This window comes from Prauserella shujinwangii (assembly GCF_003001955.1).
Classification (GTDB): domain Bacteria; phylum Actinomycetota; class Actinomycetes; order Mycobacteriales; family Pseudonocardiaceae; genus Qaidamihabitans; species Qaidamihabitans shujinwangii.
This window is the reverse complement of sequence record NZ_PVNH01000001.1, coordinates 224,995-681,905: the sequence shown is the minus strand read 5'-3', so window position 1 is coordinate 681,905 and position 456,911 is coordinate 224,995. Positions and strand designations below refer to the sequence as shown.

430 protein-coding genes, 1 tRNA gene, 6 pseudogenes and 5 CRISPR repeat arrays (2 of these 442 only partly in view) are annotated in these 456,911 nt (G+C 72.7%); of the genes and pseudogenes, 196 read left to right on the top strand and 241 right to left on the bottom strand.

Translation table 11 applies throughout. The features are described 5' to 3' along the window. A protein-coding gene (locus tag B0I33_RS03115; RefSeq protein WP_106177032.1) for a fatty acid desaturase family protein crosses the window boundary here: on the top strand, positions 1–610 show its 3' portion. Its footprint begins 428 nt before the window's first position; 610 of the gene's 1,038 nt are visible here — the last part of the coding sequence; its start codon lies beyond the left edge, outside the window; its stop codon occupies positions 608–610. Positions 611–639: 29 nt separating this feature from the next. Then, positions 640–828 (top strand): hypothetical protein, encoded by a 189-nt coding sequence (locus tag B0I33_RS03110; protein ID WP_106176929.1) that lies wholly within the window; start codon positions 640–642, stop codon positions 826–828. A gap of 43 nt (positions 829–871) precedes the next feature. Here B0I33_RS03110 and B0I33_RS03105 read toward each other — a convergent pair whose 3' ends face one another. From B0I33_RS03105 to B0I33_RS03080, 6 genes are all read right to left on the bottom strand, one after another. Continuing rightward, the gene (locus tag B0I33_RS03105) at positions 872–1,849 is read right to left on the bottom strand and encodes an electron transfer flavoprotein subunit alpha/FixB family protein (RefSeq protein WP_106176928.1); all 978 of its coding nucleotides are present in this window, start codon (positions 1,847–1,849) and stop codon (positions 872–874) included. 4 nt (positions 1,850–1,853) lie between these two features. Beyond that, a complete protein-coding gene (locus B0I33_RS03100) occupies positions 1,854–2,618 on the bottom strand; it encodes an electron transfer flavoprotein subunit beta/FixA family protein (protein ID WP_106176927.1) in 765 nt (254 codons plus the stop codon). Between the two features lie 68 nt (positions 2,619–2,686). After that, positions 2,687–5,230 carry a GcvT family protein gene (locus tag B0I33_RS03095; protein WP_106176926.1) on the bottom strand — a complete coding sequence of 848 codons (2,544 nt, stop codon included), beginning with the start codon at positions 5,228–5,230 and terminating at the stop codon, positions 2,687–2,689. A 13-nt stretch (positions 5,231–5,243) separates the two neighbouring features. Next, positions 5,244–6,935 (bottom strand): formate--tetrahydrofolate ligase, encoded by a 1,692-nt coding sequence (locus B0I33_RS03090; RefSeq protein WP_106177031.1) that lies wholly within the window; start codon positions 6,933–6,935, stop codon positions 5,244–5,246. Beyond that, entirely contained in the window at positions 6,932–7,810 is an 879-nt protein-coding gene (locus B0I33_RS03085; protein WP_106176925.1) for a methylenetetrahydrofolate reductase, read from the bottom strand. Before B0I33_RS03085 ends, B0I33_RS03090 begins: the two co-directional genes overlap by 4 nt. Before the next feature lie 20 nt (positions 7,811–7,830). After that, the gene (locus B0I33_RS03080) at positions 7,831–9,063 is read right to left on the bottom strand and encodes a glycine cleavage T C-terminal barrel domain-containing protein (RefSeq protein WP_106176924.1); all 1,233 of its coding nucleotides are present in this window, start codon (positions 9,061–9,063) and stop codon (positions 7,831–7,833) included. Between the two features lie 615 nt (positions 9,064–9,678). Between B0I33_RS03080 and B0I33_RS03075 the strand changes: the two genes are divergently transcribed. The 6 genes from B0I33_RS03075 (at position 9,679) to B0I33_RS03050 (ending at position 17,284) form a co-directional block, all read left to right on the top strand. Then, the gene (locus B0I33_RS03075) at positions 9,679–11,031 is read left to right on the top strand and encodes an NsdA family TPR-like regulatory protein (protein WP_106176923.1); all 1,353 of its coding nucleotides are present in this window, start codon (positions 9,679–9,681) and stop codon (positions 11,029–11,031) included. A gap of 173 nt (positions 11,032–11,204) precedes the next feature. After that, positions 11,205–11,444: an acyl carrier protein gene (locus B0I33_RS03070; protein ID WP_181193155.1), complete on the top strand. Its 240-nt coding sequence runs from the start codon at positions 11,205–11,207 to the stop codon at positions 11,442–11,444. 3 nt (positions 11,445–11,447) lie between these two features. Beyond that, the gene (locus tag B0I33_RS03065) at positions 11,448–12,680 is read left to right on the top strand and encodes a beta-ketoacyl-[acyl-carrier-protein] synthase family protein (protein WP_106176921.1); all 1,233 of its coding nucleotides are present in this window, start codon (positions 11,448–11,450) and stop codon (positions 12,678–12,680) included. 21 nt (positions 12,681–12,701) lie between these two features. Beyond that, the gene (locus B0I33_RS03060; protein WP_106176920.1) at positions 12,702–13,466 is read left to right on the top strand and encodes an SDR family NAD(P)-dependent oxidoreductase; all 765 of its coding nucleotides are present in this window, start codon (positions 12,702–12,704) and stop codon (positions 13,464–13,466) included. Between the two features lie 27 nt (positions 13,467–13,493). Next, the gene (locus tag B0I33_RS03055; protein WP_106176919.1) at positions 13,494–15,548 is read left to right on the top strand and encodes a beta-ketoacyl synthase N-terminal-like domain-containing protein; all 2,055 of its coding nucleotides are present in this window, start codon (positions 13,494–13,496) and stop codon (positions 15,546–15,548) included. Beyond that, positions 15,545–17,284 carry an acyl-CoA dehydrogenase family protein gene (locus B0I33_RS03050; protein ID WP_106176918.1) on the top strand — a complete coding sequence of 580 codons (1,740 nt, stop codon included), beginning with the start codon at positions 15,545–15,547 and terminating at the stop codon, positions 17,282–17,284. The genes B0I33_RS03055 and B0I33_RS03050 overlap by 4 nt, the downstream gene beginning before the upstream one ends. Positions 17,285–17,489: 205 nt before the next feature. Here the strand turns inward: B0I33_RS03050 and B0I33_RS03045 are convergent, their stop codons facing one another. The 5 genes from B0I33_RS03045 to B0I33_RS03025 form a co-directional block, all read right to left on the bottom strand. Continuing rightward, positions 17,490–18,863 (bottom strand): FAD-binding protein, encoded by a 1,374-nt coding sequence (locus B0I33_RS03045; RefSeq protein WP_181193154.1) that lies wholly within the window; start codon positions 18,861–18,863, stop codon positions 17,490–17,492. A 70-nt stretch (positions 18,864–18,933) separates the two neighbouring features. Further along, complete coding sequence (locus tag B0I33_RS03040; protein WP_245900406.1) at positions 18,934–20,193, bottom strand: cytochrome P450; 1,260 nt, start codon at positions 20,191–20,193, stop codon at positions 18,934–18,936. 185 nt (positions 20,194–20,378) lie between these two features. Then, positions 20,379–21,305 (bottom strand): AMIN-like domain-containing (lipo)protein, encoded by a 927-nt coding sequence (locus tag B0I33_RS03035; protein ID WP_106176915.1) that lies wholly within the window; start codon positions 21,303–21,305, stop codon positions 20,379–20,381. Positions 21,306–21,415: 110 nt separating this feature from the next. After that, positions 21,416–21,634, bottom strand: coding sequence for a hypothetical protein (locus tag B0I33_RS03030; protein ID WP_106176914.1), 219 nt, complete (start codon positions 21,632–21,634; stop codon positions 21,416–21,418). A gap of 106 nt (positions 21,635–21,740) precedes the next feature. Then, positions 21,741–22,490 (bottom strand): SDR family oxidoreductase, encoded by a 750-nt coding sequence (locus B0I33_RS03025; protein WP_106176913.1) that lies wholly within the window; start codon positions 22,488–22,490, stop codon positions 21,741–21,743. Positions 22,491–22,591: 101 nt separating this feature from the next. On the opposite strand from B0I33_RS03025, the gene B0I33_RS03020 reads away from it, so the two are divergent. Continuing rightward, a complete protein-coding gene (locus B0I33_RS03020; protein WP_106176912.1) occupies positions 22,592–23,461 on the top strand; it encodes a helix-turn-helix domain-containing protein in 870 nt (289 codons plus the stop codon). On the opposite strand, the gene B0I33_RS03015 is transcribed toward B0I33_RS03020, so the two are convergent. The 7 genes from B0I33_RS03015 to B0I33_RS02985 all read right to left on the bottom strand — a co-directional run bounded on the left by B0I33_RS03015 (position 23,458) and on the right by B0I33_RS02985 (position 30,953). After that, a complete protein-coding gene (locus B0I33_RS03015; protein WP_106176911.1) occupies positions 23,458–24,378 on the bottom strand; it encodes an NAD-dependent epimerase/dehydratase family protein in 921 nt (306 codons plus the stop codon). The genes B0I33_RS03020 and B0I33_RS03015 overlap by 4 nt on opposite strands. A 407-nt stretch (positions 24,379–24,785) precedes the next feature. Continuing rightward, positions 24,786–25,709: an LLM class flavin-dependent oxidoreductase gene (locus B0I33_RS03010; RefSeq protein ID WP_106176910.1), complete on the bottom strand. Its 924-nt coding sequence runs from the start codon at positions 25,707–25,709 to the stop codon at positions 24,786–24,788. A 252-nt stretch (positions 25,710–25,961) separates the two neighbouring features. After that, the gene (rfbA, locus tag B0I33_RS03005) at positions 25,962–26,831 is read right to left on the bottom strand and encodes a glucose-1-phosphate thymidylyltransferase RfbA (protein WP_106176909.1); all 870 of its coding nucleotides are present in this window, start codon (positions 26,829–26,831) and stop codon (positions 25,962–25,964) included. 185 nt (positions 26,832–27,016) lie between these two features. Further along, positions 27,017–27,982, bottom strand: coding sequence for a dTDP-glucose 4,6-dehydratase (gene rfbB, locus B0I33_RS03000; protein ID WP_106176908.1), 966 nt, complete (start codon positions 27,980–27,982; stop codon positions 27,017–27,019). A 13-nt stretch (positions 27,983–27,995) separates the two neighbouring features. Beyond that, positions 27,996–28,979 carry an NAD-dependent epimerase/dehydratase family protein gene (locus B0I33_RS02995; protein WP_106176907.1) on the bottom strand — a complete coding sequence of 328 codons (984 nt, stop codon included), beginning with the start codon at positions 28,977–28,979 and terminating at the stop codon, positions 27,996–27,998. Beyond that, entirely contained in the window at positions 28,979–29,707 is a 729-nt protein-coding gene (locus B0I33_RS02990) for a class I SAM-dependent methyltransferase (RefSeq protein ID WP_106176906.1), read from the bottom strand. Before B0I33_RS02990 ends, B0I33_RS02995 begins: the two co-directional genes overlap by 1 nt. A gap of 4 nt (positions 29,708–29,711) precedes the next feature. Further along, positions 29,712–30,953, bottom strand: coding sequence for a class I SAM-dependent methyltransferase (locus tag B0I33_RS02985; RefSeq protein WP_106176905.1), 1,242 nt, complete (start codon positions 30,951–30,953; stop codon positions 29,712–29,714). 284 nt (positions 30,954–31,237) lie between these two features. Between B0I33_RS02985 and B0I33_RS02980 the strand changes: the two genes are divergently transcribed. Beyond that, entirely contained in the window at positions 31,238–32,191 is a 954-nt protein-coding gene (locus B0I33_RS02980; RefSeq protein ID WP_106176904.1) for an ATP-binding cassette domain-containing protein, read from the top strand. Between the two features lie 32 nt (positions 32,192–32,223). Then, positions 32,224–33,075 (top strand): ABC transporter permease, encoded by an 852-nt coding sequence (locus tag B0I33_RS02975; protein WP_106176903.1) that lies wholly within the window; start codon positions 32,224–32,226, stop codon positions 33,073–33,075. Between the two features lie 6 nt (positions 33,076–33,081). Here the strand turns inward: B0I33_RS02975 and B0I33_RS02970 are convergent, their stop codons facing one another. Then, positions 33,082–36,135, bottom strand: a complete 3,054-nt coding sequence (locus B0I33_RS02970) for an ATP-binding protein (RefSeq protein WP_106176902.1) — start codon at positions 36,133–36,135, stop codon at positions 33,082–33,084. 27 nt (positions 36,136–36,162) lie between these two features. Continuing rightward, positions 36,163–37,176: a zinc-binding dehydrogenase gene (locus tag B0I33_RS02965; RefSeq protein ID WP_281259336.1), complete on the bottom strand. Its 1,014-nt coding sequence runs from the start codon at positions 37,174–37,176 to the stop codon at positions 36,163–36,165. A gap of 136 nt (positions 37,177–37,312) precedes the next feature. Here B0I33_RS02965 and B0I33_RS02960 point away from each other — a divergent pair, with 136 nt between their 5' ends. Next, the gene (locus tag B0I33_RS02960; protein ID WP_181193153.1) at positions 37,313–38,275 is read left to right on the top strand and encodes a helix-turn-helix transcriptional regulator; all 963 of its coding nucleotides are present in this window, start codon (positions 37,313–37,315) and stop codon (positions 38,273–38,275) included. Here B0I33_RS02960 and B0I33_RS02955 read toward each other — a convergent pair. The 4 genes from B0I33_RS02955 to B0I33_RS02940 all read right to left on the bottom strand — a co-directional run bounded on the left by B0I33_RS02955 (position 38,272) and on the right by B0I33_RS02940 (position 42,500). Beyond that, a complete protein-coding gene (locus tag B0I33_RS02955; RefSeq protein WP_106176899.1) occupies positions 38,272–39,084 on the bottom strand; it encodes a class I SAM-dependent methyltransferase in 813 nt (270 codons plus the stop codon). The two genes, B0I33_RS02960 and B0I33_RS02955, sit on opposite strands and share 4 nt — an antisense overlap. An 18-nt stretch (positions 39,085–39,102) precedes the next feature. Then, the gene (locus tag B0I33_RS02950; protein WP_146147445.1) at positions 39,103–40,140 is read right to left on the bottom strand and encodes a ScyD/ScyE family protein; all 1,038 of its coding nucleotides are present in this window, start codon (positions 40,138–40,140) and stop codon (positions 39,103–39,105) included. Continuing rightward, positions 40,137–41,351, bottom strand: a complete 1,215-nt coding sequence (locus B0I33_RS02945; RefSeq protein ID WP_106176897.1) for a cytochrome P450 — start codon at positions 41,349–41,351, stop codon at positions 40,137–40,139. The genes B0I33_RS02950 and B0I33_RS02945 overlap by 4 nt, the downstream gene beginning before the upstream one ends. Positions 41,352–41,435: 84 nt before the next feature. Next, entirely contained in the window at positions 41,436–42,500 is a 1,065-nt protein-coding gene (locus B0I33_RS02940; protein ID WP_245900405.1) for a winged helix DNA-binding domain-containing protein, read from the bottom strand. Between the two features lie 80 nt (positions 42,501–42,580). Here B0I33_RS02940 and B0I33_RS02935 point away from each other — a divergent pair, with 80 nt between their 5' ends. The 7 genes from B0I33_RS02935 (at position 42,581) to B0I33_RS02905 (ending at position 49,999) form a co-directional block, all read left to right on the top strand. After that, the gene (locus B0I33_RS02935; RefSeq protein WP_106176895.1) at positions 42,581–43,714 is read left to right on the top strand and encodes a nucleotide disphospho-sugar-binding domain-containing protein; all 1,134 of its coding nucleotides are present in this window, start codon (positions 42,581–42,583) and stop codon (positions 43,712–43,714) included. Beyond that, positions 43,711–44,115 carry a hypothetical protein gene (locus tag B0I33_RS02930; RefSeq protein ID WP_146147444.1) on the top strand — a complete coding sequence of 135 codons (405 nt, stop codon included), beginning with the start codon at positions 43,711–43,713 and terminating at the stop codon, positions 44,113–44,115. The genes B0I33_RS02935 and B0I33_RS02930 overlap by 4 nt, the downstream gene beginning before the upstream one ends. Before the next feature lie 107 nt (positions 44,116–44,222). After that, a complete protein-coding gene (locus B0I33_RS02925; RefSeq protein WP_106176893.1) occupies positions 44,223–45,374 on the top strand; it encodes a glycosyltransferase in 1,152 nt (383 codons plus the stop codon). A 222-nt stretch (positions 45,375–45,596) separates the two neighbouring features. Continuing rightward, a complete protein-coding gene (locus B0I33_RS02920) occupies positions 45,597–47,522 on the top strand; it encodes an AfsR/SARP family transcriptional regulator (RefSeq protein WP_106177030.1) in 1,926 nt (641 codons plus the stop codon). A 280-nt stretch (positions 47,523–47,802) separates the two neighbouring features. Continuing rightward, a complete protein-coding gene (locus B0I33_RS02915) occupies positions 47,803–48,282 on the top strand; it encodes a nuclear transport factor 2 family protein (RefSeq protein WP_106176892.1) in 480 nt (159 codons plus the stop codon). Beyond that, positions 48,279–49,712 (top strand): NDP-hexose 2,3-dehydratase family protein, encoded by a 1,434-nt coding sequence (locus B0I33_RS02910; protein ID WP_106176891.1) that lies wholly within the window; start codon positions 48,279–48,281, stop codon positions 49,710–49,712. Before B0I33_RS02915 ends, B0I33_RS02910 begins: the two co-directional genes overlap by 4 nt. Before the next feature lie 32 nt (positions 49,713–49,744). Then, entirely contained in the window at positions 49,745–49,999 is a 255-nt protein-coding gene (locus B0I33_RS02905; RefSeq protein WP_219927115.1) for an acyl carrier protein, read from the top strand. 89 nt (positions 50,000–50,088) lie between these two features. Here the strand turns inward: B0I33_RS02905 and B0I33_RS02900 are convergent, their stop codons facing one another. Beyond that, positions 50,089–51,201: a DegT/DnrJ/EryC1/StrS family aminotransferase gene (locus B0I33_RS02900; RefSeq protein ID WP_106176890.1), complete on the bottom strand. Its 1,113-nt coding sequence runs from the start codon at positions 51,199–51,201 to the stop codon at positions 50,089–50,091. Positions 51,202–51,475: 274 nt separating this feature from the next. Between B0I33_RS02900 and B0I33_RS02895 the strand changes: the two genes are divergently transcribed. From B0I33_RS02895 to B0I33_RS02880, 4 genes are all read left to right on the top strand, one after another. Then, on the top strand, positions 51,476–52,741 hold the full coding sequence (locus B0I33_RS02895; protein WP_245900404.1) for a beta-ketoacyl-[acyl-carrier-protein] synthase family protein: 1,266 nt from the start codon (positions 51,476–51,478) through the stop codon (positions 52,739–52,741). Beyond that, positions 52,738–53,958, top strand: coding sequence for a ketosynthase chain-length factor (locus tag B0I33_RS02890; RefSeq protein WP_106176888.1), 1,221 nt, complete (start codon positions 52,738–52,740; stop codon positions 53,956–53,958). The genes B0I33_RS02895 and B0I33_RS02890 overlap by 4 nt, the downstream gene beginning before the upstream one ends. Next, a complete protein-coding gene (locus B0I33_RS02885; protein ID WP_106176887.1) occupies positions 53,955–54,965 on the top strand; it encodes an acyltransferase domain-containing protein in 1,011 nt (336 codons plus the stop codon). The genes B0I33_RS02890 and B0I33_RS02885 overlap by 4 nt, the downstream gene beginning before the upstream one ends. An 84-nt stretch (positions 54,966–55,049) precedes the next feature. Then, positions 55,050–55,364, top strand: coding sequence for an antibiotic biosynthesis monooxygenase family protein (locus B0I33_RS02880; RefSeq protein WP_106176886.1), 315 nt, complete (start codon positions 55,050–55,052; stop codon positions 55,362–55,364). Between the two features lie 31 nt (positions 55,365–55,395). Here the strand turns inward: B0I33_RS02880 and B0I33_RS02875 are convergent, their stop codons facing one another. Continuing rightward, the gene (locus B0I33_RS02875) at positions 55,396–56,421 is read right to left on the bottom strand and encodes a ketoacyl-ACP synthase III family protein (RefSeq protein ID WP_181193152.1); all 1,026 of its coding nucleotides are present in this window, start codon (positions 56,419–56,421) and stop codon (positions 55,396–55,398) included. Between the two features lie 178 nt (positions 56,422–56,599). Here B0I33_RS02875 and B0I33_RS02870 point away from each other — a divergent pair, with 178 nt between their 5' ends. Together B0I33_RS02870 and B0I33_RS02865 are read left to right on the top strand one after the other, a co-directional pair. Continuing rightward, positions 56,600–65,698: a type I polyketide synthase gene (locus B0I33_RS02870; protein WP_245900403.1), complete on the top strand. Its 9,099-nt coding sequence runs from the start codon at positions 56,600–56,602 to the stop codon at positions 65,696–65,698. A gap of 227 nt (positions 65,699–65,925) precedes the next feature. After that, a complete protein-coding gene (locus B0I33_RS02865) occupies positions 65,926–66,618 on the top strand; it encodes a LuxR C-terminal-related transcriptional regulator (RefSeq protein WP_106176883.1) in 693 nt (230 codons plus the stop codon). 29 nt (positions 66,619–66,647) lie between these two features. Here B0I33_RS02865 and B0I33_RS02860 read toward each other — a convergent pair whose 3' ends face one another. Both B0I33_RS02860 and B0I33_RS02855 read right to left on the bottom strand, forming a co-directional pair. Then, positions 66,648–67,589: an aromatase/cyclase gene (locus tag B0I33_RS02860; protein ID WP_106176882.1), complete on the bottom strand. Its 942-nt coding sequence runs from the start codon at positions 67,587–67,589 to the stop codon at positions 66,648–66,650. A 37-nt stretch (positions 67,590–67,626) separates the two neighbouring features. Then, positions 67,627–68,100, bottom strand: a complete 474-nt coding sequence (locus tag B0I33_RS02855) for an SRPBCC family protein (protein WP_106176881.1) — start codon at positions 68,098–68,100, stop codon at positions 67,627–67,629. A gap of 196 nt (positions 68,101–68,296) precedes the next feature. Here B0I33_RS02855 and B0I33_RS02850 point away from each other — a divergent pair, with 196 nt between their 5' ends. Then, positions 68,297–69,082 carry an SDR family NAD(P)-dependent oxidoreductase gene (locus B0I33_RS02850; protein WP_106176880.1) on the top strand — a complete coding sequence of 262 codons (786 nt, stop codon included), beginning with the start codon at positions 68,297–68,299 and terminating at the stop codon, positions 69,080–69,082. A gap of 11 nt (positions 69,083–69,093) precedes the next feature. Continuing rightward, positions 69,094–70,017, top strand: coding sequence for an MBL fold metallo-hydrolase (locus B0I33_RS02845; protein WP_245900402.1), 924 nt, complete (start codon positions 69,094–69,096; stop codon positions 70,015–70,017). Positions 70,018–70,214: 197 nt separating this feature from the next. On the opposite strand, the gene B0I33_RS30160 is transcribed toward B0I33_RS02845, so the two are convergent. From B0I33_RS30160 to B0I33_RS02835, 3 genes are all read right to left on the bottom strand, one after another. Beyond that, positions 70,215–70,463: a zinc-binding dehydrogenase gene (locus B0I33_RS30160; protein WP_245900401.1), complete on the bottom strand. Its 249-nt coding sequence runs from the start codon at positions 70,461–70,463 to the stop codon at positions 70,215–70,217. After that, a complete protein-coding gene (locus B0I33_RS02840; RefSeq protein ID WP_219927114.1) occupies positions 70,403–71,032 on the bottom strand; it encodes an NAD(P)-dependent alcohol dehydrogenase in 630 nt (209 codons plus the stop codon). Before B0I33_RS02840 ends, B0I33_RS30160 begins: the two co-directional genes overlap by 61 nt. Positions 71,033–71,223: 191 nt before the next feature. Continuing rightward, positions 71,224–71,907, bottom strand: a complete 684-nt coding sequence (locus B0I33_RS02835) for a polysaccharide deacetylase family protein (RefSeq protein ID WP_106176879.1) — start codon at positions 71,905–71,907, stop codon at positions 71,224–71,226. A gap of 113 nt (positions 71,908–72,020) precedes the next feature. On the opposite strand from B0I33_RS02835, the gene B0I33_RS02830 reads away from it, so the two are divergent. The 5 genes from B0I33_RS02830 (at position 72,021) to B0I33_RS02810 (ending at position 77,430) form a co-directional block, all read left to right on the top strand. Continuing rightward, positions 72,021–72,698, top strand: coding sequence for a response regulator transcription factor (locus tag B0I33_RS02830; RefSeq protein WP_106176878.1), 678 nt, complete (start codon positions 72,021–72,023; stop codon positions 72,696–72,698). Then, a complete protein-coding gene (locus B0I33_RS02825; protein WP_106176877.1) occupies positions 72,695–74,122 on the top strand; it encodes a sensor histidine kinase in 1,428 nt (475 codons plus the stop codon). The genes B0I33_RS02830 and B0I33_RS02825 overlap by 4 nt, the downstream gene beginning before the upstream one ends. Beyond that, the gene (locus B0I33_RS02820; protein WP_106176876.1) at positions 74,119–74,610 is read left to right on the top strand and encodes a hypothetical protein; all 492 of its coding nucleotides are present in this window, start codon (positions 74,119–74,121) and stop codon (positions 74,608–74,610) included. Before B0I33_RS02825 ends, B0I33_RS02820 begins: the two co-directional genes overlap by 4 nt. A 78-nt stretch (positions 74,611–74,688) precedes the next feature. Beyond that, on the top strand, positions 74,689–75,912 hold the full coding sequence (locus B0I33_RS02815; protein WP_146147443.1) for a DUF418 domain-containing protein: 1,224 nt from the start codon (positions 74,689–74,691) through the stop codon (positions 75,910–75,912). A gap of 375 nt (positions 75,913–76,287) precedes the next feature. Beyond that, a complete protein-coding gene (locus B0I33_RS02810; protein ID WP_106176874.1) occupies positions 76,288–77,430 on the top strand; it encodes a S1 family peptidase in 1,143 nt (380 codons plus the stop codon). 154 nt (positions 77,431–77,584) lie between these two features. Here the strand turns inward: B0I33_RS02810 and B0I33_RS02805 are convergent, their stop codons facing one another. The 6 genes from B0I33_RS02805 to B0I33_RS02780 form a co-directional block, all read right to left on the bottom strand. Next, positions 77,585–78,232 (bottom strand): dihydrofolate reductase family protein, encoded by a 648-nt coding sequence (locus B0I33_RS02805; protein ID WP_106176873.1) that lies wholly within the window; start codon positions 78,230–78,232, stop codon positions 77,585–77,587. Positions 78,233–78,628: 396 nt separating this feature from the next. Beyond that, on the bottom strand, positions 78,629–79,693 hold the full coding sequence (gene hpaD / locus B0I33_RS02800) for a 3,4-dihydroxyphenylacetate 2,3-dioxygenase (RefSeq protein ID WP_106176872.1): 1,065 nt from the start codon (positions 79,691–79,693) through the stop codon (positions 78,629–78,631). A gap of 15 nt (positions 79,694–79,708) precedes the next feature. Continuing rightward, positions 79,709–81,223 (bottom strand): 5-carboxymethyl-2-hydroxymuconate semialdehyde dehydrogenase, encoded by a 1,515-nt coding sequence (gene hpaE / locus B0I33_RS02795; RefSeq protein WP_106176871.1) that lies wholly within the window; start codon positions 81,221–81,223, stop codon positions 79,709–79,711. Positions 81,224–81,225: 2 nt separating this feature from the next. Then, on the bottom strand, positions 81,226–82,173 hold the full coding sequence (gene dapA / locus B0I33_RS02790; RefSeq protein WP_106176870.1) for a 4-hydroxy-tetrahydrodipicolinate synthase: 948 nt from the start codon (positions 82,171–82,173) through the stop codon (positions 81,226–81,228). 27 nt (positions 82,174–82,200) lie between these two features. Beyond that, positions 82,201–82,866 carry a GntR family transcriptional regulator gene (locus B0I33_RS02785; protein WP_106176869.1) on the bottom strand — a complete coding sequence of 222 codons (666 nt, stop codon included), beginning with the start codon at positions 82,864–82,866 and terminating at the stop codon, positions 82,201–82,203. Further along, entirely contained in the window at positions 82,863–84,344 is a 1,482-nt protein-coding gene (locus B0I33_RS02780) for a fumarylacetoacetate hydrolase family protein (protein WP_245900400.1), read from the bottom strand. Before B0I33_RS02780 ends, B0I33_RS02785 begins: the two co-directional genes overlap by 4 nt. A 165-nt stretch (positions 84,345–84,509) precedes the next feature. Here B0I33_RS02780 and B0I33_RS02775 point away from each other — a divergent pair, with 165 nt between their 5' ends. The 5 genes and pseudogenes from B0I33_RS02775 to B0I33_RS30855 all read left to right on the top strand — a co-directional run. Then, positions 84,510–85,700 (top strand): cytochrome P450, encoded by a 1,191-nt coding sequence (locus B0I33_RS02775; protein ID WP_106176868.1) that lies wholly within the window; start codon positions 84,510–84,512, stop codon positions 85,698–85,700. A gap of 23 nt (positions 85,701–85,723) precedes the next feature. Beyond that, a complete protein-coding gene (locus tag B0I33_RS02770) occupies positions 85,724–86,050 on the top strand; it encodes a 2Fe-2S iron-sulfur cluster-binding protein (RefSeq protein WP_106176867.1) in 327 nt (108 codons plus the stop codon). Further along, a complete protein-coding gene (locus B0I33_RS02765; RefSeq protein WP_106176866.1) occupies positions 86,028–87,311 on the top strand; it encodes an NAD(P)/FAD-dependent oxidoreductase in 1,284 nt (427 codons plus the stop codon). The genes B0I33_RS02770 and B0I33_RS02765 overlap by 23 nt, the downstream gene beginning before the upstream one ends. 25 nt (positions 87,312–87,336) lie before the next feature. Then, positions 87,337–88,539 carry a cytochrome P450 gene (locus B0I33_RS02760; protein WP_106176865.1) on the top strand — a complete coding sequence of 401 codons (1,203 nt, stop codon included), beginning with the start codon at positions 87,337–87,339 and terminating at the stop codon, positions 88,537–88,539. Between the two features lie 554 nt (positions 88,540–89,093). Beyond that, positions 89,094–89,255: pseudogene (locus B0I33_RS30855) on the top strand (nuclear transport factor 2 family protein); the annotation flags it as partial. A 271-nt stretch (positions 89,256–89,526) separates the two neighbouring features. Here B0I33_RS30855 and B0I33_RS02745 read toward each other — a convergent pair. Further along, on the bottom strand, positions 89,527–90,834 hold the full coding sequence (locus tag B0I33_RS02745) for an MFS transporter (protein ID WP_106176863.1): 1,308 nt from the start codon (positions 90,832–90,834) through the stop codon (positions 89,527–89,529). A gap of 92 nt (positions 90,835–90,926) precedes the next feature. On the opposite strand from B0I33_RS02745, the gene B0I33_RS02740 reads away from it, so the two are divergent. Further along, positions 90,927–91,856: a LysR family transcriptional regulator gene (locus B0I33_RS02740; RefSeq protein WP_106176862.1), complete on the top strand. Its 930-nt coding sequence runs from the start codon at positions 90,927–90,929 to the stop codon at positions 91,854–91,856. A 225-nt stretch (positions 91,857–92,081) separates the two neighbouring features. On the opposite strand, the gene B0I33_RS02735 is transcribed toward B0I33_RS02740, so the two are convergent. The 7 genes from B0I33_RS02735 to B0I33_RS02705 all read right to left on the bottom strand — a co-directional run bounded on the left by B0I33_RS02735 (position 92,082) and on the right by B0I33_RS02705 (position 103,515). Next, complete coding sequence (locus tag B0I33_RS02735; protein WP_106176861.1) at positions 92,082–94,913, bottom strand: glycosyl hydrolase; 2,832 nt, start codon at positions 94,911–94,913, stop codon at positions 92,082–92,084. Then, positions 94,910–97,690, bottom strand: coding sequence for a family 78 glycoside hydrolase catalytic domain (locus tag B0I33_RS02730; protein ID WP_106176860.1), 2,781 nt, complete (start codon positions 97,688–97,690; stop codon positions 94,910–94,912). The genes B0I33_RS02735 and B0I33_RS02730 overlap by 4 nt, the downstream gene beginning before the upstream one ends. A gap of 691 nt (positions 97,691–98,381) precedes the next feature. Then, positions 98,382–99,212 carry a carbohydrate ABC transporter permease gene (locus B0I33_RS02725; protein WP_106176859.1) on the bottom strand — a complete coding sequence of 277 codons (831 nt, stop codon included), beginning with the start codon at positions 99,210–99,212 and terminating at the stop codon, positions 98,382–98,384. Then, a complete protein-coding gene (locus B0I33_RS02720; protein ID WP_106176858.1) occupies positions 99,202–100,161 on the bottom strand; it encodes a carbohydrate ABC transporter permease in 960 nt (319 codons plus the stop codon). The genes B0I33_RS02725 and B0I33_RS02720 overlap by 11 nt, the downstream gene beginning before the upstream one ends. Further along, entirely contained in the window at positions 100,155–101,003 is an 849-nt protein-coding gene (locus tag B0I33_RS02715; protein WP_106177026.1) for a metallophosphoesterase, read from the bottom strand. Before B0I33_RS02715 ends, B0I33_RS02720 begins: the two co-directional genes overlap by 7 nt. 2 nt (positions 101,004–101,005) lie before the next feature. Then, complete coding sequence (locus tag B0I33_RS02710) at positions 101,006–102,382, bottom strand: ABC transporter substrate-binding protein (protein ID WP_106176857.1); 1,377 nt, start codon at positions 102,380–102,382, stop codon at positions 101,006–101,008. 32 nt (positions 102,383–102,414) lie between these two features. Next, the gene (locus B0I33_RS02705) at positions 102,415–103,515 is read right to left on the bottom strand and encodes an ABC transporter ATP-binding protein (RefSeq protein WP_106176856.1); all 1,101 of its coding nucleotides are present in this window, start codon (positions 103,513–103,515) and stop codon (positions 102,415–102,417) included. Positions 103,516–103,949: 434 nt separating this feature from the next. Between B0I33_RS02705 and B0I33_RS02700 the strand changes: the two genes are divergently transcribed. The 6 genes from B0I33_RS02700 to B0I33_RS02675 all read left to right on the top strand — a co-directional run bounded on the left by B0I33_RS02700 (position 103,950) and on the right by B0I33_RS02675 (position 111,464). Further along, positions 103,950–104,858: a LysR family transcriptional regulator gene (locus B0I33_RS02700; RefSeq protein ID WP_106176855.1), complete on the top strand. Its 909-nt coding sequence runs from the start codon at positions 103,950–103,952 to the stop codon at positions 104,856–104,858. A gap of 442 nt (positions 104,859–105,300) precedes the next feature. Further along, on the top strand, positions 105,301–105,993 hold the full coding sequence (locus tag B0I33_RS02695; RefSeq protein WP_106176854.1) for a response regulator transcription factor: 693 nt from the start codon (positions 105,301–105,303) through the stop codon (positions 105,991–105,993). Further along, positions 105,990–107,465 carry a HAMP domain-containing sensor histidine kinase gene (locus B0I33_RS02690; RefSeq protein WP_106176853.1) on the top strand — a complete coding sequence of 492 codons (1,476 nt, stop codon included), beginning with the start codon at positions 105,990–105,992 and terminating at the stop codon, positions 107,463–107,465. Before B0I33_RS02695 ends, B0I33_RS02690 begins: the two co-directional genes overlap by 4 nt. Before the next feature lie 66 nt (positions 107,466–107,531). Next, on the top strand, positions 107,532–108,197 hold the full coding sequence (locus B0I33_RS02685; protein WP_106176852.1) for a DUF998 domain-containing protein: 666 nt from the start codon (positions 107,532–107,534) through the stop codon (positions 108,195–108,197). Next, positions 108,191–110,200, top strand: a complete 2,010-nt coding sequence (locus B0I33_RS02680; RefSeq protein ID WP_106176851.1) for a glycosyltransferase — start codon at positions 108,191–108,193, stop codon at positions 110,198–110,200. Before B0I33_RS02685 ends, B0I33_RS02680 begins: the two co-directional genes overlap by 7 nt. Positions 110,201–110,855: 655 nt before the next feature. After that, a complete protein-coding gene (locus B0I33_RS02675; protein ID WP_106176850.1) occupies positions 110,856–111,464 on the top strand; it encodes a TetR/AcrR family transcriptional regulator in 609 nt (202 codons plus the stop codon). A 50-nt stretch (positions 111,465–111,514) separates the two neighbouring features. On the opposite strand, the gene B0I33_RS02670 is transcribed toward B0I33_RS02675, so the two are convergent. The 4 genes and pseudogenes from B0I33_RS02670 to B0I33_RS02655 form a co-directional block, all read right to left on the bottom strand. Then, positions 111,515–113,689 carry a xanthine dehydrogenase family protein molybdopterin-binding subunit gene (locus tag B0I33_RS02670; protein WP_106176849.1) on the bottom strand — a complete coding sequence of 725 codons (2,175 nt, stop codon included), beginning with the start codon at positions 113,687–113,689 and terminating at the stop codon, positions 111,515–111,517. Then, positions 113,686–114,669: an FAD binding domain-containing protein gene (locus tag B0I33_RS02665; protein ID WP_106176848.1), complete on the bottom strand. Its 984-nt coding sequence runs from the start codon at positions 114,667–114,669 to the stop codon at positions 113,686–113,688. Before B0I33_RS02665 ends, B0I33_RS02670 begins: the two co-directional genes overlap by 4 nt. Beyond that, on the bottom strand, positions 114,666–115,361 hold the full coding sequence (locus tag B0I33_RS02660; protein ID WP_425440433.1) for a (2Fe-2S)-binding protein: 696 nt from the start codon (positions 115,359–115,361) through the stop codon (positions 114,666–114,668). Before B0I33_RS02660 ends, B0I33_RS02665 begins: the two co-directional genes overlap by 4 nt. A 295-nt stretch (positions 115,362–115,656) precedes the next feature. Beyond that, positions 115,657–116,439 (bottom strand): annotated as a pseudogene (locus B0I33_RS02655) (SDR family NAD(P)-dependent oxidoreductase). Positions 116,440–116,525: 86 nt separating this feature from the next. On the opposite strand from B0I33_RS02655, the gene B0I33_RS02650 reads away from it, so the two are divergent. Continuing rightward, positions 116,526–117,383, top strand: a complete 858-nt coding sequence (locus B0I33_RS02650) for a helix-turn-helix transcriptional regulator (RefSeq protein ID WP_106176847.1) — start codon at positions 116,526–116,528, stop codon at positions 117,381–117,383. Between the two features lie 436 nt (positions 117,384–117,819). Here the strand turns inward: B0I33_RS02650 and B0I33_RS02645 are convergent, their stop codons facing one another. From B0I33_RS02645 to B0I33_RS02625, 5 genes are read right to left on the bottom strand one after another with little or no spacing between them, the layout of a single operon-like run. Next, entirely contained in the window at positions 117,820–119,571 is a 1,752-nt protein-coding gene (locus B0I33_RS02645; RefSeq protein ID WP_106176846.1) for a tryptophan halogenase family protein, read from the bottom strand. A 48-nt stretch (positions 119,572–119,619) separates the two neighbouring features. After that, positions 119,620–120,210, bottom strand: coding sequence for an NADPH-dependent FMN reductase (locus B0I33_RS02640; RefSeq protein ID WP_106176845.1), 591 nt, complete (start codon positions 120,208–120,210; stop codon positions 119,620–119,622). A gap of 27 nt (positions 120,211–120,237) precedes the next feature. Further along, positions 120,238–121,068 carry an ABC transporter permease gene (locus B0I33_RS02635; protein ID WP_106176844.1) on the bottom strand — a complete coding sequence of 277 codons (831 nt, stop codon included), beginning with the start codon at positions 121,066–121,068 and terminating at the stop codon, positions 120,238–120,240. After that, entirely contained in the window at positions 121,065–122,003 is a 939-nt protein-coding gene (locus tag B0I33_RS02630) for an ABC transporter ATP-binding protein (protein ID WP_106176843.1), read from the bottom strand. Before B0I33_RS02630 ends, B0I33_RS02635 begins: the two co-directional genes overlap by 4 nt. A gap of 57 nt (positions 122,004–122,060) precedes the next feature. After that, the gene (locus B0I33_RS02625; RefSeq protein WP_106176842.1) at positions 122,061–122,966 is read right to left on the bottom strand and encodes a phytanoyl-CoA dioxygenase family protein; all 906 of its coding nucleotides are present in this window, start codon (positions 122,964–122,966) and stop codon (positions 122,061–122,063) included. A gap of 464 nt (positions 122,967–123,430) precedes the next feature. On the opposite strand from B0I33_RS02625, the gene B0I33_RS02620 reads away from it, so the two are divergent. Genes B0I33_RS02620 through B0I33_RS02600 form a run of 5 tightly spaced genes read left to right on the top strand, consistent with a single transcriptional unit; the run spans position 123,431 to position 128,381 of the window. After that, a complete protein-coding gene (locus tag B0I33_RS02620) occupies positions 123,431–123,952 on the top strand; it encodes a lasso peptide biosynthesis protein (RefSeq protein ID WP_106176841.1) in 522 nt (173 codons plus the stop codon). After that, entirely contained in the window at positions 123,949–125,790 is a 1,842-nt protein-coding gene (locus B0I33_RS02615) for an asparagine synthase-related protein (protein WP_146147442.1), read from the top strand. The genes B0I33_RS02620 and B0I33_RS02615 overlap by 4 nt, the downstream gene beginning before the upstream one ends. Further along, a complete protein-coding gene (gene adfB / locus B0I33_RS02610) occupies positions 125,769–126,065 on the top strand; it encodes an actinodefensin-associated protein B (RefSeq protein ID WP_146147441.1) in 297 nt (98 codons plus the stop codon). The genes B0I33_RS02615 and adfB overlap by 22 nt, the downstream gene beginning before the upstream one ends. Beyond that, complete coding sequence (locus B0I33_RS02605) at positions 126,058–126,909, top strand: DUF6895 family protein (RefSeq protein WP_146147440.1); 852 nt, start codon at positions 126,058–126,060, stop codon at positions 126,907–126,909. The genes adfB and B0I33_RS02605 overlap by 8 nt, the downstream gene beginning before the upstream one ends. Continuing rightward, entirely contained in the window at positions 126,906–128,381 is a 1,476-nt protein-coding gene (locus B0I33_RS02600; RefSeq protein ID WP_146147439.1) for an FAD-dependent oxidoreductase, read from the top strand. Before B0I33_RS02605 ends, B0I33_RS02600 begins: the two co-directional genes overlap by 4 nt. On the opposite strand, the gene B0I33_RS02595 is transcribed toward B0I33_RS02600, so the two are convergent. After that, on the bottom strand, positions 128,361–129,044 hold the full coding sequence (locus B0I33_RS02595) for a response regulator (RefSeq protein WP_106176836.1): 684 nt from the start codon (positions 129,042–129,044) through the stop codon (positions 128,361–128,363). The genes B0I33_RS02600 and B0I33_RS02595 overlap by 21 nt on opposite strands. Next, entirely contained in the window at positions 129,041–130,225 is a 1,185-nt protein-coding gene (locus tag B0I33_RS02590; RefSeq protein WP_146147438.1) for a sensor histidine kinase, read from the bottom strand. Before B0I33_RS02590 ends, B0I33_RS02595 begins: the two co-directional genes overlap by 4 nt. Before the next feature lie 407 nt (positions 130,226–130,632). On the opposite strand from B0I33_RS02590, the gene B0I33_RS02585 reads away from it, so the two are divergent. Then, the gene (locus B0I33_RS02585) at positions 130,633–131,319 is read left to right on the top strand and encodes an FkbM family methyltransferase (protein WP_219927112.1); all 687 of its coding nucleotides are present in this window, start codon (positions 130,633–130,635) and stop codon (positions 131,317–131,319) included. 2 nt (positions 131,320–131,321) lie between these two features. Here B0I33_RS02585 and B0I33_RS30655 read toward each other — a convergent pair whose 3' ends face one another. From B0I33_RS30655 to B0I33_RS02550, 9 genes and pseudogenes are all read right to left on the bottom strand, one after another. Beyond that, on the bottom strand, positions 131,322–131,588 hold the full coding sequence (locus B0I33_RS30655) for a response regulator transcription factor (protein ID WP_106176834.1): 267 nt from the start codon (positions 131,586–131,588) through the stop codon (positions 131,322–131,324). Between the two features lie 96 nt (positions 131,589–131,684). Next, a complete protein-coding gene (locus B0I33_RS02575) occupies positions 131,685–132,506 on the bottom strand; it encodes an NB-ARC domain-containing protein (protein WP_245900397.1) in 822 nt (273 codons plus the stop codon). A gap of 3 nt (positions 132,507–132,509) precedes the next feature. After that, positions 132,510–132,701: pseudogene (locus tag B0I33_RS30850) on the bottom strand (helix-turn-helix domain-containing protein); the annotation flags it as partial. 181 nt (positions 132,702–132,882) lie between these two features. Beyond that, a complete protein-coding gene (locus B0I33_RS02570; protein ID WP_146147437.1) occupies positions 132,883–133,473 on the bottom strand; it encodes a hypothetical protein in 591 nt (196 codons plus the stop codon). Between the two features lie 66 nt (positions 133,474–133,539). After that, complete coding sequence (locus B0I33_RS02565; RefSeq protein ID WP_146147436.1) at positions 133,540–133,809, bottom strand: hypothetical protein; 270 nt, start codon at positions 133,807–133,809, stop codon at positions 133,540–133,542. Between the two features lie 976 nt (positions 133,810–134,785). Continuing rightward, a pseudogene (locus B0I33_RS29830) lies at positions 134,786–135,041 on the bottom strand (helix-turn-helix domain-containing protein); the annotation flags it as partial. 113 nt (positions 135,042–135,154) lie between these two features. After that, a complete protein-coding gene (locus tag B0I33_RS30150) occupies positions 135,155–135,544 on the bottom strand; it encodes a transposase (protein WP_245900419.1) in 390 nt (129 codons plus the stop codon). Positions 135,545–135,726: 182 nt separating this feature from the next. Next, positions 135,727–135,902 (bottom strand): annotated as a pseudogene (locus B0I33_RS30780) (IS256 family transposase); the annotation flags it as partial. 62 nt (positions 135,903–135,964) lie between these two features. Then, a complete protein-coding gene (locus B0I33_RS02550) occupies positions 135,965–137,584 on the bottom strand; it encodes an FAD-binding oxidoreductase (protein WP_106176830.1) in 1,620 nt (539 codons plus the stop codon). Positions 137,585–137,776: 192 nt separating this feature from the next. Here B0I33_RS02550 and B0I33_RS02545 point away from each other — a divergent pair, with 192 nt between their 5' ends. The 5 genes from B0I33_RS02545 to B0I33_RS30305 are packed head-to-tail and all read left to right on the top strand — an operon-like array spanning position 137,777 to position 141,831. Then, positions 137,777–139,525, top strand: coding sequence for an MMPL family transporter (locus B0I33_RS02545; RefSeq protein WP_342750045.1), 1,749 nt, complete (start codon positions 137,777–137,779; stop codon positions 139,523–139,525). Beyond that, positions 139,522–139,965, top strand: coding sequence for an MMPL family transporter (locus tag B0I33_RS30770; protein ID WP_342750044.1), 444 nt, complete (start codon positions 139,522–139,524; stop codon positions 139,963–139,965). The genes B0I33_RS02545 and B0I33_RS30770 overlap by 4 nt, the downstream gene beginning before the upstream one ends. Continuing rightward, positions 139,962–140,660: a response regulator transcription factor gene (locus B0I33_RS02540; protein ID WP_106176829.1), complete on the top strand. Its 699-nt coding sequence runs from the start codon at positions 139,962–139,964 to the stop codon at positions 140,658–140,660. Before B0I33_RS30770 ends, B0I33_RS02540 begins: the two co-directional genes overlap by 4 nt. Then, positions 140,657–141,451, top strand: a complete 795-nt coding sequence (locus B0I33_RS02535) for a sensor histidine kinase (RefSeq protein WP_106176828.1) — start codon at positions 140,657–140,659, stop codon at positions 141,449–141,451. The genes B0I33_RS02540 and B0I33_RS02535 overlap by 4 nt, the downstream gene beginning before the upstream one ends. Positions 141,452–141,501: 50 nt before the next feature. Next, positions 141,502–141,831, top strand: coding sequence for a site-specific integrase (locus tag B0I33_RS30305; RefSeq protein WP_245900396.1), 330 nt, complete (start codon positions 141,502–141,504; stop codon positions 141,829–141,831). Between the two features lie 80 nt (positions 141,832–141,911). Here the strand turns inward: B0I33_RS30305 and B0I33_RS02525 are convergent. Together B0I33_RS02525 and B0I33_RS02520 are read right to left on the bottom strand one after the other, a co-directional pair. Beyond that, a tRNA-Pro gene (locus B0I33_RS02525) sits at positions 141,912–141,985 on the bottom strand. Between the two features lie 67 nt (positions 141,986–142,052). Continuing rightward, positions 142,053–142,751 carry a DJ-1/PfpI family protein gene (locus tag B0I33_RS02520; RefSeq protein ID WP_106176827.1) on the bottom strand — a complete coding sequence of 233 codons (699 nt, stop codon included), beginning with the start codon at positions 142,749–142,751 and terminating at the stop codon, positions 142,053–142,055. Positions 142,752–142,849: 98 nt separating this feature from the next. Here B0I33_RS02520 and B0I33_RS02515 point away from each other — a divergent pair, with 98 nt between their 5' ends. Beyond that, positions 142,850–143,854 (top strand): GlxA family transcriptional regulator, encoded by a 1,005-nt coding sequence (locus B0I33_RS02515; RefSeq protein WP_106176826.1) that lies wholly within the window; start codon positions 142,850–142,852, stop codon positions 143,852–143,854. Here B0I33_RS02515 and B0I33_RS02510 read toward each other — a convergent pair. After that, a complete protein-coding gene (locus B0I33_RS02510) occupies positions 143,800–145,749 on the bottom strand; it encodes an aconitate hydratase (protein ID WP_106176825.1) in 1,950 nt (649 codons plus the stop codon). The genes B0I33_RS02515 and B0I33_RS02510 overlap by 55 nt on opposite strands. Positions 145,750–145,817: 68 nt before the next feature. On the opposite strand from B0I33_RS02510, the gene B0I33_RS02505 reads away from it, so the two are divergent. Together B0I33_RS02505 and crcB are read left to right on the top strand one after the other, a co-directional pair. After that, positions 145,818–146,228, top strand: coding sequence for a fluoride efflux transporter FluC (locus B0I33_RS02505; RefSeq protein WP_106176824.1), 411 nt, complete (start codon positions 145,818–145,820; stop codon positions 146,226–146,228). A 115-nt stretch (positions 146,229–146,343) separates the two neighbouring features. After that, a complete protein-coding gene (gene crcB, locus B0I33_RS02500) occupies positions 146,344–146,718 on the top strand; it encodes a fluoride efflux transporter CrcB (RefSeq protein WP_106176823.1) in 375 nt (124 codons plus the stop codon). 4 nt (positions 146,719–146,722) lie between these two features. Here the strand turns inward: crcB and B0I33_RS02495 are convergent, their stop codons facing one another. After that, positions 146,723–147,118, bottom strand: coding sequence for a VOC family protein (locus B0I33_RS02495; protein ID WP_106176822.1), 396 nt, complete (start codon positions 147,116–147,118; stop codon positions 146,723–146,725). 183 nt (positions 147,119–147,301) lie between these two features. Here B0I33_RS02495 and B0I33_RS02490 point away from each other — a divergent pair, with 183 nt between their 5' ends. Both B0I33_RS02490 and B0I33_RS02485 read left to right on the top strand, forming a co-directional pair. Further along, a complete protein-coding gene (locus B0I33_RS02490; RefSeq protein ID WP_425440432.1) occupies positions 147,302–147,427 on the top strand; it encodes a hypothetical protein in 126 nt (41 codons plus the stop codon). Next, complete coding sequence (locus tag B0I33_RS02485) at positions 147,424–147,906, top strand: SRPBCC family protein (RefSeq protein ID WP_106176821.1); 483 nt, start codon at positions 147,424–147,426, stop codon at positions 147,904–147,906. Before B0I33_RS02490 ends, B0I33_RS02485 begins: the two co-directional genes overlap by 4 nt. A 69-nt stretch (positions 147,907–147,975) precedes the next feature. Here the strand turns inward: B0I33_RS02485 and B0I33_RS02480 are convergent, their stop codons facing one another. Together B0I33_RS02480 and B0I33_RS02475 are read right to left on the bottom strand one after the other, a co-directional pair. Continuing rightward, positions 147,976–148,926 carry an LLM class F420-dependent oxidoreductase gene (locus B0I33_RS02480; RefSeq protein WP_106176820.1) on the bottom strand — a complete coding sequence of 317 codons (951 nt, stop codon included), beginning with the start codon at positions 148,924–148,926 and terminating at the stop codon, positions 147,976–147,978. After that, positions 148,923–151,040 (bottom strand): S9 family peptidase, encoded by a 2,118-nt coding sequence (locus B0I33_RS02475; RefSeq protein ID WP_425440431.1) that lies wholly within the window; start codon positions 151,038–151,040, stop codon positions 148,923–148,925. Before B0I33_RS02475 ends, B0I33_RS02480 begins: the two co-directional genes overlap by 4 nt. A 114-nt stretch (positions 151,041–151,154) precedes the next feature. Between B0I33_RS02475 and rocD the strand changes: the two genes are divergently transcribed. The 4 genes from rocD (at position 151,155) to B0I33_RS02455 (ending at position 155,965) form a co-directional block, all read left to right on the top strand. Next, the gene (rocD, locus tag B0I33_RS02470) at positions 151,155–152,384 is read left to right on the top strand and encodes an ornithine--oxo-acid transaminase (RefSeq protein WP_106176818.1); all 1,230 of its coding nucleotides are present in this window, start codon (positions 151,155–151,157) and stop codon (positions 152,382–152,384) included. Between the two features lie 82 nt (positions 152,385–152,466). Further along, complete coding sequence (locus B0I33_RS02465) at positions 152,467–153,840, top strand: DUF2252 domain-containing protein (protein WP_106176817.1); 1,374 nt, start codon at positions 152,467–152,469, stop codon at positions 153,838–153,840. A gap of 358 nt (positions 153,841–154,198) precedes the next feature. Then, complete coding sequence (locus B0I33_RS02460; protein WP_106176816.1) at positions 154,199–155,167, top strand: pectate lyase family protein; 969 nt, start codon at positions 154,199–154,201, stop codon at positions 155,165–155,167. A gap of 96 nt (positions 155,168–155,263) precedes the next feature. After that, positions 155,264–155,965: a phosphatase PAP2 family protein gene (locus B0I33_RS02455; protein ID WP_106176815.1), complete on the top strand. Its 702-nt coding sequence runs from the start codon at positions 155,264–155,266 to the stop codon at positions 155,963–155,965. Here B0I33_RS02455 and zapE read toward each other — a convergent pair. Then, positions 155,900–156,937, bottom strand: coding sequence for a cell division protein ZapE (gene zapE, locus B0I33_RS02450; RefSeq protein ID WP_106176814.1), 1,038 nt, complete (start codon positions 156,935–156,937; stop codon positions 155,900–155,902). The genes B0I33_RS02455 and zapE overlap by 66 nt on opposite strands. 81 nt (positions 156,938–157,018) lie before the next feature. Between zapE and B0I33_RS02445 the strand changes: the two genes are divergently transcribed. The 14 genes from B0I33_RS02445 to B0I33_RS02385 all read left to right on the top strand — a co-directional run bounded on the left by B0I33_RS02445 (position 157,019) and on the right by B0I33_RS02385 (position 167,161). Further along, positions 157,019–157,822, top strand: coding sequence for a pyrimidine reductase family protein (locus B0I33_RS02445; protein ID WP_106176813.1), 804 nt, complete (start codon positions 157,019–157,021; stop codon positions 157,820–157,822). Then, a complete protein-coding gene (locus B0I33_RS02440; protein WP_106176812.1) occupies positions 157,819–158,397 on the top strand; it encodes an RNA polymerase sigma factor in 579 nt (192 codons plus the stop codon). The genes B0I33_RS02445 and B0I33_RS02440 overlap by 4 nt, the downstream gene beginning before the upstream one ends. Beyond that, complete coding sequence (locus tag B0I33_RS02435) at positions 158,394–158,828, top strand: hypothetical protein (protein WP_106176811.1); 435 nt, start codon at positions 158,394–158,396, stop codon at positions 158,826–158,828. Before B0I33_RS02440 ends, B0I33_RS02435 begins: the two co-directional genes overlap by 4 nt. A 109-nt stretch (positions 158,829–158,937) precedes the next feature. Continuing rightward, positions 158,938–159,408, top strand: a complete 471-nt coding sequence (locus B0I33_RS02430; RefSeq protein WP_106176810.1) for an Asp23/Gls24 family envelope stress response protein — start codon at positions 158,938–158,940, stop codon at positions 159,406–159,408. 4 nt (positions 159,409–159,412) lie between these two features. Next, positions 159,413–159,733 (top strand): hypothetical protein, encoded by a 321-nt coding sequence (locus B0I33_RS02425; protein WP_106176809.1) that lies wholly within the window; start codon positions 159,413–159,415, stop codon positions 159,731–159,733. Continuing rightward, complete coding sequence (locus tag B0I33_RS02420) at positions 159,730–160,026, top strand: hypothetical protein (protein WP_106176808.1); 297 nt, start codon at positions 159,730–159,732, stop codon at positions 160,024–160,026. Before B0I33_RS02425 ends, B0I33_RS02420 begins: the two co-directional genes overlap by 4 nt. 48 nt (positions 160,027–160,074) lie before the next feature. Beyond that, a complete protein-coding gene (locus tag B0I33_RS29820; protein WP_181193150.1) occupies positions 160,075–160,251 on the top strand; it encodes a hypothetical protein in 177 nt (58 codons plus the stop codon). Then, entirely contained in the window at positions 160,248–160,586 is a 339-nt protein-coding gene (locus B0I33_RS02415; protein ID WP_106176807.1) for an Asp23/Gls24 family envelope stress response protein, read from the top strand. Before B0I33_RS29820 ends, B0I33_RS02415 begins: the two co-directional genes overlap by 4 nt. Positions 160,587–160,612: 26 nt before the next feature. Beyond that, positions 160,613–161,149, top strand: coding sequence for a DUF6286 domain-containing protein (locus B0I33_RS02410; protein WP_106176806.1), 537 nt, complete (start codon positions 160,613–160,615; stop codon positions 161,147–161,149). 137 nt (positions 161,150–161,286) lie between these two features. Continuing rightward, positions 161,287–161,829, top strand: coding sequence for an Asp23/Gls24 family envelope stress response protein (locus B0I33_RS02405; protein WP_106177023.1), 543 nt, complete (start codon positions 161,287–161,289; stop codon positions 161,827–161,829). Between the two features lie 19 nt (positions 161,830–161,848). Beyond that, on the top strand, positions 161,849–162,934 hold the full coding sequence (locus B0I33_RS02400) for an ATP-dependent DNA ligase (protein WP_106177022.1): 1,086 nt from the start codon (positions 161,849–161,851) through the stop codon (positions 162,932–162,934). Between the two features lie 80 nt (positions 162,935–163,014). Then, positions 163,015–164,598, top strand: a complete 1,584-nt coding sequence (locus tag B0I33_RS02395) for an alpha/beta hydrolase (protein ID WP_106176805.1) — start codon at positions 163,015–163,017, stop codon at positions 164,596–164,598. Positions 164,599–164,654: 56 nt separating this feature from the next. Further along, positions 164,655–165,947, top strand: coding sequence for an AMP-binding protein (locus B0I33_RS02390; protein WP_106177021.1), 1,293 nt, complete (start codon positions 164,655–164,657; stop codon positions 165,945–165,947). After that, the gene (locus B0I33_RS02385) at positions 165,944–167,161 is read left to right on the top strand and encodes an acetyl-CoA C-acetyltransferase (protein WP_106176804.1); all 1,218 of its coding nucleotides are present in this window, start codon (positions 165,944–165,946) and stop codon (positions 167,159–167,161) included. Before B0I33_RS02390 ends, B0I33_RS02385 begins: the two co-directional genes overlap by 4 nt. Before the next feature lie 98 nt (positions 167,162–167,259). On the opposite strand, the gene ligD is transcribed toward B0I33_RS02385, so the two are convergent. Next, on the bottom strand, positions 167,260–168,279 hold the full coding sequence (ligD, locus tag B0I33_RS02380) for a non-homologous end-joining DNA ligase (protein WP_106176803.1): 1,020 nt from the start codon (positions 168,277–168,279) through the stop codon (positions 167,260–167,262). A 69-nt stretch (positions 168,280–168,348) separates the two neighbouring features. Here ligD and B0I33_RS02375 point away from each other — a divergent pair, with 69 nt between their 5' ends. From B0I33_RS02375 to msrB, 4 genes are all read left to right on the top strand, one after another. After that, a complete protein-coding gene (locus tag B0I33_RS02375; RefSeq protein ID WP_245900394.1) occupies positions 168,349–169,023 on the top strand; it encodes a TVP38/TMEM64 family protein in 675 nt (224 codons plus the stop codon). 165 nt (positions 169,024–169,188) lie between these two features. Further along, a complete protein-coding gene (locus B0I33_RS02370; RefSeq protein WP_106176802.1) occupies positions 169,189–170,721 on the top strand; it encodes a serine/threonine-protein kinase in 1,533 nt (510 codons plus the stop codon). A 72-nt stretch (positions 170,722–170,793) separates the two neighbouring features. Next, entirely contained in the window at positions 170,794–171,093 is a 300-nt protein-coding gene (locus B0I33_RS02365; RefSeq protein ID WP_106176801.1) for a hypothetical protein, read from the top strand. 9 nt (positions 171,094–171,102) lie between these two features. Then, positions 171,103–171,528 carry a peptide-methionine (R)-S-oxide reductase MsrB gene (gene msrB, locus B0I33_RS02360; protein WP_106176800.1) on the top strand — a complete coding sequence of 142 codons (426 nt, stop codon included), beginning with the start codon at positions 171,103–171,105 and terminating at the stop codon, positions 171,526–171,528. A 28-nt stretch (positions 171,529–171,556) separates the two neighbouring features. Here the strand turns inward: msrB and B0I33_RS02355 are convergent, their stop codons facing one another. From B0I33_RS02355 to hemE, 4 genes are read right to left on the bottom strand one after another with little or no spacing between them, the layout of a single operon-like run. Next, positions 171,557–172,903 carry a CoA transferase gene (locus B0I33_RS02355; RefSeq protein WP_106176799.1) on the bottom strand — a complete coding sequence of 449 codons (1,347 nt, stop codon included), beginning with the start codon at positions 172,901–172,903 and terminating at the stop codon, positions 171,557–171,559. After that, positions 172,900–173,592: a hydrogen peroxide-dependent heme synthase gene (gene hemQ, locus B0I33_RS02350; protein WP_106176798.1), complete on the bottom strand. Its 693-nt coding sequence runs from the start codon at positions 173,590–173,592 to the stop codon at positions 172,900–172,902. The genes B0I33_RS02355 and hemQ overlap by 4 nt, the downstream gene beginning before the upstream one ends. A gap of 4 nt (positions 173,593–173,596) precedes the next feature. Continuing rightward, complete coding sequence (gene hemG, locus B0I33_RS02345; RefSeq protein WP_245900393.1) at positions 173,597–174,994, bottom strand: protoporphyrinogen oxidase; 1,398 nt, start codon at positions 174,992–174,994, stop codon at positions 173,597–173,599. An 11-nt stretch (positions 174,995–175,005) separates the two neighbouring features. Continuing rightward, positions 175,006–176,088 (bottom strand): uroporphyrinogen decarboxylase, encoded by a 1,083-nt coding sequence (hemE, locus tag B0I33_RS02340; RefSeq protein WP_106177019.1) that lies wholly within the window; start codon positions 176,086–176,088, stop codon positions 175,006–175,008. A 93-nt stretch (positions 176,089–176,181) separates the two neighbouring features. Here hemE and B0I33_RS02335 point away from each other — a divergent pair, with 93 nt between their 5' ends. The 5 genes from B0I33_RS02335 to B0I33_RS02315 all read left to right on the top strand — a co-directional run bounded on the left by B0I33_RS02335 (position 176,182) and on the right by B0I33_RS02315 (position 182,708). Continuing rightward, positions 176,182–176,808: a DUF3000 domain-containing protein gene (locus B0I33_RS02335; RefSeq protein WP_181193149.1), complete on the top strand. Its 627-nt coding sequence runs from the start codon at positions 176,182–176,184 to the stop codon at positions 176,806–176,808. A gap of 451 nt (positions 176,809–177,259) precedes the next feature. After that, positions 177,260–177,976 (top strand): response regulator, encoded by a 717-nt coding sequence (locus B0I33_RS02330; protein WP_106176795.1) that lies wholly within the window; start codon positions 177,260–177,262, stop codon positions 177,974–177,976. A 63-nt stretch (positions 177,977–178,039) separates the two neighbouring features. Further along, positions 178,040–179,281 (top strand): ribonuclease D, encoded by a 1,242-nt coding sequence (locus B0I33_RS02325; protein ID WP_106176794.1) that lies wholly within the window; start codon positions 178,040–178,042, stop codon positions 179,279–179,281. A gap of 92 nt (positions 179,282–179,373) precedes the next feature. Then, positions 179,374–180,603, top strand: coding sequence for a thiolase family protein (locus tag B0I33_RS02320; protein ID WP_181193148.1), 1,230 nt, complete (start codon positions 179,374–179,376; stop codon positions 180,601–180,603). Then, on the top strand, positions 180,600–182,708 hold the full coding sequence (locus B0I33_RS02315) for a 3-hydroxyacyl-CoA dehydrogenase NAD-binding domain-containing protein (RefSeq protein ID WP_106176793.1): 2,109 nt from the start codon (positions 180,600–180,602) through the stop codon (positions 182,706–182,708). Before B0I33_RS02320 ends, B0I33_RS02315 begins: the two co-directional genes overlap by 4 nt. 61 nt (positions 182,709–182,769) lie before the next feature. Here the strand turns inward: B0I33_RS02315 and B0I33_RS02310 are convergent, their stop codons facing one another. The 3 genes from B0I33_RS02310 to B0I33_RS02300 are packed head-to-tail and all read right to left on the bottom strand — an operon-like array spanning position 182,770 to position 185,233. Further along, positions 182,770–184,443, bottom strand: coding sequence for a WXG100 family type VII secretion target (locus B0I33_RS02310; protein ID WP_106176792.1), 1,674 nt, complete (start codon positions 184,441–184,443; stop codon positions 182,770–182,772). Then, complete coding sequence (locus tag B0I33_RS02305) at positions 184,440–184,748, bottom strand: type VII secretion target (protein WP_106176791.1); 309 nt, start codon at positions 184,746–184,748, stop codon at positions 184,440–184,442. The genes B0I33_RS02310 and B0I33_RS02305 overlap by 4 nt, the downstream gene beginning before the upstream one ends. Further along, on the bottom strand, positions 184,745–185,233 hold the full coding sequence (locus B0I33_RS02300; RefSeq protein WP_281259335.1) for a YbaB/EbfC family nucleoid-associated protein: 489 nt from the start codon (positions 185,231–185,233) through the stop codon (positions 184,745–184,747). The genes B0I33_RS02305 and B0I33_RS02300 overlap by 4 nt, the downstream gene beginning before the upstream one ends. A gap of 358 nt (positions 185,234–185,591) precedes the next feature. Between B0I33_RS02300 and B0I33_RS02295 the strand changes: the two genes are divergently transcribed. Genes B0I33_RS02295 through B0I33_RS02285 form a run of 3 tightly spaced genes read left to right on the top strand, consistent with a single transcriptional unit; the run spans position 185,592 to position 188,782 of the window. Further along, entirely contained in the window at positions 185,592–186,422 is an 831-nt protein-coding gene (locus tag B0I33_RS02295) for an ESX secretion-associated protein EspG (RefSeq protein WP_106176790.1), read from the top strand. 33 nt (positions 186,423–186,455) lie between these two features. Beyond that, positions 186,456–186,872, top strand: coding sequence for a hypothetical protein (locus B0I33_RS02290; protein ID WP_106176789.1), 417 nt, complete (start codon positions 186,456–186,458; stop codon positions 186,870–186,872). Between the two features lie 53 nt (positions 186,873–186,925). Further along, a complete protein-coding gene (locus B0I33_RS02285) occupies positions 186,926–188,782 on the top strand; it encodes a hypothetical protein (protein WP_106176788.1) in 1,857 nt (618 codons plus the stop codon). Between the two features lie 105 nt (positions 188,783–188,887). Here the strand turns inward: B0I33_RS02285 and B0I33_RS02280 are convergent, their stop codons facing one another. The 10 genes from B0I33_RS02280 to B0I33_RS02235 all read right to left on the bottom strand — a co-directional run bounded on the left by B0I33_RS02280 (position 188,888) and on the right by B0I33_RS02235 (position 197,056). Further along, entirely contained in the window at positions 188,888–189,271 is a 384-nt protein-coding gene (locus B0I33_RS02280) for a PIN domain-containing protein (RefSeq protein ID WP_342750043.1), read from the bottom strand. 41 nt (positions 189,272–189,312) lie between these two features. Continuing rightward, complete coding sequence (locus B0I33_RS02275) at positions 189,313–189,600, bottom strand: type II toxin-antitoxin system Phd/YefM family antitoxin (protein WP_106176787.1); 288 nt, start codon at positions 189,598–189,600, stop codon at positions 189,313–189,315. Between the two features lie 32 nt (positions 189,601–189,632). Continuing rightward, on the bottom strand, positions 189,633–190,454 hold the full coding sequence (locus B0I33_RS02270; protein WP_106176786.1) for an aldo/keto reductase: 822 nt from the start codon (positions 190,452–190,454) through the stop codon (positions 189,633–189,635). A gap of 17 nt (positions 190,455–190,471) precedes the next feature. Next, positions 190,472–191,608 (bottom strand): sensor histidine kinase, encoded by a 1,137-nt coding sequence (locus tag B0I33_RS02265; RefSeq protein WP_106176785.1) that lies wholly within the window; start codon positions 191,606–191,608, stop codon positions 190,472–190,474. After that, positions 191,605–192,282 carry a response regulator transcription factor gene (locus tag B0I33_RS02260; RefSeq protein ID WP_106176784.1) on the bottom strand — a complete coding sequence of 226 codons (678 nt, stop codon included), beginning with the start codon at positions 192,280–192,282 and terminating at the stop codon, positions 191,605–191,607. The genes B0I33_RS02265 and B0I33_RS02260 overlap by 4 nt, the downstream gene beginning before the upstream one ends. Positions 192,283–192,330: 48 nt before the next feature. Continuing rightward, positions 192,331–192,879, bottom strand: a complete 549-nt coding sequence (locus B0I33_RS02255; RefSeq protein ID WP_106176783.1) for a sigma-70 family RNA polymerase sigma factor — start codon at positions 192,877–192,879, stop codon at positions 192,331–192,333. 101 nt (positions 192,880–192,980) lie between these two features. Further along, positions 192,981–193,916 carry a hypothetical protein gene (locus tag B0I33_RS02250; protein WP_106176782.1) on the bottom strand — a complete coding sequence of 312 codons (936 nt, stop codon included), beginning with the start codon at positions 193,914–193,916 and terminating at the stop codon, positions 192,981–192,983. 109 nt (positions 193,917–194,025) lie between these two features. Beyond that, positions 194,026–195,534, bottom strand: coding sequence for a DUF1996 domain-containing protein (locus B0I33_RS02245; RefSeq protein ID WP_106176781.1), 1,509 nt, complete (start codon positions 195,532–195,534; stop codon positions 194,026–194,028). 234 nt (positions 195,535–195,768) lie between these two features. After that, on the bottom strand, positions 195,769–196,497 hold the full coding sequence (locus B0I33_RS02240; protein WP_106177015.1) for a zf-HC2 domain-containing protein: 729 nt from the start codon (positions 196,495–196,497) through the stop codon (positions 195,769–195,771). Between the two features lie 7 nt (positions 196,498–196,504). Continuing rightward, the gene (locus B0I33_RS02235) at positions 196,505–197,056 is read right to left on the bottom strand and encodes a sigma-70 family RNA polymerase sigma factor (protein ID WP_106176780.1); all 552 of its coding nucleotides are present in this window, start codon (positions 197,054–197,056) and stop codon (positions 196,505–196,507) included. A gap of 269 nt (positions 197,057–197,325) precedes the next feature. Here B0I33_RS02235 and B0I33_RS02230 point away from each other — a divergent pair, with 269 nt between their 5' ends. The 7 genes from B0I33_RS02230 to B0I33_RS02200 all read left to right on the top strand — a co-directional run bounded on the left by B0I33_RS02230 (position 197,326) and on the right by B0I33_RS02200 (position 201,521). After that, complete coding sequence (locus tag B0I33_RS02230) at positions 197,326–197,871, top strand: hypothetical protein (RefSeq protein ID WP_106176779.1); 546 nt, start codon at positions 197,326–197,328, stop codon at positions 197,869–197,871. Beyond that, complete coding sequence (locus tag B0I33_RS02225; RefSeq protein WP_106176778.1) at positions 197,855–198,598, top strand: DUF4142 domain-containing protein; 744 nt, start codon at positions 197,855–197,857, stop codon at positions 198,596–198,598. Before B0I33_RS02230 ends, B0I33_RS02225 begins: the two co-directional genes overlap by 17 nt. After that, positions 198,591–199,196, top strand: a complete 606-nt coding sequence (locus B0I33_RS02220) for a ferric reductase-like transmembrane domain-containing protein (protein ID WP_106176777.1) — start codon at positions 198,591–198,593, stop codon at positions 199,194–199,196. Before B0I33_RS02225 ends, B0I33_RS02220 begins: the two co-directional genes overlap by 8 nt. Beyond that, positions 199,196–199,429, top strand: coding sequence for a ferredoxin (locus tag B0I33_RS02215; RefSeq protein ID WP_245900392.1), 234 nt, complete (start codon positions 199,196–199,198; stop codon positions 199,427–199,429). The genes B0I33_RS02220 and B0I33_RS02215 overlap by 1 nt, the downstream gene beginning before the upstream one ends. Further along, the gene (locus B0I33_RS02210) at positions 199,426–200,664 is read left to right on the top strand and encodes an NAD(P)/FAD-dependent oxidoreductase (protein ID WP_181193146.1); all 1,239 of its coding nucleotides are present in this window, start codon (positions 199,426–199,428) and stop codon (positions 200,662–200,664) included. The genes B0I33_RS02215 and B0I33_RS02210 overlap by 4 nt, the downstream gene beginning before the upstream one ends. Beyond that, positions 200,661–200,855 (top strand): hypothetical protein, encoded by a 195-nt coding sequence (locus B0I33_RS02205; protein ID WP_106176776.1) that lies wholly within the window; start codon positions 200,661–200,663, stop codon positions 200,853–200,855. The genes B0I33_RS02210 and B0I33_RS02205 overlap by 4 nt, the downstream gene beginning before the upstream one ends. Positions 200,856–201,113: 258 nt before the next feature. Then, the gene (locus tag B0I33_RS02200; RefSeq protein WP_106176775.1) at positions 201,114–201,521 is read left to right on the top strand and encodes a hypothetical protein; all 408 of its coding nucleotides are present in this window, start codon (positions 201,114–201,116) and stop codon (positions 201,519–201,521) included. Positions 201,522–201,589: 68 nt separating this feature from the next. Here the strand turns inward: B0I33_RS02200 and dxs are convergent, their stop codons facing one another. Then, complete coding sequence (dxs, locus tag B0I33_RS02195) at positions 201,590–203,497, bottom strand: 1-deoxy-D-xylulose-5-phosphate synthase (RefSeq protein WP_106176774.1); 1,908 nt, start codon at positions 203,495–203,497, stop codon at positions 201,590–201,592. 300 nt (positions 203,498–203,797) lie between these two features. Here dxs and B0I33_RS02190 point away from each other — a divergent pair, with 300 nt between their 5' ends. Both B0I33_RS02190 and B0I33_RS02185 read left to right on the top strand, forming a co-directional pair. After that, complete coding sequence (locus tag B0I33_RS02190) at positions 203,798–205,267, top strand: aldehyde dehydrogenase family protein (protein WP_106177013.1); 1,470 nt, start codon at positions 203,798–203,800, stop codon at positions 205,265–205,267. A 77-nt stretch (positions 205,268–205,344) separates the two neighbouring features. Next, a complete protein-coding gene (locus tag B0I33_RS02185; RefSeq protein ID WP_106176773.1) occupies positions 205,345–206,898 on the top strand; it encodes a GMC family oxidoreductase in 1,554 nt (517 codons plus the stop codon). Between the two features lie 64 nt (positions 206,899–206,962). On the opposite strand, the gene B0I33_RS02180 is transcribed toward B0I33_RS02185, so the two are convergent. Beyond that, the gene (locus B0I33_RS02180; RefSeq protein WP_245900391.1) at positions 206,963–207,667 is read right to left on the bottom strand and encodes a FadR/GntR family transcriptional regulator; all 705 of its coding nucleotides are present in this window, start codon (positions 207,665–207,667) and stop codon (positions 206,963–206,965) included. Between the two features lie 172 nt (positions 207,668–207,839). On the opposite strand from B0I33_RS02180, the gene B0I33_RS02175 reads away from it, so the two are divergent. From B0I33_RS02175 to B0I33_RS02165, 3 genes are read left to right on the top strand one after another with little or no spacing between them, the layout of a single operon-like run. Next, a complete protein-coding gene (locus B0I33_RS02175) occupies positions 207,840–208,367 on the top strand; it encodes a gluconokinase (protein WP_106176771.1) in 528 nt (175 codons plus the stop codon). A gap of 43 nt (positions 208,368–208,410) precedes the next feature. After that, positions 208,411–209,796 (top strand): GntP family permease, encoded by a 1,386-nt coding sequence (locus B0I33_RS02170; RefSeq protein WP_106176770.1) that lies wholly within the window; start codon positions 208,411–208,413, stop codon positions 209,794–209,796. A gap of 1 nt (position 209,797) precedes the next feature. Beyond that, the gene (locus B0I33_RS02165; RefSeq protein ID WP_219927110.1) at positions 209,798–210,571 is read left to right on the top strand and encodes an SDR family oxidoreductase; all 774 of its coding nucleotides are present in this window, start codon (positions 209,798–209,800) and stop codon (positions 210,569–210,571) included. Between the two features lie 84 nt (positions 210,572–210,655). On the opposite strand, the gene B0I33_RS02160 is transcribed toward B0I33_RS02165, so the two are convergent. Genes B0I33_RS02160 through B0I33_RS02145 form a run of 4 tightly spaced genes read right to left on the bottom strand, consistent with a single transcriptional unit; the run spans position 210,656 to position 214,856 of the window. Continuing rightward, positions 210,656–211,849, bottom strand: a complete 1,194-nt coding sequence (locus B0I33_RS02160) for a class I SAM-dependent RNA methyltransferase (RefSeq protein WP_106176769.1) — start codon at positions 211,847–211,849, stop codon at positions 210,656–210,658. Next, on the bottom strand, positions 211,846–213,876 hold the full coding sequence (locus B0I33_RS02155; protein WP_106176768.1) for an APC family permease: 2,031 nt from the start codon (positions 213,874–213,876) through the stop codon (positions 211,846–211,848). The genes B0I33_RS02160 and B0I33_RS02155 overlap by 4 nt, the downstream gene beginning before the upstream one ends. Before the next feature lie 48 nt (positions 213,877–213,924). After that, a complete protein-coding gene (locus tag B0I33_RS30300; RefSeq protein WP_245900390.1) occupies positions 213,925–214,383 on the bottom strand; it encodes a DUF6653 family protein in 459 nt (152 codons plus the stop codon). Positions 214,384–214,391: 8 nt separating this feature from the next. Continuing rightward, positions 214,392–214,856 carry a GbsR/MarR family transcriptional regulator gene (locus tag B0I33_RS02145; RefSeq protein ID WP_106176767.1) on the bottom strand — a complete coding sequence of 155 codons (465 nt, stop codon included), beginning with the start codon at positions 214,854–214,856 and terminating at the stop codon, positions 214,392–214,394. An 85-nt stretch (positions 214,857–214,941) separates the two neighbouring features. On the opposite strand from B0I33_RS02145, the gene B0I33_RS02140 reads away from it, so the two are divergent. From B0I33_RS02140 to B0I33_RS02125, 4 genes are all read left to right on the top strand, one after another. Then, positions 214,942–215,865: an ABC transporter ATP-binding protein gene (locus B0I33_RS02140; RefSeq protein WP_106176766.1), complete on the top strand. Its 924-nt coding sequence runs from the start codon at positions 214,942–214,944 to the stop codon at positions 215,863–215,865. Next, positions 215,831–216,646, top strand: a complete 816-nt coding sequence (locus B0I33_RS02135; RefSeq protein ID WP_106176765.1) for an ABC transporter permease subunit — start codon at positions 215,831–215,833, stop codon at positions 216,644–216,646. Before B0I33_RS02140 ends, B0I33_RS02135 begins: the two co-directional genes overlap by 35 nt. A gap of 68 nt (positions 216,647–216,714) precedes the next feature. Then, positions 216,715–217,380, top strand: a complete 666-nt coding sequence (locus B0I33_RS02130; protein WP_106176764.1) for a potassium channel family protein — start codon at positions 216,715–216,717, stop codon at positions 217,378–217,380. Next, positions 217,380–218,036, top strand: coding sequence for a potassium channel family protein (locus B0I33_RS02125; RefSeq protein ID WP_106176763.1), 657 nt, complete (start codon positions 217,380–217,382; stop codon positions 218,034–218,036). Before B0I33_RS02130 ends, B0I33_RS02125 begins: the two co-directional genes overlap by 1 nt. 7 nt (positions 218,037–218,043) lie before the next feature. On the opposite strand, the gene B0I33_RS02120 is transcribed toward B0I33_RS02125, so the two are convergent. Further along, positions 218,044–218,697: a DUF3159 domain-containing protein gene (locus B0I33_RS02120; RefSeq protein WP_106177010.1), complete on the bottom strand. Its 654-nt coding sequence runs from the start codon at positions 218,695–218,697 to the stop codon at positions 218,044–218,046. A gap of 141 nt (positions 218,698–218,838) precedes the next feature. Next, positions 218,839–219,216, bottom strand: coding sequence for an OB-fold nucleic acid binding domain-containing protein (locus B0I33_RS02115; protein WP_106176762.1), 378 nt, complete (start codon positions 219,214–219,216; stop codon positions 218,839–218,841). A 207-nt stretch (positions 219,217–219,423) separates the two neighbouring features. On the opposite strand from B0I33_RS02115, the gene B0I33_RS02110 reads away from it, so the two are divergent. Together B0I33_RS02110 and B0I33_RS02105 are read left to right on the top strand one after the other, a co-directional pair. Further along, positions 219,424–219,696, top strand: coding sequence for a hypothetical protein (locus B0I33_RS02110; RefSeq protein ID WP_106176761.1), 273 nt, complete (start codon positions 219,424–219,426; stop codon positions 219,694–219,696). Beyond that, positions 219,686–220,423 carry an alpha/beta hydrolase gene (locus B0I33_RS02105; protein ID WP_245900389.1) on the top strand — a complete coding sequence of 246 codons (738 nt, stop codon included), beginning with the start codon at positions 219,686–219,688 and terminating at the stop codon, positions 220,421–220,423. Before B0I33_RS02110 ends, B0I33_RS02105 begins: the two co-directional genes overlap by 11 nt. 17 nt (positions 220,424–220,440) lie before the next feature. On the opposite strand, the gene B0I33_RS02100 is transcribed toward B0I33_RS02105, so the two are convergent. The 4 genes from B0I33_RS02100 to dut are packed head-to-tail and all read right to left on the bottom strand — an operon-like array spanning position 220,441 to position 222,949. Beyond that, on the bottom strand, positions 220,441–221,148 hold the full coding sequence (locus B0I33_RS02100; RefSeq protein ID WP_219927109.1) for a carbon-nitrogen hydrolase family protein: 708 nt from the start codon (positions 221,146–221,148) through the stop codon (positions 220,441–220,443). A 12-nt stretch (positions 221,149–221,160) separates the two neighbouring features. Then, on the bottom strand, positions 221,161–221,790 hold the full coding sequence (locus B0I33_RS02095) for a LysE family translocator (RefSeq protein ID WP_106176760.1): 630 nt from the start codon (positions 221,788–221,790) through the stop codon (positions 221,161–221,163). Between the two features lie 11 nt (positions 221,791–221,801). Beyond that, entirely contained in the window at positions 221,802–222,461 is a 660-nt protein-coding gene (locus B0I33_RS02090) for a DUF3710 domain-containing protein (RefSeq protein WP_106176759.1), read from the bottom strand. Further along, positions 222,461–222,949 carry a dUTP diphosphatase gene (dut, locus tag B0I33_RS02085; RefSeq protein ID WP_106176758.1) on the bottom strand — a complete coding sequence of 163 codons (489 nt, stop codon included), beginning with the start codon at positions 222,947–222,949 and terminating at the stop codon, positions 222,461–222,463. Before dut ends, B0I33_RS02090 begins: the two co-directional genes overlap by 1 nt. Before the next feature lie 24 nt (positions 222,950–222,973). Here dut and B0I33_RS02080 point away from each other — a divergent pair, with 24 nt between their 5' ends. Then, positions 222,974–223,528: a DUF3093 domain-containing protein gene (locus tag B0I33_RS02080; RefSeq protein WP_106176757.1), complete on the top strand. Its 555-nt coding sequence runs from the start codon at positions 222,974–222,976 to the stop codon at positions 223,526–223,528. A gap of 112 nt (positions 223,529–223,640) precedes the next feature. Here B0I33_RS02080 and B0I33_RS02075 read toward each other — a convergent pair whose 3' ends face one another. Further along, a complete protein-coding gene (locus B0I33_RS02075) occupies positions 223,641–223,949 on the bottom strand; it encodes a DUF4193 domain-containing protein (protein ID WP_106176756.1) in 309 nt (102 codons plus the stop codon). 512 nt (positions 223,950–224,461) lie between these two features. On the opposite strand from B0I33_RS02075, the gene cei reads away from it, so the two are divergent. Further along, positions 224,462–225,160 carry an envelope integrity protein Cei gene (gene cei / locus B0I33_RS02070; protein WP_106176755.1) on the top strand — a complete coding sequence of 233 codons (699 nt, stop codon included), beginning with the start codon at positions 224,462–224,464 and terminating at the stop codon, positions 225,158–225,160. 21 nt (positions 225,161–225,181) lie between these two features. Here cei and B0I33_RS02065 read toward each other — a convergent pair whose 3' ends face one another. Further along, positions 225,182–226,012 (bottom strand): inositol monophosphatase family protein, encoded by an 831-nt coding sequence (locus tag B0I33_RS02065; RefSeq protein WP_106177007.1) that lies wholly within the window; start codon positions 226,010–226,012, stop codon positions 225,182–225,184. 81 nt (positions 226,013–226,093) lie between these two features. Between B0I33_RS02065 and ppgK the strand changes: the two genes are divergently transcribed. The 3 genes from ppgK (at position 226,094) to B0I33_RS02050 (ending at position 230,031) form a co-directional block, all read left to right on the top strand. Beyond that, on the top strand, positions 226,094–226,855 hold the full coding sequence (gene ppgK, locus B0I33_RS02060; protein ID WP_106176754.1) for a polyphosphate--glucose phosphotransferase: 762 nt from the start codon (positions 226,094–226,096) through the stop codon (positions 226,853–226,855). Positions 226,856–227,067: 212 nt separating this feature from the next. Further along, complete coding sequence (locus B0I33_RS02055) at positions 227,068–228,447, top strand: RNA polymerase sigma factor (protein ID WP_181193145.1); 1,380 nt, start codon at positions 227,068–227,070, stop codon at positions 228,445–228,447. A gap of 159 nt (positions 228,448–228,606) precedes the next feature. Then, positions 228,607–230,031 carry an amino acid permease gene (locus B0I33_RS02050; RefSeq protein ID WP_106176752.1) on the top strand — a complete coding sequence of 475 codons (1,425 nt, stop codon included), beginning with the start codon at positions 228,607–228,609 and terminating at the stop codon, positions 230,029–230,031. Here B0I33_RS02050 and B0I33_RS30845 read toward each other — a convergent pair. From B0I33_RS30845 to B0I33_RS02040, 4 genes are read right to left on the bottom strand one after another with little or no spacing between them, the layout of a single operon-like run. After that, complete coding sequence (locus tag B0I33_RS30845) at positions 229,913–230,227, bottom strand: hypothetical protein (RefSeq protein WP_425440430.1); 315 nt, start codon at positions 230,225–230,227, stop codon at positions 229,913–229,915. The genes B0I33_RS02050 and B0I33_RS30845 overlap by 119 nt on opposite strands. Beyond that, positions 230,169–230,351 carry a DUF6885 family protein gene (locus B0I33_RS30765; RefSeq protein WP_342750041.1) on the bottom strand — a complete coding sequence of 61 codons (183 nt, stop codon included), beginning with the start codon at positions 230,349–230,351 and terminating at the stop codon, positions 230,169–230,171. The genes B0I33_RS30845 and B0I33_RS30765 overlap by 59 nt, the downstream gene beginning before the upstream one ends. Beyond that, positions 230,317–230,556, bottom strand: a complete 240-nt coding sequence (locus B0I33_RS02045) for a hypothetical protein (RefSeq protein WP_181193144.1) — start codon at positions 230,554–230,556, stop codon at positions 230,317–230,319. The genes B0I33_RS30765 and B0I33_RS02045 overlap by 35 nt, the downstream gene beginning before the upstream one ends. 31 nt (positions 230,557–230,587) lie before the next feature. Next, positions 230,588–231,364 carry an EamA family transporter gene (locus tag B0I33_RS02040; protein ID WP_425440436.1) on the bottom strand — a complete coding sequence of 259 codons (777 nt, stop codon included), beginning with the start codon at positions 231,362–231,364 and terminating at the stop codon, positions 230,588–230,590. A 326-nt stretch (positions 231,365–231,690) separates the two neighbouring features. On the opposite strand from B0I33_RS02040, the gene B0I33_RS02035 reads away from it, so the two are divergent. Further along, a complete protein-coding gene (locus B0I33_RS02035; protein WP_106176750.1) occupies positions 231,691–231,870 on the top strand; it encodes a DUF7455 domain-containing protein in 180 nt (59 codons plus the stop codon). A gap of 89 nt (positions 231,871–231,959) precedes the next feature. Here B0I33_RS02035 and B0I33_RS02030 read toward each other — a convergent pair whose 3' ends face one another. From B0I33_RS02030 to B0I33_RS02010, 5 genes are all read right to left on the bottom strand, one after another. Beyond that, positions 231,960–233,129, bottom strand: coding sequence for an ROK family transcriptional regulator (locus tag B0I33_RS02030; RefSeq protein WP_106176749.1), 1,170 nt, complete (start codon positions 233,127–233,129; stop codon positions 231,960–231,962). Positions 233,130–233,158: 29 nt separating this feature from the next. Beyond that, positions 233,159–234,580, bottom strand: coding sequence for a sugar ABC transporter permease (locus B0I33_RS02025; protein WP_106176748.1), 1,422 nt, complete (start codon positions 234,578–234,580; stop codon positions 233,159–233,161). Between the two features lie 14 nt (positions 234,581–234,594). Next, entirely contained in the window at positions 234,595–235,368 is a 774-nt protein-coding gene (locus B0I33_RS02020) for an ATP-binding cassette domain-containing protein (protein ID WP_106176747.1), read from the bottom strand. Positions 235,369–235,451: 83 nt separating this feature from the next. Further along, complete coding sequence (locus B0I33_RS02015; protein WP_106176746.1) at positions 235,452–236,585, bottom strand: sugar ABC transporter substrate-binding protein; 1,134 nt, start codon at positions 236,583–236,585, stop codon at positions 235,452–235,454. Positions 236,586–236,971: 386 nt separating this feature from the next. Then, positions 236,972–238,732, bottom strand: coding sequence for a DEAD/DEAH box helicase (locus B0I33_RS02010; RefSeq protein ID WP_106176745.1), 1,761 nt, complete (start codon positions 238,730–238,732; stop codon positions 236,972–236,974). 207 nt (positions 238,733–238,939) lie between these two features. Here B0I33_RS02010 and B0I33_RS02005 point away from each other — a divergent pair, with 207 nt between their 5' ends. Beyond that, positions 238,940–240,091, top strand: a complete 1,152-nt coding sequence (locus B0I33_RS02005; protein WP_181193143.1) for a YihY/virulence factor BrkB family protein — start codon at positions 238,940–238,942, stop codon at positions 240,089–240,091. A gap of 24 nt (positions 240,092–240,115) precedes the next feature. On the opposite strand, the gene B0I33_RS02000 is transcribed toward B0I33_RS02005, so the two are convergent. Then, positions 240,116–240,364, bottom strand: a complete 249-nt coding sequence (locus tag B0I33_RS02000) for a DUF3039 domain-containing protein (protein ID WP_106176743.1) — start codon at positions 240,362–240,364, stop codon at positions 240,116–240,118. Between the two features lie 98 nt (positions 240,365–240,462). Here B0I33_RS02000 and B0I33_RS01995 point away from each other — a divergent pair, with 98 nt between their 5' ends. Next, the gene (locus B0I33_RS01995) at positions 240,463–241,362 is read left to right on the top strand and encodes a pseudouridine-5'-phosphate glycosidase (RefSeq protein ID WP_106176742.1); all 900 of its coding nucleotides are present in this window, start codon (positions 240,463–240,465) and stop codon (positions 241,360–241,362) included. After that, positions 241,359–242,240: a carbohydrate kinase family protein gene (locus B0I33_RS01990; RefSeq protein WP_106176741.1), complete on the top strand. Its 882-nt coding sequence runs from the start codon at positions 241,359–241,361 to the stop codon at positions 242,238–242,240. The genes B0I33_RS01995 and B0I33_RS01990 overlap by 4 nt, the downstream gene beginning before the upstream one ends. Here the strand turns inward: B0I33_RS01990 and B0I33_RS01985 are convergent. Both B0I33_RS01985 and B0I33_RS01980 read right to left on the bottom strand, forming a co-directional pair. Continuing rightward, complete coding sequence (locus B0I33_RS01985) at positions 242,227–242,562, bottom strand: DUF3099 domain-containing protein (protein ID WP_106176740.1); 336 nt, start codon at positions 242,560–242,562, stop codon at positions 242,227–242,229. The two genes, B0I33_RS01990 and B0I33_RS01985, sit on opposite strands and share 14 nt — an antisense overlap. A gap of 17 nt (positions 242,563–242,579) precedes the next feature. Beyond that, positions 242,580–243,878, bottom strand: a complete 1,299-nt coding sequence (locus tag B0I33_RS01980; protein WP_106176739.1) for an amidohydrolase — start codon at positions 243,876–243,878, stop codon at positions 242,580–242,582. A gap of 52 nt (positions 243,879–243,930) precedes the next feature. On the opposite strand from B0I33_RS01980, the gene B0I33_RS01975 reads away from it, so the two are divergent. The 4 genes from B0I33_RS01975 to B0I33_RS01960 all read left to right on the top strand — a co-directional run bounded on the left by B0I33_RS01975 (position 243,931) and on the right by B0I33_RS01960 (position 249,290). Continuing rightward, positions 243,931–245,442, top strand: coding sequence for a DUF7782 domain-containing protein (locus B0I33_RS01975; RefSeq protein ID WP_106176738.1), 1,512 nt, complete (start codon positions 243,931–243,933; stop codon positions 245,440–245,442). Next, entirely contained in the window at positions 245,439–245,864 is a 426-nt protein-coding gene (dtd, locus tag B0I33_RS01970; protein ID WP_106176737.1) for a D-aminoacyl-tRNA deacylase, read from the top strand. The genes B0I33_RS01975 and dtd overlap by 4 nt, the downstream gene beginning before the upstream one ends. Positions 245,865–246,158: 294 nt before the next feature. Then, complete coding sequence (locus B0I33_RS01965; RefSeq protein WP_106176736.1) at positions 246,159–247,190, top strand: sigma-70 family RNA polymerase sigma factor; 1,032 nt, start codon at positions 246,159–246,161, stop codon at positions 247,188–247,190. 435 nt (positions 247,191–247,625) lie between these two features. After that, positions 247,626–249,290, top strand: coding sequence for a fumarate hydratase (locus B0I33_RS01960; RefSeq protein WP_106176735.1), 1,665 nt, complete (start codon positions 247,626–247,628; stop codon positions 249,288–249,290). 20 nt (positions 249,291–249,310) lie between these two features. Here the strand turns inward: B0I33_RS01960 and B0I33_RS01955 are convergent, their stop codons facing one another. Together B0I33_RS01955 and B0I33_RS01950 are read right to left on the bottom strand one after the other, a co-directional pair. After that, on the bottom strand, positions 249,311–249,754 hold the full coding sequence (locus tag B0I33_RS01955) for an SRPBCC family protein (RefSeq protein ID WP_106176734.1): 444 nt from the start codon (positions 249,752–249,754) through the stop codon (positions 249,311–249,313). 46 nt (positions 249,755–249,800) lie between these two features. Beyond that, positions 249,801–250,373 carry a hypothetical protein gene (locus tag B0I33_RS01950; protein ID WP_106176733.1) on the bottom strand — a complete coding sequence of 191 codons (573 nt, stop codon included), beginning with the start codon at positions 250,371–250,373 and terminating at the stop codon, positions 249,801–249,803. A gap of 132 nt (positions 250,374–250,505) precedes the next feature. Between B0I33_RS01950 and B0I33_RS01945 the strand changes: the two genes are divergently transcribed. Genes B0I33_RS01945 through B0I33_RS01935 form a run of 3 tightly spaced genes read left to right on the top strand, consistent with a single transcriptional unit; the run spans position 250,506 to position 253,137 of the window. Beyond that, a complete protein-coding gene (locus tag B0I33_RS01945; RefSeq protein WP_106177006.1) occupies positions 250,506–251,765 on the top strand; it encodes an APC family permease in 1,260 nt (419 codons plus the stop codon). 17 nt (positions 251,766–251,782) lie between these two features. Beyond that, the gene (locus B0I33_RS01940; protein ID WP_106176732.1) at positions 251,783–252,304 is read left to right on the top strand and encodes a winged helix-turn-helix domain-containing protein; all 522 of its coding nucleotides are present in this window, start codon (positions 251,783–251,785) and stop codon (positions 252,302–252,304) included. Then, positions 252,301–253,137, top strand: a complete 837-nt coding sequence (locus B0I33_RS01935) for a M23 family metallopeptidase (protein ID WP_106176731.1) — start codon at positions 252,301–252,303, stop codon at positions 253,135–253,137. The genes B0I33_RS01940 and B0I33_RS01935 overlap by 4 nt, the downstream gene beginning before the upstream one ends. Here the strand turns inward: B0I33_RS01935 and B0I33_RS01930 are convergent. Both B0I33_RS01930 and B0I33_RS01925 read right to left on the bottom strand, forming a co-directional pair. After that, positions 253,130–254,239, bottom strand: a complete 1,110-nt coding sequence (locus B0I33_RS01930; RefSeq protein ID WP_106176730.1) for an NAD(P)H-dependent flavin oxidoreductase — start codon at positions 254,237–254,239, stop codon at positions 253,130–253,132. The two genes, B0I33_RS01935 and B0I33_RS01930, sit on opposite strands and share 8 nt — an antisense overlap. Before the next feature lie 15 nt (positions 254,240–254,254). Further along, positions 254,255–255,895: an acyl-CoA synthetase gene (locus B0I33_RS01925; RefSeq protein ID WP_106176729.1), complete on the bottom strand. Its 1,641-nt coding sequence runs from the start codon at positions 255,893–255,895 to the stop codon at positions 254,255–254,257. A gap of 64 nt (positions 255,896–255,959) precedes the next feature. Between B0I33_RS01925 and B0I33_RS01920 the strand changes: the two genes are divergently transcribed. Further along, positions 255,960–256,754 carry a crotonase/enoyl-CoA hydratase family protein gene (locus B0I33_RS01920; RefSeq protein WP_106177005.1) on the top strand — a complete coding sequence of 265 codons (795 nt, stop codon included), beginning with the start codon at positions 255,960–255,962 and terminating at the stop codon, positions 256,752–256,754. Positions 256,755–256,835: 81 nt separating this feature from the next. On the opposite strand, the gene B0I33_RS01915 is transcribed toward B0I33_RS01920, so the two are convergent. Then, a complete protein-coding gene (locus tag B0I33_RS01915) occupies positions 256,836–258,407 on the bottom strand; it encodes an acyl-CoA synthetase (protein ID WP_106176728.1) in 1,572 nt (523 codons plus the stop codon). A 109-nt stretch (positions 258,408–258,516) separates the two neighbouring features. Here B0I33_RS01915 and B0I33_RS01910 point away from each other — a divergent pair, with 109 nt between their 5' ends. Genes B0I33_RS01910 through B0I33_RS01900 form a run of 3 tightly spaced genes read left to right on the top strand, consistent with a single transcriptional unit; the run spans position 258,517 to position 261,761 of the window. Next, on the top strand, positions 258,517–259,527 hold the full coding sequence (locus tag B0I33_RS01910) for a Zn-ribbon domain-containing OB-fold protein (protein WP_106176727.1): 1,011 nt from the start codon (positions 258,517–258,519) through the stop codon (positions 259,525–259,527). A gap of 14 nt (positions 259,528–259,541) precedes the next feature. Next, positions 259,542–260,594 carry a thiolase domain-containing protein gene (locus B0I33_RS01905; RefSeq protein ID WP_106176726.1) on the top strand — a complete coding sequence of 351 codons (1,053 nt, stop codon included), beginning with the start codon at positions 259,542–259,544 and terminating at the stop codon, positions 260,592–260,594. A gap of 6 nt (positions 260,595–260,600) precedes the next feature. Then, positions 260,601–261,761 carry a thiolase domain-containing protein gene (locus B0I33_RS01900; protein WP_106176725.1) on the top strand — a complete coding sequence of 387 codons (1,161 nt, stop codon included), beginning with the start codon at positions 260,601–260,603 and terminating at the stop codon, positions 261,759–261,761. A gap of 97 nt (positions 261,762–261,858) precedes the next feature. Here the strand turns inward: B0I33_RS01900 and B0I33_RS01895 are convergent, their stop codons facing one another. Beyond that, complete coding sequence (locus B0I33_RS01895; protein WP_106176724.1) at positions 261,859–263,088, bottom strand: cytochrome P450; 1,230 nt, start codon at positions 263,086–263,088, stop codon at positions 261,859–261,861. Positions 263,089–263,351: 263 nt separating this feature from the next. Between B0I33_RS01895 and B0I33_RS01890 the strand changes: the two genes are divergently transcribed. Next, positions 263,352–264,515: a steroid 3-ketoacyl-CoA thiolase gene (locus tag B0I33_RS01890; RefSeq protein ID WP_106176723.1), complete on the top strand. Its 1,164-nt coding sequence runs from the start codon at positions 263,352–263,354 to the stop codon at positions 264,513–264,515. A 93-nt stretch (positions 264,516–264,608) separates the two neighbouring features. On the opposite strand, the gene B0I33_RS01885 is transcribed toward B0I33_RS01890, so the two are convergent. Then, positions 264,609–265,514 carry an SDR family oxidoreductase gene (locus tag B0I33_RS01885; RefSeq protein ID WP_106176722.1) on the bottom strand — a complete coding sequence of 302 codons (906 nt, stop codon included), beginning with the start codon at positions 265,512–265,514 and terminating at the stop codon, positions 264,609–264,611. Further along, positions 265,511–266,293 (bottom strand): SDR family oxidoreductase, encoded by a 783-nt coding sequence (locus B0I33_RS01880; RefSeq protein ID WP_106176721.1) that lies wholly within the window; start codon positions 266,291–266,293, stop codon positions 265,511–265,513. The genes B0I33_RS01885 and B0I33_RS01880 overlap by 4 nt, the downstream gene beginning before the upstream one ends. 86 nt (positions 266,294–266,379) lie before the next feature. On the opposite strand from B0I33_RS01880, the gene B0I33_RS01875 reads away from it, so the two are divergent. The 4 genes from B0I33_RS01875 (at position 266,380) to B0I33_RS01855 (ending at position 270,194) form a co-directional block, all read left to right on the top strand. After that, entirely contained in the window at positions 266,380–267,129 is a 750-nt protein-coding gene (locus B0I33_RS01875; RefSeq protein ID WP_106176720.1) for an enoyl-CoA hydratase family protein, read from the top strand. Then, positions 267,129–267,992, top strand: a complete 864-nt coding sequence (locus B0I33_RS01870; protein ID WP_106176719.1) for a CoA transferase subunit A — start codon at positions 267,129–267,131, stop codon at positions 267,990–267,992. Before B0I33_RS01875 ends, B0I33_RS01870 begins: the two co-directional genes overlap by 1 nt. A 388-nt stretch (positions 267,993–268,380) precedes the next feature. After that, a complete protein-coding gene (locus tag B0I33_RS01860; protein ID WP_106176717.1) occupies positions 268,381–269,130 on the top strand; it encodes a CoA-transferase subunit beta in 750 nt (249 codons plus the stop codon). A gap of 5 nt (positions 269,131–269,135) precedes the next feature. Then, positions 269,136–270,194 (top strand): NAD(P)H-dependent flavin oxidoreductase, encoded by a 1,059-nt coding sequence (locus tag B0I33_RS01855; RefSeq protein ID WP_106177004.1) that lies wholly within the window; start codon positions 269,136–269,138, stop codon positions 270,192–270,194. A 43-nt stretch (positions 270,195–270,237) separates the two neighbouring features. Here B0I33_RS01855 and B0I33_RS01850 read toward each other — a convergent pair whose 3' ends face one another. Genes B0I33_RS01850 through B0I33_RS01835 form a run of 4 tightly spaced genes read right to left on the bottom strand, consistent with a single transcriptional unit; the run spans position 270,238 to position 273,935 of the window. Continuing rightward, positions 270,238–271,389: an acetyl-CoA C-acetyltransferase gene (locus B0I33_RS01850; RefSeq protein ID WP_106176716.1), complete on the bottom strand. Its 1,152-nt coding sequence runs from the start codon at positions 271,387–271,389 to the stop codon at positions 270,238–270,240. A gap of 10 nt (positions 271,390–271,399) precedes the next feature. After that, positions 271,400–272,002 carry a TetR/AcrR family transcriptional regulator gene (locus tag B0I33_RS01845; RefSeq protein ID WP_245900386.1) on the bottom strand — a complete coding sequence of 201 codons (603 nt, stop codon included), beginning with the start codon at positions 272,000–272,002 and terminating at the stop codon, positions 271,400–271,402. Positions 272,003–272,010: 8 nt separating this feature from the next. Beyond that, complete coding sequence (locus B0I33_RS01840) at positions 272,011–272,787, bottom strand: SDR family oxidoreductase (protein ID WP_106176714.1); 777 nt, start codon at positions 272,785–272,787, stop codon at positions 272,011–272,013. Further along, entirely contained in the window at positions 272,784–273,935 is a 1,152-nt protein-coding gene (locus B0I33_RS01835; protein ID WP_106176713.1) for an acyl-CoA dehydrogenase family protein, read from the bottom strand. Before B0I33_RS01835 ends, B0I33_RS01840 begins: the two co-directional genes overlap by 4 nt. Before the next feature lie 88 nt (positions 273,936–274,023). On the opposite strand from B0I33_RS01835, the gene B0I33_RS01830 reads away from it, so the two are divergent. Genes B0I33_RS01830 through B0I33_RS01805 form a run of 6 tightly spaced genes read left to right on the top strand, consistent with a single transcriptional unit; the run spans position 274,024 to position 281,161 of the window. Further along, positions 274,024–275,559 carry a FadD3 family acyl-CoA ligase gene (locus B0I33_RS01830; protein ID WP_106177003.1) on the top strand — a complete coding sequence of 512 codons (1,536 nt, stop codon included), beginning with the start codon at positions 274,024–274,026 and terminating at the stop codon, positions 275,557–275,559. Further along, positions 275,556–276,401, top strand: a complete 846-nt coding sequence (locus B0I33_RS01825) for an enoyl-CoA hydratase (RefSeq protein ID WP_106176712.1) — start codon at positions 275,556–275,558, stop codon at positions 276,399–276,401. Before B0I33_RS01830 ends, B0I33_RS01825 begins: the two co-directional genes overlap by 4 nt. Before the next feature lie 3 nt (positions 276,402–276,404). Beyond that, complete coding sequence (locus B0I33_RS01820) at positions 276,405–277,541, top strand: acyl-CoA dehydrogenase family protein (protein ID WP_106176711.1); 1,137 nt, start codon at positions 276,405–276,407, stop codon at positions 277,539–277,541. Continuing rightward, positions 277,538–278,506, top strand: coding sequence for an acyl-CoA dehydrogenase family protein (locus B0I33_RS01815; RefSeq protein WP_106176710.1), 969 nt, complete (start codon positions 277,538–277,540; stop codon positions 278,504–278,506). Before B0I33_RS01820 ends, B0I33_RS01815 begins: the two co-directional genes overlap by 4 nt. After that, positions 278,503–279,546: an acyl-CoA dehydrogenase family protein gene (locus B0I33_RS01810; RefSeq protein ID WP_106176709.1), complete on the top strand. Its 1,044-nt coding sequence runs from the start codon at positions 278,503–278,505 to the stop codon at positions 279,544–279,546. The genes B0I33_RS01815 and B0I33_RS01810 overlap by 4 nt, the downstream gene beginning before the upstream one ends. A gap of 55 nt (positions 279,547–279,601) precedes the next feature. Continuing rightward, on the top strand, positions 279,602–281,161 hold the full coding sequence (locus B0I33_RS01805) for a putative glycoside hydrolase (protein ID WP_106176708.1): 1,560 nt from the start codon (positions 279,602–279,604) through the stop codon (positions 281,159–281,161). Here B0I33_RS01805 and B0I33_RS01800 read toward each other — a convergent pair. Further along, on the bottom strand, positions 281,145–281,888 hold the full coding sequence (locus B0I33_RS01800) for an SDR family oxidoreductase (protein ID WP_106176707.1): 744 nt from the start codon (positions 281,886–281,888) through the stop codon (positions 281,145–281,147). The genes B0I33_RS01805 and B0I33_RS01800 overlap by 17 nt on opposite strands. Before the next feature lie 115 nt (positions 281,889–282,003). Between B0I33_RS01800 and B0I33_RS01795 the strand changes: the two genes are divergently transcribed. Continuing rightward, on the top strand, positions 282,004–282,513 hold the full coding sequence (locus B0I33_RS01795; protein ID WP_106176706.1) for a hypothetical protein: 510 nt from the start codon (positions 282,004–282,006) through the stop codon (positions 282,511–282,513). A 38-nt stretch (positions 282,514–282,551) separates the two neighbouring features. Here the strand turns inward: B0I33_RS01795 and hsaB are convergent, their stop codons facing one another. Genes hsaB through B0I33_RS01770 form a run of 5 tightly spaced genes read right to left on the bottom strand, consistent with a single transcriptional unit; the run spans position 282,552 to position 287,723 of the window. Further along, positions 282,552–283,097 (bottom strand): 3-hydroxy-9,10-secoandrosta-1,3,5(10)-triene-9,17-dione monooxygenase reductase subunit, encoded by a 546-nt coding sequence (gene hsaB, locus B0I33_RS01790; protein ID WP_181193142.1) that lies wholly within the window; start codon positions 283,095–283,097, stop codon positions 282,552–282,554. Next, complete coding sequence (gene hsaC / locus B0I33_RS01785; protein WP_106176705.1) at positions 283,094–283,999, bottom strand: iron-dependent extradiol dioxygenase HsaC; 906 nt, start codon at positions 283,997–283,999, stop codon at positions 283,094–283,096. Before hsaC ends, hsaB begins: the two co-directional genes overlap by 4 nt. 2 nt (positions 284,000–284,001) lie before the next feature. Next, the gene (gene hsaD, locus B0I33_RS01780; protein WP_181193141.1) at positions 284,002–284,844 is read right to left on the bottom strand and encodes a 4,5:9,10-diseco-3-hydroxy-5,9,17-trioxoandrosta-1(10),2-diene-4-oate hydrolase; all 843 of its coding nucleotides are present in this window, start codon (positions 284,842–284,844) and stop codon (positions 284,002–284,004) included. A gap of 2 nt (positions 284,845–284,846) precedes the next feature. Beyond that, positions 284,847–286,025 carry a 3-hydroxy-9,10-secoandrosta-1,3,5(10)-triene-9,17-dione monooxygenase oxygenase subunit gene (gene hsaA / locus B0I33_RS01775; protein ID WP_106176703.1) on the bottom strand — a complete coding sequence of 393 codons (1,179 nt, stop codon included), beginning with the start codon at positions 286,023–286,025 and terminating at the stop codon, positions 284,847–284,849. Between the two features lie 57 nt (positions 286,026–286,082). Continuing rightward, positions 286,083–287,723: an FAD-binding protein gene (locus B0I33_RS01770; RefSeq protein ID WP_245900385.1), complete on the bottom strand. Its 1,641-nt coding sequence runs from the start codon at positions 287,721–287,723 to the stop codon at positions 286,083–286,085. A gap of 104 nt (positions 287,724–287,827) precedes the next feature. Between B0I33_RS01770 and kstD the strand changes: the two genes are divergently transcribed. The 5 genes from kstD to B0I33_RS01745 are packed head-to-tail and all read left to right on the top strand — an operon-like array spanning position 287,828 to position 292,858. Then, on the top strand, positions 287,828–289,537 hold the full coding sequence (kstD, locus tag B0I33_RS01765; protein WP_106176702.1) for a 3-oxosteroid 1-dehydrogenase: 1,710 nt from the start codon (positions 287,828–287,830) through the stop codon (positions 289,535–289,537). Continuing rightward, entirely contained in the window at positions 289,534–290,667 is a 1,134-nt protein-coding gene (locus B0I33_RS01760) for a 3-ketosteroid-9-alpha-monooxygenase, oxygenase component (RefSeq protein ID WP_106176701.1), read from the top strand. Before kstD ends, B0I33_RS01760 begins: the two co-directional genes overlap by 4 nt. A gap of 2 nt (positions 290,668–290,669) precedes the next feature. Further along, complete coding sequence (locus B0I33_RS01755; RefSeq protein ID WP_106177000.1) at positions 290,670–290,930, top strand: hypothetical protein; 261 nt, start codon at positions 290,670–290,672, stop codon at positions 290,928–290,930. Continuing rightward, a complete protein-coding gene (locus B0I33_RS01750; RefSeq protein ID WP_106176700.1) occupies positions 290,923–291,984 on the top strand; it encodes a ferredoxin--NADP reductase in 1,062 nt (353 codons plus the stop codon). Before B0I33_RS01755 ends, B0I33_RS01750 begins: the two co-directional genes overlap by 8 nt. A gap of 13 nt (positions 291,985–291,997) precedes the next feature. Continuing rightward, positions 291,998–292,858, top strand: a complete 861-nt coding sequence (locus tag B0I33_RS01745) for a MaoC/PaaZ C-terminal domain-containing protein (protein WP_106176699.1) — start codon at positions 291,998–292,000, stop codon at positions 292,856–292,858. 5 nt (positions 292,859–292,863) lie between these two features. Here B0I33_RS01745 and B0I33_RS01740 read toward each other — a convergent pair whose 3' ends face one another. From B0I33_RS01740 to B0I33_RS01715, 6 genes are all read right to left on the bottom strand, one after another. Next, positions 292,864–293,448 (bottom strand): DUF5134 domain-containing protein, encoded by a 585-nt coding sequence (locus tag B0I33_RS01740; RefSeq protein ID WP_106176999.1) that lies wholly within the window; start codon positions 293,446–293,448, stop codon positions 292,864–292,866. Between the two features lie 113 nt (positions 293,449–293,561). Next, a complete protein-coding gene (locus tag B0I33_RS01735; protein WP_106176698.1) occupies positions 293,562–294,731 on the bottom strand; it encodes a lipid-transfer protein in 1,170 nt (389 codons plus the stop codon). Positions 294,732–295,182: 451 nt separating this feature from the next. Further along, positions 295,183–295,581, bottom strand: a complete 399-nt coding sequence (locus tag B0I33_RS01730; RefSeq protein WP_106176697.1) for a MaoC family dehydratase — start codon at positions 295,579–295,581, stop codon at positions 295,183–295,185. Further along, positions 295,578–296,504, bottom strand: a complete 927-nt coding sequence (locus tag B0I33_RS01725; protein ID WP_281259334.1) for a bifunctional MaoC family dehydratase N-terminal/OB-fold nucleic acid binding domain-containing protein — start codon at positions 296,502–296,504, stop codon at positions 295,578–295,580. The genes B0I33_RS01730 and B0I33_RS01725 overlap by 4 nt, the downstream gene beginning before the upstream one ends. Continuing rightward, the gene (locus B0I33_RS01720; RefSeq protein ID WP_106176696.1) at positions 296,501–297,664 is read right to left on the bottom strand and encodes an acyl-CoA dehydrogenase family protein; all 1,164 of its coding nucleotides are present in this window, start codon (positions 297,662–297,664) and stop codon (positions 296,501–296,503) included. The genes B0I33_RS01725 and B0I33_RS01720 overlap by 4 nt, the downstream gene beginning before the upstream one ends. Beyond that, entirely contained in the window at positions 297,664–298,737 is a 1,074-nt protein-coding gene (locus B0I33_RS01715; protein ID WP_106176695.1) for an acyl-CoA dehydrogenase family protein, read from the bottom strand. Before B0I33_RS01715 ends, B0I33_RS01720 begins: the two co-directional genes overlap by 1 nt. Positions 298,738–298,954: 217 nt before the next feature. Between B0I33_RS01715 and B0I33_RS01710 the strand changes: the two genes are divergently transcribed. Continuing rightward, a complete protein-coding gene (locus B0I33_RS01710; RefSeq protein ID WP_106176694.1) occupies positions 298,955–300,196 on the top strand; it encodes an alpha/beta hydrolase in 1,242 nt (413 codons plus the stop codon). On the opposite strand, the gene B0I33_RS01705 is transcribed toward B0I33_RS01710, so the two are convergent. The 3 genes from B0I33_RS01705 to B0I33_RS01695 form a co-directional block, all read right to left on the bottom strand. Next, entirely contained in the window at positions 300,181–301,350 is a 1,170-nt protein-coding gene (locus tag B0I33_RS01705; protein ID WP_342750040.1) for an SWIM zinc finger family protein, read from the bottom strand. The two genes, B0I33_RS01710 and B0I33_RS01705, sit on opposite strands and share 16 nt — an antisense overlap. Beyond that, positions 301,350–304,079 (bottom strand): DEAD/DEAH box helicase, encoded by a 2,730-nt coding sequence (locus B0I33_RS01700; RefSeq protein ID WP_106176693.1) that lies wholly within the window; start codon positions 304,077–304,079, stop codon positions 301,350–301,352. Before B0I33_RS01700 ends, B0I33_RS01705 begins: the two co-directional genes overlap by 1 nt. Positions 304,080–304,162: 83 nt before the next feature. Continuing rightward, positions 304,163–306,268: an acyl-CoA dehydrogenase family protein gene (locus B0I33_RS01695; protein WP_106176692.1), complete on the bottom strand. Its 2,106-nt coding sequence runs from the start codon at positions 306,266–306,268 to the stop codon at positions 304,163–304,165. A 149-nt stretch (positions 306,269–306,417) separates the two neighbouring features. On the opposite strand from B0I33_RS01695, the gene kstR reads away from it, so the two are divergent. Next, entirely contained in the window at positions 306,418–307,086 is a 669-nt protein-coding gene (gene kstR / locus B0I33_RS01690) for a cholesterol catabolism transcriptional regulator KstR (protein ID WP_106176691.1), read from the top strand. 69 nt (positions 307,087–307,155) lie between these two features. Here the strand turns inward: kstR and B0I33_RS01685 are convergent, their stop codons facing one another. The 7 genes from B0I33_RS01685 to B0I33_RS01655 form a co-directional block, all read right to left on the bottom strand. Continuing rightward, positions 307,156–308,145, bottom strand: a complete 990-nt coding sequence (locus B0I33_RS01685; RefSeq protein WP_106176690.1) for a TIGR03557 family F420-dependent LLM class oxidoreductase — start codon at positions 308,143–308,145, stop codon at positions 307,156–307,158. A gap of 64 nt (positions 308,146–308,209) precedes the next feature. Next, positions 308,210–309,040, bottom strand: a complete 831-nt coding sequence (locus tag B0I33_RS01680) for an LLM class F420-dependent oxidoreductase (protein ID WP_106176689.1) — start codon at positions 309,038–309,040, stop codon at positions 308,210–308,212. A gap of 43 nt (positions 309,041–309,083) precedes the next feature. Then, the gene (icmF, locus tag B0I33_RS01675) at positions 309,084–312,320 is read right to left on the bottom strand and encodes a fused isobutyryl-CoA mutase/GTPase IcmF (protein WP_106176688.1); all 3,237 of its coding nucleotides are present in this window, start codon (positions 312,318–312,320) and stop codon (positions 309,084–309,086) included. An 80-nt stretch (positions 312,321–312,400) separates the two neighbouring features. Next, positions 312,401–313,015: a GTP-binding protein gene (locus B0I33_RS01670; RefSeq protein WP_181193140.1), complete on the bottom strand. Its 615-nt coding sequence runs from the start codon at positions 313,013–313,015 to the stop codon at positions 312,401–312,403. Further along, on the bottom strand, positions 312,996–313,634 hold the full coding sequence (locus B0I33_RS30295; protein ID WP_245900384.1) for a DUF742 domain-containing protein: 639 nt from the start codon (positions 313,632–313,634) through the stop codon (positions 312,996–312,998). The genes B0I33_RS01670 and B0I33_RS30295 overlap by 20 nt, the downstream gene beginning before the upstream one ends. Before the next feature lie 7 nt (positions 313,635–313,641). Further along, positions 313,642–314,094: a roadblock/LC7 domain-containing protein gene (locus tag B0I33_RS01660; RefSeq protein ID WP_106176686.1), complete on the bottom strand. Its 453-nt coding sequence runs from the start codon at positions 314,092–314,094 to the stop codon at positions 313,642–313,644. Then, a complete protein-coding gene (locus tag B0I33_RS01655) occupies positions 314,091–317,423 on the bottom strand; it encodes a nitrate- and nitrite sensing domain-containing protein (protein WP_106176685.1) in 3,333 nt (1,110 codons plus the stop codon). The genes B0I33_RS01660 and B0I33_RS01655 overlap by 4 nt, the downstream gene beginning before the upstream one ends. Positions 317,424–318,857: 1,434 nt before the next feature. Between B0I33_RS01655 and B0I33_RS01650 the strand changes: the two genes are divergently transcribed. From B0I33_RS01650 to B0I33_RS01640, 3 genes are read left to right on the top strand one after another with little or no spacing between them, the layout of a single operon-like run. Further along, positions 318,858–320,030 (top strand): type III PLP-dependent enzyme, encoded by a 1,173-nt coding sequence (locus B0I33_RS01650; protein ID WP_106176684.1) that lies wholly within the window; start codon positions 318,858–318,860, stop codon positions 320,028–320,030. Continuing rightward, entirely contained in the window at positions 320,020–320,409 is a 390-nt protein-coding gene (speD, locus tag B0I33_RS01645; protein WP_106176683.1) for an adenosylmethionine decarboxylase, read from the top strand. Before B0I33_RS01650 ends, speD begins: the two co-directional genes overlap by 11 nt. Next, positions 320,410–321,273 (top strand): spermidine synthase, encoded by an 864-nt coding sequence (locus B0I33_RS01640; protein ID WP_106176682.1) that lies wholly within the window; start codon positions 320,410–320,412, stop codon positions 321,271–321,273. On the opposite strand, the gene B0I33_RS01635 is transcribed toward B0I33_RS01640, so the two are convergent. The 7 genes from B0I33_RS01635 to B0I33_RS01610 form a co-directional block, all read right to left on the bottom strand. Further along, positions 321,251–321,598: a DUF3817 domain-containing protein gene (locus B0I33_RS01635; protein ID WP_106176681.1), complete on the bottom strand. Its 348-nt coding sequence runs from the start codon at positions 321,596–321,598 to the stop codon at positions 321,251–321,253. The genes B0I33_RS01640 and B0I33_RS01635 overlap by 23 nt on opposite strands. A gap of 1 nt (position 321,599) precedes the next feature. Further along, on the bottom strand, positions 321,600–322,001 hold the full coding sequence (locus tag B0I33_RS01630) for a hypothetical protein (protein ID WP_106176680.1): 402 nt from the start codon (positions 321,999–322,001) through the stop codon (positions 321,600–321,602). 50 nt (positions 322,002–322,051) lie between these two features. After that, entirely contained in the window at positions 322,052–322,912 is an 861-nt protein-coding gene (locus B0I33_RS01625; protein WP_219927120.1) for a lytic transglycosylase domain-containing protein, read from the bottom strand. A gap of 205 nt (positions 322,913–323,117) precedes the next feature. After that, complete coding sequence (locus tag B0I33_RS01620) at positions 323,118–323,609, bottom strand: transcriptional regulator (protein WP_106176678.1); 492 nt, start codon at positions 323,607–323,609, stop codon at positions 323,118–323,120. A 309-nt stretch (positions 323,610–323,918) separates the two neighbouring features. Next, on the bottom strand, positions 323,919–324,086 hold the full coding sequence (locus B0I33_RS29815; protein ID WP_181193139.1) for a hypothetical protein: 168 nt from the start codon (positions 324,084–324,086) through the stop codon (positions 323,919–323,921). Between the two features lie 293 nt (positions 324,087–324,379). Further along, positions 324,380–325,522 carry a CaiB/BaiF CoA transferase family protein gene (locus B0I33_RS01615; protein WP_106176677.1) on the bottom strand — a complete coding sequence of 381 codons (1,143 nt, stop codon included), beginning with the start codon at positions 325,520–325,522 and terminating at the stop codon, positions 324,380–324,382. 16 nt (positions 325,523–325,538) lie between these two features. Beyond that, positions 325,539–326,690, bottom strand: a complete 1,152-nt coding sequence (locus tag B0I33_RS01610; RefSeq protein WP_106176676.1) for an acyl-CoA dehydrogenase family protein — start codon at positions 326,688–326,690, stop codon at positions 325,539–325,541. A 102-nt stretch (positions 326,691–326,792) separates the two neighbouring features. On the opposite strand from B0I33_RS01610, the gene B0I33_RS01605 reads away from it, so the two are divergent. Further along, positions 326,793–327,404 (top strand): TetR/AcrR family transcriptional regulator, encoded by a 612-nt coding sequence (locus B0I33_RS01605; protein WP_106176675.1) that lies wholly within the window; start codon positions 326,793–326,795, stop codon positions 327,402–327,404. A gap of 80 nt (positions 327,405–327,484) precedes the next feature. Then, a complete protein-coding gene (locus B0I33_RS01600; protein ID WP_106176674.1) occupies positions 327,485–329,086 on the top strand; it encodes a succinic semialdehyde dehydrogenase in 1,602 nt (533 codons plus the stop codon). A 121-nt stretch (positions 329,087–329,207) separates the two neighbouring features. Here B0I33_RS01600 and B0I33_RS01595 read toward each other — a convergent pair whose 3' ends face one another. From B0I33_RS01595 to B0I33_RS01580, 4 genes are all read right to left on the bottom strand, one after another. Beyond that, positions 329,208–332,204, bottom strand: a complete 2,997-nt coding sequence (locus B0I33_RS01595; RefSeq protein WP_106176673.1) for a helix-turn-helix transcriptional regulator — start codon at positions 332,202–332,204, stop codon at positions 329,208–329,210. A gap of 69 nt (positions 332,205–332,273) precedes the next feature. Beyond that, a complete protein-coding gene (locus B0I33_RS01590) occupies positions 332,274–332,486 on the bottom strand; it encodes a hypothetical protein (RefSeq protein WP_106176672.1) in 213 nt (70 codons plus the stop codon). A gap of 167 nt (positions 332,487–332,653) precedes the next feature. Beyond that, positions 332,654–332,863, bottom strand: a complete 210-nt coding sequence (locus tag B0I33_RS01585) for a DUF397 domain-containing protein (protein ID WP_106176671.1) — start codon at positions 332,861–332,863, stop codon at positions 332,654–332,656. A 52-nt stretch (positions 332,864–332,915) separates the two neighbouring features. Beyond that, positions 332,916–333,770: a helix-turn-helix domain-containing protein gene (locus B0I33_RS01580; RefSeq protein WP_106176670.1), complete on the bottom strand. Its 855-nt coding sequence runs from the start codon at positions 333,768–333,770 to the stop codon at positions 332,916–332,918. A gap of 190 nt (positions 333,771–333,960) precedes the next feature. Between B0I33_RS01580 and B0I33_RS01575 the strand changes: the two genes are divergently transcribed. Continuing rightward, positions 333,961–334,308, top strand: coding sequence for a hypothetical protein (locus tag B0I33_RS01575; RefSeq protein ID WP_106176669.1), 348 nt, complete (start codon positions 333,961–333,963; stop codon positions 334,306–334,308). A 38-nt stretch (positions 334,309–334,346) separates the two neighbouring features. On the opposite strand, the gene tesB is transcribed toward B0I33_RS01575, so the two are convergent. The 4 genes from tesB to B0I33_RS01555 form a co-directional block, all read right to left on the bottom strand. Next, positions 334,347–335,258 carry an acyl-CoA thioesterase II gene (tesB, locus tag B0I33_RS01570; protein ID WP_106176668.1) on the bottom strand — a complete coding sequence of 304 codons (912 nt, stop codon included), beginning with the start codon at positions 335,256–335,258 and terminating at the stop codon, positions 334,347–334,349. Positions 335,259–335,327: 69 nt separating this feature from the next. Beyond that, positions 335,328–336,752 (bottom strand): pyruvate kinase, encoded by a 1,425-nt coding sequence (pyk, locus tag B0I33_RS01565; protein WP_106176667.1) that lies wholly within the window; start codon positions 336,750–336,752, stop codon positions 335,328–335,330. Positions 336,753–336,818: 66 nt separating this feature from the next. Beyond that, positions 336,819–337,484, bottom strand: coding sequence for a DUF2461 domain-containing protein (locus B0I33_RS01560; RefSeq protein WP_106176995.1), 666 nt, complete (start codon positions 337,482–337,484; stop codon positions 336,819–336,821). A gap of 10 nt (positions 337,485–337,494) precedes the next feature. Next, a complete protein-coding gene (locus B0I33_RS01555) occupies positions 337,495–338,295 on the bottom strand; it encodes a helix-turn-helix domain-containing protein (RefSeq protein ID WP_106176666.1) in 801 nt (266 codons plus the stop codon). A gap of 39 nt (positions 338,296–338,334) precedes the next feature. Between B0I33_RS01555 and B0I33_RS01550 the strand changes: the two genes are divergently transcribed. Then, the gene (locus B0I33_RS01550) at positions 338,335–338,712 is read left to right on the top strand and encodes a DUF4345 family protein (protein WP_106176665.1); all 378 of its coding nucleotides are present in this window, start codon (positions 338,335–338,337) and stop codon (positions 338,710–338,712) included. A 7-nt stretch (positions 338,713–338,719) separates the two neighbouring features. Here B0I33_RS01550 and B0I33_RS01545 read toward each other — a convergent pair whose 3' ends face one another. Both B0I33_RS01545 and B0I33_RS01540 read right to left on the bottom strand, forming a co-directional pair. Next, entirely contained in the window at positions 338,720–340,228 is a 1,509-nt protein-coding gene (locus tag B0I33_RS01545; RefSeq protein ID WP_106176664.1) for an SLC13 family permease, read from the bottom strand. Positions 340,229–340,355: 127 nt separating this feature from the next. Further along, positions 340,356–341,381 carry a 6-phosphofructokinase gene (locus B0I33_RS01540; protein ID WP_106176663.1) on the bottom strand — a complete coding sequence of 342 codons (1,026 nt, stop codon included), beginning with the start codon at positions 341,379–341,381 and terminating at the stop codon, positions 340,356–340,358. Positions 341,382–341,671: 290 nt separating this feature from the next. On the opposite strand from B0I33_RS01540, the gene B0I33_RS01535 reads away from it, so the two are divergent. Further along, positions 341,672–342,763 (top strand): 3-deoxy-7-phosphoheptulonate synthase, encoded by a 1,092-nt coding sequence (locus B0I33_RS01535; protein ID WP_106176662.1) that lies wholly within the window; start codon positions 341,672–341,674, stop codon positions 342,761–342,763. 64 nt (positions 342,764–342,827) lie between these two features. Here the strand turns inward: B0I33_RS01535 and B0I33_RS01530 are convergent, their stop codons facing one another. Then, complete coding sequence (locus B0I33_RS01530; protein ID WP_106176661.1) at positions 342,828–343,328, bottom strand: polyadenylate-specific 3'-exoribonuclease AS; 501 nt, start codon at positions 343,326–343,328, stop codon at positions 342,828–342,830. A gap of 27 nt (positions 343,329–343,355) precedes the next feature. Further along, a complete protein-coding gene (locus tag B0I33_RS01525; RefSeq protein WP_106176660.1) occupies positions 343,356–344,117 on the bottom strand; it encodes a lysophospholipid acyltransferase family protein in 762 nt (253 codons plus the stop codon). Positions 344,118–344,310: 193 nt separating this feature from the next. On the opposite strand from B0I33_RS01525, the gene B0I33_RS01520 reads away from it, so the two are divergent. Together B0I33_RS01520 and B0I33_RS01515 are read left to right on the top strand one after the other, a co-directional pair. Beyond that, positions 344,311–345,072, top strand: a complete 762-nt coding sequence (locus B0I33_RS01520; RefSeq protein ID WP_106176659.1) for an alpha/beta hydrolase — start codon at positions 344,311–344,313, stop codon at positions 345,070–345,072. Beyond that, positions 345,069–345,554, top strand: a complete 486-nt coding sequence (locus B0I33_RS01515; protein WP_106176658.1) for a hypothetical protein — start codon at positions 345,069–345,071, stop codon at positions 345,552–345,554. Before B0I33_RS01520 ends, B0I33_RS01515 begins: the two co-directional genes overlap by 4 nt. A gap of 39 nt (positions 345,555–345,593) precedes the next feature. Here the strand turns inward: B0I33_RS01515 and B0I33_RS01510 are convergent, their stop codons facing one another. The 7 genes from B0I33_RS01510 to B0I33_RS01480 all read right to left on the bottom strand — a co-directional run bounded on the left by B0I33_RS01510 (position 345,594) and on the right by B0I33_RS01480 (position 350,850). Next, positions 345,594–346,469, bottom strand: coding sequence for an NUDIX domain-containing protein (locus tag B0I33_RS01510; RefSeq protein ID WP_106176657.1), 876 nt, complete (start codon positions 346,467–346,469; stop codon positions 345,594–345,596). 112 nt (positions 346,470–346,581) lie between these two features. Beyond that, positions 346,582–347,517 carry an ROK family protein gene (locus B0I33_RS01505; protein WP_106176994.1) on the bottom strand — a complete coding sequence of 312 codons (936 nt, stop codon included), beginning with the start codon at positions 347,515–347,517 and terminating at the stop codon, positions 346,582–346,584. Between the two features lie 8 nt (positions 347,518–347,525). Then, on the bottom strand, positions 347,526–347,975 hold the full coding sequence (locus B0I33_RS01500; protein WP_106176656.1) for a hypothetical protein: 450 nt from the start codon (positions 347,973–347,975) through the stop codon (positions 347,526–347,528). Further along, positions 347,972–349,132, bottom strand: coding sequence for an ArsA family ATPase (locus tag B0I33_RS01495; protein WP_106176655.1), 1,161 nt, complete (start codon positions 349,130–349,132; stop codon positions 347,972–347,974). The genes B0I33_RS01500 and B0I33_RS01495 overlap by 4 nt, the downstream gene beginning before the upstream one ends. 1 nt (position 349,133) lies before the next feature. Next, complete coding sequence (locus B0I33_RS01490; RefSeq protein WP_106176654.1) at positions 349,134–349,577, bottom strand: SRPBCC family protein; 444 nt, start codon at positions 349,575–349,577, stop codon at positions 349,134–349,136. A 64-nt stretch (positions 349,578–349,641) separates the two neighbouring features. Next, complete coding sequence (locus B0I33_RS01485) at positions 349,642–350,430, bottom strand: metallophosphoesterase family protein (RefSeq protein ID WP_106176653.1); 789 nt, start codon at positions 350,428–350,430, stop codon at positions 349,642–349,644. A gap of 9 nt (positions 350,431–350,439) precedes the next feature. Continuing rightward, complete coding sequence (locus tag B0I33_RS01480) at positions 350,440–350,850, bottom strand: polyketide cyclase / dehydrase and lipid transport (RefSeq protein ID WP_106176652.1); 411 nt, start codon at positions 350,848–350,850, stop codon at positions 350,440–350,442. Between the two features lie 110 nt (positions 350,851–350,960). Here B0I33_RS01480 and B0I33_RS01475 point away from each other — a divergent pair, with 110 nt between their 5' ends. Further along, on the top strand, positions 350,961–352,757 hold the full coding sequence (locus B0I33_RS01475) for an AMP-dependent synthetase/ligase (RefSeq protein ID WP_106176651.1): 1,797 nt from the start codon (positions 350,961–350,963) through the stop codon (positions 352,755–352,757). A gap of 49 nt (positions 352,758–352,806) precedes the next feature. On the opposite strand, the gene B0I33_RS01470 is transcribed toward B0I33_RS01475, so the two are convergent. Further along, positions 352,807–353,544, bottom strand: coding sequence for a TetR/AcrR family transcriptional regulator (locus B0I33_RS01470; protein WP_245900383.1), 738 nt, complete (start codon positions 353,542–353,544; stop codon positions 352,807–352,809). Between the two features lie 90 nt (positions 353,545–353,634). Here B0I33_RS01470 and B0I33_RS01465 point away from each other — a divergent pair, with 90 nt between their 5' ends. Further along, complete coding sequence (locus tag B0I33_RS01465) at positions 353,635–354,642, top strand: ATP-binding cassette domain-containing protein (RefSeq protein ID WP_106176650.1); 1,008 nt, start codon at positions 353,635–353,637, stop codon at positions 354,640–354,642. After that, positions 354,639–355,460 carry an ABC transporter permease gene (locus B0I33_RS01460; RefSeq protein WP_106176649.1) on the top strand — a complete coding sequence of 274 codons (822 nt, stop codon included), beginning with the start codon at positions 354,639–354,641 and terminating at the stop codon, positions 355,458–355,460. The genes B0I33_RS01465 and B0I33_RS01460 overlap by 4 nt, the downstream gene beginning before the upstream one ends. A gap of 88 nt (positions 355,461–355,548) precedes the next feature. On the opposite strand, the gene B0I33_RS01455 is transcribed toward B0I33_RS01460, so the two are convergent. From B0I33_RS01455 to B0I33_RS01420, 8 genes are all read right to left on the bottom strand, one after another. After that, complete coding sequence (locus B0I33_RS01455) at positions 355,549–357,543, bottom strand: peptidoglycan D,D-transpeptidase FtsI family protein (protein ID WP_106176648.1); 1,995 nt, start codon at positions 357,541–357,543, stop codon at positions 355,549–355,551. After that, a complete protein-coding gene (ftsL, locus tag B0I33_RS01450) occupies positions 357,544–358,230 on the bottom strand; it encodes a cell division protein FtsL (protein ID WP_106176647.1) in 687 nt (228 codons plus the stop codon). After that, a complete protein-coding gene (gene rsmH, locus B0I33_RS01445; RefSeq protein ID WP_106176646.1) occupies positions 358,230–359,186 on the bottom strand; it encodes a 16S rRNA (cytosine(1402)-N(4))-methyltransferase RsmH in 957 nt (318 codons plus the stop codon). Before rsmH ends, ftsL begins: the two co-directional genes overlap by 1 nt. A gap of 228 nt (positions 359,187–359,414) precedes the next feature. Further along, positions 359,415–359,846 (bottom strand): division/cell wall cluster transcriptional repressor MraZ, encoded by a 432-nt coding sequence (mraZ, locus tag B0I33_RS01440; RefSeq protein ID WP_106176645.1) that lies wholly within the window; start codon positions 359,844–359,846, stop codon positions 359,415–359,417. A 300-nt stretch (positions 359,847–360,146) separates the two neighbouring features. Further along, a complete protein-coding gene (locus B0I33_RS01435; protein WP_106176644.1) occupies positions 360,147–360,881 on the bottom strand; it encodes an ESX secretion-associated protein EspG in 735 nt (244 codons plus the stop codon). Beyond that, a complete protein-coding gene (locus B0I33_RS01430; protein ID WP_106176643.1) occupies positions 360,878–361,483 on the bottom strand; it encodes a PPE domain-containing protein in 606 nt (201 codons plus the stop codon). The genes B0I33_RS01435 and B0I33_RS01430 overlap by 4 nt, the downstream gene beginning before the upstream one ends. A gap of 26 nt (positions 361,484–361,509) precedes the next feature. Beyond that, positions 361,510–362,097 (bottom strand): DUF3558 family protein, encoded by a 588-nt coding sequence (locus tag B0I33_RS01425; protein WP_106176642.1) that lies wholly within the window; start codon positions 362,095–362,097, stop codon positions 361,510–361,512. A gap of 3 nt (positions 362,098–362,100) precedes the next feature. Continuing rightward, a complete protein-coding gene (locus tag B0I33_RS01420; RefSeq protein WP_106176641.1) occupies positions 362,101–362,466 on the bottom strand; it encodes a hypothetical protein in 366 nt (121 codons plus the stop codon). 334 nt (positions 362,467–362,800) lie between these two features. On the opposite strand from B0I33_RS01420, the gene B0I33_RS01415 reads away from it, so the two are divergent. The 3 genes from B0I33_RS01415 to B0I33_RS01405 are packed head-to-tail and all read left to right on the top strand — an operon-like array spanning position 362,801 to position 367,664. After that, the gene (locus tag B0I33_RS01415) at positions 362,801–363,904 is read left to right on the top strand and encodes an AAA family ATPase (RefSeq protein WP_181193137.1); all 1,104 of its coding nucleotides are present in this window, start codon (positions 362,801–362,803) and stop codon (positions 363,902–363,904) included. Positions 363,905–363,912: 8 nt separating this feature from the next. Next, positions 363,913–365,187 (top strand): DUF58 domain-containing protein, encoded by a 1,275-nt coding sequence (locus tag B0I33_RS01410; RefSeq protein ID WP_106176640.1) that lies wholly within the window; start codon positions 363,913–363,915, stop codon positions 365,185–365,187. Then, positions 365,184–367,664 (top strand): transglutaminase TgpA family protein, encoded by a 2,481-nt coding sequence (locus B0I33_RS01405; RefSeq protein ID WP_106176991.1) that lies wholly within the window; start codon positions 365,184–365,186, stop codon positions 367,662–367,664. Before B0I33_RS01410 ends, B0I33_RS01405 begins: the two co-directional genes overlap by 4 nt. Positions 367,665–367,846: 182 nt before the next feature. On the opposite strand, the gene B0I33_RS01400 is transcribed toward B0I33_RS01405, so the two are convergent. From B0I33_RS01400 to B0I33_RS01390, 3 genes are all read right to left on the bottom strand, one after another. Beyond that, positions 367,847–368,254, bottom strand: coding sequence for a DUF3040 domain-containing protein (locus tag B0I33_RS01400; protein ID WP_106176639.1), 408 nt, complete (start codon positions 368,252–368,254; stop codon positions 367,847–367,849). Positions 368,255–368,449: 195 nt separating this feature from the next. Further along, positions 368,450–369,703 carry a DNA polymerase IV gene (locus B0I33_RS01395; protein WP_106176638.1) on the bottom strand — a complete coding sequence of 418 codons (1,254 nt, stop codon included), beginning with the start codon at positions 369,701–369,703 and terminating at the stop codon, positions 368,450–368,452. 121 nt (positions 369,704–369,824) lie between these two features. Further along, positions 369,825–370,583: a class I SAM-dependent methyltransferase gene (locus B0I33_RS01390; protein WP_106176637.1), complete on the bottom strand. Its 759-nt coding sequence runs from the start codon at positions 370,581–370,583 to the stop codon at positions 369,825–369,827. A 70-nt stretch (positions 370,584–370,653) separates the two neighbouring features. On the opposite strand from B0I33_RS01390, the gene B0I33_RS01385 reads away from it, so the two are divergent. The 5 genes from B0I33_RS01385 to B0I33_RS01365 all read left to right on the top strand — a co-directional run bounded on the left by B0I33_RS01385 (position 370,654) and on the right by B0I33_RS01365 (position 375,523). Beyond that, positions 370,654–371,568 carry a ParA family protein gene (locus tag B0I33_RS01385; RefSeq protein WP_106176636.1) on the top strand — a complete coding sequence of 305 codons (915 nt, stop codon included), beginning with the start codon at positions 370,654–370,656 and terminating at the stop codon, positions 371,566–371,568. A gap of 3 nt (positions 371,569–371,571) precedes the next feature. Further along, the gene (locus tag B0I33_RS01380; protein ID WP_106176635.1) at positions 371,572–372,375 is read left to right on the top strand and encodes a DNA-formamidopyrimidine glycosylase family protein; all 804 of its coding nucleotides are present in this window, start codon (positions 371,572–371,574) and stop codon (positions 372,373–372,375) included. A 129-nt stretch (positions 372,376–372,504) separates the two neighbouring features. Next, positions 372,505–373,560, top strand: coding sequence for an adenosine deaminase (gene add, locus B0I33_RS01375; RefSeq protein WP_106176634.1), 1,056 nt, complete (start codon positions 372,505–372,507; stop codon positions 373,558–373,560). A gap of 315 nt (positions 373,561–373,875) precedes the next feature. Then, positions 373,876–374,442 carry a GNAT family N-acetyltransferase gene (locus B0I33_RS01370; RefSeq protein ID WP_106176633.1) on the top strand — a complete coding sequence of 189 codons (567 nt, stop codon included), beginning with the start codon at positions 373,876–373,878 and terminating at the stop codon, positions 374,440–374,442. Between the two features lie 28 nt (positions 374,443–374,470). Beyond that, positions 374,471–375,523, top strand: a complete 1,053-nt coding sequence (locus B0I33_RS01365; protein WP_106176990.1) for a quinone-dependent dihydroorotate dehydrogenase — start codon at positions 374,471–374,473, stop codon at positions 375,521–375,523. A 120-nt stretch (positions 375,524–375,643) separates the two neighbouring features. On the opposite strand, the gene pspM is transcribed toward B0I33_RS01365, so the two are convergent. From pspM to B0I33_RS01330, 7 genes are all read right to left on the bottom strand, one after another. Continuing rightward, positions 375,644–376,591, bottom strand: a complete 948-nt coding sequence (gene pspM, locus B0I33_RS01360; protein WP_106176989.1) for a phage shock envelope stress response protein PspM — start codon at positions 376,589–376,591, stop codon at positions 375,644–375,646. A 31-nt stretch (positions 376,592–376,622) separates the two neighbouring features. Then, positions 376,623–377,486, bottom strand: coding sequence for a PspA/IM30 family protein (locus B0I33_RS01355; RefSeq protein ID WP_106176632.1), 864 nt, complete (start codon positions 377,484–377,486; stop codon positions 376,623–376,625). Between the two features lie 272 nt (positions 377,487–377,758). Next, the gene (locus B0I33_RS01350; RefSeq protein WP_106176631.1) at positions 377,759–378,217 is read right to left on the bottom strand and encodes a helix-turn-helix domain-containing protein; all 459 of its coding nucleotides are present in this window, start codon (positions 378,215–378,217) and stop codon (positions 377,759–377,761) included. Positions 378,218–378,350: 133 nt separating this feature from the next. Then, positions 378,351–378,827: a CinA family protein gene (locus tag B0I33_RS01345; protein WP_106176630.1), complete on the bottom strand. Its 477-nt coding sequence runs from the start codon at positions 378,825–378,827 to the stop codon at positions 378,351–378,353. Continuing rightward, entirely contained in the window at positions 378,824–379,453 is a 630-nt protein-coding gene (gene pgsA / locus B0I33_RS01340) for a CDP-diacylglycerol--glycerol-3-phosphate 3-phosphatidyltransferase (RefSeq protein ID WP_106176629.1), read from the bottom strand. The genes B0I33_RS01345 and pgsA overlap by 4 nt, the downstream gene beginning before the upstream one ends. Next, complete coding sequence (rimO, locus tag B0I33_RS01335; protein ID WP_106176628.1) at positions 379,450–380,916, bottom strand: 30S ribosomal protein S12 methylthiotransferase RimO; 1,467 nt, start codon at positions 380,914–380,916, stop codon at positions 379,450–379,452. Before rimO ends, pgsA begins: the two co-directional genes overlap by 4 nt. 24 nt (positions 380,917–380,940) lie before the next feature. After that, positions 380,941–382,995, bottom strand: a complete 2,055-nt coding sequence (locus tag B0I33_RS01330; protein WP_425440435.1) for an acyltransferase family protein — start codon at positions 382,993–382,995, stop codon at positions 380,941–380,943. A 185-nt stretch (positions 382,996–383,180) separates the two neighbouring features. Between B0I33_RS01330 and B0I33_RS01325 the strand changes: the two genes are divergently transcribed. From B0I33_RS01325 to B0I33_RS01300, 7 genes are all read left to right on the top strand, one after another. Continuing rightward, complete coding sequence (locus B0I33_RS01325; RefSeq protein ID WP_106176627.1) at positions 383,181–383,693, top strand: amino-acid N-acetyltransferase; 513 nt, start codon at positions 383,181–383,183, stop codon at positions 383,691–383,693. A 62-nt stretch (positions 383,694–383,755) separates the two neighbouring features. After that, on the top strand, positions 383,756–384,523 hold the full coding sequence (locus B0I33_RS01320) for a MerR family transcriptional regulator (RefSeq protein WP_106176626.1): 768 nt from the start codon (positions 383,756–383,758) through the stop codon (positions 384,521–384,523). Next, positions 384,520–385,299, top strand: coding sequence for a hypothetical protein (locus B0I33_RS01315; RefSeq protein WP_106176625.1), 780 nt, complete (start codon positions 384,520–384,522; stop codon positions 385,297–385,299). The genes B0I33_RS01320 and B0I33_RS01315 overlap by 4 nt, the downstream gene beginning before the upstream one ends. Beyond that, complete coding sequence (locus tag B0I33_RS29810) at positions 385,296–385,826, top strand: hypothetical protein (protein ID WP_181193136.1); 531 nt, start codon at positions 385,296–385,298, stop codon at positions 385,824–385,826. Before B0I33_RS01315 ends, B0I33_RS29810 begins: the two co-directional genes overlap by 4 nt. Next, positions 385,823–387,040 carry a YcaO-like family protein gene (locus B0I33_RS01310; RefSeq protein ID WP_219927107.1) on the top strand — a complete coding sequence of 406 codons (1,218 nt, stop codon included), beginning with the start codon at positions 385,823–385,825 and terminating at the stop codon, positions 387,038–387,040. Before B0I33_RS29810 ends, B0I33_RS01310 begins: the two co-directional genes overlap by 4 nt. 5 nt (positions 387,041–387,045) lie before the next feature. Continuing rightward, positions 387,046–387,777, top strand: a complete 732-nt coding sequence (locus B0I33_RS01305) for a nitroreductase family protein (RefSeq protein ID WP_181193134.1) — start codon at positions 387,046–387,048, stop codon at positions 387,775–387,777. A 118-nt stretch (positions 387,778–387,895) separates the two neighbouring features. Further along, positions 387,896–388,321, top strand: coding sequence for a phospholipase (locus B0I33_RS01300; protein WP_106176987.1), 426 nt, complete (start codon positions 387,896–387,898; stop codon positions 388,319–388,321). Positions 388,322–388,390: 69 nt separating this feature from the next. Here B0I33_RS01300 and B0I33_RS01295 read toward each other — a convergent pair whose 3' ends face one another. Beyond that, a complete protein-coding gene (locus tag B0I33_RS01295) occupies positions 388,391–390,919 on the bottom strand; it encodes a DNA translocase FtsK (protein ID WP_106176622.1) in 2,529 nt (842 codons plus the stop codon). Between the two features lie 127 nt (positions 390,920–391,046). Here B0I33_RS01295 and B0I33_RS01290 point away from each other — a divergent pair, with 127 nt between their 5' ends. The 3 genes from B0I33_RS01290 (at position 391,047) to istB (ending at position 394,950) form a co-directional block, all read left to right on the top strand. After that, positions 391,047–391,865 carry a lysophospholipid acyltransferase family protein gene (locus tag B0I33_RS01290; RefSeq protein WP_106176621.1) on the top strand — a complete coding sequence of 273 codons (819 nt, stop codon included), beginning with the start codon at positions 391,047–391,049 and terminating at the stop codon, positions 391,863–391,865. A gap of 1,019 nt (positions 391,866–392,884) precedes the next feature. Further along, positions 392,885–394,141, top strand: coding sequence for an IS21 family transposase (istA, locus tag B0I33_RS01285; RefSeq protein ID WP_425440429.1), 1,257 nt, complete (start codon positions 392,885–392,887; stop codon positions 394,139–394,141). 53 nt (positions 394,142–394,194) lie between these two features. Beyond that, the gene (gene istB / locus B0I33_RS01280; protein WP_085977988.1) at positions 394,195–394,950 is read left to right on the top strand and encodes an IS21-like element helper ATPase IstB; all 756 of its coding nucleotides are present in this window, start codon (positions 394,195–394,197) and stop codon (positions 394,948–394,950) included. A 133-nt stretch (positions 394,951–395,083) separates the two neighbouring features. On the opposite strand, the gene B0I33_RS01275 is transcribed toward istB, so the two are convergent. From B0I33_RS01275 to B0I33_RS01265, 3 genes are all read right to left on the bottom strand, one after another. Continuing rightward, positions 395,084–395,323, bottom strand: a complete 240-nt coding sequence (locus B0I33_RS01275; protein WP_146147435.1) for a hypothetical protein — start codon at positions 395,321–395,323, stop codon at positions 395,084–395,086. After that, positions 395,320–395,949: a TetR/AcrR family transcriptional regulator gene (locus B0I33_RS01270; RefSeq protein WP_245900381.1), complete on the bottom strand. Its 630-nt coding sequence runs from the start codon at positions 395,947–395,949 to the stop codon at positions 395,320–395,322. The genes B0I33_RS01275 and B0I33_RS01270 overlap by 4 nt, the downstream gene beginning before the upstream one ends. A gap of 884 nt (positions 395,950–396,833) precedes the next feature. Beyond that, positions 396,834–397,288: a CRISPR direct-repeat array (repeat unit 28 nt; unit sequence GGATCATCCCCGCGTGCGCGGGGAGCAC). 101 nt (positions 397,289–397,389) lie between these two features. Continuing rightward, a complete protein-coding gene (locus tag B0I33_RS01265; RefSeq protein ID WP_106176617.1) occupies positions 397,390–398,034 on the bottom strand; it encodes a GTP cyclohydrolase II in 645 nt (214 codons plus the stop codon). A gap of 70 nt (positions 398,035–398,104) precedes the next feature. Here B0I33_RS01265 and B0I33_RS01260 point away from each other — a divergent pair, with 70 nt between their 5' ends. Genes B0I33_RS01260 through B0I33_RS01245 form a run of 4 tightly spaced genes read left to right on the top strand, consistent with a single transcriptional unit; the run spans position 398,105 to position 401,338 of the window. Beyond that, entirely contained in the window at positions 398,105–398,503 is a 399-nt protein-coding gene (locus B0I33_RS01260) for a 6-pyruvoyl trahydropterin synthase family protein (RefSeq protein WP_106176985.1), read from the top strand. Continuing rightward, complete coding sequence (locus B0I33_RS01255; protein WP_106176616.1) at positions 398,500–399,570, top strand: glycosyltransferase family 4 protein; 1,071 nt, start codon at positions 398,500–398,502, stop codon at positions 399,568–399,570. Before B0I33_RS01260 ends, B0I33_RS01255 begins: the two co-directional genes overlap by 4 nt. Then, on the top strand, positions 399,567–400,367 hold the full coding sequence (locus B0I33_RS01250) for a methyltransferase domain-containing protein (RefSeq protein WP_219927106.1): 801 nt from the start codon (positions 399,567–399,569) through the stop codon (positions 400,365–400,367). Before B0I33_RS01255 ends, B0I33_RS01250 begins: the two co-directional genes overlap by 4 nt. Beyond that, positions 400,364–401,338, top strand: coding sequence for a lysylphosphatidylglycerol synthase domain-containing protein (locus B0I33_RS01245; protein WP_245900380.1), 975 nt, complete (start codon positions 400,364–400,366; stop codon positions 401,336–401,338). Before B0I33_RS01250 ends, B0I33_RS01245 begins: the two co-directional genes overlap by 4 nt. Here the strand turns inward: B0I33_RS01245 and B0I33_RS01240 are convergent. Together B0I33_RS01240 and B0I33_RS01235 are read right to left on the bottom strand one after the other, a co-directional pair. Beyond that, on the bottom strand, positions 401,249–401,968 hold the full coding sequence (locus B0I33_RS01240) for a creatininase family protein (RefSeq protein ID WP_106176614.1): 720 nt from the start codon (positions 401,966–401,968) through the stop codon (positions 401,249–401,251). The two genes, B0I33_RS01245 and B0I33_RS01240, sit on opposite strands and share 90 nt — an antisense overlap. After that, a complete protein-coding gene (locus B0I33_RS01235; protein ID WP_106176613.1) occupies positions 401,961–402,938 on the bottom strand; it encodes a zinc-dependent alcohol dehydrogenase in 978 nt (325 codons plus the stop codon). Before B0I33_RS01235 ends, B0I33_RS01240 begins: the two co-directional genes overlap by 8 nt. Before the next feature lie 45 nt (positions 402,939–402,983). Between B0I33_RS01235 and B0I33_RS01230 the strand changes: the two genes are divergently transcribed. Continuing rightward, positions 402,984–403,745, top strand: a complete 762-nt coding sequence (locus B0I33_RS01230; RefSeq protein ID WP_245900379.1) for a CDP-alcohol phosphatidyltransferase family protein — start codon at positions 402,984–402,986, stop codon at positions 403,743–403,745. Next, on the top strand, positions 403,738–404,142 hold the full coding sequence (locus B0I33_RS01225) for a DoxX family protein (protein ID WP_106176611.1): 405 nt from the start codon (positions 403,738–403,740) through the stop codon (positions 404,140–404,142). The genes B0I33_RS01230 and B0I33_RS01225 overlap by 8 nt, the downstream gene beginning before the upstream one ends. A 9-nt stretch (positions 404,143–404,151) precedes the next feature. Here B0I33_RS01225 and B0I33_RS01220 read toward each other — a convergent pair whose 3' ends face one another. Further along, positions 404,152–404,829 carry a RibD family protein gene (locus B0I33_RS01220; protein ID WP_106176610.1) on the bottom strand — a complete coding sequence of 226 codons (678 nt, stop codon included), beginning with the start codon at positions 404,827–404,829 and terminating at the stop codon, positions 404,152–404,154. A gap of 116 nt (positions 404,830–404,945) precedes the next feature. Between B0I33_RS01220 and B0I33_RS01215 the strand changes: the two genes are divergently transcribed. Beyond that, positions 404,946–406,646, top strand: coding sequence for a sulfatase-like hydrolase/transferase (locus B0I33_RS01215; RefSeq protein ID WP_106176609.1), 1,701 nt, complete (start codon positions 404,946–404,948; stop codon positions 406,644–406,646). Positions 406,647–406,752: 106 nt separating this feature from the next. After that, positions 406,753–407,208: direct repeats of the CRISPR family, unit length 28 nt; unit sequence GGATCATCCCCGCGTGCGCGGGGAGCAC. A gap of 175 nt (positions 407,209–407,383) precedes the next feature. Next, on the top strand, positions 407,384–408,283 hold the full coding sequence (locus B0I33_RS01210; protein WP_219927105.1) for a hypothetical protein: 900 nt from the start codon (positions 407,384–407,386) through the stop codon (positions 408,281–408,283). Positions 408,284–408,427: 144 nt separating this feature from the next. On the opposite strand, the gene B0I33_RS01205 is transcribed toward B0I33_RS01210, so the two are convergent. The 16 genes and pseudogenes from B0I33_RS01205 to B0I33_RS01135 all read right to left on the bottom strand — a co-directional run bounded on the left by B0I33_RS01205 (position 408,428) and on the right by B0I33_RS01135 (position 426,414). Further along, positions 408,428–408,808, bottom strand: a complete 381-nt coding sequence (locus B0I33_RS01205) for a hypothetical protein (RefSeq protein ID WP_106176608.1) — start codon at positions 408,806–408,808, stop codon at positions 408,428–408,430. 131 nt (positions 408,809–408,939) lie between these two features. Continuing rightward, positions 408,940–410,186: a CRISPR direct-repeat array (repeat unit 28 nt; unit sequence GGATCATCCCCGCGTGCGCGGGGAGCAC). A gap of 312 nt (positions 410,187–410,498) precedes the next feature. Then, positions 410,499–412,079 (bottom strand): MFS transporter, encoded by a 1,581-nt coding sequence (locus B0I33_RS01200; RefSeq protein WP_219927104.1) that lies wholly within the window; start codon positions 412,077–412,079, stop codon positions 410,499–410,501. After that, positions 412,076–412,534 (bottom strand): SRPBCC family protein, encoded by a 459-nt coding sequence (locus B0I33_RS30290; protein ID WP_245900378.1) that lies wholly within the window; start codon positions 412,532–412,534, stop codon positions 412,076–412,078. Before B0I33_RS30290 ends, B0I33_RS01200 begins: the two co-directional genes overlap by 4 nt. A 145-nt stretch (positions 412,535–412,679) precedes the next feature. After that, positions 412,680–413,003: pseudogene (locus tag B0I33_RS30840) on the bottom strand (SRPBCC domain-containing protein); the annotation flags it as partial. A gap of 14 nt (positions 413,004–413,017) precedes the next feature. After that, a complete protein-coding gene (locus B0I33_RS01190) occupies positions 413,018–413,593 on the bottom strand; it encodes a winged helix-turn-helix domain-containing protein (RefSeq protein WP_106176607.1) in 576 nt (191 codons plus the stop codon). Between the two features lie 501 nt (positions 413,594–414,094). After that, positions 414,095–414,915: a CRISPR direct-repeat array (repeat unit 28 nt; unit sequence GGATCATCCCCGCGTGCGCGGGGAGCAC). A gap of 86 nt (positions 414,916–415,001) precedes the next feature. Further along, positions 415,002–415,409: a type I-E CRISPR-associated endoribonuclease Cas2e gene (gene cas2e / locus B0I33_RS01185; RefSeq protein WP_106176606.1), complete on the bottom strand. Its 408-nt coding sequence runs from the start codon at positions 415,407–415,409 to the stop codon at positions 415,002–415,004. Further along, the gene (gene cas1e, locus B0I33_RS01180) at positions 415,406–416,356 is read right to left on the bottom strand and encodes a type I-E CRISPR-associated endonuclease Cas1e (protein ID WP_106176605.1); all 951 of its coding nucleotides are present in this window, start codon (positions 416,354–416,356) and stop codon (positions 415,406–415,408) included. Before cas1e ends, cas2e begins: the two co-directional genes overlap by 4 nt. Next, complete coding sequence (cas6e, locus tag B0I33_RS01175; protein WP_106176604.1) at positions 416,353–417,030, bottom strand: type I-E CRISPR-associated protein Cas6/Cse3/CasE; 678 nt, start codon at positions 417,028–417,030, stop codon at positions 416,353–416,355. The genes cas1e and cas6e overlap by 4 nt, the downstream gene beginning before the upstream one ends. A 1-nt stretch (position 417,031) precedes the next feature. Then, positions 417,032–417,757 (bottom strand): type I-E CRISPR-associated protein Cas5/CasD, encoded by a 726-nt coding sequence (cas5e, locus tag B0I33_RS01170; RefSeq protein ID WP_106176603.1) that lies wholly within the window; start codon positions 417,755–417,757, stop codon positions 417,032–417,034. After that, a complete protein-coding gene (gene cas7e / locus B0I33_RS01165) occupies positions 417,754–418,872 on the bottom strand; it encodes a type I-E CRISPR-associated protein Cas7/Cse4/CasC (protein WP_106176602.1) in 1,119 nt (372 codons plus the stop codon). Before cas7e ends, cas5e begins: the two co-directional genes overlap by 4 nt. Then, a complete protein-coding gene (casB, locus tag B0I33_RS01160) occupies positions 418,869–419,498 on the bottom strand; it encodes a type I-E CRISPR-associated protein Cse2/CasB (protein WP_106176601.1) in 630 nt (209 codons plus the stop codon). The genes cas7e and casB overlap by 4 nt, the downstream gene beginning before the upstream one ends. Next, positions 419,495–421,138, bottom strand: coding sequence for a type I-E CRISPR-associated protein Cse1/CasA (casA, locus tag B0I33_RS01155; protein ID WP_219927102.1), 1,644 nt, complete (start codon positions 421,136–421,138; stop codon positions 419,495–419,497). Before casA ends, casB begins: the two co-directional genes overlap by 4 nt. Then, a complete protein-coding gene (gene cas3 / locus B0I33_RS01150; protein WP_219927101.1) occupies positions 421,128–423,905 on the bottom strand; it encodes a CRISPR-associated helicase Cas3' in 2,778 nt (925 codons plus the stop codon). Before cas3 ends, casA begins: the two co-directional genes overlap by 11 nt. Before the next feature lie 154 nt (positions 423,906–424,059). After that, a CRISPR array of direct repeats spans positions 424,060–425,367; the repeat unit is 28 nt; unit sequence GGATCATCCCCGCATGCGCGGGGAGCAC. Between the two features lie 340 nt (positions 425,368–425,707). Then, on the bottom strand, positions 425,708–425,917 hold the full coding sequence (locus tag B0I33_RS01145; protein ID WP_106176598.1) for a hypothetical protein: 210 nt from the start codon (positions 425,915–425,917) through the stop codon (positions 425,708–425,710). Positions 425,918–425,943: 26 nt separating this feature from the next. After that, complete coding sequence (locus B0I33_RS01140) at positions 425,944–426,135, bottom strand: hypothetical protein (protein ID WP_106176597.1); 192 nt, start codon at positions 426,133–426,135, stop codon at positions 425,944–425,946. Between the two features lie 66 nt (positions 426,136–426,201). Beyond that, positions 426,202–426,414 (bottom strand): hypothetical protein, encoded by a 213-nt coding sequence (locus tag B0I33_RS01135; protein ID WP_106176596.1) that lies wholly within the window; start codon positions 426,412–426,414, stop codon positions 426,202–426,204. A gap of 216 nt (positions 426,415–426,630) precedes the next feature. Between B0I33_RS01135 and B0I33_RS01130 the strand changes: the two genes are divergently transcribed. Further along, a complete protein-coding gene (locus B0I33_RS01130) occupies positions 426,631–427,779 on the top strand; it encodes a helix-turn-helix domain-containing protein (RefSeq protein ID WP_106176595.1) in 1,149 nt (382 codons plus the stop codon). Positions 427,780–428,250: 471 nt separating this feature from the next. Here B0I33_RS01130 and B0I33_RS01125 read toward each other — a convergent pair whose 3' ends face one another. Next, positions 428,251–428,781, bottom strand: coding sequence for a class IV adenylate cyclase (locus B0I33_RS01125; RefSeq protein ID WP_106176594.1), 531 nt, complete (start codon positions 428,779–428,781; stop codon positions 428,251–428,253). Positions 428,782–428,878: 97 nt separating this feature from the next. Here B0I33_RS01125 and cutA point away from each other — a divergent pair, with 97 nt between their 5' ends. Then, positions 428,879–429,208, top strand: a complete 330-nt coding sequence (gene cutA, locus B0I33_RS01120; protein ID WP_106176982.1) for a divalent-cation tolerance protein CutA — start codon at positions 428,879–428,881, stop codon at positions 429,206–429,208. Between the two features lie 191 nt (positions 429,209–429,399). On the opposite strand, the gene B0I33_RS01115 is transcribed toward cutA, so the two are convergent. Continuing rightward, positions 429,400–429,711 carry a hypothetical protein gene (locus B0I33_RS01115; protein ID WP_106176593.1) on the bottom strand — a complete coding sequence of 104 codons (312 nt, stop codon included), beginning with the start codon at positions 429,709–429,711 and terminating at the stop codon, positions 429,400–429,402. Positions 429,712–430,080: 369 nt separating this feature from the next. Between B0I33_RS01115 and B0I33_RS01110 the strand changes: the two genes are divergently transcribed. Next, the gene (locus B0I33_RS01110; protein WP_106176592.1) at positions 430,081–431,070 is read left to right on the top strand and encodes an EamA family transporter; all 990 of its coding nucleotides are present in this window, start codon (positions 430,081–430,083) and stop codon (positions 431,068–431,070) included. A 3-nt stretch (positions 431,071–431,073) separates the two neighbouring features. Here B0I33_RS01110 and B0I33_RS01105 read toward each other — a convergent pair whose 3' ends face one another. From B0I33_RS01105 to thyX, 5 genes are all read right to left on the bottom strand, one after another. After that, positions 431,074–432,771, bottom strand: a complete 1,698-nt coding sequence (locus tag B0I33_RS01105; protein WP_106176591.1) for a ribonuclease J — start codon at positions 432,769–432,771, stop codon at positions 431,074–431,076. Further along, positions 432,768–433,793, bottom strand: coding sequence for a 4-hydroxy-tetrahydrodipicolinate synthase (dapA, locus tag B0I33_RS01100; protein ID WP_106176590.1), 1,026 nt, complete (start codon positions 433,791–433,793; stop codon positions 432,768–432,770). Before dapA (B0I33_RS01100) ends, B0I33_RS01105 begins: the two co-directional genes overlap by 4 nt. A gap of 129 nt (positions 433,794–433,922) precedes the next feature. Continuing rightward, entirely contained in the window at positions 433,923–435,449 is a 1,527-nt protein-coding gene (locus tag B0I33_RS01095; protein WP_106176589.1) for a serine/threonine-protein kinase, read from the bottom strand. A 73-nt stretch (positions 435,450–435,522) separates the two neighbouring features. Further along, entirely contained in the window at positions 435,523–435,918 is a 396-nt protein-coding gene (locus tag B0I33_RS01090; RefSeq protein ID WP_106176588.1) for an ACT domain-containing protein, read from the bottom strand. Further along, positions 435,918–436,670, bottom strand: a complete 753-nt coding sequence (gene thyX / locus B0I33_RS01085) for an FAD-dependent thymidylate synthase (RefSeq protein ID WP_106176587.1) — start codon at positions 436,668–436,670, stop codon at positions 435,918–435,920. Before thyX ends, B0I33_RS01090 begins: the two co-directional genes overlap by 1 nt. 113 nt (positions 436,671–436,783) lie before the next feature. Here thyX and B0I33_RS01080 point away from each other — a divergent pair, with 113 nt between their 5' ends. Then, positions 436,784–437,308: a toxin-antitoxin system HicB family antitoxin gene (locus tag B0I33_RS01080; protein WP_106176586.1), complete on the top strand. Its 525-nt coding sequence runs from the start codon at positions 436,784–436,786 to the stop codon at positions 437,306–437,308. Next, the gene (locus B0I33_RS01075; RefSeq protein WP_425440428.1) at positions 437,305–438,225 is read left to right on the top strand and encodes a DUF4097 family beta strand repeat-containing protein; all 921 of its coding nucleotides are present in this window, start codon (positions 437,305–437,307) and stop codon (positions 438,223–438,225) included. Before B0I33_RS01080 ends, B0I33_RS01075 begins: the two co-directional genes overlap by 4 nt. A 35-nt stretch (positions 438,226–438,260) precedes the next feature. On the opposite strand, the gene B0I33_RS01070 is transcribed toward B0I33_RS01075, so the two are convergent. Then, on the bottom strand, positions 438,261–438,491 hold the full coding sequence (locus B0I33_RS01070) for a hypothetical protein (RefSeq protein ID WP_342750038.1): 231 nt from the start codon (positions 438,489–438,491) through the stop codon (positions 438,261–438,263). Between the two features lie 303 nt (positions 438,492–438,794). On the opposite strand from B0I33_RS01070, the gene B0I33_RS01065 reads away from it, so the two are divergent. Further along, positions 438,795–438,995, top strand: a complete 201-nt coding sequence (locus B0I33_RS01065; protein WP_106176584.1) for a cold-shock protein — start codon at positions 438,795–438,797, stop codon at positions 438,993–438,995. Positions 438,996–439,069: 74 nt separating this feature from the next. Here B0I33_RS01065 and B0I33_RS01060 read toward each other — a convergent pair whose 3' ends face one another. Further along, positions 439,070–440,281 (bottom strand): winged helix-turn-helix domain-containing protein, encoded by a 1,212-nt coding sequence (locus tag B0I33_RS01060; RefSeq protein WP_106176583.1) that lies wholly within the window; start codon positions 440,279–440,281, stop codon positions 439,070–439,072. An 81-nt stretch (positions 440,282–440,362) separates the two neighbouring features. Between B0I33_RS01060 and B0I33_RS01055 the strand changes: the two genes are divergently transcribed. Continuing rightward, positions 440,363–440,923, top strand: coding sequence for a GNAT family N-acetyltransferase (locus B0I33_RS01055; protein ID WP_106176582.1), 561 nt, complete (start codon positions 440,363–440,365; stop codon positions 440,921–440,923). Between the two features lie 175 nt (positions 440,924–441,098). Continuing rightward, positions 441,099–441,620: a YqaA family protein gene (locus B0I33_RS01050; RefSeq protein ID WP_106176581.1), complete on the top strand. Its 522-nt coding sequence runs from the start codon at positions 441,099–441,101 to the stop codon at positions 441,618–441,620. Positions 441,621–441,659: 39 nt separating this feature from the next. On the opposite strand, the gene B0I33_RS01045 is transcribed toward B0I33_RS01050, so the two are convergent. The 14 genes from B0I33_RS01045 to B0I33_RS00980 all read right to left on the bottom strand — a co-directional run bounded on the left by B0I33_RS01045 (position 441,660) and on the right by B0I33_RS00980 (position 456,388). Continuing rightward, complete coding sequence (locus B0I33_RS01045) at positions 441,660–442,229, bottom strand: TetR/AcrR family transcriptional regulator (protein ID WP_106176580.1); 570 nt, start codon at positions 442,227–442,229, stop codon at positions 441,660–441,662. Positions 442,230–442,233: 4 nt separating this feature from the next. After that, complete coding sequence (locus tag B0I33_RS01040) at positions 442,234–443,787, bottom strand: MFS transporter (protein WP_106176579.1); 1,554 nt, start codon at positions 443,785–443,787, stop codon at positions 442,234–442,236. 156 nt (positions 443,788–443,943) lie between these two features. After that, positions 443,944–444,588 (bottom strand): VOC family protein, encoded by a 645-nt coding sequence (locus tag B0I33_RS01035; RefSeq protein ID WP_106176980.1) that lies wholly within the window; start codon positions 444,586–444,588, stop codon positions 443,944–443,946. Between the two features lie 145 nt (positions 444,589–444,733). After that, positions 444,734–445,186 carry a hypothetical protein gene (locus tag B0I33_RS01030; protein ID WP_106176578.1) on the bottom strand — a complete coding sequence of 151 codons (453 nt, stop codon included), beginning with the start codon at positions 445,184–445,186 and terminating at the stop codon, positions 444,734–444,736. Further along, positions 445,183–445,944: a 4-hydroxy-tetrahydrodipicolinate reductase gene (gene dapB, locus B0I33_RS01025; RefSeq protein ID WP_106176577.1), complete on the bottom strand. Its 762-nt coding sequence runs from the start codon at positions 445,942–445,944 to the stop codon at positions 445,183–445,185. The genes B0I33_RS01030 and dapB overlap by 4 nt, the downstream gene beginning before the upstream one ends. Continuing rightward, positions 445,941–447,296, bottom strand: coding sequence for a M16 family metallopeptidase (locus B0I33_RS01020; RefSeq protein ID WP_106176576.1), 1,356 nt, complete (start codon positions 447,294–447,296; stop codon positions 445,941–445,943). The genes dapB and B0I33_RS01020 overlap by 4 nt, the downstream gene beginning before the upstream one ends. 86 nt (positions 447,297–447,382) lie before the next feature. Next, complete coding sequence (locus B0I33_RS01015; protein WP_106176575.1) at positions 447,383–449,632, bottom strand: polyribonucleotide nucleotidyltransferase; 2,250 nt, start codon at positions 449,630–449,632, stop codon at positions 447,383–447,385. 227 nt (positions 449,633–449,859) lie between these two features. Further along, positions 449,860–450,129, bottom strand: a complete 270-nt coding sequence (rpsO, locus tag B0I33_RS01010) for a 30S ribosomal protein S15 (protein WP_106176574.1) — start codon at positions 450,127–450,129, stop codon at positions 449,860–449,862. A gap of 155 nt (positions 450,130–450,284) precedes the next feature. Continuing rightward, on the bottom strand, positions 450,285–450,833 hold the full coding sequence (locus B0I33_RS01005) for a 2'-5' RNA ligase family protein (protein ID WP_106176573.1): 549 nt from the start codon (positions 450,831–450,833) through the stop codon (positions 450,285–450,287). Beyond that, the gene (locus B0I33_RS01000; protein WP_106176572.1) at positions 450,830–451,312 is read right to left on the bottom strand and encodes a helix-turn-helix domain-containing protein; all 483 of its coding nucleotides are present in this window, start codon (positions 451,310–451,312) and stop codon (positions 450,830–450,832) included. Before B0I33_RS01000 ends, B0I33_RS01005 begins: the two co-directional genes overlap by 4 nt. Before the next feature lie 301 nt (positions 451,313–451,613). Next, the gene (locus B0I33_RS00995; protein WP_106176571.1) at positions 451,614–452,582 is read right to left on the bottom strand and encodes a bifunctional riboflavin kinase/FAD synthetase; all 969 of its coding nucleotides are present in this window, start codon (positions 452,580–452,582) and stop codon (positions 451,614–451,616) included. A 96-nt stretch (positions 452,583–452,678) separates the two neighbouring features. Continuing rightward, the gene (gene truB / locus B0I33_RS00990) at positions 452,679–453,590 is read right to left on the bottom strand and encodes a tRNA pseudouridine(55) synthase TruB (protein ID WP_106176570.1); all 912 of its coding nucleotides are present in this window, start codon (positions 453,588–453,590) and stop codon (positions 452,679–452,681) included. A 24-nt stretch (positions 453,591–453,614) separates the two neighbouring features. Next, positions 453,615–454,946 (bottom strand): MFS transporter, encoded by a 1,332-nt coding sequence (locus B0I33_RS00985; RefSeq protein WP_106176569.1) that lies wholly within the window; start codon positions 454,944–454,946, stop codon positions 453,615–453,617. A 131-nt stretch (positions 454,947–455,077) separates the two neighbouring features. Continuing rightward, entirely contained in the window at positions 455,078–456,388 is a 1,311-nt protein-coding gene (locus B0I33_RS00980; protein WP_106176568.1) for an MATE family efflux transporter, read from the bottom strand. Between the two features lie 45 nt (positions 456,389–456,433). Here B0I33_RS00980 and B0I33_RS00975 point away from each other — a divergent pair, with 45 nt between their 5' ends. Then, positions 456,434–456,911, top strand: partial view of a TRM11 family SAM-dependent methyltransferase gene (locus B0I33_RS00975; RefSeq protein WP_106176567.1) — the start only. The gene runs 569 nt beyond the window's last position; the window shows 478 of its 1,047 coding nt (coding positions 1–478); its start codon is at positions 456,434–456,436; its stop codon lies off the right edge, out of view.

The window sequence follows — 456,911 nt, the reverse complement described above, 5'->3', positions numbered from 1 at the left end:
CCGAGGGCAGGCCGCCACCAAGCGGGGCGTACTCCGCTGGATGGCGAAGTACCAGGCGTTCCTGTTCTTCCCGCTCCTGCTGCTGGAAGGGCTCAGCCTGCACGTGTCCAGCGTCCAGGCGGTGCTGCGGCGCGAGGTGAAGGCGACCACGCTGGAAGCCACACTGCTGGCCGCGCACATCGCCGGTTACCTCGCGGCCGTGTTCCTCGTCCTGTCGCCGTGGCAGGCGATCGTGTTCCTCGTCGTCCACCAGGGACTCTTCGGCATCTACCTGGGCTGCTCGTTCGCGCCCAACCACAAGGGCATGCCGACCCTCACCGCGGGGGAGAAGCTGGACCACCTGCACAAGCAGGTGCTCACCGCACGGAACGTGCGTGGCGGGCTCATCACCGACTTCGCACTCGGTGGCCTGAACTACCAGATCGAGCACCACCTGTTCCCCGGCATGCCCCGGGCGAACCTCCGCCACGCGGCACCCGTCGTCCGCGAGTTCTGCCGCCAACGGGGACTGCCCTACAGCCAGACCAGCGCCCTCGGCTCCTACGCCGAGGTCCTGCGCCATCTGCACGCCATCGGCGCGCCACTTCGCACCGCCCGCGGCTCCCAGTAGCCGGCGGCGGCGCAGCAAGGACCAACTTCATGAGCTCCACCCGAACCTCCCGGCCCGGAACGCGGCGGACCGCCACCGGCGTCCATCCCGTCGTCTTCAGCCACCCGGCGGACGACGAGCCCGCCGGCCACGAACCCGCCACGACCCGCTGGGCACGCGCGGCCCTGGCACGGGCACTCGACACACCGTTCTCCGAACAGGCCGCCACCCCCGTGTGACGGAGCGGTACGCGGGCACCGGTCGTGAGTGTTCGCCGTGGTTCTAACCACGTTCCTCACTCACGACCGGTCCGCTGTGAACGGAGCGCCGCGCCCGGATCTCCGCCACCATGGCCGGCAGCACCTCGTGCAGGTCGCCGATCACCGCGTAGTCGGCGCGGGCCACCATCGCCGCGTCCGGATCGGTGTTGACCGCGATGATCGTTCTCGCGTCCATGCAGCCCACCCAGTGCTGGGTGGCACCGCTGATCCCGCACGCCAGGTAGACCTCGGGGGCGATCCTCGTGCCGGTGAGTCCCACCTGGTCGCGGTGCGGCCGCCACCCGTTGCCGGTCGCCACCCGCGAGCAGCCGACCGCGCCGCCGAGCAGCCCCGCCAGTTCCTCCAGCACCGCGTAGCCCTCGGCACTGCCGACCCCCCGGCCGCCGGAGACGACGACGGAGGCGGTCGCGAGCCCGGTTCCCTCGGTGCGGGCGGCGCGCTCCACCACCCTGGCCCGCACGTGGCGCGGCTCCAGCTCCGGGACGAACTCCGCCACCGCGCACTCGCCCACCGCGTGCGGGGGCCCGGCCGCGGGGACGGCCGCGGCCGGGGCGACCGTGACCAGTTTGACCGGTGCCGCCAGCTCCGCCTCCTCCAGCAGCATCCCACCGCCCCGGGACCGCACCAGCCGCCAGGGGTCGCCCCCGGTCACGGAGACGCAGTCGGTGGCCAGTGGCAGTCCCGCCCTGGCGGCGGCATGCGCCAGGATCTCCGTGCCGTGCTCGGTGGCGGCCGCCAGCACCCCCGAGGGCCGCAACCGGGCGACCAGCTGCGCGAGCGCCTCGCCATAGCCCTCCGGCGCATAGGCGTCGAGCAGCTCGTGCCGGATCCGGTGCACCGCGGTCACGCCCCACCGGGCGAGCTCGCGCGGGCCGGGGTCCGCGCCGTACGCGACCGCTTCCACCACCGGGTCCAGGGAGCGCGCGAGAGCGCACACCTCCGGCGTGGGTTCCCGGTCCTCGACCACCGTGAGCAGCATCCGGCTACACCACCCCGAGCTCGTCCAGCACGTCGACGACGGCGGGCGCCGCGGCCGCGCCGTGCCCGAGCACGACCACGGCCGCGCGGTCGTCGGCGGGCTGGCGCAGCCGCACCGTGCGCAGCCCGCCGGGCTCCGGTTCCACGGCGACGGTCCGCAGCTCCGCCTTCCTCGCCCGCAACCGGCCCGGCAGGCTCGGGTAACGGGGCAGGTTGAGCCCTTCCCGCACGGCCGCGGCCGCGGGCAGCGGCACGCGGTACACCTCGACACCGTCGCCCGCCTCGCGGCGCATCCGCAGGCCGTCACCGGCGACCTCGAGTGCCTTGACCCCGCTCACGATCGGCAGCCCGAGGCCGGTGGCCACCCGGATGCCGACCTGGTGGTGACCCGCGTCGGCGGAACAGTCGCCGAACAGCAGCAGGTCGAACGGCTCCTCGCCGCCGGTGAGGGTGCGCACGGCCTGCGTGATCGCTCCCGCGGTCGCCTCGGGATCCGGGTCGGACCGCCCGGCATCCACCAGCACCCCCCGGTCCGCGCCCATCGCCAGGGCGTAGCGCACCTGCTCGGCGCACTCCGCGGGCCCGACCGCCAGCACGGTGACCCGGCCGCCGTGGGCGGCGACGAGCCGCACCGCCTCCTCGACCGCGCACTCCTCGTGCGGTCCGATCGTGAACCCGAGGTGGCGGGTGTCGATGTCCCGCCCGTCGCCGGTCAGCGGCACCCGCGCCCCGGCGGCCGGCACCCGCTTGACGCAGACCAGCACCTCCATGACTCACCTTCCTCCCCCGCGCCTCGTGAGTGAGAAACGTGGTGAGAACAACGTTTCTCACTCACGAGTCAGCTCCTCATCCGGGTGTCGTCGGGGTCGAACAGCGGGGTGCGCCCGACCCGCGCCACCGTCACCGGGTAGCGCCGCGCCATGTACTCCACCTGCAGCCGGGTGCCTTCGACGGCGTGCTCCGGGGGCAGGTACGCCATGAGCAGGTAGCTGCCGAGCGACGGGGCCGAGCCTGCGCTCGTCACGAACGAGCCCCGGCCCTTCCGGTCGGCGATCCGCTCCCCGTCACCGGTCAGGATCGGCTCGCCGCCCTGCGGGTAGCGCGGGATCCCGGACTCGTCGGCGTGCTCGGCGGGCGCACCCAGGGTGAGCGTGCACAGGGTCGCCGCCGGGCCGGTCTCCCGCGCGGCCAGGTACGGCCGCTTGCCGACGAACTCGGCGGACTTCACCCGGGGCAGTGCGAGTCCCGCCTCCACGGGGTCGTACTCAGCGTCCAGCTCGGCGCCCATCAGCCGGTAGCCCTTCTCGAGGCGGCCCGTGGTGCCGTAGACGCCGATCCCGGCGGGGACGATGCCGAACGGGGCGCCCGCCTCCGCGACCGTGTCCCACAGTCGCAGGCCCTGCTCGAACGGCGCGTGCAGCTCCCAGCCGAGATCGCCCACATAGGACACCCGCAGCGCGAGCACCGGCACCGTGCCCACGGTGATCCGGCGCGCCGTGCCGAACGGGAACGCCTCGTTGGTCAGGTCGCCGGCTTCGTCGGCACAGCACGCCGACAGCACGTCCCGCGCCCGCGGTCCCCACAGGCCGAGCGTGCAGACCGCGGAGGTGACGTCGGCGAAGGACACGGAGCCGTCCGCGGGCAGGTGCCGGGTGAACCAGAACCGGTCCCGCGCGCCATCCGCGCCGCCCGTGATGACGCGGAAGGAGTCCTCGCCCAGCCGGACGAGGGTGAGGTCGCTGCGGAAGCCGCCGCCGGGGGTGAGCAGCGGCGTGTAGCAGAGCCTGCCGACCGGCCGGTCCACCTGCGCCATCGCCAGGTGCTGCAGGTAGTCGAGCGCACCGGGGCCGGAGACGTCGAACTGGGCGAAGGCCGAAAGGTCGATCATCGCGACCCGTTCGCGCAGCGCGAGGTGCTCGGCGTCGATGACGGGCGACCACCACCGCGCGTCCCACTCGTGCTCCCGGCCCGGAATCCGGTCGCCGAACTCGTCGAGCAGCGCACGGTTCGACTCGTACCACTGTGGCCGTTCCCAGCCGCCGGTCTCGAAGAACTCGGCGCCCAGCGCGCGCTCGCGCGCGTGGAACGGGGACACGCGCTGCGGCCTCGCCGACGTCCACTGCTCGCGCGGGTGCACGATCCCGTAGATCTTGTTGAACCCTTCGGTGGCGCGGGCTCGCACGTGCGCGGGAGTGCGCTGGTGCGGGTAGAACCGGGCGATGTCGGCGCCGTGCGGGTCGATCTCCGGGTCGCCGCCGGTCATCCACTCGGCGAGCATGCGGCCCACGCCGGGCCCTTCCTTGATCCACACCGCCGCGGCCGACCACAGCCCCGCGACCTCCGGGGTCTCCCCGAGCACCGGGGCACCATCCGGGGTCAGGGAGAGCAGCCCGTTGATGGCGTGCCGGATACCGGCTCCCGGCGTGTCCAGGATGCTGCCGAACAACGCGAGCGCGTCCTCCAGTTGCGGGTCGAAGTCCTCCTGGGTGAACGGCAGCTGGGTCGGGGAGAGCGCGGCCGCCTCGATCGAGGGGATCTCGTCCGGTTCGTGCAGGATCGGCCGGTGCGCGTACGACCCGATCTCCAGGTCCGGGCCGCTCTGCCGCTCGTACATGAGCGCGTCCATGTCGCGGATGATCGGGTAGGCGATCTCGGTGCCGGTCTCGGCCAGTGCGGGGATGGGGCCGACGTCGATCATCTGGTGCACCACGGGCGTGAGCGGGATGCGGGCGCCCGCCAGGCGCGCGATCCGCGGGCTCCACACCCCGCAGGCGATCACGACGGTGTCGGTCTCGATCTCGCCCGCGTCGGTGCACACCGCGCTCATCCGACCTCGCCGGGTGCGGAGGTCGGTGACCTGCACGCCCGCCGCGACGGTGAGCGCGCCCTGCGCGGTGGCCTGTTCCCGCATCAGGGCGCCGGCCTGCAGCGGGTCGACCACCGCCACCGACGGTGTCCAGAACCCGCCGAGGATGATGCCGGGGTCGACGAACGGCACGAGTTCCGCCACCCGCCCTGGCCCGACGAGCTCGGCGGGCACACCCCACGCCGTGGCCGAGGCGAGCCGCCGCCGGAGCTCCTCGGCCCGTTCGGGTCCGCGCGCGATCTCGATCCCGCCGCAGGTGGTGAGTGTTCCGAGCTTCTCGTACTGGCGCATCGAGTCGACCGTGAGCGCGGTGATCTCCCGCGAGTGGTCGACCGGGAAGATGAAGTTCGACGCGTGCCCGGTGGAACCACCGGGGTCGGGCAACGGGCCCTGGTCCAGCTGGACGATCCGCCGCCAGCCCAGCTCGGCGAGGTGGTGGACGACGGAGTTGCCGACGATCCCGGCGCCGATGACGACGACGTCGGCGCGGCTCGGCACGCGGCGTTCGCTGGTCATCACGATCCCTCCTTCACGCGAGCCCCACCACCTGGCCGGACTCGTCGATGTCGATGACCTCGGCCGCTGGGTGCGACGAGAGGCCGGGCATGGTGCGCATGTCGCCGCAGATCGGGTAGACGAACCCCGCGCCGACCGAGGCACGCACCTCCCGGACGGGCAGCAGCCAGCCCGTCGGCGCGCCCTTGCGCGACGGGTCGGCCGACAGGGACAGGTGGGTCTTGGCGATGCAGACCGGGAGCGAGCCGAACCCGCAGCGCTCGTAGGAGTCCAGCTGCCGGCGCGCGGCCGGGCTGGGGTCGATGCCGTCGGCCCCGTACATCCGGCGCGCGACCGTCTCGATCTTGCGGTCCAGCGGCAGGTCGTCGGGATAGAGGAAGCCGAACCGCGCCGGTTCGGCGCAGGCCTCCGCCACCGCTTCGGCCAGTTCGGCCGCGCCCTTGCCGCCCGCGGCGACGTGGTTGCTGATCGCGGCGCGCACGCCCTCCCCGGCGGCGATGTCGGCGATCGCCCGCTTCTCGCTGTCGAAGTCGGTGGGGAACGCGTTGACCGCGACCACCGGGGTGACGCCGTGGGCCCGGATGTTGGCGATCTGCCTGCGCAGGTTCGCCGCGCCCGCGTGGACGTCGTCGGGACTTTCGTCCAGCATCCCCTCCGGCAGCGGCCTGCCCGCCACCACGCGGTACCGCCCGGAGTGCGCCTTGAGGGCACGCACGGTGGCCACGACGACCGCCGCGTCGGGCACGAGACCGGAGGCCCGGCACTTGATGTTGAAGAACCGCTCGGCACCCATGTCCGCGCCGAACCCGGCCTCGGTGACGAGGTAGTCGCCGCCGCGGATGCCGATCAGGTCCGCGACCACGGACGAGTTGCCGTGGGCGATGTTGCCGAACGGTCCGCAGTGGACCAGCGCGGGCGTCTGCTCGACCGTCTGCATGAGGTTCGGCTTGATCGCCTCGCGCAGCTGCACGCACATCGCGCCCGCGGCGCGCAGCTGTTCCGCGGTCACCGGTTCGCCGTCCCCGGTGTAGCCGACGACGATCCGGCCCAGCCTGGCCCGCAGGTCCGGCAGGGAGTCCGCGAGCGCGAGCACGGCCATGACCTCGCTGGCCGCGGTGATGTCGAAGCCCGTCTGCCTCGGCAGGCCGTCCGCCTTGCCGCCGAGCCCGGTGACGATCTGCCGCAGGTCCCGGTCGTTGACGTCGAGCACCCGCCGCCAGGTGATCGCGAACGGGTCGATGCCGAGCCGGTTGCCCTTGTGCAGGTGGTTGTCGACCATGGCGGCGAGCAGGTTGTGCGCCGAGGTGACGGCGTGCAGGTCGCCGGTCAGGTGCAGGTTCACCGATTCCATCGGCACCACCTGCGCGTAGCCGCCGCCCGCCGCGCCGCCCTTGATGCCGAACGTCGGGCCCATCGACGCCTGCCGGATCGCGATCACCCCACGCTTGCCCAGGTGCGCGAAGGCCTGGCCGAGCCCCACCGTGGTGGTCGTCTTCCCCTCCCCGAACGGGGTGGGGGTGACCGAGGAGACGACGACGTACCTGGCCTTCGGCCGGTCGGCGAGCTCCCCGATCGCGTCGAGGGAGATCTTCGCCGTCGTGCGCCCGTAGGGCTCGCAGAGGTGTTCGCCGATGCCCATCGCCGCGGCCACGTCGGCCAGCGGTTTCAGCGTGGCGTTGCGGGAGATCTCCAGGTTCGAGGTCATGCGGCGCTCCCCCTTTCCCGGGTCGCCCTGCGGTGGGCCCGCCGCACCCACCGCGCGGTCGCACCGACTCGGTTGAACGTGTAGAAGTGCAGGCCGGCCAGCGCGCAGCGGTTCCGTTCGAGCTCGGCGTCGAGCGTCCGCAGCAGCCGACGGGGCCGGTACCCGCCCGGCCGCAGGATGCGGCCGGCCGCCGAGGTGTGGCCGCGCAGGAACCGCAGCGAGTCGCCGACGCCGATCCGCAGCCCGATCGTCAGCAGGCTGCGCGCCTCGACGGTGCCCGGGACCCCGGCCACGACCGGCAGGTCGACGCCCTCCTCGCGCAGCGTCGCGGTGAATCGGCACACCGCCGCGCCGTCCAGGCACAGCTGCGTGACCGTGTAGTGCGCGAAGGGCTGTTTGGCGCGCAACGCGGACCACAGCGCCGGTCCGGGGATCGACGGATGCCCTTCCGGGTACGAGGGCACCCCGATCCTGGCGGGCAGCAGGCCCAGGTCGGCCATGGCCCGCAGCAGCGCCAGCCCGTCCGGGTACGGGCCCGCGGGCTGGGCGGCGTCGCCGCCGACCACGAAGACCTCCTCGATGCCCGCCCCGTCGAGCCGGGCGAGCATCTCGCGCAGCTCGCCACGGCCGGTGCACTGGCGGGCGGCCAGGTGCGGCACCGCGTGCAGGCGCTGTGCGGCGAGCTTCTCGCAGAGCTCGACGGTCGCGCCCGTGCCCCTGCGGGGCGAGGCGGTCACGGTCACCACCGTGTCCTCCGGCAGCGCACCGGTCTGGTCCAGCACGGAGGGCAACGGCAGCACCTCGTACCGCGGGCGGGCGAGGAGCGGCGCCAGTGCGGAGGGGCTGTGCGGCCCTTCGGGGACGAGCGGTTCCATGGTCGACCCTTCGGCCCAGCTCAGCGCTTGGGCGTCTCCTTGCGCGGATCGATGAACGGTTTCTCGACCACCATCCCGGTGCGGACGCCACCGGGGGTGTGCACCGCGACCTCCGTGCCGGGCGCGGTGAGCTCGATCGGCAGCATCGCGAGGCCGATGTTCCGGTCGAGCCGGGGGGAATGGCAGGCACTCGTCACGGAACCGGCGGGCGAGGCCTGCCCGGACCCGGCGTGCACGGCGAACGGCTCGATCATCGAGCCGTCGTTGTAGGAACCGAGCGGCGGCCCGTCGATCTCCAGCCCGACCATGAGCCTGCGGACGCCTTCGGCCTTGATCCGCCGCAGCGCCGCCTTGCCGATGAAGTCGGCCTCCTGGTCGAGATCCACCATCCAGCCGTAGTCGTAGCCGACCTCGAGCGGGTTGGTGTCGAGCGTGATGTCGCAGCCGTAGGCGAGCATCCCCGCCTCGATCCGCCTGATGTGGCAGGGGCCGATCGGCCGCATCCCGTGCGGCTCCCCCGCCTGCCACACGGCGTCCCACAGCCTGCCGGCGTGCCGCGAGGCGTCGTGCAGGTAGATCTCGTAGCCGAGCTCGCCGGAGTAGCCGGTGCGGCTGACGGTGACGTCCATCCCGTCGACCGTGAAGTCACGCAGCCGGTAGTAGGGCACGTCGAGGACACCGGGACCGAGCAGGTCCGTCATGACCTCCCTCGCGCGCGGGCCCTGGACCTGCAGCGGAGCCGCGTCGGCCTCGCGGATGGTGACGTCCCAGCCGCCCGCGTGGGCCAGTCCCATGGCCCACAGGCCGACGTCGCTGTCGGCGAGGGAGAGCCAGAACCGGTTCTCTTCCAGACGCAGCAGCACCGGGTCATTGACGATGCCACCGTCCGGCGCGGTGACGAACACGTACTTGCACTGCCCCACGGCGCACCGCGACAGGTCGCGCGGGACGAGCGTGTTGGTGAAGTCGAACGCGTCCGGTCCGGAGATCTCCAGCTGGCGCTCCACGCCGACGTCCCAGAGCGTCACTCCTTCCAGGAGGGCCCAGTACTCCGCGACCGGGTCGCCGTAGTGGCGCGGGTGATAGGTGTGGTTGTAGACGCTGTAGCACGCCGCGCCGTGGGCGCGGGACTTCCAGAAGTAGGGGGATTTGCGCAGCCGGGTGTAGAGCAGCACGGCCGGCTGCCCCACGACGGCCTGGCCGGTCGGCGCCGCCGTGCCGGGCTGCGCGTGCGGGTTCATGACGTCCGTCATAGGGGCCACCTCGATTCGGGCCCGACGATCTTGCTGTGAGGGGTGGGCGATCGCCCTGCAGTATGTTGCGCTGTGCGCAACCGGTTGTTCTATACGCAACTCCTTGAGATTCGCCATTGTGAGCGCCGTCACGTGAGGCCGTCAAGAGGCCGGTGACAGTTGTTCGGGGCGAATCGGAAGAGGCCCGACGCACGCGCCCCGGCGATCGGCAGCCCCCGGCCCCGCTCGCGCCGCACCCGGCGCGGAGCCGGCTCCGCGCCGGACAGCGCCGCGCACCGGAAACCGATCATCCACATCGGACTTTCGCGCCCGTCGCCCGGCGACCCGCACCCGGGCCGCCCCCGGAGTCCCCGCACCGTCGCGGACGGCGGGACGCCTCCGCCCAGCACCGGCTCGATACTCCGGACGGCCTCGTTCCCGCTGCCGCTTGCCGGGCAGCCGGTTCGTGCCGGGCGACGGACCTTTCGCCGAGCGCTCCGCCCGCCGCCGGCTCGCGGGTACAGTCACCGAACGGGCACGAGACGTGACAGAAGGTGATGAACAGGTAGCGGGCGGCGGCACGTCCGCGTTGCCGAGACTGCCGATCCGACTCACACGCGAAAGCGGAGGAACGGGATGCGAGCACCCCGGGTCGCCAACCATCAACTCGGCGCACTGCTGGCGGAGGCCGGATGGAACGGCCCCGCGCTGGCGCGCGCGGTCAACCGGCTGGGCGCGGAGAACGGGCTGACCCTGAGGTACCAGCGTGCCTCCGTCGCCCAGTGGCTCACCGGGGTGCGGCCGAGGCCCCCGGTCCCGGACCTGGTGGCGGAGGCTCTGTCCCGCGCCCTGGGCCGGACGGTCACGGCAGCCGATGCCGGCCTCACCTCCGCCGGACCGCCGCGCGAGGGCGACCGCTGGGAGGCGTGGTGGCACCAGGACATCGTGAACCGGCTCGTCGACGCCTACGAGGCGAGCACGGGAACACCGGGAGCCCCGGCGCTCACCTACCGGACCGCCGCGCTCTCCGTGCCGCCCTGGGCGACGCTGGCGAGCATCCCGGTGACCACCGCGTTCGCCGGGCACGAGGCGGCGCGTGCCGGCCGGGTGGACCCGCACGCGGCGACGGCGATGCTGCGGGTGTTCTCCGACGCGGACCTCGCGTTCGGCGGAGGTCACGCACGCACCGCGCTCGCGGGCTACCTGGCCTCGACCATCGCACCGGCACTGCGCTCCGGCGGCAGTCCCGCGTCCCGCGGGGAGCTGCTCCGCACCGCCGCACGCCTCACCTACCTGTGCGGGTACATGTGTTTCGACGACGAACTGCACGGCCTCGCCCAGCACTACTACCTGGCCGGTCTCCGGCTCGCGGTCGAGGGAGCGGACCATGTCGTCCACGCCATGTCGCTGCGCGCGCTGAGCCTGCAGGCCCGGCTCCTCGGCCACCGCGGGGAAGCCGTCGACCTCGCCGAGGCCGCGGCCCGGCGCACCGCGCACCCGATGCCGCCCCGGACCCGGGCCTGCCTGCTCGGCCAGCTCGGCGTCGCCCAGGCGGCGGCCGGCGACCGCCGCGGCGCGCTGGCGAGCCTGCGGGCCGCGGACGGCTTCGCGGCGCGCGCCGACCACTCGGCACCACCGGTGGGAACTTGCCACCAGGCCTCACTCGCCTACCAGCACGCTGCCGTCGCCGCCTACCTCGGCAGCCGGGGCGAGGCGATCCGGCTGCTGACGCAGTCGGTGCGCACCCGGCCACGCAACGAGCTGCGCACCCGGACGATCACCCTGGCCCGGCTGGCGGAGCTGCAACTGTCGCACGGACGCCTGGAGCAGGCGTGCGAGAGCTGGCACCGGTTCCTCGACGACTACCCGCTGCTGTCCTCCGGCCGGGCGGACACCGCCTTCGCCACACTGCGCGGACTGCTGCGCTCGCACTCCGGCAACGTCGCCGCCCGCAACCTCCTCCGCCGCACCCGGTCGGCAGTCCCCTGAGACAACTGTCTATCCACTGAGGACAGAAAATCGCCGGATTGTCAATTCCTTCAGGATGTCAAGTACCCGGTACACACGTTCAGGGGTACCCGGCCCCTTCCATGCCGTGCCAACGTGAAGAGGTCGACGCCGACCAGTCCGGCGATTCCCGCACAGCACAGGAGAGTCAGCGCATGGTGTCCGATGTGTCCGGTGAACTGACCGAGATCCTCACCACGAACTTCGACGTGGACTCCGCCGACATCGATCCGGAAAGAACCCTGGACGAGCTCGGCGTCGACTCCGTGGCGACGATCGAACTCGTCGACATCCTCAAGGAGAGATTCGGCATCGCCGTCGACGAGGACGAGCTCACCAACAAGAGCACGGTCGGCCAGGTGATCAGTGCCGTCACCGCGAAGAGGAGCGCGTGATCCATGCACCGCCCCTTTCCCGCCTCGATCACCGGCATCGGCATCGTCGGCCCCGCCGGGATCGGGATCGACGAGAACTGGGAAACCGCCTGCGCGGGCCTGCCCACCGCCCGCGTCCTCGAGGAACTCGGGGACGCGCCCGTCCCCTTCGCCAGCCCGGTTCCGGACACCTTCGATGCCGACCGGCTCACCGGGCGCCGCGTCTCCCGGCACTACGACCGCAGCACCCAGTTCGCGCTGGTCGCGGCCGAAGCGGCGCTCGAAGGTGCCGGCCTCACCCGGGCGGCCCTCGACGGCAGCCGCGTCGCGGTCGTGCTGGGCACCGCGTTCGGCGGCGCGAAGACGTTCGAGGACAACCATGCCCGGCTGCTCGAACGAGGTCCCGAAGCCGTCACCGCGCGTTTCCTCCCGAAGGGCCTGGTCAACATGGTCTCCGGGATCCTGTCCATCGAGCTCGGCACGCGGGGCCCCAACCTCGTCGTCTCCACCGCCTGCGCGTCCGGTGCCACCGCGATCGGGCTCGGCCTCGGCCTGCTGCGCGCCGACACGGCCGACGTCGTCGTCTGCGGCGGGACCGACGCCGGCATCACACCACTGCACGTGGCCGGGTTCCACAAGCTCCGTGCGCTGACGCGCGCCCGGCGGCACCCGCCGTCCAGAGCGTCCCGCCCCTTCGACCGCGACCACGACGGCTTCATCATGGCCGAAGGCGCGGCGGTCCTCGTGCTCGAACGCGAAGCCGATGCCACCGCGCGCGGCGCCCGGCCCTACGCCAGGCTCGCCGGTTACGGGGCCACCGCCGACGCCTACCACATCACCGCGCCCCACCCCGAAGGGCACGGCGCCAAGGCCGCGATCCGGGCCGCCTGCCGCGACGCCGGGCTCGGCCCGCACGAGATCGGCCACGTCAACGCTCACGCCACCTCCACGCCCACCGGAGACGGCGTCGAAGCGGCGGTGATCGCCGAGCTGCTCCCGGAGGCGGTCGTGACCTCCACCAAGGGCGTCACCGGGCACACGCTCGGCGCCGCCGGAGCGATCGAGGCGGCCTACACGGCCCTCGCGCTGCACACCCAGACCGTCCCGCCCACCGCGAACCTGCACACACCGTGCGACCAGGCCGCCCCGCTCGACCTGGTCGCCGGGCAGGCCCGGCCCGGCCGGTTCGACACCGCGCTCTCGAACAGCTTCGGCTTCGGCGGGCACAACGCCGTCCTGGCCCTCACCACCGCCTGAACCAGAGAAAGGACACCGACCGTGGGGCAGATCGCCGTCATCACCGGTGCCACCGCGGGCATCGGTCTCGCCTGCGCCAAGCGGCTCCTCGCGGACGGAGCGACCGTGGTCGTCTCCGGACGCTCCGCCGAACGCGGGCGCGAGGCCGTCGCCGGGCTCGCGGCCGGGGACCGGGCCCGGTACATCCCCTGCGACGTCACCGATCCCCGGCAGGTCACCAACCTGGTCGAGGAGACCATCGACACCTACCGCCGCATCGACGTGCTGGTCAACAACGCCGGCGGCGTCACCGACGACGGAAGGCCGATCGCCGAACTCGACGACGATGCGCTCGACCGCGCGTTCACCCTCAACGTCGACTCGGCCTTCTGGGCCTGCCGTGCCGTCCTGCCGCACATGCTGCCGCGCGGCTACGGCCGGATCGTGAACATGGCCTCGATCGCGGGCAAAACCGGAGCCGCCGGCCTGGTCGGCTACACCACGGCCAAACACGCCCTGGTGGGCTACACCAAGACCCTGGCCAAGGAGGTCACCACGCGTGGCATCACCGCCAACGCCGTCTGCCCCGGCATCACGGACACCGAGATGATCCCCCGCGAGCTGCAGGGGGCGATCGAGGCCACCGGTGCCGACTTCGGACAGGCCGCCGCCCACTACACCGGCGACCTCGGCCGCATGGTCGAGCCGTCCGAGGTCGCCGCGCTCGTGGGCGTGCTCGCCTCGCCCCAGGCGGGCGCGATCTCCGGCGCGGCGATCAGCGTCGACGGCGGATTCACCCAGTACTGACCCGCACACTCTGGAGAGGAACCGGCCGTGCCGTCGACTCCGTGGCTGGCGCATGACCCCAATCCCCACGCCGACCGACACCTGCTCTGCCTGCCCTACTCCGGTGCTCCACCGTCCCTTTTCGACGAATGGCGCATCCCCGGTGTGGACGTTCTCCCGCTGCTGCTGCCCGGCAGGGGAACCCGTCGTCGGGAGCCCCTCGGGCGGTCACTGCGGCAACTCGCCGAGGACATCGCCGCGGACGTCGTCCCCCGGCTGCCCGGCAGGTTCTTCCTCCTCGGGCATTCGATGGGCGCATGGCTGGCCCACGCTGTCGCCACCGTGCTCGCCGAGCGTGGCGCGCGCGGCCCGGAGCGGCTGTTCGTCCTGTCCGCCCCGCCCCCGCACCTGCCGCACCGGCTGTTCTCGTCCCTGCACGACCTGACGGACGAGGACATGGCCGACGAGGTGGTGCGGCTCGGCGGGGCACCGGAGTCCGCCCGCGACGCGATTCTCGCCAACATCGCCGTGATCCGCGCCGACGCCACCGCGGTGGGCGAGCACCGCCCGGCTCCGCGCCCGCTCTCCTGCCCGATCAGTGTCGTGGCGGGCACCGGAGAGCCACTCTTCGCGCTGGGAGACCTCCTGGAGTGGCGCGCGTCGACCCACGCCGACGTCTCCCTGCACCTGGTCGAGGGGGGACACTTCACCGTCGCCGAGCAACGGGAGGCGATCCTGCGCCTCGCCGCGCGGGACACCGGCGCGGCCACGCGGCACACCGACCCCATCGCCGTCGTCGGCATGGCCTGCCGGTTCCCCGGCGCGGGCGGCCCCGCCGAGTTCTGGCGCCTGCTCCGCGAAGGCCGTTGCGCGGTCGGCCCCGTACCCGCCGGCCGCGCCACCGATCCACACAGGCCGCTCCTGCGCGCCGGCGGATTCATCGACGGCGTGGACCTGTTCGACGCAGGTCACTTCGGATTCGGCACCCGGGAGGCGCACCGTGCCGACCCCCGCCTGCGACTGCTGCTCATGGCCGTGCAGGAGGCCATCGACGATGCCGGGCTCCTCCCGGAGGACGTGGCGGGCCCGCGCTCCGGGATCTGGGTCGGCGAGAGCCACTCCGACTACTGGGACCTCTCCACCGGCACCGTGACACCCAACATGTACACCCTCTCCGGCGGGGGGCTGAAGAGCTTCCTTTCCGGCCGGGTATCGCATTTCTTCGACCTGAGCGGGCCGAGCATCACCCTCGACACCTCGTGCTCGGCCTCGCTCACCGCCGTCCACACCGCCTGCCGGGCGCTGCGCGACGGCGAGGTCGACACCGCCTTCGCCGCGGGAGCGCACCTGATCCTCAACCCCGACGCCGGACCCGCGCACGGCCTGGCGAAAGCCCTGTCCCCGCACGGCCGGTCCGCCTTCGCCAGCGTCGACGCCGACGGCTACGCACGTGCCGAGGGTATCGCCGTCGTCCTGCTCAAGCGCCTCACCGACGCGCTCGGCGACGGCGATCCCCTCCATGCGGTGATCGAGGGCTCCGCGATCAACGCCAACGGCCGGTCCGGCCGCAACATCGTCACCACCAGCGTGCCAGGACAGATCCGCATGATGCGCGAGGCCCTCGCCGACGCCGGAGCGCGCCCCGCCGAGGTGGCGTGCGTCGAAGCCCACGGGCCCGGCACGAAGGTCGGCGACGAGGTCGAGCTCGCCGCCCTGCACGAGGTCTACGGAGCCAACCCCCGCCCTTGCCTCGTCGGCTCGGTGAAGACCAACATCGGGCACCTCGAACCCGCGGCGGGAATCGCCGGACTCCTCAAGGTGGTGCTGGCACTGCGGCATGGGCAGGTTCCCGCGTCGTTGCACCACAAGGCCCCGGCACCGGCCATCGACTGGGAGCACTCGGCCCTGCGCGTGCCCACCGCACTCGAACCGTGGCCCCTCCCAGGTCGCCGCCGCGCCGCCGTCTCGTCGTTCGGGCTCTCCGGCGCCAACGCCCACGTCGTCGTCGCCACCCCGCCGCCGCACGGGAGCACCCGGCAACGCCGCCCGCCACGCTCGTGGAACCTGCGCCGCTACTGGTACACGGAGGTGGCCGCCCGATGACCTTCCCTTCCTCCCTCCGCGAGCGCATGTCCGTGTGGGCCGAACTCGACGCCCTGCTCGGCAGGCCCGAGTTCGACCATGCCCGTACCGGGATCAACGCCACCTACGAACGGCTGCGGGCGTTCGGCCACCTGCTGGGCCCGGCACGGCGGCTGTACCACGACCCCGCGAGACTGCTCGCCGGGATAGAGTGGGCCGGGATCGTGGACCCGCCGCTGATGCACGTCGCGATGGTCCACTTCGGAGTCGCGACCACCGCCATCGTCGAATGCGGCCGGTCCGGCCACGACCTCGACACGCTCACCGCGCAGCTCGACACCATGGCCGCGCCCGGCGCGATCGTGGCGACGGAGCTGGGCCGCGGAGGGTCCCAGGTCAGCCTCCGCACCGAGGCCCGCTACGACCGCGAACGCGGCACCTTCACGCTGCACACGCCGGACGACGCGGCACTGAAGATCATGCCGAACGTGGGATGGACCGCGCTGCCCCGCACCGCCGTCGTCGCCGCCCGCCTCGTGACCGGCGGCACCGAGCACGGCGTGCACGCGTTCGCGTTCCGGTTCCCCCACCCCCGTGCCAGGGTCGTACCCCTTCCCGGCGGGGCGCCCCTGCCGCTGGACTACGCGGTGATCCGCTTCGAGCACGCCGAGATCCCGTTCGGACACTGGCTTCGCGACGATGCGACGCTGACGGACGGCATGGTGGTGGACCCGCTCCCGCCGCAGCGGCGGCTGGCCCGCACGCTCGGCGGGGTCAACGCCGCCGTCACCTCGGCCGCCGTGGCGCTGGCCTCGGCCGCCCGCGCCACGGTGGCGATCACCGCCCGCTACACCAGGCAGCGCCTCATCGGTGACCCCGGTGTGCCCGCGCTCGGCTTCCCCGCGCACCGGGCCGAACTCGCCTCCGCGATCGCCCGCGTCTACGCCCTCGGCTGCTACGTCGACAAGGTGAGCCGGGACTTCGTCGCCGAACGCACCGGCACCGGCAGGACGACACCCGCGGCGGATGCCGGGGACGCGGGCTACGCGCCGTGGCTCGCCGCCGACCGCGACCGCACGCTCGCCAAGGCGGCCGCGACCACCACGCTGGAGTCGGTCGCCGCCCGCTGCCGGAGGCTCTGCGGCTTCCAGGGCGTCCTGCACACCAACCGCATCACCGGCTACGAGGACATGGCGCGCAGCTTCCACGCCGCGGGCGGCGACACCCGGCTTCTGCTGCTGGAGGCCGGGAAACAGCTCGTCGACGGCACGGACGCTCCGGCCGGGCACGGCGCGCCCGGCCACGATCCCGGCGATCCGCGCTCGGTGCTCCGGCTCGTCTGCCTGCACGAGCGGGTGCTCGCGAACCGGCTCCGCCGGCACGCCGACCATGCCGGCCTGGACGACCGGCTGGACCAGGTCGAGCGCCTCGCGCACGTGCACATCGTGCGCCGGACCCTGCAGGAGTCCGGCGCCGCGGAAGCGGCCGCTCCCGGGCCGTGGCGCACGACCCTCGGCGCCGCCCGCCGCCTCTACGCCATCGACGCGCTGCTGGACTCGGCCGCCTGGCATCTCGACCACGGTTCGCTCCGCCCCGGCGATGTCGACGTGCTGCGCCAGGCCCGCTCCGCCGCCGCCGAGCACGTCATCCGGCATCTCGACGCGTTCGTCGACGGCCTCGCGGTCCCACCGGGGCGGGTCGGCGGTTTCATCGGACGGGCGGACTACATCGACCGGATCGCGGCGCTCACCCGGTGATCCCTGCGCGTCCACATCGGACACCGCGATGGCGGACTGGAGCGCGACTCGTGCCGTCGCGCCCCTCGCTGCCGGTCGCGGCACGCGACGAGGGAGGGGTGCGGCCCGGGGTCAGGGCCCGTCATCACCGCGGAACCCGGCCTGGGACGGCAGCACCGCGCGTACCCGCATGAATCGTGAGCCGGACCTCCACGACCCCGGCCGGTCAGGTTCGTGTCCCGCCGGACAGCGCGGCGTTGATGCCGGGGCCCGGCGTGAGGATGAGGCGGGGATCGTGGCGTTTCTTGGCCGCCACGACGTCGGCCCAGGTGTCGCCGTAGTGGCGTCGCCACTCCGCGGCGCCGAAGACGTGGCTGCCGATCGGGTAGGCCGCGCCGCCCGCGGCGGTGGCGGCGCCGAGCCAGGCCCGGTTGCGGTCCAGCATCCGCTCGACGTAACCGGGGTCGGCGTCGGCCGGGGAGGCGTTGAGAACGTCGAACAGCCACACCAGGCGGTCCGGGTCCTGCCGCGGCAGCCGCAGCCGGGGCCTGCCGAACGCCCCGGCGCGGTGCGGGAACAGCAACACGAAACCCTCGCCGTGCGGGGCGCTCCAGTCCTCCGGCGTCATCGCCGCCAGCGTGCGATCGACGAAGGACTCGGCCGCGTCGTCGGGCAGGAACACGTCGAACCACGGCTTGCACCGGTCGTCCCAGCCCGCCTCCCGCCACTGGTCGATGACCCGGGTGTACTTGGTGGCGTGCTCGACGTAGCGCAGCGTCTCGCGCTCGGCGGGCCCGTCCCAGCACGGCAGCCCGTCGCCGGGTAGTGGCCGCTCGGTTTCGTAGTAGGCCAGCTGCACCAGGAACGTCGGGCCGGGCCCGGCGGCGCCGGGCGGCAGGATCATGCAGTAGACCTCGTCCAGCACGCCACGCTCGATCGCCGCGCGCATCACGGAGAACGCGGCATCGACGGTGCCGCAGGGCACCGCCCAGGTGTGCACCCGCCGCGGCAGCGGCGCCAGGTCCAGCACCACGCGGGTGATGATGCCGACCTGCCCGAGCCCGCCCAGCGCGGCGGCGAACAGCTCGGGGTTCTCCTCGTCCGAGGCCCACACGGTCTCACCGCGGCCGGTCACGACCTGGATCCGGCGTACCGCGTCGATCTGGGCGCCCAGGCGATGATGGGGGCTGATCCCGCCGACGCTGAGCGTGCCGCCCACGGTCATCGACACGTAGCCGGTCAGGCCCCCGGCGAAGCGGAAACCCCGCCCGGCCAGGTCCCGGACCAGGTCGGTCCACAGGATCCCCGCCTCGACGTCGACCCCGTCGCCGCCATGGGCGTGGACTTTGTTCAGCGTGGTCATGTCGACGGCCAGCCCACCTTCGGCCAGTCGCTGGCCCTGGGTGGTGTGCCCGGTGCCCTGCGCGGCGACCGGCACCCCCTGGTCGTGGCACCACGCGACCATGCGGGCGATGTCGTCGACGCAGCCCGGGCGCAGCACCGCAGCCGGGCGGCGGTGCACGAGGCGGCCCAGGTCCCGGGCGGAGTCTCCCGGCCGCTGCCCGCCCGTGAGCAACCGGCCGCGCAGCGGCGGATTCACGACGGGCAGATCGCTCGCGGCCCCACGAAGCGACGGAGTCCCTGGCTGATCGTGCATGGCTGGACCGGCGCTAGCCGGGCACCGGCCAGGTCACCGGCAGTGACCGCACGCCCCGGATGACGCCGTAGGTGCGTTCGGGCGCCGCGCCCGGCTCCAGCCGGAACTCCGGGATCGCCGCCAGCAGCTCCTCCAGCAGCACCCGCAGCTCGACCCGGGCCAGGTGCATGCCCAGGCAGCGGTGCGCCCCCGCGCCCCACCCGACGTGCGGCTTGCGCGGGCGGGACCGGCCCAGGCGGAACTCCCCGCCGTCGGGGAAGTGCTCCTCGTCCCGGTTGCCCGAGCCCCAGGTGATGAGCACCCGGTCCCCCGCGGCCAGCGGCACCCCGCCCAGCTCGGTGTCGGCCACCACCGCCCGGCCGGTGGCCGCGACCGCCGACTCGTGCCGTACACACTCCTCCACCAGATCGCCGATCAGCTCCGGCGCGGCGGCCACCCGGCGCCGCAGACCCTCCTCCTCGGCCAGCACCAGCAGCGCGGAGGCCAGCTGGTCGGTCGTGGTCAGGTTGCCCGCCGCGATCATCAGGAACACGAACTTCAGCAGCTCCGGCTCGGTGGCCGCCCGCCCGTTGATCTCGGTGTTGACCACCGAGGTCAGCAGGTCCCCTCCGGCACGGCCGCGGCGGTCCCGGATCTGCCCGAGCAGGAACTCGGCGTAGTCCCGGCCGACCCGGGCCGCCTCCTCCGCACCGGAGGCCGTGGTCAGCCCCCGCGCCAGCTCCGCCAGCCGCGGCCGCTGCGGCTCCGGCACCCCCAGCAGCTCCCCCACCACCAGCAACGGCACCACCGCCGCGTACTCGGCGACCAGGTCCGCCCGGCCCCGCGGCGCGATCCGCGCCACCGCCTCCCGGCTGACCCGGCGGATGTAGGGCTCGTGCCGCGCGGCCGCCGCCGGGGTGAAGAACCGCTGCAGGTGCCGCCGCCACCCGGTGTGCTCGGCCAGATCCAGCTCGAACAGCGGCGCCCGCACACCCGCGATCTCCGGCACCACCACCACCGCGCCCAGGTCCACCGCGGAGCTGAACGTCTCCCCGCGCTGCGCCACCTGCCGGATGTCGGCGTACCGGGTCACCACGTGCATGCCCCCGTAGGCCTCGCTGAAGGCCACCGGGCAGTGCCGCCGGAACCGGCCCAGAATGTCGTGGATCTCCCCGGCCACCGCCGGATCCTGATGATCGAACCCCCGCGCCAGCGCCACGGTCTCCACCGCCTCCGCTGACTCCTCGGTGCCGTCGCCCCGCACCGCGCCCACCACATCACCGGCTCGTGCCACCCGCGCCCCCATCGACGTTCCCAGGCCTCGTTCCTCCCGTCCAGCTAGCCCAGATCAGCGCGAGCGGCACAAGGGGAACACGCGCATCCCAACCCGTCCAGCAGACACCGATCACCGGAGTGGACCATGCCCCGCCGCGCGCACCACGCGGGGAGTGACGAGCACCCGGATGCTCGTGCGGGCGCTCAGTTGAGCAGGAACGTCACGTACGCGCCGTCCTTCTCGCAGAGGTACCGCAGCGCCGACGCCCCGGCTCGCTCGGAGCGGCAGGAGAAGCCGTGCACCTGGCCCGGTTCGGGCCCGCCCTCCCGCACGGCGGCGGTCGCGATGTCGCGGGCCACCGCGCAGTGCGTGTCGCGGGCGCGGATCGCCCCGGCCCGGTGGACTGGATCGATGGTCACGTCGCGGCACTCGCGGCCGAACTCGGCGAACGCCCGGGGATGCGCGACGTCCACGGCGAGCCGCGGCGGCCCGGACAGTTCCTGGACCCGGAACCCGAGCCGGGTGGGCGCCCCGATCCCCCACTTGGTCACCGCTTCGAAGCCGCCGACGTACCGCACGGCGGCGATCGCGGGCAGGTCCGGGCGCAGTGCCGTCCGCCCTTCGGGGGAGCGGAGCGCACGGCCGTCGCGGAACACGACCTCGAGAGCCTGGTCGCCCGCGATCTCGACGCGCCTGCCCGACCCCGGTTCGTCCAGCTCGCCGTAACCGACCTCGTAGCCGGGCCGGCCCCCGCGGAACTCGAAGACGACCCGGTCGAAGGTCGCGTGGCGGCCCACCCGGACATCCGCCAGCCGCACCGTTCCCCCGTCGGCGCCCCGGCCCGACGCCGCCGCGACGCCGATGGGCGGGACGGGCTCGGCGTCCTGGCCCCCGTCCCCGCCGGCGGGCGTCGTCGGTGTCCCGCCCGGCGTGGTGCGTTCCGTCGTCTCGGGCGGCGACGTGGTCGCCGTGGCCCTTCCGGTCTCGGTGGGCTGCTCGCCTCCGGTCGTGGCCTGCTCGCCTCCGCTCCCGCACGAGGCGAGGGCCAGCATCGCCGCCGCCGAGGCGGCCGCCAGGCTCGGACCGGCCCGGCGCCGCCCACACCATCGGCCGAGGTGCCGCGATCGCATCAGGGCTCCGATTCCCGTCGTGACGTCTCCGGCCCGGATTCCGGGTGGTTGCCTGCCGGTTCCCGCGTGCCCGCGAGCGGCGCCACCCAAACCGGCTCGGGAGCCGTGGCTCACGCGGCCAGCCAGGGACCGCCGGGGTCTCGCGGCCACCTCCCCAGCTCTGCCCGCTCCGCCTCGGCCGCCGCACGCCGGCCGGTGCCGATCAGCAGCGTGTCCCGGTCGGAGAACGACGCGGGGAACGCGGTCCCGGCGGCGCGCTCGACCAGCTCGCCGGACCCGGCCAGGTCCGCCGCGGGCCGCCCGGCCACGTCCGGCGGCTGCGCGGTCACCGAGGCGACGCAGCGTCCACTCCACGACGTAGGCGGAGAAGGAGTCGCCCACCGGGAGAACCCCGTCGCGGGCGCGCATCCGCCCCACGACCCCGCCACGGCTCCGTCAGCGTTGCGCCGCCGGGCGGACGATGATCTCGTTGACATCGACGTCCGCAGGCTGGGCGAGGGCGAAGCTCACGGCGCGGGCGACGGCGTCGGCCGGGATGGCGGCCGCGCGGTAGTCGACCATGAACTCGGCCGCGTGGGGATCGGTGATGTGATCGGCCAGTTCGGACTCGGTCACGCCGGGGCAGATCGTCGTCACGCGAACCCCCGGACCGGACTCCACCCGCAACCCCTCGGTCAGCGCCCATGCGGCGAACTTCGTCGCCGAGTAGACCGCCGACGTCGGCGGCACCTCGTGCGCGCCGACCGAGGCCATCGTGACCACGTGCCCGGTCCCCCGTTCCCGGAAATGCGGCAGCACGGCGGCGATCCCGTGGTACAACCCGCGGACGTTGACATCGAACATCCGGTCCCATTCGTCGACCTGCCGCCCGTCGAGGCGGGACAGCAACATCACCCCCGCGTTCCCGACCAGCACGTCGAGCCTTCCCCGCACGGCGATCACCTCGTCGACGAGGGTCTGGAACGCCGCCCGGTCGGTGACGTCCAGCGCACGGCTCTCCGCGCTGTGCCCGGCGTGCCGGAGGTCCTCGACGATCGCGCCAAGCCGGTCCGTGCGCCGTGCGGCCAGGACGACGTGGTACCCCTCGGCTGCCAGCCGACGTGCCGTGGCCTCGCCGATGCCGCTGGAGGCACCGGTCACCAGGACGACCCGGTTTTCGCCGCTCATGTCGTTGTTGGTGGTCATGGCCACCAACCTCACCGAGATCGCGGGACCGGGGAAGGCAGCGGTGTGCCTGGGAGTGGCACACCCAGGCACGCGGGTTCGCCGCGGCGTAGCCTGGCCGCATGACCGAGAACCTCCTGGGTGACTTTCTCCGGGCCCGGCGCGGCCGGGTGAGCCCCGAGGCAGCGGGCGTCGTCACGTCCGGGGTGCGGCGTGTCCCGGGTCTTCGCCGGGAGGAGGTCGCGACGAGGGCGGGCGTGAGCGTCGACTACTACGTGCGGCTGGAACAAGGCCGTGAGCGCAACCCGTCGGCCCAGGTCCTCGACGCGATCGCCCGGGCCCTGCGACTGGACGACGACGCCCGCCTGCACCTCTTCCGGGTGGCCGGACTGACGCCCCGTACGCACCGCGGCGCCGGGCCCGAACGCGCCGATCCCGGCCTGTCGCGCCTCCTGGAGATGTGGCCCGAGAACCCGGCGCTGGTGCTCGGCAAGGCCTACGACGTACTGGCCGCCAACCGGCTGGCGTACGCGCTCTTCGACGGGCTCAGGCACGGCCCGAACCTGCTCATGAAGGTCTTCCTCGATCCGGAGGCCCGCACGTTCTACCCGGACTGGGACCGGGTCGCGGCCAACACCGTCGCGGGTTTCCGTACGCTGCACGGCGAGGCTCCGCACGACCCCCGGATCCGGGAGGTCCTGGAGGCCGTCCGCGCCGGGAGCCCCGACTTCGCGGCGATGTGGCAACGGCACGACGCGCGGCGCAAGCGGCTCGAGCGCAAGAGGTTCCGCCATCCGCAGGTCGGCGAGCTCACGCTGCGCATGCACGCCTTCGACGTCAAGTCGGCCCCGGGGCAGGAACTGGTCGTCTACCACGCCGAGCCCGGATCCGCGAGCGCCGACGCCCTCCGGCTCCTCGGCACCCTCGACGCCACCCACCTGCGGGAACAGCACGCCACCCGAACCGCGCCCGGTCCCGACGCGGCGGGCTAACGGGCCCGGTCGAGGTGGGCGGCGGTGGCGAGCCAGCCTTCCCGCGCACTGGGGTAGGCGGGCGCCCACGCCGTGGCGTCGCGGAACCGGCTGTTGCTGACGCGCAGCGACCGGGTCAGCGAGGTGAGCCGGTCGCCGAGGAGCAGCCCCGCCCGCCCGGGTACCCGCAGCCAGGGCGTGGCGCCCGCCGCGTGGCTGAGCGCGCCGGCGTAGGCGCGTTGGGTCAGCGGCTCGTCGTCGACGACGTTGAACGTGCCCGCGGGCGCGTGCAGTGCGGCGACGACCGCCGAGGCGGCGTCGGCGACGTGGATCGAGGACAGGTAGCTCCCTGGCGGGCCCAGCATCACCCCGATGTGCCGTCGCGCGAGGGCGAGCATCTGCTCGCTGTGCCGGGCGCCCGGGCCGTAGAACAACCCGAATCGCAGCACCGTCCCCTCCCCGCCGAACGCGGTGAACCGGTGGGCGGCGGCCTCCGCGGCGTGGTTGCCCGCCGTGGCGGGGTAGCTGTCCACGGCGGCGTCCTCGTCGATCCACTGTGCTCCGTGGTCGCGGTAGAGCATCGCCACCGACTCCTGCACGACGCGCCGCACCCCCGCGGCGAGGGCGGCGTCGGCGACGTTCGCCGCGCCCTCCGCGCGAACCCGGCCGGTGGGCCGCCACGCCCGCCGGACGACGAACGCGGCCGTGGCCGGCATGGCGGTGGCCAGGTTGACCACCGCGTCGTGGCCGGCGAAGGCCGCCGCCAGGGCGTCCCGGTCGAACAGCGACACCGGCACCGGGGTCGCTCCCTGCTCGGCCAGGACCTCGGCCTTGGCGGAGCCGCGGGCGAGCGCGCTGACCGTGTGCCCGGCACGGACAAGGGCCGGGACGGTGTGTCCCCCGATCGCGCCGGTCGCACCCGTGACAAACACCTTCATGGCAGCAGGAAACCATTACGGGGCGAACGGCGCAGGTCTTTTCGCGCCACGGACGGCGGTGGGCGCCCGCCCGCGGGCGAGCGCCCCGGTTCGCGTCAGTGCCCGGCGCCGGGTGCCTGCCCTCGGCACCACCCGCGACCGGCACGGTCATGCACGCGATGCCGGAGACCGGCACCGGGTTCACTCTCATGGCCGCCGACCTGCCACCCTGCCCCACCAGCCCGGCGGCAACATCGCCCTCAGCGTGAGCGGAGACGATGCCGGGGAACGGCGTGGCTGCGCGACGACGCGGTTCGAGAAGCAGGGGGCGGCGAGTGCGGCATCGGCACCGATCGCTTCGGCATCTGCTGGATGGTCGACATCGTCCAGCCGCAGGCCTGATCGGAGCGGACCGGGACGAGGACGCCTCAGCCGGTCACCGACGGCAGCACCTCCGCGGCGAGGCGTTCCATCTGTTCGGCCTGCTCGTACACCGGAGTCAGCAGGATCAGCTCCGCGCCCGCCAGGGCGATGTCGCGGAGGCCGGCGGCGACCTCGGTCACCGTGCCCGTCACGGCCGCGGACTCGATGGTCGCCGAGCGGCCGTCGTAGATGCGCGCGAGCGCGTCGTTCATCCGCTGCCGCGCCCGCGCCGGGTCGTCGTCCACCGCGACGTAGGCGCGCTTGGCGATGCGGAAGCCGTCGTCCTCGCGGCCGGCCTCGGTCAGCGCCTCACGCACCACCCGCACCTGTTCGGCGAAGCGTGCCGTCGGCGAGGAGCCCGCGCCGAAGAAGCCGTGCCCCTCCCGCGCCGCGCGGCGCAGCGCCAGGGAACCGCTGCCGCCGTACCACAGCGGCGGATACGGCTTCTGCCATGGTTTCGGTTGCATGCTCGCGCCGTCCAGCCGCCAGAAGTCACCCGAGAACGTGACCGGGTCCGCTGTCCACAGCGTCTTCATCAGCCGGAGGCCTTCGGTGAACCGCGCGAGGTAGCTGTCCGGGTCCACGCCGAAGGCGGGAAAGGTCCGCTCGCGCCGGCCGCCGGTGCCGACACCGACCTCCAGCCTGCCGCGGCTGAGCTGGTCGAGGGTGGCGAGGCTCTTCGCCAGGTGCACCGGGCTGTGCAGGGTGGTGACGAACACCGAGCAGCCGAGCCGCAACCGGGTGGTGCGGGCCGCCGCGTAGGTCATCACCTCGATCGGCGACAGTTGCGGCATCGCACCGAGCGCCTGCTCCTGCGTCCAGCCGCTCTCGAAGCCCAGCTCCTCGGCACGGGTCGCGTACGCGGCGAACGCGTCACCGTCGAACGTGCCGTCGGTGCAGAACTGCGGGAGCGAGATCGCAAACCTCATGGCGCCGATCCTAGGCACGTCCCCCTCCGCCCCGGCTCCCCGAGCGCGGCGCGCCGGAGGACCCGGTGAAGCTCACCCGGTGGAGCGCTGCCGGACCGCTCGCCCGGATGGCGTCGGCCGGAAGGTGCACGAGAGGCGCCGCTGTCGGCTTCGTCGAGACCCTCGGGGTACTGGAGCTCCTGGCCGCGGCCGGATGGGTCCGGGGATCGCTCGGCGGCCGGGCAGGTCTGGCGCACAAGGTGCCGGGCGGTGTCACGGGTGCGCGGCGATCTCCATGACGTAGCGCCCGTAGGGTGACTTCGCGAGCCGCTGCCCCAGCCGGTAACAGGACTCCCGGTCGATGAAACCCATCCGCAGAGCGATCTCCTCGACGCACGCGATGCGGACTCCCTGCCGGTTCTCCATGATCCGCACGTACTGCCCCGCCTCACTGAGCGACTCGTGCGTTCCCGTGTCCAGCCAGACGAAACCACGTCCCAGATCGATCAGCCGCGCCTTTCCCGCGGCGAGATAGCGCAGGTTCACATCGGTGATCTCCAGCTCACCGCGTGCGGACGGGCGCAGGTTCTTCGCGATGTCCAGCACGTCGTTGTCATAGAAGTACAGCCCCGTGATCGCCCGGTTCGACCTCGGTCTGCGCGGCTTCTCCTCAAGTGAGATCAGCGCGCCATCGTCGTCCGCCTCGCCCACCGCGTAGCGTTCGGGGTCGTGCACCGGGTAGCCGAAAAGGACACAGCCGTCCACGCCACGCGCGGCGGTTCGCAACACCTCCGAGAACCGTGGTCCGTGAAAGACGTTGTCCCCGAGGATCAGCGCGACCTGATCGGCGCCCACGTGATCCGCGCCGATCAGGAAGGCGTCCGCGAGGCCGCGAGGCTCGTCCTGGACCGCGTAGCACAGCGAGAGACCGAGCTCGCCGCCGTCACCGAGGAGCCGGCGGAAGCCGTCCAGGTCGCGCCGCGTGCTGATGACCAGTATCTCGCGGATGCCGGCCAGCATGAGCACGGACAGGGGGTGGTAGATCAGCGGCTTGTCGTACACCGGCAACAGCTGCTTCGACACCCCGAGCGTCGCCGGGTACAGCCGGGTTCCGTTACCGCCGGCGAGAATGATGCCTTTCACTGCGCTCAACCTCCGCTCTCCGGGGAGAACCAGGGCCGACCGGGCGACTCCCGGCCGCCGGACCTCGTCCCGCCCCGCGACGACACCGCGGAGGTTGACCCTGGCCGACGGCGCTCGGCCACGGCTCGACGGCCGCTGAAACCGCGGCAGCGGCGTCGGCGCCGCTGCCGCGGAGTCGCCGCCCCTCAGCGACGCAACCTGGACCACCAGTCGTCGTTCGCCCGGTACCACGCGACGACGCTCGCGAGCCCCTCGTCCAACGACCACCGCGGCGCGTAGCCGAGCTCTGTTCTGATCTTCGTGTCGTCGATCGAGTACCTGAGGTCGTGGCCCTTGCGGTCGGGCACGTGCCGCACGAGGTCCCAGCCCGCGCCACACAGGTCGAGCAGAAGTGCGGTCATCTCGCGGTTGCTCACCGCTGCGCCGGAACCGATGTTGTAGATCTCCCCGGCCTCGCCCTCGCTCAACACGAGCTGGATCGCCCTGCAGTGGTCGTCGACGTGCAGCCATTCCCGGACGTTGCCCCCGTCACCGTAGAGCGGGACGGGGACTCCACCGAGGAGGCTCGTGACGAACAGGGGAATCAGTTTCTCCGTGTGCTGGTACGGCCCGTAGTTGTTGCAGCACCGCGTGATCCGCACATCCAGACCGTGGGTCCGCCGGTACGCGCGCGCGATCAGGTCGCCGCTCGCCTTGGTGGCCGCGTACAACGAGTTCGGCAGCAGCGGCTGCGCCTCGTCCCACGACCCCTGGTCGATCGAGCCGTACACCTCGTCGGTCGACACGTGCACGACCGTGGTCACCTCGGCGGCCACCGCCGCGTTCAGCAGGTTCTGCGTGCCCTGCACGTTCGTGCGGACGAACTCGCCGCCACCCAGGATCGACCGGTCGACGTGCGACTCGGCCGCGAAGTGCACGATCGCGTCGTGGCCCGGCACGACGCGGCCGAGCAGCCCGGGATCGCAGATGTCTCCCTGGACGAAGGACAGCCGCTCGTGGTGCCCGGGTAGCCGTTCGGTGCTGCCGGCGTAGGTGAGCTTGTCGACGACGGTGATCTCGGCCTCTTCGTAGCCCGGGTATTCCCCGGCGAGCAGGGTGCGGACATAGTGCGCGCCGATGAAACCCGCGCCACCGGTGACCAGGATCCTCATACCGGGATACTGGTCACCGGTGCTCGCGGTCCGGTGGAACGCGACCCACCGCCCCGGTCGAGCCCGCCTGCCGTGCCGCGTCCCCGCCGTCTCCCCCGGCCCAGACCCACCGGGCCGTGTCCCCGAGATCGTGGCGTGGCCGCCAGCCGAGGACCTCGCGCGCCCGGGTGGGGTCGACCTCGATCCAGCTCATCGTCGCCCACCAGTCTCGCCGTGCGGGCGGCTCCTCCTCGATCCGCGCGGGTATCCCGCTCGAGCCCACCACCAGCCGGACGAGATCGCGGACCGGGACCGCCTTCCCGCTGCCGATGTCCAGTACCTGCCCGGACACGTCCGCGACGGCGGCGGCGACGACCGCCTCGGCGACGTCCCGGACATCGAGGTAGTCCCGGTGGGCCTCCAGTGGCTTCAACCGGACCACCGCGGGTTCGCCCGGTGCCGCGGACCGCAGGGCACGCAGCACCCGGCCCACCAGGCTCTCCCCCGGCATGCCCGGGCCGATCGCGTTCGACAGGCGAAGCACGACCGCGTCGGCCCTGCCGCTGCCGGCCGCGGCCAGCAGGGCCGTGCTGGCCGCGAGCTTGGCCTTGCCGTAGGCCGTCTCCGGTGGTGCGCTGCCGTGGTTGACCGGGGTCCCCGGCGGAACCGGGCCGTACTCCAGCACCGATCCCAGGTGCACGACACGCGGCCGGAGGCGGACGTGCCGGAGCGCGGCCAGCAGGCGCCGCGTCGGCACCAGGCACCGCGACGTCATCTCCTCGTCACCGAGTCCCCAGCTGCTGCCGGTCGCATCCACCACCACGTCCGGCTCCATCCCGTCCAGGAACGCCGCGAACGAGGGACCCGTCGCCGCGGCGACGTCGAAGGAAGCGAACGGGTGCGGCGTGGGCACCTGGTGCCGGGCGACGACGAGGACATCGTGGCCCGCCGCCGCGAACGCGTCCGCCAGATGGCGGCCCACGAAACCGGTACCGCCGAGGACGACCACGCGGTCCATCAGCGGGTCTCCCGGCGCTGGGCCAGCCACAGCCCCCAGGTGAACGGAGCGCCGGTGAACCGTTCCGCCGTGCAACCCGCCGCGGCGAACGCGTGCCGGTACTGCTCGTCGGTGAACAAGGTCAGGTCCACCTCGTCGGTGGCGTGCCGGATGCCGTGGTCCGCGTCCGCGAGGGCATGGTGGACGACCATCCGGATGCGGTTCGCCCGCCGGTCGAGCCAGCGGGAGTGGGACAGCCGGACGACGGTGTGCCCGTCCACCTCGACCACGTCCCTGGCCACGTAGCCGGGGACGAACTGCTCCGGCCGGTACCACGGCTCGATGATCAGCAGTCCCCCCGGAGCCAGCTGCGCGGCGAGACCCGCGACGGTCGCGTCCAGTTCGGGGCCCGAGCGCAGGTGCGGGATCGCGAACATGCACACGATCACGTCGAACCGCACCGGCAGTCGCACCCGCCGCATGTCCGCCTGGTGGCACCGGAGCCCTTCGATGCGCCGCTTCGCGAGCGCGAGCATGTCCTCGGAGACGTCCAGGCCGTGGACCTCGGCGAACGGCGCGGCCAGCTCTCGCAGGTGCAACCCGGTGCCGCAGGCGACGTCCAGCAGCGATGCCGCCCCGGGGTTGCGTTCGTCGACCAGGCCGAGGATGGCACGCGCCTCGCCCGCGTAGTCGCGTCCCCGGTTCCGCATGACGAGGTCGTAGACCTCGATGTACTCGTCCTGGTACATCGACTCAGCTCACGCGCACGTCGGGGACGTAGGTGATCCATCGCCCGCCGGCGTCGCGGAATCCCCGCTCCTTGGCGATGATCTCGTCGGCGTGGTTCCACGCGAAGAGCAAGGCGTAGTCGGGGTAGGCGCTGGTGAACTCGGCAGGCGGCACGACCGGTATGTGCGCGCCCGGAGTCAGCTTTCCCTGTTTGGCGGGCGTGCTGTCGCAGACGTACGACACGAGGTCCGGGCCGATCCCGCAGAAGTTGGTCACGGTCGCGCTCTTCGCGGTCGCGCCGTACGCGGCGACGGTGTACCCCTGGTCGCGGAGCTCGCGCAGGAGTGCGGCCAGCTCGTCGCGGACACCGTGGACAGCGGCCGCGAACCGCCGTAGGGGCAGGAGTTCGTGCAGCCCACGGCGTCGCTCCTCGGTGAGCATCTCCGCCACGGCGGCCGAGGGTGTGCGGCTGCCCGCGCGGGCCAGCGTGTAGCGCACCTCACCGCCGTGCACGGCGAGCCGCCGCACGTCCACCAGCTCGAACCCGAAGCGAGCCGCCATCTCCCGCACCGAGCGCGCGGTGAACAAGTAGAAGTGCTCGTCGTAGATCTGGTCGAACGACGTCTTGTCCACGATGTCACCGAGGTACGGGTCCTCGAACACGAACACGCCGTCCTCCGCCAGGAGCAGGTCGAGCCCGCGCAGCACCGAATCCAGGTAGGGAACGTGGCAGATCGTGTTGGCGGCGAAGACGATGTCCGCGGGTCCCTCGGCGGCACGCGTCTCGGCCGCCGTGCCCTCCTCGAAGTAGGCGGTGCGCACTCGCACCCCGTGTGCGCGCGCGACGTCCGCGACACCGCCCGAGGGCTCGAACCCGAGGTGCCGCACTCCGGCGTCGTGGACCGCCCGGAGCATCACCCCGTCGTTGGAGCCGATCTCCACGACGAACGCGTCGCGGCCGGAGACCTGATCGAGCAACTCTCGCGCGGTCGCGGTGAAGTGCTCACGCATCATCGCGGACCCGGAGGAGTAGTACGGGTAGCGTTCGTGGAACATCCGTTCCCTCGGCACCTCCTCGACCAGCTGGGTCAGCCCGCACGCGTCGCACAGGCCGACCGCCAGCCGGAAGAAGAACTCACCCGGGATGTCCGCCTCGCGCAGGAAGGCGTCGGACAGCGGTTGCCGCCCCAGATCCAGGAACTCGGTCAGCGCACCGCCGCACATCCGGCACGTGGCCGCTGCGGTCCCGGCGCTTCGATACGTCATGGTCGGTTCCCTCCACATGCCCGCCGACGTGGTGTGCGCAGCCTCCCGCGACGCGATCGCGCTGCGCTCAACCGGCGGTGGTCCGTGTGGCACGTCGCCGGGGACCGGGTCGACCGGCGCGCGACCGCGCGCCAGGAGGACCCGGTGCGCCGGTCGCCACCAAGGGCCTGCCCGGTGCCCGGAGATGACACATCCCGTGTAGCACCGCGATCCCGTGTGTCGCGCCTCCCGGGTGACGGAGGAGGAGCGGAGGCACCGCCCCACAGACGAGACGGAGGACGACGATGACCGAACTGGCGGTCGAAGCCGTCGGGCTGGTGAAGACGTTCGGCCGGTTACGGGCCGTCGACCGGCTCGACCTGCGTGTGCCGGCGGGAACGGTGTGCGGGGTGCTCGGCCCCAACGGCGCAGGCAAGACGACAGCGGTGAAGGTGCTGGCCACACTGCTACGTCCCGACGGGGGCCAGGCGTCCGTGTTCGGCCACGACGTGGTGCGGGAACCGGACACGGTACGCGGTCGTATCGCGCTCACCGGCCAGTACGCCTCGCTGGACGAGGACCTGACCGCGGCGGAGAACCTCGTCCTGCTGGGCCGGCTCGCCGGGTTCACGATCGCCGACGCCCGTGCCCGTGCCGACGACCTGCTCGCGGCCTTCGACCTGGCCGACTCCGCGACCCGTCAGGTCAAGAACTACTCCGGCGGCATGCGGCGGCGGCTCGACATCGCCGCGAGCATCATCCGCACACCGGACCTATTGTTCCTCGACGAGCCGACATCGGGACTCGATCCCCGCAGCCGCAGCCAGGTGTGGGACATCGTGCGTGCCGTCGTCCGGCAGGGCACGACGGTGCTTCTCACGACCCAGCACCTGGAGGAGGCCGACCGGCTGGCGTCCCGGATCGCCGTGATCGACCACGGGCGCGTGATCGCGGAAGGCACGCCCGGTGAGCTCAAGTCCACGGTCGCGGCCGGATCGGTGACGGTCCGGCTCCGGCACGCCGAGCAGCGCGAGCGCGCCAGGGAGATCCTCGCCCGTGTCCTGAACGCGGAGGTGGAACTCGACCCGGACCCGGTCGCGCTCAGCACCCGTATAGGCGGAACGGACGACCCGACAGCGCTGGCGGCGCACACGTTGTTCGAGCTCTCCGGGGCCGGCGTCCCGGTCACCGACTTCGCGCTCGGCCAGCCGAGCCTCGACGAGGTCTTTCTCGCGCTGACCAGCCCCGACGCCGCCTGAGCCGCACCGCACCCAACTCGAGGAGAACATCCATGACCCGGCCCTCCGGAACGGGCGAGGCCACGCCGGCTTCGCCGCGCACCGGCGACCTGGAGACACTGCTGCTGCCGAAGGACCGCCAGCCCCGGCGGGCGACCGCCGTCGCCGCGCTGCGCGCCATGAGCTGGCGGTCGATGCTGAAGATCAAGCACATTCCGAGTCAGCTGTTCGACGTGACGCTCTTCCCCATCGTCATGGTGCTGATGTTCACGTACCTGTTCGGTGGGGCGATCGCGGGCTCCACCGACGAGTACCTGCAGTACCTGCTTCCGGGCATCATGACGATGAGCGTGCTGCTGACGACCTTGTCCACCGGGATGACGATCAACATCGACGCGAAGCAGGGGCTGCTCGACCGGGTCCGCACACTGTCCATCTGGCGTCCCGCCCCGATGATCGGGTATCTGGTCGCCGACGCGTTCCGCTACACATCCGCGTCCCTGGTGATGGTGGTGGTGGGACTGGTGCTCGGCTACCGGCCCGCCGCGGGCGTGCTTGGTGTGCTGGCCGGTATCGGCGTGCTGGTGGGGTTCGCGTTCGCGTTCTCGTGGGTCTGGACGGCACTGGGGCTGGTGCTGGACACGGAGAAGGCGGTGATGTCGGTCAGCATGGCCGTGATGTTCCCGTTGACCTTCCTGTCCAATGTGCTCGTCGACCCCGACACGATGCCCGGCTGGCTGGGGTCGGTGGTCGAGGTCTCGCCGGTGACTCAGCTCGTCACCTCGGTACGGGGCCTGACGAGCGGGGTCTGGGAAGGAGCGGCGCTGCTGTGGACGACGGTCTACGGCGCGGGCTTCCTCGTCCTGTTCGGCGCGCTCACCATCCGGCTGTACAACCGGCAGTGAGCTCCGCTAGACGTGCCACGGCTCCGCGTCGGCCGGTTCGTAACGGCAGGTCGTCCCCGTCTCGACGGTGGCCCGCAGGTGCGCGGCCAGCGGCGGGTGACGTTCGTCGAGCTTGCGCAGCGCGGTGCGGATGCGGGCGGCGACGGTCTTGCGGGCACGTTCGGCGGTGTCGCCGAGACGGCGGTCCCGGCCGCAGAGCCCCGTCGCCGCCCGCAGGTGGTGCACGACGTCCTGCCGCTCCCGGTCGAGACGGGCGGCGGTGTCGTCGCGACCGGCGGCGAGCGCGTCCTCGATCCGGCGGTCCAGCGAGTCCAGATGCCGCTTGAACCGGACCTTGGCGGTCGCGTCGATGATCCGGTCACCGCCGGACGACGCCGCCGGCCGCGCATCCCCGGCGACGAGCCAGGTCGCCGGGATCGCCGCGCCGGGGTTCGCCAGCAGCTGGCGCAGATCGTGCAGTCCCTTGGTGTCCGCGAGGTGTTCCTGGCGGCCCGCGAACCGCACGGCCCACACGTCGCCCCGGCGGCGGAACTCCCGTCCCGTCCCCGCCTCGTCCGCGCCGTGGTCACCGGCACCGTTCTGGCCGCACCGGAGGCGCATCCGCTCTGCCACGTGTGGCATCCCGAGGCGGTCGGCGGTGCGCGCGACGGCCTCGGCCTCGTCCGGCCCGGCCGCCGACACCTCGACCAGCCCGGCGCGGGCCAGCACGCTCCACCCGTGGGCGCGCAGGCTGTCCGCCGAGGCCGCGGCCGCATGAAAGCGCCGGATCGCGGAGTCGGTGTCTCCCGCGGCGGTGTCGAGCACCGCCAGCCAGTGGTCCACCGGACCGCTGATGTCACAACCGAACAGGGATACCAGCCACTCGCCCGCATGGGGCGTCAGCAGCGCGCGGGTGCGCTCACGCAGGTCGGCGTCCTGCGTCGCCACGGCGATCTGCGCGCGGAACCGCAGCCACAGCGAGCGCCACTCGCCCGGCACCGCACCCGCGGCCAGCACGTCCCGGTGGCAGCGCAGTGCCGTCTCGACATCGCCGCGGTCGAGGGCGGCGATCCCGACCAGCACGTCCGCGAGCAGCCACGATCCCGGCACGTTCGCCCGCTCGTCCACGATCTCGCCCAGCCTGCCCTGCAGGTCGAGCAGCGCCCACCGGCGCTGCCACGCGAACATCCGCGCCAGCTCGGGGTCCTCGTCGAGGTGCTCGGCCGGCACCCGGTCGGCCAGTTCCGCCGCCTCGGCGAACCTTCCCCGCAGCAGGGCCGCGGTGCTGCGGTCCACGGTGGCGGCGCCGACCCACCTCGGCAGCCCGCTCGCCTCCGCGGCGGCGGCGAAGGACTCCAGCTGGGCGAGGTAGCCCGGGTCGCCCTGCTCCAGCAGCGCCACCCAGCGCAGTGCGCTGGCGAACAGATCCAGGTCCTGGTCCCCGGTGCGCCGCGCGACAGCGGCCATCTCCTCGGTGAGCACCTGCCTGCGGGCCGCCGTGCCCGGCCCCCACAGCACCGCGTGCAGCGCCTGCAAAGTGAACCCCAGCGTGTCGTCGTCACGACGGTCCCGCGCCAGCACCACCGCACGCACCGTCACCTCCCGCACCAGCTCCTCCAGACCGGCATCGGGGGGCGGCTCGCCCACCAGCTCCCGGTGGGCCCGGCGCAGCAGGTCGAGCACGTAGCCGGCGCGCTCGGGGTCGGTGTGCGGCACGGTGAGCGCCACCCGGGCGAGCAGCAGCGGGTCCCGCTCGTCCTCGGCGGCCAGCACCGCCCCGTCGAACATGCGCCACGCGACGCTCTTCTCGCCGCAGGCGTGCTGTGCCTCGGCCAGCCGCAAGCGGATCAGCTGTAGCCGTCGGCCGGGCTCGCAACGGTCGGCGGCCCAGTGGAGGAGACGGACGGCTTCGTCGCCGGCCATCCGCGCGCTCGCCTGCCTCGCCGCGTCCACGAGGAGATCGACGGCACGCCGGGCAGGCACCTCGTCCTCCGCGAGCCACGCGTGCCGCGCCAGGTCCGTGGCGAACACGGTCGCCGCCAGATCCGGGTCGGCACCGGCCACCCGCACCACGGCGGCGTGCCGACGGCGCCGCTCGGCCGGATCGAGCGAGTCGTAGAGGGTGGTGTGCACGAGGCCGTGCGGGAACGACGCGGTGTCGCCGTCCCGGGTGATCAGCCGGGCCAGCATCGCCTCGGCGAGCAGCTCGTCGACGTCGGGCCGCGCCAGGCCGGTCACGGCCTCCAGGAGCGGCACGGCGAACCGGCTCCCCAGCACCGCGGCGGTGCCGAGCAGTGTCCGGGCCGGCTCCGAGAGCTGCGCGAGCCGCTGGCGGACCGACTCCCGCAGCTCCGGTGGCAGGGCGGCCGGAACCCCGGCCCCGTGGCCGAGCCGGGCGATCTGCTCGACGAAGAACGGGTTCCCCCCGGTGTGCCGGTGCAGGTCAGCTGCCGTGCCGGGGTCGAGGTCCTCGCCCGACGTGCGGGCCGCCAGCCGCGCGACCCCGGAGACGTCGAGCCCGGTGAGCGCGACCGTCGTCGCCCGGGCGACCAGCGGCAGCATCGCCGCCCGCAGCCGGTGCCCTCGCCGCTGCACCTCACTGTCACGGTAGGTGCCGACCACCAGCACCCGCTCCAGCCTGGTGTGCCGGACCACGAAGTCCAGCAGCCGGACGGAGGCCACGTCGGCGAGTTGCAGGTCGTCCAGCACGGCCATGACCGGCCGGCCACGGGCGGCGCCGGTGAGCAGGCGGACGACGGCGTCGTGCCGCCGGAAGGTGTCGTCCACGGCGGTGCCCGCCCGCTCGCCCAGGACCGTGGGCAGGTCGAAGCCGTCCGTGTCGCGCAAGGCGCGCACCAGTTGCACCCACGGCCAGAACGCGGGCACCACGTCCGCGTCACAGCACGCGCCGCCCACGACCGTCGCGCCCCGCGCCCTGGCCTGCCCGGCCGCCTCGGTGACCAGTGCGGTCTTGCCGATCCCGGACTCACCGGTGACGAGCACGAAGCCGCCGTGGCCGGCGAACACGCCGGTCACGGCGTCCCGCAGCACCCCGAGCGGGTGCTCCCTGCCGATCAGCATCGCTGCGATTCGGCCGACCGCGGCCGGTCAGTCGTCGCTCAGCTTGACCATCGTGACGCCCCTTGCCCGGCGTCCCAGCTGCTCGACCAGCGCCTTCGGCACCGCCGCGAGGCCACCCTCGACCACGGTCGGCGCGAACACGAACCGGCCGTCCCGCAGCCACCGCCCCAGCGCGGCGGTGAACTCCTCCTGGTCGCCCGGCTCGTAGACACTGATGAACCCGCGGATCGTCATGCCCTTGACGATCACGGTCTCGTGCTCGAGCACCGGGTTGTCCCGCGACAACGTGCCGCAGAGCGCGAACCGCGCACCCTCGGCCGCGTTGGCCAGCGCGGCCGAGAACTGGTCACCGCCCACGTTGTCGAAGAAGACGTCGATACCGTCCGGAGCCAGCTCGGCAAGCCGCTCGGTCAGCGACCCGTCGTGGTAGTCGAAGGCATCGTCGAAACCGAGGTCCCGCAGGTAGTCGACCTTGTCCTTGCTGCCGGTGCTGCCGATGACCTTGGCCGCTCCCCGGCACCGGGCGATCTGCCCGGCCATCGAACCCACGCCCGACGTCGCACCGGACACGAACACCGTGTCCCCCTCCCCGACGCCGGCGACGGTGACCATGCCGCGCCACGCCGTCATGCCGGGCGAGATGAGCAGGTGGTGCTGGGGGCTGGGCAGCGCGTCCCGGTCCAGCCGGGTGCCCTCCCACTCCCCGATCCCGGTGATCGCATACTGCCGGAACCCCTGGTTGTGGAACACGAGATCGCCCTCGGCGACCTCCGGGTGGCGGGACACCACCACGGTGCCGACGGTCGGCGCCCACGGCGGCTCGCCCAGCGCGTAGGCGGGCATCGGCAGATCGGGATTGGGCTCGGTCTCCATCAGGTCCTTGAGCACGACCGACAACAACATCCACTCGTTGCGGACCAGCACCTGTCCCTCGCCAGGTTCACCGACCTCGGCTTCGACCTCGGCGAAATGGTCCTCGGACACATCCGGATCAGGCCGGCCGACCAGGTGCAGTTCGCGAGCCCGAACCGGAACCGCCACGTCAACCACAGGAAATCCCTCACTTCACATCGTCGGTTCTCCCGCACGGCGCGGTGCCCGCACGGGGGTCGGACGTGGGCATCGTATGGGCTATTGAGGCCACTTCCCGGCCGCGATTGACGGGAGAATCGCTGCCATGGCCAACACGAGCACTCGAATGCTGCGGCTGCTCTCGCTGCTGCAGAGTCACCGCTTCTGGCCGGGTGCGGAGCTCGCCACCCGGCTGGGCGTGAGCCAGCGGACGCTGCGCCGCGACATCGACCGGGTGCGCGAGCTCGGCTACCAGGTGACGGCCCATCCCGGCGTCGCGGGCGGCTACCGCCTGCGGCCCGGCAGCAGGATGCCGCCGCTGTTGCTGGACGACGAGGAGTCGGTGGCCGTGGTCGCCGGTCTGCTCACCGCCGCGAACGGCGCCGCGGCCGGGGTCGAGGAGACCTCCGTGCAGGCGCTGAGCAAGCTGATGGCCGTGATGCCGCCGCGGCTGCGCGACCGGATCGACGCCCTCACCGCGGCCACCGTGCCCGCGGTGGTCCGCACGGGGCAGAGAGTGGACGCCGGCACGCTCATCACCATCGCGCAGGCGTGCCGGCACGGCGAGCGACTGCGGTTCGGCTATGTGACGGCGGGCGGCGACCGGACCACCCGTGTGGTCGAGCCGCACCGCCTCGTGCCGCTCGACCGCCGCTGGTACCTCCTCGCCTGGGACCTCGGTCGCGAGGACTGGCGCCAGTTTCGCGTCGACCGCATGGCGCAGCCGGAACCGACGGGCACGCCCTGCGTCTCCCGCGAGGTCCCCGGCGGCGATGCCGGCGCGTTCGTCCGGGCCCGGATCGCCGACAGACCGGCGAAGTACGTGGTCGAGGTGCGGGTGAACGCTGCCGCCTCGGCGGTGCGGGAGGTCGTCGAGCGATGGGGCCGGGTCACCCACCTGGACGAGCGCGAGTGCCTGCTGCGGATGGACGTGGACACGCTCGACTGGCCGACACTCGTGCTGGCCTCGGTGGGCGCCGACTTCGAGGTGGTCCGGCCCCCCGAGCTGCGCGAGCACATCGTGGCCGTGGCGCAGGCGTTGCTGCGCGGAGGTCGTGGGCCCGGCTAGTCTCCCGGCTTCTCGGCGCATACCCCGAGATTCACCGACATGATGTCGAGAAAACCCGGCGTCGTGAACATCTCCAGGACCTCCTCCAGCTCCGCTTCGGCGAGCGTGCCGTCACGCACCAGCAGCGGCCCCACCTGGAGCACGTTGACTCGCGACAACTCGTGGTTCACGGTGCCCGGCTCACCGCCGAACGGGCCCGGCGCGGTGTCCACGACGGGTACCGTGCCCAGCAGCCGCGCCATCAGCCCGGGCAGCTTGCGCGCCCACCGCATGTCCGCGCCGTGCTGTGCGAGTTTCCGTTCCACGCCGGTGAACAGCCGCCGCACCGGCCCGTACGGCGAGGTCTCGGCGGAGAAGAAGTACGGCTCCTCGACCACCAGCCACCCACCGGGCGCGAGCCAACGCGCGGCGGCGGCGAGAACCTCGTCGCGGCGCGCCAGATGGCACAGCACCATCCGGGCGTGGACCAGGTCGAACGAGGCCGCGGGGTACTCGGCGGTGGTGATGTCGGCCTCCGCCACACTCAGGTTGGGCGCGCGGTCCTCGTCGAGGAAGCGGGTGTCGACATCGACCGCGAGAACGGAGCCGGACCGGCACCTCTCGGCCAGCCGGTAGGCGACCGATCCGGCGCCGGCCCCGATCTCCAGACACCGCCACGACGACCGCACCGGCAGCCGGTCGAGCAGGCGCACCGTGTGCGGGTCGAGCACCTCCTCCTGCATCCGGAGCCGGTCCTGTTCGGTCGGCAGATCCTTGCTCAGGCACCCCGCGCTGTACGACGCGGCGTGGGTGGTCGTGCTGTCGGTCATGACTCCTCCGGAGTTCGCTCAGCCGGTCGTGACGCGGAGAACCTCGCCGGCGCCGATGGATATCCCCTTGTTGGAGACGTAGAGCACGCCCGGGCCGGGCGCGGCGACCGAGGTCGGGTTCTCCAGCAGCCCTGCGGCGATCTCGGTGCGGCTCCCGTCCGCGCCGATCCGGGTGAGCCTGCCGGTGGGGTCGCCGCTGAGCACGCCGTTCTTGGCGTACTCCAGCACCAGCAGGTCGCCTTCGGCGTCGAAGGCGAGATCCGACACGTGAGTGAACCCGGTAGCGTGCACGGTGACCGGTGCGCCGGGTTCGAGCCGCAGCACGCGGGCCTGTCCAGGATCGTTGAACGCGAACTCGCCGACGTAGAAGGCACCGTCGGGGCCGCGGACGACGGTCGTCGGCTGCCGCAGCGTTCCCTCCAGGGGCACGGTCCCGATCCGGCCCCGGCGGTCGACGGTGTGCAGGCTGCCGGTCATGGCGTCCGTGACGTGAAGCCGGCCGCCATCGGCGTGCAGGCCCCACGGCTGGCTCCCGGCCCCCGGACCGCGGTGCCCGGCGATGTCGGCGAACGCCGCCCACCGGCCGTCCGGCCAGGCCCGCACCACCTGCCCGAGCGCGGCACCGACGGGGCCGAGCTCCGGCCGCACCGCGACATCCCCACCGAAGCCCACCGACACCAGCACCGGGCCACTCGGGCCGAGCGCGACGTCGTACGGCCCGAGCGCCTCCTGCAGGTCCGCGACGTAGAGCGACGGCAGGCCGGTCACGATCCGCCGTTGGCCGCCACAGGCCGCCATCGTCACCGCGCCCGTGGTTCCCAGGCAGCCCTCGAACCCGCCGAGCACGGGTACGCACGGTCCCGCGCCGCCGCGTCCCGACTCGGCCACCAGGACGCCGCCACCCGGGAGGGGTGTCAGCCCGCGTGGTCCGTCCAGTCCGGCGGCGATCACCTCCACCCGCTCGGCGGACGCGGAGACCGCGGACGCCGTCGGCGCGCCCGCCAGCAGCAGCACGATCAGACCGACGAGGGAGGTCATCGTCGGCGCGGGGCTCACCACGTCACCGGCATTTCGTAGACGCCGTACATGATGGCTCCGTCCTTGTAGGACAGTGCATCGATCGGTTCCGCCATCCGCAGCGACGGGATGCGGCCGAACAGCGTGCCGAACACAACCTCCAGTTCGAGGCGGGAGAGGTCCGCGCCGACGCAGAAGTGCCTGCCGAATCCGAAGGTCACATGGTGCTGCGCCGTGCGACGGATGTCCAGCGTGTCCGGATCGGGGAACGCCGCGGGATCCCGGTTGGCGGCCGCGCCGACCGCGATGATGCCTTCACCGGCGCGGATCACCACGCCGTCGAGCTCGATGTCCTCGGTCGCGACGCGGGACGTGGCGAGGTCGGCGACGGTGAGGTAGCGCAACAGCTCCTCCGCGGCCGACGCCGCGAGGCCGGGGTCCTGCCGGAGCAGCGCGAGCTGGTCGGGGTGCTCCAGCAGCGTCATCGTGCCGAGCGAGATCATGTTGGCACTGGTCTCGTGCCCGGCGACGAGAAGCAGGCGGGCGAGGCTGACCAGCTCCTCCCGGTCGTAGGCCTCCTCGGCGCGGTACTCGGCAACCAGTTCGCTGAGCAGGTCAGAGCCCGGGTCGCGCTCCTTGGCCACCACCAGGTCGTGCAGAAAGCCTTCCAGCTCGATCAGGCCGGTGCGGCGCTCCTCCGCGGAGCTGGCCCCGCCCATCATCATCCGGGTGCGCTCGTGGAAGAACGGAAGATCGCTCTGGGGCACCCCGAGCAGCTCGCAGATCACGGCGGTCGGCACGGGCAGGGACAGCGCCTGCACCAGGTCGGCCGGTGGCCCCGTCTCGAGCATCCGGGTGAGGCAGTCGTCGACGACCTGCTGGATGTGCGGGCGCATCGTCTTGACGCGCTTGGTGGTGAACGCCCCGGCCACCCTGCGGCGATGCCGGGTGTGCTCGGGCGGGTCCATGCCCAGAAACGACGCGTTGGTGCGGAACTGGGGAGGGACGGGAATGAAGTACGGGAAGTTCGGGTCGGCCCGGTCGGAACTCAGCCTCGGGTCGTTGAGCACCTGGCGCACCAGGTCGTACCGGGTCACCAGCCACGCCGACGTGCCTGTCGCCAGCTCGACCCGGGCGACCGGCTCGGTTTCGCGCAGCATCGCGTAGTGCGCGGGCGGGTGGTAGGGGCACTCACGGTGCCACGGGAACGGGGGTAGGTCGGTCCTGAGCCGGTGATGCGTCTGCGTCATGAGCTTCCTCCGTGACAGAGAACGGAAGAAGCGTCGCCACCACCGCATGAGTCACGCTCGAACGCGACTGGAGACGTACGGCGGTCAGCCCAGACGCACGCGCCCTTCGTCGGCGTCGGGCGCGGCGAACGCGAGCAACCGCAGGCCTTCCCCGGTCACCCGATCCCGGTCCGCGGCGCCGATCGGCTCGAACGGCTCGACCTCGAGCGTGGCACACGCACCGTCACGCCGAATCCGCCAGGTTCCGCGCACCACGCCGTCCACCAGCAGGGTGGCGGCGACGCCGGCACCGACACACACCCTGGACCGGACCTCCCGGGTCATCACCCGCGACCGATCATCGTGGGCCAGCAGCAGGTTGTCGTACTCGGGCAGGAATCGAGGTGGCGCCGGGACATCCGGGCCGGGGCGTGGCGCGTCGGGCAGATCGAACAACTCGCGCCCCTGCTCGTCGTGGAACACCGCCAGCCGGGAGCGGAGGGAGTCGACCACCTCGCTCAACCTGCGCAAGCCCGACCAGGCCTGGACGTCGCGTACGGTCGCCGGGCCGAACGCCGCCAGGTGCCGCACCACCACCTGAGCCGGATCGGCCGTGGCCGTGGGGGCGCCCAGCCAGTCGTCGGCCAGTGCCATCGGAGTGTGCCCCCCACGCCTGCCCCACACCCCGTCCGGTGGGGGATGGACGACCGGCGCGAGATACTGGAAGGACCACGCCAGCGCGCCCGGCTCGTGCTCCGGCCAGCGCTCGGCCAGGAGCCTGCCCAGCTGCGGACGGGTGAGCGTGCGTCCCCGCAACAGCTTCGTGCCCACCTCCACCAGCTCCGCCAGGTCCACGCCGCGGGTGCGGCGGCCGAACGCGCTGCGCTGCACGCGTTCGAGGACGGGCCGGAGCGTGGGCCGCAGTACCTGGAAGTCCTCGGCGGTGACGAGGTGCTGGGTGTAGCGCATCAGGCACGCCCGCACGACCCGTCGTGCGTGCAACAGCTCGGTCAGTTGCTCGGCCCGGAAATCCTCGACGCGCGCCCACAGACCGAGGTAGGGGTGGTCCGCGGCCTGTGCGTTCAGCCCGGCCAGCGCCGCCACGGCGGTGTGCGGCGCGATCGGGTGCCGCCGCAACAACAGCTGGCGGGCCAGGGTCGCCCGGTTCACGGCGCGGAGGCTCAGCGGTTCGCGGGACGGAGCGAGTTCGGCTCGAGTCTCCCTCGTGCGCTTGTTCATACCTTCCCAGCATGAGGATGTTGGTCACTTCCGGTCCCGCGCACCCACTGTACTTTCCCGTCGTCCCGCTGGCGTGGGCCCTGCGGTCGGCTGGTCACGAGGTGCTCATGGGCGTGCCCGAAGGTTTCGCGGACACCGTCCGGTCCTCGGGCCTGCCGATGGCCCCGACCAGCGGCCCGTTCCACATGGCCGACGTGATGGCACACGACCGGTCCGGCACGCCCATCCAGCGGCCCACCGACGATGAGGAGATGACGGTCGCGGTCGGGCTGGGCTTCGGCAGGCTGGCGGCCCGGGTGGTGGACGGGGTGTGCGCACTGGTCGAGCGGTGGCGACCGGACGTCGTGCTCAGCGAGTCCTACTCGTATGCGGCGGCGGCGGCCGCGGCAGCCGTCCACGGCGTGCCGTGGGTCAAGCAGACCGCGGGGCCCGGTGAGCTGCCGATCGCCAAGTGGGTGGCCCAGGAATTCGCACCCGAACTGGAGCGCCTCGGCATCGCGGAACTGCCCGAGGCGGACCTGTTCATCGACAACAGCCCGCCGCTGTTCCGCTCCCCCACCTCGACCGGCGTGCCCATGCGTTACGTGCCCTACGGTGACCCCGACCCGGTGCCGTCCTGGGTGCTGGAGCCCCGGGTCCGGCCTCGGGTTCTCGTCACGCTCGGTTCGATCCAGCCCGCGGTGGGCGACCTCTCCACGATGGCGGACATCGTGCGCACGCTGTCCGCCGAGGACGTCGAGATCGTCGTGGCGGTCGACGACAGCCTGGTCGAGCGCCTGGGACCGCTGCCGGAATCCGTGCTCGCCGCGGGCTGGCTCTCGCTGACGTCCGTGCTGCCCGGCTGCGACCTCGTCATCCACCACGGGGGTCCGGGTACGTTGCTGGCCTCCGTCGCGCACGGGCTTCCCCAGGTGATCATTCCCGGACCGGGCAAGGCCCACGACGCCGTGCGCGACCTGGTCGGCTTCGGCGCGGCGGTGCGGCTGCCGCCCACCGAGGTCACCCCCGGCTCGGTCGCCGCGGCGTGCCGGACGGTGCTCACCGATCCCGGGTTCCGCGCACGCGCGGGCGAGACGCGGGCTCAGCTGGCCGAGCAACCGTCGCCCGCCGAGGTGGTTCCCGCACTGGAAAGGCTGGCTCGATGACACCCCCGCGACCCCCTGAACAGCCCCCGGGAGCCGCCTGCTCCGGCGGGGACGACACCCCGGTCGGCACCTGGACGGCGCGGGTGCGCCTGCCGCAGGACACCGTCGAAGCGGAGTTCCGGTTCACGGCCGCCGGCCACGTCCGGCTGACCACCCGGGCCGGCAGCACCGGCTCGGGAACCTGGACGCCGACCTCCGAGGCAGGCTTCGCCTACCGCATCAGGGAGAACCTTCCCGGAGACAACGGCAGCGCCGGCTGGATCGCGGTGGAACAGGAAGCCGTGCTGCGGCACGACCGGTTTCACAGCTACGGCACCTCCACCGTGCACGACCGCGACGGGAGCCCGGTCGTCACCGCCGACGTGACCGTGTCCGCGAAGCGGCTGGCGCCACCCGGCTGAGCCGGGACGCACGGCGCGGCGGCACCTCGATCGCGGTTCGAGTCCTGGTCGAGTGCGGGCAACGACGCTGTGGCGCAGACGACAAGCCGGAATGACACGGAGACGACATGCGCCTGTTGTTCATCACCTGCGGCGGAGCCACCGTCCAGGCACTCGCCACCCTGGCCACCGCCGCGCGGACGGCGGGCCACCAGGTCATCGTGACCTCTCAGGAGGAGAGCGTCGACGCGATCGCCGCACTCGGCCTGCCCGCGGTGTCGGTGACACCGTTGACGTTCGTCGAGGCGATCTTTCACGATCGCGAAGGGCGTCCCGTACCGCCGCCCCCGGACGCCGACAGTGAGTGGGTGTTCGCAGGCCAGGGATTCGCCCGGATGGCCGCCGCGAGCTATCCGGCGGTGGACGAGATCGCCCGCGACTGGAAGCCGGACATCGTGGTGGGCGGAACCCACTCGCACGCCGCCGCACTCGTCGCCCGCCGGCACGGCATCCCCTACGTGCGGCAGGCGTGGGACATGCACGAGCGAGACGAACGCGCGGTCCGCCCCGCCGCGGAGGAGCTGCGGCCCGAGCTGACCGCGCTGGGGCTCGACGCCATTCCCGAGCCGGACATCGACATCGAGATCGCGCCGCCGAGCATCCTCCCCGGGAACCGCCGGCCGGACAGGTTCATGCGCTGCCTGCCGACCAACCACCAGCGCCCACTGGAACCGTGGGTGTACCGGAGGCCCGAGGGCCGCAAGCGGGTGCTGATGACGACCGGGTCACGCGCGGCGATGGATCCGGAACACCTCGGTGCCCCGTTCTTCGGCCGCATGCTCGACGTGCCTGCACTCGCCTCCGACGACGTGGAGGTGGTGATCGCGACGATGGACGAGATCGCGGCCGAGCTGAGATCCGCCCGACCCGACGTCCGGGCCGGCTGGGTACCGCTGGATTCGGTCACGTGGACCGCGGACCTGTTCGTCCACCACGGCGGCGGGGTCACGGCGATGACGGCGCTGGCGGCGGGTGTGCCCCAGCTGGTGCTGCCGGAGATCTACGCGACGGCCGAGGCCTTCTACCGCGTGGACCGGCTCGGAGCGTCGATCACCTTTCCCAACAACCTCGAACCGGTGGAGAACGTCGCGGCCGCCTGCGAGAAGATGCTGTCCGACCCGTCGTACGCGGCGCGGGCCGCCGAACTCGGCGAGGAAACGTTGGCACTGCCCGCACCGGGCGAGGTGCTCGGGTCACTGGAAGAGCTGGCCGGGCGGTGACCGCGATCCCAGCCCGGGCCACACGCGAGGGTGTCCATGCCACTTTCGATACCCGACCGCGAACTTCCGGCGAGCACCGGGAAACTTTCGGCGCCGATCGTCCTGACCACCCGCGGAGCCGCCCCTAGGGTCGGACGAGTCGGCGACAGGCAATCCAAGACCCGTCAACATGGGGACATCGTGGGTAAGCCAGTATATTTCCGGGTTCTCGGCTCGTTGGAGATGTTGTCCCGTACGGGGGACAACATCGTCCCGTCCGCCCTGAAGCCGCGTCAGGTCATCGCTCTGCTCGTGCTCCGCCGCAACTCGGTCGTTCGCACGTCGGAGCTCATCGACGAGCTGTGGGAGGAGAACCCTCCGGTCAGCGCGATGACGACACTCCAGACCTACATCTACAAGCTCCGCAAGCTGTTGCTGGAGAACGACTTCGGCGGTGCGCTGCGGACCCGGGCCGGAGGGTACTGCCTGACACTGCCCGATTCCGCGGTCGACCTGCACCGCTTCGAACAGCTCGCGGACCAGGGCCGGGCCGCGCTGGACGGCGGTGACCGGGAGCGGGCCTCCGCCCTCCTCGGTGAGGCGCTGTCCCTCTGGCGCGGGCCCGCTCTCGCGGACGTCACCACCGGGAGCCTGCTGTCGGCGTACGTGACAAGGCTCGAGGAGATCCGGTTCCGTACGCTCGAGATGCGGATCCAGACGGACCTGCACCTCGAGCGGCACAACGAGCTGGTGAGCGAACTGAAGTCACTGGTGGTGACCCACCCCCTGCACGAGCAGTTCCACCTGTCGCTGATGACCGCGCTGGTTCGTTCGGGACGGCGGCACGACGCGCTGGCCGTGTACCGGCGGCTCCGGGAGAACATGATCGACGAGCTGGGGCTGGAGCCAGGACAGGAGCTGCAGCGCCTGCACCAGTCGCTGCTGTCGTCCGCGCCCTCGCCGCAGGCCCGCGCGGCACCCCCGTCCTCCCCGTCCGCGCCGCCACCGCCCGACCGGCAGAAGGCGCCCCGCCCAGCCCCGCCGGCGCAACTCCCGCCGGACATCGCCGACTTCACCGGGCGCAAGGCACTGCTGGCCGCTCTGGTGCAGGTGGTGAGCGAACCCGGAACGGTACGCACCGCCACCCCGATCGTCGTGATCAGCGGCATGCCGGGCGTCGGCAAGTCGGCACTCGCGACACACCTGGCCCACCAGGTGCGGCAGCGGTTCCCCGGCGGGCAGCTGCACGTGGACCTGCGCGGGTCCACGCGAGCACCGCGGGACCCGGCGCCGGTGCTGTCCCACCTGCTGCGCGCGCTCGGTGTACCCGGCGACGAGATCGCGGACGGTGCCGAGGAGCGGGCCAACCAGCTGCGCTCGGCCACCGCGGGACGGCGGGTGCTGGTCGTCCTGGACGACGCCGCGTCGGAAGGGCAGGTCCGGCCGCTGCTGCCCAGCAACCCCCACTGTTCCGTCATCATCACGAGCAGGCACCGGCTGTATGGCCTCGCCGGTGTCAGCAGTACCCTGCTGGACCCGTTGACGCGGGGCGAGGGCGTCGAGTTCCTGGGCCGGATCATCGGTCCGGAACGGGTGCGGGAGGATCCGTCCGCCATCGAGCGCCTGGCCGACGCCTCAGACGGTCACCCGGTCGCGTTGCGCGGCCTCGGCAGCAGGCTCGCCAGTCTGTCGACCTACTCCGCGGGGGCGCTGGCGGACGAGGTGAGCCGGTCCGACCAGGTCCTGGAGGAGTTCGCCTTCGGCGACCACGACGTGCGGGCGTGCTTCGACTCGAGCTACCATCGCCTCGACGCGGCGCAGCAGGGATTCCTCCGCCTGCTGAGCGCGCTGCCGGTGCCGGACTTCACGGCGGCGGCCGTCGCCGAGCTGCTGGGCCGGGATGAGACGGTGACCCGGCGGCTGCTGGAACACTGCCACGAGCACCACTTCCTGAGGATCGTGCCCGGCCCAGGGCGACCGCGGTACACGTTTCCCCGCCTGGCACGGGCCTACGTGCGGGAGCGTCTGCTGGAGACGTTGCGCACATACGCCGAGGCGGACCGCGTTCCCCGCCAGCGTCAGCTCCTGTCCGAGCCGGCCGGGACCGGCCGCTCCCCCGGGACGTCCCCGAACAGCGGTGGTGTCGCCGAGACAGGCAACCGCGGCTGACCGCATACCGTCCACAACAGACGGAATGACACCCCGGGCGGGTTCCGGACGCGCCTGCTGAGCGGGCCGGCGTTCGCGCGGCCCGCCAGCACACTTCCGCCTCGGCCGCCCCCCGGTGCTGGTCGTGGACCGGGGCGCCGGCGGTGCTTGAACTCCGCTCAACCGGCCGGCTCCGGCTGCCGCGACCCCACCGCGCGCCGGTCGACCGGTGCACGAGCGGCCACCTCGACGCTGATGGGCGGCTACGCCGATGACCCACCAGCAGAGGAAGCGAGGAAACATGGTCGCGAACACCACCCGGCCTTCGGCGCCGCACGCCGTCGGCGCACCGCCCGGCCGATCCCCGGCGGAGATCTACTTCGAGGTGCTGACGTTCTACGCCAGGCAGATGCGCCTGCTGGAAGCCCTGCGCATCGAGGACTACGCGGCCACCTTCACCGAGGACGCCGTGATCGAGCACAAGCACCGGGGCGAGCGGGCCGAGGGCAGGGCCGAGATGCTCCAGGCGATGCGTGCCGCGCTGCCGCGCTACGAGGGGGTGGTGGTCCGCCACTGGTTCGACCACATCCTCGTGGAACCGGGCAACGACGAGACGTACTCCGTGTCCTACTTCTCCCTGGTGACGAGGACCGATACCGAGGGCGGCGTGACGCTCGAACCGACGTTCACCGTGGAGGACGTCCTCGTGCGTGAGCGCGGCGAGCTGCTGACGAAATCCAGGAGCATCCGTCGCGACTCTCCCGTCGAGGCCGCGTCGTGACCCGCTCGTCGCCGCTCACCGACGCCGGCACCCCGGCGCGGATCGCCGCGTCCGTGCTGGCCGCCGACCACCGGACGGCGGAGGGATTCGACGAGTGGCTCGCCGAACAGCGCGCCCGGTCGGTCACCGACGTGCGTCCTGTGCCGCTGGATGCCCTGGACGGCTGGTCACGCGAGGCGGAGACCGGCAACTACCGCCACCACAGCGGCAGGTTCTTCACCATCGAGGGCCTGGACGTGCACATGGCGGACGGACCTGTCCGGCGGTGGAGCCAGCCGATCATCAACCAGCCCGAGGTGGGCATCCTCGGGTTCCTGGTCAAGGAGTTCGACGGCGTGCTCCACTGCCTGGTCCAGGCCAAGGTCGAACCGGGCAACTGCAACGGCGTGCAACTGTCCCCCACCGTCCAGGCCACCCGGAGCAACTACACCGGCGTGCATCGCGGCCGGACGGTGCCGTACCTGGAGTTCTTCCGGGACAGCGCACGACACCACGTCCTCGCCGACGTCCGGCAGTCGGAGCAGGGGGCGCGCTTCTATCAGAAGCGCAATCGCAACATGGTGGTCGAGACCACCGAGGAGGTCGAGGTGGTGGACGGCTTCCACTGGCTCACCCTCGGGCATCTGCACCGGCTGCTCGCGATCGACAACCTCGTCAACATGGACGCCCGCACCGTGCTGTCCTGCCTGCCGTTCGCCGGCCTGCGCCTGGCGGACTCGTTCGACGTGGCCGGCGAGGACTTCCGCGCGGCACTGATCCGTTCCTGCAGCCAGGAGGCCGCCAGTGCGCACAGCATGGCCGAGCTGCTGAGCTGGATCACCGAACGGCGGGTCGAGACGGACGTCTACGCACGGCGCATCCCGTTGCGCGACGTCGAGCGCTGGCGGTACGCGGACGGCCGGATCACCCACGAGACGGGCCGTTATTTCGACGTCATCGGCGTGGACGTGGCAGCGGGCACGCGCGAGGTGTCCCGGTGGATGCAGCCCATGATCGCCCCGCACGCCCGCGGCCTGGTGGCGTTCCTCGTGCGCGACATCGAGGGGGTGCTGCACGTTCTCGTGCGCGCGCACGCGGAGGCGGGATACGTCGACGTGGTGGAGCTGGCGCCCACCGTCCAATGCGCTCCAGACAACTACGCGCATCTGCCGGAGTCAGCGCGGCCGCCCTTTCTCGGCGACGTGCTGGCGGCACCCGCCGACCGCATCAGGTTCGACACCGAACTCTCGGAAGAAGGCGGTCGCTTCCATCACGCCCGCAACCGATACGTCGTCGTCGAGGCGGACGAGGACGACGACCTGGAGGGACCCGGTTTCCGTTGGCTCACCCTGCACCAGGTGGTCAACCTGTTGCGGCACAGCCACTACCTCAACATCGAGGCCCGGAGCCTGGTCGCCTGCCTGCACAGCCTGTCCGCGGGCCCCTCGTGAACCACCCGACCCACAACCAGAACGGAGCAGCCATGTCCCAGATGACCATGGACGACCTCAAACGCCTCCTGCGCCAGGCGGCGGGCGACGACGAGGCCGTCGGCGTGGACGAGGACATCACCGACACGCCGTTCAGCGACCTCGGCTACGACTCACTGGCACTGCTCGAGACGACGGCGCACGTGAAGCGCGAGTTCGGCGTAGAGCTGGACGACGAGGCGCTCGCGACGCTGACCACTCCGGCCGAGTTCCTGCACGCGGTCAACACCTCGCTGGCCACGACCTGAGCCCCGCCGGCCGGCTCGCCTCCCGAGAGTGACGGCCGCGGGGGGCCGCGGCGGACACACCCCCGGGAGGCGAGCCTGCCGCCAGGGTGTCAGAGGTCCGTGACGACCTGGCGCACGGCGTCGATCACCTTGTCCTGCACGTCCCTCGGCAGTGCCGGGTACATGGGCAGCGAGAAGATCTCGCCGGCCAGCCGCTCCGTCACGGGCAGGGAACCACGCCGCCACCCGAGGTGCTCGAACCCGGTCATCGTGTGCACCGGCCAGCGGTAGCTGACGTTCAGCGCGATGTCGTAGCCCCTGAGCCGGTCCAGGATGCGGTCGCGCTGCTCGTGCCGGACCACGTAGAGGTAGTAGACGTGATCGTTCCCCGCCGCCACGCGGGGAAGCACGAGGCCGTCGAGGTCGCCGAGCCCCTCCCGGTACCGCTCGGCGACAGCGCGGCGCGCGGCGACATAGTCGTCGAGCCTGCGCAGCTTGCGGCGCAGGATCTCCGCCTGCACCTCGTCCAGCCTGCTGTTGTGGCCCGGCGTCTCGACGACGTAGTAGTCCTTCTCCATGCCGTAGAAGCGCAACCGGCGCAACACACGATCGACGTCGTCACGGGCCGTCACGACCGCGCCGCCGTCCCCGTAGGCACCGAGCACCTTCGTCGGGTAGAACGAAAAAGCCCCCGCGTCTCCCATTGTCCCGGCCGGCTGTCCGTGGTGGCGCGCGCCGTGCGACTGCGCGCAGTCCTCCAGCACCGCCAGGCCGTGCTCCTCGGCCAGCCGCCGCAACGGCGCCATGTCCACGCACTGGCCGTACAGGTGCACGGGGGCGATCGCCTTCGTACGCGGGGTGATCGAAGCGGCGAGTTGGTCGGTGTCCATCAGGAAGTCGTCGTCGCGCACATCCACGAACACCGGTACCGCACCCGCGGCGTCGATCGCCACCACGGTCGGAGCGGCGGTGTTGGCCACCGTGATCACCTCGTCGCCCGGCCGCACGCCGATCGCCTCGAGTCCCAGCTCGATGGCGTTCGTGCCGTTGTCGACGCCGACGCAGTGCGGCAGGCCGTGGTACGCGGCGAACTCCTCCTCCAGCCCGCGCACGCTGGGGCCGAGAATCAGCTGCCCCGAGCGGAAGACCGTCTCGACGGCGTCGAGGACGTCCGCTTTCTCCCGTTCGTACTCCGGCAAGTAGTCCCAGACTTTGATGGTCATCGCGTGTGCCGCCTCCGTGGTGTGTGCGTGCTGCGGGTCACCTCGCGCGAGGGTCCACCGATCTCGTCGTGCCCTTCTCAACCGCCGCTGGTCCGTCCCGCGGGCGCGGCGGCGTGACTCCAGGAGAAGTCCAGGCTCGCCCGATCGCGGGCTGCCACCGTGGCTCGGTATGCGGGTTGTCGTTCCACCGTGCGCGGTGGGCGGCCATGAGAACTGGAGAACACATGCGCGAATCGAGCAAGTCGGACGAACGAAGTGGGCGGAGGTTCCGGTCGTGAGCCGCCGCGCGGTGATCACCGGTGTGGGTGTCCTGGCGCCAGGCGGCAACGGCACCAAGGAGTACTGGGATCTGCTGGCCGCCGGCCGGTCGGCGACGAGGGCGATCACCCACTTCGACGCCTCGCCGTACCGCTCCCGGATGGCCGGTGAGTGCGATTTCGATCCGGGGACGGCGGGCCTGGGACCACAGCAGATCCGCCGGATGGACCGGGCGACCCAGCTGGCGGTGGTGGCGGCCGGGGAGGCGATGGCCGACTCGGGGGTGGAGTTCGACCGGCTCGACCCGACCAGGGTAGGCGTGGGACTCGGCTGCGCGGTGGGCTCGACGACGAGCCTGGAACGCGAGTACATCGTCGGTAGCGACCGCGGCCGGCACTGGGAGGTCGACCAGGCCTACACACTCCCCCACCTGTACGACTACTTCACCCCGAGCACGATGGCCGCCGAGCTGGCCTGGCTCGCCGGGGCGGAAGGACCGGTCAGCATGGTCTCCACGGGCTGCACCTCGGGCATCGACTCGGTCGGCCACGCGGCCGAGTTGATCGCCGAGGGATCCGCCGACGTCGTGCTCACCGGAGGTACCGAGGCGCCCCTGTCCCCCATCACCACCGTGTGCTTCGACGTCATCAGGGCCAGTTCGACCCGCAACGACGATCCCGCGCAGGCGTGCCGCCCGTTCGACCTGACCAGGGACGGACTCGTGCTCGCCGAGGGCGCGGCGGTGCTCGTCCTGGAGGACCTGGAGCACGCCCGCCGGCGCGGGGCACGGCTCTACGCCGAGGTCGCCGGGTACGCGTCCCGTTGCAACGCCTACCACATGACGGGGTTGCACCCCGAGGGCCGGGAGATGGCCATGGCCATCGATGCGACGCTGGCGCAGGCTCGGCTGGCACCGGAGGACGTCGACTACGTCAACGCGCACGGATCCGGCACCAAGCAGAACGACCGGCACGAGACCGCGGCGTTCAAACGGGCGCTGGGCAGGCACGCCTACGACACGCCGGTCAGCGGGTTCAAGTCGATGGTCGGGCATTCGCTCGGCGCCATCGGATCACTGGAGATCGCGGGCTGCCTGCTGGCGTTCGAGAAGGACCTCATCCCGCCCACCGCGAACCTGCACGAGCCCGACCCGGAATGCGACCTGGACTACGTCCCGCTGGTGGCACGGGAACAACGGGTGGACGCCGCACTCACCGTGGGCAGTGGGTTCGGCGGTTTCCAGAGCGTGCTGGCACTGCGGCGGCCGGGAGGAAAGGCATGACGGCGGCGCGGGCGATCGTGACGGGGATCGGCGTGGTGGCACCCACGGGCATCGGCACGGAGGCGTACTGGTCGGCGGTGCTGCGCGGGGAGCGGGCCATCAGGCCCGTCACCCGGTTCGACGCCTCCGGCTACTGGGCACGGCTCGCCGGGGAGGTCCCCGGATTCGCCGCCGAGGAGCACCTCGAACGGCGGCTGCTGCCGCAGACCGATCACATGACCCGGATGGCGCTCGCCGCATCGGACTGGGCGCTGCGGGAGGCGGGGATCGACCGGGACGCGATTTCCGACGACGAGATCGCCGTCGTGACCGCGGCGACCGGTGGCGGCTACGAGTTCGGGCAGCGGGAGCTCGAGAAACTGTGGCAGCAGGGCCCGGAGTTCGTCAGCGCCTATCAGTCGTTCGCGTGGTTCTACGCGGTGAACACCGGGCAGATCTCCATCCGCCACGGCACCCGCGGTCCCGGCGCCGTCATCGCCAACGAGCAGGCGGGCGGTCTGGACGCGATCGGCACCGCCCGCCGGCACCTGGCCAGGGGGGCACGGGTGGCGGTCACCGGCGCCGTGGACAGCTCGATGTGCCCCTGGGCGTGGGTCGCGCACCAGGCGTCCGGCGGCCTGAGCGGATCCACTGATCCCGACCGGGCCTACCTGCCCTTCGATGTGGAAGCCCGCGGATACGTGCCGGGTGAGGGCGGCGCGATCCTCGTCCTGGAGTCGGCCGCGCCCGCGGCGGAGCGTACGGACGCGACCAGGCACGTCGAGGTCGCCGGGTACGCCACCACGTTCGATCCGCGGGACCCCGACCGCCCGCCGGGCCTGCGCCGGGCCACCGAGTCGGCGCTCGCGGACGCCGGTGCCGAACCGGACGACATCGACGTGGTGTTCGCGGACGCGGCAGGAGTCCCGGAACTCGACCGCGTCGAGGCCGACACGATCCGCGGTGTATTCGGACCGCGCGGGGTGCCGGTGACGGCGCCCAAGACCATGACCGGCAGGCTGTTCGCCGGCGGGGGCGCGCTCGATGTCGCCACCGCCGTGCTGACCATCCGATCCGGGGTGATCCCGCCCACCGTGAACGTGCGCGCCCAGGCACCCGGCTACGACCTCGATCTGGTGTGTGACTCGCCGCGGCGGGCACCGGTGCGCGCCGCGCTGGTCCTCGGTCGCGGACGCGGTGGGTTCAACGCGGCCGTGGTCGTGCGGGCGGCGCGATGACGGCCGGGGTGCGGGACCGTGCCCGTCCGGCCGCCCTGATGTTCCCGGGACAGGGCGCCCAGCACCAGGGCATGGCGACGGGACTGTACCGGTCGGAGCGGGTGTTCGCCGACGCGATGGACTCGGTGTTCGCGCTGCTGGGCGCGGAGGGCGAGCGGGTGCGCGCCGACTGGCTGTCGGACGAGCCGGCGATCGGGATCGACGATGTGCGCCGCGCGCAGCCGCTGCTGTTCGCCGTGGGCTACGCGCTGGGCAGGTTGCTGTACAGCCGTGGCGTGCGGCCGACGGCGATGCTGGGCCACAGCGCGGGCGAGCTGGTGGCGGCCACCCTGGCCGGCGTGTTCGAGTTGCGCGACGCTGTCGCTCTGGTCGGCGGCCGGGTCCGGCACGCCGCCACCATGCCTTCCGGCGGGATGCTCGCCGTGGCGGCCGCACCGGACGACCTCCGCCCGTATCTGGACGACGAGCTCGTCGCGATCGCCGCGGTGAACGCGCCGCGCCAGACGATGCTCGCGGGACCCACCGCGCCGTTGCGCGCGGTGGAGGCACGCCTGCGAGCCGACGGGGTGATCGTCCGGGAAGTGCCTTCGACGAGCCCGTTCCACAGCCCGGTGATGGCGCCGGTGGCGGCGGCGACCGAGCGCGCGCTCGGGCGCGCGCGGCTGCGCGCTCCACGACTGCCGGTCTACTCCGCGTACACGGGCGAGGTGCTGGGCGAGCAGCAGGCGCGGGACCCGGGGTTCTGGGCCAGGCAGGTCACCGACACGGTCTACTTCGGACCAGCGCTCGACCGGCTGCTCGCCGACCGGGATGTCCTGCTCGTGGAAGCGGGTCCGGGGCAGACGCTGGCCGCGTTCGCCCGGCGGCACCGCGCGGTGCGTGAACAGCGCAGCGCCGTGGTGCCGCTGCTGCCCGCCCAGCCGGGCGGCCCGGAGACGGACCTGCGCTCGGTACTCGACGCGCTCGACCGCGTCCATGCCCCGGCCACCCGCGCAGGCACCAGGTGAGCCGGTGTGGCGTTCGAGCCAGGCACGAGCCGGTCCGGGAAGGATCCGGATGTCCATCGTCCACCCCGCAGAGGAGGTCTTCCGATGCCCGACGACACGACCGACGACGTGGTCATCTTCGTGAACCGCTTCACCGTGCACGGTCCGGCCGAGGAGTTCGAGCGGGCGTTCGCGCGGAGCGCGGAGTTCATGCGACGGCAACCGGGTTTCCTGCACTACACCCTGTCGCGGGAGGTCGGCAGGGAGGACAGCTACCTGAACGTCGCCTACTGGCGCGACAGCGACTCACTGCGCGCGGCCGCCCGTGACCCGGAGTTCCAGGAGCACGTGGCAGCGCTGCGCGCGCTGAGCAGCCGAGAGCACGGCATCTACGCGCCACGCCAGACATCCGACGGCTGAACCGGCGCCCGGCCGCCTCGGGCGAAGGCCGTCACCGGACTCGCGGGCGCTCGAGAATCTCCAGCACCACGACCGACCACGTGAAGCCCGCGCCGACACCCGCGAGCAGCACGCGCTGCCCCGGCCGCAACGCGTCGCACGCGGCGAGGTGGTCCAGGCCGGCGAACTGGTCACCGGCGCCAAGGTGGCCGGCTCCGCTCCCCCACGACCACGTGGTGCGCTCCGGGTCGATGGCGAGCGGATCGAAGAAGTGCGCCTTGAGCCTGCCTTTCCCGAGATTCGGCAGCACGATCCAGTCCATCCCGGCCAGATCCGCGCCGGCTTCCTCGACCGCGAGCCGCACCGCGTCGCGCTGGCCCTCGTCGATGCGCTCGAGCACCGAGTCCAGCCCCGCGTCCCGCACGTACGCGGCCCTGGTGACGCTGAGATCGATGGGCTTGCGCCGGGCGAACGGCTCGTCGGCGAACGGGTCGTCGCCGCGCGCGATGCGCTCCATGCCGTGATCGGCGATCGTCACCACCGCCCGGATCCGGGCGAAGCCGCCGGTCGTCGTCAGCACCGCGGCGGTCCCGCCGTCCCCGCAGACGGTACCCGGATCACTGCGCCACCTGTCATAACCGGGCAGCGCGAACCGGTCCCCCGTGGTCACGAGCGCGCTGCCGTGACCGCGCCCGGCGGTGAGATGGCCGGCCGCCAGCTCAAGCGCGGCCAGCCCGCCGTTGGACATCTGCCGCACCTCGAACGCCGGACACCGGTTCCCGACGGTCTCCCGCTGCACGAAGGACGCCACCGGCCACAGGTCGTGGCCCTGGAAGTAGGTCGAGGCGTGCAGTACCAGGCGCACCTCCGGGACCGCATCCGCCCGCGCCAGCGCCTCCCGCGCCGCCCGTACGGCCATTTCCGGCCCCGACTCGGACTGGGACACGCACACCGACGTGACGCCGGTCGCCCACACGGCGCGGCGTTCGCACAGACCGCGCCGTTCGGCCTCCGCGAGCTCCATGCGTGGCGGCAGCCAGGTACCCGTGGATGCGAGATACAGCTCGTCAAACCTCACTCCAGCCTCCCCGAAGTCGACCGCGACCATTCGAGCACCGGGCACCGGTCCACGGCTCAACCTGCGCTGGAGGTACCCGGGCCCGCCGTCCCAGCGCTCCTCGATCGGTGCTCCAGCCGGCCCGGACACGCTCGCGCGAGCGGGTGCGATCGCATCCGCCCCGCCTGCGATTGGAGTGATGATGGTGACTCCGCACGCTGTTCCCCCCGGCTCGGTGGCGGTCATCGGGGTGGCGTGCCGCCTGCCGGCGGCCCCCGATCCCGTCCGATTCTGGGAGCTGCTGCGGTCGGGCCGGGAAGCGGTGGACGCGGCACCGGCGGACCGGTTCGGTGGCGACCGGCCACGGGGCGGGTTCCTGGACGACGTGGCGGGTTTCGACGCCGGCTTCTTCGGGGTGTCACCCCGCGAGGCCGCGCTGATGGACCCGCAGCAGCGGCTGACGCTCGAACTGTGCTGGGAGGCCCTGGAGCACGCCCGGCTGTCTCCGGACACGCTGCGGGGCAGCCGCACCGGCATCTTCCTCGGCGCCATGTCCGACGAGTACGCGGCGCTGCTGCATCGGCACGGTCGTGCGGCGATCACCCCGCACACCATGACCGGCCTCCAGCGCAGCCTCCAGGCGAATCGCATCTCACACCTGCTCGGCCTGCGCGGGCCCAGTCTGACCGTCGACTCTGGACAGTCGTCGTCACTGGTCGCCACCCACCTGGCGGTCGAGAGCCTGCGCCGCGGGGAGTCCGTGATCGCGTTGGTGGGCGGGGTGAACCTGCTGCTGGACCCGGACGCCATGTGGTCCACCCGGGAGTTCGGCGCCCTGTCCCCGGACGGCCACTGTTACGCCTTCGACTCGCGCGCCAACGGTTTCGTCCGCGGCGAGGGCGGGGCCGTGCTCGTGCTCAAGCCCGCGGCGGCCGCGATCGCGGATGGCGACCGCGTGCTGTGCCTGCTGCTCGGCAGCGCGGTGAACAACGACGGCCCGGCGGAGGGGCTGACCGTGCCCAGCCGGACGGCTCAGGAGGAGGTGCTCCGGGAGGCGTACGCGGCGGCGAACGTCGACCCGGACGACGTGCAGTACGTGGAGGCGCACGGCACGGGAACCGAGGTGGGCGACCCGGTCGAAGCCGCGGCGCTCGGGGCGGTGTTCGGGCAGGGACGCACCGGCCACCCCCTCGCCCTGGGCTCGGTCAAGACGAACGTCGGCCACCTGGAAGGTGGTGCCGGTGCGGTCGGGCTGCTCAAGACGGTACTCGCGATCGCCCACCGCGAACTGCCGCCGAGCCTGAACTTCGCGACCGCCCACCCCCGGATCCCGCTGCCCGACCTGGGTCTGCGGGTGCCTACCGAGCACGGTCCGTGGCCGGCGAGCAACGCACCGCTGGTGGCGGGCGTTTCGTCGTTCGGCATGGGCGGCACCAACTGCCATGTGGTGCTGTCCGAGGCACCGGCCGTCCCGGCACCCCGCGACCGAGGCAGGGCCGGGCGGCGCGTCGTGCCCTGGGTGCTCTCCGCGCGAGCGGAGCCGGCACTGCGCGCCGCCGCGACGCGGCTGTCCCGGCACGTCGGCACCGCCGACCCGGCGGAGCCGCATCCCGAGGACGTCGGTTTCTCGCTGGCCACCACCCGCGCCGCGTTCGAGCACCGCGCCTGCGCCGTCGGCCGGGACGCCTCCGACCTGCGGGACGGACTGGCGGCACTCGCCGACGGGGAGCGCTCCGAACAGGTGGTCTGCGGCTCCCCGAAGGGCGGTCTCGCCCTGCTGTTCCCGGGCCAGGGATTTCAGCACCCCGGCATGGCCCGCACACTGCACCGGACATTCCCCGCGTTCGCCCGAGCGTTCGACGAGGTGTGCGCGGCGCTCGACCCGCTCCTGCCCCGGCCGCTGCGGACAGTCCTGTGGGCCGCGGACGGTACGGCTGAGCTCGACCAGACCCAGTACACCCAGCCCGCCCTGTTCGCGGTCGGCGTCTCCCTGAGCGAGCTGCTGGCCTCGTTCGGGGTGCGGGCGGACGCGGTCGCCGGACACTCGGTCGGCGAGATCGCGGCGGCGCACGTCGCGGGCGCGTTGTCCCTGGCCGACGCCGCCCGGCTGGTGTGCCTGCGCGGCCGACTGATGCAGAACATGCCGTCCGGCGGAGCGATGGTGTCCGTCCAGGCCACGGAGGAGGAGGTCGCCGGACTCCTCGGCGACCGGGTGGCCCTCGCGGCGGTGAACGGGCCCGGTTCCGTGGTCGTCTCCGGCGACCACGGCCCGGTCACCGAGATCGCGGAGCACTTCACGGCACGGGGCAGGCGCACGAAGGTCCTGCGGACCAGCCACGCCTTCCACTCCCCGGTGGTGGACTCGATCCTGGACGAGCTGCGCGCGGCGGCGGACGGCATGGCAGCGGCCGGTCCCCCGAGGGCGGTGGTCGCCTCGACGCTCACCGGGCGCCCGGTGACGGCCGAGGAGCTCCGCTCGCCGGAGCACTGGGCGCGGCACGCGCGCCGACCGGTCCGCTTCGGCGACGGCATCACGACGCTGCTCGACGAGGGAGCCCGCGTGTTCCTGGAGGCCGGCCCCGGCCACGGCCTCACCCTGCTCGGCCAGTCCGGCGCCCCGGCGGACGCGGCGTTCTACCCCTGCCTGGACGGGCCGGACGAGGAACTGTCGTTCGTGCGGGCGCTCGGCGCGGCGTACGCGCACGGCGCCGAGGTCGACTGGAGGGCGTTCTTCGGCGCGGCGAGGAGCACAGTGGACCTGCCCACCTACCCGTTCCAGCGCGAGCGCCACTGGTTCGACCGGGTGCTCGGAGACGAGAGCCGAAACGGCGTCCCCGAGGACGTTCCCGGCACCGACCGGACTGAGGGCACCGAACGCACCGAGGTCGCACGCCGAGTCGCCGGCGCGGGGAGCGCCGAGCGTGAGCGGCTCACGCTGGACCTGGTGCGGGAGGTGGCCGCCGATGTCCTCGGGCACGACTCGGCGACGGCCGTCTCGGCGCGCAGGCCGTTTCGCGACCTGGGTTTCGACTCGAGACTCACCGTACGGCTGGTGAACCGGCTCGCCGACGCGACGGGCCTGCCGCTGCCCACCGCCCTCCCCTACGACCATCCGACTCCAGAGCGGCTGGCCCGGCGGCTCCAGGATGCCCTCGCCGACACCGACACCGATGCCGCGCGTCACCCCGTACCGGGGGCAGGGGGCCCGCACGACGATCCGATCGCGATCGTCGCGATGAGCTGCCGGTACCCCGGCGACGTCCACTCACCCGAGGAACTGTGGCAACTGGTCGAATCCGGCGGCGACGCCATCACCGCGTTCCCCGACGACCGCGGCTGGGAGAGCGCCGCTCGCTACGATTCGCGCCCAGGCCTGCCCGGCCACACCTACACCCGGCACGGCGGTTTCCTGTCCGCGGTGGACGAGTTCGACGCCGCGTTCTTCGGCATCGGACCGCGTGAAGCGACCGCGATGGACCCTCAGCAGCGGATCCTCTTGGAATCCGCGTGGGAGTTGTTCGAGCGGGCGGGCATCGACCCCGGGCGGCTGCGCGACGGCCCGGTCGGGGTGTTCGTGGGAGCCACCGGACAGGAGTACGGCCCGCGCATGCACGAGGCGGGCGACGAACAGGGCGGGTTCGTGCTGACCGGCACCACCCCGAGCGTCCTGTCCGGCCGGCTTTCCTACTTCTTCGACCTCACCGGCCCGGCGCTGACCGTGGACACGGCGTGTTCGTCATCGCTGGTGACCCTGCACCTCGCCGCCCGGTCACTGCGCGCGGGTGAGTGCACGCTCGCGATCGCGGGCGGTGTCACGGTGATGTCGTCGCCGGGCATGTTCGTCGAGTTCAGCAGGCAGCGCGGGCTGGCGCCGGACGGCCGCTGCAAGCCCTTCGCGGCGGCCGCGGACGGCACCGCATGGGCGGAGGGCGCGGGACTGCTCCTGCTCGAGCCCTTGTCCCGGGCCAGGCGCAACGGCCACCGGGTACTCGCGCTGCTGCGGGGCAGCGCGACCAACCAGGACGGGGCGAGCAACGGGCTGTCCGCACCGAACGGGCCCGCACAGGAAGCGGTCATCCGGGCCGCGCTGGCCGACGCCGCCCTGGCTCCCGCCGACGTCTCCGCGGTGGAGGCGCACGGTACCGGCACGGCACTGGGCGACCCGGTCGAGGCGGGTGCGCTGCTCGCGACCTACGGCCAGGGCCGGGCCGCCGACCGGCCGGTGTGGCTGGGTTCGGTGAAGTCCAACATCGGACACGCACAGGCCGCCGCCGGAGTCGCGGGCGTGATCAAGATGGTGCAGGCGTTCCGGCACGGCACCGTGCCCGCCACGCTGCACGTGGACGAGCCGACTCCCCGGGTTGACTGGTCCGGAGGCACGCTCGCCCTGGCGACCCGGCCCGTGCCCTGGCCCCGCGAGGACGGCCCGCGCCGGGTGGGGGTGTCCTCGTTCGGCATCAGCGGCACCAACGCCCACGTAATCCTGGAGGAGCCGCCTCCGCCCACCGACGACGTCCCGGCCGAGTCCGGGCACGACGGGGTGCGGATCGCGGCGCAGGTGGTGCCGTGGGTGGTGTCCGGGCGGACGCCCTCGGCGCTGCGGGACCAGGCGGCGCGCCTGCACCCCGCCGTCGCCGCGGCGGACCCGGCCGCGGTCGGGTACGCCCTCGCCACCACCAGGCCGGAGTTCAGCCATCGTGCGGTGGTACTCGGCGCGGACCGGGAACGGCTGCTTACCGGGACCGCGTCCCTGGCGCGGGGCGAACCGTCACCGTCGGTCGTCACCGGCCGAGTGGTGGAAGGCGGCACGGTCTTCGTGTTCCCCGGGCAGGGCTCCCAGTGGCTGGGCATGGCCACCGAGATGCTGGAGTCCTCGCCGGTGTTCGCCGAGAAGGTGCGTGCATGCGCGGAGGCGTTCCGGGAGTTCGTGGACTGGTCGTTGCCCGATGTCCTGCGCGGCAGTCCGGACGCGCCGTCGCTGGACCAGGTCGACGTGGTGCAGCCGGCGCTGTTCGCGATCATGGTGGCGCTCGCGGCAGTGTGGCGGGCACACGGTGTTCACCCGGATGCCGTCGTCGGCCATTCCCAGGGTGAGATCGCCGCCGCCCACGTCGCCGGTGCCCTGTCGCTCCGCGATGCGGCACGCGTGGTGGTGCTCCGCGCGCGGCTGCTCGCCGAGCTGGCCGGCACGGGCGGCATGGCGTCGGTACCACTCGGCGGGGACGAGGTGCGCGAGCTGATGGCGCGGGCGGGCGGCGAGCTCCACGTCGCCGCGGTCAACGGCCCGGTGTCCACGGTCGTCGCGGGTCCCGTCCACGCTCTGGACCAGCTCACGGCCGACTGCGCGGCGCGCGGGATCAAGGTCAACCCGATCGACGTGGACTACGCCTCGCACGGCCCCGCCGTCGAAGTCCTGCGCCGCCCGTTGACCGAGGCTCTGGAAGGGCTGCGCCCGCGACGGCCCGACATACCCTTCTACTCCACCCGCACCGGCGAGGCGATCGAGCGGGAGCTGGACACCGAGTACTGGTACGGCAACCTGCGGGAGACCGTTCGCTTCCACGACGCCGTCCGCGCCCTCCTCGCCGGGGGGCACCGGCGGTTCGTGGAGGTCAGCCCGCACCCGGTCCTCAGCGCCGGCGTGCAGGACACCGCCGACGACGCTGGTGTCGAGGTGGTCACCACCGGCACGCTGCGCCGCGACCGGGGCGGTCCGGAGCAGCTGCTGACCGCGCTCGCGGCCACGTACACGGCCGGTGCGCCGGTGGACTGGCGGACCGTCCTGCCCTCCGCCGAACCGGTGGACCTGCCGACGTACGCGTTCCAGCGCCGGCGCTTCCGCGCGCCCGACCGCCCGGCGCCGGCCCGCGCGACGGAGCATCCGTTGCTGGACACTAGCGTGCGCCTGGCCGGTTCGGACCGGCTAGTGTGCGAGGGGGCGCTGTCGACGCAGCGGCAGCCGTGGCTGGCCGACCACGCCGTGACCGGCCAGGTCCTGCTACCCGGCACCGCACTGCTCGATCTCGCGGCGCACGCGGCCAGGATGCTCGGCCTCGGCATCGTCGACGACCTGGTCCTGGAGGCGCCCCTGCCGGTGCCCGCCGAAGCCGCCACGCGCGTACAGGTGGAGGCGGGCCCACCCGACGAAAACGGCCGCCGTTCCCTGACGATCCACTCCCGCCCGTCCGGTTCAGACACCTGGACCCGGCACGCCGGCGGTACGCTGGGCGCGGCGGACACCCCCATCCCGGCGACCCCACCGGCGCAGCTGTCCGCACACGCCGAACCGTTGCCGGTGGACGGCATCTACGAGCGGCTGGCCGACCGCGGCTACGAGTACGGACCGTCCTTCCGCCTCCTGCGCACGCTGTGGCGGGACGGTCGTGACCTCGTCGCCGACGTGTCCACGGCCGACCAGGTACCCGGTTTCGGCCCGCGTCCGGCAATGCTGGACGCCGCGCTGCACGCCCTGCTCGGCACGGGCGACGTCGGCGGTGACGGACGGCTCTGGCTGCCCTTCGCCTGGCACGGCGTGACATTGCGCGCCACCGACGCCACCACACTACGAGTCCGCTTCACCGGCAAGGGCGAGGGAGAGGTGGCCGTGACCGTGACCGACGGCGGCACGACGCCGGTCGCCACCATCGGCCGCCTGTCGTTCCGGGCATCCGCCCCCGCGCCCACCGACAGCATGTTCACGGTGGAACTGGTGCCCCTGCACGGCACCCGGCCCGACCCGGCGCCGCGTACCGTGATGCTCGGCGACGACCGATGGCAGGGAGACACCTACCCGAGTGTGGAACGCTTCCTCGATGCCGTCGCCGTCGGTGAGCCCGTTCCCGACCTCGCCCTGGCGCCGTGCCCTGATGGATCCGGAATGGACTGCGCGGAAGCGGCACACCTCGTGGCGGAGCACGTACTGACGCTGATCCAGCGGTGGCTGGCGGAACCACGGCTGGAGCGGACTCCGCTGGCGATCCTGACTCGCCCGGTGCTCGCGCACGGGGCCGTGCCCGGTCTGGTCCGCACGGCGCAGGCGGAGCATCCGGACCGCTTCGTGCTGGTCGAGACCGAGCACGACCCGGCGGAGGAAGGCGTGTCGGATCTGGTCGAGGCGGCCGTGTCCGCCCAGGAGCCGGAGGTCGTGGTGCGTGCCGGTGCGCTGCACGCACGGCGGCTCGCATCGGCACCCTCGGCGCTGCGGCCACCCGGGGACGCGCCCTCCTGGCATCTGGACACGACCAGCAGGGGCAGCCTGGACGGCCTGTCCCTGGTGCCGCAGGACCACCGCCCTCTCGGGGAGCACGAGGTACGGATCGCCGTGCGGGCGGCAGGCGTGAACTTCCGGGACGTCGTGATCGCGCTGGACCTGCTGGAGCACGAGGAGCTGATGGGCAGCGAAGGCGCGGGAGTGGTGGCCGAGGTCGGGCCGGGCGTGACGGACCTGGCCGTCGGCGACCGCGTCCTGGGTGTGTTCGAGCGCGCGTTCGGACCGGACGTCGTCACCGACCGGCGGACCGTCGCCCCCGTCCCCGAGGGGTGGACCTTCGCGCAGGCCGCCGGCGTGCCGGTCGCGTTCCTCACCGCCTACCAGTGCCTGGTGAAGCTGGCCCGGCTGCGGCCCGGCGAAGCGGTGCTGATCCATGCCGCCACCGGAGGCGTCGGGATGGCGGCGGTACAGCTCGCCCGACACCTCGGGGCGGAGGTCTTCGCGACCGCCAGTCCTGCCAAGTGGCCGGTGCTGCACCGGCTCGGCCTGGACGACGCGCACATCGCCTCGTCGCGTTCGCTCGAGTTCGCCGAGCGGTTCGACGGCCGGATCGACGTGGTGCTCAACTCCCTCACGGGCCGGTTCGTGGACGCGTCCCTGGGCATGCTCCGGTCCGGCGGCCGGTTCGTGGAGATCGGCAAGACCGACATCCGGTCGCCCCAGGCGGTGGCGAGCGCCCACCCCGGCGTGCGTTACCGGACGTACAACCTGCTGGATGTGCCGCCCGATCGCCTGGGTTCGCTGCTCACCGAACTGCTGGACCTTTTCGGTTCCGGCGCGCTCACGCCGCTGCCGGTCACGGCACTTGATGTGCGTCGTGGCGCGGAGGCGCTGGCGCGGCTCCGCGACGCCACGCACGTGGGCAAGCTGGTGCTCACCATCCCCCACCCGTTCGACCCCGGCGGCACCGTGCTGATCACCGGTGGGACCGGGACCCTCGGCGCCGCATTGGCGCGGCACCTGGTCCGCTGCCACGGCGCCACCCGGCTGCTGCTCGCCGGGCGCCGTGGCCCGGAAGCGCCGGGCATGGCCGCGCTGCGCGCTGAGCTGGCGGAGCTGGGCGCCGATGTCGACGCGGTGGCGTGCGACGTCGCCGACCGCGACGCGCTCGCGCGCCTGATTTCCGGAATGCCCGCGAACCACCGGTTGACCGCGGTCCTCCACCTGGCGGGGACGCTCGAGGACGCCACGGTGACCTCGCTCTCGCGTGACGCGCTCCAGCGAGTGCTGCGCCCGAAGGTCGACGCGGCGTGGCACCTGCACGAGCTGACCCGCGGTATGGACCTCTCGGCCTTCGTGCTGTTCTCCTCCGCGGTGGGGGTGCTGGGCCTGCCGGGGCAGGCCAACTACGCGGCGGCGAACACGTTCCTCGACGCGCTGGCGCGCCGGCGCCGCGCCGACGGGCTGCCGGGACTGTCGCTCGCCTGGGGAGTCTGGGCCGAAAGGTCCGGGATGACCGGGCACCTGCGCGCGGCCGACCTGGAGCGACTGCGGCAACACGGGCTGGACGTCCTGCCCACCGACGAAGGGCTCGCGTTGTTCGACACGGCGCTGGAGGCCGCGGCGGACACCCTTGTCCCGCTGCGTCTCGACGCCGGGACCGGAGAGGAGCGGCCGTCGGTGCCGGCATTGCTGCGGGACGTGCTGCCGGAGCGGCGCCGCGGTCTGCCCACGGCCGCCCACCCGGAGACCGGGCCGGACGAGTCGCTGGCCGGACGGCTGCCGACGATGTCCCACGACGAGCGCGGACGGGAGTTGTTGCATCTCGTGCGGGTCCATGCGGCGACGGTACTGGGATACGACGGCCCGGAAGCCGTGTCACCGGAATCGGCTTTCAAGGAGATCGGCTTCGACTCGCTCACCGGGGTGGAGCTGCGTAACCGGCTGAAAGCGGCCATCGGGGTGGCCATACCGTCGACCGTGGTCACCGACCAGACGACGGCCATGAGCCTGAGCGAGCACCTCGCGCAGGCCGTGGGGGCCACGAGCGACTCAGCGAATGTCGGCGGGACCACCCTGACCGAGTAATCCAACGCCTCCGATCGGCGGCTTCGACCACGCGGTGCCCGCTGTTAACCTGATTCCGAATTCAGGAATCACAGCACCACCTCTCGCCTCCTGTTTCGGCTGAGCCGAGCCAAGGCGGGCGGACGAGATAAGGCGGAAATACCGGGGGTCCAATTAGTGGAATATCTGTTTCTGTCAGCGGGGTCAGCCTGGTGTCGCCCACCCTTTCCAGGTGCCCGGGAAACGCGATGACGGATTCAGAGGGGCGCACGTCGATTCTCCTGGTTGATCCCTACGTCCTCTTCCGTGACGGGCTGCGCGGCATCCTGTGCGCCCGGGACGGCCTGACCGTGGTCGGCGAGGCCAGTGACAGCGCACAGGCCGTCTCCCTCGCCGCCGAGACCCGGCCGCACGTCGTGCTGCTCGACCACGACACGCCTGGCAATGACATCGCCGCCACCGTTCGCCTGATCTGCCGTCGCTCACCCACGTCCGCGGTGATCGTCCTCAGCACGCTCACGCATCCCGTGCGGCTGCCCGGCTTGCTGGCGGCGGGCATCCGCGGTTACCTGCCGAAGGATTCGACGAGTGAGGAACTGCTGTCCACGGTGCAGAGCGTGCGGGCCAACAGCGAGCGGATCGTCCTCTCGGTGCCGCGGCACAGTCTGACGTTCCTGACCGGCTCCGAGACGACCAGCACGGTTCTCTCCGGTCGGCAGCGGGAGATCCTGCTGCTCACGGCGCAGGCGCTGAGCAACGGACAGATCGCGACCCGGCTCGGGCTGACCGAGGCGACCGTGAAACGGCACCTCCGCAACATCTTCAGCAAGCTCGGCGCCGTGTCCCGGATCGACGCCGTGAACAAGGCCGTGGCGTCATCCCTCATCCCCGCGGAGTCGATCGGTATCCCGCTCCAGGAGAGGGAGGCCGACCACCACTGACCTTTCGCGGCGGCCGGTGGACAGTCCGGTCAGTCAGCCGAGGCCGCCAACCGTTCGACATGGTCCTTGGCACATCGCATGGTCGTCGCGCTGTTCGCGCTCAACGCCGCCCGGATGCGCGCGCGCACGTCGTCGATCGTCGTGTCGTGACCGAGCACCTCCCGCCAGTCGGGCCGGATCACCACGGTGTGCGCCGCGCTGACCACGGTTCCCCGCCCGCTGCGGCGGAAGGTCCACGACCCGACGTGGGCACTCATGATCGGCGGAGTCTTCCTCTGTTTGTAGACGATCCGGTCACCGGGAAAGCAGATCCGGACGGATTCGGTGGTGTGGGTGGCGCCGTCGTCCGCGCGGGTGTCCATGACCATGAACTGCACGCCATCCGGTTCCTCGCGCAGATCCAGCCGCGGAACGTGCGGCAACCGTTCCGGCCATGCGTCGGACCGCTCGACGAATTCGTACACGGCCTCGACCGGCCCGTCCACCAGCACGTCGTCCGAGAAGGACAGCACCATGCGGTCCTGCAGTCGTTGCTCGACCGCCAGGCGCAGCGCCTCCAGTTCCCTCGTGCTGTTGGTGTCGACGGCCTGGTCGATCAGCGCCAGGTTCCGCTCGTCGCCCACCGCGCTGAAGTCGTGGGTGAGGACGACGGAGGTACGGTCACCCGGCAATGGCTCGAGACACCACGCTCCGGACATGGCGGCCACCGGGTTCGACGGGGTTTCCTGCCGGAACTCGACGCGCAGGGCCGCGCGATCCAGGCGGCGGTGCGAGCTCCAGGTCCGCACCTCGTCGTTGGCCAGCGCCCACAGGCGAATCCGCTCGTCGGTGTCGTCACCCGACACGCGCTCCGCGTGGATCGTCGGCGGGAACAGCGCCGGCCACCGGCTCACGTCGGCGACGAGGTCGTAGACCACCGCCGGGGCGGCGGCGATCGTTGTCGAGTGCTGGGTGTGCTTGGTCCGGGACATGTCCCACCTCTCCTGTCGCGGCGGCGTCGGCACGAGATCACACGGCGCGGGCGAAGCTGGCGAGGGTCTCGCCGGGACTCGGGCCGTCGAGTGCCCGCATCATCGCCTCCGCCGTGTCCCCGAGCCGGTCCAGGTGCAGGTGCGCCAGTTCCACGCGGGTCCGGCCGGAGTCGAGCGGGACGAACGTCACCTCGATCTCACTGGCCTCGTCGTCACCGATCCGCTGCCAGTGGCCGTTGACCCGCCAGGTCATGGCAAGCCGGTGCGGTGGCTCCCACACGAGCACCCGGCCCCAGTCGGCCTCCTCCCCTTCGGCGTCCACCTCGTAGTACCGGCCGCCGACCCGCGGCTCGAACGTGATCGCCACCCGCGGGCGCCGCACCAGGACGTGGTGTGGTGGCCACCAGTCCATCGGCCGCTCGGTGAAAACCGCGAAAGCCCGCTCCGGGGTCCCCTCGACGACGACCGACTTGCGGACCTCCAGTCCCGCGGTGGTGCTGCGCTCCGACATGTGACCTCCTTCAGGTCTCGCCTGCCGCGCCGGGCTGTCGGCCAGCCTGCGGGTACGGCCTCGACCGCCCGTCGACGGGCGGTCGAGTCACCGGCCGGTCAGGCCGGCCGGGTCGAGCGCACCTCCAGCGAGGTCCCAACCGGTTTCGCGAAGCTCGCCGGAACCGGTCCGGACACGTCGCGAGAGGTGGGGATGTATGACGCAGGCAGAACGGCGCGTTGCCCTGGTCACCGGAGCGAGCAGCGGTATCGGGCTCGCGATCACCGAGGCGCTGGCGCGGCAGGGTATGGCCGTCTTCGGTTGTGCCCGCACCGCCGAGAACATCACCACGGTGGTGAAGCGACTGCGCGAAGAAGGTCTCGAGGTGGACGGGGCTTCCTGTGACGTCACGAGCGGCGAGCAGATCAGCGCCACGGTCGCGACGGCGGTCGAGCGCTACGGGCGAGTCGACGTACTGGTCAACAACGCGGGACGCGGCGGCGGAGGCGAGACCGCCACGCTGCCGGACGAGCTGTGGCTCGACGTGATCGACACCAACCTCACCGGCACGTTCCGGATGACTCGCGAGGTCCTGAGCAACGGCCGTATCGGTGAGAACGGCTACGGGCGCATCATCAACATCGCTTCCACCGGCGGAAAACAGGGGGTCGCGCTGGCCGCACCCTATTCGGCCGCCAAGAACGGCGTCATCGGCTTCACCAAGGCGGTTGCGCTGGAGCTGGCCAAGACGGGCATCACCGTCAACGCCGTGTGCCCGGGCTACGTGGAGACCCCGATGGCGCACCGGGTCCGGCGAGGGTACGCCGGCTACTGGCACATCACCGAGGACGAGGTGCTGGAACGTTTTCAGGCGAAGATCCCGCTGGGCCGGTACGGCACACCCGAGGAGGTCGCGGGCATGGTCGGATACCTCGTGTCCGATCACGCCGCCGCCGTGACCGCGCAGGCGATGAACGTCTGCGGCGGCCTCGGCAGCTACTGAGGGGAAGCGACGTGGACACGAGCGAGCGCACCGTGACCGGTACGTCGATGCGGGAGGTGGCGGACGGCGTCTTCGCCTACGTCCAGCGGGACGGCGGGTGGTGCGTCAACAATGCCGGAGTCGTGGTGGGTGGCGACACGACGATCGTGATCGACACCGCGGCGACGGAACGACGGGCGCGCCGGTTCCGCGAGCAGGTGGACCGTGTCGCGCCACGCGGCCCCGACATACTCGTCAACACGCACCACCACGGCGACCACGTCTTCGGCAACGCCCAGTTCGCGCCCCAGGCCACGATCGTCGCGCACGAGCTGACCCGAACCGAGATGCTCGAGGCCGGGACCGGCCTGCGCGACCTGTGGCCGGACGTCGAGTGGGGGGACACGCCACTGGTACCGCCCACCGTGACGTTCCCGGACGCCCTGACCCTCCATGCCGGCGGGTTGCGGGTCGAACTGCTGCACCTGGGCCCCGCCCACACCACCGACGACGTCGTGGTGTGGGTGCCGGATCGCGGCGTGGTATTCACCGGCGACATCGTGATGTCCGGCGCGACACCGTTCTGCCTCATGGGTTCGCTGACCGGCTCGCTACGGGCGATCGACCGCCTCCGCGCGCTCGGGGCGCACATCGTGGTCTCCGGGCACGGCGAGGTGGCCGGCCCCGACGTCTTCGCCGCCAACGAGGCGTACCTGCGCTGGGTCCGCGACGTCGCGGAGCGTGGTGTGCGGGCGGGTCTCTCACCGCTGGAGGCCGCCAGGGAGGCCGACCTGACGGGCTTCGCGCACCTGCTGGACCCGGAACGGCTGGCCGCCAACCTGCACCGCGCCTACGCGGAGCTGGCGGGCCGGCCCGAGGGCGCTTCGATCGACCTCCGCGCCGGATTTGAGGACATGGTGGCCTATCACGGCGGGCTTCCGGTCAGCCACGCCTGACCTCCTCGCGCGGTCGCGGAACGACGGCGGGGTCCGTCCGGCGGCGGACGCGCAAATGCCGGTGGACGTACCGCGCCACCCCCGCGCCGCGCACGACACCACGATCGGCCCGGGACGTCGCGCTGTCCGGGGTAGACGATCACGGCCGTGGGCGCGGACAGCACCGGTGGCGGAGTCGGCGTGGCCCGCCGACCGGATCACGTATTCCCGGCGCGCAGGGAGATCACCACGTTTCCGGCCTTGTGCCCGGCCTCGACGTAGCGGTGGGCGTCCACAACCTGTTCCAGCGGATAGCGCCGGTCGATGACGACACGCAACCGGTCCGTCTCGATGAGGTCGCGCAGGAAGGCGAGGGCGGCGTTCTTCCGGACCGACATTCCGGTGATCACGCGCGGGCCGGGACGCGGCCGCGTCCAGAGCGCACGGGGGTAGTTGCCCAGCGCCACCGTGGCGAGGTAACGGCCGGTGCCGGTGAGCGAGCCGCGGCAGGCGGTGAACGAACTGCGCCCACCGTGTCGAAGACGATGCCGTAGCGCGGGCCGTTGCGGGTGAAGTCCTCCCGCGTGCGGTCGATGACGTGCTCGGCGCCGAGGAACCGGACCAGCTCCGCGTTCCGCCCGCTGCAGACTCCCGTGACCTCCGCCCCGAAGAGTTTGGCGAGCTGCACGGCGTAGGTGCCGATGCCGCCGGAGGCGCCGTTGACGAGCACCTTCTCGCCGCCGCGGATGTTTCCCTTGTCCCGCAGGAAGAACAGTGCGGTCGTCGCACCGTCCACGGCGGCGGCGGCCTCCTCGTGGGTGACGTTGGCCGGTTTGCGCGCGAGCGAGGCCTTCTCCGGAAGGCACTGGTAGTCGGCGCACGCACCGACGTCACCTCGCCGGAACCGTCGCACCTCCCTGCCCGCCGACTCGATCTCCCCGGCCAGTTCCAGCCCCAGCCCGCGCATCCTCCGCCGCGGCCTGCACAGGCCGAGCACGACCCTGCCCGGCCACGGACGTCCCGCAGCATCAGGCATTCCGTCGACGCATGGACCCTGATCAGCACCTCGGTATCGCCGGGCACCGGCTTACCGACCTCCGCGATCCGGACCACCTCGGGTGGCCCGAACCGGTCGTACTCCGCCGCGCTCGTTCCGTCTCCCACCGCAGGCTACGAGGGGCTCGCCGAGGCGCACCTGAGAGCAGTCCCGGTCGGCGGCACGCGCGGTCAGCAGCCCGGAACCGCGCGGAACGCATAACCCCCGGCGCGTAGCCGAGGCAGTGCGATGCGGAGCGCGGCGATGGTCGCCGACCGGTCCCCGCCGCCGTCGTGCAGCAGGACGACCGCGCCCGGACGCGCACCGCGCACGATGCGGTCCGCCAGCGCGCGAGCATCCGCCGCGCGCCAGTCCGACGGGTCGACGTTCCACAGCACCGGCCGCAGGCCGCGCCCGCGCACGGCCTGCCGGACCCGCTCGTCGATCGCCCCGTACGGCGGGCGCAGGCAGCGGCTGGCCGAGCCCGCGTCGCGCACCGCCGCCACCGACCGGTCCAGCTCCCCGGCGAGCTCGGTCGGCCCGAGCCCGGTCAGATCGGGATGGCTCCACGTGTGGGCGGCGACGACATGGCCTTCGGCGAGCGCGCGCCGCGCCAGGCCGGGGCGCGCGGCGAGGTTCTCGCCGACGGCGAAGAAGGTCGCCCTCGCGTCGTGGGCCCGCAGCACGTCCAGGATCTCCCCGGTGGCCGCGGCAGGCCCGTCGTCGAAGGTCAGATACAGCTCCTTCGGCTCCTTCGGCGGAGCCATCCCCGCCGCGACGGCCGCACCGGCCGCCACGGCCGCGGTGAGGGTCAGTACGAGGGCGGGAACGAGGCGACGGCTGGCGCGGCCGGTCGACGTCGGCTTCGATCGCATGCCACCGACACTCGCCCCGGCACGTGGCGGCGCGGTCGCCACGATGTCCTGACTCTGTCGCAGACGCGGCGGCCCCCGGGCGACCGCGGCCCGGCGCACCCATAATCGGCCAGGTGGCACGCATTCTGCTGATCGAGGACGACCACGCCGTTCGTCGCGGCCTCGCCCTGGCGCTGGACCGGCACGGGCATGCCGTGGGCGAGGCCGGCACCGGCGAGGAAGGGCTGCGTGCCCTCGGCGGCACGCGGCCCGACGTGATCGTGCTGGATCTGATGCTGCCCGGCATGGACGGTTTCGAGGTGTGCCGTCGCATCCGGGCGGCCGGTAACCTGCCGATCATCATGCTCACCGCGCGTGGCGACGACCTCGACGTCGTCGGCGGCCTCGAGGCCGGTGCCGACGACTACGTCGTCAAGCCGGTGCAGCCGAGGGTTCTCGACGCGCGCGTCCGCGCGGTGCTGCGCCGGGGCGCGCCCACCGCGGACGGGGCCCCCGAGCGGCACCACGACCTGACCATCGACCGGGCCGCGCTGGCCGTCACCAAGGGCGCACGGCAGGTCTCGCTCACCCCCACCGAGCTGCGGCTGCTGCTCGAGCTGTCCCGCTCCCCCGGCCAGGTGCTCAGCAGGCAGCAACTGCTCGAGCTGGTGTGGGAACACGACTACCTCGGCGACTCGCGGCTGGTGGACAACTGCGTCCAGCGGCTGCGGGCCAAGATCGAGGACGAGCCTTCCCGACCGGTCTTCGTGCAGACCGTCCGCGGCTTCGGCTACCGGTTCGGTCCGGTGTGACGGCGCTCGGCCGAGCCCGCGCGCTCCTCGGCGGGCTGCGTCCCCGGCTGATCCTGGCGTTCGTCGCGGTCGGCGCGATCGCCGCGGCCGCCGCGGCCTGGGCGAGTGCCGCCTCGGCGGGCAGCGCGCTCGTCGAACAGACCCAGCGCCAGTTCGCCGGGGAGATCGAGCGCACGGTCACCGCGACCGCGCCGGGCCTTCCCTACCCGCCGGACCAGGCGGCGCTCGACCGGCTGCGGGTGACGGTCGGCGGGCCCGCACTGGTGACCTACGGCGCCCTGCGCTCGGCGAGCGGCCCGGGCCTGGCGGCCGTGTCCCCCGAGTTGCGCGCGGCGACCGGCGAGACGGGCCGGCTGCTGGTGCAGCGGGTCGAGTCGGACGGCGTGCTCCGGCTGGTCGTCGGCGCGCCGGTCATGATCACCGACCTGAACGGGCAGCGGCGGCCCTCCGGCGTCGAGGTCTACGCCGTCCGTGACCTGAGCGCGGTGCGGGAACAGGTGGACGCGCTGACCGCGAACGCGAGCCGCACCAGCGCGCTGGCCCTGCCGATCGCCGTGCTGCTCGCGCTGCTCGCCGCGCGGGGCGTGCTGCGCCCGGTGCGGGATCTCCGCGCCGCCGCGCGGCGGCTCGGTGGCGGTGACCTCGGCGCCCGGCTGCGGCCCCGCGGCTCGGACGAGCTCGCCGAACTGGCCGCGACGTTCAACGAGACGGCGGCGTCGCTGGAACGCTCGGTTGGCGAGCTGGCCCGGATGGAGGCCGACGCGCGCCGGTTCGTCGCGGATGTGTCGCACGAACTGCGCACGCCGTTGACCACGCTGACCGCGGTGGCGGAGGTGCTGGAGGCCGAGGCCGGGCGCATGCCGAGCGATGCGCGCGAACCGGCGCGGCTCGCCGTGGAAGAGTCGCGCAAGCTGGCCCGGCTGGTGGAGGACCTGATCGAGGTGTCGAGGTTCGACGCGGGCGTGGCCACGCTGCGCCCGGAGGAGGTCGAGTTGCGCGCCGCGGTGCGCGACTGCCTGCGCTCCCGGGGGTGGCTGGACCAGGTCGAGCTCGACGCGCCAGGTGAACTGCGTGCCGTGCTGGACCGGCGGCGCCTCGACGTGGTCACCGCGAACCTGGTCGGCAACGCGCTCAGCCACGGCGCCCCGCCCGTCGTCGTGCGGCTGCGCGGCGACGACACGTGGGCGTACCTCGATGTGGTCGACCACGGGCCGGGGCTCCCGGACGACGTCGCGGCGCACGTGTTCGACCGCTTCTACAAGGCCGACACCGCGCGGGGCCGCTCGAACGGCAGCGGGCTGGGCATGGCGATCACCGCGGAGAACGTCAAGCTGCACGGAGGGACGATCGGGGCGGGCAACGCCGACGGAGCGGGCGCGCACTTCGCCGTGCGCCTGCCCCGGTGGACGGGGGAACAGCCGTGATCCGCGGGGCGCTGGTGGCGGCGCTGACCGCCGCGGCGCTCGGCCTGGCCGGTTGCGGTGCGGGGCCGAGCGGGGTGCTCGACGGCGGCGAAGCGCCCACCGGACTGGCCCCCGGCACGCCGGTGTACCTGGTCGACGACGCGGGGAGCCTGGTCGCGCGGCGCCGTGGCGACCGGCTCAGCACGATCGGCCAGGCGATCAAGATGCTGCTCACCGCGAGCGAGCCGGGGCCCGGACCGCGCTCGTACGCCGGGACCAGCGAGGTCGCACTGGAACTTCCCATCGCCACCACCGGCGACGTGATCACCGTCGGGCTGCCGATCGACCGCGACGACGTGCGGCGCGAGATCGGCATCGACCAGCTGGTGTGCACGGCGCTGGCGGTGCACCAGCAGTCGGGTGGTTCCCCGGCCACCAGGGTGCGGCTCACCTTCGTCCACGGCCGGGACACCGGCCCACGGCACTGCCCGGTGCTGCCCGCGAGCTGACCCCTCGCCGCCGTCCCGCGACACGACCGCGACAGCGCGGGGACCGGGCGCGGACACCGGACCGGCACCGTGGCGGGCATGGATGACACACGGACATATCCGGCCACGGCGGACGTGCCCCAGCGTGAACCCGCACTCCGGCGACCGCGCGGCAGGCTGCCCGCTGTCGACGCCGTCCGGGCACTGGCGATCATCGGGGTGTTCGTCGCGCACTTCCCCGCCACGGGCTGGCTCCACGCCGGACCGTTTGCCGGCACGCCGGACGTGCTGCGCTGGGTCAGCGAGCAGACCTCCTCGCGGGCGATGAGCCTGTTCGTGCTGCTCGCCGGGGTGTCGGTGGCGCTGATGACCGGTGGCAGCCGCCCGTACACCGGCGCGGACCTGTCCACCGCGCGGCGCCGGATCGCCGTTCGCGCCCTGGTCCTGTTCCTGATCAGCCTCGCCATCGACGAGTTCGGCGCGTCGGTGCTGAGCTACTACGCCGTTCTGCTGCTGCTCCTCGTCCCGCTGACCCGGCTGCGGGCGCGCACCCTGTTCACCGCGGCCTGCCTCACCACACCGGTGGTGACGACCTACGCGTGGTGGGTCATGTCGGCGCACCCGGACTGGATGATGGTCGAGGCCCCGAGTGGGTTCGCCGTGCTCACCGGCCCCGCCCAGTGGGACGAGTACCTCTGGCAGCTCGTGCTCACCGGTGGCGGCTTCCAGACTCCCTACGGCATCCCGCTGGTGCTCGCCGGGCTCGCGCTCGGCCGGCTGGACCTGCACGCCCACGCGGTCCGGCTGCGGCTGCTGCGCACCGGCCTCGGGGTGGCGACAGCGGCCTACGGCGGGTACGTGGTGGCGTGGCACGTGCTCGGCGGCGCGCGGCGCGTCGCCGAGGCGATGGCCGCACCACCGGCCGGTTCCGGCCCGGCACCGCTGCCGTGGCAGTCGCTGCTGGGCATGCCGACCGACGTCCCGTACGCGACCAGCCCGCTCGGCATCCTGTTCGTGGTCGGCGTCGCCATGGCCCTGCTCGGTGGGATGCTGCTGGTTTTCGAGCACGGCGCTGCCGGCGCCGCACTGTGGCCGCTCACGGCCGCCGGAGGCATGGCGATGACCTGGTACGCCGGGCACTTCGGCTACCTGTCGCTGATCGGCACGCCGTCGTCGGTGTCGTTCGTCCACCTCGCCGGGGCGGTCACGGTCATGCTGGCCTGCTCCATGCTGTGGCGACGCTGGGCGCGGCGCGGCCCGCTGGAGTGGCTCGTGCACCGGGTGATCACCACGGTCGTCCGCGAGCGCGCCACCCGGCGGTGACCCGCGGTCCGGCCGGTGCGGCACCGCCGCGAACGCCGTGCCGGTGGCGGACCCGGCGTTCGCACCGGGTCCGCCAGGCGGATCGGGTCCTGGACCGGGATCCGTCGCCGCCGTGTCCGTCACCGCCGGACTCCTTTCCCGACACCGCTTCGGCCAGACCGCGGTTCCGGCCCGAGCCCTGCTCGGCGGGCACCACGCGGATGTCAGGACCGCCCGCCGGTCCCCGCACGGAGCACGGCCTGGCAGGGAACGCCAGGACCTCACTGTAGAACGGGAAAACATCACTGGTCTAGACCTTGACGCGCGCAGCACCGGCATACCACGTTGAGGGGTGAGCGCGCTCTCACCTGATCCCTGCTGCGAAACGAGAGCACCATGAACAGAACGAAGACCGCGCTGGGCGCGCTGGGCGCCTGTGCGGTGATGGCACTCGGCGCCGCGCTGGGCGGCGCCTCCACCCCGGCCGCCGAGGCGGCCCCCGCGGCCGCGGACGGCATGATCGCCGCGATGCAGCGCGATCTTGGCCTGAGCGAGGCGGAGGCGGTCACCCGGCTCCATCAGGAGTCGGCGGCCCTGCGCATCGACCCGGCCGCCCGCGAAGCCGCGGGCGACGACTACGGCGGCTCCTGGTTCGACCCCCGGCGGGGCACCCTGGTGGTCGGCCTGACCAGCGAGGAGCGGTCGGCCGCCGTGGAGCGCACCGGCGCCGAGACCACGCTGGTCGAGCACACCCAGGCCGAGCTGAACGCCACCAAGTCGGTTCTCGACGGCTACGCCGCACGTGGCGCGGTGCCGGACGGCGTGGCCAGCTGGCACGTCGACCCGCGCTCCGGGAGCGTGGCGGTCGCGGTGCGCGAGGGCGCCACGGGTGTCGCGGCGTTCCTCGACCGGGCACGCGAAGCGGGCCCGGTGACCGTCACCGAGATCGAGGGGCAGCCGCGCACCTTCGCGGCCGGGACCGTCGGCGGCGACCCCTACTACATCAACGGCAACACCCGCTGCTCGATCGGCTTCTCTGTGCGGGGCGGCTTCGTCACCGCGGGGCACTGCGGCGGTGCCGGCGCCTCGGTGTCCGGTTGGGACGGATCGCCCATGGGCAGCTTCGCCGGATCGTCGTTCCCCGGCAACGACTACGCGTTCGTCCGGATCGGCAACGGCTGGTGGACCGAGCCGGTGGTGCTCGGCTGGGGCACCGTGCCGGACCGGCTGGTTCGCGGTTCGGCGGAGGCGCCGGTCGGTTCGTCGATCTGCCGCTCGGGCTCGACCACGCACTGGCACTGCGGCACCGTCCTGGCCAAGAACGAGACGGTCAACTACGAGCAGGGCGCGGTCTACCAGATGACCAAGACGAGCGTGTGCGCCGAGCCCGGCGACTCCGGAGGTTCGTTCATCACCGGCGACCAGGCACAGGGTGTCACATCCGGCGGCTGGGGCAACTGCGGCAGCGGCGGGGAGACCTGGTTCCAGCCCGTGAACGAGATCCTCGACGTCTACGGCCTCTCGCTCGTGACGTCCTGATCCACGCGGAGCGGCGGCGGTGCCGGGGCCGCCCGGCACCGCCGTCCGCGTCGCGGGCACGGCCGGACCCGCCTGTCCCAGCACTCCGGAACGCGTTCTCCCGGGCGGGAGAGACCACCGCGGGTCTTGGCCGTCCCGCCCTGCGCGCTCGCGCTCACCGGGCCTTGGTCGTGAACGTCAGGTGCGTGACACCACTCGGCGTCGAGACCGCCTCGACGTCGTACCTCGTCTCGAGCGTTTCCAGGCCGTCCCACAGCCGGATCCCGCGGCCGAGCACGATCGGGACCTGGACGACATGCAGCTGATCGACCAGCCCCTCGGCGAGGAAGTCACGCACGACGGAGGGCCCGCCGCCCAGGCGCACGTCCTGGTCACCAGCCGCCTCGCGGGCCTTGTCGAGCGCCTCCGCAGGCGCGGCGTCGAGAAAGTGGAACGTGGTGCCGCCCTCCATCTCGATCGAGGGCCGTGGCCGGTGCGTGAGCACGAAGACCGGCGTGTGGAACGGCGGGTCGGCACCCCACCAGCCCCGCCATCCGGGGTTGTCCTGCCAGCCGGGCGGGCCGAACTTGCCCGCTCCCATGATCTCGGCGCCGATACCGGGATCGTGCAGCGACGCGAACGCGTTGTCGGCGCCGCCCCGCCCGCCGCGGCCGCCTCCCATCCGGTTCCAGAACCGGGTGGCGAACATCCACTCGTGCAGGCGCTCACCCGCGTGACCGAACGGGGCATCGGCGGCCTGCCCGTCTCCGGTGGCGAAGCCGTCGAGCGAGATCGAGAGATTGTGCACACGGACATCGGACATGGGATAACTCCTCGTGGTCGGCGCCGCCAGCACGCGGCGCTCGTGGATACAGACCACGGGAACGGTGGATTCTCACCGGCCCTCGCGAAACCGCGTTCCGGCGACAGGCCCGGGGGGCCGGACGCTGGAACCGGCCCGCGCGCCGGTCCCACCGACCGGAAGGCGAGGTGTCCGCTGAAGCGGGCCGGGGGCCGATCAGGAACCAGCCGTGAACACTCACGTGTCGCCGGCACTGTCCTCCCTCACGTGTCCGCGCCGGACCGCAGGCCTCCGGCCAGGGCGACGAGAGCGTGACCGAGCCCGCACCGGCGAGCTCACCCGGCCGGGAACGGGCGCGCCGGAGAGATCGAGAGGCTCCCCGCCGCGGAGCGACCGCGCCGGGGCCCGGCCGGTCCATCACAGCTGGCCCCCGACCTTGAATCCCCGCTCGGTGCCGTCGACCCGGGCGTAGGAGAACCCGTCGGCGCCGACGGTGACGTCCATCTCGCGGACCTCGGTGCGCGCGGTGACGGGCTGGGGGTTGCCGTCGAGGTCGAGCACGGCGGACGCGTCGGTGTACCAGCTGGGCACGACGGCGTTGCCCCACCAGTCGCGGCGCTGGTTGTCGTGCACGTCCCAGGTGACCAGCGGGTTGTCGGGGTCGCCGGTGTAGTAGTCCTGGGTGTAGATCTCGACGCGGTGACCGTCGGGATCGCGCAGGTACAGGTAGAACGCGTTGGACACGCCGTGCCGGCCCGGCCCCCGCTCGATCGCCCCGGACCTGCGCAGCGCACCGAGTTTGTCGCAGATCGCGATGACGTTGTGCTTCTCGTGGGTGGCGAACGCGATGTGGTGCAGGCGCGGCCCGTCACCGCCGGTCAGGGCCGTGTCGTGCACGGTCGGCTTGCGGCGCAGCCAGGCTGCGTACGTCACGCCCTCGTCGTCCCTGATGTCCTCGGTGGTGCGGAAACCGAGCGCCTCCAGGTAGGCCAGCCCCTCCGGCACGTCCGGCGTGACCTGGTTGAAGTGGTCCAGCCGCACGAGCGCGCCCGGCGTGTGCAGGTCGTAGCGCCAGGCGAGGCGCTCGACATGGTCGACCTCGTGGAAGAACTCGTAGGGGAAGCCGAGCGGATCGGTCACGCGCACGGCGTCGCGGACACCCCGGGTCCAGCCGTCCGCGCGGCGCTCGGTGCGGCAGCCCAGCGCCTGGTAGTAGGCCTCGGCCCGGTCCACGTCCTGCCGGCTGCGCACCCGGAACGCGAGCGCGGCGAGCGCGGCCACGGGCCCCTTCCGGAGCACGAGGTTGTGGTGGATGAACTCCTCCAGTGAGCGCAGGTAGACGGTGTCGTCGTCCTCCGCGGTCACCGTCAGGCCGAGTATGTCCACATAGAACTCGCGCGAGGCGGCCAGGTCGGTGACGACGAGTTCGCCGTAGGCCGCGCGCACGATGTCCGGCGGTGTGGGGAGTGCGGTGTCGGTCATGGCTTCGTGCCTCCTTCAGGCGGCGCCGAACCGGGGGGTGTGCACCTCGCCGAGGGTGATGTGCACGGCCTGCTGGTCGGTGTAGAAGTCGAGCGAGCGGTAGCCCCCCTCCTGGCCGAGTCCGGAGGCCTTCACGCCGCCGAAGGGCGTGCGCAGGTCGCGGACGTTGTGCGAGTTCAGCCAGACCATGCCGCAGTCGAGTGACTGGGCGAAGGTGTGCGCGCGGCGGAGATCCCGGGTCCAGAGGTAGGCGGCGAGCCCGTACTTGACGCCGTTGGCGAGCGCGAGCGCCTCCTGCTCGGTGTCGAATGGCGTGATCGCGACGACGGGCCCGAAGATCTCCTCCTGGAAGATGCGGGCGTCCGGCTTGACGTCGGCGAACACGGTCGGTGCGACGTAGTTGCCCTGCTCGATTCCCTCGGGACGGCCGCCGCCCGCGACCAGCCGGCCCTCCGACTTGCCGATCTCGATGTAGCGCAGCACCTTCTCGTAGTGCTCGGGATGAACGAGCGCACCGACCTCGGTCCGCGGGTCGCGCGGGTCGCCCACGACGATGCTGGCGGCCCGGGCGGCGTAGCGCTCGACGAACTCGTCGTAGACCGGGCGCTCGACGAGAACGCGGCTGCCCGCCGTGCAGCGTTCACCGTTGAGCGAGAACACGCCGAACAATGTGGAGTCGAGCGCGGCGTCCAGGTCGGCGTCGGCGAACACGACGGCGGGCGACTTGCCGCCCAGTTCCATCGAGAGGCCCTTGAGCGTCGGGGCGGCGTTGGCGAAGATGACCTGGCCGGTCCTGGACTCGCCGGTGAACGAGATGAGCCGCACGTCCGGGTGCTTCACCAGGGCATCGCCCGCCTCCTCCCCCAGTCCGTGCACCAGGTTGAACACGCCGTCGGGCAGGCCGGCCTCGCGGAAGATGTCCGCCCACAGGCTCGCCGACAGCGGCGTGAACTCGGCCGGTTTCAGCACGACGGTGCAGCCGGAGGCGAGCGCCGGGGCGAGCTTCCACGACTCCAGCATGAACGGGGTGTTCCACGGCGTGATCAGCCCCGCGACGCCCTTCGGCTTGCGGTTGACGTAGTTGACCTGGGTGCCGGGCACCTGGTAGGTGTCGTCGGACTGGGCGACGATCAGATCCGCGAAGAACCGGAAGTTCTCCGCCGCGCGCTGGGCCTGTCCGAGCGCCTGCGTGATGGGCAGGCCGGTGTCGAAGGTCTCCAGCTCGGCCAGGCGCGCGTCGCGAGAGGAGACGATGTCGGCGATCTCGTTCAGGATCCGGGCGCGGGCGCGGGGCAGCAGGCTCGGCCAGGGCCCCTCGTCGAACGCGGCGCGCGCCGCGGCGACGGCGCGGTCGATGTCCTCGGCCTGCCCGGCGGCGGCGCGCACGTAGGGTTCGTTCGACACCGGGTCGAGCACGTCGAACGTCCGTCCCGACAGCGAGTCGACGGATTCGCCCCCGATGAAGTGCCGGATCCGCTCCGGCAGGTTGTCCGGGGCGCGCTGGACGCGGGATGTGGTGGCGCTGCTCATGATCACCTGGCTCCGATGTTGAACTCGGCCTGGACGGGCGAGACGTACTGCCCGGCCTGCGCGAGAAGGTCCTTGGCTTTGGCCTGCCCCGCCTCGGTCAGCGGGATGAGGGGCGGGCGCACGTGTCCCGAACGGAAGACCCCGAGCTGTTCGAGCACCCACTTGCCCGCGGCCGGGTTGGTCTCGGTGAAGATCAGGTCCACCAGCGGGTGCAGTCCGTAGTGGATGTCGAGCGCGCCGGAGTGGTCGCCCGCCGACCACAGGTCGAACAACCGCGCGTGTGCCGCGGGCGCGATGTTGGCGGTGGCCGAGAGGAACCCGATCCCGCCCAGCGCCAGCAGGGGCAGGCAGAGCAGCTCGATGCCGCTCCACACGACGAGATCGCGGCCGCAGCGTTGCAGGACCCGGCTGAAGTGCTCGAAGTCGCGGGTGGTCTCCTTGATGCCGACGAAGTTGGGCACCTCGGCGTAGAGCCGCTCGACGGTCTCCGGCGCGATGTCGACCGAGGTGCGGCTGGGCACGTTGTAGGCGAGGATCGGCAGGTCGGGTACCTCCGCGGCCACAGTGGAGTACCAGTGGTACAGCGCCTCCTGCGTCGGGCGCGCGTAGTACGGCGTGATCACCAGTGCCGCGTCGACGCCGAGTTCGGCGGCCCGGCGGGTCAGCTCGATGGTCTCGTCCAGTTTGGTCGTGCCGGTGCCGGGAATCACCGGGACCGCATGGCCGGACGCGGCGAGCACGGTCCTGATCGCATCGATCCGTTCCTGAATGGACTGTGCGCTCGGCTCGCCGGTCGAGCCGCCGATGGACAGCCCGTGGGATCCGTTGGCGAGCTGCCACCTGACGGCGTTGGCCAGCGATTCGTGGTCGACCTCGCCGCCGGTGGTGAACGGCGTCATCAGGGGCGCGATCGATCCGCGCAGCCGGTGCGGGTCCGTGCGCAGGGTCATCGGTGGGTACCTCTCCCTCTCCGTGGGTCAGTCGTCGAGCAGGCGCGCGCCCTGGTGGGCGAGGAACGCGTCGAGGGTGTGCGTGCGGTGTTCCCGCGCGGCCCGCTCGACGACGTCGGGGTCGGCGCCCTGTTCGATGAGCCGCAGGAGCCGCTCGTGCTCGTCGACCGACTCGTGCGCGCGGCCCGGCACGAAGCTGAAGGTCGAGTCACGCAGGTTCGCCAGGCGGTCCCAGCCACGGTGGACGAGATCGAGGACGTGCGGGTTCGGGCAGTTCTCGAACAGCAGCGAGTGGAACTCGAAGTTCTGCCGGGTGAACTCGTGCGGGCGGAAGTGGGTGAGGCTTTCGCGCATCCGCTCGTTCACCTCCCGGGCCCGGCGCACCTGGCCGGGTGTGACGAGTGGCGCGGACAGCGCGGTCGCGTAGCCCTCGACCAGCGCGAGCGTCTGCATCGTGTAGAGGTACTCGCGCTCGTCGAGCATGGCGACCTGGGCGCCGACATTGCGCTGGAAGGTGACCAGCCGTTCCGCCTCCAGCCGCCGGATCGCCTCGCGGACCGGCACGACGCTCACCCCGAGTTCGGCCGCGATGGTCGCGAGCACCAGCCGGTAGCCGGGCGTGTAGCGGCCCGAGACGATCCGTTGCTTGATGAAGTCGTAGGCGAGCTGCGACTTGTTCGACGTGGCGGTCATCGGCGCTCCTGCCGTTGTGCTTCGTACTTCGCGCGCCATTCGCCGGTCAGCGGGTAGAGCCCCTCGACCGGAGCTCCTGCCTCGACCTGCCCGGCGATGAAGCGCTCCTCGTCCTCCTGCCGGAGGGCGCCGTCGACGACGTCCGCGACCAGCTCCGGCGGGATGACGACGACGCCGTCGTCGTCTCCGACGATGACGTCACCGGGTTGCACGGTCGCCCCGCCGCAGGCGATCGTCAGGTCCACATCCCACGGCACATGGCGGCGGCCGAGAACGGCGGGATGCGTGGTCGCGGCGAAGACCGGCAGGCCCGTCTCGGCCACGGCGCGCGAGTCGCGCACGCCGCCGTCGCTGACGAAACCGGCCGCACCGCACCGCACGGCGCGCAGCGCGAGGATGTCGCCGATCGTGCCCGTGCCGAGCTCCCCTCGCGCCTCGACGACGAGCACATCACCGGGGTTCAGCGCGTCGAAGCCGCGTTTCTGGGCGTTGTACCCGCCACCGTGCCGGTCGCTGAGATCCTCGCGGAAGGGGACGAAGCGCATCGTCCTCGCCCTGCCGACGAGGCGTGTGCCTGGCGTGAGCGGGTGCACGCCGTCGATCGACACCGCGTCGAACCCGTGCTTGCGCAGCTGGGCGCTCAGCGTCGCCGTGCCCACCTCGTTGATCTTGTCCCGGAGTTCGCCGGTGAGCTCGAACGGCGCGGGAAGACCTGCCGCCTCGCGCGAGCCCCAGGCCTGTGCCCGCTGCTCGTCGTCGACCTTCGGACCGGACCCGTACCGGCCGGGGGCCACGGTGCCCTCGGCGACCGGCGTGACCAGCAGGCCCGTCGACGGCGCTCCGGGTGCGGTCGGCGCGTCCACCTCTACTTCGACGGTCTGGCCGGGGACCACGACCGACGAACCGGCGGGCGTGCCGGTGAGCACGACGTCGCCGGGTTCGAGCGTGATCAGCTGCGACACGTCCGCGATGAGCTGCGCGAAAGGAAAGACGAGCTCGGCCGTCGTGTCCTCCTGCGCCAGCTCGCCGTCCACCCAGGTGCGCACCCGCAGGGCCGCCGGATCGACCGCGCGGGCGTCGAGCGCGGCCGGGCCGAGCGGCGTGAAGCCGTCGCCGCCCTTGCTGCGCAGGTTCGAACCCTTGTCGGCGTGCCTGAGGTCGTACACCCCGAAGTCGTTGGCGGCGGTCACCGCGCGGACGGCGTTCCACGCCCGCTCGATCGGCACGTCGCGCACGCGCTCGCCGACCACCAGCGCGATCTCCCCCTCGAAGGTCAGCAGCTCGGTGCCGGATGGACGGTGAATGGGCGTCCCCGAGGCCGACACCGAGGTCGACGGCTTGAGGAAGAACGAGGGAGCTTCCGGAACACGCCCTCGCTGGGCGATGCGCGACGGGTAGTTCAGGTGCACTGCCAGCACCTTGCCGGGTCGGTCCGCTCCCGTGGGGTCGTAGCGGACCACTGCCTCATCGATCAGCACCCGGCGATCGTATACGATTTCAGATTCGACGCAAGAGCCGCCGAGGCCGGTTCAGGCCGGTAACCCGACATTTCCTGGGGTGGTTGACGGGTTTTTTGACCTTTACCTGTGGAGGTGGGCCCGCTGACACTCGATCCATCCGGCGGCTAGGAGGCGACGTCAACGATGACCGTGGACACGACAGAGGCACGGCCGATCCCGACCGCGGACTGGGTGACGATCCCGGACCTCTACGCGGACCCGTACCCGATCTACCAACGACTGCGGGCGCAGGCCCCGATTCACTGGATACCGGCGGTGAACCGCCACCTGGTCATCGGCTACGAGGCCTGCCACGCCATCGAACTGGATCAACAGCGGTTCTCGGCCGACGAAGCGCAGTCGCTGATGAAGCGCTCGATGGGGCACAGCATGCTCCGCAAGGACGATCCCGAGCACGACGCCGAACGGAAGGCGTACGGCGGGGTGCTGCGCCCCAAGGCGATCAAGCAGCGGTGGGAAGCGGTGTTCGACCGCAACTACGCGACCTACGCCGCGCGCCTGCGTGCCGCGGGCCCGGGTGCCGACCTGGTCGCCGAGTTCGCCGCGCCCTACGCGGCGGAGAACCTGCGGGCGATCCTCGGCTTCGCCAACGCCACCCAGCAGGACCTGCAACGCTGGTCGCAGACCCTGATCGACGGCACCGGCAACTACGCCGACGACCCGGACGTCTGGGCGGCCGCCGAACGCTCGTCCCGCGAGGTCGACGAGGCCATCGACGAGATGCTGCCCGCGCTGCGCGCCGCACCCGACGGCAGCCTGCTGTCGGTCCTGGGAACGTCCGGGATGCCGCTGGACGCGTTGCGGGCCAACGTCAAGATGACGATCGGCGGGGGGCTCAACGAGCCGAGGGACGCGCTCGCGACGACCGTCTGGGCCCTGCTGTCCCACCCGGAGCAGCTGGCGAGCGTGCGCGCCGCGGATCGCTGGTCGGACGCCTTCGAGGAGTCCATCCGGTGGATCGCGCCCATCAGCATGTACCCGCGCGAGGCGACCCGCGACACCGAGTTGTGCGGCATGGCCATTCCGCGCGGTGCCCGCCTCGGCGTGGCGGTCGGGGCCGCCAACCGCGATCCCGCGGTGTTCACCGACCCCGAGGCCTACGACGTCGACCGCCCCCGCAAGCCCCATCTCGCGTTCGGAGGCGGCAACCACTTCTGCGCCGGCGCCTGGATCGCGCGGGCTTCCGTCGTCACGATCGCGCTGCCGCGCCTGTTCACCCGGTTCCCCGGTCTGCGGCTCGCCCCGTCCCGGCCTGCCACGGTGGGCGGCTGGGTCTTCCGTGGCGTGCTGAGCCTGCCCGTCCATTGGGACTGACCCCCTCGAAGCTAGGAGCATCGATGCCCAAGGTCGTTTTCCATCACTCCGGTGACGCCGGCACGGTCGTCGACGCGGACCCGGGCAGCAACGTCATGCGCGCCGCCGTGCAGAACGGCGTCGCCGGGATCGTCGGCGAGTGCGGCGGTCAGGCGATGTGCGCCACCTGCCACGTCTACGTCCGTGAGCCGTATCTCGGCGCGCTGCCGCCGGTCAGCGAGGACGAGGAGGAGATGCTCGACTGCACCGCCGCGCCCCGCGACGACCGGCGCAGCCGCCTCGGCTGCCAGTTGACGCTCGGCGGGGACCTGGAGGAGGTGGAGGTCGATGTGCCCGAGGCCCAGCTCTGACGGCCACTCCCGCCCCGGGCACCCCGGTGCGCGGGTCGTGGTGGTCGGAGCCGGCCACGCCGGCGTGCAGGTGGCCGACACGCTGCGCGCGCGGGGGCACACCGGCCCCATCACGATCGTCGGCGACGAACCGGTGCTGCCCTACCAGCGGCCTCCACTGTCCAAAGAGCACCTGACACCGGCGGACGCGGCCCCGGTCCTGCCGCTGCGCGCGGAGCGGTACTTCGCCGAGCACCGGATCGACCTGCGTACCGGCGTCACCGCCACGGCGCTGCACCGGGAAGCCCGCACGGTGGAGCTCTCCGACGGCGGCGCGGTGCCCTACGACGCGCTCGTGCTCGCCACCGGAGCGGTCAGCCGCGCGTTCGGCGTGCCCGGCGCCGACCTCGCCGGTGTCCACGCGCTGCGCACGCTCGCCGACGCCGACGCCCTGCGCGCGGCGCTGCCCGGAGCGCGCTCGGTCCTCGTGGTCGGTGCCGGATTCATCGGGCTGGAGTTCGCCGCGGCAGCGCGGCGGCATGCGGTGCGGGTGACGGTGCTGGAGGCGGGCGAGCGGCCGCTGGCCAGGGCGGTCTCCCCGGAGACCGCCGCCCACCTCGCCGCCGCCCACCGCGAGGCAGGCACCGAGCTGCGCTGCGGCGAGACCGTCGCGCGGTTCGTCGGCGAGCACGGGCGGGTCCACGGCGCCCTCGGCACCACGGGCGCGGAGTACCCGGCCGACCTCGTACTGGTGGGTATCGGCGTGGAACCGCGGGCCGAGCTGGCGGCGCGGGCGGGGCTCGACGTGGCCGACGGGATCGTCGTCGACGAGCGCCTGCGCACCCGCGACCCGTCGGTCTACGCCGTCGGAGACTGCGCGAACCACCCGAACTCCCACGCGGGCGGTCGCGTGCGGCTGGAGTCGGTGCAGAACGCGGCCGGCCAGGCCCGGCACGTCGCGTCGGTCATTCTCGGCGCGGAGCGGGCCTACGCCGAGCTGCCCTGGTTCTGGAGCCACCAGGGCGAGCTCACCCTGCAGATCGCCGGGCTACGGCTTCCCGGGGACGACAGCGTCGTCCTCGGCGACCCCGCCACCGGCCGGTTCTCGGTGTGCTGCCTGCGCCAGGGCAGGCTCGTCGCCGTGGAGTCGGTGAACCGGCCCGCCGACCACATGGCCGCCCGCCGCCTGCTCGCCGCCGGGCGAGTGCTCTCCCCCGGCGACCTGCGCGATCCGGCGTTCAGCCTGAAGCGCCTCGCTCGCGCGCTCGTGCCCGCCCCGTAGCCGACGCCCTGCCCGAGGAGTTGCGATGACGACGACGTCCACCGCCGCCGCACCCACCGCCGACTGGGTCGATCCCGCCGCACTGATGATCGACCCCTACCCCACCTACCGGCGGTTGCGGGACGAGTGCCCCGTGGCCTGGGTTCCCGCACTGAGCCGGTATCTGGTCACCTCGTTCGCGGGCTGCCGCGCGATCGAGGAGGACCAGGAGACCTTCAGCGCCGCCGTGTCCGGCGGCGGCGCGACCATGGCGCGCGCGCTCGGCGCGCAGCCCATGCTCCGCAAGGACGACCCCGAGCACGCGCACGAGCGCGGGGCGATCAACCCGGCGCTGCGGCCGAAGACCCTCCGCGAGCGCTGGGCGCCGGTCTTCGAGCGCAACGCTCGTACCCACCTCGAGGTCCTGCGGGAGCGGGGCCCGGACGACGCGGACCTCAACCGGGACTACGCCGCGCCCGTCGCCTCCCAGAACCTGGTGGACCTGCTGGGGCTGAAGGGCACGCACGTCGAGGACATGCGGCGCTGGTCGCATGCCTTCATCGCCGGAACCGGCAACCTGCTCGACGACCCCGGGATCTGGCGCCGCTGCGACGCCGCCCGCGACGAGGTCGACGCCCTGCTCGGCGAGCTCCTGCCCCACCTTCGCGAGCATCCGGACGGCTCCATCACCTCCGCCCTCGTCCACTCCGGACTCCCCCTGGCGCAGGTCTCGGCCAACGTCAAGCTCACCATCGCGGGAGGGATGAACGAGCCCCAGCACATGGTGACCAACGTGGTGTGGGCGCTGAGCCGCCACCCGGACCAGCGCGAACTCGTGCTCGGCGATCCCACCCGGTGGCCTGCGGTGTTCGACGAGGCCGTGCGATGGCTGTCCCCGATCGGGATGTACCCGCGGGAGACGACCCGGGAGACCGTCCTGCGGGATGTCCTCCTGCCCACGGGCGCTCCCGTCGGCGTCGTCGTCGGCGCCGCCAACCGCGACACCACGGTGTTCGAGCACGCCGAGTCCTTCGACATCACCCGCCCACGTCGGCCGCACCTGGGATTCGGCAGCGGAACGCACCTGTGCGCCGGTCACTGGGCGGCACGCATCGCGATCGGCGAGATCGCCGTCCCCCTGCTGTACACCGAGCTGCCGAGCTTGCGCACGGATCCGCGCCGGAGCGAGTCCTGGGACGGCTGGGTCTTCCGCGGCCTGACCGCCCTTCCGGTCACCTGGAGCGGCTGAGCGGCTTCCGGTGCTGCGCGGCACCGGGCGTGCGGTTCGTGACCGCGAGCCGGCAGTCGCTGGGCATCCTCGGCGAGCGCGTGGTCGACGTCCGGCCGCTATCCCGCGGTCCCGGCTGCTCGACGACCGCGCCGGCGCGGTCAGTTCCCACTACCGGCTGACGTCCGGACGAGGGGACCGGGTGCGCGACGAGGCGGTGGCCCGCAGCACCGACATGGCGACACAGCGGAGTGTTCCTCCGCGTTGTGGGCGCGCCCACGTCGCGGTGGCGGAGAGCCGCCTCGCGGACGCGATCACCGCCGGATGGCGGAGCCTCGAACAGAGCATGCCCGTGGAGAACCAGCTCGCCGTGTTCGAGGCGGAGTTCGACTCACCGCCCGCACTCGCCGCGGCCCTCGGATCGCCCGAGGGGAAGGCGGTCACCGAGGACGTTGCCCGCTTCGCGACCAACGTGCGCACGTCCTGCACTACACACCCGGCGACGCCGTCGGCCCTGATCCCAGGGAGGTGGCCTCCGTTATCCCGACGCCTGGGCCCGGCGGGACGCCGACGCCATCATCGCCCTGTTCGCCGAAGGAGGCCGCTACCGGGACCCGTCCCTGCCCGGTGCGATCGGCGTGGAGGATCTGCGCGAGCATCTCGACGCGCTGTTCACCGTGGTGCCGGAGCTGACCCTGCGGGTGCTCGCCGCGGCCGCCGACGGCCCGAGCACCGCCGTCGCCTTCTGGCGCATGACCGGCACCGCCACCGGCCGGGACCGAAGGCGAACGGCGGAGCGCACGACATGCCGGGCAGCGACATCCTGCGCGTCGATGCCGAAGGCAGGATCACCTGGACCGAAGCGCTCGACGGCCGGCAGACCTTCGCGGAGCAGGGTGGCCACGCCTGACCACGGGCCAGGACGGCAGGCCCCGGTGTGCCCGCGGACGCCGGCACACCGGGGCCACCGGCACCGGGAGCCCGCACATCGGCCCCGGCGCCCGTGCCTCACGAACGCCGGGGCCGGGTGAGGTAGGCCAGGCAGCCGAGGCACGCCACGGCCATGACCGTCAGGTACGCGCTGATCGGCGCCGTCGAGTTCCAGGTCACGTACAACGCGGTGGCCACGGTCGGGGCGAGACCGCCGCCGAGGATCGACCCGACCTGGTAGCCGAGGGACGCACCGCTGTAGCGCACCTCCGCGGAGAACAGCTCCGCGAACAGGACGGCCAGCGGGCCGTAGACGATGGCGAGGCACACCGCGAGGCCGATGATCGCCACCAGGATCAGGGCCGGGCTCGCGGTGTTCACGAACGGGAAGAGCGCGACCGCCCACACCACCTGGCCTGCCGAGCCGGCCAGCAGCACCGGCCGTTTCCCGTAGCGATCGCACAGCAGGCACGCGATCGGCGTCACCACGAGCCACACCGCGGACCCGGCCACGATGAACGCCAGGATCATGCCGCGATCCAGTTCGAGCACGGTGGTCGTGTACGACAGCAGGTAGGCCATGAAGATGTAGCCGAGAGCGTTGTTGCCCGCGAACGCGCCCGCGGCCACCAGCACCTGCTTGAGGTTTTTCCGCAGGACGGTGAGGACGGGCAGGCGCTCCTGCCGCCCCGCCGCCTTCACCTCCTGGAACGCGGGACTCTCCGAGATGGACAGCCGGATCACGAGCCCCACCGCGAGCAGGATGGCGCTGGCCAGGAACGGCACGCGCCAGCCCCAGCTCGACATCGTCTCGGTGGACAGCGACGCGGTCATCACCAGGTACACGAGGCTGGCGAGCACGAACCCGCCCGGCACGCCCATCTGCGGGAAGCTGCCGTAGAAGGTGCGCCGCCGTGGCGGCGCGTGCTCCACCGCCATGAGCACGGCGCCGCCCCATTCCCCGCCGACGCCGACACCCTGCAGCAACCGCAGCAGCACCAGCAGGATCGGGGCCCAGACCCCGATCGTGGCGTAGTTCGGCAACAGTCCGATGCCGACGGTCGCGAGTCCCATCAGCATCAACGACGTGACGAGCATCGACTTGCGGCCGACCCGGTCTCCGAAGTGGCCCATCACCACGCCGCCGATCGGCCTCGCCAGGAAACCGACCGAGAAGGTGGCGAACGAGGCGAGAGTTCCGGCCAGCGGGGAGAAGCCGGGGAAGAACTGCGGGCCGAACACCAACGCGGCGGCCATGCCGTAGATGAAGTAGTCGTACCACTCGACCGCGGTGCCGATGAAACTGGCCATGGCGACCCGGATCGGCCGCGTCGTGTGGTCCGAGGTTCGTCTGGTGGCGCCCTGGCGGGCGTCGAGCGAGCTCATCGCTTGTCTCCTCATCGTCGGGGAGCCGGTCGCGGGTTTACAGTGAGTCGCACCCCTACCTCAGGTAAAGAACAGAATTCCGGGAAGCAATCGTGGAAAAACTGAGCAATCTCCCCGGCTTCTCGCTGCGGCAGCTCTGGTACTTCGTCGCCGCGGCCGAGGAAGGCACGATCAGCGCGGCCGCGAGCCGCCTGCACGTGTCGCAGTCCGCGGTGTCGCTCGCGCTGGGCGAGCTGGAACGCGCTCTGAAGGTCCAGCTGTGCGTCCGGCGCAAGGCGCACGGCATCACGCTCACCCCGAGCGGGACCCAGGTGCTGCAGCAGGCCAGGGCGCTGCTGCGGCAGGCGGAGGAACTGGCGGAGACGAACGCGGGCGACTCGGCGGACCTGGCGGGCAGGCTCGCGCTGGGCTGCTACCTCACCCTGGCGCCCACGGTGCTTCCCCGCCTGCTGCACGGCTTCGGAGGCCGGCATCCGCGGGTGACGATCGACTTCACCGAGGGCACGCAGGACGCTCTGCAACGCCTGCTCCTGGCGGGAGAGCTCGACCTCGCGGTCCTCTACGACATGGAGGTGCTCCCGGAGATAGCGCAGGTCGAGCTCTACCACCGGCGGCCGCACGTACTCCTGCCCGCCGACCACCGGCTGGCCGGCCAGCCCGAGGTCGCGCTGCACGACCTGGCCGACGAGCCGATGGTGCTGCTCGACGCGCCCCCGAGTTCACACCACACGCTGCGGCTGTGCACGGACGCGGGCGTCAAACCGGTGGTGCGGCACCGCACGAGCAGCTTCGAGACGGCGCGCGCGCTGGTCGGTCGCGGGCTCGGCTACGCCATGCTGATCCAGCGCCCGGCCAACGACCGCACCTACGAGGGCCTGCCCGTGGTGTACAAGTCGATCTCCGAGCTGTCCGGCTACGCCGTGTCGGTGCTGCTGGCGTGGCCGAGGCACACCCGGCTCACCCGGCGGTCGGCGGAGTTCGTCGCGTACTGCCAGGACGTCTTCGCCGGCGAGGATTCCTGACCTGGCGGTCGGCGGACCCGGATTCGGTCCGGGGTCCCGCACATGCTCCTCGTGCAGGGCCATCGAGGGCCCACGGTGCAGGCCCACCGTTTCGGTCCGGCCGGGCGCCCGCGGGATCGGCGCCGGGCTCAGGACCCGTCTCCAGGCCGGGCTGCCCGGCCGGTCGACCGGACACCGACCCGCGCACCGGCGAGCGCGAGCGCGCACACGAGTTTCCCCCGCCCGTCACTCACGGGCGCGGAGCAGCAGGCGAACCGGGCCGAGCAGGCCGCAGTCCTGCCGCCGCACGCTGCCGTACACCTCCGGGCGGGTCACGCGCAGCCGGTTGATCAGCGTGCCTGCGACCTCCACCTCGATCGTGTTCCGGCCCGCACGCAGGTGCCCGCTCACGTCCACCACCGGGTTGAACAGGTTGACCGGCGGCAGCCGCCTGCCGTTCACCCACACCCGTGCGGTGTCGGTGAACCGGCCGAGGTCCAGGCACGCACCGTGCCCGCCGAGCCACTCCCGGCCGAGCTCGACCGTCGTGGTGTACCGGCCGACACCGGAAACGTCCTCCAGCCCCGCGAGTTGCGACCACGGCACCAGTTCGGCGAGGTCACGCTCGTGCACCACGACCCGCGTCTCGGTCGCCGACGCGCCGGGCCGCCAGTCGGCGAGCCGCAGGTGCCACGACGGCAGCGCCCGTGCCGCCGCGGTGCCGGTGCCGCGGGGACGTCCGCGTCGCGTGCCCGCCGTCCAGCCGGGCCCCGCCAGGGCCACGATCGTCGACTCGCCCGGTCGCAGCGTGATGCGGACGCGCACGGCGCCGCCGTCCTCGGCGACGTGGCGGAGCCGCCACACCTGCCCGGTCCACGAGTCCAGCGCGTACGGCAGCACACGACCGGCCCGCGGCAGCACCACGTCGTGATCGACGACCACACTGTCCGAGCCGTTCACGAAGTAGAAGTAGCTGACCTCGCCGTCCACCCGCCGGGCGTGCAGCAGCGGGGACGCTTCGGCGTACCGCACGTCCGGGCGCAGGCCCAGAGCCGCGATGCCGTCCGGGATCTGTGGCCGGTCGTCCACGCGCCGCACGGACGGTTCGGCCAGCAGCCTGCCGAACACCTCCGCGAGCCGCTCGTTCTCGCCGGGTCGCGCGATGCCGGGCACCCGCGGCTCCGTCCACGGGCCCACGACCAGCATCGGCAGTCCCGCTCTCGCGAGCTCGAGGAGGGTGCGCGCGGCCGCGAGCGGCATCGTGTTCGCCCGGCCGGAGAACGCGTCACCCTCGAACACGAGCAGCTGGTACCCCGGTCCGTCCGGCGCGAGCCTGCCTCCGGAAACCCGTGCGCTGGGCAGCTCCAGCAGGCGCGGGCTGAGGAACGCGTGCGTCCAGCCCTGCGTGACCCCGGTGGCCGAGAACCACGCCGCGCCGAACCCGGACCCCGCGTAGCCCTTCTGCCGCAGGAACGCCACGTCACAGCGGGCCACGCCGGCCTGCAGCACCAGTTGGTTGCGGGCGAGGTGACCCGCGACGTCGGCGGCATGTCCCCACGTCGGCTGCCTCGGACCCCACGACTCGCTGTAGCCGACGCCACCGTCGTACGGGGTGAACGCCGCGAAACCCGGCCACTCGGCGCCGGGCGCGTCGGCGTAGGAGAACCCGTGCAGCACGGCCTGGTTCACGCCCGCCGAGTACTCGCGGCCGATCGTGCGTGCCGCGCGCTGCCACGTCACGCTGTACGAGCCACCGTAGACCGCCGCCGCCTCGCTGGACAGGATCTTCTTGCCCCCCATGTCCCGCCCGCCGGCCAGCGAGCGGAAGTCGTCCAGGTTCTTGAAGCCCAGCGATTCGCCCTCGGAGATGTCCACCGCGGCGGCCTTGGCGACGGCGTCGGTCTGCAGACCGTACGGCTGGATGCGCAGCTTCATGCCCAGCCCGTGCAGCCACTCCTGCAGCGGCCGCAGGTGGTGCTCCAGGTACAGCTGGCTGAGCACCTCGTTGACGTCGTCGCGGACCCGGCCCGAGACCCCGGTGTCGAAGTCGAACACCGGGTCCTCGTCGTGCTGCACGATCACGGGCAGGTACGGCAGCGGGGAGTAGCCCAGCCTGGACTCGAACTCCTGCGGCAGCCGCGGTGTCCACAGTGTCGTGTCGGTCTCCATCTCGATGGAGTCCTCGAACATCGCGCCACCCGACTCCCGCAGCAGTCGCCGGACCCGTGGGGTGAGGATCCGCCGCTCCCAGAAGTCGATCACGGCCTCGGTGCCGGCACGGCTGAAGTGGTCGACCACAAAGGACACCGGCTCGGTGTGCGGGCCACGCTCGGGACGCTGCCCCGATCCGCGCAGCCAGTAGGCGATCAGCAGCCACGTGCCCTCACCCGGCGCGGTCCAGGTGATCGTCCCGCCGTCGGCCCGCGCGGTGAGATCGGTGACCGAGGCGGCCTCCAGCCTCGGCCTGCGCGCGTCCGGCGAGCTGCCCGCGGCCACCCGCACCGCCTGCACGGCGAACAGGTCCTGCCTGCCCACCCCGTGTTCGGGTGGCACCACGGCCGCCGGCACCGGCCCGGAGTACGTCTCCCCCGCGGCCACCGTGACCACGCCGTGCGCCAGCTCCTTGACCGCGCCGTCCGAGTCGGGGGTGATCGACGGCACGGCGGCGGGCCAGGCCGGGCCGATCGTCACGTCGACGATCACGCCCCGCCGGTTGCCCTGGTCCAGCGCGGCCTCCAGCGCCCGCACCCACGGCGGGGTGCCCCATCCCGTTCCCGCGGGGTCCAGCGGCTCGCCGATGCTGTGGTGCACGTCGGCGATCTCGACGCCGCCGAACCCGGCGTCGGCGATCGCGTCGATCTCGCGCCGGATCTCCGCGGGCTCGACCATGCCGTGCGGCCACCACCAGCGGAACTTCGCCTGGACCTCGCGCGGCGGCGCGGCGAACGTGGCGGCGAAACCCCGGCCCGGTGCCGTGGCCGCGGCGGGCCGGACGCCGAGCGCGGCCGTGGCCGCCCCGGCCCCGGCGGCGGTCAGGAACAGGCGCCGGGAGAGACCGCGTCGCGGGTTGTCGTTCACTGCTGCCCACCTTCCGCGGGCACGGGGACGAAGACCGCCTTGCCCGAGCCCATCTCGAAGATCACCCGGTCGCCCTCGGTCCCGACGTAGCGGCCCCCGGCCGGGCCCACCGCCCGGTAGGTCGTGCCGCCGGCCGCGGGCAGCTCGACCCTGGCCGTCACGTTCACCGGGATCTCGACGGCGGCCCGCAGGCCGTTCCGCGTCCGCTTCCAGGACAGCGACACCGGGCCCCGCTGGGTGTGCACGGTGCCCTCCGCATGCTCCAGCCCCGTGCCCGGCGGCACGATGTCGATCCTGGCCGCGCCGGGCGCGGCGGGACGGATGCCGAGCAGCGTCTCGATCACGTCGACGGCGGCCTGCGCGCCCCAGCCGTGCGACTGGCTGAAGTTGGTGCCCTCGTCGAGGGTCCACGCCTCCCACGTGAAGGTCGCGCCCTGTTCGAGGATGTTGGCCCAGCCGTGGTCCTCGGTGTCGGTGAGCAGATCGAGCACGGCGTCCGGCCTGCCCGCGTCCGACAGCGCCTGCAGCAGCCAGTGCGCGGTCATCGGACCCTGCCGCATACCCATCCCGGCCAGGTACTCGGCCAGCCGCGGCTGGTCGCGCTCGGGGGCCACGCCGAACGCGATCGCGTACGAGGTGCTGTGCTGTCCCTTGTGGGTGCTCTGCGCGCCGTCGGCGTGCAGCCCGTCCACGTACACGCCGTCCCCGGCGCGCAGGCGCTCGTTCATCGTGTCGGCGAGCGTGTGCTGCTCCTGCCGGTACCGCCCGGACTCGGTGGCGGGCCTGCCGAGCACCTCCGCCATGTCGGCGGTGCGCCGCAGCACCTCGACGGCGAGGGCGTTGACCGTGGTGCGCGCGGCGGTGTCCATGTCGTAGCCGAAGCGGCCGGGCGCCGGCCAGTCGACGATGCCGTACCGGTAGGCACCGCTGCCGCCGGAGAGGTTCGTGACCAGGCCGGCGGTCGGGCCGTCCTCCGGGATGTGCCGCAGGACGTAGTCCGCCGTCGCGCGGATCGCCGGGTACGCCTCGGCGAGCAGTGCGCGGTCGCCGGTCACCTCGTAGTAACGCCACACCCAGTCGACGAACATCTCGGTGTAGTCGGGGATGTCGCGCTTGCCGTCGCCGTTCGGGTACACGGCGTTGTACCGCCCGGCGTCGGCGCCGTTCGACCAGTACCGGCGCTGCGAGGCCAGGAACTCGCGGATCGCCTGCTGGGTGGCGTCGCGCTCGGCGAAGCCCTGCATCGTCGCGTAGGAGATGTTCGCGGCGTCACCGAGGAACTGGGCCTTCTCCCGGGTGGGGGTGTCCACGAACTGCTCCTGCACCGAGTACAGCGCCGAGCGCTGCAGCAGTTCCCACACCTCGTTCAGCGTCTCGTTCGCGCTGGTGAAGCTCGCCTGCCTGCCCTCGGGCACGGCCGTGTGCACGAGGATCGCCGAGACGTCCTCGCGGTCGATGTCCTCACCGGCACCCGGGATCTCCAGGTACCGGAAGCCGAGGTGCGTGAACGCCCGGTAGTGCTGCGGGCCCTCGGCCTGGATGTAGGGGAAGTCCATGTCGGTGTCCTGAGTGGCCAGGTCGGCCGTGGACACCCGCCCCGCTGCGGTCAGCTCGTACCCGGTCCGTATCCGCACCTCGCGGCCTGCGACGCCCGCGTCGAAGCGCACCTGCGGCCGGGCGGGGATGACCGCGCCGAAGTCGGCGACCACGGTGCCGTCGTCCGCGGTCAGCAGCCGGACCGGATGCACCTCGCGCTCGACGACCCGGGTCTCCTGCGCGTTGAGGTGGCTGAACCTGCTGGTGGGGTGGGCGCCGAGGCTGGTGGCGCGTTGCCAGGCGGAGTCGTCGAAGCCGGGCCGCGCCCAGCCCTCGACGACCCCGCGGCCGTCCTGCTGGTCGACCCGGTCGCCCTCGCCGTTGCGCCGCGGGGCGTCGGGCACGAACCGGGTGTCCCTGGTGACCCGCCAGTCGTCGCCGGTCACGACGACCTGGCGGGTGCCGTCCGCGTGCTCGATGACCAGCTTGTGCAACAGGGAGCGCTCGGCGGCCGGGCGGCCCTGGCCGCCGCCGTACCAGTGGTAGCGGACACCGACGGCCAGCGGCTCACCCGCGCTGACCAGGCCGGTGACGTCGGCGACCTGGTAGTAACCCTCTCCCGGGTAGCCGAACGACGCGCCGCGGTCGGCCCGCGCGCCGTTGAGGAACAGCTCGTAGGTGTGGTTGGCCGCGGTGTAGGCGCGGGCGCGCACCACCGGACTGTCCGTTACCTCGACCTCGGTGCGCGCCAGGGTGTAGTCGTCGGCCTCGGTGCTGTCGCGGCGGATCCACTCGGCACCCTCCCAGTCGCCGTCGCCGAGGGCGGTCTCGAACGTGGCGGGCTGCGACCACGGCGAGACCTGCCCGGTCCGGTCCCACGTCCGCACCGTCCACCGGTAGGCCGTGCCCGCGTCCAGCGGCGGCCCCGCGTACGGCACAGCGGACTGCTCGCCCGAGCGCACGCGCCCGCTGTCCCACACCACGGCGTCGCCGCGGCTGACCGCGATCTGGTAGGCCGACTGCGCCTCGTTCGGGTCGCGGTCACGCGGCAGCCAGCCGAACGCGGGCGGACCGGCCACGCCCAGCGGCGCGGTGCGGTCGCCGACGGTCAGCGACGCGGGCGCGAGCGGCGGGGTGTCGCGGTCCTGATCGGCAGCGGTACCCGCGGGCACGCCGACGCCGAGGACGAGGCAGGTGAGTGCCGCGAGCGCGGTTCCGCGCGCGGCCTGTCGCTGGCGCATCGTTGCTCCCAGTTCGCTCCGGTGGGGATACGGAAATCGAAACGTTTCAAGACCCTAGGTGAGCGATCCACGGAAAACAAGGCTTGCGCCGGACCCGGAGACCTCCGGCGTGTCCGCGCTCCACGACGTCGTGTCCGCCAGCCGCGCGGGCCCGAAGTGATGCGGACCCACGGCCACACCCGGCGCGGAGGAGGCTCGCCGCCCGCCCACGCGATCCGTTCACGACCGGCTCACCGCCACGGCAGCGGCCCTGGCCGCCGCGGACGCAGCGAGGCCCGGCCCCCGCGCTGCTCTCCCCGCCAGCGCGGGAACCGAACCGGCGCGCGCCACCGAAGACCCGCCCCGCGACACCCCGATCCGACCGGACGATTCGACACTCCACCCCGCTCGAGCACCGGTGCGGGCATCACGGGAGTCCACGACATCGGACCATGAAAGGTTTCAATCCGCGGCGGGCGTTCGCCGCGCCAGCACCCCGGGCCGGACCGGGTGCCGCCGGGTCTCCCCGTGAGGGGGCGACCGACCGATTCGCGGGTCACCGGCGCGGCTTCCGTTTCGGTGACCGGGATGACGCCGAGGCGGTGCGCTGGCAGCCGCGCCGCGGGGCGTCGTCGTCCTTCGTGCGCGGGACCGGGCGTTGTGGCAGGTCGCGACCACACGGTCGAGTTCGGCGCGCGCCTCGTGCACGCGGCTACTTGAGGCCCGAGCGCACGAACGCGTTCACGATGTGCCGCTGCAGTACCAGGTACAGCACGAGGACGGGCAGGCACGCCAGCCCGGCCGTGGCCATCAGCGGGCCCCAGTCGTTGCCCTCGGTGCCCATGAAGCTGCGCAGACCGAGCTGCACGACGGCGTTGCTGCGCTGCAGCACCATGGCGGGCCAGAAGTACTCGTTCCACGCGGTGATCGCCAGCAGGATGCCCAGCGCGGCGAGCGCGGGCCGCAGCGCGGGGACCACGACCAGCCACAAAGTACTCCACGACGAACGTCCGTCCATTCTGGCCGCATCGAGGAGCTCTTTCGGGAATCCGGCAAGGTGCTCGCGCAGCAGGAGCACGCCGAGTGCGGAGCACAGCGTCGGCACGATCACACCGGCGAGCGTTTCCAGCAGGCCGAGCCGCGACAGCAACACGTAGTTCGGCAGCATCGTCGCCTGGAACGGCACCAGCCAGGTGCCCACGAACATCAGGTACAGCAACCGTTGCAGCGGGAACCGCCATGCCACGAACGCGTAGGCGGCGAGCAATGCCACGAGCAGCTGCCCCAGCGCGCTGAACACGGCCACGACCCCGGTGTTGAGCAGCATACCGAGCACGTCGTTCTTGGCGAAGGCGTCGGCGTAGCTCGCCGTGGACAGCGGCCACGGCAGGACCGACAGCGAGTACACGTCGCCGGGCGCGCGCACGGAGGTCGCGTACAGCCAGTAGACGGGGAACACGCACGCGAGGCTCAGCACCCCGAGCACGAGATGCCCGCCGAGGCGCCGCACCCGAGGCTCCCCCACCGCGTCGTCAATCGTCATGGTGGCTCAGCCTTTCCGCGAGCCGCGTCAGCAGCGCGGCCACGACGATGAAGCCCGCGAAGAACAGCACACCGGCCGCCGCGGCGAGACCCGCGTCGTGGTGACGGAAGCCGTACTCCCAGAGCAGGTAGTAGATGTTGGTGGTGGAGCCGACGGGCCCACCCTGGGTCAGCGTGTCGATCAGCGGGAACGTCCACTGCGCCGACAGCAGCACGGTCATCAGCACGAGGAAGGCCAGCGTCGGGGACAGCAGGGGCAGCGTGATCCAGCGCGTCACCTGACTCCGCGAGGCACCGTCGACCTGCGCGGCGGCGGCGTAGTCGGGGTTGATCCCGGTCAGCCCGGCCGTCACCACCAGCACGGCGAAACCGGCGACATGCCAGCCGGTGATCACGATGATCGAGAGCTGAGCGGTTCCCGTGGTGTTGAGCCAGTTGACGTCGGTGCCCAGCACCCGGTTCACCGCGCCCGCCGACGGGTCGAGCAGCCACTGCCACACCGCGGCACCCGCCACCGGCGCGACGAGCATGGGCGCGAAGACCAGCGCCCGGTACACACCCTGCGCCCGGCCGCGCACGCGCCGGGTCAGCAGCGCCACGAGCACCGGGATCACCACCGTGAAGGGCAGCATGCCCAGGATCACGACCACGGTGCGCCACACCGAGCGGCCCAGCTCGGGCGTGCCGAGCAGTCGCTCGTAGTTGGCGATGCCGACCTCCTCCATGGGCGTGCCCGGCACGAGGTTCCAGGAGTGCAGCGACAGCACGAAGGTCTGCGCCAGTGGCTGGTACGTCCACACGACCAGCAGGACGACGGCGGGCGTCAGGTACAGGTACGGCGGCGCGATCCGCCGCGCCCGGGTCCACCAGCTCTCCCGGGAGGCGGGCACCACGCCCGCCTCCCGGGCGCGCAGGGGCGGCGCGACCTCCACGAAGGTCCCGCTCACCATGCGCCGACCACCTCGCGCACCATCCGCAGGCGCTCGGCGGCGGCCACGTCGTACACACCCTGGGCCGTCGACAGTGGCACCGCGGTGGCCACGATCTGGTCACCGAACACGTCGATCCGGCTGAACGCGGCGTCCGCACCGGCCAGCAGCCTGCCTTCCGGCGGTACGGTGGCGATACCGTAGGCCAGCGCGGGACCGACCCACACCGGAACGCCCGCGAGCGCACCGCAGCCCGCGTGGTGGGCGTGCCCGGCGACGACGAACCGGACGTCGGTGCCCGCGAGCACGTCGGCCAGCCGATCGGCGTCCCGGAGCCGCAGCAGATGCACGGTCGGCACCGGCGAAGGCAGCGGCGGATGGTGCACCACCAGCACGGTGCCCCTCTCCGCCGGGGTGGTGAGAACGTCCGCCAGCCAGTCGAGCTGCGCCGGGGCGAGGTGCCCGTCGTGCCGCCCCGGCTCGCTGCTGTCGAGTGACACGATCCGCAGCCCGCCGACGGTCGTCACCGTGTCGTTGTCGCCTGTGGACGGTGCCAAGCCGAGTACCTCGGCCCGGAAGGCACCCCGCTCGTCGTGGTTGCCCATGGCGTACACCACCTCGGCACCGAGCCGGTGCGCAGCGGGCTCCACGAGGTCACGCAACCTCCGGTACGCGGCGGGGGCACCGGCGTCGGCGAGGTCACCGGTGAGCAGCAGTGCCGCCACGGGCAGGCTGGACCGCTCGACCATCTCCAGTGCCGCGACGAGGTTCGCGGCGGTGTCGACGACATCGTGCATGAGCTCGCCAGGGGGGAGCAGGTGCGTGTCGGTCAGCTGGACAAGCGTCAGGTCGGGGCCGGGCACGCTCACCTCTCCCCGCCCGGCAGCAGCGCCGAGGCCTCCTGCTGGGCTGACCTCAGTGCCTCGGCCGGGCCGGCGCCCTGGAACACGGCGTTCTCGACGGCCTGCATCATTCCGTCGCGGATCTGCAGATAGCTCGGTCCCGGCATCGACACCCACGGCTCCAGGTGCTCGAGCTGCGCCAGGTTCGGAGCGAGGTAAGGGTTGTCCGCCGCCCAGCTCTCGAGGCCGCCGGGGTCCTCGACGAGACCGGTGCGCAGCGGCAGGTAGCCGATCTTCGTGGCGATCGTCGTGTACGCCCGCTCACTGGTCAGGAACTTGATCAGCTCCCACGCCGCCCGCTGCTTGGCCGGGTCCTGCGCGAACACGAACAGCGCCGCCCCGGAGTTGGTGGGCACCGCCTGCTTGCCCTCGAAGCTCGGCATCGCGGCCGCGCCCAGTTCCCAGGCGTCACCGGCCCCCTGGAGGAACATGCCCTGGATGGCGCTGGACTCCAGGATCATGCCGAGGTCACCTCGCGCGAACGACTCGACCGCCTGTGTCTGCGTGCGGTTGGGCATGATGCCCTCCCGCACCATGTCCCGCATGAACCGGACCACGTCGATGGACGGCTTCTCCGCGAAGGTCAGCCTTGTCCGGTCATCGGAGATCACGGTGCCGCCGTGGGAACGCACGAGCGCCTGGAAGCACCAGTCCTTGGCCGTCTTCGTCAGGCAGTCGACGTAGACACCATCCTTGCCGGTCCTCCGGTCAATGGCCTGTGCGGCATCACGCACCTCGGCCCAGGTCGTCGGCGGCTGTTCCGGGTCGAGTCCGGCCTCGGTGAAGAGCTTCTTGTTGACGTACAGCATCGGCGTGGAGAACACGAAGGGGACGCCGTAGGTCTTGCCCTCCCAGTCGCCGAGGGTCCGCGCCGATGGCGCATAGGGGTGCCGGGCGCCGTCGAAGTTGGCCTGGACGGCATCCCTGCCCACCAGGTCGTCGAGCGGCAGCGCCTTGAGCTCGTTGATGGTGAAGTCGAGGTCCGAGAAGCCGAGCTGCACCACGTCCGGCGGACTGCCCGCGGTGAGCTGGCTCTGCAGGCTGGAAATGGTGTCGGTGGCCGGGTTCGCGCTGTTGCCCTGCGGCTTCTGCGCGGTCACCGTGATGTTCGGATGCTCCTTCTCGAACGCCGCGATCAGCTCGTTGAACGTGTCGGTCCACGCACCGGCCTGACCGAAGTTGTAGCTCTCGAAGACGATCGACACCTCCTGGTCGGGAGCGAGCTCCGGTACGCGGCTCACCGAACCCTCGCTACCGGTGCCGGTGCTGCCAAGCCCGCAGGCCGACCCGGTCAGCATGAGCGCGGCCGCGGCGCCTGCCGCGAGCAGGGATCTTGTCATGACGGGCAACTCCTCTTTCCTTGGTGCGACGATCAGACGGAGGCGGGAACGGACTCGGGCTGCCAGGTCAGCCTGCGCCCGCTCGCGGAGTCGAACAGGTGCAGGTGCTCCGGCCGTGCGGTCAGGGTCACGGCGTCGCCGGCGCTCACCCCGAGGGGCCGTGGGCCGCGTACGGCGATGCGGCCCTCCCCGGCAAGGCACTGGACGACCTCTTCGCTGCCGAGGTTCTCCACGGCGGTGACGACGGCGTGGATGCCGCGGCCGCCGGCGGGGGCGAAGGTGAGGTGTTCGGGCCGGACGCCGAGCCGCACCGGCCGGTCGGGAAGGACGGCGTCGATGCCGAGCGAAAGCTCGATGCCCTTGCCGTGCGCGGCGAGGCTGCCGTCGGCAGAGCGCACGGTGGCGTCGAGGATGTTCATCGCGGGCGAGCCCAGGAACGTCGCGGCGAAGACCGACGCGGGCCGGTCGTAGACCTCCGACGGCGTGCCGAGCTGTGCGAGCCTGCCCTCGTCGAGCAGGGCGATGCGGGTGGCCATGGTCATGGCCTCGACCTGGTCGTGTGTGACGTAGACCATGGTGGTGCCGAGGCTGCGGTGCAGCTCCGCGATCTCCGCGCGGGTGCCCGTCCGCAACTTCGCGTCCAGGTTGGACAGGGGCTCGTCCAGGAGGAACGCGCCGGGATCCCGTACCAGCGCCCTGCCCAGAGCCACGCGCTGGCGCTGCCCGCCGGAAAGCTCCTTCGGCTTGCGATCGAGCAGTGCGGTCAAGCCGAGCGTCGCGGCGACCTCGGCGACCTTCGCCCGGATCTCGGCGCGCGGCCATTTGCGCGCGCGCAGTGGGAACCCGATGTTGCGGGCGACCGACAGATGCGGGTACAGCGCGTAGCTCTGGAACACCATCGCCAGGTCACGTTGCTGCGGCGGCACGTGGGTGAGGTCGGTGTCGTCGAGCCACAGCCTGCCCTCGGTGGGTGGCAGGAGGCCCGCGATGAGGCGCAGGAGCGTGGACTTGCCGCACCCGCTCGGCCCCAGCAGGACGAGGAACTCGCCATCGGCGATGTCGAGCCACACGTCGTCGACGGCCGTGACCGGGCCGAAGCGCCGGGTGATTCCCTGCAGTTGAATCCGGCTCACGACTGCTACCGCACCTTTCCTTCGTCAGCGCTGTCCCCGAACGGGACTCAGTGCAGCAGCGGTTCGTGGCCGGAGGGTGAACGACCGCCCGGCGATCGGGAAACCGAATCACCCGAGTGGGATCGCCTCTGGCCTGGCTCGCGGACCGGGGCAACGGCGGGCGTGTACCGCCCGCGGTGAGCCCGCGCAGCCACTCCCGAGCGGCCACGCACGCTGCCGGTCTCCTCGGCGAACGCGCCGGCCGGGGCGCCGCCCGCGCCGGGCTGTCTCGGTGGGGCAGCGGCACGAACGGCAAGCCCGGTGCACGGCCCCGGTCGCGGTGAGCCGATCGGCGCCCCTGCCGGAACCGCTCACCGCCGGAACGCCCCGCGCACGCCAACCCGTCGACGGCGGGCGTTCACCCGGTGCTCGCCCGCCGCCGATACTGTGCGCGCGTGGAGCTGCGGCATCTGGTCTCGTTCCTCGCCATCGCCGAGGAACTGCACTTCGGCCGCGCTGCGGCGCGCCTGCACCTGGCCCAGCCGTCGCTGAGCCAGCACCTGCGCAAGCTGGAACGCTCCATCGGCGCCGAGCTCGTCGCCCGCAACTCCCACGAGGTCAGCCTCACTCCCGCCGGCCACGCGTTCCTCGACCTCGCCCGCGACATCCTCGCCAAGGCCGACCAGGCGGGGCAGGCGGCGCGGGCCGCCGCCGCGGGCAGGGCGGGCACGTTGCGCGTCGGCTACAACTTCCCCGCGGGGCAACGTGTCCTGCCGGCCGCGCTCGCCGCGCTCGACCGCCGTTACCCCGCGATCGACGTCGACATGCAGGAGATGCGCACCGGGCCGCAGCTCACGGCGCTCACCGAGGGCAGGCTCGACATCGCCATGGTCTACGGCAAACCCAGTTCCGCGACGCTGCACAGCCGCCCGCTCCTGCGCGTGCCGCTGGTCGCCGTCGTCGGCCACAGCCACCGCTGGGCGGGCCGCGACCGCGTGGCATTCGGTGAGCTGGCCGGCGAGCCGTGCGTACTGTTCCGCCGCGCGCAGTCGGCCGCGATGTACGACACGATCCTGTCCGCCGCGCAGAGAAGCGGTATCCGGCTCACGATCGCCGAGGAGGTCGACGACCCCGGTGCGACCGCGATCCTGGCCGCGATCAAGCCCGTCGTGGGGTTCGCCTCGGCGGCGCGGGGCGTGCTCGGCGGGACGCCGGGCGGGCCGAGAACGACGTCGGTCGCCCTCTACGACCCGGTGCCGTATCTCGATGGCTACGCCGTATGGGCGGCCGAGGACAACCCGCTGGTGGCCGCCTTCCTCGACTGCCTTCCCACCGCGCCCGCGGCCCCCACTGCCCCGGCATGACTCCGTTCGCCGGTCAGCGTGCCGAAGCCGCGTTCGCATGCGGACCGGTGAGTCCGTGCCGCCGACGAGCACGAGCCGTTCGACCAGGTGATCGGCGCGGGCGGCGGCCGTCCTGGTGCCCAGTCCGCGCCCGGCCCAGGCGGGTGAGGGAGGCCATCGCGGACATTCGTGCAGGAGCGTGGACTTGCCCGACCCGTTGCCGCCGACCGGGGCGTTCACCTGCCCTGGGGGGCAGCTCCAGGCCGACGTCCCGCAGGATCCACGACCCGCCGCCGTATCGCCCGTTTCCGATCTCCTGAGAGATGACATTGCACCGCACCAGCTGGCAGGTGGACGAAGAGCGGGTGACCGGCCAGCACGCACGGCGTTCTTAGTCGATTCTTAGTGCCTCACCGGGCCACCACGCCCCTGACCCCGGACAATCGGCAGCGGAGGTGGTGAGGTGCTGATCGTGATCGCGGACGACGAGGACGCGGTGTGTGACTCCTTGTCGCGCACCCTCCGGTTCGAGGGTTACGACGTGACGATCGCGAAGGACGGGAAGGAGGCGCTCGATGTCATCCGGGAGTGCCGTCCGGACGGGGTCATCCTCGACGTCACGATGCCCGTGCTCGACGGGCTGGAAACCTGTCGCCGGCTGCGGGCTGAGGGGAACCTCGTGCCGGTGCTGATGCTCACCGCCCGGCGGGAAGTCACCGCGCGCGTCGCGGGCCTGGACGCCGGCGCGGACGACTACCTCGCCAAACCGTTCGCCCTCCAGGAGCTGCTCGCGCGCGTGCGAGCACTGCTGCGGCGCCCCCGGTACGAGGTGGACATGGCCACGCCCGCCTCGGACCTGCGGTTCGACGATCTCACGCTGAACCCGGCAACCCGGGAGGTGGTGCGCGCGGGCCGGCAGATCCGGCTCACCAGGACCGAGTTCGCGATCCTCGAACTGTTCCTGCGCCACCCTCGGCAGGTGCTCACCAGGACCGTCCTCTTCGAACAGGTCTGGGGCTTCGACTTCGGCAGCAGCTCCAACAGCCTCGACGTCTACATCGGCTACCTGCGCCGGAAGCTGGAGTTCGACGGCCACAGCAGGCTCCTGCACACCGTCCGCGGCGTCGGCTACGTCCTGCGCGAGGAACCGCTGTGAGGCTCCGCGTGGGCACCCGCCAGGGCAGGTGGGGACGGCACAAGCTCAGCCTGCGTTCGCGGGTCGCGGTGCTCTCCGCGTTCGGGGTCGCGCTCGCCGTGGTCGTCGTGTCCCTCGCGGGCTGGTGGCTGATGCACCTCCGGATGTACGAGAACCTGGCCGTCCAGCTGCGCGCCGACACGCACACGGCGGCGCGGGCAGCCACGCCCGACGAGGCGCTGCGGGCCATGCACGCGCTCGATGAGCTGCCGAGCGACTGGCGGGAGGACATCGACGAACTGCCGCCGGAAGCCAGGCGGTTGCTCGAGGTGGCCGGCATACCGCCACCTGTCGTCGTCCGGTTCCTCGATGCGGACGGGAAGCCGGTGTCGAGCAGTGCGGGGTCGATGTGGCTGGGGCCGGTGACCGCCGAGGCCGCCCACGTCGCGGCGAGCGGCAGCGGCCAGGATCTCGCCGACGCCGGCCCTGACGAGCTCTACCGCGTGAGCACCGTCCCCCGAGACGATGGCGCGGTCCAGGTCGCACGGCGGGTCACCGCCATCGAGGGAACCCTCGACGATCTCCAGTTCCTCCTCACCATGATCGGGCTCTCCGGCACCGGCCTCGCGGGCCTGGTCGGCTGGGGTGTCGCACGGACAGGCCTGCGGCCGGTCCACCGGCTCACGGGTGCCGTGGAGAAGGTGGCCAGGACCCAGGACCTGGACAGCGCGATCCCCGTGGACGGGCGGGACGAGATCGCCCGGCTCGCCACGGCGTTCAACCGCATGCTGACCGCTCTTGGCGCGTCGAAGGCCGCCCAGCAGCAGCTCGTGCGGGACGCCGGCCACGAGCTGCGGACCCCGTTGACGAGCCTGCGCAACAACGTCGAGCTGCTCTCCTACGCCGACGAGCAGCTCAACTCGGGCAAGGTGCTCTCGCAGGAGGACCGTGCCCGGCTGCTGCGGGATCTCGGGGTGCAGGCCGCGGAGCTGACCACCCTCACGACCGAGCTGGTCGAGCTGGCCGCGGGAAACACCGACCCCGAGCCGTTCGAGCCCCTGGACCTGGCCGACGTGGTCGCCGGCGCCGTCCTGCGCGCCCGCGCCCGGTGGCCGCGGGTCGTCTTCGCCGTCTCGACCGTGCCGACGGACCTGACCGGCCAGCCGGGCGGGTTGTCGCGTGTGGTGCTGAACCTGTTGGACAACGCCGCGAAGTGGAGCCCAGCGGGCGGCACCGTCCACGTGCGGCTATCCACGGCAGACGAACGGGCGGAGCTGGTCGTCGGCGACGAGGGACCGGGGATCGACGAGGAGGACCGGCCAAAGGTCTTCGAACGCTTCTACCGGGCCACCGCCGCTCGGTCCATGCCTGGTTCCGGGCTCGGGCTGGCGATCGTGGCGCAGATCGTCGAGGCACACGCGGGCAGTGTGGTGGCCGGGGAGGCGCCGGGCGGCGGCGCGGAGCTGCGGGTGCGGCTGCCGTTGACCCGCTGAGCACTTCTTAACCGGCTCGGCGGCCACTCTTAAAGTTCTTTCATTCGGGGACACGACAGTCGAATTGTGCACTCCGTCGAACTGATTCATCCCCGGCGGGACAACGCGGGCGTGTGGGCGACCGCCGCGCTCGCCTGCTTCGGCATGTCCGTGTTCACCGCACTCGTCCTCCATGTCGTGCTGGGCGACGAGGTCAACCCGGTACGCCAGGTCGTCAGCGACTACGGCCTGCACGGCGCGGCCGGCTTCGCCTTCTGCGTGCTGATGTTGGCGGCTGGCACCGGCTGCCTGCTGCTCGGTATGGCCAGGGCCGGGCTGCCCGTGACCCGGCCGGTCGTGATCCTGGCGTGCTGCTGGTGTGCGGGGCTGGCGCTGTGCGCGGTCCTCCCCGTCACGCCGACAGGCGCGCCGCGGACGTTCTCCGCTGAGGTCCACCGCTTCGCGGGCCTGCTGTTGTTCGTCAGCCTGCCGGCCGCGGCCGGGCTCATCGCCCGGCACGCCGAGCACCACCCGGCGCACCGCGGTCTCGCCGGACGGCTGCGGCGGCAGACCCGCTGGGCATGGGGTGCCCTCGCGGCGTTCCTGCTGAGTCACGTGCCGGTGTTCCTCCCGTCGTCCTACGACGGCCCGCTGGTCCACGGGCTCACCGAACGGCTCATGTTCGTCGTCTACCTCGTCCTGCTCGGCGAGCTGGCACTCGCCGTCCTGCGAACGGAGAGAAAACCATGCTGACACTGGCCATCGGCCTCGCCGCCGCCGGTGCGTGCTGTTTCGCCGGTACCGTCCACCTGCAACACCGCGCCGTCCACCAGGCGAGCGCCGGCCGGGAGGGCCGGTCACTGGGGCTGCCCGCGGTCCAGACGATCCTGCGCAATCCCGGGTGGTACGCCGGGATCGGGCTCGCCGGGCTGGGTGCCGTGCTGCACGTCCTGGCCCTCACCATGGCACCACTCGCCGTGGTACAGCCGATCGGCGTGCTCACCCTCGTGCTCACGGTGCTGCTCGCGCGGACCGTGCTCACCCGTGCCGTGCTCGCCGCGCTGGTGATGAGTGTGGCCGGCGTGGCCGGTTTCGTCGCGCTGGCCGCCATGACCACGGACGCCGCCCTGCCGCCGCCCGACCTCGCTTCGGCACAGTGGGCCGTGCTCGGCGCGGCCGTGCTGGCCGTGGCGGCCCGGTACACCAGGGACCGGGCCCGGTGCCTGTTCCTCGCTCTCGCGACCGCCGTGCTGTTCGGGTTCACCTCAGCACTCGTGCGGGCGGCGGCCGTGGCGCCGCTGTCCGGCGGCATGGCCGTCCTCGTGGTCGCCGAGGCGCTGGCGGCGGCTCTCGCCGGGGTGTGGCTGCTGCACCAGGCCTACGCCAGCGGACCCGCCGCGATCGTGGCCGGCGCGACCACGATCGTCGACCCGCTCAGCGCGGTTGTCATCGGCGTCTTCGCGTACGGCGAGATGGCGCCCGGCCAGCTCGCCGGCATGGTCGTGCCCGGCGCCGTCGCCGTGGCCGGGCTCGCGCTCCTCGCCCGCGAGGTACCCGCCGCGCCCACCGGGCCCGCCCGCCGGAAACGCCGGGCGGGCCCGCTGCGCATCGCGATCACCGCGGACACCTACCCGCCGCATGTCAACGGTGCGGCGAACTTCGCGTACCGGCTGGCGTCCGGACTGGCCGGCCGAGGGCACGAGGTACACGTCGTCTGCCCGTCGACCGGCGGCGAGACGTTCACCGAGACGGCCGGCGGGGTGACGGTGCACCGGATCGGTTCGCTGCGTACGCCGTTCCACCCGACGTTCCGGTTCTGCCCGCCGTGGCGGGCGTCCAAAGCCGTGCCGGCGTTGCTGGCCGAGATCGAACCCGATGTCGTGCACACCCAGGCCCATTTCCTCATCGGCCGCAGCGCGGTCCGTGCCGCCACGGCGGCGGGCGTCCCGGTGGTCGCCACCAACCACTTCATGCCGGAGAACCTGCTGGGCTACGGTCCGCTGCCCCGCTTCACCCACCGTCCCCTCGCCCGGCTGGCGTGGCGCGACCTGGCCCGGGTCTTCGGCCGCGCGACGGTGTGCACGACGCCGACTCCCCGTGCGGCCGAGCTGCTGGAGCGCAACGGCCTGAACCGGCCGGTGATGGCGATCTCCTGCGGTATCGACCGCGCGCACTACGCGGGACCGCCGGAGCCCACCAGCGCGCCGGCCGTGTTGTTCGTGGGCAGGCTGGACGCGGAGAAGAACGTCCACGAACTACTCGAGGCCGCCGCTCTCCTGCCGGACGTATGCGTCGAACTCGTCGGCGACGGCAGCGAACGCCACCGGCTGGCGGCGCTGGCCACGCGCCTGGGCATCGCGGACCGGGTGCGGTTCCACGGTTTCGTCCCGGACGAGGAACTGGTGCGGGCCTACCGGCGCTGCGACGTGTTCTGCATGCCAGGAACCGCCGAGCTGCAAAGCCTCGTGACCATGGAGGCGATGGCGGCGGGCAAGCCGGTCGTGGCCGCGAACGCGATGGCACTCCCCCACCTCGTGCGCCCAGGACACAACGGCTGGCTCTACCCACCCGGCGACGTGCCCGAGCTGGCCAGGCTACTCGCCGCCGTCCTGGCAGACGAGCACACCAGGACGGCGATGGGAAAGGCCAGCCTGGACCTGATCGCGGCCCACGACCTTGAGTCCACATTGGATCAGTTCGACAGGGTCTACCTCGACATCACCGCACGCCCGATGGTCTCCGCACTCCAGCGGTGAGCCGCAAATGCTCCGACCAGTGAAGAGAGTACCTTCTCCATCCCGGACGACACGAACGACGCCATGTCCCCTGACAGCGGGAACGAACGGATCACCGCCGAGTTCCGAGCGAACGCCGGGCACGTGGCTTGGCGGCGACGACGGGTTCACCACGGACCGCCCCGTCACGAGCCAGCTCCCATCCCGACGTTCGCCGGGTTCCGGGAAGACGCGGGCAGGCGGATCCCAGTCGCCGGGCTGGACCGTGTCCGGTGAGCCGTGCGAAGGCCAAATCTCCTTCGTCAAGGCGTCGAGCACCGCGGTGACGTCGATACCCCACGGGGCTGGCCAGGCGACCAGGTCCGCCACCCATCCCTCGTCCCCGGGAGCCAGTGCGTGCTTCATGTTCATCGCGTTGTCCGCACCGAAAGCGCCCCCGAGAATCTCCTCGTCCACGGGCGGCGGCAGCGAGGCCAGCCCGGCGACGACGTCTGCCGGACTGTCGTCCCGGACCATGGCGGCGATCTGCGCGACGAACCCACGCACCGCCGGTTCACCCTCTCCGGCGGGGCCGCCGTGGCATGGCTGGTCCGCCACCGCCCGCGCACCTTCGCTGTCACCTTGTTAATATGTACAAGTAGTTCAAATACTTGGCTCATCCAGAGGTGAGGTGCCGATGTCCGCCCAGCCCGCGAACGCACGACGAGGACGGGGACGCCGCCCGGCAGCCGAGGTTCGTGCCGGTGTGCTCGCCGCGGCGAGCCAGATCCTGTTGCGCGACGGGTTGTCCGCGGTGACCTTCGATCGCGTCGCCAAGGAAGCCGGGTCGAGCAAGGTGACGCTGTACAAGTGGTGGCCCTCGCCTGGCGCGCTCGCAGCCGAAGCCTACTTCGCCCGCAGCGAACGGACACTGGAGTTCCCGGACACCGGTGACCTCCGCGCCGACCTGATCACCCAGCTCCGCGCCTTCGTCCGCTGGCTGAAGGACGAAGGCGCGGAGAAACCCATGTCCGAACTCGTCGGCGCAGCCCAGATGGATGCGAACCTTGCCCACGCCTGGTCGGAAAGCTACGCCCGCCCCCGGCGCGAACTCGCCCGGCAACGACTGCGCATCGCCCAACAGGAGGGACAGCTACGCGAAGACGCCGACCTCGACATCATCGTCGACCAATTGTGGGGCGCCTGCTACCACCGGCTGCTCGTGCTCAAGGTGCCCTTCGACGAGTCCATTGTGGAAGGGTTGGTCGACCACGCTCTTTACGGGGCCGCGGGCCGACGGTCGTAAGCGGAACTCAGCTATGCCCACGACCGCCGGCCCGCGGCGAGATGGTGCGATCACAGCAACTTGTCCTGGGTGAACGGCACGTCCCGGATCCGGCGTCCGGTGGCGTGATAGATCGCATTGCCGATCGCGGCAGGCACTCCGGTTCCGGGGGTCTCGCCGAAGCCGCGAGCACCAAGGGCATTGCTCCCGGAGTCCGGCTGGTCCACGAACGCGACGTCCACGGAGGGCGTGTCCGCGGAGACCGGCACCAGGTATGTCGACAGGTTGGGGTTGACGACGCGCGCCGTGTTCGGGTCCACGGCCGTGTGTTCCATCAGCGCGAAACCGATACCCCAGGTGACGCCGCCGATCACCTGTCCGCGCGCGGTGCGGTGGTTCAGTACGCGTCCCAAGTCGTAGGCGGCCGCCACCCGGCTCACGCGCACCGTGCCGAGCCGTGGCTGGACCCGGACCTCGACGAACACCGCGCCGAACGAGTGCCCGCGCGTGTTCTCGACGTGGCTTCGTGTCTCGACCGGGCGCCCGTGGCGGGTCAGAACGTCGCGGTAGCTGTCGCTGCGGTGGCGATCGCCGCGGGCGAACAACCGACCGCCTTCGGTGTCGACGTCTTCGGCGGGCACGCCGTGCAGCGGCGAACGCGGGTCTGTGGTGGCGAGTGCGATGACCCGGTCTCGTGCGCCCTGTGCCGCGTCCGCCACCGGACCGACCACACTCGGCACCGTGGACGACCCCGCCGACAGCGATGCGTCGGGAAAGGCGGTGTCCCCGAGCAGCGTCGTCACCTGCCCGAGCGGCATACCGAGCTCATCGGCGGCCACCTGGGTGAGCACCGTGTAGGTGCCGGTGCCGATGTCCTGGGTGGCGGTGCGCAGGGTCGCCCGCCCGTCCAGACCGATGGTGAGTGCCACAGTGGACCGGATCGCGTTGTGACTGTGGGTCTCGGTCGCCATGCCCCAGCCGATGTACTCGTCACCGTCCCTGGTCGTGCCCGGGAGCGGGTTGCGCCACTTCCAGCCGAACGCGTTCGCCGCCATCCGGTAGCACGCCGGCAGGTGCCGGCTCGCGGTGTGCCTGCCGTTCTGCGGATCGGTGGGACGGAGGTTGCGCATCCGCAGCTGCACCGGGTCGATACCGATCTCGTAGCTGAGCTCGTCCATGGCGGTCTCCAGCCCGAAGTGCGCGGTCGTCTCGGGCGAGCGCATGTAGCCTGACGTCGGCAGGTCCAGCCGCACACCCAGCTGTCGCACGTGGATGTTCGGGCAGGCGTACAGGTTGACCGCGGAATCGTTGGTGTTGAAGGTCCGCTCGTCGGTACGGGTCACCTGCGCCGTCGAGGTGCCGATCACGGCGGTCAGGGTGCCGCGCCGGGTGGCACCGAGTCGGACATGGTTGCGGAACTCGCTGCGATGCCCGTTGGAGGTGTACATCTGCGCCCTCGACAGCACCAGCTTGACCGGCCTGCGGGCCAGCCGTGCCACCTCCACGGTGAGCAGGGTGTGCGGGTACACGGGCCCCTTGGCGCCGAAACCGCCGCCGAGGTACTGCGAGACGACCCGGACGTCAGCCGGCGGCAGGCCGAACACGGCTGACACGACGTTGCGGGTGAAGACCACGCCCTGAGTGCTCTCGTGCAGCGTCACCGTTTCGCCGTCCCACACCGCCGTCGTGGTGTGCGGCTCGATCGGGTTGTGGTGCTGCATCGGACTGCCGTAGGTCCGTTCGAGGCGTACCTCCGCCTGTTCGAGTGCCGTGGCGGCGTCCCCCCGGACGGTCTCGGTGGGCTGGTCGGCCCGGAATCCCTCCGGCAGGAATGGCTCGTCCGGCGCATCGGCCAGGCGGGCAACGGGTGGCTCCGCCCGGTAACGGACCCGCACCAGGTTCGCCGCCTCCTGTGCCTGCTCCAGCGTCTCGGCCACGACGTAGGCAACCGGCTGGCCGCTGTAGTGCACCCGGGTGTCCTGCATGGGAATGAACGTCCGGTTGTACGGAAATCCCGGCACGGTCAACGTCCGCATGTCGGCGTGAGTGTAGACCGCGACGACCCCGGGATGCGCCAGCGCCGCGCTCGGGTCGATCTCTCTGACCTCGCCGCGGGCGATCGTGCTCATCACCAGGAACCCGTGCAGCACGCCTGCTATCTCGTTGTCCGCGGCGTACCGAGCCGCACCCGTGACCTTCGCGCGGCCGTCCACACGCGGGACGCCCCGGCCCACCAGCCTCGTCATCGCACATCTCCCAGAGCACCGAGGACGCTCTCCAGCGCCCGCTGGACCAACTCGACCTTGAACTCGTTTCCCTCGTACGGCTTGGCATCCCGGACCAGGGTGCGTCCCGCCCGGGCGATCGTGTGCCTGGAGAGTGGCCGTCCGCGCAGTGCCGCCTCGACCCGGGTGTCCCGCCAGGGCCGGGTACCCACACCTCCGAAGGCCAGCCGCACGTCCTGTACGACGCGGCCCCTGTTCCGCAGAGCGGCCGCGACCGACACCACCGCGAACTCGAACGTCGCGCGGTCCCGCAACTTCAGGTAGCGCGAACGCGCGGTCACGGATGTGCGTGGCACATCCACACGCGTGATCAGCTCGCCGGGGCGCATCGGCGTCTCCCGTTCCGGCGTGGATCCCGGAAGCAGGTAGAACTCGGAGATGGGAACCGACCGCTCGCCGTCCGGCCCCAGCAGGTGCACGGTGGCATCCAACGCGGTCAGCGCCACCGCGAGGTCCGAGGGGTGCGTGGCGATGCAGTGGTCGCTGCCGCCGAGGATCGCGTGACTCCGGTTGTGCCCCTCCAGTGCCGAGCAACCGCTGCCCGGAACCCGCTTGTTGCATGCCGCGTGGGCGTCCCGGAAGTACCCGCACCTGGTGCGCTGCAACAGATTACCGCCGATCGCGGCCATGTTGCGGACCTGCGGGGACGCCGAGGCCAGCAGCGCCTCCGCCACCACGGGGAACTCCCGCCGCACCGTGGGATGCTCGGCGACCTGCCGCATCCGGGCGAGAGCTCCGATGTGGAGCGTCCCGGAATCGGCGGAGACGTCATCGAGATCGAGACCGTTGACGTCCACCAGGTGCTCGTGCGACTCCGCGCCGTCGCGCATTCGGTTCAGCAGGTCGGTGCCACCGGCCACGAACGTCGAGTTCGGGATCCGGGCGGCGATGCGCACCGCCTCGGCCGGACTGCCCGCGATCGTGTAGCCGAAGGCCCTCACCGCCGCACCTTCTTCCCGGCGTCGGCCGCGTCCTGCACGGCGGCAACGATGTTCTGATACGCCGCACACCGGCAGAGATTCCCGCTCATCCACTCGCGGATCTCCGCGTCGGAGCCCGTGTGTCCCTCGTCGATGCAGGCCACGGCGGACATGATCTGGCCAGGCGTGCAGCCACCGCACTGGAACGCATCGTGCCGGATGAATGCCTCCTGCACCGGGTGCAGCTCGTCGCCGGAGGCCAGCCCTTCCACGGTGGTGACCTCGGCCCCCTGCCGCATCACCGCCAAGGTCAAGCAGGACTTGATCCGCTCACCACCGACCAGCACCGTGCACGCGCCGCACTCGCCCCGGTCACAGCCCTTCTTGGTGCCGGTCAGACCCAGCCGTTCCCGCAGCGCGTCGAGCAGCGTGACTCTCGGCTCGACGGTCACCGTGCGCCGCTGCCCGTTGACCGACAAGGCGACCTCAACCGATTCCCCTGCCCCGACGGTGCGCACGCGAGTGTCACCGGCTGCGCTCGCCCATGCTGCCCCTCCGGCGCCCTTCCCAGCCGCCACCGTGACTGCCGCCGCCGCGCCGGCCGAGACCAGCACCGTCCGCCGAGTAGGCATGAATGCCTCAGCCCCGTGCTCTCCGTCGGCGGGGACGAGCGCATCGTCCGCGAAGCCGCCCATAGGCTCGTCGCTTCTCATCTCCTACCCCTCAGCCTAGATATAAACGTCGAGTACATTTCCAACGCTACAGTGAAATGAACGACATGTCCATAACATTGGGAGTACTTGCGGCTGACCGCAGCGCGGTCAGACCGCCACATCGGCCGGCGTCGCCAAGACGCGTACCCGGTGGCTCTCCTTGAAGTGGTCTCACCACGATCGACACGGTGGTAGCCGCTGACACGAGACGCAGGACACCAGCGCCGCATCAGCGACCTTGTGCTGTGGTGAGGTGCCGCCAACAGCTTTCTGAGTGGGCCCCGGTGTGTTCCTTTCAGGCGCCGGCGCCACCGTCCACCGGCACGATCGCGCCAGTCACCATCGAGGCTCGGTCACTGAGCAGCCATGCGGCTACCTGGGCGACCTCGCGAGGTTCGGCCATCCGGCCGAGCGGGATGCCCGCGTTGATGCGCTCGATGACGCCTGGCGATTCCGCCTCTCATGCCTCGATCATCGCCGTCGCGGTGCCTCCGGGGGTGATGCCGTTCACGCGGATTCCCTGCTGCCCCCAGGTCACGGCCGCAGTCTCGGTGATGCTGTTGAGTGCGCGCTTCATCGCGCCGTATGCGGGAAGCTCCGGATTCGCGCGGCGACTGCCGATGCTCGAGGTGTTGACGATCGCCCCGGCACCGTTCCGGCGCATGAGCGTGGCCTCGGCGGTCATGGCGGTCCAGTGCGAGCGGAAGTTCACCGCGAACTGCTCGTCGATGTCCTCATCGCTCGTTGTGTCGAGCGGGCCGGGCTGCTGGATCGCCGCGCCGTTGTTGAAGGCACCGTCGAGCCGTCCGTGCAGCTCCTCGACGCGGTTGAGCGCCGCGCGGATGCTCGCACCGTCGGCGAGGTCCAGGGGTACGGCGTCGGCGATGCCGCCGTCGGCACGAATCTTGGTGACGATCCGTTGGAGGGCGTCGGTGCTGCGGGCGGCGAGCACGACGGCGGCCCCTTCGGCGGCGAAGAGCCGGGCTGCTGCCTCTCCGATGCCATGGCTGGCGCCGGTGATGAACACAACCTTGCCGGTGAGCAGGCCGATGGGTGCTCTGTCGATGTTGCTCGTCATGACGACAGCATCGGGCCAGCCTTCAGGCCGGATACAGGCACAGGCAGTACCAGGATCTGTCGGCGCGCAGCGTGCAGACTTGAGGTATGGACAAGCAGGAACTGGGGGCGTTCCTCCGTAGCCGTCGTGGGCGGCTACAGCCGGAGGACGTCGGCCTCCCCTCGGGTTCGCGACGCCGGACACCGGGTCTTCGCCGCGAGGAGGTCGCGGTCCTCGCGCACATCTCCACGGAGTATTACGTCCGGCTTGAGCAGGGCAGGGCGCCGCGCCCGTCGGCCGAAGTCCTCGCGGGGATCGCCGACGCGCTGAGGCTCACCGACGCCGAATCCGACCACCTCCACGTCCTCGCGGGCACTGCGCCGAGCCGCGCCGGACTGCACCGGCGCGACGTCCGCCCGAGCATCCTTGCGCTCCTCGAGCGGCTGCCGCAGACGGCCGCTGTCGTGATATCCGCCTCCTTCGAGGTGCTCGCATGGAACAACCTCGCGGCCGCGCTCATGGAGGACTTTGCCGAACTCGCCCCGGAGGACCGTAACCTCGCGCGCCGGGCATTCCTCGGGTCGGCGCGCGCCGGTGCGACGCTGTACGGGATCTCCGACGCCGCAGAGTTCGGGCGCCACGTCGTCATGGAGCTCCGGTCCACCCTCGCCCGGTACCCGTCTGATCCCGCGGTGACCGGCCTCGTCGACGAGCTCCGCGGCGCCAGTCCGGCATTCGCCCGGCTTTGGCAGCGGCACGACGTGCAGGCTGCGCCGACGCTCACGAAGACGTTCCGTCACCCGGTCGTCGGGGAGATCACCGTCGACTGTGACTCGCTCACGCTCACCGATCGCGACCAGCGCCTCGTGCTCTACAGCGCGCGGCCAGGATCCCAAGGTGCCGACGCTCTGGCCTTTCTGAACGTACTGGGAGTCGCGAGCGTCAATGCGAGCAAACCGCGCTGACGGAGCCAGCACGACGGATGGTTCGCTTTCCAGCTGGCGTTATCCCCTGATGGCGGACTCGGGTCTGTGGAGTCGATGGCTTGTCGCCTGGAAGGCTGTCGATCATGCCGAAGGCTTGTCCTCCCGAGTTCCGCGCTCGCGCGGTTTCCCTGGTCCGAGCGGGCAAGCCGGTGCGGGAGGCCGCACGCGAGCGCGACACCGCGCGGGTCGCGCAGCGCGATCGCGTTGCGCAGCGCGCTGACGCCGAGTGAGGCCCGCATGTGCGAGGTGACGGAGTATCCGACGATCTTGTTGGAGTAGCAGTCCTTGACCGCACACAGACACAGCTTTCTGGACGGCCGCCGAACCACAGCGCCGGGGTGGCGTGACGCACGGGGCGTGGTGTGGCAAGGCGGATAGGAACTCGCCCACCCGTCGCCCGAGGTGGCGTTGACCGTCACACCAGCCTGATCGGCTGCCGCGGGCCCGTCCAGCTGTCGGCGCCGTCGATCAGTTCCTTGTGCAGGCTTGGATGCTCGTGGTACGCCGCCAACGCCTCGTGCTGGGGCAATGCTCGTGTGACGAGGCTGTCCGCTGCCCGCTTGCGTTCCCGCCACGTCTCGACGTCCTCGGCCATCGGCATCATCCTCGCGGGAAGTTTCTGCCCGGCCAGCACACAGTCGTACGCCTGCAGGTCGTAGAAGGTGCGGACGGCGGCGCGCACCGCGCCACGCGTGTACGCGTCCCGCAGCTGTAGCGGCGCCCCCTCGACATAGGCCTCCACCAGCGGCTCGATACCCGACACCTCCACGTTCGCGCGGGCATCCCGCCAGTACGGTGTGTCGAGCCGGGTGTTGTACCGGTAGTGCACCGCGATGAACCAACGCAAGGCGTCCCATTTCTTGGCGATCGACATGTTGAAGGCGGTGCGCGTACCCGCGTCGTCCCAGGACGCCGGGAGCGTCTGGGTCAGCATCATGACCATCAACGTGATCATCAGCAGACTGCTGGACTGCAGGGGTTCGACGAACGCGTAGGAGTTGCCGATCGCCATCACGTTGCCGCGCCAGGCGCGGGCGTGCCTTCCGGTGCGGAAGCGGACGAACTCCGGCGCCGTCACGCCCGGGAACCTGCCCGCCAGCTCCTCCGCGGCCCGCTCGTCCGAGATCGCGGCGGAGCAGTACACATACCCGAGGTGGTCGCTCGGCACGGTCGGGATGGTCCAGCACCAGCCGGCGTTCATCGTACTCGCCGTGGTGTACGGCTTCAGCAGCCCACCGTGCCCGACGTTCCCGATCACTGCCGAATCGTTGACGAGGCTGTCGGCGTAGCTGTGAAACGGGGTCCGCATCGCCGTGCCCAGCAGCATCGACCGGAATCCCGTGCAGTCCACGTAGAAGTCGAAGTCGAGCCGTCGCCCGTCGTCCGCCCTCAGGTGATCGACCCACTCGTCGCCGCGGAGCACCACGTCCGCGATCTTCGCGTCGACATATCCGATCCCACGGCCGCGGGCGAGGTCGGTGAGGAACGCGACGAGCGGCTGGTTGTCCAAGTGGTAGGAGAACGGCAGGTACGGCATGAGTGACACGAGCCGATCATCCACGCGGTACACCGGGGTTCGGTCGGCCGCCATCAGCAAGGACTGCAGGGTGAACGCGTTGATGTTTCCCTGCGTAGCCAACGAGCCCAGCATGCCGACGGAGTTGGCGCTCCAGTCGAACGGGGCCATGAACCCGGCAGGGTCCGGTCCCCAGTCGAACCTGATGCCCAGCTTCCATGTCGGCTGCACCCTCCGGTACAGCTCGACCGGGTCGATCCCCACATAGTGGTGCAGGAAAGGCACGATCGACTGCACAGTCGACTCGCCAACGCCGATCACCGGGATCGATGACGACTCCACGACCGTCACGTCCAGCCACGGCCTCCTCGCCTTCAAGGCCAACGCGGTCAGGTAGCCGGCGGTGCCGCCACCGATGACACCGATTCGCCGGATCGCGTTGGGGTCATCGTCGACCGGGCGCGCCAACGGCCTGGAGGTTCGCTCGCGGTCGCGCAGGAAGGTCAGCGGATCCCAGCCACCGTCCTGATCGCCGGCTCGCCCCCGCAGCCAGGCGCGCAGCGCGGTCGCCTCGGGTTCGCCCAGTGAACTCACCAGCGCATCGAACGCCGAGTTGTTGCCGATCATCGGGTCCCCTTCCTCTTGATTCATCGGGTTATCACACGCACGCCGGGCGCCCCCCCATCTCGGGAACGCCACTCAGGCCGGGGCAGTGGCAGCACGATCGCGGAACGTCGCCGTCGTCGCGAGCGCGAGCACCTGCCCGAGCATGATCTCCAGGTGATGGGCGGCGGCCGGGTCGAGCGGGGCGCCGTCGGCGGCGAGGTTCGCGCGTTCGCCGGACAACGTGACCCCGAGGGGCACCGGCCACGCCCGCATCGCGTGGCCGATGGCGCGCAACGTGTTCAGTGTCGAGACCGCCCCCTGCTCGCCGCCCGCGATCGCGACGCAGCCGATCGCCCTCCCGTCCAGGAACGGACGGGGGTCGTCGCCGAGGTCGTTCAGGTAGTCAAGGGCGTTCTTCAGCAGGCCGGACGGTGTACCGTGGTACGAGGGGGAGATCGTCACGACGCCGTCGGCGCCCGCGAGAGCCTCGACGAACAGCCGCTGGCGCTCGGTTCGCTCCGGCCGATCAGGCCGGTACATGGGGAACTCCAGGTCCTCACCACGGAAGACAGTGGTACCCGCACCGCAAGCGGCGGCCCTGCGCGCACACCACTGGCTGAGCCGGTCGGCGCGGGCGTTCACGCCGAGCGACCCGCTGAGGAACACGATGCGCAGTGGTTTCATGGGCCACCCCTTCAGATTCTCCGTCGACTACCCGACGATCGGTCGCCGGAAGCCGCGGACAGCGCAGAACATCCCCAGCGCCAGGAACCCGACACAGGTCGCCACCGCCGGGAGCGTATGCCCTGTCGACCAGCCGAGTGCGAGTTCCCTGGTGGCCCTCATCGCGTGGCTCATCGGATTCGCCATGGCCACGACCTGCAACCAGCCGGGGAACGCGTGCACCGGCACGAAGGCGCTGGAGGCGAACATCAACGGAAACACCGAGATGACGCCAATGCTCTGCATCATCTCGACATCGCGCAGCCAGGACCCGAGAGCGAGGAAGATCCAGGTCAGTGTCCAGGCGACCAGGACAGCCACGGCAAGGGCCGCGAGCATGCCGAGCGGGCCGCCCGCCGGCACGAAGCCGAAGAGCACCACCCCCGCGATCACGAGGACGATCAACTGGGCGACGACTCTCGCGACATCCGAGACGCTGCGGGCGAGAAGGATCCAGCACGGGTCGACCGGCATCGAACGCAGCCGCGTCAGAAAGCCACCCGTCATGTCCCGGACCAACCCGACGCCCGAGTTGGTCGCGGGTCCCATCACCGTCGTCACCAGCAACGCCGGAAGAAGGTAGTCCACATACGCCGTTCCCGGCGGAAGCAGCTCCGGGTTGGCGATCGCGCCGAACACCTGGGAGAACAACAGCAGAAGGACCACCGGCTGACACAGGTTCAGCACCAGCAGCCTCCGGTCAGCCACATAGGTCCGGAGCGATCGACCGATAAGGACACTGACCTGTCTGTGGGCAGGCGCTCCATGCCATACCGGGCCGGATCGGCGGGCCAAGCGGGCGGGTGACACGGTGGTCATCGGACCGGCTCCGGCTTGATCAGGTTGAGGTACACGTCGTTGAGGGTCGGTTCGGTGACGTTCAGCTCGGACACTCCGATCCCCGCAGCATCGAGGGCGCGCACGACTGACGCGACAAGGCCGGGCTCGGCGACCGGCGTGCTGACCGAACGGGCACCGGGTCCGGCGAAGGCCCGGAAACCGGCTTCGGACAAGCAGTCCAGGACCCTGGCGGGGCCGTGCGGCCAGACCGGTGTCACGCGCACCGAGCTGGTACCAACCTGTGCCTTCAACTCGGCTGGAGTTCCTGACGCGACGACCCGCCCACCACTCAGCACGACGATGGCGTCGGCAAGCCGGTCCGCCTCCTCGATGTACTGCGTGGTGAGCAGGACAGTGATGCCGTCCCGCGCCAGCCGCCCGACGATCCGCCACAGCACCAGCCGGCTCTCCGGGTCCAGCCCTGCCGTCGGCTCGTCCAGAAAGATCACCTCGGGGTGACCGACGAGGCTCATCGCGAGGTCGAGGCGGCGGCGCATGCCGCCGGAGTACGTGCGCGCCGGCCGCCGGGCCGCCCCGGCGAGGCCGAACAAGTCGAGCAGCTCGGCGGCACGCGCGTAAGCGGCACGCCGACCGGCGCCGAGCAGCCGGGCGACCGTAATCAAATTGTCCAGGCCGGACAGCTGGCCGTCCACCGCAGCGAACTGCCCGGCCAGTCCGATCAACGCGCGGATCTGGTCACCCTGCCTCACGTCCAGCCCGGCAACGCGAGCCGTGCCGGACGACGGCGGCACCTGCGTGGTCAGGACGTTGACCAATGTGGTCTTGCCTGCCCCGTTGTGGCCGAGCAGCCCCAGCACGGCACCGCGCGGCGCCGTTAAGGTGACCGTGTCGAGCGCCGTGACGTCGCCGAACACCCGGGTGAGCCGGTCCGCCTCGATCATCAGTTCGGTCATGCCGGATCCTCACGTCGGCCAGCAGTCGCTCGGTGCCTGTTCCGGAACGCGACCCGATCACATCACCGGCACGTGGACGGTCTCGTAGGGCACCATGTCCATTCCCGGATACAGCCGGGCGACCCCAGCCAGTGTCCGCTCGTTCCAGTACGGGGAACCCGGTGCGGGAAAGCCAAGCAGTTGCCGCTGTTGCGGGGTGGCTGACTCGATGAACCGGCGCAGCGCTGGTCCCGTTGGCGATGCCGGGGATCCCGCCCAGCTCTGCTTGTCGAGCCAGATCGACTCGGCCGCATGGAAGTTCAGGAAGTGCGCGAACCGGTGGCCGACCGGTTCGGTGACACCCGAGCCCCGGTGCACGGTGTGGCCGGTGAACAGCAGCACCGAACCGGCTGGGGCGAGAACGGGCTCCTCCCGCTCGTACAGCTCCGGGAACTCGCGCTGGCCGTACGCGGAATTGCCGGTCTCGTCCAGCAACGGTATGTCCTCTGTGTACTTCTTGGGCACGACGTACGTCGGACCGGCCTCAGCCGTCACGTCGGTGTAGTACACGATGGCGAAGACACGGTGGAACGCTGCTTCCGTGCCGGGATACACGAGGCAGTTGCGTCCCCACGCGTCGTTGTGCAGGCGCTGATCGTTGCCCGGACTGAGCTCCGGCCCGTACTTGGCCTGGAGGATCGAGTCGCCAAGGCGCACGTCTGAACAGCCGAGTACCTGCTCGACGAAGGCGATCAGGTCCGGATGCGTGGAAACGTGGTTGAGCGTGTCGCCCTCATAGGGGAACCCGGCCGACTTGCGCAGCCCGCGGTAACGCTCGGGAGCCGCAGCGAACTCCTCGCTGTCCGGGAAGTATCTGGCGACCTCGGACCGGCAGTGCCGCAGCCACTCGCCGTCCAGGAACTCGGTGACCAGCGTGTACCCATCTTCCCGCAGCTGGTCGAGATGACCGTCGTTGATTGGCATGGTCCGCTCCCCGCAGCCGTTGGAGTAATCGACTCGATGCCACGTTAGCGAGACGGGCGCGATCCGGCTGTAGGTATTTTCCCCGCAGGGAAAACACTTCGGGGACCTCACCGCGTCGATTTCACCGAAATGAATATCCCGACTGTCCCGGCTTCGCGCTTTCGGCCACCGTCGGTTTCGGGCGCCCGAATGCCGAAAGCCTCAACCGGATCCCCAAAAGGAGGTGCCGAAATGCAGGAGAACACCCCGAACACCGAGGTCGAGGTCGAGTTCGTGGGCATGGTCGAGGAGGTCACGATGGGCTGGACCGGCCCGACGGACGACTTCATCGACGGCGACTGGACCCCGTGACAACAGGCCGGTAACCGAAAACCGGTCAATCGGTCAGACGCAACTCGTGAGTGGTAAGGCGAGTCCTCACTCGTCTTACCACTCACGAGTACCGACAGGCTCCGAGGTAGCAGATGTTGACGAGAACCGAGAGCAGGCGTGAGCTACTGGGGCAGCTGCGCCACCTGATGCTCGGTGACACTCCGGTGCCCCCGTCGATGCCGGTGCGCGGCAGGGAACTCGTCGCCGCGACGGCGGCGTACCTGCGCGTGGGGCGGGCGTTCCGCAACGGCGGCCTCACCACCGCGTTGCCGCTGATTCCCCCGGTCAACACGGACAGACCCGACCGGCACCGGAACACCGAGGCCGCGGTGTTCTGCGCGCGGGACGCGGCATGGCGTCTGCTGGGACTGGCCCGTACGCTCGGTGGGCAGCACCTGTGCCTGCACGAGTCCCTCGGGGTCTGCGCCGGCCTGCGCCGCGTCGGTTTCCCGGCCGACGTCGTGATCGGCTACCCGGTCATCGAGATCGCCTCGGGTGGTGAGGAACTGCACGCGTGGCCCGCGCTCGGCTCGCTGCCACTGGTCGGCCGACCGGGAGAAAGGCCACTCGGCTACGTCGAACTGCACCGGTATCCCGAGGAGGAGCCGTGGTGACGACCGCGTTCGGCATGTCGGGGATCGTGCCGATGCCCTACGACCCCAACGCCGGAGCCCACCTCGGCACCGGCGAGGCCGTGCCAGTATGGGACGACGACTCTCCGCGCGGCCGGCTGCACCAGGGGCCGGTCGACGACCCCGCCGGGGACGCACGAGCCGCCGACCGGCTCCTGCTGACCGGATGGCTCGATGACGGCAGCCTGCCCCACGGGCTGGCCAAGCGGCGCGGTTCGACGCTGCTCGCCGTGCAGGAGCTGCTCGACGAGCACGGTGACAGGGCGGTTCGCCGGCTGCGCGGTGACTTCGTGCTCGCCCACCTGCGCGGCGATGACCGCGAACTGCGGTTGTACCGCTCCGTGAACGCGCTGATCCCGCTGTTCTGGCGCGCCGGCCGGGACCGTTTCGCCTGGGCATCGGATCCGGCCCACCTGCTGCCGGGTGGCCAACCGAGGCTCGGCGATGTCAACGTCGAACTCCTGCCGATGATCGTCGCCGAGCGCGGATTCCCGCACGACCGGTCGTGGTTCACCGATGTCCACAGGCTCCCCGCCGGAGAATGCCTCACGCTGGCCGCCGGGCATGAGCCGAGGATCACCCGGTTCGACGAGTTCGCCCCCGTCGAGCACCTCCCCCGCACGGTCGCCGATGCCGCGCGCGGCCTGCGCGAGCGGCTGGGCAGGGCGTGCGACCGGATGCTGGCCGAGCAGCCGGCGGCGGTGGTCTCGCTCAGCGGCGGAATCGACTCCGCCGCCGTCGCAGGAGAAGTGGGGAGGCAGCCGGGCAAGGGCGCGGCCGTGCACTACACGATGGAGTCGTTCCCCGGCTACGAGGCCGACCGGCGCGCGGCCGAGCGCATTGCCGTGGACTCTGGGCTGTCCTGGGTGCCGTACGAGATGACGAAACACACCCGGCCGGGCGGGGACTACCTGCACGTGACCGACAACGGGGGGCTGCCGCAGACCCACGTGCCCACGCACGGGGTGTCCGCGGCAGTCGAGCAGGCCGAGACGAACGGAGCGACCTTCGTGCTGTCCGGCCTCCTCGCCGACCAGCTTCTCGCGCACGACCTGCAGCGCGGCCTGTTCGAGATCGCGGGCCCGCGGCTGCTCGACCCGACGGTCGCGGGCGAGCCGGTGTGGCAAGGGCTGCGCAACGCCGCCGGCGCGGCGTTCGACTCGGGCAGCGTCCTTCGGCACCTTTACCGGCTCGCCACGGGAGACCCGACGGTCGCGCTGCCCAGCCGGGACGTGATCGTGCACCCGGTTGGGTTCACTCCCGAAGCGGGCCAGACGGTCACCGCAGCCCTGCGCGCGGCGGCGGACCGGGCAGGCGACAGCGTCCGCGCCGCGGTGCGGCGGTTCGGCGGGAGGCGCAAGCTGCCCCGCGGTATCACGTCGTTGTTCCTGCTCGCCGAGGCCTTCAACACGCCCAACCTGCAGGCCGCCTGGCTCAACCACTGCCTGCCCAAGCACAGGTTCTTCACCACTCCCTACGCCGACAGGGACGTCATCGAGTACGCCCTCGCCCTGCCCAGCCGCCACCGCGTGGGCTTCGGCCACGGCATGACGGTCGACAAGTTCGCGCTGCGGCTGGCCTACCCCGGCGTCGGCGCACGCCGGATGCAGCAGGCGAGGATCGACGCGATCTCCGCTGTGTATGTCAACCAGAACTTCGAGACCTGCCGGGCACTGCTCGGCGAGAACTCGCACCTGTGCCGGCTCGGCGTGCTGAGCCGAGACTTCGTCGCGGGGCTCAGCCGCGGCCGGGCGCACCGCAACGGCGAGGAGATCGCCCGGTTGTGCATCGTCGAACAATGGCTGGAAGGGCTGTCCTGATGGCGCACGCGGTCCGGCTCGCCGAGCACGTGGTCTTCACCGAACTTCCGTTCTGCGGGGTCCTGCTGGACAAACGGAACCTGCGGCTCTACCGGCTCTCCCAGGAGGCGTCGGCGGCGCTCCGAACCGCCCTGCACGGCAGCGCGGCCTGCGGCCCCTACGACGGCGTCACGCGACTGGAAGGCGACGTCGTCGACCCGGCGACGCGGCAGCGGGTCATCGGCACGTTGCTCGCACAGGAGCTGCTGCGCTCAGCGGGCGGTGCCGATGGCTGACGCCCGAATAGCGCAAAGCACGGCGTGGATCACCGAACGGCTGCGGCACTTCGTGCCGTCGTCAGGGCACCGGTCCCGCCTCAAACCGCTCGGCGAGCTGGCAATGGTGTACGCCTACCTGGTCGACTGGCAGCGACACATCGGAACGCGGCTGCCGCAGCTCGAGCGATGGCGGGACTTCCTCCACGCCCAATGCACCGACGAGCGGCTGCTCGGCCTGGCGCTGGCCGAGCACGAGGACGGCCTGTACCGGATGCAGCCCTACGCGTGGCTGCGGGCGTCCGGCTTCCGAGATCCGGCGTGCGAGCACGTGATGCGCGAGCTGTGGCTGGCCGGGTGCCGCCCGACCTCGGTCGGCCAGATCCACTCCCTCTGGAAGGGTGGCTTCGTCCGGCAGGAACCCGACTGGGACTCGTTCTGCCGCAGGCAGCTGCTGGCGAACCCACGGCTCGGCGAGTGCCTCTCGACCGAGGCGTACCGGATCACCCACGCCATCATCTACGTCACCGACCTCGGCGGCAGGCGGCCGGGCCTCGACGCGGGCGAGCTGGTGGCGATCCGGGCCATCGTGAATCGCGTGGCACAACACTCGCGCGCCCACCGGAACTGGGACCGACTGATCGAGGCTTCCATCGCGCTTCGCGCGTTGGGCGGCGTGCTCCCTCCCCGCCTTGACCCGGCCGGTGACGACGTCCAGGCAAACCGGATCGACGGCGGCGTGCCCCGCGACTCGTCGGTCACCACCGCTACCTTCGCCGGTTGCTACCATGCCACCTTGGTCGATCTGCTCGACAGCGCGCACCGGGAGCTGCACCGGCCCGCCGCGGAAAGGCGGGCGCCGTGACCGAGCCTCGTCAGCACGACGTCGCTATCGTGGGCGGTGGCCCGGTCGGCTTGATGCTCGCCTGCGAGCTGGCGCTCGCACGGCTCGACGTGGTCGTGCTGGAACGCCAGGAGGACTTCGACACCCGGCTGCGGGCACCCGGCATCACGGCTCGCACGATCGAGGCGCTGGACCGCAGGGACCTGCTGGACGAGCTGATCCACGCCCTGTCAGGCGTCGTCGACTCCCGCATGATGACCGGGCGGGGACCTGACGGCGAGGCACCGGAGATACTGCCGATCAAGCCCGGTGTGCTGGAACGCGTCCTGCACGACCGAGCGGTACGCGACGGCGCGGAGGTCCGGCGCCGCCATGAGGTCACCGGTATCCGGCAGGGCTCCTCCGGGGTCGACGTGATCGCGCGGGGCCCGTCAGGGCAAACGCACGTCGTCCAAGCGGCCTACGTGGTGGGCTGCGACGGGGGCCGGAGCGTGGTGCGCAAGTCCGCCCACATTGGTTTCCCCGGCGGCGACACCGGCGTCGTCGGCTACCAGGCAGTGGTCACGGTAGACGATCCGGACGCGCTAGGCCGGCAGTGGCGCCGCACCGGCAACGGTGTCGTCGCGTACGCGCTCGCACCGAGCCGGGTCGTGACGATCGAGTTCGACGCCGCTCCGGTGGACCGCGCGGCACCGGTCACTCTGGCCGAGGTGCAGGCCAGCCTGCGCAGGACCAGCGGGCTCGATGTGACCCTGTCCGAGCCGGAGTCGCTGACGCGGTTCACGGACAACTGCAGGCTGGCCGACCACTACCGGCTCGGCCGGGTCCTGCTCGCCGGTGACGCGGCACACGTGCATCCGCCGTTCGGCGGCCAGGGCCTCAACCTTGGCCTGCAGGACGCCGTCAACCTGGGCTGGAAGCTCGCACTGGCGGTCAAGGGCCGCGCGCCGGACAGCCTGCTGGACACCTACCACGGTGAGCGCCGCTCCGTCGCGGCGCGCGCTCTGCACAACTCCCGGGCCGCGGTGGCGATCCTGGATCCTGCCGAGCGCAACACGCCCGTGTTCGACCTGTTCTTCGGTGAGCTGATGCGGTTGCCAGAGGTCAAGCGGCGGCTGCACGCGATGTACTCGATGATCGACCTGCGCTACCCCACCGACTGCGGCCATCCGTTGGCGGGCCGCGCCGCACCGGATCTTCGGCTGGCGACGCCAGCCGGCGAGGTCCGGGTGAACAGGTTGTTCGGCGACGGCAGGGGCGTGTTGATCGACCTGGCCGACGATCCGGAAGTACGGCACGCGGCGAGCGGGTGGTCGGACCGCCTGCGGATCGTGACGGCGCCGACCCCCGAGGGCGATGGGTTCGACGGGCTGGCGGCGATGCTGGTCAGGCCGGACGGGTACGTGGCGTGGGCGTCGGCTGTGGGCGAGCCGCGGGAGGGATTCGCCAGGATGGCGGCACGCTGGTTCGGATCACCGGTCACCCCGGGCTGAGGGGCGGCCCGGGATGGTCACCCCGGTCTCGTAGGCGAACACCACCGCCTGCACCCGGTCGCGCAGGCCGAGCTTGCCGAGGATGCGCCCGACGTGGGTCTTCACCGTCTCCTCGGCGAGGCTGAGCTCGGCGGCGACCTCGGCGTTGGACAGCCCCCTCGCGACAAGGCGCAGCACTTCGGTCTCCCGCGCTGTCAGGGTGGTCAGCAGGCTGTCGTTCGCCGGCCTGACCGGGTTCTGCGCGACGAACCGCTCAATCAGACGGCGGGTCACGGTCGGGGCCAGCAGTGCCTGTCCGCTGGCCACAGTTCGGACGCCGGCCACCAGGTCCTCCGCGGTGGCGTCCTTGAGGAGGAATCCGCTCGCACCCGCTTGCAGTGCCTCGAAGACATATTCGTCGATGTCGAACGTGGTGAGCATGAGCACCTTCGGGTGCCACGGCTCCCCGGCGGCGAGCAGCTCGCGCGTGGCCGCGAGGCCGTCCAGCACTGGCATGCGCACGTCCATCAGGACGACATCCGGTCGCTGCCGACGGCACAGCGCCACGGCATGCCGCCCGTCGCCCGCGGTACCCACCACCTTCATGTCCGGCTGGCTACCCAGCAGCGCGCCGAAACCCTCCCGCACCATCGCCTGATCGTCCACGATCACGACACGGATCATCGGTCACCGCCCGGCAACGGAATCTCGGCCCGAACCACGAAGTTGCCGGACCCCGGGCCCGCATACAGGCAGCCGCCGAGCAGTTCGGCGCGCTCCCTCATGCCGGGTATGCCGAGACCGCCGGACCGTACCGGGCCGGCCGCCTCGGGAGCGGGGTTGCTGACCACGATCCGGACCACGCCGTCGATGACGGTCACGCCGAGGTCGACCGTGCGCCGCGGGGCGTGTTTCACCGCGTTGCTCAGAGCCTCCTGCACGATGCGGTACACCGCGAGCGCGGGCACGGCCGGCAGGTCCACCAGGCGCTCATCGAGCTCGGCCCGCACCGGGGAGCCGGCCCGCCGCACTGACGCGACAAGCTCCGGCAGATCGTGCACGGTCGGCTGGGGCGTATGTTCCGGCTCGCCCTCGGCCCGCAACGCTCCGAGCAACCGCCTCATCTCGTCCAGTGCCCGGCGTGAGGTCGCGGCGATCGACGCGAACTCCTCGGCCTGCGCTCGCGTTGTGTCCGGCAGCCGGAACCGCGCGGTCTCGGCCTGTACGGCGACAACGGACATGTGGTGGGCCACCACGTCGTGCAGTTCACGGGCGATCCGGCTCCGTTCGGCCAGCTGCGACTGCGCCAAACGGTGGCGTTCGAGATCGCGCTCCGCACGGTACCGCGCGGCGGTCGACATGCCGAGCAGGGTCGCGGTGACGGTGACGAAAAGTACCACGCCAACGTGCGGCGCCGGCTGGGTCAGCAGCAGGAACGCGACGGTCGCGGCGGCCAGCCCGGCCGCGTACCACCGCGGGAGCACCACGCCGGCGCCGAAAAGGACGACGACACCGGCGAACTGCCCTGGCGTGCTCAGTTGCCCCGCCTGCAGCCCGGCGGCGACTTCGCACAGCCGCCCGGCTGCGTCCATGACCAACAGCACCAGCCACGCCGGGAACGGCCTGCTCCGCCACCACACCAGTGGCACGGACTGCCCGGCGGCGAGCAGCACGGCGAGGCCGAACCGGGCCGGCCACGTGGACCAGGCCCCGCCCGCCGCCTGCAGCGCGTCCGCGAACGACCAGCTGGCCAGCAACCACAACAGGAGGGCGCCGCCCCACGTCGCGTAGCGGACCGCGCGGCCACCGGCAACCGTCCCACGCCGCCGGCGCGCGATTCCCGACCACCATCGTGCTCGTGTCACCGGCAACGCCTCCAACGAAACTCCCCTCAGCACCGGGTCAAGCCCGGGAACCGCACGGACGCCAGGCTCTCAGCGCTACCACCACGGTAGGCCTCTGGTGGGGACGGCGCGTCCCTCGAGCGGGCCAGCGGCGTAGCTCCCGAGAGCCATCCGTGCGAGCCACGTGCCCCGCACGGACTCCCCATGTTCAGCGCCAAGGAGTGACGACCGGAACCGTGACCGTCCATAGCCTCGAGGGTGAGGAACGATTCGTCCCGGCCGTAAGGAAAGCGATGATGGTCGACTTGCGCAGGAGGACCACCGAGCGGGCTGACGCGAGGGTCGAGTTCCCTGCCGACCGCGGCCAGGGAATACGTGCCACGGCGGTTCGGCTGGCTGTCCGCTCACTGGCGCGAATGACTCCGTGGGTGGAAGACGAACTCCTCGGACTTCAGCAGGTGGTCCGTCCCGGCGACGTGTGCCTCGATGTCGGCGCCGCCATGGGCATATACACGGCAGAACTGGCTGCCTTGGTTGGTCCGCGCGGCGCTGTGCACAGCATCGAGCCGCTTCTGTTCGCCCACGCCACGCCGTCGGCGCTGCTCGGGCTCCGCAGCGGACCAACTGTCCACAAGCATGGGATCGCGCTGGCTTCGACCGACGACACGCTCTCGATGAGCGTGCCGATGCGAAAGGGCCGGCTGGTCACCGGCAGGTCCTTCATCACGCGGGGCACCCTTGGCCTCGGCTCCAACGAGGAGTTCGGCGGCCACGTCGAGGTCACCGTGCCAGCCGAGCGGTTGGACCGGTTCTGCGACCGGTTGGGCCTACACCACGTGGACTTCATCAAGGCAGACGTGGAAGGTGCTGAATGGGACGTGTTGCGCGGGGGACACGAGCTCATCACACGTGCGCGCCCCCGCCTCCTACTGGAAATCGAGGAGCGGCACGTGCGACGCTTCGGGCACACCCCCGCTGCGCTGATGGACTGGCTGACCGGCTTCGGCTACCGGATGTTCGCCTGGCAGCACGGCGGATGGCGAGCAGTCCGGGAAGTCACCCCACAGCACCGGAACTACCTCTTCAGCACGACCAGCCCGTGCGCCCACGGCTGAACTCATGCGGTGCTGGCCATCCACTGCGCCACCAGCGCGGCACGCCGCCGAACACCGTGGCGGTCGTACAGCCGCTGCAGGTGCGATTCCACGGTTTTCGGCGAGATGCGAAGCTTGCGCGCGATCTCTTTGTTGGACAGCCCGGCAGCGACCAGCGTGAGTATCTGGACCTGCCGGGGACTGAGGGAAGCCGCCGTACTGTCCCCAGCGCGGATGAAAGGCCGCCGATCCGACGACTCCGTCACATTCTCATGTTCCACCGACACCATCCCCCTTCTCCCCCGCCCCAGCCGGGTGGACCCCGGTCCAGTTGCCCTGCGGATAGCCCTCGCCAGGACACCAGATCCTCACCTCCATTATCCGAGTCATTCGGTCAGCTTGTTCTGGTGACCTCGTTGACTGTTCGGGAACCGCTGGTTGACAGCGGTCCACTCGTCGACGAACGCAGCGAGTGGAGTCTGTGGCAGCGCCGTGATGTGCTCGGCCACAACACGGAGGTCCAGGGGAAGCCGGGAGCACCGGCGTATGATCGCCGCGACCGCTGCGGGGTCCTGTGCCGCACGTTGCTCGCCGATAATCGCGGTCATGAGGTCGATGGACTCGCCACGGCCGAGCTGGCCGAGTGTGAGCGACACGGCGTCGGAGACGACGGTCAGCCCGGTCAACCGCCGCCGGGAGGTGACCAGCACGTGGCAATCGGCCGATCCCGGCAGCACCGGGTTGACCTGGTCCGAGCTGGCCACGTCGTCCAGCACCACGAGCATGCGCCGACCGGCGAGCGCGGAACGGAACAGCGATTCGCGTTGCTCGGTGTTGTCCGGAATCCGATCGGGCCGCACGCCCAGCGCACGGAGGAACCCATCGAGTACCTCACCGGGATCGGTCGGGTGCCGCGTGGCGTCACTGCCGTGCAGGTCCGCGAACAACGCCCCATCGTCGAAATCGTCCAGATGCTGGCGGGCCCACCGCAACGCCAGCGCGGTCTTGCCAACGCCGGCGGGCCCCTCGACAGTGAGAATCGGCACTGACCCTGCGGGGATCTCGCGCTCGGTGAGTAACCGATCCATTCGGGCCAGCTCCGCGGATCGCCCGACGAACACCACGGGCCCGGCCGGTAGCTGCATTGGCCTCGGCCACGGTTGCGGTTCCGTGACCGTGCCGGGGAGCTCTCTGCGCGCCGCCTCCATCAGCGCACCTCCCATCCCCAGCGCGTGGTCGCATCGTCGAGCCAACTCCGCGGTCGGCGACTTGACACCGTTCTCTACCTTCGAGAGGTAGCTGTGGCTGTAGTGGGTGCGCCTGGCCAATTCGCGTAGCGACATCCGCGCTCGACGTGCAGTCCGAAGCGTGTCCCTGAACGTGGGAACGTCCCTGCAGTACATTGCCCTCCAAGACATTGCCCTCCAAACCTGTACTGGGTCCGGTCGCGCCGCCGGGGCGAGGGATCACGTGACGAGTGGTCCGAACCGTCGTGCTCACCCGATCGCCGGGCGCGGCCCCGGTTGGTGGGAGCCGTATGCGGACGTTCGTTTCTGTCGAGCACGGGATCCGCTCTGTTGCTGTTTACGCCGTGAATGCTGAGGTGCACGGCGGCGATGTCCCCGGTGCCCGGGTGGTGAGTGCCGGGTTGAGGGTGTAGCCGTCCCTGTGGTGCTTGCGGCGGAATCGTGCCGGGTCGGCTCGTCCATCGCCGTGGCGTAGGAACCGGTCACCTGTGGGTGGGTGTTGCCGGTGTGTGGGCGGGGACCGGAACTGGACGAGGACGGTGGCGCGTTCGAGGTTGCCGGTGGGCCAGGAGAGTCGCGCTTCCCACCGGCCTGAGGTGGGTAGTCGGAAGTCGAGTGGACGGGTGCCTTGTTCGATCTCGTCCACGTTGAGCTTGCCGGAGGTCAGTTCGATGGGGACGGTGGTGGTGCGGGGCCAGGTCTCGTCGGATGGTGCGGGTTGGTGCCAAGCTTCCAGGCGGAGTGTGGCGGTGATGGCGTCTTCGTCGGCTTCCGGGAGTACCTTGCCGTGGCTGGTGCTGACCCGGTGTCCGGCGTGCCTGGGTGGGTCGGGGTTGGGTTCGGTGAGGGCCGCGGTGCCGAAAAGGCCGAGGAGGCGCCGGTTCACGGCCACTTCGGCTTGCTGTTCGTTCAGCTTGGTAGGGGGCACGACCTGCCTCCTCGCGAGCGGGTGGGTGAGGGCGCGCTGTGGCACACCGCATCCCCACACCACGAGCTACGGTTCGATGGGGGTGAAGAACGCGTCCTTGTCCAGGACGCGTTGCGGGTTCTTCACCGGCTGGGGATCCGCGAGGACCGTCTTGCGGGTGACGTGATCCTGCCGGTTACTTCGATCGTCACCCTGAGCGGACACGACCGGCGCGGAGGCCAGCGTCACGGCCGCCGCGCAACCCGCCACAACGGCGACCAATTTTCGAAACTTCAATTTTGCTCCCCAGAAATAGTCATCATCCCCCAGTGGCACTGCGGCGCATTCAGGTGTCACCGCATTTCGCTAGCCGCAACCCCAGAAAGAGTGTCCGCACAGGCTACAAGACACGTTCAATTGACGCAGGCCAATCCTGGCACGCATTCTTGATCGATAGAAGGGGGCCATGTATCCTCGCGCACGCCCAGCAACAGAAGTGGATTGGCCGCACGTGCCGTCCACCGGAACCCGATGGAGACGTGGAGGCTCGCGCGGCGCGATACCCCTGTTGACGCGGTAGGCCACACGCAGTACGCATGCTGCCGAACAAGGCATACGGATGCGCCCTTCTGTTGCAGTTCACTGCTCCGGCCGCACTACGGGTAGAGAAGCTCACCGAACGCATCTCTGTGACATTCGGGTGGATCACCTCGATGACGGTGGACTCGGCTGGTTCGCCGTCGATAACGTTTTCTTTGGCCCTTTGCGGTATGGGGTCCATGGCTGAGGTTGACCCCGTTTCACGGACTCGCCGACGAGGAGATCGGGTACGGCGGGTGATCGATGGTTTCGAACTGTACGGGCTCATCCAGTCCAAAGCGAAATGGCTACGAAGGCGGTTGTGGAAGCCTTCGATGTCCTCGAAGACCGCATTGGCTGACTCGACGCGGGTGCGCCAGCGCTGGCGGCCGGGTAGCGCGGTCTGCATGCGGCCCGGGAGGAGTCGATGACCGCGTTGCCGAGGAGGTGAATTGGGCGCCGTGATCGCCGTGGATGGTCAACGGCGGCTCAAACTGGTTCTGGCACGGTTTCCGTGATGGCCCGGGTTCTGGCTCGCTCCGGAGCAGCTGCCGGAGCCGGCCGGCCGCTACGCCCGCCGCACCACGATGGTGCAGCAGGTGTTGTCCGCGGTCGCGTTGGCCATGGGCGGCCGCGCTGGAGCGCGCTTGACCCGGCAGTTGGCCGCGTCAGTGTGACGGGTCGGCACGCGGTTGATGATCTTGATATGGGTGAGGACCTCCGGGTTCGGTATGGATCACCACGAACACACGCCGATCCGAGGAGGCCCTCTGGTGGTCCACCGTAACGCTGCGCTGACCCCGACCGGACTGTGGTGCGGACGGCTGGAGCGATCGTCCATTGCCTGCTCGCCGCCGTGGCGGTACCGGCCGGCCCAGCGGGCCGCGGTCGTGCTGGCGACGTGGAACCGCTCGGCCGCGGCGCACGGGCCAGCCGTCCTCCACAACACACAGGGCCAGCCGCAGCCGGTCCGGGCGGGTGCGGGGCCGGCCACCCGCCGGGCGTGGCACCCGGATACCTCGCAGGACCGGGATGAACTGCGGGCTGTCGCCCCACTGCCCGGCGGTCAGCACGATCGACAACGGCTTCTGCCCCTGTTCGCAGCCCAGGTGCAGTTTGGTGGTCAGCCCGCCGCGGGACCGGCCGAGCGCGTGGTCAGCCGGTTCGGCAGTGACACCGCCCGGCGGCTCGTGCTGCAGACCCCCCGTTTCCGCGCGCCCGCCGCGTGCTGGTGCGCCCGCGCGATCGTGGAGTCCACGCTGACATCCCAGGTGATCCGCCCGGCCGCCTCGGGCACAGCCTGCAGCGCGGACAGCATCCCCTGCCAGACCCCGGCCCGCTGCCAACGCCGGAACAGCGCATACGCCGCCGCCCACGACGCATAGACGACGGGCATGTCCCGCCACGGTGCACCGGTGCGCACCCGCCATCGGATCCCGTCTATCAACTGCCGTTTACTCCACAACGACGGCCGCCCTGATCGCCTCGGCTGGGGCAGCAACGGCTCCAGCACCTGCCACTGCGCGTCAGTCAGGTCGAACCGCCTCGTCACCGCTAGGGTGTCCACGAGGTCTCCGGTGGTCTCCAGGTTCTTCTTGGTCGATGAACCCCTCTACCGGAGACCTCGCCCTCTCCATCACCAACACACCCGGCAGCGCCATCAGACCAACCCACCTCAGAGGACTTCGATACAGGCCCCAGGTGCTCGGTCATCTCCGCTTCCAGCGCGGTCTCGACCACGTTCTTCGTCAGCCGATTCAGCAGCCCGTTCGGGCCCACCAGATCCCTTGCTCCTTGGCCTGCGCCAGCAGGCGCTCGGCCAGCTGCTGCGGATCCATCTCCTCGGTCGCGGCGTCCAGTGTTTCGCTCATGATCGATCCTTCCCGCCAAGCTCACGCTCGGCGTGTCAGACCAAGATCAGACCCACCGTGGATCAGACAGTTCCCGGCAACGTGATCGACATGGCGTGGTGGAACAGGTCATGCGGGTCCCAGCGCGCCTTGACCTGCTGGAGCTTCCGGTAGTTGTCCTTGTAGTACAGGGTGTGCCACGCGACTCCGGACTTGTTCCACGTCGGATCGGTGGTGTCGATGTCCGGGTAGTTGATGTAGGAGCCGTCGTTCACGCCGTTCGGGACCGGCACGCCTCCGGTGTCGGAGTACATCGCGCTGTACCAGCGCCGGATCCAGTCCAGGTTCGCCTGCTCGCGGTCGGGGTCGGTCCAGGTGACGGTGTAGATCGCTTTCATGATGCTGTCCCGCTGGGGCAAGGCGGTCGCGTCCGGCGCCACGGTGTTGACCTTGCCGCCATAGGACAGCAAGATCAGCACCGCGCGCTCGTTGTTGTGGTCCGTGCTGGTCAGGTAGGTATAGGCGGTCCTGATCTGCTCGTCGGTGAACCGTTTCCGCAGGTAGGCCGCTTTCGCTTTGAACGTTCCGGACTCGTCGGCCTGGCTGAGTGAGCCGGCCTCCACGGCCGCCAGCCACGGCAACCGGTGGGGCGGCTCGATCGTGATCGTTCCCCGGATCCCCTCGGTGACCTCCGCGAGGTAGTCGCGTAGCAGCTGTTCGGCGTTGGGCAGGGTTCCGTCCAGGGCGGGCACCATGATGAACCCGCCGGGGTCGGCACCGGTGTTGCGCCGGGTGATCAGCATCGGGCTGAAGAGGCTGGCATAGGGCGAATCTGGTGCGCTGTTGCGCTCGTGCCATTCGCCGTAGTTGCGCAGCAGCCGGTGGAACGACTCCTCGGTGACGTCTCGCCAACTCCACCCGACCGTCGCGCCGAGGGTCACGGCGGGCGGCTTCGGCAGCAGCCGTGCGGGGTCTCTGCCAGTGGCGCCGGGCGTGCGCATCCAGTACCGGGTGACCACGCCGAAGTTCCCGCCCCCGCCCCCGGTGTGCGCCCACCACAGGTCCCGGTTCGCATCGTTGTGCTCGCGGGTCGCGACGATCGCCCGCGCCCGTCCGGAACGGTTTACCACAACGACTTCCACGGCGTACAGGTAGTCCACCACCGAACCGAGCTTTCGGGACAGCGGGCCGTAACCGCCGCCCTGGATGTGGCCGCCCGCGGCCACGCCGCCACACTGGCCGCCGGGGATCGTGACACCCCAGCCGAGATAGAGCCGCTCGAACACCTCCCAAAGGGTGGCGCCCGCCTCGATCATGAACGCGTTACGCCGCCGGTCAAACGTGACCCGCCGCATCACGGACAGGTCGATGATCACCTCTGCGCCGTCGCCGACGAAGTCCTCGTAGCAGTGCCCACCACTTCGGACAGTGATCCTCTTGCCCGCATGCGTGGCGTCATCCACCGCCCGCACGACCTGCTCGGTCGTGGTGGGCAGCCGGAAGAGGTCAGGGCGCGGAAAGAACCGCTCGCTCGTCCGGCGCAACACGAGGTCGTTATAGCGAGCGTCACTCGGCAAGATCAAGGCTGAATCGCATGCGGCCTTTGTGGACGCGACGTCGGCATTCGCTGGACGTCCGACCAGTGCCGCGCCGCCCAGAGCTGCCGTGCCAGCGAGGAATCCACGACGGGTAGGACCAGGCATTCTCTTCTCCGAACTGTGTGGTGGCGTGTCGAGAAGAACGTTAGGACCCGCCGAGCCGGCGACACCACCCGCGGAGATCGACTGTCAGCCAACCCTCAGCGAACCGTCAGGTTCGCGGGCACCGGATCGTCAGGCCGAGGCGGTGTGCTGAGAGCCCCTTGATCCACGATCTCGTCAGGAGCACACACCGTCATGGCAGCATTGCTTTACCGGCTCGGCGCCTGGGCCTACCGGCGTCGGCGGACCGTCCTGATGGCTTGGATGGCTGTTCTCCTCGCCCTCGGGGCGCTGGCCGGTACCGCGGGCGGCGCGTACGAGGACGACCTGTCGATCCCCGGCTCGCGTGCCCAGCAGGTTCTGAACACGGTCGCCGCGGAGTTCCCCGCCTCGTCGGGAGCTTCCGCGCAGGTGGTGTTCGTCGCGCCCGAGGGCCGTCAGGTCGCCGACCACCGGCCCGTCATCGCGCGGACCCTCACCGCCGCCGCAGCGGCACCGCAGGTGGTCAGGGTGGCGGACCCGTTCACCGCGGGGATGGTGTCGCCGGACGGCCGAATCGCCCTGGCGTACGTCTCCTACCAGGAGAAACGTGCCCAGCTGGAGAAGAGTTCACTCGAAGCGCTCGAGGAGGTGTTCCGACCGGTCCGCGAGGCCGGGCTGCGCGTCGAGTTCGGCGGGTCGGCGTACGCCGACACCTCCAGCGAGGGCGAGAGCGGCGCCGAGGCTGTGGGGTTGCTGATAGCGCTGGCCGTCCTCGTCATCACGTTCGGTTCGCTGGTCGCGGCCGGGCTGCCGCTGCTCACCGCGCTGCTCGGAGTCGGCGCCACCATCACCGGTCTGGCCGCGGCCGCGAGCCTGCTCACCTTGCCGACGACCGCGCCGGCCCTGGCCCTGATGCTCGGCCTCGCGGTCGGCATCGACTACGCGTTGTTCCTCGTCGCGCGGCACCGGTCGCAGCTGGCGACCGGTATGCCGGTGGCCGCCTCCGCGGCCCAGGCGACCGGCACGGCCGGCACCGCCGTGGTGTTCGCCGGCCTCACCGTGGTCATCGCCCTGGCCGGGCTGACCGTCGTCGGTATCCCTTTCCTGTCCGCGATGGGACTGGCCGCGGCCGCCGCCGTGGTCGTCGCGGTGCTGGTGGCGGTCACCCTGATCCCGGCCCTGCTGGGCTTCGCGGGGGAACGGCTGCGCCCGAAGCCCGGCTCGCGGGTCAGGCGCCGCGAGTGCGGAGACGGCCGGCCCACGATGGGCGCGCGCTGGGTCCGGCTGGTCACCCGCAGGCCACTGGTCACGACGCTCGCCGTCGTCGCGGCGCTCGGTGTCATGGCCGCACCGGCGGCGGGGCTGCGGCTCGCGCTCACCGACAACGGTTCCGCGCCGGTGGCGAGCACGCAGCGACAGGCGTACGACCTGACCGCGGCCGCGTTCGGACCGGGCTTCAACGGCCCGCTACTGGTCCTGGCCGACCTGGCGAACTCGGCTCACGGCGCTGCCGACGCCGACCGGCAGGCCGCCGCCACGGCGCTGGCCGAGCGACTCGGCACGGTGCCCGGAGTGGCCGCCGTCGGACGTCCGCAGCTGTCCGCTGACGACCGGTACGCGCTGCTGACGGTGATCCCCGAGACCGGACCGCAGGACGAACGCACCGAACAGGTGGTGGCCGACCTGAAGGCCATGGGCGGGGAGTATGTGGCGGTCACCGGCTCGACCGCGATCGGTCTCGACATCTCCGAACTGCTGCGCGATTCACTCGTGCCGTTCGCCCTGATCGTCCTGGGACTGTCGTTCCTGCTGCTGATGTTGGCGTTCCGGTCGCTGGTGGTGCCGGTGAAGGCGGCGCTGGGCTTCCTGCTGTCGCTGGGTGCCTCTTTGGGTGCGGTGGTCGCGGTGTTCCAGTGGGGCTGGCTCGCCGACCTGGTCGGGGTCTCGACCACGGGCCGGTGATCAGCTTCCTGCCGATCATCCTCATCGCGGTGCTGTTCGGGTTGGCGATGGACTACGAGGTGTTCCTGGTCAGCCGCATGCACGAGGAGTACGTCCACGGCCGCGACCCGCGACCCGCGATCGTGCGGGGGTACCGGGCGTCGGCACTCGTGGTCGCGGCGGCCGCCCTGATCATGACCGCGGTCTTCGCGAGTTTCATCCCGAGCGGTGACGCGACGCTGAAGCCCATCGCCTTCGCGCTCGCAGTGGGGGTCCTGCTGGACGCCTTCCTGATCCGGATGACACTCGTGCCCGCGGTGCTGGCACTCGCCGGGCACCACGCCTGGTGGCTGCCGCGGTCGCTCGACCGGGTACTGCCGAACCTGGACGTGGAGGGCGCGCGGCTCGCCAGGGCCGATGACGAGCATCGTCGCCGCGCCCCTGCCAGCATGGCGTCATGAGGAACATGGACACCATTCTCGTGGTGGACGACGACCGAGGTCTGCGGGAGTTGCTGCTGTCCGCGCTGCGGTTCGCGGGGTTCGCGGTCGAGGCGGTCGGCGACGTGCCGGCCGCCCTGGCCGCGATCGAGACGAGCCCACCCGACGCGATCGTGCTGGACGTGATGCTGCCCGGCACGGACGGCTTCGACCTGCTGCACCTGCTGCGCTCGCGGGAGGTCGGTGTGCCGGTGATGTTCCTGACCGCCCGCGACGAGGTGGACGACCGGGTGCGCGGGCTGCGGATGGGCGGCGACGACTACCTCACCAAACCGTTCAACGTCGTGGAGGTCGCCGCGCGGCTTGAGGCGTTGCTTCGGCGTTCTCGCCGGGTGCCGGAGGGGGTGCCCGAGGGGGTGCTGCGCTGCGGCGACCTGGAGATGGACGAGGCCAGGCACGTGGTGACCCGGGGCGGGCGGCCGATCGAGCTGTCCCCCACCGAGTTCCGGCTGCTGCGTTACCTGCTGGTCAATGCCGGCCGGGTGGTCTCCAAAGCGCAGATCCTGGACCATGTCTGGCAGTACGACTTCGGCGGCGACGCCGGCGTGGTCGAGCGGTTCGTCTCCAACCTGCGCCGCAAGATCGACTTCGGCGGGCCGTCGCTGATCCAGACCGTGCGCGGCTTCGGGTACAGCCTGCGGCCGGTGCAGCAGTGACCCGGCCGTCCCGGTGGCGGCCGGCTCTCATCGCGCTGCTCGCCGGCCCGGAAATCGCCATACTCACCGACAAGGTCCAGAAGGCGTTCGACGCCGAGCAGCGGGCCCAGGAACGGTTGCGCAGTTTCGTCGCCGACGCCAGCCACGAGCTGCGCACCCCGCTCGCGACCCTGCACGGCTGGATCGACCTGTACGTCCAGGGTGGCCTGCGTGACCCCGACCAGCTCGACCACGCGATGGAACGCATGCAGGCCGAGGTGGGCAGGATGCAGCTGCTCGTCGACGAGCTGTCCCTGCTGGCCCACCTGGACGCGGCACGCCCGCTCGACCGCGGACCGGTGGACGTGGTGGCGCTGGCCGGCGAGGTGGTGGACGACGCCCGGATCGTCAGCGCCGACCGGACCATCACCCTGCGCGGGGCGGCGAAAGCGGTCGTCGACGGCGACGGGCCCCGCATTCAGCAAGTGCTGCGCAACCTCGTCGGCAACGCGGCGCAACACACCCCACCCGGCACACCCGTCACGGTGACGGTCAGCACCGAGGACGAGGAGGTGGTGGTCACGGTGCGCGACGAGGGTGACGGGATCGCGCGGGAGCACCTGCCACACGTGTTCGAGCGGTTGTATCGGGCCGACGCCAGCCGCGGCCGCGACAGCGGCGGCTCGTCGGGCCTGGGTCTGGCCATCGTCGAGGCCATCGTGACCGCCCACGGCGGCACGGCCGGGGTCACCTCCACGCCAGGGCAGGGCACCACCGTCCGGGTTACCTTTCCCGTCGACAGCCCGACCTGACCGGCCTGTCCGACCGGTGGTTGCGCTTTCGCCGCTCAGCACGTACGACAATGCTACGACTGTCCACTTTCGGCGCTCCGGCGTCGGTGTTGTCCGGTGAGACCGTCCTCGGTGAAGTGGTCGAACTCGGGAAGGTGCTGGAGACACCTCCTCCCGTGCAGTGGCCGTCGACAACGCGCGAGATGCGGCACAGCTTCGTCTCGTTGCTGTCGGATGCGCGCGTACCGATCGAGGACATCGCGCGGCTGTGCGGCCACAGCGGAACGGCCGTCACCGAGCAGGTCTACCGGCACCAGATCCGGCCCGTGATGGTTGAGGCCGCGACGGCGATGGACGACATCTTCGAGCGCCGTGCCCGGGCAGCACAGTCACCCAGTTAGTCACTCACCCCGCAACATATGTGAACAGCGAGAGGCCCTGACCGGCGCAAAAACGCTGGTCAGGGCCTCTGTCGTGACCGTCGGGCTGACAGGATTTGAACCTGCGACCCCTTGACCCCCAGTCAAGTGCGCTACCAAACTGCGCCACAGCCCGGCCATCACCTTCGTGGAAGGTGATGTTCCGTAGCGTACCGTGCCCCGCACGCGGCCGTGCAGGGAGGTCACCTCATGGCGCTGAGCAGGCGTTCCCGCAGGTCGGGGGCATCGGCAAGGCCCTGGCGGAGCGTCTCCTCGCGGAGCGGGTCCCACAGCGACCTGGGGGCGTCCGGCCAGCTGAGCCCGCCGAGCGGTGGCTCCGGGTCGTACTCGATGGCGAACTGCACCTGCCGCGCGGCGTCCTCGTCGGCGAGCCGGGTGATCAGATGCAGCGCCATGTCGAGGCCCGCCGAGACACCCGCCGCGGTGATCACGTTGCCGTCGGCGGCCCAGCGCCTCCGCCGTGGGGTGGCGCCGAACGCGGCGAGCGCGTCGAGGAAGGCCCAGTGCGTCGTGGCCTGGCGGCCTTCGAGGAGCCCCGCCGCGCCGAGCAGCAGCGAGCCGGTGCACACCGACGTCACCTGTTCGGCCCGGCCACCCGCATGCCGCAGGTAGTCCAGCAGCCGCTGGTCGGTGAGCGCGCGGATCGTCGGCACCAGCCCGCCGGGCACGAGCAGCACGTCCGGTTCCGGAACCTCCTCGAACGAGCGGTCGGCGGCCACGCGCAGCGGTGTGTCGGTGGCCACCGGATCCAGGGTCTGTCCCACCACCATGGTCGCGAAGCCCGGCCGCAACTGCGAGAGCACCGTGAGCGCCTGCAGCGGGCCGACCAGGTCGAGCGGCGTGAGTCCGGGATACAGCACGAACGCGATCGTCTTCGTCATGCCGGCCACGATGGCGCGGCGGCGCGGCCCCGTGGGGCGCGATGGCCGGATTCCTGGGATCCCTGTCTTCCGGACCGGCGCTCCGCTACCGTCACCCCATGCGCCGTGTCGTCCTCGTCGGGTACGACCGCGCCGAGCTGCTCGACCTCGCGTGCCCGTCCGACGTCCTCGACGCCGCCAACCGGCTCGGCGCCACCCCCGCCTACGACCTGCGGCTCGCCACGATCGACGGCGGCCCGGTGCGCTGCTCGTCCGGGCTCACCGTGCTCGCCCAGGAACGCCTCGACCGGATCCGCGGGCCACTCGACACGCTGCTCGTCGCGGGCGGTCTCGGGCACGAGGACGCCGCCGCCGACGTCCGCCTCGTCACGCACGTACGCAGGCTCGCCGCCCGCTCGCGCCGCGTCGCGTCCGTGTGCACGGGCGCGACCGTCCTCGCCGCGGCGCATCTGCTCGACGGGCGCCGGGCCACCACACACTGGCGGTGGGCCGGCCGCCTGGCCACCCGCTACCCGGCCGTGACGGTCGACCCGGCGCCGCTGTTCGTCCGCGACGGCCACGTCTACACGTCGGCGGGTGTCACCAGCGCCCTCGACCTGACGCTGGCCCTGGTCGAGGACGACCACGGGCCGTCCCTCGCCAGGGAGGCCGCCCGCCACCTCGTGACGTACCTGCAGCGGCCCGGCAACCAGGCGCAGGTCAGCATGTTCCTCGCCACGCCTCCACCGGAGCATCCGGCGGTCCGCGATCTGGCCGGCCACATCGCCGCCCATCCGGCGGGCGACCTCGGCACCCCCGCCCTCGCCGCACGAGCCAGGATCAGCGAGCGCCAGCTCACCCGGCTGTTCCGGGAGCACCTCGGGACCTCGCCCGGCCGCTACGTCCGGGCGGTGCGCACCGAGGCCGCCGCCCGCCTGCTCACCTCGACCGCGCTACCCCTGTCCGCCGTCGCGCGGCGCTGCGGGTTCGGCTCGGCGGAGGCACTGCGCCAGGCGTTCCTCGACCACTACGACGCCTCGCCGTCGGCCTGGCGGCAGGCGCACCACCGTCACGAACGCGCGAGCAACGGGATCCGGCCACCCGCGAGCACGGCCTCGATCTGACGCTCCGACAGCCGGTGCCGCATCCGGTAGTCCTCGTCCTTGGACACGTTGCGCACCACCAGGTCGGGCCCGCCCGGCAGCCCCTCGCGCAGCCCGGTGAGCCGCAGCGTGTCGCCCTGCTCGATCCGGTCGTAGTCACCGGGGTCGGCGAATTCGAGCGCGAGGATCCCGAAGTTGGCGAGGTTCTGCCAGTGGATCCGGGCGAACGACTTGGCGAGCACGGCCTTCAGCCCCAGGTGCCGGGGCGCGATCGCGGCGTGTTCCCGCGACGAACCCTGGCCGTAGTTGTCGCCGCCGACGACGAAATGCCCCGTGTCGGCGACCTTCCGCGCGCGTTCCGGGTAGGCCTCGTCGATCTGGGTGAAGGTGAACTCCGCCAGCATCGGGATGTTCGACCGGTACGGCAGCGCCCGCGCCCCCGCGGGGGAGATCTCGTCGGTGGACACGTCGTCGGGCACCTTGAGCAGCACCGGCGCCTCCAGCCGGTCGGGCAGCGGCGGGAAATCCGGCAGCGAGGAGATGTTCGGACCCTTGACCACCTCCTCCTGCCGCGCCTGCTCCGGTTCCGGCGGCGGCACCAGCATGTCCGTGTTCACCGAAGCCCGTTCGGGCAGGGTGAATCCGTCCGGGTCCAGCCCCAGCCTGTCGGCGAGCTCCCTCGGGTCGGTGATCACACCGGTCAGCGCGGCCGCGGCGGCCGTCTCCGGCGAGCACAGCCACACCGAGTCCTCCCTGGTGCCGGAGCGGCCCGGGAAGTTGCGCGGGAACGTGCGCAGCGAGTTCTGCCCCACCGCGGGCGCCTGTCCCATGCCGATGCAGCCCATGCAGCCGGCCTGGTGGATGCGCGCGCCCGCGGAGATGAGGTCGAACGTGGCGCCCGTCTTCGTCAGGTCGGCGAAGATCTCCCGCGACGACGGGTTGACGTCGAAACTCACGGAACCGTCGGTCTGCCTGCCCCGCACCATGTGCGCGGCGACGGCGTAGTCCCGCAGCCCCGGGTTGGCCGACGACCCGATGACCACCTGCGCCACGTCGGTGCCCGCGACCTCGCGGACGGGAACCACGTTGCCCGGCGAGGACGGCTTCGCGATCAGCGGTTCCAGTGTGGACAGATCGATTTCGTCGGTGACGTCGTAGCTCGCGTCGGGCCCGGGTAACACCTCGACGAAGTCGTCCTCGCGGTCCTCCGCGCGCAGGAACCGCCGCACGGCCTCGTCCGCGGGGAACACCGTGGTGGTGGCGCCGAGCTCCGCGCCCATGTTGGCGACGACGTGCCGGTCCATCGCGGACAGCGAGTCCAGCCCGGGCCCGTGGTACTCGATGACGCGGTTCAGCCCGCCTTTCACGCCGTGCCTGCGCAGCATCTCCAGCACGACGTCCTTCGCCGACACCCACGGCGGCAGCTCCCCTGTCAGCCGGACGCCCCACACCTCCGGCATGCGCAGGTAGAGCGGGTGGCCCGCGATCGCCATGGCCGCCTCCAGCCCGCCGACCCCGATCGCGAGCATGCCGAGGGAACCGGCGGCACACGTGTGCGAGTCGGACCCGACCATGGTCTTGCCGGGCACGCCGAACCGCTGCATGTGCGTCGGGTGCGACACCCCGTTGCCGGGCTTGGAGAACCACAGCCCGTACCGCCGGGAGGCGGTCCGGAGAAACTCGTGGTCCTCGGCATTCTTCTCGTCCGACTGCAGCAGGTTGTGGTCGACGTACTGCACGCTGATCTCGGTGCGCGCCCGGTCGAGGTCCATCGACTCGAGCTCCTGCATCACCAGGGTGCCGGTGGCGTCCTGGGTGAGGGTCTGGTCGATCCTCAGGGCGATCTCGTTGCCCGGGGCAGGTTCGCCGCTCACCAGGTGGTCGGCGATGAGACGTTCCGTCACCGTCCGCGTCATGGCCCAGCCCTACCCGCTCGGGCGGCGCGCCAATCATCCGGGACGCCGCCGGGGTAGGTTGCGGTGCCATGGCGCGTGCTCGGTGGGAGGTGCTGGCGGTCGTCGCCGCAGGTGGTGCCCTGGGCAGCCTGGCGCGGTACGGAATCTCCGTGGCCCTGCCCCACCCCGGCGGCGGGTTCGCGGTGTCGACGCTGCTCGCGAACGTCGCCGGGTGCCTGCTGATCGGGGCGCTGATGGTGGGGATCACCCAGACCGCGCGGCCGCACCGGCTGCTGCGGCCGTTCCTGGGCATCGGGGTGCTCGGTGGGTTCACCACCTTCTCCACCTACGTGCTGGACACCGTCGGCTCCGTGCTCGCCGGGCGACCCGCCGTGGCGGCGGCCTACGCGGTGGGCTCGGTGCTCGCGTCGCTCGCCGCCGTGGTGCTCGGGATGGCCGGAGCCAGGGCGCTGCTGCGCCGGGACCCGGGAGGCACCTGATGCGACCGTCCGGCCGTCCCCCGCGGCGCACCGTCCACCTCCGCGGGGGCCACCCGGGGCGGCACCGCCCGCCCCACGACGAGGTGCGGCGAGCCCGCGACGCCGGGCGCGAGCCGTGACGGCGGTCCTGGTCATGCTCGGCGGCGCGGCCGGGGCCGTGCTGCGGTACCTGGTCGACCGGCGGGTCCAGCGCGTCCACGACTCGGTGTTCCCGTGGGGCACGCTGACGGTCAACGTCGTCGGCTCCGCCCTGCTGGGGGTGCTCGCCGGGTGGGCGTTGCGCGGCACGCAGCCGGAGGCCGTGCACGCGCTGCTCGGCACCGGCCTGTGTGGTGCGCTCACCACGTTCTCCACGTTCGGCTACGAGACCGTCCGGCTCCTCACCGAGCGGGCACGCCGCTTCGCGGTGGCCAACGTGCTGGTCACGGTGGTGGCGGGGTTCGCGGCCGCCGCGGCCGGAATCACCGTGGGCCACCTGCTGCCGGGCTGAGCCGCTACGTCAGCTGGGCGACCACGAGCACATTGCCGTACAGGTCGGCACAGTGCAGGGAGCGGCTGCCCGGGTCGTCGCGCTCCGCCCACACGCGCACCCCGTGCTCGCGCAGCCGCGCGGCGACGGAACCGAGGTCGTCCGTGTAGAGCACGAGGAACGGCTGGCCGCCCGCCTGCCTGCCGACGAGCCGCAGCTCGTCCTCGCCGCCCGCGGGCATCAGCCACAGCCCGGCCCCGTCCTGCCCCGGCACACCGAGATGCAGGTAGCGGTAACCGTCCTCGGTCGAGTCGTGCAGCACGGTGAAGCCCAGGACGTCGCGGTAGAAGGCCAGCGCCGCGTCCTGGTCCTCGACGAGGAGCACGACGCGGCCGATGCCCGACAGCGGTGAACCGATCATGCCGCGGACCCTAGCGGGCACCCGCGACACCCTTGTATTCAACCCATAGGTTGACAACAGCCGCCCCTCGCCCTAGATTTCATTAAACCGTCAGGTTGAATAAGGCCGGAGCGGCCGACCGGGCCGGGTCCTCCCGGCCCTCGTCGCACGGCGGTGACCCTCGAGACGAAGGGGTTCGATCGGATGACGACGTGGATCGAGAGGTACCGGCGGCAGGCGGAGGAGCGCTACCGGCGCCTCGACGCGGTGCTCGTCGCGATGGACGACAGCACAACGGACCAGGACGACCAGGAAAGGAAGAGCTCATGACCACGACCACGTACCCGGAGACGGCCGTCACGGCGGACAAGGACCTGCCGACCATCCACATCACGCGCGAGTTCGACGCCCCCGTCGACGCGGTGTTCCGCGCCCACACCGACCCCGAGCTGGTGCGGCGGTGGCTCGGCCCGCGCGGCCTCACGATGCGCATCGACCGCTGGGAGGCCCGGACCGGCGGCGCCTACCGCTACACGCACACCGAGGAGAACGGCACCGAACACCGCTTCTACGGCTCGTTCCACGAGCTGCGGGAGCCGAGCCGGCTGGTCCAGACGTTCACCTACGAGGGCTTCCCCGACGGTGTCTGCCTGGAGACGTTGACGCTCACCGACCTCGGCGGGCGTACCCGCCTGGACGTCGTCAGCGTCTTCGAGACGCGGGAGGGCCGCGACGCCGCGCTCGCCAGCGGCATGGAGCACGGCATCCGCGAGGGCTACGAACAGCTCGACGAGCTGCTCGCCGGGTGAGTGACCGTCCTGAGTGGCTCGTTACTGACGAACTCCGTCAGTAACGAGCCACTCAGGACAGGCGCGGGGTCAGCGCGGGGCCAGTGCCGTCACCTGCTCGGCCGGGTCGCCGCCGTTCGGCAGCAGCGCGATCACCGGCGTGTCCAGACCGTTGTCGACATAGGCCTGGACCCGCTCCCGGCACGCCTCGGGGCTGCCGTGCACCACGAGCTCGTCCACCACCTCGTCGGGGATCAGCTCGTTGGCCCGCTTGCGGTCTCCGGCGGCCCACGCCTCGTGCATCGGCGCCAGCACGTCGCCCCGGCCCAGCCACTCGTGGAAGGCGCGGTAGACCGGCACCGTGAGGTAGCTGCTGATGAGCATCCGGCCGAGGCCACGTGCCGCGTCGGCGTCCTCGGTGGGACACACGAAGATGCGTGCCACCAGCTCCGGCCCGTCGCCCAGCTCCGCGCGGACGGTGCGCACGTCCTCCGGCGAGAGCCAGTTCGTGATGGCACCGTCGGCCTCCCGGGCCGCGAGGCGGAGCATCCCCGGCCGCAGCGCGGCCAGCATCAGCGGCGGCGCCGGCTCGGGCGGCCGCTCCAGCCGGAACTTGCTCACCGAGAACGTGCTGTACTCCTCGGTGACCTTCTCCCCCGCCAGAGCGGCGCGCAAGAAGCGGAGCGTGTCGCGGCTGCGCTGGAACGGCTCGGTGAACGCGCCACCGTTCCAGCTCTCCACGATCACCGGCGAGGACGTGCCGATGCCGAACACGAACCGGCCGGGAGCGCATTCGGCGACGGTGGCCGCGCTCATCGCGAGCAGGCCGGGACCGCGCGTGTAGATCGGCACGATGGCGGTGCCCAGCCGCAGCGACGGCGCCCACTGCGAGGCCAGCACCAGCGGGGAGAACGCGTCGGGGCCCGCCGTCTCGGCCGACCACGCATCCGTGTAGCCCAGGTCGGGCAACCGCTCGACCAGCTCGCGGTGCGCGGTCAGCGGCACCCCGGTCAGCGGGATCGTGATGCCCCAGCGTGTCATGAAACCTCCAGCTCTCGCTTGATCCAGTCGACCTGCAGCCGCATCAGGTTCTCGGCCACCTCCTCCGCCTGCGGGGTCATGTGCGTCGCCCCCGCGAGCGGCAGGAAGGTGTGCGCCCGTCCCGCGGCCAGCAGCGCCGACGACAGCCGCAGCGCGTGGGCGACGAACACGTTGTCGTCGGCGAGGCCGTGCACGAGAAGCAACGCGCGGCGCAGGGAGGGCGCGTCGGCGAGCAGCGAGTTGCGCTCGTAGGCCCCGGCCGCGTCCGCCGGGTGCCCGAGGTAGCGCTCGGTGTAGTGGGTGTCGTACAGCGACCAGTCGGTCACCGGCGCCCCGGCGACCGCCGCGTGGAACACGTCGGGCCTGCGCAGCACCGCCAGCGCCGCGAGGTACCCACCGTAGGACCAGCCGCGTATGGCCACCCTGGACAGGTCGAGGTCCGGGTGCTCGGCGGCGACGGCGTGCAGCGCCTCGACCTGGTCGGCCAGCGTCACCTCCGCGAGCCTGCCCGCGATCTCCTTCTCCCACGCCGGTCCCCGCCCCGGGGTGCCGCGGCCGTCGGCGACCAGCACCGCGAAACCCTGGTCGGCCAGCCACTGCGGGGTGAGGAACGCGTTGCGGCTCTGCAACACCCGCTGGGCGTGCGGGCCGCCGTACGGGTCGAGCAGCACGGGCAGCTTCCCGCTGCCGGGCCGGTGCCCGGTCGGCAGCAACAGCGCCGCGCGCAGCCCGCGCTCACCCACGGTGAGCCAGGTCAGGTTCGGCTCGATGCCCGGGTCCACCGTGACCGATGTCACCTTGGCGACCGGGTCGCCGTCGCGCAGTACCGCGACCTCGGGGCCGCTGTGTCGCAGGCTCCACGACGAGAGCACGGTGACCTCGGCGGTTCCGGAACCGACGTGCACACCATCCACTGTGGACAAACGGCGGGCCGAGCCGCCCTCGGTACGGTAGACGTGGATCTGCGTCGGGTCGTCCTCCGACGCGCTGAACAGCACCTCGGCGCCCACGTCGAGCACCGAGCGCACCTGCAGTCCCGGCCCGGTGACGGGCTCGCCGTCCACGAACAGCCGGTAGGTGTCGTCCACGGCGGACACCCGGACCAGCCTGCCGTCGGAGGTCCAGGCGGGCACGCCGCGCACGATCTCCACCCAGTCCGGGTCGGTGTCGGCGTGCAGCAGGCTGGTGGTGCCGTCGGCGGGGTCGACGGCGTGGATCTCCAGCCTGCGCTGGTCGCGGGGCTGCACGGCGATCAGCGGCGGGCCGCCTGCCGACCAGTGCACCGCGACCAGGTACTCCCAGTCACCCTGCCGCACGTCGACCCGGCCGCCGTCGAGGCCGAGGAACGACAGCGACACCGCGACGTTGGTGGTGCCCGCCGCCGGGTAGGCCACCGTGTTCACCGGGGCTTCCGGATGCGCCGGATCGGCGATGCTCCAGCGCGGCACCCCGGACCGGTCGCTGCGCTCGACCAGCAGCGACCGCCCGTCCGGGGCCCACCAGTAGCCGCGGGCCCTGCCGAGTTCCTCGGCGGCGATGAACTCGGCGAGGCCCCACGCGATGTCGTCCCCGCCCTCGTCGGCGAGCGCGCGGTCGGCGCCGGTCGCCAGCTCCACGACCCGCAGGGTCCGGTCGGCGACGTAGGCGACGTGCGTTCCGGTCGGGTTCGGCCGGGGGTCGATCACGGCACCGTCCACGAGCAGCCCGACCCGCCCGTCCCTGAGGTCGGCGGTGTACAGCTTGCCGGACAGCGGGAACGCGGCCACCGTGAGGTCGCGGTCGGTGGCGTAGGAGACGACCCCGCCCGACGTCTCGCGTGCCCGCTCGCGGCGCGCCCGCTCCTCCGGGGGCAGCTCCTCCTCGCCGGGCAGCAGCTCGGCGGCGTCCACCACCTTCGACTCGGCGCCGGTGCGCAGGTCGAGCGACCACAGGCTGTTCCGCCGGTCGGCGCCCGACTCGGCGCGCAGGAACAGCAGCCGCGTACCGTCCGGTGCGACGCGGAACTCCTTCGGCGCGCCCAGGGTGAAGCGCTGTGTCCTGGCCTGCTTGCGGAGAAACGAGAGATCGTCGGTCACGGGGCCCCACTCTGGCAGACCGCGGCCCGGTGCCGCCATCGTGCCTTCGGCGCAACGATCCGCCGCCTCACCGGGGCAACTGCGCAACGAACCGCGAGGACGAGCAACATCTTCCGGCTGAAGTGCCCGTACCGGAGCCTCTAACCTGAACGCATGACAACGTTCGCCGACGGCCCCACGAGGACCACACCCGCCGACTTCATCGCCCTCGACGAGCGGTGGAGCACCCACAACTACCACCCGCTGCCCGTGGTGATCGCCGAGGCGGAAGGGGCGTGGGTCACGGACGTGGCCGGCGAGCGCTACCTGGACTTCCTCTCCGGCTACTCGGCGCTGAACTTCGGCCACCGCCATCCCGATCTCGTCGCGGCGGCCGCCGAGCAGCTCGGCCGGGTGACGCTGACCTCCCGCGCGTTCCACCACGACCAGCTCGGTCGCTTCTGCCGGGAGCTCGCCGAGCTGACCGGCACGGAGATGGTGCTGCCGATGAACTCCGGCGCCGAGGCCGTGGAGTCGGCGCTGAAGGTCGCGCGCAAGTGGGCCTACCGGGTCAAGGGCGTGCCGGACGGCACGGCCGAGATCGTGGTGGCCGGGTCCAACTTCCACGGCCGCACCACGACGATCGTGTCCTTCTCCACCGACGAGACCGCCCGCGCCGACTTCGGGCCGTTCACCCCCGGCTTCGTCACGGTCGAGTACGGCGACGCCGGGGCGCTGGCGGCGGCGATCACCGAGCGCACCGCGGCGGTGCTGCTGGAGCCCATCCAGGGCGAGGCCGGGGTGCTGGTGCCGCCGGACGGCTACCTGGCCGAGGCGCGGCGGCTCTGCGACGAGGCCGGCGCGCTGCTCATCGCCGACGAGATCCAGTCCGGGCTGGCGCGCACCGGGCCACTGTTCGCCCTCGACCACGAGCGGGTGCGCGCCGACCTGTACACGCTGGGCAAGGCGCTCGGCGGCGGCATCCTGCCCGTGTCCGCGGTCGTCGGCCGGGCCGACGTGCTCGGCGTGCTGCGGCCCGGCGAGCACGGCTCCACCTTCGGCGGCAACCCGCTGGCCTGCGCGGTCGGCCGCGCGGTGATCCGGCTGCTCGGCACCGGCGAGTTCCAGCAGCGCTCGACCGCGCTGGGCGCGCACCTGCACACCCGCCTCGCCGAGCTCGTGGGCCAGGGCGTCGCCGAGATCCGGGGCCGTGGCCTGTGGGCCGGGGTGGACATCGCCCCCGGCGGCCCGACCGGGCGGCAGGCATCGGAGGCGCTGCTGCGCCGCGGCGTGCTGTGCAAGGAGACGCACGGCAGCACGCTGCGCGTCGCGCCCCCGCTGGTGATCACCGAGACCGAGCTCGATCGCGGGATCGACGCGATCGCCGAGGTCGTCCGCGCCTAGTTCCGTCCTGGTCGCACCCGGCCACGCCCAGGGCGGCCCCCGGACGATCGGCCCGGGGGCCGCCCTGGGGCAGGATGGGCGCATGGCACGCGACGGCATCGACCTCCGCAGGCACGTCAGTTCCGAGCAGGTGCGCGCCCAGGGCCGGGCGCTGCGGGACGCCGTCCCGCCCGGCGCGCACGACCACGCGGCGGCGAACCCGGACCGGCCCGGCGCCGTGGCGTACGTCCGGCGCAGCCACGAGGGCCGGCTACCGTCGTTGCTCGGCCTGCGGGTGGGCCGGATGGTGGAGTCACCGTTCGCGTTCTTCCGCGGCGCGGCCGGGCTGATGGGAGCCGACCTGCACGGCACGCCCGCCAGCGGGCTCACCGCGCAGCTGTGCGGCGACGCGCACGCCGCCAACTTCGGGCTCTTCGGCACGCCCGAGGGCGAGATCGTGATGGACATCAACGACTTCGACGAGACCGTGCCCGGCCCATGGGAGTGGGATCTCAAGCGGCTCGCCGCCAGCATGGTGCTGGCCGGCCGCGAGGGCGGGATGAGCGGCAAGAAGTGCCTCGAGGCGGCCGAGGACGCGGTGAAGTCCTACCGGAGCACCGTGCGGGAGCTCGCCGAACTGCCGTTCCTGCGGTCGTGGAACGCGCTGCCGGACGCGTCCGTGCTGAGCAGGGTCAAGGCCGACGAGCTCATCGACGACTTCGCGAAGGCGGCGAAGAAGGCGCGGAAGAACACCAGCGCGAAGATCGCGGCCAAGCGCACGCGCGAGTACGAGGACGACGAGACCGGGCTGCGGCGCCTGCACTTCGTCGAGGACCCGCCCCGGCGGACCCACGTGGACGACGAGACCGAGCAGCGCGTGATCGACGGTCTCGAGTCGTATGTGGACACACTCAGGGAGTCGCGGCGGAACCTGATCGCCCGGTACGCGGTGTCCGATGTGGCCTTCCGGGTGGTGGGCACCGGCAGCGTGGGGCGGCGCTGCTACATCGCGCTGCTGCACGGCAACGGTGACGAGGTGCTCGTGCTGCAGCTGAAGGAGGCCGCGCCGTCCGCCCTGCAGCCGTTCCTGCCCGCCGAGCCGCCGGAGCACGAGGGCAGCCGGATCGTGCACGGCACCCGGCTCGTGCAGGCCGAGACCGACATCCTGCTGGGCTGGACGACGATCGAGGGCAGGCCCTACATCGTGCGGCAGTTCCGCAACATGAAGGGCGACATCGACCCCACCGGGCTCGACGACGACCACCTCGACGACTACGGCAGGCTGGCCGGGGCGCTGCTGGCGCGGGCGCACAGCCGCTCCATCGACCCCCGGCTGCTCGCCGGGTACTTCGCCGACGACGAGGAGATGGACGAGGCCGTCGGCAGGTGGGCGGTGCGCTACGCCGACCTCACCGAGGCCGACCACGCCGACCTGGTGCGAGCCGTCCGCGCCGGCGAACTGCCCGCCGATTCCTGACCGGAAAATGCCGGACTGACCACGGCTCCCACTCGCGAGCCGGTTGACCGCATTACCCGGAATCAGTAAAGTCGTCTGCCGGAAAGCGCTTTCCCGTATCACCTGAGAATGCCCGGTTCCGAACAACAATCGTTTCCAGCACAGCGAATCACTCGTTCCGGCAACCGAACCGGCCATTTCCAGCGAATTCGATCGAATTCGACAGGATGATCTCCGCCAGGCGGAGTCGAAACTGTCGAACAATGCTCCGCAAACCGGTCCGCGGAAGGCCCGGCGGCAACCCCCGCGCGCACGGCGGCGAGGGCACGCGACCCTCCCGCGGCCGGGCGACCCTGCCCGCGTCACCCAGGAGGTTGTCATGTCCCCGTCTCCCCATCCCCGGCCCACCAGGCGCACCGTCCTGTCCGCGGCCCTCACCGCGGCGCTGGTCCCCACGGCGGTCGTGTCCGCCGGGTCACCGGCGTCCGCCGCGTCGTTCGACCTCGCCGGGTGGGCCACGCAGGGCGGCGGCACCACGGGTGGCGGTAACGCCTCTCCCGTCACGGTCACCACCGCGTCCGCGCTCGTCTCGGTGCTGCGGTCGGCGGGTCCCGCCGTCATCCGCGTGTCCGGCACGATCACCCTGTCCGGCATGACTGACGTGACCTCGGACAAGACCGTCGTCGGGATCGGCTCCGGCGCCACCCTCCGCGGCGGAGGGCTGGACGTCGACGGGGCGTCGAACGTCATCATCCGCAACCTGAACTTCCGCGACTGGGCCGACGACGCGATCAACGTCCAGGACGGGTCCACCCGGATCTGGGTCGACCACAACACCTTCTCCCGCGGCCACGACGGCGCCGTCGACATCAAGCGCGGCTCCGACCTCGTCACGGTGTCCTGGAACCGCTTCTTCGACCACGACAAGACCATGCTGCTCGGGCACAGCGACGGCAACGGCGCGCAGGACCGCGGCAGGCTGCGCGTCACCTACCACCACAACTGGTTCGACGGCACCAACCAGCGCCACCCCCGGGTGCGCTTCGGCAACCCCGTCCACGTCTACAACAACTTCTACCGCGGCATCGGAGGCTACGGGGTCGCCTCCACGATGGAGGCCGGGGTGCTGGTCGAGCGCAACTACTTCGAGAACACCGGGGATCCCTTCCACCGTGGTGAGGGCAGTTCGCCCGCGGGCGCGCTCGTGGCCAGGGACAACCACTTCGTCAACTCGGGTCGCGGTGACGCGGGCGGCAGCGTCCTCGGCCTGCCGTACTCGTACGCGGCCGACGCGGCCTCCCGCGTCAAGTCCGTCGTGACCGGTGGGGCCGGCACCGGACGGATCTGAGCACGGCCCCCGCAGCACCCCCTCCCCCGCCACCGCCGTGCTGGTCACGAGCGTGGAGCCGGGCACGCGCACCCGGAGCGCCGGTAGGCTCCGCGCGTGGGTGAGATTCACCGCCCCCGGCGGGAACCGCGCCGGAACACCGGGCAGGCCGGTGCTGTCGCCGTCCCGCGCGGAGCCGCGGCGGTGGCCGTCGTGGCGGCGGCGCTCACGCTGGCGCTCGGGCTCTGGCACGCGGGCGGGAGCGCACCCGGGCCGCTGGACCGCGCGGTGGCGGACGCGGTGCACGCGGTGCTGACCGGTCACGAGCCGCTGCTCCGGCCGGCGACCCTGCCGACGCATCCGGCCGTGGTGCTGGCGGCGATCGGCGCCGTGGCCGCCACCTGCCTCGCCCGCGGCCGCCCCCGGGCGGCCCTGCTCGCGGTGGTCGCGCCCGCCGTGACCGTGCCGGTGAACACGTGGCTGCTGAAGCCGGGGTTCGGCCGGATGTACGGCGACCACCTCGCCTATCCCAGCGGCCACACGGTCAGCCTCGCGACCGTGCTCACGGTCGTGGTGCTGCTGGTCCCGCCGGGCGGGTGGACCCGCACCGCGGCCGTGGCGGTGGCGGCGCTGCCGGTGACGCTCGCCGGGATCGGCATGGTCGGCCTCGGCTACCACTACGGCACCGACATCGTGGGCGGGGCCGCCTTCGCGGTGGCGGCGACCGTGGCGGTGGCGGCGCTGCTCGCGCGGCTACCGGGTGGCCGGCAGCGCCGCACCGTCCCTGGCGAGGGCGGTGAGCCTGCTGACCGCGCGTAGGTACTTCTTGCGGTACCCGCCGGCGAGCATCTCCTCGGTGAACAGCTCGCCCAGTGAGCGGCCGGAGGCGACCACGGGGATCGCCCGGTCGTAGAGCCGGTCGGCGAGCGCGACCAGCCGCAGCCCCACCATCTGGTCGGGCGCGGGCCGCACGTCCCGCAGGTGCACGACCGACACGCCGTCGACCAGCCTGCCGTACCGGGACGGGTGCAGCCGGGCAAGGTGCTCGCACAGTGCCGCGAAGTCGTCCAGCGTCGCACCGGGCCGGGCCTCGGCCGAGGCGGCGAGGGCGTCGTCGCTCGCCGGGTCGGGCGGGTCCGGCAGCCCGCGGTGCCGGTAGTCGGGACCGTCCACCCGCAGCACGCGGAACCGCTCGGCGAGCGAGTGGATCTCGCGCAGGAAGTCCTCGGCGGCGAACCGCCCCTCCCCCAGCTTGTCCGGCAGCGTGTTGGACGTCGCCGCGACGAACACGCCCGCCGACGTCAGCTCCCGCAGCAGCCGGGTGACGAGCATCGTGTCCCCGGGGTCGTCCAGTTCGAACTCGTCGATCGCGAGCAGCCGGTGCCCGGACAGCCTGCGCACCGCCTCCGCGAACCCCAGCGCGCCGACCACGTTGGTCAGCTCGACGAACGTGCCGTACGCCTTCGGCCCCGGCACCTCGTGCCAGAGGGACGCGAGCAGGTGGGTCTTGCCGACGCCGAACCCGCCGTCCAGGTACAGGCCCGGCGGCCCGGGTTCGGCCTTGCCGCGGCCGAACAGCGCCCGCCAGCCGGACCGTTCCCGGCGCGGCGACCGCACCCGCTCGGCGAACGCGGAGCAGACCCGGACGGCGTCGGCCTGGCTCGGCTCGTCGGGGTTGGGCACGTACGTGCCGAACCGCACCGCGTCGAACCGCGGCGGCGGCACCAGGGTGGTGATCAGCTCGTCGGCCCCGATCTCGGGCCAGCGCGACGTCAGCTGCTCGGCGGGCATGCCGGTCAGCGTAGCCACCGGGCGCGGGCGGCCCCGCCGGGCGGCGGCGCAATCGAGACGCGGCTCACCGGGCTCACCCGAATGGCCACGGCCGGGACGGCGTGTTGGGATGAGCACGTGCACCGCCTCTGGCCCGAACCACCGGAGGGCCGCCCGTCCGGCCCGCTGACCGATGCCGACCTCGAGGAGATCTACGGCTACCCCGACCCGGTGACCAGGCCGTGGGTCCAGGCGAACTTCGTCTCGTCCGCCGACGGCGCCGTCTCCGTCGCCGACCGCTCCGCGGGGCTGTCCCACCCGGCCGACAAGCGCATCTTCGCGCTCGGCCGGGACCTGGCCGACGTGATCCTCGTCGGGGCGGGCACGGTGCGGGCGGAGCGGTACCGGGGCGCCAAACCGGGCGAGCTGCGGGTGGAGCGCAGGCGCAGGCTCGGCCTGGCCGACGTGCCGCCGATCGCGGTGGTGAGCGGGCGCTGCACCCTCGACCCCGGCGACCCGCTGTTCACCGACACGCTCGTGCCGCCGATCGTGCTCACCACCGAGAGCGCGCCGAAGGACCGCAGGGCCGGCCTCGCCGCGGCCGGAGCCGAGGTGCTCACCGCGGGCGAGCACAGCGTGGACCTGAAGGCGGCGCTGGGCGCGCTGGGCGAGCGCGGCCTGCTGCGGGTCAACTGCGAGGGCGGCCCGCACCTGTTCGCGACGCTGGTGGCGGAGGATCTGGTCGACCAGCTGTGCCTGACGATCGCGCCCCTGCTGGCGGGTGCGGGCGCCGACCGGATCGTCGCGGGCCGCGCCACCGAGGCCCCGCGCCGCCTGCGCCTCGCGTCGGTGCTGCACGAGGACGGCTTCACGATGTTCCGGTACCGCCGGGAAAGCGGCGGATGAGCGCGCCGCCTTCCACCGACGCGGCGCTGCTCGCGCGGGCCGCGGAGGGCGAGGCGGCGGCGTTCGACCACCTGGTGCGCAGGCACACCCCGCGGATGTACCGGGTCGCGCTGCGGATCACCGGCTCGGCCGCGGAGGCCGAGGACGTGGTCCAGGACGCCTGGATCGCCGCGTGGCGCGGGTTGCCGGACTTCCGGGGCGACTCGGCCGTCTCCACGTGGCTGTACCGGGTGGTCACCAACGCCGCGCTCGGGCACGTCCGCAGGCGCAGGCCCACCGTGTCGCTCGACGAGGCGCTCGCCGGCCCCGGCCGGGCGCGGCTGGACGCCGGGCTGCTGGCCGACGCCCACGCGGACCCGGAGGGCCACGTGGTGCGGACCGAGCAGGTGGAGGCCGTGCTGTGGGCGATCGCGAGCCTGGACGTGACGCAGCGGGTGCCGCTGGTGCTGCGGGAACTGGAAGGCCTCAGCTACGAGGAGGTCGCCGAGGTGCTGGAGGTCAATGTCGCGGCCTTGCGTTCCCGGCTGCATCGCGCCAGGGTGGCGTTGCTCGCGAAACTCAAGGAGCGGTCATGAGCGCCGGCGGCGACCCCCTCGACGACCCCCAGTGGGAATGGGTGCGTGCCACGGCGCGTGCCCCGGTTCCCACGCCGCCGGGGCTGATCGAGCGCGTGCTCCGCTCGGTGCACGGCGTGCGGGGCGGGTTGCCCGCGGAACCGCTGGAGATCGCCCAGGAGGGCGGGCGGCTGCGGGTCGGTGAGCGGGCCGTGGTGCTGCTCACCCGGCGGCTGGGCGCCGACCTCGCGGCCCGGATCGGCGGACTGCACGTGTCGGCGGTGGCGTTCGAGGCGGGCGTGCTGGAGGTCGTGGTCACCGTCGAGTACGGATTGGGCGCGGACACGGCGGCCGAGACGCTGCGCATCCGGCTGCAGGCGGCGCTGCGGGCGGAGCTCGGCCCGGCCGCCCCCGCGGTGAACGTGCACATCGCCGACGTGTACCGGAACTGACGGCGCTCACCCGCCAGGGGGAACCTGCGAAAGACGGCGTGGCGAAGTCGCATCGTAGGTGGCGTCGGGGTTCGATTCTCCCCAGCACAGGCCGAAAGGAGCAGCCTTCATGGCGCAGAACAGCGCGACCAGGACCGACACCGAGACCGCCCCCGTGCCCCGCTCGGGTTCGCCCGCGGCGCTCAACGAGGAGGGCAACCTCGGCAAGACCACGATCGCGTCGTCCGTCGTGCAGAAGGTCGCCGGCATCGCCGCCAGGGAGGTGTCGGGCGTCCACGCGCTCGGCGGCGGCGTGTCCCGCGCGTTCGGCGCGATCCGCGAGCGCATCCCGGGATCCGGCACCACGTCGACGTCCGGTGTCTCGGTCGAGGTGGGCGAGAAGCAGGCCGCGGTCGACCTGGATCTGGTCGTGGAGTACGGCGCCCGGATCGTCGACGTGGCCCGCGCCGTGCGGCGCAACGTCATCACCACGGTCGAGCAGATCACCGGGCTGGACGTGATCGAGGTGAACATCGCGGTCAACGACATCCACCTGCCGGACGAGGACTCCGCCGGGGAACCCGCGTCCCGCGTGGAGTAGCGAGATGACCCCCGAGCAGCTGGCGGACTCCGTGGCCGAGGAGGTCTCGGCGCACGCTTCGGTGGTGCGCCTGGACGGTGGCGCCCTCGGCACCCTCGCCACGCCCCTGCCCGGCCGCAGGGTCGCCGGGGTCCGGGTGACGGGGCCCGGCGAGCCGGTCGCGATCGGCGTGGTGCTGCGGCTCGGTTCTCCCCTGCCGGAGGTGACCGCGGAGCTGCGCGGCCGGGTCCGGGCGGTCGCCGGTGACGTGCCGGTGGACATCGAGGTCACCGACGTCGTCACCGGTACCGATCCGTCCACACGGGACGGAGAGCGGCCCGGATGAGGGAGGGACCGGAGCGGGAGGCGCGGCGGCGGCGCGCGGAGTTCCGCGCGTTCGTCCGCGCGCACCACCCCGACGTCGGCGGCGATCCCGCCGAGTTCGCCGCCGGGATCGCCCGGTTCCGCGGCGGGGACGGGCAACCGGGCGCGGGCGGGCCCCCGGATGAGGCGCGCGCACCGGCCGACCGGTTCGACGCCCCCGTCGTCTTCGTGTCCCGCCGAGCGGGGCTCACCGGGATCGCCGCGCGGTTCCGGCGCTGGCGGCGCCGGCGCCGCAGGCCGCCCCGGGTCAGTTGAGCACCCGGTACCACTGAGCACACAGCACACAGCACAAGGAGCGCACCCATGAACGCGACCCAGACCGGGATCATCGCCGGTCTCGTCCTCGGCCTCGCCGCGGCGCAGGGCTTCGGGACCTTCCTGGTCACGCTGGCGGTCGGCGTGATCGGCCTCGTCGTCGGCCGCGTGCTGGACGGGCAGATGGAGTTCGGCGACCTGTTCGGCCGGGGCAAGGACCGGTGAGCGCGGCCGAGCCGGAGGACCGCGGCACGCTGGAGATCGCGCACTCGGTGGTGCGCAAGGTCGCCGAGCACGCGGCGAGCCGGGTGCCCGGCACGGCCACGGCCCGGCGCCGCCTCGGCCGGGGTGGCCCGAGCGTCCGGGTGTCCGGGCACGGCGACCACGTCGACCTGGACCTCGACCTGGCCCTGCACTACCCCGCGTCCGTGCCCGCGGTGGTGGACAGGGTGCGGGAGGCGGTGGCCGGGGAGGTGCGGGACCTGACGTCGTACCGGGTGCGCGGGCTGGCGGTCACCGTGTCGGCGCTGGTGCGCCGGCCCGGCACCCGCGTCGAGTAGCGGCGCGCCAACCCTCAGGAGGACACGTGCGGATACTCGTCCGTCTACTCTCGACACTGCTCGCGCTCGCGGCGGCCGCGGCGGGGGCGTTGCTGGCTCTGGAGGTCGCGTGGCAGTGGTGGCGTCCGGGGAGCGCGCCGTTGCTGGTGCCGTGGCCCGCGTGGCAGGCGGCCCTCGCCGGTGTGCGGTGGGACTCGACAGCCACCCGGCTCGCCGCCGCGCTCACCGCACTCGGCGGGCTGCTGCTCGTGCTGGCCGCGGCGGCGGCCCGGCACCGCACCGTGCGGTTGCGCGAGCCCGCGCCCGGGGTGAGCGGCACCCTCACCCCCCGCGCGCTCGCGCGGCTGGTCGGCACGCACGTGCGGGCCCGCGAGGATGTCGCGGCCGCGACCGTCACCGCGAGCGCGACCCGGGTCCGGGTCCGGGTCACCGGAGCGCGCGACGCCGGGGCGGAGCTCGCGCCGGACGTCACCGAGGCGGTGTCGACCGTGCTCTCCGGACTGCCGCTGGCCCGCACTCCGCGGCTGTCCGTCGCCGTCGAGCCCTCCGGGGAGCGCCGGTGAGCCGCGCGTCCGTCTCGAAGGTCTCGAAGGTCTCGGGGGGCTCGGGGGGCTCGGACGCCGCGGAGGTCTCGGAGGTCTCGGAGGTCTCGAAAGCCTCGGAGAAGGCCCTCGCCCGCTCGTACCGGTCGGAGCGAGCGCTGACGTTCGGCGCGGGCGCGCTGGTCCTCGGTGCGTCCTGCGTGGCGCTCGCCGTCGGCTTCGGCTGGCTCGGGACCGTACGGGCGCGGCGGCCGGTGCTCGACCCGATCGCCGTCGACTGGCTCGCCGCGCACGCCGTGCCCGCGCGGGTGGCCGCCATCGTCGCCGGGCTCCTGCTGTGCGCGGGCGGGCTGGGGTGGCTGGCCCGGTCCCTGCGCCCGGAGGGCAGGCCGGACCTGCGGCTCGACCGCGCGGTGGGGCACGAGCTCACCGTCGCGGCCGGTGCCCTCGCGGACGCCGTCCGCGCGGACGCGGAGGCCGTGGACGGCGTCGCGCGGGCCCGGGCCCGGGCGGTCGGCTCCGCCGAGCGCCCGGCGCTGCGCCTCGACGTCACGCTGCGGGACGGCGCCGACCTGCGCCGGGTGTGGCCTGACCTCGACGAGCGGGTGCTGGCCAGGGCCCGCGAGTCGCTGGGTCTCGAGGTCCTGCCCGCCGCCGTCCGGCTGGACACCGGCACGGCGAACCGGCGGCGCGGGCGCTGACCCGGGCAGAATGGCCCCCATGGCACTGCCGTTGACGCCGCCGGTCAAGCCGATGCTCGCCCGGCCGGCCAAGGAGATCCCGGACACCGACACGCTGCTGTTCGAGCCGAAGTGGGACGGATTCCGCTGCCTCGTCTTCCGCGACGGCGCGGACATCACCCTGCAGTCGCGCTCCGGCAAGCCGCTGAACCGGTACTTCCCCGAGGTGCTGGCCGAACTGGCCGGCACCCTGCCCGAGCGGGTGGTGCTCGACGGCGAGCTGGTGGTCGGGCTGGGCGGCAGGCTCGACTTCGACGCGCTGACCGAGCGCATCCACCCGGCGGCGAGCCGGATCGAGCTGCTCGCCGAGCGGACTCCGGCCAGCTACGTCGCGTTCGACCTGCTCGCACTGGCCGACCGGTCGCTGGTGGACGATCCGACGAGCGCCCGCAGGGACGCGCTCGCCACGCTGGCCGGCGACACGCTGCGGTTCACCCCGGCGACCACCGACCCGGATACCGCGCGGCACTGGTTCCGGCTGTTCGAGGGCGCCGGGCTGGACGGCGTGATCAGCAAGCCGCTCGCGGAGCCCTACTCCCCCGGCAAGCGGGTGCTGTCCAAGTACAAGCACTCGCGCACGGCCGACTGTGTGGTCGCCGGGCTGCGCTGGCACGCCGACACCGCACCCGGTGAGGCCGTCGGCTCGCTCATGCTCGGCCTGTACGACGACGCCGGGGTGCTGCACCACGTCGGGGTGGTCGGTGCCTTCCCCGCCGCGCGCCGCCGCGAGCTCGCCGCCGAGCTCGCCGGGCTGATCACCGAGGGAACGCACCCCTGGCTGGGCGACGCGGTCGTCGAGGGCCAGCGCCTGCCCGGCGGGGTCAACCGGTGGCGGCCGACCGAGCAGCCGTGGGTGCCGCTGCGGCCGGAGCGCGTCGTGGAGGTGGCCTACGAGCACACGGAGGGTGGTCACCCGGCGCGGTTCCGGCACACCGCGCAGTTCGCCCGCTGGCGGCCCGACCGCGACCCCCGCTCGTGCGGATACGCCCAGCTCGAGGAGCCGGCCCGGTACGACCTGGCCGCCGTCTTCCACGGCGAGGTGCGGCGCACCGACGACGCCCGGTGACCCGCTCACGTCCTCCTCACCGGCTCCGTGCGAAGGTCGGCGGCGTAGGGAACGCCGACCGGAAACGAGGAACCGAACCAGTGCCGCGTCGTGGAGCCGTCCACCGTCGCCGGGCCCGCGGGCTCATCCTCGCCGCGCTGGTGCCGGTGCTGATCGCCGGCTGCACCGCCGGACCGTCCACCCGCCCGCCGGTGGTGGAGGACGACGGCGCGGCCTCCCCGGCCCGGCAGCCGGCCACCCCCGGCGCACCCGCCACACCACAGCCCGCGCCGCTGCCCGGGCTCAGCGAGGCCCGCGACTCCCTGAACTGGAGCGACTGCACGGGAGAGACCCGGCAGCGGCTCGGCCCGCCCGCGCTGCCCGGCGCCCTGCGCTTCTCCTGCGCCCGCCTGACGACCTCGCTGGACGCGCCGGACCTGCCCCAGCGCGGGATCACGCGGATCGCGGTGCTCAAGGTGGGCGAGGGGCCGGTGCCGCTGGCGGTCGTCAACGACGTCGACGGCGAGCCCGGCACCCTGTACGCGGCGCGGCTCGCGGCGGAACTGCCCGACGAGCTGCTGGACACCTTCACGCTCGTGGGCATGGACCGCCGGGGCACCGGCCAGTCCGACCCGGCCCGCTGCATTCCCGACGACGTGCGCAGGGCCCTCCTGGGCTCCGACCCCGCGGGCGACATCACGTCCGTGCTCGACGCCGCGCGCATGGCGGGCCAGCAGTGCGCCATCAGCCTGGAGGACGAGCAGGGCGCCTTCGACAGCTGGCGCGCCGCCGGTGACCTCGACCAGCTGCGCGAGCAGCTCGGCGTGCCGCACCTCAACGCCCTCGCGCACGGCGAGGGGTCCCGGGTGCTGGCGGCCTACGCGGTCCGCTACCCCGCCCGGGTGGGCCGGGCCGTGCTCGACGGTGTGCCCGACCCGTCCGCGGACCCGGTGACGGTCCTCGACGGCGTCGCCGGGGGCGCCGAGGCCACGCTGAAGGCGTTCGGCGAGGACTGCGCGCGGCGCGAGTGCCCGCTCGGCACGGACGCCACCTCGGCGGTCACCGCGCTGACCGAGCGGCTCCGGCGGTCGCCCCTGACCACCGGGGACGGTCTCCGTCTCGGCCCGGCCCTCGCCCTGCGGGCGGTGCTCGAAGGGCTCGCCCGGCGGGACCGCTGGCCGGAGCTGGCCGAGGCGATCGCCGCCGCCGGGAACGGGCGTGGCGAGCCGCTGGCGGAGTTCGTCACGCCGCTGCTCACCGGCGACCGGCTGGATCCCGCCCGGCTCGACGGCGGGCTGGCCACCCGCTGCAACGACACCCGGGCCCGCCTGCCCGCGGACCGCCTGGGGCGGGCCTCCGCCGAGCTGGGCGGGAAGCATCCGGTGTTCGGCGCGCTGCTCGCGCAGCGGCTGGCGTGGTGCAGCCCGTGGCCCAGCCACAGTGAGCCGGAACCGCCACCGGGCGCGCCCGGCGCCCCGCCGATCCTCGTGCTGAGCACCGCGGCCGACCCGGTCACGCCCGAGCAGGGCACCATCCGCGCCGCCGAGCGGATGCCCTCCGCCGTGCGGGTGGCCTGGGAAGGTGCGGGCCACGGTGCCCTCTCCTCGTCGTGCGTGCGGGAGAAGGTGACCGGGTTCCTCGTCGAAGGGAAGGTGCCGAGGGACGGCATGCTGTGCCCGGCGTGAGGCGTCCCGCCACGCACTTGACGCAGCACACGGGCGGATGCTTCGCTGACGGCCGGATGAATCTGCTGTCGTTGCTCGCCGGGCTGGCCCCAAGCGACCCCCACGCCCCGATCGCCATCGACGTCCATCCGAGCAAACCCGTTCACGTCGACCGAGCCGAACTGTGGCGGCGCACCCTGCAGCTGCGCGCCGATCTCGCGACCGCGGGCGTCGGCCGGGGGGACGCGGTCGCGCTGTGGCTGCCCGACTGGTCCTGCGTCCTCGACTGGCACATCGCGACGGCGTCGCTGGGCGCGCACGTGGTGCCGCTGGCCGCCGGCGCCGACGGCGAGGCCGTGCGGGCGGTGCTGCGGCTGGCCGGGCCCAAGGTGGTGGCGCTGCCTGCGCGGGACACCGGTGCCGCGGGACCGGGCGCGCTGCGGGACGCGGTCGCCGCGGCAGGCGGGCCCGCCCCCGCCGTGGCGGTGGTGGCGGGGCCGCACGACGCGCCGCCGCTGGACCCGGCGAGCCACGACGTCGGAGGCGGGGCGTGGCTGCCCAGTGCCCCGGCCGCGGGCATGCCGATGCCCGCCACGCGTGGCGACGAGCTCGCGGTGGCGTTCCCCGTGCCGGCCGCCGGGGGACCCGCGTTCGCCGCGCACCGTGAATCGGCGGTGGTGCGGCACGCCCAGGCCTACGCGCGGGCGCTGGAGGCGGGGGACGGCGACGTGGTGGTCTGCGCGAGCCCGCTGTCCGGTGCGGTCGGCCTCGGCGCCGCGCTGGCGGCCCTCGCCGGCGGCGCCACGTGCCTGCTGGCTCCCGGCGCCGGTCCGGGCACGCTGCCCGGCCTGCTCTCCCGCTTCGCCGTCACCCACGTCGTCGCCGACGACGAGACCGCGCGGCGGCTGGCCGACTCCTGGCCGGAACGGCACCGCGACCCGGCCGCGTGGCGCAGGCTCGCCGTCGTCGGGCGGCACGACCGGGCCGCCGAAGCGACGGAGGCGGCCGAGCGGGCGGAGAAGGAGACCGGCGTGCCCGCCACGGCCGGGTACTGCTCCCCCGAGCTGCTCGCGCCCGCCGCGCTGTGGCCGCTGGACACCGCGGTTCCCCGGCGCTGGCAGGCCGGCGGCGCGCCGGTGCCGCCCGGGCTGGAGGTGCGGGTGGTCGACCCGGTGACGCGGCGGCCGGTGCCCGAGGGCGCGCGCGGTGAGCTGTGGTTCCGGGGCGACGGTGTCGCCGCGGAGCACCTCGGCGGCGACGGCGCCCGGCGGGAGCCGGGCGGCTGGCTCGCCACCGGCGACCTCGGCGCGCTGACCGGCGGGGAGCTCGTGCACGCCGGCACGGCAGGCAGCGGGAAGAAGCGCGCATGACCGGTGAGGTGTGGATCTGCGAGCCGGTCCGGACGCCGGTGGGCCGGTACGGCGGGGTGTTCCGGGACGTGCCCGCGAGCGAGCTGGCGGCCACGGTGCTGCGTGCGGTGCTCGCGCGGACCGGCATCCCGCCCGCCGAGGTGGAGGACGTCCTGTTCGGGCAGTGCTACCCGAACGGGGAGGCACCCGCCATCGGCCGGGTCGCCGCCCTCGACGCCGGGCTGCCCGTCGAGGTGCCCGGGCTGCAGCTCGACCGGCGCTGCGGGTCGGGGCTGCAGGCGGTGCTCGACGCGGCGATGCGGGTGCAGACCGGCGTGCACGACCTCGTGCTCGCCGGCGGCGCCGAGAGCATGAGCGGGGTCGAGTTCTACACCGACGGCATCCGGTGGGGCGCCCAGGGCGGTGTCGAGCTGAAGGACCGGCTCGCGCGGGGCCGGGTGACCGCGGGCGGCACGAACCACCCGGTGCCGGGCGGGATGCTCGAGACCGCGGAGAACCTGCGTGCGGAGTACGGCATCCCGCGAGGCGAGCAGGACGAGCTCGCGCTGCGCTCGCACCGGCGGGCGGTGGCGGCCATCGAGGACGGCCGGTTCGCCGAGGAGATCGTGCCGGTCACCGTCCCGGGCAGGCGCGGCAAGCCGGACACCGTGGTGGACCGCGACGAGCATCCGCGCGCCGACGCCAGCCTGGAGTCGCTGGCCGCCCTGCGCCCCGTGCTGGGCAGGCAGGACCCGGACGCGACGGTGACCGCGGGCAACGCGAGCGGGCAGAACGACGGCGCCGCCGTGTGCGTCGTGGCCAGCCCGGCGAAGGCCGAGCAGCTGGGCCTGCGGCCGTTCCTGCGGCTGGTGTCGTGGGCGGTCGCCGGGGTGCCGCCGCGCACGATGGGCATCGGTCCGGTGCCCGCCACCGGCAGGGCGCTGGAACGGGCCGGGCTGGCGTTGCGGGACATGGACCTCGTCGAGCTCAACGAGGCGTTCGCCGCGCAGGTGCTCGCCTGCACGCGAGAGTGGAAGCTCGCCGGGAGCGACTTCGAGCGGCTCAACGTCAACGGCTCCGGCATCTCGCTCGGGCACCCGGTGGGCGCGACCGGCGTGCGGATCCTCACCACGCTGGCACACGAGATGCGGCGCCGCGAGGCGCGGTACGGCCTGGAGACCATGTGCATCGGCGGCGGCCAGGGCCTCGCCGCGGTCTTCGAACGCGTCGCCTGACGCCGCCTGCCGAACCCGGATCGTCCCCCCAAGGCCACCTTGGTCGCGTTCAACGCCACCAAGGTGGCCTTGGCGGCACACTGCCCGCTCCGGGCGCGTCAGGTGTCGGGGCGGGCGCGGCTGGGCTGGACCCGCTTGGGTTCCCCCGCCATCTTCGGGAAGTCCGGCGGATAGGGCAGGTCGCCGAGGCCGTGGTCGCGCTCGTCCCGGGCGTACCACTCCAGCAGCGGTTCGATCCCGAACGCCTGCGTGTCCAGCTCCCGGTGCGGGTCGCCGTGCTCGGCGAGCAGGCCGGGAACGGTGAGCACGTCGAAGTCGTCGGGGTCCGCGTCCGGCAACTGGTCCCACGTCACCGGCATCGACACGGTCGCGCGGGGCGTGCCGCGCACCGACCACGCCGAGGCGACCGTCCGGTCCCTGGCCGCCTGGTTGTAGTCGAGGAACACCCGGCCCCCGCGTTCCTCCTTCCACCAGGCCACCGTCGCCCTTCCGGGCGCCCGCCGCTCCACCTCCCGGCCCAGCGCGATGACGGCGTGCCGCACGGCGACGAAGTCCCACTCGGGCCGGATGCGGACGAGCACGTGCACGCCGCGGCCGCCGGAGGTCTTCGGGTAGCCGGTGAGGCCCGCGTCGGCGAGCACCTCGCGCACGACGGCCGCCACCGCCGCCGCGTCGGCGAAGCTCGCGGTCTCCGGCGGGTCGACGTCGACGCGCAGCTCGTCGGGGTGGTCGAGCCGGGGACGGCGCACCGGCCACGGGTGGAAGTCGAGCGTGCCGAGGTTCGCCGCCCAGGCGAGCACCGCGGGCTCGGTGGGGCACACCTCGTCGGCGGTGCGGCCGGACGGGAACGTGATCCGCGCCGTCTCGACCCAGTCCGGGGCGCCCTTCGGGACGCGCTTGGCGTAGAACGCCTCGCCCGCCACCCCGTCGACGAACCGCTTGAGCGTCGTCGGCCGTTCCCCGATCGCGCGCAGCAACGGATCCGCCACCGCGAGGTAGTACTCCACCACCTGCCGTTTGGTGATGCCGCGCTCGGGGAAGTACACCTTGTCCGGATTGGACACCCGCACGGTGCGCCGCCCCACCTGGTACTCGACCGCCTCGCCGTGTCTGGCCACGTGCCCACCGTATCCCGCTTCCGGCCCGGCGCCGGGCCCGCCACGCGGCCCGTGCCCTACCGTGGACGCGTGGCAGGGCGCACCAGGATCGTCGGCGGACTCGTCCTGCTGGCCGCGCTGGGCGCCGCGGCGCTCACCGTTCCCCTCCCGGGCCCGGTGGCGTTGCGTGCCTGGGCGGATGGTCTCGGCCCGGCGGCGCCCCTGCTGTTCCTCCTGGTCTACGCGGTGTGCACGACGGCCCCCGTGCCGCGCACGGTGTTCAACCTGGCCGCGGGCCTGCTGCTCGGCGAGGCCGTCGGGGTGGCGGTCGCGCTGGCCGCCACCGTCGCGTCCGGCGCGCTCGGGTTCCTCGCCGCCCGGGCGCTCGGCCGGGAGCTGGTCACCCGGCACCTGCACCGGGGGCCGGTGCGGGCCGTGGACGAGCGGCTCTCCCGCGGCGGCGTGCTGGCCGTGCTGTCGCTGCGGCTCATCCCGGTGCTGCCGTTCGCGCCGCTGAGCTACTGCTGCGGCGTGTCCTCGGTGCGGCTGCGGCCGTATCTCGCCGGTACCGCGGTGGGCAGCCTCCCCGGCACGGTGGCGGTGGTGGTACTGGGCGACGCGCTCACCGGCACCACACCACCCGCGCTGCTCGTCTGCTACGCCGCGTTCGCCGCAGTGGGCGCACTCGGCCTGCTGCGCGTGGTGCGGTCGACCGCGCCCCGGCGGGCCGCGACCGGGCCCGTCACCGAGCCCGCCACCACCTGATTCACCCGGTTCCCCTTGGGACGCGGCACGTCCGGCGGTTCGCGGCGACCGCGGGAACGGGACCGCTACACTCGACCGGGTTGCGCGGGCGGTCGCCCGCGCCAAGCCGAAAATCCACGATCGCGCGTAGACAGCCGAGGAGAAGCCGTCATCGACACCGGCCAGTTGATCGCAGGGCACTACCGCCTCGTCGAGCACATCGGCAGTGGCGCGATGGGCATCGTGTGGCGCGCCGTCGACGAGCGTCTCGAGCGTTCGGTCGCGGTGAAGCAGATCCTGGCACAGCCTGGACTCTCCGACGCCGAGCGCGACAACATTCGGCAGCGTGCCATGCGCGAGGCGCGGAACGCGGCGCGCTTCCAGCATCCGAACGCGATCGTGGTGTTCGACATCGCCGAGCACGAAGGCGATCCGTGCCTGGTGATGGAGTACCTGCCCTCCCGCAGCCTCTCCGCGATCCTCGCCGAGCGCGGAACGCTGCCGGTGCCCGAGATCGCGCGGATCGGCGAGCAGGTCGCGTCCGCGCTCGTGGCCGCGCACCGCGCGGGAATCGTGCATCGCGACATCAAACCGGGCAATGTGCTCATCGACGACAACGGGCTCACCAAGATCACCGACTTCGGCATCTCGCGGGCGACCGGCGACCTCACCCTCACCCAGACCGGGCTGATCGGCGGCACCCCCGCCTACCTCGCGCCCGAGCTGGCCCGGGGCGCCGATCCGGCGCCGAGCTCCGACGTCTTCGCGCTCGGCGCCACCCTGTACCACGCGATCGAGGGCCTGCCGCCGTATGGCGACTCCACCAACCAGCTCGCGCTGCTCTACGCCGCGGCGAGCGGCAAGATCAACCCGCCCACCCGGGCCGGTTCGGCGACCGCGCTGCTGATGAGCCTGCTGCGGCCGGAGCCCGAGGACCGCCCGACCATGGCGGAGGCCAGGGAGAAGCTGGCCGCGCTGGCCACGGAGGGCAACGGCCGCGCGGCAGGCGGCCCGGCCGTGACCCGGGTCTCCCCGCCGCTGCCGCCGCAGGGTGGCGGTCCGCGGCCCGCCGCGCCGCCGTGGCAGCGTGACGATCGCGGCGAGGCCGTGCCGCCGCGGAACCCCACCGCGAACTTCGCGCCCGCGCGCAACGGCAACGGCAGCGGGGGCAGCGCCAGCAAGGTCGGCGGCGGCAGACGCAAGCCGCTCCTGTTCGGCGCGGTCGGTGCCGCGGTCCTCGTGCTCGCCGCCGTGCTCGTCATCCTGCTCAACCAGGGCGGCGACGATCCGGGTGGGAACGTCGCGGGCGGCGACCCGTCCTCCGCCTCGCCCACGCAGTCCGAGCCCAGCAGCTCAGCCCCCGCCGACCTGGGGCAGACCGAGAACGAGGGCACCGTCACCGACTTCGCAGGCGCCGGGCAGCTGGTCGTGGGCTACTACAACGACCCGCAGGGCAGCTGGAACAGGCTCACCCCGGCCGCCCAGGCGCTGTTCGGCGGCGAGGACGAGTACCGCACCTACTGGAGCGGCAAGTCGGTCCAGAACATCCAGAACGCCCGCGCCTACAAGGGCACGAACAACGAGGACGGCTCCGTCGACATGCGGGTGTACGTCGACTTCGGCGACGGCCTGCGCCCGATGTACCTGCGGGTGATCAACTCGGCCAGCGGCATGCTCATCGACAGTGACCCGCGGCCCGAGTCCAACTCCCAGCGCTAGGACTCCCCGACGGAACGCGCGCGGAACCCGCCACAGATGGGCATTTCCTGCGGGGTGACTTACCGTGGACCCATGGCCGACAACCCGGGTGCGCGGCACCACTCGCGCTTCGACGACGACCTCGTCGGGCTGGACCCGCACGATCCGGAGGCACAGGCCTTCGCCGCTCACCTCGACCGCATGCAGCGGTGCGAACCGGCGTTCACCGTCGAGGCCTCACTCAATCGCGTCGCCGAGTTCGCCGACTCCAGCAACCGCGCGGGCGGCCTCCGCTGGTGGGTGGCCGTCACGGTGGTGTGCCTCATCCTGCTCGGCGTGCTGGTCGCCGCGTGGGACATCATCGGCAGCGCCCTGGAGTGGCTCGCGCGGTAGCCTGGGGGCATGGATCCCGTGGCCGGAACGACTCCTCGTGTCGTGAAGTCGGAGCAGGAGTGGCGTCAGCAGCTCTCCCCCGAGGAGTACGCGGTACTGCGCGAGGCGGGCACGGAACGCCCGTTCACCGGCGAGTACACCGACACGAAAACCCAGGGCGTGTACGAGTGCCGCGCGTGCGGCGCGGAACTCTTCCGCAGCGACACCAAGTTCGAAAGCCACTGCGGCTGGCCGTCGTTCTACGACCCCGCCGACTCCGACGCCGTGATCCTGCGCACGGACCGCTCGCTCGGCATGGTGCGCACCGAGGTGCTCTGCGCGAACTGCCACAGTCACCTCGGCCACGTCTTCGAGGGCGAGGGCTACGGCACCCCGACCGACCAGCGGTACTGCATCAACTCGGTCGCCCTGCGCCTGGTTCCCGCCGACTCGTGAATGGGAAACGTGGTGAGAACCACGGTTCTCACTCACGAGGCCAGGCGGCCGGATCCGCGCCCGGCACCGGGCTGCCCCGCAGCCAGCGCGGTGGTGCGGCGGGCAGGACCCCGGGCGGGGCCACGTGCGTCACCGTTCCCAGCGGCCCGGGAGTACGCACGAGCAGGTCCGACACGTCGGGATACGCGCCGTCGCCGTCCAGGCGGCCGAGGGAGTCGAGCCACTCGGCGGTGCCGGCGAGGGCGAGCCGGGCGTGCGTGCCCCCACCGGTCATGGCCCGCCTGCGCAGGCCGAGCATCGCCGCGGTGGCCGCGAGCCAGCCGGTGGCGTGGTCCAGCGCCTGCGCGGGCAGCGGCCGGGGCCTGGCCGAGCCGGGATCGTGCGCGAGGCCGGACGCGAGCTGGACGAGGCTGTCGAACCCGCGCCGTTCCGCCCACGGGCCCGTCCAGCCGTACGCGGAGATGTCCACGACGACGAGCCCGGGGCGCGCCTCGGCCAGCTGCCGCGGGCCGAAGCCCCACGCCGCGAGCGCGCCCGGCCGGTACGACTGGATCAGCACGTCGGCCTCGCGCACGAGCCGCCACAGCGCCGCCCGGCCCTCGTCGGTGCGCAGGTCGAGGTGGGCCGAGCGCTTCCCGAGCCCGGTGTCGGCGTCGAGCAGCGGCAGCGCGGGCAGCCGGGCGGCGCCGATCCGCAGCACGTCGGCGCCGTGCGCGGCCAGCGTCCGCCCCGCGACCGGGCCCGCGATGACGTGCGTCAGGTCGAGCACGCGCACCCCGTTCAGCGGGCGGTCCCCGGAGGGCAGCGGCTCGGGCGGGGTACCGCCGAGCGGGTCGAACCGCACCGGTGGCAGGGTCCGCACGGCCGCGCCCTGCGGATGCGCCCGCCACGCGGCCCGCGAGCGGAGTGCCGCGGCCGCGCCGCCCGCGGCCACCACCGCCTCCTGCACGTCCTCCGCCGCCCGGTCGCGCACGGCCGCCGCCAGCGCGTCCCGCTCCTCCGGCACGCCCAGGGCACGGCACGCCGCGGCCGCGTGGTGCGAGTAGTTGCAGTGCAGCCGGACCCAGCCGTCCGCGGCGCGGTAGACGTCCGACAGCGGAGCCCACGCCTCGCCCGGCACGGCACCGTCCACCAGCACGTGGTGCTCACTCCGGAACGCCGCGGCGGCGTGCCGCGTGTCCACCGCGACGCGCCCCGGGTCGATCCCGCGCAGCCGCAGCAGCTCCCCGGCCGCGTACGTGGTGACGCCGATGGCGGCGGCCGCGGCCGCCGCGACCCGGTACGGGCCGGGCAGCACGGTCTCGGCGCCGGTGACCTCGACCGGCGGGGCGGGCCCGCCGGTCAGGGCGGTCCAGAGCCGGCTCGCGACCGTCACGGCAGGTTCAGCACCAGCTCGGCAGGCGGCACGCGGGTGCCGGTGTAGAACGGGATCTCCTCCCGGACGTGCCTGCGCGCCTCGGTGCCGCGCAGGTGCCGCATCAGGTCGACGATCCGGTGCAGCTCGTCGGCCTCGAACGCGAGGATCCACTCGTAGTCGCCGAGCGCGAACGAGGCGACGGTGTTGGCGCGCACGTCCGGGTAGTCCCGCGCCTCCCGGCCGTGGTCGGCGAGCATCTTGCGGCGTTCCTCGTCGGGCAGCAGGTACCACTCGTAGGACCGGACGAACGGGTACACGCAGACGTACCGGCGCGGTTCCTCCCCGGCGAGGAACGCGGGCACGTGGCTCTTGTTGAACTCGGCGGGCCGGTGCAGCGCGAACTGACTCCAGACCGGGGTGGAGACCCGGCCGAGCGGCGTGCGGCGGAACCCGGTGTAGGCGGCCTGCACCTGCTCCGCCTCCTCGGCGTGCCACCAGATCATGAAGTCGGCGTCGGCGCGCAGCCCCGCCACGTCGTAGACGCCCCGCACGACCACGCCCTTGCCCTCGAGCGCGTCCAGGTACTCGGCGGTCTCCCTGGCCGGGCCGCTCCGGTCGTCGGGCAGCCTGCCCGGCTCGACGCGGAACACCGACCAGGCGGTGTAGCGGATGGTGTCGTTGAGCTCTGCGTAGTTGAGGCGCGCCATGCCCCTATCGTCCCACCACGCGGCGGGCGGCGGCGTCGGCGGTGGCGATGCAGGCGGGGATGCCGACACCGTGCAGCGCCGCGCCCGCGATCGCCAGGCCCGGCACGGCGGCCACGGCCCGTTCCGCCCTGGCCACCCGCTCGGCGTGGCCGGGCGCGTACTGCGGCAGCCCGCCGCCCCAGCGCGTCACCAGCGTGGCCACCGGCTCCGCCGACACCCCGGTCAGCTCGGCGAGATCGGCCCGGACCAGCCGCACGAGCTCGTCGTCGGTGGCGCGCAACGGCGCGGTCTCGCCGAAGCGGCCGACCGACCCGCGGATCAGCGGGGGCGCGCCGTCCGGTGCCACATGGGCCCATTTGCGCGCGGAGAACGTGAAGGCCTTCGCGGTGAACGGCGTGCCATCCCGGTGCCGCTCCCCCGCCGCGATCAGCACGCCGGAGGCGTCGGGCAGCGCCGTGCCCGGCGGCAGCGCCAGTGCCACGACCGCCATCGACGCCAGCTCCATCTCGGCCAGCGCGGCCGCGGCGCCGGGCGCGACACCGCCCAGCAGGCGGGCGGCGGCCGGGGCGGGCACGGCGAGCACCACGGCGTCGGCCTCCGTCTCGGCTTCGGCGGGCGCGTGACCCGGCGCGGCCGCGCCCGCGGTGAGCCGCCAGCCCCCGCCGGGCACCCGGTCCAGCGCCCGGACGGTGGTGCCCAGCCGGACGTCGGCGGCGGCGTGCTTGTCCAGCGCGTCGACGAGCGAGCCCAGCCCGCCGGTGAGGGTGGCGAACACGGGCTCGCGAGCGGGTGTGCCGGGCAGCTGGGCGGCCGCGGCGGCAGTGAGCGAGCCGGCTCCGGAGTCCACGGCGGCGGCGAGCCCGGGCAGCGTGGCGCGCAGGCCGAGCCCGTCGGCTCCGCCCGCGTAGACGCCCCCGAGCAGCGGGTCGACGAGCCGGTCGACCAGCTCGTCGCCGAACCGTTCGCGGAGCAGGGCGCCCAGCGCGACGTCGCCGTCCGGCAGGGCGGGCCGCGGGAGTCCGGGCTCGGCCGCGACGGCGCGGGCGCCCTCCTCCGACAGCACGTCCGCGACCGCGCCGGGGTCGGCGGGCACGCCCATCAGCGTGCGCGGCGGCAGGGCACTGGTCCGGCCGCCCGCGCGCATCGTCGCCCGCGCGGCAGTGGGGTGGGTGAGCTGCCCGGCGAGCCCCAGCTCGGTGGCCAGCGCGACCGCCTCGGGCCTGCGCGCGAGGAACGCCTCGGCGCCCACGTCGAACGGGCGGCCGGCCAGCTCGACGGTGCGCAGCTTGCCGCCGAGGCGGGAGCCCTGCTCGAACACGGTGATGGCGGCGGCGTCGCCGAGCAGGCGGCGCAGCCGGTAGGCGGCGGCCAGCCCGGAGATCCCGCCTCCGACGACCGCCACCCGGGCCGGGGTCACAGCGAGTGCACCAGCTCGACGACACGGGTGAGCACGGCCGGATCGGTGTCGGGCAGCACCCCGTGGCCCAGGTTGAAGACGTGTCCCGCGGCCGCTCGGCCCTCGGCGGCGATGCGGCGCACCTCGGCCTCGATCACCGGCCACGACGCCATCAGCAACGCGGGGTCCAGGTTGCCCTGCACGACCGGCGGCGGCCCGCCCGGCACGCTGAGCCTGCGGACGGCCTCGTCCAGCGGTACCCGCCAGTCGACCCCGACCACGTCGGCGCCCGCGTCGCGCATCGCGGTGAGGAGCTCGCCGGTGCCGACACCGAAATGGATGCGCGGCACGCCGTACTCCCCGGCGCCCGCGAGCACCTTCGCCGAGTGCGGCAGCACGAACTCGCGGTAGTCCCGCGGGGACAGCGCACCGGCCCAGGAGTCGAACAGCTGCACCGCGTCCACGCCCGCGTCGAGCTGCGCACGCAGGAACGCGAGCGCGACGTCGGCGAGCCGGTCGGCCAGCCGGTGCCACAGCGCGGGCTCGGCCCGCATGAGGGCCTTGGTGTGCTCGTGGTTGCGGCTGGGACCGCCCTCGATGAGGTACGACGCGAGCGTGAACGGGGCACCGGCGAAGCCGATCAGCGGCACGTCACCGAGCCGGTCGACCAGCAGCCGCACCCCGTCGGCGACAGCGTCCACCTGCCCGGGCTCGAGGGCGGGCACCGCGTCGACCTCGCGCTCCGTGCGCACCGGCGTGGTCACCACGGGCCCGGTGCCGGGGACGATGTCGATGTCCAGGCCCGCGGCGTACAGCGGCACGACGATGTCGCTGAACAGGATCGCGGCGTCCACCCCGTGTCGCCGCACCGGCTGCAGGGTGATCTCGGCCAGCATCTCGGGATCGAGGCACGCGCGCAGCATCGGCACGCCCTCCCGCAGCGCGCGGTACTCGGGCAGCGACCGGCCCGCCTGGCGCATGAACCACACGGGCAGCCGGGACGGCCTGCCACCGCGGGCGGCGACCAGGAAGGGGGCGCCGGACAGGTCGCGGCGGGCGGGCGGGCGCGAGACCCGCTGGGTTCGCGGTGGGAACGACATCGTCATCACGGCTATCGTGCCACGCGCCCGCGCGGCGCGATTTCCCGGCGCGTCAAAGCCCGCCCTCGCCCGCCCGGCGTTTACAGTCGGGCGGTGACCGCCATGACGCAGGCGCCCGAGACGTTCCGCGACGCCGTCGCGGCGCTGCAATCGGTGCGGCCCCGGCCGGAGCTGTCCCTCGAGGAGATCCGCGCCCCGCAGCGCCTCGCACCGTGGTCGTACGCGCTCAGCTGCGAGACGACCGAAACGACGGAGACGGCACAGACGGCAGGCACGGCAGGCACGGCAGGGACGATCGAGCGCGCGCGGGCCACCGAGGCGGTGCCCGCCACGGGCAGGCTGGTGCTCCTGCACGACCCGGAGGGCCAGGAGGCATGGCAGGGCGTGCTCCGGCTGGTCGTCTACGTCCGGGCCGAGCTGGACCGGGAGCTGGCGAGCGACCCGTTCCTGCCCGCGGTCGGCTGGTCGTGGCTGACCGACGCGCTCGAGTCCTCGGGCGCGTCCTGGAAGGCGCTGGGTGGCACGGTCACCGAGACGTCCTCGGCGCGCTTCGGCGACATCGCGGGCCCCCCGCGCACCGACGACCTGGAACTGCGCGCGTCCTGGACGCCGACCACCACGGACCTGCGCCCGCACGGCGAGGCGTTCTGCCAGCTGCTGGCGAGCGTGGCGGGACTGCCGCCCGTCGGCGTGTCGGTGATCGAGCAGCGCCAGACCTGACCGTCCCGGCCCGTGGTCACGTGCCCGCGCACCGGTCATACTTCCCCCGGCCGGGAAGCAGCACCACCCACCCGGAATACTGGCGGCCGGGTTCTGCCGACGACAGCGGTACCCGGCGGGCTCACCCGTCCCGGCCGCGTCGGCTCCGGCGGCCGCCGTCCGCATCTGCACGCGGCACCTGCACGCCCTGAACAACACGGGTAATCTCGGTTCATCGTGTTCGCTCCGCGATGTGTTAGCCACGGGGCGTGTAATAACCTGATCGTGCTACACAATCGGCAGTGAGTGACTACCCGATCGGTATAGATACCCATTTGATCCCCCCACTGACCCACTTGGGCGGCTAGAGTGCTCTCGACGACACCACTTTCGGTCTAAAGCTGGCGCGGCTGATTGGCCGAAAGTCCCGGTGCCGGTCGGGGGGCACGACCGACTCCAGGGAGGTAGTGACGTGGCTGCCGTCGGCTTCACTCAGGCCGTCCGATCCACGCCAGCCGGTGCGTTGCCGGCGAGCATGGTCCCGCATCCGCGGGAAGAGTTGTTCTCGGTGTTGGTGGTCGACGACCACCCACTGTTGAGGGAGGCGATTGCCGCACGACTAGCGCAGATGGGCGCGGGCACAGTGCACGAGGCCGCCACGGTGGCCGAGGCGAGGGCGAGGGCCACGGCCACCGGGCCGTGTGACCTGGCGATCCTCGACCTCGGGCTGCCGGACGGCAGCGGTATCGAGCTGGTTACGGAGCTCCGTAGCAACGGCTGGCCGCGTGTCGTGGTGCTCGCGTCGTCCGACGACCCGTACGCGGTCCGCTCGGCGTTCCAGGCCGGTGCCCAGGCATACCTGCTCAAGTCCGCGTCGCCGGTGGTGGTCACCGACGGCGTGCGCAGGGTGCTGGAGGGCGGCGTGTACGCCGATCCGAGCGTGGCCCCGGTGCTCGCCACCGGCACCCGCGTGGCGGGCACCGACAACACCCCGCGCGAGCTCTCCGCGCGCGAGGTGGAGGTGCTGCAGCTCGTGGCGGACGGGCAGTCGAACAAGGAGATCGGTGAGGAGCTCAGCCTCTCCGCGCTCACGGTGAAGTCCCACCTGTCGCGGATCGGCCGCAAGCTCGGCACCGGTGACCGGGCGCAGATGGTCGCGCTGGCGATGCGCGCGGGTGTCATCCGCTGAACACGGTGCGCTACGGGGCGGGCTGACCAGGCGCGGTAAGCCCGTCCCGTAGGGTCCAACACTGTGGACACCGCAGATCATGGCCCCGGCACGCCGGCGGAGTCCGCGCCCGTCCCGCTGACGGAGCCCGCGGACGGCACACCGCCGGTCGTCTCGGACGTCGCGGAGCTGCGCCGTGCCTGCGAGCGGCTCGCCGCGGGCACCGGCGCGTTCGCCGTCGACACCGAGCGGGCGTCCGGCTACCGCTACTGGCCGAAGGCGTACCTCGTCCAGCTGCGCAGGGAGGGTGCGGGCACCGTCCTCATCGACCCCATCCCGTTGCGCGACGAGCTGGGCCCGCTGGCCGAGGTGCTCGGCAGCACCGAGTGGGTGCTGCACGCCGCCTCGCAGGACCTGCCGTGCCTCGACGAGCTCGGCCTCCGCCCGCCCGCCCTGTTCGACACCGAACTCGCCGGGCGGCTCGCCGGGTACGAGCGCGTCGCGCTGGGCACGCTGGTCGAGCTGTTGCTGGGCTACCGCCTGGAGAAGGGCCACAGCGCCGCCGACTGGTCGAAACGCCCGCTGCCCACCGCGTGGCTCGACTACGCCGCGCTGGACGTCGAGCTGCTGCTGCCGCTGCGCGAGAAGCTGGAGGCCGAGCTGGCCACCCAGGGCAAGCTCGAATGGGCGCGCCAGGAGTTCGAGGCCGTGCGCACCTCGCCGCCCGCGCCGCCGCGCGCGGAGCCGTGGCGCCGCACGTCCGGCATCCACAAGATCCGCACCGCCCGCGGGCTGGCCGCGGTGCGCGCGCTGTGGGAGGCCCGCGACGCGCTCGCCCGCAAGCGGGACCGCGCGCCGAGCCGCGTCCTGCCCGACAGCGCGATCATCAACGCCGTGCTCGCCGACCCGAGGACGGTCGCCGACCTGCAGGCGCTGCCGGTGTTCGGCGGCCGGGTGCAACGCCGCTACACGGCCAACTGGCTGCGGCACCTGCAGGCCGCGCGGGTGCTGCCCTCGGCGGAGCTGCCCGACCCCGCGGTCGGCAACGAGGGCCCGCCCCCGGTCAACCGGTGGGCCGACAAGGACCCGGACGCAGCCGCCCGGCTGGCCGCGGCGAGGACCGCGCTCGCGCGGATCGCCGAGCACCACCGGCTTCCGGTGGAGAACCTGCTGCTGCCCGACCTGCTGCGGCGAACGTGCTGGCGGCCGCCGGAGGACCGCTCGCCCGAGGGCGTCGCCGAGGTGCTGCGCGAGGGCGGCGCGCGGCCCTGGCAGATCGAGCTCACCGCCGACGAACTCAGCAAGGCCCTGCGGCTGCGCGTGTGAGCCACTCGACAGTGCCACCACCCTAGTTACCGGTCAGTAACTAGGGCTATCGTGCGGGTATCCGAGTTTTCCGTTCTTTCGAAGGAGCACCCGTGGCCGCACCCGTCAACCCGGCCGCGCCGACCGCGCGTGCCGGGCGCACCGTGGCCTTCGTCGAAGGGGTCCGAACCCCGTTCGGCAAGGCAGGCGACAAGGGCATCTACGCCAACACCCGGGCCGACGACCTCGTCGTGAAGGTCATCCGCGAGCTGCTGCGCAGGCACCCCGAGCTGCCGCCGGAGCGCGTCGACGACGTGGCGATCGCCGCGACCACGCAGACCGGCGACCAGGGCCTGACCATCGGCCGCACCGCGGCGCTGCTGGCCGGGTTGCCGAAGACCGTCCCCGGCTTCGCCATCGACCGCATGTGCGCGGGCGCGATGACCGCCGTCACCACCACCGCGGGCGGAATCGCCTTCGGCGCCTACGACGTCGTGATCGCCGGCGGGGTCGAGCACATGGGCCGCCACCCGATGGGCGAGGGCGTCGACCCGAACCCCCGGTTCGTCGCCGACAAGCTGGTGGACGAGTCGGCCCTCGTGATGGGCCAGACCGCGGAGAACCTGCACGACCGGTTCCCCGGCATCACCAGGCAGCGCACCGACGCCTACGCCGCGCGCAGCCAGGAGCGGTTCGCGACCGCGGTGAAGGAGGGCAACATCGGGCCCGACCTGGTGCCCGTCGCCATCCGCACCGAGCTCGGCTGGGACCTGGCCACGCAGGACGAGCCGCCGCGTCCCGGCACCACCGTCGAGCAGCTCGCCGGGCTGAAGACACCGTTCCGGCCGCACGGGCGGGTCACCGCGGGCAACGCGGCGGGCCTCAACGACGGCGCGACCGGCGCGCTGCTCGCGGACGAGGACACCGCGCGCGAGCTCGGCCTGCCGGTGGGCATGCGCCTCGTCGGCTACGCCTTCGCCGGGGTCGACCCCGAGGTGATGGGCGTCGGCCCGGTGCCGGCCACCGAGAAGGCGCTCGCCCGCGCCGGACTGTCCATCTCAGACATTGGCCTGTTCGAGATCAACGAGGCGTTCGCCGTCCAGGTGCTCGCCTTCCTCGACCACTTCGGCATCCCGGAGGACGACGAGCGCGTCAACCCGTGGGGCGGCGCCATCGCGTGCGGCCACCCGCTGGCCTCCTCCGGTGTGCGGCTCATGACCCAGCTCTCGCGCCAGTTCGCCCAGCGGCCCGAGGTGCGCTACGGCATGACGACCATGTGCATCGGCATCGGCATGGGCGGAACGGTGATCTGGGAGAACCCCGCTTGGGAGGGACACAAGTGATTTCCGCAGCAGAGGCGAAAGACGCCTTCCCCGACGAGGTCGTCACGCACGCGACGACCCGCCTGGTCTCCGTGCCCGGCCTGGACAAGCCGGTCGCGCTGATCACCATCGACAACGGGCACGACCACAACCGTCCCTCGACGTTCGGCCCGCAGAGCCTGGTGAGCCTCAACGCGGCGCTCGACGAGGCGTTCGCCGCCGAGCCGGCCGCCATCGCGGTGACCGGCAAGCCGTTCGTCTTCGCCGTGGGCGCCGACCTCTCCGGCGTCGAGCAGATCGCCCGGCGCGACCTGGCGGTGCAGATCGCGCAGACGGGCCACGACGTGTTCCGCAGGCTCACCGAGTCGGCGATCCCCACCTTCGCGTTCGTCAACGGCGCGGCGATGGGCGGCGGGCTGGAGCTGGCGCTGTCGTGCCACTACCGGACGCTCGCCGACAACGTCGCGGCCATCGCGCTGCCCGAGGTGTTCCTCGGTCTGTTCCCCGGCTGGGGCGGCACCCAGCTGCTGCCGAACCTGGTCGGGCCGGACGCCGCGGTGACGGTGATCATCGAGAACGCGCTGAACCAGAACAAGATGCTCAAGCCCGCGCAGGCCCTCGAACTCGGCATCACCGACGAGCTGTTCGGCTCGGCCGACTTCCTCGAGCAGTCGCTGGCCTGGCTGGTGCGGGTCGTCCGGGGCGAGCACACGCCCGCGCGACCGGAGATCGACCGCGGTTCCGGATGGGACGCCGCGATCGGCCGCGCGAAGGCCGTCGTCGAGGGCAAGACGAAGGGTGCCTCCCCCGGTGCGAACAAGGCGGTCGAGCTGCTCGAACTGGCCCGCAACGCCGATCTGGACACCGGCTACGCCGCCGAGACCGAGGCGCTGGCCGACGTGCTGATGACCGACACGCTCCGGGCCGGGCTGTACTCGTTCAACCTCGTCAACAAGCGCGCGAAGCGGCCTGCCGGCGCCCCGGACAGGTCGCTGGCCAGGAAGGTGGGCAAGGTCGGCATCGTCGGCGCCGGCCTGATGGCCAGCCAGCTGGCCCTGCTGTTCGTGCGGAGGCTCAAGGTGCCGGTGGTGCTCACCGACATCGACCAGGACCGCATCGACCAGGGTGTGTCCTCTGTGCACGATGAGGTGGGCAAGCTGCTGAGCAAGGGGCGGATCTCGCCGGACGAGGCCAACCGGCTCAAGGCGCTGGTCACCGGCTCGCTGGACAAGGCCGACTTCGCCGACGCCGACTTCGTGATCGAAGCGGTGTTCGAGGAGCTCGGCGTCAAGCGGCAGGTGTTCGCCGAGGTGGAGCAGCACGTCTCCGCCGAGGCGGTGCTCGCCACCAACACCTCGTCGCTGTCGGTCACGCAGATGGCGGCCGGCCTGCGGCACCCCGAACGGGTCGTGGGCTTCCACTTCTTCAACCCGGTCGCCGTGCTCCCGCTGCTGGAGATCGTGCGTGGCGAGCGCACCGACGACACCACGCTGGCCACGGCGTTCGCCGTCGGCAAGCAACTGAGGAAGTCGTGCGTGCTGGTCAAGGACGCCCCCGCGTTCGTGGTGAACCGCCTGCTCACCCGCTTCCTCGGCGAGGTGCTCGCGACCGTGGACGAGGGCACGCCGTTCGACGTCGCCGACTCGGCACTCGACCCGCTGGGCCTGCCGATGTCGCCGATGACGCTGCTGCAGCTCGTCGGCCCGCCGGTGGCCCTGCACGTGGCGGAGACCATGCACGAGGCGTTCCCGGACCGTTTCGGGGTGAGCGACAACCTGCGCCGCTTCGTGGAGGCGGGCAAGAACGCGGTGTGGACGTGGGACGAGCAGGGCAACCAGCGGCTCGACCCGGAGGTCGCCGAGCTGTGGCGGCAGGATGACCGGCCCTCCACCGCCGAGCAGGTGCGCGAGCGGGCGCTGTCGGCCCTCGCCGAGGAGGTGCGGATCATGCTCGACGAGGGCGTGGTCGCCGAGGCTCAGGACATCGACCTGTGCCTGATTCTCGGTGCGGGCTGGCCGTTCTGGCTCGGGGGCATCACGCCGTACCTCGACCGCTCCGGGGTCTCCGAGAAGGTCAACGGCAAGCCGTTCCTCGCGCCCGGGGTCGCCTCCGTCCCCAGCGCCTGACGGGCGGCCGCCGACGGGAAGGGCACCTCCCCCGCTGGATGCGGGGAGGGTGCCCTTCCCGTCACTCGTCGTCCGACGGTGCGGCGTTCGCGGGCACGCCCTTGATGAGGTCGACGATCGTCTTCCCGGTCAGTCCCCGCTTGCCGAACCACGGGTCGGTCATCACCTTGACCGCCTCTTCGAGCTTGCGCGTGTTCTCGGCGCCGAGGACCTTCGCCATCTGGTCGGCCGACCACTTGCTCACGGTGTCGAACTTGTCCAGGATCTCCGGCGTCACGCCCGGCTGCTCGGCGAGCTTGTCCCGGATGAACTGCGTGACGTCATCGGGAATCGGCCGCTTGAGCGGTGGTGGTTCGGCCGGCGTGCCGGGTGCCGCGTCGTCCCCGGGCTTCGCCGGACCCGCGGGTGCGCTGTCGTCGGGCTTCGGCGAGGCGGGAGCGGGCGGCGGGTTGTCGTCCGGCCTCGGCGGCGCGGCCCCGTCCGGCTTCGGCGGCGCCGCGGCGGGCGCGGCCTCCGGTCGTGGTGGGGGCTGCGGCGCCGGTGGTTCCGGTGCGGCCTGGGCCCCGTCCGGCTTCGGTGATCCGGGACGGTCCGGTGCCGGTGCCGGTGCCGGTGCCGACGAGGCTGCCTGCTCGTCGGGCTTCGCCGGAGCGGGCGGCGAGGTCTCCGGCTTCGGCGCGGGCGGCGCTGTCGGTGGGGGCGCCGCCGGTGGGGGCGCTGTCGGTGGGGGCGGCGCCCCGTCCGGCTTCGGCGATCCGGGCGGCACGGCGTCATCCGGCTTCGGGGCAGGAGGTGGTGCCGGCGCCGGATCGTCCGGTTTCGACGGCGCAGGGCCGGGTTCCGGCCCCCCGGACGGCGCGTCCGGCTTCGGTGGTGCCGGCTCGGGCGACGGCGATCTGTGCCCGGATCCCGGTCCCGGCGGCGCGGCTCCCCCACCCGCCTTGCCGCCGTTCCCGGCCGCAGCGGCGAAGTCGTCGCCCGCCTTGCCGAGCGTGCCCATCGAGGTGGCGAGCTCACCGAGCCACTTGGTCAGCTGCGCCATCTTCGCGCCGATCTTGCCGAGCGCCACGGCGACGGCGCCGATGGTCGTGGTGATGAAGAGCGCGATCGAGGCGCCGAAGGTCACCGGCGCGAGCGCCATCGCGATGAGCGCACCCTTGAGGATCGTCGCGAGCAGCATCGCGATCATGTCGCGGACGACGCCGCGGATGGCGCCGACGATGCCGCCGGCGATCTTCATCTGCTTGCCGGCGGAGTCGATGTAGTCGCCCAGCACGACCAGTTGCTCGCCGACCGCGTCCATGTTCTTCCGGAACTGGTCGGCGGCGTCCCCCGACCAGCCCTGCAGCAACGTGTCGAGCGCCTTCCGGTGGCCCTCCGACCACTGGGCCAGCTTCTCCTTCTCGTCCTCGATGGCTTTCTCGGCCGCGCTGATGCCGACCGGGTCACCCCACATCACGTCCAGCGGCCAGCGCAGCACCGAGATGTGCTCGATGAGCCAGCCGATGCCCGCCGCCAGCAGGCTTCCGATCGGGTCGAGCGCGAGGCCCAGTGTCTCCAGCGCGAGGCCTGCGGAACCGATGCCGATGCCGACCTTGTTGTTCTCCTCGACGGACTTGGCCAGCCCCGCGCCCGCGTCGAAGATCCCGCCGCCGGCGAACTTGTGGTCGTCGTCGGTGACCAGGTGCCGGGGATCGTGCAGACCGACATCGCCTGGCCGGTACTCGCCGCTCATACCTCGTACTCCGCGATCGACGTGCGAGTGTCCTCTTCCGTGGCCTCGTACTCCTTCGCCGCCGTGGCGAGGTCGTCGGCGAAACCGGCGATGACGGTCGCGTACTCGCCGAGCTGACGTTCGGCGCCGGCGCAGAACTTGCTCGCCCCGGCACCGAACAGCTGGCCGATCAGGCCGAAGATCCCGACGTCCGCGACGCAGCCACCGACCGTCGCCGCGCTGTCCCGCAGCGCGCTCTCCAGCGTGCCGAGATGTCTGCCGAACTCGACCAGCCGGTCCGGTTCGACGTGGAAACCACCGCTCACCAGGGCCTCGCCTCGTCCTCGTCGTTCTCGTCGGACGCCCGGCGGCGCCGCGCAGGTGGCTGCTGCCGGGGCGGCACCGATGCCGGTGGCGGCGGTGGTGCCGGTGGCGGTGAAGGTGGCGGTTCCGCGGCGTCCGCGCCCTGCTCCCCTGGCTCACCTGGTTCCGTCTCGGGTGGCAGGTAGCTGCGGATCAGGTCGGCGGCCTCACTGTCGCCGCTGACGGCGACGAAGGCGTCGGTGACGGAGCGCGCGGTCTGGCGCTGCGCGAGGCGGACCGTCTCCATGATCGCCGCGGTCAGCCTGGCGGGCCCCAGCTCGCAGGCCCGGTGGCCCAGCCGGAGATCGCGCAGCGCTCCGTTGGGCGCCACCGTCGCGGTGACCGAACCGTCCCGCGAGCTGACCGTCGCCGCGGAGTCGGTGAACGCCTCGCTGAGCGCGGCCGCCTTCTCCCGCATCTCCTTGGCCTGCCTGTCGAGGAAATGCACAAAGTCCTCGCCAGGCTTCAGATTCGGATGCACATCCACTCCCAGGGAAGGCTTCGGCCTGCTGCACGTTCCGGTGAACAAAGGGTTTCGCGCGGACATATCGACGGTGAAAGTCAGCGACAAACAAGACCGACCTCCCTCCACAAGGGAAGGAAGCCGGCGGCCGCGGGGGCACGGCTGCCAACCTAGCGACTCTCCGCGGCGAGGTCCAGACAACCCCGGAATGTCGGCGAAAAACGCTCATCTGAGCATCGGGAGTCCACAGTGGCACGTCGTGTACCGCGCTGAGCGAACCACTGCTATTGTCCGCTTCGTTTCCTGAGTTGGTGACCTTCCCGGAAAGGCGGCCTCCGGCAACGTGTCCGAAAGTTTCGAGTTCGTGCTGGACAGCGTCGAGGCGAGCGTCATCGGTCAGGCGCTCGGCGTCGAGGTGCGGCGCTTCCCGCTGCGCTTCCGCCACAGCACGGCGGATCCGCTCCGCCGGATGAAGCTGGCCGCGCTCGTGACGGAACGGTTGGCGCGACGCGGTCTCGTCGCCGGAGACCGGCTGCATCCCCGGCTCACCGAGGCGTTCGAACTGTTCACCGAGCCCCGCGTCACCGCGGCCATCTCCGGCATCGACGGGCTCGGCGCCGACATCGCGGTGCTCGCACTGACCGACGGGGCGCGGGCGCTCGGCGTCACCCAGCCCCCGGGCGGGGACGAGTTGCTGTTCGCGCTGTTCTCCGACGACGACCTCGTCGACGTGCTCGCCGGCGTGCTGCCCGCGCTCCGGGCGGCCGAGGGAACGCCCGCGACGGTGCGGTGGAGTGTCACCGGGCCCCGCTCCGCGCTGGCCGCGCGGCGGGCGGCCGCGCAGCGCCACGACGACGAGGAGACCGCGGCCTTCGGCGACCTGCGGATCGCCGATCTGGTGGAACCACCGGCCCCCCGCGGGCACCGGGCGGACAGCGACGAACACCGGTTACGGCGGGCGCTGGCCGGGCGACGGCTCGGCGGCGGGCACATCACGGTGACCGGCAGGGGCGACCGCGGTGCGCCGCATTCGGTGAGCTGGCTCGACACCGAGACCGGCCGCTACCTCGTCCACACCGAGGAACTCGGGCACGACATCGTCGCCCGCTACGAGCCCGCGGGTCACCACGAGGTGACTCGCGCCCTGCGGGACGCGGTTTCCCGCGCTTACTGAGCCTGCTGAGCCTGCTGACCCCGGAGGGAACCGATGAGTGACGAGAACGTCCAGGCCGCCCGCCAGATGGCGGCCGCCGTCACGGCGGTCCGCGCGCTCAGCGGCGTGGAGCTCAAGCGCCTGGCCGACAGCGGCGGCTTCGCCGTGGACGAGACGACGGGCGACCGCATGATCCGGGCCCTCGAGGAGATGATCGACACACTGGACGCCCGGTGGGCCGCACTCCAGAAGCTGGGCACCGTGCCCCCGCTGAGCACGACGGCGACGGCGCGATGGGTCGCCCGGCACACCGCGAACACCGCCACCGACGACCGGGGCCTGCTGACACAGCTGCAGCGTGCCCGCGCCGAACTGCCGCAGTACGTGGAGGCGATCCGCGCCGCCAAGCGTCGCTACGCCGATGCCGAGACCGGGGCCCGCACGTCGATCGAGCGCGTCGCCCGGTCCTGACACCCAGCCAGTCCGCCGCCGCGGCGGCCGTCACCGGAACGAGGTGCCACTCCGTGTCCACATCCGCCGAACCGACCCGCGCGGTGTCGGATCCGCACAGCGCGTCCTACGACCCGCGGAGTCCGTACTACGACGTCACCGCCGACCCCTCGTCGCCGTTCTACGTGGGACCCGTCGACGGGACCGCACTGTCCGGCGACGACATCCGGGCCGAGGTCACCTGGCTGGCCGACCGGGACCCGCTGGTACGGGCGCTGTCCGCCCAGGAGAAGGACGCGGAGATCCAGCGCCGGTACCTGGACGCGGTGTCCGAAGCCCGCCAGGGACTCGACGACGACCTCGAGGTCCGGGCTCCCGGCCAGGCACCCCGAACCCTGTGGGACAACGCTTCGCACGAGCAGATGGAACACGCCATCGGTACCGACGCCGACTCCGTCGCCATCGCGGAGACCTCGGAGGAGTGGGTGCGGCTCGGCAACGAGCTGTCCCAGCACCAGCGGGCTGTCGCCGACGCCATCGAGGACAGCATGGGCGACTGGACCGGCGACGGTGCCGACGCCGCGCGCAGGCACCTTGCCGACGTCGCGCGGTGGCTCGGCGCCACCGCGGCCGGGGCGGTGCTCACCGGCCGCCAGCAGCAGATCCACTCGCAGATGCTCAACGAAACGCAGAAGCGGATGGCCGCGAATCCGCCCGTGCCGTTCTCCGTGCAGGAGGCCAACGCCGCGCTGCAGCGGATCACCGATCCCGTGGCGTACGCGCAGGCAGCCCAGCAGGCGATCGCGACGATGCACGCGCAGCAAGCCGCGCGGGAACAGGCCGCGCGGGTCATGACGCAGTTCGACGACACGATCGGTGCGGCGATCACCATGCCGCTGTTCCCGCCGCCACCCAAGCTGGGCGGTGCCACCGGCGACGCCACCGGGGGCTCCCGGTTGCCCGGCGGCGCCGCGGGCGCTCCCGGCGCGTCCGTGGCGGCCGGTTCCCGGATCGCGGGCACCCTGGCACGAGCGGACATCCCGGTCGCGGGCACGACGCCGGGTGACGCGGTCGCGGACGGCGCCGCGGGCCCGGAGGGCGCCGGCGCGGGAAGCGCGGTCCCGGCCGGGGTGGGACCAGCGGTCCCGGTACCGGACCTGCCCGCCGCCGGGGCCGTGTCCGCGCACCCGCCGTTCGGCGCACCCGCAGGCGAGCACGACGGGCTCGCACCGTACGGCACGGTGGACCAGCCCACCATGGGCGGCATCGTCGAGCCCCCGGCCCGCACCGCGCAGTACACCCCGTCGATCCCCGTGCCGGATCCGCCCTCGGCCGGGAGCCCGTTCGCCCGCGGCGGCACCGTACCCGGCGTCGGCTCCGGTGACTCGACGACGTCCGCCTCGGCGTTCGGGCCGCCCGAACTCGACCGTCCGGGCATCGGCAAGGCCTCCGCACCGGGCTGGGCGGGCGGCGTTAACGGCGACAGCATCGCCGGGCGGCTCGGCACCACGGGGGGCATGACCAGCGGCGGCAGCGGCGGGGCCGCACTCGGCGGCCCGTTCCCGGGAGGTGTCGGCAGCCTTGCCCGGGAGACGGGCGGGGCGGGTTCGTCACCACGGTCCGGCGGCCCGGCAGGTTCCCCGGCCCCCGGCGGTTCCCCCACGGCGACCGGTTCCGGCTCGGGCAGGCCCGGCGGGCCTGCCGAGAGCGCCGCGGGCCGCCCGCCGGGTGGTGCGGCTGCCCAGGGCGGCCGCGGGGCGCCCGGGATGATGGGCCCCGCCGCGGCAGGGGGACGGCAGCGGGAAGAGGACAAGGAGCACCGGGTCGCCGGATACCTCGAAGGCGGCGACGAGCTCTTCGCGGGCGAGAAGGCGATCGCGCCACCGGTGATCGGCGACTGGAAGAACAACAAGGACAACGACTGGCGGTAGGTGGCGTGCCGTCCTCGTCCTCAGCCGTGGGACGGGGACGGCTGGAACGGGACGCACCGGGTGGTTCGCCGCCGGGAATCCGGCAAGGCGCCACCGTATAGGTCGTTATACGGAGATCACGTCGAGGAGCCGGTCGAGACCCGCGAAGTCGGCGGCGTTGCGGGTGACCAGCGGCAGCCGGCTCGCCGCCGCCGTCGCCGCGATCTGCAGGTCGAGCCGCCGCGGCCGGGGACTGCGGCCCGCCCGGCGCACGAGGGCCGCCATCGTGCCGTAGACCTTGGCCGCCGCCGTGTCGAACGGCACCACCTCGAACCGCCGCAGGGCGGCGTAGTAGCGCTCCGTGCGCGCCGCCCGCTCGACCGGGTCGTCGACGTCGAGGCCGTACGCCAGCTCGCCGATCGACACCGCGCTCACCAGCGGCCGCGCCTGGGCCAGATCGCCCAGGTCGAGCTGGTCCAGGTCGATGACCGCGCACGTGTCGAGCAGCACCTCATGAGGCACGGTAGGCCGATCGGGCACGGTGGGTGGCGTCACCGCCGCGACCACGGGTCCTCGGGCTCGTCCGGCCCGAACACCGCGTCGTCCTCCGCCCGTTCGGCACGCCAGCGCCGCCCGTCCACCGGCGGCAGCCGCCGGAACTCCTCCCGCACCTCGGCCAGGGTGTACCGCGGGGTGTGCCACGCGCGCCGGTGCGGCACCAGGTCCGCGACCGGCCGCCCGTGCCGGGTGACGACGAAGCTCTCCCCCGCCTCCACCCGGCGCATGATCTCCGCGTTGTCGTTGCGGAGCTCACGCTGGCCGATGATCTCTGCGGTCATAGCACAACCGTAGCGCAGTGGAGCACGTTGTGCTACGCGAGCGTGTCGGGGTGCGGCCCGATCCGCTCCCCCTCCTCCAGCGTGGCCAGCCCGGCCGTGTCCTGCGCGTCGAGCTCGAAGTCGAACACGGCGATGTTCTCCGCGATCCGTTCCGGCGTCACCGACTTCGGGATCACCACGTGGCCCATCTCCAGGTGCCACCGCAGCACCACCTGCGCCGGGGTGCGGCCGTGCTTGCGCGCGATCGTCTGGATCACCTCGTGCCGCAGCAGGTCGCCGCCCCTGGCGAGCGGGCTCCACGCCTCGGTGACGATGCCGTGCTCGTCGTGGAAGCCCCGCAGCTCCGCCTGCTGCAACCGGGGATGCAGCTCGATCTGGTTCACCGCGGGCGTCGTGCCGGTCTCGTCGAACAGCCGCCGCAGGTGCGGCACCTGGAAGTTGGACACGCCGATCGCGCGCGACCGGCCGTCGGACGCGATCTTCTCCAGCGCCCGCCACGTGTCCACGTAGCGGTCCCGGCTCGGCACGGGCCAGTGGATGAGGTACAGGTCGACGTAGTCGAGCCCGAGCTCACGCAGGCTCGCGTCGAACGCCCGCAGCGCGGCGTCGTAGCCGTGCTCGGTGTTCCACAGTTTCGTGGTGACGAACACGTCCTCGCGGGGCAGCCCCGAGTCGCGCACGGCCCGGCCCACCCCGCGCTCGTTGCGGTAGAGGGTCGCGGTGTCGATGCTCCGATAGCCCGCCTCGAACGCCGTGTGCACCGCACGCTCGACCTCGTCGTCGGCGATCTTGTAGACGCCGAAGCCCACACGGGGCATGCGGATGCCGTTGTTCAGCTCGACCGTCTGCTCCATGCCCAGACCGTAACCCGTCAGTGTGCCGCGGGCAGGAACACGGTCACCCCGAGCCCGCCGCCCACGACCGGTTCGGCGTGGACGGACCCGCCGTGCGCCTCCACGGCGGCGCGCACGATCGACAGCCCCAGCCCGGCTCCCGACCGCGCCGTGCGCGCCACACCGGCCCGCCGGAACGGCTCGAACAGCTCGGCCACGGTGGCCGGGTCGATCAGCGGGCCCGTCGAACGGACACGCAGCACGGCATACCGCTCGTCCGCGCCGGTCGACACCTCGATCCAGCCGCGGTCCACGTTGTGCCGCACCGCGTTCTCCAGCAGGTTGCCCGCCACGCGCTCCAGCAGGGCCGGATCCCCGTGGGTGACAGCGGGCGCGGTGTCGAACTCCACCCGCAGCCCCCGGTCCGCCGCCTCCGCCCGGACGGCACGCCACGCGCTGTCCGCGACCGCCGCCAGGTCGACCGGCTCGGTGACCGCGAGCCCGGCGCCGTCGGTGCGGGCGAGCAACAGCAACGACCCGACGAGCCGCTCGGCCCGCTCCGTCGCGTCCCGCACGACGCCGGCCATGCGGCGCAGCTCCGCCTCGTCGGCGTGCTCGTCGGCCAGCGTGACGTCCAGCTCGGTGCGGACCACCGACAGCGGAGTGCGCAGCTCGTGGCTGGCGTTGGCGACGAAGTGCCGCTGCGCGTCGAACGCCGCCTGCAGCCGGTCGAGCATCGCGTCGAACGTCTCGGCCAGCTCGGCCAGCTCGCCGCGGGCGCCGATGTCCCCGATGCGCTGCCCCATCGACTCGACCGAGAGCCTGCGGGCGGTGCCGGTGATGTCCCGCAGCGGGCGCAGCACGTGCGACGTCAGCGTCCAGGCGAGCACGCCGGTGGCCGCGACGACGAAGAAGAACGCCGCGGCTCCGGCCACCAGCATCTGCCGCCTCGCGTGCGCGCGCAGGTGCTCGGCCAGCGTGGACGCCTCGACCTCGACGCCGTCGACCCGCACCGTGGTACCCGGCGGCAGCTGCGGCACGGCCGCGACCGCGTCACCGACCAGCTGCCACGCCAGCCACAGCAGCACGAGGCTGACGGCGGCGGCCAGCGCGGTCGCGAGCAGGGTGATCCGGGCGCGCAGGCTGCGCACGCCGAGGGCGGCGAGGCCCTTCACCTGCTGCGCGAGCCGGCACCCGGTACGCGGTACCCCGAACCGACCACGGTCTCGATGATCCCCGGCTCGCCGAGCTTCTTCCGCAGGGTCATGACCGTGACCCGGACCGTGGTGGTGAACGGGTCGGCGTTCTCATCCCACACCCGTTCCAGCAGGTCCTCGCTGCTCACCACGGCGCCGCCCGCGGAGAGCAGCACCTCGAGCACGCCGAACTCCTTGCGGGTGAGCTCGACGGGCCGCCCGGAGCGGTGCACGGTGCGCCGGGCCGGGTCCAGCTCGATGTCGTCGGCCGTGAGCAGCGGCGGCGCGGCCGGGGTGGCCCGCCTGCCGAGCGCCCGCACGCGGGCCACCAGCTCGGGGAAGGCGAACGGCTTGGCGAGGTAGTCGTCCGCGCCGAGGGACAGGCCCTCCACCCGGTCGGCCACCGCGCCGCTCGCCGTCAGCATGAGCACGCGGGTCAGCTCACCGGAGGTGACGATCTCCTTGCACAGGTCGTCACCGGACATACCCGGCAGGTCCCGGTCGAGCAGCACCACGTCGTACCGCGTGACGCTCGCCTTCTCGTGGCCCTCGTCGCCGTTGTACGCGACGTCGACCGCCATACCCTCCCGGCGCAGCCCGCGCGCGATCGCCTCGGCGAGGGGCTCCTCGTCCTCAACTACCAATACCCGCACGTCAACACCGTGTCACACGTTCCTGAGAGAATTCTGTACGGCACCAACCTACACGGACTTCGCGACCGGACGGTCGCGCGCGGCGCCGAGCATGGCCCGCAGTGACCGCAAGGCGTGGTGGGAGCGCGACTTCACCGTCCCGGCGGGCACACCGAGATGGCGTGCGGCCTCCTCGATCGTGTGACCCCGGAAGTACAGTTCGGTGAGCACGTCCCGGTGTTCGGGCCGCAGCCGCGCGAGTGCCTCGACCACCACCAGGGAGTCCACGACGGACTCCGCGTGATCCCGCTGCACGGGCGGGGTCCGCGGGGTCTCGGTCACCTCCTTCGGCCGCGCCTGGCGCGCCCGGTGCCGGTCGGTGACGATGTTGCGGGCGACGGTGAGCAGCCAGCCGCGCACCGAGCCCTTGCCGTCGAGCAGTGCGTCCGGCCTGCGCCACGCCCGCAGCAACGTCTCCTGCACCACGTCCTCGGCGGCGGCGCGGTCGCCGGTCAGCCGGGTGACGTACGCCAGGAGCGTGCCGCCGTGCTCGGCGTAGAGCGAGCGGATCAGCACCTCGTCGGCCGCGTCCTCCCGGCTGGCCCACAACGCAGCCATCCGGCGGCCCCTTTCCTCCGCCCGGTCCGCGGCGGCGGTGGCGGTCCGGCGGGGGTGGTGAGGCGGCACCCCCGCCGGACCGCCGGTCCGGGTGCGGCTGGTCAGTAGTTGGAACTGTCGTACTCGCCCGAGCCGTCCGCGCCCGCTTCCCCGGCCGCCCGGCCCGTGGGCTTCTTGTCGGGCGAGACCTTGCACCCGTCGGGTTCGACGGCGTACCAGACGTCGCCCACACCGTGCCCGGCCGCCTGGCCGGGCACGGTGTCCTCGGCGTAGCGGTACACCGGCCAGCCGCCCACGGTCACCTGTTCGGTGCCGTCGGACCGGCGGACCTCACCGACGATGGCGGGGTCGACGCCGCTGAGCTCGACCTCGCCCTCGGCGAGCAGCGGCGGCCACTTCTCCGCGCAGTCGCCGTCGCAGGTGGCCTTCGGCGGCTTGCTGCCGTCCTCGGTGAACAGGTACAGCGTGCGGCCGTTCTGGTCGGTCAGGACGGTGCCGAGGCCGCCGATGTCGGTGGTCCGCACGGCGGTCTCGCCCGCCTCCCCACCGTCCGGGGTGACGGCCGCCCAGGTGCCGCCGACGCCCTGGCCGTTCGCCTGGCCGGGCGCGGTGTCCTTCGCGTAGCGGTACACCGGCCAGCCACTCACGGTCACCTGTTCGGTGCCGTCGGACCGGGTGAGCTTCCCGACGAGGTTCTGGTCCACGCCCTCGACCCGGACGGCACCGTCGGCCAGCAACGGCGGCCAGGCGGTGGCGCAGTCCGCCTCGCACACCGATGCCGGCAGGTCGGCCGAGTCGTTGGCGAACCGGTAGAGGGTGCGGCCGTTCTGGTCGGTCAGCACCTCGCCGAGGTCCCCGACCTCGGCGGCGACGAGTTCCACCTGGCCGTTCCCCTCCGCCTGCCCGGACGGCTGGGCCTGCTGCTGCACGGCGGCGGGTGAGGGCGTTCCGGCTCCGCCGGTGCCGTAGCCGCACGCCGTCAGCAACGCCAGTCCGGCGACAGCGCCGACGGGAACGGCGATTCCTTTGCGAGACATCGTGTTTCTCCTTGCGTGGTGGTCGATCCCGCGCCGTGCGGGTTCGGTCGGCAATGGACACACGCGGGCCGGATGCCCGTGGTTCACGGGATTCCGTGGCCCCGCAGGTTCACTCCCTGCACGTCTCGCCGTCGTTGATGCAGTTCACGACGCGGTTCATGATGTCCTGGGTCATCACGTTGGCGAAGTCGTCGTGATCGGAGGCCGGGTTGTTGTTCTCCTCGGGGAAGGAGTCGATGGCGTACTGCCCGGCTTCCTGGACCTCCCTGGGGATGTCGTAGGACAGGGTGATCCGCAGCTGCGGCACCGCGGTGAACCCGTCCGGGCACTGACCGGTCTCCTCGTCGGGGAAGACGATGTGGTCGCGGTGGTTGGGGCTGTCGATGTTCTCGCCGTCCCAGCAGCTCGGGAAGTCGTGGATCCGCAGGACGTCGCTGCCCTCGGGGCAGACGGGATAGCGGTCGATCAGCCGGTCGGTGAAGCCCTCGCAGGAGAACGCGGGCCGCGCGAGCGCGTCACCGTTGGCCGTCGGCTTCGCCTGTCCGGTCAGCACGCGGAGGAACCGCGGCATGGCCGACACGGGCCCGGCCGGGCTGCCCCGGAAGGTGATGTCGACGTCCGCGGCGCGCTGGATCTCACCCTCGTTGCCGGGCAGCTCGAAGTTCTCGCCCTGCGGTTCGGCGAACTCGCCGTCCTGCCCGCCGTCCGGTGCGCCATCGCCCTCGCTGTTCTCGCCGCCGTTGTCGATGCCGCCCTCGTCCTGGTCCCGCTCGGCACACGGCACCAGTCGGCGCAGCTCCTCCATCCGCTGGCCGAACCGGCGCAGGATCGTCCGGATACGGTCGATGGTGGCGGCCCGCCTGGCCTCGAGCGGCCCGAGGACGGCGTTGCGGACGAAGTCCGGCCCACCCTCGCCGCGGGTGGCCTCGATCCGCCGGTCGGCCTGCGCCTCCTGCCGGTCGAGGCTGGCCAGCTCCCGGTTGACCTGGCCCATCGCGGCGTCCGGCACCGGCGGCAGCTCGGTCACCACGTCGGGACACTCGACCCGGGGCAGGCGCAGCCGGTCGAGCGCACGCGAACGCAGGCTCGCGTTGCGCCGCACCTCGTCGCGCCAGCGTTTGCCCGGCCCGGCGTTTCCGCGGTCGCCGTCCCCGGAGCCGTCGCCTGCCTCGGTGTTCACCCGCAGCACCGGCCAGTAGTAGCTGGACAGGTCTCCGTTGGCACACGTGGTCTCGGCCGCGGCCAGGCTCTCGTTGGTGGACTCGGAGTTGGTCGACAGGTTGCCGACGTAGTCGTGCACGTGCTGGGCACCGTTGGCGACACCGGGCTGGGCGATGACGTTGTCGGCGTTGAAGTGCCCTTCCTCGTTGCGGCCACAGTCCACGGTGAACGTGCCCGTGGAGGCGTCCGCACCGGGTGGTACCGGGTCCACATTGGGCGCCACGGTCGTGATGTCGACGTAGCGCGGGTCGCCGGCCGTGTCGTCGGCACCCGCGCGACCGGGGTCGCCCGCCGTGGTGACCACGGCGAGCCCGCCGACGGCGAGAGCCAGAGCGATGGCCCCGGTCGCGAGCTTGGTTCTGCGGGTCACGCGGTGCCGCCCTTGGTTTCGGGGCATGCGGCATTCACCTCGTTCACGTTCCGCCCCGGGCACGGCAGCAGCGCACGCACCGGCGGGGCGACGGGTCGGGATTGTTCCGGCGAGGGGGAAACCCGGTCCGCACAAGGGATCCGGGACCGCCGGGCCGCCGTTTTGTTGCGGCACTGGGGAATACGGCGGCCGCAGGCGAGTAGTTCAAAACGCGATCTCGCCGTTATACTTCCGTTATCTGACGTGGGGCGGTGCCCGCGGTCAGCGCGCCACCGTGGCGAGCACCGTGCCGGTGTCGGTGCGCACCTCGAACCGCGCGATCTGCGCCGGGGTGAGCCCGGCGCCGCCCACGATCCGCAGCGGCTCGGGCGACCCGGGAACGCCGTAGCCCTCCTCGGGCACGGTCCAGCCCGCCGCGACATGGGTGGTGCCGTCCCGCTCGATCGCGACGAGCACGCACCGCAGGGGGCCGGTGACGCCGCCCAGCCGCAGCTCGACGGCACTGCCCCACTCGGTCGCCCGCACCGCCACCTCGGCACTCGCCGCCGCGTCCGCCTCCGTCGGGCGGAACAGGTCCACCTCGCCCGGCGGCGGCACGGAGGTGCCGGCCACACTCGCCACCGGAGCCTCGGCCCTGGGCAGCGGCACCCCGGGATCGGGAGCGGAGACCGCCAAGGTGACCAGCGGGCCCGCGAGCACGAGGAGCGCGGCCGCGACCCCGGCGACGCGGGCGATCCGGCGCCGCCTCCTCCGGGTGGCGGCGACCTCGCCGAGCAGGCCCTCCAGCACTCGCGGGCCCGGCTCGGGCGCGGGCGGTTCCGGCCAGCGCTGCCGGATCCGGTCCAGCACGTCGGGCAGCTCGTACAGCTCCAGCAGGTCGAGCTGACAGTGCGGGCAGTCGAGCAGGTGCGCCTCGAAGGCCGCGTTCTCGGCGTCGTCGAGGACTCCGAGCACGTAGGCGGCCACATCCGTGTGCGCGGCACCGGCCATGGTCACCTCACCCCCGATCCTGCAGTGCCCGGCGCAGCGCGCGCACCGCGTGGTAGATCCTCGACTTGACCGTGCCGGGCGGGACGCCCAGCGTCGCCGCGACCTCGTTCACGGTCCGGTCGCGCAGGTAGGTCTGCGACACGGCCTCCCGCTGCTCCGGCGAGAGGTTGCGCAGCGCCTCGTAGACCACCATCGCCGCGAGGGTCCGGTCCGACTCGTCGGGCACGCCCACGGCCTCGGCCGCGGCCTCCTCGACCTCCTGCGGGCGCGCGCGCCTGCTGCGCCAGCCGTCGATCACGATGCGCCTGGCCACCGTGTAGAGCCACGCCCGCAGCATCTCGGGATCGCGGTCGAGCTTGTCGGCGTTGCGCCAGGCACGGATGAGCGTCTCCTGCACCACGTCCTCGGCCCACTGCCGGTCGTTGCCGGTCAGGGTCAGCACGAAGCCCAGCAGTGGGCGACCGAACTCCGCGTACAGCGACTCGGCGAGATCGTCGTGCGGTTTCGGCGGGGCGGCCCGTTCGTCCACGGGTTGCAGCGTTCGGCTGTGGCGTCCCACGGGGCACATCCTTGTGGTGCGACCGGTGGTTCGTCCAGCCTCCACGGCGATCGAATGCCGTGAGATCTTTTTTTGAACCGTCTCCCCGCTTCGGCCGTATCCCCCTCCGAAAGGCCCCGACAATCCCATACCTCCCGCACGACGTCGTTCCCCCGCGACGCCCGGGAACTCCACTATGGACACAATTTGTCCACAGTGGATGAACTGCGCCCTCATGAGCTGCTTCCATGGCGATGGCGCACGCCCCTGGCCCCCGACAGGAGGAAGTCATGACACCGCCCCGCCGCGCCACCCGGCGCGTGCTCGCTCCCGCGCTCGCCGTCCTCGCGCTGGCCCCCACGGCCGCCTGCGACGAGACCGGCTCGTACGGCGGCTACTACTCGTCCGGATCGGCGCCGCACGGTTCCACCGACCCGGAGGCGCCGGCGACCCTGCAGGCCGCCGAGGCGTTCGACATCGGCTGGATCGTCGTCGACAGTGCCGGGCACGCGATCTACCGCCACGACCGCGACGACAATGACCCGCCCCGCTCCGTCTGCACCGGGCGCTGCGCCGAGACCTGGCTGCCCGTGCGCGCCCGCGGCGAACCGGCCCTCTCCGGCGTCGACCCGGCACTGGTCGGCACCACCACCCGGCCCGACGGCACCGACCAGCTCACGCTCGCGGGCTGGCCCCTCTACCGGTACTCCGGCGACGAGATGGCGGGGCAGACCGCGGGCCAGGGCGTCGACGACGTCTGGTTCCCCATCGCCCCGGACGGCGGGAAGGTCCGCGCCGCGAAGACCCCGGAGGACGCCGATGCCGGCGGAGCGTGACCGAGGGCGGCGGCGCCGCGCGCTCACCGTGCTCCTCCTGCTCCTGCTGGCCCAGGCGCTGCCCGCGCGCGCGGCGGCCGCGCCGCTGTCGGACACCGACCGGGAGCTGCTCGTCCGGGTCCGGCAGGCCGGTCTCTGGGAGATGCCGTCGTCGGACTGGGCGCGCACCTCGGGCACGCACTCCCGCGTCCGGGAGATCGGCCTGACCCTGCTGGTGGACCACGGCAGGCTGGACGCGCAGACGGTGGAGCTGGCCGAGCGCCTCGACGTCGAGCTGCCGGACCGGCCCACCGTCGACCAGCTGCGCTGGCTCGACGAGATGCGAGCCGCGCAGGGCGCCGAGTTCGACCGGATCTTCGTCGACCGGCTGCGCATCGCGCACGGCAAGATCTTCTCGTTCATCGCGCAGGTCCGCTCGGGCACGCGGCACGAGGAGATCCGCGCGTACGCCACCACCGCGAACGCCGCCGTGCTGCGGCACATGACCCTGCTGGAGAGCACGGGGCTGTTCGACTACGAGCGGTTCCCGGCCCCGGTGCTCGACGCCTCCGCCACCTCGGCGGGCGCCGCGCTCGACGTCGAGGCGAGCGATGTCGCCGTGCTCGCCGTCCTCGGGGCCCTCGTCTGCGGGGCGACGCTCCTGCTGCTCCGGCTGGCGGGCAACGCCCGCGCCAGAGCGGCGCGCGAACCCACCCACACCACCAGATCGGGAGACAGCCATGCCTGACGGATGGGACCAGGCCGTGCTGCACCTCACCCAGCCCGCGGCGGACCAGGGACTGCGCTACGTCGCGGCGTTCTCCGCCCGGCTGTCGTACGCACTGATGTGCCTGACGCTGTGCTGGGGTGTCCTCACCGCCACCGGCTGGGTGCAGCACCTGTGCGGGCGCAAGGCCATGCGCACCGGGCACACGGCGCTCGCCACGCTCGCGATCGCCTTCGGCGTCGTCCACGCCGCGGGCTTCCTGTTCGTGACGGCGGGGACGTTCAGCATCGCCCGGCTGGCGATCCCCTTGCTGCCCGGAACGCTCGCCCGGCACAGCATGGGCATCATCGGGCTCGAACTCGCCATCGCCGTGGCCGTGACCGCCAGCCTGCTCCGGTGGACGACCTACCGGCGCTGGCTGTGGCTGCACCGCCTCGCCTACCCCGCGTTCGCCCTGCTCGTGCTGCACTCCCTGTTCGGCGCGATCGCCAACGGCCGCCTCGCGCTGCTGTGGCTGGGCGGCGTCACGCTGCTGGTGCCCGCGCTCACGCTCGCGGTGCTGCGCTTCCTGCCCGTGCGGGTGCTCGAACGCATCGGCCTGGTCGAGGAGCAGGTGTGATGGCCGGGCGGATGCGGATGCGAGCCGAGGGCCCCCGGATCAGCGTGGACAACGAGCGCTGCGAACGGTTCGGCCTCTGCGAGTGGGAAGCGCCCGCGCTGTTCCAGCTGCGGCGCGACGGGCGCCTGCGGTACCGCAGACGGGCACAACCGCACGAGATCGAGCAGGCCGCGGCCGCCGCCCGGTGCTGCCCGATGCAGGCCATCGCGCTGACAGGGGTGACCGGACGATGAGTGACGGCGACCGGATCGTGATCGTGGGCGCGGGCGTCGCCGGGCTGCGCGCGGCGGAGCGGCTGCGCGAGCTCGGCTTCGACGGCGAGGTGGTGCTCATCGGCGACGAGGCGCGGCGCCCCTACCACCGGCCGACGGTGTCGAAGCAGCTGGTGCAGGGCATCGCCCGGCCCGGCGACGTGACGCTTCAGTCCTATGTGGATCTCGACGTGCACTGGCGGCTCGGCACGCGGGCCACCCACCTGGACACGGCGCAGCGGGTCGTGCACCTGCCCGGCGGCGAGGAACTGTGGTACGACGGGCTCGTCGTGGCCACCGGAGTGGTGCCCCGGCACCTGCCGGGCTCGCCCCGGCACGATCCCCGGGTGCGGGTGCTGCGGACCGTGGAGGACGCGGCCGCGGTCCGCAGGGCGCTCGCCACGAGCAGCAAACCCGCGGTGGTCATCGGCGGCGGGCTCATCGGCAACGAGTTCGCCGCGAGCATGCGCCAGATGGGCCGGGACGTCACCCTCGTCGGGCACGCCCGCGCCCCGCTGTACCGCTTCGGCCCGCGCGTCGCGGAATCGGTGACCGATCTGCACCGGAGCCATCGCGCCGCACTGGCGATGCGCACCGAGGTGCGGCACTGGATCACCACCAAGGACACCTTCGGACTGCACCTGACGAACAACCAGCTGGTGGTCGCGAGCTGCGTCGTCCTCGCCATCGGCAGCGTGCCCGCCGTCGACTGGCTGCGCGGCTCCGGCCTGACCCTGGACGACGGCGTGCTGTGCGAACCGACGCTGTTCGCGGTCGGCGCCGACGACGTGGTGGTGGCGGGCGACGTGGCGCGGTGGCCCAACCTGCGGTTCGACGACGTGCCACGCCGGGTCGAGCACTGGCTCAACGCAGTGGAGAGCGGGCGCGCCGCCGCGGAGAACCTGCTCGCCGGGCGCGCCGGGGCACGGCCGTTCACACCCCTGCCGCGCGCCTGGTCCAGCCTGTACGAGGTGCGGTTGCAGATGGCGGGCCTGCCCGCGCTCGCCGACGACACCGTGCCGCTCGCCGACGGCATCACCGGCTTCGTCCGGGCGGGTGAGCTCGTGGGCGTGTGCGGCTGGGATCGGCCACGCGCGATGCTGCGCTGGACCGCGGAGCTGGAACGGCGGCTGCCCGCTCCGGAGCACACCGGGACGAGCGTTCCCGCCGCCGGGGTACCGCTGGTCCCGGACACCGTGCCGGAGACGGTGCCGTGACCGCGGGCCACGCCGGGCCCCCGGACGGCGGCGAGGGCCGGCCGCCGGGCCCGTGGCGCGAGCACCTCGCCGCCGTCACCGCCCCGGGCGGCAGGCTGCACCGGTGCCTGTACGCGGACCTGCGGCAGCACCCCAGCGCGGCGCGCGCCACGGCCCCGCCCGCGACTCCGGACCGGCCGGATCGACGTTGAGGGCGCGCTCGATCCGGCCGGTCCGGGCCACCAGTGCCGCGTGCCCGCGCCGGCGATCCACTGTGGACGTCCGGGCCGGGCCGGTTCGCTGCCCGGCGCCGGGACGCGGCCGAGGCGCGGGGCGACGGCACCGGTCACGCCGGGCACCGGAGGACCGCGGCACAGGCTGACCCGATGGGACGAGCCGGGTGCCGTTTGACGTGCCACCGGCCCGGGTACGCACGTCCGTCCCGTACCCGACGCCGGAAAGGTCTGGTGATGAGCGGTCTGCGTATCCTGCTGCGGCTGACCGCGGCGGGCCTCGCCTTCGCCGACGGCATGCTGCACGCGGCGGTCACTCCCGAACACTTCGCCCAGGCGCGCTATCTGGGCATCCTGTTCGTGTTCTCGGTCCTCTTCCTGAGCACGCTCGGGCTGGCGCTCACCTACGGGGTGTTCGGCTCCCCCGCCGTGCCGACGGGCAAGCTGACCCGGTGGGCGGGCATCCTGCTGGTGGCGGGGCTGCTCGCCGGGTACTTCGCGACCCGCACGATCGGCTTCCCGGGATTCTCCGGGCACTGGGGCGACTTCGGCCTCGCGACGAAGGGCATCGAGGCACTGCTGCTGGTGCTGCTCGTGGCCGACCTCGGCGGCAGCCGGTCCGTCCCGGGCTCCCACACCCGCTGAACGGCTGTCCCCAAGGCCACCTTGGTCGCGTTGAGCGCGACCAAGGTGGCCTGGGGGGAACGAGCGGCTCAGTCCTGAGGGGACTCGACCGCGGTGTGCTGCGGTTCGCCGAGGCGGGTGGCGGCCCACTCGGTGACCTTGCGGGCCACGTCCTGCGCGGTGAGCCCGACCGACGCGAGCACCTCCTCGCGCGTGCCGTGCGCGTGGAACCGCTGCGGCACCGCGATGTCCCGCAGCGGGACGTCGCAGTCGGCGTCCCGCAACGCCGCCGCCAGCGCGGAGCCGAAGCCGCCGTGCCTGCCACTGTCCTCCACGGACACGACGAGCCGGTGCCGCGCCGCGAGCCCCGCCAGCTCCTCCGGGACGGGGACGACCCAGCGCGGGTCCACCACGGTCACGCCGATGCCCTGGTCCGCGAGCCGGTCGGCCGCGGCCAGGCCCAGCCGCGCGAACGCGCCGACGGCGACGAGCAGCACGTCCTCGCTGGCACCCCGGCGCAGCACGTCCACCGTGCCCGCCCGCTCCAGCGCGGGCACCGACTCGACCACGCCGCCCTTGGAGAACCGCAGCGCGGTCGGCCCGTCGGACACGGCCACGGCCTCGCGCAGCTCCTCCCGCAGGGTCTGCGCGTCCCGGGGCGCGGCCACCCGCATCCCGGGCACCATGCCCAGCAGGGACAGGTCCCACATGCCGTGGTGGCTCGGCCCGTCGGGGCCGGTGATGCCCGCCCGGTCGAGGACGAACGTGACGGGCTGGCGGTGCAGCGCCACGTCCATGAGCGCCTGGTCGAAGGCGCGGTTGAGGAACGTCGAGTACACCGCGACCACAGGGTGCAGCCCGCCCATGGCGAGCCCGGCCGCCGAGGTCACCGCGTGCTGCTCGGCGATGCCCACGTCGAACCAGCGGTCCGGGTAGGCCTCGGCGAACGTGTGCAGGCCGGTGGAGCGCAGCATGGCGGCGGTGATGGCCACGACGTCGTCGCGCTCGGCGCCGATACGGGTCAGCTCGTCGCTGAAGACGGACGTCCAGCTCGGGCCCTTCTTCGGCGGCAGCCCGGTCGCCGGGTCGATCGGGTCGGTCTGGTGCATCTGGTCGGCCTCGTGGTTGACCGCGGGCGGGTAGCCGTGCCCCTTCTCGGTCACCGCGTGCACGATCACCGCCCCGCCGAACGACTTCGCGCTCTGCAGTGCGCGCTCGAGGGCGGGCAGGTCGTGACCGTCCACCGGGCCGAGGTACTTCAGGCCGAGGTCGGAGAACATCACCTGCGGGCTGATGGCGTCCTTCAGGCCCGCCTTCGCCGCGTGCAGCGCCGCGTAGATCGGCTTGCCGACGACCGGGGTGCTCTGCAGCAGCTCACGCCCGCCGAGGAGCAGCTTCTCGTAGCTGGGACGCAGCCGCAGAGCAGCGAGGTGCTCGGCGAAACCGCCGATCGTCGGCGAGTACGACCGGCCGTTGTCGTTGACCACGATGACAACGGGGCGCTCGGGGTGCGCGGCGATGTTGTTCAGCGCCTCCCAGCACATGCCGCCGGTGAGCGCGCCGTCCCCCACGACGGCGACCGCGTGCCTGCCGCCACCCGCGAGCTGGAACGCCTTGGCCAGGCCGTCGGCGTAGGACAGGGCGGTGGAGGCGTGACTGTTCTCGACGAGGTCGTGCTCGCTCTCGGCGCGCGCGGGATAGCCCGCGATGCCGCCCAGCTGGCGCAGGGTGTCGAAGTCCCGGTGCCTGCCGGTCACGATCTTGTGCACGTAGGACTGGTGGCCGACGTCGTAGAGCAGCGCGTCCCGCGGCGAGTCGAACACCCGGTGCAACGCGAGTGTCAGTTCCACCACACCGAGGTTGGGCCCGAGATGACCGCCGTTCCTGCACACTTTCTCGACGAGGAACTCCCTGATCTCCCCAGCCAGCGCCCCCAGCTGCTCGTGATCCATCCGCTTCAGGTCGTCCGGTCCGTGCACCGACTCCAGCAACGTCACGCTCCACCTCGCTCGCCATCGGTTGATGCGTCGCCTGCCCAGTCTACGGAGCACCGGAGGGATCGGCCGCGTGTTGCCGGGCGCCGTGGACCCGTCCACCGTTTCCGCAGTTCACCACGCACGGGTGACGAACGTGGGGAGGACCACGGTTACCCCGCCGCGCACCGGCTTGCCGGGGCGCACCCACTTAGGATCGGCCGCGCATCGCCGAGTGGTCCGGCCGGAACCCGAAAGGTATGGTCACGAGCCATTGGCGACCACTCAGCCGCACACCGGCCCCGCGACGACGAAAGAGAGATGATGGCGGACTTCTTCATCGGAGGTGACTGGGTCGGCGCGACGGGCGGCGGCACCCGCGAGATCCGGTGCCCCGCCGACGGCGCCCTCGTGGGCACGGTGGACGAGGGCACGCGCGCGGACGCCGAAGCCGCGATCGCGGCGGCCCGCACGGCCTTCGACACCGGCCCGTGGCCCGCGACCCCCGCGGGCGAGCGGGGTGCCCTCCTGTTGCGCGTGGCGGAACTGCTGGAGCGCGACAAGGAGTCCTTCGCGCGTGCCGAGTCGCTCGACACCGGCAAGCGGCTGGTGGAGAGCGAGATCGACATGGATGACATCGCCGCCTGCTTCCGGTATTTCGGCAAGCTGGCCGGCAACCAGGCCGGGCGGGTGGTCGACACCGGGGACCCGGGCGCCATCAGCCGGATCGTGCACGAGCCGGTCGGCGTGTGCGGGCTCATCACGCCGTGGAACTTCCCGCTGCTGCAGACGGCGTGGAAGGTCGCGCCCGCGCTGGCGGCGGGCAACACGTTCGTGCTCAAGCCGAGCGAGCTCACCCCGCACACCGCGATCCTGCTCATGCGGATCCTCACCGAGGCCGGGCTCCCCGCCGGCGTGGCGAACCTGGTGCTGGGCCGGGGTCCCGACGTGGGCGCGCCGCTGGCCGAGCACCCCGATGTGGACCTGGTCTCGTTCACCGGCGGGCTGCACACCGGTCGCGCCATCGCGGCCGCCGCGGCGGCGACCGTGAAGAAGGTCGCGCTGGAGCTCGGCGGCAAGAACCCCAACGTCGTGTTCGCCGACGCCGACTTCGAGACGGCCGTCGACCACGCCGTCACGGCGATCTTCCTGGACTCCGGGCAGGTGTGCTCGGCCGGGTCCCGGCTCATCGTGCAGGAGGAGATCCACGACGCGTTCGTCGGGGAGATCGTCCGCCGCGCGGAGCGCATCCGGCTCGGCGGCCCGTTCGACCCGGACGCCGAGACGGGCCCGCTGATCTCCGCCGAGCACCGCGCGAAGGTGGAGCGCTACGTCGAGACCGCGATCGCCGAGGGCGCCACCCTGCGCACCGGGGGCCGCAGGCCCGACGACGAGCGGCTGGCCGACGGCTTCTTCTACCTGCCGACCGTGCTCGACGACGTGCGGCAGGGCACCCACGCCGTCGTCGAGGAGTCGTTCGGGCCGGTGCTGACCGTGGAGACGTTCACCGACGAGGACGACGCGGTCCGCATCGCCAACGACACCCACTACGGGCTGGCCGGCGCCGTGTTCACCGACGACGCCTCCCGGGCCCAGCGGGTCGCCGGGCGGCTGCGGCACGGCACGGTGTGGATCAACGACTACCACCCCTACCTGCCGCAGGCCGAGTGGGGCGGTCTCAAGCAGTCCGGCATCGGCCGCGAACTCGGCCCCGCCGGGCTGGCCGAGTACCAGGAGACCAAGCACATCTACCAGAACCTGCGCCCGGCGCCGCCGCGCTGGTTCCCCTCCTGACCGCGGACCGCCACGAGCGGAAGCCGCGCAGACCGAGTTCACCGTCCGGCGGGCGAAGGAAAGGAAGCCACGAGCACATGACCCGCGAGTACGACTACGTCGTCGTCGGCGGCGGCACGGCCGGTTCGGTCGTCGCCGCGCGGCTGTCGGAGAACGAGAACACCACCGTCTGCCTGCTGGAGGCCGGACCGTCCGATAGGGACGATCCGGCGGTACTGCAGCTGGACAGGTGGATGGCGCTGCTGGAGTCCGGGTACGACTGGGACTACGTCGTCGAGCCGCAGGAGTCCGGCAACTCCTTCCTGAGGCACGCGCGGGCGAAGGTGCTCGGCGGCTGCTCCTCACACAACTCGTGCATCGCGTTCTGGGCGCCGGCCGAGGACCTGGACGAGTGGGCCTCGATGGGGCTGCGCGGCTGGTCCGCCGAGGACATCTTCCCGCTCTACCAGCGACTGGAGACCAACGACGGCCCCGGCGACCACCACGGCCGCTCCGGCCCGGTCACGATCCGCTCGGTGCCGCCGCGCGACCCCGCCGGGGTGGCCCTGCTGGAGGCCTGCGAGCAGGCGGGTATCCCCCGCACCCAGTTCAACTCCGGCACCACGGTCACACACGGGGCCAACTGGTTCCAGATCAACGCGCGCGAGGACGGCACCCGCGCGTCGGCTTCGGTGTCGTACCTGCACCCGATCATGGGCAAGCGGTCCAATCTGGACGTGCGCACGGGTGTGCGGGCCAAACGGCTGACGTTCGACGGCACGCGGTGCACCGGGGTCGAGGTGCTGACCGAGGACCTGGTGCACAGCGAGGAGGTCCGCGCCCGGCGCGAGGTGATCGTGAGCACCGGCGCGATCGACACCCCGAAGCTGCTGATGCTCTCGGGCATCGGGCCCGCCGGGCACCTGCGGGAGTTCGGCATCGACGTGCTGGTCGACTCCCCCGGCGTGGGTGAGAACCTGCAGGACCACCCGGAGGGCCTGGTCCAGTGGGACGCGCGGCAGCCGATGGTGTCGGAGTCCACGCAGTGGTGGGAGATCGGGATCTTCACCACCACCGAGCCCGGACTCGACCGGCCGGATCTGATGTTCCACTACGGCTCCGTGCCGTTCGACCTCAACACGCTGCGGCACGGTTACCCGACGACCGAGAACGGCTTCTGCCTGACCCCCAACGTGACGCGGGCCCGCTCGACCGGCACGGTGCGCCTGCGCACCCGGGACTTCCGGGACAAGCCGAAGGTGGACCCGCGGTACTTCACCGACCCGCACGACCTGCGGGTGATGACCTACGGGGTGCGCCTGGCCAGGGAGATCGTGTCCCAGCCCGCGATGCGGGAGTGGGCGGGCGCCGAGCTCGCCCCCGGCCCGGACGCCACGACCGACGACGAGATCGCCGACTACCTGCGCAAGACGCACAACACCGTGTACCACCCGGCGTGCACGGTGAGGATGGGCCCGGACAGCGACCGGATGGCGCCGCTCGACGAGCGCCTGCGCGTCCGGGGCGTGCAGAACCTGCGGGTGGCGGACGGCTCGGCGATGCCGTTCCTCGTCGCGGTGAACCCGTGCATCACCACGATGGCGATCGGTGAGAAGTGCGCCGACCTGCTCGCCGAGGACGCCAGGGCCTGACCCCCGGCATCCCTGCTGGTCACCGCTCGTGAGTGGCAAACGTGGTAAGAACCACGGGGAACACTCACGAGCGGTGCGGCCACAGGGGCACGACGGCGTCCCTGACCTCCGCCAGCAGCTGGCGCATCGCGTTCTCGGCGGACTCGCTGCGGCCCCCGGCCACGGCGTGCGCCACCTCCTCGTGCAGGTCGAGCGCCTCCGGCACCGGCGTGCGCGGCATCAGCCCGAGCTGGGTCCTGCCCTGCAGCACGACGGCGACCACGTCGGCCAGTGCCCCGAACATCTCGTTGCCGCTCGCCTCCAGCAGCACGGTGTGGAAGGCGATGTCCAGGTCGAGGAACTCGCCGAGGGCGCCTGCCTCCCCCTCGCCCCGCATCGCGGTGGCCAGCTCCACCACCCGCTCACGCTGGGCCGCCGACGCGTTGCGCGCGGCCGAACCCGCGGCCAGCGGCTCGACGGCGATCCGCAGCTCGGTCAGCGAGCGCAGCTGGGCGTCCCGGCCCGGCCCGGAGAGCCGCCACCAGATCACGCGGGGGTCGAAGACGTTCCACGACTCGCTCGGCTGCACGGTGATGCCCACCCGGCGGCGGGAGGTGACCAGCCCCATCGACTCCAGGATCCGCATCGTCTCCCGCGCCACCGTGCGCGAGACGTGGAACTCCTCCCCGATTCGCTCCAGCGTCAGCACGTGGCCCGCGGGCAGGTCACCGCCGGTGATCCGGCTGCCGATGGTGTCGAGCACGGTGTTGTGCAGGACCTCGACCCCCACCGCGGGAGTGTGCCCCTGGTCGTGACCGGTTCTGCCCAACACGCTCTCCCGCTCGACGGCTCGTGGCTCCACCTGCGCAGGGTACCGGCGCGGACACCTCTTCCCCCGTCCACCGAATGGTGATATCTTTCGCCGCCATTGGTAATACCTTTGACGTTCGACGAGGAGCCTCATGAGTCCCACCTGCCTGGTGGTGATGGGGGTGTCGGGAGTGGGCAAGACCACGGCGGCCCGGCTGCTGTCCCAGCGGCTCGGCTGGCCGATGGCCGAGGCCGACGAGTTCCACCCGGCGGCCAACATCGCGAAGATGGCGGCCGGCACCCCGCTGACCGACGCCGACCGGACGCCGTGGCTGACCGCCATCCGCGACTGGATCGGTGCCCGGGGCACCGCGGGCGAGCACACCGTGGTCACGTGCTCGGCGCTCAAGCGGGCGTACCGCGACGTGCTCCGGCAGGCTCCCGGCACCCGGGTGCGCTTCGTCCACCTGCGAGGCACGCCCGAGACGGTGGCCCCCCGGCTGGCGGAACGCTCCGGGCACTTCATGCCGCCGTCGCTGCTGGAGTCGCAGTTCCGCGACCTCGAACCCCTCGGAGCCGACGAGGACGGCGTGACCGTCGACGTCAGCGACGCCCCCGAGGAGATCGTGGCGCGGGCGCTCACCCGGCTCGGGCTCGCGGGCACCTCCTCGGCCGTCTAGCCACCACTCCCCTTCCCCTGATGCGAAGCAACGGAGCTTTCCCATGAACACCGACGAGTGGACCCAGACCCTCGGCACCGGGCCCCTGCTCGGCATCGCCGCGGGGGCGATCGCCGTCCTGCTCTTCCTCATCATCAAGCTGCGCGTGCACGCGTTCCTGGCGCTGGTCACCGTCAGCATCGCGACGGCCTTCGCCACCGGCATCCCGGCCGGCGACGTGATCGACACGTTGCTCGACGGATTCGGCTCCACACTCGGCAGCGTGGCGCTGCTGGTCGGGCTCGGCGCCATGCTGGGCAGGCTGGTCGAGGTCAGCGGCGGCGCGCAGGCGATGACCGACGCGCTGGTCGGCAAGTTCGGCGAGCGCAGGGCACCGCTGGCGCTCGGCGTCGCCTCGCTGATCTTCGGCTTCCCGATCTTCTTCGACGCCGGGCTCGTCGTGATGCTGCCGATCGTGTTCGCGGTCGCCCGGCGGCTCGGCGGTGGTGTCCTGCGCTACGGCCTCCCGGTGGCGGGCGCGTTCTCGGTCATGCACGTGTTCGTGCCGCCGCACCCCGGCCCGGTCGCCGCGAGCGGGCTGCTCGGCGCCGACGTCGGGCTGGTGCTGCTGTTCGCCGTCCTGCTCGCCGTGCCCACCTGGTTCCTCACCAGCTACCTGTACGGGCTGTGGGTGGGCAAGCGGATCGTCCTTCCGGTGCCGGACATCCTCAGCGGCGGCGCCCCGGAACAGCACGACACCGACCCGCCCCGCCCGGGCACCGTCGTGGCCCTGCTGCTCCTGCCGCTCGTGATGATCTTCGCCAACACCGGTCTCGGCATGGCCACCGAGGCGGGCTGGGTCGACGGCGAGGCGGACTGGGTCCAGGTGGTCAGCACGCTGGGGTCCACCCCCATCGCGCTGCTGGTGACGGTGTTCGTCGCGGCGTACGTGCTCGGCACGCGGCGGGGCCGCGGCCAGGCCATCGTGGAGAAGCTGCTCGACTCCGCGCTCGGTCCCGTGGCCGCGATCATCCTGATCACCGGGGCCGGTGGCATGTTCGGCGGCGTGCTGCGGGCCAGCGGCATCGGCGACGCCCTCTCCGGCGCGATGTCCGACCTGGGCCTGCCGGTGATCGTCGCGGCCTACGTCGTCGCGACCACGCTGCGGGTGGCGCAGGGCTCGGCCACCGTCGCGCTGACCACGGCGGCCGGTCTCGTACAGCCGCTGGTCGCCACCGGGGACTACAACGCCGTGCAGCTCGCGGCGCTCGTGCTCGCGCTGGCCGCGGGCTCGGTCACGGCCGGGCACGTCAACGACTCCGGCTTCTGGCTGGTCGGCCGCTTCTTCGAGATGGACGTGAAGACGACGCTGAAGACGTGGACGGTCATGCAGACCACGATCGGCCTGATGGGCTTCGCGCTGGCGTCCCTGCTGTTCGCGGTGGCCTGACGTGGTGGCGGAGCTGTTCGACCTGAGCGGGCGGGTCGCGCTCGTCACCGGCAGCAGCCGGGGCATCGGGCGCGCCCTCGCCGCCGGGCTGGCCCGGGCCGGGGCGACCGTCGTACTCAACGGCCGCGACCCCGGCCGGCTCGAGACGGCCCGCGCGGAACTGGCGGCGGAGCACCCGGCCGCGGAGTTCCACCCGGCCGCGTTCGACGTCACCGACGCCGACGCGGTGCGGGCCGCGGTCGCGGGCATCGCCGACCGCGTCGGCGACGTCGACATCCTGGTCAACAACGCGGGCTTCCAGCACCGGCAGCCGCTGCTGGAACTGTCCGTCGAGGACTGGGAGGCGGTGCTGCGGGCCGACCTCACCAGCGCGTTCCTCGTCGGCAGGGCCGTCGCCCCCGGCATGATCGCGCGCGGCCGGGGCAGGATCGTCAACATCTGCTCGGTGCAGGCGGAACTGGCCCGCCCCGCGATCGCCCCGTACACGGCGGCCAAGGGCGGCCTGCGGAACCTGACCCGCGCGATGGCGGCCGAGTGGGCCCGCCACGGGCTGCAGGTCAACGGCCTCGCCCCGGGGTACATCGCCACGGAGCTCACGGCGCCGCTCGTGGCCGACGAGCGGTTCAGCGCGTGGGTCACCGAGCGCACCCCCGCCTGCCGCTGGGGGGACACCGGCGACCTGGTGGGTCCCGCGGTGTTCCTGGCCTCCGACGCCGCCGCGTTCGTCAACGGCCAGGTGCTGTTCGTCGACGGGGGCATGACCGCCGTCGTCTGACCCTGTCTGACCCCGCGTGCCCCCGCATGTCCTGAGTGGCTCGTTACCGACGATTTTCGCCAGTAACGAGCCACTCAGGACAGATCAGCGGGTGAGCAGGGCGAGGCACTCCACGTGGTGGGTCATCGGGAACGCGTCGAACGCCCGCAGCCGGTCGAGGCGGTACCCGTGCCCGGCGAACGCCGCCACGTCGCGGGCCAGCGCGGCCGGGTCGCACGCCACGTACACCACGCGCTCCGGCCCGCCCGCCGCGATCGCGTCCACCACCTCCCGGCCCGCGCCCTTGCGCGGCGGGTCGAGCACCACCACCTCGGGCCGCTCGCCGACGTCCCGCAGCACGCGCTCCACCCGGCCCCGGTGCCAGCGGACCTGCGGCAGGTCGGCGAGGTTGGCCTGCCCGTCGGACACGGCGCGGCCGCCGGACTCGACCGCGAGCACGCCGCCGTCCGGGCCCACCCGCTCCGCCAGCACCGCGGCGAACAGGCCGACCCCGGCGTAGAGGTCCCACACCCGCGCGCCCCGCGAGGGGCGGGCCCACTCCCCCACGACCGCGGCGAAGGTGTCCGCGGCCCCGGGATGCACCTGCCAGAACCCGTGCGCGGCCAGCCGCCAGTCGCGGCCCGCGGCACGCTGGTGCGCGACCCCGCCCGCGTGCTGCCGCGCCCGCTCCCGGCCGCGGACGGTCTCCACCACCCGGACGTGTGTGCGCGCGTCGGCGTCCGCGGTGACCTCGATCTCGCTGCCCGGCCGCCAGCGCCGCCGCAGACCGCCGCCGACGGCGGCGGGCGCCGTGATCGGGCAGTCGGCGAGCGGGACCACCCGGTGACTGCGGTGGGCCCGCAGCCCCGCGTGCCCGTCCCGGCCCGCCACGAAGCGCACCCGGGTCCGCCAGCGCAACGGACCACCGGGCAGCGGCTCCACCTCGACCGGCCACGTGAGACCGGCCAGCCTGCGCAGTTGCTCGGCCACGACGTCGGCCTTGAGCGCGCGCTGCGCCGCCGGGCTCGCGTGCTGCCAGTCGCAGCCGCCGCACAGCCCGGGGCCCGCGACCGGGCACGGCGGTTCCACCCGCTCCGGCGCGGCCCGCAGCACGCGCACGGCGTCCGCGCGGCAGAACGACCCGCCGCCGTCCTCGGTGACCTCCGCGAGCACCACCTCGCCCGGCAGCGCGTGCCGCACGAACACGACCCGTCCGTCCACTCGCGACACACAGTGCCCGCCGTGCGCGACGGGGCCCACCTCCGCCTCGACCGTGCGTCCCGTCCAGTCCGGCTTCACCGGCGCACCTCCCGCTCTCGCTCGCCGGGTGACTCGCCGTGCAGCCCGCGCCGGACGTCGCCCGCCACCGGCCGCGTCCGGTCGGCCCGCCGCGACGCCCGCTTCGACGACTCCAGCTGCCACGGCACGCTCGTCACCATCACCCCGGTCTGGAACAGCAGCCTGCCCTTGAGCCGCAGCGCGCTCTGGTTGTGCAGCAGCTGCTCCCACCAGCGGCCCACCACGTACTCGGGGATGAACACGGTGACGACGTTGCGCGGGTGGTCGCCGCGGATCCGCCGGACGTAGTCGAGCACCGGCCGGGTGATCTCCCGGTACGGCGACTCGACGACCTTCAGCGGGATGGAGAACCCGTGCCGCTGCCACTCGTCGACGAGCTTCTTGGTGTCCACCTCGTCCACGTTGACGGTGACGGCCTCCAGCACGTCGGGCCGGGTCGCCTTGGCGTAGGCCAGCGCCCGCAGCGTCGGCTGGTGCAGCTGCGAGACCAGCACGATCGCGTGGTTGCGGGCGGGCAGCGTCGTGGGCTTGCCCTCGTGTTCCCTGAGCTCCTCGGCCACCCGGTCGTAGTGCCTGCGGATGGCCGTCATGAGCCAGTAGATCGCCGCCATCGACACGATCGAGATCCACGCCCCCGCGAGGAACTTGGTGACGAGGATCACCACCAGCACCGACGCGGTCATGAACAGGCCGAACGAGTTGATCGCCTGGGCCCGGCGCATCCGGTGCCGCGCGGCCGGGTCGGTCTCCGTGCGCAGCAACCGGTTCCAGTGCCGGATCATGCCGCTCTGGCTGAGCACGAACGACACGAACACCCCGACGATGTAGAGCTGGATCAGCTGGGTCACCTCGGCCTCGAACACGACGACCAGCACGATCGCGAACCCGGCGAGGAACAGGATGCCGTTGCTGAACGCCAGCCGGTCGCCGCGCGTGTGCAGCTGGCGCGGCAGGTACCGGTCCTGCGCAAGGATCGAGCCCAGCACGGGGAAGCCGTTGAACGCCGTGTTGGCCGCGAGCACCAGGATGAGGCCGGTGAAGAAGATCACGTACCAGGTGGCGGGCGGGAACCCGGCGAAGACCGCGTTGGCCAGCTGCGCCACCAGGGTCTTCTGCTCGTAGCCCTCGGGCGCGTTGAGCAGCTGCTCCTCCGGGTGCTCGGCCAGGACCACGCCGGTCACGCGCGCGAGGAACAGCAGCCCCAGGAACATCGTGATGGCGAGCGTGCCCATCAGCAGCAGGGTGGCCGCGGCGTTGCGGCCCTTCGGCTTGCGGAACGCGGGCACGCCGTTGGCGATCGCCTCGACGCCGGTGAGCGCCGCGCTGCCCGAGGAGAAGGCGCGCAGGATGAGGAAGGCGAAGGCGAACCCGGCCAGGTGGTGCTCCTCCGCCGCCAGCTCCAGGTCGGCGCTCTCGGCCCGGACCTCCTCGCCGAGGGCGAACACCTGGATGCCGCCCCAGACGATCATGCCCAGGATGCCGGCGACGAACGCGTACGACGGGATGGCGAACGCCGTGCCCGACTCGCGCACGCCCCGCAGGTTCATCGCGGTCAGCAGCACGATCGCCAGCACGGCGAACGCCACCTTGTGGGTGGCGACGAACGGGATGGCGGAGCCGATGTTGGCCGCCGCCGAGGCGATCGACACGGCGACCGTGAGGATGTAGTCCACCAGCAGCGCGCTGCCGACCATCAGCCCCCAGCGCCGGCCGTGGTTGACGGTCGCCACCTCGTAGTCGCCGCCACCGGAGGTGTAGGCGCGCACGTTCTGCCGGTAGGAGGCGACGACCGCCACCATCACCAGCGCGACGACGAGGCCGATCCACGGGCTGTAGACGTAGGCCGAGGCGCCCGCGACCGAGAGCATGAGGAGGATCTCCTCGGGCGCGTACGCCACGCTCGACATCGGGTCGGACGCGAACACGGGCAGCGCGATCCGCTTGGGCAGCAGCGTGTGCGCGAGGCGGTCGCTGCGGAACGGCCTGCCCAGCACCAGCCGCTTGGCCACTGTGGCGAACTTGGACACGGCGAGAGCGTAATCCGCCGGTCCGGTGCCGTTACGAGACGGCGGCGATCACCGCTGCCGCCCCGGCGCGGTGGCGTGGTAGCGCACCATGAGCTCCCAGTAGACCATCGTCAGCCCCAGCTGTGCCGCGGTCGCCACGGCCGCCGGCACGGCGCGCCTGCGCCGGGCCGCGACCAGGGCGGCGAGCATCGCGGCGGTCGCGGCGGCGTTCACGGCCAGCGCGGCGTCGCGCGGCCGCTCGGTGATCCACAGCTCCTCGCCGAGCATGGCCCGGGTGGCCCAGGCGTCCTGGGTGCGCGGCCGGGGGAAGAGCACCGGGTTGACGACCATCCACGCGGCGAAGGCGACGGCGTGCCCCCGCCGCCGGGTCCACACGGGAACCAGCGCGAGGGGGGCGCTCAGCCAGCGCGTCCACGCGCTCCACGGGTGGGAGTGGCGCGCGAACACGGCGCGCCGCAGGGTGGCGATGGTACCGGCGGTGCCGGTTGTTTCCGCTGTTTCGGCCATGACCGCGGTCACTCCTCCCTCGGCAGGCCACGCTCGGCCCGCCACACGTCCATCAGCCGGGGCAGCTCCCGCAGCAGGTAGCGGTAGAAGTCGCGCATCTCGGCCAGCCTGCGGCCCGCGACGCTGTCCTCACCGGTGCTCTCGACGCCCTCCTCCGCCGCCCTGAGCATCGCGCCGACCACCTCGTTCTGCGCGGACATCAGCGTGGGCCAGCCGTCGTCGGGGAACCGGTAATGCTCGCGTCTGCTCCCGGGAACGGGCACGCGCTCGATCAGGCCGACCGGCTGCAGCATCTTGAGCGCTCCGGACACCGAGCCGGCGCTCACGCCGAGCCGTTCCGCGATCTCGCCCGCGGTGATGGTCTCCTGGTCGGCGAACAGCAACGCGCACAGCACCCGGGCGGTCATCCGCTGCATGCCGTTGCGGGTCAGGGTCAGCGCCATGCGCTCGGCGGCGTCCATCGGCCCGGCCATGCTCCTCCCTGCGTCGAAGGTCTTGACGGTATCCTAACACTTGCGAGTGTTCGGAAATTTCAGAAAACTGGATATAGTCACCGGCATGGACACCGTCATCGAGCTCGACCGGCTCACCAAGAACTATGGGCGCAGGCGCGGCCTGTCCGGCCTCACCCTGGACATCCACCGCGGGGAGGTGTTCGGCTTCCTCGGGCCGAACGGCGCGGGCAAGTCGACCACCATCCGGCTGCTGCTCGACCTCATCCGGCCCACCGAGGGCACCGCCCGCGTGCTCGGCCTCGATCCGCACGCCGACGCCGTGCGCCTGCACCGGCGGGTCGGGTACCTGCCCGGCGACTTCGTGGTCCCCGGACGCTGGACCGCGGGCGAGTGCCTGGAGTACCTGACCTCGCTACGCGGCGGGGTGTCCCGCGCCCGCCTCACGGCGCTGGCCGGGCGGCTGGACCTCGACCTGGGCGCCCGGATCCGCAGCCTGTCCAAGGGCAACCGGCAGAAGGTCGGGATCGTGCAGGCCTTCGCGCACGAGCCCGAGCTGCTGATCCTCGACGAGCCCACCTCCGGGCTCGACCCGCTCGTGCAGCAGACGTTCCTGCGCATGGTCACCGAGGCCAGGGCGGCGGGGCAGACCGTGTTCATGTCCTCGCACATCATGAGCGAGGTCGAGCGCGTGGCCGACCGCGTGGGCATCATCCGCGAGGGCAGGCTCGTCACACTCGACACCGTCGCCGCCCTGCGGGAGCACGCCGTGCGGCGCGTCCGGCTCACGTTCGACCGGCCGGTGCCCGCCGAGGGGTTCGCGCACCTCCCCGGCGTCGTGGACGCCAGCACGCAGGGCACCACCCTGCACTGCCGCGTCGAGGGCAGCCCGGACGCACTCCTCAAGGCCGCCGCGCGGCACACCGTCACCGACCTGCTCAGCGAGGAACCCGACCTCGAGGAGCTGTTCTTCACCTACTACGAAGGAGCTGAAAATGGCCACGAAGCCGGCCTCACCCCAGGCCGCTAGGATCTTCGCCCGCGCCGTGCGCGACCAGCGCCGGTCGCTGCCCGCCTGGGCGGCCGCCACCGCCGCGCTCGGCGCCCTGTACGCGTCGTTCTACCCGCAGCTCGCCGACGGGGCGATGGCCGACATGATGGCCGACTTCCCCGGACCCCTGCGCGACGCGTTCCGGCTCGACGACCTCAGCTCCGCGGCGGGCTATCTCGGCTCCAGCATCTTCGGGCTCCTCCTGCCCCTGCTGATGGTGGTCTACGCCATCGCCACCGGCACCCGTGCCATCGCGGGCGACGAGGAGGACGGGCTGCTCGACGTGCCGCTGGCGCACCCCGTCGCCCGGACGCGGCTGCTCGGCCAGCGGTTCGCGGCACTCGCCACGGGCACCGCCGTCATCGCGGCCACGGTGTTCCTCGCGATGCTGGCCGTCCGCGGCGCGGCGGAGCTGGAGTCGGTGAGCGTCGCCGAGTTCGCCGCCCAGTGCCTCAACCTGGCCCTGCTCGGCTGCTGCTTCGGCGCGCTCGCCGTCGGACTGGGCGGCGCACTGGGCCGCCGCACGCCCGTGCTCGCGGGCACCGCGGCCGTCGCCGTGGTCACGTACGTGTTCGACCGGTTCTCCGGCCAGCTGGGCGCGGACTGGCTGCGCCACCTCTCGCCGTTCCACCACTACCTCGGCGGCGAGCCACTGCGCACCGGTTTCCAGTGGGCCGACGCGGGCATCCTGCTCGGCGCGTCGCTGGTGCCGCTGGCGGCGGGCGCGGCGCGGTTCGCCAACCGCGACCTCGGCACCTGAGGTTCCCGCGCCGGAGGTAGGTTCTCCGCTGGCGCCGGCGACAGGCGGAAGTTCGAGGAGGCACAGCCGTGCACGTGGTGATCATGGGATGCGGCCGGGTGGGCGCGTCCCTGGCCGCTGCTCTGGAAAGGCTCGGCCACAGCGTCGCGGTCGTCGACAGATCGCGGGACGCGTTCCGCAGGCTGGGCGGCGACTTCCACGGCGAGCAGGTGGTCGGGATGGGCTTCGACCGGCAGGTGCTGATCGAGGCGGGAGTCGAGCGCGCGGGCGCGTTCGCCGCGGTGTCCAACGGCGACAACTCGAACATCATCTCCGCGCGGGTGGCGCGGGAGACGTTCGGTGTCGAGCACGTCGTGGCCCGTATCTACGACCCCAAGCGCGCCGCCGTGTACGAGCGGCTGGGCATCCCGACCGTCGCCACCGTGCCCTGGACGACGGACCGTTTCCTGCGCACACTGCTCCCGGAGGGCGTCGCGACCTCGTGGCGCGACCCCTCCGGGACGATGGCGCTGCTGCAGCTGCCGGTGCACGAGGCCTGGGTGGGCCGCTCGATCCGGGACCTGGAGGAGGCGGCGGGCTGCCGGGTCGCGTTCGTCATGCGGTTCGGCACCGGTGTCCTGCCCGAGCCCAAGACCGTGCTGCAGGCCGACGACGTGGTGTACGCCGCCGCGAAGTCCGGCACGGTCACCGACGTCACCAGCGTGGCCGCGCGGCCACCCGAGGAGGAGAGCTGATGCGGGTCGCGATCGCGGGAGCGGGCGCCGTGGGGCGCTCCATCGCGACGGAGCTGATCGACGCCGGGCACACGGTGATGCTCATCGAGCGGCAGAGCGAGCAGTTCGTCCCCGAGACCGTGGAGCGGGCCGACTGGGTGCTCGGCGACGCGTGCGAGGTGTCCACGCTCGAGGACTCCGGGATCGAACTGTGCGACGTGGTGATCGCGGCGACCGGCGACGACAAGGTCAACCTCGTCGTGTCGCTGCTCGCGAAGACCGAGTTCGCCGTGCGCCGCGTCGTGGCCAGGGTCAACAACCCGGCCAACGAGTGGCTGTTCAACGAGAGCTGGGGGGTGGACGTCGCCGTGTCCACCCCGCGCATGCTGGCGGCCATGGTGGAGGAGGCGGTCAGCGTCGGCGACCTGGTGCGGCTGATGACGTTCCGGCAGAGCCAGGCCAACCTGGTGGAGCTCACGCTGCCCGCCGACACGCCGCTGGCCGGCAAGGCGGTGCGCGACCTCGCCCTGCCCCGGGACGCGGCGCTGGTGACGATCCTGCGCGGCGACCGGGTGATCGTGCCGCAGCCGGACGACCCGCTCGAGCCCGGCGACGAGCTGCTGTTCGTCTCGCCGAGCGACGTGGAACCGGAGATCCGCTCGGCGCTGGGCCGCTGACCGCCGGTCAGGCCTCCTGCGGCGGGGCCTGGCCGTACTTCAGGCGCAGGCGTTCCTCGGTCCGCTCCTCCTCGGCGCGCTCCGCCTCGCTGAGTTCCTTGAGCCGCCGGTCCGAGCGGCGCACCGCCCACACGACGACGAGCAGCGCCAGCCCGTAGAGCGGGTAGCCCATGGCGATCTTGGCGAACGCCAGCCAGCCGGTGAGGTCCTCGTCGTACAGCCACCGCTGCACGACGAACCGCGCGGCGAACACGGCCGCCAGCGCCAGGGTCGCCACGTCGTAGCCGAAGCGGGACGGCTTGTCCCTGCGCCAGGCCGTGCCCGTGCCGTTGAGCAGGTTCCACACGACCCCGGCGAGCGGCCAGCGCACCACGATCGACAGCAGGAAGGCCGCGCAGTACACCAGGCTCGCCCAGATGCCGAACAGGAAGAAGCCCTTGGCGGTGCCCGTCCGGTAGGCGAGGAACGCCGCGATGGCCACCCCGAAGAACCCCGAGATCGCCGGCTGCAGCGGCTCCTTGCGGACGATCCGCAGCACCGTGATCGCGACCGCGCTGCCCACCGCGCTCCAGATGCCCACCTGCAGCCCGAACACCGCGTTGGCCAGCACGAACACGATCACCGGCACCGAGGAGTAGAACAGCCCCGACACCCCGCCCATCTGTTCGAGCAGGGTCGGCTGCCGCTCCTCACCGGCGGGCCGCTCCTCGGCGCCGTCCGCGCCCTCGGGCGCCGCGGCGGTGGGTTCGGGCTGGTCGGGCCGGTGGGAATCAGTCACGGTGCGCTTTCACTCTTCGCGGGCTCAGGTCGGTTGCAGCAGCTCGTAGTAAGGGTTGTACAGCACCTTCTGACCGTTACGGTCGGCCATCCGGCCGCGGACCTTGATGGTACGGCCCGGCTCGATTCCCGGAATGCGGCGCCTGCCGAGCCAGACGAGCGTCACCTCGTCCGTCCCGTCGAACAACGCCGCCTCCAGCGTGGCGACATCGCTGGCCGGGCACAGGTCCACGCTGCGCAACCGGCCGAGCACGGTCACCTCGTCGCCCGACCGGCAGTCGCACGCGCGCTGCGCGCCTCCTGCCTCGGACTTCTCCGACAGGTCGTCGGCGTCGAGCTCCTCCACGTCACTGGTCAGCTTGCGAACCAACCGGCTGAAGTAGCCGCCGTCTTTGGCGGGCATATTCGGTGCTCCTGTGCTCCGGGGCCACCCCGACTTCGTTCTGGCCCGTGCGTGGTCCAGCGTAGCTCGTTCGCCGCGAGGGACTACCGGTTGCGGCAGGATCGCAACGTGACGTCCGCAACCGCCAGGCGCGGCGGCAGCGCCCGTGACCACACCGTGATCCCGGATCTTGACCACGGCGACGAACCTCGGCAAAGGTGGTGCTCCATGGCGGCCTCCGGCACGGTTCCACACACGGTCGATCCGCACCGTCCCACACCGCTCGCTCGCCGGTGCCGCCGCGCCGCCCGGTGCGAACTCCGCACCGGCTGCGCCGGGCACGACGGCACCGGCGGCTACCGCGCCGAGACCGAGCGGGCGCGGGTCACGGCCCCGGTGCCCGCCGGGGAGCGGCTGCGCGGGATGTTCGCCCACCCCGGCGAGCGGGCTCGGTCCCGCCGGCTCCACGTCGGCCACCGGCGGCTCCACCGTGACCCGTAGCCGCGGCCCGCTGGTGCGCCCGGAACGCGCCGTGCTCCTGCCCGGAACGGGGTCCGACGAGGTGTTCGTCCGGTCCGCGTTCGCGGGCCCGCTGGCCGCGCTGGGAATCCCGCTGACCGCGCCCCCGCCGCCCCGGGGTGCCGCCGTGACCGGCGGGTCGCTGGACCTGCTCGACGAGCTCGCCGAGCGGGCGGGACGGCCGCTGCTGGTCGGCGGGATCTCCCTGGGCGCCCACCTCGCCGCCGAGTGGGCGGTGCGCTCACCGCACCGGTGCGCGGGCCTGCTGGTGGCGCTGCCCGCGTGGAACGGCCCCGCCGGCGGTGCCCCCGCCGCCGTCGCCGCGCGCGCGTCGGCCGACCTCGTGGCCCGCGAGGGCGTGGACAGGGCCCTGCGACTGGCCACCTCGGGGGTCGCACCGTGGCTGGCCGGCGAACTGCGCCGCGCGTGGCGGCGGCACGGCACCGGGCTCGCGGCCGCCCTGTGCGCCGCCGCGGGCCACCCGGCGCCCACGCGGGCCGCACTGCGGCAGCTGGCCGTTCCGGTCGGCATCGCCGCCTGCGCGGACGACCCCGTGCACCCCGCCCCGGTCGCGCACGCGTGGGCCGCCGCACTGCCCAGGGCCGCCGTGCACGAGACGACCCTGGCCGCCGTCGGCGCCGACCGGGAGACGCTCGGCAGGGCTGCGCTGCTCGCCTGGCTGCGCGCCGCGCGCGGCGTGCCCCGCTGACCGGCGGCGGGACCGGGTCACTTCAGCGTGGCGCGGACGACGGCACCCGGCTCCCGGCCCGCACGGGCGGCCAGGTCACCACCCGGCCGCCAGATGCCGGAACGGCCCGCCGTCCGGTCGAAGCCACCACCGGTGGGGCCCGCCCAGCTGGCCAGCACCACCCCCACGCCGTACCCGGTGGCCACCCGCCGGGCCCGCCGCGCGAGGACCGCCGTGTCCGCCTCGGCCTCCACGACGCCGGCGACGTAGACGTCCATGCCGAGGGCGGCCGTGTCCGCGGCGTGCCGGTCCACCCCGGTGTCCTTGCAGATCGCGAGGCCGAGCCGCCAGCCGCCGACCTCGTGCACGGCCGGGCCGGGGCCGGGCGCGAACCGTTCCGGTTCCGCGCCGCCGAGCCACGCCTTGCGGTACACCACCGCGGCCCCGGAGCCGTCCACGGCGAGCATCCCGATGGACGGCCTGCCGCCGTCTCCCGAAACCGGCGCGCCCGCCAGCGCACACGTCCCGGTGTCCCGGCACGCGTCCACGAGCGGGGCCAGCCGGGGGTCGTCCGGGCTCACCGGCTCCGCGTCCAGCTCGTACCCGGTCAGCGACAGCTCCGGGAACACCACCACCCGCGCGGCCGCCGCCCGCACCGCATCGGCGTGGGCGACGGCGTTGGCCGCCACGGCGTGCCCCGCGCCGGGTGGCTGCGCGGCGGCGACCGTCAGCGGGGCGCGGGTCACCGGGCCACCCGCCTACTCGGCCACGGCGACGAACCCGCCGAGCCCGATCATCGTCAGGCCGGCGGCCACCCGCTGCCGGACACGCCACCGGGGGTTCTCCAGCAACCGGGCGCCCAGCCCGCCCGCGAACAGGGCGACCGCGAGGTCGGCGAGGAACGCCATCGCGAGGGCGATCAGCCCCAGCAACAGGAACACCAGCGGCGCGGGCGCGGTCTCCGGGTGGACGAAGTGCGGCAGCAGCGCCATGAAGTACAGCGCCGTCTTCGGGTTCAGCAGCTCGGTCAGCACGCCCTGCGTCCACGGCGAGCGGGCCCAGCGCCCGCCGCGGCCCGCGGACGGGGCGGGCGCGTCGTCGTGCCGCCGGAGGATCGCCTGCAGGCCCAGGTACACCAGGTAGCAGGCACCGGCGATCTTGACGACGGTGAACGCGACGGCGGAGGTGGCGAGCAGCGCGGAGAGCCCCAGCGCGGCCGCCACGACGTGCACGGCGGCGCCGACGGCGTTGCCCGCCACCGACCGCACCCCCTCGCCCCGGCCGCCGCGCAGGCTGCGTGCCAGCACGTAGAGGATCCCGGGACCGGGGGTGACGGCGAACAACGCGGCCGTGCCGAGGAACACGGCCCACTCCGCGGCGGTGGGCACGGGCGGACCTCCTACGCCTGCTGCTGGGCCGCGATGTGCTGCTGGACGGCCTCCGGCAGGGTGATCGGCAGCGGGGTGCGCACCGGCATCGGCGAGTCCCCGCGCACCACGATCGTGTCGCGCACGATGTCCCGCAGCACGGCGGGCGCCTGTGCCGCCTGCGACTGGGGACCCGCGATCACCCCGCGCAGCATCCACCGGGGACCGTCGACGCCGACGAACCGCAGCGCCACCTCCCCGACGATGGCGGACAGTTCGAGGCCCCACTCGCCGCGGGTGGACGTCACCTGCGCGCCGTCGTTGCGCAGCTGCTCGGTCAGCTCGGTGCTGACCTCCCGCCACAGCCCGCCGGAGCGCGGCGCCGCGTAGCCGCTCACCGTCACCTGCCCGTGCGAGGTCACCACGTGCACGGCGCGGACGTTGCCGCTCTGCTGGTCCATCTCGACCTGCACCTGCGAGCCGTCCGGCACGGGCACGCGCACCGAGCCGAGGTCGATCCTCGGCAGCTCGTCCTCGGGTGCGTCCTCGACGTCGTAGGGCCCCTGGGGAGTCTCCACGGGCTCCGGACCGTCGTCCTCCGGCAGCTCGTCGGCCTCGGGGGCGGCGTGCCTGCCGCGGCGCGGCTCCTCCTCCGGCTCGGCCCCCCGGCGCTTACGTCCGAAAATCCCCACTAGTTCTCCGTTCCTTCCCGGTCCGGCCCCACCGGACCGAGTGCGGCATGTCCACCTGTCGAACCGTAGCCACCCGCGCCGCGTTCCGTCGCCTCCAGCTCGGCCACCTCGACGAACTCGGCCTGCTCCACCCGCTGGATCACCAGCTGGGCGATCCGGTCGCCCCGGTTCAGCACGATCGGCTCCCTCGGGTCGTGGTTGACCAGGCACACGCGGATCTCCCCGCGGTAGCCCGAGTCGATGGTGCCGGGTGTGTTGACCACCGACAGCCCCGCCCTGGCGGCCAGGCCGGAACGCGGGTGCACGAAACCGGCATACCCGGGCGGCAGCGCGATCGCCACCCCCGTGCCGACGACGGCTCGCTCACCGGGCGGCAGCACGATGTCGGACGTGGTCACCAGGTCGGCGCCGGCGTCGCCGGGCCGGGCGTAGGCGGGTGGCGGGACACCGGGGTCGAGCCGGGAGAGGAGGACCTGCACGCTGGACACGACCCGCGAGACTACCCTGGAGGCGTGAGTGACGACGCAAGCGCGGGCGGGGACGGCGCGCGGGACGCCGCGCCGGACACCGTGTACACGGAGCGGCTGTCCGTGTCCTGGTGGGCCTGGCCGCTGCCGCTGATCGCCGCGACGCTGCTGGCCGCCGAGATCCACATGGGCTACCCGGGTGTGCGGGCCTGGCTGCCGTACGCGGTGCTGCTGCCGCTCACCGTGCTGCTGATCCTCGGGGCGGGCCGCGCCCGGGTCCGGGTCACGGCGTGCGGCGCGGAACCCGAGCTGTGGGCGGGTGACGCCCACCTGCCGCTGCGGTTCGTCGGCCAGGTCGACGTGATCGGCAAGCGGGACAAGCGCAAGGCCCTCGGCCCCGAGCTGGATCCGGCGGCGTTCGTGCTGCACCGCGGCTGGATCCCCACCCTGGTGCGGGTGCACCTCACCGATCCCGCCGATCCCACGCCGTACTGGGTGATCAGCACCCGCAGGCCCGACCGGCTGGCCGGGCTGCTGCGCGCGCACGCGCCGGAGGCCACCAGCCCCCCGGCGGGCGCCGAGCCGACCGAACGGCCCTGAGCGCGTACGAAACGGGGCGGCCGGGCCTGCCGGCCCAACCACCCCTTCGTCGACCCCAGACCCCCTCCGGTGCCCGGTCACCTTCGTCCGCGCTCAGCGCCGGACGGACGGATCAGGCGCAGTCGCGGCAGATCATCCGGCCGCCGCTCTCCTCGGCGAGCCTGCTGCGGTGGTGCACGAGGAAGCACACGGAACAGGTGAACTCGTCCGCCTGCTTCGGCACGACCTTGACCGTCAGGTCCTCCCCCGACAGGCCCGAGAGGTCTGCCCCCGGCAGCTCGAAGTTCTCGGCGGTCGCGTCCTCGTCCACGTCGACCACGCCGGACTGGGTTTCGTTGCGCCGGGCCTTCAGCTCCTCCAACGAGTCCTCGGCCAGCTCGTCGGCCTCGCTGCGGCGCGGAGCGTCGTAGTCGGTCGCCATTGTCCTTTCACCCCTGCGATCAGCTTCGTGTCTGGTTACCGGACACCCAGACTCATCGCCCGGGAATCCGCCGTGCCGCTGGTCAACGTTCCAGCGCCCCTGTTTGTGCCCGAAACGGAAGTGAGGGAGGTCTCTTCCGCGAGATCCCGATCTACGTCCGGAGCCCGCAGAGGGTAGCCCACCGCCGCACACCTCCGGAAACGGGTTACCCAGGTCCGCCCCGGCATCACTCCTCGGGGCTAACCTGCGTTCCGCCGGGCGCTACGCCGTTCGGGTTGCGAGTGGGTATCGGCTGGCTGGGTGCCGGCCGTGACGGCTTGCTCACACCCCGTCTGACGTGGTGCTATCCGATTCGGGGCTCGTTCGGGGCGGCCGCGGGCGGCGGACGCCGGACGGGCACGGGATTCCACGGTGGGGCTGCTGCCCGGACAACACGCTGTAACGCCTAGGCTGATCAGCGACGACGGTAGCGGTGAGCACGTTCACGCGCGACGAAGGGAAGGGACGGGCAGGTGGCGTCGGGGAGGGCCTACGGTAGCCGCGGTGGCCGCGGAGTGAAGCCGTACCGCAGGCGCAAGCCGCTGCCCGCGCTCATCGTCATCGCGGTACTCGGGCTCGCGTCGGCGTTCGTCTGGGTCAACCTCATCACCACCAAGGAAGACATCAACGCGGCGATCCGCTGCGAGCCCGCGCCGAAACCGCCGCCGGGCACCACGTTCACCCGGTTGCCGCACGACGCGCTCGACGACGTCGAGCCCATCCCGCCGGACAAGGTGGCGTTGCGCGTCCTCAACGCCAACGGCACCCGCGGCCAGGCCTCGCTGACGACGCTGAGCCTCAAGGACATCGGTTTCACCAAGACCGCGGAACCCGCCAACGACCCGGCGTACCCCTACCCCAGGCGGACGGCGGCGTGCCACGGGCAGATCCGCTTCGGCGAGAACGGCCGCGCCGCGGCCCGGACGGTGAGCCTCGCCCACCCGTGCCTGGAGCTCGTGCGGGACAACCGCAAGGACGCCACCGTCGACATGTCCCTCGGCGAGCGGTTCACCGACGTCCGGCTCACCCCGGAGGCGAAGCGGATCCTGGACCGGCTCACGGAGTGGTCCGCCGAACGCGCGGGCGTGGGAAACAACCAGCAGTCCACCGCGCAGGCCGGGCCGGACCTCGACCCCGCGCTGCTCGAGGCGGCCCGCGACGTCACCTGCTGAGCCCTCGCGGAACCGGACGGCTCAGACGTCGGCGGCGCCGCAGTCGACCAGCACCGCCCGCAGCGCGCTCGCCACGGCGGGCGACGCGGCGAGCGTGGCGTCCGCGCCCAGCTGCGGATCCTCCCCCGGCAGGGACACCACGGCACCGGCCTCCGCGGCGATCAGCGCGCCCGCCGCCCAGTCCCACCGGTTCAGCCCGTGCTCGAAGTACGCGTCGTGCCAGCCCGCCGCCACCGCGCACAGGTCGAGGGAGGCGGCACCCGCCCGGCGGATGTCCCGCACGTGCTCCAGCACCCCCGCCATCAGCCTGGCCTGGCGGGCCCGCCGCCGCACCTGGTAGGCGAAGCCCGTCGCGAGCAGCGCCTGGTCCAGCCCGGCCGGCCGGGACACCCGCAGCGGCTCGCCGTCCAGCCAGGCGCCGGCCCCGCGCGTCGCCGTCCACCGCCTGCCGCTGACGGGCTCGACCACGGCACCCGCGACCGAGACGCCGCCGACCTGCGCGGCGACCGAGACGGCGAACACCGGGAAGCCGTAGAGGAAGTTCACGGTCCCGTCGATGGGGTCGACCACCCACGTCACGGCGGCGCTGCCCTCGGCGCTCTCGGTGCCCACCTCGCCGCCGCCCTCCTCGCCGAGCACCGGGTCGCCCGGCCGCAGCTCGGCCAGCCGCCGCCGGACGAACCGCTCGGAGTCGTGGTCCACCGCGGTCACCACGTCGGTGTCGCTGGTCTTGGTGTCGACGGCCACGCCGCGGCCCGCGCTGATGTCGGCACGTGCCGTGCGGACCAGGTCGGCGGCCTCCGCAGCGACGCGCGCGGCGACCTCGGTCAGGACGGCCGGGTCCGGCTCGATAGCTCCCACGACACCATGGGACCACACCCGGCTAAGGTCTCTGCCTGAGGCTTCTGAATCGAGAATGAAGGGACAGCGCCAATGACGGCGACCCGGGGTTTCGGCATCGACATCGGCGGCAGCGGAATCAAGGGCGCGCTGGTCGACCTGAACGAGGGCAGGCTGATCGGCGACCGGGTCCGGATCGACACACCGCGCCCCGCGACACCCGAGGCCGTCGCCGAGGTCGTCGCGGACATCGTCGCGCGGTTCGACTGGGACGGGCCGGTCGGCATCACCCTGCCCGCGGTGGTGAAGAAGGGCGTCGCGCACACCGCGGCGAACATCGACCCGAGCTGGATCGGCACCGACGCCGACGCGCTGTTCGCCAAGCGGCTGGGCAGGCACGTGGACGACGTCGCGATGCTCAACGACGCCGACGCCGCGGGCATGGCCGAGATGCGCTTCGGCGACCCGGCGGGGCGCAGCGGCGTCGTCGCGCTGCTCACCTTCGGCACGGGCATCGGCAGCGCGCTGTTCCACGACGGCACGCTCGTGCCCAACACCGAGTTCGGCCATCTCGAGGTGGACGGGCACGACGCGGAGAAGAGGGCGGCCGCGTCGGTCAAGGACAACGAGGGGCTGTCGTACCCGGACTGGGCCAAGCGCGTCGATCGTTACCTGACTGTGCTCGAGAACCTCATCTGGCCGGATCTGTTCATCGTGGGCGGCGGGGTGAGCAAGAAGTCCGAGAAGTGGGTGCCGCTGCTCGACATCCGGACACGCGTCGTGGTCGCATCGTTGCAGAACAACGCCGGGATCGTCGGTGCGGCGGCCGCCGCGGCGGAGGGCATCGAGCACTGAGGCGGGCGGCCGCGGCGGGTCTGCGCGGCCCGGCGGAACCCGCCGGAAATGTTGATCGCTTCGCGACGGTTGGCCCCATCGTCGTTACAATGGAACACGGCCCTCGGCTGCGGGAGGCAAAACCGCAGGCCAGGGTCTGTTCCCCCGAATCTGAGGCGGCCGGGACCGATGCGTCTCGGTGCGTCGTGATCGACCGCTGCGAAAGGGCGTACGTGGCAGCCGCAAGAACCGCAACCCGAAGCGGGACGAAGACATCGAGCGCCGCCAGCACCGCGACGGCCGACGAGAGCACCCCGGCCACCACCGAGTCGGCCACGCCGGGCGCCACGTCGTCGGGCCGCAAGAAGTCCGCCGCGAAGAAGTCTCCCGCGAAGTCCACCCGCAAGGGCGCCAAGTCGGACAGCGCGAAGACCGCCAAGACCAAGGGCGAGCCCGGTCTCGGCGACGACATCGACGCGGCCGAGCTCGAGGACGTCGACCTGTCGGACCTCGAGGTGGACGCGGTGGAGGTCGACGTCGTCGACGCGACCGTGACCGAGGACGTCGAGGAGACCGAGGAGCCCGACGCCGAGGAGGGGCCCAGGGGCAGATCGGCCAACGACCCCGACTTCGTCTGGGACGAGGAGGAGTCGGAGGCGCTGCGGCAGGCCCGCAAGGACGCCGAGCTCACCGCCTCCGCCGACTCGGTGCGCGCCTACCTCAAGCAGATCGGCAAGGTGGCGCTGCTCAACGCCGAGGAGGAGGTGGAGCTCGCCAAGCGCATCGAGGCCGGGCTCTACGCCGCCGAGCGGCTGCGCGTCGCCGAGGAGGAGGGCGAGAAGCTCTCCACCCAGATGCGCCGTGACCTGAAGTGGATCGTGCGCGACGGCGAGCGGGCCAAGAGTCACCTGCTGGAGGCGAACCTGCGCCTCGTGGTGTCGCTGGCCAAGCGGTACACCGGCCGCGGGATGGCCTTCCTCGACCTGATCCAGGAGGGCAACCTCGGCCTGATCCGCGCGGTCGAGAAGTTCGACTACACCAAGGGCTTCAAGTTCTCCACCTACGCCACGTGGTGGATCCGGCAGGCCATCACCCGCGCCATGGCCGACCAGGCCCGCACCATCCGGATCCCGGTGCACATGGTCGAGGTGATCAACAAGCTGGGCCGCATCCAGCGGGAGCTGCTGCAGGACCTCGGCCGCGAGCCCACCCCCGAGGAGCTCGCGAAGGAGATGGACATCTCCCCCGAGAAGGTCCTGGAGATCCAGCAGTACGCGCGCGAGCCCATCTCGCTCGACCAGACGATCGGCGACGAGGGTGACTCGCAGCTGGGTGACTTCATCGAGGACAGCGAGGCCGTGGTGGCCGTGGACGCGGTGTCGTTCACGCTGCTGCAGGACCAGCTGCAGTCGGTGCTGCAGACGCTGTCCGAGCGCGAGGCGGGCGTGGTGCGGCTGCGCTTCGGCCTCACCGACGGCCAGCCGCGGACTTTAGACGAGATCGGTCAGGTCTACGGGGTGACCCGGGAGCGCATCCGGCAGATCGAGTCGAAGACGATGTCCAAGCTGCGGCACCCGTCGCGGTCGCAGGTGCTGCGCGACTACCTGGACTGAGCGTCCGACGCCACGGGAAGGCCACCGATCCGCACCGGGTCGGTGGCCTTCCCCGTTTTCGTCCGCGGTGGAGCGTGTTGTAGTCCACTCAGGACGGTGGCGGGGTGGGTCAGTACCTGCTCTACCGTGGGACGAGTGGGTATTTTTCGAACGCTCGATGTGGACGAAGTTCTCAAGCGCCAGGAATCGGGCGAACTGCGACGGCGGCTGCGGGGCCGGGACCTGGTCGGCTTCGGAGTCGGGATCATCATCGGCACCGGCATCTTCACCCTCGCCGGGGTGGAGGCGAAGAATCACGCCGGGCCCGCGGTGACGCTGTCGTTCGTGATCGGCGCGATCGTCGCGGGCCTGGCCGCGCTGTGCTACGCGGAGCTCGCGTCGAGCGTCCCGACCGCGGGCAGTGCCTACACCTACGCGTTCGCGACCCTCGGCGAGGTCTTCGCGTGGATCATCGGGTGGGACCTGCTGCTGGAGTTCGCGCTCGGCGCCGCCGTGGTGTCCCGCGGCTGGTCCGGCTACCTCGCGAACCTGCTCGGCCTGCCGCCGGAGCTGTTCGGCGAGGAGGCGGTCGTCAACGTCGGCGCGGTGCTGATCATCGGCGTGCTCACCGCCGTCGCGGTCGCGGGCATCCGCCAGTCGTCCCGGGTGACCAACGCGCTCGTCGTCGTCAAGGTCGCCGTGTGCGTGCTCGTCATCGCCGTCGGCGCGTTCTTCGTCCGGACGGCGAACCTGACCCCGTTCGTCCCGCCTGCCCGGCCCGCCGAGGAGGGCGCCGACGCGCTGCACCAGCCCGTCGTGCAGGCCGCACTCGGCCTGGAGCAGTCCGTGTACGGCATCGCGGGCGTGCTCACCGCCGCGGCCGTGGTGTTCTTCGCCTACACCGGATTCGAGGCCCTGGCGAACCTCGGCGAGGAGACCCGCGCGCCGCACCGCGACCTGCGCGTCGGCATCCTCGGCGCGCTCGGGGTGTGCGCGCTGCTCTACATCGCGGTGTCGCTCGTGCTCACCGGCATGATCCCGTTCGTCAACATCGACGAGGGCGCCCCGCTCGCCCATGCGTTCGCCTCGGTGGGCATGCACTGGGTCGGCGCGCTCATCGCACTCGGCGCGGTGACCGGCCTCACCTCGGTGATGATGGTGGAACTGGTGACGATCGGCCGGATCGGCTACGCGATGGGCCGCGACGGGCTGCTGCCGAGGGCACTCGGCCGGGTGCACCCGCGCTGGGGAACGCCGCACCGCGTCACGATCGGCGGCGCGGTGCTCATCGCGGCGCTGGCGGCGTTCGTGCCGATCAGCGAGCTGGCGGACATGGTGAGCATCGGCGCGCTCTCCGCGATGATCATCGTGGCGGTGGCGGTTCCGGTGCTCCGGCGCACCCGGCCGGACCTGCGCCGCCCGTTCCGGGTGCCGTTCTCGCCCGTGCTGCCCGTCGCGGCCGCGCTGGCGTGCCTGTACCTGATGCTCAACCTGGATGTGCTGACCTGGCTGCGGTTCGCCGCCTGGCTCGCGCTCGGGTTGCTGATCTACCTCGGCTACGGCCGCAGGCACTCCCGGCTCGCCGAACGCGAACCGGTCGCCTGAGCCGCGGGTCCCCCCGCTCCCGCACGCGAGTGCCGCCTCCGCGTCGTCCATCGGGTCGGTCACGTGCGGGACGGCAAGGCGCGGCGGCACGGCAGTAAGGGCCACCTTCCGTGCGTTGAACGCAGGGAAGGTGGCCTTCACTGCTCGCGAGCTGCAGATGCGCGCCCCGCCTGCCCAGCGAGGGATAGGTGTCCACAATGCACAGTAATGTGCCGCTGGAGCCGGTGACGGCACCCGCGCAGCGCGGGCACCGTCCACTCGCCACACGCGGGCACCGCGGCCAGCTCACCGCCGGAGAGCCGCTCGACCGCCCGCGCCACGCCCACCGCCGGGTCCCGGCGAGCGCGGGATCCGCGGCCACGGGCAGCGCGAGCCGGAAGTCGGCGCGGCCGGGCTCACAGGCGGGGTGCTCGCGCCGGTCCCGAGCAGCGCGGTGCCCGCGGCGCGGGCGACCTCGTCCTGGTCGGCGCCGCCGACCCCCGCGGCCGCGAGCTCCGTGGCCGCCGCCGACGCCGCCTTCGTCATCGGCTCATCCTGCCAGCGCCGTGGGGCGGCGTCACGTGTCGCGGGCGGAGCGCAGGGCCACCCCCGCCACCACCGCGAGGATGCCCAGCGCCTCGGGCACGGTCGGCACCTGCCGGAGCACGACGAGCCCGGTGACGGTGGCGGTGACCGGCAGCAGCGCGAGCAGCAGCGCGAACCGGCCCCGGCCGACGCGGCGCAGCACCACCTGGTCGAGCACGTACGGCACGACGGTGGACAGCAGGCCGACGCCGACGCCCAGGACCAGCAGGTCCGGCGCGCCCCAGATACCCCCGGTGCCCAGCGCGAGCGGGGACAGCGCGACCGTCGCCACGGCGAAGCCCACGGCGAGGCTGTCGATGCCGTTGCCGCCGAGCGCGACCCGCTTGCCGAGCAGGATGTAGCCCGCCCACGCCGCGGCGGCGCCGAGCGCGAAGGCCACCCCGGCCGGGCTGCCCTCCAGCCGCACGTCGGCGATGCTCACCACCCCGGCCGCCACGAGCACCAGCGCGACGACGTCACGGCGGCCGCGGGAGCCGAACGCGGCCACGGCGACGGGACCGGCGAACTCGAGGGCGACCGCGGTGCCCAGCGGCAGCCGGGCGATGGCCTCGTAGAACAGCACGTTCATCCCGGCGGTCACCACGCCGAACGCCCCGGCCAGCAGCAGCGGCCTGCCGCGCCAGGCCGCACGGCCCGGCCTGCGCCAGGCCAGCAGGATCAGCGCGGCGCCGAGGCAGCGCAGCCACGCCACGCCCGCCGGCGTGGCGGCGGGGAACAGCCACACCGCGATCGCCGCGCCGACGTACATGGAAATTCCGCTGAGAACGAACAGGACCGGCGCCGGGACCGCGTCGATCCGCCGTTTCGGAATCGAAACATCCACGTGACGATGGTGCCTGACCATGGAAAACGTGGTGAGTCGGGTCATCGTTTCCCAGGGACCGGGATAGCTGTGCGGCAACCGGGGTAATTCGACGTGACACACCTCCCACACGCGTGGGAACACTTGCGGGCGCCGAAACGTCTGCAAGAGTGGAAGCAGCGAGCACCAGAGAGCACCACGGTGTCACCGAAGTGTTCGCGGCTGAACTGATGGCATCGGCGCAACCGATGCCGGGACGGAGGGAGACTCCAATGACTTCACCGACGCTCACCCGCCCCGAACTGACTGCTGCGGACCGCTGCGACCGTTGCGGTGCGGCGGCCCAGGTTCGCGCCATCCTCCGCAACGGCGGTGAGCTGCTCTTCTGCGGCCACCACGGCCGGGAGTACGAGTCCAAGCTCAAGGAGATGGACGCCGACATTCAGCGCTGATCCGTCAACACAGCCGCGAGACGGGCGGGGATCCGGGCGGGTCCCCGCCCGTCTGGCATCCGGAGCCGGTGACACTGCCGTGATCACCGTCACACGGAGTCGAGGACGCCCTCGAACGCGGCCTCGGCGGCGCCGAGCAGCTTGACGTCGGCGCCCAGCGACGACATCTCGATGCGGACACCGCCCATCGCACGGCTGACCATGCTGCGCCGCCGCACCTCACCGGCCACCCGGTCCAGCACCGGCTCCGGCAGCGCGGTGAGCAGGTCGCCGAGCACCACCAGCTCGGGTCCGAGCAGGTTCACCACGTTCACCAGGCCGAGCGTGAGCCACTCCGCGAAGCCGGCCAGCCGTTCCCATGCCGTGCCCGGGTCGCCGGACAGGCCCCGCAGCTCCGCGACGATCGCGCCCCGCGGGCTGTCGTCGGGCATCTCGAGCGCCCTGGCCAGCGCCGCCTCGCCCACCTCGGTCTCCCAGCACCCCTCGTTGCCGCAGTAGCAGCTGCGCCCGCCGGGTCGCACCACCATGTGCCCGATCTCGCCGACGTAGCCGCCCGCGCCGCGCAGTGACGAACCCTGGGCGATCACGCCCCCGCCGACGCCGACGTCGGCGGAGACGAACACCGCGTCCGCGGCGCCGCGGGCCGCTCCGCGCAGGTGCTCGGCGAGCGCGCCGAACTCGGCGTCGTTGCCCACCGTCACCGGGACGCCCAGGCCCGCCGCCATCCGCTCGCCGAGCGGCACGTCGCTCCACCGCAGGTTGGGCGCCTCGTGCACATGGCCGTCCGAGCGGCGGGTGACCCCGGGCACCGAGATGCCCGCCGCCACCGGCCGCACGCCGAGGTCGGTGGCGAGCAACTGGGTCGACTCGACCACGTGGGTCACCACCTCGCCCGGATGCCCCATCCGGCCGTGCAGGTTCCACCGGTTGCGGCCCAGGATCTGCCCGCCGAGGCCGACCAGCGCGATGGCGACGTGCTCCACCTGCACGTCCACCGCCAGCACCACGGCGGCCTGGGGTTGCGGCAGGACGAGCAGGGACGGGCGCCCCGCGCTCCGGCCGGGGCGGGGCACCCGTTCCTCCACCACGCCGGCCTCGGCGAGACCGTCGACGAGTGTCTTGATCGTGCTGCGGTTGAGACCGAGCTCGGTCGCCAGCGCCGCCCGCGTGCACGGGCCGCCCACGTGCAACAGGCGGAGCAGGCTCGACCGGTTGTACCGGCGCACCTCGTCGGGTCGGGCGACGGGTGTGCTGGTCACGGAGTCATCGTCTCATCGCCTCCGCGTCGTCAGCGCGCACCGGTGGCCGCGCGACGCCGGGACAGCGCGTCCACGGTCGCGGCCAGGAGCAGCACCAGACCGGTCACGATCGCCACCACGGCCGCGGACTGGCGCAGCAGGCCGAGCCCGTTGGCGACGATGGCGAGCACCGTGCCGCCGATCACGGCGTCGAACACGCGGCCCCGCCCGCCGAACAGCGACGTGCCACCGATGACGGCGGCACCGACGGCGAACAGCAGCGTGTTCAGGCCACCCGCCTGCGGGTCGACCGAGCCGACCTTCGACGAGTAGACGATGGCGCCGAGCGCGGCGACCGACGAGCACACGACGAACACGCTGGCCCTGATCTGTGTGACGTTGATACCGGCGCGGCGCGCGGCCTCCCGGTTGCCGCCGACGGCGTAGATGTGCCTGCCGTAGCGGGTGCGGTTCAGCACGAACGTGCCGATGGTGAGCAGGCCGAGCACGATCGGCACGACGTAGGGCACGCCGGAGATCTCGATGCTCGGGTTGGGCGAGCGGTTGATCGTCAGCAGCGCGGTCGCGGCGGCGCCGATCACGGCGACCAGGCCCACCTTGAGCAGCACGATCGGTGTCGGCTTGGTCACCAGGCCCCGGCGCAGCCTGGTGAAGTGCTGGCCGAGCTGCAGCGCCGCGAAGCCGCCCGCGCCGACGACGAACAGCGCCCAGCTGGCGACGAGGGACAGGTTGCCGTTGGCCACCTGGTTGAGCACCGGCGAGGTGCTGATGCCCAGCACGCCACCCTCCCCGATGAACTGCAGGATCACTCCCTGCCAGGTGAGGAACAGGGCGAGCGTCACCACGAACGACGGCATCCCGATCCTGGCGACGAGGAAGCCCGTGATGCAGCCGATCGCGGAGCCGACGCACAGGGCGAGCAGCATCTCGATCCACGGGTTGGCGGCGAGCCCGGACACCGAGATGACGATGGCCAGGGCGGAGAGCGCGGCACCGGGCCAGACGCGCAGCAGCACCGCGAGCACCACCGCGAGCAGCAGCACCGCGTTGAACGCGATGAACACCGTGGAGCCCATCCCGCCGAGCAGGTTGCCGTTCTCGACGTAGTGCATCGCCAGCACGGCGCCGGCCACGCCGGACGCGGTACCGGCGGAGAGGTCGATCTCGCCGACCAGCAGCACGAAGACGATGCCCATCGCGATCATCGTCTGCCCGGCGCCCTGGGCGAGCAGGTTGGCGATGTTGTTGAGCGAGAGGAACACGTCCGACAGCAGCGCGAACATGATCACCAGCGAGATGAGGCCGAGCACCGCGGGCAGCGAGCCCAGCTGGCCGCCGCGCAGGCGGGACAAGTAGTCGCGGATCGCCTCGCTCGTGGACATCGTCGTGGTGTCGATGCCGAAGTCGGTGATGGCCGTGTTCGGCGACGGCGCCGTGGGGGTCTGGGTCATGGCTTCTTCCTTGCTCACACGACTGCGGTATCGGGGCGGGCCAGCCCGAGGTCGCCGGAGCGTCCCGCCGTGATCAGTTCGACGACCTGCCCGTGGGTCACGTCCTTGGTCTGCACCTCGGCGGCCATCCGGCCCAGGTACAGCACCGCGATCCGGTCGGACACCTCGAACACGTCGGCCATGTTGTGGCTGATCAGCACCACGCCGAGGCCCTGCTCGGCGAGCCGGCGCACGAGGTCGAGGACCTGGCGGGTCTGCGCGACGCCGAGCGCCGCGGTCGGCTCGTCCAGCAGCACGACCTTGCTGTCCCACAGCACCGACTTGGCGATCGCCACGGTCTGCCGCTGCCCGCCGGACAGCGCGGACACCGGTGTGCGCACGGACTTCACGGTGCGCACGGACAGCGACGCGAGGGTCTGCCGCGCCGCCTGTTCCATGCTGGCCTCGTCCAGCAGCCAGGCACTGCCGCGCTCCCGGCCGAGGAACATGTTCTGCACGATGTCGAGGTTGTCGGCCAGTGCCAGGTCCTGGTACACGACCTCGATGCCGAGGTCGGCGGCGTCACGGGGGCCGTGGATGTGCACCGGCTTGCCCCGGAAGCGCACCTCTCCCGAGTCGGCCGCGTGGATGCCCGCGATGCACTTGACCAGGGTCGACTTGCCCGCACCGTTGTCACCGACGAGGGCGGTGACCTCGCCGGCGCGCACGGCGAGGTCGACGTCGTGCAGGACGTGCACGGGGCCGAAGCTCTTGTTCACGCCGTGCAGCTCGAGGATGGGCTCACTCATTCGTTGTCTCCTGGGTCTCCGTGGTGCCGGGGCGGGCCGCGCGGTCGGGGCGCGCGGCCCGCCCCGGCGGGTCGGTGTCGTCGTCAGGAGATGCCGAGGTCGGCGCAGACGGACTTGAGGTCGCCCGTGCAGACGTCGCTCGCCGGGACGTAGCCCTGGTCGATCACCGTCTTGACGTTCTCCTTGGTGATCAGCTTCGGCTCGAGCAGCACCGACTTGACGTCACGGTCGCCCTTCGGGTCGTGCTCGGTGTCGGTGGCGATCGCGTCGGCCGCGGCGGTGTCGCCCTCCGCCAGCGCGGCGGCCAGCTTGGCGACCGCGTCGGCCTCCTCCTGGATCGGCTTGAACACGGTCATGTACTGGTCGCCGCGCAGGATGTTCTTCAGGCCGTCGGGAGTGGCGTCCTGGCCGGTCACCGGCACCTTGCCGTTGAGGCCGTTCTTCTTCAGCACGGTGATGACCGCGCCCGCGAGGCCGTCGTTGGCGGCCACGACGCCGTCGACCTTGCCGCCGTTGCTGGTGAGGATCTGCTCGAAGGTGGTGCCGCCCTTCTGGTTGTCCCAGTTGTCGATGGGCTGGCTCTGCACCAGTTCGAAGCGGCCGGAGTCGTACAGCGGCTGCAGCACGTTGCGCTGGCCGCGGTGGAACAGCGTCGCGTTGTTGTCGGTCGGGGCGCCCTCGATCTCGATGATCTGCTGCCCGTCCGGCTTGCCCTCCAGCGCCTGCACGAGGCCCTCGCCCTGCAGCTCGCCGACCTTGGTGTTGTCGAAGGAGACGTAGTAGTCGGAGCCGCCGCCGAGGTTGAGCCGGTCGTAGTCGATGGTGGGAATGCCCGCGGCCTTCGCCTGGGCGGCGACGGCACTGCCGACCTCGCTGTTGATCGAGGCGATGATCAGCACCTTGACGCCCTTGGCGATCATGCCGTCGGCGAGCGTGGTGAACTTCTGCACCTCGCCCTGCGCGTTCTGCACGTCGGCCTCGAAGCCCTCGGCCCGCAGGGCCTGCTCGAGCATGGGCTTGTCGAAGCCCTCCCAGCGGGCGGAGGAGGCCGTCTCGGGCAGGATCACGCCGACGACACCCTTGGTGCCGCCGTCCGCCTGCTCCTGGCCGCCTCCGCCGGCGTCGTTGCCGGCCGTGTTGGCGCCACACGCCGCCAGCGTGAGTGTCACACCCAGCACCGCCCCGGCGATGGCAAGAAGTCGTCTCTTGGTCCGCATCCCTGAGAACCTTTCCGGATCCAGCGAACGGAGCGGCCGCCAGCGGGCGGATCACGCTCCGTCGCGTAAATGTTGTGGGCGACAACATATGTCGCCGACCGGAGTCACGGAAGAGCCTCTGTATCGATAAAGTCGCGGTGGTTCGGACACGGTTTGGCAACGACGCGAGTTCTGCGCTCCCGCTCGCGAGTCCCCGTTCCAGCCGAGGAACTCCCCGTTCGGACGTAGACGGAGGTAGACGAAGGTTGGAGTGGTGCGCACGCGCCGCCTCGCCGCTCATTCGCCGAGCGCAGCACTCGCGGTCCCGAACGCAGCACTCGCGGTGCGGAGCGCAGCACTCGTGGTGCGGAGCGGGGGGCTCGCGAGCCTGGGCGGGGGACTCGCGGTTACCAGGAGCGGAGCGTGGCGATGCGCTCCTCGAGCTGCTCGACCGTGGCCATCGCGGTCGGCGGGCCGCCGCAGATGCGGCGCAGCTCGTTGTGGATGGCGCCGTGCGGCTTGCGGGTGCGGTGGTGGTAGACGCCGACGAGGGCGTTGAGCTCCTTGCGCAGCGCCTTGATGCGCTCGTTGACCGGCTGCGGCCGCGGCTGCGTCTCCTGCGGCTCCTGCTGCCGCTCCTGCCTGGCCGGCCTGCGCTTCTTCGCGTCGGCGAGCTGCTCCTCCTGCCGCTTCCGCAACAGGGCCCGCACCTGGTCGGGTTCCAGCAGCCCGGGCAGGCCGAGGTACTCCTGCTCCTCGTCGGTGCCGGAGAACACCGCCGTGCCGAACGAGTTGCCGTCGTAGATCACCTGGTCGAGCTCGGCGGAGGCGCCCAGCGAGGTGAACGCCTTCTCCTCCTCACCCGGCTCGTCCTCGGTCCGGTTGGCGGCGACCAGCAGCTCGTCGTCCCAGCCGTCCTTCTCGCGATGCGGCTTGCCGAGCACGTGGTCCCGCTCGGCCTCCAGCTCGCTGGCCAGCTCCAGCAGCACGGGCACGCTCGGCAGGAACACGCTCGCCGTCTCCCCCGGCCTGCGGGACCGCACGAACCGGCCGATGGCCTGCGCGAAGAACAGCGGGGTCGACGCGCTCGTCGCGTACACGCCGACGGCGAGCCGGGGCACGTCCACGCCCTCGGACACCATCCGCACGGCCACCAGCCACCGGTCGTCCGAGTCCGCGAACTCGCCGATGCGGCGCGTGGCCTTCGGGTCGTCGGAGAGCACGACGACCGGCCGCTCCCCGGAGATCCGCGCGAGGATCTTCGCGTACGCCCGCGCGGAGTCCTGGTCGGTGGCGATCACGAGCCCGCCCGCGTCGGGCATGCCGCCGCCGCGCAGCTGGGTCAGCCGCGTGTCCGCGGCCTGCAGCACCGACGGGATCCACTCCCCGCCGGGATCGAGCGCGGTCCGCCACGCCCGCGCGGTCTGCTCCGCGGTCAGCGGCTCCCCGAGCCGGGCGGTGAACTCGTCGCCCGCGCTGGTGCGCCACGAGGCCTCGCCGGAGTAGGCGAGGAACACCACCGGCCGCACGACGCCGTCGGCGAGCGCGTCGGCGTAGTTGTAGGCGTGGTCGGCCCTGCTGCGCAGCGAACCGTCGGCGTCGGGCTCGTAGGTGACGAACGGGATCGGCGAGTCGTCGCTGCGGAAGGGGGTACCGGTGAGCGCCAGCCTGCGCACGGCGGGGGTGAACGCCTCGAACACGGCGTCCCCCCACGACTTGGCGTCACCCGCGTGGTGGATCTCGTCGAGGATGACCAGGGTCTTGCGGTTCTCCGTGCGCACCCTGTGCATCGTGGGGTGCGCCGCGACCTGCGCGTAGGTGAGTGCGACACCCTGGTAGTCGGAGGAGGTGACGCCGGTGGTGTTGCGGAAGTTCGAGTCGATGGCGATGCCGGCGGCGGCCGCCGAGACGGCCCACTGGTGCTTGAGGTGCTCGGTCGGCGTGACGATCGTGACGGCCTCGACCGTACGGTCGGACAACAGCTCGGCCGCGATCCGCAGCCCGAAGACGGTCTTGCCCGCGCCCGGCGTCGCGACGGCCAGGAAGTCCTTGGGCCGCTGCGTCAGGTACTTGGTGAGCGCGCGCCGCTGCCAGGCGCGCAGTGGCCGGGCGGTCGCGTCGTGCTGGGGCTCGGGTGCGGCGAACCCCTGCTGCGCCGTTTGCGACACCGACGGTCCCACTCCTCTCGCCACGAGACCTAGCGACACACGAATGCCCTCACGACGGTGCACCGGCGGCAGTGCCGGGTACGCGGTGAGGGCGCGGCCACGAGGGTACCCGGCGGCACCGACACCGGCGCCGCACGGCACGCCGGGAGGACACGCAGGCGGAGGCGACGAGCCAAATCGCCCCGGATGGACCATGCTTGGAGCCCGATGAACGAGCCAGACGCCGGGAGGGAGGGCGGCGGGGCCGACGCGTCGCCCGCCCGGCGGGCGGAGCGGAAGGGGGCCCGTCGCCTCCTCGGGCGCACCCTGAGCAAGGCGTGGGACGGCAACATCTTCTCCGAAGCCGCCGAGGCGGCGTTCTGGCAGACGCTGTCCCTGCCGCCGCTGCTGCTCGGGCTGCTCGGCAGCCTCGGCTTCATCGGCGACTGGCTCGGCGACGCCGTCGTGCGGGCCGTGCACGACAAGATCATCGCCTTCTCCGACACCGTGTTCAGCGACAGCGTCGTGCGGCAGATCATCGAGCCGACCGTCGACGACATCCTGACCACCGGGAAGGGCGAGATCGTCTCGGTCGGCTTCCTGATCTCCCTGTGGGCGGGTTCGTCGGCGATGTCGTCGTTCGTCGACGCCATCACGGTGGCCCACGGTCAGTACGGCGTCCGCAACGAGGTGTGGCAGCGGATCTTCGCGCTGCTGCTCTACCTGGTCAGCCTGGTGCTGCTGGTGATCGGCCTGCCGATCATCGCGATCGGGCCGGACCTGCTGCCGGAGTTCTTCCCGCCGAGCTGGGAACCGACGATCACGTCGTGGCTGAGCATCGCCTACTACCCCACCGTCGGCCTGCTGCTCGTGCTGGCGCTGGCGACCCTGTACAAGCTGGCGCTGCCCAGGAAGCTGCCGTGGCACCGGGGGCTGCCGGGCGCGATGCTGGCCATGGTCATCTTCCTGCTGTCCAGTGTGGGCCTGCGGATCTACATCGGCTGGATCACGACCACCGGCTACACCTACGGAGCGCTCGCGACGCCGATCGCGTTCCTGCTGTTCACGTTCTTCATCGGGCTGGCGATCGTGGCCGGCGCGTACTTCAACAGCGCCATCCAGGAGCTGTGGCCGGCCAGGATGACCCGGCGGCAGCGGCGCAAGTGGCGGCGGCTGGAGATGGAGCGGGCCAGCGAGCGGCTGCGGGAGGAGGAGAACCGGGGGCTGTGGGAGCGCACCACGATGCCGCTGCGCAGGCCGCGCAGGCCGGGGCGGGACGCGCCCGGCGTCAACGGGCCCGCCCCGGACGCTCCGGAACAGGACGGCGCTCCGGTCGCCGAGCCGGAGCCGGAGCCGGAGTCCGACCGCCCGCCGCGCTGAGCACGGCGGGCGGGGTGCGCGTCGTTACTCGTCGCCGCCGGGGGGCAGGCCGTCGAAGATGCGCTTGCACTCCGGGCACACCGGCGACCCCGGCTTCGGCGACTTCGTCACCGGGAACACCTCACCGCAGAGCGCCACCACGTGCGAACCCAGGACCGCGCTCTCCGCGATCTGGTTCTTGCGCACGTAGTGGAACATCTTCGGCGAGTCGTCGTCCGTGGTGTCGGTGCCCTCCGGACGGGTGTCGACGTCGGGAAGTGTCTGCGTACTCACCCCCCTATGATGCCGCACCGGCCGACCCACGGGCACGGCCAGCCCGCCCGTAGGCGAGGATCACCGCCGTGACCCCTACCCCTGGCCCCCGCCTCGCGATGTCCGCCGAGGTCGCCGACGCGCTGGCCGAGGGCCGCGCCGTGGTGGCCCTCGAGAGCACCCTGCTGTCCCACGGCCTGCCGCCCGGCCGCAACCTCGACGTCGCGACCCGGCTGGAACGCACGGTCCGGGACGCGGGCGCGGTGCCCGCCACCGTCGCGGTCCTCGACGGGCAGGCCCTCGTCGGCCTGTCCCCCGCCCAGCTGGAGCGGGTCTGCGCCGAGGGTCCGGAACTGGACAAGCTGTCCCTGCGCGACGTGGGCCCCGCGGTGGCGCTCGGCCGTTCGGGCGCCACGACCGTGGCCGCGACGGCGGCGCTGGCGGACGCGGCCGGGATCGCCGTCTTCGCCACGGGCGGGCTCGGCGGGGTGCACCTGCCGCCCCCCGGCGCCGCCGTGACCTGGGACGTGTCGGCCGATCTCGGTGTGCTGGCCCGCGTGGGCACCCTCGTCGTCTGCTCGGGGGTGAAGTCGGTGCTCGACATCCCGGCCACCCTGGAGGTGCTGGAGACCCACTCCGTGCCCGTCCTCGGCTACCGGACGGACGAGTTCCCGGCGTTCTACCGCCGCTCCTCGGGACTGCCCGTGCCGGGCCGGGCCGACGACCCCGCCCAGGTGGCCGCCGTGCTCACCGCGCACCGGCAGCTCGCGGACTCCGGGCTGCTGCTGGCCAATCCGATCCCCGAAGAGTACGAAATGGACGGTGCGCTGCACGACCGGCTGCTCGCCGAGGGGCTCGAGCTGCTGCGCACGCGCGGGGTCACGGGCTCGGACGTGACCCCGGTGCTGCTCGAGCACTTCCACACCGCCAGCGGCGGTGTGAGCCTGGACGCGAACGAGGCGCTCGTGGTCGCCAACGCCCGGCTGGGCGCGGAGGTCGCCGTGGAGCTGCGCCCGTGAGGGTGGTGGTGGTCGGCGACGCCGGGCTCGACGTCGTGGCCCGGCACGCCGAGCCGGTGGTGCACGGCGGCGACTCCCGCGCCCGGGTGCGGGTGGCAGGCGGCGGTGCCGGGGCCAACACCGCGGCGTGGCTGCGCGAGGCGGGCGCGGACCCCGTCCTGCTGGCGCGTGTCGGCGACGACGCGGCGGGCAGGCTGGTCAGGGCGGAGCTGGAGGCGGCGGGGGTCCGGTGCGCGTTCGCCGTGGACCCGGAGGCGGCCACCTGCTGCGTCGTGGTGCTCGTCGACGGCGAGGGGCAGCGCAGCATGCTGCCCGACCGCGGCGCCAACCAGCGGTTCCACCCCGCCGACGTCGACCCGGCCGCGCTGGCCGGGGCGGCGCACCTGCACCTGTCCGGCTACGTCCTGCTCGACCCCTCGTCCCGGCCCGCGGGCCTGGCCGCGCTGGCCGCCGCGCGGGACGCGGGTCTGACGACGTCGGTGGACCCGCAGGCGGCCGCGCTGATCACCGATCCGGCCGCGTTCCTCGCCGACGTGCGCGGCGTCGACCTGCTGCTGCCGAACGCCGCGGAGCTGCGTGCGCTCACCGGGGACGGCACGCCCGAGTCGGCGAAGGACCTGCTCGGCACGGTGGGCGCGGTCGCGGTCACGACGGGCCCCGCCGGCGCGGCGTGGGTGGACGCCGAGGGGGTGGTGCGCGTGCCCGCCGAGGAGGCGGAGTGCGTGGACAGCACGGGAGCCGGGGACGCGTTCGACGCGGGGGTGCTGTGGTCGTGGCTGCGGGCGGAACCGGTGCCGGAGCGGTTGCGCACCGGGGTGCGGCTCGCCGCCCGCGCGGTGCGCCAGGTGGGCGCGCAGCCCCGGCTCAGCCGTCGATGACGCGGTGCTCGCGGCTCTCGATGGCCGTGGGCTGCCGCTGGTAGCGGTTGACCTCCTCGCGCTTGCGCGGGGGCCGGTCGTTGGCGATCAGCACGGCGATCCACGGCAGCGGGACCGACAGCACGAGGAAGGCCAGCGCGAGCCACCACGTGTGGTAGAAGACCCCCGCGAGCACCAGGCACGGGAACCGCATGCCCATCATGAGCACGTACTTGCGCTTGCGCGCCGCCTGCTGGTCGTCGTAGGAGGGCGCCGCCTCGGTGATCAGGACCGGGGTGACGTGCTTGTCGTGCTGGCTCACCGGCTCCACCTCCAGGTCCATGCTCCCACCCCGCGGGCTCATCCGACACCCGGGGAGCCGAGCCGGTGCAGTGCCGCCACGACCAGCGTCTCCACCCCCGTGCGCAACGTGGGGTGGAGCACGGGCGCGAACAGCGGCGAGTGGTTGGACGGCACGTCCGACTCGAACCGGCCCCCGGCGATCGCGTCGAGCACCTCCCGCTCCGGCAGCCCGCCCACCAGCCAGAACACCGAGGGCACGCCCGCGGCGCAGCCGAACTCCCCGAAGTCCTCGCTGCCGGTGACGAGCGGGGCCTCGGCGACCCGGCCGGCGGGGAAGTACGCGTCGAAGGCGGCGGTGAGGGCCGTGGTCGCGGCCTCGTCGTTGCGTGTCACGCCGTAGGTGGCCAGCTCGGTGATCTCCGGTTCCGCGGGCGCGCCCGCGGCCCTGGCCTCCCCGCGCACGATGCGGTCGACGGCGGCCAGCACGCGCTCCCGCACCGCGGGCTCGAACGTGCGGATGTTGACGTCGAGCGTCGCGTGGTCGGGAATGACGTTGTGGGTGGTGCCCGCGTGCAGCGAGCCGACGGTGACGACGGCGGAGTCGCCCGCGGCCACCTCGCGCGACACGATCGTCTGCAGCCTGAGCACCACCGACGCCGCCAGCACCACCGGATCCACCGTGGTCTCGGGGCGCGAGCCGTGCCCGCCCCTGCCGTGCAGGGTGACGCGCAGCGCGTCGGTGGCCGCCATGAGCACCCCGGCCCGGGTGAGCACCCAGCCCGCGGGCCCGGGACACACGTGCTGGCCGAGCACGACGTCGGGCGGCCCGGCGACGTCGAACAGCCCGTCGTCGATCATCGCCCGCGCCCCGCCGCCGCTCTCCTCCCCCGGCTGGAACACCACGAGCAGCGTGCCCGACCAGCGGGAGCGATGCTCGGCCAGCAGCGCGGCGGCCCCGGACAGCCAGGTCGCGTGCATGTCGTGCCCGCACGCGTGCATCACCGGCACCTCGCGGCCCTCGGCGTCGACGCCGCGCGCGGTGCTGGCGTAGGGCAGCCCCGTCTTCTCCTCGACGGGCAGCGCGTCGATGTCCGCGCGCAGCAGGACCGTGGGGCCCGGACCCGTGCGCAGCACGCCGAGCACGCCGGTGCCACCGATCCCGGTGTGCACCTCGTAACCGTCGGCGCCGAGCCGGGCGGCCAGCGCGGCGGCCGTGCGGGTCTCGGCGAAGGACAGCTCGGGATGCCGGTGCAGGTCGGCGTAGAGCCGCTCCAGGCCGGGCAGCCGGGCGTCGAGACCGGCGAGCACGGCGGAGAGCGCGGAGACGGCGGGGCCGGAGGCGGCTCGGGTTCCCATCCGTTCATCTGACCACAGGCACGGGCGGGCGCACATGCGATGATGACGCACCGTGAACGGTTTTCTCCCGGAGCTGACCGCCGACGTCTGCGACCGGCTGCGCGCCGCCTTCGAGCGGGCCCGCTACGACGCCGACGGCGTCGTCGAGCTGCTCGGCGGGCAGGCGCACGCGGCGCTGGGCCGCGGCGAGCCGGAGCTGGCCGACCGCGCCACCCGCGACGCGGGGCACCTCGGCACGCTGGTCCGGCTGTTCCTGCTCGGCGGCACCGAGCCGGACACCGCCGTGCGCGCCGCGCTGGACCCGCTGCCGCTGGAGCAGGCCGTGGCCGCGGGGCTGCTGCGCACCGACGGCGGCGCCGTGCGGGCCGGCCTCGACGTGCGCCCGCACGGCGACGAGTCGGGCTCGTGGTGGGTCGTGTCGGACCTCGACTCCGACCACCTGGGCGGTCCGGTGCCGGAGGACCACGTGCTGGGCGTCGGGCACGCCTCGCTCAGCCTGATCAGGGCGACCAGCAGGCGCCCGGTGGGCTCCCTGCTCGACCTCGGCACCGGCAACGGCGTGCAGGCGCTGCACGCGAGCAGGCACGCCCGGCACATCACCGGCACCGACGTCTCGGAGCGGGCGCTGCGGCTGGCGGCGGCGACGTTCCGGCTCAACAAGGTCGATGTGGAGCTGCGCCGGGGCGAGTGGTTCGCGCCGGTCGCGCGCAGGCGGTTCGACCAGATCGTGTGCAACCCGCCGTTCGTGGTCGGCCCGCCGCGCGTGGACTACGTCTACCGCGACTCCGGGCTGGCCGGGGACGACGCGAGCGCGCTCGTCGTGCGGCAGCTGCCCGCGTTCCTCACCGACGGCGGTGTCGGCCACGTCCTCGCGTCCTGGCTGCACGTGCGCGGCGAGGACTGGACCGATCGGGTGACACGCTGGCTGCCCGGCGGCACCGACGCGTGGTTCGTCCAGCGCGACATCGCCGATCCGGGTCTCTACGTCGGCACCTGGCTGCGGGACGCGGGCATCGACCCGCGCTCGCCGGAGGGCCGCGCGCAGTCCGCGGCGTGGCTGGACTGGTTCGCCGGGGCCCGGGTCGAGGGCATCGGCTTCGGCTTCGTCACGCTCCGCCGCCTCCCGGAGGGCGCCGGTGCCCCCACGGTCGTGTGCGAGGACCTGCGACAGGCCTACGACGACCCCCTCGGCGGCGAGGCGGCGGCGTGGCTGGACCGGGTCGCCTGGCTGCGGGAACACGGCGCGGACCTGCTGGACACGGCGTTCCGGGTGCCGGACTCGGTGCTGCTGGAGCGCGTGGACGAACCGGGTGACGAGGGCTGGGCGACGACGATCCGCAGGCTGCACCGCACCGAAGGGCCCGGCTGGCAGCACGAGGTGGACGAGCCGGTCACGGCACTGCTCGCCGGCTGCCGCGGGCTGCTGCCGCTGTCCGACCTGCTCGACCTGCTGTCCGTGGCGCACGGGCAGGACCGCGCGGAGCTGGAGCGGGCGGCGCTGCCCGTGATCCGCGAGCTGGTGCGGCACGGCATGCTGGTCCCGGCACGGGAGGAGAACCGGTGAGGGCGGTCGCGGCACGGGTGACCGAGGCGAGCGTCACAGTGGACGGCGAGGTGGTCGGCGCGATCGCCGAGCCGGGCCTGCTGGTGCTTCTCGGGGTACGCGCCGACGACACTCCGGGCCAGGCCGCCACGATGGCCAGGAAGCTGCACGAGCTGCGCATCCTGCGCGACGAAGCGTCGTGCGCCACGGCCGGCGCGCCCCTGCTCGTGGTCAGCCAGTTCACGCTCTACGGGGACACCCGCAAGGGGCGCCGTCCATCGTGGACGGCCGCGGCCCGGCCGGAGACCGCGGAGAAGCTCGTCGACGCCGTGGTGGCGGAACTGCGCGAACGGGGCGCCACGGTGGAGACCGGGCGGTTCGGCGCGATGATGGCCGTGCACAGCGTCAATGACGGCCCCTTCACCGTCCTCGTCGAGGTCTAGACCTCACCCCGCTGGTCCCGGCGGTCCCGGGAGCCACTCGCGCCCCGGATGTGCCGCCCCGACGTTTCCGGGACGGGTTCTCAGGAAAACCTCAGCTTTGGTGGAGCAACCCGCCACTCCGTGATGTCGTCAACATGTCGAGCGGCCGGGAACGATTTCGAACGTGCACGCGTTGATCCCAGTGTCCAGCCAGAAAGCTGGTCTCGCGTGCCGGGTTCCACAGGCCCGCGCAGGCGACGCGCAGCGAGGCGTGGAGCAGGAGCACACGTCAGCCCGTTGACCGGGGAGGCAGAAATGTCCGTCCAGACTCTCGACCGTGAGGCCCGCGGTATCCGGGAGCGGGAGATCCCGACGACCACCTTCGAGACCGAGGTTGCCCCCGTGGCCGTGGAGGAGGCGGATCTCGACGCCCAGGGGCCTGCCGCGGACCTCGTCCGGGTCTACCTCAACGGCATCGGCAAGACCGCACTGCTGACCGCGGCAGAGGAGGTCGACCTCGCCAAGCGGATCGAAGCCGGGGTGTTCGCCCAGCACGTGCTGGACACCGACCCCGAGCTCTCCGCCGAGCGGAAGGCCGAGCTCACCGCGCTCGTCCGCGACGGTCACCGGGCCAAGAACCACCTGCTCCAGGCCAATCTGCGGCTCGTGGTCTCGCTGGCGAAGCGGTACACGGGCCGCGGCATGCCGCTGCTCGACCTCATCCAGGAGGGCAACCTCGGGCTGATCCGCGCCGTCGAGAAGTTCGACTACTCGAAGGGCTTCAAGTTCTCCACGTACGCCACGTGGTGGATCCGGCAGGCGATCACCCGGGGGATGGCCGACCAGGGCCGCACCATCCGCCTGCCCGTGCACCTCGTCGAGCAGGTCAACAAGCTCGCCCGCATCAAGCGCGACCTGCACCAGCAGCTCGGCCGCGAGGCCACCCACGAGGAGCTCGCCCGCGAGTCGGGCATCGCCGAGGAGAAGGTCGCCGCGCTGCTCGACCACGCCCGCGACCCGGTGAGCCTCGACATGCCCGTGGGCACCGAGGAGGACGCCCCGCTCGGCGACTTCATCGAGGACTCCGAGGCCACCGACGCCGAGAGCGCCGTCATCTCCGGGCTGCTGCAGGACGACCTGCGCCGCGTGCTCGCCACGCTCGACGACCGCGAGCAGCACGTGATCCGGCTGCGTTACGGCCTCGACGACGGCCAGCCCCGCACGCTCGACCAGATCGGCAGGCACTTCGGCCTGTCCCGCGAGCGGGTGCGGCAGATCGAGCGCGAGGTGATGGCCAAGCTGCGGCAGGGCGAGCGGGCCGACCGGCTGCGCGCCTACGCCAGCTGACGTCGTCGCGGACAGGAAGCACCCGGACGGCCGTGTTGACAGACACCGCACGGCACGAGACGGTCGGATAGCCGCTCGCGGACGCAACCCCGGCCCTGGCCACGCGTCTGTCGGAGTGGAGGCTTCGCGGTGGGTGCCCGCACCCGCCGCATTCCCCGGAAGGTCGGGTCCGTCGGGGTGGGCCCGGCCTTCCGTATGTCCAGGCCCGTGTCCGCCATCCGCGTCCGCGTGTCCGCCATCCGCGTCCGCGTGTCCGCTGGCTGGGGCAGTGCCGGTGCCGCGGAGGGCGGACACGTGTGCACAGGTCGCGGACACGCGTGCAGGGATCGCGGACACGGCGTGACGCAGATCGCGCCGCGCGCCGGTCGCGCTCCCCGGCCGAGCACGGCGTTGTACGTTCGAGGCCCCCGAACAGCGTGCAAGGGAGCCCGCGCCGTGACGCCTTCCACCACAGAGTTCCAGCACACCGACGTCCTGCCGCTGCGCGCGGACACCCACACCGAGTACCGGCTGGTCACGCCGGACGGCGTGCGGGTGGTCGAGGCGGGCGGCCGCCGCTTCCTCGAGATCGAGCCCGCGGCGCTGACGACGCTCGCGCGCACCGCCGTCACCGACATCCAGCACCTGCTGCGCTCCTCCCACCTGGCGCAGCTGCGCGCGATCGTCGACGACCCCGAGGCCAGCGGCAACGACCGGTTCGTCGCGATGGACCTGCTCCGCAACGCCGCCATCTCGGCGGGCGGCGTGCTGCCCATGTGCCAGGACACCGGCACCGCCATCGTCATCGGCAAGCGCGGCGAGGGCGTGCTCACCGGGGGCGCCGACGAGGAGGCCCTCTCCCTCGGCATCTTCCAGGCCTACCAGGAGCTCAACCTGCGCTACTCGCAGATGGCGCCGCTGACGTTCTGGGAGGAACGCAACACCGGCACCAACCTGCCCGCGCAGATCGAGCTGTACCACAAGGACGGGCAGGGCGAACCGAGCTACGAGTTCCTGTTCCTGGCCAAGGGCGGCGGCAGCGCCAACAAGACGTTCCTCTACCAGGAGACCAAGGCGGTGCTGAACCCGAAGCGGCTCGCCCGCTTCCTGGACGAGAAGCTCCGCGCGCTCGGCACCGCCGCCTGCCCGCCGTACCACCTGGCGATCGTCGTGGGCGGCATGTCGGCCGAGTACAACCTCAAGGTCGCCAAGCTCGCGTCCGCCCGCTACCTGGACGACCTGCCCACCGAGGGCTCCCCGCTCGGCCACGGGTTCCGCGACCCGGATCTCGAGCGGCAGGTGCTGGAGATGACCCGGCAGTTCGGCATCGGCGCGCAGTTCGGCGGCAAGTACTTCTGCCACGACGTGCGCGTGATCCGCCTGCCCCGGCACGGCGCGTCCTGCCCCGTCGGCGTCGCGGTGTCCTGCTCCGCCGACCGGCAGGCCAAGGCCAAGATCACCGCGGAAGGCGTGTTCCTCGAGCAGCTGGAGCGCGATCCCGCCCGGTTCCTGCCCGACGTCACCGACGACGAGCTGTCCGACGAGGTCGTCGAGGTCGACCTCAACCGCCCGATGGCCGAGATCCGCGCCCAGCTGTCGCGGCTGCCGGTGAAGACCCGGCTGAGCCTGACCGGCCCGCTCGTGGTGGCGCGCGACATCGCGCACGCCAAGATCGCCGAGCGGCTGGACGCGGGCGAGGAGATGCCGCAGTACCTCAGGGACCACCCCGTGTACTACGCGGGACCGGCCAAGACCCCCGACGGCTACCCTTCGGGCTCGTTCGGCCCGACCACCGCGGGCCGCATGGACTCCTACGTGGAGCAGTTCCAGGCCGCGGGCGGCTCGCTGGTGATGCTCGCCAAGGGCAACCGCTCGAAGAAGGTCACCGCGTCGTGCCGGGAGCACGGCGGGTTCTACCTCGGTTCGATCGGCGGCCCCGCGGCCCGGCTCGCCCAGGACTGCATCAAGAAGGTCGAGGTCCTGGAGTACCCCGAGCTGGGCATGGAGGCCGTCTGGCGGATCGAGGTCGAGGGCTTCCCCGCCTTCGTCGTCATCGACGACAAGGGCAACGACTTCTTCGCCGAGACCGCGGAGCCGGTGCTGCAGATCTCGTTCCGCTGAGCACGCGAGTCCCCGGGCGGTCAGGCGCGTTCGCTCACGAGCTTTTCCAGGCGCTCCAGCGACTTCTCCATGTTCGCCCGGTTCCGCCTCGGGAACGGGCTGAGCGAGAGGAGCAGCGGGAAGCGGGCGGTCGACCAGTCGAACGTCTCGGTCACCTCGGTGCGGTCCTCCCCCACCGGCTCCAGCCGCCAGCGCCAGCGGTGCCCGTTGAAGTGCCGCCACGCGATCAGCCTGCCCGGCTCGAACTCGACGACGGTGTTGAGGATCTTGTAGGACGCGCCCATCTTCATGTCCATCCCGAACCTCGACCCCAGCTCCAGCCGCTCGGGCCCGCCGGCCTGCGCGGCGCGGACCGTGCCGGAGCCGTCGAGCAGCGGATGCTTGGCCGGGTCGGTGAGCAGGTCGAAGATCCGCTCGGGTGGTGCGGGAACGATGCGGCTGACCGAAACCTGACGTCCTGACATGCGCCCACCCTAGGGCGGCCCGCGCTCGCGCACCCGGGAACGTGAGCTACGCCCCGCGGCGCTCGTGCCGCAGCACCAGTTCCCGGTCGCCGAGCGGCCGGTCGAGGGTCACCGACAGCAGCGGGTAGCGCATGTCCATCGTGCACATCTTCGGCTCGGCGGGCCGCGTCTCCACCAGGGTGAGCACGACGCGGCGGGCGCTCTGCTCGGTGAGCTCGACGCTCGCCCGGCCGCAGCCGCCCTCCTCCGCCACCACGGACAGCCTCCGGCCGCCGTCGGACACGCTGACCTGGCGGGGGTACTCCTCGGGCAGGGCGCGGTCGTCGAGCTGGTCCGGCGGCACCCCCGGCTCCGGCGACGGTCCCGGCTCTGGCGGCGGCCCCGGCTCCGGCTGCGCCCCGCCGTCGGCGGGCCTGCGCCCGCCCGGCTGGTCGCCGATCGGCGGCGCGGGCTGGGCGGCGGACCCGCCGGAGCGCTCGGTGCCGGACTCGGGCAGCACGGGCTCGCGGGTCAGCGCCGGTGCCGCCCCGCCGTCCTGCTCCGCGACGGGCGCCTGCCCGCACGCGGTGGTGGCGAGCAGCACGAGACCGGCTCCGGCGACAAGTCGTTTCCACCTCATGTTCGCTCAGACGGAACCGGCGGGGCGATAGGTTGCACGCATGAGCCCGATCCGGCCCGCGAGCCCCTCGCCCGCGCGCGCGAGTGCCGCGCTCCCGCGCCCGGCGTGCCCGTTCCCGACCGGCCCGCGCCGATGACGGACCGGCTCGCCCGCAGGCTCGGCACCGGCGACGCGGTGGTGCTCGGCCTCGGCTCGATGATCGGGGCGGGAGTGTTCGCCGCGTTCGCGCCCGCGGCCCGCGCGGCCGGGGCCGGGCTCCTCGCCGGGCTGGCCGTCGCCGCGCTGGTGGCGTACTGCAACGCGACGTCCTCGGCGCGGCTGGCCGCCCGCCACCCCTCCTCCGGCGGCACGTACGTCTACGGCAAGGAACGGCTCGGCGAGTTCTGGGGTTACCTCGCCGGGTGGGGGTTCGTGGTGGGCAAGACCGCGAGCTGCGCCGCGATGGCGCTGACCGTGGTGGCCTACACCGCGCCGGGCCTGGACCGGCCGTGGCGCGGGCTGCTCGCGGTCGCCGTGGTGGCGGCGCTGACCGCGCTGAACTACCGGGGGGTGCGGCGCTCCGCGCTCGCGACCAAGGTCATCGTGACGGTGAGCCTGCTCGTGCTCGGCTCCGCCGTGCTGGCGGTGGCCGTCGCGGGGGACCCCGATCCGGCCCGGCTGACCCCGTTCCCTGGCTCCGGCCCCGGCGGCGTGCTGGAAGCGGCCGGGCTGCTGTTCTTCGCGTTCGCCGGGTACGCGCGCCTCGCGACGCTGGGTGAGGAGGTCCGGGACCCGGCGCGCACGATCCCGAGGGCGATCCCGCTGGCGCTCGGGCTCGTCCTGGTGGTGTACGTGCTGGTGGCGCTGGCCGTCCTGGCGCAGCTGGGGCCCGGCGGGGTGGGCGCGGCGGCGGACCCGCTGGCCCGCGCCGTGGCGGACACCGGCTGGTCCGGGCTGGCTCCGGTGGTCCGCGCGGGTGCGGCGCTCGCCGCGCTCGGCGCGCTGCTGGCGCTGGTGCTCGGCGTGTCGCGGACGACGCTGGCGATGGCGCGCGACGGGCACCTGCCGAGGGCCCTCGCCGCGGTGCACCCCCGCTTCGGCGTGCCGCACCGCGCCGAGGTGGCCGTGGGCGCGGTGGTGGCCGTCATCGTGGCGTTCGCCGACGTGCGGGGGGCGATCGGCTTCTCGTCGTTCGCGGTGCTGGCGTACTACGCGATCGCGAACGCCAGCGCGCTCACCCTGCGCCGCGGCGAGGGCGCGGCGCCGAAGGTGGTGGGCGTGACCGGGCTGGCCGGCTGCGTCGTGCTGGCGTTCAGCCTGCCGCTGCCGTCGGTGCTCGCCGGGGTCGCGGTGCTCGCGGTGGGCGCCGCGGTCTTCGCCGCACGCCGGGCCGGTTTGTTCGGAACTACGTAGTTATGTATTTTTGAGGCATGACCGAGACGGCCGATCCGGTCCGGCTCGCCGGGGAACTGCGGGACCTCCGGCGCCGGGTCGAGGCACTGGAACGACAGGCCGCCCCGTCCTCCGGCGGCGAGGGCACGCTGTGGGCGCTGGAGGCGCTCCGGCGCAGGCTGCCCGAGCGCGAGGCCACCGCCGCCGGGGCGGTGCTGTTCACGGGCTCGCTCACGCTGCCCACCGGCGAGCCGGTGGAGTGGCAGCAGGGAGCGGCCAGCGCCGAGCTGCTCGACTCGGACTGGGCCGACCTCTCCCCCACGCTGGCGGCGCTGGCCCACCCGGTGCGTCTCGAGCTGCTGCGGCAGGTGCTGGGCGGCACCCGCACCACCGCGGAGCTCGCCGAGACGGGCGCGCCGGGCAGCACCGGCCAGCTGCATCACCACCTGCGGCAGCTGGTCAACGCGGGGTGGCTGCGCCAGGGCGGCCGGGGCAGCTACGAGATGCCCCCGGCACGCGTGGTGCCGCTGCTGGTGACGCTCGCGGCGGTGCGCCGATGAAGCGCATCGCCGGAGAGCTGCAGCGGCAGTCCACCCGGATCGTGCTCGCCGGGGTGGCGCTGGTGATCGTGACCCGCGTCGCGGCCGTCCGCTGGCCGGACGTTCTCCTCCTCGACGTCGCCACCCCCGCCGGGATCGTCCTGGTGCTGCTCGGCCTGGCCGCCCAGTTCGCGCCCGGACTCGACGCGCCGGGTCCGCCGCGGACCGTGCATCCGCCGGTGACCGGCCGCTGGCGCGCGCTGAACAGCCCGGCCTCGAAGGTGCCCAGCCACGGCGTGCGCGCCTACGGCCAGGCCTACGCCGTCGACCTGGTGTACGAACCGGACGACCGGGAGCGGCCGGCGTTCGGCGCCGGGCCGGGGATGCGGCCGCCGGAGGACTACCCCGCGTTCGGGCAGCCGGTGCTGTCGATGGTCTCCGGCACGGTCGTGCGCGTGCGCGACGGCGCCCGCGATCACCGCAGCCGCACCGCCTGGTGGTCCCTGCTGTACCTGCTGTTCGAGGGCATGGTGCGGGAGATCGGCGGCGCGGGCCGGGTGGTGGGCAACCACGTGGTCGTCGCTGCCGAGGACGGCACGTTCGCGCTCGTCGCCCACCTGCGGCGGGGTTCCGCCGAGGTGCGCGAGGGTGACACCGTCCACGCCGGACAGCGAATCGGGCAGTGCGGCAACTCGGGCAACAGCAGCGAGCCGCACGTGCACGCGCAGCTGATGGACCGCGCCTCACCCGCGGCGGCCAGGGGGCTGCCGCTGCGGTTCACGGGCATCCGCATCGGGGACGGGCCGGTCACCGACGGGATGCCCGCGAACAACGAGCACCTGTCCGTCAGCTGACGACGCCGCGCAGCCGTTCCACCGTGGCGGCGACGTCGCGCACCATCTCGTCGACCACCTCGGCGACCGGCCGGACCGCGTTCAGCCTGCCGACGATCTGGCCCACCGGCATCGACACCACCGACGGGTCGCCCGCCGCGTGGATGCGGTGGTGGGCGTGCGAGACGAGCAGGTTCTGCAGCGGCATCGGCAGCGGCTCGGGAGCGTCCGGGGCCGCCCAGGCCTCCGTCCAGCGGGTCTTGAGCAGGCGCGCCGGCTTGCCGGTGTAGATGCGCGTGCGCACGGTGTCCGCCGACGTGGCGTCGAGCAGCGCGCGGTGCATCGCCGCCGACTCCGGCATCGTCTGCAGGTACTCCTCGGTGGTGAGCCACACCGACCCGGTCCACACCCCGGCGGCGCCGAGCGCGAGCGCCGCCGCGGCCTGCCTGCCCGAGCCGATGCCGCCCGCGGCGAGCACCGGGACCCGGTCACCGACGGCGTCGACGACCTCCGGCAGCAGCACCATCGACGCGATCTCGCCGGTGTGCCCGCCCGCCTCGTAGCCCTGCGCCACGACGATGTCCACGCCGTTGTCGACGTGCCGCCGCGCGTGCTCGGCCTTCCCGGCCAGCGCCGCGACCGGCACGCCGCGCTCGTGGGCCTGCCCGATCACGTCGGTGGGCGGCGAGCCGAGCGCGTTGGCGATGAGCTTGATCGGGTGTTTGAGGGCGACCTCGACGTGCGCGCGGGCGACCGAGTGCAGCCAGCCGAGCACGCCCGCGCGCTCGTCGGTGTCGTCGGGCAGCTCCGGCACCCCGAGCTGGGCGAGGGTGCGCTCGACGAACGCGCGGTGCTCGTCCGGAATCATGCCCGACAGGTCGACCGAGCTGCCTTCGGTGGGGATCTTCGACGGCATCACGACGTCGACCCCGTACGGCCTGCCGTCGGTGTTCTCGTCCATCCAGCCGAGCACCCGGTCCAGCTCGTCGGCCTCGTTGAACCGGACGCAGCCCAGCACGCCGAGCCCGCCCGCCCTGCTGATGGCGGCGGCGACGTGTTCCGACGGCGTGAAGCCGACGATCGGGACGTCGATGCCGAGCGTGTCGCACAGCGAGGTGCGCATGGATCTCCTCCAGGGTCAGGACTGCGCGGCCGGCTGCGAGCGGTCCACCGCGGGCTCGTGCTCGGTGACGTACCGCTGCGCCCACGAGTAGTCGGGCTTGCCGGTCGGCGTGCGGCCGATCTCGGCGGTCAGCCAGACCGTGCGCGGCACCTTGTACCCCGCGATCAGCCCACGCACGTGCGCCTCGATGTCCGCGAAGTCGGCCTGCTTGCCGGGACGGATCTGGACGACGGCGCCGACGCGCTGCCCGAGCCGCTCGTCGGGCACACCGACCACCAGGGCGTCGAACACGTCCGGATGCGACTTGAGCGCACCCTCAACCTCCTCGGGGAAGACCTTCTCCCCGCCGGTGTTGACGCACTGCGAGCCGCGGCCGAGCAGGGTGACGGTGCCGTCCTCCTCGTACCGGGCGTAGTCACCGGGCACGACGTACCGCGCGCCGTCGACCTCGACGAAGATCGTCTCGCTCTTCGCCGGGTCCTTGTAGTAGCCGAGCGGCACGTGGCCGCCCCGCGCGATGCGCCCGGTCGCGCCGGGCACCGGGTCGATGCGCCGGTTGTCCTCGTCGAGCAGGATGGCGTCGCGGCCGAAGTTCACCCGCGGCCCCGCCGAGTGGTCGGCGTCCTTGGTGACCATGCCGATCCCGGTGAACCCGCTCTCCGACGAGCCGATGGCGTCGGTGATGACCACCTGGGGCAACAGCTCCAGGAACTCCTGCTTCACGCTCTGCGAGAAGAGCGCGGCGTGGCTGGAGACCGCGACCAGCGACGAGGCGTCGTAGGAACCGGAGCGGTAGGCCTCCACCAGTGGCCGGGCCATGGCGTCACCGACGATCGTGAGCACCTGGACCTTGTTGTCCTGCACGGCCTGCCAGATCGCGTGCGGGTCGAACTGCGGCACGAACACCACGGTGCTGCCGCCGAACAGCGCGCCGAACGCGGCCCACTGGGCGGCGCCGTGGATGAGCGGGGCGGCGGGCAGGCGCACCAGGCCACCCGACTCCTTGCCCTCGTTGGCCAGCTGCCACTCGTCGGCGACGTACTCGCCGGTGACGAAGTTGATGCCGCCGCCGAGGACACGCCACACGTCCTCGTGCCGCCAGAGCACGCCCTTCGGGTAGCCGGTGGTGCCGCCGGTGTAGAGGATGTAGACGTCGTCCGCGCTGCGCTCGCCGAAGTCCCGCTCCGGCGAGCTCGCGGCGAGGGCGGCCTCGTAGTCGACCCCGCCGTAGCGCTCGTAGTCGGCGTCCGGTGCGCTGCCGTCGTCGATGACGACAACGTGTTTCAGTTGCGGATGGTCCGGCAGCACCCCGGCCACCGTGTCCGCGTAGCGCCGTTCGTGCACGAGCGCCACCAGGTCGGCGTTGCCGAACAGGTAGTCCAGTTCGGCGTGCACGTACCGGTAGTTGACGTTGATCGCGACGGCGCGCAGCTTGTACGCCGCGATCATCGTCTCCATCGCCTCGATGGAGTTCCGGGAGTACACCCCGATGTGCGAGCCCTTGCCCACCCCGTGCGCGGCGAGGTGGTGCGCCAGCCGGTTGGCGCGCTGTTCCAGTTCGGCGAAGGTGACCCGGCGCGCGCCGCAGACGATCGCAGTGCGGTCGGGCACGGCGTCGACGGCGTGCTCGAGAAGATCCGCGATGTTGAGTGCCACCCGCCTAAACTAGAACATGTTATCGTTCTGGGCAATGGTGGAACCGACACCGGAAGGCGACTCGATGGCAGCCGACGCACCGCACGCCCTGGTGGACCAACGAGGACACACCCTCGTGGTCACGATGAACCGGCCCGAGGCGCGCAACGCCCTCACCGGCGACATGCTCGCGATCATGACGGAGGCCTGGGACCGCGTGGACTCCGATCCGGAGATCCGCAGCTGCGTGCTGACCGGGGCGGGCGGCGCGTTCTGCGCGGGCGCCGACCTGAAGTCGATGAGCCGGAACAGCCCGTCCACCGCGTTCGAGAAGGGCACGTTCGACCCGAGCCGGATCGACGGGCTGCTCAAGGGACGCAGGCTCACCAAGCCGCTGATCGCCGCGGTCGAGGGGCCCGCGATCGCCGGCGGCACGGAGATCCTGCAGGGCACCGACATCCGGGTCGCGGGCGAGAGCGCCCGGTTCGGGGTCTCGGAGGCGCGGTGGGGGCTGTTCCCCCTTGGCGGGTCCGCGGTGCGGCTGCCCCGCCAGATCCCGTACACGGTGGCGGCCGAGATCCTGCTGACCGGCAAGCACATCACCGCGGCCGAGGCGAAGGAGATCGGCCTCATCGGGCACGTCGTGCCGGACGGCACCGCGCTCGACCGCGCGCTGGAGATCGCCGAGCGGATCGCGGCGAACGGGCCGCTCGCCGTGCAGGCGATCCTGCGGACGATGCGCGACACCGAGGGCATGCACGAGGAGGAGGCGTTCAAACTGGACGCCCAGTACGGCGTCACGGTGTTCGCCAGCGAGGACGCGAAGGAGGGCCCGCGCGCCTTCGCCGAGAAGCGCACCCCGGACTTCCACGGCCGCTGAGCCACCCGCCCCCTGCCACGTGCAGTGAATGGCACATTCCCTGCGTTGAACGCAGGCGATGTGCCATTCACTGCACGTGGCTCAGATGGCGCGCTCGCGGCCCCGCCAGTACGGGTCGCGGAGCTTGCGCTTGTACAGCTTGCCGTTGGGGTCGCGGGGCAGCGCGTCGACGTAGTCGATGCTGCGGGGCAGCTTGAACCTGGCCAGCCTGCCGCGGGCGAACTCCAGCAGCTCCTCGGTCAGCTCCGGTGACGGCGTGACCCCCTCGGCCGGCTCCACCACGGCCTTGATCTCCTCGCCCCAGTCGTCGTGCGGCACACCGAACACGGCGACGTCGGCGACCTTGGGGTGCATGACCAGCTCGCCCTCGATCTCGGCCGGGTAGATGTTCACCCCGCCGGAGATGATCATGTCGTTCTTGCGGTCGTGCAGGTAGAGGTAGCCGTCCTCGTCGAGGTGGCCGACGTCGCCGAGGGTGAACAGGTTCCCGACCCTGGCCTGCTCGGTCTTCTCCCGGTCGCGGTGGTACTCGAACGTCGAGTCCCCCATGCGCATGTAGACGGTGCCGACCTCGCCGGGCGGGAGCTCGTTGCCGTCGTCGTCGAGCACCTTGATCGTGGACCCCGGCCACGCCCGGCCGACCGAGCCCGGCTTGCGCAGCCACTCCTCGCCGCTGATGACGGTCCCCCCGCCCTCGGTGGCCGCGTAGTACTCGGTGACGACCGGCCCCCACCAGTCGAGCATGCGCCGCTTCACCTCGTGCGGGCACGGGGCGGCCCCGTGGATCATGTTCCGCAGCGACGACACCTCGTAGCGCGCCCGGACCTCCTCGGGCAGGGCCAGCAGCCTGCGGAACTGCGTGGGCACCATGTGGCTGTGCGTCACGCGGTGCCGTTCGATGAGGCGCAGCATCTCCTCGGGGTCCCACCGGTCCATCAGCACGACGCGGTGCCCGAGCTGCAGCGAGATCGCCACGAAGTTGAGCACCGCCGTGTGGTACAGCGGCGAGCCGCACAGGTGCACGTGGCCGTCGAACGGCTTCAGCCCGAAGATGCCGAAGAACCAGGTGGACGCGGCGGGCACCGCGTCCGGGTCGGCCCCGGTGAGCGGCCGCCGCACGCCCTTGGGCCTGCCGGTGGTACCCGACGTGTAGAGCATCGGGGAGCCCGCGGTGCGGCGGTCCGGCCTGCCACGTCCCTCACCCGCGCCGAGCTCGGCGATCCGCCGGAACCCGGGCACGTCCCCGACGGCGAACCGCGCGCTCTCCGGCACCCCGGCCTCGCCGGCCGCGGCGACCGCCGTGTCGGCGAACCGCTCGTGCGCGAGGAACGCCTTCGCGCCGGAGTCGGAGATGATGTAGGCGACCTCGGGGCCGACCAGGTGCCAGTTCACCATCACGACGTAGAGCCCGGACTGGATGGCGGCGAAGTAGGCCGCCAGCAGCTCGGCGCCGTTGGGCTGCAGCACGACGACGACATCGCCGGTCTCCAGCCCGAGCGCCTGCAGCCCGCGCGCGTAGGCGTTGGCCTTGGCGGTCAGCTCGCCGTAGGTGATCGCGGTGCCGTCCGGGTCGATCACCGCGACGAGGTCGCTCCGCTCGGCGGCGATGTTCCACACACCGATCGTGTCCGTGGATGCTGCAGCATGGGCCATGACCAGAATCTAGAACGCGTTTCAGTATCGGGCAAGAGTGCCCGGGCGAGCGACTCGCCCATCCTTGCCGACCGAGCGAGAACGTGTTTCACTTTCGATCGTGAGTCCTGTGAGTGCAGCCGGAACCGAGGCTCCCGAGACACCCGAGGCACCCCTGTCGGCACCGCTCGAGGTGGGCTTCGACTACACCCGTTCGGTCGGCCCCGTGCTCGGCGAGTTCGTCAACGCCCTGCGGGAGCGCCGGATCCTCGGTGTGCGCGGGTCGGACGGCCGCGTGCACGTGCCGCCGGTGGAGTACGACCCCGGCACGGCCCGCGCGCTGACCGAGTTCGTCGCCGTCGCCGACGAGGGCACCGTCCTGTCGTGGTCGTGGAACGCCGAGCCGCTCGACGGCCAGCCGGTGACCCGCCCGTTCGCGTGGGCGCTCATCCGCCTGGACGGCGCCGACACCGCACTGCTGCACGCCGTCGACGCCGGATCCCCCTCGGCCATGCGCACCGGCATGCGGGTGCGCGCCCGCTGGGCCGACGAGCCGGTCGGGCACATCCGCGACCTCGTCTCCTTCGTCCCCGCCGACGCATCGCCCGAACCCGAGCCCGCTCCCCCGTCACCGCCGGTCGCGGAACGCGGCGAGGGCGAGCCGGTGAGCACGGTCATCACCCCGATCACCCTGCGCATCCAGCACTCCGCGTCCCCCGAGGAGAGCCGCTACCTGCGCGCGCTCGCTGAGGGCAGGCTGCTCGGCCAGCGCTGCCCGGTGTGCGGCAAGGTCTACATCCCGCCGCGCGGCGCCTGCCCGGTGGACGGCGTGCCCACCGAGGAGGAGGTCGACCTGCCGGACACCGGCATCGTGACCACCTTCTGCATCGTCAACGTGCCGTTCCTCGGCCAGCGGATCAAGCCGCCCTACGTCGCCGCGTACGTCCTGCTCGACGGCGCGGACATCGCGTTCCTGCACCTCGTGCTCGGCTGCGCCGCCGAGGAGGTCCGCATGGGCCTGCGCGTGCGCGCGGTGTGGCGGCCGCGCGAGGAGTGGTCCACCACGCTGGAGAACATCACGCACTTCGAACCGACCGGCGAGCCGGACGCTCCCTACGAGTCGTTCGCCCACCACCTGTGAGAACGGCGGGAACCATGAAAGACGTGGCAGTGGTCGGGTTCGCGCAGGCACCCAACGTGCGCCGCACCCACGGCACCACCAACGGGGTCGAGATGCTCGTCCCCGTCTTCCGCGAGGTCTTCGACCGCACCGGACTGTCCAAGCAGGACATCGGGTTCTGGTGCTCCGGGTCCTCGGACTACCTGGCGGGACGGGCGTTCTCGTTCGTCGCCGCCGTGGACGCGATCGGCGCGTTCCCGCCGATCCACGAGTCGCACGTCGAGATGGACGCCGCCTGGGCGCTCTACGAGGCGTGGCTGAAAATCCGCACGGGTGAGGTGGACACCGCACTCGTGTACGGGTTCGGCAAGTCCTCCGCGGGCACGCTGCGCCGCGTGCTCGCGTTGCAGCTCGACCCCTACGTCACCGCGCCGTTGTGGCCGGACTCGATCGGCATCGCCGGGCTCCAGGCCCGGCTGGGCCTGGAAGCCGGGCTGTGGAGCGAGAAGGACATGGCGGAGGTCGCCGCGCGCAGCCGTGCCGACGCGGCGGGCAACCCGTACGCGCAGGTGCGCGAGCCGGTCGAGGTGGCCGAGCTGCTCGACGCGCCGGTCGTCGCCGACCCGCTGCGCGCGCACGACATCGCTCCGGTCACCGACGGGGCCGCGGTGGTGGTGCTGGCGTCCGCCGAACGGGCCCGCGACCTGGTGGAGCGGCCCGCCGTCATCACCGGGATCGAGCACCGCGTCGACTCGCCCGCGCTGGGCTCCCGCGACCTCACCCGCTCCCCCTCCACGGAGGCCGCCGCCAGGGCGGCGGGAGCAGGCGAGGTGACCGTGGCCGAGCTGCACGCGCCGTTCACCCACCAGGAGCTCATCCTGCGCGAGGCACTGGGGCTCGGCGCCGGCGTGCGGATCAACCCCTCGGGCGGGCCGCTGACGGGCAACCCGATGTTCTCCGCCGGGCTCGCGCGCATCGGGGAGGCCGCCACGCGGATCCTGGACGGCACCGCCGAGCGCGTGCTGGCCCACGCGACCAGCGGGCCCGCGCTGCAGCAGAACCTGGTGGCCGTACTGGAGAGGGACTAGAACGAGATGGCCAAACAGCTCACCGCCGTGCTCGGCACCGGGCAGACCCACCACCGCGCCAAGCGCACCGACGTGTCGATGCCCGGGCTGATCCGGGAGGCGGTCGACCGGGCGCTGGAGGACGCGCAGGTCGACTGGCCGGACATCGACGCCGTCGTGCTCGGCAAGGCGCCCGACATGTTCGAGGGCGTGATGATGCCCGAGCTGTTCCTCGCGGACGCGCTCGGCGCGACGGGCAAGCCGCTGCTGCGCGTGCACACGGCGGGCTCGGTCGGCGGCTCGACGGCCCTGGTGGCCGCGACCCTCATCCAGGCGGGGGTGCACCGGCGCGTGCTGACCGTCGCGTACGAGAAGCAGTCCGAGTCCAACGCGATGTGGGCGCTGTCGATCCTGCCGCCGTTCCAGATGCCGGTGGGCGCGGGCGCGGGCGGGTACTTCGCCCCGCACGTCCGCTCCTACATCCGTCGGTCCGGGGCGCCGACGCACGTCGGGGCGATCGTGGCGGCGAAGGACCGGCGCAACGGCGCGCTCAACCCGTACGCGCACCTGCGGCAGCCCGACATCACGGTGGAGTCGGTGCAGGCGTCGCAGATGCTGTGGGACCCGATCCGCTACGACGAGACGTGCCCCTCCTCCGACGGCGCCTGCGCGATGGTGCTGGGCGACGAGGCCGCGGGCGACGCGGTGCCCGGCGGGGCGGCGTGGCTGCACGCCACCGCGATGCGCACCGAGCCCACCACGTTCGCCGGGCGGGACCAGGTGAACCCCCAGGCGGGCCGGGACGCCGCGGCGGCGCTGTGGCGGGACGCCGGCATCACGGACCCGATGTCCGAAGTGGACGTCGCCGAGATCTACGTGCCGTTCTCCTGGTTCGAGCCGATGTGGTTGGAGAACCTCGGCTTCGCGCCCGAGGGCGAGGGCTGGAAGGTGACCGAGTCCGGCGAGACCGCGCTCGGCGGCAGGCTGCCCGTGAACCCGTCGGGCGGCGTGCTGTCGTCCAACCCGATCGGCGCCTCGGGCATGCTGCGCTTCTCCGAGGCCGCCAAGCAGGTGATGGGCCGCGCCGGGGACTACCAGGTGGACGGCGCGCGCACGGCACTCGGCCACGCCTACGGCGGCGGCTCGCAGTTCTTCGCGATGTGGCTGGTGGGAGCTGACAAGCCCTGACGAACCAGACAGCGCCGTGGTCGTGAGTGGGAAACGTGGTTAGAACAACGTTTCCCACTCACGACCACGCTGCGTCTGCCTACCCTGTCCGCACCGGCTACTCGTAGGCGACCTGGTAGTGCTTGATGCCGTTGAGCCAGCCCGAGCGCAGTCGCTCCGGCTCACTCACCTGCCGGATGTTCGGCATCTCGTCGGCGATCGCGTTGAAGATGAGGTCGATCTCGAGCCGGGCGAGGTTGGCGCCGATGCAGTAGTGCGAACCGGTGCCGCCGAAGCCGACGTGCGGGTTGGGGTCACGCAGGATGTCGAACTTCTCCGGCTCGTCGAACACCTCGGGGTCGAAGTTGGCCGAGCTGTAGAACATCGCCACCCGGTCGCCCTGGCGGATGTGCTGTCCGCCGAGCTCGGTGTCGGCCTTCGCGGTGCGCTGGAAGGCCACCACCGGCGTCGCCCAGCGCACGATCTCGTCCGGCGCGGTCTTCGGCCGCTGCTCCTTGAACAGCTCCCACTGGCCGGGGTGGTCGAGGAAGGCCTTCATGCCGTGCGTGATGGCGTTGCGGGTGGTCTCGTTGCCCGCCACGGCGAGCAGGATCACGAAGAACCCGAACTCGTCGGACGTCAGCGACTCACCGTCCACATCGGCATGGATCAGCTTGGTGACGATGTCGTCCATGGGACACTGACGGCGCTGCTCGGCCATGTTCCAGGCGTAGCCGACGAGCTCGGCCGACGCGGCGATCGGCTCGACGTCGTACTCCGGGTCGTCGTAGCCGATCATCTGGTTGGACCAGTCGAAGATCTTGCCGCGGTCCTCCTGCGGGATGCCGATCAGCTCGGCGATCGCCTGCAGCGGCAGCTCGCACGCGACGTCGGTGACGAAGTCGCCGGAGCCCTTCTTCTTGGCCTCGCGCACGATGGCCTGCGCGCGGTCGCGCAGCGTCTCCTCCAGCCTGCCGATCGCCCTCGGGGTGAAGCCCTTGGAGACGATCCGGCGAAGCTTGGTGTGCTGCGGGGCGTCCATGTTCAGCAGGACGAGGCGGTTGGCGTCGAGGCCCTCGTCGGTCATCGTCTCGTCGAAGCGGATGATCGCCGTCTTCTCCCGCGAGGAGTACACGCCCTCGCTGTCCTTCGAGACGGTCTTGACGTCCTCGAGCCGGGTGACCACCCAGAAGCCCTCGTCGCGGAACCCGGCTCGGTTGAACGGCTGCGGGTTCCACCACACCGGCGCGGTCCGCCGGAGCAGCGCGAACTCCTCCAGCGGCAGCCGGGTGGCGTACAGGTCGGGATCGGAGAAGTCGAAGCCGGTGGGCAGCAGCGAGGAGCTCATGTGAAGGTACCTCCCGTACCTACTGGAACGCCGGCACAGCGTCGTGAAACACGTTCTAGATCTCGATTGAAGCATACGGCGTTCACTCACGGAAGAGCTGAAGTGAACTGTGTTTACTTCCTGTCCCGTGATCATGAAACCGCTGGTAGAGCAAGTGACAGCGAAGGGTCACCGAATGGCGGTTGACCTGCCCGGGCATTGCCCATTTCGAGAACGTGTTCTACTTTATGGTCACCGACCCGTTCGGACGTCAAGGAGTGCCCGTGGGAAGTCCCGTCATCGTCGAGGCCGTCCGCACCCCGATCGGCAAGCGTCGCGGCTGGCTGACCGGACTGCACGCCGCCGAGCTGCTGGGCGCGGCGCAGCGGGCCCTGCTCGACCGCGCCGGCCTCGACCCCGCGCTCGTGGAGCAGGTGATCGGCGGGTGCGTCACGCAGGCAGGCGAGCAGGCGGGCAACGTGACCCGCACCGCGTGGCTGCACGCGGGACTGCCCCAGGAGTGCGGCGCGACGACGATCGACGCGCAGTGCGGGTCCGCCCAGCAGGCCACGCACCTGGTGGCGGGCCTGGTGGCCGGCGGGACCATCGACATCGGCATCGCCTGCGGGGTGGAGGCGATGAGCCGGGTGCCGCTGGGCGCCAACCGCGGCACCGACGTCGGCGCGCCCAAGCCGGACTCGTGGTCGATCGACCTGCCCAACCAGTACGCCGCGGCCGAACGGATCGCGCAGCGGCGGGGCCTGACCAGGGCCGAGGTCGACGCGTTCGGGCTGGCCTCGCAGCGGAAGGCCGCCGCCGCGTGGGCGGAGGACCGGTTCGCGCGCGAGGTGGCGCCCGTCAAGGCGCCGGTGCTCGACGACGAGGGCCGGCCGACCGGTGAGACGCGCCTGGTGCACCGCGACCAGGGTCTGCGGGAGACCTCCCTCGACGCGCTCGGCGCGCTCAAGCCCGTGCTCGAGGGCGGGGTGCACACCGCGGGCACGTCCTCCCAGATCTCCGACGGCGCCTCGGCCGTGCTGGTGATGGACGCGGACCGGGCCCGCGCGCTGGGCCTGCGGCCGAGGGCGCGGATCGTCGCGCAGGCGCTCGTCGGCGCCGAACCGTACTACCACCTGGACGGTCCCGTGCAGGCCACCGAGCGGGTGCTGCACCGGGCCGGGATGTCCATCGCCGACCCGGACCTGTTCGAGGTCAACGAGGCGTTCGCCGCGGTGGTGCTGTCCTGGCAGCGGGCGCACCAGCCGGACCAGGACCGCGTCAACGTCAACGGTGGCGCGATCGCCCTCGGGCATCCCGTGGGCAGCACGGGCACGCGGCTGCTCACCACCGCGCTGCACGAGCTGGAGCGCCGCGACGCGGCCACCGCCCTGGTGACGATGTGCGCCGGCGGCGCCCTGTCCACCGCCACCATCCTCGAACGCCTCTGACCAGCCCCCCGGGGCGCCTCCAGCAGTGAATGGCTCATTGCCTGCGTCGAGCGCGGGCAATGAGCCATTCACTGCGGACGGGCCGGGATGCGCTCACGCGCCGTAGACGGGTTCCGGCTCCGGGGCCTCGGCGAGAAGTCCCGCCACGACCGGGCCCAGCTCGTCCGGCCGCCAGCGCGCCCCCTTGTCCTGCCGGGGGCCGTGCCGCCAGCCGTCCATCAGGCACACGCGCCCGCCGTCGACCTCGAACACCCGGCCCGTCACGGCCGCCGACCCGGTGCTGCCGAGCCACACCACGAGCGGCGACACGTTCTCCGGTGCCATCGCGTCGAACCCATCCTCGGGAGCGGCCATGTCGTCGGCGAAGGTCCGCTCGGTCATCCGGGTGCGGGCGGCGGGGGCGATCGCGTTCACCGTGACGCCGTAGCGGGCCAGTTCGGCGGCGGCGACCGTGGTCAGCCCCGCGATTCCCGCCTTGGCCGCCGTGTAGTTGCCCTGCCCGACGCTGCCGAGCAGGCCGGCGCCGGAGCTGGTGTTGATCACGCGGGCGTCCGGAGTCCGGCCCGCCTTCGCCTCGCCGCGCCAGTACGCGGCGGCGTGCCGCAGCGGCGCGAAGTGCCCCTTCAGGTGCACGCGCAGCACCGCGTCCCACTCCTCCTCGGCGAGGTTCACCAGCATCCGGTCGCGCAGGAAGCCGGCGTTGTTGACGAGCACGTCCAGCCCGCCGAACGTCTCCACCGCGGTGCGCACCAGCCGCTCGGCACCGGCCCAGTCGGCCACGTCGTCGGTGCTGGCCACCGCCTTGCCGCCCGCGGCCTCGATCTCGGCCACGACGGCCTGCGCAGGCCCGCCGGAGTTCCCGCTGCCGTCGAGCGCGGCGCCGATGTCGTTGACCACCACCCGCGCACCCTCCCGGGCGAACGCGAGTGCGTGTGCCCGCCCGATGCCGCGCCCGGCGCCGGTGACGATCACGACCCGGCCGTCGACGATTCCGCTCACGTTGACTCCCTTGCTGTACTCGCCGCCTGGAAGGCGGGCAGCTCTCCCCCGCCGTGCACGGCCAGCGCGGCACCGGACACGTACGACGCCAGCGGCGAGGCGAGGAACACCGCGCACGTGCCCACCTCGTCCGGTTCGGCGAGGCGGCCCAGCGGCACGGTGGCGGCCACCGCCGCGATCCCCCGCTCGTCGCCGTAGTGCAGGTGCGCCTGCTCGGTGCGGACCATCCCGACGGTCAGCGCGTTGACCCGCACCTTGGGCGCCCACTCGACGGCGAGGCTCCCGGTCAGGCTGGCCAGCCCGGCCTTGGCGGCGCCGTAGGAGGCGGTGCCCGGGGACGGCCGCGTGCCGCTGACGCTGCCGACGTTGACGATCGCGCCGCCGGAGTCCTGGTGCTGCATCACCGCGTTGGCGAACCGCGCCAGGTTCAGCGGCGCCAGCAGGTTGAGGGCCACCACCTTGGCGTGGAAGTTCGGCGAGGCGGCCGCGGCCTCGGCGTAGGGCGCGCCCCCGGCGTTGTTGACGAGCACGTCGAGCCTGCCGTGCCGCGCCGCGGTCTCCCCCACCAGCCGCTCGGCCTCGGTGGTCTCGCGCACGTCGCACGCCGTGAACTCGGCGGTGCGGCCCGCCGCCGCGACCGGGTCGTCCGGTGGCCGCCGCGCGCACGTCACCACCGTGGCGCCGGCGCGCAGGAACGCCCGGGTGATGCCCGCTCCCACGCCCCGGACGCCGCCGGTGACCAGCACCACGGCACCGTCGAGCCCGAACCCGCCGCGCATCTCGGCATCAGTCACCTCGCCAACCTACCAAGCAAGTGCTAGGTTTGTAACCCGTTCTACCCCCGGCACGCGGAAGGGACGCGCGCATGGCCATCACCACCACGCACCCGGAACCGGGCGTGACCGTCGTGACCGTGGACGCCCCGCCGGTGAACGCGCTGACCGTGCGCGGCTGGTTCGACCTGGCGCGCGCGATCACGGCCGCGGGCGAGAACCCGGACAGCCACGTCGTCGTGCTGCGCGCCGAGGGCCGCGGCTTCAACGCGGGCGTGGACATCAAGGAGATCCAGGCCGACCCCGGCTACGGCGCGCTGATCGGGGCCAACCAGGGCTGCGCGGCGGCGTTCGCGGCGGTGTACGACTGCGCGGTGCCCGTGGTGGCGGCCGTGCACGGCTTCTGCCTCGGCGGCGGCATCGGGCTCGTCGGCAACGCGGACGTGGTGGTGGCGGCCGACGACGCGACGTTCGCACTGCCCGAAGTGGACCGTGGCGCGCTCGGCGCGGCCACCCACCTGGCCCGGCTCGTACCCCAGCACCTGATGCGCGTGCTGTACTACACGGCGGGCACCGTCGACGCGCACCAGCTGCACCACCACGGTTCCGTGTACCGCGTGGTGCCCCCGTCCGAACTGGACGGTGCCGCGCTTGAGGTGGCGCGCGTGATCGCCGCGAAGGACACCCGGGTCATCCGGGCGGCCAAGCAGGCCATCAACGGCATCGACGTGCAGCCGGTGCACCGCAGCTACCGCTTCGAGCAGGGGTTCACCTTCGAGCTCAACCTCGCGGGCGTCTCCGACGGCGCCCGGCAGCAGTTCCTCGACGGCAAAGGACAGTGATGGCCGACAAGCGGATGACCGCGGACGAGGTGGTCGCCGAGCTCTCCGACGGCATGACGATCGGGATCGGCGGCTGGGGCTCGCGCCGCAAGCCGATGGCGCTGGTGCGGGCGATCCTGCGCTCGTCGCTGACCGACCTGACGGTGGTGTCCTACGGCGGCCCCGACGTCGGCCTGCTGGCCTCGGCGGGCCGGATCCGCAGGCTCGTGTTCGGCTTCGTCACACTCGACTCGATCCCGTACGACCCGTGGTTCGGCCGCGTCCGGGAGGCCGGGTCGATCGAGGTGACCGAGTACGACGAGGGGGTGCTGGGCACGGCGCTGTCGGCGGCGGCCAAACGGCTGCCGTTCCTGCCGACGCGCGCCGGGCTCGGCTCCGCGGTCACCGAGCTCAACCCGGGCCTGCGGACGGTGCGCTCCCCCTACGCCGACGGCGAGGAGCTGCTCGCGGTGCCCGCGCTGCGGCTGGACGCGGCGCTGGTGCACCTCCACCGCGCCGACGCACGGGGCAACGCGCAGTACCTCGGGCCGGACCCGTACTTCGACGACGTGTTCGCGCTGGCCGCCGACCGCTGTTTCGTGTCGGCGGAGCGGATCGTGGACACCGCCGACCTGACCAGGGAGGGGCCCGTGCAGAGCCTGCTGCTGCACCGCGGCTGCGTCGACGGCGTGGTCGAGACGCCGGGTGGGGCGCACTTCACGACGGCGGCGCCCGACTACGGCCGCGACGAGCGATTCCAGCGGCACTACGCGGCGGCCGCGAAGGACCCCGACGCGTGGCCGTCCTTCGTGGACCGGTTCCTGTCCGGCGACGAGGCGCACTACCAGGCGGAGGTCCGCAAGTTCGCCGAGGAGGCGGTATGAGGACGGCGATGTCCCCACTGTGGCTTTGGGTGCGTCCCGCGCACCCAATGTGGCGTTCGGTGCATCCCACGCACCCAATGTGGCGTTCGGTACGTCCCGCGCACCCAATGCGGCACCCGGTGCATCCCACGCACCCAATGCGGCGTTCGGTACGTCCCGCGCACCCAATGCGGCACCCGGTGCATCCCACGCACCCAATGCGGCGTTCGGTACGTCCCGCGCACCCAATGCGGCACCCGGTGCATCCCACGCACCCAATGCGGCGTTCGGTACGTCCCGCGCACCCAATGCGGCACCCGGTGCATCCCGCGCACCCAATGTGGCGTTCGGTGCGTTCAGCGCACCCAATGCCACATTGGGGAGCCACCCGGGGTGGGGGTGAGCGGGCGTGAGCGAGGCGACCAGGGCCGAGGTGTGCGCGGTGGCGTGCGCGGAACTGTTCCGCGGCGACGGCGAGATCGTGGCCAGCCCGATGGGGCTGCTGCCCTCGCTCGGGGCCCGGCTCGCCCGGCTGACCTTCGAGCCCGGCCTGCTGCTCTCCGACGGGGAAGCCTGCCTGCTGGCCAACACGCCCGGCCTCGGCGCGGCGGACGAGCCGGTGGTCGAGGGCTGGCAGCCGTTCCGGGCCGTCCTGGAGACGGTGGTGCCGAGGGGGCGGCGGCACGTGGTGATGGGCGCCAACCAGCTGGACCGGCACGGCAACCAGAACATCTCCGCGATCGGCGACCACGCCCGGCCGGCCAAGCAGCTGCTCGGCGTCCGGGGCGGCCCGGGCAACACCGTCAACCACCGCACGAGCTACTGGGTGCCCCGGCACGGCAGGCGGGTGTTCGTGGAGCACGTCGACGTGGTGTCCGGGGTGGGCTTCGCCCGCGCCCGGCAGGTGGGCGCGCGGTTCCACGACGTGCACCGCGTGGTGACCAACCTCGGCGTGCTCGACTTCGGCGGCCCCGGCCACGCGCCCCGGCTGCGGTCGGTGCACCCGGGCGTGACCGTCGCCGAGGTCGAGGAGAGCACCGGGTTCCCGCTCGACACGACGGGAACCACCGAGACCCGCCCGCCCACCGCGGAGGAGCTGCGGCTGCTGCGGGAGGTCCTCGACCCGAAGGCACTGCGGGAGAGGGAAGTGCCCTCGTGACCGCGCTGCGCACCCCGCTGACGGAGCTGACCGGGGTCCGGCATCCGGTGGTGCAGACCGGGATGGGCTGGGTCGCGGGGCCGCGGCTGGTGTCGGCGACCGCCGAGGCGGGCGCGCTGGGCGTCCTCGCGTCGGCCACGATGACGTTCGACGAGCTCGCCGCCGCGGTGCGGGACGTCAAGGAACGCACCGACCGCCCGTTCGGGGTGAACCTGCGGGCCGACGCCGAGGACGCCGACCGCCGGGTGGACCTGCTGATCCGCGAGGGCGTGCGGGTGGCGTCGTTCGCGCTCGCCCCACGCCGGGACATGATCGCGCGGCTGAAGGACGCCGGGGTGGTGGTCATGCCGTCGGTGGGCGCCGCCCGGCATGCCGAGAAGGTCGCCGGCTGGGGCGCGGACGCGGTGATCGTGCAGGGCGGCGAGGGCGGCGGGCACACCGGCGGGGTCGCGACGACCCTGCTGCTGCCGTCGGTGCTGGACGCCGTGGACATCCCCGTGGTCGCGGCGGGCGGGTTCTTCGACGGCAGAGGCCTCGCCGCGGCGCTCGCGTACGGGGCGGCCGGGGTGGCGATGGGCACCCGGTTCCTGCTGACGCGCGAGAGCACGGTCCCGGACGCGGTGAAGCGGGCCTACCTGGAACGCGGTCCGGGCGACACCGTCGTGACGCGGAAGGTGGACGGCCTGCCGCACCGTGTGCTGCGGACCGAGCTGGTGGACTCGCTGGAACGGTCGGGCCGCGTGGCGGGCCTGGCCAGGGCGGTGGCCAACGCGGTGCGGTTCCGCAGGCTCACCGGGGTGTCGTGGCGCGCGCTGGTGCGCGAGGGCCTGGCGCTGCGGCACGAGCGGTCGTGGGCGCAGATCGTGATGGCCGCCAACACGCCGATGCTGCTGCGCGCCGGGCTGGTCGAGGGCGACACCTCGGCGGGCGTGCTGGCGTCCGGGCAGGTGGTGGGACTGCTGGACGACGTGCCGAGCGTGGCCGAGCTGGTGGACGGTATCGTCGCCGACGCCACCGGGATCCTGGCCCGCCTGCCTGCCCTCGTGAGTGGGAAACGTGGTTAGAACAACGTTTCCCACTCACGAGGGCGGGTGAGGCAGGCGCGGGTCAGAGGCGTTCGATGATGGTGACGTTCGCGGTGCCGCCGCCCTCGCACATGGTCTGCAGGCCGTAGCGGCCGCCGCGGCGCTCCAGCTCGTGCAGCAGGGTCGCCAGCAGCTTCGTCCCGGTGGCGCCGATCGGGTGGCCCAGCGCGATGCCGCCGCCGTTGACGTTGACGCGCTCCGGGTCGGCTCCGGTCTCGTCCAGCCAGGCCAGCACCACGCTGGCGAACGCCTCGTTCACCTCGAACAGGTCGATGTCGTCCGCTGTCAGGCCGGTCCGGCGCAGCGCGTGCGCGGTCGCCGGGATGGGCCCGGTGAGCATCCACACCGGATCGGCCGCCCGCACCGAGAGGTGGTGGACGCGCGCCCTCGGCGTCAGCCCGTGCTCCCGCACGAACGACTCCGACGCCAGCAGCGCCGCGCTGGCGCCGTCGGAGATCTGGCTCGCCACGGCCGCCGTCAGCCGGGATCCGGGGTTCAGCGGGGGCAGCCCCGCCATCTTCTCGCGGCTGGTGTCGCGGCGCGGGCCCTCGTCGTGCGCCAGGTCGCCGAACGGCACGGTCTCCGCGGCGAACCGGCCCTCGTCGAGCGCGGCGACCGCCCTGCGGTGACTGGTGTAGGCGTAGGCCTCCATGTCCTCGCGGGAGAGGTCCCAGTGCCGCGCGATCATCTCCGCGCTGGAGAACTGGGAGATCTCGGCGCCGCCGTAGCGCTCCTGCCAGCCTGCCGACCCGGAGAACGGGTCGGCGAACCCGTACTCGCGCCCGGCCAGCATCGCGGCGCTGATCGGGATCCGGCTCATGTTCTGCACGCCCCCGGCCACGACGAGGTCCATCGTGCCGGACAGCACGGCCTGCGCGGCGAAGTGCACCGCCTGCTGGCTCGACCCGCACTGCCGGTCCACCGTCACCCCGGGCACGTGGTCGGGGAAACCCGCCGCGAGCCACGCCGTCCGGGCGATGTTGCCCGCCTGCGGGCCCAGCGTGTCGGTGCAGCCGAGGATCACGTCGTCCACCAGCCCCGGCTCGACACCGGCCCGCTCCACCACCGCCCGCAGCACGTGCGCGCCCAGATCGGCCGGGTGGGCCGCGCTCAGCCCGCCGCCGCGCCTGCCGACCGGCGTGCGGACCGCGTCGAGAAGGTACGCCTCCGCCATCACGACACCTCTACTTCCCCGCCCGGCGCCTGCCGGTGGCGATCCCGTCCAGGAGGATCCCGAGGTACTGCTTCGCCACGGCGTCCGCCGCCAGCGGCCCCTCGGGGTTGTACCAGCGCACGGCCACCCAGACCGTGTCGCGGAGGAACCGGTAGACCAGTTCGACGTCGAGATCCTCCCGGAACACGCCGGCCCGCACCCCGTCGGTGAGGATCCGGTTCCACAGCCGCCGGAACTCCGTGTTGCGCTCGTCCAGGTAGGAGAACCGCTCCGACTGCGCCAGGTGCTTGGCCTCGTTCTGGTAGATCGCGACCTCGTGCGGCCTGCGGTGGATCGCGTCGAACGAGGCCACCACCACCGCCTCCAGGGTCCGGCGCGGCCCCAGCTCCGCCGCCTCGATCTCGGCGTAGGTGCCGAACAGCTCGTCCAGGAATCCCCGCAGGATCTCGTCCGCCATCGACTCCTTCGAGTCGAAGTGGTGGTAGAGGCTGCCGGACAGGATGCCCGCCGCGTCGGCGATGTCGCGCACCGTCGTGGACACGTAGCCGCGCTCGGCGAACAGCCGGGCGGCCAGCGCCAGCAGTTCGGTCCTGCGCGGGGATTCCTTGCTCATCGTGCTCCTCATGGGTGCTGGCTGCTCACGGACACGACCTCGCCGGTCAGGTACGACGCGAGGTCGCTGGCGAGGAACACCATGACGTTGGCGACCTCCCACGGTTCGGCCGCCCGGCCGGAGACCTCGCGCTCGGTGAGCTCGGCGAGCAGTTCCTCCGTGGTGACCTTCGCCAGGAACGGGTGCATCGCCAGGCTCGGCGCCACCGCGTTGACACGGATGCCGTGCGGGGCCACGTCCACGGCCGCGCACCGGGTCAGCGCCATCACCCCGGCCTTGGCCGCCGCGTAGTGCGCCTGCTCGGCCTGTGCCCGCCAGCCGACCACCGACGCGTTGTTCACGATCGCGCCGCCCCCGCCCTGCGCCAGGAACCGCCGGGCCGCGGCCCGCGTGGCGCGGAAGGTGCCGTTGAGGGTGACGTCGACCACGCGCGACCACTCCTCGTCGGTCATGTCCAGGATGGACCTGCTCCCGCCGAGACCCGCGTTGTTCACCAGCACGTCGATGCGGCCGAACCGCCGCACGGCGCCGTCGACGAGGGCCTGGACCTGCTCCTCGGCGGTCACGTCGCACGGGATCGCGTGCACGGCGCCGAGCCCGGCCAGCTCGTCGGCCTTCTCCCCCAGCCTGCGCTCGTGCGCGTCGCTGAGCACGACCGCGGCACCCTCCTCGAGGCACCGCCTGGCGACCGCGGACCCGATCCCGGTGCCCGCCGCCGCGGTGACCACGACGACCTTGTCCCGCAACAGGTTCGCCCCCTGGGGATAGTCCGGCAGCGGGATCACGGTCGCGCCTCCCTCGGCAGGCCGAGCACGCGCTCGGCGATGATGTTGCGCTGGATCTCGTTGGATCCGCCGTAGAGCGTGTCGGCGCGGCTGAACAGGTACAGCCGCTGCCACTCGTCGAGCTCGTACGGTTCGGCCTCGGCGACCAGGGACGCGGCCCCCCGCACGAGCATCGCGAGCTCGCCCAGCGCCCGGTGCCAGTTGGCCCACACCAGTTTGGACACCTCGGCCACACCGGGTGCGGTGTCGCCGAGCGTGCGCACCGCGTGCGCCCGCATCACCTCCAGCCCGGCCCACGCCCGCGCGAGCCGCTCGGCGATCGCCGGGTCGCGCGCGGCCCCGCCGGCCTCGGCCTCCTCGGTGAGGGCCCGCAGCTCCCGCCGGAAGCCCACCTGCTGGCCCAGCGTGGCCACCCCGCGCTCGAACGCCAGCGTGCCGAGCGCGACGCGCCACCCGTCTCCCGGGGCGCCCACGACGAGATCCCGCGCCGTGCGGGCGCCGTCGAAGAACACCTCGTTGAACTCGGAGGTGCCGGTGAGCTGCCGGATCGGGCGCACCTCGACACCCGGCTGCCGCAGCGGCACGAGCAGGTACGACAGGCCGTGGTGGCGCGCCGATCCCGGCTCGGTGCGGGCGAGCACGAAGCACCAGTCGGCCACGTGCGCCAGCGACGTCCACACCTTCTGCCCGGTCACCACCCACTCGTCGCCGTCGAGCGCGGCGGAGGTGGACACCGCGGCGAGGTCGGAGCCCGCGCCGGGCTCGGAGTAGCCCTGGCACCACAGCTCCTCGACGTCCCGGATCGGTGGCAGGAACCGGCGCTGCTGCGCCGGGGTGCCGAACGCGATCAGCGTGGGACCGAGCAGTTCCTGGCCGAGGTGGCTCACCCGGGCGGGAGCCCGTGCCCTGGCGTACTCCTCGTGGAAGATGACCTGCTGTTCCAGGGTGGCGCCGGCCCCGCCGTGCTCGGCAGGCCAGCCGAGGCAGTTCCAGCCCGCGGCGGCGAGATGCCGTTCCCAGGCCACGCGCTCGGCGAACGCCTCGTGCTCGCGGCCGGGACCGCCGAGCCCGCGCAGCGCGGCGAACTCGCCCGTCAGGTTGTCCTCGAGCCAGGTCCGCACCCGCTCCCGGAACTCGTCGTCCCGCAACGGCTTCTCCTCTGTTCGCACCGCGGTCTGTTCAAAACTCGGCGTCGTGCGTAGGCTACCCTACCAAGCACTTGCTAGGGAGATGGTGATGCGCATCGACGAGGACGCGGAGACCGTCCCGGCCGCGCTGGCGCGGGCGGCGCGCCGGTTCCCCGAGCGCGAGGCCGTCGTGGACGGGCCGGTCCGGTTCGACTACGCCGAACTGCACCGGCGCGTGCGCGGCTGCGCGGGCATGCTGGCCGCACGCGGGGTGGCGGCGGGCGACCGGGTCGCCGTCTGCTCCCCCAACACCTGGCACTGGGTGGTCGCCGCGCTGGGCGCCCTGTCCGCGGGCGCCACGCTCGTCCCGGTCAACACCCGCTTCACCGGCCCGGAGATCCGGGACGTCCTCGACCGCAGCCGGGCCGCGGCGCTGTTCGTGGCGGGCCCGTTCCTCGGCACCGACCGGCTCGCGGCCCTGCGCTCGGCGGGCGGCACGCCCCCGCCGACCGTGGTGCGGATTCCCGTCGAGGAACCGCCACGCCCGGAGGAGGGCGTGGTCGAGTGGGCGGACCTGCCCGGTGACGACCCCGCCGCCGGCGCGCGGGCCGAGGCGGTGCGCCCGGACGACGTCGCCGACATCCTGTTCACCTCCGGCACCACCGGCCGCAGCAAGGGCGCGGTGACGAGCCACCGCAGCACGGTCGCCGTCGCCGCGGCGTGGGCCGAGCGCGGCGGGCTCACCGAGGGCGACCGCTACCTCGTCGTGAACCCGTTCTTCCACAGCTTCGGCTACAAGGCCGGCATCGTGGCGGCGCTGCTGCGCGGCGCCACGCTCGTGCCGCAGCCGACGTTCGATCCCGAGGCGGCCCTGCGCGTGATCGAGCGCGAGCGGATCACCGTGTTCCCCGGCGCGCCCACGATCTATCAGATGCTGCTCGACCATCCCGCGCGGGACGTCCACGATCTGTCCAGTCTGCGGCTCGCGGTCACCGGCGCCGCGACCGTCCCGGTCACCCTCGTCGAGCGCATGCGCACCGAGCTGGGTTTCGGCACGGTGCTCACCGCGTACGGGCTCACCGAGGCGGTCGTGGCCACCATGTGCGAGCCCGGCGACGACGTGGAGACCATCGCCCGCACGTCGGGGCGTGCCGCCGCGGGCTTCACCGTGCGCACCGATCCCGGCACCGGCGAGATCCTGCTGCGCGGACCGCACACCATGCTCGGCTACCTCGACGACCCCGCCGCCACGGCCGAGGCGATCGACGCCGAGGGGTGGCTGCACACCGGTGACGTCGGCTCGCTCGACGAGCACGGCAATCTCACGATCACCGACCGCATCAAGGACATGTACGTCTGCGGCGGCTTCAACGTCTACCCCGCCGAGGTCGAGCAGGCGCTCGCCCGGCTCGACGGGGTGGCCGAGTCCGCCGTGGTCGGTGTCCCCGACGACCGGCTCGGCGAGGTCGGCAAGGCGTTCGTCGTGCGCAGGCCCGGCCACGATCTGTCCACTGAGGACGTCGTCACGTTCTGCCGGGAGCGGCTGGCCAACTACAAGGTGCCGCGGCGGGTCGAGTTCACCGGGTCCCTGCCGCGCAACGCCTCGGGCAAGGTGCTGAAACGAGAGCTGAGGGAGAAGGCATGACCGAGACCGTGCGTTACGAGCGCACCGGGCCCGTGGCCGTGGTGACGATGAACCGGCCCGAGTACCGCAACGCGCAGAACTCGGCCATGACCTACGCGCTGGACGCGGCCTTCGCCCGCGCCGTCGACGACGACGAGGTCTCGGTGATCGTGCTCGCCGGCGCGGGCGAGCACTTCTCGGCCGGGCACGACATCGGGTCCCCCGGCCGGGACGCCGACGTCTCCTTCGAACGCAAGGCCGTGCTGTGGTGGGACCACGTCGACAAGGCGGGCGGCGACGCGCGGCTCGCCCGCGAGTCGGAGGTCTACCTCGGCATGTGCCGCCGCTGGCGGGAGATCCCGAAACCGGTGATCGCCGGCGTGCAGGGCGCGTGCGTGGCGGGCGGGCTCATGCTCGCGTGGGTGTGCGACCTGATCGTCGCCGCCGACGACGCCTTCTTCGCCGACCCCGTGGTGCGGATGGGCATCCCGGGTGTCGAGTACTTCGCCCACCCGTGGGTGCTCGGGCCGCGCGCGGCGAAGGAGGTGCTGTTCACCGGCGACCGGTTCGACGCGGAGCAGGCCCTGCGCTGGGGCATGGTGAACCGGGTCGTCCCGCGCGCCCGGCTGGCCGAGGAGACGCGGGCGCTGGCCGAGCGGATCGCCGCCATGCCCCGGTTCGGGCTCGCCCTCGCCAAGAAGGCCGTCAACCAGGCGGAGGACCTGATGGGCCTGCGCAGTGGCATGGACTCGGTGTTCGGGCTGCACCACTTCGCGCACGCGCACAACGCCGAGGTCTCCGGCGGCGACTCGCTCGGCGGGCAGACCGCGCGCTCGATGCGTGAGTCGGGGGGAAAGGGCTGAGCCGTGGACCTGGACCTGGACGAGCACGCCCGCGCGTTCCGCGCCGAGGTGCGCGACTGGCTCGCCGAGCACGTGCCCGGTACGCCACTGCCGTCGTTCGACACGGCGGAGGGCTTCGCGCGGCACCGCGAGTGGGAGGCCCTCCTGGCGGACGCGCGCCTGTCGGCGGTGGCGTGGCCGGAGGAGTACGGCGGGCGGGACGCGAGCCTGCTCGAATGGGTGCTGTTCGAGGAGGAGTACTACGCGGCGGGCGCGCCGGGCCGGGTCAACCAGAACGGGCTGTTCATGCTGGCGCCGACCCTGTTCTCGCACGGCACCGCCGAGCAGCGCCGCCGCGTGCTGCCCCCGATGGCGCGGGGCGAGCAGGTGTGGGCGCAGGCCTGGTCGGAGCCGGACGCGGGCAGTGACATCGCGGCCCTGCGCAGCACGGCCACCCGCACCGACGGCGGCTGGCTGCTGTCCGGGCAGAAGACGTGGAGCTCCCGCGCGGCGTTCGCCGACCGCGCGTTCGGCCTGTTCCGCAGCGACCCGGACAGCGAGCGGCACCGCGGCCTCACCTACGTGATGGTCGACCTGCGGGCCGAGGGGGTGCGGGTGCGCCCGATCGCCCAGCTCGACGGCGAGCCGGGGTTCGCCGAGATCTTCCTCGACGAGGTGTACGTACCCGACGCCGACGTGATCGGCGAGCCGGGCGACGGCTGGCGCGTGGCGATGACCACCGCCAACAACGAGCGCGGGCTCTCGCTGCGCAGCCCCGGCCGCTTCCTCGCCGCCGCGGCCCGGCTGGTGGACCTGTGGCGCCGCGAGGAGGCTGCCGACCCCGCGCTCGCCGGGCGTGTCGCCGACGCCTGGATCGGGGCACGCGCCTACCAGCTCTACACCTACGGCACCGTGACCCGGCTGGCCGAGGGCGCGGAGCTCGGCCCGGAGTCGAGCGTGAACAAGCTGTTCTGGTCACAGCTGGACGTGGCGCTGCACGAGACGGCGCTCGACCTGCTGGGACCGTCGGCCGAGCTGCGCGGGCCGTGGCTGGACGGCTGGCTGTTCGCGCTGGCGGGTCCGATCTACGGCGGCACCGACCAGATCCAGCGCAACACCGTGGCCGAGCGGCTGCTCGGCCTGCCGAGGGGGCCGCGATGAGGTTCGCACTCTCCGCCGAGCAGCGGCAGTTCGCGGAAAGCCTGACCGGCCTGCTGTCCGCCGCCGACGTGGCCACGGTCGCACGGCGGTGGGCGGGCGGCGAGCACGAGCCCGGGCTCAAGCTGTGGCGACGGCTGGCGGAGGTCGGCGTGACCGCGCTGGCCGTGCCCGAGCACCGCGACGGTCTCGGCGCGGGCGCGGTGGAGCTCGTGGTGGCGTTCGAGCGGCTCGGCTACCACGGCGTGCCCGGACCGTGGACCGACACGGCCGCCGCGCTGCCCGCCCTGCTCGACGACGAGCTGCTGGCCGGGGTCGCCGCGGGCGAGACACTCGCGTCGCTGCGCTGGGACCCGCACGTGCCGCACGCGCTGGACGCCGACGTCGCCGACACGCGGATCGCGGTGGACGGCACGGACCTCCGCGTGTTCACCCCGGGCCGGTCGCTGTCCGGTGTGGACGGTTCGCGGCGGCTGTTCGAGGCGGTGCCCGGCGACGTCATCGCGTCCTGCCCGGATCCGGGACGGGCGTTCGACCAGGCCGCGCTGGCGACCGCGGCGCAGCTGCTCGGCGCGGGCCGGTGGCTGCTGGACCGTTCGGTGGACTACGCCAGGCAACGGGTGCAGTACGGCCGCACGATCGGCGAGTTCCAGGCCGTCAAGCACCTGCTCGCCGACGTGGCCACGCGGCTGGAGCTGGCCGGGCCGCTGGTGTACGGCGCCGCGGTGGCACTCGACGCGGGCGGGGACGTGCCGCGCGACGTCTCGGCCGCCCGGGTCGCGGCCGCCGACGCCGCGTACCTCGCGGCGCGCACGGGGCTGCAGGTGCACGGCGCGATCGGCTACACCGCCGAGCACCCGCTGGGCCTGTGGCTGGCGAAGGTGCGGGCGCTGACCGGCACCTGGGGCACCCAGGCGTTCCACCGGAGCCGGGTGCTCACCGCGCTGCGGGCGGGGTCGGTCCGGTGACGTCCGCGGAGGAGCGGGCGGACCTGCGCGCCGCGGTGCGCGCGGTGCTGGAACGGGCCCCGGAGCGGGCGTGGCCACCACTGTGCGAGCAGGTGGGCGTGGCCGGGCTGCTGGTACCCGAGCACTGCGGCGGGCTCGGCGCCGGGCTCGCCGAGGCGGCGGTGGTCGCCGACGAGCTGGGCAGGGGCCTGTCCCCGGCGCCCTTCCTGGGTTCGGCGGTGCTGGCGACGACGCTGCTGGCCGCCGCCGCCGACGACGAGACCCGGTCGCGGCTGCTGCCCGGACTGGCCGAGGGCAGCGTCACGGCCGCGGTGGCGTGGACGGGGCCCGAGGGCCGGTGGGACCCGGACGTGGCCGCGTGCGCCGCGGACGGCGACGTGCTGGACGGCACGGCGCACTACGTGCTCGACGGCGCGGACGCCGACGTGCTGCTCGTGGTCGCCGCGACGGACGACGGCCCCGCCGTGTTCGAGGTGGCCCCCGGCGGCGCGGGGGTGCGGTGCGCGCGGGCGCCCGCGATGGACCAGAGCCGCGCGCTCGCGACCGTCACGCTGACCGGCGCGCGGGGCAGGCGCGTCGCGGGCGCCGGGCGTGCCGCGCTGGCCGGGGCCAGGGACGCCGCATGTGTCGCGCTGGCCGCCGAGCAGGCGGGCGCCGCGGCACGCGCGCTGGAGATCACCGTCGGGTACTGCGCGCAGCGCAGGCAGTTCGGCAGGCCGATCGGCTCGTTCCAGGCGCTCAAACACCGGCTGGCCGACGCGTACGTGCTCGTGCAGACCGCGGCCTCGGCGGCGTACGCCGCGGCCGAGGCCGCCGAGGTGGACCGGCCCCGGCTCGCGGCGGTGGCCAAGGCGCACTGCTCGGAGGCGTTCTCGGCCGTCGCCGCGGAGATGATCCAGCTGCACGGGGGGATCGCGATCACCTGGGAGCACGAGGCGCACCGGTTCTTCAAGCGCGCCCACGGCAGCGCGCAGCTGTTCGGGCAGCCGCACGAGCACCTGGCCCGGCTGCCCGCGCTCGTGGCCGGGGAGACCGGATAATTGGTTTAGACCAGTTGGCTCGACCTGGCCAGGGCCGCGTGCCAGGGTGGCGAGGATGGTGGATGCTCGACGGTTCCGACGAGGCTGGCTGGCCGTGCTCGTCGTCGCGGTGCTGACCGTGGGGGCGGTGTCCGTGGTGGTGTGGACCCGCCCCGACGTGACCGTCACCGGGCTCGCCGAGGACGCGGTCGTCAGCCCGTCGACGCTGCGGACGATGGCCGTCCGCACCGGCGACCCCGGCGCGGCCGAGGTCCTGCTGAACGGGGAGCAGGCACCGGTGATCCGCGACGGCGACCTGCTCCGCCTCGACTCCCCCGAACTCGCCGACGGCGCGCACCGGCTGGAGGTCCGCGTGCCGGGGGCCATGGCCTGGCTCCCCGGCGGCGGCACCAGTATCGAGTTCACCGTGGACGGAACGCCGCCGGAGCTGGCGCTGGAACCCGTTAAGCCGGTGGCCCCCGGCGAGTCCGGCGAACTCCGTGGCCTGGCCAGGGACGCCGAGTCGGTGCGGGTCGGCGGCGAGCCGGTGCCCGTGGCCGGGGACGGCCGGTTCTCCGCGCCGGTCGACTCCCGGGCCGGAACGGTCACCGTCGAGGCCAGGGACGCCGCGGGCAACACGGCCACCGAGCGCGCCACCGTCCCGCTGCGCCATCCCGGCATGCGCGCCGTGCACCTCACCGCCAGCGCCTGGGCGAGCGCGACGCTGCGCGACCCGGTGCTGCGGATGGCGCGGGAGGGCCGCATCGACACCGTGCAGCTCGACATCAAGGACGAGAGCGGCGAGGTCGGGTACGACTCGCAGGTGCCGCTCGCGCGCGAGATCGGCGCCACGCGAGGCCTGTACGACGCCCGGGCGGCACTGGACCGGCTGCACGAGCTGGGCGTGCGCGTGGTGGGCCGGATCGTGGTGTTCCGGGATCCCATCCTCGCGGAGGCGTCGTGGCACGGCGGGCAGCGGGACCGCGTGGTGCAGACCACCGGAGGGCAACCGTGGACGGGCGGCTACGGCGAGTACGCGTTCACCAACCTCGCCCATCCCGACGTGCGCGCGTACAACATCGCCCTCGCCGAGGAAGCGGCCCGGCTCGGCTTCGACGACATCCTCTACGACTACATCCGGCGCCCGGACGGCGACCGGTCGAGCATGCGGTTCCCCGGCCTGGAGGGCTCCGCGGCGGACGCCGTCACCGGCTTCCTCGAGGAGACCCGGACCGCCGTGCGCGAGCACGGCACGCTGCTCGGCGCCTCGGTGTTCGGCATCGCCGCCAGCAGGCCGGAGCAGATCGCCCAGGACATCCCGGCCATGGCCCGGCACGCCGACTACATCGCGCCCATGGTGTACCCCTCGCACTGGGGACCCGGGGAGTACGGCGTCGCGGACCCGGAGAGCCAGCCGTACGACATCACGGCGCGCTCGCTGGCCCACTTCGCGAAGCTGACCGAAGGGCGCGCCGACGTGATCCCGTGGCTGCAGGCGTTCAGCCTCCGCGAGAACTACGGCCCCGAGGAGATCCGCGCGCAGATCAGGGCCGCGGCGGACAACGGCATGGACTCGTTCCTGCTGTGGAACGCGCGGTGCCGCTACGATCCCGCCGCGCTCAGCCCCGGCCGATGAACGGCATCGCGGTGGCGGTCAGCGTGAGGAACTGGACGTTGGCCGACAGCGGCAGGCCGGCCATGGTGAGCACGGTGTCGGCGACGTGCCGCACGTCGAACACCGGCTCCGCCCGGACACTGCCGTCGGCCTGCTTCGCGCCGTCGGCGATGCCCGCCGTCATCTCGGTCGCCGCGTTGCCGATGTCGATCTGCCCGCAGGCGATGCCGAACGGCCTGCCGTCGAGCGAGATCGACTTGGTCAGGCCGGTCACCGCGTGCTTGGTGGCGGTGTAGGCGACGCTGTCCGGCCGCGGGCTGTGCGCCGAGACCGAGCCGTTGTTGATGATCCGGCCGCCCCGCGGGTCCTGCTCCTTCATCAGCCGCACCGCCTCCCGCGCGCACAGGAACATGCCGGTGAGGTTGACGTCGACCGCACGCCGCCAGTCGTCCACCGGCAACGTGTCCACCGCACCAGGAGGGCCGAACACGCCCGCGTTGTTGACCAGCAGGTCGAGCCGGCCCCAGGTGTCGCGCACCGTGCCGAACAGGGACGCCACGGCGGCCTCGTCGGTGACGTCGGTGGGCACGGCGAGCGCGCCGGGGGCGTCACCCGCCGCCTCCCGCAGCGGCCCGGGGCGCCTGCCCGCCAGCGCCACGCGGTAGCCGCCGGCGAGCAGCGCCCGCGCGATCTCCCTGCCGATCCCCGATCCCGCGCCGGTCACCACGGCCACCCGCCCGTTCGCCATGCGCCACGCTACCGCGAGTCCCCCGTCCGGCACCGCGAGTCCCCCGCTCAGGCACGCGAGTGCTGCGTTCCCGCGCACAGGTGCCGGACACGCGGGCGCGGTAACCTCGCGGGTCATGACCGACGTCGTGGTGCTCGACCTGCTGCGTGACCTGCGGCGGCTGCGGTGGGCCGCGGCCGCGGTGCTCGGCGCGGGCGGGGTCGTGGTGACGGCGCTGGCGATCGCCGGCGCGGCGGGCGGCGACCGGGGACGGCTGCAGGGGCTCGTGCTCGGCCTGCCGATGATCGCGTTCGCGGTGCTGCTGGTCGTGGCGATCTCCCGGCAGCGGCTGCTGCTCACCGTCGACGGGGACGGCTTCACGATCGACCAGCGCCCGGTCGGCGGGTTCTCGGTCACCTGGCGCCAGGTCCGGGACCTGCGCGTGGTCCGCGAGCGGCGGCGGGTGGCGCTGGTGTTCAGCCGGTGGGCGTACACGCTGGAGCTCACGCCCGCGGGCAGGCGCTTCGGCGGGCCGCTCGAGGACCTGCGGGACGGCACGGTGTACCGCTACGCCTTCGGCGAGATCGGTGCCCAGGGCCGCCGCGCCGAGGAGGTCCTCACCCGAGCGCGGCACTCGCGCGCCTGAGCGCGGCACCCGCGGTCGGGAACGGGGGGACTCGCGGGTCAGAACCAGTCGTCGGGACGCGGCCAGGTGAACATCTCCCCCGGCTGCTCGTCCTCGGTGACCGTGTAGCGGCCCCGGTAGAACAGCAGGGGCCTGCCGTCGGACACGTCGCCGAGCGCGGTGACCCGCCCGATCACGACATAGTGGTCGCCCGCCTCGTGCACGGCCTCCAGCGCGCAGTCGATCCACGTCAGCGCCCCGGCGAGCACCGGCGAGCCGGACGGCGCGGGCGTCCACTCCACGTGGGCGAACTTGTCCGCGCCGCGCGCGCCGAACGTCGCGCTCACGCCGCGCTGCTCGCCGGAGAGCACGTTCACCGCGAACCGGCCGGTGCGCCGCAGGACCGGCCACGTGCGGGAGCCGACGCCGGGGCAGAACAGCACGAGCGGCGGCTCCAGCGACAGCGCCGCGAACGACTGGCACGCGAACCCCACCGGCTCGGCGCCGTCGTGCCCGGTGACCACCGCGACACCGGTGCAGAAGTGCCCGAGCACCGACCGGAAGCGGGCCGAGTCGAACGGCTCCACCACGGGCGCGGCGGTCACGACGGCCGCGCCCCGACCGAGAAGTCGTGGCCCCACAGGCTCACCGCGGTGCTCTCCCTGGCGATCCACCGCTCGTCGTCGACCTGCCTCCCCTCGCAGCCGAACTCGACGTCGAACCCGCCGGGCGTCTTCATGTAGAACGACAGCATCAGGTCGTTGACGTGCCTGCCCAGCGTCGCCGACATCGGCACCTTCCGCCGCAGCGCCCGGTCCAGGCACAGCCCCACGTCGTCGGTGTTCTCCACCTCGACCATGAGGTGCACGATCCCGCTCGGCGTGGGCATCGGCAGGAACGCGAGGCTGTGGTGGCGCGGGTTGCAGCCGAAGAACCGCAGCCACGCGGGCTCGCCGTCCTCGGGCCTGCCCACCATCTGCGGCGGCAGCCGCATCGAGTCCCGCAGCCGGAACCCGAGCACGTCGCGGTAGAACCGCAGCGCCGCGTCGTCGTCGTGGGTGGACAGCACGACGTGGCCCAGCCCCTGCTCACCGGTCACGAACGTGTGCCCGTACGGGCTCACCACCCGCCGGTGCTGCAACGCGACACCGTGGAACACCTCCAGCGTGTTCCCGGACGGGTCGTCGAAGGTGATCAGCTCGGTGACCCGCCGGTCGGCCAGCTGCTCGGCCGTGCCCTCCTTGAACGGGACACCGTGCTCGGACAGGCGCCGCCGCACCTCGTCGAGCTCACCGGCGTTGGCCGCCTCCCACCCGGCCTGCGCCAGCCGGTCGGCCTCGCCCGGCACGATCACCAGCCGGGCCGGGAAGTCGTCCATCCGCAGGTACAGCGCCTCCGGGTCGGTGCCGGAGCCCTCGACCATGCCGAGGACCTTCAGCCCGTACTCCCGCCAGGCGGCCACGTCGGTCGCCTCGATGCGCAGGTACCCGAGCGAGCGAATGCCCATCGTCACCCATCCTTCAGGAAGTCGATCGCCAGCCGGTTGAACTCGTCGAACCGCTCCAGCTGCGCCCAGTGCCCGCACCGGCCGAACACGTGCAGCTGCGCGCGCGGGATCGTCTTCAGCGCCAGCAGCGCGCCGTCGAGCGGGTTGACCCGGTCCTCACGTCCCCAGACGAGCAGCACGCGCTGGCGCAGCCGGTGCGCCTCGCGCCAGAGCAGGCCCTGCTCGTAGGTGTCGGGCCGGGTGAACGAGGCGCCCATCGCGGCCATCGCCGCCAGCGCCTCCGGGGTGCTGGCCGCGGCGTACCGCTCCTCGATCAGCTCGTCGGTGATCAGCGCCTGGTCGTGCACCATGACCCGGAGGAAGTCCGCGAGCCGCTCCCGGGTGGGTTCCGCGCCGAACCGGGCGAGGTTCTGCACGCCCTCGGTCGGGTCGGGCGCGAACACGTTGACCGACAGCCCGCCCGGGCCCATGAGCACGAGCCTGCCCGCCCTGCCGGGGTGGTCGAGCGCGAGCCGCACCGCCGCTCCCCCGCCGAGCGAGTTGCCGACGAGGTGTGCCTTCTCGATGCCGAGCGCGTCCATCAGGCCGACGACCGCCTCGGCGCTGTGCGTGAAGTACTGCGGGTGGTCGGTCGGCTTGTCGGAGCGGCCGAATCCGGGCTGGTCGACGGCGATCGTGCGGAACGCCTTGCCGAACACGCCGATGTTGCGGGAGAAGTTGCTCCACGCCGACGCGCCGGGACCGCCGCCGTGCAGCAGGATCACGGTCTCGGCGTGCTCGGTGCCCGCCTCGTGGTAGTGCAGCCGCAGCCCCGGCCGCGCCTCGACGTAGCTGCCCTCGGCCATGCTCACACCATCGCGTTCTCGACGGGCAGCCCGAAGGCTCCGGTGCCGAACATGGTGTACGCGCGCTCGGGGTCGTTGGCCGCGTGCACGCGCCCGGCGTGCGCGTCGCGCCAGAACCGCTGGATCGGTGTGCCGACCTGCAGCGCCCGCCCGCCGGAGTTCTCGAAGAGCCGGTCGATCGCGGCGATCGCCCGTTCGGTGCCGCGCACCTGGTCGCGCCGCACCCGCAGCCGGGTGGCGAACGGCAGCTTCTCCCCCGCGCACGCGAGCTGGTACAGCTCGTCGATGTTGTGGGTGAGCTGCAGCCAGGCGGCGTCGATCTCGCTGGCCGCCTCGGCGATGCGGACCTTGGCGAACGGGTCCTCTTTGGACTGCTCACCCATGTACGCTGCGCGGACGCGGCTCTTCTGGTACTCCACGTGCGCGTCGTAGGCGCCCTGGGCCATGCCGATGATCGGGGCCGTGATCGTGCTCGGGTGCACCGAGCCGTACGGCAGCTTGTACAGCGGTCCCGGGTTCACCTCCTGGCCCGGCGTGCGGCACTTCGACGTCGCCTGGAAGCTCAGCGCCCGGTGGGCGGGCACGAACACGTCGTCCACGACGATGTCGTTGCTGCCGGTGCCGCGCAGGCCGACCGTGTCCCACACGTCCTCGATCGTGTAGTCCGCGAGGGGAAGCAGGTAGGTGCAGAAATCGACCGGCTTGCCGTCGGCGTCGAACGCCGGCGCGCCGAGCAGCACCCAGGTGGCATGGTCGCAGCCGGAGGAGAAGCTCCACCGCCCGGACAGCCGGTAGCCGCCGTCGACCACCCGCGCCTTGCCCATCGGGGCGTACGAGGAGGAGATCCGGACGTCGACGTCCTCGCTCCAGACGTCCTCCTGCGCCCGGGCGTCGAACAGCGCGAGGTGCCACGGGTGCACCCCCAGGATGGACGCGACCCACCCGGTGGAGCCGCACGCGCTCGCGACGAGCTTGACGGCGGTGTAGAAGGTCACCGGGTCGGCCTCGTACCCGCCGTACCGCACCGGCTGCAGCAGCTTGAAGAACCCGGTCTCCTGCAGGGACTTGATGGACTCGTCCGGGATCCGGCGCGCGTCCTCGGCTTCCTGCGCGCGTTCCCGCAGGGTGGGCAGCAGCTCACCGATCCCGGCGATCACCGCGTGGGTGCCCTGCTCGCTCATACTCCGCCCCGTTCTCGTTCACGAATCATGCCGTCACCTCGGCTTACCCGGCCAAGACTAGAACACGTTCTCGTTTTTGTCACGTCCCGCCCCGGCCGCGCTGTGCTTTCCCGCGCGGCGGCCGGAAAAGACGCAGTCCGCCAGCGACAGACCGCTGACGTAGGACCTGGAACAGATTCCCACCGCGGTGCGTCCCGCCGCGTAGAGCCCGCTGATCGCCCCGCCCCGCTCGTCCAGAACCCGCCCGGTGTCCTCGTCGACGACCAGCCCGCCGAGCGTGAGCATCGGGCAGGGATAGCCGGGGTTGGGCCGGATCGACACGTCGATCAGCGAGAACGGGGGCGAGGCCAGCGGCCGGACGAACTCCGCGGGCTTGCCCAGCGGATCGGGTCCCGGCCCGCCGTACTCCCGCACCGTGGCCGTCAGCCCGTCCGCGTCCACCCCGGCGCGCCGCGCCACCTCGGCGACCGAACCGGCGCTGACGCGGCCCGCCCGCAGCAGGTACAGGGTCTGCAGCCACTGGAACCACTGGCTCTCCCGCCGCGCCTCCCGGCGGGCCTGCCGCACGATCGCGTCGTCCACGAGCAGCCAGCCCCGCCTGTCGCAGCGCGTGACCATGGCCTCGCCCACGGCGGCGCCGTAGCGGGACTCGTCGATGAACCGGCGCCCGTGCTCGTCGACGAGGACCCCGCCGAGGAACGCGCTCGGCGGGGTGAGGAACCGCCACGCCGACACGCGGTCCAGCTCGGCGGTCGCTCCCCCGGCGGACACGCCGAGCCGGATGCCCGAACCGTCGTCGCCCGCGGTGCCCAGCGCGAGCCCGCCCCGGTAGGCGGGCGCGTGCTCGCGCAGCATCGCGCGGTTGGCGACGAAACCACCGGCCGCCAGCACCACGCCCCGCCGCGCGGTGAGTTCCGCCTCCCGGCCGTGCCGCCGCTCCAGCGCCTCGACGCCGCGCTGCAGGATCTTGCGCAGCGCGGGCACGTACAGCCCCGGTTTCGCCGAGTAGCGGCCCAGCACCGTGTGCGCCGCGCGGGCCCAGGGCGGCGCGTCCCGCAGGGTGGACACGCGCACGCCGGTCACCGTGCCGTCGCCCGCCACGACGAGCGCGCGTGCCGTGGACCGCGGCAGCACACGCACGCCCCGGCCCCGCGCGGCAGCGGCCAGCCGCGTGAACAGCACCTTGCCGGAGGTGCCCTTGCCCCGCACCCGGTGCCCGCGCGCGGCGGGCTTGGCCGTGTCGCGGAACCCGCCCGCCGCCTCGCTACCCGAGTAGTAGAGGTAGTAGTCGTCGTTCGGGTACGAGGTCTTCACCGGGCACAGGCTGCCCTCGAAGGGCACCCCGCGCTCCTCCAGCCACTCGATCATGCCCGCGCTCTCCGCGCAGAACCGCCGCAGCGTCCGCGCCGAGACCACGTCGCCCGCCTCCAGGCGGAGATAGTCGTACATCGCGTCGACCGAGTCGTCCACCCCGGCGGCCCGCTGCGGGCCCGTGCCGCCGCCCGCGTACACCACGCCGCCGCTGACCGCGCTCGCGCCGCCGCCCCCGAACCGGTCGAGCACCAGCACGTCGGCCCCGGCCTCGGCGGCCTCCAGCGCGGCGCACGCGCCAGCCACGCCGAAACCGACGACAATGACATCCGCGACGTCCGCGCCGTCCGCGCCCTCCGCGTCGCTCACCCCGTCCTGCCTCGCCACGTCACCTACCCTAGAACTGAAACACGTTCTCGTCTATCGTGACGCTAACGGCAACGAGCAGCAGGCGAGAAGTCTGTAACGTGTTTCAGGTTTGCGGAGGTGACATGGCTGCGCTGCTTCCGGACGTCGTGGCGGCCGATGTGGTCGTGGTCGGCAGCGGCGCGGCGGGCATGACGGCCGCCCTCGCCGCCGCCCGCCTCGGCCTGGAGGTCGTGGTCATCGAGAAGGCCGCGACGTTCGGCGGCTCCACCGCCCGCTCCGGCGGCGGTGTGTGGATCCCGAACAACGAGGCACTGCGTGCCGCCGGGATCGAGGACAGCCCCGAGGACGCCCGCCGCTACCTGGAGGCGATCGTCGGCGACGTCGTGCCCGCCGAGCGCCGCGACACCTACCTGGCTCACGGCCCGGACGTCGTCGCCTTCGTGCACGAGCACACGCCGCTGCGCCTGCGGTGGGTGCGCGACTACTCCGACTACCACCCCGAGGCTCCCGGCGGCAGGGCCCGCGGCCGCTCGGTGGAACCCCGGCCGCTCGACGGCACGGTGCTGGGCGCCGAGCTGGCGAACCTGGAGCCGCCGTACAGCGCGCCACCGCTCGGCGTGCCGCTCACCCAGGCCGACTTCCGCTGGCTGAGCCTCATCGCGCGGCACCCGCGCGGGATGGCGCGCCTGCTCCGGCTCGGGCTGCGCGGGCTGACCGGCCGGATCCGGGGCCGCCGCCTGCTGTCGATGGGCCAGGCACTGGCCGCCGGGCTGCGTGCCGGGCTGCTCAGGGCGGACGTCCCGGTGTGGCTGTCCACGCCGATGACCGGCCTGTACACCGAGGACGGCGTGGTGACCGGCGTGCTCGCGCGACGGGACGGCGAGGAGGTGCTGCTACGGGCCCGGCACGGCGTCGTGCTCGGTTCCGGCGGCTTCGAGCACAACGAGCAGCTGCGGCAGAAGTACCAGCGCCCGCCGATCGGCACCGAGTGGACCGTGGGGGCGAAGGCCAACACCGGCGACGGCATCACCGCGGGCATGGCGCTGGGCGCCGCCGTCGACCTCATGGACGACGCCTGGTGGGGGCCGACCATCCCGCTCACCGGCGGCCCGTGGTTCGCGCTGGCGGAACGCTCCCGGCCCGGCTGCATCCTCGTCAACGGCCGTGGCGAGCGGTTCGTCAACGAGTCGGCGCCCTACGTCGAGGCGGTGCACGCGATGTACGGCCCCGGCGAGGGACCTGCCGTCAACATGCCCACCTGGCTGGTGTTCGACCAGCGCTACCGCAACCGCTACCTGTTCACCGGGCTCGGGCCGCGCCAGCCGCTGCCGGGCCGCTGGTACCAGGCGGGCATCGCCGTCAAGGCGGGGTCGGTCGAGCGGCTCGCCGAGAAGATCGACGTGCCGCCCGCCACGCTGGCGGCCACGGTCGAGCGGTTCAACGGCTTCGCCAGGACCGGCACCGACGAGGACTTCGGGCGCGGCCAGAGCGCCTACGACCACTACTACGGCGACCCCCGCAACAAGCCCAACCCCAGCCTCGGCCCGCTGGAGCGGGCGCCGTTCTACGCGGTGCGGATCGTGCCCGGCGACCTCGGCACCAAGGGCGGGCTGCGCACCGACGTGCACGCCAGGGTGCTGCGGGAGGACGGCTCGGTGATCGAAGGGCTCTACGCCGCGGGCAACGCCAGCGCCGCGGTGATGGGCCGCACCTACGCGGGGCCCGGGGCGACGATCGGCCCCGCCATGGTCTTCGGCTACCTTGCCGCGCACCACATCGCCGCCAAGAATCGGACCCGGCCCACGGCCCGGAACGCTGGAGGTACCCCATGACGCAGGCCGACGCCGTCCGCACGATCGACGCCGGTGCCCCACCGGCCCGGTTCGCCCGCGGCTGGCACTGCCTCGGGCTGGCGGAGCACTTCCGCGACGGCAAGCCGCACGCGATCAACGCGTTCGGCACCAAGCTCGTCGTGTTCGCCGACTCCACCGGCAGGCTCAACGTGCTCGACGGCTACTGCAGGCACATGGGCGGCGACCTCACGCAGGGCACGGTCAAGGGCGACGAGATCGCCTGCCCGTTCCACGACTGGCGCTGGAACGGCAACGGCAAGTGCGTGTCGATCCCCTACGCCAAGCGGGTGCCGCTGCGGGCGCGCACGCGGTCGTGGCTGACCCTGGAGGAGAACAAGCAGCTGTTCGTCTGGCACGACCCCGAGGGCAACCCGCCGCCGGACGACGTCGTGATCCCCCGCATCGACGGCGCGTTCAGCGGCGAGTGGAGCAACTGGACGTGGGACTCGGTGCTGATCGAGGGCGCCAACTGCCGCGAGATCGTGGACAACGTCGTGGACATGGCCCACTTCTTCTACATCCACTTCGCGTTCCCCACCTACTTCAAGAACGTCTTCGAGGGGCACATCGCGACCCAGTACCTCAACACCAAGGGCAGGCCCGACGTCGGCATGGCGTCGAACTACGGTGGCGAGGAGAACCTGCTGCGCTCCGAGGCGTCCTACTACGGCCCCTCCTACATGATCAACCACCTGCTGAACACGTGGCAGGGCATCGAGGTCGAGAACGTCCTCATCAACTGCCACTACCCGGTCACGCCGGACTCGTTCGTGCTGCAGTGGGGCGTGATCGTGAAGAAGCTGCCCGGCGTGTCCGACGAGCAGGCCGACAAGATCGCGGGCAAGTTCGCCAAGAGCATCGGGGTCGGCTTCATGCAGGACGTGGAGATCTGGCGGAACAAGTCGCGGATCGACAACCCCCTGCTGTGCGAGGAGGACGGGCCGGTCTACCAGCTTCGCCGGTGGTACGAGCAGTTCTATGTGGACGCCGCGGACGTGACCGAGGACATGACGCGGCGGTTCGAGTTCGAGGTGGACACCACGCGGGCCAACGAGGTGTGGGCGAAGGAGGTCGAGGAGAACCTCGCCCGCCAGCAGGCCGAGGTGTGACCGTGCTCGCCGAACGCGACGAGTTCCTCACCGAGGGGCTGCGCCCCCTGGACTGCCGCTCGTGCGGCACCACGGTGCTGGTGAAGAAGAACAGCCCGCAGCACACCAGCATCCAGTGGACCACCGACGCGTCCACCAGCTGCCCGGTCCTCGCCGAGCGGGCCGCGGCGGGCGTGCATCCGGCGCTGCTGGACACGTGCGAACGGCTGAGCGACAGCATCACGGAGGCGGTCCGCGAAGGACGGTTGCCCTGCCATGGTTGAGCTGACCTCCCACGTGCTGCGGGTGGCGGAGGTGGTCGCCGAGACGGCCGACGCCCGTTCGGTGGTGCTCGACGGCGCGTTCGAGTACCGGCCGGGCCAGTTCCTCACCGTGCGCGTGCCCAGCGAGCGCTGCGGCTCGGTGGCGCGCTGCTACTCGCTGTCCAGCTCGCCGTACACCGGCGAGGCACCGCGGTTCACCGTCAAGCGCACCGAGGGCGGCTACGCGTCCAACTGGATCTGCGACCACCTCCGGCCCGGCGACGAGGTGGAGATCCTGCCGCCCAGCGGCGTGTTCACCCCCGCCTCGCTCGACCAGGACCTGCTGCTGTTCGCCGCGGGCAGCGGCATCACGCCGGTGCTGTCGATCGTGCGTTCGGTGCTGGCCGCGGGCAGCGGGCGGCTGACGCTCGTGTACGCCAACCGCGACGAGCGGTCGGTGATCTTCGCGGACCCCCTCCGGGAACTGGCCGCCGCGCATCCGGGACGGCTGTCCGTCGTGCACTGGCTGGAGTCGGTGCAGGGGCTGCCGGACACCGCGCGGCTGCGGGCGCTCGCGGAGCCGTTCGCGGAGCGCGAGGCGTTCGTCTGCGGGCCCCGGCCGTTCATGAAAGCGGCCACCACCGCGCTCAGGGAGCTGGGCCTGCCGCGCGCGCGGATCCACATCGAGAAGTTCGTCTCGCTCGGCGGCAACCCGTTCGAGCAGGCGAAGCCCGCCGGAAGCACCGCCGGACCCGGGGGCTCGGGGGACTCGGGGGACTCGGGGGACGAGGCGGACGCCGCCCCGGCGACGCTGACCGTCGCCCTCGACGGCGCCGAGCACACGCTGCGCTGGCCCCGCCGGCGGAAACTCCTGGACCTCCTGCTCGCCGAGGGCCTGGACGCGCCGTTCTCCTGCCGGGAGGGCCAGTGCAGCGCGTGCGCCTGCCGCATCGTCTCGGGCGAGGTGAAGATGCTCGACAACGACGTACTGGACTCCGAGGACATCGCCGAGGGGATCGTGCTGGCGTGCCAGTCGCTGCCGATCACCGACGAGGTCTCGGTCACCTACGAGTAGCCAGGGAGCCCGCATGCCCATCGATCCGGACGTCGCGATCGGCGCCGACCTCGGCGAGACCACGTTCTCCTGGACGGCAGGCGACGTGCTGCTCTACCACCTCGCGCTGGGCGCCGGGGCCGACCCGCTCGACCCGCGGGAGCTGCGCTACGCCTACGAGCGGGACCTGCGGGTGCTGCCGACGTTCGCGACCGTCGCGCCCCACCTGCGCGTGTTCGAGCCGCCCGCCGTGTCGTTCCCCGGTGTCGAGGTCGACCTGGCCAAGGTGGTGCACGGCAGCCAGACGGTCACCGTGCACCGGCCCCTCCCCGTGGAGGGCAAGGCGGTGGCCCGCTCGCGCATCGCCGACGTGCTCGACAAGGGCAAGGCCGCGGTGGTGATCCAGGAGAGCGAGGTCACCGAACCGGACGGCAGCCCGCTGTGGACGACGCGGTCCAGCATTTTCGCGCGCGGCGAGGGCGGCTTCGGTGGCCGGCGTGGTTCGTCGGACCGGGTCGCGCCGCCGGACCGGGCGCCGGACGTCGTGGTGGACACGCCGACGCTGCCGCAGCAGGCGCTGCTGTACCGGCTCTGCGGCGACCGCAACCCGCTGCACGCCGACCCGGAGTTCGCGCGGGCCGCCGGGTTCGACGTGCCGATCCTGCACGGACTGTGCACGTACGGGATCGTGGCGAAGGCCGTGACCGACGCCGTGCTGGACGCCGACGTCACCCGCGTCCGGTCGTGGTCGGCGAAGTTCGCCGGGATCGTCCTGCCCGGCGAGACGCTGCGCACCCGGGTCTGGCGGGACGGCGGGCGGCTGCTCGTCACCGCGTCCGTCGTCGAGCGTGGCGAGGCCCCGGCCCTGTCCGACGCGGTGCTGGACGTGTCCTGAGTGGCTCACAGCCCGGTGAGGAACATGTAGCCCATGCCGAGGCCCATCGCGGCCCGGCACAGCGCGCGGGAGCCGGAGCCGCGCGGCGGACCCTCCCCGTGCCCCGCCGCGCGCAGACCGGACAGCGCCGCGCGGCCGCCGTCGACGGCGAAGTACGCCGCCGCCACCACCGCGACGGCGGGCCAGCCGAACGTGGCCGGGTCCCCCGCCGCGGACATCGGGACGAACAGGTCGTGCGCGGACTCGTCGTGCGGCATGGCCACGAGCATGTAGAGCATCCCGGCCGAGGCGACGGCGTGGTGCGCGCCGCCGTCGCCGGCACCGGTGGTGACGCGGCGGAACGCCCGCACCGCGAACCACCCCGCGCACAGCACGAACAGCGCCTGCCAGCCCGCGACCGGGATCGGTCCGCCGACCGGCGAGACCATGGCCACCATCGCCAGCATCATCAGCAGCCACGCGAGGTCGGACTGCCGGGCGCCGCCGCCGAGCCTGCCGTAGTCGAGCCGCACGAGCCGGCCCACGCACGGCACGGTGAGCGCGAGGAAGGCAGCGGTGAGCGGCCACGCCACCACTGACGGAATGTTCACGACGACCTCACTGCGCGTCACGGGTACCGCCGATCACCGTGGCAGAGCCGCGCCACCGCACACCAGCCGTCAAGCAGGTGATCCCACCCGGTTCTGGCCGTCGTGGTGACGTCTCAGGCGGCGGCGAGGATCAGACCGCTGGTCGGCACGCCGGTGCCCGCCGTGACGAGGACGTGCCGGGCGCCGGGGACCTGGTTGGCCGCCGTGCCGCGCACCTGCCGCACCGCCTCGGCGATGCCGTTCATGCCGTGGATGTAGGCCTCGCCGAGCTGCCCGCCGTGCGGGTTGAGCGGCAGGCTCCCGTCGAGCTCCAGCGTGCCGTCGCGGATGAAGTCCTTCGCCTCGCCCCGCCCGCAGAATCCCAGCTCCTCCAGCTGGATCAGCACGTACGGCGTGAAGTGGTCGTAGAGCACGGCCACGTCGACGTCGTCCCGCGTGATCCCGGACTGCCGCCACAGCTGGCCGCCCACGACGCCCATCTCCGGCAGCGCGGCGAGGTCGTCGCGGTAGTAGCTGGTCATCACGTACTGGCCGGGCCCGCTGCCCTGGGCCGCCGCCGCGATCAGCGCCGGTGGCCGCCGCAGGTCCCTGGCCCGCTCGGCGGCGGTGACCACCAGCGCGACGCCCCCGTCGCTCTCCTGGCAGCAGTCCAGCAGGCGCAGCGGTTCGGCGACCCAGCGGGAGGCCTGGTGGTCGGCGAGCGTGATCGGCTTGCCGTGGAACCACGCGTTCGGGTTGGTCGCGGCGTGTTTGCGGTCCACGACGGCGACGCGGCCGAAGTCCTCGCTCGTCGCGCCGTAGTCGTGCAGGTAGCGCCGGGCGACCATGGCGACCGTCGCGGCCGGGGTGGCCAGCCCCATCGGATAGTGGAAGCCGTTGTCCACGCCCGAGGTGTTGACCTGCCCGGCCGCGGCGCTGGAGACCTGCCCGAACCGGTGCCCGGACCGCTCGTTGAACGCGCGGTAGGCCACCACGACGTCGGCCACGCCGGTCGCGACGGCCATCGCCGCCTGCTGCACGGTGGCCGCGGCCGCTCCCCCGCCGTAGTGGATCCGGCTGAAGAACGACAGCTCCGGGATGCCGAGCTCCCTGGCGACGGCGATCTCCGCGTTGCCGTCCATCGTGAACGTCACCAGCCCGTCCACATCGGAGGGCCGGAGGCCCGCGTCCGCGAGCGCGGCGCTGACGGCCTCCACGGCGAGGCGCAGCTCGCTGCGGCCGGAGTCCTTGGAGAACTCGGTGGCGCCGATCCCCGCGATCGCCGCCCGGTTGGCGAGTGTCATCGCATCCTCCGGCTTGCGATCGCACGCACCCCATGCGGCATCGGGTGCGCTCGACGCACCCAATGCGGCATTCGGTGCGCTCGACGCACCCAATGCGGCATTCGGTGCGCTCGACGCACCCAATGCGGCATTCGGTGCGCTCGACGCACCCAATGCGGCATTCGGTGCATGGAGTGCCCACCGCAGCGCGTGGCGCCTCCGTCGGGGCGGTGCCGCGAGACGGCTGGACACACCCCATGTGGCATTCGGTGCGCTCGACGTTCCCAATGCGGCATCGGTTGCGCTCGACGTTCCCAATGCGGCATTCGGTGCATGGAGTGCCCACCGCAGCGCGTGGCGCCTCCGTCGGGGCGGTGCCGCGAGACGGCTGGACACACCCCATGTGGCATTCGGTGCGTCCAACGCAACCGGTGCCACATCGGGGAGCTCTCCGCGGCCGGGATGGTGGCGTTCATCGTGTCTCCCCGGGCAGCACGAGGCGCACCGTGCCGCGCACGTGCTCGCCGAGCGCACCGGTGGCGGTCACCGCCACCTCGGCCTCGTCGCCGTCCCTGGCGACCACCCGGCCGGTGAAGGTCAGCGTGTCGTAGGCGTAGCACGGCACGCCGAGCCGGATCTTGATCGACTTCACGAGCGCCTCCGGGCCCGCCCAGTCGGTGACGAACCGCTGGACGAGGCCGGTGTCGGTGAGGATGTTGAGGAAGATGTCCTTCGACCCGCGGCGCACCGCCGCGTCCCGGTCGTGGTGCACGTCCTGGAAGTCCCGGGTGGCCAGCGCCGTGCTGATCACGAACGTGGGGGTGACCTCGACGGTCAGCGGCGGCAGCTCGGTGCCGGGCTCGGCGGTCATGCGCGCACCTTCCAGGCGGGGAGGGTCAGCTCGTCGTCGACGCGCACGAACGTCACCTCGACGGGCAGCCCGATCCGGACGTCCCCCGGACGGACGTCGAGCAGCTCGCCGAGCACGCGGACGCCCTCGGTGAGCTCGACGAGCGCGACGACGAACGGTGCCGTCCTGCCGGGCACCTTCGGGTGGTGGTGCACGACGTAGCTGTACACCGTGCCGGTGCCCTCGGCCACGACCCAGTCCGGCTTCGCGGCGAGGTCCCCGTCCGGCGGCAGGGGACCCGGCGGGTGCCGCAGCGTGCCGCCCCACCGCTGGATCCGCAGCTCGCCGGCGCGCGTGCCGGCCCAGAAGAACTCGGTGTCCCTGCTGATCACCGGCCGCAGCACCGCACTGGTGTCCGGAGTGGACGGTTTCTGGCCGCCGGGAGCGAACTTGAGCACCCGGAACACCATGTCGGCCACGGCCTCGCCGCCGACCCACCAGGTGGTGCGGGTGGTGACGAACCAGCCCTCACCCAGCGCCGTCCGCTTCGGCCCCACGACGCTCTCCAGGCGGGTGGACGCCGCCACGTGCTCACCGGGCCGCAGGTAGCGGTGGTAGGTCTGCTCGGAGTCGGTCGCGACGACCGAGGTGTAGCCCGCCTCGTCCAGCACGGCCATCATCGCGCCGAGTGGGTCGTCGTCGGCCCGGGTGCCGTGCAGCCCGGCCATGGTCCACACCTGCGCCATGGCGGGCGGGGCGACCAGTCCACCGTGGATGGAACGGCGAGCGTATTCCTCGTCGGTGTAGACGGGGTTCGCGTCGCCGATGGCCTCCACCCAGTTGTTGACCATGGCCTGGTTCACCGGGTCGCGGGCGGGGCGGGGCGCCGACTCGCCGCGCGCGGCGATGTCGCGGGCGGCGGCCTCGATTCCGGCGGCGCTCACCGCGGCACCCTCGGCAGGCCCAGTCCGAACATGGCGATCAGCTCCCGTTGGATCTCGTTGACACCGCCGCCGAAGGTCAGCACGAGGTTGCGCTTGGCCAGCACGTCGAGCCACTCGGCGAGCAGCGCGGTGTCCTCGTCGGCCGGGTCCCCGTGCCTGCCGACGATCTCCTCCAGCAGGCGGGCGGCGCGCTGGATGCGTTCCGAGCCGAACACCTTGGTCGCGGACGCGTCGGCGACCGCGCCCGGTTCGCTCGCGGCGACCTGCCAGTTGAGCAGTTCGTTGACCCGTACCACGGCGAGTGTCTCGCCCAGCGCGCGGCGCACGTCCGGCAGGTCGAGCAGCGGCGTCCCGGCAGGGGTCTTGCGGGCGGCGGCCCACTCGCGCACCCGGTCGTAGAGGCCGCCGATGCGCCCGGCGGGGCCGAGCATGACGCGTTCGTGGTTGAGCTGGGTGGTGATGAGCTGCCAGCCCCGGTTCTCCTCGCCGACGAGCATGCCCGCGGGCACGCGGACGTCGGAGTAGTAGGTCGCGTTGACGTGGTGCGCGCCGTCACAGGTGATGATCGGTGTCCACGAGTAGCCGGGGTCGGACGTGTCGACGATGAGGATCGAGATGCCCCGGTGCTTCGGCGCGTCCGGATCGGTGCGCACCGCGAGCCAGACGAAGTCCGCGTCGTGCCCACCGGTGGTGAAGATCTTCTGCCCGTTGACGACGTAGTGGTCGCCGTCGCGGACCGCGGTGGTGCGCAGCGCGGCCAGGTCGGTGCCCGCCTCGGGCTCGCTGTAGCCGATGGCGAAGTGCACCTCGCCGGCGAGGATCGCGGGCAGGAAGCGGGCCTTCTGCTCGGGTGTGCCGAACCGCTGCAGCGTGGGCCCCACCGTCTGCAGCGTCACGGCGGGCAGCTGCACGTCGGCTCTGGCCGCCTCGTCGGCGAACAGGTGCTGCTCCACGGGGCCGAACCCGCGGCCGCCGTACTCCTCGGGCCAGCCGACGCCGAGCCAGCCGTCGCGGCCCATGCGCCGCACCACCTCGCGGTACAGCGGGCCGTGCCGCTCCCGCAGCAGTGCCCTGCGCTCGGCCGGAGTGACCAGGCCGGCGAAGTAACGGCGCAGCTTGCCGCGCAGTTCCCGCTGCGCGGCCGTGAGCTCGGGATACATCAGGCACCTCCCGCGACGAGGTCGCCGAGCCGGTCCAGCCGGGTGGCCGCACCGCCCGCGGCGCGGGCGAGGTCCTTGACCAGCGCGGAGTAGCGGTGCAGCGGGTAGTCGGCGTCGACGCCGATGCCGCCGTGCAGGTGGTGGCACGCGGCGAGCGCGCGCGGCGCCTCCTCGGTGAGCCAGTACGCGGCGACGTCGAGGTCGGCGTCCGGGTCCAGCCCGGAGGCGAGGCGCCAGGCCGCCGTCAGCGCGGCGAGGTGCACGGTGCGGGAGGCGATGTAGACGTCCGCGACCTGCTGGGCCACCGCCTGGAACGTGGCGAGCGGGCGGCCGAACTGCTCCCGGCTGCCCAGATGGCTCGTGGTGAGCGCGAGTGCCCCGGCGAGGGCGCCGTCGCCCAGTGCGGCGACACCGGCGAGCGCGTAGCGATGCAGCACGGCCAGCGCCTGCCCCGGCTCCCTGCTGTCGAGCAGGTCCGTCTCGGTGACGGGAGCGCCGTCGAGCCGCAGGGTGTACTCGGGGTTGCCGGTGGAGGTCCAGGTGGCGGTCGGCGTCACGCCCTCGCCCGCCGGGTCGACGAGGAAGACACCCGTGCCGCCGGGCATGGTGGCCGGGACGAGCACGCGGCGGGCCTCGGCGGCGTACGGCACCGCGGTCTTGACCCCGGTCAGCCGCCAGATCCCCGCCTCGGCGGTGGCGGTCGTGGCGGGCCGGGTGGTGAACGGGCCGGACGGTTCGTGCAGGGCGGCGGTGAGCAGCGCGCCGCCCGCGGCGACGTCCGGCAGCAGCGCCGCCCGCTGGTCGGGCCCGCCGAGGTGCTCGACGGGGAGCACGCCGAGAGCGAGCACCGGCAGGGCGGGCAGCGCGGCGGCGGCACGGCCCACCTCGGTGAGCAGGACGGCGACCTCCAGCACGCCGAGCCCGTCGCCGCCGAGCTCCGGCGGCAGCGCGAGGGCGAGCAGGCCGGTGTCCGCCAGCGCCCGCCACGCCGCGTCCGGCTCACTCTCCCGCCGCAGCACGTCCGCCGCGAGCCCGGCGATCTCGCGCTGGTGCTCGTCGAGGTCGAAGTCCACGCCGCTCCTCACCCTCGCCAATACTGAAACCTGTTCTAGTCTTAACCACGCAAGGCGATCACGGCAACCCCACGGGCCCGGCGGGCGACCGGGAACGCAGGCGCGAGGACGGATGTCCGGCAGGACGGCGAGGGCCGCGGGCAGCACGCCGGCGAGCGACCAGTGATCTGGAACAAGTTCTCGCGAGCCGCGGCGGGCGTTCGCCTACCCTCGGGCCATGCCGCGGTCGTTCCGGACCCGCCGTGCGCTGCAACTGGCGCTCACGGCCAACGCGCTGCGCCCGCCGCGCGGGCCGAGGGCGTCGATCCCCGCCTTCTTCGCGGGCTGGCTGACCGCGGAGCTGGCGCCCCATCTGCTCGCGGTGACGCTCGCCGACTCCGCGGCGCACGTGGCCCGGCGCGGGCCGCGCCGGGCGGACCGGCAGGGCCTGGCGATGGCGGGGCTGTCGGCGGCGGGCCTGACCGCGCTCGTCGTGTCGGCGCACCGTGCGCGCGGCGCCGTGGCGGACGCGCTGGCCGAGAGCCTGGGCGCGGACTACCGGGACCGGCTCGGTCACCCACCGGACCCCGCCGACCTGGCGACACCGTGGGGACAGCTGGCCCTGCCGTTCCGGATGCGCGACCCCCACGTCCGCCGCGACCGGGACATCGCCTACGCGCCTGGCGGGAAGCGCTACCTGCTCGACGTCCACCGCCCCCGCGAACCGGTCCGCGACCGGCCCGTGCTGCTGCAGGTGCACGGCGGCGCGTGGATCGTCGGCAACAAGGATCAGCAGGGCATCCCGCTGATGCTGCACATGGCGCGCCGCGGCTGGGTGTGCGTGGCGATCAACTATCCGCTCTCCCCGGCCGCCCGCTGGCCGGAACACATCGTCGCGGCCAAGCGGGCGCTGGCCTGGGTGCGCGAGAACATCGCGGACTACGGCGGCGACCCGTCGTTCGTGGCCGCCACGGGCGGGTCCGCGGGCGGTCACCTGGCGGCGCTGCTGGCGCTGACACCCAACGACGCGGCGCTGCAACCGGGCTTCGCCGAGGCCGACACGAGCGTGCAGGCGTGCGTGCCGCACTACGGCGTCTACGACTTCGCGGCCACCAGCGGCTCACCGGCGAGCGCGGCGCGGCTGCGTGCGCTGCTGGCGCGTCACGTGGTGGGCAAGGACCCCGCCGAGTTCCTCGACGACTACATCGCCGCCTCGCCGCTCGACCGGATCACCGACAAGGCGCCGCCGTTCTTCGTCGTCCACGGCGAGCACGACACCCTGGTCCCGGTGCGGGAGGCCCGGGAGTTCGTGCGCAGGCTGCGGGAGGCCTCGCCGAACCCGGTGGCCTACGCCGAGATCCCGGGCGCGCAGCACGCCTTCGACCTCTTCCCGTCCATCCGCAGCGCCCACGTGGTGCGCGGTGTGGAGCGGTTCCTGGAGTGGACCTACGCCCGGCGGGCCGGTCAGCACCCGGCGTAGAGCAGATCCAGTGGCCGCGTGGCGCCGGGCCCGGTGAGCTCCCAGCCGCCGCCCGCGCGGCGGAACGGGTACCAGCGGCCGTCCTCGCCGTAGCGCAGCTGCACGCCGCCCCGGGTGACCCGGTCCCGCCACACGCGGGTGGGGCCGGGTTCGCCGGACTCCGCGAGATCCGCCTTCGCCTCGGCGAGGCACGCGGCCGGGGGCGCGGCGCCACCGCGCAGCACGGCGAGCCCGCCCCGGCCCGCGACCCGCCACGCCGCCGCGCGGCGGGCGAGCTCCCGCACCGGAACCCCGGCGGCCGCCGCCAGCGCGGGCAGACCGTCCGGCGGCCCCGCGGCCGCCCGGCGGGCGAGATCGTCCTCCCACGTCAGCTCCAGCCCGGTGTCCCCCGCACCCGCGAGCAGCGCCCAGGCCCGCTCGGCCGCGTCCGTGGCGAGCACGGACAGCGCGGCGATGCTCAGCCCGCTCGCCGGGGGCGGGCCCACCGCGGGCGGGATGGGCCGTCCCGGGGCGGGCGGCGCCGGCGCCGGGGCGGGAACGGCGGCGGGTGCCCGGCCGAACGCCTGCTCCGGCGCCACGCCCGGCTCGTCCGGGAACCGGGTTTCCCCGGTCGCGGCGCGGGGCGGGGCCCGCCGTGCCCGCACGTGCGCGAGCACGGTGTCGCGCTCCCGCCCGCGCAGCAGGAACAGCACGAACGGGTCGGCGTCCACCTCGTCGGCCACGAGATAGCAGACGGCCGCCGCGTGCTTGCAGGGGTTCGCCGTGTCCGGGCACGAGCAGCGGGGCCGGACGTCGCCGGGCCCGGGCAGCAGGTCGGCACCGGCCGCGCGGGCGTGGTCGGCGAGCTCCGGTGGCAGCTCGGCGTCGAGCAGTGCCGCCGCGTGCCCGGCCCGCCCCGCGACGGCGGTGAGCAGCACGTCCCACTCCCGTGCGGTGAACCGCCGCACCTCGACCGTCACGCGGTACGGCACGGGCCTGCTGCCGCGCACCCTGGCCGTCACGCGGCCCGGCACCACGGACAGGCCGCCGACCTGGCCCTTGCGGGCGTAGGTGCGGCCGCGGGGCAGCCGGTTCGGGTCGAGCCGGGCCCGCTGCTCCAGCGCGGCGACCCACGCCCCGCCCCACCACGTGGTGCCGAAGACGCGCCGGGCCATCAGCGCCCGCCGAGCCGGACGAGGTCGGCGAGCTCGTCGTCGGACAGCTCGGTGATCCAGTCCTCGCCCGCGCCGACCACCGCCTCGGCGAGGTGGCGCTTGGCCGCGAGCACCTCGGCGATGCGGTCCTCCAGCGTGCCCTCCGCGATCAGCCGGTGCACCTGCACCGGGCGGTCCTGCCCGATGCGGTAGGCGCGGTCGGTCGCCTGGTCCTCCACGGCGGGGTTCCACCAGCGGTCGTAGTGGATCACGTGGGTGGCCCGGGTGAGGTTGAGCCCGACCCCGCCCGCCTTGAGCGACAGCAGGAACACCGGCACGGCGCCGTCCTGGAACCCGGCCACCAGTTCCTCGCGCCGCCGCGCCGGGGTCCGGCCGGACAGCAGGGCCGTGGCCACGCCTCGCTCGGCCAGCCGGGCCTCCAGCAGCCGGCACAGCCGCACGTACTGGCTGAAGACCAGCACGGACTCGCCCTCGGCGAGGATCACGTCGAGCAGTTCCTCGAACGCGGCGAGCTTGCCCGACCGGCCGGGCAGCGGCGCCCGCTGCTGCAGGTACTGCGCGGGGTGGTTGCAGATCTGCTTGAGCTCGGTGAGCAGCTTGAGCACCTGTCCCCGGCGCTGGACTCCCCGCGACTCGCGGATCGCCGCCAGGTTCTCGCGCACCACCGCCTCGTACAGCGTGGTCTGCTCGGCGGTGAGCGGCACGTACCGGTCGGTCTCGGTCTTGCGCGGCAGCTCGGGTGCGACGTCCGGATCGGACTTGCGCCGCCGCAACAGGAACGGCCGCACGGCGGCGGCGAGCCGTTCGGTGGCCGCCCGGTCGCGGTCCCGCTCCACCGGCCTGGCCAGGGTGCGGCGGAACGTCTCCAGGGAGCCGAGCAGCCCGGGCGTCGTCCAGTCCAGAATGGACCACAGCTCGGTGAGCCGGTTCTCCACGGGGGTGCCGGTGAGCGCGACGCGGGCCGCGGCGGGCACCCGGCGCAGCCTGCGGGCGGTGACCGACAGCGGGTTCTTGACGTGCTGCGCCTCGTCGGCGGCGACGAGGCCCCAGCGCACCTCCGCGAGTGCCGTGTGGTCGCGGCGGAGCACGCCGTAGGTGGCGAGCACGACCTCGCCGGGCGCGAGCTCGTCGAGGTGCCGCGTGCCGCCGTGGAACCGGCGCACCGGCACCGCGGGCGCGAACCTGGCGAACTCGCGCTCCCAGTTGCCGAGCAGCGAGGTGGGGCAGACGACCAGGGTGGGCCCGGAACCGAGCGGCTGCCGGTGCAGGTGCAGCGCGATGAGCTGCAGCGTCTTGCCGAGGCCCATGTCGTCGGCGAGGCAGCCGCCGAGGCCGAGCTCGGTCATCCGGGCCAGCCACGCCAGCCCCGTGCGCTGGTAGGGGCGCAGGGTGGCGGTCAGCCCGGCGGGCGGCCGGACGTCGTCGCCGGGCGGGGTGCGCAGCCGGTCGACGAGACCGGTGAGGGCGTCCGGCGGTGCGAACTCGTGCCGCTCGCCGTCGAGCACCACCTCCCCGGTGAGCGCGGCGCGCAGCGCGTCGGCGGCGGTGAGCGGTGCGCGCGGGCGGCGCAGTCCGGCCAGCAGCCGGGCGTCGGCGCGGACCCACTGGCCGCGCAGCCGCACGAGCGGGCGTTTCGCCTCGGCCAGCGCGACGACCTCGTCGTCGGTGAGGCGTTCCTCGCCGAGGGTGAGCTGCCAGCGGAAGCTCAGCAGGTCGGTGAGCGGGAAGGCCGGACCGGACTCGCTGCCCGGTGCGGGGGTGGCGCTGGCGCGTGCCCGCAGCTCGTCGGCGAACAGCCCGCGTGCCCAGAGCACCTCGATCCCGGCTCCGGCGAGGTCGGCAGCGCCGCCGTCGAGCAGGTCCACCACCTCGTCGTCGGTCAGTGCCAGTTCCGTGGGCGTGGCGGCACGCAGCGCCCGCTCCAGCGGCGGCCAGGCCCGCGCGCCCCGGCGCAGGCCGAGCAACAGCTGCGCCTCGGCCTGCTCACCGAAGCGCGAGAGCACGGCCGCGGGGGCGGTCCAGAGGGTCGCCGCCTCCACGACGAGGCTGGGGTCGGCGGCACTGCGCAGGGCGAGCACACCGGTGAACTCCTCGTCGCGGGCCTCGATCCGCAACTGGACCTGGGCGCCCCCGTCCTGCTCGGGGTCCAGGCCGGCCAGCCAGCGCTCGACCTCGCCGGACAGCGGCAGGGCCACCGGATCGGCGAACGGGCCCGCACCGGGGACCGCACCGGCCGCGGACGTGCGGACCAGAAGGTCGGCCGTGGCGTCCCACAGCGCGCGGACCAGCGACTCCGGCGAGTGCAGGCGGATACGGCTCAGCCCGGAGATCGGGAGGGCGTGCGCCTCCGGCGGCAGCGCGGCCGCCAGCGCCCGCAGCCGGGCCTCGTCGCCGGTGTCGAGCGGGCCGACCCGCCACGCGGCGAGGCCGCCCTGGCTCGCCGCCGGGCGCAGCCGCCCGCGGGCGATCAGGTGGAGTCCGGCGTGCACGGCCGCGCCCCACGCGGCCAGGCACGGGCCCTGGTCGTCCCCGGCGGCGAGCAGCCGGGGCAGGGCGTCGGCGAGCGGCAGCACGTGCGCGTCGACGGTGGTGCGGCGGAACGACCGCCCCGCGGGCAGCACGAGCTGCACCCGGGTGTCCCCGGAGCCGTCCCCCCACAGCGCGAGGGAGCCGTCCCGGGGCGGATCCGCGGGAAGGTAGGTCGCCAGCGTGCCCGGCCCGAACTCCACGCGGCCACGATAGGCGGGCCCGCCGACACTTCCCCCGCCTGCCACGGCCTCGTGCGCGAAGAACGTCGTTCTCACCACGGTTCTCACTCACGAGGCAGGCCCAGCAGGCGTTCGGCGACCACGTTCAGCAGGACCTGCGTGGTGCCGCCCGCGATGCTCAGGCAGCGGGTGAGCAGGAACTCGTGCTGCGCGCCCGCCGCCCGCCCGCCGGCGTCGGCGCCCTCGGGACCGAACGCGTCGAGCGCCACCTCGGCCACGTCCTGCCGGTGCCACACCCCGAGGAGCTTGCGCACACTCGACTCCGCGCCCGGTTCCCTGCCGTCCAGCCGCAGCAGCGTGGCCCGCAGGTCGAGCACCGATCCGGCGCAGCCCCGCACGACGAGCGCGCCGAGCCGTTCGGCGTCGAGGCCGGGGTGCGTGGCCAGCAGGTGCTCCACGGCCTCCCCCACCGCCGAGCCACCGCCGAGGGCGACCCGCTCGTTGGCCAGCGTGGTGCGGGCGAGCCGCCACCCGTCGTGCACCTCGCCCACGACGAGCTCGTCGGGCACGAACACGTCGGTGAGGAAGACCTCGTTGAACCGCGCCTCGCCGGTGATCTCCCGCAGCGGCCGGATCTCGATCCCCGGCTCGCGCATGTCCACGAGGAAGTAGGTGATGCCCCGGTGCTTCGGCGCGTCCGGGTCGGTGCGGGCGAGGCAGATCGCCCAGTCCGCCTCGTGCGCCAGCGAGGTCCAGACCTTCTGGCCGGTGAGCCGCCACCCGCCCGGCACGCGCGTCGCCCGGGTGCGCAGGGCCGCCAGGTCGGACCCGGCGCCGGGCTCGCTGAACAGCTGGCACCAGGTGATCTCGCCGCGCAGGGTGGGCCCGACGAACCGGTCCCGCTGGGCCGCGGTGCCGTGCCGGAGGATGGTCGGCGCCGCCCACGCACCGATCACCAGATCGGGCCTGCGCACTCCGGCCGCGTCCAGCTCGGCGTCGATCACGAGCTGCTGGGCCGGGGACGCGCCCAGTCCGTAGGGCTCCGGCCAGTGCGGCACCAGGTAGCCGGTCTCGGCCAGCCGTGCCCTGACGTGGTCCGGGTCCAGCGCGGCGAGCTCGGCGCAGACCGCGCGCACCCGTGCGGTGAACGTGGCGTCGGCGTGGGCGGAAGGGTCGACCCCGAGGTCGCGCCGCGCGCCGGACCGGACGAGCTCCCCCGCCCGCCGCCGCCAGTGCGCGGACCCGCCGAGCAGCTGGCGCAGCGCCACCGCCCGGCGCAGGTAGCGGTGCGCGTCCTGTTCCCACGTGAAGCCGATGCCGCCGAGTACCTGGATGCAGTCCTTGGCGTTGTCCACGGCCGCGTCCAGCGCGCCCGCGGCGGCCACCGCGGCCGCCAGCGCCCGCTGCCCGGGTTCGTCGTCGGCGGCGCGCGCCGCGTCCCAGGCCAGCGCCGCCGCGAGCTCGGCCCGGCACAGCATCCCCGCGCAGAGGTGCTTGACCGCCTGGAAGGCGCCGATCGGCCTGCCGAACTGTTCGCGCACCCCGGCGTACTCGCTGGCCGTGCGCAGGCACCACGCGGCGACGCCGGACGCCTCGGCCGCCGCCAGGGTCGCCGCGAGGTCCTCGACCGCGACGCCGGGCAGCAGCGCCTCCGGCCGCACGGCGACATCGGTGAGCTCGGCGGTACCGACGGCGCGGGACAGGTCGAACGGCTCCCCGGGGCTCAGCCGCGCCCTGCCGGGCGGGAGCACGAACCACACGTCCTCCTCCCCCACCCGGGCGGCGAGCAGCAGGTGCGCGTCCCCGTCCGCGTCGAGCACCGGGCCGGACCGGCCGGTGACCGTGAGGCCGCCGTCCGGGGCACGGGTGCCGCGCAGGCCGCCAGGGCCGAACGCGGCGGCCGCGCGCGCGGTGCCGTCGGCGAGGGCGGGCAGGAGCTCCTTGGCCACCGGGGAGTCGGGCACGCGGGCCAGTGCGAGCCCGGCGAGCAGGCTGCTCAGCACCGGTCCGGGGACGAGTGCGGCGGCGGTCTCCGCCACGCCCGCGGCCAGGTCCGCCACGGTCCCACCCGCGCCGCCGAGCTCCTCCGGCACGGCGACCGCGAACAGCCCGATCCCGGCGAGCCCGCTCAGGTCGGTGCCGCCCGTGGCGGCCCAGGACCGGACGGACGCGGCGAGGGCGCGCTGCTCGTCGGTGATGGCGATCGGCACGGGGGTCCTCCTGGAAGCGATCGGCCTGCCAGCCGTGCCGAGTGTAGAACACGTTTCAGTTTTTGTCCGCCGCCGCCCTCGGACGCGAATAGTGCCACCTTTGGGTAGGCTACCGGGGCAGACTGGAACAGGTTCTTCGAACAAGGGGAATGCCGATGGCAAGCAAGCCGAAGGCGCCCGCCCAGGCCAGGAGCCGCGGGGGCGCCTTGAGCGCGATCGGCGACGGGGAGCTGGGCTCGGCCGCACAACGCGACCGCCGCAAGCGCATCCTCGACGCCACGCTCGCGCTCGCCGCCAAGGGCGGGTACGACGCCGTCCAGATGCGGGCGGTCGCCGAACGCGCCGACGTCGCCCTCGGCACCCTCTACCGTTACTTCCCCTCCAAGATCCACCTGCTGGTGTCGGGACTGGCCCGCGAGTTCGAGCGCGCGCAGGAGAAGCTGGACCGTGGCGCGATCCCCGGCGACACCGCCACCGAGCGGCTGCTGTTCGTGCTCGGCCGCAACACCCGGCTCATGCAGCGCGATCCGCACCTGACCGAGGCGATGGTGCGGGCCTTCATGTTCGCCGACACCACGGCCGCCGCCGAGGTGGAGCAGGTCGGCAGGCTGATGGAGAACATGTTCGCCAAGGCGATGGGGATCGACGAGCCCACCGAGCACGACCGCGCGGTGTTCCACGTCATCGCCGACGTCTGGATGGCGAACCTCGTGGCCTGGGTGACCCGGCGCGCCTCCGCCGCCGACGTCGCCCACCGCCTCGAGCTCTCGGTCCACCTGCTGCTGGACAAGGAACCGGCCGCCGCCGAGCGGCAGTGAAGGCCACCTTCACTGCGTTCAGCGCAGTGAAGGTGGCCTTCACTGCTCGCCCCTGCGGCGGGGCCGTGGTCAGGCGGTGAGCTTGGGCAGCACCTCGCGGCCGAAGACCTCCAGCCACTCGTCCTGGTTGCGGCCGACGTTGTGCAGGTAGATCCGGTTGAACCCGGCGTCGACGAACTTCTGCAACGCCGCCCGGTGCACGTCCGGGTCGGCCGAGACCACCATGCGGCCCTCGAAGTCCTCCCGCCGGACGAGCCTGGCCATCTGCTCGAAGTCGAACGGCGAGCGGACGTCGGCCTTGGGGAACTTCATCCCGCCGTTGGGCCACTGCTCCAGCGCGTTGCGCCAGGCCTCCTCGTCGGTGGCCGCCCACGACAGGTGCACCTGCAGCAGCTTCGGCATCGCGTCCGGGTCCTTGCCCGCCTTGCGGGCCCCCTGGCCGAAGTTGTCGAGGATGCCGGCCAGCTTCTCCAGCGACGCGCCCGGCGTGATCAGCCCGTCGGCGAGCTCCCCGGTCTTGCGCGAGGTGTACGGCCCCGCCGAGGCGATGTACACCGGCGGCGGCGCGTCCGGCATCGTCCACAGCCGGGTGGTGTGCAGCTTGAAGAACTCACCGTTGTGCTTGACGTCCTTGCCGGTGAACAGCTTGCGGATCACCTCGAGCGCCTCGAACATCCGGCGCACCCGCTCGGGTGCCTCCGGCCAGTACCCGCCCACGACGTGCTCGTTGAGTGCCTCGCCGGAGCCGATGCCCAGCCACGTCCGGCCGGGGTAGGTCGCCTCCAGCGTCGCCGCCGCCTGCGCCACCATCGCCGGGTGCTGGCGGAACGACGGGCAGGTGACGCCCGGCCCGAGGTCGCCGGTGGTGTTCTCGGCCAGCGACGCCAGCACGCTCCACACGAACGACGCCTCGCCCTGCGCGGGCACCCACGGCTGGAAGTGGTCGGCGGCCATCTGTCCCGAGAAGCCGTGCCGCTCGCCCAGCGCGGCGAGCCGGACCGACTCCCTCGGCGAGAACTGCTCGAGTGCCGCGGCGATCCCGATCTGAACGTCCGTCACGAAGAACCCCTCCTGCGAGCCCGATGCCTGCCCGGCCCAACCTACCCCGCCCCGCGGGTGACGATCACCGGTGCCGTTCCGCGATGGCGGCCAGCTCGTCGAGCCGGCGCAGGGTCTCGCTCTCCGGCCGGGTCGGCAGCAGGAACGTCACCCGGTCGACACCGGCGTCCCCCCAGCGGGCGATGCGCTCCTCGTCCCGGCCCGCGCCGAAGACGCTCACCGGCAGGCCGGGCCTGCCCTCGGCGGCGAGCCGGTCGCGCACACGCTGGATCTCGTCGGGCTCGAGATGTGCCCGGGGCAGCCACCCGTCGCCGTACCGGGCGAGCCGGGCCAGCGCGGCGGGGCTCTCCCCGCCGATGTAGACCGGCGGGTGCGGCCGCTGCACCGGCTTGGGCCAGGCGTACGCCGGGTCGAACGCGACGTGCGCGCCGTGGAACTCCGCCTTCTCCTGCGTCCACAGTGCCTTGACGGCCTGGATCTGCTCGTCCAGCAGCGCGCCGCGGGTGCGCGGGTCGGTGCCGTGGTCACGCATCTCCTCGCGGTTCCAGCCGACCCCGACCCCGAAGAGCACGCGGCCGCCGGAGAGCAGGTCGAGGCTCGCGACCTCCTTCGCGGTGTGGAAGACGTCCCGCTGGACGAGCAGGGCGACCCCGGTGCCGAGCAGCAGGTGCTCCGACGCGGCCGCGGCGGCGGTGAGCGCGACGAAGGGGTCCAGCGTGCGGTAGTACACCCTGGGCATCTCGCCGCCGCCCGGGTAGGGCGTCTGCCTGCTGGCGGGGATGTGCGAGTGCTCGGCGAGGAACAGCGAGTCGAAGCCGCGCTCCTCCAGCGCCCTGGCCAGCGCGCCGGGCCGGATGCCCTCGTCGGTCACGAATGTGGAGACACCGAACCTCATGTGCCGTGCCAACCACCGGACCCGCGCGATTGTTCCCCTGTGGTCATACGTTGCGCCGGTACTGGCCGCCCACCTCGAAGAACGCCTCGGTGATCTGGCCCAGCGAGCACACCCGCGCGGCGTCCATGAGCACGTCGAAGACGTTCTCCCCGCGGGTCGTGGCCTCGCGCAGCCTGCGCAGCGCCACGGTCGCCTCGTCGTGATGCCGCTCCTGGAAGTCGGCGACCCGGCGCAGCTGCGACCGCTTCTCCTCTTCGGTGGCCCGCGCGAGCTCCACCTCCACCTCGTCGTCCTCGGGGTGGGGGCTGCGGAACGTGTTCACGCCCACGATCGGCAGCGAGCCGTCGTGCTTGAGCCGCTCGTAGTACAGGGACTCGTCCTGGATCTTCCCGCGCTGGTAGCCGGTCTCCATCGCGCCGAGCACGCCGCCCCGCTCGGAGATGCGGTCGAACTCGGTGAGCACCGCCTCCTCCACCAGGTCGGTCAGCTCGTCGATGATGAACGAGCCCTGCAGCGGGTTCTCGTTCTTCGACAGGCCCCACTCCTTGTTGATGATCATCTGGATGGCCATCGCGCGGCGCACCGAGCTCTCCGTCGGGGTGGTGATGGCCTCGTCGTAGGCGTTGGTGTGCAACGAGTTCGCGTTGTCGTACAGCGCGCACAGCGCCTGCAGCGTCGTGCGGATGTCGTTGAAGCTCATCTCCTGCGCGTGCAGGGACCGGCCGGACGTCTGCACGTGGTACTTGAGCTTCTGCGACCGTTCGTTGGCGCCGTAGCGCTCCTTCATCGCGATCGCCCAGATCCGCCGGGCCACCCTGCCCAGCACGGAGTACTCCGCGTCCATGCCGTTGGAGAAGAAGAAGGACAGGTTCGGCGCGAAGTCGTCGATGTCCATGCCGCGCGCCAGGTAGGACTCGACGTAGGTGAACCCGTTGGCCAGCGTGAACGCGAGCTGCGAGATCGGGTTGGCCCCCGCCTCGGCGATGTGGTAGCCGGAGATCGACACCGAGTAGAAGTTGCGCACCCCGTGCTGGATGAACCACTCCTGGATGTCGGCCATCATCCGCAGGGAGAACTCGGTGGAGAAGATGCAGGTGTTCTGCCCCTGGTCCTCCTTGAGGATGTCGGCCTGCACCGTGCCGCGCACGTTGCGCAGCGCCCACTCGCGCAGCTCGGCGTACTCGTGCTCGTCCGGCTGCCTGCCGTGCTCGGCGACGAACGCCTCGAGGCGCTGGTCGATCGCGGTGTTGAGGAAGAAGGCCAGGATCGTCGGCGCGGGCCCGTTGATGGTCATGGAGACCGATGTGGTCGGCGCGGTCAGGTCGAAGCCGTCGTAGAGCGCCTTCATGTCGTCGAGCGTCGCGATGGACACACCCGACGTGCCGACCTTGCCGTAGATGTCCGGCCGCGTGTCGGGGTCGTGCCCGTACAGCGTCACCGAGTCGAACGCGGTGGACAGCCGCTTCGCCTCCGACTCCGACGACAGGTACTTGAAGCGGCGGTTGGTGCGGAACGGGTCGCCCTCGCCCGCGAACATGCGCGCCGGGTCCTCGCCCTCCCGCTTGAACGGGAAGACGCCCGCCGTGTAGGGGAAGTAGCCGGGCAGGTGCTCGCGGCGCAGGAACGACACCAGCTCCCCGCGGTCGCCGTAGCGCGGCAGCGCGACCCGGGGAACCCGGTTACCGGACAGCGTCTCCCGCCACAGCCCCGTGCGCAGCTCCTTGTCCCGCACCCGGAACACCAGCTCCTCGCCCCGGTAGGACTCGGCCAGCTCGGCGTAGTGCTCCAGCAGCTCCCGCACGTCACCGTCCACAGCGGACTCGGCCTGGTCGAGCAGGCGGCCGACCGCGGCGGTGTCGGCGCCGTCGGCGGCCAGCGCGTCCCGCGCGGTGGCGAGGTGGTCCCTGCGGCGGACCGCCTCCACCTGGCGGGCGGTGCGCTCGTGGTAGCCGCGCACGGTCTCGGCGATCTCGGCGAGGTAGCGCGTGCGGCCGGTGGGAATGATCGTGCCCGCCTGGGTGGACACCTTGCCCTCGACCGCGGGCAGGACCCCGGCCGACACCGAGAGCCCGTGCTCGGCCAGCAGGTCCCGCAGGTGCCGGTACAGCGCGGTGACGCCGTCGTCGTTGAACTTCGCCGCGCTGGTGCCGAAGACCGGCATCTCCTCCGGGTCGGCGCCGAACGCCTCCCGGTTGCGCACCAGCTGCCGGGCCACGTCGCGCCGCGCGTCCTCGGCGCCGCGCCGCTCGAACTTGTTGATGGCCACCGCGTCGGCGAAGTCGAGCATGTCGATCTTCTCCAGCTGCGACGCGGCGCCGAACTCCGGCGTCATCACGTACAGCGAGTGGTCGACGTGGTCGACGATGCCGGCGTCGCCCTGCCCGATGCCGGGGGTCTCCACGATGACCAGGTCGTAGCCCGCCGCCTTGCACGCCAGGATCGACTCGTCGAGGCCGGCCGGGATCTCGCCGCTGGTGGTCCGGGTGGCCATCGAGCGGAAGAACACCCGGTCTCCGTCGAGGCAGTTCATCCGGATGCGGTCCCCGAGCAGCGCGCCGCCGCCCTTGCGCCGCGACGGGTCGACCGCCAGCACCGCGATGCGGAGCTTGTCCTCCTGGTCGAGCCGGAAGCGGCGGACGAGCTCGTCGGTCAGCGAGGACTTGCCGGACCCGCCGGTGCCGGTGATGCCGAGCACGGGCACCGTCCGCGCCTGCGCGGCCTCGGTGAGGGCGGCCAGCCAGTCCTCCGGCAGCACCTGCTGCTGCAGCTGGGTGATGACCCGTGCGAGCGTGGGCACATCACCGGCGAGCAGGCGGTCGACCGAGGCCGGTGGCTGGGCGGCCAGGTCGACGTCGCAGGCCCGGATCATCGAGTTGATCATCCCCGGCAGGCCCATCTCGAGACCGTCGTCCGGGGAGAAGATCCGCGTCACACCGCGGGAGTGCAGCAGGTCGATCTCCTCACGGACGATCACCCCGCCCCCGCCGCCGAAGACCTTGACGTGCCCGGCACCGCGCTCGGCCAGCAGCTCCACCAGGTACGTGAAGTACTCGACGTGGCCGCCCTGGTACGCGCTGATCGCCACACCCTGGACGTCCTCCGCGATCGCCGCCGTCACGACCTCGTCGACCGAGCGGTTGTGCCCCAGGTGCACCACCTCGGCCCCCTGCGACTGCAGGATCCGCCGCATGATGTTGATGGCGGCGTCGTGGCCGTCGAACAGGCTCGACGCGGTCACGAACCGGACGGGATTCGCTGGCCGGTGCAGTTCGCTGGTCATGCCTCCAAAATACTTGGACTTCCTACTGTTTGAGAACCGACCAACGCCGTGACGGGCGTCTCAGCCCGGGGTGTACCGATTCAGTTGGCCTTGGCGGGCTGCCGCATCGCGATCCACTGCCGCATGGCGTACTCGACCAGCGTGATGAGCGTCTGCTTGGTCGACTCGCGGTCCCGCGCGTCGCAGCGCACCACCGGGATGCTCGCGTCGATGGACAGCGCCTCCCGGACATCGTTCAGGTCGTGCTGGAGCACGCCGTCGAACGTGTTCACGCCGACGATGTAGGGCAGCCCCCGGTCCTCGAAGAAGTCCACGGGCGCGAACGAGTCCGCGAGCCGCCGGGTGTCGGCGAGCACCACGGCACCGATCGCACCGCGTACCAGGTCGTCCCACATGAACCAGAACCGCTGCTGGCCGGGGGTGCCGAACAGGTACAGGATGAGGTCGTCGTCGAGCGAGACGCGGCCGAAGTCCATGGCCACCGTGGTGGTGGACTTGTTCGGCGTCGCCTCGAGGTCGTCGATGCCGGTGCTCGCGTCCGTCATCATCGCCTCGGTCCGCAGCGGCACGATCTCCGACACCGAGCCGACGAACGTCGTCTTGCCCGCACCGAACCCACCGGCGACGACGATCTTGGCCGACGTCATGGTCTTCGGCGCGGATTCCCGCGGTGCCTTAAAGCCGACGGAGTCCACTCAAAACCCTTTCCATCAACATCAGATGCGCCTCGGCGCCTTCGTCACCGGAGATCGTCTTGTGCACGGTGACCAGTCCCGCGTCCGCCACGTCACTGATCAGTACGCGCGCGACGCCGAAGGGTACCCGCAACGCGGCCGCGATCTCCGCGACCGACCGCGGGGTACGGCATTCTTCCATGATCATCTGGTGCTCGACCTGGTCGGGCACCGCCATCAGCGCACCTTCCCGCGTGGAGATCAGGGTCTCGAGTTCCAGCGGGTGGTTCGCCTTCGTCCGTCCGCCGGTGATGGCGTAGGGGCGGACGAACCCCGTCTCTTCGGCTGGAGGCAACGGGACGGCTTCGGCCGACACGGGCTGCTCCTCTCGGGTCGTGTACCGGGAGCCGGCGGGGTTGCCCGCTCCCGAGGGTGCCGCGGCGGGCGGCGGGTACCCCGGCCACACCGGGCTCGCCGCCGTGTGCTGCTCCGGCGCCCCCCGGCCACCGTCCTCGCCCGGCTCGGCTATGTCCTTGCTGCGCGTCCGACGGCCGCGACCGGAGTCCAGCGTGAATCCGTCGAGCACGTCCGCGACCGTGCTCCCGTCCTCCTCACCGGAATGTCCAGGCCCCGTGCTCATCGGCGGATCATCCCACCGGTTCGCCGATCAGCGAGCCGCCGGAGCCCTGCAGCTGCGCGCGCAGCTCCGGGGTGAGGATCTGGCCGACGCGGTCCACGAGCAGCGTCATCTCGTAGGCGACCTGCCCGATGTCGCAGTTCGGAGCGGCGAGCACGGCCAGGCACGAGCCGTCGCTGATGGACATCAGCACCATGATGCCGAGCTCCATCTCCACGACGGTCTCGTTGACCGCACCCGCCTCGAAACAGCGTGCGGCTCCCTGGGTGAGGCTGACGAGTCCCGACGCCACGGCGGCCAGCTGGTCGGCCCGGTCGAGCGGGAGCCGGTTGGACGAGGTGAGCAGCAGGCCGTCGGCCGACACCACGACCGCGTGCGCGACCCCCGGTACCCGCTCGGCGAAGTCGTTCACCAGCCACCCGAACTGGTTTTGCTGGGGCTGAGCCCGATCCGGCGCGGTCATTCACCCTCCACTTTCTCTTGGTTGCCTTCGCTCGCCTGGGCGGTCCGGTGCCTGCCGCGGCGAACTCCCTGTTGGAAGCTGCTGAGCCTGCCCCGGACGTCCGCGGGGTCCCGCTCGGACCGCGGCCGGTTCTCCGCCGTGGCCTGCGAGTTCGCGCTGCCCGGCAGGAGCCGCTCACCCCGGCGCCGCCTCGGCAGGCCCGCCGGGGTGAAGCTCGTCGGTGCCGGCTCGGTCACGGACTGTACGGCCTGCCACCGGTCGTCCGGCGGGAACGCCCACCCCGGACCGCCCGCAGGCGCCCCGCTCTCCGCGGCGGAACCGTCGTGGCCCTGCCGCTTCGGCTGCCGCTGGGGCAGGCCCGAGGCGGTGCCCTGCTGGGCGTCCGCCCGCTCGGATCCCGCCGCGCGGGCGGGTTCGCTCCTGCTCTGCCTGCGGCCCCGGCTGACCCCCTGCTGGAAGCTGCTCAGCCTGCCGCGGACGTCGGCCGGGTCGCGCTGCGGCTGCTCGGTGCCGGTCCCCGGCGTCCGCTCGGCCTGCTCGCCGCCGCCCGTTCCGGGTGCCGCGCTGCCCGGCAGCAGCTTCTCGCCCCGGCGCCGCCTCGGCAGACCCGCCTCCGTGTAGTCCGACGGGGACGTCCGCGAGACCTCCTGCACGGTCCGCCAGCTCTCGTCGACCGCGAAGTCCCACGGGTTCTTGACGTCCCGGTCCTTCGCGCGCTCGGGCGGGTCGTTGTCCGGGTCGGTGACGCTGCGGAACCAGGCCGACAGCATCTCGTCGAAGATCGGCGTGGTCTCCGCGTTGTCGACGGCGGCCTTGCGCTCGGCGTCGCTGGCGGTCGTGGCCGCGCTCCACCAGTCGCTGACGGCCGTGCTGTTGGCCTCGAACAGCTCCTTGCCCGCGGGCAGCTCGCCGCTGTCGGTGCGGTCGGGCGGCGCGCTCCGCGGGGGCACCCTGCTGCCGTTGACCCGCTCACCCTGCTCCGCGGCGGGTCCCTGCTGGTCCCGCGCCTCCGCCGTGCCGCGGCCGAGCGACTCGGTGTCGCGCTCGTCCGCCGCCGGTTGCCCGGTCCGCCCCGCCGCGCCCTGGGCGGGCACCTGCGGCGGTTGCTGGGCTTGCGGGGCTCGCGGGGTTTGCTGGGCTTGCTGCGGTGCCCGCGGTGGCGACGCCTCGTCGCGGTCGATCGGGCTGAACAGGGCCGTGCCGGAGATCTCCTGGTCGGTGGGCGGCGGCGCCAGCCGTCGCTCCACCTCGCTCTGCGTGGTGCCGGTCGGCAACGCGGCCTGCCTGGCCGCGCCGTTCACCGGAAGCCTCGGCTGCGCTCCCTGGTCGCCCCGCTCCGCCGGGGCGGCCTGAGCCTGCGGACGGTCCTGCCCCTGCTGGCTCATCACCAGCTCGGCGGGGACCGTGACGGTCGCCCGGACCCCGACGATGTCCCGGCCGCCGTGCAGGGAGACCCCGAAGCCGTGCCTTCCGGCGAGCCTGCCCACGACGAACAGTCCCATCCGGCGCGACGTGGCCAGGTCGATGGACGCGGCCTCGGAGAGCCGGGCGTTGGCCTCGGCGACCTCGGCCTCGTTCATGCCGATGCCCTTGTCCAGGATGTCGATCGACAGCGATCCGTCGTCGCCCGCCCTCGTCACCACGGTCACCTGGGTCTCCGGCGCGGAGAACGCGGTGGCGTTGTCGAGCAGCTCCGCGACCAGCCGCATGAGGTCGCTGGCCGCGTAGCCCACGATGCGGACCTGCGGTGGCGTGCGCACCACGACCCGCTGGTACTGCTCGATCTCGGACACGGCAGCCCGCAGCACGTCGGTGGCACTCACCGGCTGCCCGGAGCGGCGCCCCGGCTCGGCGCCGGAGAGCACCATCAGGTTCTCGTTGTTGCGCCGCATGCGGGTGGCGAGATGGTCGAGCTGGAACAGCGTGGCCAGCTGGTCGGCGTCCTCCTCGTCCCGTTCCAGCCGCTCGATCAGCTGCAGCTGCCGCTGCACGAGACTCTGGCTGCGCCGGGACAGGTTGACGAACACGCTCGCGTAGCCGGTGCGCATCGCGGCCTGCTCCACGGCGAGCCGCAGCGCCTCGCTGTGCACCGCGTCGAACGCGCGCGCGACCTCGCCGATCTCCTCGGCGGTGTCGATCGGCACCGGGCGGATGTCGGTGCTCTGCGAGCGGCCCTCCTGGATGTTGCGGACGGCGGAGGGCAGTTCCGACTGCGCGACCTCGAGCGCGCTCGACCGGAGGAGCCGGAGCGAGCGCAGCAGCTGCCGGGTGATGACGAAGACGACGAACGCCGCGAGCACCAGCGCGGCGAACAGCAGGACCGCGAGCAGCCCCGCGCCGGTGCTGGCGTTCTCGGCCAGCTCGGCCGAGCGCGCCGTCAGCGTGCCGCCCAGCTGGTCGGCCACCTGCCCGAGCCCGGTGCGGACGGCGCCGGAGGCGTCCGCCCACTGCCGCGCCGAGGTGGCCCGGAGCGCCGAGCCGCCGCCGGTGCCCTGCTCCGCGAGGATGTTCCCGACGATGCGCTGCCGGGTGTCGAACGGCTCTCCGGGCACGGCCGCCTCGAAGGCCGCGCGCTGGTCCTCGCTCGCCGTGGTCCGGAACTCCTCGATCCGGTCGCCGAAGCGCACCTCCTGCGTCCGGATCTCGTTGAGCTCGCTCGGCGCCAGGCCGCCGCGCGCCACGCCGTAGCCGACCAGTGCCTGCTCGACGGACACCGCCTCGCGGGCCACCAGGAGATTGTGCAGTGCCCCCGCCGTGCCACCGAGCTCGTCGTCACCGATGCCCGCGGTGAGCGCCGTGTCCAGGCCGAGCAGCGCGGAGGTGATGGCCGTGTACCCCGTGGCGGCCTCGACCGGGTCGAGCCTGCCCTCGGCGACCGACGTGCGGAGCTCGGCCAGCCCGCCGAGCCGCTCGGCCACCTCGTCGCCCGCCCCCGCGATGCCGGGCTGCAGCTCGGCGGCGCGCTTCGCGGCGTCGGTGACGGGACCGGTGGCACGGTCGACGTCGGCGCGGATGCCGTTCAGCTCGCGGTCGTCGCCGCCGAGTCCGTCGGTGAGCAGTTCGGTGGTCCGCGCCCGCTCGCGCTGCAGGCCGTCGAGCAGCGTGCGGACGGACTCGTTGAGCGTCACCAGCCGGTCGATCCGCTCGTACCGGTCCGAGCGGCTGACCTGGCTGGTGAGGGTGATGGCGCCGAGGACGAGCGCGATGATGATCGGGACGACCGTGACCGCGCTGAGCTTGACCGGCAGGCTCCAGTCCCGCCACTGGACGAGCGCACGCCACTTCGAAGGCTTGGGTGGCTGCTGGCCGAGGAGCTTCCCGACAGGCACTTGGCCTTCTCCTGCAACGGTCACGAAAGTGACTCCTCCTCCGGCATGTGCGGCGTGGTCGGTCCCTGTCGGAAGCGCATCGTCGTGGTCCCCGTGCCCGTTACCTGGCCGAACCGGGGTGCCCCGGCTGCGCCGGGTGGCCGGCTCTGTACCGCATGCACGTCCATTCTCTTCGCCGTGGGCGAGCGCGCCTCGCCGCGTGTCGTCCCGTGTCGTCTCGTTCCACCTACCGGTGACCGACCGCCGTCAACCCCCGGAGGGCGCTGCACGCGGCATCCTGCGATCTGCAGGACGCCGACGAGTGGGCGCCCAATTGATCCTCGGTCGGGTGGCGAGGAAAGCGTACACCAATCGGGTGCTCTCCAAATGTTCTCGAGAAGCACGGCGTGACCAGCGATAACGTCGATTCACACAGCTCACGGGCCAACGCATTCCCCGGCACCGGAACCGGGGCCCGCAATTCAGTCACGGCATTCATCAAGCACGGGGCATCAAGCCTCACCCACACAGCGTAACCGGAAGCCTGGGGGACACTCTAACGGACTAACGAACTTGTCCCCTCAGTCGACTTGACGACGCAAAGACTGCACGATCATGTGGCTTTCGCTGCGCCCGTCGAGCACGCGACCACCCGACGCCTTCTCACCAGATTGTGACGCTGGCCAGGTGATCCTCACGGACGGGTGATGCGCTACGCCACCAGGGGGTGACACTCCGCAGTCATGTGATACCGCCAGTGACGCCTACCCAGAGCAACACCAACCGGCCCGCGCACCCCTCCGCTCCTCACTCTTTCGCCGCCTCTTTTCGTATTCCGGCGACTGTGCGCCATCACATTACCCAACCCGTGTGAAAAGAACGGTCGGGCGCGCCTTTCCGCCGCTCCTGACCACCCGGACGTGCCGCGGACGCCCGCCCGGCCCCGCGCGCCGGGCGCGAATTCCGCGAGCGTGCCACGGACCGTCCGCGCTGTTCCGGGCACCCCGGTGCGGAATGGCCCGCCCGGACGTCCCCGGGCGGGCGCCCGTGGCCGTTCCCGCAATTCCGGCGTCATTCTCCGTGCCGTTTTCCGGGGCCCGCGGCACCCGCGCGGCCATTTCCCCGGATCACGAGAGCTCCGAATCACGAATCGCGTTTCGCACCCGGCTCCCCGCACCCCCACCGCACCGCGCACGCGGCATCCCCGGGCCACCGTCGCCGCCGCTCGATTGTCCAGTGAGCCGGGCGGTCCGGCGGAGGGTTCCCCCCACGCGCACCGCGCGAGCGGGACCGGTACCGTGCTCGTTCCCGCACCTTCGCCGACACGGTCCGGCACACTGGGGACCGGGCCGGTACGCGCGCCCGCCCGGATGACCGGGAGCACCATCCGACCGCCGACAGCACCGACACCAGCGAGAGCACCGAGACGATCGAGAGAGGCGAGAGACTGCGAGAGTGAGCACCCCGTTCGACCGGATCCGCCGCTTCCTGGACGACCAGCAACCCCCCACCCCGTGCCTCGTGGTGGACGTCGACACCGCCGCCGACCGCTACCGGGCACTCGCCGCCGCGTTCGGCCCCGCGACCCGCATCCAGTACGCCGTCAAGGCCAACCCCGAACCCGCCGTCCTGCGCGCACTGCGCGCGGAGGGCGCGAGCTTCGACGTGGCCAGCCCCGCCGAGATCGACCTCTGCCTCGCCGCAGGCGCGCGTGCGGACACGCTGTCCTACGGCAACACCGTCAAGAAGCCGTCGGCGATCGCCATGGCGCACGCCGCGGGCGTCCGCGAGTTCGCCTGCGAGGCGACCGACGATCTGGAGAACATCGCGCGGCATGCGCCAGGCGCGGAGGTCTCGGTGCGGCTGCTCGTCGACCCGCCGGCGTCGGTGACCCCGTTCGGCCGCAAGTTCGGCTGCGCGCCCGACGAGGCCGCCGCGCTGCTCGTGCGCGCGGCCGAACTCGGGCTCGACCCCGCGGGCATCAGCTTCCACGTCGGCTCGCAGCAACTCGACCCCGCCGCCTGGGACGGCGCGATCGCCCTGGCCGCCAAGGTCGCCACCGACGCGGCCGCCCGCGGAGCGCGCCCCCGCAGGCTCAACGTCGGCGGCGGGCTCGGCGTGAGCTACACCGACCAGGCCCCGCCCGTCACCGCCTACGCCGCGGCGCTGCGGTCCGCGCTGCACGCGCACTTCCCCGGCGAGGCACCCGCACTCGTGCTCGAACCCGGCCGCGCCGTGGTCGCCGAGGCCGGGTTGATCCGGTGCGAGGCCGTGCTCGTGACCCGGAAGTCCGCCATGGACCCGCATCGCTGGGTGTACCTCGACATCGGAAGGTACAACGGACTGGCCGAGACCGAGAACGAGGCGATCGCCTACCGTTTCGAACCTGTCGGCGAGCACACACCCGACGACGGTCCCGTGATCATCGCCGGACCGACATGCGATGGTGACGACGTGCTCTACCAGCGAACACCGTACCGGCTGCCGCTGTCCTTGCGTTCGGGTGACCGACTCGACATTCTCGCGGCGGGCGCCTACACGGCGAGCTATTCATCGGTAGCGTTCAACGGGATCGAACCGTTGCGCACGTACTGCATTTCTGGAGGGAGGCTGATCAGTGCCGAGTGAGTTCACCCCGGTCGGCGTGTTTTCCGGCAAGCATGTTCTCGCGGAGTTCGACGGGATCAAACCGGAGCTGCTGGACGACAGTGAGTTCCTGCGACGAACGCTTGCGGACACGTTGACCGAGGCCGGGGCCACGGTGTGCGAGGTGATCGCCCACCAATTCGAACCGCAGGGGGTCACGGTTCTGGCGATGCTCGCGGAGTCGCACGCGTCGATGCACACCTACCCCGAGTTCGGCTCGGTGTTCGTCGACGTCTTCACCTGTGGTGAGCGTGCCGATCCCCAGCAAGCCGTGCGCCTGCTCGCCAACGCACTCGGCACCGACTCGATGGCCGTGTCCACCATCCAGCGCGGCCGCCAGCCCGCCACCGTGGGGAAGTGAATGTCCACCCAGATCGTCGAACCGCTCGGCCCGGGCCTGACCCGGGTGTGGGACGTCTCCGACGTCGTCCTCGACACGCACACCGGGTACCAGCACGTCGTGGTCGGCCGCACCACGCAGGGCGTGTCCCTGTTCTGTGACGACGAACGGCAGAGCACCGAGGCGAGCCAGCTCGTGTATCACGAGGCGCTGCTCGTCCCCGCGATGCTGCTGGCCGACCAGGTGCGCCGCGTGCTCGTGATCGGCTCCAGTGAGGGGGTGGTGAGCCAGCTCGCGGTCGCCGAGGGCGCCGAGCTCGTCGACCACGTCGACATCGACGACGTCACCGTCCGGGCCTGCGCGGAACACCTCCCCTACGGCTACTCCCCCGCCGAGCTGGCCGAGGCGGAGCGTGGCGAGGGCCGCATCCGCGTGCACTACCGCGACGGCTGGGAGTTCCTCGCCGAAGCCACACCCGGCTACGACGTCGTGGTGATCGACCTGCCGGACGAGAACTCCGACCCGGCGGCACAGCACAACCGCCTGTACGGCAAGGAGTTCCTGCGCCGCTGCGCCGGGCTGCTCGCGCCCGGCGGGGTCGTGGTGTGCCAGGCGGGCTGCCCGACGCTGTGGCGCAACGACACCTTGATCGGCGCGTGGGACCGCTTCACCGACCTGTTCGGCACGGTCGTGTACTTCGGCTCGGACGAGCACGAGTGGGCGTTCCTCACCGGACGGCCCGACCAGGTGGAGGATCCCGTCGGCCGCATGGTCGAGCGGCTCGGGCGGGCCGGCTACCGCCCGGCCTCGATCGACGCCGACACCCTGCGGGCGAGTACGGTGCCGCCGTACTCGGTCCGGGTCAGAGCCGACGGCCGGCCCTGACCCGCTGCGTCACCTTGCGCTCGGCGTAGAACGACAGGAAGGGCACGCAGCCCGCGGCCAGCACGGCCACCGTGCCCTTCACCGAGAACCGCGCCTTCAGCGCCAGGTCGACGGCGACCACGAGGTAGATCATGTAGATCACCCCGTGGATCGGCGAGTAGACGGCGGACGGTTCCGGGTCACCGAACCCGTACCGCAGCACCATCACCGCGACGAGGCCCAGCAGGCCGAGACCGGTGACGAAGGCGGCGACCCGGAACCGCGCCAGCGCCCCGCCCACCGCCGGGGCAGGCGCCACCGTGCCGTCACGTTCCGTCGTCACCATGTCATTTCACCTCTTGATCGCGGGCGTTCAGTTCCGCCAGGTACCTGTTGTACTCGGCCAGCTGCCGGTCCTCCTCGTCCTCCCCGTCGGGAGGCGGTCCCCCGTGCCGCGCGGAGGGACGCGGCGCGGGCACGGCCGCGGGCGCGGCGCGGGCACGGCCCTCGGTGCTCTCGCCCTCGTGCTCGCGTTCCCGCCGCCGCAGCTTGCGGATCCGCCAGAACACGAACGCCGGGAACAGCCCGAACAGCGGCCACTGCAGCACGTAGCCGAGGTTCTGGAAGGTCCCGCCCGCCGAGGCGTACCGCTCCCACTGCCACCACGCCAGCGCGCAGGCGGCGACCAGGCTCAGCAGGCACACCGCGACGATCGCGAGTCGCCGAGCGGTCGTGGAGCGTGCGGACACGCCTTCGACGCTAGCACCCGCGGCGCGATGCGGTCCCGCAGGTGGCCGCCTCAACCCGAGGTGACGGCCCTGGCCTGCCGCGCATAGCCGTCGGCGAGGCCGAACACCTTCTGCGCGTACTCCACCGAGTTGTTGTAGGACAGGATGCCCGCCCACCAGCCGTCGGCACTGGCCATGTCCCGCCCGCCCGCGCACAGGTACCGGGCCGCCGACAGGGCGGCGTCGTCGATCTGCTGCGGGTCGGCGAGACCGTCCCCGGTGGCGTCGGAACCCCAGCGGGCCCAGGTGCCGGGGATGAACTGCATCGGCCCGACGGCGCGGTCGTGCACCGCGTCGCCGTCGAGCCGCCCGCCGTCGGTGTCGCTGATCGACCGCACGCCGGACGAGCCGTTGAGCGGCACCCCGATGATGGGCTTCGACGGCGTGCCGTCCTCGCCGAGGACCGCGCCGCCGTAGCGGCCGTGGTCGGACTCGATGCGGCCGATCCCCGCGAGCGTGGCCCACGAGACGCGGCAGCCGGGCTGCACGTCCCGCAGCACCAGCTCGGCGTTGCCGTACGCCACGAGCGCCCTGGCCGGAACACCGATCACGGCCGAGGTGCGCTGCGCCCAGTCGGCGAGCCCCGTCGGCCGCTGCCGTTGCGGCTGGGGTTGCGGGGCCCTGCCGCCGGGGCCCTGCGCGCCGGCGACGGTGTTGGCCACCGGGGCCGCCGAGCCCGGTTCGACGTCGGCCGCCTCGACCTGCAGGGCGGGGATGTCGGTGGTGGTGGGGCTCGCCTCCGGCGCGGCGGCCCTGGCGACGAGCCAGACCCCGCCCGCGGCGGAGCCGAGCACCGCGACGACGATCAGCAGCCTGCCGAGCACCGCCAGCGCGGGCCGGCCGGGTTGCCTGGGCGCGTCCACGGCGTGCACCGCGGTGTCACTGCCGTGGGCACCGTGGGCACCGTCGGCAGCGTCGTCCACCTCAGCGCCGTGCACGTACCCGAGCCTCCCCTGGACGTTCCACCGGCCTCCGGCCGGCCTGTTGGATGGACAACGACCGGGGCCAGGCTAGCGTTACGCGGCCGCGCGCCCCGTGCTCCCGGGCGGGCGCGTCACGGGGCGCGGCCGCCGAGGGTCAGCCCGCGGCCTCGCGGCGCTGCTGCCGGGACAGCCGCGCCACGCACCAGGCGGGGGCGCTGCCCCGGCGCAGGTGCTCGAGCACCGTCAGCGGGCCGAGCCGCTTGGCGAGGTCCTCCGGGGCGAGCCCGGCGGCGCGGTAGTCGAGCGCGCGCTGGTCGAGCGGGCTGATGCCGGCGTCCCACCAGCGCTCGGCCTCGCTCACGTCGCCGATCATCTGCCACCAGCCCGCGGCGGCGGTCAGCAGCTCCTCGGGGGCGTCGGGCAGGCGTTCCCGCATCGCCGCGAGGTAGCCCGGGTCGGCCGCGTCGACGGGCGCCCAGCCCGTCGCACCCGCGCGCCTGCGCTGCCCGGGAATCCCGGGAGCGGGCCGCGGGGCGTCCGCGAGCCACTCCGACGCGATCCGGTCGATCTCCCTGTCCTCCGCGCTCTGCTCGCGCTCGGCCGCCCACTGCCGGATCAACGCGTCAACTCCGGGATCTCCCGTCATCCCTGCCTCCTTCAGCAACGCACTGGTGTGTGTCAGGACTGGTCGAGCAACGTTGTTCGAGATATCGAGCGTGAGCCCTCCGATGACCGGTCGATCACGCAATGTGAGCACCGTAGGAGAGGGGGCCAGCCGTTCGCCAGACCTTCCGGAGGACGAATTCGGTGACCAGCGTGTTCAGCCCCGCAATCCACCCGGATGGTGCAGTAATCCAGGCCACATCCCGAGAAATGTGACACTGCGTAGCTGAGTGCGGGATGCGCAGCAAGAAGGCCGGCACCGGGTCCCGGTGCCGGCGAGTGCGCTGTGGGCTCAGGAGAACAAGCTCTGCACGAACGTGACGATGGCCTCCGCGCCGTCGCGGAGCCAGCCGAGCGCCGTCTGGACGGCTTCGGCGGATTCCGTGGGACGGCTGATCAAGAAGAACAGAACGAGGGCGACGACGCCGAAGATGAGGACCTTCTTGATTCCCGGCGACATGGCACCACCCGATTCCTGTCAGCGGGCCGGCCGGTAACCCGGCACCGCGTTCCTCCCTCAACCGCTACCGCCATCATGCCCCACCCGGGAGCCTTCCGACGGGTAATCACGCAGGCGGGGGACCTTCGTGACTCATCGTATTGGCGAATCGGGCCCAGTGTAGGAGAACACCAGGCGCCGGCGCAGGCGGACACGCCCGGAGCCCGCCGCGCTCGGGGCCGCCGGTGGCCCCGAGCGCGGCACGCGCGGTCCGGAACGCGGCACTCGCGGTGCTGGGCGGGGGACTCGCGCGGTCAGACGACCGCGCCTGCCGCGCGGAGCCGCTCGATCTCCCCGTCATCCAGCCCGAGCTCGGCCAGCACCTCCAGGGTGTCGGCGCCCTTGTCGTGCGGCGGCTCGGGCACGTCCGGTGGCGTGCGGTCGAACTTCGGACCGGGCGCGGGCTGCACCACGCCACCGACGTCGACGAAGGTGCCGCGCGCGGCGTTGTGCGGGTGCTCGGCGGCCTCCCACGGCGACAGCACGGGGGTCAGGCAGGCGTCCGTGCCCTCCGCCCTGGCGACGAGCTCGTCGCGGGTGTGCTTGCCGATGGCCTCGGCGAGGATCTTGCGCAGCCGTGGCCACTCGTTCTTGTCGAGATGCGACGGCAGCTCCTCGCCGTCCAGCCCGAGCACCTGCACCAGGGCGGCCCAGAACCGCATCTCGATCGCGCCGACGGCGACGTACTTGCCGTCGGCGGTCTCGTAGGTGTCGTAGAAGGGGGCACCGCCGTCGAGCATGTTCTCGCCCCGCTCGCCGCCCCACACCCCGGCCGCCTTCAGCCCGTGCAGGTGGGTGGTGAGCAGCGCGGCGCCGTCCACCATGGACGCGTCCACGACCTGTCCCCGGCCCGAGGACGTGCGCTCGTAGAGCGCGGCGAGCACACCCATCGCGAGGAACAGCCCGCCGCCGCCGAAGTCGGCGACGAGGTTGAGCGGCGGCACCGGCCGCTCCCCCGCCCTGCCGACCGGCTCCAGCGCGCCCGCGAGGCCGATGTAGTTGATGTCGTGGCCCGCCCTCGGTGCCAGCGGCCCGTCCTGACCCCAGCCGGTGATCCGGCCGTAGACCAGCCTCGGGTTGCGTTCGTGCACCTGCTCCGGGCCGAGGCCCATGCGCTCGGCGACGCCGGGACGGAAACCCTCCACGAGCACGTCGGCCTTCTCCGCCAGCTTCAGCACGACCTCGACGCCCTCGGACGTCTTGGTGTTCACGCCGATCGTGCGGCGCCCGCGCATCAGCGGGTCGTACGGGAAGCCGAGCACGTCCTCTCCCGGCGTCGCGCGGTCGACCCGGACGACGTCCGCGCCGAGGTCCGCGAGGATCGTGCACGCGAACGGCGCGGGCGCCAGCCCGGCGAGCTCCACCACCTTGAGCCCGCTCAGCGGTCCAGCCTTCATCGGTCGCACCCTTTCTCTACAGCGTCCGGGAGATGATTTCCTTCATGATCTCGTTGGTGCCGCCGAAGATGCGCGAGATCCGGACATCCGCCCAGGCGCGCGCCACGGGGTACTCCATCATGTAGCCGTAGCCGCCGAACAGCTGCACGCAGTCGTCGATCACCCGGTTGACCCGCTCGGTGGTCCACAGCTTCACCATCGCGGCGCCCTGCACGTCCAGCTCGCCCCGCAGGTGCCGCTCGATGCACTGGTCGAGGAACGCGCGGGCGACGGCGGCCTCCGTGGCGGCCTCGGCGAGGGTGAACTTCGTGTTCTGGAAGCTGAAGACGGGCCTGCCGAACGCCGTCCGGTCCTTGGTGTAGGTGATCGTCTGGTCGATCGCCGCCTCCATCCCGGCCACCGCCGTGACGGCGATCAGCAGCCGTTCCTGCGGCAGCTGCTGCATGAGCTGGACGAAGCCCTGCCCCTCCGCCTCGCCGAGCAGGTTCTCCGCGGGCACGCGCACGTCGTCGAAGAACAGCTCGGCGGTGTCCTGTCCTTTGAGGCCGACCTTGTCGAGCACCCGTCCCCGGCGGAAGCCGGGCGCGTCGGTCTCGACGACGATCAGCGAGATGCCCTGCGCCCCGGCGTCCGGATCGGTCTTGCACGCGACCACGACGAGGTCGGCGTGCGCGCCGTTGGTGATGAACGTCTTCGCTCCGTTGATCACATAGGAGTCACCGTCGCGCACCGCCCGGGTCTTGATGCCCTGCAGGTCGGAACCCGTGCCGGGCTCGGTCATGGCGATGGCGCCGACGTACTCGCCGCTGGCGAGTTTCGGCAGCCACTCCCGCTTCTTCCCCTCGGACGCGTAGGCCAGCAGGTAGTGGGCCACGATGCCGTTGTGGACGGAGACGCCCCAGGCTCCGTCGCCGGAGCGGGCCTGCTCCTCGTACAGCACGGTCTCGTGCGCGAACGTCCCGCCGCCCCCGCCGTACTCCTCCGGGACGGACAGTGCGAGCAACCCGACCTCGCCCGCCTTGGTCCACAACTCGCGGTCGACCTGCTTGGCCTCGATCCACCGCTCCTGGTGCGGCGTGAGCTCCTTCTGGCAGAAGGTCCTGGCGAGGTCCCGGAAGTCGTCCAGGTCCTCGGTCATCCAGGAGCTTCTCTGGGTCTGCAGCGGCACGACCGCTTCCTCCCTGTCCGGCGCGACTGGAAAACATGACGCTTGGAATGTAAGTTCTGACTGGAATGTACATGGGCTCCCGAGGCGGGTAAAGGCAGGCGCGTGACGACCGGCAACCGAGGACACCGCACCCAGGCGGAGCGGCGGGCGCAGACCAGGGCGGCGCTGCTCGACGCGACGATCGACTGCCTCGTCGAGATCGGCTACGCGCGCGCCTCGGTGCAGGAGATCTGCGCCCGCGCGGGCGTGTCGAAGGGTGCCCTGCAGCACCACTTCACCGGCAAGGCCGAGCTGATGGCCGCCGCGGTGGAACACCTCGCCACCAGGCTCAAGGCGCAGCGCGCCCCCGAGGTCGCCCGGCTGCCGGAGGGACCGGAGCGGGTCGCCGCGGCGATCGACGTGCTGTGGGACGCCTACTCGGGCACGCTCTCCACCGCGGTCACCGAACTGTGGATCGCCGCGCGCACCGATCCGCGGCTGCGCGCGGCCATCCGGCCGGTCGACCGCGCGCTCGGCCGCTCCACCCTCGAGCACATCGCCGGGATCGCGGGCGAGCTTCCCCGGGCCAAGCTGGAGATGCTGTACTGGCTGACGGTGAACCTGACGCGCGGGCTGGCTCTCGACGCCGAGCTGGGCGGCGACCCCCAGCGGCGCAAGCAGTTGCTGGAGGAGTGGAAGCGGATCGCGGTGTCCCTCTACGCCGCCCCGGCGTGACCGGAGACTGGCCCGGCATACCCCCGGTATGCTCTACTCGTCGGTAACAACGTTGTCCTCGAGGTGCTTTCGGAGGCGGCATGACGAGCACGATCCCGGCGAAGCCCGGCCGGCCGGCCACCCTCGGCGGAGTCGCGGGCGCTCCCCCGGCCTCGCGGGCGGCCACTCTGCTGGAGCGCGTGACCGGCGGCAAGGACTCCGCGCCCGTGGAGATGACCGCGCCGTTCACCGGTCAGCCGATCGCCACGCTGCCGCAGGCCACCGACGCCGACGCCCGCGCGGCGTTCCGCGCCGCACGGCGCGCGCAGCGCGCCTGGGCCGCGCGGCCGGTGGCCGAGCGCGCCCGCGTGCTGCTCGCCCTGCACGACCTCCTCCTCGAACAGCAGGAGGAGGCACTCGACCTCGTGCAGATCGAGGCGGGCAAGGCCCGGCTGGACGCCTTCGACGAGGTCGCCGCCACCGCACTGGTGTCGGCCTACTACGGCAAGCGCGGCCGCAAGCTGCTGGCGCCCCGCCGCGCCCCGGGCGTGTTCCCCCTGCTCACGAAGGCGGGCGAGGTCCGCCACCCCAAGGGCGTGGTCGGGATCGTCTCGCCGTGGAACTACCCGCTCGCGCTGACCGCGATGGACGTGCTGCCCGCGCTGCTGGCGGGCAACGCGGTGGTGCAGAAGCCGGACAACCAGACCGCGCTGTCGGCGCTGTGGCTGCACGAGCTGGCCGAGCGGGCCGGCCTCCCCACGGACACCTGGCAGATCGTGCTGGGCCGCGGCTCCCGCATCGGCGACGCCCTCGTCGAGGAGTCCGACTACGTCTGTTTCACCGGTTCGACCCCGACCGGCAAGGACCTCGCCGCCCGGATCGCGCGGCGCCTCACCGGCTTCTCCCTCGAGCTCGGCGGCAAGAACCCCATGATCGTGCTGCCCGACGCCGACGTCGCCAGGGCGGCGGCGGGCGCGGTCACCGCGTGCTTCTCCTCGGCCGGCCAGCTGTGTGTCTCCGTCGAGCGGATCTACGTGCACGAGGACATCCGCGAGCGGTTCACGCGGGAGTTCGTGCGCCGCACGGAGGCGCTGCGGCTCGGCGGCGCGCTGGACTACAGCGCGGGCATGGGGTCGCTCACGACGGCCGAGCAGCTGGCCGCCGTCTCCGCGCACGTGGACGACGCCAGGGCCGGCGGCGCGACGGTGCTCACCGGCGGGCGCGCCCGGCCCGACCTGGGCCCGCTGTTCTACGAGCCGACGATCCTCACCGGCGTCACCGAGCGGGCGAAGCTGTACGCCGACGAGACCTTCGGCCCGGTGGTGTCGATCTACGGCTACACCGACGTCGACGACGCGGTCGAGCGCGCCAACGACACGCCGTACGGCCTCAACGCGAGCGTGTGGTCGGGCGACGAACGGGGCGGCTGGGAGGTGGCCACCCGGCTGAAGGCGGGCACGGTCAACGTCAACGAGGGCTACGCCGCCACGTTCGGCACCGTCGGCGTCCCGATGGGCGGGATGAAGGAGTCCGGCGTCGGCCGCCGCAACGCCGCCGAGGGCCTGCTCAAGTACACCGAGGCGCAGGCGATCGCCGTGCAGCGCGGGCTGCGGCTGCGCCCGGTGCGCGGCCTGCCGCCCGCGCTGTGGGTGAAGGGCATGACCGCGAGCCTCAAGGCCCTGCGCCGCGTCCCCGGCCGCTAGCCCCCACCTGCGGGAATCTCACTCCGGGAGCGGCGAACGTGCGGCACCGAGCGCGGAACTCGCGAGTCTGAGCGGGGGACTCGCGGATCGGGCGAGCGTGCTCGCGGCGCGGACGCGGCGGTCAGCGTTCCAGCAGGCCCCGGTCGTAGGCGATGGCGACGGCCTCGGCACGCCTGCCCGCGCCCAGCTTCGCCATCACCCGCGACAGGTGCACGCTCACCGTCTTCTCGCTGATGAACAGCTCCTCGCCGACCTGGCGGTTGGTGCGGCCGAGCGCGACCCGTTCCAGCACGGCCCGTTCCCGCTCGGTGAGCGGGTCCAGCACGTCCCGGCGCGGGCGCTCGCCCGGCAGATCGGTCCGCGCCCGGTGCGCGAGCTCCCGCACCGCCTCCAGCAGCGGCCGGGCGCCCAGCCCGCGCGCCACCCGGTGCGCCTCCCGCAGCTCGTCGCCCGCGGCCCCGGCGTCGCCCGCGGCCAGCAGCGCCTCGGCGTGCCGCAGCCGGCACACCGCCTGGTCGTACACCGCGCCGTAGCCGAACGCCTCCACGGCCTTCGCCCACAGCGCCGGGTCGCCCTGCCCCGCGACGCCGGCGGCGGCCGCCTCGGCCCTGGCGAGCCAGGCCTGGCCCTCGCGCCCGAGCGTGCCGGCGCGCGGGCGGCCGTGCCGCGCACAGCCACGGACGTGCGCGAGAAGCCGCTCCGCCTCGGCCGCGGCCTCCGCCTCCGCCCCGGCGTCCCCCCGCCGCCGCGCCTCGGCCGCCCACGCGGCACACGCCTCCAGCCCGAGCGCACCCGCCCGCAGGCCTGCCAGCGCCCACGGGAAGAAGCTCTCCAGCCAGCCGATGCCCTCCCTGGCCCGGTGCACCGCCTCCGCGTGCTCACCCTGCCAGGACGCCAGCTCGGTGCCCGCGGCCGCCGCGGCAAGCGCGATCAGCACATCGGTGCGCCGCTGGGCGCGGAGGTCGGCGACGAGACGCTCGGCCTCGGCGAACCGCCCCCGCGCCACCACGAGGTACACCCAGGACGCCGCGAGCATGGCCGTCACCGTGCTCGACACCGGCGATCTCGGCTGGCCCGGGTCCGTGCCGTCCGGCCAGTCGCCGCTGACGTAGCGGAGGAAGAGATGTCTCGCTCGAACCCCCAGCCCGAACGAGCTCCAGCTCAGTCCCGTCTCCTCCGCCCGGTCGATGCCGCGCTGGTAGAGATCGATCGCGACGTCGATCTCGGCCAGGTCGTCGTGGCTGAGCGCGAGGAAGTACATCGCCCTCAGCTCGATGGTGATCGCCCCGGCCGCCCTCGCCTTGGCCACGGCCTCCCGCAGCAGTGTCCTGGCCCGCTGCGGGTCTCCCGCCGAGTCGGCGAGCGCGCCCAGCATGGTGAGCGCGGCGGCCTCCGCCCCGCCCGCCCCGACGGCCCTGGCGTCGGCCACCGCGGTGCGGGCACTCCACTCCGCGTCGTCGAACCGCTCGATCCCGCGCATGATCTGGGCCCGGGTCGCCAGCACCCACGCACGCGTGGTGCTGGCCTCGCTGTCGGCCACCAGCTCCCACGCCCGCGAGATCGGCTCGACCGACTCGTCGAACGTGCTGTCGGTCGCCATCAGTGCCTCGGCGAGCCTGCGCCACGTCTGCGCGGCCCGCTCGCGGTCCGTGTCGGGCCCGAGCGCGTCCACCGCCGAGCGCGCGAACGCGATCGCGCGCTCCGGCTCCCCGGAGGTACCGGCGAAGAACGACGCCTTGTGCAGCAGCTTCAGCTCGTCCACACCCTCGGGCCGTTCGCCGGCGGGCACGGCGTCCCAGATCTCCAGCGCCTGCTCGATGTGCCGCAGCGCGGCGCCGGGCGCGCCGAGTCCTTCGGCCTCGTGCGCCGCAGGCACGAGCGCGGCCAGGGCCGTCGGGAAGTCCCTGCTGCGCATGCTGTGGTAGGCCAGCTTGGCGTCGTGGCCCCGGCCCTGCGGCTTGGACCGGATACGTGCGGCGTAGGCCGCGTGCATCCGGCCACGCTCACCCGGCAGCACGTCGCCGTACACGGCCTCCTGCAGCAGCGCGTGCCGGAAGGTGTAGAAGCCGTTCTCGATGACGAGCACGTGGTGCTGCACCGCCTCGCGCAACGCCTCGTCCAGCTCCAGCTCCCCGAGGCCGGAGACCTCCGCGAGCGCGGCGTGGGCCACCGCGTCGCTCGCCACGGCGACCGCGCGCAGCACCCGCCGGGTGGCCGGGGCCAGCTGTTCGAGCCTGGCCAGCAGCACCTCGGCCAGCCCGGCGGGCAGGTCGGTACACGTGCCGGAGGCCAGCAGCTCCTCCGCGAAGAACGGGTTGCCCTCCGAGCGCTCCACCACGTCGGCCACGACCTCAGCGGGCAACGGCTCCTCGGCCAGCGCCTCGACGAAGCTCCGTGCCTCGGCCGGGCCGAACGGCCGCAGGTCGACCCGGTCCACCGTGGGCAGCCGCACCAGCTCGGACAGCAGCGCCCGCAGCGGGTGCCGCCGGTACACGTCCTCCTCGCGGTAGCTGACGATCACCAGCAGGCGCTGCGCCCGCAGCCGGGACAGCAGGAACGACACGAGGTTGCGGGTGGCGCCGTCGGCCCAGTGCAGGTCCTCCAGCACCAGCGCCACCGGCCGGTGCCCGGCGAGCTCGGTGAGCAGCCCCAGCACCGCGTCGAACAGCTGCAGCTCGCCGACGTCCTGCGCGGACCTGGCCCGGTGCGGCGACTCCGCGTCGGCCGTGGGCACCTGCGCGTACTCGCCGGTGGCGGGTGGCACGACCTGCAGCTGGGGCAGCAGCCTGCCGAGCGCGGGCCGCGACCGCAGCGCCGCGCCGACCCGGCCGTCCTCCATCGCGGTCAGCGGGGCGAGCGCCTCGGCGAAGGGCAGGTAGGGCACCCCGCCATCGCGCATGTCGAGGCAGCGGCCGGTGAGCACGAGGGCGCCCCGCTCGGCGGCGTGTTCGGCGAGGTCGGTGAGCAACCGCGTCTTGCCGACGCCCGCGTCCCCCGACAGCAGGACCGCCCCCGCCGTGCCGCCCTCCGCGGCCGCGAGCGCGGCGCGCAGCCTCGACCGCTCGTCGACACGACCGACGAGCGGGATCCCGGATCCGAGGCGAGCCACGAGATGCATTGTGGCCTACCCGTCCGACAATTCCGCTACTGATTTCGCGGAAGGGGAACCGCGCCACACGGCCGGCCCTCAGGCCGCGCGCTCGGGCGCCCGCTCGTGCTCGCCGGCGCGCTGCGGCGGTACCTCCACCCGCCGCACGCCGGAGCCGCGCCGCCGCCACGGGCGGGCGGCGCGAGCGGCACGGGCCGCCCGGCCGCCACGGCCCGCCCTGCGCAGATCCTCGACCCGGTAGGCGACCTCGGCCTGCAGTCCGTCCAGGCCCCATTCCCTGACCATCGACATGTCCTCTTCCACTCTCTCGTCCGTTCGCGACGGACTCGACAGTGGTGCTGAGGGCCGGGCGGCGGCATCGGGCGATCACGTCGCCCGGACGCGAACCGGCCCCTTACGCACGGTCGAGCGGGTGGGACCGGGGTAAGGGGCCGGGGCCGAGTGCCTCGGGACGGCACTCAGTGCGGGTCGAGTTCTCCCGTCCGGGCCGCGGCGAGCAGCGCGTCCCAGTGCGCCGCCGGGATCCGCAGGGCACCCGCGGCCGGGTTCTTCGAGTCGCGCACGGCGGCACCGTCCACGGTGAACGCCACCTCGACGCAGTCGTTGCCGCCACCGCTGTAGGTGCTCTTGCGCCATTGCAGCCCGGAAAGGTCGGCTTCGGCCACCATTTCCCCACTCCTCACTGTGCTCTGTCGTACGGGCAGGCCCCTGGGGCACTGCTCACTTGTTCCGATACCGCCTGCCCGCCTCGGCGATCAGATGGATCGAGTCGTCCGGCTTGAGCGCGGCGGCCCGCAAATGATCGAACATCAGCGAGTACCGGCGGACATCGGCCGCCATCTCGAGGTACAGACCGCTGGTGGTGCTGTCGACGTACACCACGTCGGGGTCGATCTGTTCCGGGAACCCGAGGATGAGGAACGGTCCCTCCATCCCGGGGTGCGCCCCCGCCCCGAACGGGACCACCTGGATCGTCACGTGCGGCAGCTGCCCCACCTCGACCAGCCGGGCCAGCTGCTCGGCCATGACGTCGGCTCCGCCGACGACGCGGTGCACCACCGCCTCGTCGATGACCGCCCAGTACTCGGGCGGCGAGGGGTCGGCGAGCAGCTGTTGCCGTGCCATGCGCGCCGCCACCCTGCGCTCCACCTCGGCCTCGGGCGCGTCGGGGCGCATCGCCCTGATCACGGCCCTGGCGTAGCGCTCCGTCTGCAGCAGGCCGGGGACCAGCAGGGCCTGGAAGGCGCGCAGCGAGCTGGCGTCGGCCTCCAGCCCGACGAAGGCGCCGGTGAACACCTCGTTGTAGGCCTGCCACCAGCCCCGCTTGCGCGCCTCGCGGGCCAGCTGGACCAGGGCCTCCTGCTCGTCCCCCGTGATGCCGTAGAGCTCGAGCATGTCGCGCGCGTCGCGCGGGGTGACGCCGACGTGGCCGGTCTCGATCCGGCTGATCTTGGAGGCGGAGCACTCGAGCTTCTCGCCGACCTCGTCGATGGTCAGCTCGGCCGCCTCCCGCAGTCTGCGCAGCTCGCTGGCCAGCCTGCGCCGCCGCACGGTCGGGCCGTGACCCCGTGTCATGGCTTCACCTCCGGCTCACGAGTCCCCTCTGGTCGCACATCTAACCAGCCGTTTGCGAAACCGGTGATGCATTTCCGGCGCGACCGGCAGGTTGTTGCCCAATCGGTGGACTGCAATTTGCAGGGTCGGTGGGTATTCTCACGCCGGACGTCGCTTCCGGGACATCCTGGCAGGAGAGTGGGGAGTACAGGTGGTCGCGCGCGATCCGATCGTCAGTCCGCTGCAGGCGAGCGTGCACAGCAGGCTCGCCGAGCTCACGGCGTCCGCGAACGGCGAGGCCGGCGCCGCGCACCGTGAGGTCGCCCTGCTGGTGGAGGCCCTGCGCGCGGTGCTGGCCGACCACCCGCTCGATCCCCGGGGGTACTGCTCCGTCTGCCACGGCCGCCGACGCGGACTGTCGTTCCGGCGGCGCCGGAAGCTGCCGTGCCGGGCCTACCTCGCCGCGCAGCTGGCCCTCGGGGACGGCGCGGGCGAGCCAGCGCCCGCCGCCGCGCGGCATCGGCGCCGCGCCGGTTCCGCACTGCACTACGCACGCTGACCGGAACACGAGTTCCACTTGCCGGGAGGCCACCCCGCTCACGACCGCAGCACGCGGATGAGCCCCTCCTGCACCACGGTCGCGATGTGCGTCCCGTCGCGAGCGAAGAACCGGCCGGTCGCCAGGCCCCGGGCGCCCGAGGCGGAGGGCGAGGCCGAATCGTAGAGGAACCACTCGTCGGCCCGGAACGGCCGGTGGAACCACAGCGCGTGGTCGAGACTCGCGCCCAGCACCGGGTCGGCGTCCCAGTACACCCCGTGCCGGGCCAGCACCGAGTCGAGCAGCGTCATGTCCGAGGCGTAGGTGAGCACGCAGACGTGCAGCAGCTGGCTGTCGGGCAGGGCGCCGTCGGCACGCATCCACACCTGGTTGCGGGCGGGCCGCTCCCCCGTCGTCCTCGTCACCCACGGCGGGTCGTTGACGTACCGGACGTCGATCGGGCGGGGCATGGTGCGCAGGCCGAGCTGCTCGGCGTAGCCCTCGGCCCGCTCCGCGAGGGTCGGCAGCGACTCGGGCGGCGGCACGTCCGGCATCTCCTCGGCGTGCTCGACCCCGTCCTCCTCCAGCTGGAACGAGGCCGACAGCGCGAAGATCGCCTTGCCGTGCTGGACGGCCACCACCCGGCGGGTGGTGAACGACCGGCCGTCGCGGATGCGGTCCACCTCGTAGACGATCGGCACCTTCGGGTCACCGCCGCGGATGAAGTACGCGTGCAGCGAGTGGACCTTGCGCTCCGCGGGCACCGTGCGCCCGGCCGCGACGAGCGCCTGACCCGCCACCTGGCCGCCGAACACCCGGGTCGGCGAGTGCGGAGGGCTCACCCCGCGGTAGATGTTCTCCTCGATCTTCTCCAGGTCCAGCAGGGCCACCAGGCGGTCGAGCACCCGCTGCCCGCCGACGCCGGTGTCCTCGTCGAGCCCGGACGCGGCCTCCCTCGCCAGCTCAGTCATGCCCGCGATTCAACACGGTCCGCCACCCGTCCGCGCCCCGGGCCGCGCCATCGGTGAGGCACGCAACCCTCAGGCGTGGTCCTCCTCGCCGAGGCGGTGCACCCGGATGAGGTTGGTGGAGCCGACCGTGCCCGGCGGCGACCCGGCCACGATGACCACGAGGTCACCGGGCTGGTAGCGGCCGGTCTCCAGCATCGCGTGGTCGACCTGCTGGATCATGCGGTCGGTCGAGTCCACCTGGGGCACGATCCGCGCCGTGGTGCCCCAGGTCATGGCGAGCTGGCAGCGGACGCTCTCCAGCGGCGTGAACGCCAGCAGCGGCAGCCGCGTGTGCAGGCGCGCGAGCCTGCGCACGGTGTCGCCGGACTGGGTGAACGCCACGAGGGCCTTCGCGTTGAGGCGCTCGCCGATGTCGCGGGCCGCGTAGGAGATGACGCCGCGCTTGGTGCGCGGGACGTGGCTCAGCGGCGGCACCGTCGGCATGTCCGCCTCGACGGCCTGGACGATGCGGCTCATCGTGCGCACCGTGTCGATCGGGTACCGCCCGACGCTCGTTTCCCCGGACAGCATCACGGCGTCCGCGCCGTCGAGCACGGCGTTGGCGACGTCGGAGGCCTCGGCCCGCGTCGGCCGCGAGTTGTTGATCATCGAGTCGAGCATCTGCGTGGCCACGATGACCGGCTTCGCGTTCTCGCGCGCGATCTGGATCGCTCGCTTCTGCACGAGCGGCACCTGCTCGAGCGGCAGCTCGACGCCGAGGTCGCCGCGCGCGACCATGATGCCGTCGAAGGCGAGCACGATCGCCTCGAGGTTGTACACCGCCTCCGGCTTCTCCAGCTTGGCGATGACCGGGGCGCGGCCCTTGCCGACGCGGTCCATCACCTGGTGCACGAGGTCGATGTCGGCGGGCGAGCGGACGAAGGAGAGCGCGACGAAGTCGACCCCGAGCTCCATGGCGAATTCGAGGTCCTCGATGTCCTTCTCGGACAGTGCGGGCACCGACACGTCCATGCCGGGCAGGGACACGCCCTTGTTGTTGCTGACCTGACCGCCCTCGGTCACCTGGCAGACGACGTCGGGACCCTCGACACCCTCCACGACGAGGCCGACGTTGCCGTCATCGACCAGCAGGCGGTCGCCGGGCTTGGCGTCCCTGGCCAGTCCCTTGTACGTGGTGGAGACCCGGTCGTGGGTGCCGGGCACGTCCTCCACCGTGATCCGCACGCGGTCGCCGGCCCGCCATTCGACGGGCCCGCCCGCGAACGTGCCGAGGCGGATCTTCGGACCCTGCAGGTCGGCCAGGATGCCCACGGCCTTGCCGGTCTCGGCGGCCGCGGCCCGCACGAGGTCGTAGACCTGCTTGTGGTCGCCGTGGCTGCCGTGGCTGAAGTTCATCCGGGCGACGTCCATGCCCGCGTCGACGAGGTCGCGGATCTTCTCCGCGGTCGCCGTCGCCGGACCCAGGGTGCATACGATCTTCGCTCGTCGGCTCACATTCACACACCTTAAACCCTCGGAGGCATCACGTCTGTACCGATCCCGAGATCGTTAAGGAAAAGGTCACCGGCGGGATCGCTCGCTGGTGCCGACGTGATCGCGTGCCCACTCGTTGAACGCCCGCACCTGCCGCCACGCCGCCCGCACGCGGGTCAGGCAGGCCCGCTCGTGCAGCGTGTCGTCCGGCTCCCACGCCTTCGTCGCGTAGAGCGAGCGATGCCGGAGCAGGTCGAGGCGCGGGTGGTCGGGCGGGAACCCGCGCGGCCGCGTCTTCAGCGCCTCCCCCGCGATCTCCCAGCCGGACCGGCGCAGCCGGGCGAGGATCCGCTCCAGCTCCGCGCCGTGGACGTCGGCGTCGACCGCCCGGCGGAACCGCGCGAGCTGGTCCGGCTGCAGGTGGAAGCAGCCGCCGCCCACCCGCAGCCCCGCGGAGCTCACCTCGACGTAGTAGGCACCGCCGCCGCGGCCTTGCTCGACGACCGCCCCGCAGTGCGTCTTGTACGGGCTCTTGTCCCGGGCGAAGCGCACGTCCCGGTGCGGCCGGAACACCTTCCCCTCGCCGAAACCCGGCCCGAACTCGGGGGTGAGCTCGGCGAGCAGCGCCTCCATCGGCGCCCGGACGTCGGTCCGGTAGGTCGGCAGGTTGTCCTGCCAGTACGTCTTGGAGTTGTCCACCTCGAGGCCGTCGAAGAAGTCGACGGCGTACTCGCCGAAACCCGTGAACGGCACGCCGGTCACGTTACTCGCGGGGCGTGCCCACCCGGAGGGTGACTCCCGTGCCCAGCAGCGCGCTCGGGGCGAGCCCGAACATCGCGCGGAAGCTGTCGCTGAAGTGGGAGGGGCTGGCGAAGCCCGCCTCGGCGGCCGCGGTGGTGAGGTCACCGCCCGTGGCGAGGGCCGAACCCGCGCGCAGCATCCGCGACCAGAGCCGGTACCGCCGGAAGCTCGTGCCGGTCTCCCGGCGGAACAGGCGCAGGAACCGGGACAGGGACAGGCCCGACTCGGCCGCCAGCTGCGCGGCCGCGAGCGCGGGACCCCGTTCGCCGCGCAGCCGGGCGGCCGCCGCCACGATCCGGTTGTCCGGCGCGGGCACCGGGACGGCGGGTGCGGCGAGCTCCAGCCAGCGGGCCACCGCACCGGGCGCGCCGAGCGCGGCGGCCGTCGCCGCCCCGGCGAGCGCGGCCTCGTCGGCGTGACCGAACCACAGCCCGTCCCCGCCCTCACCCATGCGGGACCGGCAGGCCCGCCCGCGCGCCGAGGCCGGATCCAGGTAGCAGAACACCATCCGCTCGCCCGCCGCGACGAGCCGGTGCGGCAGCCGGGCGCCGATCAGGGCGCTACGTGCGGTGCGCCCGTCGTGGTCCCGCGCGGGCACGGTGTGCACGGTGAACCCGGCGTCCACGCCCACCGCGAGGCAGTCGACCGACCCGGAGTGCGGGTCCAGCCGCAGCGAGGGCCCGGAGTACAGCGCGCCGCCCGCCCACAGCCACAGCGCCGCGCGGCACGTTTCCGGAAGCGCGCCGCCCGGCGCCGGGGTCATGCTGGCCTCCCCGGCATCACGAACCCGAAGGAGCGTGCAGTGGCCACCCTCGTCATCCTCGCCGTCGGCGTGTTCTTCCTGGGCATGGGACTGTACGCGCTCATCGCCCCGGCCGCTCTCGTCCGGCCGTTCCACCTCGGCGCCGGCACCCCCGAGGGCCGGTCGGAGGTCCGCGCCGTCTACGGCGGCTTCGGCGTCGCCGTGGCGGCCGTGCTGGGCGCGACCGCGTTCGGTGCCGGGTCCGTGCGTCCCGGGGTGGTGCTCACGGTCGGGGCGGCGCTCGGCGGGATGGCCCTCGGCCGGGTCGTCTCCCGCCTGGCCGAGGGCCGGGCCGCGCCGAGCGCCTGCTACCCCGTGTGGTTCTACTGCGCCGTCGAGGCGGGCGCGGCGGTCCTGCTGCTCACGCTGGCCCGGTGAGCGGCGCTCAGAACGCGATGCCGAGCACCCAGCCGCCCAGCGTGTACGCGGTCAGGGTGACCAGTACCAGGCCGATCGCGTTGAGCCACACGCCGCCGCGGATCATCTGGCCCGTGGTCACATAGCCGGACCCGAACACGATCGCGTTCGGCGGCGTGGCGACGGGCAGCATGAACGCGCAGGTGGCGGCCATCGCCGCCGGGACGACCAGCACCATCGGCCCGTAGCCGAGCCCGACCGCGACCCCGCCGAGGATCGGCAGGAACGCCGCCGCCGTGGCGGTGTTGCTGGTCAGCTCGGTGAGCAGCAGCACCAGCAGCACGGTGATCGCGACGAGCGCCAGCAGCGGCAGCACGTCCAGCGCGCTGACCCGTTCCCCGATCCAGGTGCTCAGCCCGGTGGCGGTGAACTGGCTGGACAGGCTGAGGCCGCCACCGAAGAGCAGCAGGATGCCCCACGGCAGCTGCTTGGCGGTCTCCCAGTTCAGCGTGCGCACCCCGGCCTTCCCGTCGACCGGGAGCACGAACAGCAGCACCGCCGCCGCCATCGCGATGCCCGCGTCGGACACGTTCGCCAGCCACGGCGCGGCGTTCGCGATCGACTCGACGTCCGCGAGCGTCGGGATGACGATCCAGGAGACGGCGGCCAGCACGAACACGGCGAGCGCGTTCCACTCGCCCCGGCTCATCGGTCCCATCCCGGTGAGCTGCTCGCGGATCAGCTCCCGCCCGCCGGGCAGCGACGTCAGCGCGGGCGGGAAGACCCGGGTGAGCACGAACCAGCAGATCGCGAGGAACACGACCGCGATCGGGACACCGAACAGCATCCACTGGCCGAACCCGATGCTGATGTCGTGGTTGTCCTCGAGGTAGCCGACCAGCAGGGTGTTCGGCGGCGTGCCGATGATCGTGCCGAGGGAGCCGATCGACGCGGCGTAGGCGATGCCGAGCATGAGCGCGGTGGCGAAGTTGACGTCGCCCTTGCCGTCCCCGAGCTGCCAGACGAGGCCGAGGACGGACACTCCGATCGGCAGCATCATCACGGTGGTGGCGGTGTTGCTCACCCACATGCTGATGAACGCCGTGGCGATCATGAACCCGGCGATCAGCATGACCGGCCGCGTGCCCACGGCGAGCACCGTGCGCAGGGCGATGCGCTTGTGCAGGTTCCACCGCTGCATCGCCAGCGCGATGAGGAACCCGCCCATGAACAGGAAGATGATGTCGTCGGCGTACGGGCTCGCCACGTCCTCGATCTCGGCGACGCCGAAGAACGGGAACAGCACGAGCGGCAGCAGTGCGGTGGCGGCGAGCGGCAGCGCCTCGGTGACCCACCAGACCGCCATCAGGACGGCGACCGCCCCGGTGATCCGGCCTCCGGGAGACAGGCTCTCCGGGAACAGCAGGTAGGCAATGATCGCGAGCACGGGCCCGAGGACGATTCCCGTCCACTGGCGCCGGACGGTGCCCCGGCTGAGGCGCTCACTCGTGACTTCCGCGGCTGCGGGCTGTGACATCCCTCACCTCCGTTGCTGATGTGCTCGGCAATGTACCGGGCCGGTGAGAAATGTTCACACCACCGTGCGAACCCGGGACGGAACAGGCCCCCGGGGGCGCACCCCGGGGGCCTGCCGGTCGACCGGATCAGCCGAAGAAGACCTGGGCCTCGGCGTAGCGCTCCGGCGGCACGGTCTTCAGCTCGGCGGTGGCCTCCGCGAGCTTGACGCGCACGATGTCGGTGCCGCGCAGGGCGACCATCGTGCCGAAGTCGCCCGCGGCCACCGCGTCCACCGCGTGCAGCCCGAACCGCGTGGCGAGCACGCGGTCGTAGGCCGTGGGCGTGCCGCCGCGCTGGGTGTGGCCGAGCACGACCGCGCGCGACTCCTTGCCGGTGCGGGTGGCGATCTCGTCGGCGAGCCAGGTGCCGACCCCGCCGAGCCGCACGTGGCCGAAGGCGTCCTTCTCCCCGCTCTGCAACACCTCGGCACCGCCCTCGGGCAGCGCGCCCTCGGCCACCACGATGATCGGCGCGTACTCGCGCTCGAACCGGCGCTCGACCCACTGCACCACCTGCTCGACGCTGAACGGCGTCTCCGGCACGAGGATCACGCTCGCGCCGCCGGCCAGGCCCGAGTGCAGGGCGATCCAGCCCGCGTGGCGGCCCATCACCTCCACGACGAGGGCGCGGTGGTGCGACTCGGCGGTGGTGTGCAGCCGGTCGATGGCCTCGGTGGCGATGTGCACCGCGGTGTCGAAGCCGAACGTGTAGTCGGTCGCGCCGAGGTCGTTGTCGATGGTCTTGGGCACGCCGACGACGTTGACGCCCTCGTCGGTGAGCTTGTTGGCCACGCCGAGGGTGTCCTCGCCACCGATCGCGACCAGCGCGTCGACGCCCTGCTCGGCGAGTACCGCCTTGATCCGGCCGGGGCCGCCGTCCTCCTGGTACGGGTTGGTCCGCGACGAGCCGAGGATCGTGCCGCCGCGGGTCAGGATGGGCTCGACGTCGTCCGCCGTCAGCGGCCTGCTGTCCCCCGTGAGCGGACCGCGCCATCCGTTGCGGAAGCCGACGACCTCCCAGCCGTGCTCCTGGATGCCCTTGAGGGTCACCGCCCGGATGACGGCATTCAGGCCGGGGCAGTCGCCTCCGCCGGTCAGCACACCGACTCGCATCAGATCAGACCTCCGCGTTGTCCTGGTTGTCCTGCGTCACACCTTTCGCCGCCAGCCTAGCGGCACCGGACTTGATCGGTGCAGGAGCATCCGGAGCAGCGGCGGCCGTACTCGCCGCGCGCTCCGGGACGTCTGTTACAGTCGGGCCCGTGCGGCGCTATTTCTGGTTTAGCGGACCGGCCCTGGGTGGGCCGGTCGGCGACGCCGCGCGCTGACCGACCAACCCACGAGCCGGACGACAAGCCGGCTCGGCGGGCTCCGGGGCGGCTTGCGGAGAGGAACGCCCCGCCATGTCACCCACCGCTGGAGCCGCGGACACCCACGACCCGCTCCAGGCACTGGACAACCAGCGCACCACGAGCATCAGCCCGCTGCTGTCCCCCGCCCTGCTGCGCCAGGAACACCCCGTCGACGCCGCCGTCGCGAAGACGGTCGCGCACGGCAGGGCCGACACCGTGGACATCCTCGACGGCCGCGACGACCGGCTGGTCGTGGTGGTCGGCCCCTGCTCCGTGCACGACCCCGAGGCCGCGCTCGACTACGCCCGCAGGCTCGCCGAGCATGCCGAGCGCGTGCGCGAACAGCTGCATGTGGTCATGCGCGTGTACTTCGAGAAGCCGCGCACGACGCTGGGCTGGAAGGGCCTGATCAACGATCCCGACCTCGACGGCAGCTTCGCCGTCAACAAGGGGCTGCGGCTGGCGCGGCAGCTGCTGCTCGACGTGTCCGCGCTGGGCCTGCCCGTCGGCTGCGAGTTCCTCGACCCGATCACCCCGCAGTTCATCGCCGACACGGTCACGTGGGGCTCGATCGGCGCGCGCACGGCCGCCAGCCAGGTGCACCGGCAGCTGTGCAGCGCCCTGTCGATGCCGGTCGGGATCAAGAACTCCACCGAGGGCGACGTGCAGGTGGCCGTCGACGCGACCCGGGCGGCCGCGGCGAGCCACGTGTTCGCGGGCATCAACGCCGACGGGCTCGCCGCGCTGCTCACCACCTCCGGCAATCCGGACTGCCACGTCATCCTCCGCGGCGGCAGCGCGGGCCCCAACCACGACCCGGAGACGGTCGCCGACACGCTGGCGCGGCTGCGCGGGGCCGGACTGCCCGAGCGCGTGATCGTCGACGCCAGCCACGGCAACAGCGGCAAGGACCCTGTGCGGCAGGCCGGGGTGGTCGGCGAGATCGCCGGGCGGATCGGCGCCGGTGAGCGCGGCATCGTCGGCGTCATGATGGAGAGCTTCCTGGCCGCCGGACGGCAGGACCTCACGCTCGGCCGCCGCGACGAGCTGGAGTACGGCCGCAGCATCACCGACGCGTGCCTGGACTGGACCACCACGGCGGGCCTGCTCGACGAGCTGGCCGCCGCCGTCCGCGCCCGGTGACCCCCCGGGCGGTGAAGGGCACGGTCCCCGCGTCCGGCGCGGGGACCGTGCCCTTCACCGCCCGTCAGGTGGGCAGGCCGAGGCGGCGGGCCGCGTCCTCGATCACCCGCCAGCGTTCCAGGTTGTGCCGGGCGTCGGCGAGCGCGTCGTGGGCGTCGCCCGGCGGGTCGGGCAGCCGGGGCTTGCCCACGTCCTCCCAGCGCTGCCGCAGATCGCGGGTGAAGCGCGGCAGCTGGCGCGGCAGCGCGGGCATCGGTCCCCACAGCTGCGCCAGCGCGACGTGGTCGTAGGCGGCGAACCAAGCCCACAGCTCGATCCCGCCGGGCGGTTTGCCGAGGAACTCCAGCAGGTCCTCGCGGATCCGCTCCCGGCTGCGCCACGCCGGGTCGCCCGGCGACGGCAGCTTCGGCAGCACGTTCTCGCGCACCCACGGCCCCGCCTTGTGCGCGTCGAACTCGGTGGAGACGGCGTAGAACTCGCGCCCTCGGGAGTCCACGACACCGATCGAGACCAGATCGATCGTCACGCCGTCCTCGATGAACTCGGTGTCGTAGAAGAACCGCACCGGGGCACCGTACTCGAACGGGTGTGCTCAACCCGCCTTGGTCTCCGGAAGGCGCGTCGCGTCCCGCGCCCCCGGCTGCACCGGCACCGCCGGCCGCACCCCGGCGGCCTCGGCGGCGAGCAGTTCCTTCGCCTTCGCGGCGTAGATGTCGACGTACTCCTGCCCGGACAGCTCCATCAGCGCGTACATGATCTCGTCGGTGATGGACCGCTCGACGAACCGGTCGCCGGAAAGCCCCTCGTACCGCGAGAAGTCGAGCGGCTTGCCGAAGCGGATCTCGATCCGGCGCGGCCACCACATCCGGGAGCCGATCGGGTTCACCCTGTCCGTGCCGACCATCGCCACCGGGATCACCGGGGCGCGCGACTCCAGCGCGATGCGGGCCACCCCGGTCTTGCCCTTGTACAGCCTCCCGTCGGGCGACCGGGTGCCCTCGGGGTAGATGCCGAGCAGGTGCCCCTCGCGCACCAGCCGGATCGCCGTGTCGAGCGCGGCCTGCGCGGCCGAACCACCGGACCGGTCGATCGGGAACTGGCCGACCCCGGTGAAGAACCACTTCTTGAGGCGGCCCTTCAGCCCCTTCTCCGTGAAGTACTCCTGCTTGGCGGGGAACGTGACGCGCCGGCGCACGTACAGCGGCATGAAGAACGAGTCGGCCACGGCGAGGTGGTTGCTCGCGAGGATCGCCCCACCACGGTCGGGCACGTGTTCCACGCCGGTCACCTTCGCCGGCCAGAACAGCCGGAGCAGCGGCCCCAGCAGCACGTACTTCATGAAGCGATAGAGCACCGCGTCAACCCCTCCTCCGGCGAACACCCCGCACCCGGTCAGCCAGCCTACGAATCGCGACCGGGCGGGCACAACAGGGAACGTCCCCGCCGGGGTGCCCAGCGATCGACATCACAACACGCCTCCGCACGCGGGCCGGCGTCCGCGCGTGCGAACATGGGGCGTACGTAGCTCGACGGGAGGGCGACCGGGCATGCCTGTCCTCGCTGGCGCGGAGCCGTTCGCGCACACCGGCTCGACGGAGACCGGGGTCCTGCTGATCCACGGGTTCACCGGGACCCCCGCGAGCATGCGGCCGTGGGGCGAGCACCTGGCCGCGGCGGGCCACACCGTGCGCTGCCCGCGGTTGCCGGGGCACGGGACCACGTGGCAGGAGCTCAACCGCACCCGCTGGCCCGACTGGTACGGGTGCGTGCGCGCCGAGTTCGACGCGTTGCGGCGGCGGTGCGACGCGGTGTTCGCGTTCGGGCTGTCCATGGGCGGCACCCTGGCGCTGCGGCTGGCCCAGGAGACCGGCCCGGCACTGGCCGGGCTGGTGCTGGTCAACCCCTCGGTGCTGACGCGGCGCCGGGACGCGCGGCTGTTGCCGCTGCTCGCGCCGTTCGTGCCGGCGGTCAGGGGCGTCGGCGGCGACATCGCCAGGCCCGGCGTCACCGAGCTCGCCTACGCGCGCACGCCGCTGCGCGCGGCGGCGAGCCTGTCCCGGCTGTGGCGGGTGGTCCGCCGGGACCTGCCGAAGGTGACGCAGCCGCTGCTGCTCCTGCACTCGGCCGTCGACCACATCGTGGAGCCGGAGAACTCCCGGGTCATCGCCGCGTCGGTGCGGAGCGCGGACCTGCGGGACGTGGTCTTGCACGACAGCTACCACGTGGCCACGCTGGACAACGACGCACCGTTGGTCTTCGAGCAGAGCGTGCGGTTCCTGCAGTCGGTCGGACAGGTTGGTGCCCGGTGAGCAGAATGTCAGGCGCGGACGGGCCGGAGGACGTCGACGCCACCTTCGAGGAGATCGTCGCCGGCCTGCGCGCGCAGGGGCTCGGCGACGACGACCGGCCCGCGGAGGAGCCGCCGTCGCGCGAGGACCCCGGCGAGGCCAGGACCCCCGCGGCGGCGACCGGGCCGGGCTGGCGGGAGAGCGAGACCGGCTGGGACGAGACCATGTTCGGCGCCGACCCGACCGCGGCGTCCGACGAGGAGCACTACGTTCCCCCGGAGCCGCCGCCGCTGCCGAAGCCGCGCAAGGGCGCGTTCGTGGTGCTGCTGTTCTTCGTGCTCGGCCTGCTGCTGCTCATCTCGCCGGGCCTCATCGGCATCCCCGCCACGGTCGGCACACCGGTCGGGATGCTGGCGCTGGCCACCGGGATCGCGCTGCTCCTGCTGCGCGTGCGGCAGGGGCCGCCGGACGGGGCCGACCCGGACAACGGCGCCCAGGTGTGACTCGTGAGTGAGAACCGTGGTTAGAACCACGGTTCTCACTCACGAGCGGTCGAGCAGGTCCCAGAGCGTCGCGGGACCCACGATCTCGGTCGCGGTGCCGCGCACCCGTTCCCGGAGTCCCCGGTCGGCGGTGACCACCACGACGTGATCGTCCGGCCGGGCGGCCCGCGCCGCGCGGGCCGTGACCACCACCGCGGTGTCGCCGTCCTGCTCGGCGGGCACCACCTCGACGTGCTCGCTCGGCTCGGTGCCGCGTGCGTGCCCCTCCACCACGAGCACCACCCTCGGCCACCACGACCAGTGCGGGCCGAGCGGCAGCGCGACGTCGCTCGCGCACACCCCCGACCGCACGAGCCCGCCGAGCCGGTCGCGCAGCCTGGCCGCGGCGGCGGCGCGATCACGCCACCAGCCGTCCGGGCGCGAGCCGACGACGTTGGCCGCGTCCACCACCACGACGAGCTCGCGGTCGAGCTGCGCGCGCAGCTCGGGCCAGGCCGCCGCGAAGTCCCGGTGCAGCGGGTAGCCGGCCACCTCCTCGGGCGGCACCCACCGCAGGTCGGTGCTCTCGGCGTTGGCCACGTGCGCCCGCACGCGCTCGCGCACCGTGGCCAGCACCGTCGTGTACCGCCAGGTGCCGTGGTCGACGGTGGCGGAGGCGCGCACCCGCACCGCGTCGCGCGGCACGGCGGTCTCCTCCTCGGTCTCCCGCGCGGCGGCCTCCTCGGGCGACTCACCGGACCGCACGGCACCGCCCGGCAGCGCCCAGGTGCGGCCGTGGTGGGTCCACCATGCCCGCCGTTGCAGCAGGACGCCGCGCCCCGGGTCGCTCAGCAGGAGGCCCGCCGCACCGTGCAGGCCCCAGTGCCGGTTGCCGCAGGCGCAGCGCACGAAGCCGTCGCCGTCACCGAGCTGCATCCGGCAACTGTAGAGGCCACGTCACCGTGGCCGCCGTGGGTCCCTGATGTCAGGAGTGGCTCGTTACTGACACTTCTCGTCAGTAACGAGCCACTCCTGACACGGGGAACGGTCAGCGGCGCAGGTGTTCTTCCCTGGCGAGGGTCGCCGCCCCCACGATGGCCGTCTGGTCGCCGAGCTGCGCGGTGCGCAGGCGCGCGAGCGGCCGGTGCCCGGCGCCGGTGACCGCGCCCGCGTAGTGCTCCCTGGCCTCGTCCAGGAACAGCGTCGCCGACTCGGACACCCCGCCCGCGATGACCACGATCTCCGGGTCGTAGACGTCGGCGACCAGCGCGAGACCCTCACCGAGCCACTTCGCCAGCTCCGCCATGGCGCGCTGGGCGATCGGGTCGCCGTCGCGTGCCGCGCCCGCCACCCGCCTGCCGGTGACCGAACCGGGGTCGCCCGCCGTCTCCCGCGCCAGCACCGTCGACCGGCCCGGGTGCCGCGCGAGCAGCTCCACCGCGGTCGCGGCGAGCGCGGTGCCGCTGCAGTAGCGCTCCCAGCAGCCGTACTTGCCGCACGAGCAGGGCCGCCCTCCCGGCACCACGCACAGGTGGCCGAGTTCGGGGGCGACGCCGTGCGCACCGCGGAACAGCGTGCCGTCGAGCAGCAGCCCGGCGCCGATGCCGGTGCCCAGCGCGATGAGGGCGGCCACCCGGGAGCCGCGCCCCGCGCCGAAGCGGTGCTCGGCGACGGCAGCCGCGTTGGCATCGTGTTCCAGCGTGACCGGCAGGCCCACGCGCTTGGCGATGCGGTCGGCCACCGGCACGGCCCGCCACGCCAGGTGCGGCGCGAACATGACCGAGCGCCGGTCCGGGCGCACGAACGCGGCCACGGCGAGTCCCACCGCGCCCACCTCGTGCCGGTTGCGCAGCTCCTCCACCACGCCGGTGATCGCGTCGTCGAGCGCGTTCTCCCCGCTCGGCGTGCCCACCCGCGCGGTGTCCAGCACGGAACCCCGCTCGTCGACGACGCCGGCCCGCACGCTGGTGCCGCCGACGTCCACGCCGATCGTCAGCACCGCCGCTCCCAGTCGTCCCGCCTGCGGACGGTGATGCGCTGCACGCGCTCCCGCCCCGCGGGCGCCGGTCCGCCGTCCGCGCCGGGCGAGGAGGACGGCCGGAAACCGGGCATGTGCACGCCCTCCTGGGGCTCCCACCGGTCGGCCAGCACCGCCCGCAGCAGCGCGACGAGCTGCGCGGCCTGCTCCAGCAGGCGGGCGGCGACCTCGGGCCGCTCACCGCGCACGACGGCGACGATGGCGCACAGCGGGCACCAGCCGCAGGCGGCCCCGGCGCGGTCCCGGTGCTCCTGCTGCCCCTGGTCGCCCTGGTCGCCGTGGCCCGCCGCGACCACGCTGTCCAGCCAGGGCGCGGCGCGCTCGACGACCATCTCGACGAGCAGCCTGATCTCCTCGGCCAGACTCGTCCCGTCGTCACGCGGGATGTCGCCCTCTGCGGTCATACGGTCCTCTCCAGGTGCACCAGCAGGCCGCCCGCGTCGGCCTCCGCGCCCGTGACCCGGCACGGCCGGAGGGCCGCGGGCAGCGCGACGAGCCGCCGGAACCCGTCGACGGTGACGGCCAGGTCGTCGTCGACGCGGGCGAGGTCCACGGCGGCCTCCCGGCTCAGCGGCACGGCGACGCGCAGCGTGAAGCCACCGTCTACTTCGGACACGGTCAGCAGTGGCGCCGCGGGCGGGCCCGCCCCGCCGAGGGGATCGGCCCCGTCGTAGAGCTCGGCGGCGATCTCCCGCAGCGCGGGCAGGCCGACCGGTTCGGCCGCCCGGTGCTCGACCGCGCGCAGCATCCCGTCGGGCAGCCCGGAGTCGCGCAGTTCGGCGAGGACCTCCTCCTGCTGCCTGCGCCGCGTGCGCAGCCACGAGGCCGCGGCCCCGCGCCACAGCCCGGGCGCGGGCATCATCCGGTTGGCGATCATGCCGTCGACGCGGATGCCCCGCAGGGCCAGCGAGGTCAGGGTGCGGCGGGTCTCGGCCACCACCATCCGCTCGGGTGTGAGCACGAGCCGCACCGACGTCACGGCCGGGTCGGTGAGCAGCCCGCGCAGGTGGTCGACGTGGGTGGCGAGGCGCTGCACCGACGCCGTGACCCCGCTGACCGTGCCCGCCGCCCTGGCGAACACGCCGCGCGCGCCGTACGCGCGCGCCAGGTAGCCGGACACCGCCTCCGGCAGCGCGAGCAGCCGCAGCGTCTCGGCGGTGGGCCCGCAGTCGACGACCACGTTCGCCCAGGGCCCGGTCTCGGCGAGCCTGCGCACCTCGGTGAGTGCGAGCAGCTCGTCGACGCCGGGCACGATGGTCAGCTCCTCGGCGTCGAGCGCGTCCAGCCCGGCCCCGGTGAGCGCGGTGCGCAGCCGCTCGCGCAGGGTGGCCCACGCGCTGTCGACGAGGTCCCGCGCGTCGATCTGCGCCGCGTGCAGTCCGGGGTCGACCTCCGCGGGCTCGCCGGTCAGCGGCCCGCCGAACGCGTCGGCGAGCGAGTGCGCCGGGTCGGTGGACACCACCAGGGTCTTGGCTCCCCGGCGGGCCAGCTCCGCCGCCGTCGCCGCGGCCAGGGTCGTCTTGCCGACGCCCCCCTTGCCCGTGAACAGCAGGACCCGCACGTCAGGCCATGCCCTCGGCGCGCCGCTTCAGCTCCTTGAGCGCCGTGTCCATGATCATCTTCTCGGCCTTGCGGCGGAGCAGGCCGATCATCGGCAGCGCCAGCTCGACCGAGAGCGTGTAGGTGACCCTGGTGCGGCCGTCACCGAGCGGCTCCAGTAGGTAGGTCCCGTCCTGGGACTTCTGCATCTGGCCCTTCACCAGGTGCCAGCTCACCGAGAGCCCGTCGTCGGCCCAGTCGTACTCGAGCGTGTAGACATCCTTCACCGGGCCGGAGTCGAGCGTGAACCGCACCTGCTTGGCCCGGCCCGCGTCGTCGGTGGCGAGGATCTCGGTCTGCCGGACGGCCTTGGCCCACTCCGGGTAGGCCGGCAGGTCGGCGATCACCGCCATGATCCGGTCCGGTGCCGCGTCGACCTCGATGGACTGCGTGGACTGCTCGGCCATGGGGCTAGAGCGTAGCCGCCCCGGTGCCCGCCGACGTGCGCGCGGGGGCTCCCGCGTGGCGCGCTCACCAGCGCAGCACGAACGGGCGCCCGGTCTGTTTGAAGTGGCCGACGTTGCGGCACTCGGTGCGGCCCGCCCGCGTCCGCGCGGCGAGCGGCTGGTGCACGTGCCCGAACAGCGCCCACCTCGGCTGTTCGGCCCGGATGGCGTCGAGCAGGGCCTGCGACCCGATCTCCGGCCTGCGGGCGACGACGTCGTAGGCGAGCTCGGGCACGGCGGGCGGGATGTGACTGCACAGCACGTCGACGTCCTTCAACCGCGCCACGGACTCCGCGAACTCGGGCGCGGGGCGCAGGTAGGGCCGCCACACGGCGCCCTTGCGCGGGGTGACGCCCTCGGGCAGCAGCGCGCCGCCGACGAACCCGAACCGCAGGCCGCCGAGCTCCACCACGTCGCCGTCGACCAGGTGGATGCCCGGCCCGGCGAACTCGGGCCACAGCGCGGGGGCGTCCACGTTGCCCGGAATGGCGTAGGTGGGCGCGGTCATCGCGCCGAACAGTGCCGCGTACTGCTCCCGGATCGCTTCGTCGACGGCCGCGGCCGGGTCGTCGAGGCTCGCCCACAGCGACCGGGAGAACGCCACCGTCTCCTCGCGCGTGCCCTCGCGGCGCAGCCGCGCGAACGTCTCGACCTGCTCGGCGCCGAACAGCGCGCCCAGGATGCCGTTGCCGTGCTCGTGGTAGTCGACGAAGTCGATCAGGTCGCCGAGCACGACGAGCGCGTCCGCGCCCTCCCCCGCGCGAGCGAGAGCCTCGGCGTTGCCATGCACGTCGGAGACGACATGAACCCGCACGGTGCCAGCCTACTCAGCGGCCGCGGCTCGCGGCGGCACGCCCGGCTCCCGCCCGTCCTCCAGCGTCTCCTTCAGCTCCAGGGCGATCGCCTTGGCGGCGCGCGCCCTGCGGTCGGCCTCCCTGCGCAGCGCGCGCGGCTTCAGCTCGGCCGACGGCGTGGCCCGCAGGAAGTAGTGCAGCACGGTGCCGTCGAGCACGGGCTCCAGCCACACCTCCATCGTGCCGACCAGGGCCCCGCGCACGGTCCAGCGGAGGCCGGCGTCCCCCCGGTCCGTGTAGACTTCGAGGACGAGATCGGGCCAGTAACGGCTCCACGACCGCGGGTCGGCGAAAGCCGCCGCGACCGTGCCGGGCGGCACCGCGAGGAACGTCTCGTCGACGATGTCCAGCGCTGCCGGTGCGTTCTGAGAAGCGGACACGGGTGCAGAATGACATGCTCACCGAATCGTTGTGCCCCGGCCATGGCGTGGCCGTACGGCAACGGCTAAGTTGACCCGCGAGTAACACAGGGTTGGACACGGAGGTTCACGTGCGCGAATACAGCGCCCCCGCAGTTCGGACGGTCGCCGACGACGAGAATCTGTCGGACGTGGTGTGGGCGAATGCCGAACGGTTCGGCGACACGGTGAGCTTCCGCAGGCAGGCGGACTCGTCCTGGCTCGACGTCACCGCGCGCGACTTCGCCGCCCAGGTGCTGGGTGTCGCCAAGGGACTGCTCGCCGCGGGCATCCAGCAGGGCGACCGCGTCGGGCTCATGTCCGCCACCCGGTACGAGTGGACGCTCGTCGACTTCGCCATCTGGGCGGCGGGCGGCGTGACGGTGCCGATCTACGACACCTCCTCGGCCGAGCAGCTGCACTGGATCCTCTCCGACTCGGGCGCGAAGGCCGTCGTCGTGGAGACCGCGGAACACGCCGGGATCCTGGAGAGCGTGCGGGGCAGGCTGCCCCAGCTGAACCACGCGTGGCAGATCGACGGCGACGAGCCCGCCGTCGACGCGCTGACCCGGCTGGGGCAGGACGTGTCCGACGAGGACGTCCACACCCGCCGCAGGGCGGTCGGCTCCGGCGACATCGCCACGATCGTCTACACGTCGGGCACCACGGGCAGGCCGAAGGGCGTCGTGCTCACCCACCACAACCTGCTGTCGGAGATCCGCGCCAACATCGAGGCGTTCCCCCGGCTGATGGAGGCGGGCAACTCGCAGCTGGCGTTCCTGCCGCTGGCGCACATCCTCGCCCGCGCGATCGTGCTGACCGCGTTCACCGCCAGGGTGACGCTGGGGCACACGCCGAGCACGAAGAACCTCGTCGCCGACCTCGGCACGTTCCGGCCGACGTTCGTGGTGGCGGTGCCGCGCGTGTTCGAGAAGGTCTACAACGGCGCCAAGCTGAAGGCGCACTCCGAGGGCAAGGGCAAGATCTTCGACGCGGCCGAGGCGACCGCGGTGGCCTATTCGGAGGCACTGGACCGCGGCGGTCCCGGGCTGGGGCTGCGGCTCAAGCACGCCGTGTTCGACAAGCTGGTCTACACGAAGCTGCGCGCGGCGCTCGGCGGGCGCTGCATCGCGGCCGTGTCCGGCGGGGCGCCGCTCGGCGCCCGGCTCGGGCACTTCTTCCGCGGCATCGGCAACCCGGTGTATGAGGGCTACGGCCTCACCGAGACGTCGGCGGCCGCGCACGTCAACACCGAGCACGCGTTCAAGGTGGGCACGGTGGGCCGTCCGATCGCGGGCACCACCGTCCGCATCGCGGACGACGGTGAGGTCCTGCTCAAGGGCGACGTCGTGTTCAGCCGCTACTGGAACAACGAGCAGGCCACCCACGAGTCCATCGTGGACGGCTGGTTCCACACCGGGGACCTCGGCGAGCTCGACGACGACGGATTCCTGCGGATCACCGGGCGGAAGAAGGAGATCATCGTCACCGCGGGCGGCAAGAACGTCGCCCCGTCCGGGCTCGAGGACACGCTGAAGGCCAACCCGCTGATCAGCCAGGCCATGGTGGTGGGCGACCAGCGGCCGTTCATCAGCGTGCTGGTGACCATCGACGAGGAGTTCTTCCCCACCTGGAAGCAGCAGCACGGCAAGCCGGAGAGCGCCACGGTCGCCGACCTGGCCGGCGACCCCGAGCTGCGCGCCGACGTGCAGGCCGCCGTGGACGAGGCGAACAAGTTCGTCTCCCACGCCGAGGCGATCAAGAAGTTCACGATCCTGCCGCACGACTTCTCCGAGGCAAGCGGGGAGATCACGCCGAGCCTCAAGCTCAAGCGCAACGTGGTCAGCAAGAACTACGCCGCCGACATCGAGGCCCTCTACACCAAGTAGCCAGGCGGCCCGGGGTCGTGAGTGAGAAACGTGGTTCTAACCACGTTTCTCACTCACGACCCCGCGGCGGCAGGGTGGCCTCGATCCCGGCGAGGAGGCGGTCGAGCGTGCGCTCGAAGTGCTCGCCGTACGTCGAGTGCGGGCCCCTCGCCTCCCGCACGATCCGCGTGAAGTAGGGGTACTCCCCGCTCGCCACGAGCGACTCGACGTATCCGCCCAGCTGCCGCTGCAGCTCCTCGCCCGCGACACCGCCGAGGTCCGCGCGCGCCGCGAGCTCGTTCTTGACATACCCGGTGACCCAGGCATCGATCATCCCGACGGTCTCGAACATGTCGTCGATGCCCATCCCCAGACCGTCCACGATGGACAAGGCACGTTCCAGCCCGGCCAGCATGTTCGGGCCGAGCGTCGGCCTGCCGCTCCACACCTCCGTGAGCCACGGGTGTTCGAGCATGATCGCGCGCTGTCCCCGGGCCAGGTCGCGCAGGTCCGTGCGCCAGTCGCCGGTGAGCTCCGGCCACTCCCGCCTGCCGAGCATCCGGTCGGCCATCAGCTCGTACAGGCAGTGCTTGTTCTCGACGTAGCGGTACAGGCTCATCGCCCCGGTGCCGAGCTCCGCGGCCACCTTCCGCATCGAGACCGCGCCGAGCCCGTCCCGGTCGGCGATGCCGATGGCGGCGTCGGCGATCTGTTCCCGGCTGTAGGCGGGCGCGGGGCCCCGGCCGCGTTTCGGTTGCGGCATCCACATCCGCACGTGTGCGGGCAGCGACGGCTCCTCGGCGGTCACGCGTTCACCTCGGGCGAAACTCGGTTGCGTACATCGTACTCGGTTCACTAGGTTGAGTTGCGTACATCGTACCCAGCTGAGGGGACCATCATGGGGACACCGGACGCGGCCGTCGTCGCCGAGGGAGTGCACAAGAGGTTCGGGGCCACCACCGCGCTGGCGGGCCTGGACCTGACCGTCCCGGCAGGCACGGTCTACGGCCTGCTCGGACCCAACGGCGCGGGCAAGAGCACCGCCGTTCGGGTGTTCGCCACGCTCACCCGCCCCGACGAGGGCCGGGCCGTCGTCGCCGGGCACGACGTCGTGCGGGAGGCGGACGCCGTGCGCCGCCGGATCGGCCTGGCCGGCCAGCACGCCGCCGTCGACGAGGACCTCACCGGCCGCGAGAACCTGCGCATCTTCGGCAGGCTGTTCCACCTGGGCGGACCCCGTGCCCGCAGGCGCGCCGACGAGCTGCTCGAGCGCTTCGGCCTCGCCGACGCGGGCGACCGGCTCGTCAGGACGTACTCGGGAGGCATGCGGCGCAGGCTCGACCTGCTGTCGAGCCTGCTCGTCTCCCCCGCCGTGCTGTTCCTGGACGAGCCCACGACGGGTCTGGACCCGCGCAGCCGCAACGAGATCTGGGACGCCGTCCGCGACCTGGTGGCCGACGGCACCACCGTGCTCCTCACCACCCAGTACCTCGACGAGGCCGACCAGTTGGCACAGCACATCGCCGTGATCGACACCGGCCGCGTGATCGCGACCGGCTCCCCGGACCGGCTGAAGGCCAGGATCGGTGGCCGGATCGACGTGGTGCTCGCTGACGGAGCCGACCTCGGCGAGGCGGCGCGGGTGCTGTCGGCGATCGCCGCCGAGGGCACGCGACCCGACGCCGACCCCGAGCGCCGGCTGGTGTCCGTTCCCGTCGGCGCGGACAGCGTCACCCTGCCCGACGTGGTGCGCAGGCTCGACCAGGAGGGCGTGCCCGCCGTCGACGTCGGCCTGCGGCGGCCCACGCTCGACGAGGTGTTCCTCACCCTCACCGGCAGGCCGGCCGAGCCCGCCGATCCGCCCGGGACCGCCACGCCCGCGCTCGCCGGGGAGGTGAGCCGATGAGCACGCCGGCTCCCGCTCCCCTGCCGGTTCTGCGGGCCGGGCTCGCCGACGGACTGACCGTGGCCGGCCGCAACCTGCTCAAGCTCAGGCACCAGCCGGGCCAGATCGTGGCCACGTTCGCGTTCCCGCTGGTGTCGGTGGTGCTGTTCGGCTACGTCTTCGGCAGCGCGATCCCCATTCCCGGCGGCGGGAACTACCGCGAGTACCTGATGCCGGGCCTGTTCGTCATGGGCACCGTGTTCGGCCTCGTCGGCTCGCTGACGGTGATCGCCAAGGACAACGGTCTCGGCGTGATGGACCGATTCCGGTCGATGCCGATGGCGCGCTCGGCGGTGCCGTTCGGGCAGACGGCGTCCGACCTGGTCGTGGCGGCGGGCAGCCTGGCCGTGATGGCCGGGTGCGGGCTGCTGTTCGGCTGGCGGGCGCATCACGGCGTGGGCGCGACGCTCGGCGCGTTCGGCCTGCTGCTGTTGCTGCAGTACGCCGTGTCGTGGGTCGGGGTGTTCCTCGGCTCGCTGGTGCGCAACGAGGAGACCGCGGCCCGCATCGCACCGCTGGTCATGCCCGTCACCATGATCTCCAACGTGTTCGTGCCCACCGAGGGCATGCCCACCGTGCTGCGGGTGATCGCCGACTGGAACCCGGTCAGCGCGGCGGCGGTGGCCTGCCGGGAGCTGTTCGGCAACCCCGGGCTGCCCACGGGCGACCTGGCCTGGCCGATCGAGCACCCGGTGCTCGCCACGGTCGGCTGGTCGGCGCTGCTGCTGGTGATCTTCGTGCCGCTCGCCGTCCGCCGTTTCCGCACCGCCGGCCTGTGACCCGCCCGCCCGTGCCCGGCCGTGTCCTGAGTGGCTCGTTACTGACGAAAGTGTCCCGTAACGAGCCACTCAGGACAGTCGGGACCGGTCAGGAGAGCACGAGGGGGACGACCGGGGTCGGCTGGTCGGACAGCGGGATCTGGTAGCGCTGCGCGAGGTAGGACGCGATGTCGTGGAACAGCGGCGCCGCCGAGCTGCTCGCCTGCGGCGCGTCGAGCCGGATGCCGACGACGAACCGGGGGTTGTCGGCGGGCAGGATCCCCGCGAAGGTGATGTTGTACAGGTGGTCGCTGTACGCGCCGGTGTCCGGGTCGACCTGCTGACCGGTGCCGGTCTTGCCGGATATCTGGTAGCCCTCCAGCGCCGCGGCCGTCCCGGTGCCCCGGTCGAAACCCTCGCCGTCCTGGGTGACCGCCCGGAGCATGTTCTTGACCGTGTCGGCCGTCCGCTCGCTGACCACGCGGGTCTCCTGCGGCGCGGGCTCGGGCACGCGCGCGCCGTCCGGCGTGATCTTCGCCTTGACCACCCTGGGCTCGACGCGCACGCCGTCGTTGGCGATCGCCTGGTACATCGACGCCATCTGCACGACGGTCATCGAGAGCCCCTGCCCGATCGGCAGGTTGCCGAACGTGGTTCCCGACCAGTCCTCGCGCGGCGGGACGTAGCCCGGGCTCTCCCCCGGCAGGCCGATCCCCGTGCGCTGCCCGAGCCCGAACTTCTCGAGCATCCGCACGAACCGTTCGGGACCCAGCTTCTCGGCGAGCATCAGCGTGCCGACGTTGGACGACTTCGCGAAGATGCCCGTGGTCGTGAACTTCTGCGTGGGGTGCTGCCACGCGTCGTGCACGACGTGGTCGGCCACCTCGATGGAGTCCGGCACCTCGAACACCGAGTCCGGCTTCGCGACGCCCGCCTCGATCGCCGCGGCCGCGGTGACGACCTTGTTCACCGAGCCCGGCTCGAACGGCAGGCTGATCGCGTCGTTGCGCAGCGCCTCGGGATCCAGATCCGAGGTGTCGTTGGGATCGAACGGCTTGCTGTCCGCCAGCGCGTACACCTCGCCCGTCTGCGAGTCCAGGATCACCGCACTGCCCCCCTGTGCCTTCGACTCGGCGACGTAGGAGGACAGCTCGTTCTGCAGCACGTACTGCGCGTCCGAGTCGATGGTCAGCTCGAGGTCCGAGCCGGGGACGGCGGGCCGCAGGTCGCGCTCGGTGCCAGGAATGACGACGTCGTTGCCCTGCGCGGTGTCCACGATCTGCCTGCCCGGCTGCCCGGCGAGGTCGTCGTCGCGGGTGAGCTCCAGCCCGGCGAGGCCGTGGATGTTGTGCTTGGAGACGTCGGGGCTCTCCATGCGCCAGTTGGCGAGCCCGAGGATGTTCGACGCGAGCTCGCCACCGGGGTACTCGCGCTCGGCGCGCTTCTCGAACCCGATCTCCGGGAACTTCTCGGTGATGTCGTCGGCCACCGAGGGCTCGACCCCGTCCACGAGGTAGGTGAAGCTGGCGTCCTTGTGGAACAGGTCGAGCAGTTCCTGCTCGCTGGTCCTGGCGGGCAGGCGGCCGGCGATGTAGGTGGCGATCTGCTCGACGCGCCGGTCGTAGTTCAGGTCCGTGCCGGGGTGTTCCCGCGCGTACTCGGCCCAGTTCTTGCGCATCAGCCGCAGGTTCGCCCACAGCGTCCTGGTCTCGACGCTGAACGCGAGCTTCGCCCCGTTGCGGTCCACGATGGACCCGCGCTGCGCCGGGATGTCGATCGTGGTCGTGCGCTGCCGCTCCGCCTTCGCCGACAGCGCCTCCGCCTCGAAGGTCTGGATGTGCACGAGCTTCAGCCCCGCGGCGACGAGCAGCACCACGAGCAGGATGCGGCCCGCCTTGAACCGGTTGCGGTGGCCGTGGTCGGCCGCGGACACACCGCCGCGGCGCGCCCGTGCCGAGTAGGTGCGGCGGGCCCCGCCGGCCGCCCGCGCCTTGCCACCGGCGCGGGCACCACCCCGCGTCCCGGCCGCCGCCGCTCCGGCGGCGCGGGCCCGGGCGCCTCCCCCGGCGCGGATCCCACCGCGCGGGCGTGCCTTCCCCGCCATCTAGTCCCCTCCAGACTCCTCGCGGGTGTTCCCCTCCTGCCGCGGCGACTCGTCCCCCTGCCGCGGCGCCCGTTCGGGCTGCGGAGCCTGCCGTGCCGGGGCACTGGCCGTCTCCGGCTCGCCGACGACCTGGATCGACCCGTCGTCGGACACGACGAGCCGCGCCGGGTTGCCTCCCGGCACCATGCCGAGCGCCTTGGCCCGGTCGGCCAGCGACGAGGGCGACTGCGCGGAGGTGACGTCACGCTGCAGCTGCTCGACCTGCTCGGCGAGCCGCGCGTTGTTCTCGCGCAGCTGCTCCAGGCGGTAGGAGTCGGTGATGGCCTGGGTGGACAGCCACAGCGTCGTCGCCACCCCGGCCGCCAGCAGGGCCATCTGGATGAGCACGAAGGTCGCGCGGGACCGCGGCCCGCGCAGCAGCCGCAGCAGGCCCGGCCGCCGCTCGCGCTCGGCGTCGGCCCCGGTTCCCTCGGCCCCCCGCCGCAGCGCGTCGGCCCGCTGCGCGCGCCGCGCGTACGCACGCTCGGCCGCGGTGCTGCGCTGCCGGGGCCGGGCGCGCTCGGGCGCGGTCCGGGTCGTGCCGGTGCCGGGGTTCTCCTCGACGGTGGTGGTCCCGGCCGGCGCCTTCGGCCGCTGCCGCGTCCGCGACGACGGGGTCCTGGTCCGGGTGCGGGCTGGCGCAGTCATCAGGCAGCCGCTCCAATCTTCCGCGCGGCCCGCAGCCGCACCGACGCGGCGCGCGGGTTCCGCTCGATCTCCTCCTGGCCCGCCTTCTCGGCGCCCCGGGTCAGCAGTTCCAGCTCGGGGCCGTGTCCCGGCAGCTCGACGGGCAGCCCCTCCGGCGTCCGGGACCGGGCGCGCCCGGCGAGCTCCCGCTTCACCATGCGGTCCTCGAGCGAGTGGTAGGACTCGACGACGATGCGCCCGTCCGCGGCGAGCAGGTCGATCGCGGCGGGCAACGCGGTTCGCAGCGTGTCCAGCTCGCCGTTGACCTCGATCCGCAGCGCCTGGAACGTGCGCTTGGCGGGATGCCCTCCGGTACGCCTGCTGGGTGCGGGCACGGTGTCGTACAGCAACCGGACCAGCCGCTCGCTGCGGTCGAACGGCTCCCGCTCCCGCTCAGCCGCCACCGCCCTGGCGATGCGGTGGGCGAAGCGCTCCTCGCCGTAGTCGCGCAGGATCCTGGTCAGCTCGGCCACCGGATACGTGTTGAGCACGTCGGCCGCGGTGGGACCGGTGGTGCGGTCCATCCGCATGTCCAGCGGTGCGTCCCGCGCGTAGGCGAAGCCCCGCTCGGGCAGGTCGAGCTGCATCGACGACACGCCGAGATCCATCAGCACACCGTCCACGGCGGACAGTCCGAGCTCCGCGAGCACGTCCGGCATCCGGTCGTAGACGGCGTGCACGAGGTGGACGCGGTCGCCGTGCCGGGACAGCCGCCGGCCGGAGCGCTCCAGCGCCGCGGGGTCGCGGTCGAGGCCGACCAGCCGCAGCCGCGGGTGCGCCGCAAGCAGTGCGTCGGCGTGCCCGCCGAGGCCGACCGTGGCGTCCACGAGCACCGCCTCACGTCCGGCGAGCGCGGGGGCGAGCAGCGCGAGGACCCGGTCCAGCAGCACCGGTACGTGCTCGGCACCGTCCGTCATGGCCGCCCCCTTTCGCCTCACCGCCCCGTGCGTTGTGAAAAACGGATGCCGTCAGGTCTCCGTCCGCCGCCGTGGACCTGGTGCCGGGGAAGGTGCACCAGGGCCGCCGCGCGGACAGAGGCCTCACGACATCCGTGTCGAACGCCTCCTGTTCCTTCGCCGCCGGGCCGGCTGGGGGAACCCACGCCCCCCGACGGCGCGGGTGCGCACCCGCCAGGCCGGTCGCCGTCAGAACACGCCCGGCAAGATCTCCTCCTGAGCCTTCGCGTAGCTGTCCTCGTGTTCCTCCAGGTAGCCCTGCCACGCCTGGGCGTCCCAGATCTCCAGCCTGGTGATCGCGCCGATCACCACACACTCCTTGTTCAGGCCCGCGTAGCGCCGCAACTCCGGCGCGATCGCGATCCGGCCCTGCCCGTCGGGGCGCTGCTCGTCGGTCCCGGCGAAGAGGTACCGCTGGTACGCCCGCACCGACTCGTTGGTGAAGGGCGCCTCCGCGACCTTGCGGGCCAGCTGTTCGAACTCGGCGCGCGGGAAGACGTAGAGGCAGTGATCCTGTCCCTTGGTGACCATCAGCCCACCTGCCAGCGCGTCGCGGAACTTCGCAGGCAGCGTGAGCCGCCCCTTGTCGTCCAGCTTCGGGGTGTGGGTGCCGAGGAACATCGGCCACCACCTCCCCTACCGGTCCGCGGACCGGCCACGAGGCTCCCTTCCGCCCCACGGATCACCACCGTACCCCACTTTGCACCACAGTCAACGGCGAAACGGCGGGATTCACCGGAATCGGATCGCGTTTTCCCAGGTCATAGCGGTGGGTGCAGGGTGGGGGCCGGTGGGGGAGATCGCCGCTGCGGGTGACAGGAACGGGCTCCGGAACGCCCGCCGGAGCCCGGTTCGGGACTGCCGGAGGGCCCTCCGGCACGGCCGCGCGGGGCCCGGTGGTGGAAGGTGGGGGACGCGGTGTCAGGCGCCCGCGAGGTCGGCCAGCCGCGCCACGAGCCGGTCGCTGTCCACCGGGGCGACCGTCATCCAGTCCTCGCCGCCGCGTCCGGGCTCGACCGTGCCGAGGTACGCGCCGACGTCGGTGGCGAACCAGCTGAGACCACCGAGCCGGCCGCGCGCGGCACGCACGGAGAACTGGCCCGCGGCCAGGACCGGCCGCGCCTGGATGGCCAGGACCTCCCGGATCTGCCGGTCGAACGGCCCGGAACCGGAGGCCTCGTCGAACACCGGATCGCGCAGCGCGCCGCCGAGCGCGGAGACGGGCAGGCTGACCCCGAACCCGGGACCCGCGTGCAGATCGGGCAGGACACTGACGGCGGCCACGTACACCTCGGCGTCCCGGATCGCGGACAGCCCGATCGTCTGCCTCGGCTGCACGGCGAGCACCCCGTCACCGGACCCGGTCGCCGCCGCGACGGCGCGCAGCGGCTCGGGCTCGGCCAGGTCGAGCAGCGCCTCGCACTCCACCAGGAACGACGCCGCCGCCAGCGTGTCCAGGCGGTCCCGCAGGCCGGGGTCCAGCTCGCCGCCCGCGTAGAGGCCGCGTTCGGCCAGGTTGTCGTAGACGGCCGCGCGGATCTCCGCGCGCTCGCTCTCCGTCCGGCCGACGCTGCGCACGCGCAGCGGGGCGGGCGGCCGCGCGTGCCCGAGGTCGGCCCACAGGATGTCGAAGGCCGACGCGGAGAGCCGGATCACCGCGAGCCCGGGTCGCCGTCCGCGGCGGGCGAGGCGGAGGTGAGCGGCGGCGGTGCGGAGAACGACTCCGCGGGCACGGCGGCCCGCAGCGCCTCGTCCCGCGCGTACAGCACGTCCACGGCCCGCTGCCGGGCGGCCTCCGCCTCCTCCCTGCGCTCCGTCAGCAGCACGGCGAGCCCGGCGAGCTGCCGGATGTCGCCGCCCGACGCGGCGTCCCGGATCAGGCCTGCCGGGTCGTACGGCACCGGCTCCGGCATCTCCGCCCTCGCCCGCGCCGCGGCCGCGGCCTGCTGCCCGATCGCGTCGCCGAGCCGCTCCGCCAGGGTGGCCGACTCGTCGGCCCAGCCCGTGGCCCGGCCCAGCACCGCCCGGAGGGCGTCGCCGCCCTCGCCCTGCCACAGGTCCTCGCTGCCCGTGGCGACCTCGCCGAGCGCGCCGGCGGCCTCGCGCAGCCGCTGGGCGAGCTCGCCCCAGTCGCGGCCGACCTCGCCCGCGGCGCCGGGGTCGTTGCCGTGCTCGACCTCCGCCTTCAGCTCCTCGTGGCGGTAGGCCTCATACCGCCGGTGCTGCGCGGGCACCGCCCGCTCGCTCGTCTCGCTCACCGTCGTCCTTCCCGTTCCGCGCGCCGTCACGGCAGGTCCGGCTCGATCAGCCGCGCCACGGTGTCGGCACGGGCACAGGCCTGCTCGGTGCCGCGGAAGCCCGCGTTGCTGACGTCGACCTGCACACTCGCCGCGACACCGACGGCCAGCAGCACCGCGCAGGTGCCGTCGTCGGCGGCCTCGTCCGCCACCCGCGCCGCCTCGTGCCCGCCGATCCACGTGCGCCGAGCCCGCTCCGGCGCGGCCTCGCCGAGCCCGGACCGCTCGTCGACGGTGATGGTGACGCCGAACGCGCCGGGCTCGGTGAAATCGCACGCGCGGGCCTCGCCGATCGTCGTCTCCGTGCCGGGCACGGTGAGCCCCACCCTCGACCGCTCGGACGGCGACAGCAGGTCGCACGGGTGCAGCGCGGACAGCGGAACCGGCGTGGCGCGCGGCGGGGAGGACGGCGCCGGGGACCCGCCGGGTTCGGACGGCGCCGGGCGGACCGACGCCGCGGCCGGGGCCACCCGCTCGCCCTGGCCGCCGGCCACCTGCGTGGCCCCGCACGCGGCCAGCGGCAGCGTCACGGCGCACGCCAGCAGCAGCCCGCCGCGGTTCCGCACACCGCGCATGCGCTAGCCGCCCGTGCAGTCGACGCCCGGGCCGCCGAGCCCGCCCGCGGCGCCGGTGTCGGCGTCGGTGTACCGCCGCATCGCCGCCTCGATCTGGGCCTTCAGGTCCTCGAGCTCCCGGCCGAACTTGACCAGCGAGTCGGCGGCGGACCCGGCACCGCCGATCCCGTAGCTCGCCATGAAGTCGCCGACCTCGCCCGCGTACCCCGCGCCGAGCGGGATCGAGCGGCCCAGCACGTTGGCCTGCCGCACGAGCTGCCCCACCTGGTCCTGCAGGTCGCTGAGCCGCCGGTAGGCGTGCGTGGCCAGCTCGGCCGACACCGCGAAACCCTTCGCCCCGGGTGGCAACCGCAGGTCCGTGTCGCTCATCGTCAGCGCCGTGCCTCTCGTGCTCGTCGGGCCCTCGCCGTGCCCCCGCGCGGTGTCACCGTGTCACTGTGCCACTGCGTAGCCGGCCGAATCCGTCCCGCAGCATAGGCCAGAAGGTCCCGGCACCGGGAGTCCCTCAGCTCATCGGGGACGCACTCGCCCGGTCGGCCCAGCGGCCGTGCTCACGGAGAGTGATCACGGGGTTCCGTCATCCAGTTCGCCCGGGTTTGACACACTTCATGGGAGGCTGGACGCAGCGAGGGTAGCCCGGACCGCGAACGCCACCCACACGTTCGTGGCTCTTTTCGCGCGGGCATTGGCACCAGGAGGTCGTGTGACGTCGAGAACGCAGTCCGCTGCGGCCGGCGAGCGGAACGAGCCGGCAACCGAGCAGGTGCCCTACCCACCCGCCGGGGCGCGGCACGGCGGGTATCCCGCCGCCGGGACGGCGGGCAACGGCCACGGGCCGCTGGCTTCGCTCGACGAGCTGCACGACACGGCGGGCCGGATCGCCGCCAACGTCGAGCGCGTGCTGGTCGGCAAGCCGGAGGTGGTGCGCATCGCGCTGGTCACCCTGCTCGCCGAGGGGCACCTGCTCGTCGAGGACGTGCCGGGCGTCGGCAAGACCTCGCTGGCGAAGGCGCTCGCCCGGTCGATCGACTGCACGGTCAGCCGTATCCAGTTCACGCCCGACCTGCTGCCCAGCGACGTCACCGGCGTGTCCATCTACAACCGGCAGCTCGGCGAGTTCGAGTTCCGGCCGGGGCCGGTGTTCGCGAACATCGTGGTGGGCGACGAGATCAACCGGGCCTCCCCGAAGACGCAGTCCGCGCTGCTGGAATGCATGGAGGAGCACCAGGTCACGGTCGACACCACCACCTACCGGCTCGAGCGGCCGTTCATGGTGATCGCCACCCAGAACCCGGTGGAGATGGAAGGCACCTACGCCCTGCCGGAGGCGCAGCGCGACCGGTTCACCGCGCGCGTGTCGATCGGCTACCCGGACCCGCAGGCCGAGATGGCCATGGTGGACGAGCACGCGGGACACAACCCGCTCGCCGAGCTGGAGCCGGTGTCCGACGCCGCCTCCGTCCACCGGCTGATCGAGGCGGTCCGGCACCTGCACATCGCGCCCGAGGTGCGGCAGTACGCGGTCGAGCTGGTCGCGGCCACCCGGCAGGTGCCCGAGCTGCGGCTCGGCGCCTCGCCGAGGGCGACGCTGCAGCTGGTCCGCGCGGCCCGCGCGCAGGCGGCGCTGTCCGGCCGGGAGTTCGTCGTGCCCGACGACCTGCACGCCGTCGCGGTGCCCGTGCTCGCCCACCGGCTCGTGCTCACCACCGAGGCGCACGCCGCGCGCCGCTCGGCGACCGACGTCATCCGCGGCATCCTGCACCGGGTCCCCGTCCCGCACGGCGGCAACGGGCAGGGCCGCCGGTAGCGCACGTCATGCTCCGGTCCCTGTCCGGCCTCACCACGCGCGGCCGTTGCCTGCTCGCCGCGGGGGTGGCCGCCGCCGTCTGCGCCGTCGTGCTCAACGAGCGGGACCTGCTGCGGGTCGCCGTGTTCGTGGTGGCGCTGCCCCTGTTCGTCGCCGTGCTCGCCTCGGCGTCGAAGGTGCGGATCGGCGCCGCCCGCAGGCTGCTGCCCGACCGGGTGGCCGTCGGCGGGCAGGGTGAGGTGCAGATCGACCTGTGGCGCACCGGCCGGCTGCCCGCCGGGGAGGTGCTGCTGGAGGACGGCGTGCCGTACGCGCTCGGCTCGCGCCCCCGGTTCGTCGTCGAACGGCTGCCCCAGCACCAGTCGGTCGCGCTGCGCTACCCCGTCCAGCCGGTGCTGCGCGGCATCCAGCAGGTCGGCCCGCTGCGGGCGACGATCACCGACCCGTTCGGGCTGTGCGAGTTCGAACGGGAGCTGATCGCCCATTCGCGGCTGGTCGTCGTGCCGCGCGTCGTGTCGCTGTGGGGTTTCCCGACCGGCGCCGGGCTCGGCTCGGGCGACGACGGCAGCATCCGCCTGCACGCGGGCCAGGGCGAGACCGACGTCGTGGTCCGCCAGTACCGGCAGGGCGACGACCTGCGGAAGGTGCACTGGCGCTCCACCGCGCGGCGCGACGAGATCATGGTGCGGGTCGAGGAACGGCCGTGGCGCGGCGGCACCACCGTGCTGCTGGACCACCGCGCCGCCGCACACCACGGCACCGGTCCCACCGCCAGCCTGGAATGGGCCGTCGAGTTCGCCGCCAGCGTGTGCCTGCACCTGCGCCGCGCGGGGCACCGGGTGCGGCTGGTCAGCGAGCACGGCCGCGTGCTGGCCGACACGCCGGGCGCGGGCGGCCCCCAGTACGACAACGTGGTGCTCGACGCGCTCGCCGCGCTGCAGCCCGCGCACGAGCGGGACATCACCACCGGCTTCGACCCCGCCGAGGGGCAGGAGCTGATCGCCGTGCTGGGCACCGTGAGCAACGAGGCCGTCGACCAGCTCGCCAAGTACCGGCCGAGGGGCGTGCGCAGCCTCGCCGTGCTGCTGGACACCCCGGCGTGGTCGGGCGGCGTGAGCGCCTCCGAGCAACGCTCGGCGGCCACCGAGGAGTCCGCCGCGTTACTGCGTGCCGTGGGCTGGGGCGTCGTGGTGGCCGGCCCGGGCAGCTCGCCGGCGCAGGTGTGGACCGAGCTGTGCCGGACCTCGGTGCCGAGGTCGTCGCTGATCGGCGGTTCGGCATGACCACGACGGCCGCGCCCCCGGCGCAGGCGGAGCCCGGCTCCGCGCCCCCGCCCCGGACTCCGCAGGTGCCGGCCGCGACCATCGCGACACCCGCCATGGCCGGGCTCGCCACCGTGTGCGCCTCCACCTCGCTCACCGGCGTGGTGCAGGGCCTGGCCTGGCTGGGCTACATCCTCGTGGCGACCGTGCTGGTGGCCTGCACCGGACTGGCGCTGCGCTCCCTGCGCGTACCGGGGCCGCTCGTGGGCCTCGCCCAGCTGTTCGTGCTCACCTGCCTGGTCACCGGCGTGTTCACCCGCAGCGGGATCCTGGCCATCCTGCCGGGGCCCGCCGCGTTCGCCGAGCTGAACGACGTGCTCGTGGCCGCGTTCGAGCAGATCCGCGGTGGCCTGCCGCCCGTCGAGGCGACCGCGCCGATCCTGTGCCTGGTGACGATCGCCATCGGCCTGGTCGCGATCCTCGTCGACACCCTCGCCGTGGCCGCCTCGGCCCCCGCCGCCACCGGGCTGATCCTGCTCTGCGTGTACGCGGTGCCGTCCGCGCTCGCGGGCGAGATGCTGCCCTGGTGGACGTTCGCCCTCGGCGCGGCGTCGTTCGCCGGGTTGCTCGCCGTGGACGGCAGCCACCGGCACCGCACCTGGCGCAACCGCACCGCGCCCGGCCTCGGCGCCTCGCCGGGCAGCGCGTCGGCCCCGGCCACCGTGGTCACCGCCGCCCTCGCCGTGGGGCTCCTGGCCGGGTCCACGGTCACCGTCATCGGCACCGAGGGCAGCCTGCCCGGCACGTCCGGCGGGCAGAGCGCCGCGGGCGGGCTGGGCGTCAACCCGTTCACGTCGCTGCGCGGCATGCTGCAGCAGGGCGGCGACGTCGAGCTCTTCCGGGTCCACGGCCTCGGCGACGAACGGCACCTGTTCCGTGCCTTCACCCTCGACACCTACCGGCCCAACCAGGGCTGGGGCCTGCCGGACGGCCCGATGCCCGCGGGCGTCCCGGCCGTGGGCAGGCTGCCGCTCGCTCCCGGGGACAACGGCACCGGCGAGAACCGGGAGATCCGGGTCGAGCCGGTGAACTGGGTGGACCTGTGGCTGCCCGTCTACGGCTCGCCGCGGGCGCTGCGCGGCCTCGGCGAGGGCTGGTACTACGACCGGACCAGCGGCACGGTGTTCCGGGAGCGGCGGCAACGCCCCGGGCCGTACGTCGAGGTCGCGTCCCTGACCGAGCCCACCAAGGACCAGCTGCGGGCCGCCGACCCCAGGGCCGAGGCGCTGCCCCCGGTCTACACGTCCATCGACGAGGTCGACCAGCGCGTGGTGGCGCTGACCCGGCGGCTCACCCGGGACGAGAACAACAACTTCGACAAGGCCGAGGCGATCTGGCGGTACTTCAGCGCCCGCAACGGCTTCGTGTACGACACCGAGACCGCGCCCGTCTCGGACGCCGACGCGCTCGCCGACTTCCTGCTCAACGGCAAACGCGGGTTCTGCGAGCAGTACGCGTCCTCGATGGCCGTGATGCTGCGGACGCTCGGGATCCCGGCCCGGGTCGCGGTCGGGTTCACCAGCGGCCAGCGCAACGGCGAGTTCCGGACCATCACCTCGCAGGACGCGCACGCGTGGGTCGAGGTCTACTTCGGCGAGCACGGCTGGGTCAGCTTCGATCCCACCCCGCTGGCCGACGGCCGCGGGTTCGTGCCGCCCTACCTGCGGCCGGACGACGCGGCGGACGACCAGCAGCCGCGGGCGGACGACGAGATCCCGACCGCGTCCGACGAGCCCGAGACCCCCACCAGCTCGGCGGAGCCCTCGGTGCCGCCGGGTGCCGCCGGTCCCTCCGACCGCGGCGGCCTCGCCGAACAGGCGCCCGGCTGGTCCGGCTGGGGTGCGCTGGTGTCCGCGCTGGGGGCCGTCGCGCTGACGGTGGCCACCATCGTGCTCGGCCGCCGGATCACCACGGGCCGGCGACACCGCTCGTCCGGGCCGCCGGTGCCGCCGTGGCTGGCCCCGGTGGCCGCCTCGCTGTGGCTGGTCGCGCTCGTGCTGCTCGGCTGGCAGCTGCACTGGACGGTCGCGGCGGGCCTGCTCGTGCTCGCCATCGCGGTGCTGGCGCCCTCGGGAGCCAGGGAGCTCGCCCGCAGGCGGCGCCTGCGGGCCATCGACGAGGCCACGCCGTCCGCGGCCGACGCCGCGTGGGCCGAGCTGCTCGCCGAGTGCGCCGACCGCGGCATCGACATCCCGCGCAGCGACACCGTCCGCGTCGCCGCCCAGAAGGTCGCGCAGCAGCACCACCTCGACGACTCCGGCAAGCGGGACCTGCGCACGGTCGTCACGGCCGTGGAGCGGTCCTGGTACGGCGGGCAGGGCTCCGGCGATCCGGCGTTCGCGAAAGCCTTCCAGGGGCTGCGGGAGAGCCTGCGGCGCAACGCCCCGGTGTCGTGGCGGGGCAGGCTGCTCCCCCGCTCGCTGCTGCGCCGCGGCTGACCGCCACCCGGCGTGTCCGCGATCTGTGCACACGTGTCCGCGATCTGTGCGCACGTGTCCGCGGGTTGTGCCCGCGTGTCCGCCACCGGTGTTCACGGCACGGGGAACCGGCCACCACACGCACGATGAGGAGCAGGGCGCCGCACGCGCCCTGCTCCTCATCGAGGCATCGTCGAGTCGAGCTAGCGGTCGTCGAAGCGCTGGCGGAAGCGCTCCTCCATACGCTCGGTGAACGAGTTGCGGCGACGTTGCTTGCCGCCGCCCTTCGAGCCACCGTCCTCCGGGCCGGCACTGCCGTCGACCTCGGCGGGTTGCCGCAGCGAGGTCACGGCGAGCAGGACTCCGAAGAACATCACCAGAAACCCGAGCACGCTCACCAACGGGATTTCGGCGACCCGGAACGGCACCATCACGCCAAGCACCAGAAGGGCGACACCGACGACGAACAGGGCGATGCCCTGGATGCGCCGACGGCGGGCAGGGCGACGCAGCCTGGTGCCACGCACCGTGGATGCGAACTTGGGGTCCTCGGCATAGAGCTCGCGCTCGATCTGGTCGAGCAGCCGCTGCTCATGCTCGGAGAGTGGCATCTTTCCTCCTCCGGCACAGCTGTCGCGGGCGCCGGGCCGCGCAACGTCGTGGACCCAACTTGACCCCCGGTCGGGGTGTCACCGTCCAGGATACGAGCCGCGCGCGCCGACGACTACCCGATCTCGCATCAAGCACCCGGAGATTTGCACCGAACGCCCCGGAACGACCACGCGGCCCCCGAAGAGCGACACAACTCACCCCTCATCGGGCGACAGCAGGGAGGCGGGCCGCACCGCACCCGCCCCGAACTTCGAGCGCGCCACGTCCGCCGCCACCTCCGCGTCCCGCCACCGCGGCTCGGGCCGCGCGAAGGTGAGCTGCTCCGGATCGGAGTCCTGGGTCAGGCCCTCCACCCGCAGCCCGATCAGCCGGACGGCCGCCCCCGAGGCCGCCTCCTCCAGCAGTGCCACCGCCGTGGCGTGCAGGTCCCTGGCCACGTCCGTGGCGGCGAACAGCGTGCGGGCGCGGGTGATCGTGCGGAAGTCGGCGAACCGGACCTTGATCGACACGGTCCGGCCGCGCAGTCCCTTGGCACGCATCGTCGCGGCGACGCGTTCCGCCAGCCGCAACAGCTCCCGCTCCAGCACTCGCCGGTCGTGGTGGTCGACGTCGAAGGTGCGTTCGGCCCCGATCGACTTCTCCTCCGCCTCCGGCACCACCGCACGGTCGTCCCGGCCGTGCGCCAGGGCGTGCAGATGCTCCCCCAGCGCCGTGCCCAGCGAGCGCCGCAGCCGGTCGAGCGGCGCCCTCGCGACATCGGCGATCGTGTCCAGCCCCAGCTGCCGCAGGTGCTCGGCCGTCTTCTGCCCGACGCCCCACAGCGCCGACACGGGCAGCGGGTGCAGGAACTCCAGTGTGCGGTCGACGGGCACCACCACCATGCCGTCCGGCTTCGCCATCCCGGAGGCGAGCTTGGCGACGAACTTCACCCCGGCCACCCCGACGGAGCAGGTGATGCCGTGCTCGGCGGCGACCGCGCGGCGGAGGCTCTCGCCGATCTCCGCCGGTGTGCTGCCGAGCCGCCGCAGCGCCCCGCTGACGTCGAGGAACGCCTCGTCGAGGCTCAGCGGCTCCACGAGCGGGGTGAGCTCCCGGAACAGCGCCAGCACACCGCGGGAGACCTCGCTGTAGAGGCCGCGGGTGGGCGGGAGGTACACGGCGTGCGGGCACAGCTTCCGCGCCGCCCCGACCGGCATCGCGGAGCGCACCCCGTACCGCCGCGCCGGGTAGTTCGCGGACAGGACGACGGAGCGTGGCCCGGAGCCGGCGACGACCACCGGCCGGTCGGCGAGCTCGGGCCGGGTGCGCAGCTCCACCGCCGCGAAGAACGCGTCCATGTCGACGTGCAGCAGCCCGCATCCCGTGTCGTCCGGCCGGTCCGCCGGGTCGGTGTCCGGGGTGACGCGGAACCGGGCGAACTCGGCGGGCAGCCCCGTGTTCCTTCCCACGCCGACACCGTAGCCGCGCGCACCGACAACCGCGCCGTGTCCGCGGACCGGGCACGCGTGTCGGCGTCGCACGGCGCGGGCACGCGTGCCCAGGCCGCGGACACGCGGACGGACCCGGCGTTCAGCGGCGGAGGCGGGCCAGCGCGTGCAGCCTGCTCGCCACGTCCCGCAGCGGCGGGACGGCCGCGGCGGCGGCCTCGAAGTCGGCGAGGTCCTGCTCCCCCGAACCGGAGGCGTCCGTGCCCAGCGCCGTGCCGTGCAGCGCGTCGGCCACCACGCCGTCGCCCTGCAGCAGCGCGATCTCCAGGCCCGCCGCCGACAGCAGCGCCTCCAGCCCCGGGGTGTCGAACCGGCGCAGCAGCGTCTCGCCGTCCTCGGTCAGCACGCCGTGGGCGCCGGTGAGCAGCCGGTGGGCCTCGCCGAGCCGCCCCGCCAGCGCGCGGTGCAGCGCCGCGGCGTGCCGGTTGGCCACCAGCACCGACACCGCGCCACCGGGCGCCACCGCCCGCGCCAGCGCCGCCGCGGCGGCGGCCGGGTCGTCGACGATCTCCAGCAGCCCGTGCGCCAGCACCAGGTCGGCGGAGCCCGGCGCGACGTGCTCGCCGAGCGCGTCGGCGTCGTCGGCGACGACGGTGATCCGGCCGGAGACGCCCTCCTCCTTCGCCCTCCGCTCGAGCGTGGCGAGTGCGTTCGGGTTCGGCTCCACCACCGTGACCAGGCATCCTTCGGAGGCGAACGGCACCGCCCAGACGCCGCTGCCGCCGCCGACGTCGACCACCCTCGGCCGGTCGCCGCTCCTGGCTCGCGCGTCCCGCAGCTCGGCCTCCAGCACCCGCCGCACGACCGCCGATCCGTGGCCGGTCGATGTCTCCGCTCGCATGGGGCGTAACCCTAGTTGGGCCGGGTGCGGGTTCTCACCTCGACCGCGCGGCACCGGCTACGCTCGGGGGGTGCACACGGTCGCCGTACTCAGCCTCAAGGGAGGCGTCGGCAAGACGACGGTTGCGCTCGGTATCGCCTCCGCCGCGCTGCGCAGGGGCGCCCGCACGCTCGTGGGCGACCTCGACCCGCAGGGCAACGCCACCGCCTCGCTCGACCCGCCGCTGACCGACGCGACGCTCGCGGAGGTGCTGGAGACGCCGCGCCTGGCCGTGCTGGACCAGGCGATCGCGCCAAGCGCGTGGAGCGACCGGCTCGACGTGCTCGTCGGCTCCGAGGAGCTGGAGCTGCTGAACGAGCCGGGCCCGGACAGCAAGCGCATGGACAACCTCGCCCGCGCGCTCGACGAGCTGCGCGGATCGCCGCGCGGTGAGCCGTACGAGATCGCGATCCTGGACTGCCCCCCTTCGCTGGGCAGGCTCACCCGCTCGGCGCTCATCGCCGCCGACAGCGCCCTGCTGGTCACCGAGCCGACGATGTACGCCGTGGCCGGCGCCGAGCGCGCGCTGGAGGCCATCGAGGCGATCCGCGCCGAGCACAACCCGAGGCTGCGGCCGGTCGGCGTGCTGGTGAACCGCCTGCGGGTGCGCTCCTACGAGCACCAGTACCGGATCGCGGAGCTGCGCGAGTCGTTCGGCAGGCTCGTCATGCCGACGGCCATCCCCGACCGGCTGGCGGTGCAGCAGGCCCAGGGCGCCTGCACGCCGATCCACGAGTGGCACTCCCCCGGCGCCCAGGAGATCGCGCTCACGTTCAACATGGTGCTCGCGAAGATCCTGCGGTCCAGCAGGGCAGGCAGGCACCGGCTGGCGGACGACGAGCCCGACGAGCATCCCGGGACAGGCGGGGCGGGCGAGGTGGGCGAGGCCGAGACCACGTCGGAGTTCCCCGCGATCCGGGAGTTCGCCGAGCGCGAGATCGGCTGACCGGTGCCCGAGGGCGACACCGTCTTCCGCACCGGCCGGACCCTCGGTGCGGCACTGGCCGGAACGACGCTCGTGCGCACCGACTTCCGGCACCCGGCGCTGGCGACGGTGGACCTCGCCGGGCGCACGGTCACGGACGTCCGCACGGTCGGCAAGCACCTGTTCGTGCGGTTCTCCGGGGAGCTGAGCCTGCACAGCCACCTGCGCATGGACGGGTCGTGGCGGGTGTTCCGGCCCGGCGCGCGGTGGACCGCGCCCGGTCACCACGCCCGCGTGATCCTGGACAACGCCGAGGCGAACGTGGTCGGGTTCCGCGTGCACGACCTGGAGCTGCTCCGCACACCGGACGAGTCGCGGCTCGTCGGGCACCTCGGCCCGGACCTGCTCGATCCGGAGTGGACGGACGAGCACGCGCGGCGGGCGGCGGCGGCACTGGCCGCCGACCCCGGGCGCGAGCTCGGACTCGCGCTGCTCGACCAGCGGGTCATGGCGGGAGTCGGCAACCTGTACAAGACCGAGGCGTGTTTCCTGCTCGGGGTCACCCCGTGGACCCCGGTGTCCGAAGTGGACGCCGAACGAGTGGTGGCACTGGCCCGCAGGCTGTTGCTGGCCAACGCCTGGCGGCCCGAGCAGAGCACCACCGGCGAGCTCGCCAGGGGCAGGCGGAACTGGGTGTACGAGCGCACCAGGCAGGGCTGCTTCCGCTGCGGCGGGCGGGTCCGCGTGGCCACGCAGGGCGCCGGGCGCGAGGGCAGGCCGACCTGGTTCTGTCCCGCGTGCCAGCCGGGACCGGCACCGGCCCGCTAGACTGCGGGCCGTGACGGCGTACAAGCTGCCGCTGTACGGCAGCGACCGCGAGCGCGGCGATCTCGCTCCCTGATCGCCGCGCGCCTTCCGCAACGGCACGCCGTCCACCTCGTTCCCAGGGAGTTCCCCATGCCCGTTCCCGCGTCCCTGCGCGCCCTCGTCGCCGCCCTGCCCAAGGTCGAGTTGCACGTCCACCTGGTCGGCTCCGCCCGGCCGGGCACGGTGGCGGCGCTCGCCCGCCGCCACCCCGGGTCCGGTGTCCCCACCGATCCCGCCGAGCTGGCGCGGTGGTTCACCTTCCGCGACTTCGACCATTTCCTCACCGTCTACTGGGCCGTGCAGTCCCTCCTGCGGGACCGCGCCGACATCCATGAGCTGGTGGTCGGGCTCGCCGCGGACCTGGCCCGGCAGAACTGCCGCTACGCGGAGGTCACCGTCACCCCGTACAACCACCTGCTCGACGGCATGCCCGGGGACGAGCTGCTCAGCGGGCTGGCCAGCGGCCGCGCCGAGGCCGCCGCCGAGCACGGTGTGGAACTGGCGTGGTGCTTCGACATCCCCGGGGAGAAGGGCACCAAGGCGGGCCGGGAGACGCTCGTGTTCGCCCTGCGTGAGCGCCCGGAGGGGCTGGTGTCGTTCGGCCTCGGCGGGCCGGAGGTGGGCGTGGGCCGCGCCCAGTTCGCCCCGTTCTTCACCGCCGCCAGGGAGGCAGGCCTGCGCAGCGTGCCGCACGCGGGCGAGACCACCGGCCCGGCCACCGTCTGGTCCGCCGTCCACGATCTCGGCGCGGACCGCGTCGGGCACGGCATCGGCAGCGCGACCGACCCCCGGCTGCTGGAGTACCTGCGCGAGCGCGACATCGCGCTGGAGGTCTGCCCGACGTCCAACGTGCGCACCCGGCAGGTCGCGTCGATCGGGGCACACCCCGTGCGCAGGCTCCTCGACCACGGCGTGCCGGTGACGCTCAACACCGACGATCCGCCGATGTTCGGTGCCACCCTCGACGGCGAGTACCTCGCGGTGGCCTCGGCGCTCGGCCTCACCCCCGCCGAGATCGCCGACCTGGCGCGGGCCTCCGTCCGCGCGTCGTTCCTGCCGGAACCCCGCAGAACGGCGCTCCTCGCCGAGATCGACCGGGTCACCGCCGCGCAAATCCGGTTGCCGAGGCCGGAACCACTCGCCTAGCGTTTCCGGTACACGAGAAGGGAGGTGGTCCGACGTTGAAGAACGACAGGACTCGTGAGGTGGCTGTCCGCTGACGGACGGCACGTGTATCTGGACTCGCCGCACAGGGCACGGCTTCGGCCACCTGTGACACGTGTGTCTGCCGGCGAATACCAGGCAGTCACCGGACCCCCGACGCTCCCGGGAACCAGTCCGACCCGGGCCCGGCCGGCTGACGACGGCCGGGAGCCGCGTCGGGGGTCTTCCTCGTCCGGCCCCGGTCACCGCAGGCCGGACCCCGTCCGGGACGAACGGGCGGACCCCTAAGGTCGGCTCATGTACCGCCCCCGGTTCCCGATCGGCACCGATCGGCTGCTCCTGCGCCCCTTCCGCCCCGACGACCTGGACGCGCTGCACGCCCTGCAGTCCCGGCCCGACGTCACGCGCTACCTCTACTGGGATCCCCGCTCGCGGGAGGAGACGGCGACGGCACTGGCGAAGCGGATGCGCTGCGGTGCCTTCGAAAAGGGCGGCGACGTGCTCGGGCTCGCGGTCGAGCGCGCCGACACGGGCGAGCTGATCGGCGACGTCCACCTCGAGTGGGTCAGCGAGCGGCACCGGCAGGGCGAGATCGGCTTCGTGTTCCACCCCGACCACCACGGCAACGGCTTCGCCTCCGAGGCGGCCGTGGAGCTGCTCCGGATGGGCTTCGAAGGGCTAGGGCTGCGCCGCATCGTCGGCCGGTGCGACGGCCGCAACACGCGCTCGGCCGCGGTGCTGCGGCGGCTGGGCATGCGACAGGAGGCGCACCTGCGGCAGAACGAGATCGTCAAGGGCGAGTGGACCGACGAGCTGGTGTTCGCGATGCTCGAAGACGAGTGGAGGGCCCGCCCCGTGCGGTGACGTGCGGAGCATGCGGCAGCATGGTGCCGTGCTGTTCGACAAGATCGTCCGCCCGGCGCTGTACCGCGCGGGCAAAAACGACCCTGAGGTGGTGCACGAGCGCACGGTCCGGGCGCTGGAACGGCTCTCGGCCGCGCCGCCCGCCCTGGCCGCGCTGCGCCGCCGCTACGCGGTGCCCGACCCCGTGACCGTGTTCGGGGTCCGGTTTCCCGGCCGCGTCGGTCTGGCGGCGGGCATGGACAAGGACGGGCGCGCCCTGCGGGCCTGGCCCGCGCTGGGTTTCGGGTTCGTCGAGGTGGGCACCGTGACCCGGCTGCCGCAGCCGGGCAACCCGAAGCCGCGGCTGTTCGTCCTGCCCGGCAGCGACGCGGTGATCAACCGGATGGGGTTCAACAACGCGGGAGCCGACGCGCTGGCGGCCCGCCTCGCCGCGGGCGGCCCGCCCGGAGTGCCGCTCGGGATCAGCATCGGCAAGTCGAAGGCCGCCGCGCTGGAGGACGCGGTGTCCGACTACTGCTACTCGCTGCGGGCGCTCGACCGGTTCGCCGACTACGTGGCCATCAACGTCAGCTCGCCGAACACGGCAGGCCTGCGCTCGCTGCAGGACCGCGCCGCACTCGCGGAGCTGCTCACCGAGCTGCGCGGCACGGCGGTGTCGCTGGCGGAGCGGGCCGGACGCGAGCCCACGCCGCTGCTGGTGAAGGTGGCGCCCGACCTGTCCGACGAGGCGCTGGCCGAGCTGCTGGAGGTGTGCGTCGAGCACGACGTCGCGGGCCTCATCGCCACCAACACGACGCTGAGCCGCGACGGCGTGGCGGACGCCGAGGCCCGCCTGGCGCGCGAGCCGGGCGGTCTGTCCGGGCGGCCGCTGGCGGCGCGGGCGTGTGACGTGGTGCGGTTCGTCAGCGAGGAGGCAGGCGACCGGCTGCCGGTGATCGGGGTCGGCGGCATCCTCGGCCCGGACGACGTGACGCGGATGCTCGACGCGGGCGCGAGCCTCGTGCAGCTCTACACCGGTCTCGCCCTGCACGGCCCGGGCCTGGTGCGCCGGGTGGCCCGCGCCGCGGCAGCCCACCGCTGAACAGCCCGCGAGTCCGCCGCTCCGATCCGCGAAGTCCCGCTGCGGGAACAGGGAGCTCGCCGCATCGAGCGGGGCACTCGCGGTCCTGGACGCAGCACTCGCGCGTCAGCCGGGAGCGGGTCAGGACAGTTCGCGCAGTGCGAGGGCCAGCCCGGCGAGGCGGTCGGTGGCGTCGGTGAGCGAGTCCTTCGCGGGCTGCACCCCGCCGCTGCTCGCCGCCACGGCGCGGCCCGCCGCGGCCACCAGCCCGGCGTAGCCCTCCACGCCGTCGTCGAGCTGTTCACGCAGGGCGTGCACGGCCGACTCGAGCGCGGGCCGGTCGGCCGCGCTCGCGGTGTCCCGCGCCCGCTCGACCGCCTGGATCCGGGCCGCCAGCCCGCGCAGGGTGGCCGCCGCCTCGGTGGCGGTGGCCCGGGCGTCCTCGACCGACACCTCGGGCACCGCCGCGGGCGCGCCGGGCGCCGGGACGGTGAGCTGGCGCAGCAGCTCGGTCAGCGACGCCTCGCTCTCCGCCAGCCGCTCCATCGGTTCCCGCGCCGCCGAGCCGGGTGGTGGCAGCTTCGGCGGGGCGGTGCTCACCGGCACCTCGGTGCGGTTGAGCGTGCGCAGTTTCAGCCCGGAGCGGACGGTCAGCGTCCCGAAAACGACGGCCGCGGTGATCGCGCCGAACGCGCCCGCGAAACCCTCGTTGCCGCTGAGCAGCCCCGCGTAGCCCGCGACGGCGAACAGCACGCTGAGCAGCGACAGCACCAGCCACAGCGTCATCGCGCGCGAGGTGCGGCGCTTGCGGCGCTCCAGCTTGGCGGCCGGCTCGTTCCAGCGCGACCACTTGTCCCGCACCTCCGCGACCATCGCAAGGTCGACCTGCGGGATCTGCCGGGGCAGCCGCGACGAGCGCTGCTGCGGCGGCCCGCCGCGCCCGCTCGCGCGAGGGCCGCCCTGCTGCCCGTTCTGCGGGAAGTAGCGCTGCAGTTTCTCCTGCGCGCGCTGCGCGTAGTCGGGCAGGCGCTCGATGTGCTTTTCCAGCTTCGCGTTGAACTCGCTGAAATCTCGTCTGCCCGACCCCATCATCCGTCCGTTCCCGACCGGCGCGGTCGCGTTACGCCTGGTTCTTCTGCTGCTCGGCTTGCACGCGGGCCTGGATCTCCCGCTGAATGTCCGCATTGGACGCGGCGGGCTTGGCCTGCTCGGCCTGCTGGGTCTGCTGCGCCGAGGCACCGTCGGTGACCTGGGCGACCGAGTCGCCCTTGAGCGAGGCGCGGATCTGCTCCAGCCGGTTGTGCCCGGCGAGCTGGGTGGTGGAGTGCTGCACCTCCAGCATGCGGCCCTGCACCGAGTTCTGCGCCAGCTCCGCCGAACCGAGCGCCGTGGTGTAGCGCTTCTCGATCTTGTCGCGGATCTCGTCGAGGGACGGCGTGTTGCCGGGCGCCGCCAGCTCGCTCATCTGCGTGAGCGAGGCCGACACCTGCTCCTGCATCTTGGCCTGCTCCAGCTGCGAGAGCAGCTTGGTCCGCTCGGCCAGCTTCTGCTGGAGCATGGTGGCGTTGCGCTCCACGGCCTGCTTCGCCTGCTCGGCCGCCTGCAACGCCTGGTCGTGCAGCGTCTTGAGGTCCTCGATGCTCTGCTCCGCGGTCACCAGCTGCGCGGCGAACCCCTCGGCGGCGTTCTCGAACTCGGTCGCCTTCTGCTCGTCGCCCTTCGACCTCGCCTCGTCGGCGAGGACGAGCGCCTGCCGGGTGGACGCCTGCAGCTTCTCCACCTCGCCCAGCTGGCGGTTCAGCTTCATCTCCAGCTGCCGCTGGTTGCCGATGACCGACGCGGCCTGCTGGGAGAGCGCCTGGTGATTGCGCTGCGCCTCCTCGATGGCCTGCTGGATCTGCACCTTCGGGTCGGCGTACTCATCGACCTTCGACGAGAACGCCGCCATGAGGTACTTCCAGAACTTCACGAAAGGGTTGGCCATCTCCTCCGCCTGCCTTCTCACGATCCACGTGCTTGCCCACCGGATGATCGGGGTGGCACGCCGCGCTCCCCTGCTCTCACTGGCAACGTGTCACGCCGGTGTCGGGTTCCATCGTGTCAGGTCAGCGGTCGCCGTTCCAGGCGACCCGGGGGGAATTCAGGGTTGGCCCTGAGATGCCCCGTGCGTCCTCGGGGGCGCGCATCCCGCCGCACACACGGCCGCCGCCGGGCGCCACGGTCCGCGGCTGCCCGGCGGCGGGACGATTTCCCAGGTCAGGCGGCCAGGACCGCCTTCGCCTTCGGTGCGCTGATCGTGGTCCGCAGCGCGGTGGACATCCGCGGGCCGGTGGCGGTGCGCAGGTCCGTCAGGTCGGTGCCGACCACCTGGGACACCATCCGGCCGCCCTCGAAACCACGGCCGTCGCCCGCGGCGGGAGCGGTACGCTTGCCGGCGGGCTCGGCGGGTCGCTCGTCGACCCCCGGGCTGTCGACACCGTCGAGAGCGGACACGTCGGCGGCGACGTTGCGCAGCAGCTCGGCCAGCGGAAGCTCGAGGGCCTCGCAGATCGACGCCAGCAGCTCGCTCGACGCCTCCTTCTGCCCCCGCTCGACCTCCGAGAGGTAGCCGAGGCTCACCCGGGCGGCGCGGGAGATGTCGCGCAGCGTACGGCGCTTGTTGGTGCGGGCATGACGGAGCCGATCACCGATCGCCTCACGCAACAGCACGGTCATCACGCGCCTCCCTTCGACTAGGCCCCACGGTACCGAGATCGGGCGACAGAACGCAGGTTCTGCGTGGGGCGTCCGCCAAGAGCGAACGTCCCGGCGCCGCCGTTTGTTCCGGGACACTCCCCGAGTACGCAGGTCAACGGCCCGCCAGCGCCGTCGACAGCAGGTCGAGGGCGGCCGTCACCGCCGCGGCCCGCACGGCGTGCCGGTCGCCGGCCAGCCGGAGCGTGCGGGTCGTCCGCGTCCCCGGCCCGGCGAGGCCGACGTGCACGGTGCCGGGCGCGACGCCGTCCTGCGGGTCGGGCCCCGCCACGCCGGTGAGCCCCAGCCCCCAGTCGGCGCCGCAGCGGTCCCTGGCGCCCTCCGCCAGCCGGGCCGCGACCTCGGGATGCACCGCTCCGCGCTCGGCGAGCAGCGCGGCATCCACCCCGGCGAGGCTGCTCTTGAGGTCGGTGGCGTAGACGACCAGCCCGCCCCGCACGACCGCGCTCGCCCCCGGGATGTCGGTGAGCGCGGCGCACACCAGCCCGGCCGTGAGCGACTCCGCGGTGGCGACGGTCTCGCCGCGCCGCGTGAGCTCGGCCACGACCCCGGCCGCGGGGCGCCCGTTCACCGGGACACGGCTCCCCGGGCCCCGGCCCGCAGCCGGACCGCGCGGACCACGTAGTCGAGCCCGGTGGCGACCGTCAGGAGCAGCGCGAAGCCAAGCACGGCCCAGCGCAGGGGGTCGAGCGCCGCCGGCAGTGGCAGCAGGTACAGCCCGATGGCCACGATCTGCGCCATGGTCTTGGCCTTGCCACCCCGGCTGGCCGGGATCACCCCGTACCGGATGACCCAGAACCGGAGCAGGGTGACGCCGAGCTCCCGGACGGCGATGACGATCGTGACCCACCACGGCAGCTCGCCGAGCGCGGAGAGCCCCACCAGGGCGGCGCCGATGAGCGCCTTGTCCGCGATGGGGTCGGCGACCTTGCCGAAGTCGGTGATCAGGTCGTACTTGCGGGCGACCCAGCCGTCGATGCGGTCGGTCAGCGCCGCGAGCGCGAACAGCCCGGCCGCCACGTAGCGCCAGGCGGCGCCGTCGTCCACGAGCAGCGCGGCGACGAACAGCGGCACCAGCACCAGCCGCGACAGCGTCAGCAGGTTCGCGACGTTCAGCGTGCGGGCCGCCGCGGGCGCCGGGCCGGCTGCCGGCTCCTCCCCGTCCGCCCCGGCGGGCCCGGGAGCCACCGAGCTCACCGGCCGCCGTCCGCGGCCGGGGTCACCGGCCGCACGATCAGGTCGACACCCTCGCTGGCGACGACCTCGCACCGGACCAGCTCCCCCACGGCCCGCTCCCCCGTGTCGAGCACGACGCACTCGCCGTCGACCTCGGGCGCCTGGTGCGCGGCCCGGCCGGTGCAGTCCTGCCCCGTCTGCACCGACTCCACCAGGACGTCGACGTGCTCGCCGACGCGGTCCTCGGCGCGCTGGGCGGTGAGCTCCTCCACGAGCGACGACACCCGCGTGACCCGCTCCGCGATCGTGTCCGGGTCGACCTTGCCGGGGAGGGACTCCGCCTCGGTGCCGTCCTCATCGGAGTAGCCGAAGACGCCGACGGCGTCGAGCCGCGCGGCCGTCAGGAAGCGTTCCAGCTCGGCCACGTCGGCCTCGGTCTCACCGGGGAAGCCCACGATGACATTGGTCCGGATGCCCGCGGCGGGCTCGAGCGCGCGGATCTGCTCGATCAGCGCGAGGAACGAACCGGTGGAGCCGAACCGGCGCATGCGGCGCAGCACGGTCTCGCTCGCGTGCTGGAACGACAGGTCGAAGTACGGCGCGACGCCGGGTGTGGTCGCGATCGTGCGGACCAGGTCCGGGCGCGTCTCGGCGGGCTGCAGGTACGACACGCGCACGCGGTCGATCCCGGGCACGGCGGCCAGCCTCGGCAGCAGCCGCTCCAGCGCCCGGGTGCCGCCGTTCTCCCGGCCGAGGTCCTTGCCGTAGGAGGTGGAGTTCTCGCTGACCAGAAACAGCTCACGCGCGCCGTGCTCGGCCAGCCACGCCGCCTCGGCGAGGATGTCGTCCGGGTGGCGCGAGGTGAACGAGCCACGGAACGAGGGGATGGCGCAGAACGAGCAGCGCCGGTCGCAGCCGGAGGCGATCTTCAGCGCGGCCACCGGGGCGTCGTCGAGGCGGGTGCGCAGCACGCGCGCGCCCTGGCCGTTCCGGCCCTGCTGCCCATGGCCCGGCACCGGCACGCTGCCGGAGGCCTCGGGCCGCCGAACCGGGCTGATCGGCAGCAGCGTGCGCCGGTCGGTGGGGGTGTGCGCGGCCACGGCGCGGCCGGCCACGACATCGCCGAGCCGGTCCGCGAGGTCCGGGTAGTGGTCGAAGCCGAGCACGGCGTCGGCCTCGGGCAGGCTCTCCGCGAGCTCGGCGCCGTAGCGTTCGGCCAGGCAGCCGACGGCGACGACCTTGGCCCCGGTGTCGGCCGCGGCGAGCAGCGTGTCCACGGAGTCCTTCTTCGCCGACTCCACGAAGCCGCACGTGTTGACCACGACGACGTCACTGTCCTCCGGATCGCCCGAGAGCTGCCAGCCGCCGGCGGCGAGCCGGCCCGCCAGCTCCTCGGAGTCGACCTCGTTCCGGGCGCAGCCCAGGGTCAGCAGAGCGACCCGGCGGCCCTCCGGGGACGGTTCGGGAGCGGGAGAGGAAGACACGCCGACCAGGGTAACCGCCGGGTCTCACCAGCCGGTCGCCGCCACGACCCGCTGCTCCACCAACGGCGCCAGGGTGCGCATGAACGTGCCGCTGATGTGGCCGGGATCCATGTGCACGAACACGTTGCCGACCACCGGCGGGCAGGCGGTCTCGGTGCAGAACTGGTCGGTGAAGTCGAGGAAGGTCACGGTGGGCGGCACGCCGGGAAGGGTCTCGTACGGCGCCGTCGGCGCGAACAGCTCCGCGCGCGGGGTGGCGCACTCGGGCGCGCCGGGTCCCTTCGCCGCGTAGCAGCGGGGCGGCGAGAAGTCGTGCTTGGCGTTGTCCCGCACGGCGAACACGCGGATGCCCGCCGCGGCGAGCTGGCGCCAGCGCTCGACGAACCCGGGCGGGGTGACCTCGGTGCGGCCGGGCCGCACGTTCCGGCTGGCGAGCGTCACGACGGCGTCCGGGCGCAGGGCGAGGATCTCGGCCGCGGCCGCGTCGGTCCACGACGCGCAGGCCGGGCTGTGCGGCGGCACCTCGGCCACCGTCGAGAACGGGCACGCGCCCTTCAGCATGGTGGTCAGCTGCCAGCCGCGCCGCTGCGCCACCGGCAGGAAGGCACCGGCGAACTGCTGCATGTGCGAGTCGCCGACCAGCACGATCCGCCTGCTCGGGCCGGGCCCGGTGTAGCCGGCGGTGCACAGCTGCAGCTCCTCGTGGCGCGGCGAGTACCGGCAGCCGCCGGAGGAGAAGTTCACCCAGTCCTCCGGCAGGGCGACGAGCGAGGGCACCGGGTCGGCCTCGGCGGGCGCCTCACCGGCGTACGCCGGGGTGCGGGCCAGCGCGCCCGGATGCGCCCCGCCGCCCGCCGCTTGCGCGGAGGCCGCGGCCCGCTCCGTGGCCAGCATCTGCCAGGCGCCCGCGGCCACCAGCACCGGCACCAGCGCGAGTGCCCCGAAGACGTAGGCGCCGCGGCTGCGGACGGTGCCGATGCGCGAGCGGCGCAGCGGCTCCTCGACGAGGTGGTAGGTCAGGGCGGCGAGCGCGAGGGACAGCGCCACGATGCCCGCACCGCCGACGAGACCGACCTCCGTGCGGTCGCGCACGACGAGGTAGAACAGCAGCACGGGCCAGTGCCACAGGTACAGCGCGTAGCTGAGGTTGCCGAGGTACTCCAGTGGCCGGGAGCCGAGGACCAGGTCGGCGCCCACCCTGCTGTGCGTCGCGCCCGCGACGAGGACGAGCAGCGCGGCTCCCGTCGGCCACAGCGCGGCGAACCCCGGGAAGGAGCTGCCGACCTGCAGCACCATGCCGCAGGCGACGAGGCCGGCGACCCCGGCCCAGCCGAGGACGATCCGCAGCCCGCGCGGGAGCACGATCGTCTGGATGGCCAGTGCCAGCAGGCCGCCGAGCGCGAACTCCCAGACGCGGGTCAGCGAGTGGAAGTACGCGAGCGGCTGGTCGGCCGCGGTCAGCCGGACGGAGTAGGTGAGCGACGCGGCGAACACGACCGTGAGCGTGCCGCCGAGGACCGCCCGCGGCGAGCGGCCCGCCGCGCGGGCTGCGACCGCGACCAGGGCCACGAGCAGCGGCCAGACGACGTAGAACTGGCCCTGGATGGACAGCGACCAGTAGTGCTGCACGACGCTGGCGGTGTTGTGCTCGGCGAAGTAGTCCACCGAGTCCGCGGCCAGCCGCCAGTTCTCCACGTACAGGGCGGACGCGACGACCTCGCGGATCGTCTGCAGCCAGCGGTCCTCCGGCAGCAGCAGCACGGAGGCGGCGACGACGGCGACGAGCACGGTCAGCGCGGCCGGGAACAGCCGCTTGATCATCCGGCCCCACAGCGGGCCGAACCGGATGCCGCCCCGCGAGCTGGCGCGGACGAGCTGGCCGGTGACGAGGAAGCCGGAGATGAGGAAGAACACGTCCACGCCGCCGGAGACGCGGTCGAACCACACGTGGTAGGCCACCACCAGCAGGGCCGCGAGCGCGCGCAGCCCCTGCAGTTCGGGGCGGTAGGAGCGCGCCGCCTGGGCGCCTTCGGCGGGAACGACCGCACCGGCGCCGCCCGGCACGCCACGCACATCCACGGTCACACCGGCCACTGCTCCCCCTCACGTCCCTCTGGCCGATGCGCCGACCAGCTCCGGGCCGGAACGCCGGACCCGGTCATGTCACTCGAAAGTGTCTACCTGATGCCACGCGCGCGGCGGCACGCGGGTTTGCCGAGCACCCTGCGCGGTGACCGAATCGAGACCGGATAGCGTCTGCGCACGTGGAGACCCCGCACATCCGCCGCGCCCGCATCGCGGACGTCCGCTCGATCAAACGGCTCGTCGACGCCGATGCGGGCAAGGTGCTGCTCGAGAAGAACCTCGTGACGCTCTTCGAGGACGTGCAGGAGTTCTGGGTGGCCGAGCTCGGCGGCGAGGTGGTCGGCTGCGGGGCGCTGCACGTGCTGTGGGAGGACCTGGCCGAGATCCGCACGGTGGCCGTCGACCGGGCGATGCGGGGGCGGGGCATCGGGCACGCCCTGGTGCGCGCGCTGATCGCGCTGGCCCGCGAGCTCGGGGTGCCGCGCATCTTCGTGCTCACCTTCGAGACGGAGTTCTTCCAGCGGCACGGCTTCGTGGCGATCGACGGCACCCCGGTCCCGCGTGAGGTGTACGAGGAGCTGCGGCGCTCGCCCGACGAGGGTGTCGCCGAGTTCCTGGACCTGCCGTTCGCCAAGCCGAACACCCTGGGCAACACCCGGATGCTGCTGGAGCTGGATCGCCGTCCCGGGTGATTGTCTCGAGTGATCACTCGAATAGTCTTGACTCATCGAGTCGCGGTGCGCAGGATCGGCTCGTGCCCACCGGAGATGCCGCCCCGCGGCTGTCGATCGAGCAGCTGGCCGCGGAGGCCGGGCTGCCCACGAGCACGATCCGGCTGTACCAGACGAAGGGGCTGTTACACCCGCCCGTCCGGCACGGCCGTACCGCCAGCTACGACACCGGGCACCTGGACCGGCTCCGCCTCGTCCAGAGCCTGCAGCGACGAGGGTTCTCCCACTCGGCGATCGCCGAGCTGCTCGCGGCGCGCGAGCGTGGCGCGAGCGTCGCCGCCGTGCTCGGGCTCGACGACAGGGAGCCCGACGACTGGGTTCCCGTCCGGCTGCGCGACCTCGCGGCGCTCGTCCCGGCGCGGGAGCTCCGGCCCGCTCTGCTGCGCCGCGCCACCCGGCTCGGCCTGGTCCGCTGGCGCCGGGGACGGCCGCAGGCCCGGCGCTGGGCGCTCGACAGCGGGCTGCGGCTCGCCCGGCTCGGTGTACCCGCCGACGAGGTGCTCGACCGGTTCGACCGGTTGCGCGAGCACACCCGGATGATCGCGGCGGACTTCGTCGCCCTCTTCGAGCAGCGGCTGTGGCCGGAACTGGAGCGCGGCACGGTCGACGACGACCGGCTGCGGCAGGTGCGGGACCTGCTGCTCCAGCTGGACCGCACCGCGGAGGAGGTGGTGCTCGGCAGCCTGCGGGAGTCGATCCGGGCCGCCGCCGAGGAGTTCGCCGGGCGGCACGGTCTCGTCCCGGGCGGCGAGCACGGTGCGCTGTTCCCGGCGGGCGAGGAGGCCGGATGAGCGCCGTGCTGGCCGACCCGGCCTGGCGCGTCGACGCCCACGACGACGGCCTGCTGCTGTACGCGGGGGCCGACCTCGCCTACCTCGTCCCCGACCTGCCGAGGACGCACGTCACCGCGCTGGTGTCGTGGTTCGCCTCCGCCGCGCGGAACCCGGCCGAACCCGGCCTGCTGCCCGACGAGCTGGCCCCCGTGGTGCGGCACCTGCGCTCGCTGGGCGCGCTGCGCCCCGCCGTCCTGCCCACCCCGGAGCGGCCCCGCTCGCTCGCCGTGGCCGTGCGCGTGCTGGGCGCAGGGGGCACCGCGTTGCGGGACGCGCTCGCGGCGGCGTTCCCGGCGCCCGCCGAGCCCGGCCTGACGCTCGTCGTGCGCACCACCGCCACCCTGCGCGAACTGGCCGGGCTCGCCGCTGAGCTCACCGGGCCGCACCTGCTGCTCGACCTCGCCTGCCACCACACGGTGTCGCTGGGGCCGCTCGTCGTGCCCGGCGGGAGCGCCTGCCTGGCGTGCCTCGCGGTGCGCACCGGCCGCCGGTGGGGCGATCCCCCGCCGCCACCGGAGCCCGCCGTGACCACCGCGCCGGAGTTCGCGGCCGCGCTGGCCCGGCACGCGGTCGGCAGGCTGGAGTCCGGCTCGCTCGCGCTGCTGGAACGGGTGGTGACCGTGCACACCGACGAGCTGACCAGCACGGCCGAGACCGTGCTGCCCGCCGCGGGCTGCCCCGTCTGCCCTGCGCTGCCCGCCGGGCCCGCCACCCTGCCGTGGGAGGACCGATGACCGCGCCGCTGCGCCTGCCCGACGCCTTCACCCCCGGCGCGACCCGCGCCGCCGCCGCGACGCCGACGTGCTCGTGCTGCTGTTGCTGTTGCTGCTGCGCGGTGTCCACGGTGGGCGCCACCGTCGCGCTGCCCGCGGGCTTCGCGAAGGACGTCCGCGCCGAACGGGAGGGGAACCCGCCGGGGGCCCGCGCCCGGCTCGCGGCGGTCCTGCTCGGCGCGTTGCCCGCGCTGACGATCGTCGTCGGATACCTCCTCGGGAGGGACCTCGAGCCGATGACCGTCCTGCAGCTCGCCCTGCCGATCGCCGCGGGCACGGCGCTGGTGTTCGCCGCGCTCGGCGGATCGCGAAGGCCGTGGCACAGCGCGGGCCGCGTCGTGCTCTGGGCGGCGGCGTTCATCGCCGAGTTCCTCGTGTTGCTGCCGGTGTTCCTGACCGGCCTGCACCTCGTGCTCGGCATCGCCTACCTCGCCGCGCTCGTCCTGGTGCCGCGGTGCCTCCTGCGCGCGTACCGGCGGCGACCGTGACCGCGCGGGCCACCCTGCTGGAGCGGGCCGTGGGCTGGCGTCAGGGGGTGGTGGCGGAGCTGCGCGCGGTCCCGCGCGGCGTGGCCGATGTCCCGCTGGCGGGCTGGGCCGCCGTCGCCGAGCCGTTCGGCCACGGCGGCACCTCCGGGGGCGCGGCGCCCGACGACGGCGGCGCGCGGACGGCCGCCCTCGCCGAAGCCCTCGAACGGTACGCGGCCGGGCGGTTCCCGCTGTCGGGCGACCAGGCGCCGCCGGGCGCACCGTGCTGGCGACTCGGCGAGTTCAGCCTGCACAGCGCGGCGCAGCGGGCCCGGCGCGGCTTCCCGCACCCCGGCTACCGCGACCCCGGTGCGACCCTGGCGTGGACGCTGCCCGGCAACACGGAGGTGTGGGTGCCCGCCGGGCTCGTCGGCCTGCGTCCCGAGCCGGGCCTCCCCGCGACGTCGTCGGGCCTGGCGGCGGAGACGTCCGTCGTGCGCGCGCTGCTGCGGGCCACGCAGGAACTCGTCGAGCGGGACGCGTTCACCGTGGCCTGGCTGCACGGCCTCGCCCCGGCCCGGGTGCCCGTCCCGGAGGACCTCGCCGCACCGGTGCGGCGGCTCGGCGGCACGATCGCGGCCCTGGACCTCACCCCGGCGTACAGCCCGCACCCGGTGCTCGCGGTGGCGGGCACGCTCCCCCTCGGCGGGCGCGAGCGGGCCACGCTCGGCCTGGCCTGCCGCGCCGATCCGGCGGAGGCACTGGCGAAGGCGTGGCGGGAGTGGTGCCAGGGCACCGTGTTCCTCTCGGTGTGGCTGGCCGAGCACGGCAGCGCCCCGCTGGAACCGCACGACGTGACCGGCTTCGACCGGCACGCCGCCTTCTACACCGGGCGCCCGGACCGCTGGGCGGCGCTGCCCTGGTGGCGGGGCCCGGAGCGGTCCGCGCCGGGCCGCTCGGCCGCGGCGGGCACCGGCGCCGCCGCGGAACTCGCCGAGCTCACCGGGGCGCTCACCGCGGCCGGGATCCGGCTCGCCTACCGCGAGCTGACCACGCCCGAGCTCGCCGCCACGGGGATCCGCGCGGTGCGCGTGCTGTCACCGGAACTGGTGCCCCTGCACGCCGACCACCGCTGGCCGCACCTGGGTGGCACCTGTCCCGACCTCGCGCGGCGCTTCCCCGGCGCGGCAGGCCACACGCCGTTCCCGAACCCCGACCCGCACCCGCTGGGCTGACCACTGTGGACACCGGAGACCGGGTCGGGCCCTCGCCGTTCGAGGACTTCTGGACGGCCAGCCGCGTCACCCCGCTCACCCAGCGCAGGCTCGCCGGGACGCTCGCCGCGTACCGCCCGGACGGACCGGCGCCCGACCCGTTCGAACTGCCGGGGCGCTACCACGCGCTGCGCCGGCCGCGCGACCGGCTGGCCCGGCTCCTCCGGCGCAGGCGCAGTGTGCGGACGTTCGGGGCGGGCCCGCTGCCGTGGCCCGCGCTCGGCTCCGCGCTGTCCGCGCTGGCCGCCGACGGCGGCGGCCGGGGACATCCCGCGGCGGGCGGGTGCCACGCGGTGCGGTGCTACCCGCTGCTGCTCGCCGTGCGGCACCCGCTGTCCGGCCGGGTGTGCCGCCACGAGCCGGACCGGCACGCGCTGCAGGACGTGGGCCCGTGCCCGCCGTGGCCCGAACTCGGCCCGCTGCTCGGCGCCTCGCCCGGGGCGGGCGCCCCGCAGTTCGTGCTCGTGTTCGTGCTGGCGGACGCCGCGCTGCTCGCCAAGTACGGCGAGCGGGGTGGCCGGTTCGGGCTGATCGAGGCCGGTGCCGCGGCGCAGTCGGTGGCCCTGCGGCTCGCGGCCGACGGGCTGGGCGGCTACCTCCTCGGCGGTGCCGCCGACCGCCCGGTGCTCGCCCTGCTCGGCCTGGCCGGCACCGGGGCGCGCCTCGCCGTGGCGCTCGCGGGCGGTACCGCTCCGTAGGCGACTGTTCACGCGGTGTCCGCCTTTCGGAGGTGGTGGCACCGGAGCCCGGCACGCCACGCTGATCCACCCCTGCCCATGTCGATCAGCGAGGGAGCAACCCGTGACCGCGTCCACCCTGCGCCGCACCGTCCGTGGAACCACCGCCACCGTCGCCGTGGCCGCGAGCCTGTTTCTCGGCGCCGGAACCGCCCCGGCCGTCGACGAGGTGACGATCACCGACAGATACCTGTACGAGGTCTCGCTGTCCCAGTTCGCGCAGCTCCGGACCACCACGCCGTACGACGACGTGCTCGACTGGTCGTCCGACGCGTGCTCGTGGTCGCCGGACAAGCCGCTGGGCTACGACTTCACCCGCGCGTGTCACCGGCACGACTTCGGCTACCGCAACTACAAGGACCAGGGCCGGTTCACCGAGGCCAACCGCAAGCGGATCGACGACAACTTCTACTCCGACATGAAGACCATCTGCGCGGGCCGCTGGCAGTGCGACAGCGCCGCCTGGACCTACTACCAGGCGGTCCGCCAGTTCGGCGCCAGCTAGCGAGCCCGACTGTCCTGAGTGGCTCGTTACTGACGAATTTCGTCAGTAACGAGCCACTCAGGACAGTCGTCAGCCCTCCTCGCCCCCGGCCGCTTCGCCGGGATCGCCGCCGCGGATCATGGTCAGCACCGAGTTCAGGTCCTCCGGCTTGATGAGCACGTCCCGCGCCTTCGATCCCTCGGAGGGGCCGACGATGCCGCGCGTCTCCAGCAGGTCCATCAACCTGCCCGCCTTCGCGAAGCCGACCCGCAGCTTGCGCTGCAGCATCGAGGTGGAGCCGAACTGCGAGGTGACCACCAGCTCGGCGGCCTGCAGCAGCACGTCCAGGTCGTCGCCGATGTCCGGGTCGATCTCCTTCTTCTCCCCGGCCTTGGCGGCGGTGACGCCCTCGGTGTAGTCCGGCTGCGCCTGCTCCTTGGTGAAGTTGACGATCGACGAGATCTCCTCGTCGCTGACGAAGGAGCCCTGGATGCGGACCGGCTTGCCCGCCCCCATCGGCAGGTACAGGGCGTCGCCCATGCCGATCAGCTTCTCGGCGCCGGGCTGGTCGAGGATGACCCGCGAGTCGGTGAGCGACGACGTGGCGAACGCCAGCCGCGACGGCACGTTGGTCTTGATCAGGCCGGTGACCACGTCCACCGACGGCCGCTGGGTGGCCAGCACCAGGTGGATGCCCGCGGCCCTGGCCTTCTGGGTGATCCGCACGATCGCGTCCTCGACGTCGCGCGGCGCGGTCATCATCAGGTCCGCGAGCTCGTCGACGATGGCCATGATGTACGGGTACGGCCGGTACTCGCGCTCGCTGCCCGGTGGCGCGGTGATCTCGCCCGAGCGCACCTTGCGGTTGAAGTCGTCGATGTGCCGCACCCGGTTGGCCTGCATGTCCTGGTAGCGCTGCTCCATCTCCTCCACCAGCCAGGCCAGCGCGGCGGCGGCCTTCTTCGGCTGGGTGATGATGGGCGTGATCAGGTGCGGGATGCCCTCGTACGGCGTCAGCTCGACCATCTTCGGGTCGATGAGGATCATCCGGCACTCGTCCGGGGTGGCCCTGGCGAGCAGCGACACCAGCATCGAGTTGACGAAGCTGGACTTACCGGAGCCGGTGGACCCCGCCACCAGCAGGTGCGGCATCTTCGTCAGGTTGGCGGTGACGAAGTGGCCCTCGATGTCCTTGCCGAGGCCGATCACCATCGGGTGGTTGTCCTTGGCCGCGGCGGACGACCGCAGCACGTCGCCGAGCCGCACCATCTCCCGGTCGGAGTTGGGCACCTCGATCCCCACGGCGGACTTGCCGGGGATGGGCGCGAGCAGCCGCACGTTCTCGGTGGCCGCGGCGTAGGCGATGTTCTTGGTCAGCGCGGTGATCTTCTCGACCTTCACGCCGGGGCCGAGCTCGACCTCGTACCGCGTCACGGTGGGGCCCCGGGTGAAGCCGGTGACCTGCGCGTCGATGTTGAACTGCTCGAGGACGCCGGTGATGGCCTCGATCATCGTGTCGTTGGCCTTGCTGCGGGTCTTCGGCGCGTCCCCCGGGGTCAGCAGGTCCGGTGGCGGCAGGTCGTAGTCGCCCTCGACGGTGCGGGTGACCGACAGCGCGGGCTCGGACTTGCCCCGCCCCTTGCGCGGAGCCGGTTCGGCGGTCTCCTCGGGCACCGGGTCGGCCGGGACGGCGGCCGCGGGGACGGCCGCCGCGGTGGGCGCGGCGCCGTCCGCCTCGCCGTCCTGGACGGTGCTGGCCTGCCTGCGCCGGGACGGTTTGCGCAGGCGCGCCGTGGCCGGGTCGGTGCTGGTGATGTCGTCGCGCGCGGGCTCCGGCTCCGCGACGGCGTCGTCGAGGTCCTCCGGGTCGGCGCCCCACTCGCGGAGCCGCTGCGGGATCTGGCGCACCGGCGTGCCGGTGAACACCAGGACGCCGTAGCCGAGGATGAGCACGAGCAGGGGCACGGCGACCCACACGGTCACGCCCCTGGCCAGCAACTCGCCGGAGAACCAGCCGAGCCAGCCGCCCGCGTACATCTGGTCGTCGAGCACCTGCGGCCTGCCGTTGAACAGGTGCAGCAGGCCGAGCAGGGCGAGGGTGACCAGCAGCGTGCCGATCACCATGCGCGGCCGGGTGTCCGGGCGCGGCTCCGAGCGCATCAGCGCGACGGCCGCGACGACGAGCGCCAGCGGCAGCGCCACCGCGCCCGCGCCGAGCACGCTGCGGGTGCCGATCGTGACCCAGTCGCCGACGGGGCCCGCGGCCCGCCAGAGCACGCCGACCGCGGTCACCAGGCCCAGCGCGATCAGGCCGAGAGCGACGCCGTCGCGGCGGTGCTCGGGTTCCAGCTCCCGGGTGCGCCCCACGGTGCGGGCCAGCGAGCCGACGCCCTTGGCGACCAGGTTCCAGCCGCCGCGGACGGTCCGGCCGAACGCCCCGCCGGACGACCGGCGCGGGCGGCGGGCGGGCTTGCGCGCGGCCGGCTTGCGGGCGGTGGACTTGCGCGGGGAGGTGCGGGACGAGGGCGGCCGGGAGCGGCCGGAGCCCCGTCCGGAGCTGCCGCCTCTGCCGCCACCGCGTGCCGTGCTTCTCCCCTTTGTCGTCGACCCGCTCGCCATATCTCTACGGTAACCGTCCTGGCGCAGGAATCACGTGCGCCACTCACGGCACGGGTGAAACATCCGTCACCGCGTTTTGCCGGAGCCCGCGACGGCGTCACCCCGCCGCGTGACATGCTGTTGCGCCATGGTGGCGCTGTACCACGACGACGGCAGGGCGACACGCCGGGACGAGCACGTTCCACTGGTCTGGCGAACGATGCTGGCCCTCGACCAGGGGCTGGTCGGGCTGGCCGGGAACCTGCGGGTGAGCGGTGGCGTGCCCGGCGAGCTGCGCGGGCGGCCGCTGCTCATGGCCGCCAACCACATCGGGGTGTTCGACGCGTTCGTGCTGATGGCCGCGTGCCGCCGGATCGGGCTGTCGCCGCGGTTCCTGCTGGCGGGTGGCCTGCTGGACGCCCCGCTGATCGGCCCGGCCCTGCGCGCCAGCGGGCACCTGCGGGTCGACCGCGGTTCGGCGTCGGCCGTGGAGCAGTTCGGGCAGGCCGTCGAGGCGCTGCGGTCCACCCGGGCGCCGATCATCGTCTACCCCGAGGGCCGGATCAGCCACGACCCCGGGCTGTGGCCCGAGCGCGGCAAGACGGGCGCCGCCCGGCTGGCGCTGGCGGCGGACGTGCCGGTGGTGCCGATCAGCCAGTGGGGCGCGCACGAGGCGGTGTACTGGGGCACGGAGACCGTGCGCGGGCTGTCCGACATCGTGCCGCTGGCCCGCTCCGGGTTCACGGCGCCGCTGCGCAGGCCCACGTTCCGGGTGCACTTCGGCGAGCCGGTCGACCTGTCGGCGTTCCGCGCGGGCAAGGCGGGCGACGCCGTGAAGGCACACGCCGAGATCATGCGTGCGATCACCGCCGGGCTGGCGCCACTGCGCCGCGACGAACCGGACCGGCCCCGCTTCCACGACCCCACCCGGCCGACCGACACCCGCAGCCCCTGGCGCCCCTCGTGAGTGGCGACCGTGGTTAGAACCACGGTCGCCACTCACGAGGCCGGTGACCGTCCGATCCCTGGATTCACCTCAGCGCCGATGGATCCGGACCGGCCTGGACGAGCCTGCCCGCACGGATGCGGAGGGAAGCCGCCGACGCGAGCACGTTGGCGCCTCGATGCCGGTTCCCAGCGTCGCAAGGTGACGGCCGCCCGGCCAGCCTTCCGCCCTCCCCATGCCAGGGCAAGCCATGGGAAGCCGCGCCGTGATCGTGCGAGAAGGCTGCCCGTCGTCCTCGAGCAGTGCTCGCACGCGAACCGGGTACCTACCCTTCGCCCGCACCTGAACGCACCCACCGAAGGTAACGCGATGACGGGTCGTATCCACCTCTGACTGGCCTTCTCGCGGGCCTCGTCACCGGAGGCCTCATCGGCCCTCGACACCGTCCCAGAAATCGGCCCTTTCGCAGCGACGATCGCGGTCGGCCCCCCGACTCTGGGGCCGATCACAGGCTTGCTTTCACGCGTATTGCGTCGCCTGTCAGGATGGATCGTCAGCGAACTCAGGGCCTGAGGATGAACCTGTAGGCCCCATCGGCTTTCGGTCATACGCCACTATGCGCGATCCTGCTCGGCGCGGCATGCGCAGCATCCACTTCGGCTGGAGGGCCTGGCAGTCGCAGCCTGGCTTCTCTTCGGACTCCTTCTGGCTGCGGATCGCCTGGGCAAGCTCGCGCTCCGTGCGCTGCAAGCGCCTCCGTGACCCCCATCGAATACGAAGCCAGGCCGCCACCCCGGCGGCCTAAACCACTGTCACAGATTCCATCAGCAGCCCCCTGCCGTCAGCATCGGTCGTTCCGTGCATTGCCTGTGATGCGATGACCGAGTCAGGGCGCCCATTTTGGTGGCTGGTCCGGCCGTGGCCGGTTCCCGGTGGCGAATTCGTCTGCCCAAATTCACGCCTGTCGCCGGATCCTGAAAACTGACCCCCTGTGGTACTCCGAAAGTTGACCCCCTCCTAGATCTTGGAGGGTGCTGAAGTTGGAGGATTGGGCTGAGATCCGCCGCTTGTATCGGGCGGAGGGTGTGCCGATCAAGGAGATCGCGCGGCGGCTGGGGGTGGCGCGTAACACGGTGCGGGCGGCGCTGCGGTCGGACGGGCCGCCGAAGTACCAACGGGCGCGCCGTGGTTCGGTGGCTGACGCGTACGAGCCGCAGATTCGTGCGCTGTTGCGGGAGTGGCCGAGGATGCCGACGCCGGTGATCTCGCAGCGGATCGGCTGGCCGTACTCGGAAGGGCCGTTGAAGAAGCTGCTGGCACGCATCCGCCCGGAGTACGTGGGTATCGATCCGGTGGACCGGGTGACCTACCAGCCGGGCCTGCTGACCCAGTGCGACCTGTGGTTTCCCGCGCCGCGGATCCCGGTCGGGCCGGGCCAGCAGCGGATGCTGCCGGTGCTGGTGATGACGCTGGCGTTTTCCCGGTTCATGGCCGCGACGATGATCCCGTCCCGGCAGGCCGGCGACATCCTCTCGGGGATGTGGGCGCTGATCTGCGGGATCGGCCGGGTGACCAAGACGCTGTTGTGGGACCGGGAGTCCGCGATCGGTGGTGGCGGGCGGGTCAGCACACCGGCAGCGGCGTTCGCCGGCACGCTGGCCACCCAGATCCGGTTGGCGCCGCCGCGTGATCCGGAGTTCAAGGGCATGGTGGAGCGCCACAACGGATTCCTGGAGACCTCGTTCCTGCCCGGCCGGACGTTCGGCTCGCCAGCGGACTTCAACGAGCAGCTCACCGAGTGGCTGGCCCGGGCCAACACCCGCACCGTGCGCTCGATCCAGGGACGCCCGGTGGATCTGCTGGAGGTGGACTACCAAGCGATGCTGCCGCTGCCACCGGTCGCCCCACCGATCGGCCTGACCCATCGAGTGCGGCTGCCGCGTGACTACCACGTGCGTGTCGACACCGTTGACTACTCCGTCGATCCGCGGTGCATCGGCCGGTTCGTGGACGTGACCGCCTCCCTGCGGGAAGTGACGGTGGTCTGTGACGGGCAGGTCGTGGCCCGCCACGAGCGGTCCTGGGCCAAACACGGCGTGGTCACCGACCCGGGCCACGCCGCCACCGCGCAGCAGATGCGCCAGGCACTGGCCGAGGATCGGCAACGACGTCAGGCAGCTACCCGCCACCATGCCGACGGCCACGCCGTCATGCTGCGGGCCCTGCCGGACTACGACGCCCTGTTCGGCGTCGACTTCAACCCGTCCGCACCAGTGACGAAAGCGAGGAACGAGTGACCACAACCACCACGGCGGCACCCGTCGCCGGGCCGAAGGACGGCCTGCCCTCGATGATCGCCTACCTCACCCGGGTGCTGAAGACACCCACCATCGGCGCGTTCTGGGAAGAACTGGCCGCCCAGGCCCGCGACGAGAACTGGTCGCACGAGGAGTACCTCGCCGCGCTCCTGCAGCGCCAGGTCGCCGACCGGGAGTCCAAAGGCACCATCATGCGCATCCGCACCGCGCACTTCCCGCAGGTCAAAACCCTGGAGGACTTCAACCTCGACCACCTGCCGTCGCTGCGCCGCGACGTGCTCGCGCACCTGGCCACCACCACCTTCGTCGCCAAGGCCGAGAACGTCATCCTGCTGGGCCCGCCCGGCATCGGCAAGACACACCTGGCCATCGGACTGGGCGTCAAGGCCTGCCACGCCGGCTACTCGGTGCTGTTCGACACCGCCAGCAACTGGATCGCCAGGCTGTCCGCCGCACACCACGCCGGCCAACTGGAGGCCGAGCTGAAGAAGATCCGTCGCTACAAACTGATCATCGTCGACGAGGTCGGCTACATCCCCTTCGACCAGGACGCAGCCAACCTGTTCTTCCAGCTCGTCGCCTCCCGCTACGAACAAGGCTCGATCATGGTTACCTCAAACCTGCCCTTCGGACGCTGGGGCGAAACGTTCTCCGACGACGTCGTCGCCGCCGCCATGATCGACCGGCTCGTCCACCACGCCGAGGTCCTCACCCTCACCGGCGACTCCTACCGCACACGGCAACGCCGCGAACTACTCGCCAAAGACAACCGCGCCAAACACGACTAACCCCAAGGGGGTCAACTTTCCCGGAACCGCACGGGGTCAGTTTTCTGCGTCCGTTGACACACGCCGCGGCCGGTACCGGTCGTCCGCAGATCCTTCCCAGGTGGGATGTGTGACGAGCCGCGCCGCGGGGGAGTCAGGCGCTGACGTCGGGATAGACGTCGGTGTCGAAGAACAGGATCGGAGGATTGCCATTGGTACTCCCCGCCAGCCTGGGACGGCCGCGGGGCGTGAACCCGTGCTTGACGACGTCGTTGGTGACTTCGGCCTCGAGTGCCTGGTCATGTCCGCCCTTGCGGTAAAGCGCCAGTAGTCGGCGGGCTTCCTCCCGGCTCTCGGCGGTGATTTCGGTACGTTTCAGCGGCATGTCGTTCAAGTCCTGTCTGTTGGGTGGGCCGGTGGCGGTGCAGGGGTCGCCAGTCCGGTGTCGGCCAGCAGTGCATCGAGCCCGCGCTCGAACAGGTCCGCGTCGCTCCAGCGCTGCTCGTCGAGGTGTCCCGATGCGATCAGAGTCGGGTATCGGCCGGGATCTGCCGTGATGAGGTCCCGGGCCCTGGTGCGCAGCGCGGGGTCGCCGGCCTGACGCCAGGTGGCCTCGGTCAGTGCGGATCCGATGACGAAGTTGGCCAACAGCCGGGTCCGCACGGTCAGCTCACACTCGCTCAGGCCACCGTGGGCGAGCGAAGCCTGCAGGAACTCGGTGCGGGCCAGCACGTTAGGCCCCAACATGGGGCGGCCGATCAGCGCCGGTGCCCAGGGATGGGTCAGCATCACCTCGCGCCAACGACTGACGAGGGTGCGAACGTCGGCCCGCCAGTCGTCCGTCTGCTCAGGGATTCGCACCTCCGCGAAAATCCGGTCCAAGGCAAGGTCGAGCACGTCGTCCTTGGTGTTCACATGCCAGTACAGCGCCGTCGGCGTGACCTCCAGCTCTTGGGCAAGCCGACGCATGGTCAGTCCGCCTGTCCCGGACTTGTCCAGCAACGCCACCGCCACCTCCACGATCTGCTCCCGGGTCAGAGGCGCAGCGCGTCGAGCGCGATCATGCTCTTTCCTCAGCCAGACCGTCCCCGAGGACGCGGCCGTCGCGAAACGCTGCGCCACGCCGGCCTCTGGCCGCTCGTCAGCGGGCCCGTCCAATCCAGTGGCTCTCATACCCACCATCCTATTACGGTGTTCAGGCAACGTAACACCGTTAATCTTTGGCGGCGCTGAGCCTGTGTCGACTGCGTCGAACCGTCAACGGTTGGTCCTGGCCACAGCCGGGCTGGCCCAGCGCATGGTCGCGCTGGATCCACGGTGGTGACGATCGCGTCATCCCCTCTCCAGATCAGCCTGGGCATAAGCGACGACTCGCGGACCTCGGTCATTTCCGCCTGTGCGCTCGCGTTCGGTGCGCACCGTGCGTTCGTCTGAAGCCTGGTCGGCCAGGCCCGATTGCGCGCTGCTGGCCGTGCCGCGCGAGGAGTCTCCGCCGCACTTCTTGACCCCGTCGCAATCGCGACCTTCACAACGCCACGCGAACGAGGAGCGGCCTTGGGTGTCTACGGCGCGCTCACCAGAGCTGGAAGCGTCCTCGGATTGTTGCTCGGCGGCTCGCTCACCTACCACCTCGACCGGCGTAGGTGCCTGCTCATCAACATCCCGACCGCCGTCCGCGCTCGTTCCGTTATCACACAACAGCCCACCTCGCGGGCTCTGCTTGGACCTGACCGGGACTGCAAACCAGCGTTGCCGGTGTGACCGCTCTTGTCTTCGCACTGACCGAAGTCCCGCGTAGAGAACGGGGCGACATCCTCGTTGTCGCGTACGCCACCGCGCCGCCACGAACCGCCCGCATACACGGGGAGCACCAGCTCCCGGCCGTCGACACCGTCGCGCTCCCCGGATCATCCCCGCGTGCGCGGGGAGCACGCGTCGGCCGCGTTTCGTCAACTACTGTGGTCGGGATCATCCCCGCGTGCGCGGGGAGCACCGACGCCGAGCCTCCCGCGACCTCGAACGCCTCGGATCATCCCCGCGTGCGCGGGGAGCACGGCGGTGTCCATGACGCGGGCCTGCCAGTCGGCGGATCATCCCCGCGTGCGCGGGGAGCACAAGAAGGGCTAACGCTTCCTGGACTTGTAGGTGGGATCATCCCCGCGTGCGCGGGGAGCACCGCCGGCTCTCTGGTCTCTCCGCTGTCGACGGTGGATCATCCCCGCGTGCGCGGGGAGCACATGGTGTGCAGAACCCCATCCAGGTACCACTCGGGATCATCCCCGCGTGCGCGGGGAGCACAGCGCCGTCTCTGAAGGCAGGGCGCCACCCACCGGATCATCCCCGCGTGCGCGGGGAGCACACTTCTTGACCTGCAACGTTACCGCGACCAACCCGGATTCTCCTTCACTTTCCGAGCGCCCCAGCACCCCCTTCCCCAGTACCGCAAACGGAGGGACCCGCTCACTCCGCCGCCCGGGTGCAGTGCTGCGGGAACAGGCCGACCTGCGGCAGGTCGTGGCCCAGCCGGTCACGTTTCGCGGTCAGGTAGCCGATGTTGTGGTCGTTGGCCGGGACGAGCAGCGGCACCCGGGCCACCACCGGCAGCCCGCCGGACTCCAGCGCCGCGATCTTGTCGGGGTTGTTGGACATCAGCCGCACCGAGCGCACGCCGAGGTACCGGAGCACCGCGGCCGCCGGGGAGTAGTCGCGGATGTCGACGGGCAGGCCGAGGGTGGTCGCGGAGTCGAGGGTGTCCAGACCCTCCTCGTCCTGCAGGACGTGCGTGCGCACCTTCGCGACCAGCCCGATCCCCCGGCCCTCGTGCCCCCTGAGGTACACGAGCACCCCGCTGCCCTCGCGCACGATCGCGTCGAGCGCCGCGGACAGCTGCTCCCCGCACTCGCACCGCAGGGCACCGAAGAGGTCACCGGTGAGACATTCCGAGTGGATGCGCACGAGCACCCGGTCGGTCCCGACCGGATCCCCGTGCACGAGGGCCATGTGCTCATATCCCCCGGCCCGGAAGGCGACCGCCCGGAACCTGCCCCTGCGGGTGACCAGTTCGGACTCCGCGACATCGTCCTGGCTCAGCGCCTGCTCGTACATCCGGCCTCCTCATCGCCTGCGTACGCTCGACCGAAAACCGTGCCGGATTCCACCACACCGGGAGGACGATCTGTTCAGCATCACAGTCCGTGACCACGTCATGGTGGCGCACAGTTTCCGGGGCGAGGTGTTCGGTCCCGCGCAACGTCTGCACGGAGCCACGTTCGTGGTGGACGCGACGTTCACCCGGGCCGAGCTCGATGCCGACAACATCGTCGTCGACATCGGACTCGCCACCGAGCAGCTGCACGACGTGCTCGGCGAGATCAACTACCGCAACCTCGACGAGGTGCCCGCGCTGGCCGGGGTCAACACGACCACCGAGTTCCTGGCGCGCTACATCGCCGACCGGCTGGCCGAGCGGGTGCGCTCGGGCGCGCTCGGCGAGGGCGCCCTCGGGCTGGCGTCGATCCGGGTGACGCTGCACGAGTCGCACGTCGCGTCCGGCAGCTACGAACGCGCGCTGTGAGGGTGCACGCCGTCCTGCCCGGCGACGTCGGCGACGCTGCCGCGCCCAGCGGCGGCGACGTCTACGACCAGCGTGTCGTCCGGGGCCTGCGGGAGCTGGGCGTCCCGGTGCACGAGGCGGCCGTGCCGGGCGCGTGGCCCCGGCCCGGCGCGGCCGCGCACGCCGAACTCGCCCGTACCCTCGCCGGGATCCCGGACGGCGCGGTGGTGCTCGCCGACGGGCTCGTGGGCTGTGCCGCACCCGGCGTGCTCGTCCCGCACGCGCGGCGGCTCCGCCTGGTCGTGCTGGTGCACCTGCCGCTCGCGGTCGAGACCGGGCTCCCGCCCGGGGTGGTCGCGGAGCTGGACACGGCGGAGCGGCGCTGCCTGCACGCCGCGCGCGCGATCGTGGTGACCGGCCCGTGGGCCGCGCGCGAGCTGGTCCGGCGGCACGGCCTGCCCCCGGGCACCGTCCACACGGTGCCGCCGGGAACCGACCCGGCGCCGCCCGCGCCCGGCACCGACGGCGGGTCCCGGCTGGTCTGCGTGGCGTCGGTGACGCCCCGCAAGGGCCATGACGTGCTGGCCACCGCGCTCGCCACGATCGCGGACCTGCCGTGGACCTGCGACTGCGTCGGCTCACTCGACCGGGACCCCGGCTTCGTCACGCGGCTGCGCGCGGCGATCGCGCGGCACGGGCTGGGTGACCGGATGCGGCTCACCGGCCCACGTACCGGACCACCGCTCGACCGGACCTACGCGGCGGCCGACCTGCTGGTGCTGCCGTCGCACGCGGAGACCTACGGCATGGTCGTGACCGAAGCACTCGCGCGTGCCGTGCCGGTGCTGGCCTCGGACGTGGGCGGCATCCCGGACGCGCTGGGCCGGGTTCCCGGCGGCGAGCTGCCGGGGCTCCTGGTGCCCCCGGGTGACGCCGGGGCGCTCGCCGACGGGCTGCGGCGCTGGCTCACCGACGCCGCGCTCCGGCGGCGGCTGCGGGACGCGGCGGTGGCGCGCCGGAACTCACTCACCGGATGGGACGTGTGTGTCCAGGGCATGGCTCGTGTGCTGGAGGGAGTCCGGGAATGAGTTTCGCGCCGGAATGGCTCGCCCTGCGTGAGGGCGCCGACGCCGAGGCCCGCTCCGCGGAGCTGCTGGAACCGCTGCGGCGGGCGCTGCGGGACCGGCGACTGAACCGGACCCCCCTGGTCGTTCGTGATCTGGGATGTGGCACCGGTTCGATGGGACGATGGCTCTCCGCGCGGCTCGACGGCCCGCAGCACTGGATCCTGCACGACCACGACCCCGCGCTGCTCGCCCGGGCCGCGGCGGCGCTGGCCGGGCCGGGCCGCACGACCGAACCACGCGAGGGCGACCTCACCGCGCTGCGCGCGGACGACCTGGCGGGGACGGACCTGGTGACCGCCTCCGCGCTGCTGGACCTGCTCACCGCGAAGGAGGTGCGGTCGCTCGCCGCGGCGTGCACGGCCGCAGGCTGCCCCGCGCTGCTGACCCTCTCGGTCACCGGCCGGGTCGAGTTCGACCCCGCCGAGCCGCTCGACGCGGAGTTCGCCGCCGCGTTCGACGAGCACCAGCGGCGCCGCACGAGCGGTCGCCGCCTGCTCGGCCCGGACGCCGTCCCGATCGCGACCGGCGCGTTCGAGGACCTCGGCGGCACCGTCCTGACCTCCCCGAGCCCGTGGTGGCTGGGCCCCCGGCGGCCGGAGCTGACCCGGTGGTGGCTGCGGGACTGGGTGGGCACCGCGTGCGAGCAGCGCCCCGAGCTCGCCCCGGAGGCGCCCGCCTACCTGCGGCGCAGGCTCGGCGCCCCGTTCCGGGTCTCGGTGTGGCACGCCGATCTCCTCGCCCTGCCGGGTGCGCCGTGATCCGGCGCTGCCAGGCGTGGCTGCCGTGGCTGCGCACGCTCGCGGCGGTCGCCCTCCTCGCCGGGCTCGGCTGGCGGTTCGGCACCGGCGCCGTCGTCGCCGGGCTCCGCGCGATCGACGCCGCCTCGGTGCTCGCGGCGCTCGGTATCGGGCTGCTGACCACCGTGGCCAGCGCGGCCCGCTGGTGTGTCGTCGCGCGCGGTCTCGGCCTTCCGCTGCCGATGCGCGGCGCCGTGTCCGACTACTACCGCGCGACCCTGCTCAACGCGGTGCTCCCCGCCGGTGTGCTCGGCGACGCGCACCGCGCGTGGGACCACGGCAGGCGCTCCGGTGATGTGGAGCGCGGGGTGCGCGCCGTCGTCCTGGAACGGTGCGCGGGCCAGCTGGTGCTCGCCGCCGCCGGCGCCGTGGCGCTGCTCGGTGCCCCCGCGCTCGTCGCCGCGCTCCTGCCCGGGCTCGGCGGCGCGCTGGTGCTGCTGGCGGTGCTGGCCGGAGCGGTCGCCGTGCTCGCCGCCCGGTTCAGGACGCTGCGCCCCGTGCTGGCGCGGAGCTGGGCGGACGCCCGCACGGCGGTGCTCACCCGGTCCGCCGTGCCACGGCTGGTGCTGCTGTCCGCGGCGGCGCTGGCCGGGCACCTGGCCCTGTTCCTCGTCGCGGCGCACGCCGCGGGCTCACCGCTGCCGCTCCCGCGGCTGCTCCCGCTGGGTGTCCTGGCGTTGCTGGTGATGGCGCTGCCGGTCAACGTCGGCGGCTGGGGACCGCGCGAGGCCTTCCTCGCGATGGCCTTCGGTGCCGCCGGGACGGCCGCCGCCCACGGGCTCACCGTCGCCGTGGTCTACGGGACCCTGGCCCTGGTCGCCGCCCTGCCCGGAGCGGTGCCGCTACTGCGGGGCCGCGCCCTCCAGCGCCGCGAGGTGGGCGCCGAACGACGCGACCAGCGCGGCGAGCAGCTTCCCGCCCTTGCCCGCTGACGCGCGGGACGGGCGGCCGACGACCCCCGACTCGGTGTACGGGCGCAGGCCGGTGGTGAGCAGGTGCCGCCGGTCGTCGGCGATCCGGTCGGCGGTGCCGTAACCGGGGCGAACCAGGTCCGGGTGCGCGTGCAGGAGCACGGAGGTCTCCACCTCCCCCGCGTGCATGTCGCTGGCGGACGGGGTCTCGATGCCCGCGGCGGCCCGCGCGTCCGCCCAGTCGCCCCCGCCGGGGAACAGCGCCATCGCGCCCATCGCCTCCTGCACGACGTTGGCCAGCACGTAGTTCCCGCCGTGCCCGTTGACCACGACCAGGTGGGGCACGCCGGAGCGGCGCAGGGATTCCGCGACGTCGCGGACCACCGCGTGCAGCGTGGCCGCGGAGATGCTGACGGTGCCGGGCCAGGCGGCGTGCTCGTGGGAGCACGAGATCGTCACCGGCGGCAGCAGCCGGACCGGGTGGGCGGCGGCGATCTCCGCGGCGATCGTGCACGCGATCACCGTGTCGGTGACCAGCGGGAGGTGCGGGCCGTGCTGTTCGAGGCTGCCGACGGGCAGCAGCGCGGTCGCCGCCCGGCGCTGCCTCTCCTCGACCGTGGTCGTGCGGGGAAGCAGGAACGGGTCAGTCATGCTCGGCACGGTAGTCAACGCGGTGGCACAGGCCGGGCGGCTCGCCGGAGGCCAGCCGGGGCAGCACGTCCGGGAGCTCGGCGAACGGGCTCTCGCCGGTGAGGAGCACGTCGAAGGCCGGGTCGGCGAGCAGGTCGAGCGCCAGCGCCAGCCGTTCGGCGGCGGTGCGGTCCGGGCGGGCGACGGTGCCCACCTGGCTGCCGCGCACGCGGAGCCTGCGCGAGTGGAACGACTCGCCCAGCGGCAGCCCGACCCGCCGGTCGCCGTACCAGCTGAGCTCGATGACCTCGCCCTCGGCGGCCAGCAGCTCCAGGGACCGCACGAGCCCGCGCTCGGTGGCGCTGGCGTGGAACACGCGATCGCAACCGCCGCGCGCCTGCTCCGGCGGGGCGAAGCCGACACCGAGCGCGGCGGCGACGGCCGCGCGGGCCGGGTCGGTGTCGACCAGCTCGACCCGGGCGCCGGGGAGCCCGGCCAGCACCGCGGCCACGGCACAGCCCACCATCCCGCCGCCGACGACCGCGATCCGGTCGCCGACCCGCGGCGCCGCGTCCCAGGCCGCGTTCACCGCCGTCTCCACGGTGCCGGCGAGGACGGCGCGCTCCGGCGGCACCGCGTCCGGCACCGGGGTCACGGCGTCGGCGGGCACCACGTAGTGCGTCTGGTGCGGGTAGAGGCAGAACACGGTCCGGCCACGCAGGTGCGGCGGGCCGTGCTCGACCACGCCGACGTTGAGGTAGCCGTACTTGACCGGCCACGGGAAGTCGCCCTCCTGGAACGGCGCGCGCATCACGTCGTGCTGGCTGGCGGGCACCCGCCCGCCGAGCACGAGCAGCTCGGTGCCCCGGCTGATGCCCGAGAACAGCGTGCGGACCAGCACGTCGCCCGGTCCCGGCTCGGGCAGGGTGCCCGAGCGGAGCTCGCCGCGCCCGGCCGCGGTGATCCAGAACGCCCTCGCCGCCCGTGTCACCCGTGAACCTCCCCGGTCGCTCGCCCGTGTCACTCCATGATGGACGTGCCAGACGACGGAACCGGCCCGGCCCCGCGGGAGCGGGCGCTGTGGGCGGGCGCGCAGGTGGGGCTGCTCGGCGTGCTCGCCGCCACCACCGGACTCGGGGCGGCCGGGTGGCTGGCCGGGCTCGGCTACGCGGGCGCCTCCTGGCTGCTGCTGGGCCGGTCGATGCGCCGCGCCGGGACGCGCGTGCCCGGCCCGGCGGACCGGGTCACCGCCGCGCGGATGGTCCTGGTCGGCGGGGTGACGGCGAGCGTGGCCGACCAGCTCGGGCAGGCCGGGCAGGCGGGGCCCGCGCTGCCGCCGCTCGTGCTCGCGCTGACGGCGACGGCGCTGGCGCTCGACCTGGCGGACGGGCGGGTCGCCCGGCGCACCGGCACGGAGTCGGCGCTGGGCGCGCGGTTCGACATGGAGGTCGACGCGTTCCTCATCCTCGTGCTGAGCGGGCATGTCGCCCTCAGCACCGGGCCGTGGGTGCTCGGCATCGGCGGGCTGCGGTACGCCTTCGTGGCGGCGTCGTGGGCGCTGCCGTGGCTGCGCGCGGACCTGCCGCCGAGCGTGCTCCGCAAGGCGGTGGCGGCGCTGCAGGGGATCGTGCTGGCGGTGCTGGCGTCCGGGCTGCTGCCGTACCCGGCCGTGGTCGCCGGGTTCGCGCTGGCCGCGCTGGCGTTCTCCTTCGGGCGGGACTGCGCGTGGCTGTGGCGCCGCAGGCGCGCGGCGGGTTCGATGACGGTCTGCCGAGCGGAAGGACTGCCCCATGCATGAGCGAACGGCCGGCGCGCGAGCCGGCGAGATCGTCCTCTGGATCCTGCAGGTGCTGCTGGCCGCGTACTTCGTCTACAGCGCCACCCTGTTGTTCGGCGACGACTTCGTACGGAAGTTCGACGAGATCGGGTTCGGGCAGTGGCTGCGGTACCTCACCGGCGTGCTGGAGCTGGCGGCAGCGATCGGGCTGCTGGTGCCCCGGCTGTGCGGACTCGCCGCACTCGGGTTGTGCGGTGTGCTGGTGGGGGCCGTCGGCACCGAGCTGTTCCTGCTGGCCGACGGGGACGCGGTGCTGCCCGCGATCCTGCTGGTGCCGGCGGCGGTGGTGGCGTGGTTCCGCCGGGACACGGTGCGAGCCCTGCTGCCCCGCTCCGCCGCGGGGCCCGCCGTGGGCTGAGGGCGGCCGTCAGCCGGGCGGCCGGAGGAGGTAGCGCAGCACGGCGACGTCCCCGGCCCGCGTCACCTCCGCCAGGTGGAACCGGCGGGTCGGGCCGCCGGGGAACGCGGCGGGACGGACGAACCGTGGGGCGCCCGCCTGCCCGATCAGCACGGGCGCGACCGCCATCCGGATCTCGTCCGCCAGCCCCGCGGCGAGGAACGCGGTGTGGACGCCTTCGCCGCCCTCCACCATGAGACGCCGCACGCCCCGGCCGCCGAGGTCGTCGAGCAGCCGCGCGAGGTCCAGGTCAGCACCCAGCGACACCACGTCGGACAGCCCGCCGAGCCGGGCGGCGGCCACGCCTTTCCCCCGCTCGGTGGTATAGACCAGCTTGCCGTCGCCGTGGTGCCAGAAGCGCAGCGCCGGGTCGAGGTCACCGCTGCCCGACACGGCGACCTTGAGCGGGTGCTCGGGCAGCCCGCTCGCGCGCCGCGCCGCCCGCCGGGCGGCGTCCCGGACCAGCAGGCGCGGGTTGTCGCTGCGCAGGGTGCCCGCGCCGACGAGGACCGCGTCGGACTCCGCGCGCAGCCGGTCGACGTGGTCGAAGTCCTCGGCGCTGGACAGCGGCAGGACGTCCGGGCCCGCGTCGTCGATGAAGCCGTCCACGCTGACGGCGACGCTGAGCAGGACGTGCGGTCGGGCCACGGCGCTCCGTTCGTCGTCGGTCGGGAGTTCGGTCGGGAGTTCGGGCGGCCGCCGAACACGGGCGGCCCATCGTACGTGTCGAGGGTGAGCGGCGGAACGCGACGAAAGGGCGGCCGGTGGCGGTGGTGTCGAAGGAGCCGGGCACGGAGCACGTGGCGGCGGAAGGCGCCCGCCGGGGCCGTCCCGCGCGCCGGGTGGTCAGCGGGACGGGCACCGTCGTGGCCGCGGCGCTGGTGCTGGCCGCGCTGGTCGTCCCGGCCGAGTTCGGCGGGCTCACGCCGGGCGCGTTCGTGCGCCTACCCCTGGAGGGCCTGCTCGGCGCCGCGCTGATCCTGGCGCTGGGCGGCAGGGCGCAGGTGGTGGCGGCGGCGTGCGCGGGAGCGGCGCTGGGCCTGCTGACCGTGCTCCGCGCGCTGCATCTCGGTTTCGACGCGGTGCTGCACCGGCCGTTCGACCCGGTGCTCGACTGGCCGATGCTGGGGCCCGCGGTGGACTACCTCGGCGTCACCAGCGGGCGGGCGGCGGCGGTCGGTGCGGTGGCGCTGGCCGTCGCGGGCGCGGTCGCCGTGGTGCTGCTGACGACGCTGGCGGCATGGCACCTGACCCGGGTGCTGCGGCGGCACCGGGCCGTGGCGCTGCGGGGGCTCGCGGTGGCCGTGGCGGGGTGGCTCGGGTTCGCGATCACCGGGGCCGGGCTCGTGCCGGGGACCCCGTTCGCCTCCCTCGGCACGGCGCGGTTCCTGCACGGCGAAGCGCACCGGGTCGCGGCGAGCCTGCGCGACCGCGAGGAGTTCGCCGAGCTGGCCGCGGCGGACGCGTTCCACGGCACGCCCGGCGAGGAGCTGCTGACCGCGTTGCGCGGCAAGGACGTCGTGCTCACGTTCGTCGAGAGCTACGGCAGGGTGGCGCTGGCGGACCCGGAGTTCGCGCCGGAGGTCGGCGCGGTGCTCGACACGGGGACGCGGCGGCTGCGGGAGGCGGGGTTCGCGGCGCGCAGCGCCTTTCTGACGTCGCCGACGGCGGGCGGCGGCAGCTGGCTCGCGCACGCCACGCTGCTGTCCGGGCTGTGGGTGGACAACGAGCAGCGCTACCGGACACTGGTGGCGAGCGACCGGTTCAGCCTCACGCACGCGTTCCGGCGGGCGGACTGGCGCACGGTCGGCGTGCAGCCCGCGATCGTGCGAGCCTGGCCGGAGGGTGCGTACTACGGCTACGACCGCGTCCGCGCCGCGGACGACCTGGGCTATCGCGGTCCGCGTTTCGGTTACGCCACCATGCCCGACCAGTACGTGCTGGCGGAGTTCGAGCGGGCCGAGCGCGCCGAACCCGACCACGGCCCGCTGGCCGCGGTGATCCCGCTGGTGTCCAGCCACGGTCCGTGGACGGCGACGCCGCGGCTGATCGGCTGGGACCAGGTGGGCGACGGGTCGGTGTTCCACCGGATGCCCTCCGGCGCGGCGGGGCCGGGGTCCGGCGCGGACCGCGACCGGGCCGAGCGGCGCGCCGACTACCGGCGTGCCGTCGAGTACTCGCTGAACACCCTGATCTCCTACGTCGAGACGCACGGGGACGACGATCTGGTGCTCGTGTTCGTCGGCGACCACCAGCCCGCCCCGACCGTCACCGGCCCCGACGCGGGCCACGACGTGCCGATCACCATCGTCGCCCGCGACCGGGCGGTCCTGGAGCGCATCTCCGGCTGGAACTGGGACGAGGGCCTGCGGCCCGGCCCCCGCGCGCCGGTGTGGCGGATGGACGCCTTCCGGGACCGCTTCCTGACCGCGTTCGGGCCGCGGGAAGGCGCGCCGGGGAGCTGATGGTGCTTGGCCGTAGGGACTTGATTTCCGGGAGCGTCGATCGGGCGGAGCTTCTCCCGGGGCGCGACGAGCTCTGCCGAGTGGCTGGGTCGGCGTCGTTTCGGAAGGCTCACCCCCGCATGCGCGGGGAGCACACCGGCCGCAGGTTCACCTGTCCACAGCCGGTCCGGATCATCCCCGCGTGCGCGGGGAGCACGCTACAGCGTCACGACGTCACAGCACCAAGGCCGGATCATCCCCGCGTGCGCGGGGAGCACCAGCCGCGCAACACCCGGCACGGCTACCAGTCCGGATCATCCCCGCGTGCGCGGGGAGCACTCGCCCGACGTGGTCGGGCTGACGAGGGGAGTGGGATCATCCCCGCGTGCGCGGGGAGCACGCCTTGATAGCCTTTGTGAGCTGCTTCTGAACCGGATCATCCCCGCGTGCGCGGGGAGCACATTCGGTAGTGAACAAATCGGATGTGACGCGTAGGATCATCCCCGCGTGCGCGGGGAGCACTGAGCCCGAGTGCGCACGTCGTCGACCCGACGTGGATCATCCCCGCGTGCGCGGGGAGCACACTTCCTGACCTGGGCCGATGTTACGGGACGAGCCAGATTTCATTCACTTTACGAGCCCGAGACATCCCTACCTACTGGGAGTAACGTCCTGCGGAACAGCCCTCTGGGACAAAGGCTAACCCCGTTGCCCGGATATCGCGTGCGCGGAGGCCACCGTGATCCTAAGGTCGCGGCGTGGTGGATTCAGACCGGCAGCGAGGGCTGCCCGAACGGTACGTGTCCGCCCGCGCCGAACCCGGCGTGGCGCCGGATAGCCGCGAACCCGTGGGCACGATGTTCGCCGCGCTGTACGGCGACTTCGTTCCGCACCCGTGGCAGGATCCGGACAGCGACCGGGACGTCTACCGCCTCTTCTACGACAGATCGCTCGCCCTGGGCTGGCTGGACGACCTCGGCGGCGTGGTGTCGCGGACCGCCGACGGCTTCGCGGAACGGGAGACCGGCGCGGCGGGCCTGTGGGGCATGAACGACGCCGGGCGGGAGCACCCGCTCGGCACGCCCGACGTCCCGCTGATCGCCTGGTTCCAGGTCGGGGCCGAGCCACCGGTACCCGGTGAGCGGCCGCTGCCGGTGCAGCCGTTCCTGCGGTGTGTCGACGATGTCATGGCTCGACTCGGCACGCTCACACTGCGGGCCGTGCAGATCTTGCTCCCCGTGCAGTGCCTCGGCAAGCCCCCGCGCCCGCACCCAGCCCTGCAACCGTCGCTGCCCACAGCGGCTTGGTTCGCCGACGGGAACGACCAGGCACGGACCCGCATACGGGTCACCCTGGACAGCGGTCAGTCCGCATCACTGCCTCGGGCGGTGCCGCGGATCCGACACTGGCTGAGCAGGCTGGACCAGGACGTGTTCGTGTGCGAGTCACAGTCACTCACCGAACATGACCCGCTCGTGGAAACTCTTCCTTTCGGCGACCACCTCTGGAACGGCCCTCCCCAGCACCGGGCCACCTTCCACGGAACGCTCACCGAATGGTCGCTGGACGCACTCGGCTGGCTAGGTGGCTTCTTCGCCGATCTCAGCATCCGGCACGACGTCACCACCCCCTTGGTACTCACCGCTTCCCGGACCTAACTGGTCCAGCGTCCGGCGACAAGTGACCATCGGCCCCACGAGCAGGGGATCCTCCGGTTCACCAGACGGACGGGGAACCTAGCTTTGCTCCGCTGTGCCAGATCGGCCTCCGCAGCAGACGTGTGCCATGGAGTCTTGCTGGCTTCACATGATCCAGCGAGCAGCGGCATCGAAGGTGTTCGACGGGGTGGTGTTGAACGCGATGGCCGCGTCGGGAGCGTGTCGTCGCACCAGATTGATCAGTCGCTCAAACAGCTCGACCTGATCGTCGGCCGTTCGCAGGCCGCCACAAACGATGACACATTCCCACGGTCGGGCGCGTAGCGCGTTGCCGACGACCGTTTCCACGTCGTTGCTGCCATCGAGGCCGATCAGGCAGGTCTCAACACCAACGTTGCGCTCAGCGAATCGCTGGAGCCCCGCATCGATCGCTTCAACGACCGGCTCAGGGTCCCAGGGGCCGGGCGCCCGATACGGATCAAGCCCGATCAGGAGGACGGGTGGCCTGGAGGCCGCAGTGTCCATCCCCGGACGCTACCTGCTGTGTCCGCGAGAACGAGACTGCAAGGGGTAGTCCGAAACCCCCGACGAGTGCGTCTTCGAGTTCTCCCGCGTGCGCGTCACGCCCTGTTGACCGAGACGCGCCTTTGGAACCCGGCTCATCCCCGCGTGCGCGGGGAGCACGGGGGTTCGGAAGGGTCGCCCTGCCGCGTGCGCGGATCATCCCCGCGTGCGCGGGGAGCACTCGCGGCGGCGGCGGAGGTCGTCGGCGTATTCCGGATCATCCCCGCGTGCGCGGGGAGCACCGCACCGGGAATGCGCGCATCTCCCCGGTGGCCGGATCATCCCCGCGTGCGCGGGGAGCACGCGGCGACCACCGCGTCGAGGTCCGGCTGGGCGGGATCATCCCCGCGCGCGCGGGGAGCACTTGTCGGCGGAGATCCGCCTGCAGCGCCAGTGCGGATCATCCCCGCGTGCGCGGAGAGCACAGCTGCACCGGCGTGGAGCCGTCCCGCGCCAGCGGATCATCCCCGCGTGCGCGGGGAGCACCCGGAAGGTCTTCGAGCCCTGCGCCTGGATGGCGGATCATCCCCGCGTGCGCGGGGAGCACGTCAAGGCCGCGGTGGATGAGCTGATGCGCCGCGGATCATCCCCGCGTGCGCGGGGAGCACACGACGATCCCCGCGTCGCGGAGCTGGCGCACCGGATCATCCCCGCGTGCGCGGGGAGCACCGCAAGAGGGGTCACCAAACCGTTGTGATCAACGGATCATCCCCGCGTGCGCGGGGAGCACTCAGTCACGACGGGTTGCACATCGCTGTACTCGGGATCATCCCCGCGTGCGCGGGGAGCACGGTACTCCCCCGGTAGCAGGCTGATCGATGCAGGGATCATCCCCGCGTGCGCGGGGAGCACCGAGCGGACGAACTAGGGTTCGCCGCATTCGGGGGATCATCCCCGCGTGCGCGGGGAGCACGTGTCGGCCGCCCACCACCAGTGCGGCCGACCCGGATCATCCCCGCGTGCGCGGGGAGCACTGTCCGACGCCGAGCGGGTGTACGGGGATGCGCGGATCATCCCCGCGTGCGCGGGGAGCACGATGACCTGTCCGATGATTCCCAGCGGATCTACGGATCATCCCCGCGTGCGCGGGGAGCACGCTACGCCAGCGCTACGACGAGGTCTCGCGTCAGGATCATCCCCGCGTGCGCGGGGAGCACCGTCCTGAAAAACTTGGGACAGAACAAAAAGCGGATCATCCCCGCGTGCGCGGGGAGCACGGCCTCTCGCCGGACAGGTGACGTGTCTCCTCCGGATCATCCCCGCGTGCGCGGGGAGCACCGCATGATTCCGCCCGTTTACGTTCAGTTTTCGGGATCATCCCCGCGTGCGCGGGGAGCACACTTCTTGACCTGCGAAGATACTACCCGGTATGCCAGATTTCCTTCACTTTGCCCGCCGCCCATACGACCGCATACCGGCGAGTAACTACTTGCGGCGGAACCTGCGCCTCGCCTCGCGGCGCTTCCACACAGTCTCGTCGCGCCTCGCGGCGCCCCGTAGACAGGGCCAGCCGTAGCGCGCCCGGCCTGACGTCCTCGAGGCAGAGCCGCCTACCGGCGCCCAGCATCACCGCGCAGGTCAGCACGATTCAGGTCGTGCTCAATCAGCGTCCGGATCTGGTGTCTCCTGGCACGGCACCAAGCCGACGAGATCAGGCGATATCGGGCACCGGTTCGTCCTCGCCCGGTACCTCGTCCCGGCCAGCCGGTTGGGGCCGGTCGAAAGGAGGCACGTTCCTGAGGTTCCTCGCGATGAGAGCAGCCACCCCCGCGAAGATCGCGGCCCCGACCACGACAACCACGTGCACCCCACTGGTGAAGGCTTCCCGGGCGACGGTGAGCAGTTCTTCACCTTGCTCGGCAGGCAGATCGCCGGCGACCGCCGTCGCACCGGCGAGACTGTCACCGGCGGTGGCGGCCGAAGGGACCGGGACACCGGTCGGTATGACGTCCTGCATCTGAGTCCGGTACACGACCGTGGCAAGCGTGCCGTAGAGGGCGATGCCCAACATCCCGCCGAACTCGTTGGCCAACTGCGCCAGGGATCCGGCAACCCCCATCTTCGCTGGCGGAGCGGATCCCACGACCAGGTTGGTGCCCAGCCCGACCGTCGCAATGCCGAACGCGGTGAGCGCGAACCCGACGATCATGAACGTGGCACCCGAGGTCGCTTCGAGCTGGGTGAGCGACATGAGGACGATCGCCTCGAGAATCAGACCGACCGCGATGACGTTGCCCGGGCGGAACCGGGCCGCCAGCTTCGGATAGATCTGGAAGCCCAGCGCGGCGGTGACCATTCCGGGCACCATCGCCAGTCCCGCCTCCAGCGTCGACATGCCCGTGACCTGCTGGAGGTAGAGCACCATGATCAGGTTGAATCCGGCACCGAAGCTGGCGAAGGCCAGCTGTCCGGTCAGGGACGAGCCGATGACACGGTTGCGGAACAGGCTCAGATCCAGCATCGGAGTGCTCAGGTTGAGCTGTCGGCGAAGGAACACCACGCCGGCGGTCAGCCCAATAACGAGGGCGACGCCTGGCCGCACGGCCCAGCCGTGGCGGGCGAACTCCTTGATGGCGTAGATGATCGGCAACACGGACGCCAGCGACAGCGCCACACTGGCCACATCCAGGCGCGCCGCCTTGCTGTCCCTGTACTCGGGCAGCACCCGCGGGCCCAGTACCAGCGCCAGCACCATCACCGGCGGCCCCAGCAGGAACACCGAGCCCCACCAGAACTGGGTCAGCATGGCGCCGCCGATGACCGGTCCGACGAGGCTGCCGAGGGTGTAGACGCTCCCCCACACGCCGAAGGCGGTGGCACGCTGCTGGGGATCCTGGAAGATGTTCCCAATCAGCGCCAGGGTGGACGGGCCGAGCGTACCTCCCGCGATGCCCAGCAACGCGCGAGCGGCGATCAGCATCCCCACGCTGGTCGCGAAGGCGCACAACAGGGAGGCGACGGCGAACATCACCGCGCCGATCATGAGCAGCCTCCGCCGGCCGATCCGGTCGCCCAGCGTTCCCATGGTGATGGTGAAGCCGGCAAGCAGGAACCCGTAGATGTCCGTGATCCACAGCTGTTGGACACTGTCGGCGCCGAGATCGGCAGCCACGCTCGGCAGCGCCAGCAGCAGCACGAAGAGGTCGATGGCGACGACGAAGGTGGGCAGGGCGAGCACCGCCAGCCCCATCCACTCCCGGCGACCGGCCTTGACCGGGACCTCGCCGGTCACCTCTCCTGTCCGTTCGGCTGTGTCAGGCGGGCGGAACCCCGCCGCCGATCGGCACTTCTGTGCAGATGCGGCACGAGGATCTCCCGAGGCGTGCCGGGAATCTCGTGTTGCAGCACGGTCGGACGCCAGTCGGGCAGTTCGTGGAAGCGGCGAAGCTCACCGACGCGAGCGAGCCACCCCATCCACTTGGCGTATGGGGGATGCTCGTCGTCGAAACCGCTCTGCACGAAGGTGAAGTACGTGCGACCGGCCGAGCCCGCCAGCTCCCAGGTCTCCACGAGGGCGCCCCAGTCCAGGACGACCTTCTTGCCGGGCACCAGCTCCACGATCCTGGCCACGGAGTTCTCCAGGTGGAAGCCCCCCATGGCCCAGCGCCCACCCACGGCCGGTTCGATCTCCATGGTGACGCCGAACCATTGCCGGAACAGTTCCGGCTCGACCAGCGCGTCGTACACGTCCTCGGGGCGGCGCGTCGATGGCGACCGTGGCCTGCAGTTGCGACGAGGCGAAGTCGCACATGGGAGTCAGCTCCCGGCCGGCGAGGTAGTCGGCGAGATTCGCCAACGCCAGTCCCCAAAAAGTGGCCAGCACGCATCGGACGCCGCGGCCAGCGACCACATCCTCCCAGCTCGGGACGTGGCTTTGGGTCAGCGACAGGACCGTGGCATCCGGCCTGTCCTCGGCCAGTTCGATCGCCACGGTGGTGTCCTCGCCGTCCAGCGACCAGGAGAACCGCAGGGTGCGATCGTCCACATGCAGCGGCCGCTGGCGGGGCACGTCGCCTTCTGGCGTGTAGCGGCCCCAGAACGCGTACGTCCCCGGCAGTTCCACTTCGGCGTGCTCGGCCAACCAGATCCGCAGCGCCTCGGCATCGGTGAGGGCGTGGTGAACCCGCTGAAGTGGCACATCGAAACGTGCCCGCATCGTCAGCGTCGAGCTCACGGAGCCTCCTTCGGAACGTTCGGATAGCAGGCCACCGCGAGCTTGAACGCGTCACCCTCGGCGCCGCCGTAGCGGGTGAGAAGTGTCTGCATCGTGGTCTTCAGCTCCGCGAGGAACTCCTTGCGCAGGTGCGGCGGCACCCGGATCTCACCGGCGAGCCCGATGGAGGGGAGTTCCGGAGCGGCTTCCAGGCTTGCGGTCTCGGCCAGCGCGGCGACGTCGGTATGGACCTCCTCCAGGATGTCCAGCAGAAACCCCAGGCTCAGCTCGTCACGCGTGCGGGGCCCGCCGATCCTGCCGACGAGCTGGGGCGACAGCCAGTAGGTCCGCGCCTTGGCCTGGTAGACGCCCTCGTGGATGCCGTGCACCCGACGCTCGTCCACCCGGCTCACCAAACCGGCGTCCACCAGGCGCTTCACGTGGTAGTAGACCCACTGCGGGGTCTGGTCGAGCCGTTCGGCCACCTGGGTGCAGGTGCCAGGCTCGGCCAGCTGCCGCAACACACCCACCCGCTGCGGTTTGAGCAGTGCCGCAGCCTGCTCGAACCGATCGAGGTACAAGACTTCCTTCACGACAAGAAATATTTGTACGTCGGTCGGGGCTTGTCAACCTTCTGCCGGGCGGCGACCCACTCGGGCGCCGACCTGAAGGTGCGTTGCGCCTCGGCCAGGGCGCGGGGACGGCGCGCGGTCAGCGCGGCATCCCGCAGAATCGAACTCGCCCGGTCCGCGGCCGGAGCGGGGTGTGGCGATCACCGGTACGACTTGGGACGCGTCGACGGCGACGGCCCAACACGCGGGATACACTCGCAAGCCGTCCGGCATGGCCCGCATGGTGACGCCGTCGGCGCCGAACTTGAGGCTGCTGATCCCGCCGTCGGCACGATGTCCGGTACCCGCCGAAACTCCGCGGGAAACGGCGCACCCCGCAACCTGCGACGTTCGACGTACACCCAGCGCGGCCGGACCGGTCATCGCCGCCGCACCCAGCGTCCTCCGCCACTACGCACGATCGGCCCACACCCGCGTGCACCGGGAGCACCTGAAACAGGTGTGGCCGCAGCCATCGCGTTCGGATCATCCCCGCGTGCGCGGGGAGCACACCGACGTCGGCGTGCACCGCGGCCGCCAACGCGGATCATCCCCGCGTGCGCGGGGAGCACCCCACCGAGGTGCCACTCGCGCCGATCGACCCGGGATCATCCCCGCGTGCGCGGGGAGCACAGCGTACGCGGGAATCATTTGCTGTTACTTTGCGGATCATCCCCGCGTGCGCGGGGAGCACGGTGGTGTCCGTCCGTCGTTGCCTCGCACGGTCGGATCATCCCCGCGTGCGCGGGGAGCACACGACCGGAAGGGAGCACCATCAGGTGACGCGCGGATCATCCCCGCGTGCGCGGGGAGCACGTCAACTCGCCGAGGAGTTCGTCACGCCTAGAGGGATCATCCCCGCGTGCGCGGGGAGCACAAGTCGGACAATCCGGCAGCGCCATCCTGCGCCGGATCATCCCCGCGTGCGCGGGGAGCACTCTCCTTCGTCTCCGGCCACGGTCACGTCGACCGGATCATCCCCGCGTGCGCGGGGAGCACGGAGATCGCTGGTTCGTTCAAGGCAGCGGCTACGGATCATCCCCGCGTGCGCGGGGAGCACATGCTCGCGCTCCTGCCAGATGGTGCGCTTCCGGGATCATCCCCGCGTGCGCGGGGAGCACGCCGAGGCCGCCGGGGACGGAATGGAGGTCGACGGATCATCCCCGCGTGCGCGGGGAGCACGGCGATGATGTGCGGGGCGGCTGCGATGACCACGGATCATCCCCGCGTGCGCGGGGAGCACGCACCACCGAATCGTGGCTTGACCTTCCCCAGAGGATCATCCCCGCGTGCGCGGGGAGCACACTTTTTGACCTGCGAAGATACTAGCGGGTATGCCAGATTTCCTTCACTTTGCTCGCCGCACACACGACTGCCTACCAGCGGGTAACTACTTGCGGCGGAACTTGCGCCTCGCCTCGCGACGCTTCCACACGGTCTCGTCGCGCATCGCGGCGCCCTCGTAGGCAGGGCGTTCGGAAGGTTCGCGCTTGCGGGGCGGCCGGTTCGCCGGAACGTAGTCGGGCACGGTCTGCCGACGCATCAGGGTGATGCCGTCGAAGTCCACGGGCGTCCAGTCGTGCCCGTGCACCTCGAAGGCCAGCCGCTGCTCGCCCTGCACCGAGTACACCAGCAGCGCCCGGCCGTCGTCGACGAACTCGATCACCCGGTCCCACATCAGCTCACGAACCCGCGCCGACAGGTAACCGACGAAAACTCCGGGGCTGATCTCCAGCAACCACCGGGTGAGGTGCCCGCGCAGTCCTGGCGGCACCGCCGTGAGCACCACGATCGTCACAGCACGCCCCCGTAGGATACCCCGCCCGGCACCTCGCCCTGCCGCTCGTCCCAAAGAGAAATGACGTCGACCTCGAAGTACTCTTCGCTGCCCACGGACTCCGGATCGGCGTCCAGCAACAGACGCTGGATGTCCCTGGCGCAGCGCTGCAGCAACTTGCCGTTGTGCAGCGCATCCCTGATCCGGCGCCGCGCCTCGCCCGCGATGTCCTCACCGGACCCCGCCGCGATGTCGAACGCCACCGGGATCGTCAGCTCCGCCTTGTACAGATCCGCGATGTCGTAGACGAACGACCTGTGATGTCCCGTGTGGACGAAACCGAGCGCAGGCGAGCACCCGAGCGCGACGATGACCGAGTGCACGACCCCGTAGAGCGCCGCGTTCGCCGCGGACAGAGCCTGGTTCACCTCGTCCCCGGCTTCCCAGTCGTCCACATCGTAACTGCGGCTGGTCCACTCCACACCGGTCCGCTCGGAGTGCTCCCGGTACACCCGCCGCACCCGCGCGCCTTCCCTGCCGCGAAGCTGCTGCATCGTCAGCCCGGACACGTCCTCGTCCGGAAACCGCATCTCGTACATCGCCCGCGCGACCCGCAACCGCGACCGGGAGTTCGTCACCGCCTCCGCCTGCGCCGTCAGCAGGCGCGCGGACCGGGCCAGCGAGACACCGTGCGCGTAGTACCGCACGCCCTGCTCCCCCACCCACACCACCGTGGAGCCGCTGTCGGACATCAGCATGATCGCCTGATGCGTCACGGTGGTCCCCGGCCCGAGCAGCAGGACACCGACCGCGGCCGCCGGAATGTGCACGGTGCCACGCTCGTCGGTCGCGGTGATCGCGTTGCTGTCCCGGTTGACCACACACCGGTCCAGGTACAGAAAGGACAGTCGGTCGGCCGCGCGGACCAGCTCTTTCGGGCTGGCGACATAGCGCCCGACCGTGTTCACCGGCCACCTCCCTGGGTGACGGCCAGCGTAAGCAGACCGCACCCGTAGGACTTGGCGCGCCCGAGACCGAACGTCAGCGTGTGCCGGAGCGCATCCGGGTCCACGACCTCGAGATGTCCCTCGAACGTCGCCGTCGACAGGGTGACCTGCCCGCCCTTCCGGCCGAACCGGCGCACCGCCCGGTCCACCACGGCCAGGTCCGGCTCCCCCGCCGCGACGGCACTGTCCGCCACGCGGAAACCGTGCCGTTCCGCCCGGTCGAGCAGCCAGACCTGCTGCTGGCGCACCGTGACATGCCCGACCGGCTTGGTGTCGGCCCACCGGCCGAGCCGCACCGACCGCACCGGATTGGCGGTCAGCCGGAACTGCCACCGCTGCCCAACCCGCAGCGAACCCAGCAGGCCGTCGTACGTCCGCGTCTGCCAGCACGTCTCGGTGGCCGGCCAGCCCGCCTGCTCCACGAGATGCGTGAAGTCCGGCTTGTCCGGGCTCGCCACGAACAGGCACACCCGATACGCCTCGTACGTGTCGAGCCGCCACAGCACCCGGCCCTCCTCGGTGGGCCGCGCGTCCGGGAACCCGGCGAGCACCGCGGCATGCATGGCCTGCGGTGACGACAGCAGCAACCGCGCGCCGCGCCGCCGCGGATTGACCGGCATCTTGGTGAGGAACACGTCACTCCCCCAGCAACGACATCGGATCGTGCACCCCCGTGGCCGGCACGGTGCCGTGCTCGTTGGGGATCTCCACAGTTCCCCGCACCACCGAACGCCAGGTGTACTCGCGCCGGTTCGGATCGAAGCTCACGGGCATGTCCCGCACCGGTTCGGCCTCGGGCGTCCCCGGTTTGGCATCGCGGATCGTCGCGAGCCACACGGTCCGCTCCCGGTGCGCACGCTGCACCCGCACGCTCGCCTGCCACGGCCAGGTGGCGAGCGCCTGCTCGACGTCGCCGTCCGCCGTGCCCAGCGCCACCGGCCCGGCGGGCGGGCACGACCGCCTCCCCAGGTACAGCGGGAAATGCGGCGCCCGCAGCGCCTCGTCGATCCCCTCGACGAGCGCCCGGTCGCCCTCCAGCACGGCCAGGAACACCGCGTCGCTGAGGTAGTAGCGCTGGGACAGCGGCAGCGAACGCCACGTGACGCTGCCGTCACGTTCCCGTTTCGGGCGCTGCGCCGTGTGAAAGTCGCGCAGCAGCTGCCCGGGCCGGTCCACCCGGACCCCATACCGCAGGCCGAGCAGCTCCTCCAGCGGGTCCTCCCTGCGCAGCCCGCGCGCGGCGGCGACAAGCCCGAGCACACCGCTCTTGGTGGGTTCCCGCTCGGTGCCCCGGCGCACGAACCGGCTGCCGGATCCCCACGACTGCAGCGGACCGGCCAGGCGCAGCGCGACGACACTCACCGCTGTTCCAGCCGCGTCGCGACCTGCGCGCCGAGCCGGTCGACCAGATCCGCCAGCGGCACGTTCTCGCCGAGGTCGTCCAGCGCCGCGGTGTCCGGTCCGACCCGCGTCACCCACGCCGCCACCGGCGTCTCGTCGTAGGCGCGCTCGATCTCGCGGGCCTCGTCCCGCAGCGCGTCGGAGGCCGCCTTGACCCGGCCCGCGGCGCCGAGCTCGCGGACCGGGCTCTCGAACGCGCCGACCAGGTTGATCGGCTGGCTGTCCCGCAGCTGCACGACGACCGCCTCCGGCAGGGTGCGGTTGGCGAACGTGTTCTGCTTCCCGGTCGGCATCGACCGCACGAACGCGGAGACGAACGCCTCCACGGCCCTTCGCGTGGCCGCGCGGTCACCGAGGTTGTCGGCCAGCCGGTTCACGTCGACGGTCGCGTACCGGTACAGCGTCGAGGAGTTGAACTCGACCGTGCCGATCATGCCGGCGCCGGTCTCCTCCTCCGTGTTGCGGTCGTCCACCGCGGTGTAGTAGTCGAACTCCGTCTCGGCCGGGTGCACGCTGATGGCGTGCGCGACCTGCGCCGCGGCGTCCACGGTGATGTCCGCCTGGTCGGCCACCATGCGGCCGAACAGGGCGATGTCCACGGAATGGTCGCGATCGGCGAGATCCTTGACCTTCGCGGCCTTGAGCGCCTTGCCGGCGTCCTCGGCGTCGGCCGCCTCGATCGCCGCACCGGCGAGGTTCTCGATCTGCCGTCTGCTGAAGAAGACCAGGTAGCCGGACTCCGGCGCGTCCCTGTTCTTCGGTTTCTCCAGCGTGATGCCGACCTGCTTCATCGTCTCCGCCGCCAGCTCACCGGCCTGCTCCGCCAGTTCCGGTTTCCGGGCCTCGATCTCCTCGGCCAGCAGCTCGACGATCCGTTTCGTGCGCACGCCCAGCTCCGCACGGTCCAGGTGGTCGTCGAACGCGACCCGGGTGGCGCGTTTCCACGCCTGGCTGGACACGCGGGCCCGGCGCACCCCGCCGTAGGTGGCCGTCTTCGGGCTGCCCGTGTCGTCGCGGTTGAGGTTGCTCGGCGGCACCGTCTGCAGGATGTGGATGTCCACAATGGTCCGGCTCATGGCTGTTCGGCTCCCTGTTCCGTGGTGTCGGTGGTGGTGCGGTAGAAGGCGCGGCCCCAGGCCAGCCGGACGCGCTGGGCTCCGCCGGGCCGCAGCAGGTCGTGCAGGTCGTCGGCGAACCGGGCGTAGTCGAAGCCGTACCGGTGCGCGCGCAGCTGCGTGACCAGGCCCCGCACATGGACCAGGAGCTCGTCCATCGACTCGGCGGTCGCCACCGCCATGAACCTGCGCGTGACGGCCTCCTCGCTGCGGGACTCGTTGTCGCGGAGGCGGCCGACCGCGTGTCCGAACGAGGTGCCGGGGACGTGCGCGGGCACTGGGAGGGACTGCTGGTGCAGGGCATAGAGGGTGAGGGCGGCGTGGGCCGCCTGCTCGGCGTGGCTCGGCTCGTCGTCCCGCCACACCAGCTCCGGCGGGACGGCGCCGACCGTCAGTGCCCAGATCTCCGGCACGCTGCCCGCCGGTTTGCCGAGTCCCCGCCGCAACTGAGCCAAGCTCGCCTTGGCGGCGGGCTGGTCACGCAGGTACGCGGTCTGCAGCCGGTCGATCCGTCCGGTCAGGGCCCTGCCGAGCACGCCGAGCCGCCGCTGCCTGCCGGTCTCCGTCGCCGTTGTCTCCGCTGTCATCGTGCTCCCTCGGTGTCCGCGTCCGCCGCACCGGCGGAGACGAGTTCGAGTGCCGTGCGCAGGGCCGCGCGGAACCACGCCTCGGCGAGCGGTACGTTGACCTGCCTGTTGTTCAGGGTGCGTCCCGTCCACGCCTTGGCCGGTGCGCCGGTGACCAGTTCGGCGCCGATGGCGTGGCAGGTGTCGAGCACCGTTCGCTGCCACGCGCGGCGTGCCTCGGTCAGGTCCCTGCCGGGCCGCAGTCCGGCGAGCCATTCCCGGTACGGCCGCTCCAGCAACCCGTAGAGCTGTTCCGTCGCCCGGTCGCCCGCGCCGGACTTCGGTTCCGCGCCCGCGGCCTGGGCGAGGTTCTCGGCGAACCGCCAGAGCGCGGAGGCCGCCCGCTCCGCGTCGTCGACGGCACCCGTGGCGGTGCGGCCCGCGTCCGGCCGGTCCTGCCGCAGCAGCAGGACGGGCACCGGAAGGATGTCGTCGACGATCTCGGCGTAGGTGGCGCTCTGCGCTCCGTACTCGACGCCCTGCATCCGCAGGCTCGGCACGAAGTCCTCGGCGAGCAGGCCTTCCTCGGCCAGGTCGTCCAGCCACTGCAGCACTCCCGGCGAGAGATAGCGCTGTGCCTGGTCACCGCGTCCGCGCCGGGGCGAGACCGAGGGCAGCAGAGCCTCCAGACCGCGCCACACCGAGCGGTTCGGGTCGTGCGCGCGCGGCATGTAGACGACGGTCTTGAGTTTCTTGCTCTGTGGCTCGCTGTGCCGCCAGGCGGTGTGCGGGTCCTGCTTGTTCCTGTTCTGTGGCTGGATCTTGTCACCGTTGGCCAGGACGACACCGGTGACGCCGTCGCGGTCGCCGTGCAGTCGGACCCGCCGGGTCTGCCAGGTGTAGAGGTCGATGGCGCCGCGTGGCTCGCGTTCCCGCCATCGCGCGGTGTCCGGGTCCCGTTCCCACGGCGGCCGATCGTCCGGTCCGCCGATCTGGACGTAGCTGGGCACGTCGCGCGCGATCAGGTTGAGCAGCAACGTCTCGCGGAGATCGGCGCCCTGGGCGAGGACACCGCCGAGCTGGCCGGACCAGCCGGTGCCGATCGGGTAGCCCTTGCCGCCCTTGACGGTCGGGTCTCCGACGGCGCCCGACTTGATGCCGGACGGGTCGAACGCGTGCACGTGGATGAGCCAGCGGGCGGCCTCGGCGGGCCGCAGGGACCGGAGGCTGGCCGCGGACCGGGTGGTGAAGAGCGGTTCCCCGTCGGGGACGTCGGCCACGATCTTCGCCAGCCCGGAAACCTCGCCCTTGCCGGTGCGCAGCCCGGCGACCTGGTAGAACGGTGTCTCGGGGTCGAACAGGTCGAACCGGTGGCGGACCCGGGTTGCGTAGTCACGGATCTCCCGCATCGGCAGGCCGGGCCGGGCCCACAGCTCCGCCCATGCCCGCTGGTCCTCGGGGCCGTCCAGTGCTCGGTGCAGGAAGGCCAGCAGCAGCCGGGTGATGGCGAACGACTGGGTCGGGACCTCACCGCCGATCACCGTCAGCTCCGGCGCCTGCTCGAACACGTCCACAAGGGACGCTTCGTGCTCGCGGCCCGCCCGATCGGTCACGACGATCCACGGTTCGTCGAGCAGGTTGAACCCGCGCTCATCCGGCACTGTCGAACACCTCCAGACCGCGCTCCGGGGTGTAGCGCAGGGAGCGATCATTGATCCGGCCGTAGCCGCCGCGGTCGACGACGAGTACCGGTTGCCGGTAGATGAGCGGCGACTGCTCCCACGCCGGTGGGGTCGCCTGCCACAACTCGTCCTCCGCATCCGGGTTGCTGAAGGTCAGCGGCAGCCGGAGCACGCAGGCCGCCATCGTCTCCGCGAGGTCGTCGGGCGGCGGCTCCTCGCGTGGGACCGGCAGGTTCCCGGCACCGTCCGGGAGCCAGCCCGGCGTCCGCCACCGGCCGTCCTCGTCGCGGACCAGGAGCAGCGCCTCCAGGCTCGGCGCGCCGTCGCGCACCTGCCCCTGCCCCTGTGCCTCGTCGTCGGTCTCGCCGATGCTGGCCGACAGCCACCCGATGATGGCCTTGCCCGGCCGGGACGGTGGCGCGATCTGGAAGGTGCCGGCCTTGCGCTCGCGTTTCTCGGTGCGCTCCAGCCACGTCGCCCGCGCGGCTGCCATGGCTTCCCGCCACTCGGGAGGGCCGATTTCGTCGGCACCGTAGGCGCGGCGCACCAGGTCCGCGATGTCGCCGGGCAGCTCGATGGTCCGGCCGAACCGCTCGGCCAGCACCACGGCCGAGCGCAGCAGCGGGTACGCGCCGTAGACGTGGCGCGCCGCGGCCGGTTCGAGCTCCGGAGGTGCGGCACCGAAGTCGGCACCGGTGAGGTAGACCCGCGCCGTGCTCACCCGCCGTGGCCGGTCCCGCTGGTGCCGGTGCAGGCGGCCCATCCGTTGCAGCACCAGGTCGACCGGGGCCAGATCGGTGACGAGGAGGTCGAAGTCCACGTCGAGCGACTGCTCCACCACCTGGGACGCCACGACGATGTGCCGCCACGGCCTGCGCGAGGCGCGGCCGGGCGCGCCGAAACCGTCCAGCAGTTCGGTGTCCTTGCGCAACCGGTCGGCGACGATGAACCGGGAATGGGCCACGGTGACCTCGCCCGGGAACTCCCGTTCCAGCCGGTCCGCGGCGGCGAGGACCCGGCGTACGGTGTTGCGCACGACCAGCGCGGCACCGCCGTCGGCCAGGGCGTCCCGCAGCACCGAGACCAGCTGGTCCAGGTCGTCCGTCAGCGCGGTCACCGCGACCGAAGTGGACCGTCCGGACGGCCGCACCGCCCGGCTTTCCGAGGACGTCCCGGTGGTGGAGGTCAGGGCGGGGTACGCGGTCCCCGCATCCGGCTGCCCGGCGGTGCCGCCACGACCGCGTTGGTAGGCGTCGACGAGGGCGCTGCGCTGTTCCGGTGGCAGTGTGGCCGACAACGCCACCACCGGCACCTTGTACGCGCCGAGCCACGTGAGCACCTTCGTGAGATAGGAGTTCATGTACGCGTCGTAGGCGTGAATCTCGTCGATCACCACGACCTTGCCCGCGAGCGCCAGGTGCCGCAGCATCAGGTGCCGCGACGTGAGCCCGGCGAACAGCAGCTGGTCGATGGTCACCACGGCGAAGTTGGCGAGCAGCGCCTTCTTCCGCCCGGTAAGCCAGGCGTGTGCCGCGACGGAATGCCGGGGCCCGTCCGCCTCGTCACAGCCGATCTGCGCCGGGCGGCCCGACTGGAACAACCCCTGGAACAGGCGGTTGAACCGGGCCTTGCCGTGGCCGAGCGTGATGGCGCCACTGACTTGCTGGTCGTCCGCGCCCATCGCGTCGAGCCAGGCGAGGACCCGCGCGAACATCGCGTCGGTGGTGGCCTGCGTCGGCAGGGCCACCAGAACGCCGCCGAGGTTCCAGCGCGCCGCGAAGACCTCCGCGGCGGCGAGCGCGGCCTCGGTCTTGCCCTCACCCATCGGCGCCTCGACCACCAGCAGCCCGGGCTCGGGCAGTTGGCACGCGAGTTCGTGCACCGCTCGCTGCACGGGCCGGGGCTCGGCACCGGCCGGAAGGCGGAACCGTTGGGAGAAAAGCGTGGACACGTCCGGAAGCGGCCGGGGCCGCCAGGGCTCCGGGAGCCGGAGCCGCCGCAGCGCGCGCCGCACCCGCGTCTCGTCGGCGCGCACCGGGGGAAGGCTGCCCCGGTGGTAGGGCAGCAAGTCCTGGTTGCTGGCTATCCAGTCGGAGACGATCACCAGCCCGGTCGCGAGCACCTGGAACTGCGCCGAGAGCCGGATGTCCGCGAGAGCGTCCAGTTCGGACTCGATGCCGGTTCGCATGGCGACGAAGCTCGCCAGCTCGTCCTGCACCTCCCGCCAGGTGTCCGAACCATACAGTTCGGGAACCTCGTCCGGGCGGGCCGCCTTCACGCTGTCCGAGTCGGGTGTGGTGCCGTGATGGCCGCCGAGCACCACGCCCCAGGTTCGGGCGGTGTTCTTCGGCCACCCTCGCCCGGCCAGCCAGCGGACCAGCAGATGGTGACCCGCGACGGAGTGGTGAGCCAACCACCGGTCCGGGAGCGCCGCCTTATTGGCGGGCATGTAGAGACCGTGCTCGCGCATGCGCTGGGCGAGGCTGATGTGCTGCACGGCGAAGGCCGGTGTCGCCTTGCCGAGGTCGTGAACGCCGGCCAGGAAGGTCAGCACCCGCCGCGCGACATCGCGCTCCCCGCCGAAGGGTTCGGCGAAAAGCCGGACCACGTTCGGCGCGAGCCAGTCGTCGAACAAGGCACCGGCAACCGCGGCCGAGTCCTCCATGTGCTGCCAGAGCGGAAGCCAGCCACCCTCGTCGTCCGGCGACTTGGCCCACACCGACCGAGCCGCATCGCTCAGAGTCATCGCCGAACAAGTCGAGCGATCCGGACCTACCGTTACCTCGGCGGCCCATGAGACAGCTCTGCGTTACTGTTTCGTTACATATGGCCGCGATCTCGTGGTCCCGTTCTCCCGGTCCTGCGCACGTGGGAGCGCCAGGTCCCGCGGCACCTGGTGCGAGCCATCCCCGCATGCGCAGGGAGCACGCCGCAGCTGCTCCAACGGAGTCGAGCGGACCGGATCATCCCCGCATGCGCGGGGAGCACGTGATCGTGGCCAGCGAGGAGTCCGGGACGACCGGATCATCCCCGCATGCGCGGGGAGCACCACGCCGCCACACCCGCCATCGACATGGCGGCCGGATCATCCCCGCATGCGCTGGGAGCACGCCTGGGGCAGGAATATCAGGTAGGCGCCCGTCGGATCATCCCCGCATGCGCGGAGAGCACAGGCGGGAGAACACGAAGCTCTGGCCGTCGCCCGGATCATCCCCGCATGCGCGGGGAGCACGCTGCGCGACGCCGGGGTGGGCACTCGCGAGTTGGATCATCCCCGCATGCGCGGGGAGCACCCCTTCTTAGAAGCCCGCCAGCGTTTCTAGCTCGGATCATCCCCGCATGCGCGGGGAGCACCACATGCCCAATGCAGTGGTGGCCAAGCAGCGCGGATCATCCCCGCATGCGCGGGGAGCGCAGCGCCGTTTTCATCGGTGAGTGACATGTCCTGGGATCATCCCCGCATGCGCGGGGAGCACGGCTTCCTCTTTCAGTGTCCGGGGTCTTCGAGCGGATCATCCCCGCATGCGCGGGGAGCACTGTTTACCTGGATCGGCGCGGCGTTCAAGGTGCGGATCATCCCCGCATGCGCGGGGAGCACCGGGACCGCAGCTGGCCGCAGCTCACGCGCCGGGGATCATCCCCGCATGCGCGGGGAGCACGCGGGGCTTCTGGCTCGCCTGTCGAGAGTTGCCGGATCATCCCCGCATGCGCGGGGAGCACAAGCGCGAGGTTACCGGCGAGATCGAGGTCAACGGATCATCCCCGCATGCGCGGGGAGCACGTAGAACGAAACGCCGTCGATTGTCCAACCGAAGGATCATCCCCGCATGCGCGGGGAGCACCTGTAGTTTGTCCATCTCGATGCGTGCGTGCCAGGATCATCCCCGCATGCGCGGGGAGCACCGGAGTCGGTGCCCTGGGTGCCAGCCGACCTGCGGATCATCCCCGCATGCGCGGGGAGCACGTAGGTATCGAGGTTAGTAGCCATGTTTCCGCCGGATCATCCCCGCATGCGCGGGGAGCACGCAGCGGGCCGGGTCACCGAGTTCGGTACCGCAGGATCATCCCCGCATGCGCGGGGAGCACTTCTTCAGCTTCTCGGTGGTGATCCCGAATTCCGGATCATCCCCGCATGCGCGGGGAGCACCTGCTCGACACGATCAACGAGTACTCGACCCAGGGATCATCCCCGCATGCGCGGGGAGCACACTTCTTGACCTGCGGAGATACTAGCGGGTATGCCAGATCTCATTCACTTTGCTCGCCGACCACGCAACCACCTACCCGTCAGTAACTACCTGGGACCGAAAGCCAACCTCGCGTGGAAGCGTTTCCACGACTTCCACGCAGTACCGTCCCACCTCACATAGGCCAGGCGTTCAGAGTTCTCCTCGCGTCACAGCTCCGCAGCCTCCGCGCCACGCTGGCCAATACCGCCGGTTCCCGCTCCGTCGCTGCGGCCGCACATCGGGCCACGCTCGTCGAGGTCGACGGACGACCACACCGGCCCCGACAGCAGGCAGGCATTCGGTCGGCTCGGCGGCGAAGCTAAAGACTGCGGCACAGTCTGTTCACCCGGTCGTCGGTCGCGAAATCCGCCACGCGATCCTGAGCCGCGCGAGCAGACCTTACGCGGAGCACGGGGACCGAAGCCCCGTTCCGCAGTGCCAATCGGATGACGTCGGCGGCGATCTCCTGCGACTCGTCGGCCTGGCCGCGGCAACGGGTCAGCCGCACCATCTCGTCGGCCGTTCTCACTGGCCCTCCTTCCTCACCTGTGCTGTTCAGAGCCGTCGCAGCGCTCGCGCCACTCCGGCCAGGAACGCCGGTTCCCGCTCCGGCCGCCGGGCCCGCACGGTCGCGCCCGGCGCGTCGAGGTCCCGCGTCGGCCACACGGGCCCAGTCGTGGGCAGGCGCTCGGTGGGTTCGAGGTCGGGCGGCCACCGGAACCGCGGCACGGTCGGCGGCTCAGTCACCGGACCGCCAGGCGAGCCACCTCACGGCGACGATGCCGACCGCACCCCAGAACCAGGCCAGCGCCGTCACGACGGCCCCTCGATGACGCATCCCTCGAACACATCGGCTCGGTCCTGCATCTCCTGTCCGAGCGCGGCGAGCGCCTCGCCGAGTTCGCGGCAGCCGCTGGCGGGCAGTTCGCCGCCGTCCTGCCCGTCGAGCAGCCTCACGGTCAGCTGACCGAGCTGTGTGTTCACCGTCATGAGCCGCGCAAGGAGATCACGATCGCGGGCGATCATCGTCGGCCACCTCCTCGTCAACCTGCTCGTCGTCGAGGGGGCCGTCACCGTCCGGGTCGTAGATCCGACCCCGGCTGTCGCGGAGCCAGCTCATCGGAGACCGACTCCCTCGCTGTGTTGCGTCACAACCGCCGGGCTACACATCGTCACGGACAGTAGAGACGATCCGCACACGTTCGTTTCCCGCCAGGAAACCCAGCCGGTACCGTGGGAAACATGGACTCGATCGGCACCACCATTCGCCGTCTTCGCAGGTGGCGCGGCCTCTCGCTGGAACAGGCCGCCGGATTGGCCGGCCTGTCCAAGGGCTACCTGTCCAAGATCGAAACCGGTCGCGCGCCCGTCGACCGGCGCAGCACGCTCGTGGCGATCGCCAACGCGCTGCGCGTCAGCCTGGCCGACATCACCGGCGACGGCCTGGAGATCCGCGACCCCGCCGCCGACAGCACCGTCCCCGCCATCCGCACGGCGCTGCTGGACACCGACCTCGACGACGGTCCGCCGCGCGGCGAGCTGCGCGAGCTCATTGCCGAGGCGCAACTCCTCGCGGCGATGCGGCAGGCCAACCAAGAGGCCGAGGTCGGCCACCGGCTGCCGCCGCTACTCACCGCGCTGCACACCCACGCCCGGCAGGCCGACGCGCTACGCGCGCTCGTCACCGCCACCCACACCACCGCACTGCTCGTGAAGGGCCTCGGCTCACCCGACCTCGCCTGGATCGCCGCCGACCGCGGCCACGCTGCCGCCGAACGGCTCGGCGAGCCGGAATGGATCGCGCTCGCCGAGTTCGCCCGCACCCAAGCGCTGTCCGGACTCGGTGCACACCAGCGCGCCGGCACCCTCGCCCGCCGCGGACTCGACGTCGTGCCCGATGACGCCCTCGACATCCGTGGCGCGCTCACCCTCACGACCGGCTTCGCCGACACCATCGTGGGCGGCGAACCCTCCGGCGCGCTCGACGAGGCCGCCGGGCTGGCCGAGCACGTCGAGAACGGCAACCGGCACCATCTACTGTTCTCCCCGGCCAATGTCGTGCTGTGGCGCATGTCCACCGCCCTGGAATGCGGCGACCACGCGCTCGCCGCGAGCCTGGCCGAGACGATCGACCCGGCCGAACTCGCGATCGACTCGCGACGCACCACGTACCTGATCGAGCACGCCCGTGCCCTCTACGGGCTGCGCAGGCCCGACGAACAGGTGCTCGACCTGCTCACACAAGCCGAACGGCTCGGCCCGGTCCGCACCCGCAGCAACGCATTCGCCCGCGAGATCGTCGCCACCATGCTCGAACGGGCGCGGCGCGAATCGGTCGTTCGGGAAGCGCGCGGCCTGGCTTCCCGGATGGGGTTGCTCAAGACCGCCTGACAATCCGATTGCCCGACGGCCGCGCTCAACGTCGATCAGCCGTCACACGGCGTCGGAGGCTGGTGTGGCGCAGCCATCGCCGGGCTCGGTGACGTGCTGGTCCGCAGGCGGCGTGTAGTCGAGCAGGCAGGAGGCGCAGTCGGCGACAGCTCGATCCAGCCGCAGCCGAGTTGCACGACACCGCCGATGATGTACGGATCATCCCCGCGTGCGCGGGGAGCACGCACACCACGCGGGCTCGGCGGTACCTGTCGCAGGGTCATCCCCGCGTGCGCGGGGAGCACACATCTGGAAGTTGCTCACTCGTTCTCCAGTAGGGATCATCCCCGCGTGCGCGGGGAGCACGCGCTCATCGGGCTCGCGCCGATCCTGCTGGTGGGATCATCCCCGCGTGCGCGGGGAGCACACTTCCTGAACTGCGGAGATACTACCGGGTACGCCGGATTTCATTCACTTTCCACACCTTGACGATCAGAAACGCAACATAGGAACGGCGTTGAGGTCGATACCGTAGCGGGCGTAGATCTTGATGGTGTACTCGCCGGTCAGGTCGGCTTCGGTGTAGCCGAGCAACCCGGCGACCCTGATCACCTCATCTCTGGATCCGGCTTCAATCTCCAGGTACGGGGGAATCCGGGGCCAGGTGTCGATCTCGACTTGTGCGCCATCGAGGATGAAGCTGGTGCGCTTGGTCTCCTGGTAGGACTTCGCGCTGAAGCCCATCACGCCGAGCAGTGCGTTGGTGGCGGCGAAATCATCGACACCCACTTCGATCTCGTGGGTGCCGTCGATGGCGTCGCTGGTGATCTGCTTGACGGTCAGCGTGGTCTCGTCGCCGGTGTCGCGGAGCCTGATCCACTTGGACTGGTCGCCAGGGGTGATGTCGTAGACGTAGCGGCGCATGAACCGTTCGCCGAGCTTCTGGCCGCCCTTGTCCAGGATCAGCCGTTGCATGGCGTCGGGGTCGATGTCGAGGACCTTGGCTTCGTGCTCGACGGGCACTGCGTGCTCCTTCCGGAAGGTGCTCAGTGGTCGACGTTAACCGGCGATGCGGGCGGTGAGCCGCTGGTGCTTTGTGCAGCGCCGTACCCTCAGTCTCATGGTTGATCATCTCTCCGTCACAACGACCACGCCCGACCGGAACTCGGCCGCCCAGCTCGCAGCCTCAGCGGTGCGGGCGAAGCTGGCCGCGACTGCACAGGTTCACGGGCCTGTCGCGAACTTCTTCTGGCACCTCGGCGAAGAGGGTCAGGGCGAAGAATGGCTCGCGGTGTTCAAGACCACCAGCGAACGCTATCCTGAACTGGAAGCGCACCTGATCGCCGAACACCCCTGGGAGAATCCCGAGGTGACCGCAGTGACGCTCGCCGCGGGTTCGGCGGGATATCTCGCATGGATCGAGCGCGCCACGACACCGAACGCGAGTTAACCGCGGATACGTTCCAGCGTTTCGCCCACCGCAGCCACGTCCCGGTAGCGCCCGAGTTGCCTGGCCACAGTCGCGACTCGCGCGATCGGGCGCACGGACGCGACCCCAGCAGCGAGATCATGGGCTTTGCGCTGTGCGGGACCCACTACCCAAGCCGTGCGGCATTCCAGCCGAAGCGCCGCCGAACCACGCTACGACTTCTCGTTCTGCGCCCTCGAATACACCGGAGCGGAACCGTGATCGAACACGACCGTGTCCTGCTGGCCCGCGCCGCCCATGTCAACCACAACTTCGGCATCGCCGTCGTCAGGCGGCCACCAGGACGGCGGTGAGCTACCCGCCAGAGAACTCCGCGCGAGCGCCTCGCGCTCGGCGAACCCCCCGCCGACTTCCTCACCCGCGTGGCCGAACCCAACGGACGCACGATCGACCCGGCGCACAGGCTGATTATCGAAGCCCACAACGACGGCTGAACGAGCAGCGCCGGCGTCGACGGTATGCACCGGTGCTCAGGTGCAATGTCGGCTTCTGGGCGGATCATCCGCGCGCGCGGGGAGCACTTCCGGCTCCACATCTCCGCGATCACCGGCACCGGATCATCCCCGCGTGCGCGGGGAGCACGACTCCCTGTCCCTATCCCAATCCCTAGTGGTCACGGATCATCCCCGCGTGCGCGGGGAGCACTGGTCGAGCACGAACGCAGCCTCCGTGTTGGCGGGATCATCCCCGCGTGCGCGGCGAGCACACTTCCTGACCTGCAACGCTACAACCGACAACCCCAATTCCCCTTCACTTTGCTCGCGCTGGTACGCCCGTCCCAAACCGTGAGAAACCAGCCGCGGATCGTCGGTGCGCGCGCATAGAGTCGCGGGGTGGCCGTCGACGTCTCCCCCGCTTCCCAGGCGCCCCCGGTGCGGCAGGGCCGCGGGCTGCTGCTGATCGTGCTCGCGTCGCTGTTCTTCGGCAGCTCGGGCGTCATCGGCAAACCCGCGATGCTCGCCGGGATGTCACCGGAGGAGGTGGCGGCCGCGCGCATCGGCCTCTCCGCGCTGGTGCTGGCGGCCGGGGTGGGGCTCGCGCGGCCGCGGCTGCTGCGCGTGCGGCGCACGGAGTGGCCGCTGCTGCTGGGATACGGGCTGCTCGGCGTGGCCGGGGTGCAGCTGCTCTTCTTCGTCTCCGCCTCCCGCATCCCGGTGGGTGTCGCGATCCTGCTGGAGTTCACCTCGCCGGTGCTGGTGGCGCTGTGGGTGCGGTTCGTCCGCCGGGTGCGGCTGCCGTGGGCGGTGTGGGGCGGCATCGCGCTCGCGCTCACCGGGCTGGCGATGCTCGCGCAGGTCGGCACCGGGCTGCGGCTCGACACGATCGGCCTGCTGGCCGGGCTCGGCGCCGCGCTCGGCTCGGCGGCCTACTTCCTGCTCGGCGAGCACGGCGTGGCCACGAAGGACCCGCTCGGCATGGTGACCTGGGGCATGATCATCGGCGCCGGCGCGGTCTTCCTGGTGGCACCACCGTGGACCCTGCCGATGGACATCGTGCTCGGCCCGGCCGAGTTCGGCCCGTGGCGGCCGCCGGTGTGGGCGCTGCTGATCGCCGTCGCGCTCGTGTCCACCGTGCTGGCCTACCTGTCCGGCATCACGGCCCTGCGCCACCTGCCCGCCTCCGTCGCCAGCGTGCTCGCCCTGTGCGAGCCGCTCATCGCCACCGCCGCCGCCTGGCTGGTGCTGGGCGAGGCCCTCACCTGGGTGCAGATCGCCGGGGCGGGCGTCCTGTTGACGGGGGCGACGATCGTGCAGCTCACCGCCCCCGCCAAGCAACCCAGCACCGCGGGCGAACCGCTGCCCGTCGAGGCGGAACCGTCGTGAGGGTCAGACGGGAATGACGGTGGGCACGATCATCGGGCGGCGCCGGTAGGTCTCGGCCACCCAGCGGCCCACCACGCGCCGCACCGACTGGGCGATCCGGTGCATGTCGGTGATGCCCTCCGCCTCGGTGCGCGACAGCTCCATCTCCACCAGCGCGACCGCCGCGTCGAGCGCCTTCGGGTCGTCGGAGAACCCGCGCCCGGACACGGTCGGCGGGCTCACCGCCCTGCCGGTCGTGGAGTCCACCGCCACCGTGATCGCGATGAACCCGCCCTCGCCGAGCACCAGCCGGTCGGACAGCGTCGACTCACCGACATCGCCGACGGACAGGCCGTCCACGTAGACGTGCCCCACCTCGACGCGGCCCGCGATCGACGCCTTGCCGTCCACCAGGTCGACCACCACGCCGTCCTCGGCGAGCACCACGTTCTCCGGCGCCACGCCCGTGCGCACCGCCAGCTCCGCGTTGGCCCGCAGGTGCCGCCACTCACCGTGCACCGGCATCACGTTGCTCGGCCGGATCGCGTTGTAGAGGAACAGCAGCTCCCCCGCCGACGCGTGCCCCGACACGTGCACCTTCGCGTTGCCCTGGTGCACGACGTCGGCGCCGAGCCGCATCAGCCCGTTCACCACGCCGAACACCGCGGTCTCGTTGCCCGGGATCATCGAGCTGGCCAGCACGACCGTGTCCCCGGCGCGGATGGAGATCTGCCGGTGCTCCCCGCGCGCCATCCGGGACAGCGCCGACAGCGGCTCGCCCTGCGAACCGGTGGACACGAACAGCACCTTCGACTCGGGCAGGTTCACCGCCTCGTCCAGGTCGATGAGCAGCCCCTCGGGGATCTCCAGCAACCCCAGCTCCGCCGCGATGCCCATGTTGCGGACCATCGAGCGGCCGACGAAGGCCACCCGGCGGCCGTGCTTCACCGCGGCGTCGAGCACCTGCTGCACGCGGTGCACGTGGCTGGCGAAGCAGGCCACGATCACCCGCTGCCGCACCTGCGAGATCACGTCGTCCAGCACCGGGCCGATGTCCCGCTCCGCGGTGACGAAACCGGGCACCTCGGCGTTGGTGGAGTCGACGCACAGCAGGTCCACGCCCTCGTCCCCGAGCCGGGAGAACCCGGCCAGGTCGGTCAGCCTGCCGTCCAGCGGCAGCTGGTCCAGCTTGATGTCGCCGGTGTGCAGCACGAGACCCGCCGGGGTCCGCATCGCCACCGCGAGCGCGTCCGGGATCGAGTGGTTGACCGCGAAGAACTCCAGCTCGAACTCGCCGACCCGGCGCTTCTCGCCCTCGCGCACCTCGGTCAGCTGCGGCCGCTGCCGGTGTTCCTTGCACTTCGCCGCCAGCAGCGCGAGCGTGAACCGCGAGCCGTACACCGGCAGGTCGGGCCGCATCCGGAGGAGGAACGGCACCGCGCCGATGTGGTCCTCGTGGCCGTGGGTCAGCACGAGCGCGTCGACGTCGTCCAGCCGGTCCTCGATCGCGCGGAAGTCAGGCAGGATCAGGTCGACGCCCGGCTGCTGGTCCTCGGGGAACAGCACCCCGCAGTCGACGATCACCAGCCTGCCGCCGTACTCGAAGACGGTCATGTTCCGGCCGATCTCGCCGATGCCGCCGAGCGCGACGACACGCAGGCCGCCTTCCGGCGGGGCGGGCGGGGCGTACGAAGGTCCGGGTCCGATGTGGAGCTGGCTCACCGATGAATGGTCCCAACGCTGGTGTGAGTGGTCGGTGCAACATACGCCGCGGCGGAGTCGGCCTGGGCGACCCGGGAGCCCGCCCAGTCGCTCGTCGGTGACTGTTCGAGTGGCACGCCCGCCTGGGTCAGGTCCGCCGCGATCGCCTCGACCTGCTCACTGCTGGCCGGCACGATCGGGAGCCGCGGCTCCCCGACATCGTAGCCGCGCATCCGCAGCGCCGTCTTGGCGAAGACGACGCCGCCGACCCGCGAGAACGCGCGGTACACCGGGAGCATGCCCCGGTGGTTGGTGCGCGCCGTGGACGTGTCGCCGTCCTCGTAGGCCTCGATCATGGCCCGGATGCGGCCCGCGACCACATGCCCGATGACGCTGACCACGCCGGTCGCGCCGACCGAGAGCCACGGCAGGTTCAGCGCGTCGTCCCCCGAATAGTAGGCGAGGTGGGTGTTCGCGATCACCTCGCTGCCCGCGAGCAGGTCGCCCTTGGCGTCCTTGACGGCGAGGATGCGCGGGTGCTCGGCCAGCCTGCGCAGCGTGTCCACCTCGATCGGCACGATGGAGCGCGGCGGGATGTCGTAGAGCATCACCGGCAGGCCGGTGGCGTCGGCGACCGACGTGAAGTGCGCGTACAGCCCGGCCTGGGTGGGCCGCGAGTAGTACGGGGTGACGACGAGGACGCCGTGGGCGCCCGCCTTCTCCGCCTGGCGCACCAGCTCGACGCTGTGCGCGGTGTCGTAGGTGCCCGCGCCCGACACGACGGTGGCCTTGTCCCCCACCGCCTCCACGACGGCCCGGACCAGGTCCGCCTTCTCGGCGTCGGTGGTGGTGGGGCTCTCGCCGGTGGTGCCGTTGATCACCAGCCCGTCGTTGCCCAGCTCCAGCAGGTGCACGGCGAGCTCCTGCGCCCGCTTCAGGTCCACGGCCCCGTGGGTGTCGAAGGGGGTGACCATGGCGGTGAGCACGCGGCCGAACGGCCTCCCGGGCGCGGCGGTGGGTGGGGTGGGCGGTGCGATCGACATGCCGTTGACGGTACCTCGTTCAGGCCGTCACCCGGTGCCGACGCCGCCGATCGCGGCGATCGCGTTCCGCACGCCGCGGCGCGGCGGAGAATCACCCGCCCCGCCGGGCTCGCGCGGGAACTTCTGCGGCTACTTGACCTCCACGGTCACCTGCTCGGTGAGCTGGTCGCCGCCCCGGTCGGCCAGCACGCAGTACACGGTGCGCCGCAGGTCCGAGTCGGACTCCTGGGGCTGCTCCCACAGCGCCTTGCTGGGCACCAGCGCACGGTAGGTCAGCGACGGGCGCGACTCCGCCGGGACGATGTCGGAGTGGAAGCCGAGCGCGCACTGGGTCTCGGCGAAGCTGCGCAGCCGCTCCACGCCGGGGTAGGCGAGCAGCTGGGCGTCGTCGGAGGCGTAGGCACCGGCGCCGAGGGCGTGCTCGGAGAGGTAGACCTCGAAGTCGTGCCGCTCGTCGCAGTCGGGCTGGTTGGCCGAGCTGATCTGGTAGCCGGGGTCGAACCGGCCGTTGAGGCAGACGTCCGCCCCGCTGCTGAGCGTGAACCCCACGTCGCCGCCGTCGCCGTAGGTGAGGGTGGGCAGCATCGCCTCGTCGGTGGCGGGCGACCACACCGGCCTGCCGAGGAAGAACCCGCCCGCGAGCAGCGCGACCGACGCCAGCACCGCCCCGGCGGCCAGGGCTCCCCGCCCGCGCCGCCGCGGCTCCCCCGCCGCGGGCCCCGGCGCACCGGGACCGGTGGGCACCGTCGGCTGCCCGGCGTAGGCGGCCGTCGCGGGCTGCCCGCCCGGCGGCGTGGACTGTCCCTGCTGCCGGGCCGCCATCGCCAGCAGGCCACCCGCCTGCGGAGCCGACAGCCGCGCCTCGGGCGCGGCCACCAGCAACCCCATGATCGCCGAGGCCAGCGGGCCCTGCGTGCGGGTCAGGTAGGGCACCTCGTGCAGGATCGCGTGCAACGTCGCCGCCGTGGTGGGCCGCTCGAACGCCACCACGCCCTCCACCGCGAAGAACAGCGTCGCGCCCAGCGCCCACAGATCGGAGGCGGGCAGCGCCTCCCGCCCCGCGACCCGCTCCGGCGCCATGAACGCCGGCGAGCCCACCAGCATCCCGCTCGTGGTCAGCCGCGGGTCGTCGACCGCCTGCGCGATGCCGAAGTCGGTCAGCTTCACCCGCCCGCCGGGCGCGACCATGATGTTGCCCGGCTTGACGTCGCGGTGCACGATCCCCGCCTCGTGCGCGGCCCGCAACGCCGAGAGCACCTGCTCCCCGATGGCCGCCACCCGATGCGGCGGCAGCGGACCCTCCCGGCGCACCAGCTCGGCCAGGGTCGGCGCCTCCACCAGCTCCATCACGATGAACGTGGTGCCGCCCTCGGTGACCACGTCGTACACCGTCACCACCGCAGGGTCGTTGAGCCGTCCCCCGGTGCGCACCTCCCGCAGCACCCGCTCCTGGAAGACGCCCGGCGCCTCCGCCCCGGACGGCACCGCCAGCTCCTTGACCGCCACCGGCCTGCCGATCACCGTGTCCTCGCCCCGCCACACCACCCCCATGCCGCCGCGGCCCAGCTCGCCGAGCAGCGTGTACCGGCCCGCGACCACCCGGGGTCCGGGCCCGGCACCGGCCGGGTGCGACTGCCGGATCTGCTCTTCGGTCACGGGGCGTCACTCCTTCGGGGGTCCGGACGGGGAGATCGTATCCGCGTCGCGCGACGCGGTCCCCGGACTCCCGTCAGGCGTGGAAGACGTCGTGCCCGGAGGCCTCGAGCGCCGCGACCGCCCGGTCGAGGTCGGCCGCCCGCACCAGCACGTGGTCGGTGTCGAAGGTGGACAGGGTGAACAGCGCGACCCCGGCGGCGGCCAGCTCGCTGGACAGCGCCGCGATCACGCCGGTGAGGGTGAACGCGAGCGGTCCGCGGACCGTGAGCAGCCGCCAGCCGTCCTGGACACGTGCCCCGGCCGGGGCGGCCTCCGCCGGGCAGATCACCGACAGCTCGCCGCCGGTGCGGGTCACCGACACCAGCGCGTCGCCGGACCGGTCGAACAGCCCGACCGGGGCCGCCGCGCCCGCGTCGAGCCGTGCGACCGCGTACTCGCCGGGCCGCACGTCGATGGCGAGCCTGCGCATCAGCCTTCGAGGACCTTCGGGCTCGACGCCACCTCCGTGCCGTCGGGCAGCGTGGAGATCGTGAAGTCGGCGAACACGTTCTCCGCCACCTTCTGTAGCTGCCGCAGGCACTCGACGGCGAGCGCGCGGATCTCGACGTCGGCCTGTTCGGTGGCGCGCATCGCGATGAAGTGCCGCCACGCGCGGTAGTTGCCGGTGACGACGATCCGGGTCTCGGTGGCGTTGGGCAGCACGGCGCGCGCGGCCTGCCGGGCCTGCTTGCGCCGCAGCGTCGCGCTGGGCGCGTCGGCGAACTTCTCCTCCAGCCCCGCGAGCAGCTCGTTGTAGGCGTCGACGCTGGCCTGCGCGGCGGCGAGGAACTTCTCGTGCAGCTCCGGGTCGTCGGCGATCACGGCAGGCTCGACGAACGCGGCGTCGCGCTCGGGCACGTAACGCTGCGACAACTGCGAGTAGGAGAAGTGCCGGTGCCGGATCAGCTCGTGGGTCAGCGACCGGGAGATCCCGGTGATGTAGAAGCTCGCCGACCCGTGCTCGAGCACCGAAAGGTGCCCGACCTCGATGATGTGCTCGAGGTAGCCGGCGTTGGTGGCCGTCTTCGGGTTCGGCTTCTTCCACGACTGGTAGCAGGCGCGCCCGGCGAACTCGGCCAGCGCCTGACCACCGTCGGCGTCGGTCGACCACGGCACGTCGGCCGGGGGGAAGAACTCCGTCTTCGCGATCAACTGCACCTGGGGCGACACCGTCTCGGCCACCTTCGACTCCCTCCGCCGTTGTTCCGCCCGCAGCGTATCTGCCGCGACGGACGATCCCGGGGTGACGCCACGACGGTGTTGCGTGACGTCAGAAGTGACGCCATAGTGGTGTCATGGATTTGACGCCGTATCTGCAGAGCCTGCGGGAGAGCCTGAACACGACGGCTTCCGCGGGCGACGAGCAGCTGAGACGCGCCGCGGCCGTGCTGTCCGCGGCGCTGGAGCCGGCCGCCCGGCTCGCGCTGATGAACGCGCTCGCCGACCTCGCCGCCGAGGTCACCGCCAACCTCCCCGACCAGGTCGTCGACGTGCGCCTCGACGGGCGCGACGTCCGGGTGGTGGTCACCGGCACCGCGACGGGTGAGTCCGCGTCCTCCCCGCCGCCGCCACCGCCCCCACCGCAGTCGCCACCGCCACCGCCCGCCGGGGACGGCGGCGACATCAGCCGCATCACGCTGCGCCTGTTCGAGCAGCTCAAGGGGCAGGCCGAGCAGGCGGCGGCGGCGCAGGGCGTCTCGCTCAACACCTTCGTCTCGCAGGCGGTGCAGGGCGCGCTGCAGGGCAAGCACCAGCACCACGGGCAGAAGCAGCACGGCGAGCGCTCCGGCTCGCACCTGCACGGCTGGGTGAAGGGATGACGGACATGCCGACGAACGACGAGCACCAGCAGGGCGAGGCGCCCGTCCGCAGCCAGACGTTCGACGCCGACGGGCCGCTCGAACTCGACGTGGACATCACGACGGGCCGGGTGGAGATCCAGCTCGGCGAGGGCGAGGCGAGCGTGGAGGTGCGGCACGAGCCGGCCGCGCAGGCGCCCTGGACCGAGGGCGTGTCCAACATCCTCAACTGGGTCGGCGAGCACTTCGGCGGCCAGCTCGGGGCGGAGCTGCACGGCTCGGCCGCGGATGCCGTGCGGCAGGCCCGCGTCGAGAAGGTCGGCTCCCGGCTGGTCGTGCGGGGCCCGAAACCGCTGCCGCTGCGCAACGTCCCGCTGGGTGTGCGGGTCCGCGCGCCCGAGGGTTCCCACGTGGACGTGCGAGCCGGGGCCGCCACCGTGACCGTGACCGGCAAGGCGGGACGCGCCGACGTGGCCACCGGCTCGGGAGACGTGTCGCTCGAGGGCGCGGGGGGCGCGGTGTCCGTGCGCACCGGGACCGGATCCATCCGGCTCGGCCCCGCCCCGGCCGGTGTGCGGCTGCGCTCGGGCAGCGGCGACGTCGAGGCGCCCGCGGTGTCCGGCTCGGCGACACTCGGCACCGGCACCGGCGACGTGTGGCTGGGCACCGTCGACGGCCAGGTGCTGGTGCGCAGCAGCAGCGGCGACGTGACGGTCGCCGAGGCGGCGGCTGGCTCGGTGGAGGCCATCACCGGCTCGGGCGAGATCCGGATCGGCATCCGGCAGGGGGTCGCGGCGGAGATCGAGCTCTCCTCCGGCGCCGGCCGGGTGTCGAGCGAGCTGGACGTGGCCGACACGCCCCCGGACGGGCCGGTCGCGCTCAAGGTGCGGGCGCGCAGCGGCGCGGGGGACGCGGTGGTGACCCGCTCGGCGGGCTGACCACGGAGTGCGCGCGGCGGCGCCGGGACGTCCGGTCAGGCGCCGTCGCCGGGCTCCGCTCGCGGTGCTCCCGGCACCCGCCCGTCACCGGGTTCCAGACCGAGCATCTCCAGCAGCCGCAGGCAGTCGGTCGCGTCGACCGCCTGCCCGGCCACGGTGCGCACTGCCCGCTGGTGCGTGACCAGCTGGTGATCCTCCTCGACGGCGCGGGCCTGGTTCATCCGTTCCGGGGTGCGCACGGCCCCGGGGCGGCGTGCCCACGTCATCCGGTTCCCTCGTCCGCCTGGCGGCGCGATTCCCACGACATGCCCGCACTCCCGTCCCCGGCCGGGGACGGCCGGATGGGCTGGCCGAGAACGACACCGGCCCGAACACCGGTATGCGAGAAACTCTCGGCATCAGTACCCTACTGCCCGCCGTGCCGGGGAATGAACCGGCCTCCCCGCCTGTTGTGCTGAGTGGTCGTCGTTCTTGCGTTCGCTTGCTTCAGGGTTCTGGATGGGCCGCGCTGCGAATCGGCCCGGGGGCACCGCACGGTGCGGGCCCCAGAATTCCTCAGAAGGAGCGATATGACTCAGGGAACCGTCAAGTGGTTCAACGCGGACAAGGGCTTCGGCTTCATCTCCCGCACCGACGGACCGGACGTCTTCGTGCACTACTCCGAGATCGACGGCTACGGCTTCCGTAGCCTCGAGGAGAACCAGCACGTCGAGTTCGAGGTCGCGCAGGGCCCCAAGGGCCCGCAGGCCAAGACCGTCCGCGCGGTCTGATCCACGGCACGCAGGGCCCGGCACCGCACGGTGCCGGGCCCTCGTCGCGCCCGCGCTGTCTCCGCCGCCCCCGGCTACCGGAGACAGCGGCGCAGCGTGGGCGCCAGGTCGCCCCGCTCCCCCACCGCGACCCCGCCGAGTCCGAGCCACTCCGCCATCGTGGTGAGCTCGGCCGCCAGCTCGGCGGCCACGCGGGCGTGGTCGGTGCCCGGCTCGGCGAACGCGCCCGGCACCCGCAGCACGCCCGCCGCGCGGTCGGCCTTGAGGTCCGCCCGCGCGACCAGCTCGCCGTCCAGCAGGAACGGGAACACGTAGTAGCCGTGCACGCGCTTGTGCTCGGGCACGTAGATCTCGATGCGGTACCGGAAGCCGAACAGCCGCTCGGTGCGGTCGCGTTCCCACACCAGCGGGTCGAACGGGCACAGCAGCGCGCGCCCGGCGACCGCCCTCGGCGTGCGCGCCGTGACATGCCGGTAGGCCTGGTGCCGCCACGTGCGCACCCGGACCGGCTCCAGGGTGCCCTCCTCGACCAGCTCGGCCACCGCCCGCTGGCTGGCCGCGGGAGCGAGCCGGTAGTAGTCCCGCAGGTCCGGTTCGGTCGCGATGCCCAGTGCCGTCGCCGCCCGCCGCACGAGCTCGCGGGCTCCCTCCGCCGCGTCCACGCGGCGCGCCAGCACCTCCGGCGGCAGCACCCGCTCCGGCAGGTCGTAGCACCGCTCGAACCCGCGCCGGGTGCCGGTGGTCAGCTGCCCGATGCCGAACAGCCACTCGCAGACCTTCTTCACCTCCGAGCGCTCCCACCACGCGCCCGGGGTGCGCCGCGCGGGCCCGGTCAGCTCCCGCTCGATCGCGCCCGCCCCGATCGGGCCCAGCTCCTTGACCACCGCGAGCACGTCGTCGACCAGTGCGGGCTCGCGGTCGGCGATCCGTTCGTACCCGCGCCACCACCCCCTCGGTTTCGCGCCCGAGTGCAGCAGCGGCCAGTCCTCGACCGGCACGAGGCTCGCCTCGTGGGCCCAGTACTCCACCAGCAGCCTCGGTTTGCGGGCGCTGTGCGCCCAGGCGGCGTCGTCGACCAGCGCGGGGTCGTACGCGCCGAGCCGCGCGAACAGCGGCGCGTAGTGGGCACGCACCGCCACGTTGACCGAGTCGAGCTGGATCAGCTGCACCCGCGACAGCACCCGGCGCAGGTGCCGTCGCGTCGGCGGGCCGTCCGGCCGCGGATCGGCGAATCCCTGCGCGGCGAGCGCCGTTCGCCGCGCGACCCCGAGGCTGACCGTTCTCATGCCGGAAGCGTCTCACGAACCACCGACGAAAACTCGGCGGTTACGCGCGGACCGGGCGAGCCGGGACGCTATGTTGCGGGGATGAGCACCGCCGACGTCCGCCCCGCCACACCCGCCGACGTCACCGAGATCGCCCGGATCCAGCTGGAGACCTGGCGCGCCGCCTACGCCGACGTCCTCGGCTCCCGCACCGTCGCGGAACTCGACCACGCCGATCTGGAGCGGCGCTGGTCGGGCGCGGTGGAGCACCCGGAGACCGCGGTGTACGTGGCCACCGAGGGGCGATTCACCGTCGGCTTCTGCGTGGCCGGTCCCGCCCCCGACGAGGACGTCGCGGCCGCCGACGGCAGCCTGCCCGCCGACGCCGGGCGGACCGGGCTGATCGCCACCGTCCTCGTGGAGCCCCGGTGGGGCAGGCGCGGCCACGGCGGCAGGCTGCTCGCCGGGGCCGCCGCCGGGCTCCGCGAACGCGGCGCCGAACGCGGCATCACCTGGGTGCCGCAGTCCGACCCGGCGACGCTGAGCTTCTACCGCGGCGCGGGCTGGAACCCCGACGGCACGGTCCGCACCCTCGACACCGGCGAGAAAACCGTCCGCGAGCTGCGCCTGACCGGCACGCTGGAGCTGCGCCTCACCGAGTGACCGGCCCGGGCGGGGTGCCCGCCGGAGGCCGGGGCGGCTGCGCTAGGTTGCCGCATCGGGTGACCGGGTGCTCACGGCGCGTCCACGGTCCCGGTTCCGGTTCTGGGGAGCTCTTTCTCACCGTGCGCTCAGCTTCGGCTGCTAGCGTGGAAACGACCTTCGCCTGGGAGGCCGCGTGTTCGGTTGGCTGTGCGTGACGCTCGGCGTCGCGTTCGGGTCCGCGGTCGTCCCGCTGATCAGCGTCGAGGTCTTCGTCCTCGGCCTGGTCACGAGCGACCCCGACCTTCCCTGGCCCGCGGTCGCGGCCGTCGTCGCCGTCGGGCAGATCGCCGGAAAGCTGCTCTACTACCTGGCCGCCCGCGGTTCGATCCACCTGCCGCGGTTCCTGCACGACCGGCTGCACCGCGAGCGGCCCCCCTCACCGCGCCGGGACGCCTGGCGGCTGCGCACCAAGCGGCTGCGCCGGTGGGTGGAGGCGCTGCGGGAACGCTGCCACCGGCACCCGCACTGGATGACCAGCACCTACGGCGTCAGCTCGGTGCTGGGCCTGCCGCCGTTCATGGCCACCACCGTACTGGCCGGGCTCGTGCGGATGCGCATGTCGACGTTCGTGGCGGCGGGACTGGTCGGCCGGTTCCTCCGGTTCAGCGTCCTCGCCGCGGCCCCCGCCGTGTTCGCGGGCTGGTTCCACCCCTAGCGTCGTGTACCGGGACGGACCCTGCCCGGCCCGAACCGGCTAGTGGGCGCCCCCGCGCAGCGCCTTGTCGAGGACCGCGCGGATGTGGTCCGGGTCGGCCTCCCGGTTGTCGAGCAGGATCGCGGTGCACAGGCCGTCGGACAGGGCGACGAAGGTCTCGATCGCGTCCGGGTCGCCGGTCCGCGTCCGGGCCAGCTCCGCGACGTGGTCGCGCCAGCGGCGCGCGACCGGACGGAGCGCGGGCCGGCGCGCCGCCAGGGTGGACAGCTCCCGTTCGGCGAGTGCTCGCTCCCGTCCCGGTCCCGCGGATTCGGCGATGAGCCGGGCGAGCCCGCCGACGGGGTCGTCGTCGGTGTCGATGAGCCGGCGGATGCGGTCGGTGTACCCGTCCGTGACGCTGGTCAGGGCGGCGAGCAGCAGGTCGTCCAGCGTGGCGAAGTAGTAGAGGGTCAGGCTGGTGGTGATCCCCGCCTCCTTGGCCACGGTCCGGTGGGTGACCCCGGTGGCGCCGTCGCGGCAGACGATCCTCAGCGTCGCGTCGATGATCTGGGCCCGGCGGCGTTGACCGCGCAGGGTGCGCCCATCGGCTCTGTCCTGGTCGGCCGTCATCGCCTCATCCGTCGTCGTCGCTCCCGCGTGCGGAGGATATCGGCTCCGCCTCCGGATCCGTCTCGCCGAGGGGCGGGAGGTGCCGCAGGGCCAGGAAGCAGGCCGACGCCGCGGCCGCGATGGCGGCGCCCGCCGCGACGGCGGCGACGTTGAGTCCGCTGGTGAACGCCGCCCGTGCGTGGTCGAGCGCCCCGGCCGGCAGCCGCCCGGCCACCGACACCGCGCCGGAGAGGCTGTCGCCGTAGCTCGTGGCCGCCGAGGGGGACAGCCCGGAGGGAGTCTGCACCGTCCTCCGGTAGACGGCCGTGGCGAGGCTGCCCAGGACCGCGACCCCTGCCGCGATGCCCAGCTCCTGTACGGTCTCCGAGAGCGCGGCCGCCGATCCGGACTTCTCCGCCGGCGCCGCGCCCACGACGACGTCGGTGCCGAGTGCGGCGATGACCCCGAGTCCGAGGTAGGCGAACGCGAACCCGGCGACCACGCTCCCCGTGCTGTCGGTCCCGGCCAGGGCGAGCAGTGCGTATCCGCACACCGACAGCGCCAGCGTGACCGCCATGACGACGCCCGGCGACCGGCGCCGCGCCACGAGGGGCGCGCCGACGGCGCCGATGAGCATGGCCAGCGCGGGCGGCCCCATCCACAGCCCGGCCGTTGCCGGCGCGAGGTCCGTGACGAGCTGCAGGTACTGGGTGACCAGGAACATCACCCCGCCGAAACCGACGAGGCCCACCAACAGGACGGCCAGGGCCGCGGAGAACGCCCGGCTGCGGAAAAGCGTCATGTCCAGCAGCGGCTCGCCGAGACGCGGCTGGCGGCGGACGAAGGCGACCGCGGAGGCGGCCCCGGCGAGCACGGCGAACGCCGCCTCGGCGTCGAACCCGTCGCCGGCCGCATGCTTGATCGCGTAGACGATCGGCAGCATCGTCGTCAGGGACAGCGCCACACTCGGCAGGTCGGGCCTGCCCGCACGGGCGCGGAACTCCGGAAGGAGCGCCGGCGCGCCGGCGAGCACCAGCACCGCGACCGGCACCGCGGCGAGGAAGACCGCGCCCCACCAGAAGGCGGAGACCAGCACACCGCCCACGACCGGACCCGCGGCCATTCCCAGAGCGAACATCGTGGCCCACACACCGATCGCCAGCGCCCGTTGCCGGACGTCGGTGAACAGGGTGCTGATCAGCGACAGCGTCGACGGCATCAGCGTCGCCCCGGCCACCCCGAGCAGCGCCCGCGCCACGATCAGCCACCGGGCGTCCGGGGCGAACGCGGCGAGCACCGAGACAGCGCCGAACGCGGTCATCCCGATCATCAGCAGCCTGCGCCGTCCGACCCGGTCGCCCAGGGTCCCCATCGTGATCAGGAACCCCGCGATGAAGAAGCCGTAGGCGTCCATGATCCACAGCGTCTCCGTCGCGGTCGGCCCCAGATCCGCGGCCAGGCTCGGCACGACCAGATAGAGCGCCGTCACGTCGAGCCCCAGCAGCATCGTCGGCAACGCCAGCAAGGCGAGCCCACCCCACGCACGCCGGCCGGCGGGTGCCCCCTGCCTCGCCCTCATCGCGCCTCCCCATAGAATTGAACGATCGTACTAGTTGTACCATAGTTCAAATCCGGAGCCGGGACTGCCGGACTTCGCTGAGTGGGGACCTCCGGACCCGCGCACCGTCCCGCGGGCGTGGCTCACCGGGTGATGCCCCGGTGGACAGGCCGGATGTCAGTCCCGGCCCAGCTCGGTGCAGAGACAGGCGTGGTTGCCGTCCGGATCGGCCAGCACGACGAAGGCCGGGGCGCGGCTGTCGTCGACGACACGTCCACCCGCGGCGATCGCCGCGGCGATCCGCCGGTCCGCGGCTTCCGGCGGGACCGTGACGTCGAGGTGGAAGCGCTGCCGATCGGGCGCCGTGGAGTCGGTCGTCTGGAACCACACCGGCGGCAGCTCGCCCGCCGGGTCGACGACATCGCCAGCCGTCTCGGCACCACCCAGCACGGCCGCCCAGAACGGCCGCACCGTGTCCGGCACCGGCGTGTCCAGGGCCAGCTCCAGCACCTGCACCCGCTCGGGGCGTGCGACGAGCCCCTGGCCGGACGCGAGCGCGCTGATCCGCTCGGCCAGCCGGACCTCCCGTTCGGTGACCCCTCCGGCATCGTGATCGCGCACCACGAGCTGAACGTGCCCCGCCCGCAGATCGACGTCGGGATGGTGACCGGCCACCTCGGCGAGCTGGGCGACGGCCGCGACGAACGCGGCACCCGCTCCGAACGAGCGGGTCTCGAACCGGGTCCGCAGGGCTCCCAGCATCCACCGCCAGTCCGCCAGATCGACCTGATGGGCCCGGAGACGAGCGGGCTGCCGCACCATGTCCCGACGATAGACCGCGGCTTCGCCGCCACGGTGCAGGCGACGCCCCGCCGCGCCGGTGCGGGCGGCCAGCCGGGCCACCGTCACCCGGGGCGGTCGCGCGGCGCGCGTGTCCCGTTCCCCGGCGAAGGGCTCACCCCCGGGCTCACGGGCGCGGCTCAGCGGCCTCCAGCTCGACCGCCCTGCGCATCGTCTCGCGCGCCCGGCGCCGGTCCCCCGCGACGTCGTAGGCGTAGGCCAGCCGGTACCAGCGCCGCCAGTCGGCGGGGTCCTGTTCCACCTCGGCGCGCCGCTCGTCGAACCAGGCGTCGGCGGCGGCGCGGTCGACCCGGCCCGAGGGCCTGCGCGGCAGCCCCGACACGTCCGGCAGCCCGCCCTCGGCCTCCAGCCTGCGGGCGAGCCGCTGGATCCGGACACCGGACCGCCACGTCGTGACCACCATCCACACCCCGAACAGGGGCAGGACGAGCACGCCGATCCCGAGCAGCACCGCCGTGGCGTCCCCCGTGCGCAGCAGCGCGACCGCCCGGCCGGCGAGCAGCACCAGGTACACCGCCACGGCGGCGGTGAGCAGGACGGCGACGTTGCGGGCGCTCACAGGTCGAGCACGTGTTCCAGACCGACCGTGAGGCCCGGCCGGTGCGGCACGGTGCGCACGCCGAGCAGCACCCCCGGCATGAACGAGACCCGGTCCAGCGAGTCGTGCCGGATCGTCAGCGTCTCGCCCTCCGCGCCGAACAGGATCTCCTCGTGCGCGACCAGCCCGGGCAGCCGCACCGAGTGCACGGGCACGTCCTCGATGTCGGCGCCGCGGGCACCCGCGAGCTGCGCCGTGGTCGCGTCGGTCCCCGGGGCGAGCCCGGCGTCGGCGCGGGCGCGCGCGATGAGCCTGGCCGTGTGGGCCGCGGTGCCCGAGGGCGCGTCGGCCTTGCGGTTGTGGTGCAGCTCGATCACCTCGGCGGCGGCGTAGAACCGCGCGGCCTGCTGGGCGAACCGCATCGCCAGCACGGCGCCGAGGGCGAAGTTGGGGGCGATGAGCACCCCGAGCTCGGGCTTGTCCGCCAGCCACCCGGTGACGGTGGCGATCCGGTCGTCGGTGAACCCCGTGGTGCCGACGACGGCGTGGATGCCGTGCTCGATCGCGAACCGCAGGTTGTCCATCACCGCGTCGGGGTGGGTGAAGTCGACGACGACGTCGGCCCCGGCATCGGTGAGCGCGGACAGCGAGTCCTCGACGTCCACCGCGGCGACCAGGTCGAGGTCGGTGGCTTCCCGCACCGCCTTGACCGCCTGCCCGCCCATGCGGCCGTGTGCGCCCAGCACTCCGACGCGGATCGGCTCGGCGGATGCGGTCATGATGCGATCACCTCGTGCAGCTCGTCGGGCAGGTCCTCGTCGTGAGCGTACGGTCCGACCACGGCGGCCGTGACGCTGCCGCCGAGCAGTGTGCGCGCGAGCACGCGGACCTCCTCGGCGGTCACCGCGTCGATGCGCTCGACCGTGTCGCCGACGCCCAGGTAGGTGCCGTAGTTGAGCTCGTTCTTGCCGAGCCGCGACATGCGCGAGGCGGTGTCCTCCATGCCGAGCACCAGCCCACCGCGCAGCTGGCCTTTCGCCCGCGCCACCTCGGCGTCGGTGAGCCCGTCGCGGGCCACCCCGGCGAGGATGTCGCGCACCACGGCGGCGACCTCGCCGAGCCGGTCCGCCTGGCAGCCCGCGTAGACGGACAGGTGACCGGCGTCGGCGTAGCTCGCGATCGACGAGTACACCTGGTAGGCCAGCCCGCGGCGCTCCCGCACCTCCTGGAACAGCCGGGAGCTCATCCCGCCGCCGAGTGCGGCGTTGAGCACCCACAGCGCGAACCGCCGGTCGTCGTGCCTGCTCAGTGCCCGCAGGCCGAGCATGAGGTGGGTCTGCTCGGTGTCGTCGGTGCGGAGCACGAGCCCGCGCCCGGCGCCCAGGCGGGCACGGCCACGCCGCGGCGGCACCGGGGTGTCCGCTCCGGACAGCCGGTCGCGCAGCGTCTTCCGCGCCAGGCGCAGGACCTGGCCGTGCTCCACGTTGCCCGCCACGGCCAGCACCATGCGCGGTGGGGCGTAACGGCGCTTGTAGAACCCCCGCAGCGCGGTGCCGGACAGGCCGGTCACCGACTCCTCGCTGCCGAGCACGGACCGGCCCAGCGGGTGGTCACCGAGGACGGCCTCGACGAACAGGTCGTGCAGCAGGTCCTCGGGGTCGTCGTCGCGCATGGCGATCTCCTCGAGCACCACGCTGCGCTCGGTCTCCACGTCGGAGTCGGCACAGAGGGCCTCGAACACGACGTCGGTGACGAGATCCATCGCCAGCGGCAGGTCCCGGTCGAGCACCTGCGCGTAGTAGCAGGTGTGCTCCTTGGCGGTGAAGGCGTTGAACTCGCCGCCGACCGCGTCGATCTCCTCCGCGATCCGGGTGGCGTCGCGGTTCGCCGTGCCCTTGAACAGCAGGTGCTCGAGGTAGTGTGCCGCGCCGGCCACGCTCGGCTGCTCGTCCCGGGAGCCGACGCCCACCCACAGGCCCACCGTGGCCGAACGCACGCCCGGCACCCGCTCGGTGAGCACGCGCAACCCCCCGGGCAGCACGGTGCGCTTGACCACCGCGCCGTCCGGCGCGGACTCGAGCGTGCGGGTACTGCCCACGGGCTGCTCGTGCCCGGGAATCTGTCGCACCATGGATCCTTGTCACCCCCGTGTCATGAGTGGCCCGTTACCGACGAAAAGTGTCAGTAACGGGCCACTCGTGACGGTTGCCTGCCTGCTTACTGGGCGGGGGTGTTCTCCTCGGCCTTCTCCTCCTCGGCCTTCTCCTCCTCGTCCTTGACGACGACGAGGCTGATCTTGCCGCGGCTGTCGATGTCGGCGATCTCCACGCGGAGCTTGTCGCCGACGTTCACCACGTCCTCGACCTTGCCGATGCGCTTGCCGTTGCCCAGCTTCGAGATGTGCACCAGGCCGTCCTTGCCCGGCAGCAGGGAGACGAACGCGCCGAACGCGGCCGTCTTCACGACCGTGCCCAGGAAGCGCTCGCCGACCTTGGGCAGCTGCGGGTTGGCGATGGCGTTGATCTTGTCGATCGCGGCCTCGGCGGACGGGCCGTCGGCGGCGCCGACGTAGATCGTGCCGTCGTCCTCGATGGAGATGTCGGCGCCGGTCTCCTCGGTGATCGAGTTGATCATCTTGCCCTTCGGGCCGATGACCTCGCCGATCTTGTCGACCGGGATCTTCACGCTGGTGACGCGCGGCGCGTACGGGCTCATCTCGTCCGGGCCCGTGATGGCCTCGGCCATCACGTCCAGGATGGTCAGCCGTGCGTCCCGCGCCTGGTTCAGCGCACCGGCCAGCACGTCCGAGGGAATGCCGTCCAGCTTGGTGTCCAGCTGCAGGGCGGTGATGAAGTCCTTCGTGCCCGCGACCTTGAAGTCCATGTCACCGAAGGCGTCCTCGGCGCCGAGGATGTCGGTCAGCGCGACGTAGCGCGTCTCGCCCTCCACCTGGTCGGACACCAGGCCCATCGCGATGCCCGCGACCGGCGCCTTGAGCGGCACACCCGCGTTGAACAGGCTCATCGTGGACGCGCACACCGAGCCCATCGACGTCGAGCCGTTGGAGCCCAGCGCCTCCGACACCTGCCGGATGGCGTACGGGAACTCGTCGCGCTTCGGCAGCACCGGCACCAGCGCGCGCTCGGCGAGCATGCCGTGCCCGATCTCCCGCCGCTTCGGCGTGCCGACGCGGCCGGTCTCGCCGGTGGAGAACGGCGGGAAGTTGTAGTGGTGCAGGTAGCGCTTGGTCTGCTCCGGCGACAGCGTGTCCAGCTGCTGCTCCATCCGCAGCATGTTCAGCGTGGTCACACCCAGGATCTGGGTCTCGCCCCGCTCGAACAGCGCCGAGCCGTGTGCCCTCGGCAGCACCGAGACCTCGGCGGCGAGCTGGCGGATGTCGGTCAGCCCCCGGCCGTCGATCCGGACCTTGTCCCGCAGGATCCGCTGGCGGATGAGCTGCTTGGTCAGCGCGCGGAACGCGGCGCCGATCTCCTTCTCCCTGCCTTCGAAGGCCTCGCCCTCGCCGATGCCGACCTTGGCCAGCACCTCGGCCTTGACCTCGTCGGTGGCGTTGTCCCGGTCCTGCTTGCCCGCGATCGCCAGCGCCCGGGTCAGGTCCTCGGTCGCGATCGCCGCGACGGCGTCGTAGGCGTCCTGCTCGTAGGGCGGGAACAGCGGGAAGTCACCGGTCGGCTTGGCGGCCGCGTCGGCGAGCCGCTGCTGCGCCTCGCACAGCACCCGGATGAACGGCTTGGCCGCGTCCAGGCCCTCGGCCACCGTCTTCTCGGTGGGCGCGGTCGCGCCGTTCTCGATCAGGTCGAGGGTGTTCTCGGTGCCCTCGGCCTCGACCATCATGATCGCGACGTCCTCCGGGCGGTCGCCGACGATGCGGCCGGCCACCACCATGTTGAACGTGGCCCGCTCCAGCTGGCTCCACGTCGGGAAGGCCACCCACTGGTCCTCGACCAGCGCGACGCGCACGCCGCCGATCGGGCCGGAGAACGGCAGCCCCCCGATCTGGGTGGACGCCGACGCGGCGTTGATCGCCAGCACGTCGTACGGGTCCTCGGGGTGCAGGCTCTGCACCGTGATGACCACCTGGATCTCGTTGCGCAGGCCGTCGGCGAACGACGGGCGCAGCGGGCGGTCGATGAGCCGGCAGGTCAGGATGGCGTCGGTGGAGGGACGGCCCTCCCGGCGGAAGAACGCGCCGGGGATCCGCCCGGCGGCGTACATCCGCTCCTCGACGTCCACGGTGAGCGGGAAGAAGTCGAAGTGCTCCTTCGGCTGCTTGGAGGCCGTGGTGGCCGACAGCAGCATGGTCTCGTCGTCCAGGTAGGCGACGACCGAACCGGCGGCCTGCCTGGCCAGCCTGCCCGTCTCGAAGCGGACCGTACGGGTGCCGAACCGGCCGTTGTCGATCACGGCCTCGGTTTCGTGCACGCTGATACCGCTTGCTTCCGTCATGAAAGTGGTTCTCCTCGTTCTGCTGCGGGCGCCGCACGACCCCCATCCCCTGGGGGCACGCTCGAGGAACGAGGCCGGTCTTCGATCGAAGCGCCCGGGGACGTTCCCGGGAGCCACTACCGAGGACCGGCGGACTTGTCCTCTCGCGCGGTGCGCTCGCCCTGTCGTTCTCGTTGTTCTTGTGCCGAGGGGGAGTGACCCGGCGGGTCACTCCCCCTCGGAGCTCGCTATCGGCGGAGGCCGAGTCGCTGGATCAGCGAACGGTAGCGTTCGATGTCCAGCTTCATCACGTAGTTGAGCAGCCGGCGACGACGGCCGACCAGCAGCAACAGACCGCGACGGGAGTGGTGGTCGTGCTTGTGCACCTTCAGGTGCTCGGTGAGGCCGATGATCCGCTTGGTGAGCAGAGCCACCTGCGCCTCGGGCGACCCGGTGTCCGACTCGTGCAAGCCGTACTCGGACAGGATCGACTTCTTCTCGTCGGTGGACAGCGCCACTCGTGTTCTCCTAGTTGTCGAGGAGGGCCGATGCCGTGCACCGGAACGCCTCCTGTGCGTACCGTGCGTTCCCGGACGCTCCCGCGCCGGGAAGGAAGGTCTCGGCCGCCACGGACTGCAGCCGGACTCAACAGTCGAGGGTAGCAGCCACGGTTTCAGCTCGCGGTCCCGGAGAGGGGAAACCGCTCGACGGGGGTGTACCGGGGGCCGGTGCCTGCCGGGTCGGCGGGGTCGGCGGGGTCGGCGGGGTCACTGCGCAGCAGGACGACCTCGCCCGGCGTCCAGCGTGGGCCGCGGTAGTCCGCGAGCGCCCGCGCCCACGCGGCCAGCGCGGCGGGCGCGTGACCCCGGGCCAGCGTGAGATGAGCGCGGAACGGGCGCTCCTCTCCCCTCGGCCGGACCGCCCCGGCCAGCTCCGGCAACCCGTGGCCGTGGACGCCGGTCCACAGCACGCCGGGGAAGCTGCCGCCGCCCGCCAGCCACAGTGTCGGCGCGACGGCGCCGCGCAGCCGTTCCCGCAGCCACGCGACCCGCTCGTCCGGCAGGTCGGACCCGTAGAAGCCGAGCGTGACGTGCCACTGCCGGGCGGGGATCCAGCGCAGCCGGTCGTCGGCGCGGGAGCGGGCGCCGAGCCACCGGCGCAGCGACTCCGTGGCCGTGGGCGAGGGCAGCAGCGCGCTGAACAGCCGGGCGCGTGCCGTCACCAGCCGCCCTTGCCCGCGCGCCGCAGCACGTCGGCGATCGCGGGGAAGTCGGGGTCCAGCCGCTCGGCGGCTTCCACCAGGTTCTCGTCCTCGGCGATCTCCCGCAGCGCCGAGAGTACGTGCTGGTCGTCCGGGCCCGCGCCGACCGGGAAGTTGTCCCTGCCGACGGTGGGCCGCGCGTCGCGCACGTCCTCCAGCGCCGCCCGGATCGCCTCCTTGTTGCCCGCCGCCACCTCGGGGGTGAGGACCTTGCGCTCCAGCATGATCATCCGGGCGAGCACCACCGGGTTGCCGATCTTGGCCCGCCTGCCGCTCATCACCTGGCTGAGCATGGGCGCGCTGATGCCGAGGACCTCCGCCAGGTAGGCCTGCGAGACGTCGAAGGCCACGACCAGCCTGCGCACGCGGTCCCCGAGCGGCTCCCCGTACCACTCCCGCTGGAGCGCGATGTTGCGCTGGACGATCTTGTGGTCCTCCACGGTGTGCCCTGCTCCCCTAGACGGCCTTGTTCAGACCTCCGCCGGCCTGTGCGAAGCATCTTGCCAGGTCGGCCCCGCCGGCCGGGCCGGTTCCGGGCAGCCGTTCGCATTTGCACCCGCCCGGGTGGGCAACCCGCCCGGCTGCCGCACCCAATGTGGCATTCGGTGCGACAGCCGCACCCAATGCGGCACTCAGTACAACAGCCGCACCCAATGCGGCTTTCGGTGCGTTCAACGCCACCAATGCCACATTGGGGAGGCGTCGGCCGCTGCCCGCGCCAGCTGTCGCGGGGCGGCCGGGTCAGGGGAGCCCGAGTACCGACCGCGTCCGCGCGACGTCGTCGTCGATCTGGGCGACCAGCTCCTCCGGCGTGGCGAACCTCACCTGGCCGCGCAGCCTGGCGACGAAGTCGAGCGCCACGTGCTGGCCGTAGAAGTCCTCGTCGACGTCGAGCACGAACGCCTCCACGGTGCGCTCCCGCCCCGAGAAGGTGGGGTTGGAGCCGACCGACACGGCGGCGGGCAGGCGCTCCTCGGGCTTGCCCGGGAGGGCCCGCACGAACCAGCAGCTGTACACACCGTCGGCGGGCACGGCGGCGAACCGGGGCGTCGACAGGTTGGCCGTCGGGTAGCCGAGGTCGTGGCCGCGGCCCTCGCCGCGCACCACGATGCCCTCCAGCCGGTGCGGCCTGCCCAGCGCGTCCGCGGCTGCCGCGACGTCGCCCGCGTCGATGCAGGACCGCACGTAGGTCGAGGAGAACGTGATCTCGCCGCCGTCCTGCTCGTCCGGCAGGGACCGGCCCTGCAGGCTGGCGCCATGCGCGACGAACCCGAACCGCCTGCCGAGGGTGCGCAACAGCTCCACGTCGCCCGCGGCCTTGTGCCCGAAGGTGAAGTTCTCCCCCACGATGACCACGGCGGCGTGCAGCTTGTCCACCAGCACCTCGTGCACGAAGTCCTCCGGCGAGAGCCGCGAGAGCTCGGCGGTGAACGGCAGCACGGCGAACACGTCGACGCCCAGCTCCTCGATGAGGTCGGCCTTGCGCCGCAACGTCGTCAGCTGTGCCGGGTGGCTGCCGGGCCGGATCACCTCGGACGGGTGCGGGTCGAACGTCAGCACGACGCTCGGCACGCCGCGCTGCCGCGCGGTCTCCACGGTCCGCCGGATGAGCGCCTGGTGCCCGCGGTGCACCCCGTCGAAGACCCCGATCGTCACGACGCACCGTCCCCAGCCTCCGGGAAGGTCCGCCAAACCCCGCCAACGCTGCACGGAACCACCCTAGGCCGGGCACCGCCACCGGCCGACGCCCGGTCACCTCTCGCGGGGTGAACCAGCGCCGTCACCGCGCCTGCCGCGCGCGGCGGGCTACGCGGGCGCCAGGACCACCACCGGCCGGGCGACCTCCCGGTCGTCCGCGGCCAGTGCGAGCACGCGGCCGTCCGGGTCGAACACGCCGTACGTGCCGGCGATGCCCGCCGCCGGGATCCGCTGCCCGTGCCGCACGGCCCGCGCGGTGGGGGCGTCGACGTCCCGCCGGGGGAACGCGGCGGCCACCGCGCCGTCGAGGCTCAGCGACAGCTCCGGCCGCTCCGCCAGCGCGTCGAGGGTGCGCGCGGTGGCCAGCGTGAACGGCCCGACGGTGGTGCGGCGCAGCGCCCGCAGGTGGCCGCCCACCCCGAGTGCGCGGCCCAGGTCCCTGGCCAGTGCCCGCACGTAGGTCCCCGACGAGCAGTCGATCATCGCGTCCAGCTCGATGCGGCCGGGCTCCCGGCGCGTGGCGAGCAGGTCGAAGCGGTACACGTGCACCGGCCGGGCAGGCAGGTCGACCTCCTCGCCCGCGCGGACCCGGGCGTAGGCGCGTTTGCCGTCGACCTTCACCGCGCTCACCGCACTCGGCACCTGCTGGATCTCCCCGGTGAGCCCGGCGATGCCCGCCTCGATCGCGGCGTCGGCGACCGCGTCCAGCTCGTCCTGGCCCGCCTCGGCCAGCGGCTCGCCCTCCACGTCGTCGGTGGTGGTGGCGGCGCCCAGCGCGATCGTGGCCAGGTAGGTCTTGCGGTCCAGCGCGAGGTGGCCGAGCAGCTTGGTGGCCCGTTCGATGCCCAGCACGAGGACACCGGTGGCCATCGGGTCGAGCGTGCCGGCGTGCCCCACCTTGCGCGTGCCCATGATACGGCGGGCCCGTGCCACCACGTCGTGCGAGGTCATGCCGCTCGGCTTGTCGACGATCAGCAGGCCGGGCGGGGGTGCGGGCCTGCGCTGCTGCTGGCGGGACACCGCGGCACTGTAACGACCGGCCGGTCAGGCCGCGGCGGCCACCCGATCGTCGCGCCGCACGGGGCCGTCCCACGGCCTGCGCCGCAACTGCACCGGCACGTCCTCGCCCCGCGCCTGCGCGGCGAAGACCGCCGCCCGCGCGCGCAGGTACCAGACACCGATCCGCCACGCGCCGAGCAGCAGCACGGCCACCACCGACAGCAGCGCGATCCGGTAGTTCCCCCCGGAGAACTGCAGCAGCACGCCGATCAGCAGCGCCGTCACCGTGGTGGCGACGAACCCGCCGACGTTGACCACACCGGTGGCGGTGCCCACGCGCCGCAGCGGGTTGTAGTCGCGGGCCAGCGCGAACCCGATCATCGAGGCGGGCCCGCCGAGGGACAGCACCACGAACGCGGGCACCAGCACGGCCACCGGGATGCGGCCCGGCCAGCTCAGCAGGACCGTCCACACGGCACCAAGCGAGGCGAGGTAGCCGAGCACGAGCGGCATCCGCAGCTCCGGCTTGCGGCCGGTCAGCCCGCCCACGGCAGGCCCGCCCACCATGGCACCGACGACGAACACCACCAGCAGGCCGCTGGCCGCGGTGGTGGAGTACCCCTGGCCGTCGACCAGGAACGGCACGCCCCACAGCAGCACCATGACGTTCTGCCCGAACGGGGTGGTGAAGTGGGTCCAGAACCCCAGCCGCGTGCCCGGCACCCGCCAGGCGGCGAGCACCTGCCTGCCGACCTCGCGCGCGGGCACGCGCTGCGGCGGCACCCGGCGGGCGGTCGGCGTGTCCCGCACGCGCCACTGCACCACGGCGACGAACAGCACGGTCACCAGCCCGGCGGCGAGGAACGTGGGCACCCAGCCGGGCCCGGCCAGCAGCAGGGCCAGCGGGACCGTCGCGGCGAGGTTGCCGGTGAAGCCGAGCGCGCCGGTCAGGCCGGTGACGAGGGTGTACTGGCGGCCGGGGAAGTGGTTGGCGGCGAGCCGGAGCACCGAGACGAACGTGAGCGCGTCGCCGAGGCCGAGCACGCCGCGGGCGACCAGCCCGAGCGCGTACGAGTGCGCCACCGCGAGCAGCACCTGGCCCAGGCCGAGGAACAGCAGGGCCGCGCTGAGCACCGCGCGCGGGCCGAACCGGTCGACCAGCACCCCGGTGGGCACCTGCATCGCCGCGTAGACCCCGATCTGGAGCACGGTGAAGGTGCCCAGGGCGGCGGCGCCCACCCCGAACCGCTCGGCGGCCTCGATCCCGGCGACACCGAACGACGTGCGGTGGAAGACGGCGAGGACGTAGACGAAGGCGGCGGTCAGCCAGATCAGCCACGACCGCGTGGTGGCGCGCGCGGTCACGGGGGGCGGCACGAGGATCCTCCAGGCGTTGCGACGGGTGTCCGGGTTTCGGGGACGCCCGCACTGCCGTCCCGTTAGTTGTATCGGCTACGCATCACCGAAACATACCCGTTACCGCAGTGCGATTGACCACAGCGCGCCGGTCAGCGCAGGGCACCGGTGACCGCCCAGCGCCCGGACCGCCAGCGCGTCACCACGAACGCCAGCCGCAGCAGCATGAACAGCGACAACCCGGTCCAGATGCCGGCCAGTCCCCAGCCGAAGCCCAGCGAGGCCCAGACCAGCGGCAGGAAACCCAGCACGGCGCTGCCGATCGTGGCGGTGCGCAGGAACGCGGCGTCGCCCGCGCCGAGCAGCACCCCGTCGAGGGCGAACACGACACCCGCCACCGGCTGCAGCGCCACGAAGAACCACCACGCGTGCGGGATCTGCGCCAGCACCGCCGGGTCGGTGGTGAACGCCAGCGGCAGCACCTGCGACACCGCGGCGAACACGGCGCACAGGACGCAGCCCAGCACCAGCCCGTAGCGGGTGATCTGGGCGGCGACGCCCAGCGCCCGCCGCCGCGACTCCGCGCCCAGCGCGGCGCCGACGAGCGACTGCGCGGCGATCGCGACCGAGTCGAGCACCAGGGCCAGGAACGTCCACAGCTGCAGCACGATCTGGTGGGCGCCCACCGCGGCCGGGGACGTGCGCGCCGCCACCGCGGCGGCGGAGACGAAGCAGGCCTGGAACGCGAGGCTGCGCAGCACCAGGTCGCGGCCGAGGCCCAGCTGCGCGCGCATCACGGCGGGCCGGGGCCGCAGATCCGCCCGCTCCACCACCAGCGCGCGCAGGAACAGCACGGAGACGATCACCTGCGCGACGACGTTGGCGATGGCGGAGCCCGCCAGCCCCCACCCGACCGGGTAAACGAGGACGGGGCACAGCACCGCGGAGATCCCGTTGCCCGCGAGAACGTAGCGCAGCGGCCGGACGGTGTCCTGCACCCCGCGCATCCAGCCGTTGCCGGCCAGCGTGACGAGGATCAGCGGGGCGCCGAACAGCGCGATCCGCAGCCACGTCACCGCCTCGGCGGTGATCCGCTCGTCACCCGACATCGCGCGCGCCACCGGCTCGGCCACCAGCTGCCCCACCCCGAGCACGACCACACCCACCGCCAGGGCGAGCCAGGTGGCCTGCACACCCTCGCCGACGGCCTCGGCGCGGCGGCCCGCGCCGTGCAGCCGCGCGGTGCGGGCGGTGGTGCCGTAGGACAGGAACGTCAGCTGCGTGGACACCAGCGCCAGCAGCGTGCCGCCGAGCGCGAGTCCCGCCAGCGGGAGCGCGCCGAGGTGACCCACGACGGCGGTGTCGACCAGCACGTACAGCGGTTCCGCGGCCAGCACACCGAGCGCGGGCACGGCGAGGCCGAACACCCTGCGGGCGGGGACGCGTTCGACGGTGCTCGTCACGAGGCGAGACTAGCCGCGGGGGCCGACAGGCTACGCTCGGCCACGATGCCCGAGTACGCGATCCTCATCCTGCCTTCGGCCAACCGGGTCTACACCGGAACGTCCAGCCGCCTGCTGTGCGGGGAGCTCGCCGCGTTCGGCGCGGCCGTGGTGCCGGGCGGGGTAGGCGAACCGGAGGTCCGCGAGATCGCCGGCGCCGACTACGTCACGTTCACGACGGCCGAGCCACTCGGCGAGGACGCCGTGGCGTACCTGTCCAACCTGTCGTCGCTGTACGTGCTGTTCGAGGTGACCGGTGCGCTGTTCCGGCCGCTGCCGCTGCGCCCGCTCGACCGCTTCGACTCGGACCTGCTGACCATCCAGAAATACCCGGGCAAGACCAACGAGCTGTTCACCAAGCTGCTGCTGAACCTGACCGTGCTGGCCTCCGACCGGCCCGGTGCGCTGCGCGGCGGGCGGCTGCGGCTGCTCGACCCGCTGTGCGGCCGGGGAACCACGCTCAACCAGGCGATGATGTACGGCT

Bases quoted from the DNA above. Each gene is read 5' to 3' on its own strand.
- B0I33_RS03110 (WP_106176929.1), top strand. From the start codon at position 640: ATGAGCTCCACCCGAACCTCCCGGCCCGGAACGCGGCGGACCGCCACC.
- B0I33_RS03105 (WP_106176928.1), bottom strand. From the start codon at position 1,849: ATGCTGCTCACGGTGGTCGAGGACCGGGAACCCACGCCGGAGGTGTGC.
- B0I33_RS03100 (WP_106176927.1), bottom strand. From the start codon at position 2,618: ATGGAGGTGCTGGTCTGCGTCAAGCGGGTGCCGGCCGCCGGGGCGCGG.
- B0I33_RS03095 (WP_106176926.1), bottom strand. From the start codon at position 5,230: ATGACCAGCGAACGCCGCGTGCCGAGCCGCGCCGACGTCGTCGTCATC.
- B0I33_RS03090 (WP_106177031.1), bottom strand. From the start codon at position 6,935: ATGACCTCGAACCTGGAGATCTCCCGCAACGCCACGCTGAAACCGCTG.
- B0I33_RS03085 (WP_106176925.1), bottom strand. From the start codon at position 7,810: ATGGAACCGCTCGTCCCCGAAGGGCCGCACAGCCCCTCCGCACTGGCG.
- B0I33_RS03080 (WP_106176924.1), bottom strand. From the start codon at position 9,063: ATGACGGACGTCATGAACCCGCACGCGCAGCCCGGCACGGCGGCGCCG.
- B0I33_RS03075 (WP_106176923.1), top strand. From the start codon at position 9,679: ATGCGAGCACCCCGGGTCGCCAACCATCAACTCGGCGCACTGCTGGCG.
- B0I33_RS03070 (WP_181193155.1), top strand. From the start codon at position 11,205: ATGGTGTCCGATGTGTCCGGTGAACTGACCGAGATCCTCACCACGAAC.
- B0I33_RS03065 (WP_106176921.1), top strand. From the start codon at position 11,448: ATGCACCGCCCCTTTCCCGCCTCGATCACCGGCATCGGCATCGTCGGC.
- B0I33_RS03050 (WP_106176918.1), top strand. From the start codon at position 15,545: ATGACCTTCCCTTCCTCCCTCCGCGAGCGCATGTCCGTGTGGGCCGAA.
- B0I33_RS03035 (WP_106176915.1), bottom strand. From the start codon at position 21,305: ATGCGATCGCGGCACCTCGGCCGATGGTGTGGGCGGCGCCGGGCCGGT.
- B0I33_RS03025 (WP_106176913.1), bottom strand. From the start codon at position 22,490: ATGACCACCAACAACGACATGAGCGGCGAAAACCGGGTCGTCCTGGTG.
- B0I33_RS03020 (WP_106176912.1), top strand. From the start codon at position 22,592: ATGACCGAGAACCTCCTGGGTGACTTTCTCCGGGCCCGGCGCGGCCGG.
- B0I33_RS03015 (WP_106176911.1), bottom strand. From the start codon at position 24,378: ATGAAGGTGTTTGTCACGGGTGCGACCGGCGCGATCGGGGGACACACC.
- B0I33_RS03010 (WP_106176910.1), bottom strand. From the start codon at position 25,709: ATGAGGTTTGCGATCTCGCTCCCGCAGTTCTGCACCGACGGCACGTTC.
- rfbB (WP_106176908.1), bottom strand. From the start codon at position 27,982: ATGAGGATCCTGGTCACCGGTGGCGCGGGTTTCATCGGCGCGCACTAT.
- B0I33_RS02995 (WP_106176907.1), bottom strand. From the start codon at position 28,979: ATGGACCGCGTGGTCGTCCTCGGCGGTACCGGTTTCGTGGGCCGCCAT.
- B0I33_RS02990 (WP_106176906.1), bottom strand. From the start codon at position 29,707: ATGTACCAGGACGAGTACATCGAGGTCTACGACCTCGTCATGCGGAAC.
- B0I33_RS02985 (WP_106176905.1), bottom strand. From the start codon at position 30,953: ATGACGTATCGAAGCGCCGGGACCGCAGCGGCCACGTGCCGGATGTGC.
- B0I33_RS02980 (WP_106176904.1), top strand. From the start codon at position 31,238: ATGACCGAACTGGCGGTCGAAGCCGTCGGGCTGGTGAAGACGTTCGGC.
- B0I33_RS02975 (WP_106176903.1), top strand. From the start codon at position 32,224: ATGACCCGGCCCTCCGGAACGGGCGAGGCCACGCCGGCTTCGCCGCGC.
- B0I33_RS02970 (WP_106176902.1), bottom strand. From the start codon at position 36,135: ATGCTGATCGGCAGGGAGCACCCGCTCGGGGTGCTGCGGGACGCCGTG.
- B0I33_RS02960 (WP_181193153.1), top strand. From the start codon at position 37,313: ATGGCCAACACGAGCACTCGAATGCTGCGGCTGCTCTCGCTGCTGCAG.
- B0I33_RS02955 (WP_106176899.1), bottom strand. From the start codon at position 39,084: ATGACCGACAGCACGACCACCCACGCCGCGTCGTACAGCGCGGGGTGC.
- B0I33_RS02945 (WP_106176897.1), bottom strand. From the start codon at position 41,351: ATGACGCAGACGCATCACCGGCTCAGGACCGACCTACCCCCGTTCCCG.
- B0I33_RS02935 (WP_106176895.1), top strand. From the start codon at position 42,581: ATGAGGATGTTGGTCACTTCCGGTCCCGCGCACCCACTGTACTTTCCC.
- B0I33_RS02930 (WP_146147444.1), top strand. From the start codon at position 43,711: ATGACACCCCCGCGACCCCCTGAACAGCCCCCGGGAGCCGCCTGCTCC.
- B0I33_RS02925 (WP_106176893.1), top strand. From the start codon at position 44,223: ATGCGCCTGTTGTTCATCACCTGCGGCGGAGCCACCGTCCAGGCACTC.
- B0I33_RS02920 (WP_106177030.1), top strand. From the start codon at position 45,597: ATGTTGTCCCGTACGGGGGACAACATCGTCCCGTCCGCCCTGAAGCCG.
- B0I33_RS02915 (WP_106176892.1), top strand. From the start codon at position 47,803: ATGGTCGCGAACACCACCCGGCCTTCGGCGCCGCACGCCGTCGGCGCA.
- B0I33_RS02905 (WP_219927115.1), top strand. From the start codon at position 49,745: ATGTCCCAGATGACCATGGACGACCTCAAACGCCTCCTGCGCCAGGCG.
- B0I33_RS02900 (WP_106176890.1), bottom strand. From the start codon at position 51,201: ATGACCATCAAAGTCTGGGACTACTTGCCGGAGTACGAACGGGAGAAA.
- B0I33_RS02890 (WP_106176888.1), top strand. From the start codon at position 52,738: ATGACGGCGGCGCGGGCGATCGTGACGGGGATCGGCGTGGTGGCACCC.
- B0I33_RS02885 (WP_106176887.1), top strand. From the start codon at position 53,955: ATGACGGCCGGGGTGCGGGACCGTGCCCGTCCGGCCGCCCTGATGTTC.
- B0I33_RS02880 (WP_106176886.1), top strand. From the start codon at position 55,050: ATGCCCGACGACACGACCGACGACGTGGTCATCTTCGTGAACCGCTTC.
- B0I33_RS02870 (WP_245900403.1), top strand. From the start codon at position 56,600: ATGATGGTGACTCCGCACGCTGTTCCCCCCGGCTCGGTGGCGGTCATC.
- B0I33_RS02865 (WP_106176883.1), top strand. From the start codon at position 65,926: ATGACGGATTCAGAGGGGCGCACGTCGATTCTCCTGGTTGATCCCTAC.
- B0I33_RS02860 (WP_106176882.1), bottom strand. From the start codon at position 67,589: ATGTCCCGGACCAAGCACACCCAGCACTCGACAACGATCGCCGCCGCC.
- B0I33_RS02855 (WP_106176881.1), bottom strand. From the start codon at position 68,100: ATGTCGGAGCGCAGCACCACCGCGGGACTGGAGGTCCGCAAGTCGGTC.
- B0I33_RS02850 (WP_106176880.1), top strand. From the start codon at position 68,297: ATGACGCAGGCAGAACGGCGCGTTGCCCTGGTCACCGGAGCGAGCAGC.
- B0I33_RS02840 (WP_219927114.1), bottom strand. From the start codon at position 71,032: ATGCCTGATGCTGCGGGACGTCCGTGGCCGGGCAGGGTCGTGCTCGGC.
- B0I33_RS02835 (WP_106176879.1), bottom strand. From the start codon at position 71,907: ATGCGATCGAAGCCGACGTCGACCGGCCGCGCCAGCCGTCGCCTCGTT.
- B0I33_RS02815 (WP_146147443.1), top strand. From the start codon at position 74,689: ATGGATGACACACGGACATATCCGGCCACGGCGGACGTGCCCCAGCGT.
- B0I33_RS02810 (WP_106176874.1), top strand. From the start codon at position 76,288: ATGAACAGAACGAAGACCGCGCTGGGCGCGCTGGGCGCCTGTGCGGTG.
- B0I33_RS02805 (WP_106176873.1), bottom strand. From the start codon at position 78,232: ATGTCCGATGTCCGTGTGCACAATCTCTCGATCTCGCTCGACGGCTTC.
- hpaD (WP_106176872.1), bottom strand. From the start codon at position 79,693: ATGACCGACACCGCACTCCCCACACCGCCGGACATCGTGCGCGCGGCC.
- hpaE (WP_106176871.1), bottom strand. From the start codon at position 81,223: ATGAGCAGCGCCACCACATCCCGCGTCCAGCGCGCCCCGGACAACCTG.
- dapA (WP_106176870.1), bottom strand. From the start codon at position 82,173: ATGACCCTGCGCACGGACCCGCACCGGCTGCGCGGATCGATCGCGCCC.
- B0I33_RS02785 (WP_106176869.1), bottom strand. From the start codon at position 82,866: ATGACCGCCACGTCGAACAAGTCGCAGCTCGCCTACGACTTCATCAAG.
- B0I33_RS02775 (WP_106176868.1), top strand. From the start codon at position 84,510: ATGACCGTGGACACGACAGAGGCACGGCCGATCCCGACCGCGGACTGG.
- B0I33_RS02770 (WP_106176867.1), top strand. From the start codon at position 85,724: ATGCCCAAGGTCGTTTTCCATCACTCCGGTGACGCCGGCACGGTCGTC.
- B0I33_RS02765 (WP_106176866.1), top strand. From the start codon at position 86,028: ATGTGCCCGAGGCCCAGCTCTGACGGCCACTCCCGCCCCGGGCACCCC.
- B0I33_RS02760 (WP_106176865.1), top strand. From the start codon at position 87,337: ATGACGACGACGTCCACCGCCGCCGCACCCACCGCCGACTGGGTCGAT.
- B0I33_RS02745 (WP_106176863.1), bottom strand. From the start codon at position 90,834: ATGAGCTCGCTCGACGCCCGCCAGGGCGCCACCAGACGAACCTCGGAC.
- B0I33_RS02730 (WP_106176860.1), bottom strand. From the start codon at position 97,690: ATGCGCCAGCGACAGGCCGCGCGCGGAACCGCGCTCGCGGCACTCACC.
- B0I33_RS02725 (WP_106176859.1), bottom strand. From the start codon at position 99,212: ATGACGATTGACGACGCGGTGGGGGAGCCTCGGGTGCGGCGCCTCGGC.
- B0I33_RS02720 (WP_106176858.1), bottom strand. From the start codon at position 100,161: ATGGTGAGCGGGACCTTCGTGGAGGTCGCGCCGCCCCTGCGCGCCCGG.
- B0I33_RS02710 (WP_106176857.1), bottom strand. From the start codon at position 102,382: ATGACAAGATCCCTGCTCGCGGCAGGCGCCGCGGCCGCGCTCATGCTG.
- B0I33_RS02680 (WP_106176851.1), top strand. From the start codon at position 108,191: ATGCTGACACTGGCCATCGGCCTCGCCGCCGCCGGTGCGTGCTGTTTC.
- B0I33_RS02675 (WP_106176850.1), top strand. From the start codon at position 110,856: ATGTCCGCCCAGCCCGCGAACGCACGACGAGGACGGGGACGCCGCCCG.
- B0I33_RS02670 (WP_106176849.1), bottom strand. From the start codon at position 113,689: ATGACGAGGCTGGTGGGCCGGGGCGTCCCGCGTGTGGACGGCCGCGCG.
- B0I33_RS02660 (WP_425440433.1), bottom strand. From the start codon at position 115,361: ATGAGAAGCGACGAGCCTATGGGCGGCTTCGCGGACGATGCGCTCGTC.
- B0I33_RS02650 (WP_106176847.1), top strand. From the start codon at position 116,526: ATGGACAAGCAGGAACTGGGGGCGTTCCTCCGTAGCCGTCGTGGGCGG.
- B0I33_RS02645 (WP_106176846.1), bottom strand. From the start codon at position 119,571: ATGAATCAAGAGGAAGGGGACCCGATGATCGGCAACAACTCGGCGTTC.
- B0I33_RS02640 (WP_106176845.1), bottom strand. From the start codon at position 120,210: ATGAAACCACTGCGCATCGTGTTCCTCAGCGGGTCGCTCGGCGTGAAC.
- B0I33_RS02635 (WP_106176844.1), bottom strand. From the start codon at position 121,068: ATGACCACCGTGTCACCCGCCCGCTTGGCCCGCCGATCCGGCCCGGTA.
- B0I33_RS02630 (WP_106176843.1), bottom strand. From the start codon at position 122,003: ATGACCGAACTGATGATCGAGGCGGACCGGCTCACCCGGGTGTTCGGC.
- B0I33_RS02625 (WP_106176842.1), bottom strand. From the start codon at position 122,966: ATGCCAATCAACGACGGTCATCTCGACCAGCTGCGGGAAGATGGGTAC.
- B0I33_RS02620 (WP_106176841.1), top strand. From the start codon at position 123,431: ATGTTGACGAGAACCGAGAGCAGGCGTGAGCTACTGGGGCAGCTGCGC.
- adfB (WP_146147441.1), top strand. From the start codon at position 125,769: ATGGCTGGAAGGGCTGTCCTGATGGCGCACGCGGTCCGGCTCGCCGAG.
- B0I33_RS02605 (WP_146147440.1), top strand. From the start codon at position 126,058: ATGGCTGACGCCCGAATAGCGCAAAGCACGGCGTGGATCACCGAACGG.
- B0I33_RS02595 (WP_106176836.1), bottom strand. From the start codon at position 129,044: ATGATCCGTGTCGTGATCGTGGACGATCAGGCGATGGTGCGGGAGGGT.
- B0I33_RS30655 (WP_106176834.1), bottom strand. From the start codon at position 131,588: ATGGTGTCGGTGGAACATGAGAATGTGACGGAGTCGTCGGATCGGCGG.
- B0I33_RS02575 (WP_245900397.1), bottom strand. From the start codon at position 132,506: ATGGAGGCGGCGCGCAGAGAGCTCCCCGGCACGGTCACGGAACCGCAA.
- B0I33_RS02550 (WP_106176830.1), bottom strand. From the start codon at position 137,584: ATGCCTGGTCCTACCCGTCGTGGATTCCTCGCTGGCACGGCAGCTCTG.
- B0I33_RS02545 (WP_342750045.1), top strand. From the start codon at position 137,777: ATGGCAGCATTGCTTTACCGGCTCGGCGCCTGGGCCTACCGGCGTCGG.
- B0I33_RS02540 (WP_106176829.1), top strand. From the start codon at position 139,962: ATGAGGAACATGGACACCATTCTCGTGGTGGACGACGACCGAGGTCTG.
- B0I33_RS30305 (WP_245900396.1), top strand. From the start codon at position 141,502: ATGCTACGACTGTCCACTTTCGGCGCTCCGGCGTCGGTGTTGTCCGGT.
- B0I33_RS02520 (WP_106176827.1), bottom strand. From the start codon at position 142,751: ATGACGAAGACGATCGCGTTCGTGCTGTATCCCGGACTCACGCCGCTC.
- B0I33_RS02515 (WP_106176826.1), top strand. From the start codon at position 142,850: ATGCGCCGTGTCGTCCTCGTCGGGTACGACCGCGCCGAGCTGCTCGAC.
- B0I33_RS02510 (WP_106176825.1), bottom strand. From the start codon at position 145,749: ATGACGCGGACGGTGACGGAACGTCTCATCGCCGACCACCTGGTGAGC.
- B0I33_RS02505 (WP_106176824.1), top strand. From the start codon at position 145,818: ATGGCGCGTGCTCGGTGGGAGGTGCTGGCGGTCGTCGCCGCAGGTGGT.
- B0I33_RS02495 (WP_106176822.1), bottom strand. From the start codon at position 147,118: ATGATCGGTTCACCGCTGTCGGGCATCGGCCGCGTCGTGCTCCTCGTC.
- B0I33_RS02490 (WP_425440432.1), top strand. From the start codon at position 147,302: ATGACGACGTGGATCGAGAGGTACCGGCGGCAGGCGGAGGAGCGCTAC.
- B0I33_RS02485 (WP_106176821.1), top strand. From the start codon at position 147,424: ATGACCACGACCACGTACCCGGAGACGGCCGTCACGGCGGACAAGGAC.
- B0I33_RS02480 (WP_106176820.1), bottom strand. From the start codon at position 148,926: ATGACACGCTGGGGCATCACGATCCCGCTGACCGGGGTGCCGCTGACC.
- B0I33_RS02475 (WP_425440431.1), bottom strand. From the start codon at position 151,040: ATGGCGGCACCGGGCCGCGGTCTGCCAGAGTGGGGCCCCGTGACCGAC.
- rocD (WP_106176818.1), top strand. From the start codon at position 151,155: ATGACAACGTTCGCCGACGGCCCCACGAGGACCACACCCGCCGACTTC.
- B0I33_RS02465 (WP_106176817.1), top strand. From the start codon at position 152,467: ATGGCACGCGACGGCATCGACCTCCGCAGGCACGTCAGTTCCGAGCAG.
- B0I33_RS02460 (WP_106176816.1), top strand. From the start codon at position 154,199: ATGTCCCCGTCTCCCCATCCCCGGCCCACCAGGCGCACCGTCCTGTCC.
- zapE (WP_106176814.1), bottom strand. From the start codon at position 156,937: ATGCCCGCCGAGCAGCTGACGTCGCGCTGGCCCGAGATCGGGGCCGAC.
- B0I33_RS02445 (WP_106176813.1), top strand. From the start codon at position 157,019: ATGGCCACGGCCGGGACGGCGTGTTGGGATGAGCACGTGCACCGCCTC.
- B0I33_RS02440 (WP_106176812.1), top strand. From the start codon at position 157,819: ATGAGCGCGCCGCCTTCCACCGACGCGGCGCTGCTCGCGCGGGCCGCG.
- B0I33_RS02435 (WP_106176811.1), top strand. From the start codon at position 158,394: ATGAGCGCCGGCGGCGACCCCCTCGACGACCCCCAGTGGGAATGGGTG.
- B0I33_RS02430 (WP_106176810.1), top strand. From the start codon at position 158,938: ATGGCGCAGAACAGCGCGACCAGGACCGACACCGAGACCGCCCCCGTG.
- B0I33_RS02425 (WP_106176809.1), top strand. From the start codon at position 159,413: ATGACCCCCGAGCAGCTGGCGGACTCCGTGGCCGAGGAGGTCTCGGCG.
- B0I33_RS02420 (WP_106176808.1), top strand. From the start codon at position 159,730: ATGAGGGAGGGACCGGAGCGGGAGGCGCGGCGGCGGCGCGCGGAGTTC.
- B0I33_RS29820 (WP_181193150.1), top strand. From the start codon at position 160,075: ATGAACGCGACCCAGACCGGGATCATCGCCGGTCTCGTCCTCGGCCTC.
- B0I33_RS02400 (WP_106177022.1), top strand. From the start codon at position 161,849: ATGGCACTGCCGTTGACGCCGCCGGTCAAGCCGATGCTCGCCCGGCCG.
- B0I33_RS02390 (WP_106177021.1), top strand. From the start codon at position 164,655: ATGAATCTGCTGTCGTTGCTCGCCGGGCTGGCCCCAAGCGACCCCCAC.
- B0I33_RS02385 (WP_106176804.1), top strand. From the start codon at position 165,944: ATGACCGGTGAGGTGTGGATCTGCGAGCCGGTCCGGACGCCGGTGGGC.
- B0I33_RS02365 (WP_106176801.1), top strand. From the start codon at position 170,794: ATGGCCGACAACCCGGGTGCGCGGCACCACTCGCGCTTCGACGACGAC.
- msrB (WP_106176800.1), top strand. From the start codon at position 171,103: ATGGATCCCGTGGCCGGAACGACTCCTCGTGTCGTGAAGTCGGAGCAG.
- hemQ (WP_106176798.1), bottom strand. From the start codon at position 173,592: ATGGCGCGCCTCAACTACGCAGAGCTCAACGACACCATCCGCTACACC.
- hemE (WP_106177019.1), bottom strand. From the start codon at position 176,088: ATGTCGTTCCCACCGCGAACCCAGCGGGTCTCGCGCCCGCCCGCCCGC.
- B0I33_RS02310 (WP_106176792.1), bottom strand. From the start codon at position 184,443: ATGAGCGGCGAGTACCGGCCAGGCGATGTCGGTCTGCACGATCCCCGG.
- B0I33_RS02290 (WP_106176789.1), top strand. From the start codon at position 186,456: ATGAGTGACGAGAACGTCCAGGCCGCCCGCCAGATGGCGGCCGCCGTC.
- B0I33_RS02275 (WP_106176787.1), bottom strand. From the start codon at position 189,600: ATGACCGCAGAGATCATCGGCCAGCGTGAGCTCCGCAACGACAACGCG.
- B0I33_RS02270 (WP_106176786.1), bottom strand. From the start codon at position 190,454: ATGGAGCAGACGGTCGAGCTGAACAACGGCATCCGCATGCCCCGTGTG.
- B0I33_RS02255 (WP_106176783.1), bottom strand. From the start codon at position 192,879: ATGGCTGCGTTGTGGGCCAGCCGGGAGGACGCGGCCGACGAGGTGCTG.
- B0I33_RS02250 (WP_106176782.1), bottom strand. From the start codon at position 193,916: ATGTCTCGCAAAGGAATCGCCGTTCCCGTCGGCGCTGTCGCCGGACTG.
- B0I33_RS02245 (WP_106176781.1), bottom strand. From the start codon at position 195,534: ATGCCCCGAAACCAAGGGCGGCACCGCGTGACCCGCAGAACCAAGCTC.
- B0I33_RS02240 (WP_106177015.1), bottom strand. From the start codon at position 196,497: ATGGCCGGTGCCGCGCACACGGATGTGGCCGCCTACGTGCTCGGAGTC.
- B0I33_RS02230 (WP_106176779.1), top strand. From the start codon at position 197,326: ATGACACCGCCCCGCCGCGCCACCCGGCGCGTGCTCGCTCCCGCGCTC.
- B0I33_RS02225 (WP_106176778.1), top strand. From the start codon at position 197,855: ATGCCGGCGGAGCGTGACCGAGGGCGGCGGCGCCGCGCGCTCACCGTG.
- B0I33_RS02220 (WP_106176777.1), top strand. From the start codon at position 198,591: ATGCCTGACGGATGGGACCAGGCCGTGCTGCACCTCACCCAGCCCGCG.
- B0I33_RS02215 (WP_245900392.1), top strand. From the start codon at position 199,196: ATGGCCGGGCGGATGCGGATGCGAGCCGAGGGCCCCCGGATCAGCGTG.
- B0I33_RS02210 (WP_181193146.1), top strand. From the start codon at position 199,426: ATGAGTGACGGCGACCGGATCGTGATCGTGGGCGCGGGCGTCGCCGGG.
- B0I33_RS02200 (WP_106176775.1), top strand. From the start codon at position 201,114: ATGAGCGGTCTGCGTATCCTGCTGCGGCTGACCGCGGCGGGCCTCGCC.
- B0I33_RS02190 (WP_106177013.1), top strand. From the start codon at position 203,798: ATGGCGGACTTCTTCATCGGAGGTGACTGGGTCGGCGCGACGGGCGGC.
- B0I33_RS02185 (WP_106176773.1), top strand. From the start codon at position 205,345: ATGACCCGCGAGTACGACTACGTCGTCGTCGGCGGCGGCACGGCCGGT.
- B0I33_RS02175 (WP_106176771.1), top strand. From the start codon at position 207,840: ATGAGTCCCACCTGCCTGGTGGTGATGGGGGTGTCGGGAGTGGGCAAG.
- B0I33_RS02170 (WP_106176770.1), top strand. From the start codon at position 208,411: ATGAACACCGACGAGTGGACCCAGACCCTCGGCACCGGGCCCCTGCTC.
- B0I33_RS30300 (WP_245900390.1), bottom strand. From the start codon at position 214,383: ATGGCCGAAACAGCGGAAACAACCGGCACCGCCGGTACCATCGCCACC.
- B0I33_RS02145 (WP_106176767.1), bottom strand. From the start codon at position 214,856: ATGGCCGGGCCGATGGACGCCGCCGAGCGCATGGCGCTGACCCTGACC.
- B0I33_RS02140 (WP_106176766.1), top strand. From the start codon at position 214,942: ATGGACACCGTCATCGAGCTCGACCGGCTCACCAAGAACTATGGGCGC.
- B0I33_RS02135 (WP_106176765.1), top strand. From the start codon at position 215,831: ATGGCCACGAAGCCGGCCTCACCCCAGGCCGCTAGGATCTTCGCCCGC.
- B0I33_RS02125 (WP_106176763.1), top strand. From the start codon at position 217,380: ATGCGGGTCGCGATCGCGGGAGCGGGCGCCGTGGGGCGCTCCATCGCG.
- B0I33_RS02120 (WP_106177010.1), bottom strand. From the start codon at position 218,697: ATGGGCGGGGTGTCGGGGCTGTTCTACTCCTCGGTGCCGGTGATCGTG.
- B0I33_RS02115 (WP_106176762.1), bottom strand. From the start codon at position 219,216: ATGCCCGCCAAAGACGGCGGCTACTTCAGCCGGTTGGTTCGCAAGCTG.
- B0I33_RS02110 (WP_106176761.1), top strand. From the start codon at position 219,424: ATGGCGGCCTCCGGCACGGTTCCACACACGGTCGATCCGCACCGTCCC.
- B0I33_RS02075 (WP_106176756.1), bottom strand. From the start codon at position 223,949: ATGGCGACCGACTACGACGCTCCGCGCCGCAGCGAGGCCGACGAGCTG.
- ppgK (WP_106176754.1), top strand. From the start codon at position 226,094: ATGACGGCGACCCGGGGTTTCGGCATCGACATCGGCGGCAGCGGAATC.
- B0I33_RS02045 (WP_181193144.1), bottom strand. From the start codon at position 230,556: ATGACGAAGGCGGCGTCGGCGGCGGCCACGGAGCTCGCGGCCGCGGGG.
- B0I33_RS02040 (WP_425440436.1), bottom strand. From the start codon at position 231,364: ATGTACGTCGGCGCGGCGATCGCGGTGTGGCTGTTCCCCGCCGCCACG.
- B0I33_RS02035 (WP_106176750.1), top strand. From the start codon at position 231,691: ATGACTTCACCGACGCTCACCCGCCCCGAACTGACTGCTGCGGACCGC.
- B0I33_RS02025 (WP_106176748.1), bottom strand. From the start codon at position 234,580: ATGACCCAGACCCCCACGGCGCCGTCGCCGAACACGGCCATCACCGAC.
- B0I33_RS02020 (WP_106176747.1), bottom strand. From the start codon at position 235,368: ATGAGTGAGCCCATCCTCGAGCTGCACGGCGTGAACAAGAGCTTCGGC.
- B0I33_RS02015 (WP_106176746.1), bottom strand. From the start codon at position 236,585: ATGCGGACCAAGAGACGACTTCTTGCCATCGCCGGGGCGGTGCTGGGT.
- B0I33_RS02005 (WP_181193143.1), top strand. From the start codon at position 238,940: ATGAACGAGCCAGACGCCGGGAGGGAGGGCGGCGGGGCCGACGCGTCG.
- B0I33_RS01995 (WP_106176742.1), top strand. From the start codon at position 240,463: ATGTCCGCCGAGGTCGCCGACGCGCTGGCCGAGGGCCGCGCCGTGGTG.
- B0I33_RS01985 (WP_106176740.1), bottom strand. From the start codon at position 242,562: ATGGACCTGGAGGTGGAGCCGGTGAGCCAGCACGACAAGCACGTCACC.
- B0I33_RS01980 (WP_106176739.1), bottom strand. From the start codon at position 243,878: ATGGGAACCCGAGCCGCCTCCGGCCCCGCCGTCTCCGCGCTCTCCGCC.
- B0I33_RS01965 (WP_106176736.1), top strand. From the start codon at position 246,159: ATGTCCGTCCAGACTCTCGACCGTGAGGCCCGCGGTATCCGGGAGCGG.
- B0I33_RS01955 (WP_106176734.1), bottom strand. From the start codon at position 249,754: ATGTCAGGACGTCAGGTTTCGGTCAGCCGCATCGTTCCCGCACCACCC.
- B0I33_RS01950 (WP_106176733.1), bottom strand. From the start codon at position 250,373: ATGAGGTGGAAACGACTTGTCGCCGGAGCCGGTCTCGTGCTGCTCGCC.
- B0I33_RS01945 (WP_106177006.1), top strand. From the start codon at position 250,506: ATGACGGACCGGCTCGCCCGCAGGCTCGGCACCGGCGACGCGGTGGTG.
- B0I33_RS01940 (WP_106176732.1), top strand. From the start codon at position 251,783: ATGACCGAGACGGCCGATCCGGTCCGGCTCGCCGGGGAACTGCGGGAC.
- B0I33_RS01935 (WP_106176731.1), top strand. From the start codon at position 252,301: ATGAAGCGCATCGCCGGAGAGCTGCAGCGGCAGTCCACCCGGATCGTG.
- B0I33_RS01930 (WP_106176730.1), bottom strand. From the start codon at position 254,239: ATGCGCACCTCGCTGTGCGACACGCTCGGCATCGACGTCCCGATCGTC.
- B0I33_RS01920 (WP_106177005.1), top strand. From the start codon at position 255,960: ATGGCAGCCGACGCACCGCACGCCCTGGTGGACCAACGAGGACACACC.
- B0I33_RS01915 (WP_106176728.1), bottom strand. From the start codon at position 258,407: ATGGCCCATGCTGCAGCATCCACGGACACGATCGGTGTGTGGAACATC.
- B0I33_RS01905 (WP_106176726.1), top strand. From the start codon at position 259,542: ATGAAAGACGTGGCAGTGGTCGGGTTCGCGCAGGCACCCAACGTGCGC.
- B0I33_RS01900 (WP_106176725.1), top strand. From the start codon at position 260,601: ATGGCCAAACAGCTCACCGCCGTGCTCGGCACCGGGCAGACCCACCAC.
- B0I33_RS01895 (WP_106176724.1), bottom strand. From the start codon at position 263,088: ATGAGCTCCTCGCTGCTGCCCACCGGCTTCGACTTCTCCGATCCCGAC.
- B0I33_RS01880 (WP_106176721.1), bottom strand. From the start codon at position 266,293: ATGCGCGGCGGGTTCGGGCTCGACGGTGCCGTGGTGCTGGTCACCGGC.
- B0I33_RS01875 (WP_106176720.1), top strand. From the start codon at position 266,380: ATGGCCATCACCACCACGCACCCGGAACCGGGCGTGACCGTCGTGACC.
- B0I33_RS01870 (WP_106176719.1), top strand. From the start codon at position 267,129: ATGGCCGACAAGCGGATGACCGCGGACGAGGTGGTCGCCGAGCTCTCC.
- B0I33_RS01850 (WP_106176716.1), bottom strand. From the start codon at position 271,389: ATGGCGGAGGCGTACCTTCTCGACGCGGTCCGCACGCCGGTCGGCAGG.
- B0I33_RS01845 (WP_245900386.1), bottom strand. From the start codon at position 272,002: ATGAGCAAGGAATCCCCGCGCAGGACCGAACTGCTGGCGCTGGCCGCC.
- B0I33_RS01830 (WP_106177003.1), top strand. From the start codon at position 274,024: ATGCGCATCGACGAGGACGCGGAGACCGTCCCGGCCGCGCTGGCGCGG.
- B0I33_RS01825 (WP_106176712.1), top strand. From the start codon at position 275,556: ATGACCGAGACCGTGCGTTACGAGCGCACCGGGCCCGTGGCCGTGGTG.
- B0I33_RS01815 (WP_106176710.1), top strand. From the start codon at position 277,538: ATGAGGTTCGCACTCTCCGCCGAGCAGCGGCAGTTCGCGGAAAGCCTG.
- B0I33_RS01805 (WP_106176708.1), top strand. From the start codon at position 279,602: ATGGTGGATGCTCGACGGTTCCGACGAGGCTGGCTGGCCGTGCTCGTC.
- B0I33_RS01800 (WP_106176707.1), bottom strand. From the start codon at position 281,888: ATGGCGAACGGGCGGGTGGCCGTGGTGACCGGCGCGGGATCGGGGATC.
- B0I33_RS01795 (WP_106176706.1), top strand. From the start codon at position 282,004: ATGACCGACGTCGTGGTGCTCGACCTGCTGCGTGACCTGCGGCGGCTG.
- hsaC (WP_106176705.1), bottom strand. From the start codon at position 283,999: ATGGGCATTCGCTCGCTCGGGTACCTGCGCATCGAGGCGACCGACGTG.
- hsaD (WP_181193141.1), bottom strand. From the start codon at position 284,844: ATGGCCGAGGGCAGCTACGTCGAGGCGCGGCCGGGGCTGCGGCTGCAC.
- hsaA (WP_106176703.1), bottom strand. From the start codon at position 286,025: ATGAGCGAGCAGGGCACCCACGCGGTGATCGCCGGGATCGGTGAGCTG.
- kstD (WP_106176702.1), top strand. From the start codon at position 287,828: ATGGCTGCGCTGCTTCCGGACGTCGTGGCGGCCGATGTGGTCGTGGTC.
- B0I33_RS01760 (WP_106176701.1), top strand. From the start codon at position 289,534: ATGACGCAGGCCGACGCCGTCCGCACGATCGACGCCGGTGCCCCACCG.
- B0I33_RS01750 (WP_106176700.1), top strand. From the start codon at position 290,923: ATGGTTGAGCTGACCTCCCACGTGCTGCGGGTGGCGGAGGTGGTCGCC.
- B0I33_RS01745 (WP_106176699.1), top strand. From the start codon at position 291,998: ATGCCCATCGATCCGGACGTCGCGATCGGCGCCGACCTCGGCGAGACC.
- B0I33_RS01735 (WP_106176698.1), bottom strand. From the start codon at position 294,731: ATGACACTCGCCAACCGGGCGGCGATCGCGGGGATCGGCGCCACCGAG.
- B0I33_RS01730 (WP_106176697.1), bottom strand. From the start codon at position 295,581: ATGACCGCCGAGCCCGGCACCGAGCTGCCGCCGCTGACCGTCGAGGTC.
- B0I33_RS01720 (WP_106176696.1), bottom strand. From the start codon at position 297,664: ATGTATCCCGAGCTCACGGCCGCGCAGCGGGAACTGCGCGGCAAGCTG.
- B0I33_RS01710 (WP_106176694.1), top strand. From the start codon at position 298,955: ATGCCGCGGTCGTTCCGGACCCGCCGTGCGCTGCAACTGGCGCTCACG.
- B0I33_RS01705 (WP_342750040.1), bottom strand. From the start codon at position 301,350: ATGGCCCGGCGCGTCTTCGGCACCACGTGGTGGGGCGGGGCGTGGGTC.
- kstR (WP_106176691.1), top strand. From the start codon at position 306,418: ATGCCGATGGCAAGCAAGCCGAAGGCGCCCGCCCAGGCCAGGAGCCGC.
- B0I33_RS01680 (WP_106176689.1), bottom strand. From the start codon at position 309,040: ATGAGGTTCGGTGTCTCCACATTCGTGACCGACGAGGGCATCCGGCCC.
- icmF (WP_106176688.1), bottom strand. From the start codon at position 312,320: ATGACCAGCGAACTGCACCGGCCAGCGAATCCCGTCCGGTTCGTGACC.
- B0I33_RS30295 (WP_245900384.1), bottom strand. From the start codon at position 313,634: ATGAGCACGGGGCCTGGACATTCCGGTGAGGAGGACGGGAGCACGGTC.
- B0I33_RS01660 (WP_106176686.1), bottom strand. From the start codon at position 314,094: ATGACCGCGCCGGATCGGGCTCAGCCCCAGCAAAACCAGTTCGGGTGG.
- B0I33_RS01640 (WP_106176682.1), top strand. From the start codon at position 320,410: ATGTCCACCCAGATCGTCGAACCGCTCGGCCCGGGCCTGACCCGGGTG.
- B0I33_RS01635 (WP_106176681.1), bottom strand. From the start codon at position 321,598: ATGGTGACGACGGAACGTGACGGCACGGTGGCGCCTGCCCCGGCGGTG.
- B0I33_RS01620 (WP_106176678.1), bottom strand. From the start codon at position 323,609: ATGACGGGAGATCCCGGAGTTGACGCGTTGATCCGGCAGTGGGCGGCC.
- B0I33_RS29815 (WP_181193139.1), bottom strand. From the start codon at position 324,086: ATGTCGCCGGGAATCAAGAAGGTCCTCATCTTCGGCGTCGTCGCCCTC.
- B0I33_RS01615 (WP_106176677.1), bottom strand. From the start codon at position 325,522: ATGAAGGCTGGACCGCTGAGCGGGCTCAAGGTGGTGGAGCTCGCCGGG.
- B0I33_RS01600 (WP_106176674.1), top strand. From the start codon at position 327,485: ATGACGAGCACGATCCCGGCGAAGCCCGGCCGGCCGGCCACCCTCGGC.
- B0I33_RS01595 (WP_106176673.1), bottom strand. From the start codon at position 332,204: ATGCATCTCGTGGCTCGCCTCGGATCCGGGATCCCGCTCGTCGGTCGT.
- B0I33_RS01590 (WP_106176672.1), bottom strand. From the start codon at position 332,486: ATGTCGATGGTCAGGGAATGGGGCCTGGACGGACTGCAGGCCGAGGTC.
- B0I33_RS01585 (WP_106176671.1), bottom strand. From the start codon at position 332,863: ATGGTGGCCGAAGCCGACCTTTCCGGGCTGCAATGGCGCAAGAGCACC.
- B0I33_RS01580 (WP_106176670.1), bottom strand. From the start codon at position 333,770: ATGACACGGGGTCACGGCCCGACCGTGCGGCGGCGCAGGCTGGCCAGC.
- tesB (WP_106176668.1), bottom strand. From the start codon at position 335,258: ATGACTGAGCTGGCGAGGGAGGCCGCGTCCGGGCTCGACGAGGACACC.
- B0I33_RS01555 (WP_106176666.1), bottom strand. From the start codon at position 338,295: ATGACCCCGGCGCCGGGCGGCGCGCTTCCGGAAACGTGCCGCGCGGCG.
- B0I33_RS01545 (WP_106176664.1), bottom strand. From the start codon at position 340,228: ATGTCACAGCCCGCAGCCGCGGAAGTCACGAGTGAGCGCCTCAGCCGG.
- B0I33_RS01540 (WP_106176663.1), bottom strand. From the start codon at position 341,381: ATGCGAGTCGGTGTGCTGACCGGCGGAGGCGACTGCCCCGGCCTGAAT.
- B0I33_RS01535 (WP_106176662.1), top strand. From the start codon at position 341,672: ATGTCACCCACCGCTGGAGCCGCGGACACCCACGACCCGCTCCAGGCA.
- B0I33_RS01520 (WP_106176659.1), top strand. From the start codon at position 344,311: ATGCCTGTCCTCGCTGGCGCGGAGCCGTTCGCGCACACCGGCTCGACG.
- B0I33_RS01510 (WP_106176657.1), bottom strand. From the start codon at position 346,469: ATGCAGCTCGGTGACGGCGACGGCTTCGTGCGCTGCGCCTGCGGCAAC.
- B0I33_RS01500 (WP_106176656.1), bottom strand. From the start codon at position 347,975: ATGACCGCAGAGGGCGACATCCCGCGTGACGACGGGACGAGTCTGGCC.
- B0I33_RS01490 (WP_106176654.1), bottom strand. From the start codon at position 349,577: ATGGCCGAGCAGTCCACGCAGTCCATCGAGGTCGACGCGGCACCGGAC.
- B0I33_RS01465 (WP_106176650.1), top strand. From the start codon at position 353,635: ATGGGGACACCGGACGCGGCCGTCGTCGCCGAGGGAGTGCACAAGAGG.
- B0I33_RS01460 (WP_106176649.1), top strand. From the start codon at position 354,639: ATGAGCACGCCGGCTCCCGCTCCCCTGCCGGTTCTGCGGGCCGGGCTC.
- B0I33_RS01455 (WP_106176648.1), bottom strand. From the start codon at position 357,543: ATGGCGGGGAAGGCACGCCCGCGCGGTGGGATCCGCGCCGGGGGAGGC.
- ftsL (WP_106176647.1), bottom strand. From the start codon at position 358,230: ATGACTGCGCCAGCCCGCACCCGGACCAGGACCCCGTCGTCGCGGACG.
- rsmH (WP_106176646.1), bottom strand. From the start codon at position 359,186: ATGACGGACGGTGCCGAGCACGTACCGGTGCTGCTGGACCGGGTCCTC.
- mraZ (WP_106176645.1), bottom strand. From the start codon at position 359,846: ATGTTCCTCGGCACCCACACCCCGAAGCTGGACGACAAGGGGCGGCTC.
- B0I33_RS01425 (WP_106176642.1), bottom strand. From the start codon at position 362,097: ATGCGCGGTGTGCGGAACCGCGGCGGGCTGCTGCTGGCGTGCGCCGTG.
- B0I33_RS01420 (WP_106176641.1), bottom strand. From the start codon at position 362,466: ATGAGCGACACGGACCTGCGGTTGCCACCCGGGGCGAAGGGTTTCGCG.
- B0I33_RS01410 (WP_106176640.1), top strand. From the start codon at position 363,913: ATGCTCCGGTCCCTGTCCGGCCTCACCACGCGCGGCCGTTGCCTGCTC.
- B0I33_RS01405 (WP_106176991.1), top strand. From the start codon at position 365,184: ATGACCACGACGGCCGCGCCCCCGGCGCAGGCGGAGCCCGGCTCCGCG.
- B0I33_RS01400 (WP_106176639.1), bottom strand. From the start codon at position 368,254: ATGCCACTCTCCGAGCATGAGCAGCGGCTGCTCGACCAGATCGAGCGC.
- B0I33_RS01390 (WP_106176637.1), bottom strand. From the start codon at position 370,583: ATGCGAGCGGAGACATCGACCGGCCACGGATCGGCGGTCGTGCGGCGG.
- add (WP_106176634.1), top strand. From the start codon at position 372,505: ATGCCCGTTCCCGCGTCCCTGCGCGCCCTCGTCGCCGCCCTGCCCAAG.
- B0I33_RS01370 (WP_106176633.1), top strand. From the start codon at position 373,876: ATGTACCGCCCCCGGTTCCCGATCGGCACCGATCGGCTGCTCCTGCGC.
- pspM (WP_106176989.1), bottom strand. From the start codon at position 376,591: ATGGGGTCGGGCAGACGAGATTTCAGCGAGTTCAACGCGAAGCTGGAA.
- B0I33_RS01355 (WP_106176632.1), bottom strand. From the start codon at position 377,486: ATGGCCAACCCTTTCGTGAAGTTCTGGAAGTACCTCATGGCGGCGTTC.
- B0I33_RS01350 (WP_106176631.1), bottom strand. From the start codon at position 378,217: ATGACCGTGCTGTTGCGTGAGGCGATCGGTGATCGGCTCCGTCATGCC.
- B0I33_RS01315 (WP_106176625.1), top strand. From the start codon at position 384,520: ATGAGCGCCGTGCTGGCCGACCCGGCCTGGCGCGTCGACGCCCACGAC.
- B0I33_RS29810 (WP_181193136.1), top strand. From the start codon at position 385,296: ATGACCGCGCCGCTGCGCCTGCCCGACGCCTTCACCCCCGGCGCGACC.
- B0I33_RS01295 (WP_106176622.1), bottom strand. From the start codon at position 390,919: ATGGCGAGCGGGTCGACGACAAAGGGGAGAAGCACGGCACGCGGTGGC.
- B0I33_RS01290 (WP_106176621.1), top strand. From the start codon at position 391,047: ATGGTGGCGCTGTACCACGACGACGGCAGGGCGACACGCCGGGACGAG.
- istB (WP_085977988.1), top strand. From the start codon at position 394,195: ATGATCGCCTACCTCACCCGGGTGCTGAAGACACCCACCATCGGCGCG.
- B0I33_RS01265 (WP_106176617.1), bottom strand. From the start codon at position 398,034: ATGTACGAGCAGGCGCTGAGCCAGGACGATGTCGCGGAGTCCGAACTG.
- B0I33_RS01250 (WP_219927106.1), top strand. From the start codon at position 399,567: ATGAGTTTCGCGCCGGAATGGCTCGCCCTGCGTGAGGGCGCCGACGCC.
- B0I33_RS01240 (WP_106176614.1), bottom strand. From the start codon at position 401,968: ATGACTGACCCGTTCCTGCTTCCCCGCACGACCACGGTCGAGGAGAGG.
- B0I33_RS01225 (WP_106176611.1), top strand. From the start codon at position 403,738: ATGCATGAGCGAACGGCCGGCGCGCGAGCCGGCGAGATCGTCCTCTGG.
- B0I33_RS01205 (WP_106176608.1), bottom strand. From the start codon at position 408,808: ATGGACACTGCGGCCTCCAGGCCACCCGTCCTCCTGATCGGGCTTGAT.
- cas7e (WP_106176602.1), bottom strand. From the start codon at position 418,872: ATGAGCCGGACCATTGTGGACATCCACATCCTGCAGACGGTGCCGCCG.
- casB (WP_106176601.1), bottom strand. From the start codon at position 419,498: ATGACAGCGGAGACAACGGCGACGGAGACCGGCAGGCAGCGGCGGCTC.
- cas3 (WP_219927101.1), bottom strand. From the start codon at position 423,905: ATGACTCTGAGCGATGCGGCTCGGTCGGTGTGGGCCAAGTCGCCGGAC.
- B0I33_RS01135 (WP_106176596.1), bottom strand. From the start codon at position 426,414: ATGATCGCCCGCGATCGTGATCTCCTTGCGCGGCTCATGACGGTGAAC.
- B0I33_RS01130 (WP_106176595.1), top strand. From the start codon at position 426,631: ATGGACTCGATCGGCACCACCATTCGCCGTCTTCGCAGGTGGCGCGGC.
- cutA (WP_106176982.1), top strand. From the start codon at position 428,879: ATGGTTGATCATCTCTCCGTCACAACGACCACGCCCGACCGGAACTCG.
- dapA (WP_106176590.1), bottom strand. From the start codon at position 433,793: ATGTCGATCGCACCGCCCACCCCACCCACCGCCGCGCCCGGGAGGCCG.
- B0I33_RS01090 (WP_106176588.1), bottom strand. From the start codon at position 435,918: ATGCGCAGGCTCGCCATCGACGTGCGGCCCGGCGAGTACGCGGTCGCA.
- B0I33_RS01080 (WP_106176586.1), top strand. From the start codon at position 436,784: ATGGATTTGACGCCGTATCTGCAGAGCCTGCGGGAGAGCCTGAACACG.
- B0I33_RS01075 (WP_425440428.1), top strand. From the start codon at position 437,305: ATGACGGACATGCCGACGAACGACGAGCACCAGCAGGGCGAGGCGCCC.
- B0I33_RS01070 (WP_342750038.1), bottom strand. From the start codon at position 438,491: ATGACGTGGGCACGCCGCCCCGGGGCCGTGCGCACCCCGGAACGGATG.
- B0I33_RS01065 (WP_106176584.1), top strand. From the start codon at position 438,795: ATGACTCAGGGAACCGTCAAGTGGTTCAACGCGGACAAGGGCTTCGGC.
- B0I33_RS01060 (WP_106176583.1), bottom strand. From the start codon at position 440,281: ATGAGAACGGTCAGCCTCGGGGTCGCGCGGCGAACGGCGCTCGCCGCG.
- B0I33_RS01055 (WP_106176582.1), top strand. From the start codon at position 440,363: ATGAGCACCGCCGACGTCCGCCCCGCCACACCCGCCGACGTCACCGAG.
- B0I33_RS01045 (WP_106176580.1), bottom strand. From the start codon at position 442,229: ATGACGGCCGACCAGGACAGAGCCGATGGGCGCACCCTGCGCGGTCAA.
- B0I33_RS01040 (WP_106176579.1), bottom strand. From the start codon at position 443,787: ATGAGGGCGAGGCAGGGGGCACCCGCCGGCCGGCGTGCGTGGGGTGGG.
- B0I33_RS01035 (WP_106176980.1), bottom strand. From the start codon at position 444,588: ATGGTGCGGCAGCCCGCTCGTCTCCGGGCCCATCAGGTCGATCTGGCG.
- dapB (WP_106176577.1), bottom strand. From the start codon at position 445,944: ATGACCGCATCCGCCGAGCCGATCCGCGTCGGAGTGCTGGGCGCACAC.
- B0I33_RS01020 (WP_106176576.1), bottom strand. From the start codon at position 447,296: ATGGTGCGACAGATTCCCGGGCACGAGCAGCCCGTGGGCAGTACCCGC.
- B0I33_RS01015 (WP_106176575.1), bottom strand. From the start codon at position 449,632: ATGACGGAAGCAAGCGGTATCAGCGTGCACGAAACCGAGGCCGTGATC.